Source organism: Paenibacillus sp. FSL R7-0048 (assembly GCF_038004505.1).
Classification (GTDB): Bacteria; Bacillota; Bacilli; order Paenibacillales; family Paenibacillaceae; genus Paenibacillus_AQ; species Paenibacillus_AQ odorifer.
Window position 1 is genome coordinate 57,672 of the sequence record NZ_JBBORF010000001.1, and the last position, 461,373, is coordinate 519,044.

382 protein-coding genes, 13 tRNA genes, 6 rRNA genes, 2 other RNA genes, 1 pseudogene and 4 riboswitches (2 of these 408 running past the window's edge) are annotated in these 461,373 nt (G+C 45.1%); of the genes and pseudogenes, 286 read left to right on the forward strand and 118 right to left on the reverse strand.

All coding sequences use genetic code 11. From position 1 onward, the window contains the following. The 45 genes from NSQ91_RS00265 to NSQ91_RS00485 form a co-directional block, all read left to right on the forward strand. A protein-coding gene (locus tag NSQ91_RS00265) for a peptidylprolyl isomerase (RefSeq protein WP_076130070.1) crosses the window boundary here: on the forward strand, positions 1-708 show its 3' portion. Its footprint begins 333 nt before the window's first position; the window shows 708 of its 1,041 coding nt (coding positions 334-1,041); its start codon lies beyond the left edge, outside the window; its stop codon occupies positions 706-708. A 255-nt stretch (positions 709-963) separates the two neighbouring features. Continuing rightward, positions 964-1,506 (forward strand): stage V sporulation protein T, encoded by a 543-nt coding sequence (gene spoVT, locus NSQ91_RS00270; protein ID WP_036678783.1) that lies wholly within the window; start codon positions 964-966, stop codon positions 1,504-1,506. A 148-nt stretch (positions 1,507-1,654) separates the two neighbouring features. Then, positions 1,655-3,337, forward strand: coding sequence for a putative polysaccharide biosynthesis protein (locus NSQ91_RS00275; RefSeq protein ID WP_076130071.1), 1,683 nt, complete (start codon positions 1,655-1,657; stop codon positions 3,335-3,337). Between the two features lie 27 nt (positions 3,338-3,364). Next, a complete protein-coding gene (gene mazG, locus NSQ91_RS00280) occupies positions 3,365-4,864 on the forward strand; it encodes a nucleoside triphosphate pyrophosphohydrolase (RefSeq protein WP_076280240.1) in 1,500 nt (499 codons plus the stop codon). 289 nt (positions 4,865-5,153) lie between these two features. Continuing rightward, positions 5,154-5,426 carry an HU family DNA-binding protein gene (locus NSQ91_RS00285; RefSeq protein WP_036678778.1) on the forward strand — a complete coding sequence of 91 codons (273 nt, stop codon included), beginning with the start codon at positions 5,154-5,156 and terminating at the stop codon, positions 5,424-5,426. After that, entirely contained in the window at positions 5,426-5,704 is a 279-nt protein-coding gene (locus tag NSQ91_RS00290; protein WP_076130073.1) for an RNA-binding S4 domain-containing protein, read from the forward strand. The genes NSQ91_RS00285 and NSQ91_RS00290 overlap by 1 nt, the downstream gene beginning before the upstream one ends. 159 nt (positions 5,705-5,863) lie before the next feature. Continuing rightward, complete coding sequence (gene yabP / locus NSQ91_RS00295; RefSeq protein WP_036678773.1) at positions 5,864-6,148, forward strand: sporulation protein YabP; 285 nt, start codon at positions 5,864-5,866, stop codon at positions 6,146-6,148. Beyond that, positions 6,145-6,708 carry a spore cortex biosynthesis protein YabQ gene (gene yabQ, locus NSQ91_RS00300; RefSeq protein ID WP_248549707.1) on the forward strand — a complete coding sequence of 188 codons (564 nt, stop codon included), beginning with the start codon at positions 6,145-6,147 and terminating at the stop codon, positions 6,706-6,708. Before yabP ends, yabQ begins: the two co-directional genes overlap by 4 nt. 24 nt (positions 6,709-6,732) lie before the next feature. Further along, a complete protein-coding gene (locus tag NSQ91_RS00305) occupies positions 6,733-7,068 on the forward strand; it encodes an FtsB family cell division protein (RefSeq protein WP_076130075.1) in 336 nt (111 codons plus the stop codon). Positions 7,069-7,192: 124 nt separating this feature from the next. Continuing rightward, positions 7,193-7,693, forward strand: coding sequence for a S1 domain-containing RNA-binding protein (locus NSQ91_RS00310; RefSeq protein WP_036678766.1), 501 nt, complete (start codon positions 7,193-7,195; stop codon positions 7,691-7,693). A gap of 343 nt (positions 7,694-8,036) precedes the next feature. Further along, complete coding sequence (gene spoIIE, locus NSQ91_RS00315) at positions 8,037-10,544, forward strand: stage II sporulation protein E (RefSeq protein ID WP_076130076.1); 2,508 nt, start codon at positions 8,037-8,039, stop codon at positions 10,542-10,544. 529 nt (positions 10,545-11,073) lie between these two features. Further along, complete coding sequence (locus NSQ91_RS00320; RefSeq protein ID WP_038568031.1) at positions 11,074-11,820, forward strand: VWA domain-containing protein; 747 nt, start codon at positions 11,074-11,076, stop codon at positions 11,818-11,820. Further along, a complete protein-coding gene (locus NSQ91_RS00325; RefSeq protein ID WP_076305378.1) occupies positions 11,810-12,748 on the forward strand; it encodes a serine/threonine protein kinase in 939 nt (312 codons plus the stop codon). Before NSQ91_RS00320 ends, NSQ91_RS00325 begins: the two co-directional genes overlap by 11 nt. 36 nt (positions 12,749-12,784) lie before the next feature. Further along, positions 12,785-14,227 carry a tRNA lysidine(34) synthetase TilS gene (gene tilS / locus NSQ91_RS00330; protein ID WP_076130077.1) on the forward strand — a complete coding sequence of 481 codons (1,443 nt, stop codon included), beginning with the start codon at positions 12,785-12,787 and terminating at the stop codon, positions 14,225-14,227. Positions 14,228-14,273: 46 nt separating this feature from the next. Further along, on the forward strand, positions 14,274-14,813 hold the full coding sequence (gene hpt / locus NSQ91_RS00335) for a hypoxanthine phosphoribosyltransferase (RefSeq protein WP_036678757.1): 540 nt from the start codon (positions 14,274-14,276) through the stop codon (positions 14,811-14,813). A 109-nt stretch (positions 14,814-14,922) separates the two neighbouring features. Continuing rightward, entirely contained in the window at positions 14,923-16,968 is a 2,046-nt protein-coding gene (gene ftsH, locus NSQ91_RS00340) for an ATP-dependent zinc metalloprotease FtsH (protein WP_340916075.1), read from the forward strand. A 269-nt stretch (positions 16,969-17,237) separates the two neighbouring features. Beyond that, positions 17,238-18,176 (forward strand): quinolinate synthase NadA, encoded by a 939-nt coding sequence (nadA, locus tag NSQ91_RS00345; protein WP_036678753.1) that lies wholly within the window; start codon positions 17,238-17,240, stop codon positions 18,174-18,176. Between the two features lie 39 nt (positions 18,177-18,215). Beyond that, the gene (nadB, locus tag NSQ91_RS00350; RefSeq protein WP_076130078.1) at positions 18,216-19,832 is read left to right on the forward strand and encodes an L-aspartate oxidase; all 1,617 of its coding nucleotides are present in this window, start codon (positions 18,216-18,218) and stop codon (positions 19,830-19,832) included. Next, positions 19,822-20,697, forward strand: coding sequence for a carboxylating nicotinate-nucleotide diphosphorylase (nadC, locus tag NSQ91_RS00355; protein ID WP_076220479.1), 876 nt, complete (start codon positions 19,822-19,824; stop codon positions 20,695-20,697). The genes nadB and nadC overlap by 11 nt, the downstream gene beginning before the upstream one ends. Further along, a complete protein-coding gene (locus NSQ91_RS00360; protein ID WP_036678745.1) occupies positions 20,694-21,461 on the forward strand; it encodes a type III pantothenate kinase in 768 nt (255 codons plus the stop codon). The genes nadC and NSQ91_RS00360 overlap by 4 nt, the downstream gene beginning before the upstream one ends. A 47-nt stretch (positions 21,462-21,508) precedes the next feature. Then, positions 21,509-22,393, forward strand: coding sequence for an Hsp33 family molecular chaperone HslO (gene hslO, locus NSQ91_RS00365; protein ID WP_036678742.1), 885 nt, complete (start codon positions 21,509-21,511; stop codon positions 22,391-22,393). A 9-nt stretch (positions 22,394-22,402) separates the two neighbouring features. After that, positions 22,403-23,347 carry a peptidylprolyl isomerase gene (locus tag NSQ91_RS00370; RefSeq protein ID WP_081383501.1) on the forward strand — a complete coding sequence of 315 codons (945 nt, stop codon included), beginning with the start codon at positions 22,403-22,405 and terminating at the stop codon, positions 23,345-23,347. A gap of 141 nt (positions 23,348-23,488) precedes the next feature. Next, positions 23,489-24,427, forward strand: coding sequence for a cysteine synthase A (cysK, locus tag NSQ91_RS00375; protein WP_036678737.1), 939 nt, complete (start codon positions 23,489-23,491; stop codon positions 24,425-24,427). A gap of 420 nt (positions 24,428-24,847) precedes the next feature. Beyond that, the gene (locus NSQ91_RS00380; protein WP_340916080.1) at positions 24,848-26,398 is read left to right on the forward strand and encodes an anthranilate synthase component I family protein; all 1,551 of its coding nucleotides are present in this window, start codon (positions 24,848-24,850) and stop codon (positions 26,396-26,398) included. Next, the gene (gene pabA / locus NSQ91_RS00385) at positions 26,395-26,976 is read left to right on the forward strand and encodes an aminodeoxychorismate/anthranilate synthase component II (protein WP_036678733.1); all 582 of its coding nucleotides are present in this window, start codon (positions 26,395-26,397) and stop codon (positions 26,974-26,976) included. Before NSQ91_RS00380 ends, pabA begins: the two co-directional genes overlap by 4 nt. After that, the gene (locus NSQ91_RS00390; RefSeq protein WP_340916082.1) at positions 26,973-27,854 is read left to right on the forward strand and encodes an aminotransferase class IV; all 882 of its coding nucleotides are present in this window, start codon (positions 26,973-26,975) and stop codon (positions 27,852-27,854) included. Before pabA ends, NSQ91_RS00390 begins: the two co-directional genes overlap by 4 nt. Beyond that, complete coding sequence (folP, locus tag NSQ91_RS00395; RefSeq protein WP_076186830.1) at positions 27,851-28,708, forward strand: dihydropteroate synthase; 858 nt, start codon at positions 27,851-27,853, stop codon at positions 28,706-28,708. The genes NSQ91_RS00390 and folP overlap by 4 nt, the downstream gene beginning before the upstream one ends. Before the next feature lie 30 nt (positions 28,709-28,738). Next, positions 28,739-29,101 (forward strand): dihydroneopterin aldolase, encoded by a 363-nt coding sequence (gene folB / locus NSQ91_RS00400; protein ID WP_076138480.1) that lies wholly within the window; start codon positions 28,739-28,741, stop codon positions 29,099-29,101. 11 nt (positions 29,102-29,112) lie between these two features. Continuing rightward, positions 29,113-29,664 (forward strand): 2-amino-4-hydroxy-6-hydroxymethyldihydropteridine diphosphokinase, encoded by a 552-nt coding sequence (gene folK / locus NSQ91_RS00405; RefSeq protein ID WP_036678725.1) that lies wholly within the window; start codon positions 29,113-29,115, stop codon positions 29,662-29,664. Further along, positions 29,616-29,825 carry a helix-turn-helix domain-containing protein gene (locus tag NSQ91_RS00410; RefSeq protein WP_076099929.1) on the forward strand — a complete coding sequence of 70 codons (210 nt, stop codon included), beginning with the start codon at positions 29,616-29,618 and terminating at the stop codon, positions 29,823-29,825. The genes folK and NSQ91_RS00410 overlap by 49 nt, the downstream gene beginning before the upstream one ends. 33 nt (positions 29,826-29,858) lie before the next feature. Beyond that, positions 29,859-30,875, forward strand: coding sequence for a tRNA dihydrouridine synthase DusB (dusB, locus tag NSQ91_RS00415; RefSeq protein WP_339281541.1), 1,017 nt, complete (start codon positions 29,859-29,861; stop codon positions 30,873-30,875). Between the two features lie 201 nt (positions 30,876-31,076). After that, positions 31,077-31,556, forward strand: coding sequence for a transcription elongation factor GreA (gene greA / locus NSQ91_RS00420; protein WP_036678719.1), 480 nt, complete (start codon positions 31,077-31,079; stop codon positions 31,554-31,556). A 248-nt stretch (positions 31,557-31,804) separates the two neighbouring features. After that, a complete protein-coding gene (gene lysS / locus NSQ91_RS00425) occupies positions 31,805-33,322 on the forward strand; it encodes a lysine--tRNA ligase (protein ID WP_038573979.1) in 1,518 nt (505 codons plus the stop codon). 407 nt (positions 33,323-33,729) lie between these two features. Beyond that, positions 33,730-35,287: ribosomal RNA gene (locus NSQ91_RS00430) — 16S ribosomal RNA — on the forward strand. A 232-nt stretch (positions 35,288-35,519) separates the two neighbouring features. Next, positions 35,520-38,446: ribosomal RNA gene (locus NSQ91_RS00435) — 23S ribosomal RNA — on the forward strand. Between the two features lie 128 nt (positions 38,447-38,574). Next, a 5S ribosomal RNA gene (gene rrf / locus NSQ91_RS00440) occupies positions 38,575-38,691 on the forward strand. The 16S, 23S and 5S rRNA genes sit together here, the layout of an rRNA operon. 432 nt (positions 38,692-39,123) lie before the next feature. Next, positions 39,124-40,581, forward strand: coding sequence for an IMP dehydrogenase (guaB, locus tag NSQ91_RS00445; RefSeq protein ID WP_036679982.1), 1,458 nt, complete (start codon positions 39,124-39,126; stop codon positions 40,579-40,581). A 125-nt stretch (positions 40,582-40,706) separates the two neighbouring features. Beyond that, entirely contained in the window at positions 40,707-42,101 is a 1,395-nt protein-coding gene (locus NSQ91_RS00450; RefSeq protein ID WP_076130392.1) for a D-alanyl-D-alanine carboxypeptidase family protein, read from the forward strand. A 112-nt stretch (positions 42,102-42,213) separates the two neighbouring features. Further along, complete coding sequence (gene pdxS, locus NSQ91_RS00455; protein WP_036679980.1) at positions 42,214-43,095, forward strand: pyridoxal 5'-phosphate synthase lyase subunit PdxS; 882 nt, start codon at positions 42,214-42,216, stop codon at positions 43,093-43,095. 18 nt (positions 43,096-43,113) lie between these two features. Then, positions 43,114-43,710 (forward strand): pyridoxal 5'-phosphate synthase glutaminase subunit PdxT, encoded by a 597-nt coding sequence (gene pdxT / locus NSQ91_RS00460; RefSeq protein ID WP_076130391.1) that lies wholly within the window; start codon positions 43,114-43,116, stop codon positions 43,708-43,710. A gap of 74 nt (positions 43,711-43,784) precedes the next feature. After that, positions 43,785-45,071: a serine--tRNA ligase gene (serS, locus tag NSQ91_RS00465; RefSeq protein ID WP_038568043.1), complete on the forward strand. Its 1,287-nt coding sequence runs from the start codon at positions 43,785-43,787 to the stop codon at positions 45,069-45,071. A 67-nt stretch (positions 45,072-45,138) separates the two neighbouring features. Beyond that, positions 45,139-45,227: transfer RNA gene (locus NSQ91_RS00470), tRNA-Ser, on the forward strand. A 145-nt stretch (positions 45,228-45,372) separates the two neighbouring features. Further along, on the forward strand, positions 45,373-45,714 hold the full coding sequence (locus NSQ91_RS00475; protein WP_036679977.1) for a hypothetical protein: 342 nt from the start codon (positions 45,373-45,375) through the stop codon (positions 45,712-45,714). Positions 45,715-45,725: 11 nt separating this feature from the next. Continuing rightward, positions 45,726-45,878: a small acid-soluble spore protein P gene (locus NSQ91_RS00480; RefSeq protein WP_076138623.1), complete on the forward strand. Its 153-nt coding sequence runs from the start codon at positions 45,726-45,728 to the stop codon at positions 45,876-45,878. Between the two features lie 105 nt (positions 45,879-45,983). After that, positions 45,984-47,075: a hypothetical protein gene (locus NSQ91_RS00485; protein WP_340916086.1), complete on the forward strand. Its 1,092-nt coding sequence runs from the start codon at positions 45,984-45,986 to the stop codon at positions 47,073-47,075. Positions 47,076-47,179: 104 nt separating this feature from the next. On the opposite strand, the gene NSQ91_RS00490 is transcribed toward NSQ91_RS00485, so the two are convergent. Further along, positions 47,180-47,749 (reverse strand): GNAT family N-acetyltransferase, encoded by a 570-nt coding sequence (locus NSQ91_RS00490; protein WP_076187218.1) that lies wholly within the window; start codon positions 47,747-47,749, stop codon positions 47,180-47,182. Further along, positions 47,750-48,271, reverse strand: coding sequence for a tRNA adenosine(34) deaminase TadA (tadA, locus tag NSQ91_RS00495; RefSeq protein ID WP_340395641.1), 522 nt, complete (start codon positions 48,269-48,271; stop codon positions 47,750-47,752). A gap of 304 nt (positions 48,272-48,575) precedes the next feature. On the opposite strand from tadA, the gene NSQ91_RS00500 reads away from it, so the two are divergent. After that, a complete protein-coding gene (locus NSQ91_RS00500; protein WP_076280415.1) occupies positions 48,576-50,903 on the forward strand; it encodes a sensor histidine kinase in 2,328 nt (775 codons plus the stop codon). Beyond that, positions 50,893-51,594 (forward strand): 23S rRNA pseudouridine(2604) synthase RluF, encoded by a 702-nt coding sequence (gene rluF / locus NSQ91_RS00505; RefSeq protein WP_036679985.1) that lies wholly within the window; start codon positions 50,893-50,895, stop codon positions 51,592-51,594. Before NSQ91_RS00500 ends, rluF begins: the two co-directional genes overlap by 11 nt. 112 nt (positions 51,595-51,706) lie before the next feature. Here rluF and motB read toward each other — a convergent pair whose 3' ends face one another. Further along, positions 51,707-52,522, reverse strand: a complete 816-nt coding sequence (motB, locus tag NSQ91_RS00510; protein WP_076130384.1) for a flagellar motor protein MotB — start codon at positions 52,520-52,522, stop codon at positions 51,707-51,709. After that, positions 52,506-53,306, reverse strand: a complete 801-nt coding sequence (motA, locus tag NSQ91_RS00515; RefSeq protein ID WP_036679967.1) for a flagellar motor stator protein MotA — start codon at positions 53,304-53,306, stop codon at positions 52,506-52,508. The genes motB and motA overlap by 17 nt, the downstream gene beginning before the upstream one ends. A 206-nt stretch (positions 53,307-53,512) precedes the next feature. On the opposite strand from motA, the gene NSQ91_RS00520 reads away from it, so the two are divergent. Further along, the gene (locus tag NSQ91_RS00520; protein ID WP_036679966.1) at positions 53,513-53,806 is read left to right on the forward strand and encodes a hypothetical protein; all 294 of its coding nucleotides are present in this window, start codon (positions 53,513-53,515) and stop codon (positions 53,804-53,806) included. Positions 53,807-54,034: 228 nt separating this feature from the next. Further along, positions 54,035-54,322, forward strand: coding sequence for a 4a-hydroxytetrahydrobiopterin dehydratase (locus tag NSQ91_RS00525; RefSeq protein ID WP_076187214.1), 288 nt, complete (start codon positions 54,035-54,037; stop codon positions 54,320-54,322). Positions 54,323-54,404: 82 nt separating this feature from the next. On the opposite strand, the gene NSQ91_RS00530 is transcribed toward NSQ91_RS00525, so the two are convergent. The 6 genes from NSQ91_RS00530 to NSQ91_RS00555 form a co-directional block, all read right to left on the reverse strand. Continuing rightward, positions 54,405-54,761 (reverse strand): c-type cytochrome, encoded by a 357-nt coding sequence (locus NSQ91_RS00530; RefSeq protein ID WP_036679962.1) that lies wholly within the window; start codon positions 54,759-54,761, stop codon positions 54,405-54,407. Positions 54,762-54,888: 127 nt separating this feature from the next. Further along, complete coding sequence (locus tag NSQ91_RS00535) at positions 54,889-55,374, reverse strand: GNAT family N-acetyltransferase (RefSeq protein ID WP_076278000.1); 486 nt, start codon at positions 55,372-55,374, stop codon at positions 54,889-54,891. 189 nt (positions 55,375-55,563) lie between these two features. Beyond that, positions 55,564-56,055 carry a C40 family peptidase gene (locus tag NSQ91_RS00540; RefSeq protein WP_036679958.1) on the reverse strand — a complete coding sequence of 164 codons (492 nt, stop codon included), beginning with the start codon at positions 56,053-56,055 and terminating at the stop codon, positions 55,564-55,566. A gap of 5 nt (positions 56,056-56,060) precedes the next feature. Continuing rightward, positions 56,061-56,203: riboswitch (cyclic di-AMP (ydaO/yuaA leader) on the reverse strand. A gap of 362 nt (positions 56,204-56,565) precedes the next feature. Beyond that, positions 56,566-56,994, reverse strand: coding sequence for a C40 family peptidase (locus NSQ91_RS00545; protein WP_076130394.1), 429 nt, complete (start codon positions 56,992-56,994; stop codon positions 56,566-56,568). Between the two features lie 57 nt (positions 56,995-57,051). Then, a riboswitch (cyclic di-AMP (ydaO/yuaA leader) is annotated at positions 57,052-57,190 on the reverse strand. Positions 57,191-57,408: 218 nt separating this feature from the next. After that, entirely contained in the window at positions 57,409-58,239 is an 831-nt protein-coding gene (locus NSQ91_RS00550; RefSeq protein WP_076187222.1) for a hypothetical protein, read from the reverse strand. An 11-nt stretch (positions 58,240-58,250) separates the two neighbouring features. Then, positions 58,251-60,257, reverse strand: a complete 2,007-nt coding sequence (locus tag NSQ91_RS00555) for a M1 family metallopeptidase (protein WP_340916094.1) — start codon at positions 60,255-60,257, stop codon at positions 58,251-58,253. A 103-nt stretch (positions 60,258-60,360) separates the two neighbouring features. Here NSQ91_RS00555 and NSQ91_RS00560 point away from each other — a divergent pair, with 103 nt between their 5' ends. After that, positions 60,361-60,867 carry a YwhD family protein gene (locus tag NSQ91_RS00560; protein ID WP_036679953.1) on the forward strand — a complete coding sequence of 169 codons (507 nt, stop codon included), beginning with the start codon at positions 60,361-60,363 and terminating at the stop codon, positions 60,865-60,867. Positions 60,868-60,946: 79 nt separating this feature from the next. On the opposite strand, the gene NSQ91_RS00565 is transcribed toward NSQ91_RS00560, so the two are convergent. Next, complete coding sequence (locus NSQ91_RS00565; RefSeq protein ID WP_038568063.1) at positions 60,947-61,420, reverse strand: AbrB/MazE/SpoVT family DNA-binding domain-containing protein; 474 nt, start codon at positions 61,418-61,420, stop codon at positions 60,947-60,949. A gap of 205 nt (positions 61,421-61,625) precedes the next feature. Further along, entirely contained in the window at positions 61,626-63,692 is a 2,067-nt protein-coding gene (locus NSQ91_RS00570) for a transglycosylase domain-containing protein (protein WP_339189084.1), read from the reverse strand. A 181-nt stretch (positions 63,693-63,873) separates the two neighbouring features. Between NSQ91_RS00570 and NSQ91_RS00575 the strand changes: the two genes are divergently transcribed. The 3 genes from NSQ91_RS00575 (at position 63,874) to argS (ending at position 67,804) form a co-directional block, all read left to right on the forward strand. Continuing rightward, entirely contained in the window at positions 63,874-65,058 is a 1,185-nt protein-coding gene (locus NSQ91_RS00575) for a hypothetical protein (protein ID WP_339189086.1), read from the forward strand. 620 nt (positions 65,059-65,678) lie between these two features. Continuing rightward, complete coding sequence (locus NSQ91_RS00580; RefSeq protein WP_036679946.1) at positions 65,679-66,122, forward strand: DUF1934 domain-containing protein; 444 nt, start codon at positions 65,679-65,681, stop codon at positions 66,120-66,122. Further along, a complete protein-coding gene (gene argS, locus NSQ91_RS00585; protein WP_036679944.1) occupies positions 66,119-67,804 on the forward strand; it encodes an arginine--tRNA ligase in 1,686 nt (561 codons plus the stop codon). Before NSQ91_RS00580 ends, argS begins: the two co-directional genes overlap by 4 nt. 128 nt (positions 67,805-67,932) lie before the next feature. Here the strand turns inward: argS and NSQ91_RS00590 are convergent, their stop codons facing one another. Then, a complete protein-coding gene (locus NSQ91_RS00590; protein WP_036679942.1) occupies positions 67,933-69,099 on the reverse strand; it encodes a S8 family peptidase in 1,167 nt (388 codons plus the stop codon). 460 nt (positions 69,100-69,559) lie between these two features. Here NSQ91_RS00590 and rpoE point away from each other — a divergent pair, with 460 nt between their 5' ends. From rpoE to NSQ91_RS00765, 35 genes are all read left to right on the forward strand, one after another. Then, positions 69,560-70,108: a DNA-directed RNA polymerase subunit delta gene (gene rpoE, locus NSQ91_RS00595; protein WP_036679939.1), complete on the forward strand. Its 549-nt coding sequence runs from the start codon at positions 69,560-69,562 to the stop codon at positions 70,106-70,108. 325 nt (positions 70,109-70,433) lie between these two features. After that, positions 70,434-72,041 carry a CTP synthase gene (locus NSQ91_RS00600; RefSeq protein ID WP_076130377.1) on the forward strand — a complete coding sequence of 536 codons (1,608 nt, stop codon included), beginning with the start codon at positions 70,434-70,436 and terminating at the stop codon, positions 72,039-72,041. 271 nt (positions 72,042-72,312) lie between these two features. Further along, entirely contained in the window at positions 72,313-72,699 is a 387-nt protein-coding gene (locus NSQ91_RS00605; RefSeq protein ID WP_036679935.1) for a response regulator, read from the forward strand. A gap of 207 nt (positions 72,700-72,906) precedes the next feature. Next, positions 72,907-73,761 (forward strand): class II fructose-1,6-bisphosphate aldolase, encoded by an 855-nt coding sequence (gene fba / locus NSQ91_RS00610; RefSeq protein WP_036679934.1) that lies wholly within the window; start codon positions 72,907-72,909, stop codon positions 73,759-73,761. 188 nt (positions 73,762-73,949) lie between these two features. Then, positions 73,950-75,203 carry a UDP-N-acetylglucosamine 1-carboxyvinyltransferase gene (locus NSQ91_RS00615; protein ID WP_036679932.1) on the forward strand — a complete coding sequence of 418 codons (1,254 nt, stop codon included), beginning with the start codon at positions 73,950-73,952 and terminating at the stop codon, positions 75,201-75,203. A gap of 164 nt (positions 75,204-75,367) precedes the next feature. Then, positions 75,368-76,720, forward strand: a complete 1,353-nt coding sequence (gene rho / locus NSQ91_RS00620; protein ID WP_036679930.1) for a transcription termination factor Rho — start codon at positions 75,368-75,370, stop codon at positions 76,718-76,720. A gap of 25 nt (positions 76,721-76,745) precedes the next feature. Beyond that, the gene (locus NSQ91_RS00625; RefSeq protein WP_038568079.1) at positions 76,746-78,023 is read left to right on the forward strand and encodes a radical SAM protein; all 1,278 of its coding nucleotides are present in this window, start codon (positions 76,746-76,748) and stop codon (positions 78,021-78,023) included. Between the two features lie 121 nt (positions 78,024-78,144). Then, entirely contained in the window at positions 78,145-78,342 is a 198-nt protein-coding gene (rpmE, locus tag NSQ91_RS00630) for a 50S ribosomal protein L31 (RefSeq protein ID WP_036679927.1), read from the forward strand. 117 nt (positions 78,343-78,459) lie between these two features. Beyond that, an RNA gene (gene ffs, locus NSQ91_RS00635) (signal recognition particle sRNA large type) lies at positions 78,460-78,728 on the forward strand. Between the two features lie 137 nt (positions 78,729-78,865). Then, positions 78,866-80,635: a DNA polymerase III subunit gamma/tau gene (gene dnaX / locus NSQ91_RS00640; RefSeq protein WP_076130376.1), complete on the forward strand. Its 1,770-nt coding sequence runs from the start codon at positions 78,866-78,868 to the stop codon at positions 80,633-80,635. Positions 80,636-80,682: 47 nt separating this feature from the next. After that, positions 80,683-80,994: a YbaB/EbfC family nucleoid-associated protein gene (locus tag NSQ91_RS00645; protein ID WP_036679924.1), complete on the forward strand. Its 312-nt coding sequence runs from the start codon at positions 80,683-80,685 to the stop codon at positions 80,992-80,994. Between the two features lie 38 nt (positions 80,995-81,032). Further along, positions 81,033-81,632, forward strand: a complete 600-nt coding sequence (gene recR / locus NSQ91_RS00650; RefSeq protein WP_036679922.1) for a recombination mediator RecR — start codon at positions 81,033-81,035, stop codon at positions 81,630-81,632. 137 nt (positions 81,633-81,769) lie between these two features. Continuing rightward, on the forward strand, positions 81,770-82,021 hold the full coding sequence (locus NSQ91_RS00655; protein WP_076130375.1) for a DUF2508 family protein: 252 nt from the start codon (positions 81,770-81,772) through the stop codon (positions 82,019-82,021). 42 nt (positions 82,022-82,063) lie between these two features. Next, positions 82,064-82,321: a pro-sigmaK processing inhibitor BofA family protein gene (locus tag NSQ91_RS00660; RefSeq protein ID WP_370510561.1), complete on the forward strand. Its 258-nt coding sequence runs from the start codon at positions 82,064-82,066 to the stop codon at positions 82,319-82,321. A gap of 301 nt (positions 82,322-82,622) precedes the next feature. After that, positions 82,623-84,180 (forward strand): 16S ribosomal RNA (locus tag NSQ91_RS00665). Between the two features lie 124 nt (positions 84,181-84,304). After that, positions 84,305-84,421, forward strand: a 5S ribosomal RNA gene (rrf, locus tag NSQ91_RS00670). Positions 84,422-84,467: 46 nt separating this feature from the next. Then, positions 84,468-84,544 (forward strand) — tRNA-Ile (locus NSQ91_RS00675). Between the two features lie 24 nt (positions 84,545-84,568). Continuing rightward, positions 84,569-84,644 (forward strand) — tRNA-Ala (locus tag NSQ91_RS00680). 138 nt (positions 84,645-84,782) lie between these two features. Beyond that, positions 84,783-87,709: ribosomal RNA gene (locus NSQ91_RS00685) — 23S ribosomal RNA — on the forward strand. Positions 87,710-87,791: 82 nt separating this feature from the next. Next, positions 87,792-87,883 (forward strand) — tRNA-Ser (locus NSQ91_RS00690). Positions 87,884-87,913: 30 nt separating this feature from the next. After that, a tRNA-Met gene (locus tag NSQ91_RS00695) sits at positions 87,914-87,990 on the forward strand. 8 nt (positions 87,991-87,998) lie between these two features. Next, positions 87,999-88,074 (forward strand) — tRNA-Val (locus tag NSQ91_RS00700). A 32-nt stretch (positions 88,075-88,106) separates the two neighbouring features. Further along, positions 88,107-88,182, forward strand: a tRNA-Thr gene (locus NSQ91_RS00705). A 14-nt stretch (positions 88,183-88,196) separates the two neighbouring features. Then, positions 88,197-88,274 (forward strand) — tRNA-Asp (locus tag NSQ91_RS00710). Between the two features lie 62 nt (positions 88,275-88,336). After that, positions 88,337-88,409, forward strand: a tRNA-Phe gene (locus NSQ91_RS00715). A gap of 8 nt (positions 88,410-88,417) precedes the next feature. Continuing rightward, positions 88,418-88,503 (forward strand) — tRNA-Tyr (locus NSQ91_RS00720). Between the two features lie 5 nt (positions 88,504-88,508). After that, positions 88,509-88,581, forward strand: a tRNA-Lys gene (locus NSQ91_RS00725). 149 nt (positions 88,582-88,730) lie between these two features. After that, positions 88,731-89,825, forward strand: a complete 1,095-nt coding sequence (locus NSQ91_RS00730) for a PucR family transcriptional regulator (RefSeq protein WP_076126824.1) — start codon at positions 88,731-88,733, stop codon at positions 89,823-89,825. 111 nt (positions 89,826-89,936) lie between these two features. Beyond that, positions 89,937-91,058 (forward strand): ABC transporter ATP-binding protein, encoded by a 1,122-nt coding sequence (locus tag NSQ91_RS00735; protein ID WP_076126826.1) that lies wholly within the window; start codon positions 89,937-89,939, stop codon positions 91,056-91,058. A gap of 210 nt (positions 91,059-91,268) precedes the next feature. Next, on the forward strand, positions 91,269-92,207 hold the full coding sequence (hprK, locus tag NSQ91_RS00740) for an HPr(Ser) kinase/phosphatase (protein ID WP_036687047.1): 939 nt from the start codon (positions 91,269-91,271) through the stop codon (positions 92,205-92,207). A 12-nt stretch (positions 92,208-92,219) separates the two neighbouring features. Further along, positions 92,220-93,251, forward strand: coding sequence for a prolipoprotein diacylglyceryl transferase (lgt, locus tag NSQ91_RS00745; protein ID WP_076126827.1), 1,032 nt, complete (start codon positions 92,220-92,222; stop codon positions 93,249-93,251). A 5-nt stretch (positions 93,252-93,256) separates the two neighbouring features. Continuing rightward, the gene (gene ppaX / locus NSQ91_RS00750) at positions 93,257-93,913 is read left to right on the forward strand and encodes a pyrophosphatase PpaX (RefSeq protein WP_340916102.1); all 657 of its coding nucleotides are present in this window, start codon (positions 93,257-93,259) and stop codon (positions 93,911-93,913) included. Continuing rightward, positions 93,910-94,419 carry an acyltransferase gene (locus tag NSQ91_RS00755; protein ID WP_179088253.1) on the forward strand — a complete coding sequence of 170 codons (510 nt, stop codon included), beginning with the start codon at positions 93,910-93,912 and terminating at the stop codon, positions 94,417-94,419. The genes ppaX and NSQ91_RS00755 overlap by 4 nt, the downstream gene beginning before the upstream one ends. A 299-nt stretch (positions 94,420-94,718) precedes the next feature. Continuing rightward, positions 94,719-95,927, forward strand: coding sequence for an acyltransferase (locus NSQ91_RS00760; RefSeq protein ID WP_340916107.1), 1,209 nt, complete (start codon positions 94,719-94,721; stop codon positions 95,925-95,927). A gap of 111 nt (positions 95,928-96,038) precedes the next feature. After that, complete coding sequence (locus tag NSQ91_RS00765) at positions 96,039-97,196, forward strand: acyltransferase (protein ID WP_076305434.1); 1,158 nt, start codon at positions 96,039-96,041, stop codon at positions 97,194-97,196. 70 nt (positions 97,197-97,266) lie between these two features. Here the strand turns inward: NSQ91_RS00765 and gntK are convergent, their stop codons facing one another. Further along, complete coding sequence (gene gntK, locus NSQ91_RS00770) at positions 97,267-98,796, reverse strand: gluconokinase (protein WP_076192674.1); 1,530 nt, start codon at positions 98,794-98,796, stop codon at positions 97,267-97,269. 280 nt (positions 98,797-99,076) lie between these two features. Between gntK and NSQ91_RS00775 the strand changes: the two genes are divergently transcribed. The 26 genes from NSQ91_RS00775 (at position 99,077) to NSQ91_RS00900 (ending at position 126,861) form a co-directional block, all read left to right on the forward strand. After that, positions 99,077-100,294 carry an ATP phosphoribosyltransferase regulatory subunit gene (locus NSQ91_RS00775; RefSeq protein WP_036687060.1) on the forward strand — a complete coding sequence of 406 codons (1,218 nt, stop codon included), beginning with the start codon at positions 99,077-99,079 and terminating at the stop codon, positions 100,292-100,294. A gap of 69 nt (positions 100,295-100,363) precedes the next feature. Next, positions 100,364-101,002 carry an ATP phosphoribosyltransferase gene (gene hisG / locus NSQ91_RS00780; protein ID WP_036687062.1) on the forward strand — a complete coding sequence of 213 codons (639 nt, stop codon included), beginning with the start codon at positions 100,364-100,366 and terminating at the stop codon, positions 101,000-101,002. Between the two features lie 38 nt (positions 101,003-101,040). Beyond that, positions 101,041-102,351: a histidinol dehydrogenase gene (gene hisD / locus NSQ91_RS00785; RefSeq protein WP_076126836.1), complete on the forward strand. Its 1,311-nt coding sequence runs from the start codon at positions 101,041-101,043 to the stop codon at positions 102,349-102,351. Beyond that, the gene (gene hisB / locus NSQ91_RS00790; protein ID WP_036687073.1) at positions 102,338-102,946 is read left to right on the forward strand and encodes an imidazoleglycerol-phosphate dehydratase HisB; all 609 of its coding nucleotides are present in this window, start codon (positions 102,338-102,340) and stop codon (positions 102,944-102,946) included. The genes hisD and hisB overlap by 14 nt, the downstream gene beginning before the upstream one ends. Position 102,947: 1 nt before the next feature. Further along, positions 102,948-103,571: an imidazole glycerol phosphate synthase subunit HisH gene (gene hisH / locus NSQ91_RS00795; RefSeq protein WP_076126837.1), complete on the forward strand. Its 624-nt coding sequence runs from the start codon at positions 102,948-102,950 to the stop codon at positions 103,569-103,571. Between the two features lie 42 nt (positions 103,572-103,613). Beyond that, positions 103,614-104,351, forward strand: a complete 738-nt coding sequence (hisA, locus tag NSQ91_RS00800; protein ID WP_076126839.1) for a 1-(5-phosphoribosyl)-5-[(5-phosphoribosylamino)methylideneamino]imidazole-4-carboxamide isomerase — start codon at positions 103,614-103,616, stop codon at positions 104,349-104,351. A gap of 1,093 nt (positions 104,352-105,444) precedes the next feature. After that, positions 105,445-106,203, forward strand: a complete 759-nt coding sequence (hisF, locus tag NSQ91_RS00805; protein ID WP_076101059.1) for an imidazole glycerol phosphate synthase subunit HisF — start codon at positions 105,445-105,447, stop codon at positions 106,201-106,203. Continuing rightward, the gene (hisIE, locus tag NSQ91_RS00810) at positions 106,200-106,913 is read left to right on the forward strand and encodes a bifunctional phosphoribosyl-AMP cyclohydrolase/phosphoribosyl-ATP diphosphatase HisIE (protein ID WP_076126841.1); all 714 of its coding nucleotides are present in this window, start codon (positions 106,200-106,202) and stop codon (positions 106,911-106,913) included. Before hisF ends, hisIE begins: the two co-directional genes overlap by 4 nt. Before the next feature lie 14 nt (positions 106,914-106,927). Further along, positions 106,928-107,755, forward strand: coding sequence for a histidinol-phosphatase HisJ (hisJ, locus tag NSQ91_RS00815; RefSeq protein WP_076282606.1), 828 nt, complete (start codon positions 106,928-106,930; stop codon positions 107,753-107,755). 26 nt (positions 107,756-107,781) lie between these two features. Beyond that, positions 107,782-108,732 carry a ribose-phosphate diphosphokinase gene (locus NSQ91_RS00820; RefSeq protein WP_036687083.1) on the forward strand — a complete coding sequence of 317 codons (951 nt, stop codon included), beginning with the start codon at positions 107,782-107,784 and terminating at the stop codon, positions 108,730-108,732. A gap of 232 nt (positions 108,733-108,964) precedes the next feature. Continuing rightward, positions 108,965-110,704 (forward strand): tetratricopeptide repeat protein, encoded by a 1,740-nt coding sequence (locus tag NSQ91_RS00825; protein ID WP_076305436.1) that lies wholly within the window; start codon positions 108,965-108,967, stop codon positions 110,702-110,704. A gap of 150 nt (positions 110,705-110,854) precedes the next feature. Next, positions 110,855-111,808, forward strand: a complete 954-nt coding sequence (gene trxB, locus NSQ91_RS00830) for a thioredoxin-disulfide reductase (RefSeq protein ID WP_036687084.1) — start codon at positions 110,855-110,857, stop codon at positions 111,806-111,808. A 350-nt stretch (positions 111,809-112,158) separates the two neighbouring features. Next, positions 112,159-113,586, forward strand: a complete 1,428-nt coding sequence (gene uxaC / locus NSQ91_RS00835) for a glucuronate isomerase (protein ID WP_076305437.1) — start codon at positions 112,159-112,161, stop codon at positions 113,584-113,586. 57 nt (positions 113,587-113,643) lie between these two features. Next, a complete protein-coding gene (locus NSQ91_RS00840; RefSeq protein WP_076126848.1) occupies positions 113,644-114,648 on the forward strand; it encodes a LacI family DNA-binding transcriptional regulator in 1,005 nt (334 codons plus the stop codon). 157 nt (positions 114,649-114,805) lie between these two features. Then, positions 114,806-116,275: a tagaturonate reductase gene (locus NSQ91_RS00845; protein WP_076126850.1), complete on the forward strand. Its 1,470-nt coding sequence runs from the start codon at positions 114,806-114,808 to the stop codon at positions 116,273-116,275. A gap of 33 nt (positions 116,276-116,308) precedes the next feature. Continuing rightward, entirely contained in the window at positions 116,309-117,799 is a 1,491-nt protein-coding gene (locus NSQ91_RS00850; RefSeq protein ID WP_340921370.1) for a UxaA family hydrolase, read from the forward strand. A gap of 207 nt (positions 117,800-118,006) precedes the next feature. Continuing rightward, on the forward strand, positions 118,007-118,231 hold the full coding sequence (locus NSQ91_RS00855) for a DUF1858 domain-containing protein (RefSeq protein WP_076126852.1): 225 nt from the start codon (positions 118,007-118,009) through the stop codon (positions 118,229-118,231). Positions 118,232-118,246: 15 nt separating this feature from the next. Then, entirely contained in the window at positions 118,247-119,506 is a 1,260-nt protein-coding gene (locus NSQ91_RS00860) for a DUF438 domain-containing protein (protein WP_076126854.1), read from the forward strand. Positions 119,507-119,715: 209 nt separating this feature from the next. Then, a complete protein-coding gene (locus NSQ91_RS00865; protein WP_036687097.1) occupies positions 119,716-120,666 on the forward strand; it encodes an ROK family glucokinase in 951 nt (316 codons plus the stop codon). A 46-nt stretch (positions 120,667-120,712) separates the two neighbouring features. Continuing rightward, on the forward strand, positions 120,713-121,612 hold the full coding sequence (rapZ, locus tag NSQ91_RS00870) for an RNase adapter RapZ (RefSeq protein ID WP_076126855.1): 900 nt from the start codon (positions 120,713-120,715) through the stop codon (positions 121,610-121,612). A gap of 54 nt (positions 121,613-121,666) precedes the next feature. Next, positions 121,667-122,614, forward strand: coding sequence for a gluconeogenesis factor YvcK family protein (locus tag NSQ91_RS00875; protein ID WP_169744815.1), 948 nt, complete (start codon positions 121,667-121,669; stop codon positions 122,612-122,614). Between the two features lie 45 nt (positions 122,615-122,659). Further along, on the forward strand, positions 122,660-123,589 hold the full coding sequence (gene whiA, locus NSQ91_RS00880; protein WP_036687104.1) for a DNA-binding protein WhiA: 930 nt from the start codon (positions 122,660-122,662) through the stop codon (positions 123,587-123,589). Positions 123,590-123,686: 97 nt separating this feature from the next. Next, the gene (locus tag NSQ91_RS00885) at positions 123,687-123,956 is read left to right on the forward strand and encodes an HPr family phosphocarrier protein (protein WP_036687106.1); all 270 of its coding nucleotides are present in this window, start codon (positions 123,687-123,689) and stop codon (positions 123,954-123,956) included. Between the two features lie 170 nt (positions 123,957-124,126). Then, on the forward strand, positions 124,127-124,882 hold the full coding sequence (locus tag NSQ91_RS00890) for an SIMPL domain-containing protein (RefSeq protein ID WP_076126857.1): 756 nt from the start codon (positions 124,127-124,129) through the stop codon (positions 124,880-124,882). 125 nt (positions 124,883-125,007) lie between these two features. Continuing rightward, positions 125,008-126,111: a PdaC/SigV domain-containing protein gene (locus NSQ91_RS00895; protein ID WP_340916116.1), complete on the forward strand. Its 1,104-nt coding sequence runs from the start codon at positions 125,008-125,010 to the stop codon at positions 126,109-126,111. A gap of 111 nt (positions 126,112-126,222) precedes the next feature. Next, positions 126,223-126,861: a GDSL-type esterase/lipase family protein gene (locus NSQ91_RS00900; RefSeq protein ID WP_076186860.1), complete on the forward strand. Its 639-nt coding sequence runs from the start codon at positions 126,223-126,225 to the stop codon at positions 126,859-126,861. An 89-nt stretch (positions 126,862-126,950) separates the two neighbouring features. Here the strand turns inward: NSQ91_RS00900 and clpP are convergent, their stop codons facing one another. Together clpP and NSQ91_RS00910 are read right to left on the reverse strand one after the other, a co-directional pair. Beyond that, a complete protein-coding gene (gene clpP, locus NSQ91_RS00905; RefSeq protein WP_036687113.1) occupies positions 126,951-127,547 on the reverse strand; it encodes an ATP-dependent Clp endopeptidase proteolytic subunit ClpP in 597 nt (198 codons plus the stop codon). Between the two features lie 193 nt (positions 127,548-127,740). Beyond that, a tRNA-Arg gene (locus tag NSQ91_RS00910) sits at positions 127,741-127,815 on the reverse strand. 268 nt (positions 127,816-128,083) lie between these two features. On the opposite strand from NSQ91_RS00910, the gene NSQ91_RS00915 reads away from it, so the two are divergent. The 10 genes from NSQ91_RS00915 (at position 128,084) to ssrA (ending at position 140,733) form a co-directional block, all read left to right on the forward strand. Beyond that, the gene (locus NSQ91_RS00915; protein ID WP_076126862.1) at positions 128,084-129,136 is read left to right on the forward strand and encodes a sugar-binding transcriptional regulator; all 1,053 of its coding nucleotides are present in this window, start codon (positions 128,084-128,086) and stop codon (positions 129,134-129,136) included. A 113-nt stretch (positions 129,137-129,249) separates the two neighbouring features. Further along, complete coding sequence (gene gap, locus NSQ91_RS00920; protein ID WP_036687120.1) at positions 129,250-130,260, forward strand: type I glyceraldehyde-3-phosphate dehydrogenase; 1,011 nt, start codon at positions 129,250-129,252, stop codon at positions 130,258-130,260. 116 nt (positions 130,261-130,376) lie between these two features. Next, positions 130,377-131,558 (forward strand): phosphoglycerate kinase, encoded by a 1,182-nt coding sequence (locus tag NSQ91_RS00925; RefSeq protein ID WP_036687122.1) that lies wholly within the window; start codon positions 130,377-130,379, stop codon positions 131,556-131,558. Between the two features lie 26 nt (positions 131,559-131,584). Beyond that, entirely contained in the window at positions 131,585-132,337 is a 753-nt protein-coding gene (gene tpiA, locus NSQ91_RS00930) for a triose-phosphate isomerase (protein ID WP_076126864.1), read from the forward strand. Position 132,338: 1 nt separating this feature from the next. After that, positions 132,339-133,883: a 2,3-bisphosphoglycerate-independent phosphoglycerate mutase gene (gene gpmI, locus NSQ91_RS00935; protein ID WP_076305439.1), complete on the forward strand. Its 1,545-nt coding sequence runs from the start codon at positions 132,339-132,341 to the stop codon at positions 133,881-133,883. A 73-nt stretch (positions 133,884-133,956) separates the two neighbouring features. Continuing rightward, complete coding sequence (eno, locus tag NSQ91_RS00940) at positions 133,957-135,243, forward strand: phosphopyruvate hydratase (protein WP_036687130.1); 1,287 nt, start codon at positions 133,957-133,959, stop codon at positions 135,241-135,243. Positions 135,244-135,474: 231 nt separating this feature from the next. Further along, positions 135,475-135,708, forward strand: coding sequence for a preprotein translocase subunit SecG (gene secG, locus NSQ91_RS00945; RefSeq protein ID WP_076126868.1), 234 nt, complete (start codon positions 135,475-135,477; stop codon positions 135,706-135,708). A gap of 354 nt (positions 135,709-136,062) precedes the next feature. Beyond that, positions 136,063-138,930 carry a ribonuclease R gene (rnr, locus tag NSQ91_RS00950; protein WP_340921373.1) on the forward strand — a complete coding sequence of 956 codons (2,868 nt, stop codon included), beginning with the start codon at positions 136,063-136,065 and terminating at the stop codon, positions 138,928-138,930. Positions 138,931-139,687: 757 nt separating this feature from the next. Then, positions 139,688-140,167: an SsrA-binding protein SmpB gene (gene smpB, locus NSQ91_RS00955; RefSeq protein WP_036687155.1), complete on the forward strand. Its 480-nt coding sequence runs from the start codon at positions 139,688-139,690 to the stop codon at positions 140,165-140,167. Between the two features lie 201 nt (positions 140,168-140,368). Continuing rightward, positions 140,369-140,733, forward strand: a transfer-messenger RNA (tmRNA) gene (gene ssrA / locus NSQ91_RS00960). Here the strand turns inward: ssrA and NSQ91_RS00965 are convergent. From NSQ91_RS00965 to NSQ91_RS00980, 4 genes are all read right to left on the reverse strand, one after another. Then, positions 140,694-142,199: a recombinase family protein gene (locus tag NSQ91_RS00965; RefSeq protein WP_340916122.1), complete on the reverse strand. Its 1,506-nt coding sequence runs from the start codon at positions 142,197-142,199 to the stop codon at positions 140,694-140,696. The genes ssrA and NSQ91_RS00965 overlap by 40 nt on opposite strands. A 131-nt stretch (positions 142,200-142,330) precedes the next feature. Then, the gene (locus NSQ91_RS00970; RefSeq protein ID WP_340916124.1) at positions 142,331-142,714 is read right to left on the reverse strand and encodes a recombinase family protein; all 384 of its coding nucleotides are present in this window, start codon (positions 142,712-142,714) and stop codon (positions 142,331-142,333) included. 84 nt (positions 142,715-142,798) lie between these two features. Further along, positions 142,799-143,140: a recombinase family protein gene (locus NSQ91_RS00975; RefSeq protein ID WP_340916126.1), complete on the reverse strand. Its 342-nt coding sequence runs from the start codon at positions 143,138-143,140 to the stop codon at positions 142,799-142,801. Between the two features lie 2 nt (positions 143,141-143,142). After that, positions 143,143-143,628: a helix-turn-helix domain-containing protein gene (locus tag NSQ91_RS00980; RefSeq protein ID WP_340916128.1), complete on the reverse strand. Its 486-nt coding sequence runs from the start codon at positions 143,626-143,628 to the stop codon at positions 143,143-143,145. Positions 143,629-144,292: 664 nt separating this feature from the next. Between NSQ91_RS00980 and NSQ91_RS00985 the strand changes: the two genes are divergently transcribed. Beyond that, positions 144,293-145,357, forward strand: a complete 1,065-nt coding sequence (locus tag NSQ91_RS00985) for a hypothetical protein (RefSeq protein WP_340916131.1) — start codon at positions 144,293-144,295, stop codon at positions 145,355-145,357. 298 nt (positions 145,358-145,655) lie between these two features. On the opposite strand, the gene radC is transcribed toward NSQ91_RS00985, so the two are convergent. After that, positions 145,656-146,264, reverse strand: a complete 609-nt coding sequence (gene radC / locus NSQ91_RS00990) for a RadC family protein (RefSeq protein WP_340916133.1) — start codon at positions 146,262-146,264, stop codon at positions 145,656-145,658. Between the two features lie 293 nt (positions 146,265-146,557). Further along, positions 146,558-146,776 carry a hypothetical protein gene (locus NSQ91_RS00995; RefSeq protein WP_340916135.1) on the reverse strand — a complete coding sequence of 73 codons (219 nt, stop codon included), beginning with the start codon at positions 146,774-146,776 and terminating at the stop codon, positions 146,558-146,560. Positions 146,777-147,835: 1,059 nt separating this feature from the next. On the opposite strand from NSQ91_RS00995, the gene NSQ91_RS01000 reads away from it, so the two are divergent. The 6 genes from NSQ91_RS01000 to NSQ91_RS01025 all read left to right on the forward strand — a co-directional run bounded on the left by NSQ91_RS01000 (position 147,836) and on the right by NSQ91_RS01025 (position 159,144). Further along, positions 147,836-151,090 (forward strand): helicase-related protein, encoded by a 3,255-nt coding sequence (locus tag NSQ91_RS01000; RefSeq protein WP_340916138.1) that lies wholly within the window; start codon positions 147,836-147,838, stop codon positions 151,088-151,090. After that, positions 151,087-151,743 carry a DUF4391 domain-containing protein gene (locus tag NSQ91_RS01005; protein WP_340916140.1) on the forward strand — a complete coding sequence of 219 codons (657 nt, stop codon included), beginning with the start codon at positions 151,087-151,089 and terminating at the stop codon, positions 151,741-151,743. The genes NSQ91_RS01000 and NSQ91_RS01005 overlap by 4 nt, the downstream gene beginning before the upstream one ends. A 23-nt stretch (positions 151,744-151,766) precedes the next feature. Then, the gene (locus NSQ91_RS01010; protein WP_340916142.1) at positions 151,767-153,752 is read left to right on the forward strand and encodes a site-specific DNA-methyltransferase; all 1,986 of its coding nucleotides are present in this window, start codon (positions 151,767-151,769) and stop codon (positions 153,750-153,752) included. Positions 153,753-153,767: 15 nt separating this feature from the next. Next, positions 153,768-156,821 (forward strand): type III restriction-modification system endonuclease, encoded by a 3,054-nt coding sequence (locus tag NSQ91_RS01015; protein WP_340916144.1) that lies wholly within the window; start codon positions 153,768-153,770, stop codon positions 156,819-156,821. A 128-nt stretch (positions 156,822-156,949) separates the two neighbouring features. Then, the gene (locus tag NSQ91_RS01020) at positions 156,950-158,779 is read left to right on the forward strand and encodes a DEAD/DEAH box helicase (protein ID WP_340916146.1); all 1,830 of its coding nucleotides are present in this window, start codon (positions 156,950-156,952) and stop codon (positions 158,777-158,779) included. 32 nt (positions 158,780-158,811) lie between these two features. After that, the gene (locus NSQ91_RS01025; RefSeq protein ID WP_340916148.1) at positions 158,812-159,144 is read left to right on the forward strand and encodes a hypothetical protein; all 333 of its coding nucleotides are present in this window, start codon (positions 158,812-158,814) and stop codon (positions 159,142-159,144) included. 57 nt (positions 159,145-159,201) lie between these two features. On the opposite strand, the gene NSQ91_RS01030 is transcribed toward NSQ91_RS01025, so the two are convergent. Continuing rightward, entirely contained in the window at positions 159,202-159,387 is a 186-nt protein-coding gene (locus NSQ91_RS01030) for a hypothetical protein (protein WP_340916149.1), read from the reverse strand. A gap of 667 nt (positions 159,388-160,054) precedes the next feature. Between NSQ91_RS01030 and NSQ91_RS01035 the strand changes: the two genes are divergently transcribed. The 5 genes from NSQ91_RS01035 to NSQ91_RS01055 all read left to right on the forward strand — a co-directional run bounded on the left by NSQ91_RS01035 (position 160,055) and on the right by NSQ91_RS01055 (position 170,060). Then, entirely contained in the window at positions 160,055-160,420 is a 366-nt protein-coding gene (locus tag NSQ91_RS01035) for a hypothetical protein (protein ID WP_076126891.1), read from the forward strand. Between the two features lie 792 nt (positions 160,421-161,212). Then, positions 161,213-166,564 carry an S-layer homology domain-containing protein gene (locus NSQ91_RS01040; protein ID WP_340916151.1) on the forward strand — a complete coding sequence of 1,784 codons (5,352 nt, stop codon included), beginning with the start codon at positions 161,213-161,215 and terminating at the stop codon, positions 166,562-166,564. Positions 166,565-166,937: 373 nt separating this feature from the next. Further along, positions 166,938-167,120 (forward strand): hypothetical protein, encoded by a 183-nt coding sequence (locus NSQ91_RS01045; protein ID WP_139329976.1) that lies wholly within the window; start codon positions 166,938-166,940, stop codon positions 167,118-167,120. A gap of 284 nt (positions 167,121-167,404) precedes the next feature. Then, positions 167,405-168,712: an aminoacetone oxidase family FAD-binding enzyme gene (locus NSQ91_RS01050; protein WP_081386376.1), complete on the forward strand. Its 1,308-nt coding sequence runs from the start codon at positions 167,405-167,407 to the stop codon at positions 168,710-168,712. 31 nt (positions 168,713-168,743) lie between these two features. Then, complete coding sequence (locus NSQ91_RS01055) at positions 168,744-170,060, forward strand: BaiN/RdsA family NAD(P)/FAD-dependent oxidoreductase (protein WP_076126895.1); 1,317 nt, start codon at positions 168,744-168,746, stop codon at positions 170,058-170,060. A gap of 204 nt (positions 170,061-170,264) precedes the next feature. Here NSQ91_RS01055 and NSQ91_RS01060 read toward each other — a convergent pair whose 3' ends face one another. Then, positions 170,265-170,711, reverse strand: coding sequence for a YdeI/OmpD-associated family protein (locus NSQ91_RS01060; protein WP_076192634.1), 447 nt, complete (start codon positions 170,709-170,711; stop codon positions 170,265-170,267). A 51-nt stretch (positions 170,712-170,762) separates the two neighbouring features. Then, a complete protein-coding gene (locus tag NSQ91_RS01065; RefSeq protein ID WP_179088232.1) occupies positions 170,763-171,233 on the reverse strand; it encodes a DinB family protein in 471 nt (156 codons plus the stop codon). A 261-nt stretch (positions 171,234-171,494) separates the two neighbouring features. Between NSQ91_RS01065 and NSQ91_RS01070 the strand changes: the two genes are divergently transcribed. The 3 genes from NSQ91_RS01070 to NSQ91_RS01080 all read left to right on the forward strand — a co-directional run bounded on the left by NSQ91_RS01070 (position 171,495) and on the right by NSQ91_RS01080 (position 174,782). Then, positions 171,495-172,178: a Crp/Fnr family transcriptional regulator gene (locus NSQ91_RS01070; protein ID WP_340916157.1), complete on the forward strand. Its 684-nt coding sequence runs from the start codon at positions 171,495-171,497 to the stop codon at positions 172,176-172,178. A gap of 147 nt (positions 172,179-172,325) precedes the next feature. Beyond that, positions 172,326-172,949, forward strand: a complete 624-nt coding sequence (locus tag NSQ91_RS01075; protein ID WP_076219839.1) for a hypothetical protein — start codon at positions 172,326-172,328, stop codon at positions 172,947-172,949. Between the two features lie 12 nt (positions 172,950-172,961). Further along, complete coding sequence (locus NSQ91_RS01080; RefSeq protein ID WP_081386375.1) at positions 172,962-174,782, forward strand: cyclic nucleotide-binding domain-containing protein; 1,821 nt, start codon at positions 172,962-172,964, stop codon at positions 174,780-174,782. A 100-nt stretch (positions 174,783-174,882) separates the two neighbouring features. On the opposite strand, the gene NSQ91_RS01085 is transcribed toward NSQ91_RS01080, so the two are convergent. Next, positions 174,883-175,059, reverse strand: coding sequence for a hypothetical protein (locus tag NSQ91_RS01085; protein ID WP_175618987.1), 177 nt, complete (start codon positions 175,057-175,059; stop codon positions 174,883-174,885). A 345-nt stretch (positions 175,060-175,404) separates the two neighbouring features. Between NSQ91_RS01085 and NSQ91_RS01090 the strand changes: the two genes are divergently transcribed. Beyond that, entirely contained in the window at positions 175,405-177,540 is a 2,136-nt protein-coding gene (locus NSQ91_RS01090) for a pectate lyase family protein (RefSeq protein WP_076305138.1), read from the forward strand. 143 nt (positions 177,541-177,683) lie between these two features. Here the strand turns inward: NSQ91_RS01090 and NSQ91_RS01095 are convergent, their stop codons facing one another. The 3 genes from NSQ91_RS01095 to NSQ91_RS01105 form a co-directional block, all read right to left on the reverse strand. Continuing rightward, positions 177,684-177,905 (reverse strand): helix-turn-helix domain-containing protein, encoded by a 222-nt coding sequence (locus NSQ91_RS01095; RefSeq protein WP_076126905.1) that lies wholly within the window; start codon positions 177,903-177,905, stop codon positions 177,684-177,686. Positions 177,906-178,045: 140 nt separating this feature from the next. Further along, positions 178,046-178,843 carry a WYL domain-containing protein gene (locus NSQ91_RS01100; RefSeq protein ID WP_076303214.1) on the reverse strand — a complete coding sequence of 266 codons (798 nt, stop codon included), beginning with the start codon at positions 178,841-178,843 and terminating at the stop codon, positions 178,046-178,048. Further along, positions 178,830-180,143: a helix-turn-helix transcriptional regulator gene (locus NSQ91_RS01105; RefSeq protein ID WP_076305137.1), complete on the reverse strand. Its 1,314-nt coding sequence runs from the start codon at positions 180,141-180,143 to the stop codon at positions 178,830-178,832. Before NSQ91_RS01105 ends, NSQ91_RS01100 begins: the two co-directional genes overlap by 14 nt. 229 nt (positions 180,144-180,372) lie before the next feature. Between NSQ91_RS01105 and NSQ91_RS01110 the strand changes: the two genes are divergently transcribed. From NSQ91_RS01110 to NSQ91_RS01120, 3 genes are read left to right on the forward strand one after another with little or no spacing between them, the layout of a single operon-like run. Further along, positions 180,373-181,164 carry a nucleotidyltransferase domain-containing protein gene (locus NSQ91_RS01110; RefSeq protein ID WP_340916163.1) on the forward strand — a complete coding sequence of 264 codons (792 nt, stop codon included), beginning with the start codon at positions 180,373-180,375 and terminating at the stop codon, positions 181,162-181,164. Positions 181,165-181,189: 25 nt separating this feature from the next. Next, entirely contained in the window at positions 181,190-182,455 is a 1,266-nt protein-coding gene (locus tag NSQ91_RS01115) for a class I SAM-dependent methyltransferase (RefSeq protein ID WP_076305135.1), read from the forward strand. Positions 182,456-182,458: 3 nt separating this feature from the next. Further along, positions 182,459-185,044: a metallophosphoesterase gene (locus NSQ91_RS01120; protein WP_076282635.1), complete on the forward strand. Its 2,586-nt coding sequence runs from the start codon at positions 182,459-182,461 to the stop codon at positions 185,042-185,044. A 214-nt stretch (positions 185,045-185,258) separates the two neighbouring features. On the opposite strand, the gene NSQ91_RS01125 is transcribed toward NSQ91_RS01120, so the two are convergent. From NSQ91_RS01125 to NSQ91_RS01135, 3 genes are all read right to left on the reverse strand, one after another. Next, complete coding sequence (locus tag NSQ91_RS01125; RefSeq protein WP_076305134.1) at positions 185,259-187,640, reverse strand: GH36-type glycosyl hydrolase domain-containing protein; 2,382 nt, start codon at positions 187,638-187,640, stop codon at positions 185,259-185,261. Between the two features lie 215 nt (positions 187,641-187,855). Next, positions 187,856-188,464 (reverse strand): zf-HC2 domain-containing protein, encoded by a 609-nt coding sequence (locus NSQ91_RS01130; RefSeq protein ID WP_076126916.1) that lies wholly within the window; start codon positions 188,462-188,464, stop codon positions 187,856-187,858. Continuing rightward, entirely contained in the window at positions 188,461-188,943 is a 483-nt protein-coding gene (locus NSQ91_RS01135; protein ID WP_036687188.1) for an RNA polymerase sigma factor, read from the reverse strand. Before NSQ91_RS01135 ends, NSQ91_RS01130 begins: the two co-directional genes overlap by 4 nt. A 204-nt stretch (positions 188,944-189,147) precedes the next feature. On the opposite strand from NSQ91_RS01135, the gene NSQ91_RS01140 reads away from it, so the two are divergent. After that, positions 189,148-189,489, forward strand: coding sequence for a nitrous oxide-stimulated promoter family protein (locus NSQ91_RS01140; RefSeq protein ID WP_076126918.1), 342 nt, complete (start codon positions 189,148-189,150; stop codon positions 189,487-189,489). Between the two features lie 48 nt (positions 189,490-189,537). Here NSQ91_RS01140 and NSQ91_RS01145 read toward each other — a convergent pair whose 3' ends face one another. From NSQ91_RS01145 to guaD, 5 genes are all read right to left on the reverse strand, one after another. Beyond that, positions 189,538-190,689 carry a glycosyltransferase gene (locus NSQ91_RS01145; RefSeq protein ID WP_076305141.1) on the reverse strand — a complete coding sequence of 384 codons (1,152 nt, stop codon included), beginning with the start codon at positions 190,687-190,689 and terminating at the stop codon, positions 189,538-189,540. Between the two features lie 269 nt (positions 190,690-190,958). Continuing rightward, positions 190,959-192,038, reverse strand: coding sequence for a saccharopine dehydrogenase (locus tag NSQ91_RS01150; protein ID WP_076282637.1), 1,080 nt, complete (start codon positions 192,036-192,038; stop codon positions 190,959-190,961). Positions 192,039-192,136: 98 nt separating this feature from the next. Next, the gene (locus NSQ91_RS01155; protein WP_076279933.1) at positions 192,137-192,457 is read right to left on the reverse strand and encodes an ArsR/SmtB family transcription factor; all 321 of its coding nucleotides are present in this window, start codon (positions 192,455-192,457) and stop codon (positions 192,137-192,139) included. Between the two features lie 328 nt (positions 192,458-192,785). Then, positions 192,786-194,138, reverse strand: coding sequence for a uracil-xanthine permease family protein (locus NSQ91_RS01160; RefSeq protein ID WP_076126923.1), 1,353 nt, complete (start codon positions 194,136-194,138; stop codon positions 192,786-192,788). 38 nt (positions 194,139-194,176) lie between these two features. Next, positions 194,177-195,541 (reverse strand): guanine deaminase, encoded by a 1,365-nt coding sequence (gene guaD, locus NSQ91_RS01165; protein WP_076279934.1) that lies wholly within the window; start codon positions 195,539-195,541, stop codon positions 194,177-194,179. A gap of 311 nt (positions 195,542-195,852) precedes the next feature. On the opposite strand from guaD, the gene NSQ91_RS01170 reads away from it, so the two are divergent. The 7 genes from NSQ91_RS01170 (at position 195,853) to NSQ91_RS01200 (ending at position 204,770) form a co-directional block, all read left to right on the forward strand. Continuing rightward, positions 195,853-196,041, forward strand: a complete 189-nt coding sequence (locus NSQ91_RS01170) for a hypothetical protein (protein WP_036687195.1) — start codon at positions 195,853-195,855, stop codon at positions 196,039-196,041. 87 nt (positions 196,042-196,128) lie between these two features. Further along, a complete protein-coding gene (locus NSQ91_RS01175; RefSeq protein ID WP_076126926.1) occupies positions 196,129-196,851 on the forward strand; it encodes a GntR family transcriptional regulator in 723 nt (240 codons plus the stop codon). Positions 196,852-197,144: 293 nt separating this feature from the next. Next, the gene (locus NSQ91_RS01180; RefSeq protein WP_175618986.1) at positions 197,145-199,526 is read left to right on the forward strand and encodes a phosphoketolase family protein; all 2,382 of its coding nucleotides are present in this window, start codon (positions 197,145-197,147) and stop codon (positions 199,524-199,526) included. Between the two features lie 160 nt (positions 199,527-199,686). Beyond that, complete coding sequence (locus NSQ91_RS01185; protein ID WP_076305133.1) at positions 199,687-201,882, forward strand: ABC transporter ATP-binding protein; 2,196 nt, start codon at positions 199,687-199,689, stop codon at positions 201,880-201,882. Continuing rightward, positions 201,875-202,408, forward strand: coding sequence for a DUF1854 domain-containing protein (locus tag NSQ91_RS01190; RefSeq protein WP_051491493.1), 534 nt, complete (start codon positions 201,875-201,877; stop codon positions 202,406-202,408). Before NSQ91_RS01185 ends, NSQ91_RS01190 begins: the two co-directional genes overlap by 8 nt. 153 nt (positions 202,409-202,561) lie before the next feature. Continuing rightward, positions 202,562-203,884 carry an MFS transporter gene (locus NSQ91_RS01195; RefSeq protein ID WP_076305132.1) on the forward strand — a complete coding sequence of 441 codons (1,323 nt, stop codon included), beginning with the start codon at positions 202,562-202,564 and terminating at the stop codon, positions 203,882-203,884. Continuing rightward, positions 203,856-204,770, forward strand: coding sequence for a polysaccharide deacetylase family protein (locus NSQ91_RS01200; RefSeq protein ID WP_076305131.1), 915 nt, complete (start codon positions 203,856-203,858; stop codon positions 204,768-204,770). The genes NSQ91_RS01195 and NSQ91_RS01200 overlap by 29 nt, the downstream gene beginning before the upstream one ends. 36 nt (positions 204,771-204,806) lie before the next feature. Here the strand turns inward: NSQ91_RS01200 and NSQ91_RS01205 are convergent, their stop codons facing one another. After that, entirely contained in the window at positions 204,807-205,244 is a 438-nt protein-coding gene (locus NSQ91_RS01205) for a hypothetical protein (protein ID WP_076305130.1), read from the reverse strand. Positions 205,245-206,060: 816 nt separating this feature from the next. Between NSQ91_RS01205 and NSQ91_RS01210 the strand changes: the two genes are divergently transcribed. The 6 genes from NSQ91_RS01210 (at position 206,061) to NSQ91_RS01235 (ending at position 218,654) form a co-directional block, all read left to right on the forward strand. Beyond that, positions 206,061-210,407, forward strand: coding sequence for a bifunctional 2',3'-cyclic-nucleotide 2'-phosphodiesterase/3'-nucleotidase (locus NSQ91_RS01210; protein ID WP_076305129.1), 4,347 nt, complete (start codon positions 206,061-206,063; stop codon positions 210,405-210,407). A 227-nt stretch (positions 210,408-210,634) separates the two neighbouring features. After that, a tRNA-Leu gene (locus NSQ91_RS01215) sits at positions 210,635-210,718 on the forward strand. 118 nt (positions 210,719-210,836) lie between these two features. Then, positions 210,837-212,231 carry an MATE family efflux transporter gene (locus tag NSQ91_RS01220; protein WP_076135377.1) on the forward strand — a complete coding sequence of 465 codons (1,395 nt, stop codon included), beginning with the start codon at positions 210,837-210,839 and terminating at the stop codon, positions 212,229-212,231. 163 nt (positions 212,232-212,394) lie between these two features. Beyond that, a complete protein-coding gene (locus NSQ91_RS01225; RefSeq protein WP_076101108.1) occupies positions 212,395-213,495 on the forward strand; it encodes a glycerol dehydrogenase in 1,101 nt (366 codons plus the stop codon). Between the two features lie 216 nt (positions 213,496-213,711). Then, positions 213,712-213,957 (forward strand): hypothetical protein, encoded by a 246-nt coding sequence (locus NSQ91_RS01230; RefSeq protein ID WP_076275910.1) that lies wholly within the window; start codon positions 213,712-213,714, stop codon positions 213,955-213,957. Positions 213,958-214,346: 389 nt separating this feature from the next. Next, a complete protein-coding gene (locus NSQ91_RS01235; protein ID WP_081391933.1) occupies positions 214,347-218,654 on the forward strand; it encodes a glycosyl hydrolase in 4,308 nt (1,435 codons plus the stop codon). A gap of 99 nt (positions 218,655-218,753) precedes the next feature. On the opposite strand, the gene NSQ91_RS01240 is transcribed toward NSQ91_RS01235, so the two are convergent. From NSQ91_RS01240 to NSQ91_RS01255, 4 genes are all read right to left on the reverse strand, one after another. Further along, positions 218,754-219,509 carry an SDR family NAD(P)-dependent oxidoreductase gene (locus tag NSQ91_RS01240; RefSeq protein ID WP_076206080.1) on the reverse strand — a complete coding sequence of 252 codons (756 nt, stop codon included), beginning with the start codon at positions 219,507-219,509 and terminating at the stop codon, positions 218,754-218,756. Between the two features lie 546 nt (positions 219,510-220,055). Further along, the gene (locus NSQ91_RS01245; protein WP_340916184.1) at positions 220,056-220,232 is read right to left on the reverse strand and encodes a hypothetical protein; all 177 of its coding nucleotides are present in this window, start codon (positions 220,230-220,232) and stop codon (positions 220,056-220,058) included. Positions 220,233-220,260: 28 nt separating this feature from the next. Continuing rightward, the gene (locus NSQ91_RS01250) at positions 220,261-221,613 is read right to left on the reverse strand and encodes a sensor histidine kinase (protein ID WP_340916186.1); all 1,353 of its coding nucleotides are present in this window, start codon (positions 221,611-221,613) and stop codon (positions 220,261-220,263) included. Beyond that, positions 221,591-222,328 carry a response regulator transcription factor gene (locus tag NSQ91_RS01255; RefSeq protein WP_076126944.1) on the reverse strand — a complete coding sequence of 246 codons (738 nt, stop codon included), beginning with the start codon at positions 222,326-222,328 and terminating at the stop codon, positions 221,591-221,593. Before NSQ91_RS01255 ends, NSQ91_RS01250 begins: the two co-directional genes overlap by 23 nt. A gap of 160 nt (positions 222,329-222,488) precedes the next feature. Here NSQ91_RS01255 and NSQ91_RS01260 point away from each other — a divergent pair, with 160 nt between their 5' ends. Then, positions 222,489-223,136, forward strand: a complete 648-nt coding sequence (locus NSQ91_RS01260; protein WP_076126946.1) for a hypothetical protein — start codon at positions 222,489-222,491, stop codon at positions 223,134-223,136. Between the two features lie 96 nt (positions 223,137-223,232). Here NSQ91_RS01260 and NSQ91_RS01265 read toward each other — a convergent pair whose 3' ends face one another. Beyond that, positions 223,233-224,156: a DMT family transporter gene (locus tag NSQ91_RS01265; protein ID WP_076206086.1), complete on the reverse strand. Its 924-nt coding sequence runs from the start codon at positions 224,154-224,156 to the stop codon at positions 223,233-223,235. A 142-nt stretch (positions 224,157-224,298) separates the two neighbouring features. Here NSQ91_RS01265 and NSQ91_RS01270 point away from each other — a divergent pair, with 142 nt between their 5' ends. Then, the gene (locus tag NSQ91_RS01270; protein WP_076305127.1) at positions 224,299-225,639 is read left to right on the forward strand and encodes an aminotransferase-like domain-containing protein; all 1,341 of its coding nucleotides are present in this window, start codon (positions 224,299-224,301) and stop codon (positions 225,637-225,639) included. Between the two features lie 549 nt (positions 225,640-226,188). On the opposite strand, the gene NSQ91_RS01275 is transcribed toward NSQ91_RS01270, so the two are convergent. From NSQ91_RS01275 to NSQ91_RS01300, 6 genes are all read right to left on the reverse strand, one after another. Beyond that, on the reverse strand, positions 226,189-227,499 hold the full coding sequence (locus NSQ91_RS01275; RefSeq protein WP_076303199.1) for a 6-phospho-beta-glucosidase: 1,311 nt from the start codon (positions 227,497-227,499) through the stop codon (positions 226,189-226,191). 6 nt (positions 227,500-227,505) lie between these two features. Continuing rightward, positions 227,506-228,501, reverse strand: a complete 996-nt coding sequence (locus tag NSQ91_RS01280) for an N-acetylglucosamine kinase (RefSeq protein ID WP_076303198.1) — start codon at positions 228,499-228,501, stop codon at positions 227,506-227,508. Positions 228,502-228,531: 30 nt separating this feature from the next. Beyond that, positions 228,532-229,521, reverse strand: a complete 990-nt coding sequence (locus NSQ91_RS01285; protein ID WP_076305126.1) for a LacI family DNA-binding transcriptional regulator — start codon at positions 229,519-229,521, stop codon at positions 228,532-228,534. Positions 229,522-229,656: 135 nt separating this feature from the next. Continuing rightward, positions 229,657-231,042: an ABC transporter substrate-binding protein gene (locus NSQ91_RS01290; protein WP_076305125.1), complete on the reverse strand. Its 1,386-nt coding sequence runs from the start codon at positions 231,040-231,042 to the stop codon at positions 229,657-229,659. 52 nt (positions 231,043-231,094) lie between these two features. Further along, on the reverse strand, positions 231,095-231,973 hold the full coding sequence (locus tag NSQ91_RS01295; RefSeq protein WP_076305124.1) for a carbohydrate ABC transporter permease: 879 nt from the start codon (positions 231,971-231,973) through the stop codon (positions 231,095-231,097). Further along, complete coding sequence (locus NSQ91_RS01300; RefSeq protein ID WP_036687229.1) at positions 231,970-232,863, reverse strand: carbohydrate ABC transporter permease; 894 nt, start codon at positions 232,861-232,863, stop codon at positions 231,970-231,972. Before NSQ91_RS01300 ends, NSQ91_RS01295 begins: the two co-directional genes overlap by 4 nt. Before the next feature lie 362 nt (positions 232,864-233,225). Between NSQ91_RS01300 and NSQ91_RS01305 the strand changes: the two genes are divergently transcribed. Further along, the gene (locus NSQ91_RS01305; protein ID WP_036687230.1) at positions 233,226-234,023 is read left to right on the forward strand and encodes an ATP-grasp domain-containing protein; all 798 of its coding nucleotides are present in this window, start codon (positions 233,226-233,228) and stop codon (positions 234,021-234,023) included. Here NSQ91_RS01305 and NSQ91_RS01310 read toward each other — a convergent pair. The 3 genes from NSQ91_RS01310 to NSQ91_RS01320 all read right to left on the reverse strand — a co-directional run bounded on the left by NSQ91_RS01310 (position 234,018) and on the right by NSQ91_RS01320 (position 237,146). After that, positions 234,018-235,367, reverse strand: coding sequence for a bifunctional folylpolyglutamate synthase/dihydrofolate synthase (locus tag NSQ91_RS01310; RefSeq protein WP_076305123.1), 1,350 nt, complete (start codon positions 235,365-235,367; stop codon positions 234,018-234,020). The genes NSQ91_RS01305 and NSQ91_RS01310 overlap by 6 nt on opposite strands. Positions 235,368-235,381: 14 nt before the next feature. Then, positions 235,382-236,428, reverse strand: a complete 1,047-nt coding sequence (locus NSQ91_RS01315; RefSeq protein ID WP_076305122.1) for a hypothetical protein — start codon at positions 236,426-236,428, stop codon at positions 235,382-235,384. Between the two features lie 67 nt (positions 236,429-236,495). Further along, positions 236,496-237,146 carry an N-formylglutamate amidohydrolase gene (locus NSQ91_RS01320; protein ID WP_076192573.1) on the reverse strand — a complete coding sequence of 217 codons (651 nt, stop codon included), beginning with the start codon at positions 237,144-237,146 and terminating at the stop codon, positions 236,496-236,498. A 345-nt stretch (positions 237,147-237,491) separates the two neighbouring features. On the opposite strand from NSQ91_RS01320, the gene NSQ91_RS01325 reads away from it, so the two are divergent. The 5 genes from NSQ91_RS01325 to NSQ91_RS31955 all read left to right on the forward strand — a co-directional run bounded on the left by NSQ91_RS01325 (position 237,492) and on the right by NSQ91_RS31955 (position 242,270). Next, positions 237,492-238,874 carry an ABC transporter substrate-binding protein gene (locus NSQ91_RS01325; protein WP_076126963.1) on the forward strand — a complete coding sequence of 461 codons (1,383 nt, stop codon included), beginning with the start codon at positions 237,492-237,494 and terminating at the stop codon, positions 238,872-238,874. Between the two features lie 160 nt (positions 238,875-239,034). Continuing rightward, positions 239,035-239,877, forward strand: coding sequence for a carbohydrate ABC transporter permease (locus NSQ91_RS01330; RefSeq protein WP_036687240.1), 843 nt, complete (start codon positions 239,035-239,037; stop codon positions 239,875-239,877). Beyond that, the gene (locus NSQ91_RS01335) at positions 239,877-240,710 is read left to right on the forward strand and encodes a carbohydrate ABC transporter permease (protein ID WP_036687243.1); all 834 of its coding nucleotides are present in this window, start codon (positions 239,877-239,879) and stop codon (positions 240,708-240,710) included. Before NSQ91_RS01330 ends, NSQ91_RS01335 begins: the two co-directional genes overlap by 1 nt. A gap of 164 nt (positions 240,711-240,874) precedes the next feature. Then, entirely contained in the window at positions 240,875-241,906 is a 1,032-nt protein-coding gene (locus NSQ91_RS01340; protein ID WP_076126967.1) for a LacI family DNA-binding transcriptional regulator, read from the forward strand. Positions 241,907-241,994: 88 nt separating this feature from the next. Further along, entirely contained in the window at positions 241,995-242,270 is a 276-nt protein-coding gene (locus NSQ91_RS31955; RefSeq protein WP_370511611.1) for an ArsR/SmtB family transcription factor, read from the forward strand. 30 nt (positions 242,271-242,300) lie between these two features. On the opposite strand, the gene NSQ91_RS01345 is transcribed toward NSQ91_RS31955, so the two are convergent. The 5 genes from NSQ91_RS01345 to udk all read right to left on the reverse strand — a co-directional run bounded on the left by NSQ91_RS01345 (position 242,301) and on the right by udk (position 247,484). Continuing rightward, positions 242,301-242,531, reverse strand: coding sequence for a hypothetical protein (locus NSQ91_RS01345; RefSeq protein ID WP_254847760.1), 231 nt, complete (start codon positions 242,529-242,531; stop codon positions 242,301-242,303). Between the two features lie 176 nt (positions 242,532-242,707). After that, complete coding sequence (locus tag NSQ91_RS01350; protein WP_076305121.1) at positions 242,708-243,907, reverse strand: Ger(x)C family spore germination protein; 1,200 nt, start codon at positions 243,905-243,907, stop codon at positions 242,708-242,710. Positions 243,908-243,957: 50 nt separating this feature from the next. Next, entirely contained in the window at positions 243,958-245,070 is a 1,113-nt protein-coding gene (locus NSQ91_RS01355; protein ID WP_076305120.1) for a GerAB/ArcD/ProY family transporter, read from the reverse strand. A gap of 48 nt (positions 245,071-245,118) precedes the next feature. Then, on the reverse strand, positions 245,119-246,711 hold the full coding sequence (locus tag NSQ91_RS01360) for a spore germination protein (RefSeq protein ID WP_076192561.1): 1,593 nt from the start codon (positions 246,709-246,711) through the stop codon (positions 245,119-245,121). Between the two features lie 146 nt (positions 246,712-246,857). Then, complete coding sequence (udk, locus tag NSQ91_RS01365) at positions 246,858-247,484, reverse strand: uridine kinase (protein ID WP_036687251.1); 627 nt, start codon at positions 247,482-247,484, stop codon at positions 246,858-246,860. 157 nt (positions 247,485-247,641) lie between these two features. Here udk and NSQ91_RS01370 point away from each other — a divergent pair, with 157 nt between their 5' ends. Then, positions 247,642-248,742, forward strand: coding sequence for a threonine aldolase family protein (locus NSQ91_RS01370; RefSeq protein ID WP_076305119.1), 1,101 nt, complete (start codon positions 247,642-247,644; stop codon positions 248,740-248,742). On the opposite strand, the gene NSQ91_RS01375 is transcribed toward NSQ91_RS01370, so the two are convergent. The 4 genes from NSQ91_RS01375 to NSQ91_RS01390 are packed head-to-tail and all read right to left on the reverse strand — an operon-like array spanning position 248,728 to position 253,768. Continuing rightward, positions 248,728-250,044 (reverse strand): glycosyltransferase family 2 protein, encoded by a 1,317-nt coding sequence (locus NSQ91_RS01375; protein ID WP_076126977.1) that lies wholly within the window; start codon positions 250,042-250,044, stop codon positions 248,728-248,730. The genes NSQ91_RS01370 and NSQ91_RS01375 overlap by 15 nt on opposite strands. Before the next feature lie 19 nt (positions 250,045-250,063). Further along, positions 250,064-251,611 (reverse strand): sugar isomerase, encoded by a 1,548-nt coding sequence (locus NSQ91_RS01380; protein ID WP_076126979.1) that lies wholly within the window; start codon positions 251,609-251,611, stop codon positions 250,064-250,066. Further along, complete coding sequence (locus NSQ91_RS01385; RefSeq protein WP_076305118.1) at positions 251,586-252,713, reverse strand: polysaccharide pyruvyl transferase family protein; 1,128 nt, start codon at positions 252,711-252,713, stop codon at positions 251,586-251,588. Before NSQ91_RS01385 ends, NSQ91_RS01380 begins: the two co-directional genes overlap by 26 nt. Beyond that, positions 252,710-253,768 carry a glycosyltransferase family 2 protein gene (locus tag NSQ91_RS01390; protein ID WP_076305117.1) on the reverse strand — a complete coding sequence of 353 codons (1,059 nt, stop codon included), beginning with the start codon at positions 253,766-253,768 and terminating at the stop codon, positions 252,710-252,712. Before NSQ91_RS01390 ends, NSQ91_RS01385 begins: the two co-directional genes overlap by 4 nt. Before the next feature lie 220 nt (positions 253,769-253,988). Here NSQ91_RS01390 and NSQ91_RS01395 point away from each other — a divergent pair, with 220 nt between their 5' ends. The 5 genes from NSQ91_RS01395 (at position 253,989) to NSQ91_RS01415 (ending at position 259,197) form a co-directional block, all read left to right on the forward strand. After that, the gene (locus NSQ91_RS01395; RefSeq protein ID WP_076305116.1) at positions 253,989-255,215 is read left to right on the forward strand and encodes a Zn-dependent hydrolase; all 1,227 of its coding nucleotides are present in this window, start codon (positions 253,989-253,991) and stop codon (positions 255,213-255,215) included. A gap of 281 nt (positions 255,216-255,496) precedes the next feature. Beyond that, positions 255,497-256,630 (forward strand): alanine dehydrogenase, encoded by a 1,134-nt coding sequence (gene ald / locus NSQ91_RS01400; protein ID WP_076305115.1) that lies wholly within the window; start codon positions 255,497-255,499, stop codon positions 256,628-256,630. 499 nt (positions 256,631-257,129) lie between these two features. Further along, positions 257,130-257,807 (forward strand): hypothetical protein, encoded by a 678-nt coding sequence (locus NSQ91_RS01405; RefSeq protein WP_340916199.1) that lies wholly within the window; start codon positions 257,130-257,132, stop codon positions 257,805-257,807. Then, positions 257,764-258,393 carry a helix-turn-helix domain-containing protein gene (locus NSQ91_RS01410; RefSeq protein ID WP_340916201.1) on the forward strand — a complete coding sequence of 210 codons (630 nt, stop codon included), beginning with the start codon at positions 257,764-257,766 and terminating at the stop codon, positions 258,391-258,393. The genes NSQ91_RS01405 and NSQ91_RS01410 overlap by 44 nt, the downstream gene beginning before the upstream one ends. Before the next feature lie 75 nt (positions 258,394-258,468). Then, the gene (locus NSQ91_RS01415; RefSeq protein ID WP_076305114.1) at positions 258,469-259,197 is read left to right on the forward strand and encodes a protein-glutamine gamma-glutamyltransferase; all 729 of its coding nucleotides are present in this window, start codon (positions 258,469-258,471) and stop codon (positions 259,195-259,197) included. Between the two features lie 156 nt (positions 259,198-259,353). On the opposite strand, the gene hflX is transcribed toward NSQ91_RS01415, so the two are convergent. Beyond that, a complete protein-coding gene (hflX, locus tag NSQ91_RS01420) occupies positions 259,354-260,619 on the reverse strand; it encodes a GTPase HflX (RefSeq protein ID WP_076305113.1) in 1,266 nt (421 codons plus the stop codon). 527 nt (positions 260,620-261,146) lie between these two features. On the opposite strand from hflX, the gene NSQ91_RS01425 reads away from it, so the two are divergent. Further along, positions 261,147-261,947, forward strand: a complete 801-nt coding sequence (locus NSQ91_RS01425; RefSeq protein WP_076126993.1) for a hypothetical protein — start codon at positions 261,147-261,149, stop codon at positions 261,945-261,947. Positions 261,948-261,997: 50 nt separating this feature from the next. Here NSQ91_RS01425 and NSQ91_RS01430 read toward each other — a convergent pair whose 3' ends face one another. Continuing rightward, the gene (locus tag NSQ91_RS01430; protein WP_076305112.1) at positions 261,998-265,018 is read right to left on the reverse strand and encodes a DEAD/DEAH box helicase; all 3,021 of its coding nucleotides are present in this window, start codon (positions 265,016-265,018) and stop codon (positions 261,998-262,000) included. After that, positions 265,015-266,661, reverse strand: a complete 1,647-nt coding sequence (locus NSQ91_RS01435; RefSeq protein WP_076305111.1) for an SWIM zinc finger family protein — start codon at positions 266,659-266,661, stop codon at positions 265,015-265,017. The genes NSQ91_RS01430 and NSQ91_RS01435 overlap by 4 nt, the downstream gene beginning before the upstream one ends. Positions 266,662-267,070: 409 nt before the next feature. Here NSQ91_RS01435 and NSQ91_RS01440 point away from each other — a divergent pair, with 409 nt between their 5' ends. Then, a complete protein-coding gene (locus tag NSQ91_RS01440) occupies positions 267,071-267,544 on the forward strand; it encodes an Hsp20/alpha crystallin family protein (RefSeq protein ID WP_076186194.1) in 474 nt (157 codons plus the stop codon). A gap of 175 nt (positions 267,545-267,719) precedes the next feature. Continuing rightward, positions 267,720-268,718: a DnaJ C-terminal domain-containing protein gene (locus tag NSQ91_RS01445; protein ID WP_179088229.1), complete on the forward strand. Its 999-nt coding sequence runs from the start codon at positions 267,720-267,722 to the stop codon at positions 268,716-268,718. Positions 268,719-268,829: 111 nt separating this feature from the next. Here the strand turns inward: NSQ91_RS01445 and NSQ91_RS01450 are convergent, their stop codons facing one another. Further along, entirely contained in the window at positions 268,830-269,315 is a 486-nt protein-coding gene (locus NSQ91_RS01450; protein ID WP_340916209.1) for a hypothetical protein, read from the reverse strand. Positions 269,316-269,956: 641 nt separating this feature from the next. Between NSQ91_RS01450 and clpB the strand changes: the two genes are divergently transcribed. Next, positions 269,957-272,593 carry an ATP-dependent chaperone ClpB gene (gene clpB, locus NSQ91_RS01455; protein WP_340916211.1) on the forward strand — a complete coding sequence of 879 codons (2,637 nt, stop codon included), beginning with the start codon at positions 269,957-269,959 and terminating at the stop codon, positions 272,591-272,593. Between the two features lie 73 nt (positions 272,594-272,666). On the opposite strand, the gene NSQ91_RS01460 is transcribed toward clpB, so the two are convergent. After that, positions 272,667-274,244: a glycosyltransferase family 2 protein gene (locus NSQ91_RS01460; RefSeq protein ID WP_076278960.1), complete on the reverse strand. Its 1,578-nt coding sequence runs from the start codon at positions 274,242-274,244 to the stop codon at positions 272,667-272,669. Between the two features lie 435 nt (positions 274,245-274,679). Between NSQ91_RS01460 and NSQ91_RS01465 the strand changes: the two are divergent. From NSQ91_RS01465 to NSQ91_RS01495, 7 genes and pseudogenes are all read left to right on the forward strand, one after another. Next, positions 274,680-274,793 (forward strand): annotated as a pseudogene (locus tag NSQ91_RS01465) (peptidylprolyl isomerase); the annotation flags it as partial. Between the two features lie 82 nt (positions 274,794-274,875). Continuing rightward, positions 274,876-276,492 (forward strand): ABC transporter substrate-binding protein, encoded by a 1,617-nt coding sequence (locus NSQ91_RS01470; protein WP_076304745.1) that lies wholly within the window; start codon positions 274,876-274,878, stop codon positions 276,490-276,492. A gap of 69 nt (positions 276,493-276,561) precedes the next feature. After that, positions 276,562-277,512, forward strand: coding sequence for an ABC transporter permease (locus tag NSQ91_RS01475; protein ID WP_076127007.1), 951 nt, complete (start codon positions 276,562-276,564; stop codon positions 277,510-277,512). 4 nt (positions 277,513-277,516) lie between these two features. Beyond that, a complete protein-coding gene (locus NSQ91_RS01480; RefSeq protein WP_036687295.1) occupies positions 277,517-278,362 on the forward strand; it encodes an ABC transporter permease in 846 nt (281 codons plus the stop codon). A 15-nt stretch (positions 278,363-278,377) separates the two neighbouring features. Continuing rightward, positions 278,378-279,397 (forward strand): ABC transporter ATP-binding protein, encoded by a 1,020-nt coding sequence (locus tag NSQ91_RS01485; protein WP_076127008.1) that lies wholly within the window; start codon positions 278,378-278,380, stop codon positions 279,395-279,397. After that, positions 279,390-280,307, forward strand: coding sequence for an ABC transporter ATP-binding protein (locus NSQ91_RS01490; RefSeq protein WP_280753353.1), 918 nt, complete (start codon positions 279,390-279,392; stop codon positions 280,305-280,307). The genes NSQ91_RS01485 and NSQ91_RS01490 overlap by 8 nt, the downstream gene beginning before the upstream one ends. Before the next feature lie 33 nt (positions 280,308-280,340). Next, positions 280,341-280,790 (forward strand): hypothetical protein, encoded by a 450-nt coding sequence (locus tag NSQ91_RS01495; RefSeq protein ID WP_076192528.1) that lies wholly within the window; start codon positions 280,341-280,343, stop codon positions 280,788-280,790. 93 nt (positions 280,791-280,883) lie between these two features. Here the strand turns inward: NSQ91_RS01495 and NSQ91_RS01500 are convergent, their stop codons facing one another. The 6 genes from NSQ91_RS01500 to NSQ91_RS01525 are packed head-to-tail and all read right to left on the reverse strand — an operon-like array spanning position 280,884 to position 286,081. After that, positions 280,884-281,753: a metallophosphoesterase family protein gene (locus NSQ91_RS01500; protein WP_076186180.1), complete on the reverse strand. Its 870-nt coding sequence runs from the start codon at positions 281,751-281,753 to the stop codon at positions 280,884-280,886. A 51-nt stretch (positions 281,754-281,804) separates the two neighbouring features. Further along, positions 281,805-282,146, reverse strand: a complete 342-nt coding sequence (locus NSQ91_RS01505) for a DMT family transporter (RefSeq protein WP_248549163.1) — start codon at positions 282,144-282,146, stop codon at positions 281,805-281,807. Continuing rightward, the gene (locus tag NSQ91_RS01510) at positions 282,143-282,931 is read right to left on the reverse strand and encodes an HAD family hydrolase (protein WP_076192524.1); all 789 of its coding nucleotides are present in this window, start codon (positions 282,929-282,931) and stop codon (positions 282,143-282,145) included. The genes NSQ91_RS01505 and NSQ91_RS01510 overlap by 4 nt, the downstream gene beginning before the upstream one ends. A gap of 15 nt (positions 282,932-282,946) precedes the next feature. Next, positions 282,947-284,293, reverse strand: coding sequence for an ABC transporter substrate-binding protein (locus NSQ91_RS01515; RefSeq protein WP_081387137.1), 1,347 nt, complete (start codon positions 284,291-284,293; stop codon positions 282,947-282,949). Between the two features lie 35 nt (positions 284,294-284,328). Continuing rightward, on the reverse strand, positions 284,329-285,174 hold the full coding sequence (locus NSQ91_RS01520) for a carbohydrate ABC transporter permease (protein WP_076127021.1): 846 nt from the start codon (positions 285,172-285,174) through the stop codon (positions 284,329-284,331). Positions 285,175-285,199: 25 nt separating this feature from the next. Continuing rightward, positions 285,200-286,081, reverse strand: a complete 882-nt coding sequence (locus NSQ91_RS01525) for a carbohydrate ABC transporter permease (protein WP_076127023.1) — start codon at positions 286,079-286,081, stop codon at positions 285,200-285,202. A 219-nt stretch (positions 286,082-286,300) separates the two neighbouring features. Here NSQ91_RS01525 and NSQ91_RS01530 point away from each other — a divergent pair, with 219 nt between their 5' ends. The 3 genes from NSQ91_RS01530 to NSQ91_RS01540 all read left to right on the forward strand — a co-directional run bounded on the left by NSQ91_RS01530 (position 286,301) and on the right by NSQ91_RS01540 (position 289,409). After that, complete coding sequence (locus NSQ91_RS01530) at positions 286,301-286,858, forward strand: GbsR/MarR family transcriptional regulator (protein ID WP_076101159.1); 558 nt, start codon at positions 286,301-286,303, stop codon at positions 286,856-286,858. A 209-nt stretch (positions 286,859-287,067) separates the two neighbouring features. Beyond that, complete coding sequence (locus tag NSQ91_RS01535) at positions 287,068-288,252, forward strand: polysaccharide deacetylase family protein (RefSeq protein WP_081387136.1); 1,185 nt, start codon at positions 287,068-287,070, stop codon at positions 288,250-288,252. Between the two features lie 140 nt (positions 288,253-288,392). Further along, positions 288,393-289,409: an AI-2E family transporter gene (locus NSQ91_RS01540; RefSeq protein ID WP_036687315.1), complete on the forward strand. Its 1,017-nt coding sequence runs from the start codon at positions 288,393-288,395 to the stop codon at positions 289,407-289,409. A 105-nt stretch (positions 289,410-289,514) separates the two neighbouring features. Here the strand turns inward: NSQ91_RS01540 and NSQ91_RS01545 are convergent, their stop codons facing one another. Continuing rightward, positions 289,515-289,901, reverse strand: coding sequence for a hypothetical protein (locus NSQ91_RS01545; RefSeq protein ID WP_038568262.1), 387 nt, complete (start codon positions 289,899-289,901; stop codon positions 289,515-289,517). Between the two features lie 256 nt (positions 289,902-290,157). Here NSQ91_RS01545 and NSQ91_RS01550 point away from each other — a divergent pair, with 256 nt between their 5' ends. From NSQ91_RS01550 to NSQ91_RS01575, 6 genes are all read left to right on the forward strand, one after another. After that, complete coding sequence (locus NSQ91_RS01550) at positions 290,158-296,037, forward strand: S-layer homology domain-containing protein (RefSeq protein WP_179088206.1); 5,880 nt, start codon at positions 290,158-290,160, stop codon at positions 296,035-296,037. A 579-nt stretch (positions 296,038-296,616) separates the two neighbouring features. Further along, positions 296,617-297,156, forward strand: coding sequence for a MarR family winged helix-turn-helix transcriptional regulator (locus NSQ91_RS01555; RefSeq protein WP_076127028.1), 540 nt, complete (start codon positions 296,617-296,619; stop codon positions 297,154-297,156). A 25-nt stretch (positions 297,157-297,181) separates the two neighbouring features. Continuing rightward, entirely contained in the window at positions 297,182-298,636 is a 1,455-nt protein-coding gene (locus tag NSQ91_RS01560) for an aryl-sulfate sulfotransferase (RefSeq protein WP_076186164.1), read from the forward strand. 13 nt (positions 298,637-298,649) lie between these two features. Continuing rightward, positions 298,650-299,699 (forward strand): ABC transporter substrate-binding protein, encoded by a 1,050-nt coding sequence (locus NSQ91_RS01565; RefSeq protein ID WP_081391897.1) that lies wholly within the window; start codon positions 298,650-298,652, stop codon positions 299,697-299,699. A gap of 11 nt (positions 299,700-299,710) precedes the next feature. Next, positions 299,711-300,487 (forward strand): ABC transporter ATP-binding protein, encoded by a 777-nt coding sequence (locus NSQ91_RS01570; protein ID WP_076304747.1) that lies wholly within the window; start codon positions 299,711-299,713, stop codon positions 300,485-300,487. 15 nt (positions 300,488-300,502) lie between these two features. Continuing rightward, positions 300,503-301,282, forward strand: a complete 780-nt coding sequence (locus NSQ91_RS01575; RefSeq protein ID WP_076127036.1) for an ABC transporter permease — start codon at positions 300,503-300,505, stop codon at positions 301,280-301,282. A 45-nt stretch (positions 301,283-301,327) separates the two neighbouring features. Here NSQ91_RS01575 and NSQ91_RS01580 read toward each other — a convergent pair whose 3' ends face one another. Then, complete coding sequence (locus NSQ91_RS01580; RefSeq protein ID WP_076304748.1) at positions 301,328-302,095, reverse strand: hypothetical protein; 768 nt, start codon at positions 302,093-302,095, stop codon at positions 301,328-301,330. Positions 302,096-302,374: 279 nt separating this feature from the next. Here NSQ91_RS01580 and NSQ91_RS01585 point away from each other — a divergent pair, with 279 nt between their 5' ends. From NSQ91_RS01585 to NSQ91_RS01615, 7 genes are all read left to right on the forward strand, one after another. Beyond that, a complete protein-coding gene (locus NSQ91_RS01585) occupies positions 302,375-303,487 on the forward strand; it encodes an ABC transporter substrate-binding protein (RefSeq protein WP_076278953.1) in 1,113 nt (370 codons plus the stop codon). A 91-nt stretch (positions 303,488-303,578) separates the two neighbouring features. Next, entirely contained in the window at positions 303,579-304,499 is a 921-nt protein-coding gene (locus tag NSQ91_RS01590) for an ABC transporter permease (RefSeq protein ID WP_076278952.1), read from the forward strand. Next, the gene (locus NSQ91_RS01595) at positions 304,496-305,299 is read left to right on the forward strand and encodes an ABC transporter permease (protein WP_076186152.1); all 804 of its coding nucleotides are present in this window, start codon (positions 304,496-304,498) and stop codon (positions 305,297-305,299) included. The genes NSQ91_RS01590 and NSQ91_RS01595 overlap by 4 nt, the downstream gene beginning before the upstream one ends. Then, on the forward strand, positions 305,296-306,339 hold the full coding sequence (locus tag NSQ91_RS01600) for an ABC transporter ATP-binding protein (RefSeq protein ID WP_340916223.1): 1,044 nt from the start codon (positions 305,296-305,298) through the stop codon (positions 306,337-306,339). Before NSQ91_RS01595 ends, NSQ91_RS01600 begins: the two co-directional genes overlap by 4 nt. 4 nt (positions 306,340-306,343) lie before the next feature. Then, entirely contained in the window at positions 306,344-307,219 is an 876-nt protein-coding gene (locus NSQ91_RS01605; RefSeq protein WP_081387133.1) for an alkaline phosphatase family protein, read from the forward strand. Positions 307,220-307,276: 57 nt separating this feature from the next. Continuing rightward, positions 307,277-307,594 (forward strand): hypothetical protein, encoded by a 318-nt coding sequence (locus NSQ91_RS01610; protein WP_036687337.1) that lies wholly within the window; start codon positions 307,277-307,279, stop codon positions 307,592-307,594. Positions 307,595-307,704: 110 nt separating this feature from the next. Further along, complete coding sequence (locus tag NSQ91_RS01615; RefSeq protein ID WP_036687339.1) at positions 307,705-307,941, forward strand: DUF6953 family protein; 237 nt, start codon at positions 307,705-307,707, stop codon at positions 307,939-307,941. A gap of 103 nt (positions 307,942-308,044) precedes the next feature. Here NSQ91_RS01615 and NSQ91_RS01620 read toward each other — a convergent pair whose 3' ends face one another. The 3 genes from NSQ91_RS01620 to NSQ91_RS01630 are packed head-to-tail and all read right to left on the reverse strand — an operon-like array spanning position 308,045 to position 311,404. Further along, positions 308,045-309,124: a mannose-1-phosphate guanylyltransferase gene (locus NSQ91_RS01620; RefSeq protein ID WP_076127047.1), complete on the reverse strand. Its 1,080-nt coding sequence runs from the start codon at positions 309,122-309,124 to the stop codon at positions 308,045-308,047. Beyond that, on the reverse strand, positions 309,117-310,223 hold the full coding sequence (locus NSQ91_RS01625; protein ID WP_076219709.1) for a glycosyltransferase: 1,107 nt from the start codon (positions 310,221-310,223) through the stop codon (positions 309,117-309,119). Before NSQ91_RS01625 ends, NSQ91_RS01620 begins: the two co-directional genes overlap by 8 nt. Then, positions 310,223-311,404 carry a glycosyltransferase family 4 protein gene (locus NSQ91_RS01630; RefSeq protein ID WP_076278951.1) on the reverse strand — a complete coding sequence of 394 codons (1,182 nt, stop codon included), beginning with the start codon at positions 311,402-311,404 and terminating at the stop codon, positions 310,223-310,225. Before NSQ91_RS01630 ends, NSQ91_RS01625 begins: the two co-directional genes overlap by 1 nt. Before the next feature lie 216 nt (positions 311,405-311,620). On the opposite strand from NSQ91_RS01630, the gene NSQ91_RS01635 reads away from it, so the two are divergent. From NSQ91_RS01635 to NSQ91_RS01645, 3 genes are all read left to right on the forward strand, one after another. Beyond that, positions 311,621-311,917 carry a helix-turn-helix domain-containing protein gene (locus NSQ91_RS01635; protein ID WP_076127054.1) on the forward strand — a complete coding sequence of 99 codons (297 nt, stop codon included), beginning with the start codon at positions 311,621-311,623 and terminating at the stop codon, positions 311,915-311,917. Further along, positions 311,880-312,827, forward strand: coding sequence for a DUF1861 family protein (locus NSQ91_RS01640; RefSeq protein WP_139330081.1), 948 nt, complete (start codon positions 311,880-311,882; stop codon positions 312,825-312,827). The genes NSQ91_RS01635 and NSQ91_RS01640 overlap by 38 nt, the downstream gene beginning before the upstream one ends. 87 nt (positions 312,828-312,914) lie before the next feature. Further along, the gene (locus NSQ91_RS01645; protein WP_076101172.1) at positions 312,915-313,499 is read left to right on the forward strand and encodes a 50S ribosomal protein L25; all 585 of its coding nucleotides are present in this window, start codon (positions 312,915-312,917) and stop codon (positions 313,497-313,499) included. 66 nt (positions 313,500-313,565) lie between these two features. On the opposite strand, the gene NSQ91_RS01650 is transcribed toward NSQ91_RS01645, so the two are convergent. Next, on the reverse strand, positions 313,566-315,863 hold the full coding sequence (locus tag NSQ91_RS01650; RefSeq protein WP_076278950.1) for a UvrD-helicase domain-containing protein: 2,298 nt from the start codon (positions 315,861-315,863) through the stop codon (positions 313,566-313,568). A 273-nt stretch (positions 315,864-316,136) separates the two neighbouring features. Between NSQ91_RS01650 and NSQ91_RS01655 the strand changes: the two genes are divergently transcribed. From NSQ91_RS01655 to NSQ91_RS01670, 4 genes are all read left to right on the forward strand, one after another. Beyond that, positions 316,137-316,319, forward strand: a complete 183-nt coding sequence (locus tag NSQ91_RS01655) for a hypothetical protein (RefSeq protein WP_139330080.1) — start codon at positions 316,137-316,139, stop codon at positions 316,317-316,319. A gap of 142 nt (positions 316,320-316,461) precedes the next feature. After that, the gene (locus NSQ91_RS01660; RefSeq protein ID WP_340916229.1) at positions 316,462-316,818 is read left to right on the forward strand and encodes a hypothetical protein; all 357 of its coding nucleotides are present in this window, start codon (positions 316,462-316,464) and stop codon (positions 316,816-316,818) included. A 248-nt stretch (positions 316,819-317,066) separates the two neighbouring features. Then, positions 317,067-317,903, forward strand: coding sequence for a DUF6492 family protein (locus tag NSQ91_RS01665; RefSeq protein ID WP_076278948.1), 837 nt, complete (start codon positions 317,067-317,069; stop codon positions 317,901-317,903). Between the two features lie 2 nt (positions 317,904-317,905). Beyond that, a complete protein-coding gene (locus NSQ91_RS01670; protein ID WP_076278947.1) occupies positions 317,906-319,285 on the forward strand; it encodes a sugar phosphate nucleotidyltransferase in 1,380 nt (459 codons plus the stop codon). Positions 319,286-319,801: 516 nt separating this feature from the next. On the opposite strand, the gene NSQ91_RS01675 is transcribed toward NSQ91_RS01670, so the two are convergent. Further along, positions 319,802-320,674 carry a Cof-type HAD-IIB family hydrolase gene (locus tag NSQ91_RS01675; protein WP_076124725.1) on the reverse strand — a complete coding sequence of 291 codons (873 nt, stop codon included), beginning with the start codon at positions 320,672-320,674 and terminating at the stop codon, positions 319,802-319,804. Positions 320,675-320,979: 305 nt separating this feature from the next. On the opposite strand from NSQ91_RS01675, the gene NSQ91_RS01680 reads away from it, so the two are divergent. Then, complete coding sequence (locus tag NSQ91_RS01680; protein ID WP_076124723.1) at positions 320,980-322,221, forward strand: DUF445 domain-containing protein; 1,242 nt, start codon at positions 320,980-320,982, stop codon at positions 322,219-322,221. A 440-nt stretch (positions 322,222-322,661) separates the two neighbouring features. Here the strand turns inward: NSQ91_RS01680 and NSQ91_RS01685 are convergent, their stop codons facing one another. Next, complete coding sequence (locus tag NSQ91_RS01685; protein ID WP_076192679.1) at positions 322,662-323,801, reverse strand: glycosyltransferase family 4 protein; 1,140 nt, start codon at positions 323,799-323,801, stop codon at positions 322,662-322,664. A 181-nt stretch (positions 323,802-323,982) separates the two neighbouring features. Between NSQ91_RS01685 and NSQ91_RS01690 the strand changes: the two genes are divergently transcribed. Then, a complete protein-coding gene (locus tag NSQ91_RS01690) occupies positions 323,983-324,759 on the forward strand; it encodes a YheC/YheD family protein (protein WP_232061115.1) in 777 nt (258 codons plus the stop codon). Here NSQ91_RS01690 and NSQ91_RS01695 read toward each other — a convergent pair. After that, positions 324,752-325,567: a hypothetical protein gene (locus tag NSQ91_RS01695; RefSeq protein WP_340916234.1), complete on the reverse strand. Its 816-nt coding sequence runs from the start codon at positions 325,565-325,567 to the stop codon at positions 324,752-324,754. The two genes, NSQ91_RS01690 and NSQ91_RS01695, sit on opposite strands and share 8 nt — an antisense overlap. Before the next feature lie 280 nt (positions 325,568-325,847). Between NSQ91_RS01695 and NSQ91_RS01700 the strand changes: the two genes are divergently transcribed. From NSQ91_RS01700 to yfcE, 5 genes are all read left to right on the forward strand, one after another. After that, entirely contained in the window at positions 325,848-328,349 is a 2,502-nt protein-coding gene (locus NSQ91_RS01700) for a PAS domain S-box protein (RefSeq protein ID WP_340916236.1), read from the forward strand. Continuing rightward, a complete protein-coding gene (locus NSQ91_RS01705) occupies positions 328,346-328,969 on the forward strand; it encodes a C39 family peptidase (protein ID WP_076278944.1) in 624 nt (207 codons plus the stop codon). Before NSQ91_RS01700 ends, NSQ91_RS01705 begins: the two co-directional genes overlap by 4 nt. Positions 328,970-329,076: 107 nt before the next feature. Continuing rightward, entirely contained in the window at positions 329,077-331,032 is a 1,956-nt protein-coding gene (gene pulA, locus NSQ91_RS01710; RefSeq protein WP_076304757.1) for a type I pullulanase, read from the forward strand. A gap of 251 nt (positions 331,033-331,283) precedes the next feature. Next, positions 331,284-332,768 (forward strand): glutamate synthase subunit beta, encoded by a 1,485-nt coding sequence (locus NSQ91_RS01715; RefSeq protein WP_076304758.1) that lies wholly within the window; start codon positions 331,284-331,286, stop codon positions 332,766-332,768. Positions 332,769-332,893: 125 nt separating this feature from the next. Further along, positions 332,894-333,442 carry a phosphodiesterase gene (gene yfcE, locus NSQ91_RS01720; RefSeq protein WP_076220270.1) on the forward strand — a complete coding sequence of 183 codons (549 nt, stop codon included), beginning with the start codon at positions 332,894-332,896 and terminating at the stop codon, positions 333,440-333,442. A 13-nt stretch (positions 333,443-333,455) separates the two neighbouring features. Here yfcE and NSQ91_RS01725 read toward each other — a convergent pair whose 3' ends face one another. Continuing rightward, positions 333,456-333,755, reverse strand: coding sequence for an AsnC family protein (locus NSQ91_RS01725; RefSeq protein ID WP_076275960.1), 300 nt, complete (start codon positions 333,753-333,755; stop codon positions 333,456-333,458). 300 nt (positions 333,756-334,055) lie between these two features. Here NSQ91_RS01725 and NSQ91_RS01730 point away from each other — a divergent pair, with 300 nt between their 5' ends. From NSQ91_RS01730 to NSQ91_RS01825, 20 genes are all read left to right on the forward strand, one after another. Next, on the forward strand, positions 334,056-335,084 hold the full coding sequence (locus NSQ91_RS01730; RefSeq protein WP_076220272.1) for an agmatine deiminase family protein: 1,029 nt from the start codon (positions 334,056-334,058) through the stop codon (positions 335,082-335,084). Positions 335,085-335,137: 53 nt separating this feature from the next. Next, positions 335,138-336,013 carry an N-carbamoylputrescine amidase gene (gene aguB, locus NSQ91_RS01735; RefSeq protein ID WP_076124702.1) on the forward strand — a complete coding sequence of 292 codons (876 nt, stop codon included), beginning with the start codon at positions 335,138-335,140 and terminating at the stop codon, positions 336,011-336,013. A 229-nt stretch (positions 336,014-336,242) separates the two neighbouring features. Beyond that, positions 336,243-337,058: a transporter substrate-binding domain-containing protein gene (locus NSQ91_RS01740; RefSeq protein ID WP_076275962.1), complete on the forward strand. Its 816-nt coding sequence runs from the start codon at positions 336,243-336,245 to the stop codon at positions 337,056-337,058. Positions 337,059-337,151: 93 nt separating this feature from the next. Beyond that, on the forward strand, positions 337,152-337,802 hold the full coding sequence (locus NSQ91_RS01745; RefSeq protein WP_076124698.1) for an amino acid ABC transporter permease: 651 nt from the start codon (positions 337,152-337,154) through the stop codon (positions 337,800-337,802). A 10-nt stretch (positions 337,803-337,812) separates the two neighbouring features. Next, positions 337,813-338,535, forward strand: a complete 723-nt coding sequence (locus NSQ91_RS01750) for an amino acid ABC transporter ATP-binding protein (RefSeq protein WP_076304766.1) — start codon at positions 337,813-337,815, stop codon at positions 338,533-338,535. 156 nt (positions 338,536-338,691) lie between these two features. Further along, the gene (locus NSQ91_RS01755) at positions 338,692-339,138 is read left to right on the forward strand and encodes a tellurite resistance TerB family protein (protein WP_076185595.1); all 447 of its coding nucleotides are present in this window, start codon (positions 338,692-338,694) and stop codon (positions 339,136-339,138) included. A 124-nt stretch (positions 339,139-339,262) separates the two neighbouring features. Continuing rightward, positions 339,263-339,859 carry a TerD family protein gene (locus tag NSQ91_RS01760; protein WP_076124695.1) on the forward strand — a complete coding sequence of 199 codons (597 nt, stop codon included), beginning with the start codon at positions 339,263-339,265 and terminating at the stop codon, positions 339,857-339,859. 29 nt (positions 339,860-339,888) lie between these two features. Continuing rightward, complete coding sequence (locus tag NSQ91_RS01765; RefSeq protein WP_036687420.1) at positions 339,889-340,464, forward strand: TerD family protein; 576 nt, start codon at positions 339,889-339,891, stop codon at positions 340,462-340,464. A gap of 57 nt (positions 340,465-340,521) precedes the next feature. Continuing rightward, positions 340,522-341,103 carry a TerD family protein gene (locus NSQ91_RS01770; protein WP_036687422.1) on the forward strand — a complete coding sequence of 194 codons (582 nt, stop codon included), beginning with the start codon at positions 340,522-340,524 and terminating at the stop codon, positions 341,101-341,103. Between the two features lie 133 nt (positions 341,104-341,236). Further along, the gene (locus NSQ91_RS01775; protein ID WP_076304759.1) at positions 341,237-342,517 is read left to right on the forward strand and encodes a TerD family protein; all 1,281 of its coding nucleotides are present in this window, start codon (positions 341,237-341,239) and stop codon (positions 342,515-342,517) included. 27 nt (positions 342,518-342,544) lie between these two features. Then, positions 342,545-343,285: a TerC family protein gene (locus NSQ91_RS01780; protein ID WP_036687425.1), complete on the forward strand. Its 741-nt coding sequence runs from the start codon at positions 342,545-342,547 to the stop codon at positions 343,283-343,285. A gap of 225 nt (positions 343,286-343,510) precedes the next feature. Beyond that, a complete protein-coding gene (locus tag NSQ91_RS01785) occupies positions 343,511-344,719 on the forward strand; it encodes an HpcH/HpaI aldolase/citrate lyase family protein (RefSeq protein ID WP_232061116.1) in 1,209 nt (402 codons plus the stop codon). Continuing rightward, positions 344,664-346,106 carry a phosphoribosyltransferase family protein gene (locus NSQ91_RS01790; RefSeq protein ID WP_081391898.1) on the forward strand — a complete coding sequence of 481 codons (1,443 nt, stop codon included), beginning with the start codon at positions 344,664-344,666 and terminating at the stop codon, positions 346,104-346,106. Before NSQ91_RS01785 ends, NSQ91_RS01790 begins: the two co-directional genes overlap by 56 nt. Next, the gene (locus NSQ91_RS01795; RefSeq protein WP_076304760.1) at positions 346,087-347,238 is read left to right on the forward strand and encodes a cysteine protease StiP family protein; all 1,152 of its coding nucleotides are present in this window, start codon (positions 346,087-346,089) and stop codon (positions 347,236-347,238) included. The genes NSQ91_RS01790 and NSQ91_RS01795 overlap by 20 nt, the downstream gene beginning before the upstream one ends. Continuing rightward, positions 347,235-348,068 (forward strand): hydrolase, encoded by an 834-nt coding sequence (locus NSQ91_RS01800; RefSeq protein WP_076304761.1) that lies wholly within the window; start codon positions 347,235-347,237, stop codon positions 348,066-348,068. The genes NSQ91_RS01795 and NSQ91_RS01800 overlap by 4 nt, the downstream gene beginning before the upstream one ends. Continuing rightward, the gene (locus NSQ91_RS01805) at positions 348,065-349,120 is read left to right on the forward strand and encodes an ATP-grasp domain-containing protein (protein ID WP_076185601.1); all 1,056 of its coding nucleotides are present in this window, start codon (positions 348,065-348,067) and stop codon (positions 349,118-349,120) included. The genes NSQ91_RS01800 and NSQ91_RS01805 overlap by 4 nt, the downstream gene beginning before the upstream one ends. A gap of 34 nt (positions 349,121-349,154) precedes the next feature. Beyond that, positions 349,155-349,862, forward strand: coding sequence for a hypothetical protein (locus tag NSQ91_RS01810; protein ID WP_076304768.1), 708 nt, complete (start codon positions 349,155-349,157; stop codon positions 349,860-349,862). 11 nt (positions 349,863-349,873) lie between these two features. Further along, complete coding sequence (locus NSQ91_RS01815) at positions 349,874-350,974, forward strand: toxic anion resistance protein (RefSeq protein WP_036687432.1); 1,101 nt, start codon at positions 349,874-349,876, stop codon at positions 350,972-350,974. Between the two features lie 416 nt (positions 350,975-351,390). Then, complete coding sequence (locus tag NSQ91_RS01820) at positions 351,391-352,179, forward strand: formate/nitrite transporter family protein (RefSeq protein WP_076124688.1); 789 nt, start codon at positions 351,391-351,393, stop codon at positions 352,177-352,179. 192 nt (positions 352,180-352,371) lie between these two features. Then, complete coding sequence (locus NSQ91_RS01825) at positions 352,372-353,988, forward strand: ATP-binding protein (RefSeq protein WP_076124686.1); 1,617 nt, start codon at positions 352,372-352,374, stop codon at positions 353,986-353,988. A 90-nt stretch (positions 353,989-354,078) separates the two neighbouring features. Here NSQ91_RS01825 and NSQ91_RS01830 read toward each other — a convergent pair whose 3' ends face one another. Both NSQ91_RS01830 and NSQ91_RS01835 read right to left on the reverse strand, forming a co-directional pair. After that, positions 354,079-356,361 carry a TPM domain-containing protein gene (locus NSQ91_RS01830; protein ID WP_076304762.1) on the reverse strand — a complete coding sequence of 761 codons (2,283 nt, stop codon included), beginning with the start codon at positions 356,359-356,361 and terminating at the stop codon, positions 354,079-354,081. Between the two features lie 175 nt (positions 356,362-356,536). Further along, a complete protein-coding gene (locus NSQ91_RS01835) occupies positions 356,537-356,680 on the reverse strand; it encodes a hypothetical protein (RefSeq protein WP_167348483.1) in 144 nt (47 codons plus the stop codon). Positions 356,681-356,985: 305 nt separating this feature from the next. Here NSQ91_RS01835 and NSQ91_RS01840 point away from each other — a divergent pair, with 305 nt between their 5' ends. Next, a complete protein-coding gene (locus NSQ91_RS01840) occupies positions 356,986-360,108 on the forward strand; it encodes an EAL domain-containing protein (protein WP_076275967.1) in 3,123 nt (1,040 codons plus the stop codon). Between the two features lie 117 nt (positions 360,109-360,225). Here the strand turns inward: NSQ91_RS01840 and NSQ91_RS01845 are convergent, their stop codons facing one another. Next, positions 360,226-361,320 carry a GGDEF domain-containing protein gene (locus tag NSQ91_RS01845; RefSeq protein ID WP_076185610.1) on the reverse strand — a complete coding sequence of 365 codons (1,095 nt, stop codon included), beginning with the start codon at positions 361,318-361,320 and terminating at the stop codon, positions 360,226-360,228. Positions 361,321-361,554: 234 nt separating this feature from the next. On the opposite strand from NSQ91_RS01845, the gene NSQ91_RS01850 reads away from it, so the two are divergent. After that, entirely contained in the window at positions 361,555-363,069 is a 1,515-nt protein-coding gene (locus NSQ91_RS01850; protein WP_076304763.1) for a methyl-accepting chemotaxis protein, read from the forward strand. Between the two features lie 74 nt (positions 363,070-363,143). Here the strand turns inward: NSQ91_RS01850 and NSQ91_RS01855 are convergent, their stop codons facing one another. Then, on the reverse strand, positions 363,144-363,659 hold the full coding sequence (locus NSQ91_RS01855; RefSeq protein WP_076304769.1) for a nucleotidyltransferase family protein: 516 nt from the start codon (positions 363,657-363,659) through the stop codon (positions 363,144-363,146). A gap of 261 nt (positions 363,660-363,920) precedes the next feature. Here NSQ91_RS01855 and NSQ91_RS01860 point away from each other — a divergent pair, with 261 nt between their 5' ends. The 3 genes from NSQ91_RS01860 (at position 363,921) to NSQ91_RS01870 (ending at position 367,633) form a co-directional block, all read left to right on the forward strand. Next, positions 363,921-365,525 (forward strand): sensor histidine kinase, encoded by a 1,605-nt coding sequence (locus NSQ91_RS01860; RefSeq protein WP_280513476.1) that lies wholly within the window; start codon positions 363,921-363,923, stop codon positions 365,523-365,525. Beyond that, complete coding sequence (locus NSQ91_RS01865) at positions 365,522-366,250, forward strand: LytR/AlgR family response regulator transcription factor (protein ID WP_076275969.1); 729 nt, start codon at positions 365,522-365,524, stop codon at positions 366,248-366,250. The genes NSQ91_RS01860 and NSQ91_RS01865 overlap by 4 nt, the downstream gene beginning before the upstream one ends. A 138-nt stretch (positions 366,251-366,388) precedes the next feature. Then, entirely contained in the window at positions 366,389-367,633 is a 1,245-nt protein-coding gene (locus tag NSQ91_RS01870; protein ID WP_076185694.1) for an L-lactate MFS transporter, read from the forward strand. A gap of 599 nt (positions 367,634-368,232) precedes the next feature. Here the strand turns inward: NSQ91_RS01870 and NSQ91_RS01875 are convergent. After that, on the reverse strand, positions 368,233-369,144 hold the full coding sequence (locus tag NSQ91_RS01875; RefSeq protein ID WP_076304300.1) for a helix-turn-helix transcriptional regulator: 912 nt from the start codon (positions 369,142-369,144) through the stop codon (positions 368,233-368,235). A 190-nt stretch (positions 369,145-369,334) separates the two neighbouring features. Between NSQ91_RS01875 and NSQ91_RS01880 the strand changes: the two genes are divergently transcribed. From NSQ91_RS01880 to NSQ91_RS01960, 17 genes are all read left to right on the forward strand, one after another. Then, a complete protein-coding gene (locus tag NSQ91_RS01880; RefSeq protein WP_076302303.1) occupies positions 369,335-370,450 on the forward strand; it encodes a glycoside hydrolase family 88/105 protein in 1,116 nt (371 codons plus the stop codon). A 127-nt stretch (positions 370,451-370,577) separates the two neighbouring features. Further along, positions 370,578-371,624 (forward strand): inositol 2-dehydrogenase, encoded by a 1,047-nt coding sequence (gene iolG, locus NSQ91_RS01885; RefSeq protein ID WP_340916251.1) that lies wholly within the window; start codon positions 370,578-370,580, stop codon positions 371,622-371,624. 38 nt (positions 371,625-371,662) lie between these two features. Then, positions 371,663-372,493: a 5-deoxy-glucuronate isomerase gene (gene iolB / locus NSQ91_RS01890; RefSeq protein WP_076219003.1), complete on the forward strand. Its 831-nt coding sequence runs from the start codon at positions 371,663-371,665 to the stop codon at positions 372,491-372,493. Positions 372,494-372,674: 181 nt separating this feature from the next. Beyond that, positions 372,675-373,685 carry a LacI family DNA-binding transcriptional regulator gene (locus NSQ91_RS01895; RefSeq protein ID WP_076304301.1) on the forward strand — a complete coding sequence of 337 codons (1,011 nt, stop codon included), beginning with the start codon at positions 372,675-372,677 and terminating at the stop codon, positions 373,683-373,685. A gap of 261 nt (positions 373,686-373,946) precedes the next feature. Next, positions 373,947-374,957 (forward strand): 5-dehydro-2-deoxygluconokinase, encoded by a 1,011-nt coding sequence (gene iolC / locus NSQ91_RS01900; RefSeq protein ID WP_076304302.1) that lies wholly within the window; start codon positions 373,947-373,949, stop codon positions 374,955-374,957. A gap of 115 nt (positions 374,958-375,072) precedes the next feature. Next, positions 375,073-376,533, forward strand: a complete 1,461-nt coding sequence (locus NSQ91_RS01905; protein ID WP_076304303.1) for a CoA-acylating methylmalonate-semialdehyde dehydrogenase — start codon at positions 375,073-375,075, stop codon at positions 376,531-376,533. Between the two features lie 26 nt (positions 376,534-376,559). Beyond that, entirely contained in the window at positions 376,560-378,524 is a 1,965-nt protein-coding gene (gene iolD / locus NSQ91_RS01910) for a 3D-(3,5/4)-trihydroxycyclohexane-1,2-dione acylhydrolase (decyclizing) (protein ID WP_076304304.1), read from the forward strand. Between the two features lie 39 nt (positions 378,525-378,563). Beyond that, positions 378,564-379,460 (forward strand): myo-inosose-2 dehydratase, encoded by an 897-nt coding sequence (iolE, locus tag NSQ91_RS01915; RefSeq protein ID WP_076185696.1) that lies wholly within the window; start codon positions 378,564-378,566, stop codon positions 379,458-379,460. Between the two features lie 281 nt (positions 379,461-379,741). After that, positions 379,742-381,991 (forward strand): helix-turn-helix domain-containing protein, encoded by a 2,250-nt coding sequence (locus tag NSQ91_RS01920; protein ID WP_076192696.1) that lies wholly within the window; start codon positions 379,742-379,744, stop codon positions 381,989-381,991. A gap of 377 nt (positions 381,992-382,368) precedes the next feature. Then, on the forward strand, positions 382,369-383,979 hold the full coding sequence (locus NSQ91_RS01925; protein WP_076124659.1) for an extracellular solute-binding protein: 1,611 nt from the start codon (positions 382,369-382,371) through the stop codon (positions 383,977-383,979). Positions 383,980-384,053: 74 nt separating this feature from the next. Beyond that, on the forward strand, positions 384,054-384,956 hold the full coding sequence (locus tag NSQ91_RS01930) for an ABC transporter permease (RefSeq protein ID WP_076304305.1): 903 nt from the start codon (positions 384,054-384,056) through the stop codon (positions 384,954-384,956). Between the two features lie 25 nt (positions 384,957-384,981). Continuing rightward, positions 384,982-385,854 (forward strand): carbohydrate ABC transporter permease, encoded by an 873-nt coding sequence (locus tag NSQ91_RS01935; RefSeq protein WP_038568356.1) that lies wholly within the window; start codon positions 384,982-384,984, stop codon positions 385,852-385,854. Between the two features lie 34 nt (positions 385,855-385,888). Next, positions 385,889-386,839, forward strand: coding sequence for a sugar phosphate isomerase/epimerase family protein (locus tag NSQ91_RS01940; protein ID WP_076304306.1), 951 nt, complete (start codon positions 385,889-385,891; stop codon positions 386,837-386,839). Next, positions 386,839-387,525 (forward strand): hypothetical protein, encoded by a 687-nt coding sequence (locus NSQ91_RS01945; RefSeq protein ID WP_076304307.1) that lies wholly within the window; start codon positions 386,839-386,841, stop codon positions 387,523-387,525. Before NSQ91_RS01940 ends, NSQ91_RS01945 begins: the two co-directional genes overlap by 1 nt. A 28-nt stretch (positions 387,526-387,553) precedes the next feature. Beyond that, the gene (locus tag NSQ91_RS01950; RefSeq protein ID WP_076304308.1) at positions 387,554-389,302 is read left to right on the forward strand and encodes a hypothetical protein; all 1,749 of its coding nucleotides are present in this window, start codon (positions 387,554-387,556) and stop codon (positions 389,300-389,302) included. Positions 389,303-389,635: 333 nt separating this feature from the next. Next, positions 389,636-390,244, forward strand: a complete 609-nt coding sequence (locus NSQ91_RS01955) for an RNA polymerase sigma factor (RefSeq protein WP_076124651.1) — start codon at positions 389,636-389,638, stop codon at positions 390,242-390,244. Further along, positions 390,205-391,167 carry a hypothetical protein gene (locus NSQ91_RS01960; protein WP_076304309.1) on the forward strand — a complete coding sequence of 321 codons (963 nt, stop codon included), beginning with the start codon at positions 390,205-390,207 and terminating at the stop codon, positions 391,165-391,167. The genes NSQ91_RS01955 and NSQ91_RS01960 overlap by 40 nt, the downstream gene beginning before the upstream one ends. A gap of 365 nt (positions 391,168-391,532) precedes the next feature. On the opposite strand, the gene odhB is transcribed toward NSQ91_RS01960, so the two are convergent. Both odhB and NSQ91_RS01970 read right to left on the reverse strand, forming a co-directional pair. Next, positions 391,533-392,819 (reverse strand): 2-oxoglutarate dehydrogenase complex dihydrolipoyllysine-residue succinyltransferase, encoded by a 1,287-nt coding sequence (odhB, locus tag NSQ91_RS01965; RefSeq protein WP_076219722.1) that lies wholly within the window; start codon positions 392,817-392,819, stop codon positions 391,533-391,535. A gap of 52 nt (positions 392,820-392,871) precedes the next feature. After that, the gene (locus NSQ91_RS01970; RefSeq protein ID WP_076185640.1) at positions 392,872-395,739 is read right to left on the reverse strand and encodes a 2-oxoglutarate dehydrogenase E1 component; all 2,868 of its coding nucleotides are present in this window, start codon (positions 395,737-395,739) and stop codon (positions 392,872-392,874) included. A gap of 470 nt (positions 395,740-396,209) precedes the next feature. Next, positions 396,210-396,294: riboswitch (cyclic di-GMP riboswitch) on the forward strand. Positions 396,295-396,321: 27 nt separating this feature from the next. Here NSQ91_RS01970 and NSQ91_RS01975 point away from each other — a divergent pair. Next, positions 396,322-396,477, forward strand: coding sequence for an anti-repressor SinI family protein (locus NSQ91_RS01975; protein ID WP_232061118.1), 156 nt, complete (start codon positions 396,322-396,324; stop codon positions 396,475-396,477). 107 nt (positions 396,478-396,584) lie between these two features. On the opposite strand, the gene NSQ91_RS01980 is transcribed toward NSQ91_RS01975, so the two are convergent. The 8 genes from NSQ91_RS01980 to NSQ91_RS02015 form a co-directional block, all read right to left on the reverse strand. After that, a complete protein-coding gene (locus NSQ91_RS01980) occupies positions 396,585-396,914 on the reverse strand; it encodes a helix-turn-helix domain-containing protein (protein ID WP_036682795.1) in 330 nt (109 codons plus the stop codon). 169 nt (positions 396,915-397,083) lie between these two features. Continuing rightward, on the reverse strand, positions 397,084-397,692 hold the full coding sequence (locus NSQ91_RS01985; protein WP_036682781.1) for a TasA family protein: 609 nt from the start codon (positions 397,690-397,692) through the stop codon (positions 397,084-397,086). 90 nt (positions 397,693-397,782) lie between these two features. Beyond that, positions 397,783-398,373, reverse strand: coding sequence for a signal peptidase I SipW (gene sipW / locus NSQ91_RS01990; protein WP_076124645.1), 591 nt, complete (start codon positions 398,371-398,373; stop codon positions 397,783-397,785). Between the two features lies 1 nt (position 398,374). Then, complete coding sequence (locus NSQ91_RS01995; RefSeq protein WP_076304310.1) at positions 398,375-399,550, reverse strand: hypothetical protein; 1,176 nt, start codon at positions 399,548-399,550, stop codon at positions 398,375-398,377. A gap of 379 nt (positions 399,551-399,929) precedes the next feature. Continuing rightward, entirely contained in the window at positions 399,930-400,907 is a 978-nt protein-coding gene (locus NSQ91_RS02000; RefSeq protein ID WP_076304311.1) for an aldo/keto reductase, read from the reverse strand. A 52-nt stretch (positions 400,908-400,959) separates the two neighbouring features. After that, a complete protein-coding gene (locus NSQ91_RS02005; RefSeq protein WP_076124640.1) occupies positions 400,960-401,175 on the reverse strand; it encodes a hypothetical protein in 216 nt (71 codons plus the stop codon). Between the two features lie 90 nt (positions 401,176-401,265). Then, the gene (locus NSQ91_RS02010; protein ID WP_076124638.1) at positions 401,266-401,832 is read right to left on the reverse strand and encodes a PadR family transcriptional regulator; all 567 of its coding nucleotides are present in this window, start codon (positions 401,830-401,832) and stop codon (positions 401,266-401,268) included. A 5-nt stretch (positions 401,833-401,837) separates the two neighbouring features. After that, positions 401,838-403,358, reverse strand: a complete 1,521-nt coding sequence (locus NSQ91_RS02015) for an MDR family MFS transporter (RefSeq protein WP_036682771.1) — start codon at positions 403,356-403,358, stop codon at positions 401,838-401,840. Positions 403,359-403,619: 261 nt separating this feature from the next. Between NSQ91_RS02015 and NSQ91_RS02020 the strand changes: the two genes are divergently transcribed. From NSQ91_RS02020 to NSQ91_RS02060, 9 genes are all read left to right on the forward strand, one after another. Further along, complete coding sequence (locus NSQ91_RS02020; protein ID WP_076124636.1) at positions 403,620-403,967, forward strand: metal-sensitive transcriptional regulator; 348 nt, start codon at positions 403,620-403,622, stop codon at positions 403,965-403,967. Between the two features lie 53 nt (positions 403,968-404,020). Next, the gene (locus NSQ91_RS02025) at positions 404,021-404,221 is read left to right on the forward strand and encodes a copper ion binding protein (RefSeq protein WP_076124634.1); all 201 of its coding nucleotides are present in this window, start codon (positions 404,021-404,023) and stop codon (positions 404,219-404,221) included. A gap of 113 nt (positions 404,222-404,334) precedes the next feature. Then, positions 404,335-406,797, forward strand: a complete 2,463-nt coding sequence (locus NSQ91_RS02030) for a heavy metal translocating P-type ATPase (protein ID WP_076124633.1) — start codon at positions 404,335-404,337, stop codon at positions 406,795-406,797. Positions 406,798-406,828: 31 nt separating this feature from the next. Beyond that, entirely contained in the window at positions 406,829-407,581 is a 753-nt protein-coding gene (nfsA, locus tag NSQ91_RS02035) for an oxygen-insensitive NADPH nitroreductase (RefSeq protein ID WP_076304312.1), read from the forward strand. A gap of 195 nt (positions 407,582-407,776) precedes the next feature. Continuing rightward, complete coding sequence (locus NSQ91_RS02040; RefSeq protein WP_076124631.1) at positions 407,777-408,685, forward strand: ABC transporter ATP-binding protein; 909 nt, start codon at positions 407,777-407,779, stop codon at positions 408,683-408,685. A gap of 2 nt (positions 408,686-408,687) precedes the next feature. After that, positions 408,688-409,422 carry an ABC transporter permease gene (locus NSQ91_RS02045; RefSeq protein ID WP_340916265.1) on the forward strand — a complete coding sequence of 245 codons (735 nt, stop codon included), beginning with the start codon at positions 408,688-408,690 and terminating at the stop codon, positions 409,420-409,422. A 4-nt stretch (positions 409,423-409,426) separates the two neighbouring features. Next, positions 409,427-410,581, forward strand: a complete 1,155-nt coding sequence (locus NSQ91_RS02050; protein WP_340916267.1) for a sensor histidine kinase — start codon at positions 409,427-409,429, stop codon at positions 410,579-410,581. After that, a complete protein-coding gene (locus NSQ91_RS02055) occupies positions 410,578-411,180 on the forward strand; it encodes a response regulator transcription factor (protein ID WP_036682756.1) in 603 nt (200 codons plus the stop codon). Before NSQ91_RS02050 ends, NSQ91_RS02055 begins: the two co-directional genes overlap by 4 nt. Before the next feature lie 18 nt (positions 411,181-411,198). Further along, positions 411,199-411,900, forward strand: coding sequence for a histidine phosphatase family protein (locus NSQ91_RS02060; RefSeq protein ID WP_076275989.1), 702 nt, complete (start codon positions 411,199-411,201; stop codon positions 411,898-411,900). Between the two features lie 521 nt (positions 411,901-412,421). On the opposite strand, the gene infC is transcribed toward NSQ91_RS02060, so the two are convergent. After that, the gene (gene infC / locus NSQ91_RS02065; RefSeq protein WP_076185653.1) at positions 412,422-412,940 is read right to left on the reverse strand and encodes a translation initiation factor IF-3; all 519 of its coding nucleotides are present in this window, start codon (positions 412,938-412,940) and stop codon (positions 412,422-412,424) included. 61 nt (positions 412,941-413,001) lie between these two features. Next, entirely contained in the window at positions 413,002-413,907 is a 906-nt protein-coding gene (locus NSQ91_RS02070) for a LysR family transcriptional regulator (protein WP_340916269.1), read from the reverse strand. 110 nt (positions 413,908-414,017) lie between these two features. Between NSQ91_RS02070 and NSQ91_RS02075 the strand changes: the two genes are divergently transcribed. From NSQ91_RS02075 to NSQ91_RS02095, 5 genes are all read left to right on the forward strand, one after another. Then, positions 414,018-414,422, forward strand: a complete 405-nt coding sequence (locus NSQ91_RS02075; protein ID WP_076185657.1) for a tautomerase family protein — start codon at positions 414,018-414,020, stop codon at positions 414,420-414,422. Position 414,423: 1 nt separating this feature from the next. After that, positions 414,424-414,753 (forward strand): carboxymuconolactone decarboxylase family protein, encoded by a 330-nt coding sequence (locus tag NSQ91_RS02080; RefSeq protein ID WP_076124622.1) that lies wholly within the window; start codon positions 414,424-414,426, stop codon positions 414,751-414,753. Positions 414,754-414,837: 84 nt separating this feature from the next. Further along, complete coding sequence (locus NSQ91_RS02085; protein ID WP_340916272.1) at positions 414,838-416,412, forward strand: sigma-70 family RNA polymerase sigma factor; 1,575 nt, start codon at positions 414,838-414,840, stop codon at positions 416,410-416,412. Between the two features lie 265 nt (positions 416,413-416,677). Continuing rightward, positions 416,678-419,068, forward strand: coding sequence for an ABC transporter permease (locus NSQ91_RS02090; protein ID WP_340916274.1), 2,391 nt, complete (start codon positions 416,678-416,680; stop codon positions 419,066-419,068). A 102-nt stretch (positions 419,069-419,170) separates the two neighbouring features. Next, entirely contained in the window at positions 419,171-420,148 is a 978-nt protein-coding gene (locus NSQ91_RS02095; protein ID WP_340916276.1) for a phosphotransferase, read from the forward strand. A gap of 47 nt (positions 420,149-420,195) precedes the next feature. On the opposite strand, the gene NSQ91_RS02100 is transcribed toward NSQ91_RS02095, so the two are convergent. Further along, positions 420,196-421,089 carry a helix-turn-helix transcriptional regulator gene (locus tag NSQ91_RS02100; protein WP_076307947.1) on the reverse strand — a complete coding sequence of 298 codons (894 nt, stop codon included), beginning with the start codon at positions 421,087-421,089 and terminating at the stop codon, positions 420,196-420,198. A 145-nt stretch (positions 421,090-421,234) separates the two neighbouring features. On the opposite strand from NSQ91_RS02100, the gene NSQ91_RS02105 reads away from it, so the two are divergent. From NSQ91_RS02105 to NSQ91_RS02115, 3 genes are all read left to right on the forward strand, one after another. Next, positions 421,235-423,487 carry a beta-L-arabinofuranosidase domain-containing protein gene (locus NSQ91_RS02105; protein WP_340916278.1) on the forward strand — a complete coding sequence of 751 codons (2,253 nt, stop codon included), beginning with the start codon at positions 421,235-421,237 and terminating at the stop codon, positions 423,485-423,487. A gap of 306 nt (positions 423,488-423,793) precedes the next feature. Then, a complete protein-coding gene (locus tag NSQ91_RS02110) occupies positions 423,794-425,509 on the forward strand; it encodes an ABC transporter ATP-binding protein (protein ID WP_076124614.1) in 1,716 nt (571 codons plus the stop codon). Positions 425,510-425,544: 35 nt separating this feature from the next. Next, positions 425,545-426,027 carry an NUDIX hydrolase gene (locus tag NSQ91_RS02115; protein ID WP_076101239.1) on the forward strand — a complete coding sequence of 161 codons (483 nt, stop codon included), beginning with the start codon at positions 425,545-425,547 and terminating at the stop codon, positions 426,025-426,027. A gap of 66 nt (positions 426,028-426,093) precedes the next feature. Here NSQ91_RS02115 and NSQ91_RS02120 read toward each other — a convergent pair whose 3' ends face one another. Next, a complete protein-coding gene (locus NSQ91_RS02120; RefSeq protein ID WP_340916281.1) occupies positions 426,094-426,990 on the reverse strand; it encodes a LysR family transcriptional regulator in 897 nt (298 codons plus the stop codon). 339 nt (positions 426,991-427,329) lie between these two features. On the opposite strand from NSQ91_RS02120, the gene NSQ91_RS02125 reads away from it, so the two are divergent. Further along, complete coding sequence (locus NSQ91_RS02125; RefSeq protein WP_340916283.1) at positions 427,330-428,001, forward strand: O-methyltransferase; 672 nt, start codon at positions 427,330-427,332, stop codon at positions 427,999-428,001. A 214-nt stretch (positions 428,002-428,215) separates the two neighbouring features. On the opposite strand, the gene NSQ91_RS02130 is transcribed toward NSQ91_RS02125, so the two are convergent. The 5 genes from NSQ91_RS02130 to NSQ91_RS02150 form a co-directional block, all read right to left on the reverse strand. Further along, a complete protein-coding gene (locus tag NSQ91_RS02130; RefSeq protein ID WP_076124609.1) occupies positions 428,216-430,162 on the reverse strand; it encodes an FtsX-like permease family protein in 1,947 nt (648 codons plus the stop codon). Next, the gene (locus tag NSQ91_RS02135; RefSeq protein WP_038568421.1) at positions 430,152-430,913 is read right to left on the reverse strand and encodes an ABC transporter ATP-binding protein; all 762 of its coding nucleotides are present in this window, start codon (positions 430,911-430,913) and stop codon (positions 430,152-430,154) included. The genes NSQ91_RS02130 and NSQ91_RS02135 overlap by 11 nt, the downstream gene beginning before the upstream one ends. Positions 430,914-431,019: 106 nt before the next feature. After that, a complete protein-coding gene (locus tag NSQ91_RS02140; RefSeq protein WP_076124608.1) occupies positions 431,020-432,024 on the reverse strand; it encodes a sensor histidine kinase in 1,005 nt (334 codons plus the stop codon). Next, positions 432,021-432,710 carry a response regulator transcription factor gene (locus NSQ91_RS02145; RefSeq protein ID WP_076124606.1) on the reverse strand — a complete coding sequence of 230 codons (690 nt, stop codon included), beginning with the start codon at positions 432,708-432,710 and terminating at the stop codon, positions 432,021-432,023. The genes NSQ91_RS02140 and NSQ91_RS02145 overlap by 4 nt, the downstream gene beginning before the upstream one ends. Positions 432,711-432,787: 77 nt before the next feature. After that, positions 432,788-433,678 (reverse strand): TetR/AcrR family transcriptional regulator, encoded by an 891-nt coding sequence (locus NSQ91_RS02150; protein WP_248549116.1) that lies wholly within the window; start codon positions 433,676-433,678, stop codon positions 432,788-432,790. 204 nt (positions 433,679-433,882) lie between these two features. Here NSQ91_RS02150 and NSQ91_RS02155 point away from each other — a divergent pair, with 204 nt between their 5' ends. Further along, positions 433,883-435,406 carry a DHA2 family efflux MFS transporter permease subunit gene (locus NSQ91_RS02155; protein ID WP_076124605.1) on the forward strand — a complete coding sequence of 508 codons (1,524 nt, stop codon included), beginning with the start codon at positions 433,883-433,885 and terminating at the stop codon, positions 435,404-435,406. 46 nt (positions 435,407-435,452) lie between these two features. Here the strand turns inward: NSQ91_RS02155 and NSQ91_RS02160 are convergent, their stop codons facing one another. Beyond that, positions 435,453-436,499 carry a YncE family protein gene (locus tag NSQ91_RS02160; RefSeq protein WP_076278911.1) on the reverse strand — a complete coding sequence of 349 codons (1,047 nt, stop codon included), beginning with the start codon at positions 436,497-436,499 and terminating at the stop codon, positions 435,453-435,455. 185 nt (positions 436,500-436,684) lie between these two features. Between NSQ91_RS02160 and NSQ91_RS02165 the strand changes: the two genes are divergently transcribed. Both NSQ91_RS02165 and NSQ91_RS02170 read left to right on the forward strand, forming a co-directional pair. After that, positions 436,685-437,566: a nucleotidyltransferase domain-containing protein gene (locus NSQ91_RS02165; RefSeq protein ID WP_076304323.1), complete on the forward strand. Its 882-nt coding sequence runs from the start codon at positions 436,685-436,687 to the stop codon at positions 437,564-437,566. A 202-nt stretch (positions 437,567-437,768) separates the two neighbouring features. Next, positions 437,769-438,518, forward strand: coding sequence for a WecB/TagA/CpsF family glycosyltransferase (locus NSQ91_RS02170; protein ID WP_076192743.1), 750 nt, complete (start codon positions 437,769-437,771; stop codon positions 438,516-438,518). 743 nt (positions 438,519-439,261) lie between these two features. On the opposite strand, the gene NSQ91_RS02175 is transcribed toward NSQ91_RS02170, so the two are convergent. The 7 genes from NSQ91_RS02175 to NSQ91_RS02205 all read right to left on the reverse strand — a co-directional run bounded on the left by NSQ91_RS02175 (position 439,262) and on the right by NSQ91_RS02205 (position 446,104). Next, complete coding sequence (locus NSQ91_RS02175; protein ID WP_076304324.1) at positions 439,262-439,651, reverse strand: hypothetical protein; 390 nt, start codon at positions 439,649-439,651, stop codon at positions 439,262-439,264. 230 nt (positions 439,652-439,881) lie between these two features. After that, on the reverse strand, positions 439,882-440,715 hold the full coding sequence (locus NSQ91_RS02180) for an ABC transporter ATP-binding protein (protein ID WP_076304360.1): 834 nt from the start codon (positions 440,713-440,715) through the stop codon (positions 439,882-439,884). Between the two features lie 34 nt (positions 440,716-440,749). Continuing rightward, a complete protein-coding gene (locus NSQ91_RS02185) occupies positions 440,750-441,511 on the reverse strand; it encodes an ABC transporter permease (RefSeq protein ID WP_076304325.1) in 762 nt (253 codons plus the stop codon). After that, positions 441,508-441,801, reverse strand: coding sequence for a thiamine-binding protein (locus tag NSQ91_RS02190; RefSeq protein WP_036682688.1), 294 nt, complete (start codon positions 441,799-441,801; stop codon positions 441,508-441,510). The genes NSQ91_RS02185 and NSQ91_RS02190 overlap by 4 nt, the downstream gene beginning before the upstream one ends. A gap of 78 nt (positions 441,802-441,879) precedes the next feature. Beyond that, positions 441,880-442,929, reverse strand: coding sequence for an ABC transporter substrate-binding protein (locus NSQ91_RS02195; RefSeq protein ID WP_076304326.1), 1,050 nt, complete (start codon positions 442,927-442,929; stop codon positions 441,880-441,882). Between the two features lie 161 nt (positions 442,930-443,090). Beyond that, a riboswitch (TPP riboswitch) is annotated at positions 443,091-443,201 on the reverse strand. A gap of 158 nt (positions 443,202-443,359) precedes the next feature. Further along, a complete protein-coding gene (locus tag NSQ91_RS02200) occupies positions 443,360-444,811 on the reverse strand; it encodes a hypothetical protein (RefSeq protein WP_052096734.1) in 1,452 nt (483 codons plus the stop codon). A 72-nt stretch (positions 444,812-444,883) separates the two neighbouring features. Then, positions 444,884-446,104, reverse strand: coding sequence for an MFS transporter (locus NSQ91_RS02205; RefSeq protein ID WP_076192749.1), 1,221 nt, complete (start codon positions 446,102-446,104; stop codon positions 444,884-444,886). Between the two features lie 160 nt (positions 446,105-446,264). Between NSQ91_RS02205 and NSQ91_RS02210 the strand changes: the two genes are divergently transcribed. The 7 genes from NSQ91_RS02210 (at position 446,265) to NSQ91_RS02240 (ending at position 451,799) form a co-directional block, all read left to right on the forward strand. After that, positions 446,265-446,684 (forward strand): pyridoxamine 5'-phosphate oxidase family protein, encoded by a 420-nt coding sequence (locus NSQ91_RS02210; protein ID WP_036682665.1) that lies wholly within the window; start codon positions 446,265-446,267, stop codon positions 446,682-446,684. A 119-nt stretch (positions 446,685-446,803) separates the two neighbouring features. After that, positions 446,804-447,478, forward strand: a complete 675-nt coding sequence (locus tag NSQ91_RS02215) for a response regulator transcription factor (RefSeq protein WP_038568445.1) — start codon at positions 446,804-446,806, stop codon at positions 447,476-447,478. After that, complete coding sequence (locus NSQ91_RS02220) at positions 447,475-448,902, forward strand: HAMP domain-containing sensor histidine kinase (protein WP_076304327.1); 1,428 nt, start codon at positions 447,475-447,477, stop codon at positions 448,900-448,902. Before NSQ91_RS02215 ends, NSQ91_RS02220 begins: the two co-directional genes overlap by 4 nt. 70 nt (positions 448,903-448,972) lie before the next feature. Beyond that, positions 448,973-449,884 (forward strand): ABC transporter ATP-binding protein, encoded by a 912-nt coding sequence (locus NSQ91_RS02225; RefSeq protein ID WP_038568451.1) that lies wholly within the window; start codon positions 448,973-448,975, stop codon positions 449,882-449,884. Then, on the forward strand, positions 449,881-450,597 hold the full coding sequence (locus NSQ91_RS02230) for an ABC transporter permease (protein ID WP_076124588.1): 717 nt from the start codon (positions 449,881-449,883) through the stop codon (positions 450,595-450,597). Before NSQ91_RS02225 ends, NSQ91_RS02230 begins: the two co-directional genes overlap by 4 nt. 1 nt (position 450,598) lies before the next feature. Next, entirely contained in the window at positions 450,599-451,333 is a 735-nt protein-coding gene (locus NSQ91_RS02235) for an ABC transporter permease (protein ID WP_076124586.1), read from the forward strand. Between the two features lie 100 nt (positions 451,334-451,433). Next, positions 451,434-451,799 carry an ArsR/SmtB family transcription factor gene (locus tag NSQ91_RS02240; protein ID WP_036682656.1) on the forward strand — a complete coding sequence of 122 codons (366 nt, stop codon included), beginning with the start codon at positions 451,434-451,436 and terminating at the stop codon, positions 451,797-451,799. 452 nt (positions 451,800-452,251) lie between these two features. On the opposite strand, the gene NSQ91_RS02245 is transcribed toward NSQ91_RS02240, so the two are convergent. After that, positions 452,252-453,013, reverse strand: a complete 762-nt coding sequence (locus NSQ91_RS02245; protein WP_076124584.1) for a CPBP family intramembrane glutamic endopeptidase — start codon at positions 453,011-453,013, stop codon at positions 452,252-452,254. 264 nt (positions 453,014-453,277) lie between these two features. Between NSQ91_RS02245 and NSQ91_RS02250 the strand changes: the two genes are divergently transcribed. After that, entirely contained in the window at positions 453,278-455,521 is a 2,244-nt protein-coding gene (locus NSQ91_RS02250) for a heavy metal translocating P-type ATPase (protein ID WP_076304328.1), read from the forward strand. Positions 455,522-455,702: 181 nt separating this feature from the next. Beyond that, positions 455,703-457,745, forward strand: coding sequence for a methyl-accepting chemotaxis protein (locus NSQ91_RS02255; RefSeq protein WP_256716032.1), 2,043 nt, complete (start codon positions 455,703-455,705; stop codon positions 457,743-457,745). 99 nt (positions 457,746-457,844) lie between these two features. On the opposite strand, the gene NSQ91_RS02260 is transcribed toward NSQ91_RS02255, so the two are convergent. The 3 genes from NSQ91_RS02260 to NSQ91_RS02270 all read right to left on the reverse strand — a co-directional run bounded on the left by NSQ91_RS02260 (position 457,845) and on the right by NSQ91_RS02270 (position 460,176). Next, a complete protein-coding gene (locus NSQ91_RS02260) occupies positions 457,845-458,807 on the reverse strand; it encodes an L-lactate dehydrogenase (RefSeq protein WP_076304329.1) in 963 nt (320 codons plus the stop codon). Positions 458,808-459,207: 400 nt separating this feature from the next. Then, positions 459,208-459,708 (reverse strand): CcdC family protein, encoded by a 501-nt coding sequence (locus NSQ91_RS02265; RefSeq protein WP_036682651.1) that lies wholly within the window; start codon positions 459,706-459,708, stop codon positions 459,208-459,210. 207 nt (positions 459,709-459,915) lie between these two features. Then, positions 459,916-460,176, reverse strand: a complete 261-nt coding sequence (locus tag NSQ91_RS02270; RefSeq protein ID WP_036682650.1) for a GlsB/YeaQ/YmgE family stress response membrane protein — start codon at positions 460,174-460,176, stop codon at positions 459,916-459,918. Between the two features lie 250 nt (positions 460,177-460,426). On the opposite strand from NSQ91_RS02270, the gene NSQ91_RS02275 reads away from it, so the two are divergent. After that, positions 460,427-461,373 carry the 5' portion of a lactonase family protein gene (locus NSQ91_RS02275; protein WP_076304330.1) on the forward strand. Its footprint extends 103 nt past the window's final position, so the window shows 947 of its 1,050 coding nt (coding positions 1-947); it begins with the start codon at positions 460,427-460,429; the stop codon falls past the right edge of the window.

Consider the following 461,373-nt stretch of genomic DNA (forward strand, 5'->3'; position numbering starts at 1 on the left):
AAGGAACAGTTGGGCGATACCTATAAGAAGACATTGAAAGATGCTGATGTTACAGAGAAAGATATTCGTACTTATATGGAGCGTGTGCTGACAGTTTATCAGGATATGCTGCTTAAAGTGACTGATGATGAAGTTGTCAAAGAATTCGAAGCGACTAAAGGCGACTTTACGGTTGCCACACTGCGTCATGTGCTAATTGGTCTGACAGATGCAGACAACAAAGAGCGTACCAGCGAAGAAGCGCTTAAAATAGCGAAAGAAGTTAAGGCGAAGCTGGATGGCGGTGCTGATTTCGCAGCCATCGCTAAGGAATATTCTGACGATACTGGCTCTAAAGAGGCAGGCGGAGAATATAAAGATAAAGCTGTAGGCACTTATGTGGAGGAGTTTAAGAAGGCTGCTCAGACCTTGCCTCTAAATACCATCAGTGATCCTGTAGAAACTTCTTACGGTTACCACATCATCAAGGTGGAGTCCCGTACAGACAAGACTTTTGACCAGTTAACGGATGAGCAAAAAGAAGGCATTAAGAGCTCAATTGTATCCAAGAACCTAGAAACGTTCATGGAAAAGGATCTGGAAGCCATTATTGAGAACATCAATCTGCCAAAAAGCTCTGCTGCCGCAGATGAAACCGGAACAAATAGTGGAACAGAAGCCACTACAGCTCCAAGCGCATCCCCAAGTGCTACAGATGCCGCTGAATAAACATCGGTAAATATGGACAAGCTTACCTTAGAAAAGCCATCTTCACTTAAAGTGAAGATGGCTTTTTATTTCGCAGAAACGGTTGTAGAACTACCTTTATCTTGATGCAGATATTAATACATGTCAGCTTATGTATAAGGATCTGGGAAGAGATGAATACTATGGTCAGATATTACGATAAATCACTGGGATTATCCTTTCCCATAATGGACAGTAGTAAGACCATACTTCTTAAGAAAGCGGGGCACATGTGAAATGAAAGCTACTGGAATTGTTCGCCGTATTGATGACCTCGGACGCGTGGTTATTCCCAAAGAAATTAGACGTACTCTTCGTATTAGAGAAGGAGACCCACTGGAAATATTCGTCGATCGGGACGGTGAAGTCATTCTCAAGAAATATTCTCCGATTGGTGAGTTGGGTGACTTTGCAAAAGAGTACGCGGAGTCATTGTTCGAAGGTACTGGACACATTACGATGATTGCTGATCGTGACACCTTCATTGCCCTTGCAGGCGGCTCCAAAAAAGATTATTTGGAGAAACAGGTAGGAGTGCTGCTGGAGAAAGTCATGGACAGCCGTAAGACTGTGTTAGAAACCAATGAAGGCAGTTATGAAATTGCTAAAGATCATCCGGATTTGGTGTCCTCATATGTAGCCTCACCGATCATTTCCGGTGGAGATCCTATTGGTTGTGTAGTGATGGTGAGCAAGGATGATTCGGCGAAGATGGCGCAAATGGAAATAAAAATGGCCGAAACGGCTGCCGCTTTCCTGGGCAAACAAATGGAGCAGTAATCTTAATTTAGACCCCGCTTTCCTTTTGGTAAGATATACAAAGGGCAAACGGGGTTTTGTCGTTTACACAAAACCGTTTCTACTTGTGGGCATACATACGTTATAATATAGAAATTCATCCCATCAAAGTTGTAGAAGCAGGTATTATATGAAATCTAATACACAAACATCACGATTGCTGCAAGGCGCATTTATCCTTAGTGCCGCGGCCATTATCTCAAAGCTTATTGGCACACTTCAAAAAATTCCGCTGCAAAATCTAGGCGGAGATGCTGTATTTGGTATATACAACACAGTGTATCCCTTGTATACAATGCTGTTAACGGTAGCTATGCTAGGTCTGCCTGCGGCGATCTCCAAATTTGTCGCCGAAGCTTCGGCTGGGAGACGCGATGAAGAAGGCCGCCGGATTCTACTATTATCCGCGCTAATTACAGGCATCAGCGGCTTGATTATCGGCGCCATCACCTATGCAGGTGCACCCATCATTGCCGAATGGGTAGGTAACTCACATGTAATGCCTGCCTTGCGGACAAGCGCCTGGGGTCTGGCTGTTGTCCCTGTCATGTCGGCCATACGCGGGTACTTTCAGGGGCTGCATAATATGGTTCCTACAGCCGTGTCACAGATTGTAGAGCAGTCTGTACGGGTTACAGTGATGATTATTCTTCTGTTATATCTCACTTCGCAGGGAGCAGGAGCCGAGAGTATCGCTGCTGGCGCGCTGCTTGGTTCTGCCGGAGGGGGAGCCGCAGGGCTTGTAATTATGCTGCTGTACTTGAGACGTCACCGCCGGAGGGTAAAACAGGAAGCTGCTGCTGAAGTAGCTGCTGCTGTCGAAAGTCAGCGTGTAAGAGCGCTGGATGCAGGACATGGGCTAGGTTCCAAGCAAGGGTTTATGGGCATTAAAGCAGGTACACTGCTGGCTTATGGAATTCCCGTAATGCTAGGTGCACTGGCTATGCCTCTTATCGGTCTTGTAGATGTATTCACTGTGCCTCGACTGCTGTCGTCTGACGGAAGTGAAGTAGCTGCGATGGCCCAGTTTGGTGTGTACAATCGGGGTTTGCCACTTGTGCAGATTATAACGATGATTGCCACCTCACTGTCTGTTGTGTTCATTCCAGCTTTGGCGGAAGCGAAGTACAAGGGAGATATGAAGCTGATTGAGACCCGCTGCAGCTTGTCGCTGCGTTGGTTCTGGCTGTTAGGTCTAGCGGCCTCAGCCGGCCTTGCAGTGCTGGCTGAGCCGATTAATATGGCTCTTTACGGCGATACCGCTGGCAGCAGCACAATGACTTGGCTGGCTTTTACCGCTGTTGGCGGTACAGTCAGCATCATCTCTGCTGCGCTCCTCCAGGGCCTCGGCTACGTGCGCGCCCCGGCCCTGCACCTTTTGGCCGCCGCGCTGCTCAAGGCGGCCCTGAACCTGCTGCTGGTTCCGCAGCAGGGCATTACCGGCGCGGCCATCGCTGGCGTGGCCGCGCATTCGTTCGCAGCAGCGCTTAATGTGCTGCTGCTGTACCGCCAGGGCCATCTGCGGCTTCGCCTCGCAGATGCCCTGGCACGGCCCGCGCTGCTCACAGCGGGCCTGGCTCTTGCCGCCGCAGCTGCCAGCTGGGGCACTGGCGCCGCAGCTACGGCCGCTGGCATCGGCGGCGGACGCACCGCCAGCTTGGCGCAGAGCCTGCTCGGGGTGCTCGCAGGCTGCGTTGTCTTTGCCGTAGGCGCGGTGGTGCTGCGGCTGCTCAGCGAAAGCGAGCTTCGCCAGCTTCCGGGCATCGGCCCGTCTCTGGCGGACAAGTTCAAAAAGCTGCGTTTATTTCCATAATTAACCCGCTTAAAAGGAGGAACAGATATGAGTGCAACATTAACAGTTGTTGGTCTCGGGTCAGGTAATCCCGATCGGCTGACACTAGGAATTATAAAAAAACTGAAGGCAGCATCCGTTGTCTACGTTCGTACCCAAGAGCATCCAGTCATGGCTGCTCTCACCGAGCTTGAAATCGCCACGCAATCCTTTGATGGACTGTATGAAACATTAGCTTCGTTTCCTGAGGTTTATGCTGCAATTACTTCAAAATTGATTGAAGAGGCTCGCTCCGCCGCAGAGGGTACAGATATTGTCTATGCGGTTCCGGGGCATCCCATGGTTGCAGAGTCAGCTGTTTCACAGCTGCGTCAGCGTTGCCCGGAAGAAGGAATAGAACTGCAAATATTAGGCGGGGAGAGTTTTCTGGACGAGGCGTTTGTGCGACTGGGGTTCGACCCTATTGAAGGCTTCCAGTTATTAGATGCTTCAGGCATTCGCAGCGCTCAGCTTCAACCTGAATTGCATACTCTGATTGGCCAGGTTTATGACAGCTTTACAGCTTCGGAGACAAAGTTATGTCTGATGGAGCTGTATCCGCCCGAATATGAAGTGGTGGTGGGTCATGCCCTTGGCGTGGAGAACGAAGAAAACATTGTGACTGTTCCTCTATACGAATTGGATCGGCTTGAGGGTTATGGTAATTTGTCTCTGGTCTATGTACCTGCGAATCGTGAGGAGAAGCTAAGAAATCGTACTTTCGCTCGCTTGCATGAGATTGTCGATATTTTGCGTAGTCCGGACGGTTGTCCGTGGGATCGGGAGCAGACTCATGAATCTTTGCGTAAAAATCTAATCGAAGAAACCTACGAAGTGCTGGAGACGATTGATGAGGATGACCCAGACCATATGAAAGAGGAGCTGGGCGACCTTTTGCTGCAGATCATGCTGCACTCCCAAATGGAAGAGGAGCTGGGCACGTTTAACGTATTTGACGTCATAGAAGGACTGAATGATAAGCTTATCTTCCGCCATCCCCATGTATTTGGTGACAAGAATGCGAATGACGCTGAAGAAGCTCTGATCAATTGGGAGGGCATGAAGGCAGAGGAGAAGCGGCGTAAAGGCGTGAAGCCAGAGGAATTATCCGCCCTCAGTGGGGTTCCGCGTGATTTGCCCGCTCTTATGAAGGCGTACAAGCTTCAGAAAAAAGCATCCAAGGTGGGCTTTGATTGGGACAACGCTACGGATTGCTTAGCTAAGGTTCGTGAAGAAATAGAAGAGCTGCAAGAAGCCATCGATACTGATGCAGCCGCCGAGGATCAAATTCTGGAGCTGGGCGACCTGTTATTTGCTGTTACCAATGTTGCCCGATTTATTGGCGCAGATCCGGAAGAAGCTTTAACCCGGACCAACCGCAAATTTGTGCGTCGGTTTCAGTATATCGAGCAAAGTCTGCGAGCCAAGGGTATGAGTGTAGAAGATAGTAGCTTGGAAGAGATGGAAGAGTTGTGGCAGGAGGCAAAGACTGAGGAACGAAAAGTATAGTAATTTTCTCAGACTATGTACGGTATACGGACCTTAAGATGAGGCAATGCTGTGAAAGTAGCATTCATCTCTGATTTAGATTATGGCGAGTAGTTTAATAGTGCTATAGAATAGATTCTGCGACGATTTCTGAGAAATAACTGTTTCTTTTTTTAAAAAACGACGATTCGTGGCAGGATTTTAAGATGACATCAAGAATATCATAAAGACGAAATGACGACTTGCCCCATAATATGGCGGTGAATCTCGTTTCATTTATTTTTTCGTATCCTAGGAGGAACTTTAAATTATGAACAAGACAGATTTGGTAAACAACATTTCCGAGAAAAACGGATTGGCAAAAAAAGATGTAGAAGCAGTATTGAACGGATTCTTGGGTGAGATCACAGAAGCTTTGGCAAAAGGCGATAAAGTTCAACTGATCGGTTTCGGTACATTCGAAACTCGTAAACGTGCAGGACGTACTGGTCGCAACCCGCAAACGGGCACAACGATTGAAATTCCAGAATCAACTGTACCGGCATTCAAAGCTGGTAACAAGCTTAAAGAAGCCGTTAACTAATGCGTCTTGACAAATTCCTGAAAGTGTCCCGATTAATCAAGCGCCGTACAGTGGCCAAGGATGTGTCCGAACAAGGCCGGGTGCTGATTAACGGGCGGGAATCTAAGCCAAGTAGTGCAGTTAAGATCGGTGACGAGATTACTGTGCAATTTGGACAAAAGCTTGTAACGGTCAAAGTCGAAAAGCTAGTCGAAACGACACGCAAGGACGAAGCCGCTGGTATGTATACTCTACTTCGGGAAGAGCCTGTTGCCAAAAGCACCGGCTTGGACTGGTAGGAGTAACATAGTTAATAGTAAATAAGAAGGCACAACTTTACATATTGTAGAGTTGTGCCTTCTTTTTTCTTTTTTTATCTCTCTTATTTTAGTGGATTGGAATGTTCTATAACTTCTTCTACTGCCATAGATTAGAGGTAAGAAGGAGGGGTACATGCTATGATCGAGCCAGGAAAGGTAAATAAACAGCATGATCTGCACATGCGCAGTCGTAAACAGCTAGAGTTGACGGGCGTGCAAAATGTGGAGAGCTTTGATAGCGAGGAATTTTTGCTTCGTACAGAACTCGGCCATCTCACCATTCGCGGGAATCATTTACATATCAAAAATTTAAGTCTGGAGAATGGACTGTTGTCCTTGGAGGGCAATGTACATTCCCTGATTTATCTAGATCCCGGATCGCAGGGCAAAAATAAAGGTCTACTCGGTAAGCTATTTAAATGAATCCTGCAGTTCAGTGGCTGACGCTGTTCTACATGATATTGGCCGGGGTGACAATGGGACTGGCCTATGACAGCTACCGGGTGCTGTCGCTCAAGTTCAATTTTCCCAAATGGCTGAATGCCATGCTTGACCTGCTGTATTGGCTTTGTGCTGCTTTGTTTGTTTTTAGAATGCTCTATGCCGGAAATCAGGGGCAATTGCGATTTTATGTCTTTTTAGGTTTATTTCTAGGAATATGGATCTATTTTTTGATCTTCAGTGTTACGGTGCGGCGTTTTGTGTTAATGTTAATTCAATCGGTTCAGTATATGTGCAGATTGCTATGGAGACTTGTGGAGATTCTAATAGGTAAACCTCTTCGCTGGCTTTGGCGCCTTATTATAGGGTTGCTAGTGCTGCTAGGTCGTATTCTATTATTCATCCTTAAGCTTCTGCTACGTCTAACGAAGCCAATTTGGGTATTACCAGTAAGATGGATTTCTCCATGGTTATCTCGGCTTAAGCATAGCGCCTGGATCGTGAAGATTTCTGGATGGATTACCAAATGGCGGAAACGCTGACCTTTGAATTAGGGGGTACGCTGCATGAACAGATTCACTGCGGAAGAGAAAAGTAATCCCAGCAAAAATTCGGCCGCAGGCGCGAAGAGAAGAAGAGTCATGTGGATTCTCTTTGTGGCAGTATTTTTTGGCTGGGCGGGTTATACTTACTTCAATCAAAGTGCGGCAATTACGGACAAGGGCGAGCAACTCGCCAAGAAACAAAAGACTAGTGAGAGCGTCACAGCATCTTTGAATCAACTGAAATATGAAGTGTCCAGACTTAATGATGATGAGTATATTGGCCAATTAGCGCGTAAATGGTACAATATCTATCCTCAAGGGGAAACTCCTATTCGAACAGAGCAATCAGAGCAATAATACCGGCTAAAAGAGGCTTTTACTCTGTTGCCTTGCTTTGCTCTTTACTGTATAATCAAATCACCGCAGACAGGATGACCTTAATATTCGTCTGTATATTTTTAAGGGAGGATCATTTTATTCTATGGCAATTGAAGTGGGCACCAAGTTAGAAGGCAAAGTGACAGGCATCACGCATTTCGGAGCATTTGTGGATCTGTCAGGAGGTGTCACAGGTCTCGTTCACATCTCGGAAATCGCCGATAATTACGTCAAGGATGTTAACGATCATCTGAAGATTAGTGATGTAGTAACCGTCAAGGTGATCAACGTCGATAAGGACGGCAAGATCGGACTTTCCATTAAGCAGGCTGTTGACAAGCCAGCATCGGAAGTACGTCCGCCTAGAGCTCCAAGACCAGAACGTCCTAGCGGCGGAGACCGTTTCGGCGGCGGTGGCGGCAGTGGTGGAGGCGGCGGTGGATTCAATCGTGAACGGGGTGGGCGTCCATTTAAGCCTGCAGCCGGTAAACCTTCATTCGAGGATAAAATGTCGCGATTCCTGAAAGACAGCGAAGAACGGATATCTTCGATTAAGAAGAACACAGAAGGAAAGCGCGGAGGCCGTGGAGCCAAACGCGTATAATCCAATACCTGTACATCATAAATAACCGCAAGGGCATTTCGCCCTTGCGGTTTTTTTGTCGTGTCATATAAACTTGCCGACAGCATCCATGTCATTCTCACATAACTCTAGGGCAATCGCTGGCGAATGACCGCCAGGCTTGCGCCTAAAACTGCACTGGAAACAAGCTTAAGGAGAAGCAACCTACTGCGCCGCAAGGGATCGATCTATTTTTTTAGGAATAATGAACAAAGGCTTTTTTGTCGGAAATTTCTTATGACTGTCCCTCCATTTCTGACAAACTTTCTCAAATGACCCGCTATATAATGAGAACCATAAATTCTTAAACGGGTGGTGTAGGGAAATGAGTAAAAGCAATGTGGTGAATTTGCCAGAGTGGACAAGAGTGGGAAGCGAAGATAAGAAGCAGAGACAAGCCTTAGGCACGCGTATTATAGCTTGGGGTCAGAAGCAGCGTTATATTCAGCTTATAACAGCGAAGAAGTGGATGCTTCTGTTAAGCTTTATGGGGTTTCTGCTAGGAAGAGCTATGATTCTGGACGAGCTGTCCCCTTTTGCTGTCGCATATTTTGCCGTCATTGTGTTTATGCGTCGAGACTCTATGTTACCTGTAGCAGGTGCTATTATAGCTGGAAGTCTCTTCACTCCGTTTCCGGGTGCTTTGGTTACTACGGCTGAACTAATTATATTTTTTCTTGTTTATAGAGGGCTTGAAAGTTTCGAACGAATAGATTTGTCTTATGCACCCCTTATGGTATTCGTATCCTCGTTTATGGTTGGCCTGTTCAAGATTGTTCTCGGACCGTCTCTTTCCTGGTACCCCTTTATGATGACAACTCTGGATGCTTTACTTGGGTTTGTTCTTACGCTTGTGTTCATTCAGGCACTTCCTCTACTAACTTACAAACAAAAGAGCAGATCGCTGAGGAACGAGGAGGTTTTATGCCTTATTATTCTGTTAGCCTCCGTAATGACAGGCCTTGTGGGCTGGACCCTTAATGGTTGGTCATTAGAGCATATATTGTCTCGTTATTTAATTCTGCTCTTTGCCATGGCGGGGGGCGCTCCCCTCGGTGCAGCTGTTGGGGTGGTGACGGGGTTGATCCTCAGCCTGGCCGATATCAGTGCTATCTATCAGATGAGTCTGCTTGCTTTTTCCGGAATGCTAGCGGGAATGATGCAGGGTGGGCGAAAGGGTGCGGTATCTATTGGCATGTTGCTAGGATCAACGATCCTTTCCGTCTATTTTACGGGTCCGGGTGATATGATGGCCTCAACATGGGAGACCTGCGCAGCAATAGTGCTGTTTCTAATAACGCCTAAGGCGATGATATCGGCGATTGCAAAATATGTACCGGGCACGTCAGATCATAGCCGATCTCAACATGAATATGCCCGCAGGGTCAGGGATCTGACTGCAGAACGGGTCACTCAATTCTCACAGGTATTCCAACAGCTCTCCAGTAGCTTTGGTCAGATTCCACGTGCCGGAGAAGTGGGCAAATCGGATCGTGAAATGGAAGATTTTATGAATACGGTCACAGAAGGCGCCTGCGCTGGATGCATTCGCCGTACCCACTGCTGGGATGCAAAATTCTATCAGACATATAGATACATGACAGATATGATGACAACTGTTGAGGAATGCCCTGATATTACGGCTGCTCAGCTGCCACCGGAATGGAGCCGTATTTGTGGCAAAACCGGAGAAGTGCTTGAGGTCATGAAGGGACAATATGATCTCTACCAACATGATATGCGGTGGAAAAGACAAATATACGATAGTCGCCAATTTGTTGCCGAGCAGTTGTCAGGCGTGTCACAGGTTATGGAAGACTTGGCCAAGGAAATTAAGCGTGAGGGACAGGCCATGTATCGGCAGGAAGCGCAAATCCGCGAGGCTCTTGAGAAATTGGGACTGTCTATTCATGGCATTGAAATTTTAAGTCTGGACCCAGGACGCGTAGAAATAGAAGTAGTGCACGCTTATAATCGCGGTTTTGATGAATGCCGTAAAATGATTGCCCCACTCCTCTCCGACATTCTGGATGAGAATATTGCTGTCATGAGTGAGACGGCGGTTCATCCCCGGGAAGGACTCTCGATGGTTACCTTTGGTTCAGCCAAAGCCTTTGAGGTAAACACGGGTGTGGCAGTTGTTTCTAAAGGTGGAGATATGCTATCTGGCGATAGTTTCAGCACCGTAGAGCTTGGAAATGGCACCTTTGCAGTATCCATTAGTGATGGTATGGGGAATGGTGAGCGGGCAAGGATGGAGAGCAGTGCCGCACTCGGCATGTTAGAAAAGCTGCTGCAATCCGGAATGGATGAGAAGCTGGCTGTAAAGTCGGTCAACTCAATTCTTTTATTACGCTCCCCTGATGAATTCTATGCTACTGTGGACATGGCTTTAATCGATCAATATTCTGCGCAGACAACGTTTATGAAGATTGCTTCAGCACCAAGCTTCATCCGGAGGGGGAGTGAGGTCATTCCAATAACCTCTAGCAATCTGCCGATAGGAATCATTAAAGATATTGATGTGGATTTAATCAGTATGCAGCTTCGCCCCGGCGATATTTTAATTATGATGACCGATGGTATTTATGATGCGCCTGGATATGCCGTTAATAAGGAGATATGGATGAAACGGATGATCCAAGAGCTTGAGGGTGATGATCCTCAGGATTTAGCGGACAGCCTGTTGGAGAAAGTGATCCGTTATCAGGGCAATGAGATCCTTGATGACATGACTATTGTCGTCAGCCGTCTTGATCATTTCCATCCGGAATGGTCCAGCCTGCATATGCCGGGCATCGGCCGTATGGAGCGTCCGCGTACGGTAAGTTAGTTATTTTAGGTTTAGTAGGTTTTAATGTTGGGTACGCGCGAAGCGTCGTATTGCTTGTATAGTTTAAGGCACGTGCAAGATATCGTGCTGCTTGGGGGCACGCGCGAAGCGTCGTGTTGCTTGTGAGTTTGTAGCACGCGTAAGGCGTCGTGCTAATGGAGGCAGTCGAGGTGAGTCCGTGATGTGTAACTCGCCGGCCTCTACTATTCTCGTTTCAATGGTCGGTTGACTTGGGGCGGAATCTGTAGATCTAAACTGTTTACTAGTGAAGGTATGGAACGGAGAGAAAGTTTGGAGCTTTAGAAGCGGAGCGTTCGCCTTTGTCCTCGGATTCCAACCGCGTGAGGCGGTTCTAATCAAGGAATCTGAGGACAACAGCGATCGAAAGCCCAAACATTTCTCGCAGTTCCACTATTCACTACCCCCCCCTATTTGATCGAAATTCCCCCACTTAATATCGACCGTTTGAAATCTCTCATTTCTGGATATGCTAGAAACAGAGGTTCAAACAAAGGGGGAGTTGAGGGTTATGAAGCAAATTATGCTCATTACTGACGGTTGTTCGAATGTAGGAGAAAGTCCGGTGTTGGCAGCGGCGCATGCCCTGCAGGAGGGAATCACCGTAAATGTGGTCGGTGTAGTTGATTATGGTACGATCGGTGAAATCGGCAGCCGGGAGATTGCTGACATTGCCAAGGCCGGGGGAGGCCTTAGCCGAATAGTCGGAACACCACAACTGGCGCAGACGATTCAGATGATGACACGCAAGACCGTGGTTCAGACGATCCAGCAGGCGGTTAATAAAGAGGTAAAAAAGATACTAGGCGACGGCTCACTGGATCAGCTGCCTCCTGTTCAACGTTCACAGGTTGTTACAGTTGTAGATGAACTGACAGAAACAACGCCGCTGCGCATTGCACTTCTTATCGATGCCAGTGCCAGTATGAAGCCTAAACTGGGTGCTGTGGAAGATGCAATCCGCGATTTGGCACTCAGTTTAGAAGCACGGGAAGGCAAGAGTGAGATCGCTGTGTTTCATTTTCCCGGAAATAACAGCAGTGAAGATGCCAAGCTTGATCTGGATTGGACGCATGACATGTCAGGTATTCGTACGCTATTCTCTAAATTACACATGAGAGGCGCAACACCGACTGGCCCAGCTATTTTCAAGGTGCTTGAACATTATCGTTATGATACACTGGATGAACATCGTGGACGCCGACTAAGCGATGACCACGACGAAAGAGAAGGGATGATTGGTGGGTATGTCGTCTAATCCGTCCTATCCTACTGGTACCTTAATTAACGGCAAATGGCGGGGTAACCGTTATATCGTTGAGCGGATGCTGGGAAGGGGCGCGAACGGAACCGTATATCTTGTGCAAAGAGAAGGCAGACGGGAAAGGTACGCGCTAAAAATCGGATACGATACACTTGAACTTCAATCGGAGATCAATGTACTGACCTCGCTGCAATCGCGACGAAAGCGGAATGAACATCGGGCTCGTCATGAGAATCCATTGTCTTCTTATTTTTTGGAAGCGGATGATTTTGCGAATGGGGATAATATCCCCTTCTATGTGATGAGGTATGTTGAAGGCAAACCGCTGCATCATTTTTTATCGAAAAACGGTCCCGATTGGTTAGGCCTGGTAGGTCTTGGTCTGCTTGAAAAGCTGCGCACACTGCATGAATGTGGATTTGTGTTCGGTGATTTGAAGCCCGAGAACGTCATGGTATCTAAATACGGTGAAGTGGAACTGATCGACTTTGGGGGCACAAGCCCTATTGGTCGTAGCGTGAAGCAGTTTACCGAATGGCATGATCGTGGTTTCTGGAATGCGGGCAGTCGAATCAGCGATGAGGGTTACGATCTTTTCGCATTTGCTGTGCTGTGTCTTCGTTTGCTCAATGAAGAAGGGCTCAAAAAGGCAGCCTTACAGCTGCCGCAGACGAGAAGTGTGGACGAATTATTTAAGCTGGCTAGAAATTTACCCAATAAGAAACTATCCTCCTGGATTTGTATGGCGTTAAAAGGGGGGTTCTCAGGCTCTGCGGATGCTACTGAGGTCTGGCGAAACCATATTTATAACTCGCGCAGAAAGCGCCCGGATAGTATGGACACCCCTCGGTGGTTAAAAAATGCATTCGCATTGTCTTTGTTTTTGCTCGCCTTTACGATTTATTGGGTATTCCGTTTTTGAACTCATACATATAGTTGGAGAGAGAGGGGGGCGCATATGGAGCAAATGAATGGACTGGTGGAGTCTGTATTGGAGTCAGCAGCCGAGCATGAGCTGTGGGCGCCCCATGACACCATTGTAGTCGCAGTTTCCGGCGGCCCGGATTCTGTGGCTCTTTTGCATGTTTTACATGAAATATCTTTAAAATTTATACCGCTTACCTTAATATGTGCTCATGTGAATCATGGATTTAGGCCGGAGTCAAAGGAAGAGGCAGAGCTCGTACGTGGTATGGCTGAAGAACTGGGACTGCCCTTTGAGTTTGCGGAATTCGATATTCCCTCCTTGGCTAAAGAGAGTGGACTTGGTCCTGAGGGTACTGCACGTGAGAAGCGGTACGAATTTCTGATTGATACGGCGCACCGATATGGGGCGCGTTCTGTTGCTCTGGCTCATCATGCTGATGATCAGGCAGAAACTGTAATTATGCGTCTATTACGCGGAAGTGGCTTATCTGGACTGTCGGGTATCAAGTGGAAAAGAACAGAAAAAAAGGTGGAACTCATTCGCCCATTCCTACGTATTAACAAAACAGCACTTTTAGGGTTATGCCAAAATGAAGGTTTCACTTATGCTGAGGATGCCACCAATCTGCTGACGAAATATAAGCGGAATGCCATTCGTTTGGAAGTTCTTCCTTTTCTGGAAAAGTATAATGGCAGAGTGAGGCAATCCCTCGTACAGCTTGCGGAAATTGCGGGAGCTGAAGATGAGTATATGGAAGCGTCTGCGGCAAAATGCTTTGAAGAGCTAGTTTCGGAAGGGGATGGGAAATACACCTTTAACAGAGCTTCATTTGCTGCCATACCCTCCGCTTTACAACGGCGTTTGATTAAACTAATATTAAATTATCTGTCGGCGGATTTATCTGCCCTTGATTTCCCCAAGATTGAAGCTGTACGTCGGGGAACGCTGCAGAGCTATCCCACCACCTGGAGCTTGGATTTGGGTGGAGGCCTGACTTGTGTGCGGCAATATGATAGTATCTTGTTCTCGTCCAAGCCCACGACGCCACAGGCAAGCTATACATATCGTCTGTTTTTACCGGACTCTGAGCTTAAATTGGAGGAAATAGGTAAGGTGATGTCGATGGCGGTACTGGAGAGAGAAAACTTTTTTGTACAGGGGGAGGATTATGGGAAGATGTCGGCTTGGTTTGACCGTGATGAACTGGTCTTTCCACTGACGATACGATCCCGATTGCCTGGAGATACCATAAGGATCATGGGATTAAACGGAAGCAAAAAGGTAAAAGATATTTATATTGATGATAAAATACCTGCTTCCGAACGGTCATTGATTCCCCTCGTTTGTGATGGTTTGGGCAATATCGTCTGGATTCCGGGCGTAAGACGCTCGATGCATGCCGCAGTAGGGCGGCACACGACCTCCGTACTTCTATTGTCTCTGGCAGAGCTGGATGACCACGAAGTCACGTAATGGTCGAAGTAAGTCTTTCATAGTATAACTTAGGAGGTTTCGCAAGTTGCAAAACGATATTCAAGAAGTATTGATCACCGAAGAGGAACTTCAGCAGAAAATTAAGGAACTCGGTCGAACACTGAGCGAAGAATACGCAGGTCGTACCCCTTTAGTAATTTGTGTACTAAAAGGTGCGTTTATATTTATGGCAGATTTGGTTAAAGCCATTACAGTACCTGTTGAGATGGATTTCATGGCAGTGTCCAGCTATGGAGCATCCACCAAGTCCTCTGGAGTAGTCAAAATTATTAAGGATTTGGATGTATCGGTAGAAGGCCGCGATATCTTGATCGTTGAAGATATTATTGACAGTGGTCTTACACTCAGCTATTTAATTGAGTTGCTCCGCAACCGGAATGCTGCTACTATCTCTGTGGTTACCTTGTTTGATAAACCATCAGGCCGCACTGTTAATCTTGAAGCCAGCTACACAGGCTTCGTGTTACCTGACGAATTTGTAGTAGGTTACGGATTGGATTATGCCGAGCGGTATCGGAACCTCCCATATGTTGGAGTACTGAAACCTGAGATTTATTCCAATTGAACTAAGGACTGCCTCGATCATACGGATCGGATACCCACAACTTCCTTTATTTGAGGTGTCCCAAGAGGCTATGGTACAATAACTTGAGTGTTGTGAGAGGAGGTAGGGGATGAATCGGTTCATCCGGAATTCTGGTTTTTATTTGATTTTATTTTTAGTCGTGGTGGGTATTGTCCAGTTTGTGAGCAATGGAAATGAAGCCGCCGATTTCCCTAGATACGACGAGTTACGGCAGGAGATCAAGAACAACAATGTGAAGGATTTGACGGTTCAGTTTGAGGGTAATGCCTTTCTGGTCACAGGCGAGTATAGAGAGCTGCCTGCCGATACTAAATCGAAAAGCTTCTCCACATATATTCCTCCTACAGATGCCGCTATCAATGAACTGATTCAAGCCAGTGATGTTAATGGGATTGAATTAACTCAGAAGAAAATGGAAGGTACCAGCATTTGGCTGACATTCCTTTCTTCAATTATCCCACTGGTAATTATGTTCATCTTGTTCTTCTTCCTGTTTAACCAGGCGCAAGGTGGCGGCGGTAAAGTCATGAATTTCGGCAAGAGCAAGGCTCGGTTATATAATGAGGAGAAGAAGAAAATCAGCTTTGAGGATGTTGCAGGGGCGGACGAAGAGAAGCAAGAGCTTGTCGAAGTCGTTGAGTTCCTAAAAGATCCACGCAAATTTGCAGCTGTCGGCGCACGTATTCCTAAGGGCGTATTGCTTGTAGGTCCTCCGGGAACAGGTAAAACATTGCTTGCCCGTGCGGTAGCAGGTGAAGCTGGCGTTCCTTTCTTTAGTATTTCCGGTTCTGACTTTGTGGAAATGTTCGTGGGTGTCGGTGCTTCTCGGGTACGTGATTTGTTCGAGAATGCTAAGAAGAATGCTCCATGTATTATCTTCATTGATGAAATTGATGCTGTGGGTCGTCAGCGTGGCGCCGGTCTTGGTGGCGGACATGACGAGCGTGAACAGACGCTTAACCAATTGCTGGTTGAGATGGATGGATTCGGTGGTAACGAAGGCATTATTATTGTAGCGGCGACTAACCGCGCTGATATACTTGATCCGGCATTGCTTCGTCCAGGACGTTTTGACCGTCAAATTACGGTTGACCGTCCTGATGTGAAAGGCCGTGAAGCTGTACTTAAGGTTCACGCTCGTAACAAACCGCTTACGAAAGATGTAAGACTGGATGTTGTTGCTAAACGCACAACCGGATTCACAGGTGCTGATCTGGAGAATCTGCTGAATGAGGCAGCTTTGCTAGCTGCACGTCGTAACCGTAAAGATATTTCCATGATTGAAGTGGATGAAGCTATTGACCGTGTTATCGTAGGTACTGAGAAACGCAGCCGTGTGATCAGTGACCGCGAGAAACGTATTGTAGCTTATCATGAAGCAGGCCATACTATTGCAGGTTACTTCCTTGAGCACGCCGATATGGTGCATAAAGTTACTATTATCCCACGCGGACGTGCAGGCGGATATGTTATTATGCTTCCGAAGGAAGATCGGATGATCGTTACCAAGCAGGAGCTTTTGGATAAGGTTACTGGATTACTTGGTGGACGTGTTGCTGAAGAATTGTTTATTGGTGAGATCGGTACGGGTGCATACAGTGACTTCCAACAGGCTACGCGCATCGTGCGTGCCATGATTATGGAGTACGGTATGAGCGATAAGCTTGGACCTATGCAGTTCGGATCTTCTCAAGGTCAAGTATTCTTGGGTCGTGATATTGGGCATGAACAGAATTACAGTGACTCCATTGCTTATGAGATTGATCAGGAAATGCAGAACTTTATTACTTCGAGTTACGAACGTTGTAAAGATCTGTTGATCAAACACTCCAAAGAAATGCACTTGATTGCCAATACATTACTTGAGAAAGAAACACTTGAGCTTGATCAGATCACACAACTGATTGAACAAGGATTCCTTTCCGAGGATGGTAAACCAGAGGGTGGCGAAGGTGTTGCCCATGAAGTTGGCGAGCCTGTCATCGACAATATCGGTGATGTGCGAGTTCGCATTCAAGGCAAGCCTGAGGATGAACAGTCCACACTTCCTGACCTGTCGAAGGATATCCCGAATAACCCTGATTCTGAGGGTAATGACGGTTCCGGTGATGACAACAAAGGTGGGGGGCACTAGCCTTACCTAATTGGGTCCACCATTCATATGATGTAAATTTATCCGGAGAACGTAACTGTTCTCCGGATTTTTTATTTTAATTTTTAAGGGATTCTATGCCTTAAAGCCTGTCCAGTTACATTGACAGAGGCTGGAACGTTGTGTACATTAGTGATTAATATTACTTACTATTTATATCAGCATGTTCATTTTTTCACCATGATGGCGCATGCTATTTGATAACATCATGTCGGCGAAAAGCCGCGAGGATTTAAGGGGGAGAACAATCGGTGGAAGCTCTGGCGCTTGAGCGCAAGCAGGAACAGAATCGAGAACTTCGTATACGTCTTGAACAGCTTAAAAAGGAACGAAACGCAATCATTTTAGCTCATTATTATCAACGTGATGAAATTCAGGAGGTTGCCGATTTCCGGGGCGACTCTTTTTTACTCGCTCAGAAGGCTGCAGAGACAGATGCAGAAGTTATTGTATTCTGCGGTGTTCATTTCATGGGGGAAAGTGCAAAAATTCTAGCCCCGAACAAAACCGTCCTTATTCCTGATGAACGTGCAGGCTGTCCAATGGCAGATATGGTCAATGTAGACGGTTTGCGTAAGCTAAAAGCTCAACATCCAAATGCTAAAGTAGTCACTTATATCAACTCGTCCGCCGAGATTAAAGCAGAAACCGATATTTGTTGTACCTCTGCTAATGCTGTGAAAGTAATCGAATCCCTTGACGCCGAAGAGATTATTTGGGTCCCAGATAAGAATCTTGGTCAATATGTACAAGATCAGACGGGCAAGAAGCTGATTATTTGGGAAGGCTATTGCAACACTCACGACATGTTGACCGTCAAAGATGTAGTAGAAATGAGAGCAAAATATCCAGATGCGGAATTTGTAGTTCATCCAGAGTGTCGTCCTGAAGTAGTCGCCATGGGTGACTATGTAGGCAGCACTACATCAATTCTGGAGTATTGCCGGAAATCGGATCGTAAGCAATTTATCGTTGGAACGGAAGATGGTACCGGATATCAGCTTCGTAAGGATAGTCCAGATAAAGAATTCCATTTTGCTACCAAATTTCTTGTTTGTCCTAATATGAAAGTTAATAATCTAAAAAAACTGGTGAAATGCCTGGAGACGATGAAGCCACAAATCTATGTACCGCCTGCTGTCGCCGACAAAGCCAGAACATCCCTAGAGCGCATGCTACAAGTCCGGTAGCATGCGCTACTCTTTCGTTGAAACAGGTGAAAAGCGGTCATGATTCCACAATATTTGGTTGATTTTGATCTTCGGGATATTCCTACGGTAAAGACAGATTGTATTGTTATTGGTTCAGGGATTGCCGGGTTATTCACAGCTATTAAAGCCAGTGAAGATCGGCGTGTCATAATGATCACAAAGAAATCAGTAATGGAAAGTAATACTCGCTATGCACAGGGGGGGATCGCAGCTGTTATAGCTGAGGATGATTCCCCTGCTTACCACCGGCAGGATACCTTAATGGCCGGAGCAGGTCTTTGCTCCTCAACAGCTGTCGATGCACTTGTTAATGAAGGGCCGGAAGGCGTTCATGAGTTAATTCGCTTAGGAACTCTGTTTGATAAGGAAGATGGGGTACTGGCTTTGACTCAGGAAGGTGCGCACAGCCACCGCCGTATTTTGCATGCTAATGGGGATGCTACAGGTTATGAGATTGTTCGTGCATTGGCGGAACAGGTAGCCGAACATGAGAATATTGAGGTCTGGGATGATCATTATGTTATCGATCTCATCACTGAAGGTGGAGAATGTGTAGGCGCATTATTGCAACGGCCCGGTGGTGGAAGGTTGTTCCTGCAAGGGGATGCGACCATTCTGTGCTCTGGTGGAGCAGGACAATTATATCGATACACTACCAACCCAGAAGTAGCTACAGGAGATGGAGTAGCAATCGCCTATCGCGCTGGGGCTCATATACGAGATATGGAATTTATTCAATTTCATCCTACAGCACTTAGTTACCCGGGAGCTCCTAGATTTTTAATCTCCGAAGCTGTGCGTGGGGAAGGAGCAGTCTTGCGCAATATTAATGGAGAACGGTTCATGGAACGTTATCATGACCTGCTTGAGCTGGCTCCGCGGGATATTGTAGCACGAGCTATTGTAAGTGAAATGGAACATACTAAATCAACGTTCGTTTATTTGGATATTACACATGAATCTCCAGAGATGGTGAAGCATCGGTTTCCCACAATATATGAGACATGTATGGGCTATGGACTGGATATTACAAGTGATTGGATTCCAGTGGCTCCCGCTGCGCATTATATGATGGGGGGGATTAAGACCGATCTGAATGGAGAGAGCACCATCCCACGTCTGTTTGCTTGCGGAGAGGTTTCCTCCACAGGCCTGCATGGCGCTAACCGTTTAGCTAGTAATTCATTATCTGAGGCCATTGTATTCGGACAGCGTATTATTGATCGGATTCATGAGCTTTCCCCGCTGGACCGTGATGTTTTATCGGTTAACAGTAACGAGGGACGTGTAGATTCGCCAACTCAAGCTATTGTGGAACGTCGTTTGAAGCTACAGAAGGTAATGGTTCGATATGCCGGACTACGTCGTAACGAAGAGATGTTACTTAAAGGACTAGATGAATTAAAACGACAGCTGCCAATCTTTGGATCAGCATTGTCCAAACGTGAGGAATATGAATTTGCTAATATGCTGACCTGCTGTTTGCTTGTGACAGAGTCTGCTCTGGCACGGGAAGAGAGCCGTGGGGCGCATTACCGTGAGGATTATCCGCAGCGGGATGATGATCAGTGGCGTAAGCACCTGCTTCAAATTCGCGAACTGGGAATAGTGGAGGAATTAAGCGATGATGTTTAATGGTTACAATGAAGAGCTAGTACAATCCATCAAGGCTTGGTTGCGGGAAGATGTTGGTTCCGGAGATGTAACCACGCAGATGACGATTCCAGTGGGCCATGAGTCCAAAGGGATTATTCATGCCAAGGAAGACGGTATAATTTGTGGCATTCCAATTGCAGAGCTGGTCTTTGAAATTGTGGATCCGGCACTTAGTTTTACAGCCCTTGTCGAAGAAGGCCAAGCTGTAACTAAAGGGACAGTAATTATTGAGGTTGAGGGCAGCACACATGCGATTCTAACAGGTGAGCGGCTTGCGCTTAACTTGATGCAGCGTCTTTCGGGTGTGGCATCACGAACAGCTTCTTTCGTGCAGGTGTTGGAGGGATTACCAACTCGTCTAGTGGACACACGTAAGACAACACCAGGTCACCGGATGCTGGAGAAATATGCTGTTCGTATTGGTGGAGGCTTTAATCACCGTTTTGGGTTATATGATGCAGTTATGATCAAGGATAATCATATCAAAGGCGCGGGTGGTATTCGGCAGGCTGTAGGTCGTGCCCGGAAGAACATCCCGCATACGATGAGCATCGAAGTGGAGACCGAGAATTTAGAGCAAGTCGAAGAGGCGCTGGCAGCAGGTGCTGATATTATAATGCTCGATAACATGTCTAACGATATGATGAAGCAAGCCGTGGCTAGGATTAAATCGAAAGCTCCGCATGTTAAGACAGAGGCTTCTGGCAATGTATCGTTAGAAACCTTACGCGGGATTGCTGAAACGGGTGTGGATGTGATTTCTGTCGGGCGCCTTACGTACTCCTTCTCCAGTCTGGATATCAGTCTAGACCTTAATGCCAAGAAGGAAGGGCCTTTGTCATGATGCTTGCTGTCGATATCGGTAATACCAATATTGTTCTCGGTGTATATAGAAAACGCGAATTGCTGCATCATTTTCGGCTAAGCACTGCGCGTCAATCGACCGTGGATGAATATGGAGTAATGATACACAATCTTTTTCACATGTCAGGTATATCTGTCAAAGACGTTGAAGGTGTAATTATATCTTCGGTTGTTCCGCCACTAGTTAAGACTATTGAGGATATGTGTATTAAATATATAGGCAAAGACCCATTGATTGTTGGACCAGGGATTAAGACGGGGCTTAACTTACGTTATGAGAATCCGCGTGAAATTGGCGCAGACCGGATTGTTAATGCAGTTGCTGCGATTGAACAATACAAATGTCCACTTGTCGTTGTTGATTTTGGTACGGCTACGACTTTTGATTGCATTGATGCAGGTGCTAATTATCTTGGTGGGGCGATTGTCCCTGGCCTAGGCATTTCAACAGAGGCATTATACCAGCGGGCATCTAAGCTGCCGCGAATTGAATTGGAGAAGCCTAAAAAGGTCATCGGACGTAATACGGTGCACGCGATGCAGGCCGGGATTATTTTTGGCTATGCGGGTCAGGTTGAGGGCATTGTTAAACGAATTAAAGTCGAGATGAACGCTCCCGAACTGAAGGTTATTTCGACCGGAGGCCTTGCCTCGCTAATTGCGGGTGAAACGGACTGTATCGATGAAGTAAATCCTATGTTAACGCTAGAAGGATTAAGAATTATTTACGATCGTAACCAATAAAGATAAAGAAGCCTAAAAGGCGAAGAGATAGGAGGGCTATGCACCCAATGGAAAAAAAGAAGGATCGACTAATCCGCGGCACGGCTCTTAATGGTAAAGTGAGAGCGTTTGCTGTCCGCACAACTGAATTGGTTGAAGAACTAAGACGCAGACACGATACGTATCCAACGGCTACAGCCGCAATGGGACGTACAGTTACCGCTGCAGCCATGATGGGCGCTATGCTCAAGGGTAGTGAGAAGCTGAGTATTATGGTTAAAGGGAATGGACCGATCGGACAAATCGTTGCAGAATCCAATGCATTGGGAGAAGTGCGTGGTTATGTGCATAATCCTCATATTCATTTACCGAGCAATAGCATGGGGAAGCTGGATGTAGCTGGAGCGGTGGGAACTGAAGGGTTCATTGATGTTATAAAAGATTTAGGTATGAAAGAGCCGTACAGAGGTAGTATTCCTATTATCTCCGGGGAGCTTGGCGATGATTTTACCTATTATTTTGCGGTTTCTGAGCAAACTCCAGCTGCGGTCGGCCTAGGTGTACTGGTAGATACCGATGAGTCAGTAATTGTGGCTGGAGGATTTATTGTTCAGCTTCTTCCTGGTCTGACTGATGCGGAGATCACAGAGATTGAAAAAGCTGTAGGGGCGATGCCTTCTGTAACAGCGCTTCTCGATCAGGGGCTGGAGCCAGAAGAAATGCTGCGCTACCTGTTGCCGGATGCAGTGGTTATGGATGAACTGGATATTAACTTTGCTTGTCAGTGTTCGCGTGAGCGGGTAGAGCAGACATTGGTTAGCTTAGGACGGGATGAACTGGAGAGATTAATTGCAGAAGATGAACAGGCTGAAGTCGTATGCCATTTTTGCAATGAGGCTTATGTTTTCAATAAGGACGATTTACAGGTCATTTTAGAACAAGCGAATTCGTAGGGTATTGGGATGATGACGAGACAGGAACGTGCACTTCGCAATACGGTTATTATTCTAGCTGTAGCAACTTTAATGCTCGGGGGTCTATTATTCTGGAGTTTGCGCGCCATGGCCCTTCTTAAAGGAGATACAACAGACAATGAATCACCGGATGTAGCGACTGCAGGCGGACAACCGATAACGGATCAGCAGTGGATGGATGAGCTCAAAAAAAAGCATGGAGAAGAAGTGTTAATCAGTATGCTTAACCATATTGTCGTGAACATGGAAGCTAAGGCATTAGGAATTACCGTGACAGACGATGAGGTTAAGCAGGAACTGGCACGCACTATAGTTGGGTACGAATCAGAAGCGCAATATTATGCTCAAATGCAATCTCAGCTCGGATTATCTCGTCAGGAAGTGTTCGCAGAGACAGCTTATCGTCTGTCCTTACAAGCGATAGCCACGGTGGGCATTACAATCAGTGATGCCGATATAGATGCTTATTTAGAGCAAAATGCCGAGCGCTTCATTCCAAAAAAGGAAATGCAGCTTTCTATGATCAAGGTCTCATCCTATGAGAAAGGCCAGCAGGTAATGGATCGCTTGGAACAGGGTGAGGATTTCGCTGATTTGGCTAGGGAAGTGTCTATTGATGATGAGAGTCGGCAGCACGGAGGCAGCTTAGGCAAAGTAGAGGAAGATGACCCTTTTTGGCCAGAGGGAATGTTAAAGACTGCCGCTGGATTGGATGTGGGTGATATAGCCGGTCCAATCGAGACAGGGGAAGACTTCGCCATTATCCGCTTGGAGAGTATTCACTCTCCAGAAATGCCGGATCAGAAAGAAATTCGGGCGCTTGTACGTCAAGAGCTGGCTTTGGAGCAAGCCCCTCCCTTGCAGCAGGTGGAAAGCGATTTACGCAATAAATATGAGGTATCAATAAATATTGACAACAGCCTGCAAGATTGATAATATGATATTAACGTAAACCCTACCGTTTTAGTCGGAAATAACTGACGGTGGTCAACAATTTAAACTCCATACACAGAAGCATAAAGTCATAATTTACGTTCTTATATCGCATTTATCATTCTAAGGAGGTTTTTGCTCATGGCTAAAGTCGTTAACAACGTAACAGAATTGATCGGAGGTACTCCGCTCGTTCGTTTGAATCGTCTGGCACAGGAAGGCTCCGCAGATATTTATTTGAAATTGGAATATCAGAACCCGGGATCAAGCGTAAAAGACCGGATTGCAATCAGCATCGTGGAAGAAGCTGAGCGTGAAGGTCTACTGAAACCGGGAGGTACGATTGTAGAAGCTACTAGTGGTAACACTGGTATCGGCCTGGCACTTGTAGCTGCTGCTAAAGGTTATAAAGCAGTTATCGTAATGCCGGAAACAATGAGCTTGGAGCGCCGTAATCTCCTTCGCGCATATGGAGCGGAATTGGTGCTGACCCCAGGATCGGAAGGTATGAATGGTGCGGTTAAGAAAGCAGACGAAATTCTGAAAGAAAACCCAAGCTATTTCCCATCCGAGCAATTCAAGAATAAAGCGAACGTGAAGATTCACCGTGAGACTACTGGACCTGAAATTATTGACGCTATTGAATCCATCGGCGGTCCTTTGGATGCTTTTATTGCAGGTATCGGAACAGGCGGAACGATCACTGGTGCGGGTGAAGTGCTGAAAAGCCAATATCCTGATATTAAGATCTATGCTGTAGAACCTGCTGCTTCCCCAATCTTGGCTGGAGGCAAACCAGGTCCTCACAAAATCCAGGGTATCGGAGCTAACTTCATCCCTGAGATTCTGAACCAAGATATCTATGATGAAATCATCCACGTTGAGAATGATGAAGCTTTCGAAACTGCACGTCGTGTAGCTAAAGAAGAAGGCGTCTTGTCTGGTATTTCTTCAGGTGCTGCTGTATTTGCCGCTCTTAAAGTAGCTAAAGATTTAGGCCCTGGCAAAAAAGTAGTAGTCATTATCCCAAGTAACGGCGAACGTTACCTGAGCACACCACTTTACAATTTCGAAGCGTAATTGTTTGCAATAACGTAAATCTATAAGAGTCTTCATACCACTTTTTTGGTGGTGATGGAGACTCTTTTCGTTGATTTAAAAGGCATTTGGTACTTTGCATATATGGCAGGCTAGACGTGGTAATTTTATTATTGTTGAAAAAAGCTCTGGTTTTTGCAGAAAACGAAAAAATCATAATAATTTCCTATCGCTGAGGGCTTTTCAATCATGCCTTAAGTACAGTATACTGACAGGCAATATACTACTGACGATTTAAAATAATTAAAGTCTGGACAAAACTTAAGCAAATGCTTACGAAGCGAGTTCTATTACGAAGTGATTTCTACGAAGTAATGGCTTCATAAAACTTTTAGGAGGATGGCTTTGGAAATCATAACAACCTGGAACGAGTGGGAACAATGGGCTGCTGAAGACTGGAGCATGTTTCCCTTGATTATAAAATCACCCCGGTGCACCAACGAATTACCCGCGTCCTGGGAGCAAGCCTGGGAGTTAGCTTCCCAGTATTCTGTAGTTTTAGAAAGTGGTAAGGGTGGCCGTTATACGTACTTGGGCTTAAATCCTGTTTCGATATTGAAAGGCAAGGAGGATAACGCGGAAGTATTTAGCTTCCCTACTGAATCTTTGGAATCAGCATCAGTGGACGAGGAGAGGACACCTGAGGCAACAACACTGCATGGACAACCGCTGGAGCTACTGCAGCAATGGATGTCGGATTTTACGTCGCCTAAGTTAAAGGATGAAGATGTTCCTCCTTTCTCTGGTGGATGTATTGGATTCCTTGGTTATGATGTGGTTCGTTCTTTGGAACGATTGCCGTCTCTTGCCCAAGATGATCCTGGTTTTCCTGATTATCTTTTTATGAGGTTTGACGAGATATGGATTTATGATCACGAAGAGCATGTGCTGTATTGTGCTGTCCACGTTCCAGTTCCAGCAGACTGTGGGCTGGAGGATCTGCAAAATCTCTATCTTGGCAGTATAGAACAGGCTGGACAAATGGTAGAGCAGTGGCAGCTGATATCTTCAGCTGCAGGATTGGATGATGAGGCCGTGGGCAGCATTGAGGCCCTTACAGTTTCATCAGGAGAGTGGCCGGGCATGGCCTCGGCTTTCTCGCCTGAAAAGTTTCAGCAGGCAGTGGTGGACGTTCAGGAATACATCCGCCAAGGCGATGTCTTCCAAGTGAACCTCTCGCTGCGCCAGGAGGCGCAGCTGAAGTCCTCGCCGGAGGATGTTTACGAGTGGCTGCGCAAGCTCAACCCGTCCCCGTACATGGGGCTCTTGCGGTCGCCCGGCTTCGCGCTGTCCAGCGCCTCACCAGAGCTGCTCGTCAAGCTGCATGGGGACAAAGTGAGCGCCCGGCCCATCGCCGGCACCCGGCGCCGGGGACTCACTCCCGCGGAGGATGCCGCCATGGAGGCGGAGCTTCGCGGGAGCGAAAAAGAGATCGCCGAGCATATCATGCTTGTCGATCTGGAACGCAACGACATCGGACGTGTCGCTGCATACGGTTCCGTCAGCGTGCCGGAGCTGATGACGGTGGAGCGCTACTCTCATGTGATGCATCTCGTTTCGCAGGTAGAGGGCCAGATTGCGCCGGATAAAGACGCTTATGCGGTTATCGCAGCTTTATTCCCGGGGGGAACCATCACAGGGGCTCCCAAGGTAAGGACAATGGAGATTATCGAAGAACTGGAGCCGGTTCGACGTGGACCCTATACAGGTTCGATGGGTTTTATTGACTATAACGGCAATATGGAATTAAATATTATTATAAGAACGCTGGCTGTAAAAGACGGGGTCGGATATATTCAGACAGGTGCCGGCATAGTGATCGATTCCGATCCCTACCGTGAATACCGTGAATGCCATAATAAAGCCAAAGCGGTAGTGAAGGCAGTACTCTGTAGTGAACTGCAGCAGGAATTGCCAGCTACCAGCGAAGCCGAAGGGGGAGTAGCACTGTGATCTTGGTCATCGATAATTATGATTCCTTTACGTATAACCTCGTACAGTATTTAGGTGAGCTTGGGGAAGAGGTTAAAGTGCACCGCAATGATGAAATTACCATCGAAGAGATTGAAAAGCTGGCACCTGACCATATTCTAATTTCACCAGGCCCATGTACACCAAATGAAGCGGGAATTAGTCTGGAATTGTTGCATCATTTCAAGGGGATCATTCCGATCTTCGGCGTATGCCTTGGACATCAAGCGATTGGACAAGCATTTGGTGGCAATGTCATCCGTGCTGAGCGTTTGATGCATGGGAAGACATCGCCTATTTACCATAACGGGACCTCAGTTTTTGAAGGTCTGGAGTCTCCTTTTACAGCTACCCGATATCATTCACTGATTGTAGAGCGGGAGAGTCTCCCAGATTGCTTGGAGATTACGGCTGAGACTGAAGAAGGGGAGATTATGGCATTGCGCCATAAAGAATACCCTATTGAAGGTGTACAGTTCCACCCGGAATCTATTATTACGGATCATGGTCATACGATGCTGCGTAACTTCTTGAAACGGAGAGCCGGAGAAACGGCATGAAATATATAGGATTTAACAATGGTGTCATTGACGCCAGAGAAGCCGTGGTTTCTGCCTTGGATCACGGCTTTTTGTACGGCATTGGCTTGTTCGAAACCTTTCGGACCTATGGGGGAGTTCCCTTTTTGCTGGAGCGTCATTTGAAGCGTATGGCAGAGGGGTGCAAGGAACTGGGCATTCCATTTGAGGCAGAAGCGGCACATCTACTTGACTGGATTAAGCGCGTTATGGACAAAAATGAATTAAAAGAAGCTTATATACGCTATACCGTAACAGCCGGTGAGGATATTCTCGGATTACCTGCTGGTGATTATCAAAAGCCCAATCATTTGTTGTACATCAAAGCGCTGCCGAAAGTATCAGATAATCTTTACAGTGAAGGCAAAGAGCTGCAGCTGTTGTCCTTGCGGCGTAATACTCCTGAGGGAACTGTGCGATTCAAGTCGCTGCATTATATGAATAACATTCTGGCTAAGCGTGAGCTTAGAGGGTATGCTTCTGCGGCAAATGGTGCTGAAGGACTAATGCTGACGGCAGAAGAATTTATTGCGGAGGGCATTGTCAGCAACATCTTTTTTATTAAAAACAACAGGCTCTATACCCCAGATCTCACCGCAGGCATTCTTCCGGGAATTACCCGGGAAATGGTGCTGGAGCTGGCTCTTAGTGTAGGCCTTAGTGTTGAAGAAGGAACATATCACTGGGAGCAGTTGAAAGCTGCTGATGAAGTGTTTCTTACCAATTCCGTACAAGAAATTGTTCCTGTTACCGGGGTGTGGCACGGAGATGCAAGATTTACTATAGGTACTGGCCAGTGTGGAACAATTACTGCTGGCTTGATTTCATTATATAGAGATAGGACGGCGATTGCGAAATGAGACCAGTCCTCTTTAAGCGGACATACCGTTGTGGAAATACAGACTTGGAGTTAGGAAATCGAACATTGATTATGGGCATCCTTAATGTTACCCCTGATTCTTTTTCAGATGGAGGACTTTGGGATCATCCGGACAAAGCCGTTGAGCATGCGCTGCGTATGGCTGCAGAGGGTGCTGATATTATTGATATCGGCGGTGAATCTACTCGTCCTGGTCATCAACCGGTGGGACTTGAAGAGGAGTTAGCCCGTGTATTGCCTGTGATCGAGAGTATTCATAAGGCGGCACCTCATCTTCCGTTATCCATCGATACCTATAAAGCTGAAGTAGCCCGCCAAGCTATGGCTGCGGGTGCCCATATCATTAATGATATATGGGGTTGTAAGGCTGATCCGGAAATGGCGGCAGTGGCCGCTGCTGCTGACTGTCCTATTATTTTGATGCATAACCGGCAGGACCGTAATTATACGAATCTGAGTGCGGATATGTCGGCTGACCTTAAGGAAAGTATTGATCTTGCGTTAGCCGCAGGTGTTAAGCCGGCCAATATCATATTGGATCCAGGTATCGGCTTTGCTAAAGATTATAATGAAAACCTGCAGGCAATGATGCTTTTAGACGGGTTGACTGAGTTAGGCTATCCGTTGTTACTGGCGACGTCCCGCAAAAAATTCATCCGCACGGTACTTGATTTGCCGTCTGATGATGTTGTGGAAGGCACCGCAGCTACAGTAGCTTTTGGTATTGCTCAGGGTTGCCAGATCGTCCGTGTACATGATGTATCTCTAATTAAACGAACGGTTAAGATGTGTGATGCGATGTTGTATGCTGCACCTCCAGTGGTGCGTGAATAGCTATATTTTACGAAAAAGGGCGGATTAATCATGGATAAAATGACAATGCATCGCATGGAATATTACGGATACCACGGTGTATTTGAGGAAGAGCGTAAGCTGGGACAACGTTTTTACATTGATTTAGAGCTTGAGCTTGATTTGCAGGGTGCGGGCTTGAATGATGATTTGAATCAAACTGTGAATTATGCTGAAGTTCATGAATTAGTCAAAAATATTGTCGAAATAAAGTCTTTTAAGTTGATTGAAGCTTTGGCAGAATATATTGCATCCTCCGTACTGGACACTTATACTGTTATCAATGCAGTAACGGTTAAGGTAACTAAACCTCATCCGCCTTTCGACATTCATTTTCAGGGAGTGACTGTAGAGCTGCGCAGAACTAGAAAGTGAGAACAAGGTCCATGAATATACATTCCACCTCTGAAGAATCAGAGGCTTATATTGCTTTAGGGGCTAATTTGGGTGACCGCGAGGGCACACTGTCAGAGGCTTTGAACAGACTGGACGCTCATGATGAAATATCGGTGGTCCGCTGCTCCAAAGTTTACGAGACAGAGCCAGTTGGTTATTTAGATCAGCCGCAGTTTCTCAATATGGCAGCAGCTTTGCGAACGACACTTGCGCCCGAGTCCTTGCTGGAAGTGATGTTGGGGATTGAAACGCAGTTGGGTCGTATCCGGGATATCCGCTATGGACCGAGAACGGTAGATTTGGATTTGTTGTGGGTTGAGGGTCAGGTGCTCGATACACCACATTTAACGTTACCGCATCCACGCATGTTAGAGCGTGCTTTTGTATTGTTTCCGCTCAGTGACATCGTTCCACAGAATGAACAATCTTCCGGACTTCGCAAGCTGATTACAGCAGCGCTTCAAGACATAGACGGGAAGGAAGGAATTCGGTTGTGGACAACAAGCGTTTGGGACGGAGGGTCAGGGCATTCCGTAAGCTAAAAGGGTATACTCAACAGGATCTTGCGGATCTTGCCGGAATTTCCTTGGCTGTGCTTGGTGCAGTCGAGAGGGGTAACAGACGATTAGAAGATCAAATTTTAGATAAAATTGCGAATGTTCTAGGGGTTACAACAGAAGAGCTTGTGGATCCCAACTCATAATTTCCAAGAATTAAAAGGCAGGAAGTGATACGAATGCTGAAGATTGGCGATATTGAGATGAAAAATCAGGTTGTTCTGGCACCTATGGCTGGCGTGTGCAATCCGGCTTTTCGTCTGATCGCTAAGGAATTTGGTACAGGTCTGGTCTGTGCGGAAATGGTAAGCGATAAGGCCATTATTCACGGAAATACACGTACTCGCGAAATGTTGTTTGTAGATGAACGGGAGAAACCGCTTAGTTTGCAGATTTTTGGCGGGGATAGAGCATCACTGGTACAAGCAGCTAAAGTCGTTGATAAAGAAACCAATGCTGATATTATCGATATCAATATGGGATGCCCAGTGCCAAAAGTGACTAAATGTGATGCGGGAGCCCGCTGGCTTTTGAATCCCGACAAAATCTATGAAATGGTCTCTGCGGTTGTCGATGTTGTCGATAAACCGGTAACCGTGAAAATGCGGATTGGCTGGGATAGCGAGCATATTTTTGTCGAAGATAATGCGCGTGCGGTTGAACGTGCCGGGGGTAAGGCTGTCAGCGTACACGGTCGTACCCGCGAGCAGCTTTACACAGGCCATGCGGACTGGAACTACATCAAGATGGCAAAAGAAGCAGTTTCCATTCCCGTTATTGGCAACGGGGATGTTAATACACCTGAAGATGCTCGGGCTATGTTGGATCAGACTGGCTGCGATGGTGTAATGATCGGGCGTGGAGCACTCGGTAATCCTTGGATGTTGTATCGTACCATTCAATATTTGAGCACCGGCGAGCTTATGCCTGAACCTGGTTTGGATGAGAAGATTAAGGTTGCTATTCTTCATATGGATCGTCTGGTAGCTCTTAAGGGAGAAGCTGTAGCTGTCCGTGAGATGCGTAAGCATATGGCTTGGTATTTAAAAGGCTTGAAGGCTGCCGCTAGAGTGAAGGATGTCCTTATGACAGAAACAAAACGCGATGGAATGGTGAGGATATTGAATGATTTTGTCGTTCAATTAAAGTATGAAGAAGAGAGCAAGGGCATTGAAATGTCTTCTTCTGCTGTATAATCGCCTTTTTTCTGCTGATATTTGAACACATCTGACTTTATATGTGGTGTCATTGACATTTTGTAGCGGTTCCAATATAATTTCACAGTATAAAATCGCCGTTACAGTAAGAGCAATGCAGCAGGGAGGGTTCTTATCCTTCTAGATTAGCATATAGTATGGTGTTTTCAATAATTGTATACGACAGGAGAATCGGTTGAGATGAGCGATAAAGAAGTCATCCTTACGCCGGACGGGCTAAAACGTCTGGAAGATGAGCTGGAGACCCTCAAATCCGTAAAACGCCGTGAGGTTGCTGAACGGATTAAGGTAGCGATTGGCTACGGAGATATCAGTGAGAACTCGGAGTATGAAGACGCGAAGAATGAGCAAGCTTTTATCGAAGGACGCGTTCTCACTTTGGAGAAGATGCTTCGCAACGCGCGTATCATCAATAGCGACGAGATCGTTACTGACGTAGTAAGTATTGGTGTTACTGTAAGTGTCGAGGATTTGGAATATGGGGACACTATGGAGTATACGATCGTAGGTACAGCAGAATCTGATCCACTGAATAACAAGATTTCCAACGAAAGTCCGGTAGGCAAAGCTATTATCGGAAAAAAAATAGGTACGGTAGTTGATGTTTCTACACCTGCAGGAGTTATTCAATATAAAATTCTCGATATCAGAATGAAGTAATATACAGACCTTAATGTCTGTAAATAGATGTGCTGCCATATGTATTAGTCACTTCACTGTACATAGGTAGATAAGGGAACATGTTTGGGAAAGCTTCCTTAGGGAAGCTTTTTTCAAATCATCCAGAAACGATAGGTAAAACAAACTGCTTATATTTTGAGCTGGAACGGGACTGTCCTCTAACTATGGAGACGGAGCCGTTTCTTCTTGTGTATATGATATTACTGAGTTATAAGGGGATGAATCGCATGACCGAGGAAATGAACAATGTGGACAATGCAGAGAACGAACTTAGTGAGCTTTTGCAGATCCGCCGTGCCAAACTGGACGAGCTAAGAGGACTTGGTATTGATCCTTTTGGCAAAAAATACGAGCGCACAGCTAACGCTGGCGATATCGTAGCTAAGTATGATGGACTTTCCAAAGAGGAATTGGACGAGCTTTCTGTTGAAGTGAGCATTGCTGGGCGTATTATGGCAAAACGCGTTATGGGTAAAGCCAGCTTTGCGCATATCCAGGACCTTAGCGGAAGAATTCAGCTTTATGTTCGTCAAGACAGCATTCCTGAAACTCAATACGCGGCGTTTAATGTTCTCGATCTGGGAGATATTATCGGCGTTCGTGGAACAGTATTCAAAACCAAAACAGGCGAGACCTCCATCAAAGTGCATAATCTCGAAGTCTTGTCCAAGTCCCTGCTGCCACTTCCTGAAAAATATCATGGTCTTAAAGATGTAGAACTGCGTTATCGCCAGCGCTATGTTGATTTGATTATTAATCCGGAAGTTCAACAGACCTTTATTGCCCGTTCAAGAATTATTCAATCGATGCGTCGTTATTTGGATTCACTTGGTTATCTTGAAGTTGAAACACCTACACTTCATACGATCGCCGGTGGAGCAGCTGCGCGTCCGTTTATTACTTACCACAACACACTTGAAATGCAGCTGTATATGCGGATTGCTATCGAGCTTCACTTGAAACGCCTTATCGTTGGCGGTTTGGAAAAAGTGTATGAAATCGGCCGTGTCTACCGTAACGAGGGAATGTCGACTCGTCATAATCCAGAGTTCACTATGATTGAGTTGTACGAAGCATATGCTGACTACAAGGACATCATGAATCTCACGGAGAATATGATTGCACATATTGCCCAAGAGGTATTAGGTACACAACTGCTGGATTACCAAGGCAAAGAGGTAAATCTGTCTCCAGGATGGCGTCGTGTAACTATGGTTGATGCTGTTAAAGAAGTAACCGGTGTTGATTTCAGCGTTCACATGACAGATGACGAAGCACAAGCTTTGGCAAAAGAACATCGTGTGCCTGTTGAGAAACATATGACGTTCGGCCATATCCTTAACGCTTTCTTCGAGCAATTTGTAGAGGAAACTCTAATTCAGCCAACCTTTGTAATGGGACACCCTGTTGAAATTTCACCACTTGCGAAGAAAAACGATGAGGATCCACGCTTTACCGATCGTTTTGAGCTGTTTATTGTGGGTCGTGAGCACGCTAATGCATTTAGTGAATTGAATGATCCGATTGACCAACGTCAACGCTTTGAGGCACAGATCCAGGAGAAAGAGCAAGGTAATGACGAAGCTCATGAGATGGATGATGATTTCATCCGCGCCCTGGAATATGGTATGCCGCCTACTGGCGGACTGGGAATCGGCGTAGACCGTTTGATCATGCTGCTTACCAATTCTGCATCGATTCGCGATGTATTGCTGTTTCCACATATGCGTAACCGTACTGAATAGTATCTATAGAACACAGGGCTTAAGGGAGCTGTCTAAGGGCAGTTCTCTCAGCTACTGTTGATTAGAAGCAGTGCTTTCACTTCATCGCTCCTATAGAATGTAGAGATTTAATATTAGTTTCAAAAAAACTCTTGCAATGCATCTCCATACATGATATATTCTAAGTCCGGCCAAGAAGTACACATGCCGAGCTCGAAAAAGAAGTTAAAAAAAAGAGCTTGACATTAAATAGCCGAACATGATATAGTATAAGAGTTGCTGCTGAGACATTAAACGGCGCCAACGAGAACTTGATCTTTGAAAACTGAACAACGAGTGAGTAGGAAATCACGTAAGTGAAATCCAAAATTAGAGAATTAATTTTCTCGTCAGATGTTTCAAAATGAGCATATCGCTCTTTTCAATACTAATTGGAGAGTTTGATCCTGGCTCAGGACGAACGCTGGCGGCGTGCCTAATACATGCAAGTCGAGCGGAGTTATTTTGAAAGCTTGCTTTCAAAATAACTTAGCGGCGGACGGGTGAGTAACACGTAGGCAACCTGCCCTTCAGACTGGGATAACTACCGGAAACGGTAGCTAATACCGGATAATTTCTTTTTTCTCCTGAGAGAAGAATGAAAGACGGAGCAATCTGTCACTGAGGGATGGGCCTGCGGCGCATTAGCTAGTTGGTGGGGTAACGGCCCACCAAGGCGACGATGCGTAGCCGACCTGAGAGGGTGAACGGCCACACTGGGACTGAGACACGGCCCAGACTCCTACGGGAGGCAGCAGTAGGGAATCTTCCGCAATGGGCGAAAGCCTGACGGAGCAACGCCGCGTGAGTGATGAAGGTTTTCGGATCGTAAAGCTCTGTTGCCAGGGAAGAACGTCCGGTAGAGTAACTGCTACCGGAGTGACGGTACCTGAGAAGAAAGCCCCGGCTAACTACGTGCCAGCAGCCGCGGTAATACGTAGGGGGCAAGCGTTGTCCGGAATTATTGGGCGTAAAGCGCGCGCAGGCGGCTATTTAAGTCTGGTGTTTAAACCTTGGGCTCAACCTGAGGTCGCACTGGAAACTGGGTGGCTTGAGTACAGAAGAGGAAAGTGGAATTCCACGTGTAGCGGTGAAATGCGTAGATATGTGGAGGAACACCAGTGGCGAAGGCGACTTTCTGGGCTGTAACTGACGCTGAGGCGCGAAAGCGTGGGGAGCAAACAGGATTAGATACCCTGGTAGTCCACGCCGTAAACGATGAGTGCTAGGTGTTAGGGGTTTCGATACCCTTGGTGCCGAAGTTAACACAGTAAGCACTCCGCCTGGGGAGTACGGTCGCAAGACTGAAACTCAAAGGAATTGACGGGGACCCGCACAAGCAGTGGAGTATGTGGTTTAATTCGAAGCAACGCGAAGAACCTTACCAGGTCTTGACATCCCTCTGAATCTGCTAGAGATAGCAGCGGCCTTCGGGACAGAGGAGACAGGTGGTGCATGGTTGTCGTCAGCTCGTGTCGTGAGATGTTGGGTTAAGTCCCGCAACGAGCGCAACCCTTAACTTTAGTTGCCAGCAGGTAATGCTGGGCACTCTAGAGTGACTGCCGGTGACAAACCGGAGGAAGGTGGGGATGACGTCAAATCATCATGCCCCTTATGACCTGGGCTACACACGTACTACAATGGCCGGTACAACGGGAAGCGAAGCCGCGAGGTGGAGCCAATCCCATCAAAGCCGGTCTCAGTTCGGATTGCAGGCTGCAACTCGCCTGCATGAAGTCGGAATTGCTAGTAATCGCGGATCAGCATGCCGCGGTGAATACGTTCCCGGGTCTTGTACACACCGCCCGTCACACCACGAGAGTTTACAACACCCGAAGTCGGTGGGGTAACCCGCAAGGGAGCCAGCCGCCGAAGGTGGGGTAGATGATTGGGGTGAAGTCGTAACAAGGTAGCCGTATCGGAAGGTGCGGCTGGATCACCTCCTTTCTATGGAGAATCGTTCTCTGCAATGAGGACATTCAAATCGGAAGCTCAGCTTCCAAAACTCAGGTTTAGGCCTGTTACTCACTCGTTGCTCAGTTTTGAGAGTTTAAGCTCTCAAGTAAGACTTGATCCTTGAAAACTGGATACCGAAACGAATTTGCGTTTTAGAACATCTTTTAGCAACTTGTGTAAACAAGTAAATGTTATTAGTGAGATTTTTCTTCGGAAAAATCAAGGTTAAGCTAATAAGAGCACACGGAGGATGCCTAGGCGCCAGGAGCCGACGAAGGACGTGGCGAACAACGAAACTGCCTCGGGGAGCTGTAAGCAAGCTTTGATCCGGGGGTGTCCGAATGGGGAAACCCAGCTGTGGTAATTCGCAGTTACTCATACCTGAATACATAGGGTGTGTAGAGGCAGACCAGGGGAACTGAAACATCTAAGTACCCTGAGGAAGAGAAAACAATAGTGATTCCGTCAGTAGCGGCGAGCGAACGCGGAACAGCCTAAACCTAAGAGCTTGCTCTTAGGGGTTGTGGGACGTCTCACATGGAGTTACAAAGGAATATGGTAGGTGAAGAGGTCTGGAAAGGCCCGCGATAGAGGTAAAAGCCCTGTAACCTAAACTGTGTTCTCTCCGAGACGGATCCCGAGTAGTGCGGGGCACGTGAAACCCCGTATGAATCCAGCAGGACCATCTGCTAAGGCTAAATACTACCTGGCGACCGATAGTGAAACAGTACCGTGAGGGAAAGGTGAAAAGCACCCCGGAAGGGGAGTGAAATAGAACCTGAAACCGTGTGCTTACAAAAAGTCAGAGCCCTATTAATGGGTGATGGCGTGCCTTTTGTAGAATGAACCGGCGAGTTACGTTTAACATGCAAGGTTAAGCCGAGAAGGTGGAGCCGCAGCGAAAGCGAGTCTGAATAGGGCGACTTAGTATGTGGACGTAGACCCGAAACCGTGTGATCTACCCCTGTCCAGGGTGAAGGTGCGGTAACACGCACTGGAGGCCCGAACCCACGTACGTTGAAAAGTGCGGGGATGAGGTGGGGGTAGCGGAGAAATTCCAATCGAACTCGGAGATAGCTGGTTCTCCCCGAAATAGCTTTAGGGCTAGCCTCGGTATAAGAGTAGTGGAGGTAGAGCACTGATTGGGTGCGGGGTCCGCAAGGATTACCAAGCTCAGTCAAACTCCGAATGCCATATACTTATTGCCGGGAGTCAGACAGTGAGTGCTAAGATCCATTGTCAAAAGGGAAACAGCCCAGACCATCAGCTAAGGTCCCCAAGTGTGTGTTAAGTGGGAAAGGATGTGGAGTTGCACAGACAACCAGGATGTTGGCTTAGAAGCAGCCACCATTGAAAGAGTGCGTAATAGCTCACTGGTCGAGTGACTCTGCGCCGAAAATGTAACGGGGCTAAACACACCACCGAAGCTATGGCTAGATACGTATGTATCTGGGGTAGGGGAGCGTTGTGTAGGGGTTGAAGGTGTACTGAAAAGAGCGCTGGACACTACACAAGTGAGAATGCCGGTATGAGTAACGAAAAGATCAGTGAGAATCTGATCCGCCGAAAGCCCAAGGTTTCCTGAGGAAGGCTCGTCCGCTCAGGGTAAGTCGGGACCTAAGGCGAGGCCGAAAGGCGTAGTCGAAGGACAACAGTTTGAAATTACTGTACCACCGTAATCCGCTATGAGCGATGGGGTGACGCAGGAGGGTAGTGACGCGGACTGATGGATGTCCGTCTAAGCAGTGAGGCTGATGTGTAGGCAAATCCGCACATCGTTAAGGCTGGGCTGTGATGGGGAGCGAAAATTATAGTAGCGAAGGTCATGATCTCACACTGCCAAGAAAAGCCTCTAGCCAGGAGAAGGTGCCCGTACCGCAAACCGACACAGGTAGGCGAGAAGAGAATTCTAAGGCGCGCGGAAGAACTCTCGTTAAGGAACTCGGCAAAATGACCCCGTAACTTCGGGAGAAGGGGTGCCCCGGTAGTGTGAATAGCACGAGGGGGCCGCAGTGAAAAGGCCCAAGCGACTGTTTAGCAAAAACACAGGTCTGTGCGAAGCCGCAAGGCGAAGTATACGGGCTGACGCCTGCCCGGTGCTGGAAGGTTAAGGGGAGTGGTTAGGGGTAACCCGAAGCTATGAACCGAAGCCCCAGTAAACGGCGGCCGTAACTATAACGGTCCTAAGGTAGCGAAATTCCTTGTCAGGTAAATTCTGACCCGCACGAATGGCGTAACGACTTGGGCGCTGTCTCAACGAGAGATCCGGTGAAATTTTAATACCTGTGAAGATGCAGGTTACCCGCGACAAGACGGAAAGACCCCATGGAGCTTTACTGCAGCTTGATATTGAATTTGGGTACGATCTGTACAGGATAGGTGGGAGCCGTAGAAATCGGAGCGCAAGCTTCGGTGGAGGCGCCGTTGGGATACCACCCTGATCGTATCTAGGTTCTAACCTAGTGCCCTTACCGGGTACGGGGACCGTGTCAGGCGGGCAGTTTGACTGGGGCGGTCGCCTCCTAAAGAGTAACGGAGGCGTTCCAAGGTTCCCTCAGAATGGTTGGAAATCATTCGCAGAGTGCAAAGGCATAAGGGAGCTTGACTGCGAGACCTACAAGTCGAGCAGGGACGAAAGTCGGACTTAGTGATCCGGTGGTACCGCATGGAAGGGCCATCGCTCAACGGATAAAAGCTACCCTGGGGATAACAGGCTTATCTCCCCCAAGAGTCCACATCGACGGGGAGGTTTGGCACCTCGATGTCGGCTCATCGCATCCTGGGGCTGAAGTAGGTCCCAAGGGTTGGGCTGTTCGCCCATTAAAGCGGTACGCGAGCTGGGTTCAGAACGTCGTGAGACAGTTCGGTCCCTATCTGTCGTGGGCGCAGGAAATTTGAGAGGAGCTGTCCTTAGTACGAGAGGACCGGGATGGACGTACCGCTGGTGCACCAGTTGTTCCGCCAGGAGCATGGCTGGGTAGCTACGTACGGACGGGATAAGCGCTGAAAGCATCTAAGCGTGAAGCCCCCCTCAAGATGAGATTTCCCAATTAGTAAGACCCCTTGAAGACGACGAGGTAGATAGGTTGGAGGTGGAAGTGCAGCAATGCATGGAGCTGACCAATACTAATCGGTCGAGGGCTTATCCTATACTTAGAATGCAAATTCGTTTCGGATTCAGTTTTCAGGCATCAAGCCTGTAACACGCTTAGAAATTCATTGTCACTTCAGGTGATGAACCGAATTTCACGCGGCAGCGTCTGTTTCACAGACGCATGTTTGGTGGCGATAGCGGAGGGGTTCCACGCGTACCCATCCCGAACACGACCGTTAAGCCCTCCAGCGCCGATGGTACTTGGACCGAAGGGTCCTGGGAGAGTAGGACGTTGCCAAGCACGCAAGACCACTGTTGAGTAATCGACAGTGGTCTTTTTGTTATGTAAATAAAGAATTCATTAGGCTATATTTTGAGATACTAAGATGGAGATAAGCGTGGCTTAAAAGGTGAACAGAGATGCATTGTGAATTTTTTACACACTAAATTGTCCGCCCAGCACGGACTAACGTCCAATAATTCGCTTACTCGGCGGCCGTTTTTTGAATACCTACTCTGATGATGTAATGTTCTTGACAGTCCAAATGCCCTTTGCTAAGATGGCAATAATATATTTTTGGATAAGCATCTCAAACCTTAATTGAAGATCTACACTTGTTCAGCCCCCAGATGTACAGAATTGTCTGTCGTGAATGGACTGGAGTCAAAGGTTCTTCTTTCATAAAGTTTGTAGGCGGGTATAATTTAAAACAACCGAGGAGGAATGACCCAGGTGTGGAAAGATAAGTTTGGTAAAGAAGGTCTAACTTTTGATGATGTGCTGCTGGTTCCGCGTAAATCTGAGGTACTGCCTAAAGAAGTGGATTTGACCACAGTTCTTAGTAAGAATGTGAAGTTGAATATTCCACTTATGAGTGCAGGTATGGACACAGTCACAGAAGCAGCCATGGCCATTGCAATTGCTCGTGAGGGTGGCATCGGGATTATACACAAGAATATGCCTGTAGAGCAGCAAGCGGAAGAAGTAGATCGTGTGAAGCGTTCCGAGAGCGGAGTTATTACGAATCCATTCTCACTTACGGCAGAACACATGGTATCTGATGCAGAGCTTTTAATGGGTAAATATCGCATTTCCGGAGTGCCGATTGTAGACAGTGACAATAAACTTGTCGGTATTCTGACTAATAGAGACTTACGCTTTATTCATGATTTCAATATTCAAATTAAAGAAGTTATGACACATGAGAATCTTGTAACAGCTGCTGTGGGTACAACCCTTCAGGAAGCAGAAGGTATCCTGCAACGTCATAAGATCGAGAAGCTCCCCCTTGTGGACGAGAATAATATTCTTAAGGGCCTCATCACCATTAAGGATATTGAAAAAGCTATTCAATTCCCTAACGGAGCCAAAGATGCACATGGCCGTCTACTTGTTGGAGCAGCTGTTGGTATCTCTAAAGACACCTTCGAACGTACTGCAGCATTAGTAAAAGCTGGTGTGGACTTGATCGTCGTCGATTCTGCACATGGTCACCACATTAATATAATTGAAGCGGTTCGCCAAATTCGTGAGCTGTATCCTGATCTTACGATTGTTGCTGGTAACGTAGCTACAGGCGAAGCAACCCGTGAACTTATTGAAGCTGGTGCATCTGTAGTTAAAGTAGGTATTGGACCAGGATCGATCTGTACAACACGCGTTATCGCTGGTATCGGCGTACCACAGGTTACAGCCATTTATGATTGTGCCACAGTTGCTCGTGAGTACGGAATTCCTATTATCGCTGATGGCGGTATTAAGTATTCTGGGGAGATCACTAAGGCTATCGCAGCGGGTGCTCATGCTGTAATGATGGGAAGTATGTTTGCGGGTACAGAAGAAAGCCCAGGGGAATCTGAGCTTTATCAAGGCCGTAAATTTAAAGTATATCGTGGTATGGGCAGCATGAGTGCCATGAAACAAGGCAGTAAAGACCGTTATTTCCAAGATGATGATAAAAAGCTCGTTCCTGAAGGAATTGAGGGACGTATTGCTTTTAAAGGGCCTCTTTCTGACACTGTTCATCAATTGATCGGCGGATTGCGCTCAGGTATGGGCTATTGCGGTACAAAGTCATTGGAAGAACTGCGTAACGATACTTCTTTCATTCGTATCACAAGTGCTGGACTTCGTGAGAGCCACCCGCATGATGTGCAAATTACAAAAGAAGCACCAAACTATTCCGTATAATGGACTAACCGTATTATTTTTTGGACAGACAGGACTATTTCGTCCTGTCTGTCTTTTTTTGCGGGTACCCCTGTGTTAGAATAGAACAAGCTATTGATATGAGATTTAAAGGAGAGTCGTAATCATTGAAGCACAAACGAAAATTTAATGGTAAGCAAATTGTAATTAAGACAGCGACTGTAGGTCTGCTTTTAAATATGTTAATGAACCCAGTAATTCCAGCATTGGCTGAAGCGGGCAAAACTCCGGCTACAACCGAAGGTGCCGCAACTACTACTGAAACTGCACCCAAGACCAACGCAGTTAAGATCCCTTCTGTGGAATCTCTTAACTTGGAATTGAGTTCTGCTATTCTAATAGAACCAACTACAGGCCAAGTACTTATGGCTCTAAATCCAGATACACCACTCCCACCTGCGAGTATGACCAAGATGATGACTGAATATCTTGTATCTGATGCCGTGAAAAAAGGAGACATCTCTTGGGATCAGAAAGTTATCATTCAAGAGAATGCTTCCAAACAGGTCGGATCACGAATTTTTCTGGCAGCTGGAGATGAACATACGGTTAAAGAGCTATACATAGCGATGGCCGTTGGATCGGCGAATGATGCCACAGTTGCTTTGGCAGAATTGGTATCGGGTTCAGAAGAACAATTTGTAGAACTAATGAATCAGACTGCACAGAAGATGGGCATGAAAAATACCTATTTTATTAACTCAACTGGACTTGATCGGGCAGACATGCCGAAGAAATTCCGTCCTGATCTTGATAAAGAGACTGTAATGTCAGCTAGAGATGCAGCTACTCTTGCTAAATTTATAGTTACTGACCACCCGGACTTCACTGAATTTACAACGATTCAGTCTTATAAATTCCGTGATCGGGATACAGCGCCGATCATTAACTACAACTGGATGCTGGAAGCTAACAAAAGTATTCCCAACTTTAAGGCATATGCTTATCCAGGTCTAGATGGACTGAAGACTGGCCATACCACAAATGCAGGTAACTGCTTTACCGGTACTGCTGTGCGTGATGGAATGCGTCTAATCAGTGTTGTTATGGGTGCTAATTCAGAGGCACATCGATTCACAGAAACAAAAAAAGTGCTCGACTACGGGTTTAACAACTTTGAAATCAAACAGGTTGTAGCTCCGAAGGCTGTTATTGCTGGCACGGAAACAGTTCCGGTACTGAAAGGCAAGAATAAAGATGTTTCTATAGTTACTGATGAAGGAGTTTCTTTCATTGTTCCTAAGGGAACGGTTTCTCCTGAAGTTACTACAACTGTTGTAACAAATGACCCTGCAACTTTGGTTGCTCCTATAGCTCAATCCTCTAAAGTAGGTAAAGTTACCTATTCCTACAAGGCTGAAGGCATGCAAGCAGCACAGGAGAAAACAGTTAATCTGATCACAGTAGAGGAAGCTGAGAAGGCTGGCTGGTTCAAGTTGTTCCTTAGAGCGATTGGCGATTTCTTCGGTGATTTATTTTCAGGGATCAAGAACTTGTTCTAATGCAGTTTGGTGTCGAAATCAGCAGTAAATCCGAGTAAATGGGTTGTAGATTTCCCTTCATTGGGGTAAAATTACAAGTTAGATTAAGATAGATCATTCGGGGGGTTAGGACATGGAAACAGGTACATCGCGAGTTAAAAGAGGCATGGCAGAAATGCAAAAAGGCGGCGTCATTATGGACGTCATGAATGCAGAGCAAGCAAAAATTGCTGAGGCTGCTGGTGCAGTTGCTGTTATGGCTCTGGAACGCGTACCTTCTGACATTCGTGCAGCTGGCGGTGTAGCACGGATGGCCGATCCTACAATTGTAGAAGAGGTTCTCAAGGTGGTAAGTATCCCTGTTATGGCTAAGGCTCGTATCGGCCATTATGTAGAAGCGAAAGTTCTAGAATCTTTGGGTGTTGATTACTTGGATGAGAGTGAAGTTCTTACTCCTGCTGATGAAGTATTCCATATTGATAAACATGAGTTTACCGTTCCTTTTGTATGTGGAGCGAAGGATCTGGGAGAAGCACTGAGACGTATTAACGAAGGTGCCTCCATGATTCGTACAAAAGGTGAACCAGGAACAGGCAACATTGTTGAGGCCGTGCGTCACATGCGCTTTATCAACAGTCAAATCCGTAAAGTAACGAATTTGTCCAAGGACGAGCTATATAATGAAGCAAAGAACCTGGGAGTTTCCTACGAGCTGTTGCTCGAAGTACATGAGCTTGGAAAACTGCCGGTTGTTAACTTTGCCGCTGGGGGTGTAGCTACTCCTGCAGATGCTGCTCTTATGATGCATTTGGGTGCTGATGGTGTATTCGTAGGCTCGGGTATTTTTAAATCGGACAATCCTGAGAAATTTGCGCGTGCGATTGTTGAAGCCACTACACACTATACTGATTACAAACTGATTGCTGAAGTATCCAAGAACCTTGGTGCACCAATGAAGGGGATTGATATTGCAACTCTCACCCCGGCTGAACGTATGTCGGAGCGTGGCCGTTAATAGAGAGAAGGTTGTAGGATGAAGATAGGAGTATTGGCGCTGCAAGGCGCTGTTACGGAGCATATTGTTAGTATAGAGAAGACCGGTGCAGAAGGCGTGCCTATCAAGCGTGTGGAGCAGCTAGAAGAGGTTGAAGGCCTGATTATCCCCGGCGGAGAAAGTACAACGATTGGAAAGCTAATGCGGAAATATGGCTTCATAGAAGCCATCCGTGATTTTTCTGATCAGGGTAAGCCTATTTTTGGCACATGTGCGGGTATGATCGTGCTGGCCAAAAAAATTGCCGGTGGTGAACCGGGGCATTTGGAGCTGATGGATATTACCGTAGCCCGGAATGCATTCGGCCGCCAACGGGAAAGCTTTGAATGTGATCTGGAGGTTAAAGGCATTGATGAGCCGGTTCGTGCTGTGTTTATACGTGCACCGCTTATCAACGAGGTAGGACCGGGAGTTGATGTGCTTACAGTCTATAATGATGAGATTGTAACCGCGCGCGAAGGCAACTTGCTGGTGTCTTCTTTTCATCCAGAACTGACCGATGATTTCAGACTGCACCAATATTTTGCCGATATGGTAGAGGCGAATAGGGAAGTCCAACAACAAAATCGCATATAAAGAACATCCTGACTCTTTCAAAGCTGTAATCAGCATTTTGAAAGAGTTTAGGCTGTTTTCAGGAGGGAAACTTTGTGTTAGATGTAAAAATACTACGTAGTGATTACGCAAGAGTGGAAGAGGCTTTAGAAAAACGGGGCAAATCACTGGACTTAATTGCTGATTTTCCACAACTTGATTTGCGTCGACGTGAATTACTGCAAGAAACCGAAGGTCTTAAGAACCGTCGTAATACAGTTTCAGGTGAAGTAGCGAAAAAGAAAAAGAACGGCGAGCCAGCAGATGATCTAATTACAGAAATGCGTACAGTATCTGACCGAATTAAAGAGCTTGATGATGAAGTACGTGAACTGGAAGCTCAGATTGCTGATCTTACTATGAATATCCCTAATATTCCTCATGATTCAGTTCCAGTAGGGAAATCCGAGGATGATAACGTTGAATTACGCCGCTGGTCGGAGCCCAAAGAGTTCGGATTCACTCCGAAATCACATTGGGAGCTTGCGCAGCAGCTTGATATTATTGATTTTGAAGCTGCAGCAAAGGTTACAGGATCCCGGTTTGTTTTCTATAAAGGACTTGGAGCACGTCTAGAACGGGCGCTGATTAACTTTATGATGGATCTTCACAGTGGTGAGCATAACTATGAGGAAATGCTGCCGCCTTACATTGTAAACAAAGACAGCTTGTATGGTACAGGACAACTGCCTAAATTCGAAGAGGATCTGTTCAAGCTGCGGGATACCGAATACTATTTGATTCCTACAGCTGAAGTACCGGTAACGAACTACTATCGCGAAGAGATTTTGACGGCAGCTGACCTGCCTAAATACCATGTAGCTTACAGCTCTTGTTTCCGTTCTGAGGCGGGCTCGGCGGGCCGTGATACTCGCGGTTTGATTCGCCAGCATCAATTCAACAAGGTAGAGTTGGTGAAGCTCACCACCCCTGAATCCTCTTATGAGGAATTAGAAAAAATGACAGCAGACGCTGAAAGTGTGCTGCAGCTGTTAGGACTGCCTTATCGTGTACTTGGGTTATGTACGGCTGATATGGGCTTTACATCGGCTAAGACGTACGATTTGGAAGTGTGGTTGCCTGAGAGTGGGATGTACCGTGAGATCTCCTCTTGCTCAAATACAGAAGACTTCCAAGCACGCCGGGCAAATATTCGTTTCCGTAAGGATCCAAAATCGAAGCCTGAATTTGTTCATACGCTGAACGGCTCTGCTTTGGCTGTTGGACGTACGGTTGCTGCAATTCTTGAGAATTATCAGCAAGAGGATGGCAGTGTTCTGATTCCAGAATGCCTACAACCTTATATGCGCAATGTAAAATCGATACAACCAAAAACTATTTAAAGATATAGTTGCTTTTTCTTTGCATTGTATGGTACAATCCTAATGCATGTGAAATTTAAATGCATTTGGAGAGGTACCGAAGCGGTCATAACGGGGCGGTCTTGAAAACCGTTAGGGTGCAAGCCCACATGGGTTCGAATCCCATCCTCTCCGCCATTCCTTTATGAACTTAAAGAATAATTAGATAGAAACCGTTCCCTCTGGGGGACGGTTTTTTGTTTTGTTTGGTAGACCCAGTTCTATTGAGAATAAAAAGCTTCATTTCTCCGCAATGTATTAGAGAAGGAGGATGATCATAATCATGGATAGATCATTAGAAGTTGATCAGCATAAGCTTGTCTCAGCCTGGCAGGAGCGCTTGCCGGCGTTGATGGATGATGGGGATAGTTTCAGTGTGCTGGCGGATAATGGGGATCCGAATAGCTTGCTGATTCATTTTAATGCGGCAGGTCATCAAGGCTATTCGCTGGATTTTCGCTGCAAGTATGTAGATAGCAGAGAAGTGGCAGTGGATCTGCTGGATGTGGAACAGAGCGGTCTCCATATTGATGAGCGTAGTGATGCCGTACAGCAGCTGGCACAGCAATACTCACGGCAAATTCATGAATGTGCTCAGGCTCTTCAGAACTTGACCAATCCTTAGGAGGAATGAAAATGTCGAAACCAAAAAGTATCCCTGTTCCTGGGGCAGAGCCAACAAGTGGTGAGCGGAGAAAAGACCATACTCCATCAGGCCCAGAACCGCTTTCAGGTTCTAAAAAGGTGAAACAAGCGAACCATGTTGACCACCATAATCCACAAGGTTAACAAATAAAAACGTTAAGAATTTTAAAGAAGTGTTTCTTGATTTTTACAAATGGTTTATCATAGGAGGGGGAGAGATTTCTTTTACAATGGGAGAGGAGAACAATAATGAACAAAAAGTGGGGTTTGTCAGCCGCTGCATTGCTGCTTACAGCAGCAGTAATTCTGCCGGGATGTGCAAGTAAACAGGAGGCGCCAAAAGAGGCCTTAAAATCAGCCGCTACTAAAGCGACTACAATGTCATCTTATGAGATGAAGAGTAAATTCACGATCAACGATCTTACGATCGAGACTTCTGACGCTGAATCTGCTGCAATGACTACACAGGTACTTAGTATGCTTAAGAATGCTGATATTACCATTGATGGGGTATATCAAGCAGAGCCAATGCAGACAGAACTAACTATGGTTCTGAATCTGAAAGGCGATATGAGCATGAGCTTTAATGTTCCTATGGTAATGACTGCCGAGAAGTTGTATGTTAAGATTCCATCTATTCCTTTCGTACCGATTCCTGAGACAATCCTCAATAAGTTTGTAGAGGTTGATCTGAAGGCGTTGGCAGAGCAGGAGGGTGCAGAATTTAACCCAAGTACGATGGATACTCAAAAAATGCAGAAGCTGTCTAATGAAGTGGTGGACACTGTCCTAGCTGAATATGACGAAGAAAAATATTTTAACGAGATTGATCCCAAAGATGCTAATTTACCAGAAGGTGTGGAAGCTCAACAAGTCGTTCAGTTCCAAGTGACTAACGATAATGTTAAAGAAGCAATCACTATCTTGGTGAATAATGCCCTGCCAAAAATCATTGATATCGTAAGCAAGGAAGAATACAAGGATATGCTGCAGATTAAAGATGCAGATCTAGCTAAGGCTAAAGAAGAACTGACATCAGGTGAAGCTAGAACTGAATTGGATAAGGGCTTAGCTGATCTTGATAAGTACCTTACCATCAACCAGTTCCACTATAATACTGCGATCAATAAGGACGGATACGCTGTGTATCAGGATTTATTGATGGATGTTAAAGTAAATGATCCGGAAGATGGCACAAAAGTGGCCTTCTCAGTAAATGGAACGGGCCAATACAGCAAGATCAACGAAAAGCCGGTATTCAAGATTGGTATCCCTCAAGGTGATGATGTAATTACAATGGATCAACTTGGAGAAGAATTCGGTGGTTTGGGAACTTATTAATCCCAGTTCGCAAGATAAAGACCCGCATGAGGCGTATATTATACGCCCATGCGGGTCTTTTTTTAGGAAAAAAAGTAGACTGATTCCTGCGACAATGCAGAATCCTATTTCTGTTCCTCTGTCAGCACATCTTCAGTTAAGATTGCGTAGGTTTGGTGATCCTGCCACTGTCCATTTATTTTAAGATACTGACGGGCAACCCCTTCAGGTTTAAACCCACTCTTCTCCAGGACTCTTCGGGAAGCTTCATTATGCAATAAAATAGCTGCCTGAACTCTATGTAGACCTAAGGCTCGGAAAGCATAGCCAAGGACTAATCCGACCGCTGCTGTCATATAACCTTGTCCTTGCATCCGATGATCCATTAAATATCCTAAATCAGCATATTGTGCTACACCTCGTGAGACGTTGGACAATGTGATCTGACCGATTAGCTGTCCATCCAGCAGATAAATGCCGAACATATAAGCTCTGTCCTGTAGGGCGTCCTCAATACGCTGATTGATGATCTGTTGCTGACTCTCCAGGGTAAAGAAGTGCTCATCACGTTTTGGCTCAAACGGTTCGTGGGTTACCCGGTTATTTAAACGAAGCTCCAGCAGGCTCTGTGCATCCTTAAGCTCAAGTGGAGAAATATAGATCCCTTGAGAGGTATGATATAGAGTAAGGGTCATTTAGGAGTCCTCCTTTTGTTTAATTGGCTTTTTACGTAAACGGCGAAAGAAGGAGGTGAGTAGATCTGCACATTCTTCTTGTAAAACATCCTGTATTACCTCAGTTCTATGATTAAATCGCGGCTCTTCAAGCAAGTTCATGAGGGTCCCGGCACATCCAGCTTTAGGGTCAGGAGTTCCATATACCGTGAGAGGCACTCTGGACTGCACTATTGCTCCTGCACACATCGGACAAGGTTCTAGGGTGACGTACAGCTGGCAATCCAGCAGACGCCAAGAATTCATGACATTGCTGGCCTCACGAATGGCTACCATCTCAGCATGGGCTGTCGAATCCATTGTCGTTTCTCGTAAATTGTATCCACGTCCTATAATTTCACCATGTCGAACAATGACAGCGCCAATAGGAACCTCACCTAATGCCTCAGCTTTACGTGCTTCTGCGATCGCCTGCCTCATCCAATATTCATGAACCGCTTGTATATCTTCTGGCGATTCACTGGCTTTAATATTCAAGATCATCTTCCCTTCTTCTATAACCATTGTACAACGAACAAATATTCGTTCTTAACAAAATGTGCATAACTCTGTGGATAACAGCCTACTTATACACATTTTTGTACACACCGGACTTTAATAATTTGTTTATATGTGCATAAGATGTGGATGGTTTCTTATATATTGTAGAGAAACACCTTTTGAATTTCAATATTTGGTGAATTAATAGGCTTGTTTTAAATGTCCTTTTCAAATGAGGGGGCAAAAGGTATGATGTTTATTATAGGCTCCGCAAGGATTTACCAGTGGATAAGAGGTGAATAACAGTTTGTCCATAAAGACAAAACTATCTGCTATTATTTTTGGAGCGGTACTGCTAATTTTAGCATTGAATCTGACATTTAACCTTTATGCCGCTCAGAATAATCTAAGAAATGAAAACGTAAATAATATGCAGATCACCGCTATGCAAATGGCTGTTTCTGTAGAACAAAGTAACTATAGCTCTAACTATGTAGAATATCAAATCGCGCATAACTTAAGAATGGCTGCCATCTTTGCCTCTAAGGAATTGGGTCCGGATTATAAGAATATAACCAACGCTCAACTTAAGGCCCTAACTTCCAAGTTGGGCGTGTCTAATATTTCAATTCTGGTAAAGACTGATAATGATATCGTGGTGACAAGGGCATCAAATCCGATTGATATTGGAATGTCCACTCAAGGTTGGGGGTACTGGTACCTTGCCCTTTTGGAGTTATTTGATAATCAGGAAGTCACTGTGGGGCAAGGTCAGTCATTGGATCATTTTTGGTCAGGCCCATTTGAATATTCAACCTACAATCCCGATTTCATTGAGAAGTGGGGTTATTATCATGATGAAGCAAGCAACTACATCATTAATCCTGTTATTCTCAATACTGCGGCAAGTGAATATATCGAAATCACCAACCCCGATCAAATTGTAGAGCGAACCAAAGAAGTTAATCCAGGGATTTTAGAGCTTACAGGATTTAATCCAACAACATTTGGTTTAGCAAGTATGGCGGGTGATGGAAGCGATGCATTTAAAAAGAAACTTGGCAACCGCCCAATTAAGTTCGGTACCTATACTTATGGTAATGTGGAGCAAGATAAAGCAGCTATTCTATTAGCTCAGCAGAAGCAGAAGCCAGTTACACTGGAGACGAAGGTACATGGGAAAAGAGTGCTCAAAAGCTTCATTCCTATTCAGAATCCTAAAATGGAGCCTTACGTAATCGGTGTAGTTTTGGATTATTCTGTGATTTCATCCGTAGTTCATGAACAATTAGCCAATTATTTGACTACGTCTCTGTTATTGCTGGCATTATTTTTGCTATGTAGTTACATACTTTCAGGTTTTATTACTCGTCCAATTCAGGCTATACTTGCCAAAGTCAATGACGTAGCGCGAGGTAAGTTCGAACCTCCATTAAAGGTAACCTCTCGTGATGAGTTAGGTCAATTAGCCTTGCGGATTAACGCTATGACTTCTCATCTTATGCAACGCACCAATCGTCTTAAGCAGACGCTGGAAGAGAACCGGGCGGTTAAGGAGCATTTGGAATCCGTAATTAACGGTACGTCGGATGCGATTCATACGTTGGATATGGAGGGACGAATCACTAGCACTAACAGAGCCTTTGAGGAGCTGTACGGATGGAGTGCAACAGAAGTGATAGGCAATATGCCATATCTTGTACCCGCGACAGCGCTTAAGCAAGAGGAAGAGCGGCTTGACGCGTTAAGAAATGGTGCAGTTCTGCCGCCGATCGAGACAGTGAGACTTAAACGGGACGGATCATTAGTTGAAGTTAGCGTTAGTACCTCGATAATTCGAGATGAAGAGGGTTATCCCCATTCCTTTATTCACGTTTCTCGTGATATGACGGAACGCAATCGAATGGAGGAGCTGCTTAGACGCTCTGAGAAACTAACTACAGTCGGCCAATTGGCCGCAGGAGTAGCTCATGAGATTCGTAACCCTCTTACCACGTTAAAAGGATTTCTACAGCTTCAACAGGAGAAGGAGCTCTTGGTTCCGCTTCATGTAGAGCTGATGTTATCCGAGCTGGAGCGGATTAATCTTATCGTCAGTGAATTTTTAATCCTGGCTAAGCCGCAAGCCGTTCATTTTCAGGAGAAAGATCTTCGCTACATATTAGGTGATGTAGTTTCTCTATTGGATAGTCAGGCTCATCTACATGATATTCAATTTAGTACGAAATTCTCTGAACAACCTGCTACTGTACATTGTGAAGAGAACCAGCTGAAGCAGGTATTTATTAATATTGTTAAAAATGCAATTGAGGCTATGCCTGAGGGTGGCGTCATTTCAATGGAACTGTGGAACTCTGTGGATTGCGTCTTTATTGTAATCAAAGATCAGGGTGAAGGGATTCCAGAGGACGTGCTGCCTAAGCTGGGTGAACCGTTCTTCACGAATAAGGAATCGGGGACTGGGCTTGGGTTAATGATTAGCCAGCGTATTATTCAGGCTCATAAGGGTCATTTGGAAATACAAAGTGAAGTTGGCCGGGGGACAACCGTTATGATTAAGCTGCCTGCAGCTGGAGGGGTTACACCTTGGCTTAACATTAAGGATGAACGGAGTGAAGAACAACGTGAGAATTAATAAATTCATCAGTGAGACAGGATACTGTTCACGCCGAGAAGCAGACAAGCTTGTGGATGCCGGCAGAGTTACGATCAACGGAGAGCCTGCTGTGCTGGGCAGTCAGGCTGTTCCGGGCGATGATGTGCGAATAGATGGTATAGCGCTTGAAACCTCAAGCCAGACGGTCTACATTGCTCTAAACAAGCCGGTTGGGATTACATCAACCACAGAACAGCATATCAAGGGGAATATTGTCGATTTTGTAGGTCATCATGAGCGTATATTCCCGATTGGTCGTCTCGATAAGGATTCGGAAGGATTAATCTTGCTTACTAATGATGGTGATATCGTTAATAAAATTTTGCGGGCGGAAGGCCGGCATGAAAAAGAATATGTGGTTACCGTGGACAGACCCATTACGCCTTCATTTATTACCGGCATGTCGAGCGGTGTGAAAATATTAGGTGAGAAGACGCTGCCCTGTGAGGTCACGCGTATTACGGAGCGTGTCTTCCGTATTATTTTGACAGAGGGCAAAAATCGCCAGATTCGTCGTATGTGCAGCGCTTTTGGCTATGAGGTTCGAAAGCTGCAACGCATTCGGATTATGAATATTCGCCTGGGGGCATTGCAAACGGGAGAATGGCGGGAGCTGTCTGCTGATGAGAAGAAAGAGCTTGGAGCTACGCTGAACTACGAGTTACTGTAGGAATGTTATTACAATGTTACAGGTCCATATAGAATGTAGTACTCGTAACAAAAAAGAGCTGTCCGGGGTCTAAGACCTTTGGACAGCTCTTTTTATTACCTTACGACATCACTTATTCAGCAGAGGGAACAATCCCTGTAAACTCTTTGGATTCTTGATATTTGCGAATAATGGAAACCTCTACCCGGCGATTCTTGCTTCGGCCGGTAGCTGTGTCATTATCCGAAATAGGATGATACTCGCCGTATCCAATCGCACTAAATTTGCGCGGATTTAGATTCGTGTTCTGCAGCAAAATCTTCATGAACTGAAGTGCCCGATCCGCACTCAGATCCCAGTTGGATGAATAGTTGCTATTGGAAATCGGAATATCGTCGGTGTGCCCTTGAACTACTACATCATAATCCGGGAATTGCTGCAGCATCGTTGAGATGGATTTAGCTAATTGCCGCGAATCATCCTTAACAATGGCTTGGCCAGAGGCGAACAATGCGTTATCACTGATCGTAATCATTAGCTGAGATTGATTAAGCTTCGTACTGAGCAGATCAGTTAGACCGTTGCTCTTAATATATTGATCGAATTGTTTCTTAAGCTTCTCTAAATCCTCTTGTTCCTTTTGTCGTAGCTTTGCCATTTCTGCTTCTTCAGCTTTCTTGGAAGTAGAGCTACCCATCTTATCATTTTTCCCTAGATCTTCTTGAGTTTTACTAGGCATTGCTGCCCGCTCTTCAAGAATACCTGTACCGCCATTAAGTGCGGAACTGAAGGCTTGACTCATCTCTTCAAATTTCTTGGCATCCGTTGCGCTCATAGAATACATAACGATGAACAGAGCCACCAGAAGAGTCATGAGGTCGGAATAAGGTAACAGCCACGATTCATCGGCATGTTCTTCATGCTCTTCGTGTCTAGTCTTTTTGCTCACCTGATCCACCGTCCTTCTCATTTAACTTAACGCGTTGCGAAGGTGTTAGGAATACAGCAAGCTTCTGATTGATGGCAATAGTAGATACACCGGACTGTATGGACAAAAGACCTTCGACCATCATCATTCGAACTTCGATTTCTTGTTTGGAGAGACGTTTCAGTTTATTAGCAATAGGATGCCATAATACGTAACCTGTAAAGATACCAAGCAAAGTGGCGATGAAGGCAGCCCCGATTGCCGCAGCCAATTTGTTCATATCACTCATATCAGCCAGAGCGGCGATGAGGCCGATAACCGCCCCGAGCACCCCAAGGGTAGGAGCATACATACCTGCCTGTGAGAAAATGAGCGCTCCTGCTTTATGTCTATCCTCTGTGGCGTGGATATCCTCCATGAGGACATCGCGGACAAAATCCTGATCATTTCCATCAATGATCATCCGCATGCCATTCCTGAGGAAGTTATCTTCTATTTCATCGACCTTTGATTCTAGAGCCAACAGACCTTCACGCCGTGTGATAGAAGCCCATTCCATAAACATAGTGATTAATTCGGGTTTACTGATTAATTTCTTTTTGATAAAGATCATTTTGAACAGACTTGGAATCTTTTTGACCTCGTTGAAAGGAAAGGCCATGAAAATAGACGCTGCCGTACCCACCAAGATAATAACGTAAGCAGCAGGTGTGGCCAAAGCATGAAGTGGAGCGTGCTTGAGGATCATGCCCCAGATTACAGCAACCAAACCAAAAATTAAACCAATTATTGTTGAAATTTCCATTTTGCACCTCGTCCGTGAGATTTAAGATGTGTTCCGACAATGCCGCGTATATCATCCTTGAAACAGCGGCAGGGCACTCTGTGCGAAACCGAATTAACGTATATTCTTATTTATCGACATCATTCGGTTTTTTGTGAAGTCATTTTTTCGGCTATAATGGATAAGGTAAGTAATTATTCATCTGTGAAGAAAACGGAGTGATATACGTGGGTGTAAAGCATGGTAGAGATTACGGTGAAATTCTAACAGATTTGACCGAAGCCGTCGGACGAATTTCCGATGGATATTTATTTTTTGAGATGGATCCGGACGAGTGGCAGGAACTACCCCAAGAATCAAAGCTGGAGGTATGGGAAGCATTGGCTGAGGATCTTTTCTTCGCGCTGGGTAATGAACCTATGATTGAGGTGGGGAGCGGCGTAATTATTTACGATAAGGACACGCACCGCATTAATATTTTAGTTGGCGAAGAGGATTTGGCTTCAGTGGTTTTAATTTAGGCGGAGGAGAAGTCTGGACGTAATTTGCCCGTAGTCAGTAGCCCGTGTTAAAATTGATAAAGCCGAGTTATAATCGCTGGGATTTGTGAATACATTAAATCGAAAATATCGCCTTTATCCTGGCACATCCCTTGGACCTCAGAAGCTAAGGGATGTTTTGTTTAAAGCCTAAGACAAGTAAAGGGAACTGCGCACTTTACTGCAATTTTTTGTAAGGGAGGAAACGAATTGTTATTTACGGAAGAGGAACTGCGTGAGGAGATCACCAAGCTAGAGGGCTGGAAGCTGGAAGATAACGTTATGGTACGAAAATATATGTTCAGCCAATATATGAAGGGCATTGCGTTTGTTGATGAAGTAGCCACGATTTCAGAAGCCTTCGATCATCATCCACATATTACGATTGATTATAAAACAGTTACACTGCGACTTGAATCTAATGAAGAAGATGGGATTACGGCTCTAGATCTTCGAGAGGCGCATCAATTTAATGAAGCCTTTGAAAAAAATCACTAGTTTAGCCAAAATCATAAAATAAACGCCCGTGCATAGATAGTCACCTATCTCATACACGGGCGTTTTTAGTTGCTTGGGTGGGTTACTTTTTCTCTGAGAGCCAGAGTGCGACGTTGGCGATCTCTTCAGGCGCTAGCTTCTCCTTAAAGGAAGGCATTTGACCACGTCCTTTAGTGACGATGCTGTAGATTTCCTCAGCGTCATGCTGGCCGCCTTCATTCTGAAGACTTGGTCCAACTCCACCTTGAAGCTGATCGCCGTGACAGGTGATACAGCTGGCTTTCACGGTTGCTTCTGCCTTTGCCGCGTCCAGTTGAACTACCGGCATCGTGGGCTTATTTTCTTCCGCTACCTCTTCTTTACCCGGAAGTGTAAACATGAGTACTACCGCAAAGGCACAGGCGGCAAAAAACAAACCGCTCATGATCCATTTCTGCATCCCAATTCGTCCCTTCTATGTAAGCTGCTCCCTACATTATAGCTTATGGTGAAGCGTTATCATAGGGTTTGTGACAAAAAAATGAACGAGAATACAATCATTCTTATGAAATATATGGTATTTAATATCATTTGTCATAGACCATGCAATAAAAAGGTTTGTCTCCTGTAGGTGTGCGGCGTTCATACGTATCTGTAATCGTAAATCCACATTTTTGATAAGTTCGAATGGCGCGTTGGTTCCAGGTCAGGACTTCCAGATCTATCTCACGATCAGGATAACGATTCAAGGCTGTCTGGACGATTGCATCTACGAATAGTTTGCCTAAACCATGGCCGCATAGATCGGGGCGCATCCCAACTCCTAAACGAACGACTCCTTCCATCGGGAACAACTGTGCGAATCCGCACAAAACCTCTTGTTCATTTAATATGGAGATATATTGTTCCTTCCGGAGCTGCGGATCACCAAACTCGATGCCAAGAGCCTGCATCTGCTCCCACGGCATCCAGCCATAAATATTATATGGAGGCGTATAGCTCCACTTACAAATAGCTTCTCCGTGAATTGCCTCCATAGGAACTACATGAAAAGTTACCGAGGGATTTATCATAAAGTCAACGATCTCCTTTCACGAGGACATTGCTATATTACTAATTATATACAAAATGGGGGAGGTTCGACTCAGAAACTTTATATGAGAGGAATGTTTTACAAATTATGAGAGGGGTAAATAAGTAATAAGACAAAAAAACAAGCTCTCCTCCAAGAGTTACCTTGGAAAAGAGCCTATGTACGTTACTTATTGAACATCATCATTGTCTTCCGATTCAGCAGCAACCGATTGGTAAGCGTCTGTGCTCATAATGCGCTTAGCACCAACGTAGCGTTTCACGTAGTAGCTATCACTCAGAGAGCTAATCGTAACACCGCGTGAGGTAGAAGCGTGTGCGAACTTACCTTCACCGACATAAATGCCGACATGGGAGACACCTTTGCCACTTGTATTGAAGAATACAAGATCTCCGGCTCTTATATCATCACGGGAGATTGCTGTGCCCATTTGATATTGGGAACCTGATTGGTGTGGAAGGTTAATGCCAATCTTATCAAACACATACATTGTAAATCCGGAGCAATCAAATCCGTTAGTGGATATACCGCCGGATACGTATTTAGTACCGATGGCCTTGTCAATCACTTTATCCATTTTGGAATCTGCGAAAGCGCTTCCTGCTCCGATGGTGAGGATGATGGAAAAGCTTAGTACTGCTGCTGCTAACTTCTTCTTCAAAAGTGTATACCCCTTCCAAATGCCTACGAGGTTAGCTTAAGGGTTCGGTTGAAGGTCCCCTATGACCCCTCTATATAATGGAGGTCAATTCACCCAAAGTTGGTTCCCCCGTTTTCCTAATAGTTAGGAAACTCGGCTCATACTGTTGATTAGGATTAGCTTGTAATCAATACATGACAAAACCTTTGTAAATAACAACTTAATGATTACAAAAATGTTACTAAAATCTCACTGCGCTAATTGTAACAAACAGAAAGCCGCTTGGCAATCGTTTTTAACATATTAATGCAGAAAAATTGGCATTTTTACGGTAGAAAGGCATATGTAAGCGTTAATAATGACCTAATTTTTAATATAATTGCAATTTTTATCAAATAAACGTGTTTCAATTGGGCTCTAATAGTGTAAAAATATATTATGGAAAAAAGAAAAACCCGAATTTGATTACGGGAATAATCAGATTCAGGTTCATATAGTTGTAATTATGAGGTTATAGTTGTGAGGAAGGTTTCAATCGAAGGCTACAGCTTGATAAGCTGAAGTACTCATTACTCTTTTAGCGCCAACATAACGATTGGCCCAGTAGGCCTGACTGAGTGAAGTGATGGTCACTCCACGCGAAGAGGACGATTGTGCGAATTTTCCGTTTCCAACATAAATGCCGACATGGGATACTCCATTGCCAAGTGTGTTAAAGAACACTAGGTCACCAGAACGCAGATTGCTTTTGGATACAGCAGTTCCAACGCTATATTGAGCTTTTGATGTACGAGGTAAAGTAAGACCCACATTCTTGAATACATATTTTGTAAATCCAGAGCAATCAAATCCGGCAGTGCTTGTACCTCCGGTTTTATAGGCAACTCCAATAGTCTTTGAGATTACAGTGTCCATCTTAGAGTCGGCAAAGGCGCTTCCTCCACCAATAGATAATGCCATTACAAGTCCTAGCGCCGCAGCGACGCATTTTTTTCTTAAATTATGTCTTTTCAAAAGATGTACTCCTTCCAAGGCCTGCGAGGTTAGCTTAAGGGTTCGGTAGAAGATTCCCTATGATCCCTGTAAAGCGAGATCAATTCACCCAAAATATGGTTCCCCCACTTCCCGGTGCAAAGGAATTAGGCGTGTTAAGCACCAAGAGAATGACGTTTCGACAGTTACACTTACGATAAATACATTTAGTTATGTAGGAATCGTTTCAATTGATTACAAAATTGTTACTAATAGCACAGGACTTATTGTAACAGAGCTTTTATGATTTTGCAAATACTCTTAAGTTATCCGTAATGAGAAAAAGTCCCAGCTCCTGAATACAGGAATTGGGACCTTTTTATTATGTCAAATAAGGTTAATTTATTGTGGAAATGCTTTGCTACACCATAGATGATATTGTGCAGAGATTCCCCACATTTTTAAGAGCGTAGAAGGTAGTGGTGAGATTTGCCGTATTATAAGTGCCGGCAGGCCGGGACAGAACAGACCCGTCAGTCCGCACACTAGCAGTAAGAGCAAGCCTCCCGCACCAAGTACAATGGAAACACCTATAGCAGGAATCAGTGACCGCAAGCAGATGAACAGTGAGGAGAACATTCCTGTACCGCCGGTGTAACCAAACTGCATATATAGAAGAAACAGGCGCACGATAAAAATATATATAAGCCATGCCAATACGTATGGTACTAAATGAAGTAACAAAGTGTAGTTAAACAAAGAGGATAAGAACAGCCCGTACATTTTTGGAGCAAGCCAGTAAAGCGGCAGCAGGGTCAGAACCCATTCGATTAGGCTAAAGACTAAGACAGGTAGTCCATAGATCTTCATGCCAGGGAAAAAGAACAGTCCGCGCTCGCCCCTTCGCTCCTGGTGGAGCTCATGCAGCAATCCTGCCCTTATGAAAGGAGAAAGCAGAAGTCGCAAGACAACAAGTCCTAGAAGCATCCATAACCAAGTGCGTATCGCAGGGTCAGTATTCAAGCTGAACTGTCCCTCGATATAATACAACAGTCTGCCCATACCGCTGCCGCCGGCGTCTTTATCTGGATAGCGCAGTAGAATTGGAATAATAGCAGATCGGATGAAACCATACATAAAGTAGCCCCAGAGCAGTCGGTAGATGAAGAGCAGAATTAAAATATAAAATTGCTCCTTCATGCTTTGCCAGCCGCGGGTTATCGATGTTCTCACAATCATTCACCTCACCAGACAAGAGTTCCGAGCACGGTTTCAAGTAGTTTAGTTACACTTAACGTCCAGCGAGAGAGCGTCTTGTGCTCTATTTCCGCCAGCCTAAAGTTGTTTAAATGTTTGCTCTCCAATAAGATGGAATGCTCAGGGTCAATCTCAGCAGAGAGAAGAGGCTTATCGCTTAACAATTGAAACGTAGTCTCTGCTCCTTCACCGTTCCAGACCCGCTGCACCGAAGAGCTGTCGGCGAATGTGAATTTCACGGGAACATCATCGTAATGGCTCCCTTTATTTGAAATCTTCACTAATGATTCGTAGCTTTGAGCATCGCCGCTGTTATTTTTTTTAAAAGTAATCGTATCTACTGAGAAGTCAGGCGCACCATCACCATAAATATAGTCATCGAAATAGGCCTGCCATGATTTTTTGGTTACCTTCTCAACGACTTTCTGAAAATCTGACGTAGCGGGATGCTGGAAACGGAACTTACGAGCGTAGGAGGACATGATGTTGTTCATTGCTTTGGTACCTACCTGGCGTTCGATATCTTTAAGTACAAGCTTGCCGCGGATATAAACATTTCGGCTATAGGAATCAGCCCCTGCATATTTCCACGTTTCCAGATTTAACGGCTCAGGTATAGTCACCAGGCTGGCCTGTAAAGGCAAATTAGACTTGATACCGTATTCTTGTTCCATAAGTCTGTCTTCGGCATAGGAAGTAAAGCTTTCATCCAGCCAGGCCTCCTCGAATTCATTGCTGGCTACCATACCGTAGAAGTATTGATGGCCGATCTCATGAATGACGGTTCTTTCAAGTGAGGTATCTGGAGAAGAATCCGCGGCCCCAAAGGCTGTAATAAGGGTAGGATATTCCATTCCTCCCGCGCCGTTTCCCTCCTTAGGTGGGACGATAATAGACAGCGTAGAGTAGGGATAAGGGCCATACCATTTGCTGAAGTAGGTCAGGGCAGCCTTGGCAGCTTGAAGGTAACGCTCTTGTAAGTCTTTGTGCAGTGGGTCGAGATACACCTTAATTCGTACTCCAGGCACTTCCGGCGTAGAGAAAGCTTCCTCTGCTACTGTAAAATCAGGGGATGCAGCCCAAGCGAAGTCGTGGACATCATCGGCGTAGAACTGATATATTTTTTGATCTTGTTTGAGCTTGGCATTTTTTACAGGAAATCCGGTCGCAGCCACCGTATAGTTGGAAGGAACGGCAATCGTTACATTAAAGATGCCAAAATCACTGTAAAACTCAGAGGTCCCGTGATACTGATGCAGGTCCCAGCCTTCTTCTTTAACTCCGCGTGTGCCCTTAGGCTCGTATACACTAAGCTTAGGGAACCATTGCCCAGCCATAACGAAGTTACCTGAAGCACCCATGCGAGCAAAGATTTTGGGCAGCTGGACTTCATACTGAAGCTTAAGTGTTACACTTTCCCCGCCATTAACAGGCTGAGGAAGATGTACCTTTAGAAGCGTCTTATCGTTGATATTGCCGTCATCAGGTTGGACATATTGCACTCTTTGCATTAGCGAAGTTCCCTCTGTCGTGCGCAGATCGGTCAGCGTCATATTTCCGAAGCCGTTCTCAGGCATGCTGTCGCCTCTGAGCGTCCCCCCGGATTCCTTCATAAAGGTGGTATCTGATGAGGCAAATGCATTTGGATACATGTGAAAATATAAATCACTTACTGGCTTTACTCCGGGGTGTGTCCAGGTTACTGTCTCAGAAGCTTTTAAGGTTTCTGTGTCAGGAACAAGCTGGACATCAATGTGATACTCGACTACCCGCTGGCTTAAAGCCTCCTCTGCCGGGACGGGGGCGCTCTCAGGCAATACCTGCTGTGGTACGGCTGCAGGCGCTGTGCCGCTGGAGGACTTGGCCTCTTTTGAAGCAAAGCTAGTAACAGAAGCTGTTGAGCTATCCCCTGAAAAGGCCCATATTCCTCCTCCCAGCAGCGCGAGGATGGCCAGGGTCGCAAAGATGATGTACTTTAATGACAGTGACTTCATAGTGTGATTCCTCCCGTGACAAGCATCTACGGGATGTATATGTTTGCAATCGCCGCATTATTAGCTAAAATTAAATTATTCGTAAGAGGAAGGGTGTGCACTCGTGGACAACATACAACCGGAGGGCAAGAAACAGATTGCCTTAAATATTGTGAACGCTAAAAGTAAACATAAAGGCTTTGGAGCAGGCTCTATAGATCTCAACAACGTTTCACCTGTCATTATTGATGGTGATGTGGCGGTTATTGATATCGGTGCCATGCATGCCAAGAGCAAGGTGGAAAAAGGAATTAAATTTTCCATGAATCGTGAAGATGTACCGAATGGAAGACAGGTTTGGGTGGTATGGGTAGCGGTAGACCGTACATTGGAAGCTCAATTTTATGGTGGAATCACAGCCTGTGAAATGTGGATTGATACAGAAGCGCGCCGCGGATGGAAAATTCTTGCCGAGCATGTCAATAAGCTGGATGCAGCTCTTAAACGCAAGATCGATGTGGCAGGGCTTGGAGCCATTGAGAAGTCGGCGCTCAAATCCCTTCTGATCTCTCATAATGAAGCATGGTGGAATGCATCCTCAGATGAGCTTAAAGCTGCACTGACTGAATAGTATAGGAGCCTCCAGAAGGGTTATCCGATATAGAAAAAGCTTCGACCTCCGGAAATAGGAGCGTCGAAGCTTTTTTAATTTATGATTTGCTTGTGCTGCTAAGCTTGCGTTTGAGCTGACTCACTCTGGCTTGGCTAATCCCGAGGATTTCTGCAAGTTCTTTTTGGTTGGCATAGGGATGATCTTCAATAGCTTGTTCCAGACGTTGGCACATTTCCTCTGTCTTCGACTTTCGGATGCTGGTGTTGTGCTCAGGTGCCTCAACAACAAAATCCTCACGTGACTCTGGCAATTGAGACATGCGTTCAGGATCGACAATTTCTTTTAGACAGCTGCTACAAATAAACTGCTCTTTATAGTAGGTGACATGGTCGTGGCTTCTGCAAAATGTACACTCTGTCGAGGTGTACTTCCTAAGGACGATGATTTTTTCGTCTAAAACAAAAAATTCGATAGGATCACCAATGTCGATATTACGCGTCATACGGATTTCTGCGGGAACCACAATTCTCCCAAGACTGTCTAAACTCCGGATCATGCCTGTATCCTTCATCCCATGTCCCTCATTTACATCATTATATTTTGGTTTCTAATAACTATTATAGCAGTAATTGAGAGTTAAGAGAATGGGGTAAGCATAATAAATAAAACGGTTACATCCCTTATGTGATAAGTGATATTTGAATTTGGAAATCCTGTTGTTACTACAATATATAACTTATAAAAAAAGAAAAACCCCTTCAATATAAATGAAGGAGCTAATTCAACCACCAGCGTTTAATGTTCTTCCATAGGGAACGATTCTCTTCAGCAGGATCTACCTTGCTTTGTGTGTCATCGACAGCAGGAGCGGCGCCAGTTCCATGCAATTCGCAGTATTCGGTGGGCTCAGTTCCACTAATAAAGGTTTCCAGTTCTTTGTCGGGACATGCTGCTGTAGCAAGTTTACCGGATTGCGGATTGACGTATACGCTGACCACTCCATCTGGAATGGGGAAAATTTTTGGAGGGACATTTTCCAGCGCTTTTTCAGTAAATTGGGCGAAAATGGGAGCTGCACGCCGTCCGTCGGTAGTTGCGATGTCGCGCCCCTTGTCGTATCCAACCCAGACTGCCGTTGATAGCTCCGGGGTGAATCCTACCATCCAGCCATCTGTATCCGTAGTGCCGGTCTTGCCGGCTACCGGACGTTTGAATATGGAAGCCACACGATTGCCCGTCCCCCCAGTCTCGAATACCCCCTCCATTAAACGAGTCAGGACATAGGCAGCTGAAGGTTCTACGACGGTTACTCCTTTGGGTTGAGGTGCTTCATACAGGACCATGCCATTTGAATCGGTTATTTTTAGAATGGCTGTGGTCGGCATTTTCTGACCGCTGTTTCCAATTACAGCAAAAGCCGCAGCCATTTCAAGCGGACTGATCGGTGAAGTGCCTAGTGCCAGCGAAGGTACGCTTTGAAGTGGACTGTCAATGCCCATCTTCGCAGCCATTTCGCTCACTTTATCCGCGCCGATCTTCATAATTGTATTAACAGCATAGATATTGTCCGATGCTGCGATAGCTTGCCGCATATTAATTTCACCCAGATACTTATCCCCAAAGTTTCGGGGCTGATACGTTTTGCGGTTGTTATCATAATGAAACATCGTTGGCTGACTATTGAAGACCGAAAGTCCTGTCATCTCTTTGGAAGAGAGTGCGGCCAAATACATAATCGGCTTAAAGGAGGAACCCGGCTGGCGTGTGGTGGCCAAAGCATGATTGTACTGGTTGGTACGATAATTTTTTCCGCCGACCATTGCTTTGATGTAACCGGTGCGAGGATCGATGGATACAAGCGCAGTCTCCAGATCACTAGTTTGATCCATCTCTTTGTCAACGGCATTTTCTGCGGCATGCTGCATGTCAGGGTCTAGGGTGGTATAGACATTTAGTCCGCCTTGCTCCAGCTCATCATTACTGATGTGGAGCGATTCTATAGCCAAATTGCGGATATAATCCCGGAAATAAGGCGCAGCTACAAGCGTATCCTTTTGCCCTTGCGGCTTGAAGTTTAAGTTCTCTTGGACGGCTTGTCCCGCTTCTTCCTGAGTGATATTACCTAAATTCGCCATGACGGTCAGGATGATTCTCTGGCGCTTTTTAGCATTGTCCATGTGGTTGTATGGTGAATAATAGGTAGGTCCCTTTGGAATTCCAGCCAGCATGGTACTCTCTGCCAGGTCTAAATCCGCTGCAGATTTACCAAAATACATCCGTGAGGCTGCTTCAATGCCGTAAGCACCGTGGCCATAATAGATATTATTTAAATACATGTTCAGGATTTCATCTTTGCTGTATTTCATCTCCAGCTGCATCGTATAGACAGCTTCTTTAGCCTTGCGCGTCCACGTTTTTTCATGGGATAGGTAGAGGTTACGTGCGAGCTGTTGAGTTAGCGTACTAGCACCCTGCGACCGGTTCCCCTCTTCCAGATTGACAAGAACAGCTCGTGCCATCCCTTTCAGATCAAATCCGGAATGCTCATAAAATTTACGATCCTCGACTGCTAGTGTAGCTTCAATGAGCAGGGGAGAAATTTGACTTAATTTGACGGGTTCACGGCTGCGGCCGTCTGAGGTAAAGGTGGCAAGAACATTGCCCCGGGAGTCAAACAGCTTGGAGCGCACATCATCGCTAATCGGTGGAAGATCTTTTTGATATAGATAACCGAGCAGAGCTCCGGTGGTTAATACAAATAATATGATCAAGGCTGCCAGCAGCCGAAATAAACGCCGGAAGCGGCTTTTTCGTTTCGGTGGATTCGTTGATTCGCGTGTCATGGCACCAGACTCCTTTCTTTCATATTATGGGGAAGGATCTGGAAGGATATTCATTAGGGATATGGAGGGTAACAAATTGTTTCTATTTTGTGATTGTTTAAGGTAGATAGGGTATCCTCTCTGGCGGTATAACAGAGTAGGGATTGTGAGTAAGGGTATATACATATTAGGAGGTGTCATCATGAAATGGACGAAAAGGATTCATAAGACGACAATAACCGCCCTCTCGGCGACGCTTATTATGGTTTCAGGCTGGAGTGCACCTGTAACTTCTGTACATGCTGCGGCTGCACCAGCACCAGCGACTTGCGGCACGGGAGATCACGGCTTGCTACAGGCCCTGCAAAACAAGCATTCAGGCGATGTATCCACACCGCTTAGCTTTTCTGATGTTCAGTTTTTGAATGGGAATATTGGACGGGCAGCAGGTAATGGATTTATGATTGGTACCTCTGACGGAGGTTGCCATTTTCAAGAGATCTATCAAGGACAATGGGGCTTCAAACAATTCGATTTTCCCGATAATGTACATGGCTTTGCTCTTGCTTCTGTAGAGGAGGGGCAGGCTCAATATTTAATTGGTACCTCTAACGGTGGCTCGGAGTGGAAGAGACTTTCGACCAAAGCCGTCAGCTTTGAAAGAATAAATTTTATCGATAGTAAGAAAGGTTTTGCTTATGAGAGAGCCGCAACGTATTACACCAAAGACGGGGGGCTGAGCTGGAGTAAGATTTCCACCCCACCCAATACACGAGGCGCTTATTTTAGTGACCGGAATACCGGCTGGGCGGTTGTAATCGTGCCGGGAAGCGGATATCGGGTAATGAAGACCACAGATGGAGGGGGAACTTGGAGCCTTTCACTGAAGGCGGCTTTTGCCGAGCCCGAGTTTGGACAAATCTCCGCTAAGGGAGATCAGGTCGCTGTAGTGCTCTATGGCGGTACGGGGATGAGTCAGACCTCCTACTCGCTATATGAAAGTGAGAACAGGGGGAAAAGTTGGAATCGTGTGATCGCTCAGGAAACTGCGGGCGGCGGACCTGCGCCAGGCAGTGGCAAGGCTGAATTCAATAAAGGGCCAGCCGCTGGCAAACCCGGGAACCTGCAGCTTGTGGGAAACAGCACATCTTTTTTAGTGGGATTTTCCCCAGCAGCAGAGAAAGTGGCAGTTGGACGCTCTTATAACGGCGGTAAGCAATGGACTAATCTTCCGGAGCTCGCTGGTTATGACGGGGTAATCTCCTTCACTAGTAATAAAGAGGGCTGGCTCGCCATCCGTGAGCTTGATTACTCTTCCTTGTATGTGACCAAAGACGGCGGAGCTTCATGGGAACGCAGGTTTTCTTTAAAAGTGATGACCCAATAATTCTCTTCAATAAAAAATATAAGGGTCCGAAGTATTGTAAACATCGCAAATAGACAGCAGAGCAGCGATTCTCCGGATACTTGGAGAATCGCTGCTCTTTCGTTGGTTTCTTGCTCGCTTCAATAGTACCCTTATCAGTGCCCTAATCAGATCCCTCATCCTCGGAGGGTTACGGACCCAGATGACGTTATTTGCAAATTTTCGGCCTTTGGGATAGGGTTTCGGACTCCAGTAACACTATTCCCTAGAAAGAGGTTCAAATGGGTTGTTTTTTATGCCAATAGCGACTAAGGGGTCCGTTATCACACCGAATATGGAATCATCCTGCGTTTAGGGTCATCTATGTCCGATAGGTGCTTGGTAGGTGCAAATATTATCGAAGTAAATGATATACATAGAGAATGGACGTTCAAAGTGTGCTTTTAATCATCAATATGGTAATATTTTATGTGCTTATGAAGATATGCTTGATTCTGTATTGAAATGCTTCTTTGAACTGGATTATAGTGTACAATGGGAAAGCGAAATAGGCCTTTGATTAATATAAAAATGTTTAAGCTTTGCCATTAGACGTTTTTCTTATGCAGAATGCAGAGGCTTGCAGAATGGAGGAACGTGTGATGCCTGAAATACAGTCTGACAAATATGATGTCTCTATTACGCTCGTGAGCCTTCAAGATGGTCAGCGAAATGTTATGGAAGCGAATGGAGAAGTAACATCCAAGGGACCGCATCTATATATTCAATATGAAGAATTAGAGCAGGGTCCTCGCGGAGAGGAAGTTTCTGTTCGTACAACGATAAAGATTGCAGGCAATCAACTGAAGCTAATTCGCCATGGCGGGATTCAGTCGGAGCAGAGCTTTGAAGCTGGACGGCGTCTGCCAGGATTCTACCGCTCGCCATATACGCAGTTCAATCTTTCTACGGAAACGAACAAGCTGGAAGTTGTGCGCGAAGGGCGTTCTTTAACGGTTGCCTGGGAATATGATTTGTACGTTTACGAGGAATTGACAGGAAAGTTCGCTATTAGTTTGCATATACAGGAGGAACCGAAATTATGACACATAGTAAGAATCCGTTAGAGCTTGTAAATGAACGGGTAAAAGAAGCCATCGCCGATGCGATTGTGAATGCTGGGCTGGTTGCACCGGAAGAGGTTCCGGATATTGTACTTGAAGTGCCAAGAGATAAGGCGCATGGTGATTTGGCTACGAACGCTGCTATGCAGCTTACCAAAATTGCTAAACGTAATCCACGCCAGATTGCTGAAGCTATTATTGAGCATTTGGATACGAGCCGAGCTTCTATTGAGAAAGCGGAGATTGCAGGACCAGGCTTTATTAACTTTACCCTGTCTAAGAACTACCTGTACCCAATCATCAGCCTTGTTGCTGAGCAGGGGGATGACTATGGCCGTATTAATCTGGGTCAAGGTCAGAAGGTTGAAATGGAGTTCGTCAGTGCCAATCCAACAGGTAGCCTACATTTAGGGCATGCCCGTGGTGCTGCTGTCGGTGATGCGCTGTGTAATGTGCTTGATTATGCAGGTTATGAAGTGACCCGGGAATATTATATTAATGATGCCGGTAACCAAGTGGCTAATCTGTGTAAATCCATTGAAACCAGATACCTTCAGGAGCTGGGACAAGAGGCAGAAATGCCGGAAGATGGTTACCATGGTGAGGATATTAAGGGTTTTGCGAAGGAGCTTGTGGCAGAAAAGGGCGATACCTTGCTCGAGATGAGCCCTAGTGAGCGCGCTGCTTTTTTCCGGACCTATGGACTTAATAAAGAGTTGGATAAAATTAAACGTGATCTAGGTCTTTTCCGTGTAAACTTCGATATCTGGTTCAGTGAAACTTCGCTGTATGAGAACGGAGAAGTACTGCGCTCGCTGGACGAGCTCCGTGATCGTGGAGAAGTGTACGAGCAAGATGGGGCAACCTGGCTGCAAACGACAAAATACGGGGATGATAAAGACCGTGTCTTGATCAAAAATGATGGCACATATACCTACCTTACCCCGGATATTGCTTATCACAGCGATAAGTATGGCCGCGGTTACGATAAAATGATTAACATTTGGGGCGCTGATCACCATGGTTATATTCCGCGGATGAAGGCGGCAATGTCAGCCCTTGGCAATGATCCTGAGAAGCTAGTGGTTCTGATTGCTCAGATGGTCAGCCTGTTCCAGAATGGTGAAAAGGTCAAAATGTCCAAACGTACCGGCAAAGCGGTTACGATGGAAGATTTGATGGAGGAAGTAGGAATCGATGCGATTCGTTATTTCTTCACCATGCGCAGCATGGATTCTCATCTTGATTTCGATATGGATTTGGCGATCTCTACTTCTAATGAAAATCCTGTATTCTATGTTCAATATGCGCATGCGCGTATTTGCAGTATTTTCCGTCAGGCAGAGGAGCAAGGGATTTCTATCCCTGATTACGCGGAAATTGACTTCTCCAAGCTGACAGCAGTGCATGAATATGACCTGCTGCGCAAAATTGGTGAGCTCCCGGCAGAAATCGCTGTTGCGGCTGAAGGTTATGCTCCACATCGCCTCATCCGTTATGTATATGAGCTGGCTGCGATGTTCCACAGTTATTACAAAGCTGAACGTGTAATTACTGAGGATGCTGCTCAAACCGTGGCGCGTCTTGCACTGCTGGGCGCAACGCGTACTACTATTGCCAATGTACTGCGTCTTGTCGGAGTTTCTGCACCGGATCGCATGTAAATCAACAGCAAACGACAAAAAATCCGCCTTCCGGTTTCCTGGGGGGCGGATTTTTCTTTGCTGCCGTTCTCCGCACCGGCATCAGCTGCGCTAACGTCAGAGTGACCCACCCGGTGCCCGGGCGGGGTCTACACGTTCGCGGAGACCGAACGCTTCGCCCTTACTCCTGCTCTCAGCAGGCGTAGGGCATCGGCAGAGCCGCCGCCTAGGGATGCGCGGCGCTGCCCCTTACGCAGCCGCACCGGGGACGCGGTGCGGCGCAAGAGCAGCTTCAGCTCCCTTGGCGTGAGGCCCGGTCGCAGTGCGAGCAGCAGTGCGGCGGCTCCCGTGACATGCGAGGTCGCCATGGAGGTGCCGCTCATTTCTTTGTAGCCCTCCTTCAGCCAGCAGGAGGGCACGCCTTCGCCGGGCGCGTATACATCGATATATGAACCGCGATTGCTGAAGCCGGCAACCCGGTGTCTTTTATCGATGGCGCCCACGGCTATCGTCTCGGGATAACGTGCGGGATAGTCCCCGCCACGTTTGCCGTCATTCCCAGAGGAGGCAATGACGGCGATTCCGGCCCGATACGCTTTTATAACCACATTGTGGAGCGCCTTGCTTCTAGTCTTCATTCCAAAGCTCATATTAATGACGTCGATTCGGTTCTGGACACACCAATCAATACCTAGCACAATATCGGATACATAGGCTGATCCACTATGATCAAAAGCCTTGACTGGATATAGCAGCGCTCGCGGCGCCACTCCCATCATTCCGCGATTCCCCCCTGCTGCCGCTAAGGTTCCGGCGATATGAGTTCCGTGCCCATTATCATCCAGCGGCAGCATTCCGCGGTGTAGTAGGTTGACTCCAGTGGCTAATGAATGCTTCAGATCGGGATGACGGTAATCCGCGCCGGTGTCAATGACGCCGATTTTGACGTGAACTCCGGTTGATTTAGACCATGCCTGAGGAGCATGAATCGCTTTCACCCCCCATGGGAGCGCTGCGATTCCGCTTTTTTCGTTAGCTATGGAATGGATTTGGATTTGCAGATCGTCCTCGACATTTAGAAGGTCTGCAAATCGGTTCATCAGCTTTCCGGCGGCAGCGGGCACGAAGAAGGCCCGAATCAGCGGAGATACCTGTACTTGCCGCAGCTCGGGCTGCTTTGCTTTTAGAGCCTTCCATTGTGAGAAAGCTCCGGCATACTGGCGGGGATCGTTGAAGGTAAGAATACGCCGCTCACCATTTTTGGGGGCAACCGATATTTCTTCAAGAAGCATGTTCCAAAATTTGTAATAGTCCATAGGTTTCGCTGTCCCTCCTCGGTGCCCTGCTGCCATATTGTATGAGCGGAGGGAGGGGTCCGAATGGGAACTTGCCCTTTTTTAAGGAAATGGGCTGCCCAGCGTGTCAAAAGACGGCGCTTTACATAAAATAAACAGAAGAGATTAAAACTCTCTTTGTAACATCCCGTAAGGAGCCGATCCTTGGCGTGGATACAGTCATGCGCGGAGGTCTTCCTCCGCCTTTTTAAATCCCATTTCTAAAAACTTTGGGTGCGGCGACCCTTGCTACAATTACATATCAACTCTTCTTGATGAAGACAGGTTTCCTGTATGGATAATAAGCAGGAGGCTTTTTCTGTTGGGCGGTTCTTGCATTTGACTTGCATTTTGTTGTTAAATAGGTTTTACTTAGTTTTGTTAATGGATATTATTGAAATAAACCGTAATGTGAACAATGCGTGAGAGGAAGTGTCCTTTAGTGAGTACGCCACTCAATTTAAAGCTAGACCCTGAGAAAGTTAAAGAAATGCCAATGGTGGATCTTGCCTTTCTGGTGCTTAAAGCAGCCAATACACCGTATTATTACCGTGATCTGATGGTCGAGGTAGCCAAGTTACGCGGCATGACCGATCAAGAAAGCCAAGATACTATTGCCCAGTTATATACCGAGATTAACATTGACGGGCGTTTTGCCTGTGTCGGAACCAACCTTTGGGGACTGAAACGCTGGTATCCTCTTGAGCGCTCCGATGATCCGGTTGGTAACACTAAACGGGTGCGCATCATCAACGATGAAGACGATGATTTGGAAGATGACGATTTTGCTGATGAAGAAGAAAACTACACAGCTGAAGAAGAGGATTTCGACGCTATCGATGAAGATCGCGACGACCTCTATTCTGACGACGACAGCGAAGAAGAAGTCGACGAAGATGTCGTGATCGATGAAGATGACATAGACGAAGACGATACGGACGAAGACGATGCAGAAGATGGCGACGATGAAGATTCCGAGGATGACAAGTAAGATCAATAATCAGAAGAGTCTTGTCTGTGGCATAATTCCTCCCTTGACAGTGGGGGATCGTCAGAGTAAACTATTGCATGGGCTTATCATGTAAGTTAATAAACGTGTTTTCTAAAATAAAAAGTGCCCCGGTTCTACGGGTGTCACTTTTTTGTTTTTTTAGATGCAAAGTAGCTGTAGATTAATGGAATTTGAGGGATGACCGTTTATGTTTTCCCCGGTGAATTAAACTTTTGATTTCCCCTGTTTTGATGATAGTAAAACGGGTTACGATAAACACCATGTGCCGCTTTTATGTTTGGACTTTATTTAGGAGGGTTTTACAGTGACAAAGTATATTTTTGTAACGGGTGGCGTTGTGTCTTCCCTGGGTAAAGGCATTACCGCCGCTTCGCTGGGCAGGCTGCTCAAGAACAGAGGTCTAAAGGTAACGATTCAGAAATTTGATCCGTATCTTAACGTAGACCCTGGAACAATGAGCCCTTACCAGCACGGAGAAGTCTTCGTAACGGATGACGGTGCAGAGACTGACCTTGACCTTGGGCACTATGAACGGTTTATTGATATCAATCTGTCGAAGAACAGCAATGTGACGACAGGTAAGATCTATTCATCCGTAATCAGCAAGGAACGTCGTGGAGAGTACTTGGGTGGAACTGTACAAGTTATCCCGCATATTACGAATGAGATCAAAGAACGCGTGTTCCGCGCGGGCCGCGAGACCAACTCTGATGTTGTTATCACAGAGATCGGCGGTACTGTAGGGGATATTGAAAGTCTTCCGTTCCTGGAAGCGATTCGTCAAATCAAGAGTGATATTGGCCGGGAAAATGTGATGTATATCCACGTAACCTTGATTCCTTATATCAAGGCTGCTGGAGAAGTGAAGACGAAGCCGACACAGCATAGCGTTAAAGAGCTGCGCAGTATCGGTATTCAACCGAATGTCATCGTGTGCCGTACGGAATATGAGCTTTCCGCAGATATGAAAGCCAAAATCGCACTCTTTTGCGATATTGATGCTAATGCTGTTGTGGAATGCCGCGATGCTTCGACGTTATATGAAGTTCCATTGAACCTTCGTGATGAAGGATTGGACGAGATTGTTGTTAATCATTTGAAGCTTACAACACCTGCGCCAGATATGCGCGAATGGGAAAGTATGCTTAGCCGGATTCAGAAATTAGAGAAGACAGTAGAAATCGCAATTGTAGGTAAGTACGTAGCACTGCATGACGCTTATTTGAGCGTTGTTGAATCACTTTCACACGCAGGTTTTGCTGCGAATGCAGAGGTTAAGATCCGCTGGGTGAATGCAGAGGAAATTACGGATGAGAACGTGGACGAAATGCTGCGTGGTATTGGCGGTATTCTTGTTCCTGGTGGTTTCGGTGATCGGGGAATCGAAGGTAAAATCTCCGCTATTCGTTATGCCCGTGAGCAATTGATACCTTTCTTTGGCATTTGCCTTGGAATGCAGGTTTCTGTAATTGAATATGGCCGTTCTGTTCTTGGACTACAAGGTGCAAACAGCTCCGAAATCGATCCAAATACACAATATCCATTGATTGATTTGCTTCCTGAGCAAAAAGATATTGAAGATATGGGCGGCACTATGCGTCTTGGGTTGTATCCTTGTAAGATTATTCCGGACTCTCTGGCAATGTCTTGCTATGATGATGAACTGGTATATGAGCGTCACCGTCACCGGTATGAGTTCAACAATGCTTACCGTGACGAAATTGAAAAAGCAGGACTGGTTATCTCTGGAACTTCTCCGGATGGCCGTCTAGTTGAGATCGTAGAGCTTCCAGAGCATCCGTGGTTCCTCTCGGTTCAATTCCACCCGGAATTCACTTCACGTCCGAACCGCCCGCAACCGCTATTCCGTGAATTTGTCAAAGCCTCTTTGACGCATTCCGAGCAGCAATAATTTATACACAGACAGAAAGAACCCTCGGTTCTTAAATAGTCGAAGAGAGCCTTCATCCGAAGGCTCTCTTTTTGTATTACCCTTTAAATAGAAATATTGTAACTTACATTTATTTCATTTTAGACTCTTTATTTACCCATTTTATCCAATTAGCAGGATTTGGACAGTAAAGCACGAATAATAGGTTTCGTATGGAGTAGTTTCTAAAGGGGCCGGTCGCTGTGGAGAGCGCGGTATAGTCAATCTGCCTTAATTTCTGGGAGGGTATCGTATGGAAAAGAAGAAAGTATTAATTGTCGATGATCAGAATGGGATCCGGATTCTTCTTATGGAAGTGTTCAATAGTGAGGGATATACAACATTTCAAGCGGCTAACGGAAAATTGGCATTAGACATTGTTCGCAGCGAGTCACCCGATTTGGTCTTACTCGATATGAAAATACCGGGAATGGATGGACTCGAGATTCTGAAGCATCTAAAGGAGATCAATCCGTCCATTAAGGTCATTATGATGACGGCATATGGTGAACTGGACATGATTAAGGAGGCGACCAAGCTAGGGGCGTTAATGCATTTTACAAAGCCGTTCGACATAGACGAAATGCGCGTAGCGGTAAACATGCATCTTCATAACAAGTCTGTGGATCAATGCAGTTAGAACGGTGATTTCTGTATCGGTCCTATTTCGCGTGGTGACTCCGAAGAGGATGAGTGTAATTGTTATATGGGCTGGATAAAAATCGTCCCACCGGGACATTTTTTTGTTTACCCTATTTAGTATTTGACACAGGATGTGCTATAATAAGCCTGTATGTGATGTCGGTTTAAAAACATAGCCAACCAACATTCTTAGGAGGATGAAACCATGCCATTAGTATCTATGACAGACATGTTGAACAAAGCACTTGAAGGAAAATATGCAGTAGGTCAGTACAACATTAACAACTTGGAGTGGACTCAAGCTATTCTTGGTGCCGCTGAACAAGAAAAATCACCAGTAATCCTTGGTGTATCTGAAGGCGCAGCACGCCACATGGGCGGCTTCACTACTGTTGTTAAAATGGTTGAAGGTCTAATTATTGACATGAATATCACTGTTCCTGTAGCTATCCACCTTGACCATGGATCTAGCTTTGATAAATGTAAAGCAGCAATTGATGCTGGATTTACATCCGTAATGATCGACGGTTCCCATCACCCAATCGATGAGAACATCGATATGACTAAAAAAGTCGTTGAATATGCTCACGCTAAAGGCGTTTCTGTAGAAGCTGAAGTAGGTACTGTTGGTGGACAAGAAGACGACGTTATCGGCGGCATCATGTATGCTAAGCTTGATGAGTGCGTACGTATTGTGAAAGAAACAGGTATCGACACCCTGGCTCCTGCACTTGGTTCCGTTCATGGACCTTACCATGGCGAGCCTAACCTCGGATTCAAAGAAATGGAAGAAATCCGTGACGCTACTAACATCCCAATGGTTCTTCATGGTGGTACAGGTATTCCTGAACATGACATCAAGAAAGCCATCTCCCTAGGTACTTCCAAAATCAACGTGAACACTGAGAACCAAATCGTGTTCGCAAAAGTGGTTCGCGAAGTTCTAGCTGCTAAACCTGATGCTTACGATCCACGTACATTCATCGCACCAGGTCGCGATGCAATCAAAGAAACCGTTATTGGTAAAATTCGCGAATTTGGATCCAACAACAAAGCCTAATCATTGTAGCTTCCGCCTCAGGTGGACAAGCAATTTGTTAAAGGATAGGGCTATTACTCTGTCCAGTTGAATAGTTTGATGAGGAAAGCACACCGCTTAGCCGGTGTCTTTCCATTTTCATCACTAAAAGTCCACAGCACGTATTGCCCACCCAGCTGCAATACACGTAGGGGGAAATTGATAAATCTATGGAAAAATTAATGATTGGCGGTGGACGTCCGCTAGAGGGCGTTGTAACCATCAGTGGAGCAAAGAATAGTGCCATCGCGCTTATTCCTGCGGCAATTTTGGCCGAATCTGAAGTTGTTCTGGATAATTTACCGTCCCTTAGTGATGTAGCCGTTTACTCCGAAATCTTGCAAGAGCTTGGCGCTAATGTATCCTGGTCAGGCAATCAGATGAGAATTGACCCTTCACGTATTGTATCTATTCCAATGCCCAATGGGCCGGTTAAGAAACTTAGAGCTTCGTATTATATGATGGGAGCTCTGCTTGGAAGATTCAAAGAAGCGACAATAGGTCTTCCTGGTGGCTGTAATTTTGAACCTCGTCCAATTGATCAACATATCAAGGGATTCGAGGCTTTGGGAGCAACAGTTACCAACGAACATGGTTCTATCCACTTATATGCAAAAGAGCTACGCGGTGCGAAGATTTATCTGGACGTATCAAGCGTAGGTGCCACTATAAACATCATGCTGGCGGCTTCACGAGCCAAAGGCTCTACAATTATTGAAAATGCGGCTAAAGAGCCTGAGATTATAGATGTAGCTACCCTATTGAACTCTATGGGCGCTGTTATTAAAGGCGCTGGTACAGAAACCATCCGGATCGAAGGGGTCTCGGAAATGCACGGTTGCCGTCATTCCATTATTCCCGATCGGATTCAAGCAGGAACTTATATGATTGCCGCTGCGGCTACGCGCGGTAATGTGTTGATAGATAATGTTATTCCTAAGCACTTGGAAGCCTTAACAGCCAAGCTTTTAGAGATGGGCGTGGATATTGAAGAACTTGATGAAAGTATCCGAGTTATAGGTAGAGCTAATTATGAACATGCAGATGTTAAAGCACTGACCTATCCTGGATTTCCTACAGATTTACAATCTCCTATGACAAGTATGCTGACACAGGCAGAAGGGGTTAGTGTGCTTAGCGATTTCGTCTACAGCAACCGCTTCAAGCATGTGCCAGAGTTGGTAAGAATGGGCGCAAAGATTCGTGTTGAAGGCCGATCTGCAATTATTGAGGGCAGTAAACTTAATGCTGCTAAAGTAAAGGCAGCTGATCTGCGTGCGGGTGCAGCCCTTGTCATTGCCGGGTTAACAGTAGAAGATGGTATTACTGAAGTGACCGGCGTAGAGTATATTGATCGTGGTTATGATAATTTAGTGAGCAACCTTCGGCAACTTGGTGCTCATGTTTGGCGTGAGAATGAATAATATTAGGATATCCCGCTTGGAAGGAGTATTAATTTGCGGCCAAACCGCATATTTCCTTCCATTTGGGGTAATACTAACCTAATGAGCATTTTAATAGAATCATATTTTTGCCTAGTAGATAGACTAGGAAGAACTCATTTAAAAATTGAATAGGTGGTTATTACATGGATCTTCAAATTTCCGATCTGGAAGAAATGAAGCTGACCGAGTTATATAAGCTGGCCAAGAAATACCAGATTCCTTATTACGGACAGCTGAAGAAACGGGAACTGATCTTTGCGATCCTTCGGGCACAGGCAGAGCAGAGCGGTCTCATGTTTATGGAAGGCGTACTAGAAATTTTGCCTGAGGGCTATGGATTTCTTAGGCCGATTAACTATTTGCCCAGTGCTGAAGATATTTACATCTCAGCTTCACAAATTCGTAAGTTTGATCTCAGAAGCGGAGATCTTGTGTCTGGTAAATGTCGGACACCAAAAGAAAATGAACGATATTTTGGCCTGCTTCAAGTCAATGCAGTTAATGGCGAGAACCCTGCTAGTGCAGCGGAGCGTCTTCATTTTCCAGCATTAACACCACTTTATCCGCAAGACAAGCTACCGCTTGAAACATCCCCTACTCATTTGTCTACCCGAATAATGGATTTGCTCGCTCCTGTAGGTTTGGGGCAGCGGGGTTTGATTGTAGCACCTCCAAAAGCAGGAAAAACGCTCCTCTTAAAAGAAATTGCCAATAGTATTTCCACTAATAATCCTGAGATTGAGCTCTTTGTATTGCTGATTGATGAACGTCCTGAAGAAGTAACCGATATGCAGCGTTCTGTAAAAGGCGAAGTGGTTGCATCGACGTTTGATGAGCTTCCAGAGAATCATATTAAAGTGGCTGAGCTTGTGTTGCAAAGGGCACTTCGTTTAGTTGAGCACAAGAAGGATGTAGTTATTCTTTTGGATAGCATTACGCGTCTGGCGCGTGCTTATAATCTGGTGGTTCCACCATCTGGACGTACGCTTAGCGGGGGGATTGACCCGGCGGCTTTTCACCGGCCGAAGCGGTTTTTTGGTTCTGCACGGAATGTGGAAGAAGGCGGCTCATTAACTATTTTGGCAACAGCATTAATAGATACTGGCTCACGTATGGATGATATTATATATGAAGAATTTAAGGGTACCGGTAATATGGAGCTTCATTTGGACCGCAAATTGGCGGAACGCCGGATATTCCCAGCTATCGATATTCGTCGTTCAGGTACACGTCGCGAAGAAGTGCTCTTGAGCAAAGAAGAACTGGATACGATTTGGGCGATTCGCAAAAATATGAACGAATCCTACGATTTTGTGGAGGGATTCATCAAAAAGCTGCGTGATACGAAGACTAATGCTGAGTTCTTGGCATCCTTTGACGTTGCTGGGGCAAAAACAACACCAAACGGGACTGCAAGTAACGGAGGCACCTCCAACAGCGGTACAGCTGCTCGTCGTACCACACGGGCGAAGACACCTTCAGTACCTACAACTTGAGAATTGATAATAAGAGGAGACTAACATGTATTTGGTATATGCCGACGGGCAAGGAAACGTATATGATCATCCTGAACTGTACGGGCTAGCCCGTAGTGGGGATATGATTGTTGAAATGCTGGAGGAAGAATTAATTCCATTACCAGAAGGTGCTACGCTCGTGGGCTTGCCTAGTACACGTGCTGTGGGTATGAATCCTGAGACGGGTGAAATGATGTCTTTGCCGGAAGGTTCGCAGGCTGTCGGAGCGCTGCTGCCGCAAGGCTACACTCGTCTATGTCTTCCTGGTTATGTGAAGACAGATAAGTCTTATAAGCTTCCTCTGTTTGGGTATTCGGCTGTAGTGTGGAAGGATGGCGGGTTCTATGTTGCGGCAGACCCTACCGATAATCCAGAGAAATGGAATCCACTTAATTGTGACAAAGAAGATCTTGAAGTCAGTGTTGGTGAGATGACAGCCAAATATCCTGATAACCGCCTCTATGAGCATCTTTCTAACTGTGCGCTTGGCTATGAATGCCTGACTTCCTCCAATACCTTTTTAGGGCGTTGGGAGGGCGGTGTGCCCGTCTCTTATTCATGTAATGCTGGATGTTTTGGCTGTATTTCTGAGCAACCTGATGATAGCGGCTTTGTATCTCCGCAGACTCGGATGAATTTCCGGCCTACGGTCAACGAAATTTCACAAGTTATGTTGGAGCATTTAAAGACGCCTGAATCGATTATCAGCTTTGGACAAGGCTGTGAAGGGGAACCTTCCACGCAGGCAAAACTTATTATAGAAGCTATTCGTGAAGTGCGCTCGATTACTGATATGGGCTATATCAATATCAACACCAATGCGGGATTAAGCGATCATATGCGAGGAATCGTTGATGCTGGACTCGATTTGATGCGTGTCAGCACAATCAGTGCCCTTGATGACCATTATAATGCTTATTACAAACCACGCGGTTATACATTGGCCAATGTTGAAAAATCTTTGAAATACGCTGCTTCGCAGGGCGTTTACACATCGATCAATTATCTGATCTTCCCTGGAGTGACTGATCGCGAAGAAGAGATTGAAGCGATGCTGGAGTTTGTAAGACGTACTGATCTGAAGCTTATTCAGATGCGCAATCTAAACATTGACCCGGAGAGTTATTTAGAGTTGATTCCTCCTGCCCAGGGTGAAATCCTTGGGATGAAGACGATGCTTGATATTTTCCGCGATGAACTGCCGGATGTAGTTATAGGCTCTTATACACATGTGCCACCAGCAGATATGGCGCGGGCTAAGCGGCGGGGAATCAATATTTAAGCAGCTAAAATGTAAAAATGAAACATATTGCCCAATTTGATATTTCGTGCTAAAATACCACAGTGTAATCATATAACTCTGGGTCCGCATGAGGCTTAGGGCATGAGAGGTGAAATTCAAAATGCAAGAAGCAATTCAACCAAAGTATAATGTAACTAAGGTAACCTGCGCATGTGGCAACACTTTCGAAGCTGGCTCTGTTAAACAAGAGCTTCGTGTCGAAATTTGCTCCAACTGCCATCCGTTCTTCACTGGCAAGCAGAAGTTCTTGGATGCCGGCGGTCGCGTTGATAAATTTAAGAAGAAATATGGTATCTAATTTGAACAGTCGCTTTGCGGCTTAACGGTTAGATTGAGCCCCCAGCTGTATAGCTGAGGGGCTCATTTTATGTCTTGGAGTTGATTTTTGTCCGAGCGTGAGCTATACTTATCTTCGCCGTGCTAGACGGGGAGGTAGCGGTGCCCTGTAACTCGCAATCCGCTGTAGCGAGGTTGAATTCCTGTTAGAGGTGCTATCGATGTGAGGCCTTGGTTCCTACGGGCTGTGTTGACAGTTGGGTCCTCCGCAATGAGTGCTTATGAACCTGGTCAGGTCCGGAAGGAAGCAGCCATAAGTAAGATTACTCTTGTGCCGGAGGGTGGCCTAACTCGAGCAGTCATGTAGGGTTGCCGCTTGGATCGTAGCCATCAATAACAGGTGCACGGTTTATAATTCTGTTTATCATAGCATCTTTGCCACAAGCAAAGATGCTTTTTGTTTTTGGTCAATAGCCGATGAATATAGTATAATAAATTTGCGACAAATGCCGGGAAAGCGGCAGCTTAAGAGAGGGTAATGCATAGTGGAACATATCGCGCTGTACCGTGCTTGGCGGCCGCAGTCGTTTCAAGACATGGTTGGACAACAGCACATTATCCAAACGCTGCAGAACGCAATTCGTGAACAGCGGGTTTCGCATGCCTATCTGTTCAGCGGTCCGCGGGGAACTGGTAAGACAAGTGCTGCTAAAGTCTTAGCTAAAGCGGTTAACTGTGAACGTGGGCCAGGTCCGGAACCTTGTAACGAATGTCCATCCTGCCTGCGAATCGCTGCGGGTAATGTAATGGATGTACAGGAAATAGATGCGGCATCAAACCGGGGCGTAGAGGAGATTCGTGATCTGCGTGAGAAGGTGAAGTATGCACCTACCGAGGTGCGCCGTAAAGTGTATATCATTGATGAAGTGCATATGCTGACGACAGAAGCTTTTAATGCTCTATTAAAGACTTTGGAGGAACCGCCGTCACATGCGATGTTTATTCTTGCGACAACGGAACCTCACAAATTGCCGGCGACAATAATTTCCCGTTGTCAGCGTTTTGACTTCCGTAGAGTGGCGTTAGAAGAACAGACCGCCCATCTGACTGCTATTTGTGAGAAGGAAGGGATTACAGCGGATAACAACGCATTGCAGTATATTGCCCGTCTATCTGATGGTGGTATGCGTGATGCATTGAGCTTGCTGGATCAGATTTCATCCTTTACAGATGGTAATGTTACGTACGAGCAAGTGTTAGGAATGACAGGGGGAATTCCCTCCGAGCAATTTGCACGTCTTGCCACTGCCATATTAGAAGGTGATATGGGTCTTCTTCTGGAGCTCGTTGAGCAGCTTATGCATGAAGGTAAAAGTGCAGATAAATGCCTAGAGAATCTCATGTATTATTTCCGTGATTTATTGATGATTAAGATGGTACCCGAGGCCGATCAATTAACAGAGCGGGTGCTGAATCCTGCTGAATTTAAAGATATGGCCACCGCATTTTCTCGGGAGCGTCTATTTCAGATTGTAGATACAATCAATAAATACCTAGGTGAAATGAAATACGCAACACATCCTCAGACACTGTTTGAAGTGGCGCTGATGAAGCTTTGCAGCTTGCAGCAAGAGGTAAGTCAGAGCGCCGCATTTGCTCCGTTAGGTGAAACAAATGCCGGAGTAAGCGCGAATCATTCGAGCGTTGACTCTGGTGAACTGGATCTTCTCAAAAGACAGATCGCAGCACTGGAGAAGAAGCTGGAACAGGCAATGCAATCCGGTGGTATTTCCGGAGGAGGGCGTGATGGTGCTCCTGCACCGAAATCGCACGCGGTTCCAACACCGCGGGTTTCTTCAGCCTCCAAAATGCCTCCTAACGTAGATAAGTTTATTGCTGGTAAGGATAGTCCCGATTTTGCAGCTATCTATAAACAGTGGAGCCTTGTTCTGCAGGGAGTAAAAGAGGAAAAGGTAACGGTTCATGCATGGTTTGTAGACGGTGAGCCAGTATCGATTATGGAGGATGCGGTGCTTGTTGCATTCAAGAACACGATTCACCGCGATACTACTGAGAAGCCGGCAAACAGACAGGTTATTGAGAGTGTGCTTGCAGCGCGTCTAGGCAAACCTTATAGACTTGTAACCATGATGCTTCGTGACTGGAATGAAGCTGCCCAGAAGTCTGTGGGACAGACTGGCAAAGAAGAACTGCAATTGGAGCATGAACACGATACTGCAGAAGCTAAACTTGAACCTTGGATTGATGAGGCTATCCAGCTTTTTGGAGAAGACCTTGTTGTCATAAAAGAGTAATATAAACATACTAGCGCTAATTGCGCATTCCAAAGGAGAGACGATGTATGAATAATATGAACCAAATGATGAAGCAAGTTAAGAAAATGCAGGAGCAAATGCTTAAAGCTCAAGAGGAACTCGGAGGCAAGGTTATTGAGGGTTCATCAGGTGGCGGCGTAGTTACTGTTCAAGTAAACGGCCACAAAAAATTGCTGTCTATTCAAATTAAACCGGAAGCCGTTGATCCGGAAGATGTTGAAATGCTGCAAGATCTTGTAATCACTGCTGTAAATGATGCATTGACTCAAGCTGAAGAGCTTGCTAACAATGACATGGGTAAATTCACTGGTGGAATGAAGATCCCAGGCTTGTTCTAATAGCCCACTCCACTTCAGTCTAAAGGAGAATTATTAATTTGTATTATCCCGAACCGCTAGCTAAGCTGATCGATGCTTTTACGCGTTTGCCCGGGATTGGACCGAAGACAGCCGCCCGGTTAGCTTTTCATGTGCTTAACATGAAAGAGGATGAAGTCATTGATTTTGCAAAAGCGCTAGTAAGCGTCAAACGCAATCTTCACTATTGCTCGGTCTGCTGTAATATTACGGATACGGACCCATGTAAGATATGTCAGGACAAAACTAGAGATCCTTCAGTGATATGTGTGATTCAAGACTCTAAGGATTTGGTGGCTATAGAACGAACCAAGGAGTTTAATGGATATTACCATGTTCTTCAGGGTGCTATTTCACCTATGGAGGGTATCGGCCCTGATGATATTCGCCTGAAAGAATTATTGACCCGTCTGAGTGATGAGAGAGTAAGTGAGCTTATAATGGCGACTAACCCCAACATTGAGGGAGAAGCAACGGCGATGTACATTTCTCGTCTTGTTCGGCCGTTTGAGATTAAAATCACCAGGATAGCTCATGGCTTGCCTGTAGGTGGCGATCTTGAATACGCTGATGAAGTTACTTTGTCCAAAGCGTTGGAAGGCCGTCGCGAGCTATTCTAGCAGCTCTATAGTGGTATTTTTCAAAAAGGAAGCCCTCGGGTTTCCTTTTTTTTGTTCTAAGTTTGTCCCTATCCCGATATGAATGAGAATAACGAGATGTGTATTTTGCATCAGAATTATTCTGAGGAGGAATTGAAATGGGATGGTGGAGAGAGCTGTGGTGGGGAGTGGATAAGGAACAAGGCGCAAAGGAAAGTGAGGGATGGGAAACCCTCTTAGAGGTCCGTAAGGCGCATTCAGAGTGGGAGAGGGCGTACCTGATGTTCGACGAGGCGTTGGGACAGGATCAGATAGATTACGCGATATATATTTTGGAGGCTGCAGAACGTAAATATCAGATACATCTCAAACATGCAAAAAGCTTGGGGTTGAACAGCAGTCAAATATAAGGGCTTATAAATAAATGTATAAGGGGGATCTACATGCTTAGAATGATAGCTATGGGCGTATTGATATTATCCGTTATCTTATTAGGTTTAGTTGTATTTAGAAAAAAGCTGGGTTTTGGGTGGCTAAGTTTATTTGGGGTTCATTTGGTATTGGCTGCACTCGGGATATATGTAGTGAACTTCTCAGGTTTGCTCACGCAGGTGTATATCCCTTTGAACCCTGCAACTATAGGCGCAGTAACGGTTCTTGGGCTTCCTGGCGTGGTTATGTTACTCGGATTAAGAATAATTTTATTTTAATGCTTGACGTGGCTTTGAAAAATATGATACATTAAGTCTCGCCCGTTTGGACAAGCTGTTGATTAACAACTTGCTGAAATGGTCAAGCAAAAAAAGAAATTAAAAAAATGCTTGACGAAAACAAAGGCGCTGTGATATATTATAAAGGTCGCTGCTGACAAGCGACGACGACGAAAGATGAGACATTGATCTTTGAAAACTGAACAACGAGTGAGTGGGAAATCACGTAAGTGAAATCCAAATTAGAGAATTAATTTTCTCGTCAGATGTTTCAAAATGAGCATATCGCTCTTTTCAATACTAATTGGAGAGTTTGATCCTGGCTCAGGACGAACGCTGGCGGCGTGCCTAATACATGCAAGTCGAGCGGAGTTATTTTGAAAGCTTGCTTTCAAAATAACTTAGCGGCGGACGGGTGAGTAACACGTAGGCAACCTGCCCTTCAGACTGGGATAACTACCGGAAACGGTAGCTAATACCGGATAATTTCTTTTTTCTCCTGAGAGAAGAATGAAAGACGGAGCAATCTGTCACTGAGGGATGGGCCTGCGGCGCATTAGCTAGTTGGTGGGGTAACGGCCCACCAAGGCGACGATGCGTAGCCGACCTGAGAGGGTGAACGGCCACACTGGGACTGAGACACGGCCCAGACTCCTACGGGAGGCAGCAGTAGGGAATCTTCCGCAATGGGCGAAAGCCTGACGGAGCAACGCCGCGTGAGTGATGAAGGTTTTCGGATCGTAAAGCTCTGTTGCCAGGGAAGAACGTCCGGTAGAGTAACTGCTACCGGAGTGACGGTACCTGAGAAGAAAGCCCCGGCTAACTACGTGCCAGCAGCCGCGGTAATACGTAGGGGGCAAGCGTTGTCCGGAATTATTGGGCGTAAAGCGCGCGCAGGCGGCTATTTAAGTCTGGTGTTTAAACCTTGGGCTCAACCTGAGGTCGCACTGGAAACTGGGTGGCTTGAGTACAGAAGAGGAAAGTGGAATTCCACGTGTAGCGGTGAAATGCGTAGATATGTGGAGGAACACCAGTGGCGAAGGCGACTTTCTGGGCTGTAACTGACGCTGAGGCGCGAAAGCGTGGGGAGCAAACAGGATTAGATACCCTGGTAGTCCACGCCGTAAACGATGAGTGCTAGGTGTTAGGGGTTTCGATACCCTTGGTGCCGAAGTTAACACAGTAAGCACTCCGCCTGGGGAGTACGGTCGCAAGACTGAAACTCAAAGGAATTGACGGGGACCCGCACAAGCAGTGGAGTATGTGGTTTAATTCGAAGCAACGCGAAGAACCTTACCAGGTCTTGACATCCCTCTGAATCTGCTAGAGATAGCAGCGGCCTTCGGGACAGAGGAGACAGGTGGTGCATGGTTGTCGTCAGCTCGTGTCGTGAGATGTTGGGTTAAGTCCCGCAACGAGCGCAACCCTTAACTTTAGTTGCCAGCAGGTAATGCTGGGCACTCTAGAGTGACTGCCGGTGACAAACCGGAGGAAGGTGGGGATGACGTCAAATCATCATGCCCCTTATGACCTGGGCTACACACGTACTACAATGGCCGGTACAACGGGAAGCGAAGCCGCGAGGTGGAGCCAATCCCATCAAAGCCGGTCTCAGTTCGGATTGCAGGCTGCAACTCGCCTGCATGAAGTCGGAATTGCTAGTAATCGCGGATCAGCATGCCGCGGTGAATACGTTCCCGGGTCTTGTACACACCGCCCGTCACACCACGAGAGTTTACAACACCCGAAGTCGGTGGGGTAACCCGCAAGGGAGCCAGCCGCCGAAGGTGGGGTAGATGATTGGGGTGAAGTCGTAACAAGGTAGCCGTATCGGAAGGTGCGGCTGGATCACCTCCTTTCTATGGAGAATCGTTCTCTGCAATGAGAACATTCAAATCGGAAGCTAAGCTTCCACGATAGAACCCTCGGGTTCGAACACTCACTCGTGTTCAGTTTTGAAAGAGCAAGTCTCTTTCGTATGCGTTTGGTGGCGATAGCGGAGGGGTTCCACACGTACCCATCCCGAACACGACCGTTAAGCCCTCCAGCGCCGATGGTACTTGGACCGAAGGGTCCTGGGAGAGTAGGACGTTGCCAAGCGGACAACCAATTCATTGGTTGATTCACAATGTTATATATGTTATATGGGCTTTTAGCTCAGTTGGTTAGAGCGCACCTCTGATAAGGGTGAGGTCGGTGGTTCGAGTCCACCAAGGCCCACCATATAACATTATAGAGTAATTTTATGGGGCCATAGCTCAGCTGGGAGAGCGCCTGCCTTGCAAGCAGGAGGTCAGCGGTTCGATCCCGCTTGGCTCCACCATAAATTTTAAATGAATAACTTTTTCAACTTGATCCTTGAAAACTGGATACCGAAACGAATTTGCGTTTTAGAACATCTTTTAGCAACTTGTGTAAACAAGTAAATGTTATTAGTGAGATTTTTCTTCGGAAGAATCAAGGTTAAGCTAATAAGAGCACACGGAGGATGCCTAGGCGCCAGGAGCCGACGAAGGACGTGGCGAACAACGAAACTGCCTCGGGGAGCTGTAAGCAAGCTTTGATCCGGGGGTGTCCGAATGGGGAAACCCAGCTGTGGTAATTCGCAGTTACTCATTTCTGAATACATAGGAAATGTAGAGGCAGACCAGGGGAACTGAAACATCTAAGTACCCTGAGGAAGAGAAAACAATAGTGATTCCGTCAGTAGCGGCGAGCGAACGCGGAACAGCCTAAACCTAAGAGCTTGCTCTTAGGGGTTGTGGGACGTCTCACATGGAGTTACAAAGGAATATGGTAGGTGAAGAGGTCTGGAAAGGCCCGCGATAGAGGTAAAAGCCCTGTAACCTAAACTGTATTCTCTCCGAGACGGATCCCGAGTAGTGCGGGGCACGTGAAACCCCGTATGAATCCAGCAGGACCATCTGCTAAGGCTAAATACTACCTGGCGACCGATAGTGAAACAGTACCGTGAGGGAAAGGTGAAAAGCACCCCGGAAGGGGAGTGAAATAGAACCTGAAACCGTGTGCTTACAAAAAGTCAGAGCCCGATCTATGGGTGATGGCGTGCCTTTTGTAGAATGAACCGGCGAGTTACGTTTAACATGCAAGGTTAAGCCGAGAAGGTGGAGCCGCAGCGAAAGCGAGTCTGAATAGGGCGACTTAGTATGTGGACGTAGACCCGAAACCGTGTGATCTACCCCTGTCCAGGGTGAAGGTGCGGTAACACGCACTGGAGGCCCGAACCCACGTACGTTGAAAAGTGCGGGGATGAGGTGGGGGTAGCGGAGAAATTCCAATCGAACTCGGAGATAGCTGGTTCTCCCCGAAATAGCTTTAGGGCTAGCCTCGGTATAAGAGTAGTGGAGGTAGAGCACTGATTGGGTGCGGGGTCCGCAAGGATTACCAAGCTCAGTCAAACTCCGAATGCCATATACTTATTGCCGGGAGTCAGACAGTGAGTGCTAAGATCCATTGTCAAAAGGGAAACAGCCCAGACCATCAGCTAAGGTCCCCAAGTGTGTGTTAAGTGGGAAAGGATGTGGAGTTGCACAGACAACCAGGATGTTGGCTTAGAAGCAGCCACCATTGAAAGAGTGCGTAATAGCTCACTGGTCGAGTGACTCTGCGCCGAAAATGTAACGGGGCTAAACACACCACCGAAGCTATGGCTAGATACGTATGTATCTGGGGTAGGGGAGCGTTGTGTAGGGGTTGAAGGTGTACTGAAAAGAGCGCTGGACACTACACAAGTGAGAATGCCGGTATGAGTAACGAAAAGATCAGTGAGAATCTGATCCGCCGAAAGCCCAAGGTTTCCTGAGGAAGGCTCGTCCGCTCAGGGTAAGTCGGGACCTAAGGCGAGGCCGAAAGGCGTAGTCGAAGGACAACAGTTTGAAATTACTGTACCACCGTAATCCGCTATGAGCGATGGGGTGACGCAGGAGGGTAGTGACGCGGACTGATGGATGTCCGTCTAAGCAGTGAGGCTGATGTGTAGGCAAATCCGCACATCATTAAGGCTGGGCTGTGATGGGGAGCGAAAATTATAGTAGCGAAGGTCATGATCTCACACTGCCAAGAAAAGCCTCTAGCCAGGAGAAGGTGCCCGTACCGCAAACCGACACAGGTAGGCGAGAAGAGAATTCTAAGGCGCGCGGAAGAACTCTCGTTAAGGAACTCGGCAAAATGACCCCGTAACTTCGGGAGAAGGGGTGCCCCGGTAGTGTGAATAGCACGAGGGGGCCGCAGTGAAAAGGCCCAAGCGACTGTTTAGCAAAAACACAGGTCTGTGCGAAGCCGCAAGGCGAAGTATACGGGCTGACGCCTGCCCGGTGCTGGAAGGTTAAGGGGAGTGGTTAGGGGTAACCCGAAGCTATGAACCGAAGCCCCAGTAAACGGCGGCCGTAACTATAACGGTCCTAAGGTAGCGAAATTCCTTGTCAGGTAAATTCTGACCCGCACGAATGGCGTAACGACTTGGGCGCTGTCTCAACGAGAGATCCGGTGAAATTTTAATACCTGTGAAGATGCAGGTTACCCGCGACAAGACGGAAAGACCCCATGGAGCTTTACTGCAGCTTGATATTGAATTTGGGTACGATCTGTACAGGATAGGTGGGAGCCGTAGAAATCGGAGCGCAAGCTTCGGTGGAGGCGCCGTTGGGATACCACCCTGATCGTATCTAGGTTCTAACCTAGTGCCCTTACCGGGTACGGGGACCGTGTCAGGCGGGCAGTTTGACTGGGGCGGTCGCCTCCTAAAGAGTAACGGAGGCGTTCCAAGGTTCCCTCAGAATGGTTGGAAATCATTCGCAGAGTGCAAAGGCATAAGGGAGCTTGACTGCGAGACCTACAAGTCGAGCAGGGACGAAAGTCGGACTTAGTGATCCGGTGGTACCGCATGGAAGGGCCATCGCTCAACGGATAAAAGCTACCCTGGGGATAACAGGCTTATCTCCCCCAAGAGTCCACATCGACGGGGAGGTTTGGCACCTCGATGTCGGCTCATCGCATCCTGGGGCTGAAGTAGGTCCCAAGGGTTGGGCTGTTCGCCCATTAAAGCGGTACGCGAGCTGGGTTCAGAACGTCGTGAGACAGTTCGGTCCCTATCTGTCGTGGGCGCAGGAAATTTGAGAGGAGCTGTCCTTAGTACGAGAGGACCGGGATGGACGTACCGCTGGTGCACCAGTTGTTCCGCCAGGAGCATGGCTGGGTAGCTACGTACGGACGGGATAAGCGCTGAAAGCATCTAAGCGTGAAGCCCCCCTCAAGATGAGATTTCCCAATTAGTAAGACCCCTTGAAGACGACGAGGTAGATAGGTTGGAGGTGGAAGTGCAGCAATGCATGGAGCTGACCAATACTAATCGGTCGAGGGCTTATCCTATACTTAAAATGCAGATTTGTTTCGGATTCAGTTTTCAGGGAGTCAAATTCCTGTTTGGATTGCTGTGGTACTGATATCGTTTGGAGAGATACCCAAGTGGCTATAAGGGGACCCTCTGCTAAGGGGTTAGACTGCGTAAGCGGTGCGTGGGTTCGAATCCCACTCTCTCCGCCATTTTCAATCCATAGCAATACTAATTATTGTGGCGGTGTAGCTCAGCTGGCTAGAGCGTACGGTTCATACCCGTGAGGTCGGGGGTTCGATCCCCTTCGCCGCTACCATAATACCTGGAGGCTTAGCTCAGCTGGGAGAGCATCTGCCTTACAAGCAGAGGGTCGGGGGTTCGATCCCCTCAGCCTCCACCATTTTCATCTTTTTAGAATTGCTTTTACACCGTGCCGGTGTAGCTCAACTGGTAGAGCAACTGACTTGTAATCAGTAGGTTGGGGGTTCAAGTCCTCTCGCCGGCACCATTTTTAATTAATGCGGAACCGTGGTGTAGTTGGCCTAACATGCCTGCCTGTCACGCAGGAGACCGCGGGTTCGAATCCCGTCGGTTCCGCCATTTTTTCCACAAAATGAGTGGGAAGTGTAAGACTTTTCCGCTTAATTGTCATGTAATCTTATGGCTCGGTAGCTCAGTCGGTAGAGCAGAGGACTGAAAATCCTCGTGTCGGCGGTTCGATTCCGTCCCGAGCCACCTTTTTTGGGGGATTAGCGAAGTGGCCAAACGCATCAGACTGTAAATCTGCTCACGTACGTGTTCGGTGGTTCGAATCCATCATCCCCCACCATTTATGAGCCATTAGCTCAGTTGGTAGAGCACCTGACTTTTAATCAGGGTGTCGAAGGTTCGAGTCCTTCATGGCTCATCCCAAACAGAAAGTCATCACCTTAGGGTGGTGGCTTTTTTTGTGTTTTTATGTCGTATTATAGTAGCGCGCTGCTGTAGTGATTAACATAATATTAGAGAATATGCTAAAATAGGCGAAAAGAGCAAAAGTGGTGGAGTATGGTGACTATGGATAGCGAAACATTGCGAAAAAAGTTAGAGCAGCTCACCGGAAAGAAAACCGGAATCAAGCAGTTAGGGAGGCAACATTCAGCTTCTCTTTTTAGCCTGGGATTGGAAGCACAAGAACAGCCGGTAATCCATGAAGGTCATCTTTGGGCACCATTATATGAGACTGATGGACGTGTAACCGCTGTCTGGGTGGAATTGGATGGACTTAACTCTTTGGAAATTCAATTAGTGAATTATGCAGTTCGAAACTTTGCAATTGCACTAAAAGCTACTGGGGTTAGAGAAGAAGGGGAAGCGGAGGCTCGGCAGCTGGGAACCTGGTTGAACACCGAACTGGAGCAAGAGAAAAATGACTCTGAGATACCCGATGAGATGGCTCTAAAGGGACGTTTATTCGGAGATATGGTTCCATTCCTACTTAGCAGTGAGAATGCACATAGCCCGCAGATCACTTATCGTTCCTTAATGAAGCTGTTGCGCAGCTATTTTGAGAATGAAATTCTGCTTATACCTCTTCAAGAAAAAGAATGGTTAATATTGGCCCGGAAGGAACTACTCACGGGCGGGGATGATAAGGATGAGGAAGAAGAGAGTGTAGATGAAATTCTGGCTCAGACCAGCATGGGCTTGCACGAACTGATAGCCAGCGAATGGGTAGGTGTATTCCATTTGGCTGTAGCTCCGGCTATCGTTCCTGTTAAGGGATTGACGGGATCCGTGGCCTTGCTGAGGGAGACTATTGTACTCGGACGAATTTTCCAAGTGGGTGAATATATTCATTTACCTTGGGAGCTGCATTTGGAACGTCTGGTTAACAGCATTCCTGATGCACGGCGTAAACAGTTACTTGGACAGATTGGCGACTATTCTACCGTACTATCGGATAAAGAGATGCTGATGACCCTGGAGACGTTTTTTGAGATGGATTGTAATGTAAGTGAAACAGCCAAGAAGCTATATATTCATCGCAACACGCTTTTATACCGTCTGGACAAGATAAAACAGGAGACGGGTGCCGATGTGCGTAGCTTTGGGGACGCTGCTATTGTGAAGCTTACTATGCTTTTGTATAAAGTGACGAAAAGGAAATAGGTTTTTTGTGAACGTTACAAATAGCCACCGTGTCCCGTCTAGGGTAATATAAATGTACAAGGAAAAAAGAATTTTTCAATTAATCAATAATTAACTCGAGGGGGAAATACAATGGCAGGCGTACGTTTAGAGCATATTTTCAAAAAATACCCGGGTTCAGATAAAGCAACAGTAATGGATATCAATCTTGATATTAAAGATAAGGAATTTCTAGTATTGGTTGGACCATCCGGTTGCGGTAAATCCACAACTTTGCGTATGATCGCTGGTCTGGAAGAAATCTCCGAAGGTAAAATGTACATTGGCGATCGTGTAGTCAACGACGTTGCACCTAAAGACCGCGATATCGCGATGGTATTCCAATCCTACGCCCTGTATCCGCATATGAGCGTATACCAAAACATGGCTTTCGGTTTGAAACTTCGTAAAGTGAAGAAAGATGAAATCGACAAGAAAGTACGTGAAGCTGCTAGAATTCTCGATATCGAGCATTTGCTAGATCGTAAACCAAAAGCACTTTCCGGTGGTCAACGCCAACGTGTCGCTTTGGGACGCGCTATCGTACGTGATCCACAAGTCTTCTTGATGGATGAGCCTCTTTCCAACTTGGATGCTAAACTTCGTGGTCAAATGCGCGCTGAAATCACTAAACTGGTTAAACGCCTTGAAACCACTTGTATCTACGTAACGCATGACCAAACAGAAGCTATGACAATGGGTGACCGTATCGTAGTTATGTATGATGGTATCATTCAACAAGCTGCTTCCCCTGAAGAGTTGTACAATGAACCAACTAACCTGTTCGTAGCTGGATTTATCGGATCCCCTACAATGAACTTTATCAATGGTACTTTGTCCGAAGCAAACGGTTCTATCCGTTTCCGCGCTGAGAACCTTGATGTTGAAGTACCAGGCGGAAAAGCTCAAATCATCCGCAGCAAAGGCTACATTGGCAAAGAAGTAATTATGGGCGTTCGTCCAGAAGATATCCATGAAGAGCCAGTATTCTTGGAAGCTTCCCCGAACACAATCTTTACTTCATTGGTTGATGTAACTGAAAACCTTGGTCACGAAATGCTCCTTTACTTGAGCGGCCTTGGTAAATCTACTGTAATCGCTCGTGTAGATGGACGTTCCACTACTCGCGAAGGCAGCAAGCCAAAATTGGCTATCGATATGAACAAAGTTCACTTCTTCGATAAAGAATCCGAAGTTAACATTCTGTTGGGATAAGATCGCAGGATCTTTTCTCTCTTGATAAAGCCACCCGAAAGGGTGGCTTTATTGTTTAATTAGGGTCGTAATGGATAGGCGTTAAGATTGCATTCACAAGCGTTATCAATTAAGATAGCAGGAGAATTACCTCCGGAATTGTAATGAGATCGCTGTCAACCGGACGCAGTAAGCGGACATATACCGCAGGTGACGAAAGGACGAATTTACATGGCTAAGAAAGTAAAAGTATCTGAATTGGTACAACATTTTCAATTAGAGGTTATTTCCGGCCAGGAAGGTCTAAAACGACCTATTACGGTCGATGACCTGAATCGCCCTGGACTAGAGATTGCTGGTTATTTCGAATATTATCCGGAAGAACGTGTTCAACTATTAGGTAAGACAGAACTCGCATTCTTCTCCATGCTGCCTGAAGCTGAACGTAAAAGTAGGCTTCGTGGAATCTGTAATGACAATACCCCTTGTATCGTAATTACCCGTAGTTTGGATGTGCCACAGGAGTTAATTGATATAAGTAATGAAAAGGGACTTCCTGTGCTTCGTAGCTCGATGGCTACGACTATTTTCTCCAGCCGTTTGACGAGCTTCTTAGAAGGGAGATTAGCCCCTACAGCAACGATTCATGGTGTACTCTGTGATGTATATGGTGTAGGTATGCTGATTACTGGTAGTAGTGGTATTGGTAAGAGTGAGACAGCCCTTGAACTTGTAAAACGTGGACATAGACTGATCGCTGATGATGCCGTGGAAATCCGCCAGACTTCAGATAACCAGCTGCATGGTACAGCCCCTGAGTTGATCCGTCACTTGTTGGAAATTCGCGGAGTAGGTATCATTAACGTAATGACACTTTTTGGTGCGGGTGCTATCCGTAATCATAAACGGATTACACTTGTCGTTAGATTAGAGGCTTGGCAGCAAGACAAGCAGTATGACCGGCTTGGACTTGATGAGGAAACAACGCGGATTATTGATACCGATGTTCCACTTGTAACCATTCCTGTACGTCCAGGACGTAACCTTGCCGTTATTATTGAGGTTGCTGCGATGAACTATCGCCTGAAGCAAATGGGCTTTAATGCAGCCCTGCAGTTTACGAATAAGTTAACTGCGACCATATCTGAGGATATGGACGATCTCGATTAGGAGTGTGAGACAATGTTCCCATTAGCAATAGATCCTATTGTATTCTCAATTGGATCACTACCTGTACACTGGTACGGGTTAATACTAGGGGTCGGTGCACTCGCGGGATTATTTCTTGCGATCCGCGAGGGCAAACGGTTCGGAATCCCGCAAGAATTCTTTATGGATATGCTGCTACTGGGTGTACCCTCGGCAATTATAGGGGCACGGATTTATTTTGTAGCTTTTAAATGGGACGATTATAAGCATAATCTGATAGACGTCTTTAAGATCTGGAATGGCGGCATCGCCATTTACGGCGCATTAATAGGAGCGATTATTTGCGGAATTATTTATTTCCGTTATAAGGGTTACCCTTTCTGGCGTATTGTTGATATTTGTGCACCTGGACTACTGGCGGGTCAAATGATTGGCCGCTGGGGAAACTTTGTCAACCAAGAGGCATACGGCAGCGTAGTTGAGGAATCTTTTTTACGGGATAAACTGCATTTACCTGACTTCATCGTTAATCAAATGTACATAGGAGATGCTTTTCATCATCCGACCTTCCTGTATGAATCTCTTTGGAGCTTACTAGGGATTGCGTTATTGATGGTTCTCCGTCGTCAGAAGTTTGTACGTGCTGGAGAAATCTTTATGTCTTACTTTATATGGTATTCCATCGGTCGGTTCTTCATCGAGGCTGTGCGTACTGACAGTTTAGCTTTTAACGGAAGTGCAGGACTGGCTTCGTTTATAAACGGCTTATGGAGTCCGATGGAATGGTTAGGTTTTGAACAAGGATATCTGGATCCTGCCTATGGTAATATTCGTATTTCTCAGCTGCTTTCTCTACTGATTATTGTGGCAGCTATATTGCTGATCGTTATTCGCAGAGTAACCGGAGAGCCTAAAGCACATTATTCTGACCCTATCGTATGTACTAAACCGATCCAAGCAGATACTGTAGTGCCAGAAAGCGCAGTAAATACACCGCAGAAAACTCGTCAAGGAACACAACCTGAGCAAGGACAGCCAGCGGATGGAGATAAGAAGGAGCAGTAAAACTTATGATAGAATGCGTTCTTTTTGATCTGGATGGAACGATTGTCGATACGAATGAGCTAATCATTAGTTCATTTATGTACGCGCTGAAGGACAATGGTCTGGCTCCACTGACCAGAGAAGAGATAATTCCGCATATGGGAACAACCCTTCAGCAACAGATGAGAGTATTCTCTGGACTAGAGGATGTAAATGGTACGTTAGAAAAGTCCTATCGTTTTTATAATAATGAGCATCATGATGAGTTAGTGCGTTCCTTTCCGCTTGTAAAGGAGACCATTGAGGAGCTCTCGCGTCGTGGGATCAAACTTGGGATTGTAACTACTAAGATCCGTCCAACAACGATCAAGACCCTGGAAAGGTTCGATTTGCTTAAGTACATGGATACGATTGTGACTGTGAACGATGTTACTGAACCAAAGCCACATCCGGAGCCCGTACTGACAGCGGTCCACAACCTTGGTGTTGATCCTCGCAAAACCTTAATGATAGGTGACAGTGCAGTTGATATTCAATCAGCCAAAGCTGCCGGTGTATACGCTGCTGGAGTATCTTGGTCTTTGAAGGGCGAGGATACGCTCCGCAAGTATGATCCGGACTTTATCATCCATAACATGAAGGATATTATAGAAATTATGGAGCGAGGAACGAATGAATCGTGAGAAACGTAACCCGTTATCCAGTAGAAGGTCATAACTCACTTTGGTATATTTACCGTACGGTCAGCCCTTGGAAGGGTGTCCGCAACTTTATTTTTATTCAGATTGCCCGCTATTGTCCGATTCTACCGTTAAAGAATTGGATCTATCGACGGATGCTGGGGATGAAGGTTGGTAAACACACGGCTTTTGGTCTTATGGCAATGGTGGATGTGTTTTTTCCGGAGAAAATAACGGTAGGTGAGAATTCTATTATTGGTTATAACACGACGATTCTGGCGCATGAGTATCTGATCAAGGAATATCGCCTGGGCGAAGTGGTGATCGGTGAAAATGTATTGATCGGCGCGAATACAACGATTCTTCCCGGTGTAACCATTGGAGATTGGGCAGTTATAGCTGCTGGCTCCGTGGTGCACAAAAATGTGGCGGCTGGCTCTTTTGTCGGAGGCAATCCATTGCGAGAGCTGCACCCCTCTTCAACGGAAGAACATGCGGAACAAGTGTAAACGATGCTTTTTTAACCCTGCAGTTACATATTGCGTTTTTTTAGCGCAGGTTCTGCAGGGTTTCTTGCGTCTTAGAGAAGATTATTAAGGAAACTTTAAGTTCTTCTTAAGTTTTTAGAACAGATACATTCGATATAATTAGCGTTAGTGATAAGGATAAGGCGAATCCCACGCTAGGCATTCAGCTTCAAATATCAGAATGTAAAATCAGCAGGTGCAGGCTTCCTGGTATTTTCAGTTTCCACATTCCGCTTAGCGTCTCTATGAACAACCATCATAGTAGAGAAGAGGAATATAATATGAACACTGCGAGACAGGAAAGGCTGCCCCAGCTGGATATTTTCAGAGCATTAGCGATCTTAGGCGTATTGCATGTGCATTCCTCATCTTTTGCCGCTGGAGAGCAGGCACTGCATTCCCCTTATTATTACTGGCTGAACTGGATCAACATTTTCTTTAAATTCGGTACGCCCTCATTTATTTTTCTGAGCAGCTTTGTATTGTTTTATATTTATTATGGGCGTCCTGTGACACGCAGCTTGATTATTAATTTCTACCGTCGTCGATTAAAGTATATTTTATTACCTTATCTGCTAGCCTCTATGGGCTATTACGCACTAACCTTATATGTGAACGGACGATTGACCCAGAACCTCGGTGGCAACCTGTACAGCTTTATTAGAGCGTTATTCTCAGGTTCCGCATATGCGCATTTGTATTTTGTATTTATCAGCATTCAGTTTTATTTGCTTTTTCCAGTACTGCTTAAGCTACTCCAGAGTTCCCGCTTTTTAATTAAATGGGCGGTTCCGCTCGGATTGGCACTTCAGTGGGGGTTTATTTTCTGGAATAAATACGAACTGCACATTGTTGAAAAAGGGAGCCTCGCGATCTCTTATCTGGCTTATTATATGATGGGTGCTTATATCGCAATTCACTTTGAGAAGGTGAAGACTTGGCTGATGAAGCCATGGAGAGAGCTAACTGCCAGGCAAAAAGGATGGACTGCCCTGTTAGTGAGCGGGTGGTTAATTGCAGCCTTTATCCATGTGCAGCTATGGTATGTGGCCCGCCATTTTGGGGTGTGGACGGATTCGCTGTGGTACGAGCTATTATGGAATGTCCATACGATGTTATCAGCATTGGTTCTGTTGTATGCTACATTCCTGATCTATCGTAAGGCCTCTCGCGGGATTGTTGCTTTTTTAACACGTTTGGGTGAACTCTCATTTGCGATATATTTGATTCATCCGCTATTGCTGGCGGTATATCGCAGGTTCCGATATCAGATTCCCCTAGAGTCGCTAACATATGTTTTGTTCATCTACGGAGGGCTTGTGGTCGCACTGGGAGGGAGCTGGCTTATTGTGCAGTTTGCTTTCCGGCGAGTTCCGGGTTCATGGATTATTTTTGGAAGCGTGCCTCGCTCTTTGGAATCCAGTCCGCAGGAAAAGTCAGGTTATATCCCTGAGGAACGGGCAAAGGGGTTCGTGCAGCAGGAGAAATAGCGTTAGAAGAAGGTCTGATACACGCACACGCTTAAACGTGGGGAAGTAGCCTTCATAATATTTGATTAAAAAGGCATCATTTCGATGCGGAGCTTAACAGGAGGAAAGATTATGAGACAAAAAGAAAGAATTCCGCAGCTGGATATTTTTCGGGCGATTGCTATTTTTGCAGTGCTGGCTATTCATGCTACTTCACGAACGTTGGCGGAGACACTAGGTACAAACATGTTTCATCCGTTCTTATTTATTAATAAATTCAGCCAGTTCGCCGTACCTTCATTCATATTTTTGAGTGGGTTCGTGCTCTTCTATAACTATATTGACCGTCCGCTGGGTGGTAAAACGCTAGGAAAGTTCTACACTAGAAGGCTGCTTTATATTATTGTGCCTTATGTAGTATTTTCACTGCTGTATTTTGCGTTAAAAATGAATGCCGGGAATACTTGGGGCTTACCTCCGGGGGAGATGGCTTCTAAGCTATGGAAGTATTTATGGACAGGAACGGCATATACGCATCTGTATTATATTATTATCATTATTCAGTTTTACGTGTTATTTCCGCTCATTTTGTGGTGTTTGCAAAAGGTTCGTCATCTGGCGGCTTGGGCGCCACTGATCGGGTTATTACTACAGTGGGGTTTTGTGCTGCTGAATAAATACATGACCAATCACGGGTATTGGCAGTTATCCAAGGGGAGTCTGGCGATCACTTACTTCTCGTATTTCCTGCTTGGTGCTGGGATTGCAGTGTATTACTCTTCTTTGAAAAAATGGTTAGTGCCTTCACGTGAAGGCTGGCGCGCCGGTAAAGGTCCGGTTTGGATTACTTTGTGGTTGTTATGGATTGTAGCAGGGGTTGTTCATGTTGAGCTATGGTTTAACAATTACACGAAAAAAACTGTCATCAACAGCTTATGGTATGAGGGTTTCTCTAATTTACATGCGCTGCTCTCTTGTGTGGTGCTGTTGCAAATCTCCTTCTTGCTCTATGGGGCGGGTCGTAGCTTGCTGACAAGACTTTTGGTATCCGTGGGAGCATGCTCCTTCGGAATTTATCTATTGCACCCTATGCTGCTGTATTTCTATAGAAAATTACCGTTTCACGGGGGTTCTCTTGCGTACATCGCAGCGATTGCAGGAGGATGGCTTGTTGCGCTGCTGGTTTCATGGCTGGCAGTGGCTCTCGTCTTCCGGTATGTGCCTGCGTCTTGGATTATTTTCGGATCAGGCGCACCAAAGAAAGCAAAAACAGGTTCCATAAGCGCATAGTCTACTGCTAGGTAATAAAAAAGCGCCGGTCTCCCGTATATGCGGGTTGACCGGCGCTTTTATTTTTTGTCTATTCTCCAGCTTGTTCCCGCTGAAACTCCGCAATAGCTTGATACTGGCTTTCCAGACTACGGTAGACGGAAATATAAATCGGCAGCAGCTGCTTGTACACTTTGGTATGTTCATCAATCGGATCATGCTGGTAAGTTGAACCGATCATGTCGAATACAACATCGAAGGAGTCCACGCGGCCCGTTGCGTAAAGACCAAGCACTACTGCTCCGAGGCAGGAGCTTTCAATACTCTCCGGAATGATGACCTCTTGATCAAAAATATCAGACATCATCTGCCGCCAGACTGAGGAACGGGCGAAGCCGCCTGTAGCCAGAATTTTGCTAGGACGCCCGATTTGCTCTTCCATAGCCAGCAGAACCATATACATATTGAAGATTACGCCTTCTAGTACCGAGCGAATCATATGCTCCTTATGGTGATTCATAGAAAGGCCGAAGAAGGAGCCACGAGCATCAGGATTCCACAGCGGTGCCCGTTCACCAGTTAAGTAAGGATGGAATAGAAGACCACCGCTACCTGCCGGAACTTGTTCCGCGATGCGCGTTAGAACCTCGTAAGGGTCAATGCCAAGACGTTTGGCGGTTTCGACTTCAGAAGCAGCGAACTCATCCCGTACCCAGCGGAACAGCATACCACCGTTATTAACGGGCCCTCCGATCACCCAATGTTTTGGGGTTAAGTTATAACAGAAGGTCCGTCCTTTAGGGTCGGTAAGCGGGTGATCCACTACGGTGCGAATCGCTCCGCTTGTTCCAATCGTTGCGGCCACTACACCGGGTTTAATCGCGCCTACGCCAAGGTTGGACAAGACGCCATCACTGGCTCCTACGACAAAAGGTGTCGTCGGGAGCAGTAATAGCTCCTCTGCTAGACCGGGAAGCAGGCCTTGCATGATCTCTGTGGTGGGAACAAGCCGTGAGAGTTGATCTGGTGAAATATGGGCTATCTCCAGGGCCTCTTGATCCCACTCCAAAAGTTCAAGGTTGAGCATGCCTGTAGAAGAGGCAATGGAATGATCGATGATGTATTCGCCGAACAGCCGAGCGAATATGTATTCTTTTATAGAAATGAATTTATAGGTTTGTTGAAACAACTGAGGCTGCTCTTCCCGAAGCCACATTAGCTTGGTAATCGGTGACATAGGATGAATAGGCGTTCCTGTCCGCAAATACAACTCATGTCCGTTGAACTCGTTCTTCAGGCGAAGTGCAGATCCGGCACTACGGTTGTCAGCCCAAGTGATGCAGGCAGTAAGTGGTTTACCCAGCTGATCAATTGCAATGACACTGTGCATGGCTGAACTGAAGGAGACGAATAGGATCTTATCTGGAGTTACGGCGCTTTGCCGCATGACATTAGAGAGGGTATGAAAGACTGCACGTAGGATTTGCTCTGGGTCCTGCTCCGCTATAGAAGGGGAGGGTTGATGCAAGGGATAACCCATATTCGCTTGTGCAACTATGGCTCCATTCTCCTCGAAGAGAACTGCCTTTGTACTTGTAGTACCAATATCAACGCCAATCATATAGGATTTAGTCAAGCGTTAGCCCTTCTTTCTAGTTGAAAGTATATTTTTAGAACACCAATTACAAAATTATGAAGTACAATCGTATTAGCTCATTATAGTATTCGATAAGCGGGGAGGCAAAAATAAAGAAAATGCCAAACGCTCGACTAAGGGTTTGATTGACGAAAAAGCAGTGAACATGATACGATATTGAAAATACTTTAATTTGCTACCACTTTACCATAGTAAAGTAAACATAAACAGTATCTAATGATAACTGACGAGGTGAACAATGAAGATGTCCAAACCAAAGGGATTTGAGAAGCCGTCTGGCGTTCGGGACTATCTGCCCCGGGCCGTAACGAAATTGCGCAAAATTGAGAACGATGTACTGCATTGCATGAGTCGCTGGGGATATCAGCAAATGATGACTCCAACGTTGGAATATTACGATACAGTTGGCGTGGCTAGCTCTACGTCGGACCAGAAGCTCTATAAATTACTTAACAATCGTGGTCAGGCTTTGGTGCTTCGATCAGAAATGACTGCCCCGGTTGCCCGTGTTGTTGCCTCTCTATTGAAGGATGAGCCACTGCCATTGCGTCTGTCATATCACGCGAATGTATTCCGTGCCATTGAGGAAGAAGCGGGGCGGGAAGCGGAGTTCTTCCAGACAGGTGTAGAGCTGGTAGGTGATGATTCACCTGAAGCCGATGCGGAGGTAGTTGCGCTTGCTATTTCTTCGCTGCAAGCCGCGGGTGTGAAGTCTTTTAAGATCGCTATGGGGCATGTAGGCTTTCTGAATGGGTTATTTCAAGAGGCACTTCCTGAACTGCCTGAGGCTCAAGAGGAGCTGAAAAGTCATTTGCTGGGCCGTGACTATGTTTCTTTCCGGGAGACTTTACGGCGGCTGGATCTTACAGAAGCGCAGAAGAACGAACTGGATGGGCTGCTGCGTCTGCGCGGAGGCAAGGAGATTTGTGGACAGGCGCTAGAGCTGAGCAATCATCCGCTCGCGCGTCATTCGATTGATCATTTGTGCAAGGTGTGGGAGGTGCTGGTCTCTTACGGCGTATCACAGCATGTACTGATTGATCTGACGATGATCGGGGACTTTTCCTATTATACAGGCATGACTTTTGAAGGTTATGCAGCGGAGTTAGGATTTCCGGTATGCAGTGGTGGTAGATACGACAATCTGCTGCAACAGTTTGGGCGTCCGATCCCATCCACAGGATTTTCCTTAAAAACGAATCGCATCCTGGATGGTGTAACTGGAGTGGTCGAAGAGGAAGAGCTGCCTATTTTGATCCAATATGATGCGATTCGCAGAAAAGAAGGCTTGGAAGAGGCAACACGCCTGCGGTCAGAGGGTCATGCAGTCGTTACTAGACTTGCTGCAGGTCCAGAAGAGCTTGAAACGGTGAAGCGTTTGGATACGGACACGGTTGAAGCAGAGGGTGTACGGTACGGTGAGATCTATACATTCGTATCTTTTGTAAGTGAGCATGGCTGAGGATATCGTTAGTACAAAAAGCGATTAACATAAATTTTGCATGGAGATGGAAAAGGAGGCAACTTAACAATGGCACAGATATTGAAGGTGGCTATGCCAAAAGGCCGGATTTACGAAAAGGCTGCTGAGCTGTTCCGCCAGGCAGGTCTTCCGATTCCACCGGACGGTGAGGCATCACGCAAGCTTGTTATTCCGCTGCCTGAGGCAGGGATGGAGTTTATATTGGCGAAACCAGTAGATGTACCTACATATGTAGAATATGGCGTGGCGGATATTGGTATCGTGGGCAAGGATGTTTTGCTGGAGGAAGATCGTGATGTATACGAGCTGCTTGATCTTGGCATTGCCCGCTGCCGGATGTCGATCATCGGATTGCCGAACTGGCAGCCGGGAATTCAGCAGCGTGTAGCGACGAAATATCCGAATGTAGCTTCAAGGTATTTTAGGGAGCAGGGGCAACAGGTCGAGGTAGTGAAGCTAAATGGATCCATCGAGCTTGCACCACTGATTGGTCTGGCCGATCGTATTGTGGATATGGTAGAGACCGGGCAAACGCTGCGGGACAACGGATTAATCGAAATGAAGAGTATATTCGAAATTACAAGCCGCCTGGTGGCAAATCGTGTGAGCTATCGGATGAAAAATGAAGAGATACAGCAACTGTGTGACCGACTACAGGCAGTTATAGGGCAACCTAATTTGCGGTAGGCGGCAACAGATGTTAGGGGTAAAGGGAGGAACCAGCGATGAAGGTTGTGTCGAGCAAGGACTTTAAGCTAGAGCGGGAAGTGGAGTATGGTACGCCAGAGCAAAATCAGGCGGTAAAGGAAATTGTGGCCGCCATTAAAAAAGAAGGAGACACAGCGCTTCTTCGCTATACGGAGCAATTTGACCGGGTTGCACTTACGCCGAATCAATTGCGGGTAACGCCGGAAGAGCTTCAGGCAGCATATGGCCGAGTAGAGCAATCTTTCGTATCTGCTATTCAAGCAGCTGCAGCCAATATCCGGGCGTTCCATGCCAGACAGAAACGGAATTCATGGATGGATTTGCAGCCGGATGGCACGATTCTGGGGCAGATTATTCGTCCGCTGAAGCGGGTAGGGGTATATGTACCTGGTGGCAAAGCAGCTTATCCCTCCTCGGTACTGATGAACGTGATCCCAGCACAGATCGCGGGTGTGCCGGAGATCGTCATGGTGACTCCGCCATCCACCGGCGGCAAGGAAGGGATTGACCCTTATATCCTTGTTGCTGCCGCAGAAGCAGGTGTGAATGAAATCTACCGTGTGGGCGGAGCACAGGCGGTAGCTGCTTTGGCTTTTGGTACGGAGAGCATAGCGCCGGTAGATAAAATATGTGGGCCCGGCAACATATACGTTGCGCTGGCTAAACGCGAGGTATATGGCGCCGTGGATATCGACAGTATCGCGGGTCCAAGCGAAATTGTCGTGCTGGCAGATGAGACCGCTGAGCCGGCTTATGTCGCAGCGGATCTACTTTCGCAGGCCGAGCATGACGAGATGGCCTCGGCGATTCTGGTCACGCCATCGCAGAGCCTGGCGGATAACGTGGCGGCCGAAGTGGAGCGTCAGCTGCAAGAGCTGCCGCGTCAGGCGATCGCCCGTTCTTCGGTAGAGAATTACGGCGCGATCATTGTTGTGGAATCTATGGAAGAAGGGATCTCCGTAGTGAATAGACTGGCACCAGAGCATCTGGAGATTGTTGTCGAAGATCCTATGGGCCTCGTAGGCAGCATTGAGAATGCTGGAGCCATCTTCCTGGGAGCGTATAGCTCCGAGCCCGTGGGTGATTATTTTGCCGGGCCAAATCATATTATCCCAACCAATGGGACCGCACGTTTCTCGTCACCAGTGGATGTGGATGATTTTATTAAAAAATCAAGTCTGATCTATTACAGTAAGGAAGCACTCTTGCGTGATGGGAAGACCATTATAGAGCTGGCACGTCGCGAAGGCTTAGAAGGCCACGCACGAGCCATTGAGATTCGACTCAAGAACGAAGGAAAAGGTGGAGACGGATATGGAGAACAATAACGAACAGGCCCTGCGCCAAGCTGGATTAAGCCGTAAAACAAACGAGACGGATATAAAGTTGTCTCTTAACGTAGATGGAAGTGGAGTTTCAGAGCTGGAGACGGATGTTCCTTTTCTGAATCATATGTTGGATCTGTTCACGAAGCACGGACAATTTGACCTGTCTGTACAGGCGCGTGGAGACATCGAGATTGATGACCACCACACGGTTGAAGACATTGGGATCTGCCTAGGGCAGGCACTGCACGAAGCACTGGGTGATAAAAAAGGAATCAAACGTTATGCGAGTGTTTTTGTACCGATGGATGAGGCGTTGGCGCAGGTTGTGATCGATATCAGCAATCGCCCGCACTTTGAATATCGTGCAACCTATCCTTCACAGCAGGTGGGCAGCTTTTCGACGGAGCTTGTTCAGGAGTTCCTGTGGAAGTTTGCGCTCGAAGCACGGATTACGTTACATGTTATCGTACACTACGGTTCTAACACTCATCACATGATTGAGGCTGTATTCAAAGCGCTTGGACGGGCGCTGGATGAGGCAACTTTGATTGATCCCCGTGTGAAGGGTGTGCCTTCTACGAAGGGAGTGCTGTAGGATGACTGTTGCAATCGTCGATTATGGCATGGGCAACCTGCACAGTGTGAGTAAGGCGGTAGAACGTCTCGGTTATGAGTGTGTAGTGACGGGTGATGCCGAGCAAATTCTCGCTGCTGATAGTGTCATTCTGCCAGGTGTCGGTGCATTTGGCGATGCGATGGGGCATCTGCGGGAGAATGGTTTGGATCTTGTCGTCAAACAGGTAGCCGCTGGAGAGCAGCCTCTGCTTGGGATCTGTCTTGGTATGCAGCTGTTGTTTAGCACCGGTGAAGAGCATGGCAGCCATGAGGGGTTAGATATTCTCTCGGGTTCAGTGGTGCGGTTCGCTCCTAGAGATGGCTATAAGGTGCCGCATATGGGGTGGAACAAGCTCAGCTTTAGACAGCCGGAGAATCCGCTTTTTGTTGGCCTTGAGGAGGGGCATGTGTATTTTGTCCACTCTTATCACGCGCTTGTAGCAAAAGAGAGTGATCTGCTGGCCGTCACAGATTATGGTTACCCAGTTACAGCTATTGTCGGGCAAGATAATGTGTTCGGTATGCAGTTCCATCCGGAAAAAAGCGGAGAGCTGGGAATCAAGCTGTTGGGTAATTTTTTGAAGATTAAGAGAGAGCGGGCGTAAGCCACGCTATAAATATAATGGAACGAAAGTGGGGAGCGCCAAATGTCTTCTTTTATTGTATATCCGGCGATTGATATCCGGGATGGAAAATGCGTCAGGCTGCAGCAGGGGGATTACAATCAGGAAACGATATACAATGATAGTCCACTAAAGGTGGCAAAATCATGGGAAGAGCAAGGTGGAAAGTTCATTCATTTGGTGGACTTAGATGGTGCGAAAGCGGGTCATCCTGTGAACGATGCGATTATCGGTGCTATTGCTGCTAATGCTAACGTTCCTGTGCAGGTGGGCGGCGGTCTTCGCAATCTTGCGGACGTAGAGAAATTGCTCGGACTTGGCGTTAGCCGCGTTATTATCGGTACTGCTGCGATTAATGATCATGCTTTTACCGAAGAGGTATTGGCAAAATACGGCGATAAAGTCGCGATCGGCATTGATGCACGTAACGGTTATGTTGCGACACACGGCTGGCTGAACACCTCTGAAGTACGTGCTGAAGCTCTTGCCAAGGAATTGGCGGCAAAAGGAGCCGAGACATTCATTTACACCGACATCTCCCGCGACGGGATGATGCAGGGACCGAACGTGGACGGTATCCTGTCCATGGCGCAGGCCAGCGGTAAAACTGTGATCGCGTCCGGCGGAGTCACCAGTCTTGATGATCTGTTGCGTCTGAACGTGCACAGCGGCAGCGGTGTAGGCGGAGCTATTGTTGGCAAGGCGTTATACACGGGCAATATTGATCTTTCTGGAGCTTTGCGAGCGCTTGGGCAGAAATAGCGTTGGGCGAGCGCGCTAATTGATGAGCGGATGAACAAAAAGACGACATGAGCTAGCCAAGGAATAGTGGATTAATGAAACAGACAGAACCAACAGTGGGTTAAAGAAATAGACTTAACAGTAACGTAGTGAACACAAATCACTAAATCACCAAACTAATTAATAAACGAGCGAATGAACAAAAAGACAACAGTTGAGCAAGCCATGAGCAGTGGATAAAAGAAATAGACGTAACAGTAAATGAGTAACTAATAATAATTAAATGAACGCACAGAGAAGCAAACTAGCAAAAGTTAAACGAACAAACCAGCAAACCAGCAAACCAGCAAACCAGCAAAAGGGCTTAATAACAAAGCAACAAAGCAATAAACCAACAAAAGAGCTAAAACAAACCAGCTGGCCAATAAAGCAACAAACCCAACTAGCTAATGTGTTTGCACTTTGTAAAAATCTCATTACGAATGGCGTAACGACTTGGGCGCTGTTTCAACGAGGGATACGATGAAATTTTAATACCTGTGAAGATGGAGGTTACCCGCTAGCTAAAACCCGCTTCACAATCTGCTACAATAGGCGTAATGAGGCGGCGGGAAGGGTATTTTTCCTCGGATGATGATTTAAGTGTACTTTATACAGCTATTTTTCACATTTAGAGCTGATTAGCTAATTTAGTTGTATTTCGTGCAGCTATAACTCAGAGATGAGTTGATTTATAAGCTCATCCCCAGATTTAGTTGTACGAAATGCAGTTAAAAGAGTAGCTTGCAAAAAGGCTGATAAAATAACTGCACGTTGTGCAATTAAATACTCGTGGGCTTGCAGGTGGCGTGAGCCCTTCCGACCACATAAGGGCCAAAACCGCGGAACATGAAAGTGTCATGGATCTAGGAAGCGGCCACGAAGGGGTTAGCGATCATAGCACATGTTCAGTAGTGTGGGCTATGGTTCAGCCGGATGGGCTATGATCCGCCATGCCAACAATCGAGGTTTCCAAAGGGCAGGGGCCCTTGGGCCCCCTGGGCTAAGAGGGCTTTAGGGGGACGGATACACTTTAGGTGCTTGAAACGCTTTTTAAAGAAAGGGGGATTTCATAATGTTAGCAAAACGTATCATCCCCTGTCTTGACGTTAAGGATGGACGGGTAGTCAAAGGTGTTAACTTTGTGAATCTGCGTGATGCTGGAGATCCGGTAGAGCTAGCGGCGCTGTATGACCGTGAGGGCGCAGACGAGCTTGTGTTTCTCGATATATCGGCTTCCGTAGAAGGTAGAGCAACGATGATCGAGGTTGTGCGGCAGACCGCTGGTGAGATTGCCATTCCTTTTACAGTGGGTGGAGGGATCTCTACAACTGATGATATGAAAAGAATTCTTCGTGCAGGCGCAGACAAAATCGGCATTAATACGGCAGCCATCACTAATCCTCAGCTCATTCTGGAGGGTGCTCGCCGATTTGGCTCCCAGTGTATTGTAGTAGCGATAGATGCTAAATATAATGAGGCTTTTGGTGAATGGGAAGTTTACACTCATGGCGGGCGTAAGCCCACCGGCATCCGTGCTCTGGCTTGGGCTAAAGAAGCTGAGAAGCTGGGCGCAGGCGAGATTTTGCTCACTAGCATGGATGCAGATGGCACAAAAGACGGCTTCGACCTGAAGCTAACCTCGGCAGTATGCGATTTGCTCAGTATTCCTGTGATTGCTTCTGGCGGCGCTGGGAAGAAGGAGCATTTTTACGATGTATTTACGGAAGGGAAAGCCGATGCGGGACTTGCGGCGACCATTTTTCACTATAAAGAGATTGCAATTAATGATTTAAAGGCAGATTTGAAGCAAAAAGGGGTAGAAATCCGATGAGCGAAACACAAAACAATACCACATTAAGCCAAAAAGAAGCTCTGGCAGGCATTCGCTGGAATGAAGCGGGTCTGGTGCCTGCCGTTGTTCAGGATGCTAGCAGTTTAGAGGTACTGATGGTTGCTTATATGAACTCCGAATCGTTACAGCTCTCACTGGAGAGTGGCCAGACTTGGTTTTGGAGCCGCTCGCGCAGCGAACTTTGGCATAAAGGCGGAACCTCAGGCAACACACAAGCTATTACCTCCATATCCTATGATTGTGATAGCGACACACTACTCGTGAAGGTTGTGCCTGAAGGACCAGCTTGCCATACTGGAGCTACGTCATGCTTTTTCCGTGAGATTCCTTTGAATAACCCAATAACAGATGCTTCGAAACCAGTGTCTAGTTTGACAGATGGTGAGCGTTTTGCTGTTCTTGGTGAGCTGGAGCGTGTGATTGCTGAGCGGGAAGTGGAACGCCCGGAAGGCGCGTATACCACTTATCTGTTTGATAAAGGCGTGGATAAGATCCTCAAAAAGGTAGGCGAGGAAGCTTCCGAGACCATAATTGCCGCCAAAAATAAAGATAACGCCGAGCTGCGTCTTGAGGTTAGTGATCTGATCTATCATCTGTTGGTATTGCTGCAAGAGCGCAAGCTTCCACTGGATGAGATTATGGAAGAGTTGAGTACCCGTCACGAACGCCCACGCCGGGATCAGTACTAAGGGAGGACTGAGTGATGCATATTGATTACCACACGCATCATGAACGCTGTGGCCATGCCGTGGGTAAGCTTGAGGAGTATGTACAGCGCGGGATAGAGCTTGGACTTCAGCAGCTGGGATTATCCGACCACTTGCCGCTCATCCACGTAGATCCCGCCAGCTATTATCCAGAAATGGCTATGCCAATGGCTGAGCTGCCTCGTTATGTGGAGGAATGTCTAACCTTAAAGGAGCGTTACCGTGGAGTCATAGATCTGCGGGTGGGGCTGGAAGCCGATTATATCGAAGGCTATGAAGAGCAAATTCGCGAGATTTTGTCGCCGTATCCATGGGATTATCTTATAGGTTCTGTACATTTTCTTGGGGAGTGGGATATTACGGATCACCGCCAGGTTCATGGTTGGGAAGGCAAAGATGCGCTAGAGGTATATCGTCTTTATTACGATGCGGTAAAGAAGTCGGCGTTATCGGGATTATATGATATTATAGGACATATGGATGTTATTAAACGGTTCGGTTATGGCCCACAAACACCGGAGGGCACGGCTGAGGTAAGGGCGCTGGAGCTAGAGACCTTAAAGGTTATAGCGGATAGCGGAATCGCCATGGAGCTGAATGCATCCGGACTTACGAAGCCTTGCGCTGAGATGTTCCCGGCCGAGCATCTGCTACAGGAGGCCCTAAAGCTCGGCATACCGCTGACATTAGGCTCCGATGCACATGATCCTGCCAAGCTGGGGGACGGGCTGCAAGAGGCGCGTAGTATGCTTTGGCACACTGGTTTTCGTGAGCTGGCTGTATTTGAGGGACGCCGCCGTACCACTGTTCAGTTCAAACTATAATAATTTATAATCCGCAGGAGGGTATTATGCATCATCAACAATTACGTATTTTTTCCGGTTCGTCGAATCCAAAGTTAGCGGCTGATATTGCGGAGCGACTTGGTGTTGAATTGGGGCAGATAAAGCTGACCCGCTTCATGAGCGGCGAGATTTACGTGCATTACGAAGAAAGCATCCGGAACTGCGACGTATTTTTGGTGCAATCCCTTTCGCATCCCATTAATGAGATGTTCGTGGAGCTGCTGGTGATGATAGATGCTGCCAAACGGGCTTCAGCTCGTACAGTGAACATTATTGTGCCGTATTATGGGTACGCTCGGCAGGAGCGGAAGTCCGCACCTCGTGAGCCGATCTCGGCTAAGATGGTGGCTGATGTGCTGACGACCGCTGGAGCAACCCGCGTAATCACCATCGATTTGCACGCAGCGGCGATTCAAGGCTTTTTCAACATTCCGGTCGATCATCTGACTGCACTCGATTTGATCAGCAGCCATTTGAAAGCCAAGGCAATGTCTGATCTGGTCATTGTTTCCCCGGATGCAGGGCGTGCGTCTATGGCTGAGAAGCTGGCGAATAAGCTGGATTCACCTTTTGCCATTATGATCAAGAAGCGCCCAGCCCATAATGAATCGGTAATCACTCATGTCATTGGTGATGTCGAGGGACGGACACCTATCATTATTGAGGATCTGATCGATACTGGGACGACCATTGTGAATGTGGTAGAAGGCCTGAAGGAGAGAGGTGCGAAGGACAGTATTGTCTGCGCGACACACGGATTATTCTCAGGGCCCGCGCTACAGCGGCTTGACCATCCTTCTATTCAGGAAGTGGTTACGACAGATTCTATTGCACTGCCTGATGACCATTCAAGTCGGTTTACGGTATTATCTGTTGCACCGATGCTTGCCCAGGCTACGCACATCATCCTTGAGGGTGGTTCAATCGATAAGCTATTTAGAGACGCGGGAATTTAATTCCCCGTCTTTTTTATTTTTTGTCAAAAAAGATGTTGTAAGCAGAGTGGTAGAGTCTTTCTCAACTTGAGATTCTCGCTGTCACATGTGGTATACTGTGTGGAGATACCCGCGCCCAATAAGGGAACGGAATAGCGATTAAGGATGGAGCTCCGGCATACCCCATAGGGCGCCGCCCTCCTATTTTTCGTTAGTATAAGGAAGCTTCTTATAAGGGAGGTGCCTTGCTTCCATGATTGAGAGAACTTCAGAGTATGAACTGGGGAATGATAATGTGATTCCTGTAACTCTGAATGCCAATTTTTTCTTTGAAAGAGCCGTTCGGTCCTTGGATCGCTTTCAATATGATAAGGCATTAAAGAATTTTCGCAAAGCTGTAGAGTACGAGCCGGAGAATCCGGTCAATCATTGCAACGTGGCTGGCGTATTATCAGAAATGGGTAATTATGAAGCGTCCAACGACATTTTAACCCATGTACTGGAGAATATTGATCCGGCAATGACGGAATGTTATTTCTATATGGCTAACAACTTCGCCAATATGGAAAGCTATGAGGAGGCAGAACGCTCACTCGTCACTTATCTCGAAGAAGATGTGAACGGTGAATTTCTGGCCGAATCGGAAGAATTGATGGAGCTGCTGCAATATGAGCTGGACCGTCCTGCTCCACTTATCCGGATTAGAAGCCGGGAAGGTGTAATAGAGCATGAGCGAGCCCGAGCACTGTTGGAGGAGGGCAAGTTTACACAAGCCGTCACTTTGCTTGAAGAGATTGTGAGCAATACGCCTGACTTCCTGGCGGCACATAACAACCTAGCCCTAGCGTATTTTTATATGGGTCGTTTTACCAAAGCTAAGGAATGTATTATGCGGGTGCTGGAGCTGGATTCCGGGAATTTGCATGCACTCTGTAACTTAGCGATCTTCCTTCAGTATGAAGGTGACCGCGGGCAACTGGATGGATTGTTACACCTTCTGGAGACCACCATTCCGTTTCATCAGGAGCATCTGTTCAAAATGGCCACCACCATGGGGATACTGGGACGCCATAAAACCGCCTATGGCCATTTTAGACGTCTGTTGAAGGATGAAGAGGTCGGTGGCGACGCCAGTCTCTATCATTATTGTGCGGCAGCTGCCAGCAATAGTGGCCTGTATACAGAAGCCCAGCGCTGCTGGCAGAAGGCGGCTAAGCTCGATCCGGAATCGGCTGTGCCGAGATTTTTTCTGGCTCAGCTGCAGCAGGCGCAGGGGGAAGGTAAAACGCTGTCGCTGGTCAGCTACAACTATCAGCTTCCTTTTCAGGAGCAGCTGAAGCTGTGGAAGGACAACAAGGGCAGCTTTACCGAAGAGGTACGGAACAATCCGCTGCTTCGCTCTTCCTTCTTCTGGGCGCTCCGCTACGGGGATGCCAATACGAAGCTTCAGGTTACAGAAGCTCTTCGGTGGATCGAAGATGAAGAGATGTCCGAAATTCTGCAAGGACTTCTAAAGCAGCAGCCCTTGCAGGAAGAAAAGCTGCAAGAAGCGGCACTTCTTAGTCTGCAGCGGCTGATTGGAAGTGTTCCTGAAGAGAATGTGCTTCAGGAAGTCAAAGAAACCTCTTCCCCGCGTCTGAAGGGACTGCCGGAATGGAGAGAGGATTGGCAGAAAGTTATCGACCAGACCCTTAGTATGATGGATCGAAGATATGATGCAATCCACAAAAAAGATGCTGAATTACTGTGGAAGCAATTTCTGAGCAGCCTTTATCCGGATGTTCCGTTTATCCGTCATGCGAATGGCTGGTGTGCTGCCTTAGAATATCTAATCGCTAAAACGCATAACCTGCCGGTCACCTACCGTGAAGTAGCCCAGCGTTACAATGTTTCCGTTTCTATGGTCAGTCGTTATGCTCGGCGCATAGATGAGGAATGTAGTTTCGAGGGAAGTGTGAGCGACAGCCTTCCGCCATTTACCGAGAATATCTAAATCGATCATGTAGTATTTCGTAGAAACGGAGCCCTTTTTATATGTCTTGCGTAACGCTAATGTTCCTTATAGGGGCACCGAAGGCGGCTATGCTTGCCAAAAAAGGGCCCGTTTCTTCTAAATAAACCCTATTGTGAGGAGGCCACTGTTATGTACAAAACGATTGTAATCGGAACAGGCCCAGCCGGGCTTACTGCTGCAATTTATTTGGCACGTGCCAACCTAAACCCACTTGTGATTGAAGGTATGCAACCAGGTGGACAACTGACAACGACAACAGAAGTCGAGAACTTCCCAGGCTTTCCTGAAGGGATTCTAGGCCCGGATTTAATGGACAACATGCGCAAGCAGGCTGAACGTTTTGGGGCTGAATTTAAGAATGGTTGGGTGGATTCAGTTGATTTTTCACAGCGTCCATTTAAAGTGACTGTAGATGGATTGGGAGTATTAGAGGCGGAGTCAGTGATCATCTCAACCGGCGCATCTGCCAGATATTTAGGAATCCCCGGGGAGCAGGAGAATGTGGGCCGTGGGGTCAGCACTTGTGCTACTTGTGACGGATTCTTTTTCCGTGGCAAAAAGATTATTGTCGTCGGTGGTGGAGATTCTGCGATGGAAGAAGCCAGCTTTTTAACCCGATTCGCTTCCAATGTAACATTGGTTCACCGTCGTGATGAGCTTAGAGCTTCGAAGATTATGCAGGCTCGCGCACGGGATAACAGTAAGGTATCGTGGGCTCTTAACCGTACACCGCTTGAGGTTACAACCGACGAGTCTGGCGTTAAGGGGCTGACGGTTCGCAACAATGAGACGGGAATTGATGAACTCATCGAAGCGGACGGAGTGTTTGTCGCGATCGGGCACACGCCGAACACCGGATTTTTAGGGGGGCAAATTACGACCGATACCAACGGCTACATTGTGGTCAACCCTGGAACGACAGAAACGAACATCCCGGGCGTATTCGCTTGTGGCGACGTGCAGGATACCCGTTATCGTCAGGCAATTTCCGCAGCGGGATCTGGCTGTATGGCAGCAATGGATGCTGAGAAGTACCTAGAGGGCACGATGGTGCATGACTGGAGCGAAACACTGGATAGTTAATTTTGCGAGAAATCGTAGTCGATGACATATAAGCAGGTTATCCTTTTTCTAAAGGGTTGCCTGCTTTTTTCAATATTGGCGGGGCCGTGTCCAGATATTAAATATGTTGTTTATTTATTACCACTCGGAAGTTAAAATAACTGTAACAATGTCTTTATAAAAAGACTTGCGCATTTTAAAAATACGTTTACAATGAAGATATAATGTTAACGTGAACAATTTACACAAACCCTATTATAAGCAATAATTTTAAGTTTAAAATATTTATTAAGAAATCGACCGATTGAATAAATGTTCACGTTAAACTTTGTGTAACTCCCATTCGAACTTAAAGGAGAGCAGCAAACCTCATGAGTAAAAAATTCATGGATGAGAACTTCCTATTGTCGAGCGAGACCGCAATTAAGCTGTTTCATAATCATGCGAAAGACATGCCCATTATCGATTATCATTGCCACCTCAGTCCAAAAGAAATTTATGAGAACAAAACGTTCAACAATATCACCGAAGCTTGGCTGTATGGCGACCATTATAAATGGAGAGTGATGCGCGCTAACGGTATAGAAGAGAAATTCATTACTGGCGATGCCAGTGATTATGATAAATTTTTAGCTTGGGCTAGAACGGTTCCGATGATTATCGGGAATCCGCTATACCATTGGACGCATCTGGAGCTGCAACGTTTCTTCGGTGTATATGAGTTGCTGAATGAAGCTAACGCACCAAAAATTTGGGATGAAGTGAATAGACAGTTACAGGGTGAAGGATACGGAGCAAGAGATTTGATCATTAAATCGAAGGTGACTACGGTTTGTACTACCGATGATCCTGTAGATAATCTGGAATATCATGAGAAAATCAGTAATCTGAGTGGGTTCAATGCTAGCGTTGTGCCGGGATTCAGACCAGACAAAGCGCTTGAAATCAACCGTCCTACCTTCCAGCCTTGGGTAGCTCAGCTAAGCGAAGTTTCGGGAATGGCTGTTAAGAATTACGGACAGTTTCTTGCAGCATTGGAGAGCAGAGTGAGATTCTTCCACGCCAGAGCCGGCCGTGTATCTGACCATGCTTTGGATGCGGTAATGTTTGAGCCTACTACCTTGGAGGAAGCTACAGCTATATTCGCTAAAGCACTTTATGAAGGCACTGTAAGTGAGAGTGAAGAAAAGAAATATAAAGGATTCACGCTAGTATTCCTCGGCAAATTGTATAACGAGCTGGATTGGGCGATGCAATTCCATATTCATGCGCTACGGAATAACAACAGCGTAATGTTCGGACGTCTCGGACCTGACACGGGTTATGATTCTATCAATGACGGCGTGATTGCTAAGCCTTTGGCGGGTCTGCTCGATGCGCTGGATCGTGAGAATGCGTTGCCTAAGACCATTTTGTACTCATTGAACCCTAATGATAATCATGTTATTGCCAGTCTAATGGGTAGCTTCCAGGGCGGCGGTATTCCAGGGAAGATTCAATTCGGAACCGCATGGTGGTACAACGATAATAAAGACGGCATGCTGGAACAGATGAAGACACTTGCTAATCTAGGCGTACTTAGCCAATTTGTTGGGATGTTAACAGACTCCAGAAGCTTTTTATCGTATACCAGACATGAGTACTTTAGAAGAATCTTGTGTGATCTAGTAGGCTCTTGGGTAGAAGCTGGAGAAGCCCCGGATGATATGGAGTTACTGGGCAGTATGATTGAGAACATCTGTTACAATAACGCTGATCATTATTTTAATTTCTCGAAACAGGCATTGGTGACTAGGTAATCGTTATGATATCCTTACATGGAAGAGCCAAACCCGTTTAATAAGGAAGGTTGACCCATGGCACCTACAATCAAGGATATCGCCAAATTGGCGAATGTATCGCATACAACTGTATCGAGAGCACTTAACAATAGTCCACTAATTAAAGAGGTCACACGTAAAAAAATTGCCGAGATCGCTGCGCAAGTGGGTTACGTCCCTAATTACAATGCCAAAAGCCTTGTGATGCAGCGATCCTATACCATTGGTCTGTTCTTCACGAGTATTGCCAACGGCACAACTTCTGGTTTCTTCTCTGATACGATTCGTGGTGTAAATAGGGTCATAGATGTAGAGTACAATCTGTTCATCCGTGGGATCGACGATTATGCGGATTACTCCTCTATTCATCGCAAACGTTTTGATGGAATTATTCTAATGAGCCAGAGTGAAGCAGATAATAAATTCATTTACCATGTTGTCCAGCAAGGCATTCCAATCGTTGTGCTGAACCGGCAAATTGATGACCGTTCCATTATCAACATCATCTCGAACGACCGGGAAGGTGCTTATAATGCAGGCAAATACCTGATCGAAAACGGGCATCAAGACATTGCAATTATTGAAGGTGTCGAGGGCTTTAAATCCACACAGGAACGCAGAGATGGCTTTATAAAAGCTTTGATTGACCATAATATCCCTGTTCGTAATGACTACATGATAAGCGGTAGTTATGATATGCAAAGTGGATATGAGGCGATGGGCAAGCTGCTGGATCTCGAGAAGCCACCGACTGCTGTATTTTGCTCCAATGATGATATGGCGATCGGGGCTATGAAAGGCGTGTTTGAGCGAGGGCTGCAGGTGCCAAATGATATCTCTGTTGTTGGTTTTGACGACATTGGGTTTTCACTTTTTGCCAATCCTTCACTCACCACGGTCAAACGTCCTATTGAGAAGATTAGTGAGCAAGGCGCTCGCCAGCTGTTAAGCTTGGTCAAGGAACCCTCAGAAAAAGACGGGCGGATCTCGATCGAGACAGAGCTTATTGCCAGAGAATCAGTCAGGAAGTTGCAGAAGTAGAGGCTGCGCATAGCAGCCTGATCCTTTACCTTCGTAAAGGATTGCTATCTAGAATTTTCACGTGTGCATATATTTAATGAATTAGTAATATAAATATGATTTTATATAGTTTATTCAATAAGTTTATCGTGTGCATTTACTATTAGGAGGCGTTAATATGAAAAGATTAAATAGTGATAATTGGACAGCTTACAAGCAGTATCCTGAGAAGGTTCTACAATTTGGCGAAGGCAATTTCATGCGCGCCTTTGTAGATTGGCAGATTCATACCATGAATCAAAAAACGGATTTCAATGGTGGAGTGGTTGTTGTACAGCCATTGGCTAACGGACTGGCAGAAATGCTGAATGATCAGGATGGGCTGTATACCCTTTATCTGCAAGGCATTAAAGACGGAGCGGCTGTAAAAGAACACGAGGTAATTAATTGTATTACGCGGACGCTTAATCCCTATTCACAGCATGAGGAGTATATGAAGCTGGCTGAGAACCCTGAGCTGCGCTTTATCGTGTCTAATACTACTGAAGCGGGAATTGCTTTTGAAGCTGGCGACAAGTTAACCGATACGCCGCAGAGTAGTTTCCCAGGCAAGCTGACGGCCTTATTGTACAAACGTTATCAAACTTTTAATGGGGATGCTTCTAAAGGTTTTATCATCATTCCATGCGAGCTGATTGACCGGAATGGTGATGAGCTCAAAAAGGTTATTTTGAAATATGCTGAGCTGTGGAATCTTGGAGAAGGTTTTGTGAACTGGTTGAATGAAGCTAATACCTTCTGCTGCAGTCTGGTGGACCGCATTGTTCCCGGTTATCCAAGAGACAGCATTGCCGAGATTACAGAAGAGCTGGGTTATGAGGATAAGCTGGTCGTTGTCGGCGAGCAATTCCATCTTTGGGTGATTGAAGGGCCACAGTGGATTAAAAAGGAGTTCCCGGCTGAACTAGCAGGTCTTAATGTGCTGGTGGTGGATGACATGGCCCCTTATCGCACTCGTAAAGTGAGAATTTTAAACGGAGCTCATACAGCTATGACACCAGTAGCGTATTTGTACGGTATTGATACGGTTGCTGAAGCCATTGAGCACGAAGAGGTTGGGGCGTACGTGAAGTCCTTAATCTATGATGAGATTATTCCAACGCTGGATCTGCCGGCAGAAGAATTGAATTCTTTTGCAGACGCGGTATTAGAAAGATTCCTGAACCCTTATGTGCAGCATTACTTGATGAGCATTTCCCTTAATTCTATATCGAAGTTTAAGACAAGAGATCTGCCTTCTTTACTGCAATATGTAGAGGCCAAAGGACAATTGCCTGAAAAGCTTGTCTTCTCATTGAGCGCATTAATTGCCTTCTATAGAGGACGCAGAGGGGAAGAAAACATTCAACTGGCTGATGATGCGGATATTTTGGAATGGTTCGCCTCCTTATGGGGAGGATGGGATGGCACAGACACCGGGCTGCGCGCACTGGCCGTCGAAGTACTTGCCGCAACCAATCGCTGGGGCTGTGATCTGAATGAAGTGGCTGGACTTACTGACAAGGTGACAGAAGGACTGGTTGCGATTGAGAAAAATGGCATGAAGCAAGCCTTAAAAGCGTTCGTGAAGAGACCGGCACACAACTAATACCCTGGAGGTGACAATGATATGATCAAGACGATGAAAGAAGTATTGCAGATTAATGAGGCTGATAATGTCGCTGTTGCACTAAAAGACTATAAAGCAGGCGACACCATTGTGATTGGTTCAAAAGAGATTAAAATTACTGAAGATATCGCTAGAGGCCATAAAATTGCACTGTCCAGCATTAACGAAGGTGAAAACGTATTGAAATATGGTTACCCCATTGGTCATGCTATAGCGTCTATCGCGCCGGGGCAGTGGGTGCATACCCATAACACTAAGACAAACCTAACAGGGGTAGAGGAATATACCTTTGAGCAGAAGCTGACGCCGAATCCTTTTGCAGCGGAGAATTTGACCTTTAAGGGGTATCGCCGCTTTGATGGATCTGTAGGTATCCGCAATGAGCTGTGGATCGTCCCTACTGTTGGTTGTGTGAATGGAGTGGCGGAGCAGATCATCAATATTTTCAAAGCAGAGGTTGGAGATATCGCACCTTTCGATAACGTGCTCGTGCTTAAGCATAACTACGGTTGCTCCCAGCTGGGCGATGATCATGACAATACACGTACGATACTGGCTAACGCGGTTAAACATCCGAATGCGGGCGGCGTGCTTGTGCTCGGATTGGGCTGTGAGAATAACAATTTGCATATTTTTAAAGACATGCTGGGCAGCTATGATGAGGATCGTGTGCGTTTCCTTGTCTCCCAGGAGGTTGGGAATGAGATTGAAGAAGGCGTGAAGCTGCTGAAGGAAATCTATAATAATGTCCAAGGCGATCAACGGGAAGAGGTATCACTCTCTGAGCTGAAGATCGGTCTAAAATGTGGAGGCTCCGACGGGTTATCCGGTATTACTGCGAATCCGCTCCTTGGACGTCTGTCTGATTATATGGCTGCTCAAGGCGGGACCACTGTACTGACAGAAGTGCCTGAAATGTTTGGTGCCGAAAAAATTCTAATGGAACGTGCTGCGGACGGAACTATTTTTAACAAAATTGTCGATCTCATTAATGACTTTAAGCAGTATTTTATGGACTATAAACAGCCGGTATATGAAAACCCTTCTCCAGGGAATAAAGCCGGAGGAATTACTACGCTTGAGGATAAATCATTGGGTTGTACTCAAAAATCGGGGAACGCTACAGTTATGGATGTCCTCAAGTACGGGGAGCTTATCACTAATAAAGGCTTAAATCTCCTTAACGCACCTGGCAATGATCTTGTGGCTTCCTCTGCACTGGCTGCTGCTGGCTGCCAATTGGTGATCTTTACGACCGGGCGGGGAACACCATTTGGTACATTCGTGCCAACGATGAAGGTATCTACCAATACCCCATTGTATGAAGGCAAACGTCATTGGATCGATTTTAATGCAGGTGTCTTGGTGGAAGATGGTTCTCCAGATGAGGTCCTGCGCAGCTTCATAAACTATATTATTGCGGTGGCCAGCGGTGAATGGGTTAATAATGAAAAGAATAATTTCCGTGAGATCTCCATATTCAAAACAGGAGTAACGCTATAATAAATCATTAATTAATGACAAATCAGGCTGTCTCTTATGCTTTTTAAGCGTAGGGGGCAGTTTTTTTAGGTTCACAGCATACATAATCCGTCTTAAAAAGAACGATAATTGCTTTCTTTTGAATTAGTGATTGCAATCACAATGGTCCTGTACGGCCTGTGCTAATCTTTTATTGAGAATAGTTCTCACATAAAGGAGAAGAGTCAGATGGAAAAAGTGCTGAGTTTGGATGAATCTATATTCGAGATGGTATCACGGCATCCGGAGGTCATCGAGATTATGGTAGAGCTGGGCTTTAAGGATATTGCCAAGCCTGGCATGCTGCAGACTGCTGGCCGTTTCATGACCTTATCCAAAGGAATTAAGCTGAAAAAAATGGATCTCGAGCACGTGAAGCAAACTTTTGAACGTCATGGTTTCGGGATTATTTAATAAAGGAGTGTTAATATGAGCGAACTGATTAACAACCGTGAAGTTGATGTGCCGGAACAGACTCGTCGCCAGGCTATGCTTAAGGAGATTATTAAAGAGCTGCATGCAGGGAAAAGTGTAGAAGAGGTTAAGGCGCGATTCGCCGAAGCTGTGGGTGATGTTACCGTAGCGGAGATTTCCGCGATGGAGCATTCATTAATGACCGAAGAAGGAATTCCGGTATCCGAGGTCCAACGTCTTTGTTCGGTGCATACAGCCATTTTTAAAGGCTCTATTGAGCAAATTCACCGCTCGTCCCAGCCCGAGGAGCAGCCAGGCCATCCAGTACACACCTTCAAATTGGAGAATCGTGAGATCGAAAAACTTGTTAACTTCCGCATGGATCTGCACGCAACAAAGTTTCAAAAGAATGATAGTGAGGAACTGATCTTCAAATTGTTGGAGGATCTTAGCTTGCTGCTGGATCTTGATAAACACTATAGCCGAAAAGAAAATCTGCTGTTCCCATACCTCGAAAAATACGGCATTTATGGCCCAACCAAGGTAATGTGGGGAGTGGATGATAATATCCGCCGTATGATTAAAGAGGCAAAAGCTGCGCTCAGCACTTATAGCGGAAACGCAGCAGAAATAGGCATTCAGCTTGAGGAGATCATCAAGGAAGTTAATGAAATGATCTTTAAGGAAGAAAATATTCTATTGCCCATGGCCCTGGACAAACTGACGGAAGATGAATGGGTCAAAATCGCCCGGGAGAGCGATGAGATCGGGTTCTGCCTAACCGCACCGGAGCAGGAGTGGATCCCTGAGCGGGCCGCTGAGCCGGACGGCGCAGTGCTGGAAGAAACAGAAGGAGCTACGCCGCAAGGCGGGTTCATCCGTTTTGAGACAGGGTTGTTGTCACTGCATCAGCTGGAGACCGTACTCAACCATCTTCCTGTAGATCTAACCTTCATTGATGAGAATGATGTTGTCCGATATTTTTCACACGGGAAGGAACGTATCTTTGCCCGAACTAAAGCGGTTATCGGCCGTACAGTACAGAACTGTCATCCCCCGCAAAGTGTTCATGTGGTAGAGAAGCTTTTGGAAGACTTTAAGGCAGGCCGTAAGGATGCTGAAGACTTCTGGATCAATATCAAGGATAAGTTTATCTACATCCGTTACTTCGCTGTACGAGACGAGTCAGGCCAATATATGGGCACGCTAGAGTTCACACAGAATATCGCTCCAATCCGAGCATTAGAGGGCCAAAAGCGCATTTTATCAGAATAAATCGGTGCGTTGGGTTATTTTCCAGATAATAATATAGGTACAAGACTCTCTTACTTAGGCGTAAGGGGGTCTTTTTAGAATATAATAGAGTATACTCTTAAAATAAGGAATTCCCGGGTGTGTTGTCTTTCCTTGACCACAGAGAGGGCTTCTATTATAGTTGGTACTTAGGATTAACTATTTTAGTATAAAAAAAGGTGGCTTGTTACATGTCTGAGAATATCTACGTTGGCGTGGATTTGGGTGGAACTGCAATTAAGGTTGGAATCTGTAATGCTGAAGGTACCCTTCTTCATACTTATGAGGGACCTACAGGAACTGCAGAGGGTGTCGATACTGTTATCGATAATATCGAGAAGTATGTACGCCAAATTGTGGAGGATTCCCCGTACTCTTGGGATCAGCTTGCAGGTGTAGGAGCGGGTGTAGCCGGGTTCACAAATATTCGTGAAGGAATCATCATCCTTGCGCCTAACATAGGATTTAGAGATGTGCCGATCCGTTCCATTTTGGAAGATCGTTGGAACAAGCCTGTCAAAATAGACAATGATGCGAATGTGGCTGCACTGGGCGAAGCTTGGAGTGGTGCGGGACGTGGCGTTGATAACTGTGTCTGCTATACGCTTGGAACAGGTGTCGGTGGCGGAATTATTATTAATGGAAAGATTTATCAAGGCTTTGCGGGATTAGCTGGTGAGCTTGGTCATATCACAGTAGTGCCGGATCTGGAAGCTATTCAATGCGGCTGTGGCAACATGGGCTGTCTGGAAACCGTTTCCTCCGCTACAGGTATTATCCGCATGGCTAATGATGCAGTAGCTCGTGGCGATCGTACTTCCCTCTCTATGGTAGAGAAGATTGCTGCGAAAGAAGTCTTTGATGCGGCTAAGGCTGGCGATGAAGTAGCTATCCGTATAGTAAATCGTGCAGCGTACTATCTGGGTAAATCCATGGCTTCTGTTGCGGCTGTGCTTAACCCTGAAGTATTTATCGTTGGCGGCGGTGTGTCTAAGGCTGGAGATATTCTATTTGATGAGGTTCGTCGTGTGTTTGCGAAATTGACACCGGCTCCACTTCAAACTGGTGTTTCGATTATTCCAGCTGAGCTTGGCAATGACGCAGGTATTGTTGGGGCTGCCGGCCTTTTGCTGCGTTCTTAAAAGACGGGAAGTATTCATATACTAAATCTAGGGAGGGGACGCTTTTATGACCGAATTGGACAATACCCCAACGGCTGGAGCCACCCTGATTATTATTACGGGAATGTCAGGTGCGGGGAAGACAATTGCTGTACAGAGTCTGGAAGACCTAGGGTTCTTCTGTGTCGATAATTTACCACCGGTGCTGATTCCCAAGTTCGCAGAGCTAATTGAACAGTCAAAGGGTAAGATTGCCAAGGTAGCCCTTGTAATTGACCTGCGTGGTCGAGAATTCTTCACTGCTTTGTCTGAGTCTCTTGCCTATATCAAGGATGAGTCAACCATTGGCTGTGAGATCTTGTTTTTGGATGCTACAGATTCAGTACTTGTTCAGCGTTACAAGGAAAGTCGACGTCATCATCCATTAGCACCTAAGGGGCTGCCGCTTGATGGTATCAAGCTAGAACGTAAAATGCTTGAAGAATTGAAAAATTCAGCTACGTTATGTTTAGATACCAGCAGTATGAAGCCCGTGCAGCTTAAGGAGAAGATCGTTTCACGGTTTTCGCATCTAGGAAAAAGTACGCTTTCCGTCAATATTACATCCTTCGGATTTAAGTACGGTATCCCTATTGATGCAGATCTTGTCTTTGATGTCCGCTTCTTGCCTAACCCACATTATGTGGACCATCTGCGGCCTAAAACCGGCCAGGACAGTGAAGTCTACGATTATGTAATGAAGTGGCCTGAAACACAGGTGTTCCTGACCAAACTGCTCGATATGCTTCATTTTCTAATTCCGCAATATCGCAAAGAAGGTAAGTCCCAGATTATCATTGGCATTGGCTGTACGGGAGGTAAACACCGTTCCGTAGCCATATCTGAGTATTTGGGTAAAATGCTGGGCGTTAGCGAGACGGAATCCGTAACCGTTAGTCATCGGGATTCCGAGCGTGATCGGCACTAGAGAGAAGGGGTCATAGTGGCTGAAGAACAAAGACAGCGTCCACGTATCGTCGTTATGGGCGGTGGCACGGGGTTATCTGTTATGCTTCGTGGTTTAAAAGAGAAGCCATTAGATATTACTGCTATTGTTACCGTTGCCGATGATGGGGGAAGCTCAGGTATTTTGCGCAGTGAACTGCAAATGCCTCCTCCTGGGGACATCCGCAACGTATTGACAGCTATGGCTGATGTTGAGCCGCTCATGGCAGAGATTATGAGATACCGTTTCAACACGGGTGAGGGACTAGCTGGTCATAGTCTCGGCAACTTGATTCTTGCTGCGCTCACGGATATATCCGGCGATTTCGTTACAGCTGTACGGGAGCTCAGTCGATTATTCGCTGTTCGCGGCCGGGTATTGCCTGCGGCCGGTGAAGCTGTAATCCTGCATGCAGAAATGTCGGACGGCACGATTATCACGGGGGAGTCCAAAATCCCTGAAGCTGGCGGGATCATCAGACGAGTGTCCTTGGAGCCGCCAGATGTAGAACCGTTGCCCGAAGCGCTTGAGGCGATTCGGAATGCAGACGCGATCCTGCTGGGTCCTGGCAGTCTGTATACGAGTATTCTTCCTAACCTGCTTGTTCCGAAACTGGCAGAAGCGGTTGTATCTTCGAATGCTATCAAAATTTTCGTCTGCAACGTAATGACTCAGCCGGGTGAAACGGATAACTATACCGTCAGCGATCATCTTCAAGCTGTATATGATCATATCGGGATCGATTTATTCGATTATGTTATTGTTAATGACGGTGAGATTCCGGAACAGGTCCAGACGAAGTACGCCGAGAAGGGCGCGCGCCCGGTGCAGCTTGATAAAGAAGCGCTGGATGGCAATGGATACAAGGTTATAGCCGATAAACTGGTTTTATTCCGAACTTATTTGAGACATGATACCGATAAGCTTAGTCATCACATTTATCAGCTTGTGCAGGATTGGATAAACAGAAACCCTAGGGTATAACTTATAGATGAGAACGAAGTACTTATCAAGAAAGAGGTGAGACCCTTGTCTTTTGCGGCCCTTACCAAAAAAGAGCTGACGATGGTGGAGAGTGAACCCTGCTGCGAGAAGGCGGAAATGTCAGCGCTTATCCGTATGAATGGATCTGTGCAGCTTTCAAGCAAAAAGGTTATTCTCGACATTTCGACGGAGAACGCCGCGATTGCAAGGCGGGTATATTCTTTACTTAAGAAATATTACCAGGTCCATATTGAGCTACTCGTGCGTAAAAAAATGCGTTTGAAGAAAAATAACGTCTATATCGTCAGAATCCCAAACCGTGTACAAGAGATCCTAAAGGATCTTAGAATTGTGTCGGAAGGATTTATTTTTACCGATGGTATTGATGATGAGATTGTTGGGAATAACTGCTGCAAGCGTGCTTATTTGCGCGGTGCCTTTCTGGCTGGCGGATCGGTTAATAATCCGGAAGGCTCCTCCTACCATTTGGAGATTTCCTCGATGTATGAGGAACATTGTAAAGCATTAGTGGATCTGGCTGGGGAATTCCACCTAAACGCACGCTGTATTGAACGTAAAAAAGGGTTCATTCTTTACATTAAAGAAGGCGAGAAGATTATTGAATTCTTAAGTTTGATTGGAGCGCATCAGGCGCTGTTCAAATTTGAGGATGTAAGAATTATGCGCGATATGCGTAATTCCGTGAATCGGATCGTGAACTGCGAGACCGCAAATCTCAACAAAACAATAAGTGCTGCGGTGCGGCAGATTGAAAATATCAAGCTGTTGCAGCGAGAAATGGGACTGGAGAATTTGCCGGATAAACTGCGTGAAGTAGCAGAAATTCGAATGGCGCATCCAGATATCAACCTCAAGGAGGTTGGTGAAATGCTCAAAGGTACAGTCAGTAAGTCGGGAGTAAATCATCGGCTTCGTAAGATTGATGAGCTGGCGGACAAGGTTCGAGGCGGCTAATTACTTTTTTTCTAGTGTGGTTTACGTTATAATGATATAATAATATAAAATTAATGTGAAACTTTTGGGGAGAACTCAATTAGGGGGTAAGCGTTTCATGACAAAGCACCCGGTAGTTGTTCGGTTGAAGACAGGGCTTCATGCCCGACCGGCAGCATTGTTTGTGCAAGAAGCTAACAAGTTTTCGTCGGAGATTTTCGTGGAAAAAGATGATAAAAAAGTAAATGCTAAAAGTATTATGGGGATTATGAGCCTCGCTATCAGTTCCGGCACGGAGATTTACATTAGCGCGGACGGTGCGGATGCCGATCAAGCTGTAAACGCTTTGACAAGTCTGGTCAGCAAAGAAGAGCTTGAGAACCAATAATAGGAAGACAACATCGTTTCTGCTAGGAAGACTTTATTTATCGCATGACCAAAAGCCCTTCGGGGCTTTTTTTTAATACCAAAAAATAGATGGAGAACGTGCAACATTTACCAAAATGACTCGTCTAGAGGATAATAACAAAACACAAGAAATGAAAGGGGCTGGCAAATATGAAAGGTTTATTGAAGAAAATTGGTTCAGTGATGATCGTAGGGAGTTTGTTAATTGGAGGGATCAGCATGAGTGGTGTTTTCCAAGGTCCTGCAAAGGCTTATGCAGATGAAGTGCAGAAAAATGTCGTTAGTGTAGTAGGTAAAGGCGAATTGTCCCTCAAGCCGGATATTGTATACTTGTCCATCGGTGTGGATACTACGGCCACAACTGCGCAAGAAGCGCAGAAGACCAATGCCGCTAAAATTCAGAAGATTATGACTTTACTGAAGAATACTTGGAAAATTGCAGATAAAGATATTCAAAGCACGCAGTTTTATGTGCAACCCAATTATAGTTACAGCGAAAAAGAAGGACAGCAAGTGAAGGGGTACAACGCTAATCATACGCTGTTAGTGTCTTATAGAGATCTGACCAAGGTTGGTGAATTGCTGGACGCTGCATCTGCGGCAGGGGCGAATAATATCGGAAATGCACGTTTTTCTGTGGAAGATACTTCTGCATTTGAAGCTCAGGTGATTGAAAAAGCGATGGCGAATGCAGATGTTAAAGCAGGGGCTATTGCTAAGGCAGCTAAACGCAGCTTGGGTCAAGTGATCACGGTCAGCCAAAATGATGGCGATATCACTCCGGTTTATTTTGAACAGAATCTAAAAATGAATATGGCTGCAGCAGATGCTGGTGCAAGTACATCCGTGCAACCCGGAGTAGTTAAAGTTACAACTCAGCTGAGCGTAATGTATGAATTGAAATAGTATCAGAACAAGGTGAATGCAGAGAGGAGAGGTGATCTTCCACTAGTAATAGTGGGGGGCGCCTCTTTTTTGTGTAAGTTCTCTACGATTCTGTTTAATAAATTGGAAAGGAGAGGAAAAATAAGATGATGAATATTATTTCAAAAGAATCAGCACGCAAATGGGGCATAGGTCTGATGTCAGCAGGTTTATTGTTTGGTGGAGGTCTGCTGCCCAGCGAAACGGGTTATGCAGCAGCTAGTAAAACGGAGAATAAAACTATTGAATCGCGTATCGTTTTAAAGGCAAACGGGATAAATTCGTTGCAGGAAGGTATTTTGAAGGAAGGACAGGCCTGGATTCCCCTAGCTTTTATGCGAGATGTGTTGGGATTACCGCTTGTGTATGATAAGAAGGAAAATGCGTACATGATTGGAAAAGGATCGACCAAGGCTAAGTTGATGTTATCCAGTTACGGTACTTCTGTGTGGGTGAATAACTATTTCATTCGAGAGTATGAAGGGAAGTTAATTAATAATCGCCTCTATGTTCCATCAGGATTGTTAAATGATTATATGGGTTATAAGGTAGATTGGAGTCGGGCCGCCAGTAGGCTGAATGTGGTGAACAGACCGCAGAACGCGCTGACGGTAACCACGGAAACTTATGCTAAAGATCGGGCAGAAGCTTTTATTCAGCTTGATTATCCGAAGATCAGTGGATTGGGCAACTCCAGTGCGCAACAAGCTATTAATAATACTTTGAAGGAAAGTGTTATGAAATTCGCGGCGGGTGCAGAACAGGATATCTCCGATCGAGATGGAGCAGAGCCCAAATACACCTATGATTCAGGTTATGTAGTGACCTACAATCAGAATGGTGTGATCAGCATAGTGATGCATCAGTATAGTGATACGGGCGGCGCCCATGGAATGACTAACCGTGAAGCCTTCACCTTCTCGCTTAAGGATGGTAAACGTCTACTGTTGGGCGACCTGTTTGGAGCTAATCCAAACTACAAAAAACAGCTGAATGCAAAGCTGAGCAAGCTGCTGAAGGCAGAGGATAGTTATTTGGGAGGATTCAACGGATTGAATACGGAGAAATATTTCTATCTGAAGGACGACAAGGTTGTTCTGTTCTTCCAATTATATGAGTACACAGCGTATGCTGCAGGCTTCCCTGAGTATACTTTTAGTTTCAAAGAGCTTTTGCCGGATGGCAGTAGCCCGTTTGCCGGCATAAAATAAATGGAAATGCTTCGTCTCCGCTAATGTCGGCACAAGACATCTCCCCCTTACCAGAGTTGTCTCTTGTTCATATGCTAAAGGGAGTAACTAGTTTATGAACGGGGGAGAGCTATGGGTTACCAATATACTGCAATTGGCGATTCCTTGACGACTGGATTTGGTGCTCTGCCAGGTAACGGTTTTGTACCGGTGTACCGTAGAATGGCAGAAGGGAGACTGCGGACAACTGTAGCCTCTACGAATTTAGGCGTGAACGGAATGACTACTTCAGAGCTGGAGCAGCGGCTGCGCGGAAATTCCATGATGCGTGAGGCCGTTCGAGTAGCCGATATCATCACTGTGTCTATCGGTGGTAATGATTTGATTCACGCGGCCAAATCAGCAGCAAGACAGCAAGGCAACTTATCCGCAGAACTGCGCAGATCGCTTCAGGAATGCAAACAAAATTTCTCTGCAATTATGAATATCCTTATACAATTGAAGGCGAGGACGCGTAGACCTTTTATCATTAGAATTGTGGGATTATATAACCCCTATCCTCAGGTGGTTGGTGCGACAGAGTGGGTCAGGCAGTTTAATCAATACGCAGCACAGTACAGCAGCCGAGTATGTGGATTTGCTTCGATTTACAGTGAGTTCGCAGGAAATGAGAGAGGGCTGTTATCCATTGATCATTTGCATCCGAATGGCCGGGGTTATCGCGTAATTGCCGAGAAGCTGGATGCGCTAGGTTATGGCGGGCTGGCTTAATTGGATTTAGGTCTTCTATAAAATATAAAGAGGCTGTGCTCTAACCATAACGGATAGAGCACAGCCTCTTTATATTTTTACTTTATAGCTTACACACCGCTAGGCAATGTCTTCTCGATTACTTTATCTACGATACCGTATTCAGCCGCGTCTGCAGCAGTCATGAAGTAGTCGCGATCTGTATCCTTCTCAATACGTTCTAGAGGTTGACCCGTACGTTCTGCTAGAATACGGTTCAGCTTATCGCGCAATTTGAGGATGCGGCGGGCACGGATTTCAATGTCCGTTGCTTGACCTTGAGCACCACCCAGAGGCTGGTGGATCATGATCTCGCTGTTAGGCAGTGCGAAGCGTTTGCCTTTGGCGCCAGCGTTTAGCAGGAAAGCTCCCATGGAAGCTGCCATACCCACACAGATGGTGGAAACGTCTGGTTTAATGTACTGCATTGTATCAAAAATAGCCATACCTGCAGTAATGGAACCGCCTGGGCTATTCACGTAAAGGTGAATGTCCTTGTCAGGATCTTCGGCAGCCAAGAACAGCATTTGTGCGATGATAGAATTGGCTACCACGTCATTAACCTCCGTTCCAAGGAAAATGATGCGGTCCTTCAGCAGGCGGGAATAGATGTCATAAGCGCGCTCGCCGCGGTTGCTCTGTTCTACTACCATAGGAATATAACTCACGTGGAAAACCTCCTTGATATTGGTTCTTCAAATGTATTCATTTTTACTCTTGCCGTATTACCCACATGATAAACAAATTCAAACAAAAAGTCAAAGAAAGTCAAACTTATATTCAAAAAAAAGAGCCGACAAGCGGCTCTTTGGTTAAGTAGTAGTATAGGCACTACTAAATTATGTGCAAAAATGAAATTAATGGCGCGCCCGCCAAGAATCGAACTTGGATCTCAGGCTTCGGAGGCCTACGTCATATCCATTGGACCACGGGCGCAACAAAAATGATTATAATACAATTTTTACACAATTGCAATGTAATATTAATACTGGACAAGCGCTCTAGGGACAGGCATCGGGCGCTATATCTTTTTCTGACCTTATTAATGTATAAGAAGACAAGCGCTTGAGAATTCTACTCTCGGAAGACTTGCGCTTCGAGCAATATTTGGTTAGAATATGGGTGGGACTTAAAAAGTTTACCCGGGACGTTTTGAGACCATGAACAAGGGAATAGAGGAAGACGAAGTTGCAGGAGTGAAAGTATGCGTAATTTATTAGATATCCAAAAGCAGCTTCTGCCTGATCTCATGGAAACCCTTAAGAGACGGTACACGATTCTTCATCAGATCATGCTGTCCGATATTATTGGGCGCAGAACGCTAGCCGCTTCGCTAGATATGACTGAGCGGGTACTGCGTGCCGAGACGGATCTTCTGAAATCGCAAGGGCTTATTGAGATCGAGAGTGTTGGCATGCGCATTAGCGCTGCTGGACGTAGACTGCTTGATTTGCTAGAGCCGGTTGTTAAGAGCCTATTTGGTCTGGATGAGCTGGAAGAGAAAATTCGAGCAACGTATGGTCTGGATAAAGTTATTGTAGTACCGGGTGATTGTGAGTCATCGCCGTTCACCAAACGAGAGCTTGGCCGAGCGGGTGCGAAAGCGCTGCTGAGTATACTTCGCGCAGATGATACAGTTGCCGTCACAGGTGGATCGACGCTTGCCGATATGGCTGATCAACTGGCACCGCCGTTGTCCCTTTCCTATAAGAACGCTTGGTTTGTTCCGGCGCGTGGAGGATTAGGAGAGAGTATGGAGATTCAAGCCAACACGATTGCCTCAACCATGGCAAAGCGGGTTGGAGCCAACTACCGGTTGTTGCATGTCCCTGATTTGCTTAGCGGGGATGCATACCAATCGCTGGCACTTGACTCTAATATTGGAGAGATTGTACAAACCATCCGTAGTTCGCGTATTATTGTACATGGGATTGGGGATGCCATTGAAATGACCCGCCGCCGCAAACTGGACGAGGCTACAGTCTCGGAAATCCAGGGTGAAGGGGCAGTGGCCGAATCTTTTGGCTATTATTTCAATGAAGAGGGTCAGGTTGTCCATACCATGCTTACGATGGGTCTACGTCTAGAAGATATTATCCGGACAGAGAAAGTCATCGGTATTGCAGGAGGCAAACCCAAGGCCAAAGCCATTCATGCCATGCTGCGTTTCGGGCAGGAGAATATTCTCGTCACGGACGAGGCTGCTGCAGTAGAAATAGGCAAGGAAATTGACAATCAACTACAGCTATCTTCGTAGTTTTTAGATTGCAGGCAATAACATACTTCTTGCATCATACTTAACATTGTTGTCATGACAGACCTCACCGTCTGTTTTGAATAAATAAAACGAATTCTAGGAGGAACTATTCAATGAGTGTAAAAGTTGGAATTAACGGTTTTGGACGTATTGGACGCCTTGCTTTCCGCCGTATTCAAAATGTAGAAGGTATCGAAGTGGTAGCAATCAACGACTTGACTGACGCTAAGATGCTTGCTCATTTGCTTAAATATGATACAACTCAAGGTAAATTCCAAGGTGATGTTGAAGTGCATGATGGCTTCTTCAAAGTCAATGGTAAAGAAGTTAAGGTTCTTGCTAACCGCAACCCTGAAGAATTGCCATGGGGCGACCTAGGCGTTGATATCGTACTTGAGTGCACAGGTTTCTTCACAACTAAAGAAGCAGCTGAAAAACACTTGAAAGGTGGAGCTAAGAAAGTAGTTATCTCCGCTCCAGCTACTGGCGACATGAAAACTGTCGTTTACAACGTTAACGATGACATTCTTGATGGTACTGAGACTGTTATTTCCGGCGCATCTTGCACAACTAACTGCCTAGCTCCAATGGCAAAAGTACTGAACGACAAGTTCGGTATCGTTGAAGGCTTGATGACTACAATTCATGCTTACACTGGCGACCAAAACACTTTGGATGCTCCACATGCTAAAGGTGACTTCAGACGCGCTCGTGCAGCAGCTGAGAACATCATTCCTAACACTACTGGTGCTGCTAAAGCAATCGGTCTGGTTATTCCAGAACTTAAAGGTAAATTGGATGGTGCAGCTCAACGTGTTCCAGTTGCAACTGGTTCCCTGACTGAACTTGTAACTGTTCTTGATAAGAGCGTTACTGTTGAAGAAATCAACGCAGCAATGAAAGCAGCTTCCGATCCAGACACTTATGGTTACACTGAAGATGAAATCGTATCTTCCGACATCAAAGGTATGACTTTCGGATCCCTGTTCGATGCTACACAAACTAAAGTATTGACTGTTGGCGACAAACAACTGGTTAAAACTGTTGCTTGGTATGACAATGAAATGTCCTACACTGCACAATTGGTTCGTACTTTGGAGAAATTCGCTAAAATCGCTAAGTAATTGACTTGATATAAGCAACATCTATAGAGCGGAAACAGAAATTCCTTGTTTCCGCTCTTTCTAAATGTATTTCTTGTTTCCTGCTAGAAACAATTTTGGGTGTGGAGGAATTAATCATGAACAAAAAAAGCGTCCGTGATGTAGAAGTAAAGGGTAAGCGCGTATTTGTACGCGTGGATTTCAACGTACCTGTAGAAGACGGTAAAATTACTGATGATACTCGTATTCGCGAAACACTTCCAACCATTAAATATTTGATCGAGAACGGTGCAAAGATCATTCTTGCGAGTCATATGGGTCGTCCTAAAGGCGAATTCGTAGATTCCATGCGTTTGACTACTGCTGCTGAACGTCTGTCCGAGCTCCTTGGTAAACCCGTAGCTAAAGCTGACGAAGCAATTGGCGAAGCTGTAAAAGCAAAAATCGCTGAGCTAGGCGAAGGCGACGTACTTGTACTTGAGAATGTTCGCTTCTACCCAGGTGAAGAGAAAAACGATCCTGAACTGGCTAAACAATTCGCTGAATTGGCTGATTTGTTTGTTAATGATGCGTTTGGTGCGGCTCACCGTGCACATGCATCGACAGAAGGTATCGCTCATTTCTTACCAGCTGTATCCGGTCTTTTGATGGAGAAAGAATTGTCCGTTCTTGGTAAAGCTCTTTCTAACCCAGAACGTCCTTTCACTGCGATCATCGGTGGTTCGAAAGTTAAAGACAAGATTGATGTTATTGATAACTTGTTGTCTTTGGCTGATAACGTCCTGATCGGCGGTGGATTGTCTTATACATTCACTAAAGCACAAGGCTTTGAAATCGGTAAATCACTAGTAGACAACGACAAACTTGACGTTGCTCTTGGATTCATCGAAAAAGCAAAAGCACTTGGTAAAAACTTCATGCTTCCTGTTGATGTTGTTGTTGCTGATAAATTTGGTGCTGACGCTAACACTAAGATCGTTGATTACAATGAAATCCCAGAAGGTTGGGAAGGACTTGATATCGGACCTAAGACTCGTGAACTTTATGCCGATATTATCAAGAACTCCAAGCTGGTTGTCTGGAATGGACCTATGGGCGTATTCGAAATCGATAAATTCGCTGAAGGTACACTTGCAGTAGCAAAAGCTTGTGCAACTACTGAAGGTTACACTGTTATTGGTGGCGGAGATTCCGCAGCAGCAGCAGAGAAATTCCACCTGGCTGATCAAATGGATCATATCTCCACTGGTGGCGGTGCATCCCTTGAGTTCATGGAAGGCAAGGCGCTTCCTGGCGTAGAAGCACTGAACGATAAGTAAGACCTAAGAAGGAGGCAACATAAGTCATGAGAACACCTATTATTGCAGGTAACTGGAAAATGTTCAAAACAGTTCCTGAAGCAGAAAGCTTTATTGCTGAAATTAAAGGCAAAGCAGAAGTAGAAGGCGTTGAGACTGTAATCTGCGCTCCATTTACTAACCTGCCTGCACTTGTAGCAGCTGCAAAAGGTACTGACATCAAGATTGGTGCACAAAACCTACACTTTGAAGATAACGGTGCTTACACAGGCGAGATCAGTGGTGTAATGCTAAGTGATCTTGGTGTGGACTATGTTATCATTGGCCACTCTGAGCGTCGTGCTTATTTTGGCGAAACGGATGAAATCGTGAATAAGAAAATGCATGCTGCATTCCGTCACGGAATTACTCCTATCGTATGTGTTGGCGAAAAGCTCGAAGAGCGTGAAGCTGATCAAACTAAAGCAGTATGTAAAGTACAAACTGAAGCTGCATTCCAAGGTCTTAGTGCCGAGCAAGCAGCAAAAGTTGTTATTGCATACGAACCTATCTGGGCTATTGGCACAGGTAAATCTTCCACTTCCCAAGATGCTAATGAAGTTATTGCTTACATCCGCAGTCTTGTAAAAGATCTGTATGATGCAGCAACAGCTGAAGCTGTTCGTATTCAATACGGCGGCAGCGTGAAGCCTGAGAATGTAACTGAGTACATGGGCCAAAGCGACATCGATGGTGCGCTTGTTGGCGGTGCCAGCTTACAACCGGATTCCTTCGTTCAATTGGTTGAGGGGGCGAAGTAAGATGTCAGCTCCAAAACCCGTAGCTTTGATCATCATGGATGGTTTTGGTTTGCGTGGAACGACAGAAGGTAATGCCGTTGCTCAAGCCAACAAACCTAACTATGACCGTTACCTGAAACAATATCCTAACACTACACTCACTGCTTGCGGTGAAGCTGTAGGCCTTCCGGAAGGGCAAATGGGCAACTCCGAAGTAGGGCATTTGAATATTGGTGCAGGCCGGATCGTTTATCAGGATTTGACTCGTATCGATAAATCGATTCGCGAGGGTGAGTTCTTCGATAACGAAACCCTGGTTAGCGCAGTTAGAAATGCTAAGAACACTGGCAAAAAGCTTCACCTTTATGCGCTTGTATCCGACGGAGGGGTACATAGCCATATTAACCACCTGTTTGCTATGCTTGACCTGGCTAAAAAAGAAGATATGCATGAAGTGTATATCCATGCTTTTATGGACGGTCGTGACGTAGCTCCTGATAGTGGGAAGAAGTTTGTCCAAGATCTAGTAGCTAAAATCGAAGAGGTTGGCGTGGGTACAATTGCAACGGTGTCCGGACGTTATTACGCAATGGATCGTGATAAACGTTGGGAACGTGTAGAGAAAGCCTACCGTGCTATGGTTTATGGTGAAGGCCCTAAATACACGGATGCTGTGCAAGCCATCACTTCATCTTATGAAAACTCGGTATTTGATGAATTCGTTGAACCTAGTGTAATTGTAAACAGTGAAGGCAAACCTGTAACGGCAGTAGAGAGCGGCGATTCCGTCGTATTCCTCAACTTCCGTCCTGACCGTGCTATTCAATTGTCACAAGTGTTCACGAATCAAGATTTCCGCGGTTTCGATCGTGGTCCTTTGTTCCCGCAAAACCTGCACTTCGTATGCCTAACTACTTTCAGCGAAACGGTACAAGGTTATGTAGCCTATTCACCGAAGAACCTGGATAACACATTGGGTGAAGTGCTTGTTCAACAAAACAAGAAGCAACTGCGCATCGCGGAAACTGAGAAATATCCGCATGTAACCTTCTTCTTCAGCGGTGGACGTGACGAGGAGCTTCCTGGTGAAACTCGGATCTTAATCAACTCTCCTAAAGTGGCAACCTATGATCTTCAACCTGAGATGAGCGCATACGAAGTGGCTGCAGCCTGCGTAGCGGAAATCGAAGCGGAAAGACAGGATGCTATCATTCTTAACTTTGCCAATCCTGATATGGTTGGACACTCCGGCATGCTGGAACCAACAATCAAGGCTGTAGAAGTGACGGATGAGTGTGTAGGTAAAGTAGTGGATGCGGTTGTTGCCAAAGGTGGCGTTGCCATTATTATCGCTGACCATGGTAATGCAGATATGGTATTTGACGAGAACGGTCGCCCGTTCACAGCTCATACAACCAATCCTGTTCCGTTCATCGTGACTACTGAGAATGTTGTATTGCGTGAATCCGGTATTCTTGCAGACGTAGCACCAACAATCCTAGATTTGATGGGACTTCCGCAACCTGCGGAAATGACCGGACAATCCATGATTGCTAGCCGTAAGTAAGGTAAGGTATAACGCCTTTGATTTTAAGCTATACAAGTAAGACCAAAACAATGTTAAAAGGAGATTAACTTACATGACTATTATTTCTGATGTATATGCTCGCGAAGTCCTTGACTCCCGTGGTAACCCTACTGTAGAGGTTGACGTTTATCTGGAATCCGGTGCTAAAGGCCGCGCTATCGTTCCTTCCGGCGCTTCCACTGGTGCTCACGAAGCTGTAGAACTTCGTGATGGCGACAAATCCCGTTACATGGGTAAAGGCGTTCTGAAAGCTGTTGAGAACGTAAATGAAATCATCGCTCCAGAAGTTATCGGTATGGACGCTCTTGACCAAGTGGGCATCGACAAATTGATGATTACTTTGGACGGAACTCCTAACAAAGGTAAATTGGGCGCTAACGCAATCCTAGCTGTATCCATGGCAGTAGCTCGTGCAGCTGCAGCAGCTTTGGATATTCCTTTGTACGTATACCTGGGCGGATTCAACGCTAAAACTCTTCCAGTACCAATGATGAACATCATCAATGGTGGTGAGCATGCGGACAACAACATCGACGTTCAAGAGTTCATGGTTCTTCCTGTAGGAGCTCCAAGCTTCAAAGAAGCTCTTCGCACAGGTGCTGAAATCTTCCACAACTTGAAATCCGTACTTCAATCCAAAGGCCTGAACACAGCTGTAGGTGACGAAGGTGGTTTCGCACCGAACCTTGGTTCGAATGAAGAAGCAATCACTACAATCATCGAAGCTATTGAAAAAGCTGGTTACAAACCAGGTGTTGACGTATTCTTGGGTATGGACGTTGCTTCCACTGAGTTCTACAAAGACGGTAAATACACCCTTGCTGGCGAAGGTAAATCTTACACTTCCGCTGAGTATGTTGACCTTCTTGCTTCATGGGTTGAAAAATATCCTATCATCACAATCGAAGACGGTATGTCCGAAGACGACTGGGATGGCTGGAAATTGCTTACTGAAAAATTGGGCGATAAAGTCCAATTGGTTGGTGACGACTTGTTCGTTACTAACACTGAGCGTCTTGCAACAGGTATCGAAAAAGGTATCGGTAACTCCATCTTGGTTAAGGTTAACCAAATTGGTACATTGACTGAAACTTTTGATGCTATCGAAATGGCTAAACGTGCTGGTTACACAGCAGTTATCTCCCACCGTTCCGGTGAATCCGAAGATAGCACAATCGCTGACATCGCTGTTGCGACTAATGCTGGTCAAATCAAAACAGGTGCTCCTTCCCGTACAGACCGTGTTGCTAAATACAACCAATTGCTTCGCATCGAAGATGAGTTGGGTGAATTGGCTCAATACAACGGCCTGAAATCCTTCTACAACCTTAAAAGATAATCTGCTTTTATAGCAGACTTCGAAGACCCGCCGTTATGGCGGGTCTTTTTTATGATTTGAAGAAGATAGACTTTAATAGGTTTATCCTTATCTTGCAAGAAAAGCTACGACTTAACAGTCTAAGCTGTTGTATTACCGACAGCGCTATGATAAAATAAGAATACTGTTTATGTATCGTGATAACCTAAACTACCATAGATAGTGATGCTTAGGCGTAGGAGGTGGAAGTGAATGGATATCTTTTTGAAAGTTGTGCTCCTGATTTTTTCCGTCGGTCTTATTGCGGTCGTTCTTCTGCAAAAGGGGAAAAGCGCGGGTCTTTCCGGTGCCATCTCTGGCGGTGCTGAGCATCTCTTTGGTAAAACAAAAGCTCGTGGTATGGAGCTTGTACTACAACGTGTAACTGTTGGACTTGCTGCTGGTTTCTTCATCATGGCGATTCTAGCTGCTATTCTAATCGACTAAAAGATCTACCTTAAGCCCTCGCTCTGTTCTAAATGGAATAGAGCGGAGGCTTTTTTGTTATATTAAAAGGAGTTAAAAAGCACCTAAGGGTGCTTTTCTTTTCATATTCGCAAAGAAAAAGGCTGGATCGATAGGAAGTAAATCTGAGGTTGGCATGGATGTATTTCAGCAGTTAAAGGAAATTTTGTACTGTGTTAACCTTTGGATGACAGTAACAGGGATGCGCAGGATTGATTTCGTGTATACTAGGGTATGAAGTAGTAAAGGTAAAATTTACTTGGCATTACTGCAGGGCAGGACAAGATATACATATTTGCCAGCGGCTTGAAGCCGCGGAGGGCTGGGGTGACGAACATGATAACACAAGAAATATTACTCGATTTCATGCGGGAAACTGCATATAAACCAATGACTTATGAAGAGCTGGTGAGTCATTTTGCTCTAGAGGATAGTGAAGGGTTTAAAAAGTTCGAGGAGCTGCTGATTGAATTAGAGCAGGATGGAAGAATTGTATTGACCCGTACTGCACGTTATGGCGTGCCAGAACGAATGGATTTACTGCGTGGACGTTTACAAGCACATGCGAAGGGTTTTGCTTTTTTAATCCCGGATGATCGTGATCATCCTGACGTATATATCCATGCAAATGATCTTAAGGGAGCTATGAATGGCGATATCGTTCTGATTCGTATTACCTCTAAAAGTCCGTCCGGCGGACGTATGGAAGGCGAAGTTGTACGTATTGTAAAACGTGGCGTGTTGCAGACGGTAGGTGTTTTTCAAAACCTGGAGACCTATGGTTTTGTGCTGCCTGATGATAAGCGGATTAATCGTGATATTTTTATTCCGAAGCAATCCTTTAAAGGGGCTGTAGATGGTCAAAAGGTCGTTGTGCGTATTGTGAGTTATCCGGAAGGCCGAGCAGCGGCAGAGGGTGAAATTATTGAAATTCTCGGACATAAGGATGATCCGGGTGTTGATATTCTTTCCATTATCCGCAAACATCAATTGCCTGAAGCATTTCCAGCTGAAGTGATGGATGAGGCCGATAGTGCTCCTGATTCAATTACAGAAGAGGAGATTGCGGAGCAAGGAAGACGCGACCTGCGCGGACTGAACATTGTTACGATTGATGGCGAAGATGCTAAGGATTTGGATGATGCGGTAAACGTACAGCGCTTGGAGAATGGACATTACAAGCTGGGCGTCCATATAGCAGACGTAGGTTATTATGTGCGTGAAGGCTCTGAGCTGGATAAAGAAGCCTATGACCGCGGTTGTAGTGTGTATTTGGTAGACCGGGTTATTCCGATGTTGCCGCACCGTCTATCGAACGGGATTTGCAGCTTGAATCCACAGGTAGACCGGTTAACAATGTCCTGTGAAATGGAATTTAACGAGCAAATGAAGGTTGTGAAGCACGATGTCTTTACGAGCGTGATTCGCACCAAAGAGAGAATGACTTACTCCAATGTTCGTAAAATTCTCGAAGATGAAGATCCAGAGCTGCTGGAACGTTATAGTCCACTAATTGACGATTTCCGCCTCATGAAAGAATTGGCGATGAAGCTGCTCGATGCGCGGATGCGCCGGGGTGCGGTTGATTTTGATTTTGAAGAGAGCAAAATCATCGTGGATGAGAACGGCAAGGCTGTAGATATCGTGAAGCGTGAACGTTCTGTAGCGGAGCAGATTATCGAGGAGTTCATGCTGGCGGCAAATGAAACAGTAGCTGAACATTTCCACTGGTTGAAGGTTCCGTTCCTTTACCGGATTCACGAAGATCCAGACCCAGAGAAGCTGCAGAATTTCATGGCTTTTGCGGCCAATTTCGGATATCACGTCAAGGGTCGTGGCAATTCGGTTCATCCACGTGCTTTGCAGGATCTGTTGGAGCAAATCCAAGGCACAAAGGAACAGACGGTCATCAGTACGATGATGCTGCGTTCCATGAAGCAGGCAAAGTATGATGCGGAGAGCACGGGCCATTTCGGACTGGCTGCGGAATACTATTCTCACTTTACTTCTCCAATTCGCCGGTACCCCGATCTGGTCATTCACCGCGTAATGCGTGAAGTGATTGAGAATGGAGGGGCACTGACCCAGAAACGGCATGATTATTTGTCTAGCCGGATGCCTGACATTGCTCAGCAGTCTTCGGAACGCGAGCGTGTGGCGGTAGAAGCTGAACGCGATACGGAGCAACTGAAGAAAGCAGAATACATGCAGGATAAAGTAGGCGAGGAATTCGAGGCTATGGTCAGCAGTGTGACCAGCTTCGGAATGTTCATCGAGCTGGATAATACCGTCGAAGGTCTTATTCGTCTGAGTGCAATGAGCGACGATTATTATCACTTCGACGAAGGTCATATGGCGCTTATTGGCGAGCGCACATCGCGTGTGTTCCGCATTGGTGACGAGGTGAAGATCCGAGTCGCCAAAGTAAATATGGATGACCACACGATCGATTTCGAGTTGGTCGACATGAAGCCACGCGCGCCAGGCGAGCACCGCGGCGGTGGTTTTGCAGGCGGCCGCGGAGGCAAGGGCGGCCGTTCGGGCGGCGGCTTCATTAAGCCGGCCGGGGGCAAAGGCGCCGCGGGCAAGGGACGCGGCGGTAAAGGCAAGCCCGGCGGCGCTGCTGCAGGCGCGGGCAAGGGCAAGCCGGGCGCAGCTGTGCGCGCCGGTGAAGGGCCGCGCGAAGCGGCCGGTGTTGGCGCAGCGGGCGGACGCGGTAAGCGGAAGCGCGGGCGCGAGGCCGGCGAGGATGCGAGCCGGGTAGTTGCTGCGCCGGGCGCAGAGCGCGGAGGCGAAGCCGGCGGCAACGCAGGCGCGCCGCGTGAGCGCAGCGGCGGGCGAGGCCGCGGCGGAGACACCGGCGGTGCCGGTGGTGGACGCGGCATCAGCTTCGGCTTTGGCTCAGGCAAAGGCGGATACGGCGCTCCTGCGTCCGACGCCTCCGGCGGCGAAGCGCGGGGCGTGGACGGCAGCACGAAGTTCCGCAGCCGCGAGGATCGCGGGGGTAACTTTGGCGGTGGAGAAGGCCGTAACGGCGCTCCTACAGGCAAAGGCCGCCGCAAAAAGAAAACCAAAGGCGGCGTGTTCATCGGCCAGTCCGTGACACCAGGCAACGTAGAGACGTCTGAGCAAGTTACTTCTAAACGAAGTGACAATAATGGCGGCGCTCCAGAAGGAGCACCACGTAAGCGTAAAAAGAAATAAATGACGGTTATGCGTTGCATAACTCTATAACGATACTAAGCACCGTCCCTCTTGGGGGCGGTGCTTTTTAACTCATAACAGGCTTGGTTAATTGCATTATGTGCAGTTAAATTTGGGTTATGTAGTAAAAGTGGCAGTTAGTTGCATTTTGTACATCTAAATCTGATGAGTTACCTCTAATTGGTTTGATTTCGCTTTTTTAGCTGCAGAAAGTGCAACTAATTAGTTTTTTGGCGGTGATAAGGCTTAAATAGTTGCACGAAATACATTTATATAGAAAAACTTAGGTGATAGCAAAGTGGAGAGGTAGAGGATAGGTGCAGTATAGGATAGGCACAGTATAGGTAAAAGCGGCACTATTTGAATAGGCGTCGAATAGATGTATATCCAAGTAGGGGGAAGCGGATAATTGAGAACAATAGGTAATAAGTAAATAGGGTAGATGGATATAGATATGTAAGAGATTAGTGGATAACTATCTGTTAATTAAGGCGCACAAGCAAAAGGCTAACCTCGCTATTTTCTAAAAACTCCAGATCAACTCAGCTTAATGTTTTTTTGTAACAAATGCTAGATATTGGGTAATGTTACTGACAACTATATGACAAATTAGGTGAGGTATATTTGGTTGAAGGTTCCTTGCGCTCACTTGATTCCATTTGTTACAATATAGATCAGACGTTCGATGGCTGTGTCGTTTAAGATTAGACAGACATGGTTACTTTAACTTATGAATATGATTCAAGGAGTGATTCTCATGGGTAAAAAAGCAGACGGGAAAGTACTCGCCCAGAACAAGAAAGCTTCCCATGATTATTTTATCGAGGATACTTATGAAGCTGGCTTGGTGCTGACGGGTACAGAGATCAAGTCGCTGCGTAATGGCCGCGCTAATATTGGAGATGCTTTTGCTACGATTCGCAATGGTGAGATTCAGATTCACAACATGCATATCAGCCCTTTTGAACAAGGTAACCGTGCCAATCCTACTGATCCCACACGCACACGTAAATTGTTAATGCATAAGGAGCAAATTCATAAACTGCTGGGCTTGTCCAAGCGAGATGGATTTACGATTGTGCCACTTAAGATTTATGTGCGGAATGGCTATGCGAAGCTGCTGATTGGTCTTGGTAAAGGTAAAAAAGAGTATGACAAACGTGACTCGGCTGCCAAGCGAGATGCTCAACGTGATATCCAGCGTGTACTGCGTGATAAGCAAAAGATCGCCAGATAATCTGGGAGAACTAGACGATTCAAAGGAGTTCCAGTTTCAACCTTCAATTCCTTTAACCCACGTGTTAAAGTGTTGATAAATGTGCTATACTGAGTAAGTAAGTTAGTTATTGCTTCGTTACAGTTTTCTTGAATAAGAAGCTGTAGATTGGATCTCTCTTGCTTGGAAGATCCGCTTGATCCGAAGCGCCCTTTTTAATGAGGGGCCGTTCTTGGATTCGACGGGGATAGTTCGAGCATGAGTAGCGAGTAGTGGGGACGCGTCCGCTTCATCAACGCTAAAGCCTATTAAACGGCAAACAACAAAACAACTACGCTTTCGCAGCCTAAGAAACTGTGTGCGTGCTTCTACTCTGCATCGCCCATGTGACAGGGATAGGGGCTAACAAATAGTGGGATACGCTGTCTCATCTCCGCCTGCGGTGAGCTGAAGAAGACAATCAGGCTGACCCAACGTATAGCCGGTTACGGGGCGATACTCGGGTGACATCAAAACTGTGACTACACTCGTAGAAGCTTATGTGCCGTTATCTTCGGACAGGGGTTCGACTCCCCTCGGCTCCATCTATCGTATGTACAATCAGGAATACTTCGACGGTTTCCTGAGAGACAACGACCTTTTTAACATAAATCTGGATGATCTTTTTAAGGTCTTCCGGATTTTTGTTTTTTAGTGCGACAATATCTTTTTCCAAGTATTGAACGACCAGGTCACGGTTTATGCTAAGCTTCACGGACTTACGTGTGGCCTCGCGAATTATTGTTTCTATCTCCGATTTCTCTTGCTCCAGTTTAGATAATCTATCTGTTAGGGCCGTGCTGGCCGTACCATTGGCGATATGATCAATGATGTTATCAATCTTCTTCTGAATATCATTGGATCTACCCCGAAAGGCTTTAACATCAATAGTATCCGTCTTCTTCATATTCTCATAAAATTCAATGACTTGATCGGCCAGACTTTGGATTGATGAAGGATTCAACAAGTTTTTCTGCAAATCTTCAATCACTAGATTCTCTATGAAATCTTTATTGATGGCTTTCAGATCACAATCTCCGGCTCTCCGTCTTGTTCCACAATGATATCTTGAGTACTCATGCTTGTTCCGGCCATCTTTTGCGGTATGACCCGATAGCAAGGCTCCACACTGTGAACAGTACATCTTACCGCTGAGCAAATAATTCACCTTGGCTTTATTTGATGCGTTCATTTGACTCCTACTTAACTTCTCTTGGACTGTTTTGAATAAATCTGTATCGATGATCTGGGGCATTCCTCCAGGGATTCGAACAATATCCTTCTCGGTTTTTATTTCACTCCACTTTTTTCTGCCCTTGGATCTATTGAAAATGTACATGCCAGTATATTTTTCATTTGTGAGGATAGTTCGTAATGTAGATTGACTAAAGGGTTTACCAGTTTTGGCTCTTAAGCCGCGTTCATTAAGCATACCTATCAACCGCTTATAACCATAGCCTTCAGCAAATCTTTGAAAGATAAATCGAACGGTATCGGCCTCAGAATCATTGAGAATGTACTTTTTATCGGGACCTACATCATAACCGAGAGAGGGCTTACCACCCGTATGCTGGCATTTCAGTGCCGTTTCATTTAAGCCTTTCTTTACTTCACGGCTCAAATTTTGTGAGTAGTATTCTGCCATGCCTTCAAGGACACTTTCCAGAATTATCGATTCAGGACTTCCATCGAGGTTTTCCAGTACTGATTTTAATATAACTCCGTACTTTTTCAACTGATGTCTATAAACGGCACTATCATATCTATCACGTGAAAAACGATCTAGTTTGTGCACAATTATAGCCTGAAAGTCCATGCTGGCTGCATCTTTAACCATTTGCAAAAACTGTGGGCGATTGTCGGTAGTCGCACTCCGGGCTTCGTCTCGATATTCTCTGATGATTTGGTAACCGTTCCGACTTGCATAGTCATTGATAGCCCTTACCTGGGCATCTATGGATTCTTCGCGTTGGTTGTCCGAACTATAGCGAGCGTAAATTACAGCGTTTATCATTTGAATGGCCTCCAATAATTTTTTATAGAAAAAGGCATACCGCTAGGCATGCCGTAGTGAATCGGTGCTTGAAAGATACAAGCCTAATATGCAAAAAACAGTTGCATAATTTTTATTTCTAATTTACCGTGTTAGTGTTCCGCGATGCCTTCAAGTAGGCTTTCAATTATGATGAGATCAGGGCTTTTATCAAGATTTTCTATTACGGATATTAATTCTGCTCCATACTTCTTCAATTCATGTTTGTAATAAGCAGCATCATAGCTATCACGGGCAAATCGATCCAACTTGTATACAATCACCTTCTGGAACCCCTGTACAGCTGCATCTTCGATCATTTGCAGAAACTGTGAGCGATTGTCAGTATTTGCACTTCGGGTTTCATCACGATACTCTCTGATAATTTGATAGCCATATTTGGCTGCATACTCATTAATAGCCACTAATTGGGTTTCAGCAGATTGCTGATGTTGATGTTCGGAGTTATAACGGATGTAAATTGCAGCGTTGATCATTTTTTTACCTCCAATGTTGGTTGTGTAAAGATACAGACAGGCATTTAAAATCAACTTTCATTGTTTTTGATGAAGGCATGGTACTTAGTTAGACCTCACCGGAACGCTGCTACTTATGGAAATAAGATCAACATCGTTGTTAAGAAGTTCTATTTCCATGTAAAGCATTTCAAAAGAATCTCTGAGTACACAAGTACTATCATAGACCAGTACTGTATCGAATTTTTGAGTATCGGCATCATCCATCATTGCGAGTAATCCCGGTTTTTGATCATGTATACGATCACGGAACAAATCCGTATAAACTTGTAGTATCTCAATTGAGTTTGCTAGTGCATATTGCTCAATGGCTGACAGTTGTTCTATAGTGGACGGTTGGTTAACAGTGTTGTACATAAAATTACTTGTATAAGCTACAGCTTTCATAATTAATCTTCCTCTCCAGATATAAGATTATCTTGGTCTTTTTTGTTACGTTCGGCCAAGTGCTTCACTAGGTCCTCAACGTTTCTACTAATAAAAATGAAATCTTCTCGTGATAAATATTGCGAATATTGTAAGAGTGTTCGTGTGATTGGGCCAAGACATAGTTTTTGAAGAAATTCTCCAGTATCTTCATCGAATTTAATAGGATTTGCCTTCTTCATATCAGTGAGTACTCGTTCAAGTTGATCATCAACGTCAAGAGAACTCTCGCTGTTTGTTGCTAGCACGGCCATGATCTTCGTTAAGTCTTCCTCGGTATATTCAAGTGCCCTTATAAGCTTACTGAGTACAGTGGCAGACGGGTTTTCTTTTTTTCCCCTTTCCAAATTACTTATGTAGCTGCCTGGCACTCCGGAAATTCGTGCAAGTTCGTTCACACCGATTTCCCGTCTTTTTCTCAAAGCTTGTAGGATTACTCCAAAACTCATTATACTCACTCCTCAATTTGTTATCTGTGGGATTACAATAACTATAAAAATGGCATAAATCAATCGTTAAAGTTGACAGTATATATTAGATATAGCAAGGATTAACGAGGAAAACATATACTTTTGTTTTGAAAAAGAAGAAAAACTGATTTTTGTTATCTGGATAATGGTGATACACTGCCAGGTGGAAATTAAATGGCATGGGAGGACTCCATTTGAGTAGGAAAAAAATCATTTCAACCACCTACCAAAGGGAAAGTGGAACTCAGACCCATCAAGAAATAGGCGAGATGCTATTATCGGACGATTGCAATGAGTCAATGGTGATTGAAAGTTTGTTGCAAGGCTTTCTGAATAGCACGTCTGGCGATATTTCTGGTGACTGAACACTTTTCATGCACAAATGAGGATTAACCATGAGCTTGATTCACATACAAAAGAGGAAGAAACATGAGCAATAGAAGATAGAAAGAGGTGAATGCACACATAACCGACACATTTTTGTTGTGATACGAACAGATCAGTGGCTATTAAAGAAAAGAAAATATCTTCAGGACAACGACTGTTTCTTTCTCCTAAAAGTAGGCAAACTGCTTACTGTAGAAGGGATAACAGTCGTTGTTGCATTTACCAAAGCACATTATTTTAGAAAGGATGTACGTCTATGCTACACACTATTGAATTGACAACCAGAGTAGAGGTTAGCATTTTTTATGCTTTAAGAAGAGAGTTTGGTATGCAAGTTTTCTCTGCCAGCCAGAAGACGGATGAATTCAGGAACTATGGATTTCGTGAGGTCCAGTTGAACAGCAATGATATCAACGGCATGATTATCAGGCTCATGGTGATCAGATTGAATACAAAGGTACTGTTAGATAATCAGGAAACGCTCCTGTCCACTCAGGCCTCGGAGACGTATAGGATTGCTACGGCTTTTAATGAACGTAAGTCTACCATCTTTGGTGACTTTACAAGTGAATTGCCTGATTTTGATCAGTGGACATGTAGAAGGATAGATTACTGTGTAGATGTCATAACGGAACATGTCAGTGCGTATGTGGTCCTGTTTCAACGCTGTAAGCTTCCAAGCCGTCATTACAACATCACTATTAAGAAGAAAGGGAGTTCTTATATGAAATCCAACTCTGTGACGCTAAACTTCTACGATAAATTTGATCAGCTTGAAAAACATCTCTTAGCATTGGATAAGACAATGTCAAATAAAGAGCAGAACGAGGCAACCAATATGCTGCGATTTGAGATACAATGTCAACGAGGTAAAACAGACTATATCAAGCGAAGAGAGGGATTTGATACTAAAAGCATTGAACACTTTCTTGATTCATCTCTCTCTAACAAGTTGATACTGGATTACTACGATAAAAGCATAGGTACTGGTGACTTTTACAGTCTTCATGGGGCAAGAGCAATCGTAGACCGAGCGAATCTTCAGTTCCGAACGAAGCAGACACTCTTGAATACTTTGAAATTGATAGCACAAACAAGAAGCATAGAGAAGGCCAGAGTACAGTTTATAGCCGGAGTAGACATTGGTGGGGGGACTGTTGTTAAAGGCAGCAGAAAAACTTTCAACGATAATATAAAGAAAATTCGGTTGTTGGGAGTTAATCCAGTGACGATTCCTCGAAACTGGGAGATTGCCTTTTTGCCAAATCCACGTGGACTCATACTTTCAAGGATACAATCTGAACTTGAAGAAACTCACTGAACGCATCGTGAGAGGCTTATTGTTCGGTAATGTTTAATTTATCAGTTATAGGGGCAAAAGCTTCTTATGGTTCAAACTGGTGATTCAAAGAGCAAGTTTTAGTCAAAGAAAAAGTAGCCACTGGCATCACTTATGGATGCTGTAGAGTAGGGACTGAACATAACAGCCCTTTATACGAAGTGGCCGCCATGATAGGCTGATGCCTTGGCGATGCTGGTTTATGGCATCGCCTTATCGCCGTTTATCATGGCGGCAGAGGCTCCGTGTCAAGGGCGGCTCGAACGTAACAGTGAAAGAGCTACATCAGGCCACGCTCTTTTAGTGAGCAATAGTTTTCATTAGCCATAATTAGATGATCCAAAAGCTGCACTCCCATAATCTCTCCTGCATTCACCAGACGTTCGGTGAGAGCTATATCCTCCCGTGAAGGAGTTGGGTCACCTGAAGGATGGTTGTGAACGGCTATGATCGCAGCAGAGCTCCTTTTAACAGCAGCTTTGTAGACCTGCATTGGGGATACTATGCAACTATCGAGTGATCCAATAGCAATAGTCTCTTTGCCTATGACTCTGTTCTTTGTATTCAGAAACAGCACTACAAAGTGCTCACGTTGCAAGTAGGCGAGCTCCGGCATCATGAGGTCTGCTGCATCCTTAGGAGAGCGTATGGTGTATACCTGTTGAGTTGGTGCATTCAGAGCACGGGCCAATTGTAGAGCAGATAGGATTTGACGGGATTTAGCCTTTCCTATTCCTCTTATAGTTAGCAGTTCATGCTCAGTAACATCAAAGAGCTCAGATAACGTCGAGTAACGATTGAATAGTTCTCCCATTACATAACCCTCCGAGTTTTCACAGAGCGTATTAGCCAGTAGGACTTTCAGAGTGTTCATTTGATATGATTGCATGTCGATTGACCTCCATAAAATTGAAATGCAAACAGAAGAGACCGTAGTGGCCTCTCCTGCTTGTGGGCGATCTATATTTTTGGTAAGCTGATGATAAGTTGAATTACTTGGTGTGCTCCTTATGCGAGCCACCTTTTTTTGTTTGGTTGTTTTTTATTTATGCAGGACAGATTTATCGAGCAATTGCATGTACTTACGGCCTTCAGGAGAATCAAGAAAATGTGTACTCTGTGTACAGATTTTATCTGATGATGATTGAAGCATGGACGTTCTCCTTTCACATTTATGAAAGATCACACTTTGTTAAGCTTTTGAAGATGTCTCTGCAACTGCGGAGCGAAGTGCTTTTCAAAGTAACGCCGCATGTAGTAAGCTGCATGTTCATCATCCAGTTTCCAACATCGAATAAAGTACGTGTATAGCACAGTGCCAGCCATGCGTATGTGGCCATTCATGACTAGCTGCTGCATTAACACGGTTACGTCTTCTGGAAGACCTTGTTTTTTGATCATCGCTATCACCTCCTCTCATGGACGGACCCTCGCCGTTTTTGGCGAATGTGATTTGACCATGACTAACTGCTGTAGTGGTATAGCAAACTGTATAGTTTGATAAACCATCTTCAACCCGTAGTTCACCTCCTTTCATGTAGGTTAGCTTCTTCATGCTACTCTTAGACTCGTAACCTTTCTCCCAAAAATGGGAGAAAGCTATCAAGCAGAACACCAGAAGAGGTTTTTACCATTTTTGGTATAAAGCCTAGACACTCTCCTCTTCGGTTGCCCCGAACTCTAAAGTCACATAATTCACCTTTCTCTTATCCACTGCAAACAGAACAACACAAATGGCCTGCATCAATCAGTGAATGAACACAGATTTCAAATGACACCCCCCGGGCAGTAATTCTTCATAGACCCTTCTTTATAATTAACCTGGAGGGGTCAGCAAATATTTAGTATTTTTGATTTCGTAATAGGTATTTTTATTTAGGAATATTTAGAAAAAACAGCTCAAAAAAAGCCGTTTCTCCAAAACGGAAAAACGATAGTTTGTGAGTATCAAATAATATATTTTTTTCAAAAAGAAAGATATTACAGGGGTTAAAGAATAGACATGCTGTTACTGATATGTAAATGCTAGGCGAATGTATGCATTTAAACTGAAGTAGTAGGTAATATAAGTGTTTTGATTAAATAAATAAAATATGGAGTTTTATTGATGTGGTGAAATGATAGAGTAGGTGTTTAAGCTGATTGAAATCTGAACGCAGGGTGAGTATAGAGTCTAATGATGCCCCGAAGGGGAATTACCTTTATATGATGAGGTAACAAGAAATTGGAGATTGTGAATTTGAATATTTCTCGAATGCTCCCTTCCTAATCTACACTCAACTGAGTTATTGGTTTTAAGCATTATTTAGAAACCCTGAGTTGGAAGATGACAGAATATAAGCGCAGTGAGATTACTTATGAATGATAAATTAGGCTCATAGTCCTAGATATACAGGAATCACAGATGACAATGTCGAACTAAGAATGAATGTAGCCGTTGCAAAGACAAGAGGTGAGAACATGGAAGTCATCAACAATACTGACAAGCTCCTTGGAGACGATCTCAAATACTCCATTAAAAAGGGATCAAAGCTGTCTATTGCAGCATCATGCTTTTCAATATATGCCTATGAGGCATTATTGAAAGAGTTGAACCAAGTAGACGAAGTTCGGTTTATTTTCACATCGCCTGCGTTTGTTGCTGATAGCTTTAAAAAGGAAAAACGTGAGTTCTACATACCCAAACGAAGTCGGGAAAAAAGTTTATATGGCACAGAGTTTGAAATACGGCTAAGGAATGAAATGACATTGAAATCCATTGCCAAAGAGTGTGGTGATTGGATTCGGAAGAAAGTTACATTCAAATCAAACCGTACTTCGGGTACCATGCAGGGGATGGTAAATCTACAGGCTGCAGATGAATCAATGACCTATATGCCGTTATATGGCTTTACCACGGTTGACCTGGGTTATGAGAAAGGTAACGCTCTTTCAAAGATGGTCAATAAGGTAAATGAGGCTCCATTTACAAAAATGTACTTTGAATTGTTCGATCAGCTTTGGAACGACAAGAGCAAGCTTGAAGACGTTACAGATCAGGTAGCAGAGCATATTTCATCTGTGTATAGAGAGAACTCTCCTGAGTTTATTTATTATGTCATTCTATATAATATCTTTAATGAATTTTTGTCAGACATTACAGAAGATATACTGCCAAATGAAGCAACCGGATTCAAGGAAACAGAAATTTGGAAACGTCTATACCACTTCCAGAAAGATGCTGTGCTTGGTGCGATCAATAAACTAGAAAAATACAATGGATGCATTCTTGCAGACAGCGTAGGTTTAGGTAAAACATTCTCTGCTCTTGGGATCATCAAATACTATGAACTTCGTAACAAATCGGTCTTATTACTGTGTCCGAAGAAGCTTGCCGATAACTGGCTCACATATAAACAGAACGTGACCAATAATATTTTGTACGCTGACCGATTAAGATACGATGTACTTTATCATACGGACATTTCCCGCGAGAGAGGCAAATCTAATGACATTCCACTAGAAAGGCTGAACTGGGGCAACTATGATCTGCTCGTGATCGACGAATCACACAATTTCCGCAATAACGAAGCGAAGAAAGACAAGGAGACAAGGTATCAGAAGCTGATGCGGAAAGTACTGAAGAGTGGCGTCAAGACTAAAGTATTGATGTTGTCGGCAACTCCGGTGAACAATAAATTCATGGATCTCCGTAATCAGCTCGCTTTGGCATACGAGGGAAATCCTGAAGAAATCAATAATAAACTGGGCACTGAGAGAGGCATCAATGACATCTTTAAGCGGGCCCAATCGGCCTTTAACCAATGGTCGAAGCTGGATGCAACCGAACGGACGACAGAGACGCTGCTTGGTATGTTGGATTTCGACTTCTTCGAGCTGTTGGACAGTCTGACCATCGCTCGTTCTCGCAAGCACATTCAGAAGTATTACAAATCGGAAGAAATCGGTGAATTCCCTAAGCGGTTAACACCTATATCCAAGTTCTGTGATCTGACAGACAGAACGGATGTTATTGGGTATAATGATATCTTTATGGAATTGTCCAAAATTAATCTCAGCATCTATGCTCCGTTCAAGTATATTCAACCAAGTCGCATGCGAAAGTATGAAGTACTGTACGATACAAGTGTTAAAGGTGGAAGTGGGAGCTTCAAGCAGTTGGATCGGGAAGGTAGCTTGCAGATTCTGATGAGGATCAACTTACTTAAACGGCTAGAGAGCTCGGTAGAATCGTTTCGGTTGACGCTGTCCAAGATTATTTCCAAGCTGGGTCAGACACTGGAGAGAATTGAGGCTTATGAGCAAAGTGGAAAATCAGATCCAGTTGGATACACTGAAATAGAAGATGCTAGTCTGGATGATGACGACTGGCTTGATGATGACTATTCCATCGGAGATACGATTAAGATTAATCTTTCCGATATGGACGTGCTTCGATGGAAAGAAGACTTGTCGAACGACTACAATATTCTGTCTAACCTTCACGAAGAAATGCAGAAAATAACGCCTGAACATGACGAAAAATTAAATGTTTTGAAACAAGTCATCGATAAAAAAATCAGTGAGCCAATCAATTCAGGTAATCGGAAGGTTATCATATTTAGTGCATTCACCGATACAGTGGCATACTTGTACACCCATTTATCCGAATACATGAAAATAAAATACAACATCGATACCGCTAAAATTGTTGGTAGCGATGAGAATAAGAATACCACTGGTTTGCGAAATGACATCAGTACATTGCTTACTTGCTTTTCGCCGCGATCTAAGGAAAAGAAACTGACAATGCCAGATGTAAAAGGCGAAATCGATTTGCTTATTGCGTCCGATTGTATTTCAGAGGGGCAGAATTTACAGGATTGCGACTTTCTCGTCAATTATGATATCCACTGGAATCCGGTACGGATTATCCAACGGTTTGGACGAATTGATCGGATAGGCTCCCAAAATAAATCCATTCAGTTGGTGAACTTTTGGCCTAACATGACACTAGATGAATACATTCAACTAAAAGAACGGGTCGAGAATCGCATGGTGATTATGGATATGACAGCAACCGGCGATGATAATGTTCTGTTCAATCAGTCCAGCGATCTAGAATACCGAAAGGAGCAGCTTAATCGTTTGCAGAACGAAGTTGTTGATCTCGATGACATGAATACGGGAGTATCCATAACGGACTTAGGGCTTAATGATTTCCGTATGGATTTGGTAAACTACGTCAAAGAGAATGGTGAACTTGATACCGTGCCAAGCGGACTGCATACTGTTGTTTCTGTTGATGAAGAAAAAGGTGTTAAACCTGGCGTCATATTCGTTCTTCGCAATGTGAATGAAGAGTTGAACCCGGACAAGCAGAACCGTTTGCATCCCTTCTATCTGGTCTACATGAGTGATGATGATGAAGTCATAATTAATCATATGGATGTCAAGAAGACACTCGATGTCCTGCGTGCTCTATGTAGAGGACAAGCAGATCCCGTTCTAGATGCTTGCCGCAGCTTCAATCAAGCGACCAAAGACGGTAGGAGGATGGATGCCTACTCCATGCTGCTGGAGGAAGCGATTCGCTCCATTGTTCAGGTGAAGGAAGAAGGCGATCTGGATAGCTTGTTCAGCTCAGGAGGCACAACAGCATTAATCGATTCGGTCAAAGGGCTTGAGGATTTTGAACTCATTACTTTTGTTGTCATACGGCAGGTGAATGCATGATGTTACGACTGCCATCAAGCACACTTGTGAATCGCAAAATACCGAAGAACAAATTTTATGAGAAACTCCATGCGAATCAGCATCTGAAGGAACTGTTTACCGATCAAGTCGAATCGATCATCTGGAAGCACAAACTATCCAAAGAAACGATCCGTTTGGAACCGAAAGATGACATTGAGGAAGTGCAGGTGTTCGAGGTTCATTTGAAGGAGCGAACCTACTCACTTGATCTATTGCGGAGCATCGACAAGGCGATCCCTTACCCCATTTTGCATGTCCTTATTTACGAAGATCAGGTAAAGCTCGCTATCGCCTACAAGGAACGGAATCAGACCGACGATAATCGATCCGTTGTACGTTCCTATCACGAGTCGGAATGGCAAACTGTAGAAGATTTGAAGCTGAACATCGTTCAAGGACTTGATCTAAAGGCGGTCTACGAGAACATCATCCGTCAACTGCTGGCGATCAACTCGAAGCCGGAAATGGAGCTTCAAGCCGTTCTAGAGCGACAAGCCAGCATAGATAAGCTGACGTTTGAATGTCAGCGGCTGGAATCCAAGATTCGCGGCGAAAAGCAGTTTAATCGTAAGGTTGAATTGAATATGGAACTGCAACATAAACGTAAAGAACTGAATCAACTTCTCGACTAAGTAACTGGAGGTCTACTGGTAAAATGAACAAACTGACAATGAAATCTGCTGATATGACTCAGGTCAATATAGATAAGATTGCCGAACTGTTTCCTAACGTAATCACCGAGGCAAGGGATGAACAAGGAAAAGTGAAACGGACGGTTGATTTTGATCTGTTGAGGCAGGAACTGTCCGACTATCTTGTTGAAGGGGAAAAAGAGCGGTATCAATTGACGTGGCCTGGCAAAAAAGAAGCCATACTTCAAGCTAATAGTTCTATTGACAAAACATTAAGGCCAGCAAAAGAGGATAGTGATGATTGGGAAAATACACGAAACTTGTATATCGAGGGTGATAACCTCGAGGTGTTGAAGTTGTTGCAAGAATCGTATTTAAACAAAATAAAAATCATTTATATTGATCCTCCATACAATACTGGTAAAGATTTTATATATAAAGATAATTTTAATGAAACTTGTGATGAATATTTAGAAGAATCAGGTCAAATTGATGAAGATGGAAATCGGCTTTTCCAAAATACTGACTCAAATGGTCGCTTTCACAGTGACTGGTTAACAATGATGTATTCCCGAATTAAAATTGCAAGAAATCTGTTAAGGGAAGACGGAGTGTTATTTGTCAGTATTGGTAATGAGGAAGTGGATAACTTAAGAAAAATATGCGATGAAATAATGGGGTCTGATAATTTTGTTGAGTCCATTGTTTGGAATAAGCGAATACCGAAGAATGACAAAGGTATTGGGAGCATTCATGAGTATATTCTCATCTATGTAAAATCGAATAGTTATAATTATAAATTTACGATGACCAAGGATGGGTTGGACGAGATAAATGAATTGCTAAAATCCCTCAAAAAAAATAATACCCCCATCAAAGAAGCTGAAAAAGAACTTAGAAAATTATATGAAAAAAAGGGTTATGACCGGGGAATAACTTTATATAATTCACTTGATAAAAACTATAAACTTTGGGGAAAGATTAATCTTAGTTGGCCCAATGGCAATACCTTTGGTCCAAGATACGATGTCTTACACCCTGTTACTGGAAAGCCAACAAAAGTACCAGATAGAGGTTGGAGATGGAAAAAGAGCACCTTCGACGATTACCTTAACTATGATAACTTAATTAAGTTAGAAAATGGAAGTTATATGTGTGGTCAAATATGGTTTGCTGAAGATGAAAACACTCAACCTAGTCTAATTAAATATCTAGAAGATGTAGATACGTTGTTGTTACGTTCGGTCCTTAGTTATAAAAGCGATGGCGGTATGGAAGTAGAAGGGATTTTTGAGGGTAAAAGCTTTTTCGCATATCCCAAACCGACTTCGATTATAAATCTTATCATTAAATCAGTTGAGACTAAACCAGGGGATATAGTACTAGATTTTTTCTCTGGTTCATCAACTACAGCTCATGCAGTTATGAATTCAAACGCTGAAGATAAAAAAGAGCGTAAGTATATTATGGTGCAACTCCCTGAAGAGACAACTGTTGATTCAGAAGCTTACAAAGCAGGATACAAAAATATTTGTGAAATCGGCAAAGAACGTATCCGCCGTGCTGCTAAGAAAATAAAAGAAGAAACAGGAGAAGACATCGATTATGGCTTCCGTGTATACCGGGTAGACTCCAGCAACATGAAGGATGTTTACTACACGCCGGACAAGCTGGGTCAATTAAATCTGGATGATGTGGCATCGAATATCAAAGAAGACCGCACTGGAGAAGACTTGCTCACCCAAGTGATGTTGGAATGCGGACTGGAGCTTTCATTGCCTATGGAGTCCATAGATATCGAAGGCAAAACAGTCCATTATGTCGCAGGAAACTCCTTGATTGCTTGCTTCGATGACGAGTTATCAGAGTCGGTTATTAAGAAGATTGCAGAGGATCAACCTCTTCGCGTTGTATTCCGCGATAGTTCTTTCCAAGATGATTGTGCTCGTATCAATGTCGAAGAACTGTTCAAGCTACTCTCCCCAAGCACTGAAATACAAGTGTTGTAAGGAGGATGAACAGCGATGAAAATTAAATTTAAACATCAGCAGTTCCAATTGGATGCTGTGAAGAGCATTGTTGACGTATTTCAAGGACAACCCAACGAATCTTCTCGTTTTACGCTTGATAAAGGTCGGCGACAGAAGAGTGTGGAGATAGGCGATCTTTTTCAACAAACAACAGGCAATGAGTCCGAATATGGATTCAAAAACAATCCTATTAAGTTGATTGATCAGGAAGTCTTGCATAACATCCAATCGACACAACGTAATAACGGGTTAAAATTATCCGAACGACTTGAAGGCAAATTCAATTTGACGGTCGAAATGGAAACTGGTACGGGTAAGACATACACCTATATCCGTACCATGTTCGAGTTGTATAAGAAGTACGGTTGGAGCAAATTCATTATCGTGGTGCCTTCTATCGCTATTCGCGAAGGGGTACTTAAGACATTCCAGATTACCGAAGATCACTTCATGGCGGAGTATGGGTCAAAGGCTCGGTATTTCGTTTACAACTCGAAGCAGTTGCATCACATCGAGAAGTTTGCTAGTGATGCTGGTATTAACGTCATGATTATTAATTCTCAGGCGTTTAATGCGAGGGGGAAGGATGCAAGAAGAATATCAATGGAACTGGATGACTTTAACTCCCGGCGTCCAATTGATGTTATTGCGAGCACCAATCCGATTCTGATCATCGACGAGCCTCAATCTGTAGAAGGCCAGAAAACAAAAGAGGCTTTGAAGGATTTCAAACCGTTGTTCACGCTGCGATATTCGGCAACTCATCGGGAAGATTATAACAAAGTATATCGTCTTGATGCTTTGGATGCGTACAACATGAAGGTGGTCAAGAAGATTAGCGTTAAAGGCATTTCGGTCAAAGGTACAAGCGGGAAGAACAGTTACGTATACCTCGAAGGCATTGATGTTAGTAACAAGCATGCTCCTGTAGCACGACTTGAATATGAAAAACGTACCAAGACCGGATTAACCAAAGTATCAAGGAAGATTAAAACGGGCGATAGACTGTACGATTTATCCGACAATTTAGAGCAGTATAAGGGCTACCAAGTATCCGAAATTAACGGACAGAATAACAGCATCAGCTTCACCAATGGTGTTTCCTTGTACGCTGGAGACGTGCAGGGCGATGTCAGTGAACTTCATTTCCGTCGAATCCAGATTCGGGAGACGCTGAAATCTCACTTCGAGAAGGAGCGGGTATTGTTCCATCAGGGGATTAAAGTGTTATCGCTCTTTTTCATCGACGAAGTTGCCAAGTATCGGAAGTATGATAAAGACGGCAATGAACAGAACGGTGATTATGCAGATATTTTTGAAGAAGAATATTTGGAACTCCTGAATGAACAATTGTCACTGATTGCGGATGATCCTTATATTCAATATTTGAATGCAATCCAAGTGAAGGATACGCATAAGGGATACTTCTCGATTGATAAAAAGAGTAGTCGGTTTATAGACTCTAAAGTATCAGCCAGAGAAACCGATTCTGATGATGTAGATGCGTACGACCTGATCATGCGGGACAAGGAACGTCTTCTCAGTTTCAAGGAACCGACACGGTTTATTTTCTCTCACTCGGCGTTGAAAGAAGGCTGGGACAACCCGAACGTATTCCAGATTTGTACGCTCAAGCATAGCGACTCTACGATCAAGAAACGTCAAGAGGTTGGTCGTGGACTGCGACTATGCGTGAATCAGTATGGTGAACGGATCGACTCCAGTATTCCGGGTATTGACGTTCATGAGATCAATGCACTGACTGTTGTAGCCAGTGAATCCTATGAGCAGTTTGCCAAGCAGCTTCAAAGTGAAATTGCTGCTACGTTGTCGGATCGACCACGAAAGGCGGATAATGGCTTCTTCTTGGAAAAAGTTCTTGTGAATGATCGCGGTGAACAATTGAAGATTGACGATAGACTCGCGACCAAGTTGCAAAATGCATTCATTCGTAACGGCTATACCGATGATGATTACAACTTGACGGACACCTATTTTAATGCCGTAGAAGAACAGTCCGTCAAACTGCCCGATGAACTGAATGGGTATCAGGAGCAGCTTATCGAACTTGTTAAATCGATCTACGTTGAAGGCAAAGCGGATATGACGAACGACGATCGGAAAAATACGATTCCATCCAATACAGTGAACAGCAATTTTCACAAGAAAGAGTTCAAGGAATTATGGAACCGGATCAATAAGAAATCGGTATATACGGTTCAGTTTGGCTCAGAAGAGTTGGTACGGAAGTGTGTCATGGCGATTGATATGAGCTTGGACGTTCCCTCCATACGTTATTCCATCAAGCACGGGGAAATGAACGAGATCGAATCCCGTGATCAACTGAAGCAAGGTGGAGCGTTCATACAGCGGGAGACGCAGACAGAATATGTTCACGGATCTGCGACATCAAAGATTAAATACGACTTGATCGGTAAGATGATGGATGAAACGAAGCTAACAAGAAAAACAATCGTTGCTATCTTGAAAGGCATCACACAGGCTAAATTTATGCTGTTTCAGAAGAATCCTGAAGAATTTATACTCCGTGCATCCAGATTGATTAATGAGCAGAAAGCGACGACTATCATAGAATCCATCACTTATGATGTGATCAATGATAGATTCGATACTGAAGTGTTCACGAAGAACACGCTGAAGGGACAGCTTGGTCAAAATGCGATAGCAGTAGAGAAGCACATCTACGACTATGTGGTGACCGATTCCAAGATCGAGCGAGCTTTTGCGAAAGAGCTGGATACGAGCAAGGAAGTAAGCGTATATGCGAAGCTGCCAAGGGGTTTCTACATCCCGACTCCAGTCGGCGACTACAACCCGGACTGGGCGATTGTATTCAAAGAAGGTGACGTGAAGCACATCTACTTTATTGCCGAGACGAAAGGTTCTTTGGACTCAATGGAGTTGCGTGAAGTCGAGAAGGCGAAGATTGAATGTGCGCGGAGGCATTTTGCTAAGTTAAATTCGGATCAATTGAAGTATGATGTTGTTAACAGCTATGAGAAGTTAATGGAGATTGTAAAAGGGTAATAACTAGTACAAAGCCGGGGGTCATTCATTAGATCTTCGGCTTTTAATTGTACATAGTACTCTTGGTTGGCAGGAATTTTAGGAATAATGTGGAAATATATAATAATACAAACTACCGGGGGGTTTATATGTACTTCGAATCTACATTTGCTCACATTGAGGGAAATCCCAATCTAAGAGAGCCACAAGTGCAAGGATATTTGAGAGTGAAAGAATATTTTGAATCTCCTGTTGATCATAAACCAGCATTAGTCACTTTACCGACAGGGGTTGGTAAAACGGGTTTAATGGCTATTCTACCTTATGGCATAGCCAAGCAGAGGGTGCTAATTGTTACTCCGAATCGGACAATTCGCAATACGGTTACCGATAGTCTTGATCCAAGATATGAGCATAACTTTTGGTGGAATCGTAAAGTCATTAATATTCCAACGAATTTACCTGAAGTCATTGAATATGAAGGTGATCCTAGAACGCTGGAACAAGCTAAAATAGTGATTACCAATATTCATCGACTCCAGTCCCACAATGCAAGTTCATTATTGCAGAAGGTACCGCGGGATTTTTTCGACATGATTATTATCGACGAAGCTCATCATTCTCCAGCAGCATCATGGGTAGAGATGGAAGAATACTTCAACTCGGCAAAAATTGTAAAAATAACAGGCACCCCTTTTAGATCGGATAAGAAGGAAATCTATGCTGAGGATATTTATTCATATCCGCTAAGTCGAGCAATGATAAAAGGCTATGTGAAGCAACTTGTTAAAAAGGAATACATTCCAGATCAGTTGACTTTCAAGGTACAAGGATTTGATGAAGATGTAACCTTGGAAGAAGTATTGAAATTAAAAGACAGTGACTGGGTGGAAAGAACGGTAGCATACTCATCACAGTGCAGTGAAGCTGTAGTACAAAGAAGTCTTCAAATCATGACTGAGAAAAGGGAGGCAACAGGAGTTCCTCATAAAATCATTGCTGTTGCTTGTTCCATTGTACATGCTAGGGAGATTAAGCAGTTATATGAAGCAGCTGGATGTCCTGCATCAATTATACACAGCGACATGGAACCCTCTGAGCAGGATCGCGAAAGAGTAGACTTTCACAATGATCGAACTCATGTAATTGTAAACGTTGGTATGCTTGGTGAAGGATACGACCATCCTTACATCTCTATTGCATCTATATTCCGACCGTTTAAGAGCTTATCGGCATACGCACAATTTGCAGGGAGAGCATTACGCTCAATTCCAGATGCAAAAGACCCTGCAATAGATAACGTTGCTCATCTTGTATATCACAATGCACTCGGCCTAGAGGAATTGTGGGAATACTACAGTAAAGAACAACAAAAGGCTGAGATCATCGACAGGTTAGAAAGATTATTTGAAGAGAATGAAGGCGGAGGATCTTCTGACGGTAATGGCGGCTCAGAGTTTGATATTGGGGAAGCTAGACAATCGGAAACCTTCAGAGAAGAATTGAAGACATTTGTTAGTGATGGAACCATATTGGAGGCGTATGAAGAGGCAATTAGACAGAGTAGAAATAAGACTGAAGAAGCATTAGATGCATTAAGGTCTAAGGGGATTCCTATTACTGACGAGATGATTAAACTGATCGAGGGGTCTACGTTTGAAGATATTACGAAATCGAAAAGACCTGACCTTGAATTGAAAGAGCGTCGGCAAGAATTAAAAACATACATTGAAAATGGAATCGCGGAAATATTAACTACAAAGGGTTTAAATCCTAAAGAGAGGGCAGAAGAAATAGCTACAAAGTTGGGGTACTATCGTGATACACAATCGGCATTAGACGGCCTATGCGTCAAAATAATTAACGAACAGTTGTTAAGAGCGATTGGGTATTCAAGAAAACAATGGTCTATTGCTGACTTCAAGCAAGCAAGACCACTGGCTGAAAAATATGTGGCATATTTAGCAGAAAGACTTTAGAATGAGTTTATTAAACGAAAGGAGGGTAACAATTGCTTAGTGTACAGGAATTAAAAGCGAAGTTAGCACATGTTCTTGCCAATAAGGGAGTTCCTCCTTTTGTGTTGGCAAACAATATCAGTGAAGCGAATTACGATGAGATTTCCTTTTACAAGCGAGATCAAATGATTATTGTTGATATGTACTGCAAAGATGACGAAACTGGCGAACCGCTACAATTCAGATATATATATAATAAGGATGAGGTATTGCTAAAATCAGAGATGATTATAGCAGGACGCCCAAGTGAAATGTGGGATAGAGAAGCAGAGATAGCTAATTTGACCAAGCAAATTAAGCAAGCTGAAGCTGTGGTTAAGTTATAAGCAAAGGGGCCAAGGAGATGATTCTGGCCCCTTTTTTAATGTAATGGTTAGGCTTTACTACTTATTCAGATAGTTTTCAACAGCTGCATATGTTTGAGAATCAACCTCATAAGGTCTATCCTCAACCTCGATAATATACCTTGAAACTTCACCAGTAACGACATCGGTATCAGTGCTTAGAATTGTTTCTCTAGCAACAATATCAACTACGTTACCAGATCTGTCTGTGAATGTTGTAGCCATAGATTTTCACCCCCTAATTACATAATTATACCAACTAGCACTTTCATTAATCAAACAAGTATTAGTTTATCATACTTATCGTTACGTTGAACCGTATAATAAATAACGGTTTGGCTAACGGAGAACTATGGTGAAGTCACCGCTTTTATGAGGCGATTATTATGTGCCCGAAAATGAACAATGAAAAGACAAAAGAGCCATTCTATAATTGGTTGCTCATCAGGATCATCATACAATGTTGATGGTTCTACAATGATACCTTCAACTTCATTAATTGAGGAGGTATATTAACGTATAACCATAGAATAAATGAAATAGTATGGAGATTGTATATTAGGATAAAATGGTTCGATGTCGATAGTCTGCTATTGAGTTTGTACATACCAACATGAACGGCTCGGCTCCATAAGAGGAACCCGCTGAGATAGCGGTTTTTTTGCTGTTTAGTGATTGAATTGTAGACCGAATGCAGACAAGGAATTATGGGGAACTAAAAGTATTTATTCTTGTAGACATGTTGTCTACATCTAAAATTAGATCATTCACTTTGAAGTTAATATTTAGTGGCACATTTTCCGAAACTACATCTATAAGAGCTCGAACTGATATAAGATTAGATTATGGCATTAAGCACTCAAAAGCAAAAATATTCGGGGGAATTACTATTATGAGTTTCACTATTGATTATGTTAAAAATAAAAACAGAATTATTGTAACATCGGACGGTATGGAAGTTGAGGATGCCTTTGCGTACGCAGAACAATTTCCGAAGATACTGAAGAAAACTAAGCGAGGGTTTACAGGTATGACTGTAATCACTGGTGGTCTGGTATTTAAGCAAGAGGTGATGGCAATTCTTGCTCCAACTGGTGAAGATGCTGTGAAAGCTGGAATGTCCACAAAACACAAATGGGTGTATGTTGCGCCTACGGCGTTCTACAAAACGCAAATGAATCGTATGTTTAAAGATATTGCAAACTTGTACGAATCGATAGAAGAAGCTGAAGCGTATCTTGATTCCGCAGGGAATTAGCAACTTCTAAAAATTAAAAGGATCCAGCCATCATCTGTAGCGCCAAAGGTACTTTCTGCGTATTGAAGAAGCACTGTGAAAAACCGATATATTCAGGATTAACTTATATAAATGGATCACTATACTAAGGAGTTATTCCTATGACCAGTCTCCTTAATCAGAATGACTTATCAAATATTGGTTAGAATGCTTCTAGGATGACATCAAAACTGTAAGTAGACTCGTAGAAGCTTATGTGTCATTATCTTCGAACAGGGGTTCGACTCCCCTCGGCTCCATTTGAAAGACCCGCTGATTGATATTATCCCCTTCAAGTAGACACTCAAAAAAACCTTCATGTTATCATGTAGGCTTGAGTGCCACTTGGAGGGGATATTTTTTATGGCTAAAAAAGGTCAAACATTTCAGAAGTATACAGAGGAATTCAAATTAAAGGCGGTCAGAGCGTATTAAGAGGGTTCATCGAGCTATAAGGAGGTAGCTGAACGAGAAGGGATACGTAACTGTTCTCAACTGATTGAACACACATGAGGCCAGTTTTTTCGTTCTCTAAAGTATACCTAAATAGGATGAATAATAACTGGTTAAATTTACAAATTTGTCATGTGACAATAGTGATGACAGCAGTAACTATTCTCTCAAATGCTGGAATTATATAATGGATAGATTACATAGACAAGATAGGCTTCGTAAGGCTATTGTCTATAAATTTTTATTTTGTATTATTTATTTATAATGTAATTATATTACATAAAGTATTATATTGATATTTATATGAAATGGGGAGAAACATTGAGAGAAAGAATTCTAACTCTATTCATGACGATTGCTATTCTATTCACGACAATCACACCCGGGTTGGTACCGAGTGCTGAAGCAGCAGGAGGCACAGTTACAAAGACCTATACAGCAACTGCTGATACGATGCAATTAAATGGTCAAGCGGAATATAACGGAATCTATGATAATGACGGAGATGGTTATCTATATGTCGGCTTGAGCAATAATGACGGCTTCGTCAATGTGCGCAATAGAATGGCCGCATCTTTCAATTTAGGTGCTCCAGAAGGGACCATTGTATCAGCAGAGCTGGTTGTGACGGTTGCTACTGTATTAAGAGTCCCGAATCACACGCTGTACATGGAGGCAAGGGGCTCTGCTGCGAATAGTTTGGACCATAATTTTAATGGTACCTTCCCCTTCGTAGATGTGAATAGCCCTTTTTCAGATAAATTTACGGCGAAAAGCACTGCGGAAGTGCCGATGGGCACTTATCTTCAGGATCAATCGATTACTTTCAATGTTAAGAGTGCTGTCGATGCCTTTACGGGTGGTTCTGATCGCACAGTAACTTTTACACTTAACGGCAATGAAGCAGATGCAGACAGCGGGAGATTTTTATTGTATTCCTTAGAAGCTTCGAATGCTGCATTTCGCCCGAAGCTAGTCGTTACTTATGAGACCGGACCGACGAATACCCCGCCTACGGGCTCTTTTAAAATTGCGGAGGGAACAGCGACAAGCGCCAGCACAGTCAATCTATCCGTAACAGGTTCAGATCCTGATGCAGGTGATAGTGTTACCCATATGAGATTTGCGAATAGCGTTGCTAATTTATCGGCGGCATCTTGGTTGCCTTTCAGCAATACAGCAACATTCAGTCTAAGTGGAGGGGATGGGGCGAAGAACATCTATATGCAGGTGAGAGATTCCAACAATGCGATATCTGCCAGTTCTTCTCAGATCATTCTATTGGATCAGACAGCACCAACAGGTGCACTGATTATTAATGATGGTGCTGCATGGACGAAATCAGAGATGGTCACTTTAAAAGGAACCTATACGGATGGAAGCGGCTCAGGAGTTGAGCAGGTGCGTCTCTCCAATGTTAATGGGACTTGGCAGACCAGCTGGTTCAGTATCGCTGATCTGAACGGGAGGTCATGGGTCCTTCCGGCTGGACAGGGAGTCAAAAACGTATATGTACAATATAAAGATAGAGTTGGTAATTCGAGCAACTCAACTATTAGTAGTACAATTACAGTAGATACAATAGCTCCTGTTATTACAAATGTAGTGAATAACATAGTATATAATAGCAAAGTTAATCCTCTATTTTATGAAGGCAGCGGATTGCTTAATGGGAGTCCCTATACCAGTGGTACAGACATCACCCAGGATGGAACGTATACACTGATCGTCACCGATCAAGCAGGCAATAGTGCGACGGTGGTTTTCAAGGTTGATACGATAGCACCTACCGTAACGGGAATAGCGAATGGTGTAATATACAACACAATCAAAACGATTACCTTTAACAAAGGAACCGCGACTTTAAACGGAGCTGCTTTTGTTAGTGGTGCACAGGTTTCACAAGATGGTGTGTATACCCTGATTGTAACGGATACAGCAGGCAATGTAACAACGATTAACTTTGAGATAGACACAACAGCACCTAAAATTAAAGGGGTAAGCGAGGGCGGGGTTTATAAGTCGGTAACTCCCAGTTTTAATGAAGGAACAGCGCAGCTGAATGGAACTGCTTATATGAGCGGTACAAGGATTGATCAGGATGGTGTGTATACGCTGGTTGTAACCGATACAGTAGGTAATGTAACAACGGTTAACTTTGAGATCGAAAATGTGGCGCCAATTGTTACGGGAGTAATGGAGGGCGGAATTTATATATCGGTAGTTCCTAGTTTTAATGAAGGGACAGCGCAATTGAATGGAACTGCTTATACAAGCGGTACAAAGATTGATCAGGATGGTGTGTATACGCTGGTTGTAACCGATGCAGCAGGCAACGTCACGATGGTGAAATTCATCATTGACAGAACCGCTCCAACCGTCACCGGCGTTGTTTACGGGGTGAGCTACAACACCGACAGAACGATCACTTTTAACGAAGGTACGGCAACGTTGAACGGAGATCCATTCGCAAGTGGCGAGACCGTTTCCGCTGAAGGCGACTATACACTCATTGTGACCGATGCGGTGGGCAACGTTACGACAGTCAGCTTTACGATCCACAAAACCGGCCCAACCGTTACTGGGGTTGTTTACGGATCGAGTTATAATACCGACAGAATGATCACGTTTAACACGGGAATCGCAACGTTGAACGGCGATTCCTTTGCTAGCGGATCTGAAGTCAGTGCCGAGGGCGACTACACACTCATCGTAACGGACGCGATGGGCAACGTCACAACCATTGCATTCACGATCGATAAAACAGTCCCGATCATTAGCGGTGTGACCGACGGCTCTATCTATAACACGAATCAATCGATTACGTTCAATGAAGGTACGGCGACCTTGAACGGAGATCCATTTGCAAGTGGCGCAACCATTTTCGCCGAAGGTGACTATACGCTTGTGGTGACGGATGAGGCGGGTAACGTTACGACGGCCAACTTCATCATTGACAGAACCGCTCCAACCGTCACCGGCGTTGTTTACGGGGTGAGCTACAACACCGACAGAACGATCACTTTTAACGAAGGTACGGCAACGTTGAACGGAGATCCATTCGCAAGTGGCGAGACCGTTTCCGCTGAAGGCAACTATACACTCATTGTGACCGATGCGGTGGGCAACGTTACGACAGTCAGCTTTACGATCCACAAAACCGGCCCAACCGTTACTGGGGTTGTTTACGGATCGAGTTATAATACCGACAGAATGATCACGTTTAACACGGGAATCGCAACATTGAACGGAGATCCCTTTGCTAGCGGATCTGAAGTCAGTGCCGAGGGCGACTACACACTCATCGTAACGGACGCGATGGGCAACGTTACAACCATTGCATTCACGATCGATAAAACGGTCCCGATCATTAGCGGTGTGACCGACGGCTCTATCTATAACACGAATCAATCGATTACGTTCAATGAAGGTACGGCGACCTTGAACGGAGATCCATTTGCAAGTGGCGCAACCATTTTCGCCGAAGGTGACTATACGCTTGTGGTGACGGATGAGGCGGGTAACGTTACGACGGCCAACTTCACCATTGACAGAACCGCTCCAACCGTCACCGGCGTTGTTTACGGGGTGAGCTACAACACCGACAGAACGATCACTTTTAACGAAGGTACGGCAACGTTGAACGGAGATCCATTCGCAAGTGGCGAGACCGTTTCCGCCGAAGGCGACTATACACTCATTGTGACCGATGCGGTGGGCAACGTTACGACAGTCAGCTTTACGATCCACAAAACCGGCCCAACCGTTACTGGGGTTGTTTACGGATCGAGTTATAATACCGACAGAATGATCACGTTTAACACGGGAATCGCAACATTGAACGGCGATCCCTTTGCTAGCGGATCTGAAGTCAGTGCCGAGGGCGACTACACACTCATCGTAACGGACGCGATGGGCAACGTTACAACCATTGCATTCACGATCGATAAAACGGTCCCGATCATTAGCGGTGTGACCGACGGCTCTATCTATAACACGAATCAATCGATTACGTTCAATGAAGGTACGGCGACCTTGAACGGAGATCCATTCGCAAGTGGCGCAACGGTTTTTGCCGAAGGTGACTATACGCTCGTGGTGACGGATGAGGCGGGTAACGTCACAATGATTTCTTTCACAATTGATCGAACAAACCCGATTATAACCGGTCTAACTGTAGGAATAAGCAACTACACCAGTCCGTTGACGATTGGATTTAATGAAGGTACCGCTACATTAAACGGTCAGCCCTTCACAACCGGAACGAGAGTTATATCTTCTGGCAACTACACGCTAGTCGTCATCGATGAAGCAGGAAATCAGACGATTGCCACGTTTACGCTGAACATCTCGACTCCTGAATCCGGTTCAGGTTCAAGCTCAGACCCAAGTACAAGCTCAAGTACAAGCCCAATTCCAAGCTTAGGGCTAGAGATCGAGATCAATGGAGTTAAACAGAAGGATTTAGCCAAAGAAACAACTGCTGTTATGAACGGAAAGAAAGTGACAACGGTAACCATCGACGAGAAGAAATTATCGCGTTACCTCGATTCCTTACCCGATAAGCCAGTCATTAACATACCGGTCCATAATGATTCAGATCGTGTTCTTCTGCTCTTAAACGGTCAGCTTATCACAACACTGAATGACCGAAACGCAGTTATTCTAATTCAAACGGAGCTTGGTTCCTATCTTCTAGCTGCCAACCGGATCGATTGGAGTCTTGTCACGAAGCGTTTCGGTTCGGAGGATGCACTGCGAAACATGGTGATTCAAGTCGAGATTACCAATGTACCAGAAAGCGATATCGTGCAACTTGCTAATAGTATAGGGAAGGCAAGACTCTTGTCGCCGCCGATTGATTTCAACATCACAGCAGCACATGGCGGTAAGACGATTGAGCTCAACAAGTTTCTTAGCTATGTCGAGCGGACGATTGTCATTCCCAATTCAGCAGATGATCACAATAAAAATATAACGGGGATTACGATGACGAAGGATGGAAACATCGTGCCGGTACCTACCCGAATGATGAGGGAGAACGGCAAGACCTTTGCTGTCATTTATAGCCTGACAAATAGCGTCTATGCCGTTATAGAGAATGACAAAACCTTTGCGGATATTCAGAATCATTGGGCGAAGTATGATATCGAACAAGTAGCGTCCAAGCTGATCGTCCAAGGTGTCACTGAATCGAGCTTTCAACCGAACAAGCAAATTACCCGAGCTGAGTTCACGGCGATGTTGGTCCGGGCTCTCGGATTACACACGGTTGATCAGCCTACTAGCTTTACTGACGTCAACAGCGGGCAATGGTATTACGAAACGGTCTCCATTGCGGAAGGCTACGGGTTAGTTACGGCAAGTAACAATAGCCAGTACACTCCCAACGAGAAGCTAAGCCGAGAAGAAGCAATGGTGTTGCTGGGGAAAGCCATGAAGCTTGCTGGGATGGATACAGCGATTTCCGATAGCGAAGCCGCTCAACAGCTTAGCACATTCAAAGACCATCATTTGCTCGACTTGTCTGCAAGAGCGGCAGCTGCACTTAACGTTAAATACGGAATTATCATAGGCAATCAAGGACAGCTTACGCCGAACAATGTCATTACACGTGCCGAAGCTACCGTCATTTTACAACGCTTGCTCGAAGCGGCCAAACTGAGTTCGTAACAGCAAGAACCTTCAACCACAAGCTAAGTGGTTGAAGGTTCTTTTTTGTGTATATTTAGAGGAACTCGTCATGCATTACCTCGTGATCACCCATTACAAACTCCTGCTCAGCCGTTATTTGCCCCTTCTAGATTTGATCGTACTTGCGAAGTTTGTAATTAACCGCTTCGAACGCTTCGTCTAGGTCTTGTTGTCGTTGCAACTCTTTTTTATGCTACTCAAGGATCGCCTTTCTTTATAGGAGAGTTTGTTTTCCTTGAATGGCTAAATCAGTGTAATAAAGATGCTTCCAAAGGCAAAGTTACGGATATGTCTACCGCAAGCTCTTATGCAGTGAATCTAATTAAAGATGAAGCAGAAGCTAGTATTATCAATGGGAAGAAGAATGGCGTATTTGATCCGCTGGGCAATGCCACACGCGCATCGATACGCTGACCAAGGAATGATCTTAAACTATGCTACCTCGCCGAACATCCGAATCATCACACGGCGGCGAATTGTGGATTTGTACAGCCATGGCTCGGCTCCATATGGAGTACTATTGAAGACACCATGAAAGGTGTCTTTTTTCATATTTTCAGAATATGATCTGGACTATGCGTGGCGGTTCAAAAAAATGAGTATCTTGCTAGATCCAGTATCTTTCGTATGTGGAATTAAAGATTGCAGTGAAGAAGGTGTGAAGAAAAATTTAAGGTTCTATATAGGGATAAAAAAGGCAAACCTAGGATAGGAAGAGTTAATAGGGAGATATAAATGAAAACCAGTATACTTATGCTATAATTTAATAAAGTGACTCTGTGTTTTAGAAAAATTGGATAAAGGATGCATTGACCAACCATGTATGAGAATCAGACTTCTATGCACCACAAGCTGTTTATTATCGGCGCAGGTGCTGCTGGATTAATGGCCGCTGTTACTGCGCGGGATATGGGTATCGATACTGCCATTCTGGAGGGTAACGACCGGATTGGAAAGAAGATATTAATGACAGGTGATGGCCGCTGTAACATTACGAATGAATCCACTGCGACGGGTACGGATGAAGCAATTGCTTTATCGCACAAGTATCACAGTAATCAGGCCGGATTTCCACTTGCGGTATTGCAGCAATTTGGCATCCGTCAGACTATAGATTTTTTCTCCTTTCTCGGGCTTCCACTTACAAGATTGAAGGAGGGCTTGATGTATCCAATGTCGCTGCAGGCAGCAGCGGTGCTGGATATTTTCCAGCTTGCGCTGGAGGATCGGAATGTTCCGGTATACCTCAATAACAAAGTGTTGGATGTTACTGTTTCGAAGAATCATCCGCGCTTCAAGATAAAATGCCAAACGGAGACAGAGGAGGAGGTTGTTTATACTAGCGACTATCTACTTCTATCTGCGGGTGGCCTTGCCGGTCCGAATGCGGGAAAAGAACCTCCTGGGTATACACTTGCCGAACGTCTGGGGCACACCCTGATTGAGCCTTTGCCGGCCATTGTGCAATTGAAGCTGCAATATCCGAATATGAGGGCACTGTCCACTATCAAATCTCAGGGACAAGCCCATATCATTGTGAACGGTAAAGTCATCTGCAGTGAACAGGGTGAAATTGCCTTCACGGATTATGGTATTACCGGCCCGCCCATTCTTCAGCTAAGCAGAAAGGCTGCGTATCATCTTGCAAGAGGAGAACAGGTAACATTGTCGGTTGATCTGATGCCGGGCCGCACGGAGGAAGAGTTAGTTGAGTTTTTAGAAAGGCTCTGGGAGACCTTTGGACACCGGACGGTTGCGGATTCTCTCGTTGGCATCTTTAACAAGAAGCTTGTTACGGTCCTACTCAAGGAGACCGGCTTAGATCAGCAACCACAGCTGCTTTGCCAGGATCTATCGATGAAAACCAAGGGGAAATTTTATCGAATCTTGAAGCGTTGGGAATTTAAAGTGACGGATACCAATGGCTTTACGAATGCGCAAGTGACAGCCGGCGGCATTGATACGTCGGAACTCATCGAAGGAACGCTGGAATCCAAGCTGGTGCCTGGGCTGTATTTGGCTGGCGAAGTGATGGATGTCGACGGAGATTTCGGCGGCTATAACCTGCAATGGGCCTGGAGTTCCGGATATGTGGCCGCCATGGCGCTAGCTAAGTCAATTCAATAAATTTATTAGGAAAAGGGATGCATCAATTAACATGTATAAGGATCAGACTTCTAAGCACCACGAGCTGTTCATTATCGGTGGGGGTGCTGCAGGTCTAATGGCTGCAGTTACAGCGAGGGATCAAGGTATTGATACAGCAATTATTGAAAGCAATGACCGGCTTGGGAAGAAAATAATAACGACGGGTAACGGGCGTTGCAACATTACGAACCAATCCACCGCCACCGGTACGGATGAAGCGGCCGCTTTATCACGCAAGTATCACAGTAATCAGGAAGGATTCCCAATACATGTATTGCGGCAATTCGGTGTCCGCCAAACGATCGAATTTTTCTCCTCACTCGGGCTTCCTTTTGTAAGCTTGGAGAATGGTCGGATGTATCCGATGTCGCTGCAGGCGGCTTCGGTGCCGGGTGTATTTAAGCTGGCGCTGGAGGATCGGAATGTTCCCGTATATTATAAACATAAAGTGTTGGATGTTACCGTTTCGGCGGGACATCCGCGGTTCGCGATAACCTGCCAGACGGAGACAGAGGAACAGGTTGTGTATACCAGCGACTATCTTTTTCTATGTGCAGGCGGCCTTACCGCTCCCAAAACGGGAACGGACGGCTCCGGTTATACGCTTGTCCAACGCCTGGGGCACACCCTGATCAACCCGGTGCCAGGCATTGTACAATTGAAGCTGGATTATCCGTATTTGAAGGAACTATCGGGCATCAAATTTGAGGGAGAGGCCCATGTTATCGTAAACAATGAAGTCATCCGCACTGAGTCTGGTGAGATTCTTTTTACGGACTATGGTATCTCGGGCCCACCCATACTTCAGCTCAGCAGAAAGGCTGCGTATAATCTCGGAATAGGAGAATCGGTGACATTGTCGGTTGATTTAATGCCGGAGCGCACGGAGGAAGAGTTAATTGATTTTCTGGAGATCCACTGGGGGATCTTCGGACACCGGACGGTTGCCGATTCTTTTGTGGGCATCGTCAGCAAGAAACTGATTCCAGTTCTGCTGAAGGAGGCTGGAATTGATCAACAGCCGCACTTGCTTTGTATGGATTTATCATGGAAAACCAAGAAAATATTTTATCGAATCTTGAAGCATTGGGAATTTAAAGTGACCGATACCAATAGCTTCACGAATGCACAAACAACAGCCGGTGGCATCGATACGACGGAGCTAATCGAAGGAACGTTAGAATCTAAGTTAGTCCCTGGACTGTATTTGGCAGGTGAAGTGATGGATGTGGATGGAGATTGCGGCGGCTATAACCTGCAATGGGCTTGGAGCTCCGGCTACGCCGCTGCTATGGCGCTTGCTAATCGACGTGCCAGCACCACGTAAGGGGGCAGAGGGTTGCTGACTCTTAAACGATCATCTATTACTATGGCAGAGGTTTGCTGTAACAAGTCTGGTTTTAGTAATGTGAAAGCGATGAGGATTGTTTCTCATCGCTTTTTTTGTGATTTTTTAAAGTTTGGTGCTCATTTTATTCGTTGCTTAACTCTGATGTCTTTATTTTACCTCAACTTTATTGTCGTCCCTTTATTAATCCTTAAGTTTATCAATTAGAGCTAGTATTCGTCTATTTTTTGTATCTTCCTTTTTAGCAAGCTCAATATAATTAATCTGCTCTCGTTTAATGTAATCAGGCTGGTTTAGAAATGTATTCAGCATGTGGTACTCTTCAAGGTTTGTAGTAATGTAATCAGGCACAATCAGTTTACGATTTTCCTCGCATTTCTTAAGTATTATATGTAATGTATCACCGAGCTCTTTTTGTACTGCTCTTCTAATAAATTCGTTATAAACAAAATAATGCCCATTCTTTGACGGCAATAAAGTATGGTCAAATTCGTACCCGTCAACAGAGATTTGAATAGGTACTTTACCATTAGTATTGAATATCTCCCTTACTGAATAGGGGAAATAGACTACTTTCCATTTCATTTTACCTTCCAGCAGCTTTATCTCACTATCAAATTCATAAACCATATTAAATAACACTCCTCGTGGTAAAGAAGCTGATTTCGGTCACTCATTTTATCATAGCCACTTTGCTGTTTCTAGGTGATTCGAATTCAATATGCTGTTGCAATAACCTATATGATGTTGAACATGCCTTATCTGCATGAGGATAACATCAGTTTTAGTTATTTCTTCGTATAGTACACATGGTTCCAATAATCTGCCGTCAGTAAGTTCAGCAAAAAAATTACGAGCCACACTCAATATCTCCTCTACGTACTCCGTCATTTCCTCCTTAGTAGGGTAGTCAGAACACTCCTTATCTAAGTCTTCTGTTATATCTTTACCGAAGTCAGGTATCGTGAATTCTTCATCCTTCTGCTGCTTAAACCAAAATTTCATGCTGGTTGTAGCATGGAATATATGCCTCCAGTATTTATGCTTGGCATCCTTCCAAAAATGATCAGGACATATTTCGATAAGATTCTTCAACATTTCTACGGTTGGATCAAACTGTCTTCTAAAAACAGTCACCATCTTATCACTCATGTTCATCAACTCACTTCTCGAAATTTAGAATCTTAACTTTATTCTTGTCCTAAACAACCAAAACCTTCCATTTTACGATGATGAATTTGGAAAATTTGTGAAATATACTCAACCGCAAACCCATAAAATGTAAAAATGTCACATCATAATTTAATGACTGCTGTCACTATTTATCTTAAATTAAAAGCATTACAATATAGGATAGGTTTCGCGATTCAATCCTAAAAAATTTATTACTTATACTGGAGGAACCTCTAGAAGATGAACCCACAGCTGTTACGGGATTTTCCGTTCTTTGAACATCTTGATGATGAATATTTAGCTGAAATTGCTAAGGTATGTAACGAGCGTACTTATATAAAAGGAGAGTCCATTTTTTTTGAGGGTGAAGAGGGAGAGGAGCTTTATCTGGTTCTCTCTGGAGTTGTTCAAATCTATCAAGATAACCACTCTAGGGATGTAATTCTTTCTATTTTTAGAGAAGGTGATTTCTTTGGAGAGATGGCTTTGTTGCAAAACGAAAGAGCGCGCTCTGCTTCTGCAAGGACCATTGAGAAGTCTACCTTATGTATTTTGAAAAAACGTGATTTCATTCCTTTACTAAAAAGTAATCCGGAAATACTAATCGGCATTTTGGAAACAGCATTAGATCGTCTGCGGGATGCCAATAAATTAATAACAGACTTAACCGTTATCGACGTACGTACGCGTATTGCTCGCGTGTTGTTGCGTCTAACAGAACAGCACGGAGTGCCCTCTAATGAAGGTGTTCTAATCGATTTGAAATTAACGCATCAACACCTGGCGGATATGACAGGAGCGGCGCGTGAGACCGTGACAAAATCATTGCTTGGATTACAGGATGAGCAGTTGATACGTATTGATCAGAGGAAAATACTTGTGTGTAACATAGATAGACTTAGAAATATACTTGACGTAATCTGAGTGAGTTCAAATGTTTGAATTTGTAATTGGGGTTACAGACCATAAATCACCCTAAATGATATAACAATATTAACAAAGAACGCGTACATTTTGCTTTATTAATCGTGATGACACAATGATCATCCATAAATGAAAAGGGGAAATGAAATGAGTGTAAAAAAATTGGTTTTATCTATGTCAGGTACTTTTTTACTGGGGATCATTGTAGGAGGGGCCTTGTTATATAACAATTCGGTTTATAACTCTGTTAAGGATGCCCTGAATGGAAATGCCACGCAAAACTCGGTAGGTAGCGTTAATTTGGAGGGGATGACACAGGTTAACATTCAGGGCATGGATCTTGAAACCGCAATGATGGCTGTGCAGGAGAATCGTACTAATATGTTAGAGAGCCAGTTAAAAGATCAAATCACAGCTGTACAAGCCCAGAATGAAACAATCGCAAAACTGAATCAATTGTTGGGAGTTATTAATGAAGAGCTAGGGAAGCTTCCTTCTGGTGCTGAGGCCGGCTCTGCTGTGGAGCTGGTAGATGACAAGGGTGCTATGTTTACTGCTATGGGCATGGCTATACCGCAAACCAAAGGGGAACTTGAGAAGCTGTTGGGGCAAATCAAGTCACAGATTGATAGTGCAAGTAATAGCCAGCAAATGGACATGCTGCGCCTGCAAAGTTTAACGAATAAACGTAACGAAGCCTTCGATGTAATGACGAATTTTATTAAAAAAATGCAAGACTCCAGAAGTAGTATTATAGGGAATATGCGGTGATGAGTTAAAACTATGATATCCAAAGCTGCAGTTGATTTTCTACGAGATCATCCGTTTTTACGAGGTATTCCTGATGATGAGCTACAAAATGTAATTAACGCTATAACACTTGTGTCTTTAGAGGATGGACAACGACTTCTTATGGAAGCGTCCACCTCTAAGGACTGTTTCATTTTATGGCAAGGGAAGGTGCAAGTAACCTCAGTTAACTTAGTTGGGAAAACACTGCTCTTAGCTGAACTTGGACCGGGAGAGTTAGTGGGAGAGATGGGTCTTATTCGGAACGAACAAAGATCAGCTAGTGTTACGGCAATCGGGCCAGTAAAGGCGTTGCGTCTAGACCGTCCATCCTTCCAATATTTGGCGAACCTAAGTCCATTATTTTACGAGAGTGTGCTTGTGAACATACGGATCCGAATGATCCATAGTATGCTTCGTAAAGCTACAATCTGGTCGGTCATACCTGATGCTGAGCTTCGGGGTCTTGCAGAGATTACAACGATCAAGAAAGTCACGAAGGGTGAAGAGATTATCGTGGAAGGTGCGGTAATTGATCATTTTTTCATGATTAACAGCGGGAGTATCGAGCTTCGTGGCCAAAAGCGGCGTAAGACTGTTCTTCGAGAAGGAGATTTTTATGGAGAGACAGAGTTACTAACAGACACGGCTGCCTCACACGCGTTGATCGCGGTAGAAGATAGTGAATTACTTATCATGGGCAAGTTAGAGTTCTTAACTATACTCGACTATTACGCTCCGGTTCGTCAACAACTCATTAAGGTTCTAAACATACGAACACCCCATCTGCTGGAGAAAGTTACAATTGCCATCGGCGAGGAGTCTATTGCCGAGGATAAGGAATCGCTACCTAAAACCAAAGACAAGTGGATTGACCAGCTGTTGTGGCTGGTAGGTGGATTTCTTGTAGTCTCCTTCTTGGCACTATTCCTTCATAGCCAATGGTGGAAGATCGCCACCTTGATTGTTGGAGGAGTGGTGGGTCCCGCAGCCTTCGTAGCTTTTGTGAGAAGTCAGCAGTTAATAGGCTTCCGTCAGCGGAGACTTGTTTTAGTTTTTGTGTCTACCGCGGTTGTGGCTATTCCTCTGGCTTGGTATTTAGAGCGGATATGGCTTTTTGAAGTAAAAGCAAATTCTTTTGATTTTTCACAGCTTTACGTACCTTTGTCTGTAGCCCTAATAGAAGAAACTGCGAAATTATTAATTTGTGTGATGCTCGTTCGAACGCGGAAAATCCAATTTCTAATGGATGCAGTGGTGTTTGGTGCGGCAGCAGGCATGGGATTCGCGGCAGTGGAAAGTATTATTTATGGATGGGTTCATCTAGACGAGGCATCGTCAATAGGGATGCTTACCGTCCTATGGATGAGAGCATTATTATCGCCCTTCGGTCATGGAACATGGACTGCGATTGCCACTGTGGGGATATGGTATGCAAGTAGCATGCATAAGAATTCGAGCTTGGGGGACGTCAAGCCATGGACAAGATGGCGACGCGCAATTGAAATGTTTTTAGTAGTAGTTGTGATGCATGCATTATGGAATTATCACTTTGAATCGGGGCTGATGAAGGCCGGTGTTATGGCCGTAGTCGGGATTATGGGTCTCTTTTTATTGTTCTTACTCATTCGTAGGGGAAGAAGAGAGGAGTTCCATGCCTTGAATATGTTAAATCCAACAATGAATGAGGCGATCCGACATGACGAACAAGTGAAGCCTATGATGCAGGAGCTTTATTGTGAAGGCTGCGGGTCAATGTCTCCGCCGGGTACACGTTATTGCACACGTTGTAGCCAGGCACTAAGGATTAAATGATTTGATACGGCTCCATAGGTAGTAAAAGAAAAGACACCTTGAAGGGTGTCTTTTTACGTTATTGCAGCTTGAAAAAAAGATGCCAACATTATCCCCGACTTTAATGAAAGTTCCCGGTTTCATTTTCCGTGAATTTGCCGTCGCTGTCATGCTGGGATTGCTTGCGGCGATCATTACGGGCTTGTTGCTGCTGTTGGGCTTCCAGGCTGTTTACGGGCGTGGCTTCCAAATCTTTTACAGTGTTGAGCAGATTCTTGTCTGGTTTATTTGCGCTCAATTGAAAATTCCTCCTTGTTTACCTAATGGTTGTGAATTTTATTATGTGCTGGCTACTGTGTGGCTATTCGTGTTGTATGATCACAATCCATTCGCTGTCCTATAATCATTAGCTCAGAACACGGTTAGATAGGGGAGATATGAGTAAATGATTGTTTCGGAACCTTTTTTAGTTTTGATATGTTGAACGTGTTCTGGTTTCAGAATTTGTATTATTTTCGAAGGGATACAGGGGCTAGATGTAGGATCTCTTTCTAAATATTTAGGAGGTGAAAAGAGAAACTTCATTTTTTTGCAAGCGGTTACAAGGATATCTGCAACAAATTTAAAATCGGGAGGAAATAAAATGAAAAAAAGAGTTGCAAAGGTAACCAGTATTGTTGTGTTGTTTTCTCTTGCTCTTTCTTTAATAGTAGGTGGATGGACAAATACGGTGGTGCATGCTGCTGGTCTTGCGGTAACAGGCAGTGGAGGCTGGAATGAAACGGCATATGTGGAATGGTCACCTGTAAGCAATGCGACAGGGTATAACGTTTATGTTAAATTGGCAAGTGCAGCGGATTCTGGGTATCAACAAATTAATAATGAGTTAATCCGCAAATATCCTTCCTACTGGAGAGCGGATGCTGTAGGGCTTGCAGCCGGAAATTATGTGATGAAAGTTGAAGCTACGTTGTCAGGGGGTGGGACGGTAAGTGCGGTTTCAAATCCGCTATCCGTAACGTCATATGACCGTTCTGGGTTTGCTTTTTCGACTAGTTCGCAATATGGTACAGGATCAGGGGCTTATAATGAGAATGGAACCCTCAAGAATGGTGCTCAAGTGCTGTATATAACATCTCAGAATGCGCAAACCGTAACGCTTGGTGTAAAAATCAACAGCTCCGGCGCTGTACAAACAGGGGTTGGCCTGGGCGGTATTTTGGCACTGAGACAAAAAGGCTATGATACCACTCCACTTGCGATCCGAATTATCGGAAAAGTTACAGCTGCTGATCTGAGTGGACAGCTTAACAGCAGTGGGTATCTTGAAGTCAAAGGTAAAAACAATTATTCGGAAATGAATATTACTATTGAAGGTATCGGAAATGATGCTTACGCATACGGTTGGGGAATGCTTCTAAGATATGTAGGTAATGTGGAAGTAAGAAACCTGGGTGTAATGTTATTCCCCGACGATGGCATTTCAATGGATTCTGGCAATATGAATGTCTGGGTGCATAATAATGATATTTTTTATGGAGCTGCTGGAGGCGATGCAGACCAAGCCAAGGGCGACGGTTCCACAGACCTTAAAAATGGATCCAACTATATTACAATCTCTTACAACCATTACTGGGATTCCGGAAAATCTTCGCTAGTTGGTTTGAGTGAGCCGGCTGAATTTTTTGTTACCTTCCACCACAACTGGTTTGACCATTCGGACTCCCGTCATCCGCGGATTAGAGTGGCATCCGTCCATATCTATAACAACTTTTTCGATGGTATCTCCAAATACGGTGTGGGTGTTACTACAGGTGCTTCAGCTTTTGTAGAATCTAATTATTTTAGACATGCTAAGTTTCCAATGATGATCTCCTTACAAGGTACAGATGCTTTAGGGGAGGGCACATTCTCAGGCGAAAATGGAGGTGTGATTAAAGCCTATAACAATCTTATTGTAGAGGCTTCAAGTCTCATCTATGCGAATTCAAACACAGGGACAGCTCCTGCTAATGTTACCTCATTTGATGCTTACTTAGCTTCGTCAAGAAATGAAACCGTCCCAAGCTCATACAAAGCATTAAAAGGCGGAACAGCCTATAACAACTTCGACACGAGCGTAAATACAGGAGTGAACGTATCTAATATTGATAACGTAAGCAATGTTGAACAGATTGTTATGGCAAAAGCCGGACGTCTGAATGGCGGAGACTTCACATGGGAATTTAATGATTCAGTGGATGACGTTTCGTATGCGTTGAATACAGCGCTGATGTCTGCAATCAGAAGCTACACAACGGGACTTGTCTCTGTAGGGGGGAATTCAAACCCAACGAACCCGACTCCGACTCCATCAGTAACACCTACGCCAACAGTAACTCCTGTGCCAACAGCGACCCCAGCTCCGACAGCGACTCCAGCACCGACAACAACGCCAGTGCCGACAGCGGGAGCAACCGTTCACAACTTTACTACGGATGGAACAACAAGCAGCTTCTTCAATATCCAAGGCAATCTCTCAACAAGTAAGGGAACTGTGGCCTATCAGGGTTTAACCCTAACCCAATGTCTGAAAATCGAGAGTGCAACCAGCATTCAATTCACTGCTGCTAAAGCTTCAACGCTAACCCTAGTGTTCAACACAGAGGGAACGAAAATCAAAGTGGATGGAACAAGTTATCCTATAATCAATGGCATTGCCACTGTCTCTCTAGCCGCAGGTGCACATACCATTACAAAAGATAGTACGGCGAATCTATACTATATGAAGCTGGAATAGGGGAATGGCTGCCTCTACTTTAATATGGAGTATCAGAAAAGCAGAAAAGCGACCTGTAGGGGGCGCTTTTCTTTGCTTTTTCTTATGATCTTATTACTTGAGTTATTGTCGATTCAAAAACTATTAATTTTGTGTTGATTTGATTAATCTTTATCATCAACCAAATCAATAATCTCACGAATATCCTCAATATTTAAAGCTTCTGCAATTTTGCCTATATGACTAAAGTTAATATTCTCCCTTTTTCCATTAGCTAACTCACTTAATGCGGCATGTCGGACATCGGATATTCTGGATAATTCTCGTAGGGAAATCTTATGTTTTTTGGTCAATTCTGAAATTTTCACTATAACTCTCTTTCCCACTTCTAATCCCCTCACTAACTCTGAGTTTTTAAGAAAGCTGCTGTAAGTAAGTAAAAGACACCTTAACCGTGTCCTTTACTTTACTATATAAGCACGTTTCAGCACTTCAGGATAGTTGACCAGCTTATACTAATTCTCGGTTATTCCCCATACCGGTCAATCGCCATAGCTGCGGATTTCAGCATGCGCCGCTTAAGATGCTCACCCTCGACGATTTTTACGCGGAGGCCAAGAAAACGGATTTTGGACAATAGGAATTCGCTATCGTCTCTCATGTAGATGACTTTGATTCGATAGATACCCGAATTTTCATCAAAGGACACGGATTTATCAAAACAGGAAAAGGCGTACAGAATTCGTGATAGCTCAGCATTAAAGGTGGGGATGACTTGAATACATGCACATTCCTTCTGATCCTCTAATAATCGTATTATCCTTGCTTTTAAATCATTAATCCGTTTGGCAGGGAAGGGAGCTACTTCAACAGAAATAATGTTTTTTAGTTTAGTGGACATAAGAGAACGTTGCCGGGTGCTGTACCATTGCAGATACCACTCCCGCTTATACATGTTGTATTCCAGCTTATGAGGGAACCCGGTTTGGTCAGTTCGTTGGCCTCCATGCTTAATATGGAAAGTAATAAGGATCGCTTGATTCTGCATGATTATACGGCGGAGTGTACGAAGCATTGGATGATAGACCTGCCGCTCTTTGCTTTTAGCTTTCTCCATAATAATTCCCTGCACTTCTGTGGACGCTTCTGCCTCCAATATGGCGTTCAATTTACTTAAGGTATCCAGTGTAAAAGCTGCTTCTGAGGCCGGGTGCATTAACATGGTTTTCAGCCAGGAACGTTCCTGGGAGGTCAGCGCTAATGAACCCACTTCGTCGAGGCGTGAAATGATTTGGAAGTTAAATATTTTCTCAAATGGATTCATAATAGCTGTGAATCTCCTTCCACTCCGCGATAAACTGCTTACGCAGCCAAGGGGGTTCTAATACCTCGCAGCTCGAACCAAAGCTTCGTAACCACGGCTTAATTTCATAAATACCATTCACTGTGATCTCATAAAGGAATGTAGAATCGGACTCTTCCGTAATTTCTCCCCACTGTCCCTGCGCTTCAACCCGCTCCCGAATAAAATTAACACCCGAGCGATTGGGGTTATAAAATCTTGCTACCACTTTAATCGCACGGGTGGTATCTATAACCCAGCTGTTTGTCATCTGTTCTTCCAGATTGCTGAGTTTCAGAGCAAACTCTGCTTCTTCCACAGTGTCGCCCTCCTCAATTTGAGTAAGGCCCTCCATTCGGAATTTCATGATGCCCATACGTGAATTATGTCCGATTAAATACCAGCGCCCATATTGATGGTCATAGATGACGCGGAGCGGAAGAACAGTTTCTGTGACGCCCCTTGTTTCCCGCTCAAAGAGAGGATTGGTATTCTGAGAGGCGTAGTTTTTGCCCTTTTTAGGGGATAGATATAGAAACTTGATTTTTTTTCGCTGCTGAATGGCTGCAAATATCGTATATAGGTGTGCCTCATCAAGAATACGTGAATGATAATTATATTTGTATCTATGGGTTTCCGTAGCTTCGAGGGTATAACCCCGCTTCCGCAGGACCTTTTTTAAGGTGTCGCGCAGCAGATAACCTTGCACAGACGGAGTCTGCGTGTTGGCGATGACATCAACATAGTCGTAAAGATCCAAGAGCTGATCGCCGGATAATTGATCAATCAGATCGTTAGCAGCCTTGTATCGATAAGGGCGACCTTCGTTTACACGAAGAATAACGCCAACTTCCTCAAGGTATTTCAGATCTCCACGGATGGTTTTCTCATCGGGCATTGGATAATCGGTTGGCATTTGCTCACTGCACACATCCTGTAGATCTTTAGCCGTTAGCTCCTGAGTCTGGAGCGCAGTTAATAGTAGTGTAAGCCGGATGCTCTCCGTTTCCTTAAGCGACTTCGCCCGGAACAAGAACAGGAGCAGCGGGTCGGCAGATTCATAGTAGTTATAGCGGAGCCACTCAGAGAGTTCTGTTCCTTGTTCTGTAGGCAGATCCTGTTGTAAGACGGTTACCATGCCCTTCAGGTTGCGCAGCGTTTTGTCATAGGTATGTACAGAAATGCCGAGACGATCGGCGAATTGTTGTCTGCTGTAAGCTCCCCCCGCTAAAGAGAGCATGCGAAGAAATTGAATCTCCTTGTCAAAACTTTCCCGGGCCATTTGTATCCCTCCACCCTGTAGCGAATCCATAAGAAATAGTAGTACTCATTATATTAAGCACCAGAGTTGAATAAAATGGAAGTGTTTTTGGCCGCCGCCATACTTCCGCCCTGTTCGTTACAGGGAAGATGAGCGAAGATAGATCCATGAAGCCAAAGCAATTCTGATGAGGCGTTCGAATAGTAACAAGGGTAGAGAATAGGGAAGTAACCGATCTGGAGGGATGAAGATGGATCCTATAAACAAGCTTATCCGTGAGCAGCTGGAACAGATTGAACAGGAGGAGCAAGTTACAATATTGTATGCCTGCGAATCAGGTAGCCGGGCGTGGGGATTCCCATCGCAGGACAGCGATTATGATGTGAGATTTATTTATCTGCATAAACCGGAATGGTATCTATCTATTTTTGATAAGCGGGATGTGATCGAGCGTCCTATTAACAATATGCTTGATATCAATGGCTGGGATTTGCGGAAAGCACTGAATTTATTTCGGAAGTCTAATCCACCGCTGCTGGAGTGGCTGCAATCACCCATTCAATATGCAGAAAAGTACAGTACAGCAGAGAAGCTTAGAAGCATTTCCCCGTACACATTTTCGCCGAAGTCTTGTATGTACCATTACTTAAACATGGCAAGAGGGAACTACCGTGATTATTTGCAAGGCGAACAGGTCAAGATCAAAAAGTACTTTTATGTACTTCGTCCCGTTCTAGCCTGTGAATGGACTCAACGATATGGAGAGATGCCGCCGATGGAGTTCGATGTACTGGTAGATCGGCTTATTCCGCAGGATGAAGAGCTGTGGCAGGTGATTCAGCAATTGCTGGCACGAAAAAAATCCGGTGAGGAACTAGACTACGAGCCGCAGCTAACCGCGATTAACGATTATTTTGAAGAACAGTTCCAAGTGTTGGATAAGGTGGCGGCGTCCTTGAATGCTAAGGAGAACAACAGAGATCATCAGCTGGATGCTCTATTTCGAGAAGCTTTACAGGAAGTATGGGGACGGGCCCTATAGAAAGATTGATAGGAGGAAGATGGTAGTGGCTATTGTACAACTGAAATCTACGAATCCAAAATTCACTTTTTTAATTAAAAAAAATCCAGTGACAGGTATGCAGCTTCGTCCGGTTCGTCAGGGATTGGCTTATGGATGGTATTCTGATGAGGCAACTTATAACGTTTATTTTAAGGACGCAGATAACGATATATCCTACAAGCAGAATGGAAGCGAGAGCTTTGAGTATTTAAATGTATCCCGGTTTAATACACCTCTATTTCCGCTTAATGCGGTCAATGAGTTTTTCTCTACACCCTTCAAAGCCCAGGATGAACGGGATGCGGAAGGATATGAGCATTCTTTTTTCATCAATATGGTTCAGGTTGAGCGGATACACTATGTTGAATTTTTCCAAAAGCATTTAAAGGGATATACCTTCTCCTTGCAGCATCAGGCACATAAGAGCTATTCCCTGACGATTACCACACATAAAAGCTTGTATCACCTCTTACATGTTGTTGGTGTGCTGTCCTTGTTCTTATCCATATTTGGGGATGAGTACATAGATATTTCGGATGCTATTTTGGATAAATATATCCGCAGCCTTAACGTCATTGATGCACCTTTTTATATAAGAAGTCTATTTGCAAGGAATTTCCTTACCTCTAAGGAACGGTTCAAGCGATATAAAGCCTCCATCGAACAAACAGACCAGTATTCTATTGGGCTGGAGTATGGCGGTACTGCGATGCAGCGGCGTACTTTTATTTCGAGTGTGCTTCCATTCAATAAGCCGATTCTGGACATCGGCTGCGGAGAAGGTTTCTATGCAATTCCGTTTGCCGGAAAAATAGAGAGCACCTATTATGCGGTAGATATAGCCGAGGCGTTGCTGGAGGTTGTGAATCGGAAAGCGAAAGCTAAGGACATTGATAACATTGCAACCTTTGGCTCACTGGACCATTTTCTGGAGTCGTACAATGGGGAGCAGGTTGATGTGATTCTAACAGAAGTTGTAGAGCACATGAGTGAGGGTGAAGCGGCAGAGCTTATTCAGCAAATAATCGGTAATGTGAATTTTCAACAGCTTATTGTGACGACACCGAATGCTGATTTCAATCGTTACTATGAGCTGGAAGGATTCCGGCATGAAGATCACAAGTGGGAAATGGGACAGGAAGCGTTCGGGCAATGGGTTTTGGATACGGTTCAAGGTTTAGCAGTCGAGGTTGAATATTTGATGGTTGGTGACCGGGTTGGCGAGATCCGTACGACGCAATGCGCTATTGTGCGAAGAAAGGAGGAATAGGCAATGGAAATTCAAACACGTGTACACACCATATTTCTGCTTGTAGGAGCAACGGAATGCGGGAAGTCAACTTTTGCTAAAGAAGTTCTGATCCCGCAGTTAAAACTAGAGGATGCTTCTAAAGGGTTACGTACGAATGTGCAGTACTTATCCTCGGATAGTATCCGCCAGGAGATATTGGGCTACGACTATGATAAGTATGATCAGGTTATGCTGGAGGCCAGTTCGCATACCTTTCAATTATTGTTTGAGAGATTGAAGCTAGTCACTTCTTTTCCAATTAATGCGGAGTTTGTGGTGATGGATACCATTGGGCTATCCGAAGATTACCGTAGTAAAGTCCGTGAGATCGCCGGGCAAAATAATTACAATCTGGAGGTTATTCTGTTTGATTACCGTAAACGGGAGGATTACTACGTCTCGGAGCGCTCGAAGAAGCTGATCTCCAATCATTTAAACCGGCTGAGAAAAGAAGTCCTGCCTGTTCTGTCACGGGAAGGTTACAACAAGATTCATAAAGTGCGTGCTAAAGATTTTATTCTCGAGGGTGAAGGGATACCTAACCCGGACTACCGGGTGATTATACAGGATTGGGATACTTACGCATCTACGGTACTTCTACAAGCACAAGAGTATATTGTGGTTGGGGATGTTCATGAGTGCGTCGAAGAGCTTCAGGGACTATTACGTAATTACGGCTACAGGGTGCACGAAGGTAAGTTAAGTGCAACAGATAAGCTCAGTAACACACGAGTCATTCTTGCTGGTGACTGGATTGATAAGGGCAAAAAGACACGGGAGACGATTGAGTTCTTATTTGATAACCGCGAGCATTTCCTATTTGTTATGGGCAATCACGAGAACTTTGTATACAAGTACGTAAAGGGTGAGATTCAAGGAACCGATCCGGAACTGCTAAGAACGTACTTTGATTCCACCCAAGTGCTTAAGGAGGATACCGCGCTTTTTAGTAAATTTTCGGCTTTAGTGGAGCAATCTCAGCCCTTTTACCGCTATATAGGTATGCAAGGTCCTTCTTTTTATGTTACTCATGCTCCTTGCCGTAATAAGTACATTGGTAAGCTGGATACGAATTCACTACGCCATCAGCGTAACTTTCGGCTGGATCGTGAGGTTTCCTTTGAGGAACAGCTTGATTTCCTAAAGCAAGAGGCTGTGAGTAATCACCCCTTTCATCTCTTCGGACATATTGCAGCCAAGCAGACTTTTCGGATCAAAAACAAACTCCACCTCGACACAGGGAGTGCGCAGGGTAATGAACTAACTTCTGTTCGCATGTCGTTTAAACCTTTCTATAAAAGTCAAAAATCGCATGTGACTACGGTGCACGAAGAGCTACCTATCCTGTTCCGGGAACAGCAAACCGTATCCTTGTTAGAGCTTGATTACGAGTCTGTGCGCAGACTGCAGTATTCCTCGCAGAACCGGGTCAACTTCATCTCCGGGACGATGTCACCTGCGGATAAGGATATGGCTGCCGGTGAGCTTGAGTCTCTGCGAAAAGGGTTGGATTATTTTGCCGAGCGTCGTATATCTGAAGTCGTCCTGCAGCCTAAATATATGGGATCACGCTGTAGTGTGTACCTTTACCGGGATATAGAGCAGTGTTACGCAATTAGCCGGAACGGCTACAAGGTTAAGGCGGTCGATCTGACGCCTATCTACGAACAACTGCTGCATAGATTCGGAACCTATATGGCTGAGCAGGGGATCCGTGTGCTTTTACTGGATGGCGAGCTGCTGCCTTGGAAAGCGCTGGGGGATGGGTTAATTGAGCGTCAGTTCCGGCCGATTAGCAAGGCGCTGGAGACAGAGCTGGATTTCTTAAGACAATATGGATTTGAGGAGTCACTGGGTAAACTGATACAGGATTTTGAAGCAAGCGGGTTTGAACAAGACCAGCACCATATGTCGAAAGAGGCGCTTAACAACAACTATGGGTCTCATGTTTATCAGACTTTTAAGTATGTCCGTGACATAAGAGAATCGTATGTGGATCTTGACCAGCGTGAGGAAGCTTACAGAGTATACAAGCAGCAACTGGAGTTGTATGCGGGTGATGCAGAATTAGCGTACAAACCTTTTGCAATCCTGAAGGAAGTACTGGAGAATGGTGCTGAACGGGTACCTGACGGTAAAACCTCCGAATTATACAGGTTCTTAAATGATGATGAATCTCTGGTTTTGGACTTGAAAGAGCCTGATGCCTACATCAGAGCAGAGGAGTATTTCGCAAAGATAACGGTAGAGAAACATATGGAGGGAATTGTAATCAAACCGGAGCAAGAACAGCAGGGGGTAGTCCCATACATGAAGGTCCGCAATCCGGGCTACCTGTCGATCATCTACGGGTACGACTACAAGTTTCCACATAAGTATGCCAAGCTGATGAAACAGAAGAATATCGCTCCTAAGCTTCGGACGTCCTTAATCGAACACCGGCTGGGCAGACAAATGCTAGAAGTGAAGCTGGATGAGATCTCGTCTGACAACGAGGACTACAAGCAAATTGCAGCAAACCTGTTATTCGAGGTAACGAAAGAGAAAGAGATCGACCCGAGGTTGTAGAGGATTGTTACAGGCGAAGAAACTTGGTTTGCCAATTATGAGAATGAGTTCAGGCTGTCGGGAAGGTCCCGGCAGTCTTTTTTTCGTCATTTGAATCCAGCTCAAACGCGGTCATAGATCCGGAAGGCAAGTGTACAAACCTCGTTCTAATTGTAAAAACAGGAGGACGCACCTTATCGGGTCCGTCCTCCTATCTATTCCTCATAAATACGCCTTAACCCATAATAACGAGCACGTTGTTTTCTGGCGCCATTTTGGCCACCGGGATCAGGTTGCCTTGAATTTCTTCACCGTTAATAACGATATGGGTAACCCCTTTTTGTACACCCTTCTTGTTCTCCACCTGGATGTGCAGCTTCTTCCCACGGAATTCCCGGACCATGGAAAAGTCTGTCCAGTCGGAAGGAACACACGGGTTGAGGCGAAGGCCATCAAATTGCGGTTGAACCCCCATAATGCCTTCCACTAAGGAGACCATCACGGTTGAAGCGGTGCCGGTCAGCCAGTGGACATGCGCCCGGCCTTGATATGGGCTGTCCTTGGACTCGACAAACTGGCCATGTACATAAGGCTCGAGTTTACGGATTTCAGCCTTATCGTTCATGCTGGCCGGACTGCAATTCAGGAAGTATTCGAACGCGCGCCCACCGTTGCCGATCATGGTTTCCGCCAGAATGAGCCATCCCTGCGGCTGGCTGAAGATGCCGCCGTTTTCCTTAGTTGAGGCGTTGAAAAGAGCCATCAACGCTACTGGCAAACCGTATTCACGGAACGGAGGGTAGAATAACATAGTGCCGTAATCGGTCCGCAGATTCTCATACACTTTGTCCATGGCGAGCTTCGCCTGATCCGGGCGGGCTGCACCGCTTAATACGGCCCAGCTTTGCGGATTGAGCCAGATCTTGGCTTCATCATTCTCCCAGGAGCCGATGGTATAGTTGTCTTCGGTAAATCCGCGGACGAATTGATCGTTCTCCCAGGCGTGTTTTTGAATGTTATCGTCCAGCTCATCAAGCAGGCCCTGGGCCCATTGAATATCTTCAGGCTTGTTCTTATTTTGTGCAATTTCCATGAACACCTTGAATGCCATATACAGCTGGAATGCGACGAACAACGACTCACCCTTGGCTCCAAGCCGTAGGCAATCGTTCCAGTCGGCATGAAGCCCAACCGGCATGCCGTGTGCGCCCATACGATCCAGACTGAACTGAAGTGCCTGGCGCAAATGCTCGTACACTGTGCCCTCGCCTTTATCCGAATAAGGGATTATTTCATCTGTGAAATCCCAGTTGCCACTTTCATTTAAGTATTTAATGACGGTGGGGAACAGCCATAAAGCGTCATCAGCCCGATAATGGGGGTGACCGGTTTCCCGCACGTATTCTGGATCATCCGGTGTGCCCTCATGTCCAGGGTTGTGGTCAAATTTCACCAATGGAAGTCCACCGCCGTTGGAAACCTGGGCGGATATCATCAGTCTTAGACGTTCAAGGGCCATCTCATGATCCAGATGAATGATGCCTTGAATATCCTGCACGGTATCCCGATATCCGAGTCCATTACGAAGACCGGAGTATTGGAAGGAGGCTGCACGTGACCAGATGAAAGTGATAAAGCATTGATATGCATTCCAAGTGTTGATCATGTTGTTCAGGTTATCGCTTGGTGTCTGGACTTGGAAGCGGTTAAGTTTGCTGTGCCAGAATGCTTTTAACTCTTCGAGTTCTTTATCTACCACGGACAAGTCCTTATAATGGCTGAGAATTTCGGAAGCGCCTTTCTCATCATACTGTCCCAGTAGAAATACGATTTCTTTCTCTTCTCCCGGCTGTAAATCTACGTTAATCTGCAGGGCCCCGCAGGAGTTAGTATTGTAGTTTAATGAATTGGAGCATTGGCCGTTCTCAACAGAGGCCGGATTGCCATAACTGCGGTAATCGCCTAGGAACGTATCCCGGTCACCGTCATAAGCGGTAACTTCTGCACCTGCAGCGCCGAAGAATCTCCAGGTTTGTTCTTCGGGGGTGTTTTCATTGATGACTTGAAGGATCATATTATTTTTATAGTAGGTCCGTGAAATAAACAGAGTGTACTGAAGGTTGACGGTATCCTGCTCATAGTTGTTATTGTTGGTTAATTCAACAAATCCGAAGAGAGCCAGCTTGCGTGCTTTGGAGCCATCATTGCGCACCTTCATGCGCCACACCTCATAGGTTTTGTTCAGTGGTACATAATATAATGATTCTGTATGGATGTTATCGTAGTCCGAGACAATGTTCGTGTATCCGGTTCCATGATGGCATACCGACTTATATTGCTCCAGATCTTTACCCACTGGCTGCCAAGAGCCGGACCAATAATCCCCGTTCTCCAAATCTCTCACGTAAATATAGCGTCCGGGCTCGTCCTTAGAGTTGAAGTGGTAGCGGATATGCCGCCCATTTGCGCCAGACTTTACAAAGCTATAGCCGCCTGCGTTACCTGAGATGATTGCACCGTATTCCGGCGAGCCGAGGTAATTCGCCCAAGGGGCAGGCGTATTCGGCTTGGTAATGAGGTATTCCTTGTTTTTTCCATCAAAATAACCATATTGCATGACCATTCCTCCTATTAAGTGGTTAATGGGCCAATCTATAAACGCGCGTTCACAAAGAGGTGAAATATCCATGTGTAATTTTATTATAAGATACTTTTAGTAAATCGATAACCCTATATTTTAGCGAAAAAACGAACAAAAATGCTAACTTTTTTAGTAGGGTGTAAAGCGAAAGACACCTTAAAAGGTGTCTTTTTTTATTTTAGCTGCAATGTCTACTCCACTAAAACACCATTAACAAACGTCATAGTTTTATCTTTGAATTCAAGAATAAACTTGTTTGGAAAATCTAGATCGGTATGAATCTCCGTCCCCAACATAACTTTTTTGCCTACATCATCAAAGGGATTATGAAGTAAACCTCTAGGCGTATACCTAGTTTCAGAACCGATTACATTATTATTCTCATCGCGGATAAATTTGGTTTTTCCTGAGAACACGAGGTCCTTGCCATTTTCCAAAGTTAGATGAACTTCCAAACGATCCTTTGTTTTCTGATAATCTATGACTACATCTTTAGAGGATACAGGGAAACCGATAACAAAAAGTCCAATAAGGGCTGTAGCCAGTATGAGTACCGATAAGACGGAAAAAATGAGAGTTTTTATATTCTTTTTTTTCACTTTTTTAAAATAATTGAGTTTGTTAACTTCCTCTTTATCAATAATAGGCACACTTAGATTTGCTGTGGCGGTCATTTCATTATAGGATTGAAGGCAGCTTTCACAGGATTGCAGGTGTTTTTCGATTTCTTCGTTACTATGTACAGAGGTTAGCTTTTCAATATAGGAAGGTAATAAATCCTGAATGATCTCGCATTTCATGAAGATCTTCCTTTCATTAATTTTTGTTTTCCACGGTAAAAGGTAACTCTTGCCCAGGTCTCATCTCTGCCAAGAATTTCGCCAATTTCCCGAAAACTGAATTCTCCGGTCAAACGCAGATATAATACTTCTTTGGTGTTTGGATCAAGTAAATGAAGTTGTTTAAATAAATCCATTTTGTCCTGAGCAAAAATGAACTGGGATTCTGTTGAATTTGCGTTAGCCAAAGGAGCGTCTTCTAATTCCTCAGACTTCCGCTTGCGCTGCTTGTCCAGCTCCTGATACCACACATGTTTAGCAATTTGACAAAGCCAAACGTATACTTTGCAGGTCCCATCGTATTTATCTATTGATTTTATAGCTCTATAAAAAGTTTCTTGGGTGATTTCTTCTGCCAGCAAGTGATTATGACAAAAGCTAAATACGAATTTATATACTTGGGTTGAATATTCCCTGTATAATTGCTCGTTGTCCTGCATCCATTCACCTCCTCAAGTTATATATCCGTAAAAAGCTATAAACGTTACAAGTTTTTTTAAATAAATTTGATTTATAAAATAATCGCTTTCAACCCCGGTATGTGAGGGAATTAAGGAGGTTTAGCGTTAAGGCTGGTTTCACAGTTGGTTTACCCTTTATAATTACATGAGATCTTATTGTACAAGTTACAAGGGGGTTCATATATGATAACAAAGGTAAACCGGCAGTTAAATGAGGGTCCTAAAATTCTAAAAGAACAAGAGCTTGTTACCAAAATGATTCGTATATATTGTAAGAAAAAACATCATCATAAAGGCTTTTGTGAGGAATGTCAGGAATTAAACGAGTATGCGCTGAAGAGGTTAGCCTATTGTAAGTTTGGTGAAGAGAAAACAGCTTGTGCCAAATGTCCTGTTCATTGTTACAAACCGGATTATCGCCAAAGAATTAAAGGGGTTATGCGTTTTTCTGGTCCGTGGATGCTGCTCTATCACCCCATTGAGTCGATTAGGCATATTCCGCTACCTAATAAATTGAGAAAATAAGTAAAAACCGGACATCATTTGATGCCCGGTTTAATGTATTTTTAGGTATTATTCTCCCAGCTTTTCAGCCTTCACCAAAATCTCTCGCAAAACACGGGCAACCCGGCTTTTTCTCCTCTTTACTTTTACACTTATCCGTCTTAACGACTCTTGGTATACGGCGGTATCATTGGGTTCATAGAGCTGTTTGGCGGCAATCCGTAACGTCCTTCTCATTAATATTGCTGATGAACGTGTTGACTTCGTTCGGTATCCTCTGCGCAAGACCCGTATAGTATGTTTGTATTTCTCCAGGTCTTCGTTTGGAGGAACAAGGGCGAACAGATTTAGGGAAGAGTCATTGAACCCGTAGCTTTTGAACATGATTTTTAGATTCTCAATATTTATGAGATTTCCTCTGAAGTGGGTTGGATGTTCTTGGTGAACGCCGACAACTTCTTTGATGCTGTGAAAAGGGATTTTTAATCGATGCAGTCGATACCCAAGATCCCAATCTTCGAGTCCATAGAGGATAAACTGTTCATTAAAACCTCCAGCCCGTGTTAATTGGCTGCGTCTTATGGACACACAACGTGTGACGAGTAACATCCAAGGGGCTACATCTGTGCTGGCAAATTGCTTTTTAGTATTTGGAGGAACTCTTGAGGCAAAGGTGACTTTTGATAACGTCTCCGTCTGCTGAAGGATATCATTGGGTGTGATTATTGGGATAATTTCAGTCACTGATTCGAAGTCAGGATTCCATAAGTTAGAAGGCAAAAGTGTATTGCGGCAATGTTCTTTTTCTTCAGGAGAAAAGTCTGGGTAGTAGTGGGTATAAGCGTCATCCCATGAGTGTGGAATACCTGAAATTATCGACTTAGGATATTTACGGTGATACTGGTTTACGATCCTAATGAATTCAGGGAATACCAGAAAATCAGCATCGCAGAAGATGACGTATTTCCCTTTTGCCTGACTCAGCCCCAGATTTCTTACGGCAGAACGGCCGCGTTGTTCCTGCTGAGCGACATAAATAAGCGGATAAGAAGTTTGAAAGCTTTCGACCATTTCCTTAGTACCATCTGTAGAACCGTCATCTGCGACGATCACCTCGAACCGATCCTTCGGATAGGTCTGTGTCTCGAATGAAGTGAGTGTAAGTAGCAGCTGCTGAAGTCGGTTATAGGTTGGAATTATGATGCTGTAACGGATAGCCAGAATGATCACCCCCACCATTTAATAAAAGTCCTTGAATAGGATAAATAATAACAATATATTCAGGGACTTTAGCCTGGTCTAGTCAAACGCCTTTAAGGGTGGAAATAGGCAGGGGACAGGGTTTAGCACGAATCAAAGATTTTATCTTTTTGTGAACTTACCTAGCTCCGTCTCATCTCTATTGTAAAGAACCCGCTATATTAGCGGGTTCTTTACTGTCTGTGCACTTAATTGTAGTAGACAGAATGCTCGGTATATGTGAAGTGCTATTAGTGAGATATAAGAACCCCATATTGTTTAAAAAAGTTGGTGATTTCAGAGATGTCCATCCGTTCATCAGGTAGATCTTCTGGATAATAAATGCCTGGGACCCATGGTTCTTCCTTTGATATCCGCAATAGCTTTTCTGCTTGGACAGCAGCTCCCAAAGCGGTAAGATGAGTCTGACCAAGCGGGTCAGAAATCGCTATTGTCCGTTCAACCCAGTGCCCATTATGATCCAGGCCCTTTAGATGAATAAGGATATGATGTGCGCTGCCAGTACCAGGATTGTAGAGCAGTCTTCGTCTAAGTGAACGGAATCGGTCCCCGCTGATCATCTTCCATATTCCGCTGTTAACTAGTCCGACAAGGATGGAGGTGGAGGCTTTGCTGTCGAAGGAGATGCGGAAGCTGGCGGAGTCGATATGCTCAGCTGTTGGCAAGGTGACATGATCTGGGGTGTCAAGCCGATAGCATTTTGCTGTATATCCATCTGGAAATTGGACTTTGATGGGGTCAGTCATTGGAAATACAAGACGTTTTCCCCCCCGTTCTGTAATATGGAATGGAATGGTCATACGATCCATGTACGCCGCGGAGTCGGGTCCTGCTTTGTCACGTAGAGAGTACAACGCGTGAATATCAACGGCGACGTTTTGAAGCGTGGCCGAGTGCAGCATGGCGAACAGCGAAGCAGTTCCCGCCATCCATCCCGAAGAAAGCACGATAGGAGCATAGAGGTCTGCTTTTTCTAACTTTGTGATTGATTGTTGGAATATCTCTGTCCAGCGAGTAAGATCGATCAGTGGGATTTTTCTTCTAACTGCAGACATAAGTAGCCGATCCTGCAGATCGTTGACGGAATTGATGATTAGCGATACATTATCGCCTGCATAAAGCAGTGGATCATCCGCATTATTATCAACTACGACTGTTTGTACCCGTGTGGACTCAAAAGGTGCTGCTTTTTGCGGTGACCTTCCTCCCAATATAATCTCGAGATCGGGATGTCGATCGTGTAATATTTGAGCAATTTGTCTGCCGACGGCACCGTATCCTCCTACAATAAGTACCTTTTTCCTATGCATATCTGCAACCTCCGTTTAAATGTTTATATGTTTAAGTTATTTAACGTATTGCTTAAAAAAATAGGAATGACAAGTGCTAGTCAGGTTAATGGCATTAATTAGCACTGGCATTCCTCTTCAACGAAATGGACAAGTTGTTTCATAAGCGCTATCGCTTCGTCAAACTCAAGTCTGTAGAACATTTCCGTGCCCTTCTTCTGAACCTTAAGCAGCCCTGCTTGCCGTAATATTTTCAGATGATGAGAGACTGTAGGCCGGGACATGGGGATATGCTCTGCAATTTGGCTCACATTCATACTCTCTTTGTCGATCAGCAATGCAATGATTTGCTGACGAATAGGATCCCCCAAGCCTTGGAAATAGGGGCTTAAATTCTCGAAAATATGAATCGCCTTCTGATTACTACTAGATTCGTTCATAACTCCCTCCGTTATAATGTTTAATTGTTTAAACGTATCATAATATATTTCAGGGAATAATTCAATGCGTTGATAGTCTCCGTTATTTTGGAGGAATCCTAGTTTATTAAATATAATCAAGGGACATATGGATATTTGTATTAAAATTGTGAGGTCATATGGTAAGGCGGTTTTATGGATGAACTCAAGTAAAAAATAATCATGTCCTTAAACAAAAGACACCTCGATGGGTGTCTTTTGTTTAAGGAATTCCAGAAGGTAGCATACAAAGCTCGGCTTATTCGCGGGGATAAAAAAGGATCAATAAGAGGCTGCTCCTTTTTATGTTCTATTTTCCACTAGGTAATAATTTATTCAATAAGATTGCTGCCAATGAAGCAGCTAGGATAGGTGAGCCTAATAAATACTGTACGAATGTAGGCAAAGAGTTCAAGTAGTCACCAGGAATGAGTACCAAAGCCAAGGTGATGATCATTGGTAAGGCAATAATGTACATTTCTTTTTCGCCGATGGTTACATTTTTCATTACTTGCACACCATTAATTGCGATGATGCCGCAGATGATGGCGAAGACGCCGCCGATTACAGCGGATGGAATGGAAGAGATCAAAGCGGCGAGTTTACCGGAACAACCAAAGAGGACAAACCATCCTCCTACAGCGAGAAAAACCCGGCGGCTGGCAACACCTGTAATGGAGATGATCCCTGCATTAGTTGAATAACCTGTAACAGGAGTCGAACCGAGCACAGAAGCAATAAGACAGCCAATTCCTTCTCCAATTACGCCGCGGTTAATATTTTTGTCTGTCAAAGGTTTATTGATTACATTGCTGACCGCAAACCAGGTGCCTGTTGTTTCAGCCAGCAGCACGATATAAATAATAACCATGGTGATAATAGCTGAAAAATTGAAGGAAAAGCCGAAATCAACAAAAGCGATTCGCGGCATGCTAAACCACTTGGCACTACTTATCGCTGAGAAATCTAAAACGCCCATAATATTAGCCGAAATACATCCAACTACTAACGCCATCATTACGGAAAGAATTCGGAAGACAGATCCTTTATTACGGAACAAAGTACCGAGAACCACAAAAATAAGCAGTGTAGCACCTGAAATAAGGGCTAATAATACATTTTGATTAATTGAAGCCCCGGAGGCTCCGTAGATATTATCTCTGATCGCAACAGGCAATAAAGATAGACCTACAATGAAAATGATTGTGCCACCTACGATAGGCGGGATAAAGTTTTTAACGATTTTATTAAAAATCCCCGCATAACCCAAAATAATAACCAGGATGGCCCCGATTAAGCTGGCACCTAACACGGAGCTCCAACCGAGCTCCCCGCCACCACTAGCTGCATAAATACTGACGATCGCACCCAGTGGAACATAAGAAGGACCTTGAGCGATAGGCAGCTTCATACAGAAATAGGTTTGCACAATCGTTGCAAGTCCTGCGGCAATAAAGGTGGATTGGATTAACGCGCTGGACTGATTGGGCTGTAAGCCGATTAACATCGCAATAAGGAATGGCACTACATAGACATCCATAGCCAATACATGTTGAAAGCCGAGAATGACGGATTTACTAAATGAAACTTTTTCATCGGGTAGGACAGTTAGTAGCTGTGATTCCAAATGTGCTTGCTCTTGTACGTTTACTTGTGTTTTCACTCCGATGCCCACCTTAAGTTTTCTAGTTTAATTAATCTTTAACGCGAATGAACTTTTTCACCCTGTACCCAGACTTCACGGATATTTTCAGGTCTAGCCAGATACATTATCTTTTGAAAAATATCTTGCAAATCTTCATTCTCATCAAAGACGGGCAATTTCGCCGAGGGTACTTTCGTATCGATTATTTGAACATCCCATGCATAACCTTCTAGTAACCGGCCGATAGGTAAGCTTAAGCTTTCTCCGCCGCCAGCGGTAGCAAGATAAAAGGATTCATGGATCGTAATTCGTGATCCCGGTACTCCGCGGTTTTGTGCAGAAAGTGAGGGATTCACACCATCCTCCAGCATTCTTGAAGACATTACGGCTTGTCTAATGTTATCGAAGAGACTAGGTGAAAAACCTCCGGAAATATCAGAGCCTAAACCAATCTCAACGCCTTTGGCATGGAAGTCAGCGATCGGAATGACACTATTGGCAAAATACGCATTGGATATCGGACAATGCGCAATAGCTGTTCCTGTCTCTGCAAACAAATTCACATCATTTTCATCTAAAAAATTACAATGAGCCATGACAGATTTATCACTGAGCAGACCAAAATCATGCAAGGCAAAAGCATCGTTCTTTTGGAATCGTTCTTGCACATAACCGTGCGCCCAATCACTTTCACTACAGTGCGATTGCACATACGTATCATATTTAGCGGCAAGTTCTCCCAAGCCTTGTAAAGCCTCATTAGTGCAGCTTGGAATGAACCTTGGTGTCACTACTGGATAAACGCCTTGTTTAGTAGATTTAGCGAGTTCTTGTACAGCTAGTATAAATTCTTCCGTATCCACTAGTGCGGTGTGGGTGTCGGAGTCGCGGTAATTCTCAGGATTTCCCTGCGGATCGTCCATAACCACTTTTCCAACGAGTCCACGTTGTCCTTTTTCCGCACATATTTTAGCCAATAATAGACTGGCCTCTTTATGCACCGTTGCAAAATAAAGTGCTGTAGTGGTTCCGTTTGCGAGCAAAGTACCAACCACGTCATCGTAGACTTTTTTTGCAAAAGCCAGGTCCGAAAATTTAGACTCCAGTGGGAAGGTATAAGTATTTAGCCAATCATAGAGCGGGATATCTAATGCAGTTCCAGATTGAGCCCATTGTGGCGCGTGGACATGCAGATCGATAAAGCCGGGCAAAAAATACTGGCCCTCGGCTAATACATGAAAATTGTCCTGACCTTGATAAGCATCAAGCAAGGGTTGATAGTCGGCGTGCTCCGGTGCAACGATCATTTCTATCATCCCATCCGAATTGATACAGAAGAGATGATCCTTTAAAATTTGAATTTCTTTTGGAGATAGGCTAGAAAATGAAGTGCCTAGGAATATTTGCATATAATTTCTCATGAATTCCGCCTTAATGTTCGTCTTTTGGTGTGCATTCGTTATTATAATCCGTGAAAAAGGATAAGTCCAGACCAAAAGTCGAATAAAGGCGTAATTGACGGATAGGAGAAGCTGAGGAATTGAAAGCGAATATGACGCATAGACGTCACGTTCGCTAGGCTAGAATACAGAAAAAGATAGAGGGAAGTAAAAAATGCTGATCGGCTTCGATTTCTTTACGGTTATAGGAAATGAATGCGGTTACTATCTTGTGATATAATAGATGAAATCGATCAATAGTTTGAGAAAATTGGATTAGGAGTGTTGCCTGGATGAGAAGATACAACATTTGGCGCCCGTTGATGTTAATTATTGTTGCTGTACTTACAAAAAGCTTGGTCACTAACCTGTGCATTTTGTTTGGTATGCAGGCTGAATCAGCAAGTAGTATGGGGACGCTGGGCATGGTCATTGCCGGTTTAGTGATGTACAATCGCATGACAAATCGCCGACGTAAATAAGCTGGCCGGATAGATTATAAACGTCTGGTTATTATGTTATAGTAAAGATTGAAATAAAACTTGTATCGACCTGAAAAGGAGTACTTCATGACACAGTTTGTCTACAAACAAATTATTGATGACTTAAAAATGAAAATTTTTGCTGGGCAGTTTCCCGATATGAAATTACCGGATGAACGAACGCTTAGTGAAACTTATCAAGTGAGTCGTAGTTCTATTAAAAGTGCTCTGACTAAAATGGCAAATGCCGGCATTATTTTTAAAAAGCGTGGCTCAGGGACATTTATAAATCCTTTATACATAAAAAATGAATCTATTTTTAACTACGAAGGCTCTAATTTAGGTGTCACCGACAATTTTCAAATGAATGGGAAGAAGCCAAAGATTAAAGTTTTGAAATTTGAGGTCATTCCACCAACGGAAGAACTACAACGGGATCTGTTTTTAGGCCCTCATGATTTTGTTTACAAAATCATTCGCTTACGTCTTTTTGATGATGAACCCTTTATGATTGAAACGGGTTATATCCCAATCAAAATCGTGCAGAATTTAAATCAGACCATTATTGAAGGATCTATCTTTAATTATTTGGAGGATTCACGAAATCTGGCGGTAACCAAATCCTTTTTATCGATATCCGCAGAACCCTCTGAGGCTACGGATCAAGAGCTGCTGCATTTGCAGGCAAATGAGCCAGTAAGCATTATGGAAGGGATTTTCTTTTTAGATAATGGCACGCCATTTGAATTCTCCCATATGCGCTTCCACTATAAATACTTAAAATTTAATACCTTTGTGTCCGTTCATTAAAAGTAAGACTGGGGAATTTTTCTCGGTCTTATTTTTTTTGTTTTGCGCAAAATAGATGAAGGATAAGGAGCAAATACCCCCGCAAACTTCAGTCCATATTTTTACATATATATTAATATTGACGTATTTTTACAGACAATTGACACTGTATTTCATACTATGTTCATATTTTCACAAAATTGGACCGTATCATTTGTTGAAAAGGTTGAATTAATTTTTCGCGGCGGTATGATGTACTTGTGGAAGAAATTACGGCAATGTAGACACAGAAAAAATTTTGGGGAGTGGAAGAAATGGTATTATCCATGGATGTTGATTACTCATCAAAAACTTATTTAGAGAAGCTTGATGCATACTGGCGCGCAACTAACTACATCTCTGTAGGTCAACTGTATTTGAAAGATAATCCGTTGTTAAGAGAACCGCTGAAAGAAGCAGACGTAAAGATTAAGCCCATTGGACACTGGGGAACTATTCCAGGCCAGAACTTTATTTATGCCCATTTGAATCGGGTCATTACTAAATATGATTTGAATATGTTCTACATCGAGGGCCCTGGTCATGGCGGTCAGGTTATGGTTTCGAACTCCTATCTCGATGGTAGCTATACTGAAATTTATCCGGAAATCACACAAGATATCCCAGGCCTGAAGAAATTGTTCAAACAATTCTCTTTCCCAGGTGGAGTTGCTTCCCATGCTGCCCCTGAAACACCTGGATCGATCCACGAAGGTGGCGAATTAGGTTATTCTCTATCCCATGGTGTAGGTGCAATTCTGGATAATCCAGATTTGATCTCCGCGGTTGTTATTGGTGATGGAGAGGCTGAAACTGGCCCATTAGCGGCTTCATGGTTCTCCAACCGGTTCATCAATCCAGTTACTGATGGTGCAGTTCTGCCGATCTTGCACTTAAATGGTTTCAAAATCAGTAACCCAACGATTCTGTCTCGTCAATCCAAAGAAGAAATTACTGCATACTTTAAAGGTATGGGTTGGGAACCGTTCTTCGTTGAAGGCGAAAATCCTGATCTAATGCATCCGGAAATGGCTAAGGTGCTTGATACCATCGTTGAAAGAATTGAAGCGATTCAAAAGAATGCACGTGACAACAATGACCTGACGCGTCCGGTTTGGCCAATGTTGGTCTTCCGTTCTCCTAAGGGCTGGACGGGTCCAAAGCAATGGGATGGTGTTCCGAATGAGAACTCTTTCCGTGCCCATCAGGTGCCGATTCCAGTGGATCAAAAAAATATGAAGCATGCTCCAGCGTTATTGGAGTGGATGAACAGCTATAGACCAGAAGAATTATTTGATGACAATGGTCGTCTGAACGCTGAACTTGCTGAGATTCTGCCAACTGGCGACAGACGTATGGGAATGAACCCAGTTACTAATGCTGGCAACCAAATTAAAGATCTAAACTTACCGAATTTCCGTAAGTTCGCACTTGATAATTCCAAACCAGGTGAAGTAATAGCACAAGATATGGCCGTTCTGGGTAAATACATGAAAGATGTTATCTCTCTGAACGAAGAGAACCGCAATTTCAGAATTTTCGGACCGGATGAAACAATGTCCAATCGTCTGGGACCTGTCTTTGAAGTGACGAAACGTCAATGGTTGGATCAAGTGATTGAGCCGAATGACGAATTCCTAGCTTCTTATGGCCGTGTTATCGATTCCCAATTGTCTGAACATCAGGCAGAAGGTTTGCTTGAAGGTTACGTATTGACAGGTCGCCATGGTTTCTTTGCAAGCTATGAAGCTTTCTTGCGTGTCGTGGATTCGATGATTACTCAGCATTTCAAATGGCTGCGTAAAGCAACAGATCAAAGCTGGCGTGCGGATATTCCATCATTGAATGTGGTAGCAACTTCAACTGTATTCCAGCAAGACCACAATGGTTACACTCACCAAGATCCAGGTTTGCTAGGTCACTTGGCTGATAAAAAACCAGAATTTATCCGTGAGTATTTGCCGGCTGATGCCAACTCCTTGCTGGCTGTCTTTGACACCGTCTTAAATGACCGTCAAAAAATTAACTTGATTGTTTCTTCCAAACATCCTCGTCCACAATGGTTCAGTGCGGATGAAGCACAAGAGCTGGTGGATAAAGGACTGAAGATTATTGACTGGGCAAGCACCGATCAAGGTGGAGAGCCTGATGTTGTCTTTGCTTCTGCAGGTACAGAACCAACTATCGAAAGCTTGGCTGCCATCTCTATCCTGCATGAAAAACTGCCGAACCTTAAAATTAGATATATCAACGTGGTAGACTTGTTGAAACTGAGAAGTCAAAAATTAGATCCGCGTGGCTTATCTGACGAAGAGTTTGATCAATTTTTCACAAAAGATAAACCAGTTATCTTCGCTTTCCATGGATATGAAGGTCTGATTAAAGACTTGTTCTTTGATCGCCATAACCATAACCTGCACGTACACGGATACCGCGAGAATGGCGATATCACAACACCATTCGATATGCGCGTATTGAATCAAATGGACCGCTTTGACTTGGCGAAGGAAGCTGTTCTGAGCTTGCCTAATGCTAACGACTATAAAGCGATCGCAGATGAAATGGATGCTATCGTTAAGAAACATCACCAATTCATTCGTGAAGAGGGTATTGATTTGCCAGAAGTAGAGAACTGGGTATGGAAAGCTTTGAAATAAGCGTATAGCCAGTACCATAGGAAGTAATACAAAAAGACACCTTTAGAGGTGTCTTTTTATTTGTTTAAATAACCATACAAAACAATTATAATCATTTTTTCATCTTTACCACTGTAAATATATGTGAGTAAATAGTTGGGTAAAGAAAGGGGAGAAATGTATGACATCTATTGATAAACTTCCCAAGTCTATAGAAATACAGCTTACAGAACAACCTTTATTTCACTCTGTATCCGATTTAATGAAAGATGGGCAATTCGGTGAGCAGTGGCTTGTATTGACTGAGAAGGAGATTTCCGTTTGGGGAACGGACGGGAAACTGGTCTCAAAGCTTCTAGTCTCGAATATTACTGATGCCCGGGTAGTAGGCGGGGTAGGCGGCGGATCGTTGCTTGTGGATACCCAAGAGGGGTCTATTATACTTATACGTTATACAGCATCACTTACCTCTATATTTGGTTTTGCTTCTAAATTAATTGGCGCTGTAGCTAAAGGCGAGGAACGGCCAACCGCTTCTGAAAAAGAGTTTCCAAGAAATTGTCCAAAATGCTGCAATCCACTGCCGGAAGATTCGCAAGCTTGTCCGGTGTGCAAGAGTAACGGCAAGGTTCTATTTCGGATGCTGAGCTATGCCAAGCCTTATAAGATCCAAATGATCGCTGCGGCGATTATGTTGATTTTTACTACATTGGTAGAGCTTGTTCCACCATTTTTGACGAAGATGATCGTTGATAATGTGTTGACAGAAAAGGATATGGGCTCAACGCTTCTATGGATTGTGATCGGGCTAGCAGCCACGTCCTTAGTAATTACTTTAATGCAGACTGTACGTGGACTTATAGGGGTATGGATTGGTTCCAAAATCATGGGTGATCTTCGTCATGATGTGTATCATTCCTTGATGAAATTATCTTTATCTTTTTTCGACCGAAGACAATCTTCGCAATTTATTGGACGGGTGAATAATGATTCAGAGGCGATGCGGCAATTTATGACTGACGGTGTAATCTGGGTCTCGGGTGAATCGCTGCGGGTAATCGCTATTTTCACTATTATGTTCAGTATGGATTGGAAGCTAACGCTGCTTGCTATGCTGCCTATGCCGCTTATGGTGGTGCTGTCGACCGTGTTATGGCCGATGATTGGCAGACGTTGGTACCAGCAGTGGAGATCTATTTTTAGATTAAACGCTTTGGTTGGCGATTCTTTGCAGGGGATTCGTGTAGTCAAAGCATTCGGTCAGGAAACAACAGAGATGTCACGTTATACAGTCGCCAATAAGGAGCTGGTTCGGCATAATATTCGGATCGAAGGCTTATGGCAGGGGATGTTTCCTGCTTTTGCGTTGGTTGCTGGTGTGGGTACGTTATTAATTTGGTTTTATGGCGGGAAAACGGTGCTACAGGGCCAATTATCCATCGGTACGCTAATCGCTTTGGTGACCTACCTTGGGATGCTTCTCGGACCTTTGCAGTGGGTGAGCCAAATGATCAACTGGGCCAGCCATGCGATTTCAGCAGCAGATCGGGTCTTTGAAATTATGGATACACCGTCAGATGTGCCTGATACTGTGAATCCAGCAGCCATCGGCCGCGTAAACGGTGAGGTTGAGTTTAAGCGGGTTACTTATGGATACGAAAAACATCATCCTGTGCTCAAGAACGTGGATTTAAAAGTGGGTGCGGGCGAGATGATTGGTCTGGTCGGACATTCAGGTGCCGGTAAGTCGACGTTCATTAATATGATCTGTCGCTTCTATGACACAGATGAGGGAACCATTACCATCGATGGTGTGGACATCCGAAATATCAGCCAGTCAGATCTGCGTAGTCAGATCGGTGTAGTGCTGCAGGAGACATTTCTATTCGACGGAACGATTGCTGAGAATATTGCCTATTCTAAACCGGACGCTACGGAATTAGAAATCATGCGGGCTGCAAAAATTGCCAACGCCCATGATTTTATCGTTCAATTGCCGGATGGCTATGATACAAGAGTTGGGGAACGTGGCCATAAATTGTCCGGTGGAGAGAAGCAGCGAGTGTCTATTGCCCGAGCAATAATTCACGATCCGCGAATTATAATCCTAGATGAAGCAACAGCTTCTGTAGATACAGTGACCGAGCGGCAAATTCAAGAAGCGATCTCGCGACTGGTAAAAGGCAGAACGACATTCGCGATTGCCCATCGATTGTCCACGCTAAGAAATGCGAACCGTCTTGTAGTGCTTGAACGCGGGAAGATCATTGAAGTGGGTACACATGAGGAATTGCTTGCTGCAGAAGGTGCTTACTTCAAGCTAGTTGAGGCACAGAAGGAAATGTCGCAGATTAAGGGGGTTGAGATGCATGAGTGATCCGAATCTTGTTAACGGGGAATTGAATCCTAAAGATCCCTATGAGATTAACATTCTTGAACCGGGTGCAATCTCTTTTAGCCGCAGTCAAGGTGGCGTGTTTCAAGGAGTGGTGGAGGGTCAGGTATATGAGGAATTAATTCTTTTTCGAATATTTCCTTTTCAATACACCACGGAGTATATTTCCGTCCGTAACTCCAAGAGTGAGGAAATCGGGGTCATTCGTGACATTGATCAGCTCGATGAAGAAAGTCGGGTGGAAGTGGATACAGAGCTCCGGCTGCGGTATTTTCTCCCGGTTGTAACCCGCATTGATTCTATTAAGCAAAAAGCGGATATGTGGATTTGGGAGCTGCAAACGAATCTGGGCCAGACCCGGATCGTTATGCGGAACCTGCACGAGCATATGCAGTATCCAAGTCATAAACGAATCATTCTTACGGATATCAATGGAAAAAGATGCGAAATCCGTGATTATTTAGCCCTGGATGTTCAGAGCCGGAGCAAGCTGAAGGATGTTTTATAGTCTAGTTATGAAAAAGCTCCGCAGCCATTTGTTGATGGTCTGCGGGGCTTCTTTTTTTATCCGTAGTTTCTGCTAAGGAAAAATTTGATGGCGTTCTCTCTTCGGTATGGTAATATATTACAACCGGATCTTTACCATAGGGGAGGTATGTGAGTGAAGCATAAATGGATCAATTCGCCGTACACCTTTGCTTTAGGGATGTTTGCGATGATGGTTCCCAGTCAGGCATTTAGTTCATTTTACAGTTACTTTTATGTTGAAAAATTAGGATTGGGCATTGGACTTGCTACATTAGCCAGAACCATCTTTCTGATCTGGGATGCGGTAAACAATCCGTTATTCGGCTATTGGTCAGATCGCACAGATACTCGTTTGGGTCGACGCAGACCATGGGTGTTTGGCTCAATTCCGTTATTCATGCTGGCATTTGTACTGGTTTTCTCCCCTCCCGGCGGATTATCTGAAAATGGATTGTTCACTTGGTTTCTAGTCACACTTATTTTCTATGAGGCTGTCGCCACTGTGTTATGGGTGAATTATGGAGCGTTACTCCCGGAGCTCTTCCGTGGAGACCGTATTCGGGCAAAAGCCTCTGCGATTCAGCAAGGCTATCAAGTTGTAGCTTTGTTAATCGGTACTGCCTTAACTCCAATTATTTTTGCAGCTATTGGTTTCTCTAATATGGCTATAGTGTATGCCTGTCTCTTTGGAGTGTTTATGTTTTTATGTATGATGAATGTCCAAGAAAAGAAGGAGCTCACAGAGCAGGAACCCTTGAAGTTGATTCCGGCTTTTCGGGAGACCATTCGGAATAAAAAGTTTTGGGTGTTTAATATTTCGAACTCTTTTGCCCAAACGGTGAATGGACTTGTAAGCTCGATGATCCCTTTTTATGCAAAATATGTACTTCATATCTCCGAGGCTCAGGTATCGATTTTACTCGCAGCTGTTTTTGTTTCGGTCATTCCATTAGTATTCGTGTGGTACTGGATGATTCGTAAGATGGACGGGGTCAAGGCGTGGCGGTTATCACTGATCTTATATGCGTTATCGGTAATTCCGTTATGGTTTGGTTATGACCTCTTAAGTGGCGTGGCTGCTGGCGTAGTTGTCGGTTTCGGATTAGCCGGATTTCTAGTAACCCCAGCAATAGTAGGTGGCAAGATTATTGATGAGGATGCGGAAAAAACAGGTCTGAGAAGAGAAGGAATCTACACGGCTGTAAGCGGATTCATCACTCGTTCAAGCGGGTTAATCTCTGCGTTAGCTTTTTTCATTGTAGGTATGATCTTTAGCTATCAAGGCGGCGATGATCCAGGGTCCAATCCTGAAGCGACATTTAGGTATTTAATAAGTGTGGTGCCATTATGTCTGTTGGCCATAGCTGTTGTCATATCCTTCACAATGAAATTTACATTTATGGACTCTTTGAGAGGTGAGGCTGACTATGAACAAAAAATTAATCATCAATTGTGATGATTTTGGGCAAAGTCCCCCCATGAATCAGGCGATTAAACATCTGCTGGAAGAGGAAAAGGTATCCTCAGCAACGATTATGGCGGTGGCCCCTGGGTTTGAGGAGGCAGCTGCATGGTGTAGTCGCAGGCAACAACGGAATGTGGGACTTCACTTGACGATGACTAGTGAATTTGAGGCTTTGCGCTGGGCGAGCCTGACGGGAGAGGCTTCTCTTCATGACGAGAGCGGACATCAATATAGGACGGTAAAAGAGTTCGAACAGGGGGCGCAGACAAAAGCCGTACTAAAGGAGATAGATGCGCAGTACGAGCGAGTGAAACAGTCGGGAATAGTGATTAGCCATGTAGACAACCACATGGGTAGTTTATACGGAATGGAAACAGGACGCAGCTTGCTACCGCAGACGTTGTGGAAAATTTCGCGCTGGGGATTGCCCTCACGATTCTTCAGATACATCCATGCTGAGGATCCGCTTTTGGCATCGCTGAAAAATATTGAACGACCAGTTGCCCTTGGAGCAGGGCTGGCGGATACGTTTGGGGTGCCGATTCCCGACTATTTGCTATCGCATCCTTTTGGTGTAGAGGAAGGCGAGACGTATGAAAGTTTTAAAAGATCTATTATTGCTAAGCTGTATTCGTTGCCGGATGGCGTTAGTGAGACCTATATTCATCCCGGGATAGACGATCCATGGATGCAAGCAAATATTCCGCACTGGAGTAAGCGAGTTTGGGAGTATAAGTTGCCCTTTGATGATGATTTTACCTATGCCCTCAGTGATGCTAAGGTTGAATTGACCAATTATCGTTATGTACAGGAGCATCTAAAACATCCACGGTTAAGATCTGCAGCCAGATTGTTAAAGAACCTGATAAGATTATGAGCAAAAATAAAAGACACCTTGAGGGGTGTCTTTTGATTATCCCATTAATCCTTTTAGCCCGTTAAGGAAGGGGGAAATAGATTTAATCATATTGTAGCCCATCTTCATAACCGGCATAGTTTTTTGTACCATTCCAATAAAGTTGCCGATTCCCCCGAACCCGCCAAATCCGCCAATACCACCGCCTCCAGAACTGGCAGCCCCTGCTCCTGCGGAGCCTAGAGCGCCTCCACCCAATCCGAAAAGTGAGCCGAATAAGGGCATTAATCCTGATACGTTTGCTTTCCGGGAGCGGGAAGAAGAGTGTTTTTTTGATTTTCTGTGTTTGTTTTTACGTGGTTTGGAAAGGGTCAGTCCATTCTTATCGAGGCCGGTTATCCATCCTATATACGTACGTCCATCATGTAACGTAATGCACACGGGTCTACCTTTCAGCTGTTCAGCACGTTTGCGAATCTTCGTTGTATTTGCCATTTGTGGATCACCTCATTGGTCTATTTACTTCTATATTACTCAGATATTTTTGTGTTGCTTGTGCTAGTTCATCATAAAAAAATATTTGGGTGAAAGAGCTACCACTTGTGTTGATGCCCATAATAATTCATTACACTCATATAATTTAATGTGCGATAAATAAATTATGGAGGGGTGAAAACTTGATATCAGCATGGATTGGGAGTATTACTTTTTTGGGAGCAGTGATTCTTTATATACTGCTGTCTCTGGGATTGCCTTATGGGGAATTTGCAATGGGAGGAAGACATAGAATTATGCCTTCATAAATGAGAGTCGCGTGTGGAGTTTCAGTAGTGATACAGCTAGTTGCCATCCTGTACTTATTGCAGGCAGGGAATGTGATCTCTATTGGATTACCTTTTGATAGAAGGGTATGTTATTTTTTTGCCGTCTATTTAATGCTTAATACTATAATGAACTTATTGTCGAGGAGCATGAAAGAAAAACTTGTAATGACACCCTTATCTCTAATAACTGCAATTTGTTTTGGGATTACTGCTATGAATGGGTAAAAAGTAGTGCCAGATATAGATTCGACTTTTCTAGACTTTATATAGGATTGTTTTTAGGACACATCTGGTGAAGATGTGTTCTTTTTGCATCTATTGACTCTTGACCTATAAAAACGGATTCATGAGTCTAGGTCTTTCTTCTTATGTTATTATATTTAACATTGTTTTATATTATTTTTACAATTATATGATAATTGGTTATGTTTGTGTGATATAATATCACAGAAATTATGTGAAAATGATAGGGAGGACTAATATTATTATGGGATGGAAGACACGATGGAATAAGCCGATTGCTTCTGTATTAGCAACTGCAGTGCTTTCTTTGCAGGTGTTTGGAGGTATTGGTTTGGGTGCAGCTTGGGGTACAGATAAAGCTGAAGCAGCATCCGCAGCCACAGCCAAACTCCGGCTGATGAGCACGACGGACGTGCACACCAATGTCTACGGCTGGGACTATTTTAAGAATGCGGCTTCAGTAACTGTCGGTCTTGACCGCACAGCAAGCTTGGTGAAACAAGCCAAAAGTGAAGAACCCAACACCCTCCTGCTCGACAATGGGGACTTGATTCAAGGAACTCCGCTAGGTACTTATGTGGCGAAGGAATCGGATCTGAAGGATCCTACTAATGTCACTGATATCCATCCGATGATTGCAGCCATGAACGCTATGGGATATGATGCTGCGACTTTTGGTAATCATGAATTCAATTATGGATTACAATTTTTAGATCGTACGATAAACGGTAGCGCTGGTAATGAGATGACTACTGGAGCCAATTTTGATTATGTGAATGCCAATATATATAAAATGGATGGCGTTACAAATGCTTATCAACCTTATGTTATTATTCCTAAGAAAGTAACGGATAGTAACGGCGATGAGCAGACGATTCAAGTTGGTCTAATCGGCCTAGTTACTCCTCAAATCATGGAGTGGGACAAGGTTAATCTGGAAGGCAAAGTTGTCGTTGAAGATATTGCTAAAACGGCAGAAAAATTTGTTCCTGAAATGAAAGCAAAGGGAGCAGATATTATTGTTGCTATGGCCCATACGGGGTTTGATGTTAACGCCGTTGTTGGAGACGGTTCTGAGAATGATATTAACGCTTTGAGTAAGGTTCCTAATATTGATGCGATTACGTTCTCTCATACGCATAAGGTATTCCCAACAGGGAATAACGATACGTTGGACGCGTCGTTCAAAGATCCTGTTACTAAACAACCGTATGCAAACGAAAAGGCTGTGATCGATAATGTGAATGGCCACATTAACGGTACGCCTGCTGTACAAGCTGGTTACGGCGGAGCTTATTTGGGTCTAATCGATCTGAACATTGTATACGATGGTAGTGACTGGACGGTAGACAAGCAAAGTTCAAAAGCTTCTGCTCGTTCTATTTATAAGACAGAGAATAAAGTGAATATACCACTGGTTGAGCCTGATGCGGCTGTAGATGCAGCTGTTGCAGCAGCACATGAGGCTACTATTGCTTATACTGGACAAAAGCTTGGTGTTACAACAGCTCCGATGAACAGCTATTTCGCAATGGTTCAGGATGATCCTACGGTTCAACTTGTTACGTATGCACAAAAGTGGTACGTTCAGAATTATATTGATATCAATGTTCCTCAATATAAGGACCTTGCCATTCTTAGTGTTGGTGCTCCTTTTAAAGCAGGACGCAACGGACCTGATGAGTACACCAGTATTGATAAGGGTGACTTGACTATTCGTAGCGCAAGTGACCTGTATTTATACGATAATACCCTTAAAGCAATCAAAGTTAAGGGTACTGTTGTAAAAGAATGGCTGGAAATGAGTGCGGGCGCATTTAACCGCATCAAACCAGGGATCTCGACTCCGCAGTCTCTGTTGAATACGAAATTTTCAGTTTTTAACTTCGATGTAATCGATGGGGTTCAATATAAAATTGATGTGACGAAAAACGCGAAGTACAATCCGGATGGTACGATTAATGATGCTTCTTCGAGTCGTGTAACGGATGTCACTTACAATGATCAACCTTTAGATCTAGATCAGGATTTCATTGTTGTTACTAATAATTACCGCGCAAGTGGTGGCGGGAACTTCCCGGGTGTTAAAGGTGCAGAGCTGGTTGTAGACTCTCAAGATGAGAATCGTCAGGTTCTGATGGACTACATCAGTGAAGCTGGTACGATTGATCCAACTGCTGATGGTAACTGGTCCTTGGCACCCATCAAAGGCAATGTGAATGTTACATTTACAACAACACCTAAAGCGGCAAATGTACTCCCAGCGAACATTTCCGATACTGGACAGCAAGATAATAAGGGCTTTGGAATTTTCAAGCTAGATCTAAGTGTGAAGACACCTGCACCGACGGAAGATGTGGAGGTTCACCTTCTTGGAATTAATGACTTCCACGGTCAACTCGACACTGTTTCTACAGTGAACAATAAGTCTGTAGGCACAGCAGCCTATCTCGCGACTTATTTGAAAGCAACTCGTGCAAAATATGAGAACTCATTACTCTTCCATAATGGTGACTCCGTTGGAGCATCCGCTCCAGTATCATCCCTTGAGCGCGATGAGCCGACTCATGCTTGGATGAACATGATGAAATTTGATGTGGGTTCTCTTGGTAATCACGAATTTGACCAAGGTGTTGATGCACTGATGACACAGCTTTATGGTGGTGTCGACCCTAAGGATAATAAAGTTAACCATGCTGGATCTGATTTTGATTATGTTAATGCGAATGCAGTGGATGCCAAAACTGGCGAGCCAATTATTAATCCTTATGTAATCAAAGAAGTAGGCGGTGTGAAGATCGGCTTTATTGGTCTTGTAACGAAATCCACACCAAGTAAGGTGGCACCTTCCGGTACGGCTGGCGTGCATTTCCTCACGCCTGAAGAGGAAGTGGCGGCTGTTGAGAAATACGCTAAGGAGCTTCAATCTAAAGGTGTTGAGACGATTATCGTGCTTGCACATGATCCTGCAACAACCAAAGATGGTGTGACTACAGGTGAAGCGGCTGATCTAGCCAATGCGCTTCCTGCGGAATCCCCTGTTGATGTTATCGTTGCTGGTGATAACCATGCACTTGCAAATGGAACAGTAAACGGCAAGCTGATTGTACAAGCTTATTCTTACGGTACAGCATTTGAGGATATCAAGTTGATCATTGATCCTAAAACAGGTGATGTGAAGGACAAGTCTGCTGTGGTAACTTCCACCTTCCATGATGGGGTAACACCAGATCCGGAAAGTGTGGCACTGGTTAATGCTTACCTTGAGAAGCATCCTGAGCTCACTCAACCAGTGGGTACAACGGACGGAACTATCACTCGTACCGATGCTTACAATAATGAGGCTGCACTTGGTAATCTGATTGCTGACTCTATGCGTAATGCTGACTTCGGCGATGGTGCAAAAGCTGCCGATTTCGCCTTTATGAATCCAGGCGGTATCCGTGCGGACCTTCCGAAAGGTCCTGTAACCTTCGGCGATCTGGCTAAAATTCAGCCATTCGGCAACACGCTTGTGAAGCTGACACTAACCGGAGCGCAAATCAAAACATTGCTGCAACAGCAATGGAATGTAAAAGCTGATGGAACACCAGATATCAAAACGCTGCAAATTTCCGGACTGAAATATACAGCGAATATGTATCTGCCAGTAGCCGATCGTATTGCGAGCCTCACACTAACTGATGGAACACCAATTAATCCTACGCAGAAATATACAGCAGTAGTAAATAACTTTATGGCTGCGGGTGGAGATAACTACAAGGTTCTGACTCAAGCTAGTGATTCATTGGCTGGACCTATTGATTTGGACGTGTTCTACGACTACATTGTAAAGACGTTTAATGGCAAAGAGATTAAAGCAGCCATTGAAGGTCGTATTATTAATAAATTAAAGGCTGATTCGGGATCAGGCAGTGGCAGTGGCAGTGGAGGCGGTTCTACCGGTGTAACTCCAACGCCTACTCCAACCGCGAAACCAACAGCAACACCAGCACCATCAACAGCACCAACGGCAACACCTGCACCAACTACTGCGCCAGCAGCAAACTTCAAGGATCTGGGCAAGGTAGCTTGGGCGAAAGAAGCTATTGAAGCATTGGCTGCTAAGGGCATTCTGAAAGGTCTGGATGCAAATACTTTTGCGCCAACCAAAACAGTGACTAGAGCAGAGTTCGTTACGATGCTGGTACGCGCACTGAATCTTACGGGTTCAGCGACAACCAGTTCGTTCAACGATGTTAAACAAGGAGTTTGGTACACGGATTCTATCGCCCTTGCGGTGAAGGCTGGACTTGTACAAGGCTCTGGAAATGGCAAATTTGAACCGGGTCGTGAAGTGACTCGTGAAGAGATGGCCATTATGGTTGCTAACGCACTGAAAGACAAACTACAGCCGATTGATAAAAATGCAGCATTGGGTAAGTTTGCAGACAAGTCCAGTATTGCTCCTTATGCACAAGAGGCTATCGCACAGCTAACTCAATTGGGAATCGTCAACGGTGTTGATGGTGGGAAATTTGCACCTAAGGGTATAGCTAATCGCGCTCAAGCAGCGGTTATCATCTATCGCATGCTTGGACAAGCATCATAATTCTATTGTTCTAACTAAAAGTGTATCGATGATCCTCTTGAGGGCACCGATACACTTTTTTTAAATATAAGAAAGTATAAGTGACACCAATACTCTTATAGTCTTCCCTTAAACGCTTACTGCCCTTACAAGGGCACCGAAGACGCTTTTACTTGTTAAATTTGTTGTTGCTCTTTCTGTGAAATCATGTTAACTTATATTCTGCACTGTATTTTTTTATATCTTGTGCGGTCGTGGCGGAATTGGCAGACGCGCACGGTTCAGGTCCGTGTGGGCTAACCCCCGTGGAGGTTCGAGTCCTCTCGACCGCATACCTAAGTGCATATAAACAGGCAATACTTTTGAATCGCTCTTCAACCTGAAGAGCCTTTTTCTATTTATACGCATAATTCAATTTGACAAACTCTATGTAAAAGAAGTGAAGCAAAGATGGAGCCTAATGTAGGTGTAAATACGAAGCAAAGTGTGCGGTTTCTAGAAAAGTATTTCTCTGGTGAATCGATAGATTATCGTCAGATGATTGCTTTATTCATCCCTATCCTAGTGGATCAGGCCTTTGTGGTGGGTCTTAATCTAGTGAATACAGCTATGATAAGCTCGTCTGGTGTGGCAGCTATCAGTGCGGTCAATATGATAGATTCTCTTAATATTTTTCTCATTAGTGTGTTTATTGCCGTCTCAACAGGTGGGACGGTTGTTGTTGCGCAGTATAAAGGGAGCGGCAATGACCTCATGGTGTCAAAAGCTACGGCAGGTGCTACGTCATCTGTTTCGCTGATGGCATTTGCTATTGGGATGTTCGGAATTCTTTTTCACAATCCGCTGTTGAATTTACTATTTGGAGCGGCCTCACCGGAGGTTATGGAGAACGCCCGAATATATTTAATCGGGAGCTGTATCTCTTATCTTGGTATAGCTGTTGTGGAAGCGGTATGTGGTGCTCTTCGTGGAATTGGTAGAACGAGGGCCTCGCTTGTACTTTCGCTAATTATGAATTTAACTTATGTCTTATTGAATCTCGTCTTTATTAACCTGTTGCATATGGGTGTTCTGGGGATGACCATTTCTATAAATATAGCTAGATACCTGGGGGCGTTCTGCGCACTTTATTATCTATTCCGATTGGACAACGATCTGCATATCCGTATTCGCGATCTTGTAGCGGTTAAGCTGTCTATGCTGAAAAAAATAATGTTCATCGGGATGCCGTTTGCGGCAGAGCAGATGTTCTTTAATGGTGGTAAAATTCTGACTCAGATCTTCATCGTTAGTTTGGGTACGTATGCACTTGCGACTAATGCGATTGCCTCCTCCTTTGCAGGGATTATGCAAATCCCGGGGAATGCGTTGTCCTTGACGATTATTACAGTGGTGGGACAATGTATGGGAAGCAATAATGTTAAGGATGCTCGAAAATTTATTAAATCATTCCTTGTCACCTCTTCTCTTTCCCTGGTGGTGATGGGGTTGCTGATTATGCCTTTTTTCAATCCATTAGTGTCAATGTTCCATCCTCCTGCTGAGATTGTGGGCGATATCTTCCTGATTGTGCTCATCAATACGATTGCGCAAATTCCGTTATGGTCTATAAGCTTTATTACGCCTTCGGCGCTTAGAGCGGCAGGGGATTCCAAATTCACCTCCATGGTTTCGATGCTTACGATGTGGCTGTTCCGTGTAGTGCTCGGATACATCTTAGGTATTGTTCTGAACTTTGGTATACTCGGCGTTTGGCTGGCGATGAATTGTGAGTGGGGGATCAGAGGTTTGATTTTCCTGCGGCGATTTATGGGCAAGAAATGGGTTCAGCATCGTGTTATATAATAGATATAAAAAATCAAAGGACACCCTGATGGGTGTCTTTTTTGCATGCTCTGATGAGTGCCTCTGGAGAATGCAGCTTGAGTATTTCTTGGGTAGCGGGGTAATAATATGTAGGAATTGCGTCTTTATGCTTACTAAAACACACAACAAGGAGTCTTGCACAATGTCACATTTCGTTAGATCCGTTACTTCACCAAAGAAATTTATCTCCGGCCATAACTTACTGTCAGATCTGAATGAGTATATTAAGGCGTTTGGCGATCATGCCTATGTGATCTGTGATGAGTTCATTTTGGAACGTGCTAAGAAAGAGGCGGGGAGTTCCATCGAAGGTGCGGGGAATAAGGCTACTTTTGAAAAATTCAATTATGAATGTACTCAGGAAGAGATTAATCGTAATCGGGAACTTGCCCGTAAAGCTGGGGCGAATATCATCGTCGGTATCGGTGGAGGTAAAACACTGGACACTGCCAAAGCTACTGCGTATTATGAGAAGCTGCCTGTAGTTATTTTTCCGACGATTGCATCTACTGATGCACCATGTACAGCGCTGGCTGTCATTTATAATAAAGATGGTTCATTTGATCAATACTTATTCCTCCCAAGTAATCCGGATGTGGTCTTGGCGGATACAGCGATTTTAGCTTCAGCGCCTTCCCGTTTTTTCGCAGCTGGAATTGGCGACGCACTGGCTACTTATTTTGAAGCCCGTGCTTGTTATGCCTCTAATGGCGACAATCTCGTACTCATGAAACCTTCTACAACGGGTCTAGGTATATCAAGACTTTGTTATGAAGCTCTACTTAAGAATGCGGTAAAAGCAAAACGTGCGGTTGATCAGAAGCTCTATACACGCGCGGTGGAGGAGACCATTGAAGCGACAATTTATCTAAGTGGTGTGGGTGCTGAATCTGGTGGTCTGGCTGCCGCGCATGCTATTCATAATGGGATGACAGCCGTTCCTTCACTACACAAAGCTCAGCATGGTGAAAAGGTTACGTTTGGTCTTTTAGCCCAGTTAGTACTGGAAAATGCCTCAAATGAGGAGCTGGAAACTGTCATTAAGCTTATCAAGGATGTAGATCTTCCGCTAACCCTCGCCGATCTGGGGTGCACGGAATTTATCGAATCCGAATGGCGCCAAGTTGCTGAAGCTGCTTGTGCAGAAGGAGACACAATGGGCAATATGCCGTTCCCGGTTACTCCGGAAGATGTGTACAATGCGATAGTGGTGGCGAACTCGCTGGCAGAGTCTTATAAATAACTAGCACAACTAATATGTAGTGATAATGAAGGCGCCCTTGGGGGTGCCTTTTGTTTTTATATAGGTTAAGCTGTTGAAGTAGAGTAGGGGTAAAATTATGCTTATAGGTATCGGCTTCGGCATACTTAATCACGGGATAGGGTGCCTACGGAAACGAGATTATTGCTAATCGCCCCGTTGCTGTGCCAATATCACTCTATGTAATAAGGAGGAAAGATGAGAAAAAAACATTTAGGTTATCTAGTCCTTATTATCATAATTATTGGAGCGGTAATAATAGCAGTAATTCACGGAAATTCGGAGCGTCAGAACAAGCAGGCAGCAGGAAGCCTTGGAATGGATTATGTGCGCAAAGAGTACACGGAAAGTGCGTCGCTGAGAGTTGCAACGATTTGCAAACCCTTATTTGGAGGGTCGGGTTATCAGGTAGTGCTCGAGGATTCAAGTGGGCAATCGTATTGATAAATGAATCGGATCTCATCTATATGATTATTGGGAGGCACTCCTGCGGGGTGTCTGTTTTTGTTATATTAAATTGAATTTTGTTATTTATTTTCGGAATAACTAACATTAATACTAACATAAACAATAAAATAATTATAACAAAAGGGAATATTTAGATTGTTTTATGCCAATGTAACCGCTATAATCTTGCATATACCGAAATATCTAACGAAATTAAAATATTTTGTTAGTGTTTGTTATTAATAACGAAGCTGAGTATGTGGAGGTGAATAGTTAGCGAGTAGGTCTGTAATTGTCTTCTATAAGGACAGATAGTTATTGGGTTCATAACAGCTGGTTGGCTATTCTTATTATCAAATCCATTCATTTTCGAAGGAGAATTAGGAATGAAAAAAGCGAAAAAGTGGCTGGGGAGTATACTTGCCTGTGCAATGATAATGTCTCCTTTCCCCTCTGTAATTTCTGCAGCAGCAGCGCCATCGACTGTGGGATTCGGTGATACACAGGGTCACTGGGCACAACAAAATATTGCGAAGTGGGTAGAAAATGGCGTATTAAACGGGTATCAGGATGGTTCTTTTCATCCCAATGAAGGAATTACAAGAGCTGAGTTTGCTACGATCTTGAATAAGGTATTTGGTTTCTATATGAAGTCAGATCAATCTTTTTCCGATGTAAAAGCGACCGATTGGTATGCAGATCAGCTTTCGTTGGCACGATATGCTGGGTATTATGAAGGATACTCAGAGAATAAAGCACAAGCTACTGATTATATAACGCGTCAGGATGCGGTGACGATGTTGGCTCGGATATTTACTCTTCAAGGCACTGAAAGCGCTTCATCGATGAGCGGATTTAGTGATTCCGCTCAGATTCAGGCTTATGCTAAGGATGCAGTTCATGCGCTCTCAGGTTTGATTACAGGGTATGAGGATGGAACCTTTAAGCCGCTTGGAAGGATCACCCGTGCCGAAGTTATAACGTTAATTAATAAAATAGTGAAGAGTTATTACTCGCAATCTGGAAGCTTTGAAGGAGGAATAGTTTCTGGGAATGTAGTCGTTAATCAGGATGGTGTTGTGTTAAAAAATGCAACGATAAACGGAAACCTGTATCTAACTGCTGGGATCGGTAACGGCGAAGTGACCCTTGAGGGTATTAAGGTTACGGGCACCACATTTATTGCAGGTGGCGGGATAAACTCCATTCTTATTAAGAATAGCTCATTAGGCAAAGTAAATATAAATCGTAAAGAGGGTGAGGTTCGTGTCCTCACGAGTGGTACAACCCAAATTTCTCAGCTAACGGTAGATAGTCTAGCAAGACTGGAGTTTGGAACTGGGACGATGATCACCACGGGAATTCTAAATAGCACTGTGGGGCTGATCCTAGGTGAAGGCGCATCGATTGCTAATCTAAACGTAGCTGTCAAAGCGACTGGAACCACCCTTTCCGGTCAGGGCGACATTGCAAAAGCGGACGTTAAAGCAACAGGAGTAACGTTGAACGGTAAGCCCATTGCTCCTGGCACAATTGTCATTATCAAAGGCAATCAAGGTCCTGTAGCAACAACTACCCCAGCGCCTACCTCGGCATCAGGCTCATCAACAACGCCGGTAGGTCCGACTAATCCAACCGCGGCACCTACAGCGACACCAATACCAACGGAAACACCGACACCAACAGCGACACCGACAGCAACAGCAACACCGACACCGACAGACCCGACGGGTCCTGTGGGACGTATCGAGAATTTAGCGGATGTTGATGCAAGTAGTGAGACTAGATCGCTATTCGCCTATTTACAGGATATCCGCGGCAGTGAGATCTTGTTTGGACATCAGCATGCTACTACAGAAGGACTTTCTATTACTGAAAAGGACGGAACGCAGTCTGAGGTCGAGAATGCAGTAGGCGACCTTCCGGGGCTGTTCGGCTGGGATACGCTTAGTCTTGAAGGTTTTGAGAAACCAGGCGATCTAGGCGCAACCCAGCTGGAGAATCGTGATAAATTAATCGGCGTGATGAAATCTGCTTATGAAAAAGGCGGCGTGCTTACATTAAGCTCGCATATGCCGAACTTCGTCACAGGAAAGGACTTTTATGACACCAAAGGGAATGTGCTTACGCATATATTACCCGGCGGTGACAAACATGCGGAATTTAATGCATTCCTGGATATGATTGCGGACTTTGCGAATAACTTAAAAGATGATGATGGTAAAGCTATTCCAGTCATTTTCCGTCCATTCCACGAGCAAAATGGTGGCTGGTTCTGGTGGGGTGCGCCTTACCGTACGAAGGAGCAGTATGCTGAAATTTATCGTTATACCGTTGAATACTTAAGGGACAAAAAAGATGTGCATAACTTCTTATATGCGTTCTCACCGGGAAGTCCATTTAACGGCACAGATGCGACATTCCTTGAGACGTATCCGGGAGATGACTATGTCGATATCCTTGGCTTCGATAATTATTATGACGGAACCACTGAGGGTTGGTTTGATTCAGTCGTGAAGGATGCTAAGCTGATCTCGAAGCTGGCGGATGATAAGGGGAAAATCGCAGCATTTACTGAGTTCGGTTATTCGGGTGTGAAGCCAACTGGAACGAAGGACCTGAAATTCTTTACCAAGCTAATCGCTGCACTGCAGTCTGATCCGGATGCTAAACGGATGGCGTACATGCAGACTTGGGCGAATTTCAATACAGATTCTATCTTTGTCCCTTATAGAAATGCTCCAAACGGGCTAGGGGATCATGAACTGCTCCCTGATTTTGTAGACTATTATAATGATCCGTATACAAGCTTCAGCCATGAAGTGGCTATTGCGGATGCGTATTCGAAACAGGTAACTACAGAAACCGAGCAACCTTTTTTACACATTGCCTCACCAACGGCAAACCAAACAGTGCCCACGACAAAAGCATCGACCCTTCGTGTTCGTGTGTTGAATCAGGACGTGGATAAAGTAACCTACCTGATTGGGGATGACACAACAGAGTACAGCATGGCAGCTGACGCAGAAGGTTTCTATTACTTGGCAGATTGGACACCAGGTGTAGCCTTCGACGAAACTGGCGTGATGCTTACTGTTAAGTCCTATGAAAAGGATGGTTCTGTACTTTCACAAACGATCCAAATCTTTGTAAGTGACGTAGAGGGCAATGGGGACCCATTGATTGTAGATACTTTTGAGAATTACAAAGGGAATGATGAATTACTTCGTGCGGCATTAAGTCCTGCGGGTGATCTAAATACGATCTCACTTGATGCGGACCATAAAAATGATGGCAAGTATGGCCTGAGATTCGATTATAATGTGGATGGCCAAGGTTATACAGGTCGTACCAAAAACATGAATAATGCCGACTGGTCGGACGCCAACAAATTGAAGCTCTGGATTGCACCTGATGGCAGCGACCACAAGCTTGTTATTCAGGTCAATGCAAGCGGCATTTCTTTTGAAGCTTATCCTTCACTGGCAGGTACGACACCTGGCTTGGTGGAAATTCCATTCAGCCAGTTCGCTCCAGCGCCATGGGATACAGGAAATGCCGGTAAAGTAATCACTAAAGAGAACCTTAAGGACATTCGGGCAGTGTCTATCTACGTAAATAAAAAGGACATAGTAGCAAGTACGTCTGGTACGCTGTACTTCGACGATATTGCAGCGTTTAATGATGGAACAGGTGGTGTTCCTAACGGGGGCGAAGGCCCTGGCAGCACGCCAGAACAGGCGAAGCTGTTGTATGGTTTCGAAAAAGATACTCAGGACTGGACAGTAGAGCAAAATAATGCGAGTGCAAGCGCGGCAGTGATCTCGACTGATGAGGCTGCTGAGGGAACTCATTCGTTAAGCACCTTGTTCTCACTCGATTCAGATGGAGCTTTTGAGCTCACCAAAAATGGCAGTCTGGATCTGAGCGCGGTTGATAAATTAAGCGCACAAATTAAACTGTCGAACGGAACAGCGGATGCACGTTTGTATATTAAGACGGGATCAACCTGGTCTTGGGCTGACAGTGGAGCTGTGAAAGTAGATTCGAGCGGATTTACTACGGTTTCGCTCAACTTGGCAGGTATTGCAGATCTTAATAGTGTAAAAGCCATAGGTATCAAGCTCGAGGGATTCAGTGGTACGGGAACTTCTACGCTGTATCTGGATGATGTTCGGACCCTGAAGAATGGTACCGCACCTGAAGCTGTCGTCTATGGCTTCGAGGACAATACACTGCAAGGCTTCAGCATCAATGTGGATGAAAATAATAAATATAATACAGCGCTGGCTCAGAATCTATCGGTGAGCAATGCTGTGTATGCTGAGGGAACTCATTCGATGCAAGCGGACTTAACATTGAATGGAGGGCAATTCCAACTGCGTCGTATGGTGGTTACCAACTTAGCGAATGCATCAACAATTACGCTTAAAATCAAGGTTGTACCTATTGATGCAAGCGATGTTAGCGGTGTAATGGCTCAGCTGTTTACCCAAAGTGGCTCAAGCTGGGGAACATGGACTGCTTCTACGGCTACACCAGTAGATGCCAATGGATTTACTACAATAACACTGGATATCAGCAAGGTAGCGGATCGTAATTTGACCCAAGCGATTGGCGTTCAAGTCATGACCACAGCAACTGATCCAGTAGGTAGTGCTACCGTATATGTGGACGAAATCACGATTAAATAGAAAGTAGTAAAGCCGGAAGCGAACATTTTACGATGTTCACTTCCGGCTTATTTATTTAGCATCAAATTTATTCATTTTAAGTCGAGTATCTGCTTGAAATTAACGAAGCTTAATAGACCCGCCATCTACCATGATAGTCTGGCCCGTAATATAATCGGAATCTTCACTCGCTAGGAATACCGCAACACGCCCGATATCACTTTCCAGTTCACCCAATCTTCTCAAAGGGATTTTCGAAATCATATTTTGGTAATACTCAGGGTTTGCTTCTGCCCATTCAATCATGCCAGGGGAATTAGCAATTGGAGCAATGATGTTTACGTTGATTCCAAATGGACCAAATTCATTAGCGGCTACCCGGGTAATTCCACGGATGGCTTCTTTTGCAGCAGCATATGTTCCTTGATTGGTATCCCCGTTGAGGCCAGCGCCCGATGCAAAATTAATAATTTTACCTTGTGCTTCTTTTAAATACGGTAGTGCTGCTTGCATGAAATAGAAGGTTGGATAGAAGCCTGTATCAAAAGATAAATCGAAATCAGCCTGTGTAGTTTCTTCAATAGATTTCATTCTGGATGCGTGGGCATTGTTTACTAAAATATCTATTTTTCCAAATTTATCAGCTACTTGTTTAACAAGGTGAGCTATTTTATCGTGTTCCTTGAGGTTCGCTTGAATAAAGATAGATTCAGGTTGATATTCTTGTAATTCTTTAATTGTTTCTTTGCCGGTTTCTTCATTGAGGTCAATAATAGCTACCTTAGCGCCTTCTTTAACAAAAGCCAGGGCCATCCCTTTACCAATACCGCCTGCTCCACCAGTAATAATAGCTACTTTTCCTGCAAGTCTGCTCATGTTGGTATCTCCTTTTTGTGAAAAAAATGTAGTATCTAACTCTTATCAGAGGTAAGGTGTAATTGTTACTTCGACTATATATTACCCAAAATAGTAGCTATATTTACCATGAAGTAGAAACGGCATCATTTACCAAGATGAATATAGAGGGTGATGATGAATAATACAGCATCTGATGAGGTCTGTTCCAGCTCTTATGTACATGTTGAGCGATTGAATTAAGCGGCGCACCAAGTGATGAGCAATTGATGATTCATGTGTCGCACCAAGTGATGCTGCAAGTGATGCAATAAGTGAAGTATTTATAGAGTAATTAGGGAATTTCTCCCTGAAATTCAGAGATTTCTGTTCATCAGACTTATAATTAGGGAAAACTTACCTGATTTTCGGCCGATTTAGTAACTAATTAAGAAATCCCCTATTTATTAGGGAGGAAATCCCTGATTTCGTGCATTTAGAGCGAATATCGGCTATTTTCAGGGAGTTTTTCCCTAATTAGTTTAAACCCTACCGCAAGCCGTATGAAAAACTCACCTAATATATCGTTCACCGCTCACCGCCCAACTGCCCACCATCCAACCTTCCAACCACCCACCGTCCACCGCCCAACCCAATATCAGAGAACACTACGCGTGGTATATAGTCATATGGCACAGTAAAATCCATTACTTTTCTTTTCAATTCCATTCCATAAAAAAGAAGCTGCCCCCAAGTAGAATTCACTACTTTTGAGACAGCCTCTTATGGATATTTATAAAGGAAACCCCATCGAGATTACCGCACCGCCATTTCTTCGGTTGCCTGCGCTGATCTGACCTCCACAACGCTCGATGATTGCGCGGGAAATAGCCAGTCCAAGTCCGGATTCTCCGTCTTTTCCTTTTACAAACCGATGGAAGAGATAGGGAAGCAGATCGTCCGAAATTCCAGGACCATCGTCACTTACGGATAACAGGGCCCGGCCCTCCTTGACCGAAACATGGATATAGATATGTTGGTTAGCATAACGTGTTGCATTGGATACTACATTAAGAAGCGCCTGTAGCAGCTTATCCCTATCCGCACGGATCGTAAGAGAATCTTGATGATCGTGGGAGATATGGAGGGTTAATTCTTTTTTCATTAATAGAGGGTTCATTCGTTCGATGGTTTCTGTCAGTAGATCTTTTAAACAAATAACCGTAGGCTTGAATATATCTTCCTCGCTGTCTAGCTTCGCAAGTAAAGTCATTTCGGACACGAGCTTCTTCAAGCGGCTGCTTTCGCTCATGATAATGTCTAGCCCTTTTACTACATTCTCACCTTCAAAAACACCATCCTTAATCCCTTCAGCGTAGCCGGAAATGGACATTAAGGGAGTTTTTAATTCATGAGACGCATTCTGGAAAAATTGTTTCTGCACATGGTTGAAACGATTTAATTCATCTGCCATGTCATATACCGATTGAGCGACAGATCCAAGCTCTCCACCAGCTTTAATTAATTTAACATCTGAGAAGCGCCGTTCTTTGACTTTGCGGAGTTCTTGTTGCAGCCTCATTAGAGGTTGAATCAGCTTCTTGGTGATAAATAGGCCAAATAGGAACATAAATGCTCCCGCTGCGCTGAAAACGATCAGCAGTCTTTTGAGCAAAGCTTGTTCAATAGCAGTGACTGCGCTCATAGGGGTTAGTAGAGTTAGCGTGCCTATAGGTGTAGCCTTCACTTCAGTAATATACCGTGTATCTGTTCCATTCCAAATGTTCTGGAGCTCAGTGGCTTGGCCTGTGACACTCTTGGCATCATAGTTTATTGCAATTGAACTCATCTCTGATGATGTGGACAAGACTTTTCCTGTCTCATCGCTAAGAATGGCTTCGACGCCTGCAGTGCTTAGAGAAGGTAAGGTCACCGGCAGAGCTTCCAGCTGAGTGCCAATCTCCCCGATGTATTTACTTTCTTCAGTCAATGTAACTGACATCGCCGCACCAATGGTTCTTAAATCCTCTTTTTGTGTTCCGACAAAATGGTTGAGTAGTACAAAATGGATCACGACTGCAGTAATAGATAGTAGCAATACCAATGCAATACTAAAGGCTAAATTAATCTGATGTGCTAGTTTCATTCGTATGCTCACCCCCATCTGTTCTCATGCGGTATCCGTGTCCCCATACAGCCTCAATGGGCAAATGCTCCAGTTTTTTGCGCATCCGTTTAATGAGATGATCCACGGCGCGATCACTTCCAAAATAGTCGTCTCCCCACACATAGCTCAGCAGCTCATCTCTTGTAAATGCCCGGTTAGGGGCATCAGCGAATACTTTTAGCATGGTGAATTCCTTGCTGGTCAAGTCTACCTCTTCACCACACCAGAATACACGTCTTTCTTCCGGCAATAGTAGAAGCTGGTCGATTTCAAGACGGGTGGAAGTGGTCTGACTATTCAATTTTTCGGCCTGATTACTCATTTTGTACCAGCGTTGAAGCTGCCGTTTGATCCGGGCGACTAATTCACGAGGGCTGAACGGCTTGACTAGATAATCGTCACTGCCAAGCTCCAATCCTAATATTTTATCCACTTCATTATCTCTTGCGGAGATCATAATGATCGGTACTTCGGCTTCGTTACGAATCCTTTTACAGAACTCATAACCATCCATGCCGGGGAGCATAACGTCGAGTACCCACATATCCGGGGGGCTAGTCTGCCACAAGGTCCATGCTTCCTCAGCGCTGCCAAGGCCGATGGTGTGGTAATTTTCTTTTTGTAAATAAGCTTCAACAAGATTGCGTATATGTTCATCATCGTCGACTACGGCAATGAGATATGGATTATTCATTTCGGGTTACCTCCAGATTATTCTCCTACAAGTATATCAATCCAGAGGTGGGTAGGGGCGGCTGCCATCGTTTTTCCACAAATTAACCAATGTTCTGCCACACCCATTATGTAAGCTTGGTCTTGTAAGATCATTCGAATCGACGAGGAGTGTTGTATTTATGAATCAACAGATGTTATTTAAAAAGTTAGCGCTGTCCGCCCTGCTAGTGTCCGCCGTTGCTGCACCGTCTGCAACGAACGCAGCAAGTGGAGCGCAAGACGGAAACACGAAAACAACGGCTGCAGCCGTTGTTACTGCTGCCTCTAAAGGAACAATTGCCACTAAAGTAACCACTATTGATTGGGTAGATCCCCTAGAGTTGGCTAAGACCTACGCACCTAATACCCAAGAAGATTGGAAGAACACCTTGGATCAGTATTATAAGGTTGCTGGATTTAGTGTAACCGCACTTGCCGAGCTTGTGCCTGCGGAACTGGTGGAGGGAGTTCAATTATCTAAAGAAATACTATCCACCGAAGCTCTACCTGCAGGATATATTGAAGCTGGTCGTAACCTTGAAGTAATACCTGTAGTCGATGATATGCAGGTAGATAGCAATATCACTACTTCAATTAAAGCTGTAGACGCGACTTCAATTGCTATTTCCATTCCAGATCTTAGCGACGCGGATAAAGCTTTTTTCAAAGCCCAAGATGATCTGAATAGTGCCGCTAAATCCAAAGATGCGACTGTGATCAAGGAAGCTTTAGCTAATCTGCTGGATCAATATAAAGAGAAGATCAAGGAGCTTGAAACAGCCAAATAACGGCGATTAGTGAGGCTTGCTACAGAATAGAGATACTGAAAAGGGTAAAGATAAAAGACACCTCGCGGGGTGTCTTTTTTGTATGCATATCAATCTTCACGCTTTGCCTTTGGCCCTTACTTGCTTCCGCCAGTTCACACCGATCACCCCGGCGATGATCATCACTGTACCGGTCCAATGGTACCATTCCAGTTGCTCATTCAGCAGAAGTACACCACCGAGAATAGAGACAACTGTTGAAAGACTGCCGAAAATGCTCACGCGTGAAGCTTCCATCCGTGATAAAGCATAGTTGGAGAGGAAGGAGGTCACGAGGGAGGAGAGTACGCCGAGATAGAGCATGGAGAATATAAATTTGGGCTCTTGAAAAGGTGTGAAATACTGATCCAAGGTTCCTGCCGAACCATGCTTAATGATCGACAGTCCATTAAAAAATATAAATCCGAACAAAGTAATCATATAGGTAAGTTCTTTGGGACTCCAGGTACGTGTCAGCTTTCGAGCCGCAACATTATAACCGGCAAGGGATAAAGCTGAGATTAGGATAAGTAAGACGCCCCAAAGACTAGAAGAAGAGATACTCAAACCTGGAATGGCAAAGATAAGAATAATGCCTGCAACTGAGATTAATGTAGAGATCTTTTGGAAGCTGCTCGTGGTTTCCTTCAAGAACATCGCCGCCAAAAGGATGGTGAAGATGGGCATTGTCGCCTGAATAATACCCGCTACAGCGGAAGTTGTATACAAAAGTCCATACGCCTGAAGGGTGAAATATAACGCTGGATACATTAAAGCCAGTGGGATTATCACTGCGGCCTTGGATATTCCAAACTTCACCCGCCCCCACCCTGGAAAAGTAAATAAAGAAGCGGCAAGGAAAGATAACGTGAAGCGATGAGCTAGCGTATCAAAAGGATCCGAGACGGTTAGGGCCATTTTTACAAATATAAAGGAAAACCCGACGATAATAGCATTCATGACAGCTGCTGCTATCGCTTTTTGAGTAGAAGATGTATTCATTAGTAAAGACCTCCAAAGTGTTGCGCGCATTTAGGTACCGGTCCTGTTCTGCTCTTTATTCTAAGGCTAGAGTAGCTGTGCTACAATGTAATTATTATTCATCTGTACCGGTACAGAATAAGCTTGGAGGAAGGTGAAAGGGATGTATAAGTATTCGGAGTTAATCAACGAGCTGGAAGCGCAAATTGCCGAGGATGCGTATCGTGAGGGAGATAAATTACCGTCTATCCGGGAGTTGTCCTTACGTTATGGATGTAGTAAAAGTACGGTTATTCGCGCGTTACAGGATCTTCAGGACAAACATTTAATCTATGCCGCCTCAAAAAGTGGTTATTATGTCATGAAACGAAGCGGACAGCGAAAAGACGAAGGTGCACATTGGATCGATTTTACGGTGTCTGCACCCGACCCGGATATTTTTCCGTATCTGGATTTCCAACATTGTATTAATAAAGCGATTGATATGTACCGCAATGACTTGTTCATCTATGGAACGCCGCAGGGGCTTCCTTCTCTTATTCGTGAAATGCAGCGGCATCTGGCTTCTTATCAGGTATTTGCCAATCCGGATCAGATTTTTATTACCTCAGGTGTGCAGCAGGCGCTTGGCGTATTGACCCGAATTCCTTTTCCGAATGGCAGGCAGCGAGTGCTGATTGAGCAGCCGGGTTATCCGCTTTTTATGGAATATCTGAAGACGTATGGCATTGAGACAGAGGGGATAAAGCGTTCGGATGCTGGGGTGGACTTGAATGAATTAGAGCGGTTATTTAAGACAGGCCAGTTCAAGTTCTTTTATACCGTCCCGCGATTTCATAATCCGCTCGGCGTCTCCTATACCCGTACCCAGAAGAAGGCGATTGCTCAGCTAGCAGCTAAATACGATGTGTATATCGTTGAAGATGACTACATGGTGGACTTGGAGCAGGATGCAAAAGAGGATCCGATCTACGCTTATGACGATGCTTCCCATGTGATCTATTTGAAAAGCTTTTCCAAAATTATATTTCCGGGTCTGCGTGTCGGTGTCGCTGTACTGCCAGAGGTCCTGTGTGACTCTTTTAACCGATTCAAAAGACTGATGGATATAGATAGCTCTATGCTGTCTCAGGCTGCCCTGGAGTTGTATCTGAAAAGCGGAATGTTCGAGCGCCACCGAAAAAAGATGCGTTCCTGCTACGAAAAAAGATCCACGCTGCTCCATGAATCGATTATGAGAGAGTTAGATACAGCGACAGCACAGCATTATTCCTACCATCCAACCGGCCAGCTTGGTGTGCATACGTATCTGAAGCTTAGTGACAGCATAAAGACAGAACAGATGATCAAACGTCTGCAAAAAAAGTTCATTCGCATCGAAATGGCGGACAGCGGGTATCTGCCCTCTTTTAATAAAGAGAAGATTCTAAAGCTCAATGTATCCAGTGTAAAAGAGCCGGATATTCGCTTTGGCATTGAACAGGTAATGCAAGAAATACGCTGAGAGCGCAGCAATAAATGAGTGGATGATAATGGTGGAAATGCTGGGAGCCCATTGGAGTAGAAACAAAAAAGCGTTCCTCCAGTAACAGGGATCGTTTTTTTGCGTTGTGGGTCGTTGGCAAATCTGGCAGCAGTGAACTGATGGACAGCAGATCTCATTATCGGTACAACTCGCAGTAATCTCTGGTTCTTCTATAAATATCCGAACACATTTTCTGTGCAATCTTCGGCCGAGTCATGCGGACCCAGATAACGTTATTTGCTAGTTTTTAGCCTTTGAAGCAGGTTTTCGGACACCAGCGCCGCTATTCAATTAGAAAGGGGTTATATTGGGTGGTTTTCATGCTAATAACGGCTATGGGGTCCGCTAGCACTCTAAAAATGTGAAAAAGCCGCTTTTAAGGTCAGCTGTGTCCGATAGCGAATTCGCTAAGTGCAAATTACCAAGATGCTTTATTCATTTTTGCTTCGGTAGCGAGTATCAGCAACAAGCGCAAAAAAAGAGACCGGGTTCGGTCTCTTTTAGTTATTTCTCGATAGGAGGTATGAATTAATTCGCAAAAAAGTTCGGCAGGAATTCTTTATTAGCTTCCAGCATTTCGTCCAGCATCCGAATCGCTACGTCCACGGACGGAACAAGCGGGTGATGTGCGAGCGCCTGAAGGGCAAGGGCGCGGTCTCCGGTTACAGCGGCGTCAATCGCCAGCTGTTCATAGGTTTTGACAGCATGAATGAGTCCTTTAGCCATGGTTGGAATTTTGGTCAGTGGCAGTGGTAGCGGGCCGTTTTTAGTGACCACGCAGTTCACTTCAATGCTGGCGTCATCTGGCAGGAAGTCCAATATGCCATGGTTTGCGACATTTAGGGTCTGAATGTCGTTTGATCCGTTATGGAGCGATCTCATGAGATTAACAGCTGCTTCTGAGTAAAAAGCACCGCCGCGCTGTTCCAGCTGCTTCGGCTTCTCGCTTAGCTCTAGATTGCCATAAAGCTCGAAGAGCTCTTCTTCTACACGTTTAACGACTTCAGCACGGTTAATGCCTTGTTTATGGGATTCTATCTGCTCTTCGAGCATGGCATCGGTCATATAGAAATATTTTAAATAGTATGAGGGCAGTGCATGAAGGGATTGCAGGAATTCCGGGTTCCATTCTCTTGCTGGTACGTTCTTAGCGCTGTAGCTGGTTGTATCTGCAAGCATATCGTCCAGCTTGTCTTCACCTTCAACATCGATACGAGTAATCCAGTGCAAGTGGTTGAGGCCCACAAATTCGGCATATACACGGTCTGCTGCTACATTATATTTGGCAGAGACTTGCTTGATCAGGCCGATAGGTGCGTTGCACAGGCCAATACTTTTTACCTTAGAATATTTCAGAACGGCTTCGGTGACCATCCCAGCAGGGTTAGTGAAATTGAGCAGCCATGCGTTAGGAGCCAGTTCCTCGATATCACGGCATACATCCAGAATAACAGGGATGGTGCGCAGTGCTTTCATCATTCCCCCAGGACCTGTTGTTTCTTGGCCAATAACGCCATATTTGAGCGGAATCGACTCATCACGAGCACGGGCATCAAGCATGCCGACACGCATCTGGGTGCTGACGAAATCGGCGCCTTCGATCGCTTTACGGCGGTCTGTTGTCAGATGAACCTCAATCGGAAGGCCTGATTTCTCCACCATACGTTTTGCCAAGTTACCTACAATATTCAGCTTGCGAAGACCAGGCTCAATATCTACAAGCCATAATTCGCGCACGGGAAGTTCTTTATAGTGAAGAATGAATCCCTCTACTAATTCTGGGGTATACGAAGAACCTCCACCGATAACTGCAATCTTTAATCCTTGGTTAGCTGCCAAGATTAATCACTCCTGTCTTGTAGTTTGTTTGATCGATTCATAATCCTGAAATTTCCGCATTTTCTCATATACTTCACTACTAATGGTCAACCCATCTTGATCCATAGCTGACCATACTGCACCGACTACAGGCTCTGTGGCAAGGGTAACCACGGTTGCCTGAGGGGCTGCAGCGTGTACAGCTTTCTCGATAGGCTGGCGAATCCAACCGCGATCCCCTCGGGTTAGCAGACTTCCTGCCAGCACCACATCGAAGGCCTCCTGCTCCATGCCTAGCTTGTGAATGATAGCTGCCGCAGACTTACCCAGTTCAACCCCTTGCCGATGTAAAATCTCCAGCGCTACGGCATCTCCTTCAGCTGCTGCTTCAAAGAGCAGGCGGGCAACATTTACGGGGACTTTTTTCCAATGATCAAGGAAATCGTGAAACATATGCCCAACTTCCTCATAACCTAGCATTTTTAGCAGTAAGCCTGTTAATAAGGTGGGCTGTTCCCGGCCGTCCCAAGCTCGGATAACGGAACGAAACACCTCAATATTGAGTGCGCCACCCCCGCCAAAATCACCATACATATAGTCAAAGCCGCCGCATTGATAATGCTCTCCCTGCAGGTTTCTGCCTGCTGAATTGGTGCCGGTGCCGCAGATGAGCGCGACACCATATGGGCGATTCGTTCCGGCGCGTAGACCGATCATAGTGTCACAGTTAATGGTGTATTTGGTGAATCCTATCTGGCGTATCATCGGATGGAGAATAGCATAGTCGGCCTCGCGATCAGCACCGGCAAGTCCGAGATAGGTATGCTGGATGTCTTCCAACCGGAGTCCGGCTTCAGCCAGCGCCCCGAATGTGGCCTCTTGAATACTGTTGGCGGCCTCAAGGGCGCCTGTCTGGTGGTTGCCGTTACCACTCTTGCCTTTGCCAAGAACATTGCCATGTTCATCGCTTAGCAGAGCATAGGTTTTCGTGCCTCCCCCATCGATCCCCAAGTAGTAAGTCAATGGTCGTCACTCCTAGTGTATAAATTTAATCTACTCAGCTCCGGTAGATTCACGTACGATAAGTTCAGGATCAATCCGCATCCCGGCTCCACGTTTCATCTTTCCGGAGATGCGTTTGAGCAGCATATCCGCGGCTGCCAGCCCGATTTTGTCTGCAGGCTGACGTATTGTTGTCAGATGTGGATGAAGCTGTGAAGCAATATAATGATCGTCATAGCCGACCACTGCCACCTCTTCGGGTACCTGAATGCCCGCTTCCATCAGGGCATTGATGACTCCAAGCGCGATATTGTCATCCCCGGCGAAGACGGCGGTGGGCAGCTTTCCTTCCTTCAGCCAACGTTTACAGGTCTCGTATCCCATCCCAATATCGAAATCACCAGGCACGATCTCAAAGGGGGCAAGCCCTTGTTCCTGAAGCGCCTGTAGAAATCCACTGCGCCGCTCCCGCGTACTCCGGAACATTTCCTGACCGCAGAGATGAGCGATTGAAGTATGTCCCAGCTCCAGCAGATGACGCGTAGCTGCGTATCCCCCCTTGAAGTTGTCGATCGTGATGGAGTAGGTATCATTTTCGGGCTTCTGATTATCTATCAGCACATAAGGAATACCCCGCCGTTTTAACTCCACAATATAATTGTCCTCTTCCATCGGAGAGAGCAGAATTAAACCGTCTACACGATCCTCCTGAATTAAATAATGGCTATCATCCGATTCGATGCCTGTTGAGATGGATATGGCTAAAAAATAACCATGCATCGCTAATATTTCATTCAGCTCTTTGACCACTGCGTCAAAAAAGGAATCTTGCAGGGTAGTGACAATAATGCCGATAATTCCCGTCTTACCGCTTGCCAGACTGCGTGCCGCAGCATTAGGGCGGTAATCCAGCTCTTTAATTGCCTCCAGCACCTTTTGGCGATTATTCTCGCGTACCGATTCGGCCCCATTTAACACCCGGGATACGGTTACAACGGATAATCCGGATTTTTTGGCTACATCAAAAATACTAACTTTCATCTTTAATTCTCCTCACGGCAGATTTTCCGATCCTGTTTTCTACTTTCAGTATACAGGGTTGGCAGACTGTCCGCTAAACGTATGATTTCACGCAGGTATACCGTCCCTAAAGGGGGCGGTATACCTGCCAAACAGTTATCGCTGAATGATCTCTGTAACCTTCTTCTGAATCGTCGCCATCACCTCTTCAACCGTCTTATGTCCAGTTTCTACTGGCTGCAATTCATTAATGAACATGTCATTAATTTGCGAGTAGTTGGTGATTAAGTGGTTATAGGATTCGAAGCCGTAGTTAACAGCACCCTCGTAGACATTTTTGATATCCTGTGGATCGATACCTTCAAAATGTTTATAGTAAGCTTCTGCAGCTTCGGTGTTGACTGGTGGGTTACCGCCACTAAGCTCAATGGATTTCTCTTGCACTTCGCTTGTGATCAGGTATTTGATCCATTCAAAAGCTTCCTTCGGATGTTTGGAGTCCTTCAAGATCAGCAGCGGATCGACATAAAGGGTGCTACGTACCTTATCGTTGCCTCCCCATGGTACAGCGGCTACGCCAATTTTGAAGGGGAAGTCATTTGCACCTGCAAGGTTCCATGAGCCTCCGATAGACATGCCGATTTTACCAGCAACAAAGGGATCACCGTTCTGTCCAGCTACACTTTTGCTCCATTCGGAAGAAGGAGAGACTTTATCCTTAAAGACAAGATCAAAAAGCTTGTTGTAGGCAGCGATCACTTCAGGGGAGTCAAAATAAGTCTCGGAAGGCACGCCGCCATTAGTCCATGTATCTTCTGAGTAAGGCTCCGCTCCAAAATATAACGGCCGCATATCGCGTTCGGACCAAGTGAAGTCTACGCCATATTGAGTTTTGGCGATATCATCGGATACAAGCGTCATTTGTTTAGCTTCATCGACCATTTTTTCAAACGTCCAGCTCTTATCTTCATAATCGCTTGTTGGATAAGTCAGTTTGGCAGCATCAAACATGTCTTTGTTATAGAGCATTAAGGTGACATACATATTGACCGGGATGCCGTAAGTGTGATCTTTAACCTTGTAGATACCCATTAGATTCTCTGGGATACTATAATCCTCTGCCTTGAAACCATCCTCTTTCATAAGGTCGGTCATATCGAACAACATACCCTTATTGTAGTATTCTGCGAAACCTCCATACCCCCAGTGACTTGTCACGTCGGGCGATTTGCCGCCGGCAATTAGCGTTTGCAGCTTGCTGTCGAACTGCTCATAAGGCGCTTTTTCCACTTTCACTTTAATATTCGGATGCAGCTTCTCGAAATCAGGGATTAATTTTTCGACAAATGTGCGGTCTTCTGAATCTATTGTGTAATGGGTAATCGTTACCGTTTCTGCTTTACCTCCAGAATTAGTAGAGTCACCGTTTCCTCCAGATAGGGCGTTACCCGCCGATTTGCCGCCGCTACAGCCTGATAAGGCTAGAACAACGAGCATGGTAGCTGCAAGTAAAAGCGCAATACTTTTCCTGTTCTTGTTCATTAGCTAAACCCTCCATGATTTCAAGTATATTTGGCCGCCGGATGGCGGATTATTACTTAATCCCTGTAAGTACAATCCCTTCGACGAACTGTTTCTGGGCTACAGCAAACAGCGTAACGATTGGGACCATAGCTAGAACCGAAGCAACCATTAGCAGATGCCAAGGTGGAATGCGGAACCTCGATGAGGTAAGAGAAGCCATCCCGACGGGTAGCGTGAACTTATCTGATGAGCTTAAGTAAAGCACTGGCGTAAGCAGATCATTCCAGTTGTAGATAAAAGCAAAGATAGCTACGGTCGCAAGTGCAGGTTTGGAGAGTGGGATTGCTATGGTAGCCCACATCCGTATTTCACCACAGCCATCAATGCGTCCGGCATCAAACAGCTCTTCAGGCAATGTGGAGAAGAATTGGCGCAGCAGAAAAATATTATAGGCTGAGCCGAAGAAAGCAGGCACGATCAGGGGTAAAAAGGTATCTATCCAGTTCATTTGCGAAAAGAGTACAAATTGCGGAATCATAATGGCCGGATAGGGTAACATCATGGTGCTCAGCAGCAGGATGAACCACACCTGATTACCTGTACCTCTGAATCTGGCGAATCCATAGGCAACCAGCGCCGAAGAAATCAAGGTTCCCACAACACTAAAGCCGGCGATAATCAGACTGTTTTTATAAAGAGTACCGAACTGCAGGGTATCAAATATTTCTGTGTAATTGCTCCACTGCCAGCTCTCCGGAAGAAAGGTGGGTGGGAACTTCAGCATCTCGCGTTTGGACTTAAGTGAAGTGGAGACCATGAAGAACAAAGGAAGCAGCATCAGAAATGTTGTAACTACTAGAGTAATAAAGCTGAAAATCTTAACAGGCTCCGCTTTCCGGCGGCGGTTTGTTCCTTTAGTCCGGGGGCTTAGCGCTCTGACTGTACTCATTTGCGTCCGCCTCCTTCATAGTGAACATAACGGTTAGACAATTTCATAATAAGTGCGGTGCACAGCATAACTACGATAAGGAGCACCCATGCCAAGGCTGAGGAATAACCGGCACGATATTCTTTGAAAGCGCTGGTGTAGAGATTATAGACATAGAACCAGGTAGAGTAATTCGGCCCCCCTTGAGTCATGACAAAAGCTTGGGTAAAGACTTGGAAGGAATCAATCAGTCCCATAATCAGTTGGAAGAGCAGCACGGGAGAGATCATCGGTAAGGTAATGTTCAGGAAGATTCTGAAGCGCCCGGCACCGTCAAGGTTAGCGGCTTCGATCAAGCTAGCCGGTACGCCTTGCAGACCTGCAAGGAATAAAATCATTCCTGAGCCTGCTGTCCAGAAAGTCATGATGATCAAGGCATATAGTGCAGTGTCTGGGTTCATCAGCCAAGCCGGTCCATGAATGCCGAACCAGGAAAGGATGTAATTGAAGAGCCCGATCTGCGGGTTGAAGATCCAGTACCACAGCAGGGACATGGCCACGCCGGATACCATGCTTGGGAAATACATTGCTGTTCTGAAAAAGCCGCGCAAAGGAATGGTCTGGTGAAGCAATAGTGCAAAGCCAAGACCGAGCGCAAGCTGGATAGGTACACCGATGAAGGTATATCTCAGCGTGACAACCACCGATTTCCAGAACAGGTCATTGTGAAACATCTCTGTGTAGTTAGCGAGCCCGATAAATTTAGGTGGGTGTATGATGTCATAATCAGTAAAGCTGAAGTAAAGCGATGATAAGATAGGATAAAGGGCGAATACTAGGAAGCCGATAATCCAAGGAGAAATGAACAGATACATGTAGAACGTCTGCCGCCTGTTCTCGCGATTGATCATGACACACCAACCTCTCGTTTTAAAAGTATAAGCGCTTTAACTTTTGATCATGCTAACACTATTAATTAGCAATAATACTAGGTACCTAGAGATTAAAGTTTAACCGCTTTAACTTTTTGTTTCGCTTTAATAAGCTTATCATAGAGGATGATCTCTAAATAATCAACACTTATTTTAACTATAAAAGCGCTGTCAGTCATTAAACGTAACATACAGTCTGTCATTTTTGTGAAAAAGGGACCTGAAATAAGATTCGGGAGATTATTGTGTTAACTATTATAACGCAATTTTATTATTTTTTATTAATATTCCTCATGCTATGATTAGGTTTGGTCATATTTTGTTAGAAATGAGGAAACTGAATGACGACTAGACCTTACTTAAAAATGATCCAGCATTCTGTTACAGCCTCAGGGATTAGCTTTGAGGAAATTACACCGAATTTCGTATATAGAGCGACGGATGGAGTGAAATCATTTGTGATGGTAGACGCTGAGATCGGACTAAACAACAGTGCTTCTACGATCATTGCCATGAGTAAATCTCTAACTTATGATGTTTTGCATAAGGCGAATATCCCAGCCGTAGAACATATTTATTTGCCGCATCCAGACTCCAAATTTAGCAATTTGAATCCTTATCCATTGGCTGAGCGTTATTTCCAAGCGTGCAATGGGGAGGTAGTTATGAAGCAGGATAACGGGGCGCAGGGCAATCATGTGTACAAAATCAATGAGATAGCTGATCTGCATGAAAAGCTGGATTTATTATTTTCTTTACAGCTTAATGGGGCAATAGGTCCTTATTATGAAGCGGAGATTGAGTATAGAATTGTAACTTTTAATCATCAGGCGCGTGTATTCCTTGGCAAAAAAAGAGTTCGTTCGTGGAAGCATAATTTGATTAACGGAGCTGTTACGATTGAGGTGAAAGATCAGGCCAAACAAGAGGCGCTGGCGGAGCTTGCCTCCCGGACCTCTAAAGCGCTGGGCCTTGATTTCTGCTCAGTAGATATCTTAGAGACAAATCAAGGCTTGATGGTGATTGAGGTCAACCATAAGGTGATGTTAGATGAATATTGTAAGCAAAATCCAAGTGAAGTACCTGGCCTCTCAGACCTTTACAGGGAAGTTATTCTTCAGCGTATGAATCAGTTATAAGCCGATATTCAGCAGCGATTGCCCGAATAATCTTTTGGCATTTCCGATTAGAGTTTGCGTACCCACGATTACAATAATCTCCGAAGGTGATTGTTCTTTAACATACGTAAGAGCATCCTCTAAATAAGGGAATTCGGAACTTTTTTCGAGAAAACTTTTAGCGATAAGCAGGGCATCCGTTGGGAAAATTAGATGGCTTATATCGGGTTTGGTTACGATTAGTTGATCCGAGACTGTACTCATGACTTCGATGACCCCTGTGTAATCTTTATCCTTAGGGACACCGATGATGGATGTGACGGTACGGCTGCGCTCAGGATTCACTAATTGAATAAGTTCAGCCAGATAGCTTGCAGAATCTCTATGAATAGCTCCGTCAATAATCGTCAGTGGGTCATGACAGATAACTTCACAACGTCCCGGCCATTGTAATTGTTCAAAACAGTGATGTACGATCTCCTGATCAAGGGGTCCCCCTGTAATCTCTTCACAAAGTGCGACTGCGCTGGCAGCATTGACCGCTTGAAACTGTCCCAATAGCGGAAGGGTCAAGGCTGGATAAACGGCTGGCTTCGTCCGGACATCAAAAGTAGTTCCGACAGAAGTGGTGGTGATAGATTCAGCTAAAAACTGTTCTTCATAATATTGCACAGGGTTGGAGGAGAGGTTGTCCTTCATGATCGCAAGAACGTCGGATTTCTGTTTGCTAACATAGACGTTTGTTGTGTTGTTTTTGACAATCCCCAGCTTGTGCAGTGTAATGCTGTTCAGATCAGGTCCCAAATGGGCTACATGCTCTTCCATAATCGGGGTAATGACAGCCCAGTCATTGCTCAGGACATTGGTGTCATCAAACCTTCCTCCTCTACCGCATTCAATCACATTGATATCTGTACCCTTCTCCTTAAAGTACAAAGCCGCAATAGCCAAAGCAACCCCAACCGGACCTTGATATTCATCAGCAGCAAGCTGCTCTTCGATCTGGTGGAAGCCCCCGCGAATTACATTACCTAATCGTACAAAATCTTCTGTGGCTATTGCCTGCCCATTGATCCGGATTCTTTCGTTGAAATCTACCAGGTGAGGGGAGGTGAATAACCCCACTTTATATCCCAAGTGACTTAACAGAGAGGAAATAAATCTAGAGGTGGAGCCCTTACCTTTACTGCCTGTGACCAGTATGTATTTTTGATTGCGATCCGGACTTCCGACTGCATCCAGTAATGCTCTGGTTAACTCCGGTTTTCTAACTTCTTCATCCAAAGTCTCTGTAATGTTGTTAATGGCCCTTAGGTAAGAGCTGTAGATCATATCTTCTACTTGGGATTGTGAAGTGAATTCCACGGAAATCCCTCCATTTAATTAATTTTGGCGCGTTCCTCAGATAGTGTTGTGTAGATGATAATCGGAAGTAACACAAGAGAAATGATGACGGTCAGAGCGATGCTCCAGTTCAAATCCTTATATAGCTGTACTATGGTGAACAACAAAGCGATAACAGGTAAGACCAGTTTGTTTAAGTGCTTTAGGAATAAGGAGTACATACTTCTTTTTACGGTAACTGATGTGCCGATGCTTGGGATTTCTAACTCGTTACGCGATAAGGCGGTGATCCCGATAAATAAGTGGCCGTCGATAAATTTAAGCTGCTCATTATCCGCATGAAGCTTGACTGACTGGGCAATATGCTCCGTATCGATGTCTAAGATGGGGATGGTGATTTGTTTGGAATTATAGGAGATCACGATCTGATCTGTTTCTTCCATGCCTAGCAGTTTTCTAACATTCGGATGAATTCTGCATAAATTCTGGTGCTCATCAAAAGGGTAAGGATGACCCACTCTGAGGGTGAGCTCTCTTTTGCCAATAAAAAAGTTCCCTAATGCACTTAAGGGCCGTTGGATCAGTTGATTTATAAGTTTATGTATGCCTGGCTTGGGTTGAGAACGCGTCCTAGCGCGAGTAATGATTAATGGGTCATGCCCCTCGGAATGGGTTTCAAGCAATAACATAATGTATCTGTTGAAGTAAAGGGTATTCGGTTTGGCTGTGCTATCTTTCCGTAAAGTTAGGTTTACCCGGAAGCCATTTTTGGGATTGATAAGTTCTACTTGATTCGTATATTTACGGACGAGTGCTGGACAGGCTTTTACATAGGGTTTGGCAATCTCGTCCACTTTAGGAATTCCCCGAAGAACTGTGTCGTATTCTGGCTTCGTTATTGTTAATCCTGTAGTCAGGCAGTCCCCGAGCTTGTCCTTTGCCCGCTTGGATAATTGGATTGTACCTCTTGGCACCTCATCTGCCGATAAAATTAAACAGCTGACTTTGACACCATTCTCTGCTGTAAGATCAACGAAGATATGCTGGACTAAACCTAATTCCTTTAACTCTTCGGAGTTCATTGTGATTTCTTCACGAGGTTGAAGGCTTTGTTTGTCTAGAATAGTAAAGGTTTGCTCGATAATAATGTCAGACACCGCCCAATAGTTTAATGATTTGTTCAAGGGAATGAATGGTTTTTTGGAATAAATCAAACGCATTCGGGTTACGATAATTTCGATTAATTTCAATTTGAATACTTTGAACTAACAATTCCTTAGCGCAATATGAAGTAATTGTTCCAGGATGGGATGCAGAAAATGTATGATTTTGTCGAACATTGGTAATACCATTATTGTTAAAGATGCCTATGACGTCATTTAAATTATTCTCTCGTATAGAGGTTCCGTACAGTGTCCCTAGGTCAATATCAAACTCTCGAAGTTTGGAAGCTCCGTGCAGATCGATCACAAACTGAATGCGATGTTCTTTGACAAGCGCTCGTAGCGCAGCCTTATATTCTCCACCTAAGATGTAATTTGGGTCTTCTTTGGAAAAGCTATTCGAATAAATACAGTAGCAATTGGTGAGCTTTTGTAACAAGAGGGCAAGGGAGCCTGTATACATGTCAGCTGGTTTTACAGCATGTTCTCGAAAATGATTAATGGCATGTGGAGCTGAGACTAGTACAGGAAGGGAGCCTTCTACAATGGAGTAAGAGGGATCTACCCCGATATCGCCAAAATAATTATTATTGGAGAATTGTAGCTCATACTGTTCGATCAGAGATAAAATATGCAATCACCTATTCATAGTTATTTAATGGGTCGTTAACCATTAGTATGTCCTAAGCATTCACCATTCATGAATAAGGATGAATCTATTATAACGCTTGCAAGGTTTGCCGTGGGCAGTTTTTCCATAAAATGATTCTAAAAGATTGGCTATTGAAAAGTTCAAAATGGTGTGCTAATATTTCAATTGAAAACGTTACCGATAAGGATACCGATAAGGATACCGAGAAGGATACCAAAAAGTAGGCTGGGGATTACTTAAGCAAATGAAAACGCTGACATAATTTTCACTAACAGCATCGGAACGTCTTCATGCGAAGTAATCTAATAAAAAGTACGAGGGGGAAGAAGAATGAAGAATATCAAAAAATATTTAGGGCTCATGTTAGTAATGTCTATGGTTGTTGTCTTAGCGGCAGGATGTGGAAATAAAGAAAATAATTCTGCATCCAATGATGGAAACGCTACATCTGGTAAAAAAGGGTCAGTTTATTTCTTGAACTTCAAACCTGAGATTGCAGAAATATATGAAAAGATCGCTAAGGATTACGAAGCAGAGACAGGAGTTAAGGTAAAAGTCGTAACGGCTGCTGCGGGTACTTACGAAACTAAATTGAAATCCGAAATCTCCAAGTCTGAAGCGCCAACTATTTTCCAAATTAACGGACCTGTTGGTTTTCAATCCTGGAAAGATTACACCTTGGATTTGAAAGATACTAAGCTTTACAGCTATCTGTCCGACAAAAGCTTGGCTGTAACTGAAGGTGAAGGCGTGTATGGTATCCCTTACGTAGTTGAAGGATACGGCATCATCTACAACGACGCAATTATGAAGAAATACTTCGCTTTGGCTGATAAAGCGGTATCGATCTCCTCCACAACTGAGATCAATAACTTCGACACTTTGAAAGCAGTAGTAGAAGATATGACGGCTAAAAAAGACCAACTGGGCATTAAAGGTGTATTCGCCTCCACTTCCCTCGCTGCTGGTGAGCAATGGAGATGGCAGACTCACCTTGCAAACTTGCCGCTGTACTATGAATTCAAAGACAATACTGAGTTTGACAACACCGTTCTTGCGGGTCTAGCTTCTAAAGAAGTTGAATTCAAATACAACGATAAATTTAAAAACATCTTCGATCTGTACATCAAGAACTCTGTAACTAAAGAATCCTTGCTGGGTAGTAAATCCGTAGCTGACTCCATGGCTGAATTTGCACTTGGTAACGCAGCTATGGTTCAAAATGGTAACTGGGCTTGGTCACAAATCAACGATGTTGACGGTAACGTAGTTAAAGCTGAAGAAATCAAATTCTTGCCTATCTACACAGGTATGGAAGGCGAAGAAAAACAAGGTTTGGCTGTAGGTACAGAAAACTATTTCGCAATCAACAGCAAAGTATCTGCTGAGAACCAACAAGCTTCTATCGCTTTCCTGGAATGGTTGTTCTCCAGTGAAAAAGGTAAAGCTTATGTAACTAACGATCTAGGTTTCATCGCACCATTCAATACCTTTGAAGACAGCGAAAAACCAGCAGATCCACTTGCTAAAGAAGTATCTGCTTGGATGGAAAAAGATCTTACTTCTGTAGCTTGGACATTCGCAGCATTCCCAAGTGAAGAATTCAAAAACGTCTTTGGTGATGCGCTCTTGCAATACGCTCAAGGAAACAAAACTTGGGATGAAGTTGTAACCATCTTCAAGGACACTTGGAAGGCTGAAAAAGCAAAATAATAAATGCATGGAAAGATGCTTGAATAACTCTCAGTTGTCATACAGATAAAAGCTTAGTGCCACTGGGCTCCCTCGGGATTCAGTGGCACTAAGCAACAATTGGAGTGGATCTTGCTACATCTGTTTCATCATTTTCCATACTGAGATAGGAGAAGACTCCATGGAAAAATCGATAAAAAAATATTTTGCTCTTTTTGCATTACCGACCATAATAGCCTTTGGAATTGCCTTTGTGATCCCTTTTCTTTTGGGTATATATTTGTCTTTTACAGAGTTTACTACAGTCAATGATGCAACATGGATAGGGTTTGGCAATTACGCTAAAGCTTTTTCGAATCAAGAGTTTCTAAATGCATTAGGTTTCACCGTTAAATTCACAGTTTTATCTGTTCTTACTATTAATGTGTTCGCCTTCATCTTGGCGATGTTATTAACTAGAAAGCTAAAAGGAACCAACGTATTTAGAACGATCTTCTTTATGCCTAACTTGATAGGCGGTATCGTATTAGGATACATCTGGCAGTTGATTTTTAATGGGATTTTGTACAAATTTGGTGTCACTTTGACCTCTGATGCAACGTATGGATTTTGGGGACTAATCGTTCTTATGAATTGGCAATTGATAGGGTACATGATGATTATCTATGTTGCAGGTATTCAGAATGTTCCTAAAGATATAGTAGAAGCCGCAAGAATTGATGGAGCTTCACGTTCTAAGATTTTGCGTAATGTGACTATTCCACTCGTAATGCCGTCCATTACTATTTGTTTATTCTTAACCTTATCCAATTCATTTAAATTGTTTGACCAGAACTTAGCGTTGACCGCTGGTGCTCCTTCTAAGCAGACCTCCATGTTAGCACTGGACATCTACAATACATTCTACGGAAAATCAGGATGGGAAGGTGTCGGTCAAGCGAAAGCCGTCGTATTCTTTGCTTTAGTAGCCTTAATCGCCTTAATACAACTTGTCATTACTAGAAGAAAGGAGGTTGAGAACTAATGCAAAAGACTAGAGCAAAAGATTACTCTATATTCACCATTTTGTTGGTCTTGGCCATTGCGTTCTTATCTCCTATTTTTATTGTTCTGATGAACTCCTTCAAGGGTAAGTTCTACATTAGTGATACGCCGTTCTTATTCCCTAATGAGACTACGTTTGTTGGTTTAAAGAACTATACTAGTGGTGTAGCAAAGATTGATTTCTTCAGTGCCTTCGGAATGTCCTTGTTTATTACGGTATGCTCGGTGGCTGTGATCGTGTTATTTACTTCCATGACTGCATGGTACATTACCCGGGTGAAGTCCAAATTCACAGGCATGATGTATTATGCGTTTGTATTCTCGATGATCGTGCCTTTCCAAATGGTTATGTTCACAATGACTAAGACTGCAAACGTGCTGCATCTCGACAATCCGATTGGGATTATCTTAATCTATTTAGGGTTTGGATCAGGGCTATCTGTGTTTATGTTTAGCGGATTTGTGAAGTCTATCCCGCTTGAGGTTGAAGAAGCGGTAATGATTGATGGCTGTAATCCACCTCAGGCCTTCTTTAAAGTGGTATTGCCCATCCTGAAACCTATTGCTGTAACTGTAGCTATCCTTAATGTAATGTGGGTATGGAACGACTTCCTATTGCCAGACCTGCTGATTGGTACAGAGTATAAAACGATTCCTATTGCGATCCAGTACCTAAAAGGTGGATACGGATCGATTGACATGGGAGCTATGATGGCGATGCTGGTCTTAGCTATTGTGCCAATCATCATTTTCTACCTGACTTGTCAAAAGTACATCATCGAAGGTGTCGTTGCAGGTGCGGTTAAGGGTTAAGCTTGATCTACCTCGTTAAATAAATTAATATTCATGTAAGAAGCGAGTAGGGTGTTTTTCTTGGTGGGTGACCATCAGGAATCCCCTGCTTTCTTATTTTGACTATGAAGTTGAATAAGGATTAAGGAGTTTGATAGATACTAACAAGTAAAGGATAGATAGAAATGGAGAGACTGACTATTATAGACATCGCCAAATTATGCGGTGTTGGCGTGACTACTGTATCAAGGGCTATTAACAATCATCCGGATATTAATGAAGAAACAAAAGCGATGGTTATGAGGGTTATCAAAGAAAATCATTATGTCCCGAACAACAGTGCAAGAAATTTAAAACGTTCTGATTCGAAAACGATTGCAGTATTGATTAAAGGGATATCCAATCCATTTTTTAGCCCGATGATCAAAGTGTTCGAAAAAGAGATTCAACGCAAGAAATACTCCTTCATCCTACAGCGAGTTGATGAGAATCAAGATGAGATCGAAGTGGCGATTGAGCTGGAGAAAGAAAAAAGGCTAAAGGGAATTGTCTTTTTAGGAGGGCTATTCTCACACTCTCAAGAGAAATTACAGCAATTAACGGTTCCATTTGTCCTTAGTACGATCGGAATGACGGAAGAGTTTGATTTGAGCGACTATTCTTCTGTATCTGTCGATGACTTTAATGAGAGCTATAAGATTGTGGACTATTTATGTAATCTGGGGCATGAGAAAATCGCAGTCATTACTGCACCAGAAGAAGATGTAAGTATCGGTAAGTTAAGATATGAAGGTTATAAAAGGGCTTTAGCTGATCATGGAATCGCTTATAATGAGCGGCTAGTGCGGCGGATGAAAGAGGATATCGACAGTTACAGTATGGAAAATGGGTATGCGGTTACAAAAGAATTGCTAGAGTTAGGTGAAGAGTTCACCGCTATTTTTACCTTATCAGATAGTATGGCTATCGGCGCCTGTAAGGCAATATTTGAAGCGGGCAAGCAAGTCCCGGAAGATTACTCTGTGGCTGGTTATGACGGATTGGATATTTCCTTCTATTATAATCCTTCTATTACTACCATCAAACAGCCGGTAGTGGAGATTGCGGAAGCGACGATTAAGATTCTTTTTGATCTCATCAATAAGAAGGTTAAGCATGCGCATCAGATTTTCCCGGCAGAATTAATAGTTAGAGAATCTACAAGGTCTTTATTGTAGTTTCAACAAGTGAGTATGTTTAAGTTTATTTACGAATCGGGGTGGGGAGATAGAACCGCAAGAGATTAAACCTAACGATATCAACAGCATCACACGGTTTCTCACCGCATTTGGTGATCCTACTCGGATTCGGATTGTTACGTTATTAGGGAATAAAGGTCGGCTAAATGTTGGGGAAATTGCAGGTGAATTCGAAATAAGCAGGCCAGCGATTTCACATCATCTCAAAATCCTACGGGATGCCCGCATTGTTGACCATAAAAAGAGAGGCCAGGAAGTCTATTACTGGCTGGCGCGTGAACGGCTAGCAACAAACTTTAGGGCGCTTGCTGATTTGGCAATGTCGTTTAATCATGGGGACTAAGCCATCTCAAGGGAATGGTTCAGTCCCATTTTAGGATAACCAGGCATTTACCATATCGGAGACGGGTTTATAGATAAATATCATCCATCCCAATGGGTTAGAGACCGAAATATGTAACGCATTAATAAGACTGAAGAAAGTTCCCAGCAACAGAAGAAATGAGAAAACCCACATCTCCTTGATTAATTTTTTCCTCCACATCAGGGGAACTTCAATGGCTGCTATAACGGCTACAACTATGAGAATCACTACTATACCCAATATTCACAACCTCCCAAACCATCTAGTTTCGAGATATTAAGTCTTTGCTCAGTGCTCTTCTGAACATTACTGCAATTTCGCTGTAATAAGTGTAATTTGGTTAACACTCGATACTCTTTCAATTTTAATAGTTGGGCACCTTGCGATGTTATACATGGTTTTGTGACTCCAATTCATCACTTCGTCTCTTCTAGGAAAGAGTTAGTCACTTTCCCTAACAGGCGAATCTTAATATCCATCTTTACGCTTATTGGAAGGTTAACAAAGGTCTCATCCCAATTGTTTCGCAGTTTCTTCCACGCCTGCGGGTTAGAACGATGGATGATTTCACCGAATCCAAAAATATCGCTTTTGTATTCATTCTGTACCTTTTTAATAGTAGTTTTGAATAAATTCCGGACTTTTTTATTGGCGATTTGTTCTAATTCGGTGATAGTTTTTGTGTCTGTCAGTTCAAGATTTCTACACTGAACCTCTCCTATATCTGATTCTATATGTTGCTCAATACTGATTTCTGGTTTGTCATTATGGATGCTGCCTTTCATTTTGGAACGGGCTTCAAATACATCAAGCGAAACCTTTTTACCTTCGGGACATTGGATATAGAAAACAGTACTCTCTACTTTATTGGTTAAATAGTTATACACTTTTGATTCCTCAGGATTTAGCCAACCAATCAATTTGTCTTCCTTGAATATGGCCAATCCGGAGTATTTCAATTCTGTTGGAGAGTCTACCGTTTCAACATTATTCGGAGTTTCTCCTACATCTACACTCCCCTCGATGACAACACCTGTTAAGACTGGATTCTTACCCTTACTGACAAGTTCTGTAATTAGGGTTCCTAATGTCACAGTAGATGTAGGTGCCCAATTTTTCTCCGAGCTTTCCAGACTGGAAAACAATCGCACGGCAGGAATCTTTTCAAGACTGGTTAATATTTTCAACGCATCTTCTGCCTTTGCATCCTTTGCTACCACTATAAAATAATCATTTCGCGTATCAGTGTCTCTTGACATGAAATCAAGAACATCGTTGATTCCCTCTTTAGCCAAATCCTCGCCAAGGACTAGGATCCGTAAATGAGAGATATAAATTTTACGTGGGCTAACGGTTGTGATTTTTCTAAGGGCTTCATATACAGTATTTCCTGTCGCTTTATAAAGGTTGACGGGTGCTTGAGGAGAGCCTCCCTTGGAGCCAGCGATTTGACTGGGTAAGACCACTTGTGCAGAAACTTGATATTGATCTCCAATTTTATCGATCCCTATTCCTACAGCAATCGCAAGATCATTTAATTCTCGGCGGCTCCAGCAACCTGTTACAAATATTTGCATGAGAATAAGAACACAAATCAGAAGCGATCTTCGTTTCATGGTTTAATCCTCCGTTAGATCTTTCGGTATTCATGTCTCCCAGCCCATCTTTAGCTTCGAGATTTTAAGCCTTTGTCCAGTGCCCTTCGAAACATTCCCACACCTAACAACACCAAAGGTAGAAATAACCCGAAGGTTATAACATAGTACACCCAATAATTATCGAATACTTTGTTGTAATAGGTGTAATTTGGCCCAATAAGAGGTGCTAGTGTAACCAAAATTAATCCTGTGGGTAGAGTTAGCACCCGGTACTCTTTTAGTTTGAATAATTGAGACAACCCCAGAACGAAAGCATAGAAGTATAAGGTAACTTCTATAAACAAGGTTAACATCCAAAGTAGTGCTATCATGGCTTCCACCCGCTCGAAGAAACCACCAACGGATATGCGCCTTGCAATGTTATAACTGGGATAGATATCCCTGGTTGTCAGATCTGGACCTAGCACTAATATGGAAATAGTAACCGTCAGGAAGATAATAATACCGCCTAAGAAACAGCCTTGTAGTAAGCCTTTGGTTATCTTTTGTTGTTGGTTTACATAAGGGAGAAACATTAGAAAAACAACCGGTTCTATAAAGGTGTAAGCCGTAATGGAAATAGACCCTCTCAACACTGGTTTTATGCCATCCTCCAATATGGGCAGTAATCTGACAATCTCCATCTGAGGAATAATTGCGACCGTCAGAATCAGAAATAGGATAATAATCATAGGTGTAAAGATCTCTCCAGCTCGTCCTATGACTTCAATACCTAGTCGTGTAGCCATAATCACGATCACCATGAATAAGATTAAAACAGCCGGAATAGGGGTTCTCGGTAATATTTCGGATGTAACGAACTCACTGAGTTCTCGCATACTTCCAACGGTGACGATAAGAAAATACATTAAGGTCAAGAGTGATAGAATAGTCCCAATCCATTTTCCAAAAGCCTTTTGAATCGCCTCAATAAGCGTTAGTTTGGGGTACAACTTTACGAACTTGCTGTACATATAGATGGCTAATAAACCTACGATCATACCAATTAATGCGGAAATCCAGGCATTTTGTCTGGCGTAGTGTGAAGTGGAGGGAGGGATTACGAGAATGGAATCCCCGATCGTAAGGAACATAACCAGTATGGTAAGCTGGCGAGTACTTATTTTACCTTTTTCGAGCATGGCTTTCTTCACTCCAATTTATCACTTCATAGGTCAAGGTTTCAGGGGCTATTCCTCCGTGAGATCTCCCGGTTTCTCCGGTGGTGTACTCTTTTCCCGAACGATATTTTTTTTATTGATAAGTCTAGGGCGGGTAAACATAGCCCAATGCGGCATTCGGAAAAAGGTGTCCTTTTGATCGGCGAGATTATAGGGAGCAAACGGACTCAAATAAGGAATTCCAAAGGAACGTAAGCTGCACATGTGAAGAACTATCGCAATAACGCCGATAATGATCCCAAACAATCCAAAGGATGCAGCAAGGAACATCATTGGGAAACGGAGCATTCTGATGGTCAGGGCAAGATCGAAGGATGGCAGCACAAAGCTGGAGATAGCAGTAATAGCGACGACAATAAGCATGGCAGCAGAAACAATGCCGGCATCAACTGCCGCAGTCCCAATCACTAGGGTGCCTACAATGGATACAGATTGGGCTATGGTTTGAGGCATTCGTACACTCGCTTCTCGTATAATCTCAAAGGCAAGCTCCATTAAGAGTGCTTCAATAAATGCTGGAAGCGGCACGCCCTCCCGTTGTGCGGCTAGACTGATCAGCAGGGTTGTGGGCAGCATCTCCTGATGAAAGGTAGTAATAGCTACATACAAAGATGGGGCAAGTAGTGAAATGAAAATACTGAAGTATCGAAGCATTCGTACTAAGGTGCTAACATCGGCACGTTGATAATAATCTTCCGCCGTCTGCATGAAGGAAACAAATAAGGTAGGCACCGTCATTACTATAGGTGTCCCATCTACTAATATGGCTACTTTTCCTTCCATAAGAGCAGCTGCTATAACGTCAGGGCGTTCCGTATGATGGATCGTTGGAAATGGGGTATAGGTTTCATCCTCGATTAATTCTTCGATATAGCCACTTTCCAGGATCCCGTCAATGTCGATCCGATCTAAACGTGAGTGTACTTCTTGCAGAATCTCATCACTAACAATGCCATTGATATACATGAGGGCTACGTCTGTCTGTGTTACACGTCCAATTTGCTGTGTTTCTAACCAAAGATTGGGGTCTTTTATTTTCCGCCGGATTAATGCGGTATTCGTGCGTAAGCTTTCTGTGAAGGCTTCCTTAGGTCCACGAATCACCGTTTCAGTGGCACTTTCCGTTACGCCACGGTCTTTCCAGTCACGCATGCCTATGGTGAACCCTTTGGTATATCCATTAAGTAAGAGGATCACATCTCCGGATAATAGAGAGGTGAATAAAGAATTGAACTCCGTCGCATCTTTAATATCCCCTACAGTGAGCATGTGATCTTTTAATAATTGATAGTTGGCTGTTTGTGTATCAAGACTTGGATCTGGAAGTTCTAAGATTAGTGATTCCAGAATGAAATCCTGAATAGCTTTACTATCCGCCAATCCATCTGTATAGAAAATAGCTGCTTTGATCTGGTGTTTGGAACCAATAAAGAATTCTCTAATCACGAGATCTGTACTATTGCCGAGTGTTGTTTTTATATATTGAATATTATCTTGAAGTTTTTCTTTAATGGGTTCCTTGGGTAATTCTTTAGTGGGGTTAGGGTGCCCTAATGAAGGGTTCTTAAAAACTTTTGTTATTGTTCTGTTCAGAAATCCCATAGTTGTTATCCCTCTTCCGCTGGTGCTGTAAATATAGCTATTACCATAATGAGGTGGGATTATTCTGAACCATGGATGGGTCAACGCATATCAAAAAAGCCGCAGAGAGATTCTCTGCAGCTAGCTAGAAGCGCTTAATTAAGACTTTAAGACGTCCAATCGTTATATAGATGCTTCTCCGTTAGGATGGACAACAACTGAATACCAACCTCATTATGGCCACCTTCAGGGATGATCAGGTCAGCGTATTTTTTGGATGGTTCGATAAAAGCTTCATGCATGGGTTTAACTGTACTCAAATATTGATGATGGATCGACTGGATGCTCCGTCCACGTTCTTCAATATCTCTAAGGACCCGGCGGAGAATGCGTACATCAGGATCGGCATCCACGAATACCTTGATGTCGAGCATTTCACGGAGATTCTCGTCAGAAAGGACGTGGAGTCCCTCGATGATTACAATATTGTTTGGCTTCAGTTCTACCGTCTCTGTAGTGGAGCGGGCATGGACTGTAAAGTCATACACGGGAGCGAATGCGGTCTGTTCTTCGCGCAGAGATTTAAGATGCTCAATGAGCAGCTCGTTATCGAAAGCGAAAGGATGATCGTAATTAATGGATTCACGTTCAGCAAAGCTGAGATGTGAGTGATCCTTATAGTAGTTATCTTGAGATATGAAAGTTACCTTTCCCGTTCCAAGACGGTCAATGACGGAGCGGGCTACGGTTGTTTTTCCCGAGCCGGTGCCGCCGGCGATACCAATAATGAGCATGTGATTCAATAACCCTCCCTAAGATTGCCGTTGCAATTCCAATATTGTAGCACAGCGCTCATGTTTTTTCACCTTAGATCGGGTAAAATTAAGATGGGATTTTTGGAAATTCGTCTATATTAGGGACAAGGCAAATCCGGAAGGGGTTATCCAACGAATGAACGGAAAAAAAACCGTACAAGAGGCTTTTAATGAAACGGCCTATCGAATCGCAGGGAATGGGAATAGAGATGTGCAAGTGTTGAAGGAAGCCTTGGCAGCCGTAGAGAACAGTAAGGCATCTGATATTTATGGAACGGGCGAAGTGATTGAAGATTTCCAGACGAAAATGGCGAATATCCTGGGCAAAGAAACCGCGGTTTTCTTTCCGAGCGGAACGATGGCGCAGCAAATCGCTTTAAGAATTTGGTGCGATGAAAAAGAGGTGAAAAAAGTAGCCTATCATCCCTTATGTCACTTGGAGATCCATGAGCAGGATGGCCTGAAGGAATTACATCATATTGAGCCTATCTTGCTTGCGGACAAGAACCGATTAATCACTTTGGAGGATGTGGCGAACCTAAAGGAGGATATCGCCTGTCTGTTGCTGGAATTACCCCAGCGCGAGATTGGTGGTCAGCTGCCAGAATACACGGAGCTTGAAGCTATTTCTGCTCATTGCCGTGCATGCGGCATTAAATTGCATTTGGATGGGGCGAGATTATTTGAGATCCTTCCGTATTACGGGAAGTCAGCAGCTGAAATCTCTGCACTCTTTGATAGTGTGTATATATCCTTTTATAAAGGAATTGGAGGAATCGCTGGGGCAATTCTTGCAGGCAGTGAAGATTTTACGAAGCAATCAAAGATATGGAAACGGCGGCATGGTGGAGACTTAATCAGCTTATATCCGTACATCATTTCTTCTGATTATTATTACCAGCAAAGAGAAGGCAACATGCAGCAGTATTATGAAGGTGCAAAGGAGCTTGCTGCTTGGGTTAATCAATGTCACGACGTAACCACTCTGCCCGCTCAACCTGTCTCCAATATGTTTCACATGCATTTTCAAATGTCTAAGGAACAAATTGAACCGATTCTGTCAGCGGTGTATGAGGCGACAGGAATCGGTTTAAGCGCGGGTATAAGAGCTACCGGGGAACATACTTCTTATTGTGAGATCAGCATTGGAGACAAGTATGCCGACATCCCAAAAGAAAAGCTTAAAGAGTTTTTTCTGCTGCTCGATAAGCTAATGAGCGAATCATCTGCCGAGTAGCGTGCGGAGTAAGGAGATTCGTAATAGTTGTTTTTTAATAAGCTTCATGCGAAACTCATTTTTTAATTGATTGTAGATCAGCGGGCAATGGTTAAGCGCCCAATGGTACATGAATTTAAAGTCTGTAGCGTCTTTTGCAGAATTTAATAAATAGTATGAGATCGTATCGTAAGCATTGTGGTTGAACCATTCCGTCATTTCCTGTGCGTTATATCCATATTTCTGCACGGCCATATTCTTAATGAGTTTCTTTTCTTCCAGATTCTCAATTAAAAATCCTTGGCTCAGATTAAAGGTGATATTGTTCCCGTGTATTCTGTACACGCCAGCAATCACATCAATGAAGCCCGCATCACCTACCAGCAGGGAACGCAAATAGATGGAAGCATCGTTGACCATATTCATATCTAGGATATCCATAGCCATTAAGGCCTCTCGTTTAAAGACAGTAGTTAAAGTAGAGGCGGGTTTTGGATATCCTTTTTTCTCGAAATTCATGAAATAATCGCGTTTCTTAATAATGCTGCTAAGCTGCAGATTGGAGATTTTTAGTTGTTTGGCTTTGGAATACTCCAGAAACACATTCGCAGCTACAAATGATATTTCGGGATGAAGGAGATGGAAGCGGACAGCTTTACTGAAATAATTCATGTCGATCAGATAATCATCATCATCGAGAAAAAGAACATATTCCCCATCACCATGTGCAGCAAAAGCTTTTCGACGATTATTTCCAGGTCCGCTATTGGTAGCATTGCGCATGTAAATGACCCGTGGCTCCGCCCCAAAGTGTTGCTGCATTAACTCTTTCGTGCCATCTGTAGAACAATCATCAATCACTGTAATCTCTTTATTGGGATAGTCCTGCATTAAGATACTTTGGATCGCTTGATATAGGAATTCTTTTCTATTATAGGTGGTGATAATGACACTGATCTTGGGAGAATCGGATAAGGATTGGACTGCTGGGTAGGAAATTTCCGTATCCGAAATGCGGCTTTCCATTTTAACCAACCCCTGAATTAAACCTGCGATATCACTGGCAACAATGTTGAATTGTTCAGACAGATAGAATTTCAAAGTATCCTCTGAAGCCCTCCCAGTCAGAAAGGCATGAATAACCTCAGATAAGGTTTCCAGATAAGGTTTGATTTGTACATTTTGTTCTTGATCTATGATCTGGCGGCATCTTTGCAATAGTTCTGTATCCTCTATTTGGATGGTGGGTGAATGGTTTATTTCATCATTTAGGTCGTTTAGAAAGACGTAACAGGCTTGCTGCAAAACCTCGCTATGATCCATTTCCAGTCCTCCTGTTGTGTTATTTGGATAAACCACTTACCTCAGGCTGAGCGTTAATTTTATTTTTGAGTTTGTATCGATACTTTTTGAGATGTTCCCATGTATAGAGGAAGACTTCACGTTCCATTAAAGAGCCGATTACAAAATATACAGGCAAGATCACTAGTCCTAGAAGTACACCCCAGATCATAAGCCCCAGATAGGAATGGATCGGGATGTCGATGGCAGTTGTGATGAGAATAATGCCTACAAAAACTACTGCATTCGTAAGCCATCTTCTAAAAGTGACCCATGGACTGCGGTCCAGCAAATGTTTGCTGGCATAGATCACAATATCTATGGAGCGGTATAGGAGGGCAACTATCGTTCCCATCAGTACACCGTAAATTCCCATGAAGATTACGAAGACAACAGAAGCCACCAGATTAATGGCGGATTCCAGAATGGAACGGTTTTGTGTTTTTTTGAAATGTCCAGCGATGGTAATCACATTATTGGAAGACGTTCTGGCATTGGTTAATAATTTGATGACTACGAACAAGACCGGCAGCCACATATCAATGTAATTCACGTCGTTTACCCCAGCGGTATACAATTTCATAAAGGGTAAAATCAAAATGTAAGCCACCGTTAGAATCGAGAAGATAAGCCCCATAAAATACACTTCGTAAGCATCATAAAATTTAATAAATGCTTCTTTACTCTCATGGTAGCTTTGCCCGAGGGCAGCCTTCACACTTCCGTTTATGGTCTGGACGATATTATCCACGATCGTAAAAATCATATTGTACATAACATAGATACTGACGATTTTTAGATTCGTAAAGATGGTTAATATAAGTACGTCAGTATTTCTAAACACCAAATAGGAGATTTCATGGACTAATACGGAATTCTTTTGACCAATGGCTTCATAGTCTGGTTTGAGATTCAGGTTGATCCACTTGTAATTCTTATTCATATAAATATAGAAAGCGATGATTTGAAGTAAAGTTAAGATAAAATAGGAAGCTTGAACCGCAATAATGTCCACACCTTGCAGTAATAACAGAATCCGGATCAGGCTGTTCATAATATTAGCCACAGTGACAATGGAAGTCTCTACATAGCTTTTTCCCTCCGCAGCGAGCAGGACCTTGAATTTCCCCTGAAAATAATAATTGATTGCTCCGCCCATCCCCGTAAGCAAAATAATGACCATAATCGATAATTTATCGATCTCAGACGAGATCACTAGCGGGTACACGATGGCGAGTAGCAGTACGGCGAAGAAATAGTAAATACCTGTTTTTTTATAATAGCTGGAGGTGGCAGCCAGAATAGAGTTGATATTGTTTTTATTATCCGAAGCTACCGGCTTGTAAAGTGCTTGGATCGAGGCCGCCCCAACACCTGCTTCCAGCAGCGCCAAATAACTAATAATCTGCACAATCGAAGCGATCAACCCATTGGCCTCAGAGCCATAGTTGACCATTATCAGTCTGGGTATAAAAAAACCGAGGATAATCGTGATGAGTTGACTTCCCAGTCCAAAGGATAAGTTAAGAATGCTCCGCTTGGCTTTCATAACGAATCCCCCTTTCGTAAAGCGGTAAATACGTATCTAGATGCTCGAAATGTCTTTCGGCTTGTTTTGCTTGCAGTGTGACATCCATAGAGCAGGTGATCATACTTTCAAAAATCTGTGCAGGCTGGACCTGTTCCAGCGTGTTGAAATCGGCATACAGACCTGTGAATCCAACATCTTTCATTACATTGACCATTTTTTTGCTGTAGGCTACAGGGAATACCGGTTTATTAAATACCCAGCCCAGAATCATTGCATGGAATCTTGAAGCCACAATAGAACTGGCATTAGCTAACACGGACAACACTTCTTCCATGTTCGTTTTATATAAATGCACTTGAATAGCATCCTTGTAGGAGGGACCGATAAGGCGCTGAATCTCTTCAATCGCCAGTTGATCGCCTTCGTGTTCGCAAAATGACATGAAATGAACCGCGTAACCTTTTTCAATGAAATAAATTGCGAGTTCTTTCATTTTTTCATAATAGAGGTTGTCAAAACCGTTCAGACCTTTCGCAGAAGGTTTAATAACGGATAAGACGATGTAATCCTCCGGTTCGTTTGGAATATCTGGCGGGTCTAGCTGAAAAATAATATCTGGGGCTAAGCGGACATTATCCAGATCCTTAAATAAATCATAAGAGTACTGTTCTCTGAAACATATATCTGTATAATCCTTGAAAATCCGCTTGTGCTCATCATAGTATTCTTGATTTGTAAAAGGGCCAAAATTAGATCCTAACAGATAGTAAGGCTTATTTTGATTACGAATGACTTCTGCATTCTTGAAATGCTCTGCCCAGTGGTCTGCTTCCATGAAAATTGAGCCGCCGATATGAACGACGCCATCTGAGTGATCTGCCAGATATTTGTGAGCCACATTATGTATCTTTAGCTTCCTGCAAATATAGCCAATGCCTCTTAGAAGAAGGGAATCGGAAGGATACACTTTGAGGTTAGGGAGCTCTTTGAAACATTGTTTATAGAGGCGTGGTGCGCAAATTCTGAATTTGGTATCCGGATATCTTTCGCACAGCACCTTAATGAATAGATCATCGCCCAGATTAAATTCGGTATAGGCGTATATCAGCATTTTTTTCATATTCTAGATTCCTTTCGGGTTCCGTTCCCTTTAAGTAGGTTGCGCTTGAACCGGGATAAGCCTCTCTCCACAGAGATGAATCTGTGATATAGAAGCGGGGAGATTAAAAATGTTCTGATATAAAGGGTTAATCTGCGATTATCTCCTCTATAACGTCTTATGAGTTCATCCATTTCTTGATTGAGCTTGGGATAGGTATGGTTGATGTCACGAAGTAATTCCTGAATGCTTACCCCTTCCGTACCATTTAGACAGGTTTTGAGGTTGAAAAAGTAGTTCTCGATCAGCTCCCGGTTCATTAACAAAGGTGAGATCGTATCTAGTTCAGCAAAGGGATAGGTTTTGAAATATTCATCCACCCTTTTGAAAGCATCCACTACATCGAATTTATTCACGTTATAGCTGTTGGAGATGGAGGAGTTTCTCTGTAAATAAAATGATAGTATATCCGGGATTGAGATGACTCTGGCCGCTCTGGACAAGGCTTTGTAGATGAACTCTTGATCCTCTCCATTCACACAGCGTTCTGTATAACCTAACCCGTGGAGAAGTAAGAATTCTCGCTTATAAGCGATACTCCCTGTCCATATTCGCAAGCTTTTGTACACGAAAATCCGCGCCAGTGCTTCGCTTCCCGTCACGTCGCTGAAATCAGAGGTACAGCTTAATAGAGTTTCTCTGCCTTCTGAGACATGATTATAACCCCAGCAAATAATCTCGGGTTGTTCATCTTGAGTATAAGAATGAATGGTTGAGACCAAGTCTGCGGAGACATAATCATCTCCATCGACAAAAAGAACATAATTACCTGTGGCTTCAGCTAATCCCCTATTTCTAGCCGCGCTTACTCCATGATTCTCCGTTCGAATGACTTTACAGAAAAGGGCGGGATTACGCGAAAGAATCTTTTCTATAACGTTGTAAGTGTTATCCGTAGAACCATCATCTACGATGATGACTTCGAAATGCGGATCGCTTTGGTCAAGCAGTGAATTAAACATAGGGGTTATATAATGCTCTATATTGTATACCGGGATCACAAGGCTTAGATTCATGGGCTCGCTCCTTTCCTGTGGAAAACTGGATGATAAGCTATCTTAAGCTTACCCCTCGTATGAAAAGATTGTATATACTACTTTAGTTTACTTATTGCTGGCTCTACTCGTTGTAGCATCATGTGAATAATAGTTATTACAATATGTAAAATGAAAATATTATGGTTTGGTTTAACATAGATAGAAAGCCAACAAAATGCTCGAAGCGGAGGGATCTGGGATGCAGCTGCAAAAAATATTCGTGAACGGTGAGAGACTGAAGAATACAATCGAGGCATTTGCCGATTATGGGCGTACAGATAAAAATGGCGTGACCCGATTATCGCTGACGGAAGAGGATCTTAAAGTTCGGGATTATTTTCGTGCCTGTTGTGAAGAGCTCGGAATGTCTGTGAAGATGGATGATATGGGGACGATGTATGCCACACTGGCAGGCGAAACTTCCGGGCCTCCGATTGTGATTGGCTCGCATATGGATACTGTGAAAAAAGGGGGCAGATTCGATGGCGTCCTGGGGGTTATCGCGGGTCTAGAGGTGGTGCGGACGCTTGTAGATTACGGGATTAAGCCGAAGGTTCCGGTGACGATTATGAATTTTACGAATGAAGAGGGGGCACGTTTTGAGCCATCTATGATGGCCTCTGGTGTGTTGTCCGGAAAGTTTGATAAAAGTGTTATGTTGAACAAAAAAGATCCAGCAGACATCACCTTTGGTGAAGCGCTGGAGAAGAGTGGATATAAGGGAGAAATGAGCAATCGTATCACCGAAGCCACCGCTTATTTGGAGCTTCATATCGAGCAAGGGCCTGTTCTTGAAAAAGAGGAGCTGACGATTGGGCTGGTTGACTGTGTAGTTGGTATGGCCTGTTACGAGATTGAGGTGACGGGAGAATCCGATCATGCGGGCACAACCCCTATGGCGATGCGCAAAGATGCTTTGTTTGCTGCTACAGATCTGATTATTGAGCTGCGGAGCAAGCTGGGGGCGCTCGATTCCGAGCTTGTGTATACCATGGGCAGAATGAATGTGCTTCCTAATATCCATACCGTCATTCCCAATAAAGTGATTTTCACCATTGAAGCCAGACATAAAGAGATGGAGATTGTGCGTGAAGTGGAAGCCATTATCAACCGTTTGCCAGAGCAACTGCTGGATTGTGAAGTAAGCAAGACTAAGCTTTGGGGCCGAGATACGGTGTGGTTTGATCAGAATGTGTGTGATTTGGTGGAGCAAGCGGCTCAAACCTTGGGTTATTCCAGTCGAAAGATCGCAAGTGGTGCAGGGCATGACGCACAATTCGTAGCCAGCTTTCTGCCATCCGCAATGGTGTTCGTGCCTAGCGTGAAGGGTAAAAGCCATTGTGAAGAGGAACTAACCTCTTATGAAGACTGCGAAAAAGGGGTAAATGTAGTGTTAGAAACAGTGATGTTGTTATTATCAAGATAGGTAATGTCACTTAATATAACATAATGCAATAAGGTAGTCGCTTTAATTTCATACAAAATCGTCAAAAAGGCACTCTATAGGGTGTCTTTTTTTATGAGATAATAAAGATGGTTGTGTTGAGTACCAAAATTGTTAAAGATTAATGGGCAGTTAAGTCTGATCCTTTGTGTAAAAACACAATCATGGTAGATAATATTTTAATTTTTTAACAAAATGGGAATGCTAATCATATGTTATCATTCTTTACATAAGGGATCTACATTAGATGGGAGAGATGAATGATGATTATCGGAGTACCTAAAGAAATTAAAAACAATGAAAATCGTGTTGCCATAACCCCTGCGGGTGTAGTTAGTTTAATTACTGAAGGTCATCAAGTGCTCGTAGAAGCTGGAGCCGGTGTGGGCAGCGGATTTCCTAACGAAGAGTATGTCTCTGCCGGAGCACAATTGATTGAGGATGCAGCAAAGGTCTGGAGCTCTGCTGAAATGGTGATGAAGGTAAAAGAACCATTAGCAACTGAGTACCCCTATTTCCGTCCAGGCCTTATTCTATTTACGTATCTTCATCTTGCTCCAGAGCCTGCCTTGGCTGCTGCGCTAAAAGACAAAGGCGTCTTTGCGATCGGATATGAGACGGTTGTTCATGGACGCACCTTGCCGCTGTTAACACCGATGAGCGAAGTAGCTGGCCGGATGTCCGTCCAATTGGGCGCGCAGTTCCTGCAAAAGAACTACGGCGGACAAGGTATTCTTCTTTCCGGAGTTCCTGGCGTTAGCCGAGGTAAAGTGAGTATCATTGGCGGCGGTGTAGTAGGTACTAATGCAGCTAAGATGGCTATTGGCTTAGGCGCAGATGTTACGATAGTTGACCTCAGTGCGGAGAGACTACGTCAATTAGATGATATTTTTGGAGCACAGATTAATACGTTGATCTCTAACCCTTATAATATTGCCAAAGCAGTGGCTGAAGCGGATCTGCTGGTAGGTGCCGTGTTAATTCCGGGTGCTAAAGCACCGAAGCTGGTTTCCGAAGAAATGGTCAAGACCATGAAGCCAGGATCAGTGATTGTTGACGTGGCCATTGACCAAGGTGGCATTGTAGCAACCATCGACAGAGTGACGACACATGATAATCCCGTGTTTGTGAAACACGGCGTGCTGCATTATTCCGTGGCTAATATGCCGGGTGCTGTCCCTAAGACCTCAACTATTGCCTTAACAAATGTTACAGTTCCATATGCCCTGCAAATTGCCAATAAAGGTGTGATCAAGGCGATTCAGGATAATGACGGCCTAAGAAGCGGCGTGAATGTAGCCAATGGCAGAATCACCTGCCAAGCTGTTGCCGAAGCGTTGGGTGAGACACCTTATACGGTTGAGCAAGCCATGGAGCAGACATTCACATTGATCTAAAATAGACACGTTCCATAATGGAATGAGCCAAACAGCAAGCTCTCTGCGGGGAGCTTGCTGTTTGGCGTTTCTTGCGGTGGAGACCGGGTGGAAGTTGGTCAGTACGGCGTTAAAGTAAATAGATTGCGTTTCAGTGTAATTAGATGCAGTAGATGTTTGCTCGTGCGGTGCTATGGTGGATAGATTACGTAGTGAAGTTGGATGGATAGGGTGAAAGCTTTGATGAGAGATTTCCGGGGGTTATTCCCTAAAAACCACTTATAACATTTGGTAATCACCAACAACTATTAAACCTTACCAAATACCCCGACAAAACTCCCCACACCCCCCAACAAAACCCCCACCAATCATCCCCGTCCCAAACACCTTCCTCAACAAGCCGATCTCGCCCCTCACCTAAACCAGCTATTTATCTTATAGTCAGCTAGGGGGATGCATACTATAATGAAATCACTCTAGAGTACAGGATTTGGTTATTCTTCAGGTGGGAGTGAAGCTAGTGACAGATAAGGATCCATTATTTGATCGTTTCTTCGACAGTATGGAATCATTGGCGGATACGATAAGTGAATCGCTACAGTCTCAAGTTACCATCGAGGACAGCAATCATCATGTGATTGGCTACAGCTCGCATGAATTTGAGAGTGACTCCGCGCGGATTTCAACGATTATCGGGAAGCGTGTACCTAACGCTGTGATTATTGGCTTGCGCAAAAAAGGGATTATGCAGCAGCTGGAGAGCGCGGCACATCCCATTCGAATTCCTGCAGTGCTGGAGGTGGGACTTGGTCCCCGGCTGGCCATTTGTATTAAACATCAAAAGGAAATTCTCGGGTACATATGGGTAGTAGATACAGGCAACCTGGTAGAAGGGCATGCCGAAAATATCGTTGAGAAGGCGGCAGGTATCGTAGGCCGTTATTTACTTAAGCAGCGAGGTTGGAAAACGAAGCAGGACAAAACGCATGAGGACTTTTTCTGGAAGCTGATTACCTCCCACTACGACAACGAAGCAAATATTAAAAAGGATGCGGAATTTTGGTCCATTCTTTTGCCGGAAAAATATTATATTAGCGTGTTTGAAAGTGACAAGGTAATCGATGATCATTTAATACTCCGGTTTTCGGCAGGTTATGGCATCTTATTCCGGACTGCAATTACTATTTCTGACGGCTGAGCATAATCGGCTGATTATTTTGTTTTCCTTCAGCTTTGTGATCGAGGGGGCGGGTGGATTATCTTCATTCCTGCATAAAACAATGGAGGATATGTATAAGAGTGAAGGCTGCACACTGGCTGCTGGCTGTAGTCTCGATTACACTGAATATATGTCCGCGGCTATTGCCTATTGGGAAGCGGTGTCCATTGTGGAGATCAAAAAGCTGCTGCCTTTTCATGGGCGGGAGCTGCTATTGTACGAGGAGATTGGATTTTGGGCATATATACCGGCTATTATGGAGCAAAAGCGCAGTCGAATTCGTAAAAGCCCGTTGCTATATCCGCTAAAAGAACATGATCGCGAGCATAAAAGTGATTTTCTCAAAACCATCGCTGTCTATTTATCATTAAGCGGCAATTTAAAGGAATCCGCGGCTTTTTTACATATACACACTAATACATTGCTTTATAGATTAAACCGAATTGCAGAGATTACGGGCAAAAGCTTGAAGGATACGGGTTATCGCACTTCTATTTTCCTGGATATTTTGACGGAAGAGACACGGCAGCTTAACCAGTGGTTCGTGGATGCCAGGGAATCATGAGAATTAAGCACCAACCCGGTAACGAACACGTACAATAACCTATATTTAGAACCTATTACATTGGAGGGACTAAGCATGGTGAAGGAAGTTCGTTCACCCGATGCCCTTGACTTTGAGCGCAAAATGAGAGATAGCATCGTGGAATCGGCTGAAGCTTTAAATGAAAGTGGAGTGGATTTTGCAACATTTGATGATTCCCGCTGCAATCCGCAGTTTTGGACACGTACAGAGATTGGTGGGCTTCAACTGAACGCTGGCGTGGAACCCACAGTGGGGATTAAAGATATTTTTCGGAATGGTCATTTATATGCCTTTGAATGCGCGACAGCCATGGTCATTGTTATGTATCGGGCGACGATTGAAGCTATAGGTGAGGAAGCGTTTAATCAGTATTTCAAGGATTTGTTCTTATGGGACTGGAATTACGATGAGAATCTACGCTTAATTACAAACTACAACAAGGAACTAACGCAGCGGGGAGACGTTGTATATTTCAAGAATCCCGATCATGCTCCGAGCAAGCCAGAATGGCAGGGCGAGAATGCAATTAAACTCGAAAATGATCTGTTCTACGGCCATGGCATAGGGATTACTACTGGAGAGATCATCATAGACTCTCTGAATCAGGAAAGAGTATATGGGAGTGATATCTCGGCCTATTTAACGGATGAATCGGTGCATCCAGACTTTAATTACTTACAGCGGTTATCTGCAGGAACGGTTTTACCGGCAGCCAACAATAGAAGCTTCCGATACACTGTATGTTCAAGAATAGGGTCTAGAAACTATATTTATAAGATCTAGCGTCTGCCTATTTTATACTTACTGAGCAATGCAAAGAGAGGGCTCTTTTGTATTGTTCATTTTTTTATTCACAAAAGAAAGGGATAGAGCTTCAGATAACTCTGAAAACTCTATCCCTCTTTTTTAATTAAGGATTACCACGTCGTTTCTAATTTGTTATAGCTCAATAAAATCGTTGCGGAATTTATCAAAATCAGATTTTCTGCATTCCAGCTCAAGGCGTGTGCCTGTTTCTTCATAGCTAGTAGATTGAACATGGGCGTGTTCATTGAAATAAGAGACTACATTACCCCGATCAAATGGAACCAGAATCTCACACTGGACATAGTCCGTAAAAACATGGCTGCGGATCAGAGCGGTAAGTTCAGCCATTCCACTATTTTTCTTGGCGGAAAGGTAGACATTGTCACCTTCAATTTGCGGGTAAGGCAAATCAGTCAGATCAGCTTTATTATAGGCATAGATCGTTGGAATCTGGTCAGCGCCGAGTGCTTTGAGCGTCTCATCTGTAACCGCCATATGCTGTTGATGCTGCGGATCGGAAATATCGACTACGTGAATCAATAAGTCCGCTTCGGTAACCTCTTCAAGAGTGGAGCGGAACGCTTTGACCAGATGATGGGGAAGCTGGCTGACGAATCCGACAGTATCTGTTAATAAAAAGGTTTTGTGATCAGGCAGCTCAATGCTGCGAACCGATGTCTCTAGTGTAGCGAACAGCATATCCTTGGCGAATACTTGTTTATGGGAACCCGGATGGTAAGTCTCTACCATGACATTCATTAAGCTGGATTTTCCGGTGTTCGTATAGCCTACCAGGCAGACGACGGGAACTTCATTTTTATGCCGTTGTTTCCGCTGGATTTGACGTCTTGCTACTTGTTGTTGCAGTTCAACCTGTAAAGCAGTAATCCGCTCTTCAATTCTTCTGCGGTCCAGCTCTAGCTTGGTTTCACCAGCACCTCTGTTTTTAAGTCCAGCTCCGCCACCTTGTCTGCCCAGCGACTCACGAAGACCTGTGAGGCGCGGCAGCATATATTGCAGCTTGGCTACTTCAACTTGCAGCTGGGCTTCCTTGGTCTTCGCTCTTTCCGCAAAAATATTCAAGATCAGAATGGTCCGGTCAATGACCTGACGATCCAGTGCGGACTCCAAATTGCGGATCTGTGAAGGTGACAGTTCGTCGTTAAAAATAACAATAGGAGCATCGTGTGCCTCTAAAAGTGCCGATAATTCCTCGATTTTACCTGTCCCGATATAATGGGAGGGGTTAATTCGACTTGCCTTTTGACTAAGCTCTCCTACGACTTCAAGGTCACAGGCAACTGCCAGATTGCTCAGCTCTTCCATCGAATAGGCGAAATTCGTTTCGTTCTGAAGCTGGACACCGACTATAATTGCTTTTTCTCGTATTTGTTCCATATATTTATTCATCCTCCAATAGTAAATAATAAACGCAAAAAAACACAGGCAATCTGCCTGTGCTTACGGTTCGTTAGAGGACGTCAGAGTTAGGGCCTTCCATAGGTAGAATGAATTAAACAACAGTCCAGTCGCAGGGAAGAGGCACTTTGATCCCTTGCGAGCAGCAGTTGGCTAATCGGCTTCTATGGATGTTCAATTCTTAAAGGAATGGAGGTGAAGAGAATCCTCCCTACACGCTGTTGTTAAATTATCGGGTTACCTTTAAAAATGGGTAGACCAATCCTGAGTCCTCTGCACATGGGCAGAGCTTTAGCGCTATTCAATTAGCCGCGCAAAGTTCTAACTCGGATAAAGTCTATCACACGTAACCCTCCGTTCATAAAAAGTTAAGTCGAGTTTACCACATTCGTTATTTAGTGGCAAATCTCTATTTATGCTCTGGAACATCTCTTGTATTTTAATTACACCCAATAATTCTAAACAATGTTTACATATCATATATGAATTGATATATAGGAGGTGTGATGACATTGCCTGTTCTGTCCACAAACACCATTATTAATTTACCAGTCGACGGTACTCGGCCAATAGATCAAGTAGTGATCAAAGTTGTCAACAATGGATCGGCTGGCGCGTTTTGTTATATTACGGGCTTATCCAATAGTGTCAGTCCCCAGGCCATTTTTGTTGAAGAGTTATTTGAGCTGCAATATCAGGAGACCTTAAGCAAGACCTATGTCATGGTAGAGGATTTATTCCAATTTAATTTTGTATATTCACAGGAGCAGATGAAGATTCAGGTTTTCCTTGTTGATGCGGACGGTGTATGGACGGCCGTTGATCTTGAAGTGTTTCAAGTGAGCCGAATAACTTCGGAAATACGTGATAACGTGACCGTTACATCGACTGACTTTGCAGCAATCAGCTTTATGAGGCGTCCTGGCTTTGCTATTCCACAAGGTCTTGCGGCTGAGATTCGACCGGCAGCTTTAGATGTTATGTCCAAAAGACCTGTGCGATATATGGTCGTTGCAGGCGGGACCCTTGATGGGGCCTTCGAGAATTATCCTACACCGACTACAAATATTCCTGTCACGGACACGGCGCTGCTAGTGAACTATACCTGCACTACGGTCACGGGTGGAAAAGTTATTATGCAAGGTACAGGATCAGGGATTTCTGGGGCGTATGCGAATCTGGCGGTCAATTTACTTAATGAGCGACTCTCATACGAGTTCCATGATGAACCTGTCACATTGGTGGTAAACTCCCTCTCGGGCGGGGACGATCTCGCAGTTACCTTTAAAATGTCCGAGCAATGGTAATTATTCTTGTGAAAAAGGAACATTCGCATTTACGCGAATGTTCCTTTTTGCTAGTCATTTAAGTCACGACGCAAGGTGAAGAGATCTTTCAGAGCCTCTGTGGACAGCTCGGTAATCCAGCCTTCCGAGCTGGAGATCACATTATCGCTGAGCTGCTGTTTATTCTCCAGCATCTCATCAATCCGTTCTTCGAGTGTGCCCAGGGCGATGAATTTATGCACCTGCACATCACGAGTCTGGCCCATGCGGTAAGCGCGGTCAGTTGCTTGATTCTCCACCGCTGGATTCCACCAGCGGTCGAAGTGGAATACGTGATTGGCTGCAGTTAAGTTCAGGCCAACTCCCCCAGCCTTGAGTGAAAGGATGAATACATTCGGCTGATCAGACGGCGATGTGTCTGGGCGTGTAGACCCATCTTCCGCCGAAGGGGCTGGTGTCTGAAACCGCTCGATCATGCGGTCGCGCGCCTGTTTGGAGGTACTTCCGTTCAAATAAAGGACGGGTTCGCCCAGCTCCTGCTGGAGAACCGCCTGAAGCATTTTTCCCATACCCACATATTGAGTAAAAATCAGGCAGCGCTCGTCTTCCGCGCGCAGCTCCTTAACCATGTCCAGCAGTCTTTCGAGTTTGGAGGAGCGGTTAATAAGAAAGCTGGTATCCAGTTTATTGTCCGTATCAAGCTCAGGGATAGCTTCTTTTGTCACAAGCATCGGGTGATCGCATAGCTGCTTAAGCCCGGTCAGAGCTCCGAGAATTGCCCCTTTGCGCTCAATGCCTTCCAGCTTCTTCATCCGTTCCAACAGTCCGTTTACGGTTTGATCGTAAAGCGCCGCTTGTTCGGCTGTCAGATGAACATAGGTTTTCATTTCATTTTTATCAGGTAGATCGAGCTGTATATTAGGGTCTTTTTTCTTGCGGCGCAGCATGAAGGGTTTTACTAGATTTTGTAGGTCCGCTGTACGTTTCGTGTCGCGTTCCTTCTCAATAGCATTCGTGAATCGGTCATTAAAAGATTTGGCGCTGCCCAGATAACCTGGGGTTATAAAATCATAAATGGACCACAGCTCGGATAATCTGTTCTCTATCGGCGTCCCTGTTAAGGCGACCCGGTGTAGAGCTGGAAAACTACGTACAGCTGCGGATTGTTTGGTTTGGGCATTTTTGATATTTTGAGCTTCATCCAGGCAGATCGTCGCCCAAGTGAATTCCTTTAGCAGCTCTTGGTCAAGCGCAGCAGTCGCATAAGAGGTCAGTACCACATCGGCTTGCGAAGCTGCGCCATAGAAGAATCCCGCGTCCAGACGGCGGCTTCCGTAATGAAGCATAACATTCAACGAAGGCGCGAAGCGTTGCAGCTCCTTCTGCCAATTGCCTAACACAGAGGTCGGGCAGATGATCAATGAAGGCCAGCCTGGTGGGTCGGTCTGCCGCCGGGCTGAGCTTGCATCCGTGTTTTCTTGGATGTGTAGCAGATAGGCGATGAGCTGTACTGTTTTGCCTAGTCCCATATCATCGGCTAGACAGGCCCCCAGCCCAAAGCGGCGCAGAAAGGTCAGCCAAGCGAATCCTTCATGCTGATAGGTGCGCAGCTCCGCTTTAAGGCCTGCGGGTACGGGCGGCTTAGGCCATTCTGAGCGCTGGCCCAGCTGACCGATAAGGCTGATCAAATGCTCGTTCAGCTCTACCTCCAGACGCAGACGCGCGGCATCTTCTTGCAGCTGCTCTTCCGTAGCTTCAGCGTCTGCCTCTTCACCAGCTCCTAGCAAGTGGAGCTGAAGCACGTCTTGGAAGGACAAGCCTTGCGACTTGTCCATTCCCGCCATGGCTCTTTGGATTTGCGCCAGCAGAGCCGGATCGAGTGAGACCCATTTGCCCTTGAAGCGGACGAGCCGTTCCCCTCTTGCGACCAGCTCGGCAAATTCGGCTTCAGTGAGATCCGCGTCGCCGATGGAGATTCGCCAATCGAAATCGATGATCGAATCGAGACCGAACAGCGACTCGCCGCCGCTGCGTTTGTCTTCGCCGGAGCTGATCTTTGCGCGCAGGCGCGGCTTTTTCCGGCTGGCGGCTTCCCACCACGCCGGCAGCAGCACTTGCCAGCCAGCTTCCAGCAGCCGCTGGCTCTCGGCCGTCAAGAACCGCCAGGCGATGGCATCGCTCAGCGGTTCGGCCAGCACATCGCCGCCCGCCGCGAAGCGCTCGGGCGGCAGACTGCCGCGGAGGCGCTCCAGCCATCCCGCGGCCCGTTCATGCACGTGAGCCGACCACGCGGTCGGCCACAAGCCGTACGGCTCGCCGTTATCGGCGAGCCTGATGGGAACAAGCGCGGATTCATCGCGCTTGTCCTGAAGGATCAGCTGCAGCCGCCAATAGGATTCATCCTCATCGGGCTCCAGCAGCTGTAGAGCGGGCCGGAAAGGCGCGGTGTCCGCCTTCCAGCCAATGGCGATAAGCCACGCGGCGGTATCCATGCCCGCTGCAAGTGCTCCGCTTCTATCGAAGAGAAGCGGGAATTCGCTGCGGAGGTCGCCGGCCTCGGCCTCCGTGCTGTAATAGCGCTGCGATACGGCGGCAGAGAACGCCGCACGTAATCCACGGCTAAATTCGCTGCTGCCATTTAGCGCCTCAAGGGCTCCCTTAGCAGTGTCACTGTCCACTGCCACCTGCGCAAGAGCCCCCTCGTCCCAAGTCCATTGCAGCCTCCCGGCGCGGTAGGCGGAGATGTCGGGAATATACTGTTTGTGCTCCAGACATATAGCCAGAAGTGGCGCCAGTTCTGTGAGGTGGGCGGCATCGCCCTCCCAGCTCCATTCGATATGCGCCAAAAGCTTCTGCTCGGCAAAGAAGGGGATGACCTGCTCAGCAGGAAGAATCACTAGCTCCACGCCTTCGCCAGCTGGCTGCACGGTTAACTCCGTACCATAAAAAGACGCCTCATGCCAGGCGAAAAGCCGCTGCTTAAGCTGCAAGCCCGGCACGAGATCTTCGCGCTCATTCATTCCAAATATTAAAGCATCGCCATACTGGCTTAATGCAAGCCGGATGGTCAGCGTGCGTAAATGCATGTTCATGGTATTAGCTTTCCTTTCCGAAGCTCCTCTTGCAGCGCACGGAGCCTGCTATGCCTAATGGCGAAGGCAGTGAGGAAATCTTCCCAGCGTTCTTCTTGTTTCAGCTTTTTATACAGCTTGGATAATCGTTTCAATAATTTCACAGCCGCTTTGTAGCTATGTCTGTTCTTATCCAGCACGAATCTTTCGGCGGCCTGATGGTAAAAGGGCAGCAGAACCTCAGGTGCATTCTTTTCCACCGGTTGGAGGTCTTTGACACGAAATTCGGAGGGCTGTTTACCGATGGACAGCTGATAATCCATCCAGGTCTGCCATTTCTCATAGGTGATTAGCTTCTCTTCATAGACTTCGCCAGAGATAGGTAACATGGTGGCTAGTGTATCCCACATTTGTGGCTCAGCTTCAGGCAGGTGGCGAACAGCTTCTTCCCAACTGGTTGAATAGCTATTGAGATTATAGAGTCTGCTGCTCAGCAGTGGACCGATCTGAACAAGCCAACCCACCAACCGGGACCAGTCCCCTGCATCCAGCAGCGGAGAGGTGAAGCTCATGAGCTCATCGGGATGGAGACCCGGGCGCTCGGCAGCCTTATTCAGTAAGTCCCAAGCCTTCTGGTCATCCATCAGATAGTAATACATGCGGCTCTGAGCTAACAGCCACGCATGTTGTGACAGGGAAGCGCCTAATTCACCTTCTGCTTGCTGCAGCTGTTCGATTTCATTCAGGTAAAGCTTAGTTCCACCTGTATTCGGATAAATCCAATTTCTCCACAGCAGATCATAGCTAAGAGAAAAAGAGGGTTGATCCCGTGAGCGATCCCGCGACTCCGTCAACATCTCGCGCCGCAGATAAGATAAAGTATCGATGACGTATGGCCATAGATCCTGCTCTTGCTCGGGGGACAGCGGAAGTGTCTTTTTTAAAAGACCTGTGATTACTTCCTGTAGCTCTGAGACTGCTACCTGTGTGTAATAACCAAGAGAAGGGGCGTAAGCGGCCTGACCGACGGATTGCGTGGAAGGCTTAGCGAGCTTTTCCAACAGATAAAGATGAGCATGCAGAGTGAACAGCTTCTCCGTTTCCGGAAGCATTTTTGGTTTGAATTTATTAATTGCAGACAAGGCCCGACTCACATATTCAGGATTTCGGGTAGTATGGGCTAGAGGGGAGATACAGAATTCAAAATACTCCCGCCACTCCATTATTTTTCCGCTAGCGATGCGGTTGGCCATCTCTTTCATTTGCTGCTGACGAGTTGCATCGGCTCCAATAGAAGTACTTGTTGCTGTACTTGATATTTTAGGCAAAAAGGATGCAGCTTTAGCGTTAGCCAAAACCTGTACAGATCTATTTTGTTGTTCGGCATAATTCAACAGCACGGCAGCCATATGCTTGCAATGACCTGATACTGGACAATTACAATGACAATTGGTGAAGCCGTCGAGATCAATGGTGACGCGGTAATCCTCTCTACCTTCAACTAGAGCGTTAATCTTACGAGGCTCCGTCATGGTAAACGGCTGCACTCGATTTTGTTTATAATATTGGAACCCCCGCTTGAGGGTAAGATCATCGAAATAATAGGCGACATTTTGGATGAGCTTACTCCACTGCGTATCATCCATAGGATAGGTTGGTTGCATACAATTGGTCTCCTGTAACGAAAATGGTCTTTAGTTGTCTTTCATTATATCACTTCTGCTGGCTTCATCTTTAAATCGTTAAATTTTGATAGATCGTAAGAAAACTCTGTTTAAAAGCTGGCGTGAAGATGATTAGAAGCTAATGGCTTGTATTGAACGGAAGGTCTGAACATATAATAATCGTACTGCAAGTTGGATCATGATTATATAGGTGTCATTTACGAAAGATCAAACAAAGGTCAAAATTGGTCAAATAAATAAAAAGAACTAATTTTGTTGTGGAAAATCAGCTAATTCGCCTGAATTTGAGCGATAATCGGCTTAAATCGGTTTTGTTATTCCTCGGGTAGGGGACTATAATAAGGTCATAGGTCAAATAAAGTCAAAGTCAATGAGAGGAGAATGGATAATGTTTGATATGGTTCCTTTTGGTAAACGTAGAGATGATGCTTTTGGTGTGCTGGCTAAGTCTTTGAATGATGTTTTTAATGATGATTTTTTTGCACCGATTAAGAGCTCCACGATGTCCTTCAGAACAGATATTCGTGAGAGTGAGCAGGCTTACCTGATTGAAGCTGAACTTCCTGGTTTGAAAAAAGAAGAAATCGACATTGATTATGCCAGTCCTTATTTGACGATTAAAGCGGTACGTAAGGAAGAAAATGCCGAGGAGAACAAGGAACATCAGATTGTACGCAGAGAACGCCGATATGGTGAATATGTGCGCAGATTCTATGTTCAAGATATTGCCGAGGAAGAAATTCGCGCGTCTTTGAAAGATGGAGTGCTGAAGCTGGAAGTTCCCAAACGGCAAAAAATGCAAGGTAAACGCATCGAGATTCAAGACGGAGATTCTAATTCTACGGGTTCGCAGTCTGAATAAGCATAAATTAAGCGGAATGAACTTCCGCTCAGTCTTTTAGAGATGGCAGCGGGCTTTTAATATAGTGTTATGAATAGAAGGCGCATTGTAGTGGAGGATTCCGGCTATGGTGCGTCTTTTCTCGGAGTGCAATGGTGGTCAATATGAGAATAGGGATGGAAAGGAGGAAGCGCGAGTGGCTAGTAAAAGCTATTATGATGCTTTGGGTGTGAGCAAAAAAGCTACTAAACAGGAAATTAAAAAGGCTTATCAGAAGCTTGCCAAGAAGTGGCATCCCGATGTTAACAAAGCCCCTGAGGCAGAGGCGAAATTCAAAGAAGCAGCTGAAGCCTATGAAGTGCTTGGTAATGAGGATAAACGGAAACTCTATGATGAAGAGCTGCTTTATGGAGCTCAACGTGGCAGAGCTAGTGGAGGGGCGGCGAGTGGAGCCTCCTCTTGGGATTCAAACTTTGGTGGAAGTGGAAGCTGGAACGGTGGAACTTATTCAACAGGAGGTTCTGGTATTTCGGAGGAAGATTTATTCGGGATGTTTTTTGGGAATCGGGGCTCGGCGGATCGGGCTGGCTTTGATTTTTTCTCGGGAAGTGGAACGGGGCGTGCGAATGGCAATCCGTGGGGCGAGGCCCGTAGTACCATGCAGGCGCAGCTGGATATTACCTTGGAGCAGGCTTATAAAGGTGCCACTGTAAGAGTACAGGTCAGTGACAAAACGGTGGATGTGAACATTCCGCCTAGAACCTATGAGGGTACAATTATTAAAATCGCGGGAAACACTCCGGGTGGCGACGTGTTGCTGGCACTTCATATTCTTCCTCATGATATTTATGAGATTCGCGATGGCGACTTATATGGCATGGTTGAAATCGCTCCTTGGCAAGCGGTATTGGGTGGAGAAGTGAAGGTTCCATTACCGGGGGGCGGAGCCGTGAAATTGAAGATTCCAGCAGGAATTCAGAGCGGCAAAACGCTACGTATCCCCGGCAAGGGCTTAAAACGTGAGAATGGTGCGAACGGCGATATTTTATTTGGAATTGAGATTGTTATCCCTGAACCTATCAGCGAAGCGGAGAAAAATCTCTACCGAAAGCTGGCAGACTCCAGCCCTTTCGAAGCCAGAGCTAAACGTCAAAGCACTGGCACCCAGCGGCAGAAGGCGAAAGTGGGTAATTAATAGATAGGTAGAAGAGGTAGAGGTGAGGTGATTTCACTCGTTTGTGATCAACTCTGGTTGGTGAATAAGGTGATTTGAATGCTAGTTGCAGAACAGTAACTTATTTAGCCACTAACTATAAATGAACGTTTCGCTCAAACGGTGAAAGTCGGCACTATGGTGGGAAAAGAGAGTCAAAAGTGCTTTCGAAAGTGCCTTCGAGAGTGCCAAACTGGGATCGATGGTCGAAAAGAAAGGCAAAAATGCCTTAGAAAGCGCTGAATTAAGCTCGATGGTCGAAAAGAAAGGCAAAAATGCCTTCGAAAGTGCCGAATTAGGCTCGATGTGCGAAAAAAGAAGCAAAAATGCCTTAGAAAGTGCCGGATGGAGATCGTTGGTCGAAAAGAGAAGCAAAAGTGCCTTAGAATGCGCTGAATGAGGCTCGATGTGCGAAAAGAGAAGCAAAAGTGCCTTAGAAAGCGCCGAAATAGGCTCGATGTGCGAAAAGAGAAGCAAAAGTGCCTTAGAAAGCGCCGAAATTGGCTCGATGTGCGAAAAAAGAAGCAAAAATGCCTTAGAAAGTGCCGGATGGAGATCGTTGGTCGAAAAGAGAAGCAAAAGTGTCTTCGAAAGTGCCGAATGGGGCTCGTAGGTCGAAAAGAACGGTAAAAATCCCGTAGAATGAGCGCAAACCAGCTAGTTACTCGAAAAGAGCGGCAAAAATCCCGTAGAATGAGCGCAAACCAACTAGTTACTCGAAAAGAACAGTATAAATCCCGCAGAATGAGTGCAAACCAACTAGTTACTCGAAAAGAACGGTAAAAATCCCGTAGAATGAGTGCAAGCCAACTAGTTACTCGAAAAGAACGGTAAAAATCCCGCAGAATGAGTGCAAACCAGCTAGTTACTCGAAAAGAGCGGCAAAAATCCCGTAGAATGAGCGCAAACCAACTAGTTACTCGAAAAGAACGGTATAAATCCCGTAGAATGAGTGCAAACCGACTAGTTACTCGAAAAGAACGGTAAAAATCCCGTAGAATGAGTGCAAACCAACTAGTTACTCGAAAAGAACGGTAAAAATCCCGCAGAATGAGCGCAAACCAGCCAGTTACTCGAAAAGTACGGTATAAATCCCGTAGAATGAGCGCAAACCAGCCAGTTACTCGAAATAAGCGGGATAAATCCCACTAAATTAACCTATCCCCGGCCCAAAAGGCCGATTTAATATAATCACTCTTAAATAGAAAGGTGAGAGAGCTATGGATTTCAATAAATTAACTCAAAAGCTGCAGGAAGCAGTAGCTGCGGCGCAGTCGCTGGCATCAGACAGCGGTCATCAGGAGATCGATAATCTCCATCTGTTAAAAGCGTTGCTTCAGCAGCAAGAAGGATTGCTGCCAAGATTGCTGCAAAAGATGAATATCCCTGTGGCTGAGCTGATGCGCAGCACAGATGAACTGCTTCAACGCAAGCCGAGCATCAGCGGGTCAGGAGCAAGCACGGTAAGGCGTTACGCCTCGCAATCGCTGATTCATCTGCTGGAGCAGGCGGAGAAGGAAGCGGCGAAGATGCAGGATGAGTTTGTTTCTGTGGAGCATGCGGTGCTGGCCATGGTGTCGGATTCGAGCGGGGAGAATCGTGAGCTAAGGGATCTTTTTGTCCGCCGTGGGCTGACCCGTGAGAAGCTGATGTCGGTGCTTGCTGAGATTCGTGGACATCAGCGGGTAACCAGCCGGGAGCCAGAAGCTACTTATGAGGTGCTGGAGAAATACGGCCGTGATCTTGTAGCAGAGGTTCGCACGGGCAAGATTGATCCAGTCATTGGTCGTGATGGCGAGATCCGCCGGGTAATCCGGATTTTGTCCCGTAAAACGAAAAATAACCCTGTGCTGATCGGTGAACCAGGTGTAGGGAAAACAGCCATTGTGGAAGGCTTGGCCCACCGGATCGTACGCAAAGACGTACCAGAGGGGCTGAAAGATAAGACGATTTTTTCACTGGATATGAGTTCACTTGTGGCAGGTGCGAAGTTCCGTGGTGAATTCGAAGAACGTCTGCAGGCGGTATTGAGGGAGGTTCGCGAAAGTAACGGCCGCATTATTCTTTTTATTGATGAGCTGCATACGATTGTGGGCGCAGGTAAAACCGAAGGCTCGATGGATGCGGGCAATATGCTGAAGCCGATGTTAGCCCGGGGTGAGCTGCACTGTATCGGTGCCACAACGCTCGATGAATATCGCAAATATATAGAGAAGGACCCTGCGCTGGAGCGCCGTTTCCAACAGGTGCTCGTGAGCGAACCCGATGTAGAGGATACGATCTCCATTTTGCGTGGTCTGAAGGAGCGGTTTGAAGTTCACCACGGGGTCAAAATCCATGACAGCGCACTGGTAGCCGCAGGGGTATTGTCCAATCGATATATTACGGATCGATTTTTACCGGATAAGGCGATTGACCTAGTGGACGAGGCTTGCGCCATGATCCGCACAGAGATAGACTCTATGCCGGGTGAGATGGATGAAGTGACCCGCCGCCTGATGCAGATGGAGATTGAAGAAGCAGCGCTAAAAAAAGAAACCGATGACGCCAGCAAACGCCGTCTCGAAATATTGCAGCGCGAGCTCGCTGACCTGAAGGAGAAACAGCTAGGAATGACGGCGCGCTGGGAGAAAGAGAAGTCGGCCATCCAAGGGATTCGCGACCTCAAAAAACGGCTGGAGCAAGCGCGCAAGGATCTGGTCGATGCACAGGAGGAATATGATCTTAATAAGTCAGCCGAACTGAGCTACGGCATTATTCCTGATCTGGAGCGTCAGCTGAAAACAGCGGAAGAAGCGGCACAGCAGGACCAGGATACAAGATTGCTACGTGAGGCTGTTACTGAAGAGGAAATCGCAGATATTGTCTCCCGCTGGACCGGCGTTCCGGTTAGCCGACTGGTAGAAGGCGAGCGGGATAAGCTCCTGCGTCTGGAGGATACGCTGCATGAACGGGTAGTGGGCCAAGACGAAGCTGTCAGCTTGGTGGCCGATGCAGTGCTTCGGGCAAGAGCAGGAATCAAAGATCCGAATCGCCCGATTGGCTCATTCCTGTTCCTTGGCCCGACGGGTGTAGGGAAGACTGAGCTCGCTAAGTCGCTTGCGGTATCTCTTTTTGACCGCGAAGATGGCATGATCCGTATAGATATGTCGGAGTATATGGAAAAGCATAGTGTCTCCCGCCTAGTCGGTGCACCTCCAGGATATGTTGGATATGAGGAAGGCGGGCAGCTTACGGAAGCTGTGCGGCGTCAGCCTTATACTGTAGTGCTGCTCGATGAAGTGGAGAAGGCGCATCCCGATGTGTTTAACATTCTGTTGCAGCTGCTTGATGATGGACGGCTGACTGATTCACAGGGCCGAATGGTTGACTTCAAGAATACAATCATCATTATGACTTCCAATATCGGTTCACCCCATCTGATTCAAGGCACCGATGAAAACGGTCAGCTCACGGAAGCTGCCAAGGATAGAGTGATGAAGGAACTGAGTGGTCATTTCCGTCCAGAGTTCCTGAACCGGGTGGATGACATTGTAATGTTCAAGCCGCTGACACTGGGTGAGATCGAGAAAATTGTGGACAAACTGGTGGATGGATTGCGTCTACGTCTGGCAGAACGGGAGATCGGGCTGGCATTAACTGAATCGGCGGTGCGTTTTATCGCTAAGGAAGGTTTTGATCCTGTGTATGGGGCAAGACCGTTGAAAAGATTTATCCAGCGCAGCTTGGAGACACGTGTGGCGCGTGCGATTATTGCTGGTGAAGCCGCAGAGGGATCAGTTATTCAGGTGGATGAATCCGGCAACGAGCTGACAGTAACCATTCTGAAGCCAGAAGTCGATGGACCAGAGTTCTGAATTGAGTTCTGAATAAAAAAAGGGCGTTCACAAAACCCTAATGGTTTTGTGAACGCCCTTTTTATTGTAAGCCTCATTCCACCCAAGGGATTAGATGAGGCTGTTCATCCAAGATGGACATGTACTGCTCTTTCCAGCCGTATTTGCCGTCGGGGTCGAGGAGCATATAACGCAGATATTTTTCCAGCCGGAACTCGGCTTTGGACCAACCGAGATGCTTGAGCCGCAGATTGCTTAGCTGATGAGACAGCTCAAAGATATTTTCCGGGAATCGCCCACAGTGCTGTGGGGATTCATTCCATACATAGTTGAAGTCTTCTTTATAGCGAAGCAAAAAAGGGCGGTAGTTCAGATGAGAGCGCCAGTAGGTATCCTCCCTGTAATGGTTCGCGTTCCATAAATCGTAAAGGCGGAAGCAGAACAGATCGACCCCATCTGCATACAGCAAGGAATCTATATTTTCTGCAAAGCTGGCTTCAAAGATCTCATCCGCGTCCAGACTCAGAATCCACTCGGGATTTGTCTTTAGGACTTCCTCCCACTGCTGTTTTCGCAGCTCAATTTCATTGCTGAACTTGGATTCGGTATTATGCACGAGACGAACGGGAATGCCTTCAAGTGCTTCCAGACAGACAGCTGCTGTATTGTCGGTGCTGCCGTCATCAATAATGACAGCCTCATCGATATATTTGCGGTGTTCCTCCAGAACCTGTCGCAGGAAGCGCCCGCTTTCATTTTTTACAACCATGGTAAGGGTTAGCTTGGGACGCTTTTTGGTTATAGGAGCAGCTGCAACCTCATTTGAATTTTCCTCGATGGGTGTGGGTGCCGATTCAGCTTTTACCCCTGTTGTTTCTCTGATAAAATCTTCAACCTTGTTCAAATCACTATCTCTGTACAAATGAAGGGCAGGATAATGGGTGTCAACAAATAGCGGAATGCCAAGGGCCGCGGCACGAATACAGAAATGGCGATCCTCGCCCCAGTATGATATGTTCCGGATCTGATTGTAGCTCACCCCGGCTTTTATCGCATGCTGGCTAATCAATGTACAAGCGCCGAGACCCCCCACTTCATAGATTCCAGGATTGCGGAGTTTGGCTATGAATTCATGAAATCTGCGGTTGATCTCCTCGGGTTGCAGTTTTTCGCCGGGAAGTATCTCCCACTGATTATATTCGTCATGCATCCAGACCTGCGGCTGAAACATGGTATCTGGCTGCCACTGTGTCCAAAATACCTCTGAAATAATATCTTTGTTCGTCCCTATTAGATGACTTAGCGTATCGGGGTGGAGGATGAGGTCTGAGTCGATCAGGAACAGGTAGTCGTAGTTCAGGGTTTGCGCTCGGTTTATCATGAGGTTTTTGAAGTTGGCGACTTTCCAGACTAAATCAGAATTCCAATAGTGAGTCGTATCATTGCGAATGTACGCATCGTTAAAGCCGGAGCTTTGAATAAAAATATGCTCGCCCTTGCTTTTAAATTCCTGGAGCAGCCGGCTGGATTCCTCATCATCATTGTCATCAATCAGATGGAAATCCAGTTCGATTTGCTCGATATTCAAGCGCAGCAGGGAATTCAGAAATTCCCGTAATACATTGGGCTTTTGATGGATCGGGCTGCCGATTAATACGCGTGTCTTATTCATTGCGGCCTCCTTGGGGGACTCTCCCTTTCTTCCGAGAGGTATAGGTATGTTCTCAATATATTTACAGTGAGAGAGTAATAATCCTTATTTCGCAAAGTTCTTATAGTAAATGAGAAATGAGAGTTGGATAAATTGAACTTTTTAGATATATTAATTTTGATGAATCTGCTGTACAATTACCGGATAATTAGATAAGAATGCAGCCAGATGAGCACAGGAATGAGACTATGGATAAATCACCACTAAAAGTTCAGTAGTTAATCAATCTGTTACTGGCCATGAATCCTCGTGCGGATGTGTTCTGGGATGATGGAAAGGGTGAATACCGACCTCTGCTGAATGAGGATGCTGAGGAAATTGATTGCACCGGAAGAGAAAGCGAAGACTGAAGCTCATATTGGTGGCTGAACAGAGTTTGATTATTGCGACCCTTGGCATACTGTATTCGGAAGAGTCATTTCAGGTATGGACCCTGTGGATACTTTAAGGCGTGGGGATGTCATGAAAAAGGTCGAAACTATCAGTTCCCTCAATATTACATTAATGTGAAATGCTATCCATTGTAATTCCTAGTATCCCGATATACAATATAAAAACAAACAAAGACAATATAGACACGGGGGAGAAACTTATGCGTAGAGGATTATCTGGAGTTATTACTTTGGTTTTGTTAACATTTTTGATTAGCGCGTGCTCCGGGGGAAATAACGCCGCTTCCACAAATACAAATCAGACGCCTACGGCTACTGAAGGATCGACAGCAAGCACTGAACCAAAAGATGGCGGCAACTTAATTATTGGGGTCGCTGCAGATCCTGTCATTCTAAATCCGAACTATGCAGGTGATCGTGTCAGTCTGACGATTGACCAAGCGCTCTACGCGCCATTGTTCCAAGTGAATAACGGAGAGAAGACCTTCTACTTGGCAGACAGCCTGACACTTTCCGAAGATAACCTGACTTATACATTGAAACTGAAAAGTGGACTAACTTGGCATGACGGAGAAAAGCTTACAGCTGACGATGTCGTGTTCACGATTGATAGCATCCTCGATGAGAAGCAAAACAGCATGCTGAGAGCGAACTTATTCATCGGTGATAAACCCGTTAAGGCAGTTAAGGTGGATGATCTGACTGTAGAGTTCAAGCTTCCGCAGGTCAGCCCAGCTTTTGAAGCTACACTAGTGCAAGTATTTCCGATTCCAAAGCATATTTTTGAGAATGAGACGGATCTAGAGAAAAGCACCAAGAATGCTGCTCCGGTTGGATCTGGCCCATTTAAATTTAAAGAATACAAAGCAGGCGAATATGTTACACTCGAGAGATTTGATAACTACTTTGGCGGCAAACCACATCTTGATTCTATAACGTACCGGATTGCTAAAGATACGAATGCTGCGAATCTCGCACTTCAGAATGGTGAGATCAACATTAAGTATCTAGATCCACAGGATGTTGGAACGATTGAGGCTTCGAACAATTTCGAAATCCTGCCTTATAGTGAAGGCCGATTGTCCTACCTGTTGTTCAATGCAAACAGTGATAGAGGTGCTCTTGCTAAAAAAGAAGTTCGTCAAGCCTTGTCTTTAGCCCTAAATCGTGATGAAATCATTCAGGCTGCTTATACTTCTAACGAGTATGCAGACCCGGCGAAGTCCTTTTTGACTCCGGATGCATTGTTCTATACTAATGACGTACCTTCTTTTGATAATGATGTAGAAAAAGCCAAAGAGCTTCTGCAATCGGCAGGGGTTAGCGATCTGAAATTGAGATTGATTGTATCGAGCGGTAATAAAGCTCAGGAAGCCATTTCACTATACGTGCAGCAAAAGCTAAAGGCCATTGGCGCTGAAGTTGAACTGCAAAATATGGATGCCTCGGCATATGGCCAGAAATTCAGTGATATGAATTCAACAGATTTTGAACTTGCGATTGCAGGTTATATTATGGGTTACGATCCTGATGCTTACAGAATTTTGTATACTTCTACTGCAGACTCTAACTACTCGCATTATAATAATGCTGAAGTCGATAAGTTGTTCAATGATGGTGCAGGAGAAGCAGATGTAACTAAACGTGGTGAGATCTATAAGAAGATCCAAGAGATCATTGCTGACGATGCACCGATTTATCCAATTGCTAATACTAAGACTATTGTAGCTGTCTCCAAGAACTACGGCGGTCTAGAAGAAGTAGTCTTGAAGCCTGTCGTTATTTTTGAAGATTTATCGAAAATCTACCTTAAATAAGAACGGGAAAAAATAAGCTGGTCAATCCAGCTTATTTTTTTACCGATATAGAACTGGGAGAATATACGTATGAGACAACTTATCGTCCGAAGATTACTGCAAACCCTGCCGATGCTGTTTTTTGTCTCGGTTGTGTGCTTTGCGATGATTAAGCTGGCTCCGGGGGATCCGGTACTATCCTTCGTTACGCCGAATATGCACGCGGATGATATTGAGCGCATCCGGCATAACCTTGGGCTGGATAAGCCAGCCTACATTCAATATTTTATATGGATCAAAGAAGTACTGCAGGGCAATTTCGGTTATTCCCTTGTGAATCATCAGCCTGTATTGGAGCAAATTCTAGAACGTTTACCTGCAACAGCAGGTTTGATGGGCAGTGCAATCGGCTTAGCCGTTCTGTTGGCGATCCCGATGGGTCTGCTTGCTGGAGCTAACCGGAACCGCTGGGTGGATAAAGTAATTAATTTTTTATCCTATATCGGAATTTCAGTGCCTTTATTTTGGCTGGCCATCTTACTTATGTACTTATTCGCAATTAAGCTGCACCTGCTGCCTATTATGGGGATGCGAACCATTGGTGTGGAATCAGCGGTTGATGTATTGAAGCATGGTATTTTGCCTTGCGCCGTATTGGCGTTTGGATTTCTGGCCGGTTACGTACGATACATCCGCTCTAGTACGATTGGACAGCTAAAAGAAGAATATGTGCAGATTCAATATGCTTTTGGATCCAGCAAGACAACGATTCTGTTCCGTCACGTGCTTAAGCATGTACTGTTGCCAGTAATTACATTGCTCGGAATGTCGATGGGTGATCTGGTGGCGGGTGCAATTGTAACGGAGACGGTATTTTCATGGCCGGGTATTGGCTCTTTAGGGATGACTGCGGTTAAAGGGATGGATTATCCCGTAATTATGGGAATAACTTTGTTCTCTTCTTTAATGCTGATCATCGGCAATCTGGTCGCGGATATTCTATATAGCTTCGTGGACCCACGAATTAAATTAACGAGGTGACCTCATGAATCGCAGTAAATGGAAAAGTGTTGGAGATGAGCTATTTACGAATAAATTGGGTGTCGCAGCCCTCATTACTTTAATCGTCTTCACACTAGGCTCTATATTTGCTTTTTTATCCGGACATGATCCGAATGCAATGGATGTTTTGGCACGTTTGAAAGCACCCGGGGCGGATCATTGGTTTGGTACGGATGATTACGGCCGGGATTATTTTGCCCGAGCTTTGTATGGTGGCCGGGTATCTTTGCTAGTTGGTTTTGCTTCAATGATCATTGCCACGGGTATAGGTGTGACGGTGGGCGTAATCAGTGGATATTTTGGCGGATGGATTGATAATCTATTGATGCGGATGCTTGATGTAGTGATGTCCATTCCATCTTTCCTTGTGCTGCTGCTGCTCAGCGTATTTTTGAAGCCGAGTGTAGGAAACATCATTTTAATCATTGCTCTATTAATGTGGATGAACATTGCCCGTGTGATTCGTGCGGAGACGATGACGATTAAAGAACGGGAATATGTACTGTATGCAAAAGCTTCCGGCCAGAGCAACTTCGGAATTATTTGGCGTCATATTCTTCCGGGGCTAGTACCTGTTGTGATTGTAGGTGCGACGAATAATATCGCTTCCGCGATTATGATGGAGTCGTCCCTAAGCTTCCTTGGGTTCGGGGTACAACCTCCGAATGCCACTTGGGGCAGTATGCTTAACAATGCGCAGGGATATATCGCTCAGGCACCTTATTTGGCATTGTTCCCGGGGTTATTGATACTATTAACGGTTCTGAGCTTTAATGTTCTGGGCGATATTTTGCGGGTTGGCTTTGAACCGAAGCTGATCCGAAGATAGGAGTGTGAAGACATCATGACGGAACGGCTATTGTCTGTTGAGAATTTGAAGGTTTCCTTCCAAACTCGGGATGGAGAGAATCAGGCAGTTCGTGGCGTTAGCTTTCATATAGATGCTGGAGAAACGGTAGGGATTGTTGGTGAATCCGGAAGCGGGAAAAGTGTAACTGCGAAGGCGATTATGTCGTTGATTACACCTCCGGGTAAAATTATCGCTGGAAATATTAATTTTCGTGGTGACAATTTATCTAACCTTTCGGAAAAAGAGTGGAGAAAACTGCGCGGTAACCGCATAGCGATGGTGTTTCAGGACCCCATGACTTCTCTTAATCCTGTGAAAAAAATCGGCCAGCAGCTTACGGAGGTCATCCGGCGGCATCGCGGCTTAAATAAGGAAGCAGCGTTTAAAGAGGCAGCAAGTATCCTGCGGCAGGTGGGCATTAATAATCCTGAGCAGCGGCTGCAGCAGTATCCGCATGAATTCAGCGGCGGGATGCGGCAGCGGGTCATGATCGCTATGGCTCTTTCCTGCCAGCCAGAGCTATTGATTGCGGATGAGCCGACAACTGCGCTTGATGTAACAATACAGGCCCAAATTCTTGATCTTTTTAAAGAGCTAAAAAATAATACCAGTACAGCTATAGCGCTGATCACTCACGATTTGGGTGTGGTGGCTCAGGTATGTACACGGGTTATCGTAATGTATGGTGGACTAGTGATGGAGGAAGGTACGGTGGAGGATATTTTTTATCGCCCACAGCATCCTTACACGAAAGGTCTGCTTCGCTCCATTCCGAAACGTGACGGCAAATCGCGTGAACGTCTAATTCCAATCGAAGGCACACCTCCGGATTTGTTGAATCCTCCTTCTGGCTGTCCCTTTATGGAACGTTGCCCTAATGCTTTTGCCCGTTGCAGCGAACGTCCTCCGGTAATCGAATTATCGCCCGGTCACCGTTCGATGTGCTGGTTAGCAGATGGTGTGCAGGAGACTCCAGCCGTAGCTGGCGTTGAAGGGAGCGGTTCGGTTGAGTGACAATAAGATTCTAGTGGACGTAAATAATCTCAAAAAACATTTCTCCAAAGGCAAGGATATGTGGGGACGCGATACATCGGTGCTTAAGGCAGTAGATGGCGTAAGCTTTCAGATTCGTCAGGGAGAGACCTTTGGGCTGGTTGGAGAGTCGGGAAGCGGCAAGTCCACGGTTGGACGCTGCTTGCTGCGCTTATATGACTACACAGACGGTGAAGTGTCTTTTGACGGGCAGCCGCTGAGCAAGCTTGGAGAGAAGCAGCTAAAACCTTTTCGCAGACGCATTCAGTCGATCTTCCAAGATCCCTATTCATCACTTAATCCAAGCTTAAGTGTGCTTGATCTGATCAGTGAGCCGATGAAAATCCACGGCATCCACGAAGGTGAAGAACGCAAAGAAGCTGTTGCGGCATTGCTGGAAAAGGTAGGTTTAAAAAGAGAACATCTCTACCGCTTCCCGCATGAATTCAGCGGTGGCCAACGCCAGCGGATTTCGATTGCCAGAGCATTGTCTGTAAGACCTGAGTTTGTCGTGTGTGATGAACCGATCTCAGCGCTGGACGTGTCTGTCCAGGCTCAGGTAGTGAACATGCTGGAGGATTTGCAGTCCGAATTCGGCTTGACCTATCTCTTTGTCGCACATGATCTGTCGATGGTACGGCATATTTCTGACCGGATCGGCGTGATGTATGGCGGTCGTCTAGTGGAGGTAGCCGAAAGTGATGAGCTGTACGAGAATCCTATTCATCCTTATACAAAGGCGCTGCTGTCTTCCATCTTGGAGACGGATCCCCGGCGGGCCAATCAGAGAATTATTTTAGACGGATATTCGCAAGAGTATGGCAGAGCTGAGACTTCCACACTACAGGAAGTAAGTCCGGGCCATTATGTTGCTTATGATTTTACGGTATGATTAGACTCTATATATAGATTGGGAGGGATCAGAATGTCAGAGAACTTAAACCGGGTAAAGTTATCCCAGTGGGATGCGTTATTGGTGGAATCACTCCGCTCCTTGGGGTGGTCTGATGAGGATATTCTTCGTAAAGTGGCAGAGGGCGATTTGCCCGTTGACAAGAGCGAATACCAATTTGATTATAAGCAGCTGACTACGTTGCAGTCAGAGCAGCCGGAGTTGTTCGGGCAAGCGGTGAAGACAGGCTATCAGATTAAATACAACACGATTCGTGGGATTCGCAGCTGGATATGGGTAGCTCTGGGCAAAGAAGCGGCTCTGGAGCTTGAGGAAGGTAAGGAAGCCGCTGAGGTGGCTTTAACCTTGGCCGAGAAGGAACGTTTGGCTTCTGTGTTATCCTTCGGTTGGCAGATCGAGAGCGATACGAAGGCAGCGGTTGGAGATACAGCTGTCTACCGGATTGCACCGATTGGACGTTAAGCTGAATAGCTACAGTAAAAAACGATTGTTGTGGGGAAGGACTCCCTGTGCACAATCGTTTTTTTGTTATATTTCTCGCTTAAATGCTTATCTTTAATATACGCTTACCGCTGGGTAAAATACCTCATAGTGTGCAGCCTCAATCCAGCTTCCTGTCTTAAAATCTCTGCCCCGGACAAGCACTTTATCGCTATACACTTCTACATAGAAGCCTTGGCTGCCCTCTTTATGTTTATCTTCATTAGTCCAAAGATAGGCGACAGAAGCAGCATTAAACATCGTTGCGATCTCTCCATCGCCAGGGAACATAGTGTTGTCTACCTCCAGCTCCCAATGGGTATGTCCAGTGAATAACAAGGTCTGAGGGTATCTCGACAGGATTTCTTTTAATTCCTTATCTTGTGTGACACCATACCAATCTTGCGATTCCAGCGATCCGGCTACGGTGTCTTTAAGCGGTTGATGCAGGAAGAGAAAGATAGGCTGATCTGGTGAAGCTTGTTCTCCAAGCTTATGCTCCAGCCAATCAAGCTGTTCAGAAGAAAGATCACAGAATTTGGGCAATCCTTGTTCTGTCCCTAGCATAATAAAATGATAGCCATTGACCCAGTGATCATGATAGGGTCCGGACATTCCGGTCTGTGACGTATACATTCCTAAACGTGATTCCCAATTTCCGAGGCCCACATCATGATTGCCTAAGGTAAAGGTAATCCCGGGCAGTTCGGTTTTGTATTGTTTGAGGATACGAAGCATTTCTTCGTATTCAGCAGGGAAGCCGTGGTCTGTGACATCACCGATATGCATAATCCCGCTGCTGCCTTCCCCATGCGCTGCTATATCACGGAGAGCCAGCTCGAAGTTAAGATTGTACTCATGATTGCGGTCAGCAGTGACATGGGTATCCGTAATGATCTGAAAGGTGATAACTGGTTTATCTTCAGGTGATGTGTTCGTACTCATGTTTGGGCATCCTCCTTCATCTATGAACCTATCCAATACTGTTGCTGTTCGCTAATGCGTCTTGCCGCTAATATTCAGTCCTATGATCCCGACAATGATGACGGCTATCCAAAGTAGTGAGGATAGGGTTAGCTTTTCTTCAAAGAACAGGGTTCCTATGAAGGAAATCAGGATGATTCCCGCTCCTGACCATATCGCATAAGCTACGCCTACCTTAATAGAGGTGAGAGCATAATTCAGGGAGGTGAAGCTGGCTCCATAGAACAGGAACATAAGCACGGAAGGCCAGAGCTGGGTGAACCCTTGAGATATTTTCATTGAGAGGGTCCCTGAGAGTTCGAACACAATAGCCAGCGCCAGAAACATCCATGCCCATATTCCTTCTATTCTCACAGGGGAGTAACCTCAATTCTGAGCTCAGCATAAGATTGTACAATGAGATCTGCATCCGGGAGAATATGTGTTGAAGCACTAGTACCGTCGCTTTCTGCTAGGCCGATAGCTACCTGTACACCCGCTGCTTTAGCCATTCGCATATCCCCGTTAGTATCGCCGATAACCGCTGTGTACGCGGGTTCCACGGCTAACCTTTTGCAGGCAAGCTGCACCATGTCGGGGAAAGGTTTACCCTGATCCACAAGATCTGTTCCAATTACCTCGGAGAAATAATGCCGTATGCCCAGCCATTGGAGATGTTTGTCTGCGGCCTCTGTTTCATCTGCGGTCACCACGGCGAGAGGAATGCCTGCACTCACACACTCATCAAGAAAACGATGAAGTCCCGGAAGGGAGTGAACGGGGCGTTTCTCTTCTAACCTAACATCCGCTTCGAGACGGCATTGATGGACAAGCTCCATGGACTCCGCCCAAGATAAACCTTGCAGATAACCCTGCCATGACAGAATGGCATAAAGATCACTCATAGTCCCCATAGCCAGCGGTCCGTTGCGATCATAATCGGTAATGCTCCCCTGGGCATTGTGTACAGTTCCCATTAATGCAGGGAGCTGCTCTTCTGCAATCTGTAGTCCTTTTTCCTTCATATACTTCGTGAATCTCTCTAAAAAACATTCGCCCCAGCTGCCCCAGAGGGATACGAACTGGAGCAGCGTACCATCCTTATCGAATAGAATAGCTGCTACAGCATATCTGCCTTGTGGAGTGATGAGCTCAGACATGAAGTCCACCGCCCTTTATTTTAATTTATCAAGCGCTGCTTGTGCCGTTTCTTGTGCTTCCTTAAGTGCTTGTGCTGCTGGGATATTCTCAATCTGCACCTTATCTGCGGCGATTGTCAACGCATCGTTAATTTTGCCGCCAGTTGGGTCTTGGAAAGGTGCAGAACCATGAGAAGCTTGCATCAATGGAACCTTAATCTGTGGATTGCTTTCGCTGAATGACACAAACGCCGGGTCTTGCAATGCGGATTGGCGCACCGAAATATATCCCGTATTAATGGACCAGGACGCAGTATTCTCAGCATTCGTGAAGTAGGTTAGCCATTTCATAGCTGCTTCCTTTTCACTGTCGCTGGCTTTGGATAGAATGCCGGCCATAAGGGCTTGGGCTACGGGTTTGCCCTCACCGATCCCTGCCCAGCCTGGCTGCTCCATAGCCGAAACAATGCTGAAGTCCAAGTCGCCCTGATCGCCGCTGGAGCCAGTGTAGCCTGCGGCTTGACCCTTCATTACATCGTCAATCGTCTTGTACCAATACTCCCAGCCTTGACCGCCGGAATGAATCCGCATGATCTTATCCTCGTGAATCCACTTGCGGAACAAATCCCAGGTTTCAATCCACTCTTTAGAGTCGACCATAACTTGTTTTCCATCCTCACTAAGGATAGTGCCTCCTTTGCTGAGTACGGCATCAATCATGTTCCCTGAACCCCACATAGGCTCCCAACCATAAAGTGTGGTTTTGCCGCCGTCCTTCACTGTCATTTTCGCAGCTGCGGCAGCCAGATCTTCCCAAGTCTTTAATGTGCTCGCATCAATTCCATTCTTCTCAAAAACATCTTTGCGGTAGTACATGACCTGCGTTGTTCCATACATCGGCAGGAAGTATTGCTTACCATCAACCTGGCCCTGATTTAGAAAGGTTTGGACAAAATCCTCTTTATTAAAATCTGGCTGCAGTGCCATAAGCTCGTCTATCGGAGCGAAATATCCTTTACGGGCCCAATCTACATTGGAGGAGAGAGCAGCCGCAGGTACTTTTCCTGTAGCGATAGCTGCTTGCAGCTTCTGTTCGGTTTCCGTGTAGTCTGCCTGCGCGATACCTTTGACGATGACCTCTTGCTGAGAGGTATTAAATTTCTGAATCAGGGCCTCCATATTCTCACCAAGCTTGCCGCCGAGACCATACCAGAATTCAATTGTTACCGGTGCATTTTGTGTGGGCGCAGCCTCTGTGGAGGGGGAGGAAGAAGCTCCATTCGCCGCTGTAACATTGCCTGTATTCGCATTTCCTCCGCAAGCTGTTAACATTGTAAATCCGGCAACCAAAGACAGGGTGGACAGTCTCTTCAATACGTTCATCATCATTCTCCTCTTATTAAAATAGAATTGTTAGCTTATCCTTTGCTGGAACCAGCGGTCATATTGACACTTTGCATGATCGTTTTCTGAGCTAGTAGAAATACTAGCAGCAACGGGGCGATGGTGAATGCGCTAGCGGCCATGATCAGCGGCCATTTTAATCCGTAGGCACCTCCTTGAGTAAAGAAACTACGCAGACCCGCCGAGACTAGCTGGAGATTAGGGTCTTTGGTTATCAGCATCGGCCAGAAATAGTTATTGTACTGATCAATGAAGGTGATCAGGGCTAGCACAGCAAAGGAAGAACGTGTAATGGGGACAAGAATGGTCCACAGAATCCGCATATGTGAGGAACCGTCCACTTCTCCAGCCTCCACCAGCTCATGGGGAACCTGAAGGAAGGCTTGGCGAATTAGAAAGATGGAGAAGACACTTACACAGTTGGATAGAATTAATCCGGCATATGAATCCAGTAGATGGAGCTGGGACAATACCAAATATCCGGGAAGATAAACAGCGGTGGCGGGAACCATATAGCCGAAAAGAATAACGCCTGAGAACAGCCCTCTGAAGCGGAATTTCATATGCGTAAGCGCATAGGCCATCATCCCGGAATTTATGACCTGCAGAATAACAATCGACACAGCGACAAATATGCTATTGCCCATATATCTGAAGAAAGGGGCTTCGTGCCAGGCGGCTGAAAAATTACTCCACAGCGCATCCTTAGGCCAGATTGTGGGCGGAGACTGCCAGATTTCATCATTGGTTTTTAAGGCGCTGGTGACCATCCAATAGAAGGGGAAGGCCATGATCAGTGCAATAGCTGTAAAAAATAGATGGCGGGTCAGCTTGCCCACGCGTACGATCGTTGCATTCATCAGTCGTTCTCCTTTACAGCAGTTGTTATTGATAATGGGTTGTCCGTTTACTAACCTCTAGCGAGACTACGGATAGCAGCATACATATAAATACCAGAACCATTGCGACACTAGAGGCTTCTCCAATCTGAAAGGCTTCAAAGGCAGACTGATAATACATATAGAGCAAGGTGCGTGTTGATCCCGACGGTCCACCTTGTGTAAGTACGTTAATCTGGTCGTAAGCCTGTAAAGCCCCGATGATCTGTACGATGAACAGAAACAGTGTCGTTGGCGAGATTAGCGGTAAAGTAATACGGCTGAATTTTTGAACAGCATTTGCTCCATCCAGTTGAGCTGCTTCCAGCAGATCCGTAGGGACATTGCGTAGTGCCACCAAGTAAAAAATCATCGCCCAGCCTACCGATTTCCATATTGTCACGAGCAGAACGCCGAGCAGCGCCCATTTAGGGTCTTGAAGCCAACCGATTTTTTCTAGACCTAAGAGGTCAAGTACAGTATTGGCAAGGCCGATTTCGGGTTCATAGATCCAGGACCAGACAATGGATACAGCCACGGTCGGCGTGACCCAAGGGGAGAACAGCAATACCTGGTAGAGGGTGGAGCCTTTCAGCTTCCCGTTCATCAGGAGTGCTAGTCCAAGTCCGATCAGAATAACGGGCAGCACACTTCCGGCACAGAATAACAGAGTCACTCTAAGTGCTTTATAGAAGGCAGGATTGCTGAACAGATCCAGATAGTTGGTTAGTCCGACAAAGGTTTTCTCAGGGCTCATGAAGTCCCATTCGGTAAAGCTGAGATAAAATACATAAAGTAATGGCGCTAGCCAAAATACAACGAATGGAATCATTGCCGGCAAGGTGAAGAGCACCGGTTTCAACTCCCCTATAAATCTCGAACGTTTCATTATTCTGTCGATACCCCATTCCATCTTCTGTTTTTTGCGGTATAATTCTGAGGAAAGCTCTTCCGTTCAAAAAAAATTGTACACTCATCGAGCGGCTGCGTGGTCAAGTGGACGTAAAGATCGATGCGAGATTATGTAAAAAATTAAGAGATTAGCGCAGGTAGTTGCTATTTTGTGTAAAATAGAAGGGTAGATTCTAAGTGGAATGAAGGTGCAGCTATGAAACAGGTAGCCTTTGGTGAAGAGAATAAAGACTTATCTCCACGCGAGCAGCTGCTGCGTCCGATGATCGATGCGATTGCTCAGACGATGGACCTATATGGTGCGAATTATTCATTCGGGCAGCTGTATGGAATTATGTTCTTTGAAGACCGTCCGATGACGCTTGAAGAGATGAAGAATGTGATGAATATGAGCAAGAGTAATATGAGCTATGGAGTCCGTTCTTTGATGGCCTCCAAGATGGTCACTAAGCTGGAGGAGAAGCGGGACCGAAAGGATCTGTATGCAGTGGAAACAGATTTCTTTCAGACCTTTAAGAACTTTTTTGGGATGAAGCTACAGCGGGAGATTGATGTCATGAAGCACGCTTTAGACGTTGTCATTCCTGAGCTGGAGGGATTGGTTCAAGCCGTAGATACATCTGAGGAGGAGCGGCAATTCTGCCTGAAGGATCTGGAGAAGCTGGAGCATGCCGTCCAATATTATCATTGGCTGCAGCAGTTCGTGGACGAGCTTGGGGAAGAGAATTACTTCGCAGATAAGAGAAGGTCCTAGACCGTCTACAATCACATATAGATGTACATAATTGTAAATAGATCTCCATTTTGCGGGGTGTTCCTTAAGCCGGTTCAGGCTTGAGGTTCGCCCTCTTTTTTATGATAAAGAAACAAAAATAAGAAGAAAATGTAACCAATAGCAGGTGGAACTTCCATAAAATATATAGTTACATAGGGACAAGAAATGTTGTTAAGGAGATTCTGAGATTGAAAACAAAAAAATATATGCTGCTTGTTGTCATAGTTCTACTGCTGAGCCTTGCTGCTATTTTGAATACACAACATGAACCTTCAACAATTACTATTAACGTAAATGGTCAAATGATAAAGACGATAGCTGCCAACCCAGCCTCGCCTGATGATCTTATGATCCCGAAGGCGGTAGCTGAACAGGCACTAAATACACAAATCGGCTGGCAGAAATCTGGACCTCTTCCAAAAGGTATTTACTACAGAGATCAGGTGGCTGTGCTGATGTATCATCATCTTTCTGAGAAGCCCATGCCACAGTTTCCTTGGGTGTTATCGGTTGATCGGTTTGATGATCAAATGAATCTGCTGAAGCAGGAAGGTTTTCATGTGATCAACTTGGCGGAATACCGTGAATTTATGCTGAATAACGGCGCAGTTCCGGACAATGCAGTGCTGCTGACCTTTGATGATGGATATGAGAGTTTCTATAAATTGGCGTTCCCCGTTTTGCAAAAATACGGATATACAGCCGTTAATTTTGTTATCGTATCTACAATAGATCACCCAGATCCGAATAGCGTACCGAAGCTCACTTGGGAGCAAATGCGGGAAATGAAGCATGCTGGGATGGGATTTTATAGTCATACCTATGATTTGCACCATTATGGGATTGTCGATGCCGAGGGCGGGCAGCGGCCAGCTGCAAGTGCCTTGTTATATGTTGATGATGAGAACAGGAATGAGATGAATGTCGAATACTACAGCAGAGTTACACGTGATCTGGCTAAGGCGGAGCAAAGGCTGAAGGAAGAATTGGGCAATACGGATTCGGCGATTGCTTTTCCTTATGGGTCCTACAATGACAGATTGCTGGCTGTTTGTGATTCGCTGGGGATTTCACTGACCTTCAAAATTGAGGATGGGATTAACACCAGAGCGGATCGGAATGCCGCACGAATTAACGGGGGAAGTGAGACACTTACCGCTGCGTTGACGCTTGATCAGATGAAGCATATCGATTTGCCTATGGAATTGACCTTGAACAACCAAAAGGTGAATATGGTAAGAAATTCTCCTGAAATGAGGAAGGGAACCTTGATGGTTCCATTTCATCAATTATGCAAAGATCTGCATATAGATATGAAATATGATCCGAAACGCCGAATCGTTGAATTGACTCATATGGATGCAGGAGCATGAAAAGTGTCACTTTTATTGATGATGAGATTACAAAAAGTGAGTAAATTCGTCATTTTAGGCGAATCACTAGTTGCTATAAGTGAATTCCTTACTGTAGACTATAAACAGAGTACTAATTGGTAAGCGAATGGAGAGAACTGATGGAATTGTTTAAGCGTTATTACGCAAATTTAACGGTCCGGCGTTTTTTGATTTTAGGATTGGTTGCTCTACTGCTATTCAGTATTAGAGATATGCTTAATTTGGTACTGTTGACGTTTTTGATTGCGTATGTAATGAATAGCTTTCAAGTGCTGCTCACGAAGCGCATTAACAAATATGTAGCAGTTAACAGCAAAGTGATTATTGTTATTCTATACCTTGCCTTAATCGCTGTAATTGTCATAACCCTCGTTAATTATCTGCCTAAGGTTTTCATTCAGATTAAACAGTTAACGAATTTTTTGACCAATTTGACCCCTGAGAACATCCCGCAGAATGATATTGTGCAGTATATATTCGCCCAGCTTAAGGATTTGAACTATCAGTCGTATATGAAAGACGGTATTGAATATGTCTTGAAAATAAGCAATTGGGGCACCAGCTTTGTTTTATCAACCATTTTGAGCTTTGTATTTATACTTGAGAAGAACAGGATCGTTAGTTTCACTTCCCGCCTTAAAGAGAGCAAAATCTCTTGGTTCTATGTAGAGCTTGAGTATTTTGGCAGAAAATTTATCTCCTCTTTCGGAAAAGTGATCGAAGCACAAATTCTGATCGCGTTGTTTAATACATGCTTTACGGTGATCGGACTCTGGATTTTAGGTTTTCCTTACCTTTTCGCATTATCCATTATGATCTTCTTGCTTAGTTTAATTCCGGTTGTAGGTTTTGTTATCTCGCTAATCCCACTTTGTATTATTGGTTACAATATTGGTGGCCTAGTCATGACTATCTATGTACTGGCAATGATTGCCGTGCTTCATTTTGTAGAAGGCTACTTCCTAAATCCTAAACTGATGTCATCCAAAATGAATTTGCCTATGTTCTATACGTTTATCGTGTTGTTATTCTCTGAGCATTATCTCGGGGTTTGGGGTCTGATTCTGGGGATTCCGATCTTTGTATTCTTCCTTGATATTCTGGAGATTAACAGAGAGAACAAGATAGGGACTTAGGGATTCTGTTATAAAATAAGTATTAAATATACAAAACCCGGCTAAATGGAAGATCCATTTAGCCGGGTTTTTTGTGTATGTTACAGCGTCGCTGTATGTATTCCCTTAACCGAAGGAAGTATGGACACTATCTGAAACGATGTCCCTCAGCTCCGCTTTATATGCCGCATACTGCTCGGTTGTTATGCTTCCAGCGGCTAACCGTGAATCCAATTGATCCGTTAGCTGGGCAACCTGTAGATCGATTACAGCTTCAATATCTTGGCCTTGTTCTGATGCAATATCTTGAAGTGACTTACCGTCATATATGGCCTCGTATAGATCCTCGTCCGTTGGCTGGTTAAGTACCTCCAATAATTCGTCTTGATCCGCGACCTCTGCGGTGGACCATTTTACAGGCGAACTTGCATTAGCGGTAAGACTAGTCCAAGCATTTCCGAAAGACATCACTACAACTACCGTTCCGACTATGATCACTCTTTTTATATCCATTAGAGTCCTCTTTTCTTGTTCTGCAATAACTTATCTTGCTTAAGCATCCGTCTAAAGTATCGTTTAAAATGGGTTCTAACTAGTTATATTGTAACCCGCGAAGCTGAACTGAAGCTTAAGCAATATTAAAAATAACCTAAAGATTTAACACGGCTATGATATAGCGATAATACACCGCAGGTATACTTTCCAGATGAGCTTCATTGCATATTTATGCATTGAATCACAATCAAACAAATGGGGAGTGTTCGGAGTTTTGAGAATAACAGCAAAAGCTAAACGTTTATTTTCCAGCATAATTGCCAGCAGTTTGATGTTGGGAATCATGGCTCCAGCAGGATATGCCGAAGAGCAGCAGCTGGAGACGGAGCAGACATCTTCCGAATTAGAGGCGCATTTTGATGAACAGGTTGAGCTCGACACGCTTTTAAGTCAACCGACTGTAATGGCAGAGGTGTACGCGGTACCTCATAATCCAGGAGCGCTACTGATTACAGAAGTTGTTCCGGATACTAAAAATGTAAAAGGGACAGATGGAACCTCTGTAGATGGTTACGAGTTTGTTGAAGTCTACAATAATACGGACAAGCCGGTTAATTTTAAGGATTATTATTTCTTTTATAATGACAAAGATACATGGGCGCCTAATGGTGATGCTGTAATACCGGCGCATGGAAATATTGTTTTCTGGATTATGAACGGCAATAATCTGAATGTTCCTACGGAGGATTTCATCAAAAACTTTAATCCTTCTGCAGCTTTGCAGGAAGGAGTGAATCTGTTCCGGATCAACGGTGGCGGGGGGATGGCTAACACTTCTGCGCGTAATTTACAAATTAAAAGCAAAGCAGGAGATACGCTAATTGTTTCTGCTTCCTATGGAAAAGAACAGGTGAAGGAGAATAACGGGATCTTCTATCAATATTTGCAAGCGGATAGCTCCGTTATGAACCTCATGGCGAATTCGGGAACGGTTGTGGCTACGCCTGGAACCGTAGAGGCAGAACAAGTGCCTGAGCTAGTTCCTGGGAACAAGCAGCCAGTGATTGAACATATTGCACAGAGTAGTGTCGATCCAGCCGATCTCCCTATCAGTGCGAAGATTACTAATCTGGAAAGCGGGGCAGATGGATCACTACCTGTAGTGAAGCTACAGTATGGCTCTCCTTCTCAGGCGAAAGATACGGTAATCACCATGACTTCAAAAGGTGGGGATGAATATGCGGCAATGATTCCTGCAGCTGCGCTGGAAGAGCCGGAGCTGCATTACAGCATCCGCGTTAATAATGTGACAGAGAGTTATTCTGTTCATGTGAACCTGCCGGCGTTCGATTCGAATAATGTGCCGCCGTTGTTAATCACAGAGCTGCTGCCGAATTCGACGAATGTAAAAGGAACGAGCAGCGACGCTTTTGAATTCATTGAGATCTATAACAATACTGATGCACCAGTTAATTTCAAGGACTACAAGGTCTATTATCGTTATCCTGATAAAGGTAACGCTTCCGATGTGAAGTGGCCTTCGACGCCAGAGAACTTTCTGATTCCTGCACAGCAGTCCGTGGTGTTCTGGGTTATTAATAGTGCCAATAGTACTTACACTGCTAATGATTTCAATACAGAATTCAACACAAACTTAATTGAAGGCACCAATCTCTTTTTGATCAAAAGCGATGGTATGGCGAACTCTGGCCGCCGGGCAGTCGTAATCAAGAGCAATACGGAGAAGGAGATTTCCTCTGCGTATTATGATGCTGACCTCACCTACGATGGTGGAGCTAAAGGTGATGACACCAAAGAGAATAAAACCCTTCTATATAAGTATCCTGTGAATGGGCTGAGCAAAATGCTCAAGATCAGTACGGGGTCAGCCGTTCCGTCACCAGGCCAGACGGATGTAACACAACTTCCAAACACACCGATCCATGTGGAGCCGGATACAGAGAAACCAACAGTAGAAGATCTGACCGGCGTAACGGAGATTGATCAGTCGCTGGGTCTCGATTTGAAGGCTTTTGCTGATGACAATAAAGCTGTTACTTCTGTGGAAGTTAGAGTGTCTTCGGACAAGCAGCCGGAGGCTGTTAGCCACAATCTATCCCAAGACTTCAACGACAGCTTGTATCACTTTAAATTGACCTCTGCGGATTTGATTGGCAGAAATGAAATCCAGTATTACTTTGTTGTTTCTGATGGAACGAATGAAACACAATCTCCAGTAATAAAAGTAAAAGTTACAGGAGGACAGGATCAATCACCCCTTCGTTTGAATGTGAAGGAAGGGCAGTTGATCAATGGCTCCGTGACCGTAAAGGGAACCTCTGCCACCGCTAAGGCTGATGTCTTAGGCTTGAGCATTGACAGTAAGTTACTGGGCAATAACGAGGCATATAATGCACTGGAGAATGATGCCTACTTTGTATTTGAAGCTAAAAATGTGGACTATTATTTTAAAAATGCGATCACGATGGGACCGGAAGAACTAGGAGATGCCAGTATTCTGTATACCTTTATGGACCCGATTACTACGTATACTACATTGACTTTTCCTATTTCTTCTGCCGCTTTAAAAAAGGGTACGGATAATGTGATTTACATTCGGGCGGGCTCTAAATCATCTCCATTTGATCCTCGTCCTGAGGAGAATAAGGATGATTTTGAAGTGAAAAATGTTCGTCTCCTGCTGGCAGATGGTACCGAAATTTGGGATCCGGCTTATGCAGAACGTGATAAGGAAATCAAGATGGGGGACAGCGCAGGTAAGCATGAATCCCTCGGCTTCCAGTTTGATCTAAAAGCGGATTTGTTCCGTTCAAAGGCGTACAACTGGAATACTAAGGAAGCAACTGACGGAGAACATAAAGTAACGCTTACCGAAGGTGGAACGAAAGTATCATCAAACGTAATTGTCGACAACACGCCACCATCCATCAAAGCATCCATAGAAGAAGGACAAACTTACCGTGGCAATTTTGAAATTGCTGCTGAAGTTAAGGATACTTATGCGGGTGTAGATAAGGTCAGCGTGAAGCTGGATGGTAATGTTATTGAACTGCCCTATGCTACTTCATCCGGGAAGTTGTCGGCTGGGGATCATACGCTTTCTATCACAGCCTTAGATAGGATTGGCAATCAGGCAGAAAAGGTCATTACATTCCATGTACCGAATGAGAATCCATTTGCGCCACTGCTTATTTCTCCTACAAACTGGGAGACCGCTGTAGGTACTAATCCGACTTTAAAGGTTAAGGTTGAAGATCCTAATCAGGATAAGATAAACGTTACCTTCTTTAGAGGATTTAAGTACGATGCTAACCATCCGGAGCAAGGCTTTGCTGGATTTATAAACGCATCCGATACAGAGCCGCCGAAACAATCCGTACCTGCGGGCGAACAAGCGCTTAGCAGTGACGACTACAGTAAAATAAGTGCGGTGGACGGACAATATTTAATTAATGATGCTGTCGATCAATTCCCTTATCAGCGTTATGAAATTAAGCTGGATGAGTCGGTTAAGGCGTCAGATCGTGTAGATATTGAATGGAAAGGGAATTCGTTGCCGGGACGTAAAGTAAGTCTCTACGCATGGAGTCCAACTCAACAAAAATGGGTACAGCTGGATCATTTAATCGCTGGAACAGAGGATTTTGAGCTGAAATCCACGGTTACAGCTGGAGAATATGCTAATGGAAATAGCATTGCCGTAATGGTTCAGGATGAAATTGCTTCTGTGGCTAAGACAGCACCTACAGTAACACAAGATACGTATGACTTCTCTTTTGTATGGATGTCTGATACACAATATTATTCACAGAGCTACCCTTACATTTACCGTAAAAATGTAGAATGGATAGCTGACAACAAAGAGAGCTTGAACCTGAAATACGTTATTCATACAGGAGATATCGTGGATAAATCCTATCAGGAGTATGAGTGGAAGGAAGCTGACCGGGACATGAAGGTTCTGGAGGAAGCTAACATTCCTTATGGTGTTCTTGCAGGTAATCATGACGTAGGTCATCAAACCGGGGATTACACGAAATTCTGGGAGTATTTTGGAGAGTGGAGATTCAAGAATATGCCGACCTTTGGTGGCTCTTATGACAACAACAGGGGCCATTACGATTTAGTGTCTGCGAACGGAAATGATTTTGTTATTGTATACATGGGCTGGGGATTGGCTGAGGAAGAAATCGAATGGATGAATGAGATCGTTGCCCGTTATCCAGAGCGTAAAGCGATTCTTTGTCTCCATGAATACTTGCTGGTTTCTAATAACCGTGCACCTATTGCAGATAAGATTTTTGAGATGGTTGTGAAACCTAACAAAAACGTAATCGCAGCACTGTCCGGCCATTATCATGATGCTGAGCTTAAGGTAGACGAGCTGGATGATAACGGTGACGGTATTCCAGACCGCAGTGTCTATCAAATGCTGGCAGATTACCAAGGCGCTGAAGAAGGGGGACTTGGCTATATCCGTCTGCTTCAGTTCGATGTTGCTAATAACAAACTTCGCGTGAAGACTTATTCGCCTTATTTGGATGATTATAACTACTATGATGAAGACGAATATCCAGGCAAAGATGAGTTCGTTCTGGATCTGGATTTACAGCCTGTGACTAAACGTGTGGCTACCGACTATATCGGAGTCAAGGTTTACAGCGACCAGGAAATTGCGGCCAATCCACAAGTAGAGAGTGGCGCGGAGACTCAGGTCACTTGGAGTAAGCTGAATCCGGATAGCTACTACCAATGGTATACAAAGGTTGAGGATGATCACTCCGGTAGTGTGCTTTCAGATATCTGGGGCTTTTACACTGGAAAAGAGGATGTGATGCCGACACCAGAGGTGACACCAACACCAACACCGACACCAGAGGTATCGCCATCGCCAGAAGTGACGCCGACACCAGCACCTGAGGTGACAACGGCACCTCCAGTAGTTTCACCAGTACCAACAGTGACTCCAACGCCTACAGCCACACCTGGAGCGGGAAAAGGAAACATTGAACTGGCATTAGGAAGTAATGGAACGTATACAGCTGATCCGTCAGCTTTGAAGAAACTGATAGAGGAAGCTGCTACAGGGGGAAGCCTAAAGATTAGCGCAGGCGGAGCAACCTCGGCTCAAGATCAGATTAGAATTGCTCTTGATGCAGCCGCTGTTCAACAGGCTGTCGATAAGAAGTTGAATTTGAATATTGTTTCATCTAACGTTACCTTGAGCGTACCAACAAGCTCCTTACCAGCCATTCCGGCAGGCAGTGATATGCTGCTACTAAGCATTGATACGAGTATGATATCTGTACAGGCCAATGACGCTGGAATGAGTCCATTCAGAGCTAACGTTACGCTGAACCTCAGTACATCTGCAGGAGGCAAAGAAACGGCTATCCACCAGCTTAAAGGTGCTGTTACGATTACCTTGACGCTGACTAAGGAACAGCTTGCTAAGCTTGATACAGATTTTGCGGGTGTCTATTATGTAAATGGCAGCACGTTGGAATATTTGGGTGGAGTGTTTAAGGATAATACCGTTACCTTCACAACAAATCACTTTTCCTCCTTTGCGGTACTGGAATACCATAAGCAATTTAGGGATACTGCTGGTCACTGGGCAGAGTCGTATATTTCCAAGCTGACGGCTAAGCATGTGATTAAAGGGATCGACGATACGCATTATGGACCACAGGCGAATGTAACCCGTGCAGACTTTGTTACACTGGCCGTTCGTTCTCTCGGATTGGATGAAGCAAGTGGGGCAATCGTACAGAGTGCTTTTGCAGATGTATCTAAAGATGCTTATTATGCACAATCGATAGACAAAGCTGTCCAGCTTGGATTGATCCAAGGCAGTGATGGCAAGTTCCGACCTAAAGATGCGATTACTCGTGAGGAGGCGGCAGTTGTCCTGCAGAAACTGATGCAGTATAAAGCTGGATTGCAAGCTTCCGTTGCTGCTGCTGCAAGCTTCAAGGATATGAATAGCGTATCTGAGTGGGCGAAGCAAGCAGTCATTGATTTACAGGCTAAGGGAATCCTTGACGGCAAGGGCAACAATAACTTTGACCCTCGTGGTAAAATAACCCGCGCTGAAATCGCAAAACTGTTATATGGAATAATCAAATTATAAGATAGGTTGGCAAAGGCAGGCAGAGGTGACTCTGGCCTGCTTTTTGTCTTTTTTGCGTGTAGTCTCCTTTTTCTTCTATGTAAAAAGGGAATTTCCACTATTCATATGATTTTTCATATATAATATTTTTGAATTAATTTTTAATTTTCAGAATCTTTCAAAATAAAAGGTAGATTGCAAGGAGTGCAAGTGAAATTAAATATCTCCAATCTGCCACTTCAGGAGTCGGGTAAAATATATTTACCAGTTAGAGCGTTATTTACCGGCCGTATCATCTTTTATGCAGGTTTATGATGAAGACAGCCATGCGCTTGTACTGGAAAGTGGTCTATAAGCTTCCAAGTTGGAGGGCACCTTTGAGGGTGTTCTTTTTTTGAATATATAAAATACTTACTTGACAGGTAGGAATAAAGGGGTATATGATATCACCAATACTTAAACAGTAATTAAATGAACAGTGAAATAATTCAACTGAGCTGATTGGACCACCAAAGGCTCCCGTACTTTTCCCTTGTCAGGGGTAGGTGCTGGGAGTCTTTTTTTATGGGCTGATTGGGAGAAAGCAGAGGTTGGTAAGCCATGAATGAACAATATTGGAGACAGCTGGAGGAGACAGATTGGGCATTTCGCAAGGCGGTTCGCAGATTCGTGAAAGAGCGGGATAAAGTCGCCGTAGCAGGTATCTCCTTACCAGGCATGCTGATTCTGCACAAAATCATTCGCGATGGTGAACAAAGGCTAGGAGACTTAGCGGATGAACTAGACTTCACCTCAGGTGCGATTACCGCATTGAGCGATAAGCTTGAGGCGGGTGGATATACCGTACGCAGACGTAAAGAAGGCGATCGTAGAACGGTAATGCTGGATATTACGGATAAAGGCCGCAAGCTGGCGGAGCAGAACAGCAACATCGGAGAACGATGTATTTCGCTTTTGTTTGAGGGGTTTACGGAGGAGGAATTGGCGCAGCAAAATGACTTTTATCAGCGGATCATTAGCAATTTGGAAGGATTCTCGGATATCCTGCTGAAGCTCGCCAAGGAGAATGCAGAGACCTCTCCAACCCTTGAACAGAAGCCACGAACAACCACCAAAAAAAGTAATTATCTTAGCTACTAAAAATTGAACGTAGGAGAGATGAACGATGGGACATTCAACCATTTATCCAACTGGAGCAACCGTATATAACCCTAACAAAGCCTGGAGTGGCTATACCGTATTTCAAGCTGGTGAAGAAGGTGTTGTACTGATTGATATGAACGGTAAAGAGGTGCATTTGTGGAAGGGGCTGCTTGGATTTCCGGCTAAAATCTTCCCGGGTGGTTATGTGCTGGGCAGCACAGGAAGAAGAGATCCTAAATTCGGAATACAGGATAATGTAGATCTGGTACAGGTGGACTGGGATGGGAACATCGTGTGGAAATATAACAGCTATGAACATATAGAAGATCCGGGTTATGAACCCCTCTGGTATGCCCGCCAGCATCATGACTATCAGCGCGAAGGCAATCCGGTCGGATATTTTGCACCGGGGCTTGAACCCAAGGTAGACAGTGGAAAAACGCTAATTCTTGCTCATAAAAACATCTACAATCCTCAAATCTCCGACAAACAATTGCTTGATGACACGATCCTTGAGGTGGACTGGGAGGGGAATATCGTCTGGGAGTGGGCTCCAAATGAACATTTTGATGAGCTAGGCTTTGATGAAGCGGCCAAAAATGTACTATTTCGTGATCCTAACTCACGCTCTTTCGGAAATCTAGGTGGTGGTGTTGGAGACTGGCTGCATATCAATTCGGCTTCTTATGTAGGACCCAATAAGTTTTACGATGCAGGGGATGAGCGTTTCCATCCGGATAACGTGATCTGGGATGCGCGTGAAGCAAATATTATTGCGATCACGGATAAGCGTACCGGAGCCATCGTTTGGAGAATCGGTCCGGATTACTCGCTGCCAGAAGTGAAGCATATCGACTGGATCATTGGCCAGCATCATGCGCACATCATTCCGAAAGGTTTGCCGGGAGAAGGCAACTTACTTGTATTCGATAACGGGGGCTGGGGCGGTTATGGTCTTCCAAATCCATCTTCTCCTTTTGGGCAAAAAAATGCACTCCGCGACCACTCGCGAATTCTGGAGATTAATCCCGTAACCCTTGAGATTGAGTGGCAATATACAGCGGCAGAAGCAGGTTTCTCTGTCCCAACCGATTCTTATAAATTCTACAGTCCATATATCAGCTCAGCTCAACGGCTTCCGAATGGCAACACCTTAATTACAGAAGGTTCTAACGGCAGACTCTTTGAGGTTACGCCAGAACATGAACTGGTATGGGAATATATTTCGCCATTTACGGACTCCAGAAATACCAACATGGTCTATCGTTCCTACCGTGTGCCATATGCATGGGTACCACAGCTGGAAACGCCAGTTGAACAAGCGATTGAGCCAATAGACGTAACGCAGTTCAGAGTCCCGGGGTCTGCACCTAAAGGATCGGATTCTGTGGTAAGTGTGGCGACAACCCTGCCATTTGTTGAAGGAGCTGCTTGTGTAGCGACGACGGATGAAGGCAGCAGCCGCAAGGTAAATTAACAAATTTGAGGAGATGGGTCGGTTGAAAAAATCATGGATCAGCTCAAGCTTTCTGCTCTTATCTTTATCAGTGGTTATCCTTTTATCGGGCTGCAGCTCCAAGGGCGACGCGGCTGCCTCTAATGCCGCTAAAGAGGGAGCGGCGAATAGCAAAGCAGAGACATTAAAGATAAAAATTGCTGACATCAATACGAATCCCACTTTTCGGGTGGCACTAGATAAAGGCATCTTTGCCAAACACGGGATTGACGCTGAACTGATCAACTTTGGCTCCCCTGCGGAAGGTGTAAATGCCCTTTTTATTAAACAGGTGGATGTGGCTTTCGGGGCAGACTTCCCCTTGCTGAACGCAGTGGCGAAGGGCGATTATGCTATTATCGCCTCGGCGGGATTAGCGACTGATGAAGCGTCCACTGAATGGAAATTGTTCGTACAGGATGATATTCAGAAGGCTGAAGATTTGAAAGGGAAAAAGCTGAGTTTCATACGCGGCACCTTCATTCCGTACCTTTGGGATGAATATTTGAAAGAGCATAATGCTGCTCTCGGTGATGTGGAGTTAATAGGACAGGGTGCCTTTGATGAAGCTTATATCGCTTTGAAGCAAGGTGCTGTGGATGGAGCATGGTTTTATGGTTCGGTTCTGAATGATAAGCTCTATGCACTTAAAGGTGTTCATGAACTGACGGATATGTCTAAAACCACGGTTCGATTGGGGATGGGGATTGTAACGGGAAATGATTTTGCGGCTAAGAATCCGCAAGGTATAGCGAATTTCCTAGCAGCGGTGGATGAAGCCGGAGCCTATGCTCAGGCTCACCCAGATGAGGTTGCTGATCTGATGTATAAGGAAGTGAAGCAGCCTAAGGAATCAACGATAAAAGATCTGCCGAATAATCCGTGGGCACTAGGATTTACTCAAGCAGCGTATGACAGTTTGACCAAGCAGAAGACATATATGGTCGACAACGGAATCATTGAGAAGGATTTCGATCTGGATAGTAAACTGAATCTCGAGCCGCTGGCGAAGGCATTGCCAGAAGAGGTTACGTACAAGAAATAGGGGGGTTCAGCATGTCATTACCTGCTAAGCAGCATACCATTCATATTGAGCAGCTCCGTAAAAGCTACAGCGAACCGACTGCTGGGCACGTTCACTACATTATAAAAGATGTAGATCTCGTAATTAAAGGTGGGCAATTCTTCGTTCTACTCGGGCCGAGTGGTTGCGGGAAATCAACACTGCTGAATATGATCGCCGGGTTTGTCTCCAAATCCGGTGGGCATCTACGGGTGGATAATGTAGAGGTGAATAAGCCTGGCAGAGATCGGGCGGTTGTGTTCCAGCAGGCGGATTCCTCCTTATTCCCTTGGTTAACCGTCCGTCAGAATGTGGAGTTCGGATTGCGGATGAAGAAAATCGCAAAGGGGGAACGGCACACAATATCGGATAGGTTCATCGGGCTTGTTGGGCTAAACGGGCATGAGGAGAAGTTCCCGAAGGAGCTGTCTGGGGGGATGAAGCAGCGTGTTCAGCTGGCTCGGGTGCTGGCGAATGATCCAGCGATTCTGCTGATGGATGAGCCATTTGGTGCGCTGGATGCGATGACGCGCCGAACGATGCAGAAGGAATTGGTCAACATTTGGCGCCAGACACATAAGACGGTGATTTTTGTAACTCATGATATTCAGGAGGCGTTATTGCTGGGGGAACGAATTGGCATTATGTCCGTAGGACCGTCTTCTAATATTACGGATATTTATGATAATACACTGCCGTATCCGCGGGACGTAACCTCACCGGAATTCTACTCGTTATACAATCAAATTCAAGGTCATTTCGAAGAATAGGATAGGGTGAGACAGATGAGAAAATGGGTGGAGAAGAAGTGGGTTTCCGTAACCCTTCTATGGATTACCACGTTCTGCGTCTGGCAGCTTGGAGCTGTAATCTATGGCCCCGATGTGATCCCCGGACCATGGAGTACACTTAAGGGCGGACGGGAGCTGCTGGAAGACGGAACCTTGCTGCAATATATCGGGATTAGCTTTTACCGGGTGCTCATTGGTTGGGTACTCGGTAGTTTACTGGCGATTCCCGTAGGGCTAATCATTGGGAAGGTGAACTTGATCCGTATTTTTGCGGAGCCTTTCCTGAACTTTATCCGTTTTATCCCGCCGATTGCATTCATTACATTGTTCTTAGTATGGTTTGGTATTGGGGAGCAGTCGAAGATTGCGTTAATTATGTACGCCACCTTTTTTATCGTGGTGCTGAATACTTTAACCGGTGTGATGTCCGTGGAAGAGGACAAAATCCGCTCAGCCCGCAGTATGGGCGCCAGTGAGTGGCAAATTCTGATTCATGTGGTTGTTCCGGCGACGATCCCTTATATTTTTACGGGTATCCGGTTAGCGATGGGCACCTCATATATGGCGATTATCGGCGCGGAAATGATTGCTTCGAACGAAGGTGTAGGTTATCTGATCTGGAATTCCCGGTTGTTTTTCCGTACGGATTGGATCTTTGTCGGGTTGTTCTGCCTTGGCTTTATGGGCTTCTTTACGGATCGTCTTTTTGGCTGGTTCGGTAAGAAGGTGCTTTACAGATACGGTGTTGTCAGTGTGGCAGCGCGTAGACGGTAGTTATATTCATACATGTAAAACTGCCTGGAAATGTCGGGCAGTTTTTTACTTGGACTGAAGTTTATACGAATATTTTTTGTCATTGTAATTAAATTGGATGGAATCCAGTGATGAGGGATTAAGAGAATAATCATTTATTTTTTCTTTGTTGCCAGTCAGAAGATTATAAATATAAACTTCGTAACTATAGCTACCATCTGCATTTCCAGGAAGTATGGAAACCGATAGATAAAGTTTTTCTTTTTCATCAACTGCATAACTATAAAATTTACCTCCAGATGAATGGAATTGAGCAATTTCTTTATTAGATGTTGGATCGTCTACCTTCATCACCCAAGCTTGTTCTCGTATCGGCTGAGCTCCATCAGTGAAAATGGAAAAGGTATGATAGAGGATATAATCATCTAATCCAAAAACGCCGCTAACCACCAGAACAGCATCGCCATCATTTAAAGGTAACGTCAATAGCTTCTTGGACTTTTCTACAGCTAGTGTTTTTTCATTAGGAGAACTTAAATAGAAAGTGAATGGCTCTGTTGGAAAATAAAATGGATTTGCTTCTGTTCCAGGGGCAATGTTCATTTTTGGGGCTGGCAACCATACGATACCGGCAGAGGTATTGACAGCGTAGTTGTATTGTTCTGTATTCTGATCACGTAATGGGAGGGTGTAAAGATCACTGTTTATTTGAATGATTTTATTACTTGTATCTGGCGTGTTATTTTTAGGAGGAGTAGCTGCATTGTTGCAAGCTGAGATAAGCAAAGTACATAGAAATAAACCTGTTACCATCTGAATTTTTGTAAACGGCATTTTTCAAGCTCCTCTGAGGGTCATTTCTTATTATGAATAAATACTACTATACATCAGTAAAGTTCTATTTTAGTGTAATTAATGTAATTATTTTCATAAAAACATTTCTAAGGGAAACGGCGGTCATCTAAAAAAGACGACAGGTCGTTTCTTTTTATTTACAAATATTCCTATTCTCCTTAATGCCGCGAAAATAGTACACGCCTATACTGCAATTGGGTGCCTAACAGTTGGACATAAAGAAGCCCGCAAATAAGAAATAGGAGTGAAGGGGAAATCATGAAAAAAGGGATCAAAAATCAATTATCGATGGGTCTAATGTTATCCTTGCTCGTCCTGTTGCTTGCTGCTTGTGGAAATTCAGCCAAGGCTGAAGAAACAACGAATGGAAAGGCTGGCACCAAAGAATTAAGTCTGACTGAGATCGAGAGTAAAGCTAAAGAAGAGGGCAGTATCGTCAGTGTAGGAATGCCGGATTCCTGGGCGAACTGGAAAGATACATGGAGTGATATGAACAGTAAGTATGGTCTTACACATTCGGATACCGATATGTCGAGCGCGGAGGAAATTGCCAAGTTTGATGCGGAAAAAGACAAACCAACGGCCGATATCGGAGATGTGGGGATTGCGTTTGGCTCGGTTGCCGTGGATAAAGGGGTAACCCAGCCTTATAAAACATCCTACTGGGATGAAATCCCCGATTGGGCTAAGGATAAGGACGGGAATTGGATCGTCGGCTATCAAGGCACCATTTCTTTTCTGACTAACACTAAGCTCGTGGCGAATCCACCGAAGAGCTGGGAAGATCTGAAGAACGGTAACTACAAAATCATCGTTGGTGATGTAACCAAGGCTGCTCAAGCACAGATGGCTGTATTGGCCGCAGCGATTGCCTTTGGTGGCGATGAGTCGAACATTGAACCGGGGATTGCTTTTTTCGAGGATTTAGCTAAAAACGGACGTCTCTCCAATGCAGAAGCTTCCCTTGCCAACATTGAAAAAGGGGAAGTAGAAGTTACCCTGCTCTGGGATTTCAACGCTTTGAACTATAGAGACCAGATCAACAAAGATGGCTTCGCAGTAGCCATTCCCCAGGAAGGCAGTGTCGTGAGCGGGTATGCCACGATCATCAACAAATATGCGCCGCATCCTAACGCGGCGAAGCTTACACGTCAATACATCCTTAGCGATGAAGGACAGATTAATCTTGCCAAAGGTTACGCTCGTCCGATCCGTGACAGTGTAACGTTGCCGGATGATGTTGCAGCTAAGCTGCTGCCAAAAGAAGAATACGTCAACGCTAAGCCTGTTGGTGATTACAAGGTATGGGAAGAGACGGCAAAAACCATTCCTCAATTGTGGCAGGAACGTGTGCTTGTGCATTTGAATTAGTATTCATTTCTCCCTAAAAAAGAAGCAGGGCGCCTTCGTCATGATGCCGTAAGGCGCCTTTGTTCTATTCCTGCGACAAGGAGCGAGTAAGATGAAACAAAGAAGCCGCGGTGTGATCCTGGCACTTATTCCATTTGCACTAATGGTGTTAGCCTTTCAACTGGTACCTATACTATCCATGTTGACGGGAAGCTTACGCACAGCGGACGGAACGGGATTTACGTTAGGCAATTATCTGCATGCGTTGCAAAGTGCCTATTACATGCAGGCGATTAAGAACAGTCTGCTAATCTCCATAACCTCAAGTCTGATAGGGATCATTGTCGGACTTTTTTGTGCTTATTGCATTACCCGGTTTACCCCGAGAGTACGCGATAGACTTCTGATGCTGTCGAATATGACCTCTAACTTCGCAGGTGTTCCGCTGGCTTTTGCTTATATCATTTTGCTCGGAAATAATGGGGTGTTTACACTCTTATTTAAACAGTGGGGCTGGAGTGTTTTTGCCGATTTTGATCTATATAGCTGGTCAGGTCTAATACTGGTGTATGTATACTTTCAGGTTCCGTTAGCCTTACTGCTCTTGTACCCGTCCTTTTACGGAATTCGTGAGCAGTGGAGAGAGGCAGCTTCCTTACTGGGGGCTGGGCCTTGGCAGTTCTGGAAGACGATAGGCCTGCCTATTCTAACTCCGGCGATCTTCGGCACACTTGGAATTCTTTTTGCTAATGCAATGGGGGCTTATGCCACGGCTTACGCATTGGTTGGCGGAAATTACAATCTGTTGGCGGTACGTATCGGTTCACTGGTTGCCGGAGATGTGGTTACACAGCCACAAATGGGGAGTACGCTTGCTGTTCTGCTTGGTCTGACTACGATTTTGGCGGTTTATCTGAACCATTTAATGGTGCGGCGTGCGGAGAGGTTCGGAACGAAAGCACTCAGTAAACCGGATGTGAAAATCAAAGCTTCCCGGCGTTTATGGACAGCTCGTGAGGAGGCAGGGCAATGAATATACGTAAAGCAGGCTTTGCTCCACGCACCTTCATGCTGCTGCTCATGGTGTATTTGCTGCTTCCTCTTTTGGCAACGGGCATTTATGCTTTTGCACAAGATTGGCAGAATACCTTGCTGCCCCGAGCTTGGACGCTGAATTGGTTTGGGGAAATGTTTGAGGATATTCGCTTTCTGGAGGCGCTTTGGACCTCGCTTTATTTATGCCTGATCAGCGTGGTGCTGAGTCTGGCCGTGATGCTGCCAGCTGTTTTTGTCATCACCCTCTATTTTCCGCGTTGGGAGAGCTTTATGAAAGGTATTGTTGTTTTGCCTTATGCGGTGCCTGGTGTTGTGGCTGCGGTAGGTCTTATTCGTACCTATTCCTCTGGTCCCTTTGATATCGCTGGAACAGCGTATTTATTAGTGGGGGCATATTTTGTGGTCATCCTTCCCTATATGTATCAGGGCATTCGCAATAGTCTGTTAACGGTTAATGCCGTTGAACTGCTGCATGCTGCGGAGCTGCTTGGTGCCCGCCGAAGAACGGCCTTCGTGAATGTGATTTTGCCTAATATATGGCCTGGGGTTATCGTCTCTACACTGTTATCATTTTCAGTTCTATTCGGCGAATTTGTCCTTACGAACATGTTAGTTGGCGGACATATTCAGACGATTCAGGTATATCTATATCAAAGGGTTGGTGAAAGTGGACATTTAGCCAGCGCGATTGCGATCTCTTATTTTCTGTTTATTCTAATTCTTTCGATGGTACTCATGAAGCTCGGTAAAAAGATGGGAGGGGGCGTTAAGGGATGAATGATTATCTAAAGCTGCAGGGTGTACGCAAAATGTTTGGGAATACCTGTGTGTTAGACAATGTTGATTTGGAGATCCGTGAAGGTGAACTTGTGACACTGCTAGGCCCCTCCGGTTGTGGAAAAAGCACATTGCTACGCTGCATAGCCGGTCTTTCAGAGCTGGATGGCGGCAGAATTCTTTTGGAAAATAAAGATCTGGGAAGTTTGCCGCCCCGTAAGCGCGAGGTAGGAATGGTGTTTCAGTCTTATGCCTTGTTCCCCAATCTGACGGTGAGCCAAAATATCGAGTATGGAATGAAAATGCGGGGATTATCGAAATCAGCCCGCCATCATCGCTGCGCGGAATTGCTGGCATTGGTCGATCTGGAGGATAAACGGGATGTATATCCGCAGTCCCTCTCCGGTGGACAGCAGCAGCGGGTAGCGCTGGCTCGTTCTCTAGCGGTGCAGCCCAAAGTATTGCTGCTGGATGAACCCTTAAGCGCACTAGATGCTAAGATACGCAAGAATTTACGTGCAGAAATTCGTGATATCCAAAAAAGGTTTAACATGACGACACTATTCGTGACACATGATCAGGAGGAAGCGCTGATTCTTTCTGACCGCATCTGTATTATGAACGGTGGCCGGATTGTGCAGGATGGCACACCTGAGGGGTTGTACTCCGCACCACGAACAGAGTTCGTTGCCCGGTTTATGGGCAGTTACAATGTATTGACCCGATCAGAAGTGATGACGTTGTTCCGGGGGATAGATAGCACGCAGGACCGCTTTGCTATTCGGCCTGAGGCGGTTACGCTGCTGCATGAGGGCGCGGGACTTCACGAGGTTGCTGCCGGAGTGCAACTGGTGGATGGCATCATTAAATCTGTCTCCGTGTTGGGCAATATTATTAGGTGTACGGTAGAGGTGGAAGACATTTGCTTAACGGTTGATCTTTTAAATGACGGACGCTGGCTGAGTCTGGTGGAAGGGGCTAACGTCACCTTGGCTCTGAACCCTTCTGAGCTGCTGCATCTGGAACGAGAGGGAGCGTAATAAGATGACTGAAATGAACAATAAACTTATTGTGGTAGTGTTGGACGGACTTAGATATGAGGCCGCACGTGAATATATGGGGTATATGGAGCATTTGGTGGAGCAGGGGAAAATATCATGTCACCGAGTGAAGTCGGAATTGCCTAGTCTGTCACGCCCGCTTTATGAAGTGCTTTTGACGGGGACACCTGTGACCAAAAATGGAATTACGGCTAACCATATTGTGAGACCAAGCCATGAAGAGAGTGTATTCCATCTGGCAGTGGCCGCTAATTTGCGCACAGCTGCTGTCGCCTATCATTGGGTCAGTGAGCTTTATAATTCGGCCCCTTTTGATCCGCTGGCTGATCGCCATCAGCACAATGTGATGAAGCCCATTCAGCATGGCAGCTTTTATTTCGAGGATCACTATCCCGACAGTCATGTGTTTGCCGACGCTGTGTATTTACGGAGTGCCTATGATCCGCATTTCCTATACATTCACTCCATGAATATAGATGACGCCGGGCATCGTTATGGCGGCGAGAGTAAAGAATATGAGCTTTCAGTGCGTAATGCCGACGGTCTGCTGGCCACTGTTTTGCCTATTTGGATGGAACAGGGCTATAAGATTATGATTACGGCAGATCACGGAATGAACGCAAATGGGTACCACGGCGGGATAACCCCTTCCGAGCGAAATGTGCCATTATATACGTTTGGGGTAGATGTATTATCTTCAGAAAAAGAGGAAGAAATGCTGCCACAGCTGCGAATGGCTCCTTTAATGTGCCACTGTTTGGGGCTGGCCCCTTCAGCAGCAATGAGTAAGGAGGGCTTGCCTCCACTTGTGCAGAAGCAATCTCATGACAAAGTGGAAGAACCTTTGCCGTTGGTATGAAATAAAATAATTAGCACGAGAAAAATCATATATTTTACCCAATTAGGAGGTTGTCTATTGAGCGCTTCTAAAGCTATGAAATGGATTACGGGTTCCTGTGAAATTATTTTGGCAATTCCAATTCTGGGTGCTGCTATTGTTATTGGCACGGGGTATTCCGTTCTGGGGTTGATGTTTATCCTACATGTGATTACATTGATTTTATCTTCAAGAGACCGTGAGTCTATCTACGGTTCAGTGCTAGGAATTATAACTTCTTTATTGGCATGGATTCCTTTTGTGGGCTGGTTCTTGCACTTAATTACTGGGATTCTGTTGATGGTGAGTGGAGGACAGAAGTCCCGTTATCCGTCGAACCATATCTATCCACAATGATGTAAAATGACTTCAATACAGCCCAATTCGGACGTTTGTCCGGTTGGGCTGTATTCATGTTATAATGAGGGCACATTTTAGCAGTAAGCACAGAGAGGAGGCGCATCCATATGGAAATAACCGCACAAGAAGTAGCAGAATGGATGGTGAAGGAGATTCGTTTTACGGGTACCTTGCATCAGACGGCGGCGATTGAATATGTGAAAGAGAATTTTGGAGAACAATTTGTATTTGTGAATGAGAACGGCAATGCCTCACTCTCCAAAGAAGTGAAGAAAGCTTTCCGGAAACTCCATGGCGGGAGAATTGCTTGGGATCGAGACGGGTTCTTGTGGGCTTGGACCTAGGTTTGGCGCTTAAAAAAATTTATAAACTGTTCAACTTATATAATGAGATAAAAAACGGACCATGCATGTATTGCAATGGCCCGTCTTTTTGCATTCCTTTTTGTTAGATATATTCTGTCATTCCCTGTTCCTTTAGAAGCTCCACGATATCTTTGACTGACTGCGCTTTATCCTTGGGACAGATTAATAGTGCATCCCCAGTATCCGCAATGATGAACCCGTCTACACCAATGGTCGTGATCAGTCTGCCATTTCCATAGATGATTGAATTATGGGTATCTATCCCCACATGATTTGCTTTTATAATGTTGCCTGCATCATCCGGAGGGAAGATTGAACCCAGTGCATCCCAGCTGCCGATATCATTCCAGCCAAACTGCCCGGAAAGCACGACAACTTCATCAGAGCGTTCTAAAATGCCGTAATCAATCGAAATATTCTGAAGCGTTGGATAGATGGCGTTAATAACTTCCTCTTCCTGATCTGTACCCAAATAATCACTGATGGGCAGCATGGTTTTGTAGAGTCGAGGTAGATAACGTTTGAAATTATCAATAATGACAGAGGTCTGCCAAATAAAAATCCCACTATTCCATAGATAATTACCGGATGCCAGATAACTCTGTGCATTCTGAAAGTTTGGTTTCTCTACAAATTCATCTACATCATATACAGCCACTGGGCTTGTCGCAATCGGCGTCTTATCAAAGGCAATATAGCCGTAGCCAGTAGATGGGAAAGTAGGCTTGATTCCGATGGTTACTATTTTGTCTGACTCCATGGCAACAGTACAGGCTTCGTCTAGTGTAAGACGGAATTGTTCCTCATCCGTTATATAGTGATCGGAAGGCAGGACGACCATCAAAGAATTGCCATGAGATTTCTCTATAGATAATGCTGCAAAAAGAATGCTAGCGGCTGTATTTCGCGCCACAGGTTCAATTAGAATATTAGCTTTGAGAACGCTGCTGTGCATAATACTCTCCAACAATACTGCTTGGGTACGATTAGTAACGATAACTGTATTCTCCTGAGGAATAATCCCTTTGAAGCGTTCAATCGTATCGTTTAGCATAATGTCGTTGCCACTAATATTCAGCAGCTGCTTTGGGATTTCTTGTCTGGACAGGGGCCAAAACCGTGTTCCGCCCCCGCCGGCTAGGATCGTAGCATATTTATTCATGATGCATCACCAACCGGGCAATTGTGAAGGATATAATGCTCTCCGAGCCTTGGTTCAGGTTGAGCCCCGCGGCATGGATGCCGTCATAACAAGCACCAGTCTGCGGATCGATCAGAGGGATTCCCAAGGAATTATGCCCTAGATACCAGTTGTAGCATAATTCTGCTTGCGTAAGATAGGCGGGGTCCTCAAGAACAACAGCTGCTTCCCGGCAGGCCAGCAGCATCTCGCAGGCTTCAATGGGCTGTTCATCATAGGGTGCAGCCAGCCCATCACGCAGCAGCCAGCCATGGCTGCCGATCGGTTTATAGTAACCTTTGCTGGAGAAGGTGGTGGAAGCTAGGAAATCCAGGCTTTCCTTGGCGGTCTCCCGCAGGTCTTTATTCCCGGAGATCAGGAAGGCCCGAAGCAGAGCCCAGGGCAGCATGGAATTGCCATAAGTGATGCTGTCCTCGAACCAATTCCAGCCGTGCCCCTTATAGCGGGTATATTGATTATGCAGCCGAACCGCAATATTTTCGATCAGACTCTCAATGGTTGCCCTTGGCAGAAAGGCGGCTTCTTCGGTCGTGTTTTCAGTATGCGGGTATGGAAAAGCATAACCTAATGAGCCCGGTGCTTCGGTAAGATAACTTAGGCCGATGATGGCATAGGCTCCAGCCCGAGGTGAGCCCAAGGCTTCCAGATGCGGCAGTGCCTGATTGATCAAATACCGGCAGGTATTCATCAGGTTATCGGGCAGGGAAGCAGCATGCGACAAGGCGAACCCGAGTGCCCACAAGGTACGTCCCTGGCAATCTTCAGAACCTTTATCCTCTATAAAGGAGCGGTTATAATCCATGAAATTGCGAAAATTGCCGTCCGCTGTCTGGGAATGATAGATAAAAGAGATATACGTATGAATGAGATCGAGTGCCACGGCATCCCGGGAATTCTCGTACATTAAGACCGCAGCAATCAGGGCGCGGGCGTTATCATCGGTAGTGTAGCCCTTGGAACGGTCCGGAACCCCAAACTTGGTATGCTGAAAGATTCCTGTATCGTCCGTGATTCTGCGCAGATAGCCTGGTTTAGCCTGTACTGTGGTGGAGGTTTCCATTAAATCACGCTCCGATCAGCTGACGCCGAGCTCTGGATATGGCTGTGGAACAAGGCGGCATAGATTTTGGCGATTTCGTTCCAGCGCATAGTGAGCCCGAGCTTCAACGTACGGTCTTCCATCGTTTGCACCAGGGCGGGGCTATTCAGCAAGCGCAAAATGCAGGCTTCCAAGGAAGCAGAATCATGAAAATCAGCCAGTAGACCGCGGCCTTCTGCCAACATTTCCTGGGCGTAGCGGTAAGGGGTCGACACGATGACCCGGCCATAACCGACTCCGTAGGCCAGGGTGCCGCTGACGGCCTGATCCTTACCCAGATAAGGAGTCACATAAATATCTGACATGACCAAGGACTCTATTACTTCTTCTTGGGTCAACAACTTATCGACGAATTGGACATTGTTCTGCAGGTCAAACATTTCTACGAGGTCCGTCAGTTTCTGGCGGTAAACTTCGCCGGATTCCAGCTTGACGACCGGATGGGTCTTGCCCCAGACAATGTAAAGTGCTTCGGGATGTCGCTTGACCACGCCGCGCATGGCTTCGATGCTGTATTCAATCCCTTTGCCGGGACTGAGGAAGCCGAAGGTGGAGAGGATTTTGCGGTCTGGATAACCGTATTGTGCTTTGAGGCTGGAGCGTGAAGCTGTGCTCACTTGAGGGACACCGTGATGGATGAATGTGATTTTGGAAACTGGGATCTCATAAATAGTAGATAAATCAGTAAGGGTTGATTCCGCCATCGTCACGACCTGCACGCTACGCTCGGCCAGACATCGGATGATCTGATGCTGCTTAGGGGAGGGCTTGGTCAACACTGTGTGAAAAACAACAACATACGGAATGTTCAAACGTTCGACAAAGGGCAGCAGGTATTCACCGCTTTCTCCGCCGTAGATGCCAAATTCATGTTGGATGACCAACAAATCGGTATCAGAATTGTTGAGGAAATCGGCCGTATCTATATAATCTGCGTAATTATGCTGGTCGATCTGCCGTATTACCTGCTGATCGTAAGCGTAGGTTTCATTGTTGTTTATGGCAATAATCCGGGGCGGGTTGAAGCCGGGAAGGTGGATAAGTTCATCTAGCAGATCCTGTGTGAACGTGGCGATACCGCACTCTCGCGGCAGACTGGTTCCCAGGAACACGATGTTGTGATTACGGACTGTATTTTTCATTCAAAGAGCCTCCCTAATGGTCTTGCGATTGGTCTGGATACAAAAAAAGAAAATAAAGAAGACTTTATTTTCTGAATAGGGAAAGGTATTTGTTTTTTCTGAAATTAGAAATGTTGCAAATTATTTCCTAATCCCACTGTAACATGACCATTTAATCTTGTCAATTTAATTGACTCCTTGGGTGAGTGCGGATATATTATGGGAGGAGGTGGATGAATGCCAGTCATACGCAGTAAACTGAGCGAGGTCATGCTGAGGCATGATCCGAAATTATCGATCCGTAAGCTTGCCAAAGAGATCAATTACCACTTTGATTCAGTACGCCGAATGTACAAGAATGAGATGGTGCAGTATCCAAGGGATCTGCTGCTAAAATTATGTGTATACTTTAATGTCCAGCCCGGCGAGCTGATCGCCATGGATGCGGAAGACAACGATTGGGTAATCGATCGTTCAAATGATTATGAGGAGGACGATGATGACAAGGAACCCGGCACGGACAGCCACCTGTAAGCAGCTTCTGGATACATATCATGCCGGACGCGGTACAACCATAGTAAACAAACTGACGTTCACCGGTGTCGGGCACCGGGATGTCTATAATATAACCGCCCCGTTTATGTATAACGGGGAGGAAGTACTAATGGGAAGAGTTGAGGAACGGGACAGTGAGTTCTCTCAAGTCTTCTTTTTTACATGCCATGATGGAGTCTGGAGGCCTCGTGCGCATACGCATACGTACAATTTACAGGACCCGTGCTGGACCCGGATCAGGGGGGAACTTATTGTGGGCGGGGTGGAAGTGATTACGGCAGCGGATGATCCGCACCGGATTACCTCCTGGGTGACCCAATTCTACAGGGGGTATCACATCGATTCTTTAACCCACTTTTCTTCAGGTCCCGGCACGATGAAGGATATCCGGCTTATCGAGCTTGATAATGGCAGTGTAGGCGTATTTACCCGGCCACAGGGCGAACGGGGTGGGCGAGGACAGATTGGGTTCACAGTGATTCCTTCGCTGGACGAACTGAATGAGCAGACCTTTATTGATGCCGAGGTGCTTCAGGATCAATTCGTGCCCGAAGAGTGGGGGGGAGCCAATGAAGCTCATCTGCTGCGGGGTGGAATGGTGGGCGTATTGGGCCACATTGCCTGCTTCGATAGCGCCGGAAACAAACACTATTATGCCATGGCTTTTTCGCTGAATCCTGAGACTTATAAAGCAACTCCGGTCAAAATAATTGCAGTCCGCAGTGATTTTCCGGCGGGCCCGGGCAAGCGCAAAGAACTGGAGGATGTCATCTTTAGCGGTGGCTTGAAACGTCTTGGAGGAGGCCGGGCGGTATTATCTGTAGGGGTGAGTGATGCTGAAGCATATGAGATTGAGATCGCGGACCCTTTTGACGAATACGAATCCTAGCATTCTTCCAGTTGGTTTGACTAGATTATATGGTCATGTTACACTTAGTGTGACAAGAATTTATGGTCAAAGAGAGCGGGAAACCCAATGAATAAGTTTATTCAATTCAACACACGTAAGACTGACACCAAGTCCAACATCAATCAGGCGCGTAAGCAAGGACGTATTCCGGCTGTATTATATGGTATTGGTAAAGAGACTCTGACGTTGGAAGTGAATGAAAAAGAACTTCTGGACATTCTCAAAAAGAATCCGCGCGCAATTCTGCAAGGTAAGGTATCGGAAGAGCTAGAGGTTCCGGTCGTGGTTCAGAACATTCAGAAGGATACCCTGTCCGGCAAAATTCTGCATATTGATTTTCAACATGTAAATATGAAAAAGAGCATGGACAGCAAGGTGACTATTCATTTTGCAGGTGAAGCCGTAGGGATTAAAGCAGGCGGCACACTTCAGGTAGAAATCTATGAAGTGGAAGTTCGTTGTATGCCTGAGGATCTGCCTACCTCCATGGAAGTCGATATCAGCGGACTGGATATTGGCGACCAGTTGCTCGTCTCTGATCTGATCTTCAAGGACGGTATTGAAGTGTTGACCGAACCGTCAACCGTAATGATCCAGATCAAGACCGTGCATGAAGAAGAGGAAGAAGAAGCGGTAGTAACTCCAGCTTAAACATATATTTTTTATAAAAAAGGCAAGTTTCCAGGGAAGAGGAAACTTGCTTTTTTTTGCGTTGAATCATACAGGAACTTCTCGTTGGTCCTTTGCCATAGGGGAACTACATAACGGGCAGGGTTTTGAGGTTAAATGATCCTCAGCTCCGCCCGCTTTCATGCGTGTCCAGCCAGGACAGGTACTGCTGGTACAATTCCATACCGCAACGACATGGGTTCTTGTCGCAGTTGTCCGGCTGGTAGGTAAGGATCTTGTTGTCACTGTTCTGCTCACCGTAGTCGTTGCTGTGGAAGAAACGGCAGAGCGGAAGGCTGATAACATGAAGCGGGAGACCTCTGCTTTTTTGCCCCGATGCCTCGCAGGTGAACTGATAAACAGCTCTTCCCGGGCTCTAGTAACAGCTACGTAAGCCAGTCTTCGCTCCTCTTCCAGGGCAGCCAAGCTTGAACTCCCACTATTTGCAGCGGCCAGCTTGCGGTCCTTGAGCCGGTCCCCCTCCAGGGCGGAGCTATGCGGGAGAATTCCTTCAGAGGCTCCAATCAAAAAGACCACAGGAAACTCTAATCCTTTGGATTTGTGAATGGTCATAAGCGCGATCCGATTCCCTTGTTCTTTGGTGCTTGGCTGACGATTATGTTCATTACGTTCCGTAACATTATCTATGAAATCCAGAAAGGCAGGAATACTATCAAATCGCTCTGCAGACGATTCTAGTTCATCTAGCATTTCTTTTAACGTTTCGCGATGCAAGGTTGCTTGATGCCGCTCATTCGCTTCGATGAAATAATCATAGAATTGCGTGCGGACCTGGCGAATCGCTTGGACTGGGGTTAACTCGCGCATATTGCGAATTAGATCCAGCCGCTCTCTAAGCTTAGTGCCCTTGAAATCCTCCATGCCGGGCATGGACAACAGATGGATTAGTGGGCCTTGCTTTGGTTGTCTAGCTTCCATCTGCCGGATGTGATTCATACCTTTTTCACGGTTCATATAAAGAGTAGGCAGGATGTTCTCCATAGCCGCAAAATTCCGCCGATTCACGGAGAGACGCATATGATCCACGACCGGGGAAATTAGCCAGTGTTCGTACAGTAATTGCCCTTCTCCATAATCAATATAGGGAATATCGCGTAAAAGAAGTAATTCCAGAACGGCCCGGTTGCTGCTGGACGCTCTATATAACATGGCGAAGTCGCTATATTCTCTTTTGCCGCTCGAAACCTCGTTTAAAATATGCTCAACCATCTGCTCAGCTTCCTCGTCTGCTGTCTGGGGACGCATATACCGGGGCTGACTCCCGCTCCCTTTGGCAGCTTGCAGGGTTTTGGAACGCCGGCGCGTATTGTGCCGGATAATACCGTTGCCGAGTCCGACTATAGCTGGACCAGAACGGTAATTAATATCAAGTGTAATAACCCTTGCTCCCGGGTACAGCTTCTCGAATTCCAGAATGAATTCACTGCGTGCCCCGTTGAAGGAATAAATCGTCTGGTCATCGTCGCCAACGACCATCAGATTATGCTGTGGGTGAGCAATCATTTTGACTAATTCGTATTGCAGGGCATTGGTATCCTGAAACTCATCCACCATCACGTATAGATATCTCATCTGCAATTCCTGTAAAAGCGTAGGACGCTCCTTTAGCATCCGATAGGCGATTAAGAGGACATCATCGAAGTCGATTTTAAAATTGTCTAGTTTCCATTGTTCGTAGATTTCCAGAATGGATTTCATTTCTTTTTCAGCGGTGGTTCCTTCAGGCAAGCCTTCTACGGTACCCATGTTCATCTTGCAGGAAGAGAGCAGGGAGAGTAGCGTTTCCGGTGGATAGGCATCTTTAGGTAGCCCTAGCTCACGCATGATTTGTTTCAACAGGATGTGCTGGCGCCGCGTCTCACTGAAAATCTCTTGCTGCAATCCTTGTCTGCGCAAGAAAAATAAGAAAAAGGAATGAAACGTGCGGGCCTGCAGCCGCGCGACGTCCGCTGGGCCTACTCCCGGTAATAGGGCGATCCGTTCGCGCATTTCCGCCGCAGCTTTACTCGAAAAAGTCAGCAATAGCAGCTGACTTGGCGAGACACCGCGCACGGACAACAAATAACCGGTTCGGCAGATCAGAACCGAGGTTTTGCCGGAGCCTGCGCCGGCCAGTGTTAGAAGCGGCCCTTTATGATGCCGTACCGCAGAAATCTGCGGACGGTTGAGTAAGATGCCGCCTTCTTCCAGCCTGCGAAAAAAAGCGGAGTCCTCATCCTCCCGCTTCACCAGCTCTTGGCTTGTCTGCGCTGAGGCCACAGCCGCTTGCGGGATCCGCTCACCAGTAGCTCCCAGTGGGATATTATGAAATAAAAGCTTATTCAATAGATTCACCTTCATTATTTCTGTATAGAGTGGTCTCAACAAATCTAGTTCTATGATGTTTGAGTTCATCTTAAAATGTGCCGAAAATTTAGCCAATCTACAATATACCATCCCAGGCTTTTTACTGCACAGGAAAAGTGTTGGATATTGAGCCAGTAAAAATATGGGGATTGGTGTGGGAGTGGGACACAACGGTGGTATAAATCCCGTAGATAGGCTGGAATGTGACTGCGTGGGCGGAATGTACGGTATAAATCCCACAGATAGGCTGGAATGTGGCTGCGTGGACGGAATGTACGGTATAAATCCCGTAGATTGGATGGAAAGTGGCTGCGTGGACGGAATGTACGGTATAAATCCCGTAGATTAGCTGGAATGTGGCTGCGTGGGCGGAATGTACGGTATAAATCCCGTAGATTGGGTGGATTGTGGCTGCGTGGGCGGAATGTACGGTAAAAATCCCGTAGATAGGCTGGAATGTGGCTGCGTGGACGGAATGTACGGTAAAAATCCCGTAGATTAGCTGGAAAGTGGCTGCGTGGACGGAATGTACGGTATAAATCCCGTAGATTGGATGGAAAGTGGCTGCGTGGGCGGAATGAGAGGTAAAAATGCCCTAGAAATGAGCAGAAGAGGAGCAGCGACGTGGAAGACAGGCAAAAATGCCCTAAATAAGGGCAAATCCGCCTCCGTAAGCGAAAAGAGAGGCATATATGCCCTAGAAATGAGCAGAAGAGGAGCTGCGACGTGGAAGAGAGGCAAAAATGCCCTAAATAAGGGCAAATCCGCCTCCGTAAGCGAAAAGAGAGGCATATATGCCCTAGAAATGAGCAGAAGAGGAGCTGCGACGTGGAAGAGAGGCAAAAATGCCCTAAATAAGGGCAAATCCGCCTCTGTAAGCGAAAAGAGAGGCATATATGCCCTAGAAATGAGCAGAAGAGGAGCTGCGACGTAGAAGAGGGGCAAAAATGCCCTAGAAAAGGGCAAATCCGCCTCCATAAGCGAAAAGAGAGGCATATTTGCCCCAGTAAAGGGCGCCGGGTGCAGGTCTGTTTCTATTTTTATAATATAAAAATTTCTGCCCGCGCATCGCAGGCTTGTCCAGCGCACATTTGCCACTCTCCTGAACAATTCTGTGATGCCCATTCCCTTTTCCTATCATGCTCATATCCTAAAGCAAAAACATGATATGGAGATGACCCTATGCCCTCGCCCAGTAAGGCCCGCATCAGACATGCCGTTACTATAGATGTACTGATTCCCGCGATTGAAAAAGATTTACAGACCCTTCCCCATGTGATTGACGCTGTTAGAAAGCAGGTTAAGCATCCCATCGGCCGGATATTAATTGTTGCTCCCAAAAAGAAACGGATGATTGAGTTCTGCCACACAAAAGGCTGTACCTTTATTGATGAGAATACGGTGCTGCCGATTACGAAAAAAGACATTCATTACCGCTCACGCACCTGGGAACGTTCCGGCTGGCTATTCCAACAGCTGCTGAAGCTGAATGGTGACAAGCTCTGCACAGCGGATTATTTTTTGGTCATTGATGCCGATACCGTTCTGATCACCCCCCACCATTTTCGGGCGAATGGCAAGACACTCTTTTACAGCCGGAACTGGAGCCAACCACAGTATTTTGTAACCTATAAGAAACTCATGGGCCGCAAGGTGACCGCAAAATCATCATTTGTGACCCATTATATGCTGTTTGAACGCAGTCAATTGGCCCAAATGAAAAGAGAGATAGAAGCAAAACACCAAATGCCCTGGTATCGAGCTATTTTACACAGTATGAACCGCTCCAAGCAATTTGCCTTTTCCGAATTCGAAACCTATGCTAATTACCTGTATTCGAAGAATCGCGAGGGAATGAAAATTCAAAAAGCGCGTAATAAAGGTCTCCATATGAATGCAGGACAGCTATCCAAGCAGAAAGTGAATCAGCTGGCTGAGAAGTATAGATCATTGTCTTTTCATAAACGAAAGGGGTATGTGAGAACACCGGGGGCTAAATCTAGCGCAGGGGGGCGATAGGGTTGCAGATCGTACTCCTTTCAGGGGGATCGGGGAAGCGGTTGTGGCCGCTATCAAATGAGATCAGGTCAAAAGCTTTTTTAAGGCTGCTTCCAACAGAAGCTGGCGGTATGGAGTCGATGATCGAGCGGGTATGCAGAGGGCTGGAAGAAGTAGGTTTGTTGGATTCAAGCTGCATTGTGACTCATCGCAGTCAGGTGGAGATTACTCGCAAATCCGTTAGTGCTCAAGTCCCTTTATTAGCAGAGCCGCAGAAACGGGGGACTTTTACTGCAGTAGCTCTGGCGGCGAGTTATCTGCATTCTGTGAAGGGTATGGACTCAAAAGAGATCGTAGTGGTCATTCCGGTGGATTCGTATGTGGAGACTTCTTTTTTTAAACAGCTTCATCAATTTCCAAGTGTGCTTGCCGAATCACAAGCGGACATTGCTTTGATTGGTGTTTTACCTGAATTTCCTTCTACACAGTTCGGTTATATTCTGCCGGGTGAAGGGTCTGGGGTAGGGGGGACGTCTTTTTTAAATGTTAAGCAGTTTGCGGAGAAACCGAACGAATCGACAGCCGCCGAGTTCATTTCTCAGGGAGGACTGTGGAATTGCGGCGTGTTTTCCTGCTCATTAGGGTACTTGCTCTCAAGTATGATCGAACGGGATCTTCCAGTAGATTACATGGAGTTTATGGAGCATTATGATCAATTGCCAGAACGAAGCTTTGACTATGAGGTGCTAGAACACACGCGGCGAGCGGTAGTCATCCCCTATATTGGGGTGTGGGCGGATATTGGCAGCTGGGATGCACTTGTTCCTCATTTGCAAGGAAGAGTAATTGGCAGTGGGAGTATTTCTGAGGATTCAAAAGGTACCCATTTGATCAACGAACTCTCTTGTCCTGTGCATATCATCGGCGCTCCTGGTTTAATCGTGGCGTCGGGGCCAGATGGTATTTTGGTTGCTGGGATAGAGCAGGCAAAACGAATTAAGCAAAAACTGGAGGGCCATGCGGCGAAGCCTATGATTGAAGAAAAACGCTGGGGCACCTCACGCATTTTGGACTTCTCTCGTACGGCGGCAGGTATTGAGGTTACGACCTCTAAAATAACCATTTTGGCAGGCGAGCACACCAGCTACCATTTTCATCGGCATACTAAAGAAGTTTGGTCTTTTCTTTCTGGAAATGGAGAATACCGGATGAATGGCCATCTTCATGCGGTTGCCGCCGGGGACACGGTCACGGTACCTGCTGGTACGAAGCATGGACTGCGGGCCATTACAGCGCTCGAATTGATTATTATTGAACTGTTGGAATTTCCTGAGGTGGATGACTACGTACGAGTGTCTGCCGAATGGGAGGGGGAGGACAGCTTCCTTGATGATTTGGGATGAATGGAAAGGTAGTTCGCTTTAACCCGGAGGCAGTTGTAGACATGGGGAGATTGACCGGCTGAAGTGAAATAGATGTATTCAGTGCAACTATTTCGTGGAGTAGTGAATGCCTTGCGATTTAGATGTAGTTTGTACAGTTAAAAATCGCGAATTTTTGCGTTTTGAATAGATTTGCTGAATATAAGTGTACAGAGTGCAATTAAATCCGAATTAGCGCCTAAAAGAGGGCATTTAACTGTACGAAGTACAACTAATTCTTGAGAGGGACGGGGGATGCAATAGGCAAGCCACAGTAAGCTACAGGAAAGCGATAAGTAAGCTATAGGTAAGCCACAGTAAGCTACAGGAAAGCGATAAGTAAGCTATAGGCAAGCCACAAGTAAGCTACAGGCACGCCACAACCTAAACCTAAAGTGTAAATGAGAGACCCCTACCTAGCAAAAATAAACCCACAAATAGCACCGTGAGCAGAACTGCCCACGGTGCTATTTGTGCATCCGCTGCTTTATGCAGAAATTATTCTTTAGAATTTCTTTTCAAAAGATGCTCAATTCCTGCCGCGACTCCGTCTTCCTCATTACTGGTGGTGATGAATTCCGCCATTTCCTTAAGAATTGGCGCTGCGTTAGCCATAGCAATCCGGTAGCCGGCCTTCTCGAACATCGGCTGATCGTTATAACTGTCGCCCATGACAGCTACATCCGCTAGCGGGATACCATAATGGTCAGCAAGCATGGTTACACCGGAGCCTTTGTTGGCCTCTTCATGGTTAATCTCGATATTATTTACATGGGAGGCGGTAATAATTAAGCCCGGAATAGCTGCGAAGCGGGTGGAAGCTTCCTTGAGCAGCTCTCGGTTTAGAGAAAAAGCCAATGTTTTATAAATAACATTTTCCTCCTTGCTCCACACCTCTTCCATACTCTCCACATAGGTAACCGCTGCTTGTTGAAACTGTTGATCGATCATTGCTTTCAGCAGCCAGCTGACTTCTTCAGGAACTTCTTCATCGCTTAGTGCAGATAATTTCTCTAACCGTACACGTTTGTTCAGCTCTACATAAACGTTATCCTCAGTGTATACCTCGTAATACAAGTCCGGAATTTCGTTCATCCAGCGCAGAGCGGGAATGATGTCTGCTTTATTCAGCGGCGTGCTTGCCGCGAGGGTGCGATCAGATAATGTGACGACTGCGCCATTTAGACTGACTACAGGACATTCCAGATCCGCTAGCCGAAGCTGACGTTCTGCATCCATAAAAGAGCGGCCTGTGGCAATGATAACAATGTGACCTAGTTTCTGAGCTTTTATAATAGCTTCGCGGTTTTTTGGACTGATGTTTCCTTCTTCGTTCAGTAATGTTCCATCCATATCTAAAGCAATCAGCATATTGTATGAGCTCCTTTTCCAGGTAAAGTGGTACTTTTTAAGGGGTATTGAAACGTTACTTGTATCTTATCATTAATATTCTGAAAACCAAAAACCATTTTCATGCAACTGTACAATAATGAACGTCCAACAAGAGATAAGAGGTTTTTACAGTATATTTTTAGATAATAGTTCAGTCGTGGTACAATAGTTATCAAACTAACCGACTAGCCGAATCTATCGTCAGCTTATGTTCGTGGAACGTGACCGACGGTATTTTTCCTGTGTAAGGACATCGGCAGCTGCTTATGTAAAGGGGACTATTTATGAGATCCAAAAACTTAGCCACCATGTCACTCGCCTTTATGGCATGTGGGTTTCTGCTTACACTGTTTCTACCTGAAAACCTAGCCGTGATTCTACTGAGAGGTGGTTTCGAAGCCGGTTTGGTAGGGGGGATTGCCGACTGGTTCGCGGTAACGGCGCTGTTCCGCCATCCGATGGGGCTACGTATTCCACACACCTCACTACTGCTCAAGAATCGCGATAAGATCATCCAATCACTAATCACCGCGATGGAGACTGAGCTTCTTAACAAGGAAAGCATTGAGAACAAGCTGCGTAAGTTTGGCTTTATATCAATGGGCTCCAAGCTACTGACAAAGTTCTTTAGTAAAAAGAAGGCAAGAGTACAAATATTGGAGCAGCTTGGCGAATTCGTGTCTCGTCTTCCGGTAGAGAAGGCAGTACCGTTTCTGCAAAAGGCAGCCTCCGAATATGTTCGTGAAGCTGAGCTTGGCGTTGCGGCTGATAAAATAGTTACTAAGTTAATGAATGACGGTAAAGATGTAGCTGCTCTAGACTATGCGCTGGAAGGGGTGTCTACTTGGAGCGGACGTCCTGAAACGAAGGCTATGCTGGGCAAGATTGCCAGCGAGAAATTGGCTGAAGTGAAGCTTGGCGGACTTAAAGGTATGGCTTTTCAGGCTTTTGTCGGGTTTATGGATGCAGATATGCTTGGTGAAATGCTGCAAGGTATGTTGCAGTCCGGTATCCGCGATTTTCGGGAAGAGGATAGCCCATACCGTGAAGAGATTATCCGCGAGATTCGAGTGGCCCTGTTCCAGATTGTTAATGACGAGGCTAGACTGGCTTCATTAAAAGAATGGGCACTGAATGAGCTTGAAGGCGAAGCAGCAACCGAATTCCTGCATGCGCAATTGGAGAACATTCGCAGCAAAGCAATTTCCCTGTTGGAGGAAGATCGGGCGGCTGGCGGACGCAAGCTGTTCACGTTATATACCCTGCTTGTACGTCGTATTGGCAAGGAACTAGAATGGATCAGTAGCTGGGAAGAGCGGATTCGCGCTTCGCTAATTGCCTTTGTAGAGGCTAACCACTACAGAATAGGTCTTTTGGTAAAAGAGAATCTGGACAGCATGGATGACGCTAGTCTAGTGAATATGCTGGAAGATAAAGTGGGTAAAGATCTGCAATGGATTCGTGTGAACGGAGCTTTATGCGGGTTTGTCGTAGGGCTTGTGCTTACAGTTATTCAATTGATTTGAATGAAACTTACCTATTTATTGTAAAATCCGGAAACAAAGCAGAGCAGCGATTCTCCCGTGAGGGAGGATCGCTGCTTTTTGTTGTTGCTCATGGCCTGTCTGCATCGTGGAGTAATAATCCTCCTCTGAGGCTTAAGGACCCATATGACGTTGTTTGTTAGTTTTTGACCCTTGGAACATGTTTGCGGACTCCACTGGCGTTATTCCTATGGATGACGTTCATATGGGACATTTTTCATGCCAATAGTGGTTATAGGGTTCTTTAGCATTGCAAATGAGGGATAAAGCTGCGTTTGGGGTCAGCTGTGTCCGATAGCTACCTTGTATGCGCATATGTTACCTAATTCATTCGGAGATTGGTGCTTAGCTCAAGCAAGCTCCAAAAAGAAAGGGACCCAGCAGCCAGTTAATAGCTTAGGAGGCCCCTACTTTTGGTGAGTCTACAATTGCATTCCATCTGCAAGAGTTCTGTACCCTTGCTGTGGTGTTGCAGAAGCTTGATACAGCTGTTCTAAATGGTTTGCTGTACGCTGCCAATTGAAGGCCTCAAGCGCGTCGGCTCTCCCTTGTGATCCGATGGTAACTGCCAATTGTGGATGGCGGGCTATCCGCAGCAAATACCGGGCAAAGGGTAAAGCCTCGCGATATCGTTCTACCAGATAACCGTTATGGCCAGAGGCGACTATCTCTCGGATGCCCCCATTATTCGAAGCGATAACAGGTAGACCGGAGGCCATAGCTTCTACATTAACAAGACCGAAGGATTCATGGTTCTGGGAAGGGCATACAAAGCAGTCTGCCGCCTGATAAAGGGTGTGAATATTCTCATGAGCCACATTTCCTAGAAAAGTAACAGACACTCTCAGCCGCCGTGCAAGGAGCTTCAACTGCCGTATGTACGACGGTTTGCCTTTGCCGGCGATGACCAGATGAGCGGGGAGGTGTTTGTTTAAATGCGACATAGCACGGATTAATATAGGCACTCCTTTGCGGGGTATAACCCGACCCACGAACAAAACTGTGAAGGTCTGCGGGAGTTTGTAGAAACTACGAAGCTGTTGTTTTTCAGATAACTGCACAGGGGTAAACCGGTCAAGATCAGCTCCCAATAAGACAATATGAATCCCTGTGGTCAGTTGCGGGAAGCGGCGATCCAATCTTCGCTGTAAGGAGTGGCTGTTGGCAATGATCAGATCCGCTTTTGCCAAGGCATTGGCCACTTTATCTGTACCCGGTGTGAAGGTAAGCGAGTGCAGGAACAGAAATACCGGGATATGAGGAAGCTGCTTCTTTACAGCAGACATAAGATGGGGGCGATTATCAACCTGAATGATGTCAAAGGATTCTTTCTGAATGTATTCTAATACCGAAGTAAGATAATGGGCTGGGGTGCTTGCAGGCAATCGGATAATTCTGACCTGCTCCAATATAATGGCAGCAGGTAGTCCAGGTACCTTCCGACTAACAATGGTTACCTTATGTCTCTCCGCCAGTCTTCTGGCAATGGCCCAAATGCAGATTTCTACAGAACCGTCTCCCGGAACTGGGAACTGCTCCGGTGCAATGATACAAATGTGCATGGTTCACGCCTCCTTTTATCCGCTAATGGATATCCTCTTCCACCATATGCAACACAGTAAACAGTAGATACATCCGAAAGCGGAGAGGGCGTTTCACTCATGCCATTTGTACAGTTGCAGCATAAAATACTAAGGCTTACTAAGGCCGTGATTATTTTTTGAGGGACAGGGGAGAGGACAGTTGGGAAAGAAGTTAAAGTCTGCATTGACCAGCAAATGGATTAAAACCAAGGTGCTCATGCGAAGCGCTGAAATTTCACCGTTGATTCCCGAAACGATAAAATTCAGTAAAGTCAATCTGAAAGCTATGCTGCTGAAATATGGAATGGTTTATGTTAAACCGGAATACGGTACCTATGGCAATGGTGTGATGAAGGTTGAGCAGAGTAGAGAGGCTCATGGAACAGAATATAAGTACCAAAGTGGAACAAGACTCAAAACCTTTAGAACCTTCGACGCCTTCCATTTATCTTTAAAGAAAGCAACGCGTGGACGTAGTTACCTGATCCAGAGAGGAATAGTTTTGCTAAAGCACGGGAAACACCGCTTTGATATCCGTGTGATGGTCCAGCTCAGCCCGCAGGGCAAATGGGAAACTACCGGTCTGATCGGCCGGGTAGCTGAGAAAGGTAAGATTGTTACCAACTATCATAGCGGCGGCAAACTAACTGCTATGGAAAAGCTGCTGTCTCCTTATCTGAACGAAGCTCAGCAAGCGCAAATGCTTAAGATCCTGAGAAAGCTAGGAGAAGATACCGGACGTTTCTACCATAAGAAATATCCTGGGTTTAGACAGATTGGTGTCGATGTAGGATTGGATAGATCCATGACGCCTTGGATTATTGAAGTGAATACTAGTCCGGACCCGTATATTTTTAAACATCTTTCTGATAAAAGCATGTACCGCAAAGTAATGGCTTACCGCAGAGCGAATGAGAAGAAAAAGTCCGTTAAATGATCTGTTTCCTCGTATTTGCAATGACAGCAGAAATCTTTTGTTCTAATTCTATGATTTTTTGCTTGTGTGTTGCGATTTGGCGGTAACCGGAGACGAGTGAGGACAGAGACTGAGTGGTTAATGTAAGGTTTTGCTTGCGAATCGCTGCTTTGAAGTCACTCCAATCTGCGGAAATCCGTTTATTCAATGAGGTGACTACGCTTTTGTTTGATTTAATTGAGACCTGTGGACTATCAATGCCAGACAAGGTTTTGCGGGCATAGGTTATCTTTCGGGTACGTGTCTGTTTCGCTGCATTCAACTGATTCTGTCTGTCGCTAATTTCTTTGCGTGCCAACTGAACCAGGATCTTCATAGCATCACCTTGGGCTTGTAATACGGTATTCAAAGTCTTGTTTTTAAGACCCTTGGCGATCTTGATACGCTTATTAAGCGCATTGTACTGGTCGAATAAGGGCTGATAGTGCTGTTTGCAGCTCTTAACGGTAGCCTCCAGTTGAGCTACGGTTTCTAAATCAATCTCTTTAATTTGCTTACGTACTGCAATCAGTGTTTGCTCATTATTATAGTGAAGGGTTCGGATCTGCTCCTCACGATTATTGTATTGCATCTTTAAAGTAGATAAATCATTGTACAGATTAGTCATCTTTATCCTTGTAGGACCGTCGGCAGTCGCAGCTGTTAGATCAAAAGCCGCTTGAATAGAGGGTGTTAATTCAGTCGTTGCTGCAGCAAAAGCTTCCGTTGATGAGCTTAACGATAGCAGGATCACCAGTAGTAGTAAGGGGAATGACTTTAGTGCGTTCATTAATTCGCTCCTCCTTTTGTCCGTATCCCTGAAGACAACAAAAAAGCACCCGTAGCAAAGGCAAAAGCCTTTATTACGGGTGCTTCCATCGTAATAGGTCACGAACGATATATTTATTCTTAAATATAAGTTGTTTATTTGCTAGCGTCAATAATTTAAATTTAAATATTTCCAATTTAAAATAATGCGCTAGACATTTCTTTCCCCAGTTCTCTTATCGTATACTGACATAAGAAGGTATGAGAGCTTTAGCACTAGCAACAAAGGAGGTCTGGCTTAAATGGGCAGCTCGGTAGAATTTAACGCAATTCTGGATCATGCATTTATGAGGTCTCCAGAAGGAATGGCCGTACTGTTTTCGAATAACGGCGATTTCAACTGGATAAAAGTCAATCCGGCTTTTTGCAATCTACTTGGCTTTACGGAGGCCGAGTTTCTTGCCGGGGCTCTTTTTACAGAATCGGAAAATAGAGAGGCACATTCAAAAGAGCTCTCCTATAGATTAGTAATGGACGAGCTTCAGAAATCGCCAGCGGGCAGCTGGAAGAAGGAACATTGTTTTTTAAACAAAGAAGGTCAACCCGTTTGCCTGTCTCTCATGTTCTCTGGATTAGGAGCAGAAGAAGGACAAGTCCCTTCGTATATTATAGTATACGCCGAGGATATTACGGAACTAAAGATCGCAGCTCAGGAAACGGTGGATCATCGGGATCAGCAGCAGCAAATGGAAGAACAAATTCGTCAAAGTGAACGCAATTATAGATTGATGTCCGAGAATTCGCTGGATTTAATCTCGCGTCATGCGGTCAAAGACAGTGTTTTCTTATATTGTTCTTCGGCTAGCCGTACCCTGCTTGGTTATGAACCTGAAGAGATGGTTGGGACAAGCGCCTATAATTATCTTCACCCCGATGATCTAGTTATGATGCAAGGTTTAATGGAGCAGAGCCGCAGCTCTGGCGTTATTCCGGCTGTAGCTTACCGCTACCGCCATAAGAATGGCACCTATGTCTGGTTCGAGTCGAGCAGTCGTTATACCTATGATGATGAGGGAAATGTCTTGGAGATTATAGCGATTGGGCGGGAAATTACGGAGCGCAAGCAGTTCGAGTTCAAGCTTAAGGAGAGCGAGCAACGGTATAAATCATTGTTTGAATACAATCCATCTGCTGTGTACTCTATGAATTTGCATGGAGACTATTTGACTGCCAATGCGAATTTGGAGAAGTTGACCGGGTATTCGCTGGAGGAACTGATCGGAATGTACTTTGGCCCCATTGTGCATGAGAAGGACATAGAGAAGACGTTGTATCATTTTAACTTAGCCGCCCAGGGTTATCCTCAAAGCTATGATCTAACGCTTATTCATAAAGACGGACACTTTGTAGAAATTAATACTACCAATATTCCGATCATTGTAGATGACCAAGTAGTGGGTGTGTATGGGATTTCCCGTGATATTACAGAGCGCATCCGTTATACAGAACAAATTGAGAAGCTTAGCAATGAGTATACCCTTATTTTAAATGCGGTTTCAGAAGGCATCTTTGGACTCGATATGGAGGAGAAGGTGACGTTCATTAACCCTGCAGGTTTGCAAATGCTGGACTATGAACATGATGAAATTATGGGCCATCCTTATTTGGATCATATTCAGCAAATAGCGCTTGATGGGAGCCATTATCGACCGCAGGAATCTCCACTGATGAAGGCTATTAAGTCAGGTGTATCTTATCAGAGTAAAGATGCGGTCTTGTGGCGTAAGGACGGTTCTAGCTTTCTGGCGGAATACCAGGTAACCCCTCTGTTTGATAAAGGGGAGCCGAAGGGTGTTGTTGTAGTATTCCGGGACATCACGGATGAGAAGGAAATCATTCGGGCGAAGGAATCCGCAGAAAAAGCAGACCAGGCTAAGTCTGAGTTCTTAGCTATTATGAGCCATGAAATCCGTACGCCGATGAACGGAATTGTAGGGATGACGGATCTCCTGGCGGAGACGGAGCTTGATGAAGAACAGCTTGGATATACTGACATTATTAAGGAGAGCAGCAGCTCGCTCCTATCTATTTTGAATGAAATACTGGATTACAGCAAAATTGAAGCCGGAAAAATGATGATTGTAAATGAGCCCGTGCAGCTTCAAGCCGTATTGGACAGCGTAATCGATCTATTTACAGCTAAGGCTTTGGAGAAAAATATTCAGTTATCATGCAGCATGGCACCTGGAGTCCCGCCACTGATTATGGGCGATGCCGGGCGGTTGCGTCAGATATTGGTCAATCTGGTCAGCAATGCAATCAAGTTTACAGATCGGGGCAGTATCAGTATTTACGTAGAGCAGAAGCTGTCCGCAGATCAAAAGAAATTAACTTTGAAATTTAATGTTAGGGATACGGGGATTGGCATTCCTCTAGAGAAGCAGCATCGGCTGTTTCAGTCCTTTTATCAGCTGCATTCCTCGTTTAATCGCAAATATGGCGGGACAGGATTGGGGCTGGCGATTTGTAAAAAGCTCGTTGAGCTGATGGGCGGAGCTATCGCTGTAGAGAGCAGTGAAGGAGAGGGCTCTAATTTCTATTTCACGCTGCAGATTAATCCTGATAGTAAAGCTGAGATAAATGTGGAAGATACAGTGCAGACAGAAGAACGGGAGACAACAATGGAAGGGGCAGCAGCTGCAGAAGGAGAATTGGATGCCGGTGCAAATGTAATTCTACTTCCGGAGGCAACTCCACATTGTACTCCTAAGTCTAGCCCTTTAAGAGGGGATCTATCCGAATGAAGCATGGACAGCCTCGGATTAGCAAGAAACTGCCTGCGGAGCCATATACACAGTGGGAGGTTGGGGTCGAATCCCCGTCCTCTGCATGTGGCCCAGCTACGATGGCAGCGTTAACGGAGTATTGGAACACCCATTTAGGAGCGGACTTTATTCGGGGCAAAGGTCATTTTCCTTCCAAAGCCGCTCATATTAATTACATATACAGCCATCACGGTGGAAGACCTTGGGGGATGAGTGTGCGCCGTTTTACCAAAGGACTGAAGAACTATATCCATTCAGTGATTTTACCTAAGGATCAGCAAAAGTTACTTATTACTACGTTTAATGATTTTGAAGTATATAAAACAGAAATTGATGCCGGCCGGCCTGTGGCTGTTAAATTAGATAAGTGGTTTCGTCTGCGGTGGAGAGGTGAGTTTACTTACGATTACCATTGGGTACTAGGTATAGGATATGAGGGATTTGAGGACGGAGAGCGTGCTACCCTGATTGTCCACGATAATGGTGTGCGGTACAAGGACGGTAGAGTCACTCTAGGGAAAGAACGGCGTATTCCGTATTTTGCGAATAAAGACATTATTACGATGGTCGGGCTAGATATTGCGGATGCATCGAGGTAGAGGGATTGTCCTGACAAAATAGCTTGAAAAATTTGAGTCCAAACGTTTGCACTACTTAGACGATCATACTATAATCCAGTTAATAACTGGAAAAGGGGATAGGTGCTTTGTCCGTACAAAGGGAAATGAAGGAACCCATTTATTATGGGGATCCTGCGGCTACTAGAGGGATTTCCGTGTTTGCTCAGGAGTTTGATCAGTTATTCAGCTATGATGGGGACGATCTTGGCCTAACGTACTCACCGGGGAGTTCAGCTTTTTGTTTATGGGCGCCCACCGCTCAAGAAGCGGAGCTGGTACTCTATAATTCATGGCAGGGAGCAGCAGAGTGTAAGTATTCTATGATCCGTGATGTCCGGGGAACGTGGAGAATTACAGTTGACGGTGATTTAGATGGCAAGTTCTATACCTACCGAGTACGTCTTGGAGAACAGTGGAATGAGGCGGTTGATCCTTATGCACGTGCTGTAGGAGTGAACGGTGATAGGGGAGCTATTTTAGATTTACGTAAAACAGATCCGGAACGGTGGACGGAAGATAAGCCACCCTTGGATGATCCTGTGGATGCCATCATTTATGAGCTTCATTTGCGTGACTTATCCATTCATCCAGCAAGCGGTATGACCCATAAAGGACAATATCTTGCTTTGGCGGAAGAAGGAACCCGCGGACCGGAGGGTATTCTCACTGGACTCGATCATATCGCGAACCTCGGTGTAACCCATGTGCAGCTATTGCCTGTCTATGATTATTCTACAGAGAGTGTAGATGAGACGAGGCTGGATGAACCGCATTATAACTGGGGTTATGATCCGAAGAATTATAATGTGCCAGAAGGCTCCTATGCTACAGATCCATATGTGCCTGGACTGCGTATCCGGGAACTAAAAACAATGATTCAAGCACTTCATGATCGGGGTCTCCGCGTCATTATGGATGTGGTTTACAACCATGTGTACGATGGCTATCGTGTGAATTTCACCAAGCTGGTTCCCGGCTATTATTTGCGTTACAAGCAAGACGGAAGCCTGTCGGATGGCTCTGGCTGCGGGAATGACGTGGCTTCAGAACGCTTGATGATGTCCAGCTTCATCGTGGAATCCGTAGTTTATTGGGCCAAAGAATACCATATCGATGGTTTTCGTTTTGACCTGATGGGCTTGATTGACCTCGACACGATGGAGGAAATCCGGCGTCGTCTGGATGGGATTGACCCGTCCATCATGACGATTGGTGAAGGTTGGATGATGGGGACGGAGTTGCCGATGGAGCGGCTCGCTCATCAGAAGAATGCTGCGCTTCTGCCGGGAATCGGACATTTTAATGATGATTTCCGGGATGCCATTAAAGGGAATATTTTTCTGCATGATCAACCGGGTTTCATCAGCGGAATGATGGGACTGGAGCTTGCGATAAAGGCAGGGGTCGCGGGAGGCATTGCTTATGCCCCAGGCATTGGACAATTTGCCGTGGAGCCTCAGCAAACCGTCAATTATGTGGAATGTCATGATAATCATACGTTATGGGATAAAATATTACTGTCCACACAAGGGCAGACGGACAAACAGCGCCAATCTATGCATAGGTTAGCTTCTGCGATAGTGTTCATGAGTCAGGGAATCCCCTTTGTCCATGCGGGTCAGGAATTTATGCGCACGAAAAACGGGGTAGAGAACAGCTATAAATCCTCGGTGAAGATCAACCAATTGGATTGGGAACTGTGCGCTGCTCATCAAGATGATGTGGTATATCTGAAGCAGCTAATTGCCTTGCGTAAAGCACATCCGGCTTTCCGTATGCGAACGGCAGATGACATTCGGAATCATCTAGTATTTGAAAAAGCACCGGTAAGTTCGGTAGCGTATACATTGCGTGGCCATGCTGGAGGCGATGCGGCGAAGCATATCTATGTGCTTTTTAATGCTAATGTAGAACAGACGGCTTTGGTTCTGCCACAGCTTGGTGCATGGAAAACAATTTTTGGAGCCGATCTTGCGCAGAATCTGACGGGTAATAAGCTAACTGTAAGCGGGATTGGAATGGTAGTGCTGACGGTGGACTAGATGTTTTTTTACAGATAATTCTTCAAAAGCATGCGGAGTATTGTGCTCAATGAGTACAGTGCGCTGTGTGCTTTTTTTGCGTGGAACTTTCTTTTGAATGGATGCTCTTATTTTACATAAAAAGGTGACATTACTCATTTTCGTTAAAGATATGGGGTGCTAATATTAAGGCATTTACTTTGGCGCTTTAGAGTGGCATAACAGCAGAAAGTGACAGAGAGTACTTTTCTTTGGTAGAGAGGATGAAAGAGATGGGGAAAGCAACCGGATTTTTAGAGTTTGAACGACAGACACCCTCCGAGTGTGAGGCATTGGAGCGAATTAAGAATTGGAATGAATTCTCGATACCTATGGATGAAGAAAAGCTGCGCGAGCAAGGGGCGCGTTGTATGGATTGCGGTACGCCATTTTGTCATGTAGGACGCCTGTTGTCTGGTATGGCTTCCGGCTGCCCTTTGCACAACTTGATTCCTGAATGGAACGATATGGTCTATCGTGGAAATTGGGAGATAGCGCTGAAACGTCTGCATAAGACTAACAACTTTCCTGAATTTACAGGCCGTGTCTGTCCCGCTCCTTGCGAAGGCTCTTGTACGGTAGGGATGAACGGCAAACCTGTCACCATTAAATCTATTGAGAAGTCGATTGTAGATAGAGGTTTTGCAGAAGGCTGGATTGTGCCTGAGCCGCCGCTTCATCGCACGGGTAAAAAGGTAGCTGTAGTGGGTTCAGGTCCGGCAGGGCTTGCCTGTGCGGCACAGCTTAATAAGGCTGGACATACGGTGACTGTGTATGAACGGGCGGACCGGATTGGCGGTCTGCTTACCTATGGTATTCCCAACATGAAGCTGGATAAAAAGACTGTGCAGCGCCGGGTGGATCTGCTTGCAGCTGAGGGCATTACCTTCGTAACTCGAACAGAGATCGGCCGAGATCTCCCTGCATCACAGCTCAAGGCAGAGCATGACGCTGTAGTACTGTGTGGTGGATCTACACAGGCACGTGATCTGCCGATAGAAGGACGCGATCTGCGTGGGATTCATCAAGCTATGGAGTTTTTAACGCTGAATACAAAGAGTCTACTGGATTCAGGGCTTGCCGATGGGGAATATTTATCAGCAGCAGGTAAGGATGTAGTTGTAATCGGCGGTGGGGATACTGGAACAGACTGTGTAGCCACTTCGATCCGTCACGGCTGCCGCAGTGTGACTCAGCTTGAGATTATGCCACAGGCGCCGCTGACACGTCAGTCTAACAATCCTTGGCCGGAATGGCCAAAGGTGCTTAAAGTGGACTATGGTCAGCAGGAGGCCGCTTCACTGTATCAAGAAGATCCGCGCCGTTATCTGGTTTCGACGAAACGGTTTGTCGGCGATGAGGGCGGGCAAGTGCAGGAGCTGCGTACAGTGCGTATTGAATGGACTCGTAATGAACAGGGACGAATGGTACCGGTCGAAGTGCCGGGCAGTGAGGAGACCCTGCAAGCGCAGCTGGTATTACTGGCTTTGGGATTCACAGGACCCGAAGAAACTATACTGGGCGAGCTTGGGGTGGAACGCGATGAGCGGGGGAACGCCAAAGCAGAGTTCGGAGCACAAGTAACCAATGTAGAAGGTGTGTTCACAGCAGGCGATATGCGGCGCGGGCAAAGCCTTGTAGTCTGGGCTATTGACGAAGGGCGTCAGACTGCGCGCGAAGTAGACCGCTTTTTGATGGGATCCTCGAATTTGCCGTGAGTGTTAAGATATAGCGGGCAGGGCGTTCCTTTGGGAACGTCCGCTTTGCGTTGTGGTATGTTCAAGGTTAAGATTATTGTCTAAGCGCATATTTAATTAAGTTAAGTTGAAAAGGAGAATACATGATGAAGTTAATGTTTATTTCCGACATTCACGGATCTTTATTTTGGCTGGAACGGGCTTTGGAAAAGGTGGAAGAAGAGCAGCCGGACAGTCTTATTATTCTAGGAGACTTTTTATATCATGGTCCAAGAAATCCGCTGCCAAAGGACTATAACCCACAAGAGGTTGCTAATAAGCTTAATGCATATAACAAAAACAAGCCGATAACCGCAGTACGTGGAAACTGTGACGCCGAGGTAGACCAAATGCTGCTGGAATTCCCGATGATGGGCGATTATGTAATGCTTTTGCACGAAGGCAGACGGATTTACGCTACACATGGTCATGGCTTTAGCATTGAGCATTTGCCGGCGCTTTCCGAGAAGGATATTTTTATTCAGGGACATACCCATATACCAGTTGCCGATGTAAAAGAGGGAGTGTATGTACTGAATCCCGGCTCCATATCGCTGCCTAAAGAGAATAATCCGAATTCCTATGCTATTCTAGAGGGCGGGCAATTTATCGTTAAGGATTTTGAAGGCAATGTGGTAAAAAAGATTACCGTATAGTGAGAGATATCGTTTAAAGGAACTCCTGAAGATTGAGAGATTGAATAAGGGAGACAACGCCGAAAGACAACATTACCAATCCGGACAGTTTGTTGAACATGAGCTGTTTCGAACGCCCTGACATTATGTTGATTCTGAACAAAGCGGTGCTCCCTGTCAAACCCATCCACCATAATGCGGAACCCAGAAAGACGCCGCTAACTAGAAACGGCATATTGGAGCTGCTATGAGACAGAAGGACGCCAGATGCCGAACTGGTCATGCGGCCGTTGCTTTTCAGTAATTCCAAGATTTGAAGATCGATGTCATCCATTGCAACCCACTCCTTTAAGCTAATTATATAAAATCCATTAGAAATGAAAATGGAATCACTAAAATAAGTAAAATTATTAAATGATATCCTGATTTATATTAAAATAATTAAATTTAGCTTCGTTGTTACGGATGAAAACTTAAATTTTTTAACTGTAAAATGGGGGCTGCGAACAAAAAAATTCCTTCCAACATTATTAATGTCCCAGGGAATTGAGCACTAGAACATATTATTGTATGATGAGGAAGGAGTTTTAAGGGTAGGACTGGCTCCAAATATATTAGTAAAGGTAGTTAACACATGAATCCTAAAGATTTGAACTATACAATGCCACCGGAATGGGGCAAGCATGAACGTACTTTTATCTCCTGGCCGGTGCAGGAATCTATGTGTTTCCCGGATAACCACGAGTCAGTGTGCCAAGGTTATGCTGACATTATCACAGCCATCGCCGAGTTTGAACCAATCACGGTCATTGTGAACCCGGAGGATGTGGAGCGGGTAGAGCATTTGGTCGGCGGACCGAATGTAACGCTGCTGCCTATTGCGCATAGCGATGCTTGGCTGCGTGATAACGGACCTACCTTTATTGTTAATAAAGAAGGACAAATGGCAGGTGTGAACTGGAAGTTTAATGCTTGGGGCGGTAAATATTCACCTTGGGATCTGGATGACGAAGTGGCTCCGAAGATTCTGGAGCATGCGCAGATCACCCGTTTTGATGCACCGCTTGTGATGGAGGGTGGCTCGATTCATACGGATGGAGAAGGCACTTTGCTTACTACAGAAGAGTGTCTGCTTAACCTAAACCGCAACCCGGAGCTGAAGCGCGAAGAGATCGAAGAGTACGTGCGGAACTATACAGGTACAGAAGCTATTATCTGGCTGAGACGTGGCCTTAGTGGCGATGAAACCGATGGTCATGTCGATAATATTGCTTGTTTTGCTGCACCAGGCAAAGTTATTATCCAGGTCTGTGAGGACCCGCAGGATGAGAACTATGAGATTACGCAAGAGAATCTGCGTATTCTGGAGAACGCTACAGATGCCAAAGGGCGTAAGCTGGAGATTATCAAGATTCAGCAGCCACCACGGGTCGATCATGACGGCAGTCGTCTGACGCTCAGTTATTTGAACTTTTATTTCGTGAACGGCGGAATTATCTTGCCTGTGTTTGGGGGCACCGCGACAGAAACGGATACACTTGCTGAGAAAGTACTGGCTGGTTTGTTCCCGGATCGCAAGATTCGTACAGTTAACGGAATGGCCGTTATCACCGAAGGCGGAAATGTCCACTGCACTACGCAGCAAATGCCTGCACAGCTATAATTGAAGGAAACTAGACGTCCAAAGGGACATTTATATACAAGGAGGACAGATACTTGAGAAATGTAAAAGTAGCTGCGACACAAATGAGTTGTTCCAGCAATATTGAGGAGAATATCAGCAAAGCCGAGACATTGGTCAGAGAAGCGGCAGCACAGGGTGCGCAAATTATTTTGCTCCAGGAGCTGTTTGAGACCCCGTATTTCTGTCAAAAAGAGAAAGCTGATTATTACGCATACGCAACAGAGCTTGAGCATAACAAGGCGATTAATCATTTCAAAGCAGTAGCCAAGGAGCTGCAAGTGGTACTGCCGATTAGTTTTTATGAGAAAAAGAATTACGCGCGTTACAACTCACTTGCTGTAATTGATGCTGATGGAACGGTGCTGGGCAAATACCGCAAGAGTCATATTCCAGATGGCCCAGGTTATGAAGAGAAGTTCTACTTTAATCCGGGAGATACTGGCTTTAAGGTATGGAACACTCGTTATGCCAAGATTGGTGTAGGCATCTGCTGGGATCAATGGTATCCAGAGGCGGCTAGAGTAATGAGCCTGATGGGAGCAGAAATTCTGTTCTATCCAACGGCTATTGGGTCTGAACCGCAGGATGGATCGATCGATTCCAAGGATCATTGGCAGACCTGTATGCTTGGACATGCAGCTGCGAATCTTATTCCAGTCGTGGCTTCCAACCGTATTGGTGAGGAAATTGATGAGGATTCGAGCATTAATTTCTACGGTTCATCGTTCATTGCAGGTCCTCAGGGCAATAAAATCGTTGAGGCTGGACGTGAGGAGCAAACCGTGCTGGTAAGCGAATTCGATCTGGATGCTTTGGAAGTTGGCCGGATCGAGTGGGGAATCTTCCGTGACCGCCGGCCGGATCTGTATAAATTGATCGGTTCTTATGATGGAGATATCACACTTTAATAGGTTTAAAGTTAAATATGCTAAAGGCATTGCTAGAGAGAATAGAATCTCTGGCAGTGCCTTTTTCTGTTTGATGGTATTTTTTTTGAGAGTGATGTACGCATAAAACGTATAAAATAATAATATTGCGTTATATAACCTTACATTGTTTAGAAAAGTTAATTGTCATGAATCCTTTAATCTGTTAAAATCTCTTTAAGTTATTTCCAAAAATAGGGGGAGTGGGGATATGAAAATAAAAAGTCGTGTTTTAATGTCAGTTTTTATATCATTTGTGGTGGTTGCATTGGTAGGTTGTGGAGCAAATAACAGTAAAGCTGGTAACGAATCCTCAGCGGAGAAAATTAAGTTTGCCAGTGATGCCAGCTACGCTCCTATGGAGTATATGGACACGGATAAAATCAAAGGATTCGACATCGATTTCATTAAGGCAGTTATGGAAGAAGCGGGAATAGACTATGACGTAACGAACACAGGCTGGGAAACGATGCTGCAAAGTGTGAAGCAGGGAACGGAGTATCAAGCAGGGCTATCTTCAGTATCGATTACGGATGAACGTAAAGAAACCTATGACTATTCCATCCCTTATTTCGAATCTACCAATATGATTATGGTTAAAGAAGGCAGCGACATCAAAAACGCACTTGATCTTAAAGATAAAGTAGTTGCAATACAAGGGGCCACAACTGCAGATGACCTGATGAGCGGAATAATGGGTGTCGACAACCCTAACTTGAAACGTTTTGACAGCAATGCGGTGGCATTGATGGAACTGAATGGCGGCGGAGCCGATGCGGTTGTAGCGGATATTGCCATTGTACGTGAGTACATGAAAAACAATCCTAAGCAGAAGCTGGTGGGGATTGTAGACACGGAGAATTTCGGAGCGGAATATTACGGCATTCTTTACCCTAAGGGCAGTGAGTTAAAAGCGAAACTGGATCCGGCTATTAAGAAGGTATTGGAAAACGGAAAGTACGCGGAAATCTACAAAACTTGGTTCGGCGAAGAACCTAACCTGGATAGCTTATTGAACGCAAAATAAGGAAAAAACCTAATAAGCATGCGTAATGATAGCTATTGCGCATGCTTATTTTTTTAAAGAGAGATGACATAAAGAAGAGAAGGGGAGAGTCCTATGGATTTTAGAATGGACATTATCATTCATTATTTGCCCGTCCTTTTAAAAGGGACACTGCTGACTATCGGTATTTCTGTAGTTTCTATTTTATTTGGCTCTATTTTGGGACTGGGGATCGGATTTGGCAAAATGGCCCCAAAATGGTATTTGCGCTGGCCTTTTCATTCATATATCAATTTTTTTCGAGGAACACCACTGTATGTGCAGATTCTGATTGTTCACTTTGGAGTGATTCCCCCGCTTTACGGCAAAACCAATGCTCTAATTACTGCGTTTGTTGCTCTGTCGCTTAATTCGGCTGCTTATTCGGCTGAGATTTTTCGGGCAGGCATTCAGTCGGTTGATCGTGGGCAACGGGAAGCGGCTATTTCACTGGGGATGACTAGTCGGCAAGCGATGAGATTTATTATTTTACCGCAAGCGATCAAACGGATGGTTCCGGCTTTTGGTAACGAGTTTATTGTGCTTGTGAAAGACTCCTCTCTTCTGGCTTTGGTGGCTGCACCGGAAATAATGTATTGGACCAACACGATGAAAGGGCAATATTTGCGGATATGGGAGCCTTATTTGACAGCGGCACTTATTTATTTCATTCTTACCTATTCTCTTAGCAAGCTGCTGAATTACGTTGAACGGAGGCTGAAATAGGATGGAGCCTATGATTACAGTACGGAACTTACATAAATCATTTGGAACAAATACGGTGCTGGCTGACATAAGTATCGATATTTTCAGTCAGGAGGTAGTGGTGGTTATTGGACCGTCCGGATCGGGTAAATCCACCTTTTTGCGTTGCCTTAATTTACTGGAGCAGCCGCAGGCCGGCGAGATTGTAATTGAAGGCACTTCTTTGATGGCGGCGAGTACGAAGATTAACGATATCCGTACAGAGCTTGGGATGGTGTTTCAGCAGTTTAATCTATTTCCTCATATGAGGGTTATAGAAAACATTATGCTGGCGCCGGTTCAGGTGCGTAAATGGTCTCCGGATAAAGCGCGGCAAAAAGCGCTGGAGCTGCTGCGAAAAGTAGGTCTAAGTGAAAAAGCAGAGATGTATCCAGCCTCGTTGTCTGGGGGTCAGGCTCAGCGGGTAGCGATTGCAAGGGCGCTGGCTATGGAGCCCCAAATTATGCTCTTTGACGAACCAACCTCAGCGCTTGACCCGGAGATGGTGGGGGAAGTGCTGGCGGTGATGAAGGAACTGGCCCGTGAGGGGATGACGATGGTCGTGGTGACACATGAAATGGGCTTTGCGCGTGAGGTGGGGGATCGGGTGCTGTTCATGGAACAAGGTGAGATTGTGGAAGAAGGAAGTCCGGAGCAGCTGTTCGGAAATCCTATGCAAGAACGGACACGATCCTTTCTATCAAAGGTGCTGTAATTTAGTGGAAAGTAGAATCTTGTTATTTTATCAGGTATATTAGAAGAGTAACGGTTAATTCAGGGATTTATATGCAAAATCTGTCGGAACGTGGAGAGGAGGCTCTGGGGATATCTTTTGTTATCATAATCTTGCAGTGATAGAGGGAGAAATACGATGAGCACATTTAAAAACTGGTTAAACACAACCAAAAACGGACTAACAGATCAAGTGAAAAAATTCAAAAATAAAGACTTCATGAACGCGATAGTTGCAGGCTGCGCTTTGGTTGCTGCGGCTGACGGTAAAATAGAAGATGCAGAGAAGAATAAAATGGTCGGCTATATAAATCTAAGTAATGAATTGAAGGTATTTGACATGAGAGATGTCATTGCTCAATTCAACCATTATGTTAGTAACTTCGAGTTCTCTCCGGAAATAGGGAAACAAGAAGCTTTGAAAGCGATCGCTAAGTTTAGCGGCAAACCAGAAGCGGGCCGTCTGATCGTGGGCGTATGCTCGGCAATTGGATCAGCTGATGGTGATTTTGATGATTATGAAAAAGCAGTTGTGCGGAATATTTGTGGTGTCTTAGGATTAAACCCTAGCGAATTCAGTTTATAAATTAGGTGAAGTCATAGATAAAAGTTCGTTGAAACGTAATTTATTCTTTATCGTATCACTGATATAACACCTAAAAGCTAGACTAACAGATAATGATTTTTATCGGAAACGGAGGTACGTTGATTTGGCTGGAATTAATCTGGTAAAAGGTCAAAAGATTGATTTGACTAAAGGTAATGCGGGCTTGTCCAATGTAATTGTGGGCTTAGGCTGGGATCCAATTGAAGCCTCGCGGGGATTCTTTGGAGTCAAGAAACAGGCGAATGTCGACTGTGATGCCTCAGCACTGCTATTAAATGAGGATGGTAAGCTAACTAAGAAGGGTAACCTGATCTGCTTCCACAACAAGCAAAGTCCTTGCAACTCGGTCATTCATTCCGGAGATAATCTGACGGGTGAAGGCGACGGAGATGACGAGCAAATCATGGTTAATTTGAAAGCCATTCCTGCCGATGTTCACAAGGTTCTGGTTGTCGTTAACATTTACGATGCGGTGAATCGCAAACAGGATTTTGGAATGATCAAATCAGCGTATATTCGGGTAATAAATGCTGCCGGGAATAGTGAGTTGATTAAATTCAACTTGTCAGACAACTACACAGGTTTTACGGCACTTATTTGTGGAGAGCTTTACCGCCAAGGTGGAGAATGGAAGTTCGCTGCAATTGGTGAAGGCAGCCACGCCGCTCATATCAATCAACTTGCAGAACGCTACGTATAATCCAAATATAAGAAAAGAGGTATGTAATCATGGCAATTAATCTATCCAAAGGTCAAAAAATCGATTTAACGAAAACAAACCCAGGTCTATCCAAAATCACAGTAGGTCTTGGTTGGGACACTAATAAATATGACGGCGGAAAAGATTTCGATTTGGACGTATCCGTCTTTTTGACCAATGCTAGTGGTAAAGTTGATAAAGAAACCAACTTCATTTTCTTCAATAACAAGCAAAATGAGAATGCTTCTGTTGTTCATACCGGAGATAACCGTACAGGTGAAGGCGATGGTGATGATGAGCAGGTTCAAGTGGATCTTCAGAACATCCCTGCTGATGTAGACAAAGTAGCTTTTACTATTACAATTTATGATGCTGAAGCAAGAAGCCAAAACTTTGGACAAGTCTCCCGTTCCTACGTGCGTATCGTAAACGATCTGAACAATGAAGAATTGATTCGTTTCGACCTAGGTGAGGATTTCTCTATTGAAACTGGTGTTGTTGTAGGCGAATTGTATCGTAACGGTGCAGAATGGAAGTTCAATGCTATCGGCAGTGGCTACAAAGACGGCTTGAGCGGTTTGACTCGCGACTACGGCCTGCAATAAATTTCATTCTGCATGCTAAAGATGAATTGAATTCATAAATGAAAGAAGGTTTTGTCAGTGACGATCAGTCTCTCTAAAGGACAACGGATTGATCTTACCAAGACTAATCCGGGTTTGACGAAGGTAGTAGTAGGATTGGGCTGGGATACTAATAAGTATAGCGGCGGCCAAGATTTTGACCTTGATGCCTCAGCCTTTTTACTGCATGAAGATGGTAAGGCCAAGGGCTCCGATGATTTTGTATTCTACAACAATCCTTCGGGTGGCGCAGGTTCCTTGACTCATACGGGGGATAACCGTACAGGTGAGGGTGACGGAGATGACGAGCAGATTGTTGTTGATTTCAGCAAAATCCCTGCTCATATTCAGCGCATCGGAATAACGGTAACGATCTATGATTATGAAACTCGGGCACAAAACTTTGGACAGGTTTCCAATGCTTTTGTACGTGTAGTAGATGCTTCTAATGATCGTGAAGTGCTTCGCTTCGACTTAGGTGAAGACTTTTCAACTGAAACAGCTGTTGTATTCTGTGAGTTCTACCGCAATGGTGCGGATTGGAAGTTCCAGGCGATTGGAAGTGGCTTTGCCGGCGGTCTAAGCGCTTTATGCAGAAACTATGGACTGGACGCGCAATAACATCCAAGTGGGCGGGGTCATTACCGATCCTGCCCTTTTTATAAATATTTAGAGCAGTACAGACTCCACTTTGTGGGGTTCTTTTTTACAAAATTATTAGTTGGTTTACTCCATTTATAAAGGTGGCGTAAGAATGAGTGTTAACGTAGTCAAAGGGCAAAAAGCTGATCTGACCAAAGGCAATGCTGGACTTCATTCTATAATAGTAGAGATCGGCTGGCGTGCTCCGGCTGCTCTGGAGATTGATAGCTCTGCTTTCCTGCTTGGATCAGAGGGTAAAGTAAGTAAAGACGAGGATTTAATATTTTATAATAATCCAGCCACATCTTATATTAGGTATAAGGATGTGCCAGGATTCAATGACCGCAAGCAATTCGAAGTTCAATTGGATAAGATTCCTTCCGATGTGATGAAGATTGCCTTTACACTTACCATTTATGATGGGGAGAAAAGGGGTCAAAGTTTTGGGCAAGTTAGTCAGGCCTATTTTCGGATTCTCAATCAAGTGACAGGTGCGGAACTGCTCCGATGTGATCTCGACAATCTTTTCTCCGTGGAAACGGCCATTGTGGTAGGGGAATTATATAGATATAACAGTGAATGGAAGTTCAGTGCCATTGCAGCGGGGTTTGCCGGAGGTTTGAAAGAGATATGCAGCAACTTCGGTATTGAAGCGAATGAGGAGCCTGCTCCTGCTGCTCCACAGCCGGAGGTTAAGCCGCAGATTCCACCACAAATCTTCGCAACGCCGCCTGCGCAGCCAGTGAAACGTGAAGAGAGCTCTCCAGCCACACCCCCGCCTTCGCCAATGAATCTCAACTTGAAGAAAATCGAGCTGAAGAAAAAAGGCGATTCCATCAATTTGAAAAAATCAGCCAGTGGTGATTTAGGGGAAGTGTTGATTAATCTCAACTGGAACCAGAAGCAGGGCGGACTCTTTAGTCGTAAAAATGGCGTAGATCTAGATCTTGCTTGTCTGTATGAACTGAAGAATGGCAGTAAAGGAGTGGTACAAGCGTTGGGCAATGCCTTTGGCTCATTGAATCAACCTCCTTATGTCATGCTTGATGGGGATGATCGGACAGGCTCCGTAACTACTGGTGAGAATTTGCGTATAAATGGTATCAAAATTTCCGAGATTGAACGCATTCTAGTGTTTTCCTTTATTTATAAAGGGGTAACCAACTGGTCGGAGGCCGATGGGGTTGTCACCATCAAACAAGGCGGAGGACCTGATATCATTGTAAATTTGGACGAGCATAACAACCGAAAAGGGATGTGTGCCATTGCGTTATTCCGGAATGTAAGCAATGAAACATTTAGTGTTGAACGGCTGGTGCAATATTACAGTGGTCATCGTGAGATGGATGAAGCCTATGGCTGGGGGCTGCGCTGGGTTGCGGGCAGCAAATAATCGATTTTACCGGAGGCGCAAAGTGTAATGGATTGGTTCGCAGATTTTTTTAGAAATATTAGTGAGAATTACGGGCATTTTTTCTCATGGAGTGATGTAGTAGGCACGCTCTCTGATCCTGTGAGCTGGGGGATTATCGGGAGCTTAATTCTACTAGAAGGTTTGCTCTCTGCAGATAATGCGCTTGTGCTTGCCGTTATGGTTAAGCATCTACCTAAGGAGCAGCAGAAAAAGGCGCTTTTCTACGGTATCTTAGGGGCTTATTTGTTCAGATTCCTGGCCATTGGACTAGGGACATTTCTTATTAAGTTTACTTTGGTTAAGGTTCTTGGTGCACTGTATCTCTTTTATATCGCATATAAAGGTTTATTTAAGGGCAGTGGCGAAGAGCATACGGAGAATAAAGGCACTTCTTTTTGGAAGACGGTTCTCCTTGTTGAATTAATGGATATTGCTTTCAGTATTGACAGTGTTATTGCAGCATTTGGACTTAGCGACCAGGTTTGGGTTCTCTTTATGGGTGGTATCTTAGGGGTTCTGATGATGCGCGGAGTGGCGCAGGTATTCTTGAAGCTTATTGATAAATTCCCTGAATTGGAACAGGCAGCGTTCCTGCTTATCGCCATTATTGCGGGTAAGATGCTAGCGGGTGCTTTTGGTTTTGAATTGCCGCATGTCGTATTCTTTACAATCCTTATAGCGGTATTCGTGGGTACGATCCTCTATAGTGCTAGACGTAAGAAAAAAGATGCCCATAAAAGTGCATGATTAAAAAAGTAATTGCACCATAGAGAAGTCGGAGCCGATCATGCAAGAATAGAAACGCCTGCTTCTTTCAGGTAATCGTATATGTTATAGCGTAGGCCTTCACTTATATTTGAGAGAGCCAAGATGCCATCCCCAAGGGAGAGTATTGCCGGTTCTGACACTCTCTATGAGGAGAGGTCTACGCTTGTTTTGCTTGGCTTCGCAAAACTATAAGGGGGAACCGATTTGAGATACTTCGATTACCTGACGAAAGAACAAGAAATCTCTTTGTTTTACACTCCGCCTATCTCATTTGATCATACCACGAACAAGGAACTGCTAGCCTACGCTGTCGGCGCTGCCCTCTATATGCCGGCTACCCGTGCAAGTGTTGCAGAAGACATCATTAAGCTCAAGAATGCAGGTCTAGTGACGGTTATTATAGATCTGGAGGACGCAATCGGAGATGACCAGGTTGACAATGCAGAGGAGTCTATTATCCAGCATCTTATTTACCTAGCTGCTTACGCAGAAAATGAGCTGGATTCATCGAACAGCCTCCCGCTTCTTTTTATACGAGTACGTAACCCGGACCAACTCCGGCAAATGATTTTCCGCTTGGGATCCTTGGTAACGATGTTAACAGGGTTTGTATTTCCTAAGTTCTCTGTGGACAATGGAATTCAATATTTTGAAACGTTAGCTGAGTACAACAATACGCGTGGTTATAATGATCCTGTGCTTTACGGGATGCCAATCTTGGAAACTGCACCTATTATTTATCGGGAAAGTCGAGTGGACAGTCTGCTATCTATCCGTGATTTACTCCGTAATTACCGTGAACTTGTCCTAAACGTCAGAATTGGGGCAACGGATTTCTCCAGCCTGTTCGGACTGCGTCGCAGTCCTGATGTTAGTATTTATGATCTTACTCCTATCCGTGACTGTATCTCGGACATTATCAATGTGTTTGGGCGGGTTGAAGAGGGATATGTGATCTCAGGACCTGTCTGGGAGTATTTTGCGAATAAAGGTCATCGAGTTCTCCGGCCGCAGCTGCGGCAGACGCCATTTGAGGATACTTACGGCAAAAACGGCCGTGATATGCGGAATAGCTATATCTCGAGCAGTGTGGACGGGCTAATTCGTGAGGTTATTTTGGATAAAGAGAATGGAATTGTGGGTAAGACGATTATCCATCCTTCTCATCTCAGACCTGTTCAGGCGATGTATACAGTGATGCATGAGGAATACGTCGACGCTTTAAGCATTGTAGAAAGTAATGATGGCAGTCTGGGCGTGTTTAAGAGTCAATATTTTAATAAAATGAACGAAATTAAGCCCCATCTGAATTGGGCAAGACGAATTTTACTACGATCTCAAATATACGGGGTGTTACATGAACAACAGCATTTTGTCGGATTATTACCCGAAAACGAATTTACGCACGTATAACATAGTCGAGAACCTGCAAGTGAATGTAACCGAAACCTTTAACCCCTTTCATATGCCTCTGGATTCTTTATTTTCTATGGCGGCGCGAATTAATAAAAAACGAACTTTTCTGTTTGTCAGTAAGGTGCTTGGCAAGCATATCCCCGTCGATCCGTATACTTCACTTCTAAGCGGAGCAGCGTTGGCGCTGCTGTTATATCAGGAGATGAACGGCGATTCCGTGGATAGTGATCGTATGACAAAGTTATTGGATATGGCGGTTCATGGGCTGATTCATCCTGAATTTGCTAAGGAAGCCTATCAACATTTACTAGCGGCCCGGCTGGTTTTGCCCAAGCCTGTGGTTTTTATTGGATTCGCAGAAACGGCAACTGCACTGGGTCACAGTGTGTACAACATCTTTGCTGAGCAGGCATCCTATATTCATACTACGCGTGAGCATATTCCTGATTTGGAGTCTGTTGTAAGTTTTGTAGAAGAGCATTCCCATGCAGTTGATCATCTATGTTATGCCTTGGATACCGAACTCTTATCTGGGACAGAGCCCATTATATTGGTAGATGACGAGATTACGACCGGGAAAACCGCGATCAATACAATTCGAGATATTCAGTCAAAATTCCCGCGGGAGGAATATGTGGTAGTCTCTCTTCTGGATTGGAGAAGCGGCAGCAATCTTCAACACTATAGTGAGCTTGAGCAGGAGCTGGGGATTCGCATTAAGTCGTTATGTCTGCTGCAAGGGAATATTGAAGTGATAGGTTCACCGGTGTTTAATAAGGATACTGAGCAGCTGGATAGAGAGGCCATTTTTGAGTGTGAGGTTGTAACTACTTATGCTCAAGATGGAATGGAACGACTGGAGGTATCCTCTATCGATTCCTATGGTGAGATCAACACAGCGCCGTATATGAAATATAGTGGACGGTTCGGAATGGAGTCACAGGATAATCTGGAGCTTGATCAGGGTGTGAAACGAATAGCTGAGCAGCTGCGGCAATTGCGTAGAGGACCGAAAGCCTTGGTAATGGGTGTAGGAGAATTTATGTATCTTCCGATGAGAGTGGCGGCGGAAATGGGGGAAGGGATTGCTTACCAGTCTTCCACTAGAAGTCCAATCCACCCTGAGCGTCGGTCGGATTATGGGGTACATAGTGCTGCTGCGTATCCTTCAGCTGGTGATCCGGAAATCACAAACTTTATTTATAATATAGCTCCTGGTCAATACGATGATATATTTGTGCTGATTGAGCGTGATGTACCGCATGAGCGTATGAAACCTATGCTTGATATACTGAAGAAACTGGCCCGCCATAAAGTGCATCTTATTGTACTGACCTCGGAAAGAAGAAGTGGAGGCCCTACCTATGAAGGGAACAGTAACTGAAAAAATTCTAAACAGAAGTATAGCCGAACCGGTCCCGCTAGGCAGCTATTCTCCGTCAGATGTTATATTTTTGCTTAAGGATCTGAGCGATGTTTCACTGGAGCGGGCGACTGACGAAAGAGAGGCCGCCATTCAATCAGGTGTACACTACTCTGAGATGCTGCCCGTGGAATATCAGCCTACTGAGCAGTATATTGAGTTATTTCACGAGACGCTGGAGCAATCTGCGGAGAAGGTCGCTCTAGCAGTAGCGGTAGTCTCTGAGATGATTGTCGCTCAAAGGGGACTTGATACGGTGTTAGTCTCTTTGGCAAGAGCGGGAACGCCAATTGGTGTACTGATTAAGCGTTATATCCAAGAGCGATATGGTGCTGATCTGCCGCATTATAGTATCTCTATCATTCGGGGCAAGGGGATTGATGAGAACGCAATCCTTTATATTCTGCAAAAGCACGGGCTTGACGCTGATTTGCAGTTTGTCGACGGATGGACGGGGAAAGGGGCTATTCGCCAGGTATTGATTGAAGCGTGCAACAGCCTGTATGAGAAATATGGCATTCGGCTAAATGATGACCTGGCCGTATTGGCTGATCCCGGGAACTGTTCAGGCACGTTCGGGACTAGAGAGGATTATCTTATTCCTAGTGCATGCCTCAATTCTACGGTGTCAGGACTGATGAGCCGGACAGTGCTGCGCGATGATTTAATCGGTCCGGAAGAATTCCATGGGGCTAAATTCTACAAGGAATGGCTCGATACGGATGTATCCAATGTATTCATTGCGGCGATCTGCCCGTATTTCTCCTCCGTTGCGGAAAAAGCACAAGCGATTGCTGAACAGATGCAGCAATCGCCGCCAGAAATTACATGGCAGGGCCTGCGTGATATTCAGAGTATTCAAGAAGTGTTCGGCATAGATAACATCAATTTGGTCAAGCCCGGAGTCGGAGAAACTACCCGAGTGCTGCTGCGCAGAGTACCGTGGAAGATTCTTGTCGATACTATGGATAATCCAAATCTTCGTCATATTATTCTCTTAGCAGAGGATAGAGGGGTTCCAGTAGAAGTATTCCCTGGACTCACCTACTCCTGTTGCGGGATTATTAAGCCGCTGAGAGGTGAGACGGAATGATCTATGCCAGTGATTTGGACCGAACGTTAATCTATTCCTTAAATGCAATCGGTGTCCCGGAGAATACTCCGGGCCTGGTTCCTGCGGAGGTTGTGGATGGTAAGACGGTTTCATACATTTCGCAAAAAGCATTGGCTGATCTGATGGAGCTTACTTCCCGTATTATCTTTATGCCCGTTACAACACGTACCATAGCGCAGTATAAGCGTATTAATCTGTTTCAAGACACGATTATTCCAGACTACGCGATTACTAGTAATGGCGGGAATATTCTGATTGGTGGCGAAGTAGATAAAAGCTGGAGAGCTTCTGTGGGCAGGCTTGTTCAAAATGAATCGGCTGCGGCAGAAGAAGTTAGAATGCACGTTTGGTCTGTAGTGCACGAGGAATGGATCATTAGTGAGCGGTATTGTGATGATTTATTTTATACTTTTGTAGTAGTTCGTGATTTATTACCTATGGATGAGATCACGAATCTGGCAGAGCGATTATATGATTTGGGCTGGCGGGTATCCTTACAAGGGCGCAAGCTATATGTCGTTCCTGCCGCTGTGAATAAAAGTGATGCGATTGTTCATGTGCGCCGGACGGTTCGTTCAGAACCGATGGTAGCATCGGGAGATTCCTTGTTGGATAAGAGTTTACTAGAAAGTGCGGACTATGCGATTGCTCCTTGTCATGGAGAAATATTTGCAGAGCAGCAGAGTGGTCTTGTAAAATCAAGGTATCCCTTTACGAAGCAAGCGGGTGTTTTTGCTGGTGATGAAATTCTACAGTATGTAAACATGATCTATAATAACTTAACCGTATTGGGAGTTGGGCCACTATGAAAAAGGTAAACATTTATTTCAATCGCTGGTTTTCCGTCGCTTACCATTATATGAATCTCATCCGCAATAATGAGGATGGCGTTCCTGTACAAATCTTCGCCACGCATCCTGATATTCACCATATGTCCCTTCAAGGTGCTGATGTTGCTGGGACTGAACCAGCACTGACTGGAATAGAATATGTTCAATTCTGCGTGGATTTCTGTCGCCGCAATGAGATCGATATCTTCATTCCACGGTTACATATGCTGGATATAGCTTTGCATGCTGCTATGTTTGATGCGATTGGCACCAAGGTTCTAGTCTGTAGAGATTTGGACTTATTGGAGACCATCATGGATAAGGGGAAGTTCTACGAAAGTGTTAAGGAAACAGGGATTATGACAATTCCTGATTATCATGTGGTGAGTACAGCAGAGCAGTTCAAAGAGGCTTATCATGATCTTGTAGCCAAAGGACACCACGTATGCTTTAAACCCACGGAGACAGAGGGAGGCCTTGGCTTCCGTATCATTGATAACACACGTAGTCCTTTACAGGAGCTGTTTGGTCATGTAACTCCGCTGATATCCTTCGATGAGGCCTATCGTATTCTGGGAAGTGAACCTACATTCCCTGAACTTATGGTGATGGAATTGCTGGAAGGTTATGAATACAGTATAGATTGCTTGTCAGATGAGAATGGCAGGCTGTTAGCGGCTGTACCCCGTCGTAAAGCTGGCGGTCGTCTGCGGCTGATGGAGCATATTCCGGAGCTGGAGGAGATCGCTTCCCGGGTAGCAGAGGTATATAAAATACCTTTCAATTTCAATATTCAAATGAAGTATAGTGGTGGAATTCCTAAACTGCTGGAGATTAACCCCCGGATGTCTGGAGGTCTTCATATTTCTTGTCTGTCTGGAATTAACTTTCCATACCTGGCTGTCAAAAGTGCACTCGGCGGAGAGGTCCAGCCTGCGGAGTTCGGCGATAATGTGCTTGCCAGCCATGTAGAGCAGCCGCTAATTATGAAAATAAACGGCGAATCCGTAATTCCGGATCCCGTGAATTGAGCGTTCGCAATCTCGCTCACAAGAGGTGAGAAAAATTAAATTTAAATCGAAAATATTGCTGTATGCCGGTATTGGCTATGTTGTCGCTGTATTAACGAGTTCTTTTTTGCCTGAGTTACTCTCCTTGCTGTTGCCTGTAGCGGGTGCAGCGGTAGGGGTTCTTGCAACGAGAAGTCCAAGAACCAACCTTCCGGCTGAGGTGCTGCCAGCAGGTCCAGAGACGTTGCCTGTTGCTCCAGCTCCCTCTGCAAATGCTCCGCAATTACCTAGTGTGGCAAATAATGCTGCACCAGGTAATCCGGGCAATAGTGGTAGAACTGAGGCCGAACCAACGAAGATTGGACCGGAATTTGCTCCAGTAGTTGAGTACCTTAGCATTTTGGAAGATATGATTATCTCCGAGGGGCAGAAGGATACACTGGACAATGAAATTGTCGAGAAATCACTGGCGCTTTTTGCGAGACTTCAACGTGTAATTCCGCTGCTGCAGGAGCTCAATAATGGCGATATTAATCATACGGTCCGCAGATTGATTCTGAAGGATTTAAATGGTGTGATTAACCCATTTTTGCGCCTAAGTGGTGAAGCGAAGACGAAGAATCGGAGAACGCTGCTGAACGGTCTAAGAGATGTTGATTCCAAAATATCGGATATTGCTTCGACGATCGAACATAAAGACCTGATGGAACTTCAGACGAAGGCGGAACTGATTCATCAGCGGTATAGCAGTTCCGAATTATAGGAGGGAAACCCATGTCCACGCAGTTGATCCAATTAAAAAAAGAAGATGAACAAAAGGTAGTCGAAGAAGCCGCACAATTGATCGAGAAGGTATCCCAGACAGATACAGTCACGTTGGATTCTTTAATGGATGATATCGGGAAGCTTGGGGTGAAGACGCAGGAAAAAGCAGGCCAAACGCTCAAGCTGCTGGATCGTCCGGTAAATGACCTGATGTCCGGTAAGCGTGTTGAAGTGCCTAACATGATTATGAAGCTGCGGAATGAGTGTGAAAATCTGCAACAGAGTAAGAATGTTAGCTTTTTCGGCAAAATGCTGCGGAAGAGTCCGATGAAGAACTATGTGTACAAATATCAGTCTGTCCGCACAAATATTGATGCGATTGTTACTGGTCTACGCGACGGCAGAGATACCCTCGAAGAGAGTATTGTAAATATGCGCCAGCTGAAACGTACCTCTATGGAGGAGATCTATAACCTTCAAACCAAAATTGCCTTCGGCAATAAGCTAAAAGAGCTGTTCGAGGTGGAGATTGCGAAGCCTGAGAATGAGTTCCGTAAAGCTTATCTGGAGCGTGGTCTGCGTAAAGTGATGGTTCGTATTCAGTCCATGACAGAGATGATTCTGCTCTACAATCAAGCGATTGCTGCTACAGATATCATCAATGACAATAATGATAAACTGATCGATTCCGTAAATAATGCGATTGATAAAACTTCTAATCTGATTACAGTGTCGGCAATGATTGCGATGTCGCTGGCCGATCAGGAGAATGTTATCAACGCTGTAGAAGCAACAAATAAGACGATTGAAGATCAGTTTAAAGAAAATGCACGCTTGCTGCGTACGACTACAGAAAAAACGACTGAGCTTCTATCCAAACCTTCCATGTCTATGGAAGCCGTGAATCAAGCGATCGGCGATCTGCTTAGCGCATTGGATACTTCAGAACAGTCAAACCGTCGTATTATCGAGAGCTGCCAGGATTATACATCCAAAATGACGACGATCAATACTCAACTGGGCAATCGTCTAGGACTCAATGAAGCGGACAAGCCTGAGGCGCTGAAACAAGGTGAAGCAGAGAGCCAACTGAGTAGCTTCTTGAACTAATTATTTTAAAAAAAGTCTGTAAAAATATAGCAGAGCAGTGAGCCTTCATTTCTGGGGGTTCGCTGCTCTGCTTTTTTTGGTCTAATCAAATGAAGTTTGCTGTAGCCAAACATAAAGCCCTATCCACATACATAAGTTGTCACAAGACTACATGTGGAGGAAGTGGGAATAGGCTATGGTTTTAGGCTGTTTGATACTCGTGCTTATCATCGTCGCCAGCAGTGAAAAAGCAGAAGCCATTGCTAAAATGAATGAAGATAATTAGCAAGAGGTAGCTTCGCTTCCCCGTAAGTATTCAGGGATTTTTTGTCGCGAGTTGGTTCAAGTAATTTCCAGCGGGTTATTGGGTATAATAACGCAAGGCTGTCGATTAGCCCATAATCAGCTGGAAATACCAAAATCCCTAAGGAGGTCACATGGAGAACGAGGCACTGCTTCAGGTTGAACAATTAGCACTTAAGAAACAGAAGATATTCCGGCAAAGCGTAATGCGCTATATTGCCAGAGCCATGCTGGCCAGTATGTTTATCGGATTCGGTGTAATTGTAGCATTTAAGACAGGCAACTATTTCTTTATGGAGCAATCCCCCTTTGCATATCCAATGGCTGCGATTACTTTCGGAGCGGCTATTATTCTAATTTCTTTTGGTGGCGGGGATTTATTCACCGGAGATACTTTTTATTACACATACACGGCACTAAGACGGAAAATGAAATGGTCCGAGGTTGTGCGCATGTGGATCATGAGTTATATCGGTAATATTCTTGGGGCTGCCGTTTTTGCCTTGCTGATTTTTTTGACAGGACTGTTCTATAGCTCAGATGTAAACGGTTTTTTGCTATATGTAGTGGAGCATAAGATGGAAGCCCCGGCAGGTCAGCTTTTCTTTCGGGCTATTCTTTGTAACTGGCTCGTTTGTATGGCTTTTTTTATACCGATGAATATGAAAGGCGATGGGGCCAAAATGTTCGCCATGGTCTTATTCGTATTCTGTTTTTTCATCTCCGGCTATGAACATAGTATTGCCAATATGTGTACCTTTGCGATTGCGCTTGTACTTGATCATCCCGGAACGGTATCGTGGTATGGCGTGGTGCATAACCTTGTCCCCGTTACGATCGGCAATTTAATTGGCGGTGGCGTACTGATGGGGGTAATGTATTATTATGTAAATAAACCTTTTTTGGATGACACTAAGCATTAACAGAAAAATAGAAAATAATAATCCTCCAAAACTTCGCTCTTTTATAGGGTTGGAGTTTTTTTGTGCAGAAAGTTATTTTTTAACATTGGGATTATTTGATTTTTAAGGATTGAAAAGGATTAGAGGAAGAGAGGTAGAATACATAATTATGCAATGCAAAATTGAAGATTCATACAGAATGGGGTAAGGGCTTTGGATGAGACAACAGGGATACTGACGGATGAGACCATTATTAAGGCTTCCAATCAGCATTGTATTGACCAAGGAATTGATCCTGAGCAACCGCCTGTCTTTGCAAAGGGATATTCTACTGATGAATTGGGGGCACAGCTTAGCGCATATAGTGAAGTGATTGAGGTTATCGAATTTTTTGTCAAAAAATTTCTTTCCTCAGTCAAAGGGAACCCGATCCTAGTTACGATTTCGGATGATGCAGGTTATCTATTGGCGTTCCAAGGAGATGCGACGATTATTGATCTCGTAGGACAGGTAGGCATCAAAGAAGGCGTGCAGATGAACAAAGAAGTGGGTACCAATTCAATCGCTTTAGCCCTTGAATATCAGAGGCCATTCCAGCTGACAGGACGAGACCATTTCCATCATATTTTGCATCATTTAGTATGCTGTACAGCTCCATTTTATAAAGAAAATGGACAAGAGATTTTAGGTACAATTTCATTTATGGCAGATATAGATGTAGCCCATCCCCATTTGCTGCCTCTGCTCTGTACGATGGCTGACTCGATTGAACGTGAGATTTTGTTGCGGAGAGGGAATTCTCAGCTGCAATTATTAAATCGGATTTTGCTAGAGACCAATTACTTAGGGGTAATCATAACAGATCAATTCGGAACAGTCGTGAATATAAATGAGAACGGTTTAGCCATGCTTCATTTGGGTGGTGAGCATCAAGAGTCTGTTGTTGGAACTAGTGTCTTTGAAATTAGGAATGTGGGCGCATACTTTCAACATGTCATCATACATCATGTCGCATGTGCTGGGTTAGAAGTGATTCAGGAGAAAAACGGGTTGTTCGAGCATTATATGTTAGATGTACTACCCGTTTACGATGCGAATGGTTACTTAGCGCGTGTGATTGGAAGTTTGCGCAACATCACGGAGATGAAAAGAACGGAAGAAGTGCTGCGCAATACAGAAAAGCTAGTGGTCGCAGGACAACTGGCCATGAGCATTGCACATGAGATCCGCAATCCCCTGACTACGGTGAAAGGGATGCTTCAACTGGCTAATAAAGATTCACGTCTGCTGCATTATGATCTCATTATGTCAGAAGTGGAAAGAATGAATCTCATTGTGAGCGAGTTTCTTATTCTGGGTAAACCGCAGGCTGCGCATTATATGACTGAACAATGTAGCACGATCCTGCTGGAAGTATTGAATATCTTCGCGATTCAGGTGGAAATGAATAATATAGCGTTAAATACAAAGATCCATTATGATGCTGAGATCGAATGTGACCGCAATCAGATTAAGCAGATTTTCCTCAATATCCTAAGAAATTCAATGGAAGCTTTGCCTTTTGGCGGGAGCATTACAGTGACTCTTGATGTGAAGGATGAATTCCAGGTGATTACCTTCACCGATAATGGAGAGGGTATGAATAAGGAAGTTCTGGAGAAATTAGGAGAGCCTTTTCACACGACCAGAGGCGATGGAAATGGACTTGGCTTCATGATTGTCAAAAAAATCGTGACTGCCCACAGAGGATATGTGGCAATAGCTAGTGAAGAGGGAGTAGGCACGGCCGTTACAATTTATCTTCCGATGGCACATTCATACCACAAATGAAACAGCAATAATTCATAATTAAAAAGACTCTTCCGCCCATATAAGCGAAAGAGTCTTTTTGTATATCCATTTGCATCTAATGGTGAGGAATTACCACTTAGAGCCACCCGATGAATTTCCACCGGATTTGCCGCCGCCACCGCCCCAAGAAGAGCCGCCGGAGGATTTGCCGCCACTGCCGCCACCACCCCAGGAAGAGCCGCCGGAGGAACGTCCCCCACCGAATCCGCCTGAAGAAGGAGGACCAGAGGACATCCGTTTACGGGCTTGCGCACGCCGCTGTTGCTCTCTCATCATGGCTAGCTGGGCAAGCCGTTCTTCCTCTTCTTTTTGGCGAACGATTCGGTTCGCTTCATTCACAAAGGAAGTGATCTGAGCGTCATAAGCGCGGCCAATCGATTCCAGTTCCTCCAGGTTGTAAGGCCGGGATGACAACCGTTGCTCCAACTGGCTATATTCCGGCAGTAAGGATAACTCAAAGCGGATTCTGGAAGATAAGCCTCTGCTGTGCAGCATTCGCTGGGTCGTCTCTACCCGGCTTTGTCCTTCGGAGAAGAGACGTTGTACTTTATCCAGTCTTTCATTTAATGCATTTAGACTTTCAGAGACGCCGTCATATTGCCGGCCAGCTTCATCCTGCAAGGACAGCAAGCGCTCCAGCGCATCGTGGGCCTTGTCATATTCGCCCCGTTCATCACTGGTCCAGTTCTCAATTTGCGCCACTTCACCTGCACCTTCCCGAAGATGTGTGCTCCACTCCGTCAGAATGTTCTCTACGCTAACTATATGCTGTTCTTCGAAATGTACACGTGCTTCTGTAATTCGGGCCTGCAGCTCGTCTCGCCGCTGCTTCAAGTGGCTCCATGTGGTGCGGAATGTCTCTAGATCTCTGCGGTTATTCTGCCGCAGCAGTGCTTGCTGCTCTGTCATAGCAACAGCTTCATCCAGAAGCAGATCTAGACTGGCGCCGATTCTGCGCACCTCATCCATATCTCCTATACGCAGCGGTGCTTCAAGAGTCAACGATTCTACGCGGGCCTGCTCCAGGTGGTCATATGGCTTAACCTTCATATTGTGCAGTGAATTCTGTTCAATGATCCCGGTGATTTTGGCACGTGCCGCAGCTAATACCGTAGGAAATTTGTTTAGCTTATCATCATAGAGATCAACATCCTTCAGATCCTGTTCGATTTTTTCCTGACGTTCCTGTGCATCCTCGGTAACCTCTTGTGCAGCAATGGGATCAAAAAGCTCCAATTGGTCTGCCTTAGCAGTTTCCTCCGCAAGCTCCTTAAGTTCCTCTACAATTTCTTGAAGCTCATATCCGGTTTCTTTAACTGCACCTTGCAGCTGTTCTTCAAGCTCTGGCGTATCCTCTTTCAGCTCTGTAATACGCTGTTTGACATTGCGGTCAGCTTCGCTAATGACAGCAATGTGTTTCTCTTCCTCTTCAAGCGCTGTGCGGAAGGCAGCTTCGGTCTGCTGCAATTGTTTCACGGCTGTCTTGAGGGCAGCCAAACGATAAAATGCTGGCTGAACGCCTTGACCTTCGCTTTGTAGTGCGGAGATTTCAACGAGCTTGGCGGACAGCCGCTTGGAAATACCTTCGACTAGCTCTCCCGTCTTCCCTTGAACGATCCCTTGAAAAGGGTTTAGCGATTCCAGTGCCCGATTTGCCTGGACCATTAAATTAGATAACTGTTTCTGTTGCTCGCTAAGCTGCTTGCGTCGACGCAGACCTGTAACCATTACAAAGAGTAGAAGGAGGATTAGAAGGGCTCCGATAAGAATCGCTGCAATTATAAACATGGAGCTGCTGGAGCGGTTTACATCATTCCCGACCCCGGCTGCGCTCCCGCTTCCTGCGGTTCCTCCAGTATTGCCGGCACGATCTCCGATGGAATGGATGGCATTAATCAAAGCCTTTGTCCCGCCAGCGAAGTCCCCTTTTTTGGCATAAGGAATGAAATAGGTGTCGAGCAGTTTTTGGATGGCTGAACTTCCCGAGGACCCTCCCTGATTCTTAGACCAAGTATTTAACGAGCTTTGAAAGCCTGGATTTAAGAAATTTAGCTCAATGGACTGGTCACCAGCGGAGATCAGCAGTAGAAGATCCCGCGTGGACAGTTTCCACGAGTCGTAAACCTTGTCTGCATACTTATCAGCTGGAGTACCGTCTGTGGAATCTACAGTGAGTACATGGATGGTCATGAGTTCTCCAGTAGCGGTAGCAGAAATAGACACGGCTTCTGCGGAACTGAACATTTCAGCGTTATCGGTAACAAATCCCTGCTGTGCAGGAATTCCAGCGGCGTATGCACCAGGTACCCATAACAGGCTGAGCATTAAGAATAAAGCTATATACTTTTTCAAGCTGACACGCTCCGATCTGAAGGACTTTTTATTCAATATATTATGCTGATAATTATACTATATCATTAACCATCAGGTGACCTGGAGATACTCCAATTATTATATAGTTATGTCTGCATACCAACAAAAAAAGCCATGCCCCCAAATAAGGGAACACGGCGTATACTCGGAAGCATTATCTTGTCGGCAGACAGAGAATGTATTGCAATCTGGATTTAATTTCTTTTTGCCATTTCAAATCTCCAACTTTAACGGCAAGATTGAGCAGATCCAGATAATCGTCAACCTGTAATGTTGTTCGGGTAGAGGTAACGTTCATGGGTGATCAGTCTCCTTTTAACTTAAATATAGTAAATTGAAATTATTAACGCTTATAATAATGATAATCATTATCAACGTTTATCGTTATTGCTATTATCCACATTTTCTATGTAAAAAGCAATATAAAAATCAAGACTTCGTAACTTTTATCATTTACAAATAAAAGAGTCCATCGAAAGATGGGGATTTGCGTATAATGTGTGGTTTTAGGAAAGAATTAGCAGGAATCTTACCATATTTTGTCGAATACTTTTTAGAATAATGCTTTAAATTCTAAATTTTAGCAAAAAGGGGAATTGGGCAATGAAGCGGTGCACAATGTTGCTTCTGATTATTTTTCTGCTTTTGCTCGTACCTCCTACAGCCGCTCACGCCGAAAGAGAGGATATAAGGTACCAAGTAGAACTGGAATATCCACCTTATAAATATGTAGAAAATGGGTATTTGACCGGGTTTGATATTAATTTGAGCACGATGATTTTTGAGAAGCAGGATTACCTTATTCACTACAGTACTGGGCAATGGGATGAAGTATACAGTCGGCTGATTCAAGGAGATATTGAGATAGCAGGTCTTATGGCAATTACGGAGTCGCGTAACCAAGAGGTGTTATTTTCAGATCCAGTTATTAAGAATTATATTTCCATCTATGCAAGGCGAGAGCTTGAGGATGAGATCGATTTAAAGACGTTGGGAAGTTATAAGATTGGGTTAGGGAATGGGCAGTATTCTGCAACCGTGCTGAACAGCAAGGTGGGGATTACAAATTACATAGAATATGCAACGACTCCTGAAGCTTTGAAGGCTTTAGAAAATGGGGAAATCGACCTTCTATTTGAGAATCAGGAAGTGATTGATTATCTGATTGCAGAGCAGAAATTGAAGGGGAGTATTATCAAAAAAATGAGCAATCTCTACCCTAGGGATGTCGCTTTTGCAATAAGTAAATCCTCTCCGGAGCTAGTGACTTATGTTAACGAGAGATTGGATCGCCTGCATCGTTCAGGTGCTTTTGAAGAGCTGTATCAGCACTATTTCTTCGTTCATTCGGATTATTATAAAGTTATGATGCGCAATAGATTTATTGTGGGAGCCATTATTCTGCTCGGCCTTCTGATCATTAGTGCGGTTTTGCTAAAAATGTATATTAATCACTTACGGCGGGCGGTTTATTCGGAACAGCAATTTTTTGAGGATGTAATAGAGCATAGCGGTATGGTAGTTTGGGCTGTGCAGGCGGATAAAAAGGTAGTTCGGTTTAACAATTACGCTGAGCGAATGACGGGCCTATGCGAGAATGAAGTAGTGGGCAAAAACATTGAGGATATAGAGGGGCTGACAGGCAGTACGGCGGCTATTCGGAATCTGCTGGAAAGGGCCGTACAGCTTGACTATGTTGATAATATCGAGCATAAACTTCCGGACAATTCGCCAGCAGCGCGGTATTTTTCATTTCGGACCACCTTGTTGAAAGGATTGGATAAGCAGGCAGCTGATATTTTTGTGCTTGTAGGAGTGGATATCGATGAGCGCAAACAAAATGAGCTAAGGCTTCAGCAAAGTTATGAGGAACTGGAAGCTACTTACGAAGAGCTGTCAGCGACAGAGGTCGAGCTACAGGAGCAATTTGCTAAGCTGCAAGTAGGTGAACGACGGTTCAGTCTCGCGACAGAGGGTTCTGGTGCATACATGTGGGAGCTTGATTGGGAGACAGGACTGTATAATCTATCGGATCGCTGGTACAAGCTCATGGGCTATACGGAGGATGAAATCAATTCTTTCGAAAATGGGGTGCTTAGTATTATTCATCCCGATGACCAGCCATCATCCCAAAAGGCAAGACATGATCATCTGGCAGGTTTAACACCTATCTACGAGACGGAATACCGCATGCGGACAAAAGATAATCAGTTCGTCTGGTTTGAGGTAAGTGGTAAAGCTATCGTTGATCCAAAGAATGAAGTTGTGTTATTTATCGGTTCGCTGATTGATATTAGTAAGCGGAAGCAGGTAGAGCTAAAGCTGAGCAACAGTTATCAGGAGCTTGAGGCAACCTATGAACAGCTTACAGCCACACAGCAGGAGCTTGTAGAGCAATACGATATGCTGGTGGAGAATCAAAAACACATGCATCGTCTAGCTTATGTGGATGAGCTTAGTAATCTACCCAACCGTGTATGTCTACTGGAATCTATGGAGAAATATCTGCAATGTTCAGGAGGCAAGGCGGCGCTGTTGTTCGTAGATACCGATAATTTTAAATACATCAATGATACCTTAGGGCATAAATCCGGTGATGTTCTTATTCAGAAGGCTAGCAAAAGGCTGCAGTCGGTGGTGCGGGAAGGAGATATGCTCTCTCGGCTCGGCGGGGATGAATTCGTGATTTTTATTAAGGATATAGAAAACCACGAGGATGTGCTAGACCTGGCGGAGCGTATCATGAGAGCGTTCAGGCAGTCCTTTTTAATCGGAGAGAGTTATTTGTACGTTTCCGTAAGCATTGGAATTTCCTTTTATCCGGAAGATGGGGAGACCACCGAGCAAATCTTGAAAAATGCGGATGTCGCTATGTACCGGGCAAAAGAGGATGGCAAGGGGACTTATGTGGTATATGACAAATCCATGCATACTGCGTTTAATGAACGGATGAATATAGAGAAACATTTGCGCAGTGCCATGAATAATAATGAGTTTGAGTTATATTATCAACCGCAGGTGGATATCCAGTCTGGATTAATCTCTGGTTTTGAGGCTTTAATTCGCTGGAATAGTCCAACGCTGGGCTTTGTATCTCCACTTTCCTTTATCAAAATCGCCGAGGATTCCAGGCTGATTATTTATATTGGAGAATGGGTGCTTAGGGAATCGTGCATCTTTATGAAGGGCATTCAAGATCGTATGGGCATTCCTTACAAGATATCAGTTAACATTTCCATTATTCAACTATTGCAGGATGATTTCGTCGAGATGGTGCAGGAAAGTCTGGCTGAAAGTGGGCTAAAGCCTAGTTGTCTTGAACTGGAAATCACCGAGTCTATTTTTATGGAATCGTTTGAGAGTATCGTGAATAAGCTTCAATTCCTCAAATCCCAAGGCATTCGTATTGCGCTGGATGATTTCGGAACGGGATACTCATCTCTTAGTTATTTGCAGCAATTGCCGATTTCTACGCTTAAAATGGATAAAACCTTTATCGATTCGCTTTCGGAAAAAGCTTACAGCCAGTCTTTTGTGCAGACCATTATACAGCTGGGCCACAATATGGGGCTGGAGGTCGTTGCGGAGGGAGTGGAAGAGATCAGCCAGCTGGATTTCCTCAGAAAATCGGGCTGCGATAAGGTACAGGGATATCTGGTTAGCAGACCTGTTCCGAAGCAGGAAGTGGTGGAGCTTTTGGAACCGCAGAAGCGTTACGGAATATAGCAGTGGATACACAGCCCTCATCTCAAGGTGGGGGTTTTTGGTATGAAATGCTTCTGAAATTAAGGCTTTGCAAAAAAACAAGCTCCGACAGATAAACAGCATCTGTGGAGCTTGCCATTAGCTGATGACAATTTTGTTCTTCCCGGTGTTTTTAGCTTCGTAAAGTGCATCATCAGCCTGCTGAAAAGTAGAATTTTTGGAGTCTGCACCTGTGTAATCATGCATCCCGATACTGACGGTTATGCTTTTCCCTTCCATTTCGGCAAAAGGGGTATCGGCGACTTTGGCTAGAATTTGTTGCATGATTTCATAGGATTGCTCAAAGGTTTTGGTTGTCAGAATGACAATGAATTCCTCGCCCCCGTACCGCGCGGCGAAATCATCAGGACCGATATACTCGAGCAGGATCGCTGCGACTTTTTGTAATACGATATCTCCAACGGAGTGGCCATAGCAATCATTTACTTTTTTGAAATTATCGATATCCATAACGGCAAGCTGCATGGAGAATGGATTACTCTGCTGATGCTCGATTAGCCAACCCAAATATTCGTGAAAAGTCTTGTGATTATACAGATCAGTCAGGGGATCTATCTTAGATAGACGATCCATGATTATATTCTGAATGCGTAATTCCTGTTCTGACTTGACGGAGTTCTGCAGGGATTGCATCAAATCACGTCCACGAACGATTACTGCAAAACCTGCCAAAGCAGTGCCTGCAAAAATAAGAGCGATAATGATTGTTTGGGTGATCGGGAAGTACTCGTGAATGGATGTCTTGGTGAATAAAATGATCGTGTACAGTAGAGAAATAGCAGAAGTGGCTATCATATAACTGCTCTTCAGATAGATCATCGAGACTAGTAGCGGGAACAGCATAATTAATGATTTAACATGCAACTCATCGCTGAGATTGACGATAATCAAAACCGCAAATAGATGGCTTGCAACCGTAATGGCGAGTTGGGCCCACAGAGGCCTCCATCTATAGATTACTTCTAGAATAATGATCAAACTCACTATGATGGAATCAGAAATCAACGAGTGCTCAATATAACCGTTCCTGGTTGGGGTTTCCGGACGCTGGCTCCATAAGGATAGAGAAACAATGAACTGAATACTTAAATACACAATCAGGATGATCCAGAATGAATTGAGAAGTACACGATTCCAATAGGTCTGACGAGGAGTTTGAGGTGTGGCGCGCATAATGTGATCCTCTTTTCCAGTGGCAATATGCTTATATATTCGACAATAAGCTCAGGTTTCCTCTTGATGGCTTTCTTGGAAGCGGGAGATCAACAAGCATCTTTATAAGGGGAGATTGCCTGGCCCGGGGAATGATTGATCGAAAAGGAATACTATAGAAAGTATTTCCTTTAATTAACTCTGCTGATATAATGTTAGAATACATAACATCAATCGAGTGGAGTGGAAGTAAAGATGCAGATCCGTCGAAACCAGATTTTCGTAGTCGTCCTGTTGCTTCTTGTCAGTGTGTACAGCTTATTGATTGATATGCTCTGGATGCATAAGCTGGTGATTATTCTGCTTATGGGTTCTCTAGGATGGTTCTCGCTGAATACATCCCGCTACGGTTATCGCAAAGAAGCGCTGCTGAAGGAGTCACAGAACAAAGTGGAGCTTCTTGGCAATGAGATTGTAGTTACCTCGGATCGGCTGCATGGTGCGCTTGAAGAAATCAGCCGCCATACAGAGCAGCTGCAGCAGACAGCAGATTATTCACACGCGTATGAAACGGATTTAAGGATTCGCAGCAACGAAGCTAAAGCCAATATTGAAGGGGCCTATCAGACGATGGGCGGTGTAGCCTCAGTTACAGCACATATCGAAGAATTGACGGAAAAACTAGGCTCGAATATGCAATATGCTCGGCAAGGAATGACAGCAATGGTAGATTCCCTGAGCATTGCAGATGTGGTGATGAAGGATCTGCAAACACAGAGTGGGGACATGTTAGCTAAGTTTACTACCCTGAGTAATCATATTGCGATGGTAGAGGAGATCAATACATTGATTAACTCCATTGTGAATGAAACCTCGTTGCTCGCGCTGAATGCTTCTATTGAAGCGGCCCGGGCCGGTGAACAGGGCCGCGGATTTGCAGTAGTGGCCAGCCGGATTCGGCAGCTGGCTGATCAAAGCAAGAGCTCGGTAGACCGCTCCTCAGGCATCTTGCTTGACATTAATAATGGAGTACAGCAGGTGCTGGAATCCGTTACGAAAGAGCAAGTCTCAGTGGAGCGTGGGGTGAACGAGGTCGGCACGGTGAAGCTTCGACTCGATGATATCGCGTCGAGAGTAGATGAAGTAGGCAGCGCCGTGACGGAAACAATCGATGCTGCCGCGAAGCAGGGCAAGCTGATTGTAGAAGTGACAACGGAGCTGAGCGGTGCGGTGGCTATCGTGAATGAGACGATTGCCAATGTAGACCTTACGCTGGAGCAGGTGACACGGCAGCGGGATCAAATTGGGCAGCTGAACGAAGTCAGCGCCAATCTGTTAGCGGAGTCGCAATCCTTGCAGCAATCGGTTACTAGCATTGCGGGCAGAGCGGAAATTGAGATGAGCCAATATGCAGCCCGGCTTCAGGAAATGCAGAGTCTCTTGGAGACGATTTCCGCCAAGGAAGAACTTTACGCTCCAGATACTGAAGTTCATCAAGGTGTTTTGAACGCTTACATTAAGAAAATTCCAGATGTACAAGCCATTTGGTCCAATCGGACGGATGGAACCTTTATCTACTCCGAGCCAGCGGCTGGCCTGTTGAATGCTAAGCGGCGTGATTGGTGGAATGGGGCCATGAATGAAGGTGAATATGTCTCTAAACCTTATGTATCCGCGATTACGAAACGTTCTTGTATTACATTATCTAGAGCAATCCGGAATCGTCAGGGAGATGTAGTAGGCGTGGTTGGTATTGATTTAGCGGTGTGATAAAGCAACAGCAGCAAGCCCTTCTGTAGCAGAGGCTTGCTGTTTTTTTATTCCGATGCTAACACAACTTAGCTTTAGGTAGCGCTGACCTGCAATTGCTTCCACGTTGCCTGCCAGTTTTTTTGTGCAATTCGTTTTTCATAAATAGGTAGTAAGTTCGGATTATTGTTGAAATGAGGGGTAGCCCGTAACACTACATTAATAACATCTGCAATCCCATGCGGAGCGGTTAGGATAACCTTACCGTATTCATCTAAGGAAAGCCCAAGCGCTGTAGCTGTTTCCGGAAACTTGGAGATGGCATCTACAGATGACGTATAGGGCGCAAGGTTGTTAATGGTATGCATTCTTGCTTCATTCTTAACGGACCATGGCACATGGGGATCTAAATTTCTTAGTTTTGCCTCCAATTGCTTTTCCACTTCCTCATGTAGATTGCTGCCGTCATAATAAATAACATCAATATCTGGCAAAGGGGTCCGCTCTTCAAATCCATGTAAGGTATCCCAGATTTTTGAACGTACAAACCCAGCACAAACCCACCAGTCAGGTAACTGTAGCGATCTGGCATTTTCTAAAATATCCATCATCCAGGGGTCATTATGTACAAGCTGAATGATATCTGCCTCGTGTTCTATCTTGTGCAAACTGCCACCTCCGAATATTCATGCTTCCAATCGGTTAATATCATACAACAAGAGTTTCAATAGAGGTATAAAGGGACAGGCTGAATGGACAGAGGCATGAACTATCTTTATAATGAATCGACATCGAGACCTTTGGAGGCGGTGACCGTGCAATATACGTTTACTATATTACTGCAATTGTTGGAAAGAGCTGCGTTATTGCTGATGTGTCTGTTTGTATTGACTCGTCTGCCGCGGTTTAAAGAGGTTTTTCAAAAAGGGAGTTACGCTCCGCAAGAGCTTGCTATTGCGACGATGATCTTCAGCTTATTTGCCATTTTCGGCACTTATAGCGGGATTAATGTGGAAGGTTCGCTTGTGAATGTGCGAATTATCGCCATCGTATCTGGCGGGATTTTGTTCGGACCATGGGTTGGACTTATAACAGGCATCATCTCAGGGGTTCACCGTTTTCTGATTGATATCGGAGGGGTAACCTCTCTTCCTTGTCTGATTACGAGTATCACCGCAGGCATAGTGTCTGGGATAATCTATCGCCGCACCTCTGGTGAACGTCGCTGGATAGCAGGGATTTTGGCGGGAATGGCCTGTGAGGCACTGACGATGCTGCTCATTCTAGCGATGGCTCAGCCGATGTCGCTGGGTGTGGATATCGTGTCCAAGATCGCTTTTCCGATGATTATGAGCCAGATTAGTGTCGGCCTGATTGTTGTGCTAGTGCAGAGCGTGGAAGGTGAGAAGGAACGGATCGCGGCTAAGCAGTCCAAGCTGGCGCTTGATATTGCCAATAAGACCTTGCCGTATTTTCGCAATATTAATCAGGAGTCGCTGCACACCATCTGCCAGATCATCAAAGAGGATATCGGTGCAGACGCTGTAGCGATTACGGATACTCGGTTTATTCGTGCCTATGTTGGCGTGGGTGAGGAGGATTATGAGACAACTAACGATATTATCAGTGAAGAAACTAAAGTAACGTTGTCCAGTGGTGAAATTACCATCCGTAACGATGATAGTGATTACGTGAATCCGCAGATCAAGTCGCTGATCATTATTCCTTTGAAGGAAAAGGGTGAGGTGACGGGAGCGCTCAAAATCTATTACACCAAAGCCCACAAGATTACCTATTCGCTTCAAGCTATGGCTGTGGGTCTGTCACAAATGATCTCTACCTTGATGGAAGTGTCGCGGGTGGAAGGCATTAAGGAAATGGCGAACAAAGCGGAGCTGAAGGCACTGCAGACCAGCATTAACCCGCATTTTTTGTTCAATGCACTGAATGCGATTGCGTCCTCGATTCGAATTAACCCGGATAAGGCACGCGAGCTGATTGTGAATCTGTCCGGTTATATGAGATACAATCTGGAGCTTACCGATGAATTCATTGATATCAAACGAGAACTACAGCAGGTCCAGCAATACGTAGAGATCGAAAAGGCGCGTTTTGGAAGCCGGCTTAACGTGCTTTATGATATTGATGAGGTTCAGGTTCGAATTCCCAGTCTGATCATTCAGCCGCTTGTAGAAAATGCGATTATACACGGCATACTGAAGGTAAGAGGGACAGGAACAGTAACGATTTCTGTAAAAGACCACGGGGATACCGTACGGGTGGGCATTCGCGATACCGGAGCTGGCATCAGCGAGGAAACGATAGAGAAGGTCTATACTGGCGATATGCCGGAGAATAAAATCGGGCTGTTTAATGTACACCAACGGGTAAAGCTGATCTATGGGACTGGACTTACCATTCAGAGATTGGATAAAGGGACGAACATCTTTTTTGATGTTAAAAAGGAGGACCAATGAGAGCGATCATCGTAGAAGATGAAGAGCTGGCAAGACAGGAGCTGGCTTATTTAATAGAGACGCACAGCGGGATCGATATAACGGCACAGTTTGAAGATGGGCTGGACGCGCTTAAATTTTTGCAGAGTGATACGGTAGATGTGATTTTTCTGGATATTAATATTCCCTCCATCGATGGGGTGCTTTTGGCACAAAATATCAGTAGATTCTCGGTAAAACCCTACATAGTGTTCATCACTGCGTATAAGGAGCATGCTGCTGAGGCGTTTGAGATTGAAGCTTTTGACTATATTCTTAAGCCTTATAGCGAGGTACGCATCAAAGCCATGCTGCACAAGCTGGAAAATGCATTTGCCAGCCGTGGACGACAGGGGGAAGAAGAGCGTAATCCGGTCAGTGACAAGGTTAATCTGTGGAAAAATGAAAAGATTATTGTAGTGAATGCCGACGATATTTATTACGCCTCCGCGCAGGAAAAAAGTACAAGTGTGATGACTAAAGGTGAGGAATACAGCATGGCACTTAGTATTAGCGATTTCTTTCAGCGGCTGCCGCAGGATCGTTTTTTTCGCTGCCATCGTTCCTATATTGTTAACCTGTCCAAGATCAAGGAAATCATCCCGTGGTTCAACAATACGTATTTGCTGCGCCTGCATGATTTAGGTTTTGAAGTGCCGGTAAGTCGTAGTAAGGTAAAGGAATTCAGGCAGATTATGCGCTTATAAATGCAATTCATTCTTCATTTCCGTCATCTCATGCCGGATTTCTCTCAACATCGGCTGGTTTAGCTACAATAAAGAGGCGATAGAAGCTCTTGTAGCAGACAACGAGAGAGAAAGAAGGAAAAGACCATGACTACGACAATGGACAGCAAAAGCACCAAACGGTGGCTAATCGTATTAGGTACAGTAATTATGCAAATGGGCCTAGGTACCATCTATACATGGAGTTTATTTAATGCGCATCTGGTAACAAAATTTGGTTGGGAGCTTAACTCTGTTTCGATTACTTTTTCTATAACGAGCTTTGCACTCGCTTTCGCGACCTTGTTCGCAGGGAAGCTGCAGGATCGTTTCGGGCTTCGCCGTTTGACTGCTACTGCTGGGATTGTGCTCGGACTAGGATTGATTCTTAGCTCCCAAGCCAATTCACTCTTCATGTTCTATTTATTGGTTGGGGTGATCGTTGGTTTTGCGGATGGGACAGCTTATATCACTTCATTATCTAATTTAATTAAATGGTTTCCGAATAATAAAGGTTTAATCTCCGGCGTGTCCGTTGGTGCTTATGGAACGGGGAGTTTGATCTTTAAATATATTAACGGCGGGTTGATTGACTCAGTGGGTGTGTCTAATACATTTATGTATTGGGGTTTGATTGTTATGGGCATGATTGTAATCGGTTCCTTGCTCGTAAGAGAAGCTCCGGTTCAAGCGGCCCCAGCACCAGCGGGTTCAACGACAGCTACAGTAATGAGTTCACCGAAAGACTATACGGTCAAAGAAATGCTGCGGACAAAAGAAGCTTATCTGCTATTTATCATCTTTTTCACCGCTTGTATGTGTGGTCTGTATTTGATCGGTATTGTAAAAGATATCGGCGTGCAGCTGGCTGGACTTGATGTACAGACAGCAGCTAGTGCAGTGGCTATGATTGCGATCTTTAATACAGCGGGACGTTTAATTCTGGGTGCTTTATCTGACAAAATGAGTCGCTTGAAGCTGGTAGGCGCATCGCTTGCTGTAACTGCGGCAGCTATGCTGACCCTCAGCTACGCGACCCTGAATTTTGGACTTTTCTTCACTTGTGTAGCAGCCATTGCGTTCTGCTTTGGCGGGAATATCACGGTGTTCCCCGCCATTGTCAGCGACTTCTTCGGACTGAAAAATCACAGTAAGAACTACGGAATCGTTTACCAAGGTTTTGGTATTGGTGCCCTTTCCGGTTCGTTTATCGCCGTCTTCCTAGGCGGATTTAAACCAACCTTTGTTATCTTTGGCCTCTTGTGCCTGCTGGCCTGCATCATCGCGGTTTCCCTGAAACCGCCAGTGGCGAAGTCGAAAGAGAAGAAAGCGCTGCGTCTCAAAGCAACGGAACGTACGGCTTAAGATGTAATTGAAGCTAGAACCAGGCAGCGATTCTCCCGTTAGTGGAGAATCGCTGCCTGTTTTTTTGATTTGTGGTGGCTTGCTGAGCTGTGACTTGTTTGGGCGGATTATCTTCAATTGGGAGAAGGAGTTTTGCTGGGATCTGAGAAGTAACTGCATTCTGTGCAACTATTCCGTATGAAATAGTGAATCTTCGGATTTTAGTTGTATTCTGTACAACTAAAAACTCGAGATGTAGCTTATAGGCGAAAAAACCAAGGAAATAGTTGCACCAAATACAGCTATATCTAATGGTGGCGTGATGCGTGAAAAAATAGTTGTATGAAATACAGTTAAATGTGATTACCCTTGCCCCAGCCCCAGCCCCAGCCCCAGCCCCAGCCCCAGCCCCAGCCCCAGCCCCAGCACCAGCACCAGCACCTACACCAGTACCTGCATCTATACCAACATGTGTGTGCCTGCACCATCGCTTTTGCTATCCCTTCGTCTCTCTTTTGCGTCTAAACATTGCCTCTGTTACTGCTCAATATAGTTACTTAGAGGGTAGATAGATTTGTCGGACGCACAGCGGATTTTTTGTAACTAGGTAAGCAAGTACATCAATAGGAAAATGTGGTTGAAGCAGTGTTGGATATGACCTGGTTCTTGCGGAACTCGGATGGGGACATCCCGCTAAGTTTATTGAATATGCGGTTGAACTGGGAGAAGCTGTTGAATCCGCATTGCCCGGCGATCTCGGAAATCTTCAGGCGGGTGTAGATCAGCAATTGCTGGGCATTACGGACCCGGGTCATCTGAATATATTCTGTCAGCGTGGAGCCGGTAATTAACTTAAATTGGTGTGATAAGTAATAGGAGCTGATAAAGAACTCTTTAGCGAGGAAATCAAGGGACAACTCGCTGTTGTAATGGCTATGGATGTATGCGGTGATCGAGTAGATTTTTTGCATAATGGCATTTCCAATCTCCTCTGGGACATAGCTGTTCTGGTCTCTACGCTGGTATAAAGCACAGAGGAACTGTTGGAAAAGGCTGTGAATCAGTACTGGATTTAACGGTGAAGTGCTGTGTGATAAGGTGAAGATAGCGTTAAGAGGATCAAATACGGCTTTGCGCAACTCTTTTGGCAAACGGTAGATCGGTATTTCTTCCCAAAATGAGAGAAACATACTTTTGTAAGCGTTCTCTAAACCGGGTATATCCTTGGGCATGGCGAAGTTTATGATCAGCCGCTTAAACGGCGGCCCTTCCGGATATTGTGTCTTATGCATCCGATAAGGACGCAGGAGCACGATGTCATACTGCTGGAGGGCGCAGACATTCCCATCGATAATATGAGTGGCTCGGGAATCCATTAAGATATGAATCTCGTAAAAATCATGAAAATGCTGAAACTCCATATTGATATCGTGAGAACGCTGGTCATAATCAAAATAATAAAAAAGGGGATCAACGGGCGTGTTGATACGTACGCTATACCCTTGTTCGTACAGTAAGTTGTTTTCAAGCAAATGCTCTCACCGCCTTATTCTGTAATATGCACTTATTATAGGTTCAGAAAAGCAAGATTTGCAATATATGAGGGTTATTACAACAAATATAAAGTAGTTTTTGTATAGAATGGTTTGATATATTACGGGTGAATGGAACTACCCAACATGAGGGAAGACCCAAAATGGCAGGCGAAGGGGCGGAAAACAGATGAACAACAGCCGGATTAGTAAAGTTGAGATCATTGAAAAGCTGAACCGCGTGACGGATAAGCTGCTGAAGCTGGAGCGGCCGGAAAACGAAGCCGAACTGCAAAATTTAGGGGAGGATGCGGGACGACGGGGGTATTTTGCCCGTGATTTTGGCATGGAGGAATGGGATTGGCCGCAGGGAGTGGGGCTTTACGGACTTCAAAAGCTTGAGCAGCATTTCAAGGATGAGCGTTATCAAGAATATGCCAAGCCTTGGATGAGCAAGCAACTGGGCAAGGGACTGCCGAGCCGGAATATCAATACAACAGCACCGTTGCTGTCATTAATGGAACTGAAGGAAGCGGAGGAATTAAGCCTGGAATGGGTGCAGTGGTTGATGCATGACCTGCCGCGGACGGAGGAGTCTGGTTATCAGCATGTCACAACAGGAGCGAGCAAGGATGAAGTTACGCTCAATGATAATGAAATCTGGATTGATACGTTATTTATGGCTATTTTGTTCACGGCAAAAATGGGTGTGAAATACGATAATTCCGCATGGCGGCAAGCGTCGCTTTACCAACTGTTGCTGCATATCAAATACCTGTATGATAAAAAGACGGGGCTGTTTTTTCATGGCTGGCATTTTGGCGGCCGGCATAATTTCAGTGGAGCCTTCTGGTGCCGGGGCAATAGCTGGTTTACACTCGGTCTGCCAGAATACCTGGAGTTGATGGGGCCGTATCTGGACAGTGGAGTGTTTGAATATCTTCAACAGATCCTGAACGCACAGGCAACAGCTTTATTAGCCTGCCAGAGCGGAGACGGATTATGGCATACGCTGCTAGACGACTCTAGCAGTTATACTGAAACGTCAGGCTCAGCAGCTATCGCAGCGGGTATTTTGCATAGCGTACGCAGGGGGTTGTTGCCGGAATCGTATGCAAATCATGCCCTGAAAGCGATCCGGGCGGTGCTGGACAGAATTGACGATGAAGGCACGGTGCTTGGTGTATCCGGCGGCACTCCGATTGGTGCTGCAAAAGAAGATTATAAGGAAATCATTATTGCCCCTATGGCCTACGGACAGGCCATGGTTTTAGTCGCACTAGGTGAAGCGTTACATTACTGTTGAGGAGGAGTAGATAGCTAAGGAGAGAGTTAAAAAAGCTGGAGAAATATTTGCTTGTAACTTCACTTGTGCTTGGAGTATACTATTTTCGGGATGGTTAAGCGCTTACCTCAAAGGAGGATAAGCAAACATGGTAAATCCGATCGTAGTTGGCATTATTGGGGCAGGCAGAATTGGCCGGCTCCATGCAGATAATCTGCGTGTGATGCCGTCGTTTAAGTTGAAATCCATTGCGGAGGCTGTGGTAAGTGAGGAATTGCTGGTCTGGGCAGAGAGCCGGAATCTTGGCTCTGCATTTGTGAATGGGCAAGACATTCTGAATGACCCTGAAATCGAGGCTGTGTTTATCTGCACACCTACGGATACCCACGCCTCTTGGATTGAGCTAGCAGCCCGGGCTGGAAAACATATTTTCTGTGAAAAGCCGATCAGCCTGTCGTCAGAGTTTACCCACCAGGCACTGAAGATAGTGGAGGATGAGGGTGTATTGCTACAGGTCGGCTTCAACCGGCGAATGGACCCTAGCTTCCGCAAACTTAAGCAACTGGTTCAATCAGGAGAGCTAGGCAGTCCGCATATTGTGAAGATCACATCACGTGATCCGCAGCCTCCGGGTGAGGCTTATGTGCGGTCTTCCGGCGGGATGTTTATGGATATGACGATTCACGATTTTGATATGGCCCGTTATCTGATGGGTGAGGAAGTAACAGAAGTTTATACCCGAGGTGCCAATCTCGTTGATCCGATGTTTGGGCGCTGCGATGATGTGGATACAGCTGTCATCACGCTGACCTTTGCCAGTGGCGCAATCTGCGTCATTGATAACAGCCGTAAGGCTGTATATGGTTATGATCAACGCGTGGAGGTGTTCGGTTCCTGCGGCTCAGCCACCGCCGACAACTGCCGTCCAACAACTGTAGAGGTTTCAACCGCTGCTTCGGTCACACGCGATCAGCCGCTTCATTTCTTTCTCGAGCGATATAACCAGGCTTTCGTAGAAGAGGTTGCCGCGTTTGCCCGGGCAATCCACCTGCAGGAGCCTATCATTTGCAGCGGGCCTGACGGGCAACAGGCGGAACGGATTGCCGAAGCCGCTAAGGAATCCTATCTTACCGGGCTTCCGGTCAAGTTGTCTTCTTGTGCCGGAGAGAGAATATCGGCGACACAAGCTTTGTAAGCGGATGCAGATGCTGAAGATGGGGGAGGTCTGTGAAGATGTCCAATCTAATCATAAAAGCCGGAGCACCCGGCAAAGATGGACTTGTAGCGGCAGTTAGCAAGGAGAGCGCTGGATGGGAGTATGTAGGTTTTGAAGTGTACCAGCTGCAGGTTGGGGATACGCTGAGCCGCAGCGCGGAAGGGAATGAAATCTGTCTGGTGCTGCTGGCGGGCAAGGCGGATGTGAGAGCAGGCGCCCAGTTGTTCGCCGGGATCGGTGAACGTATGTCTGTATTTGAGGATTTGCCGCCGTATGCGGTGTATATTCCGGCGGGAGGGCATTATGAAGTTACGGCCTTGACGGAGCTGGAACTTGCGGTTTGCCTTGCACCAGGAACGGGCAAATATGCGCCGCGTTTGATCGCTCCGTGCGATACTGTGGCCGAAGCCCGCGGTTCTGGCAGTATGTCACGGCGAGTGGTCAACATTTTGCCTGAGCAGAGTGAAGCCGAGAGCCTGCTGGTCGTGGAAGTACGTACGGGTGGCGGCAATTGGTCCAGCTATCCTCCGCACAAGCATGACTGTGACAATCTACCTGCTGAGTCTTACCTGGAAGAGACATACTACCACCGGGTTAACCCGGCTCATGGTTTTGTAGTGCAGCGGGTGTATAATGACGATCGCAGCCTTGATGAGACGATGGCCGTGTCTGACCGCAGTATTGTATTGGTTCCGGAGGGCTATCATCCTGTATCGGCTCCGCCGGGTTATGATTCTTATTATCTCAATGTGATGGCAGGTCCGGTCCGCACATGGGTTTTTCATAATGATCCGGAACATGAATGGCTGTTCGAGATGCAGCAACACCAGAAGGATAAGAAGAAATAGTGTAGCAGCACGCACGAAAAGGGGGCTTCCGCAAGGCGGAGGCTCCTTCTTTGTGTCGATGTATTGACCAAATGATCGCCACAGTAACAGAGTCTCTTGCACCGCTGAATAGACACTGTCAGAAGAGTTCCTTATAATCTAGGTATAGGATTGTACGAACGTAAAGGCGGGCTCACTAACGATGAAACCTACGATATATGATGTGGCACGGGAAGCGGGAGTCTCCATCGCTACGGTGTCCAAGGTGTTGAACAAGAACGGGAGAATTAGCGATAAGACACGGGAGAAGGTTCATCGGATCATGGAGGAGCTGAATTACCAGCCGAGTCTGGTGGCCTCTGCGCTGACGAGTCGCCGAACGGGAACGATCGGGCTGATGATTCCCGATATTTCCAACCCTTTTTTTGCTGAGGCGGCCCGAGGTATTGAGGATTATGCCCAGGAGCAGGGAAGCGACTTGATTGTATGCAGTACAGACCGGGATGATGAGAAGGCGGCCCGGTATATCTCACTGCTCCTGCGCAAACGGGTGGACGGTATAATCATTGCTTCTCATACAGGGAATCCGGATATGGTCCGCCGCCTGCTGGCTGATCACGTACCGCTTGTGTTATTTTCGGCTGATATCCGGATGATGGAGAGCAACAGCGTCACGGTGGATGACTATAAGGGAGGCTATCAGGCGACAGAATATCTGTTGTCCCTGGGCCATCGCAGGCTCGGCATTATCTCTGACAATTTACCGGGGAGTAAGCTGCGCGTGGAAGGCTTTATGGATGCGCTCAAGGCAGCAGGTGTTGGCTTTGACAATCCGGCTAATCTCACGCATACTTCAGCCACGCTGGAGAACGGCCGCAAAGCGGCTGCCGCGATGCTGGCTCAGGCGCAGGAAGACCGGCCGACCGCCATATTCGCCTGCAACGATCTGCTCGCGATTGGGATATTGAAGGAGGCGCGCAGCGCAGGCTTGTCAATACCCCGTGATCTGTCCGTAGTGGGTTTTGACAATACAATGCTGGCTGAAATTTGCCATCCCACCTTGACCAGCATTGCTCAGCCTCTGCGTGAGATGACGGAACAGGCGATGATTCTGCTGAACCAATCTATCGACAATCCCGATAGTCCTAAGCGCAAGATCATGCTGATGCCGGAACTGATAGTCCGCCATTCCACCGGACCGGCACCGCATTAGGAAGACACAAACTCTACAAACGGAGTAGGAACGCCGACTCCTATCTGAAGACCTGTACCTCGCTTAGCGGCGAGGGACAGGTCTTTTCTTTGTTTTTTTCTGATACATGGATTCAGATCCAAATTCGTTTAAGTTCAGGATTGCCAAACTCCAATTTCTAAACTATACTAATGGAAATTAGGTTAAGCGCTTAACCCATCCCCCATGATTGTTGTATCTCATTAATCCATTTTACTGAAGTTTTCTCAAGGAGGCGTCATAATGAACGGTTTACAGTTCGATCCTGCACGACCGCTGGATTTAATTGCTGTCGGTCGGCTCTGTATTGACTTAAACGCTAATGAAACCGGAAGACCAATGGAAGAGACACTGACGTTTACCAAATATGTCGGCGGCTCTCCCGCCAATATCGTAATTGGAGCAGCACGGCTAGGGATGCGCACTGGCTTTATCGGTAAGATATCCGATGATCAGATGGGCCGTTTTATCCGAACTTATCTGCAAAGGAATGGCATTGACGATAGCCAGGTGAGTGTTGACCAGACTGGTGCAGTGACTGGGCTTGCTTTTACTGAAATAAAGAATCCTCAGGAGTGCAGCATTCTGATGTACCGGGATCATGTGGCTGATTTGCTGCTGAGTACGGAGGAGATCTCGGAAGAGTATATTCGGAAGTCCAAGGCACTGCTGATCTCAGGTACTGCACTGGCACAAAGTCCGTCCCGTGAGGCTGTGTTTGTCGCTTTGGAGTTCGCCCGCAAGCACAATGTCACTGTATTTTTTGATCTGGATTATCGCCCCTATACTTGGAAGTCAGCCGCAGAAACAGCGGTCTATTATAATCTGGCAGCTGAGAAATGCGATTGTATCATCGGTACCCGTGAGGAATTTAATATGATGGAGAGCCTGTACAATGTGACAGATGCAGATGACGAAGCAACAGTTAACCGCTGGTTCTCGCACCAAGCAAAGCTGGTCGTTATCAAGCATGGCGGGAGTGGTTCAATCTCCTACACGGCGGATGGGCAGAAGCATCGGAGCGGTATTTTTCCCGCTAAAGTATTGAAGACATTTGGAGCCGGAGATTCTTACGCCTCAGCCTTCATTCACAGTCTAATGCGGGGAGAAAGCGTCGGTGAGGCCATGCGCCGCGGCAGCGCGTCGGCATCCATTGTCATCTCCCGCCACAGCTGTTCGGATGCCATGCCAACCTTGGACGAATTGGAAGCGTTTTTATTGTCTAACGAGGAAATCACTTCAGGTGCAGAGTAAGTAGGCAGAGGTTGGAGAGGACACAACTCAAACAACCCCAGATCGAATAGCTATGCAAGATTAGATTAGATTAGATTCGCGGGATCGCATTAATAGAGATGAAGGAGTGAGTAGAATGGCACAGCAAACCGTGCAAGTGCTGAACAACTATATTGACGGGCAGTGGGTAGAGGCGGCTACGGAGCACTCAGAAACGGTATACAATCCAGCGTCTGGAGAGGAGATGGCAAGGGTTCCGCTGTCCAGCAGAGTCGATGTTGATCGGGCGGTGGCTGCGGCAAAGGCGGCTTTTGCAGGCTGGTCCAAGACACCGGTACCGCGCAGAGCGCGGATCTTGTTCAAATATCAGCAGCTGCTGGTGGACCATTGGGATGAACTGGCGAAGACGATCACGCTGGAGAATGGAAAAAGCTTCAAAGAGGCCTACGGAGAGGTGCAGCGCGGCATTGAGTGTGTGGAATTTGCGGCAGGTGCGCCGACGCTGATGATGGGCCGGCAGTTGCCCGACATCGCGACAGGCATCGAGTCTGGGATGTATCGCTATCCCATCGGTGTAGTCGGCGGGATCACACCGTTTAATTTTCCAATGATGGTGCCTTGCTGGATGTTCCCGTTGGCCATCGCCTGTGGGAATACCTTTGTGCTGAAGCCCTCCGAACGCACACCGCTGCTGGCAGCACGTTTGGTCGAATTGTTAGAGGAAGCCGGGCTTCCGAAAGGTGTGCTCAATCTGGTTAACGGTGCGCATGAGGTGGTAAACGGCCTGCTGGAGCATCCTGATGTGAAGGCGATTTCCTTCGTTGGCTCACAGCCAGTGGCCGAATATGTCTACAAGAAGGGAACGGCGTGTTTGAAGCGGGTTCAGGCGTTGGCAGGGGCGAAAAATCATTCTATTGTGTTGGCAGACGCGAACCTTGAGGCTTCAGCAACACAGATTGTCAACGCAGCCTTCGGCTCGGCGGGAGAGCGCTGTATGGCTTGCTCCGTGGTAACGGTGCAGGAAGAGGTTGCTGATGAGCTGATCTCCATCCTCCTGCGTGAATGTGAGCAGATGACCATCGGCAATGGTTTGGACGACGACACGTTTCTTGGGCCGGTTATCCGCCAAAGTCATAAAGACAAAACGGTCGCTTATATTGAACAAGGCATGGCCGAGGGCGCTAAGTTGCTAAGAGACGGCCGGGCGGATGCTGCGGTGCAGGGACAGGGTTATTTTATCGGCCCAACGTTGTTTGATGGAGTGACCCGGGAAATGAAAATCTGGCAGGAGGAAATTTTCGCGCCTGTCCTGGCAGTGATCCGTGTCAAGGATGTAGAAGAGGCGATTGAAATTGCCAATACCTCTCGTTTTGCCAACGGGGCTTGTATTTTTACGAATGACGGCGGGAAAGTGCGCTATTTCCGGGAAAATATCGAGTCAGGCATGTTGGGTGTCAATGTCGGAGTGCCAGCCCCGATGGCCTTTTTCCCTTTCTCCGGCTGGAAGGATTCCTTCTATGGCGATCTGCATGCGAATGGAAGCGACGGGGTTGAATTTTATACACGCAAAAAAGTCGTCACTGCCCGCTGGCAGTAACAAAAACGGCGAAAGGGAGGTTTCACGTGGATACGATTAGATTAACGACGGCGCAGGCGCTGGTGAAATTTCTGAACCAGCAATATGTGGACTTTGGCAATGGACCGGAGCGTTTTGTACACGGTATATTCACCGTTTTCGGCCATGGCAATGTACTTGGACTGGGGCAGGCACTTCAGGAAGCGCCGGGTGAGATGACGGTCTATCAGGGGAGGAATGAGCAAGGAATGGTGCATGCGGCGACTGCCTTTGCCAAGCAGAGCCGCAGACGGCGAATCATGGCCTGCACCGCTTCGGTAGGACCGGGTTCAGCTAATATGCTGACAGCCGCTGCCACTGCGACGGCGAATCAGATTCCCGTGCTGCTGCTCCCCGGCGATACCTTTGCCACCCGTCAACCGGATCCGGTACTTCAGCAAATGGAGCACACCTACAATCTGTCGATAACGGTCAACGATGCCTTCAAAGCGGTGAGCAAATATTGGGACCGGATTTATCGGCCAGAGCAGCTGATGACAGCATTGCTGAACGCGATGCGTGTGCTGACTGATCAGGCAGATACCGGGGCAGTTACGATTGCGCTGCCGCAGGATGTGCAAGGGGAGGCCTGGGACTATCCACTTGAGTTCTTCCGCAAGCGCATCCATCGGATCGTTTCCCGTACTCCGCATCCGGATGAGCTTGCTGCAGCAGCTGATCTTATTGCCAGCAAACAGCGACCTCTGCTGGTCTGTGGGGGTGGAGTCCGGTATGCGGATGCAGGAATGGAATTACGTGCGTTTGCGGAGAAGTTCGCCATCCCATTCGGTGAGACACAAGCCGGAAAAAGTGCCGTGGCAAGCGACTGTGCCTACAATCTCGGTGGCATAGGAGTTACCGGGAATGGCTGTGCTAATACGTTGGCCGCAGAAGCGGATCTGGTGATCGGTGTGGGTACCCGGTTTACGGACTTCACGACAGGTTCGAAGAGTTTGTTCGCCCATCCCGAGGTGGAGTTCCTGACAATTAACGCTTCCCTTTACCATGCCTCCAAGCTGGATGCACTGGCTGTGGTCTGTGATGCTGCCGAAGGTCTTAGAGCGCTGTCTACTACGTTGGAGGAGCGCGGTTACCGCACCGCTTATACAGATGAAATTGTAGTGGCAAAAAAGGCATGGGAAGTGGAAAGAAAGCGTCTATCTGACGTGGAGTATACGGTGAATCAGGAGGCAGATCGTCCAGATCTTTCTTCAGTTTCCTTCATGCCGGAAGTTGCCGGACATCTTGACGAGAAGCTATCTGAATATGCGACGAAGTTGAACACTTCGCTGGCGCAAACACAGGTACTCGGGATCCTCAATGAATATCTTCCGAAAGACGCCATTGTGATAGGAGCCGCAGGCAGCTTACCGGGCGACATGCAGCGGATGTGGAATTCCACTGTGCCGGATACTTACCATATGGAATATGGCTTTTCGTGTATGGGGTATGAAATCTCCGGTGCACTCGGTGTGAAATTGGCGGAGCCGGACCGGGAGGTATATGCATTGGTGGGCGATGGCAGCTATCAAATGCTGCATTCGGAACTAGTGACGAGCCTTCAGGAGAACAAGAAGATCAACGTCATTCTGCTGGATAACATGGGGTTCGGCTGCATCAACAACCTGCAGATGGAGCAAGGACTGGATAGCATGGCGACTGAATTCCGCTACCGGGGCCCGGAAGGTCAGCTGAGCGGCGAACTGATAGGCATAGATTATGCAGCAAGTGCCGCGGGATATGGAGTGAAGACCTTTCGTGCGTCAACGGTTGAGCAGCTGCGTGACGCTTTGAGGGAGGCTCAGCTGCAGGATCGTTCCACCCTAATTGACATTAAGGTGCTGCCCAAGACAATGACACATGGTTACGGAGCATGGTGGAATGTTGGTGTTCCAGAAGTATCCGGCAGTGAAGCCGTTCGGGCTGCCCACGAGCAGAAGCTTGAACAGCTTGGAAAGGCCCGCAGTTATTAGTATTAGTAATACTGTGAAACGGAAGGGGTAGAATCGTTGATGTTCAAAGAACATGCGGTCAAGCTGGCGATTGCTCCTATCGCTTGGACTAATGATGATATGCCTGAACTGGGAAAAGACAATACCTTTGAACAGTGCATTAGCGAAATGGCGCTTGCCGGGTTTCAGGGAAGCGAGGTGGGCAACAAGTATCCACGCTCTCCGGAACGGCTGCACCGGGCACTGGAGCTTCGTGGACTTGAGATTGCCAGCGCTTGGTTCAGCGCATATCTGACTGTGCGGCCATATGAGGAGACAGTGGAGGCTTTTTGCGCGCATCGTGATTTTTTATATGAGATGGGTGCGAAGGTGATTGTCGTCTCAGAGCAAGGGCGGAGTATTCAGGGACAAATGGATACGCCGCTGTTTGCTAATAAACCTGTATTCACAGAAGCGGAGTGGGCCGCACTTGCCGATGGACTGGGTGGGCTTGGCCGGCTGGCAGCTGAAAAAGGTATGGCGCTTGTATACCATCATCATATGGGGACAGGGGTGCAGACTGGGGCCGAAATTGCTAAGCTAATGGAGCTCACGGAACCGGAAGAGGTGTCTCTGCTGTTCGATACCGGTCATCTAGCTTTTGCCGGTGAGAATCCCTTAGAGGTGTTGCGCATCCACTTACCTCGGATTAAACATGTCCATTTAAAGGATATACGTCCGGAGGTTGTTCAGCGTGTGCTGCGGGATCAGCTCAGTTTTCTCCAGGCTGTAAAAGCGGGCGCATTCACCGTACCTGGCGATGGATGTATATCCTTTGCGGAGATTTTCAGCGAATTGGCAAGTTACTCTTATACGGGATGGTTTGTAGTGGAAGCGGAGCAGGATCCGGCACTTGCCGATCCGCTGGAATATGCGATCAAGGCGCGCCGTTATATCAGAGATCTGAGTGGTTTATAGGCCGAGGAGGGCTACCACTTGGTGCTTGGCGGCTGCTCGGACAGATTTATATGCGGGGGTTCACGGCTATGGCTGTGCGCACCTCGCCTTTTTAATGAGCAGGTGTAAAATACGAATGGCTTCGTTGGTCGGGTTCATGTTGTATGTGTTATAATGGCAGCAAATTAGGCGGAAGAGTTTCCATTTCCATGATGGTGCAGCCAAATATCTATGAACTACTCGTGCATTAACGGCTGAACCGTGGCCGGGTATCCTAACGGTTGTACAGAGGGGGTTATCTATTGTTCCGTTCCTGGTATCGCCGATTGCTGCTGTCCTACTTTCCTATTTTTTTGCTTACTGTGACGATACTGATTTTTGCCTCTTTTGTATTTATTAATGATATTTCACGAATGGAAACTAAAAAAGCGGACCGTATCACCGCCAGTTATCTTATGGATAATGTGGACCGAACGATCAAGGAAGCTGAACTGTCAGTGCTGGAGGCTGCTGAACGCAGCGATGCTTATAAACGTTATTTTAACAATCAAGGCCAGATTGATATGGCGACCGTCTACGCTGTTGCCCAGAATCTACGCAACCTGACGCGTGAATCGCCCTATATTCAGTCCATCTATCTTTATGACAAGAGAAATGAAAGCGTTTTAACAGAAACTGGATTAAAGGACCTTTCAGGATTTGTAGACGAGGATTGGATTGGCCGCATCACCTCCGGCTCTTTATCGGAAGGCTGGCAGCCTGTTAGGGAATACAAAGATGAATTTCAGCGCACGTCTATACGTGTGCTTACCATAAATAAAGGTATGCCGCTGCCCTTCGGTTCGGAGGGAGTGCTCGTAATTAATCTCAAAATGAGCGGAATGGAACAGATCGTTGACGGTATGGTCAATGAACAGTTGTCCTTTCTGACCATATTTGGCGCAGATGGACAGGTGGTCTATCAGGCGCATTCGGACAGTGAAGGTGCCAAGAATGGGAAGCAGTTGAACACTTTATATATGGAAAGGCTTGGCTGGACGTTTACCAGCGGGATCAAAACGGGCAGTCTATTCAGCTGGGTGTCAGTGATTTCTTACCTTTGGGTAGCTATTGCCTTAGGTACGGTTGTGTGCGCGATTTTTTACCTGATCTATGTTACGCGGCGGAACTATAAGCCGATTCAGGTGATTATGAACCGGATTGAAGGTCATCAAATTCGCAAGCTGGACCAATCCAACGACAGACCGGACGAAATGATGCTTATTGACGGGGTGCTGGAAGATCTAATCAACCATATGACGGATTATGATAAGAAAAGCAGAGAGAATTTGCTGTTACAGCGCAGCAAGCTTTTCAACGATCTCTTGCAAAGCGAGCGGTTGGACAATGTCGTCCAGCGGATGGAAGAGCTGTCGCCGCTCTCCGGAGCTCATTCCACATCCCGCTTTATGGTTGTGCTAAGCGAAATCAACCGCTACGACAAGGTTTTTCAAGATCGGTATACAAGGGGCGATCAGAACACGCTTAAATTTGCCCTGATGAATGTCTTTCAAGAATTGGCGCGGAGTGCGGAATTGCAAGCTTGGGCGGAGTGGATAGGGACTGACCGGGCGGCAATTCTCTTCCTGACCACAGGAAGTGATGAAGAGATGGCAGAGAAAATCCGTGTATTCGCTGAGGACTGCCGCACCTGGGTGGAGCAGAATTTGCGCCTCTCCTTAAGCTTCGCTATCGGGCCAGTGGCGGCTGGGCCAGGGGAGATCCGGGATTCCTATGCGGCAGCGGAGAATGTGATGCAGCACAAGCTTTTAATGCACGAAGACATCGCTTTAACGGAATTTGGAGAAACGCGCCAGCCGCTTCTTGAGACATTCAAGTATCTACAAATGATTGCCGAGTTTGTTAAGCAGTTCCGGATGTCGAGCGGCCAATGGCGGGAACTGCTGGAAGGTGTTTTTGATGGTTTTAAACAGGATTATTTACAAGATGATGATATTCGCTCTCTAATTCAGGCCATGTTACAGATGTTGAGCCGGGAAGTGGCTGTCATGTCTGAGCAGCTGCAGGATGAGCTGTCAGCAGAAAATGCGGAGAAGCAGCTGAAGCGGCTGGAAGAGGCAGAATCCATAGATGAAATGAAGGGGATTTTGTTTGAGTATTTGACTGATTTATTCCGCACTTATGTTTCTGTCAGTGAAACTAAAAGCTACCGGGCGATGGTAACCGAGATGAAGAATTATATTGAAGAGAATTTTACAAATCCCGATCTTTCCCTAAAGCATTTGAGCGACCGGTTTCAGGTATCCGGCAAATATGCCAGCTATCTATTTAAAACAGAATTTAAAATGAAATTTGTTGATTTTCTTACAGAGCTACGCATGAAGGAAGCCGAAAAGCTTTTAGTGGAAACGGAATGTTCGCTGCAGGATATCGCACTCCAGGTGGGATATGCGAATGCAATTACATTCGGCAGGGTATTCAAACGAGTATTAGGAATCACGCCGGGTGACTACCGTTCTTTAAAGCGCGGGCGCGGGACCTCCAGACTATAGGCTGCCGACTTTATTAATCCAATAGCACGTGAACAATAGTTTTTATAACCGCATCTGTGCACGCCAACCTCTATGATGAGGGGGCGAACACCGATGCGGTCTTTATTTTCACACTTTTGAAAGCGGTTTATTCTACGAAAATGGTTGTATGGATAAACCGGAAGTCCGATTTTGCTGGGATATGAGCATCCGAAAGAGGTTTATTGTCAGACTGCCGAAATTCATGAAATACTGTGGGCATCCAGAACAACAAGCGACCCAGTAGCACGGCAGTAAAAAGCATCACGTGATATGGATTCCGCTGGGGATGGATAGAGTTAAGGCTAGGGGATCATAAATACACCATTAAAGCCTGCAAGGGCGAAGGGGATGGAAAAATGACAGTGAACGTACATCAAGGAGTTCTGAAGAAAGCAATCGGGATCGGATTAACCGCAATAATGGGCGTTTCTCTGCTAGCAGGCTGTTCCAATGATTCTAAAAACAACACAGCATCCGAGGGTGCCCCAGCCGGCGAAAGTGCCAAGCGCGTTACATTAAAGGTGGAAGTGTTTGACCGCGGCAACAGCCCAGCCCCTCATACCATTACCAATAACTACTTAACTAAACTAGTGCAGGAAAAGTTCGGAGATCCGAATAACATTGATGTAGAATTTGTACCTATCCAGCGTTCTGAGGAAGTTACCAAGCTGAATGTTTTGATGGCGAGCAATACGGATGTGCCCGATATCGTATTTACGTATGATTCCAGTGTGTTTTATCGGTATGCCCAGCAAGGCGGCTTGACTGATGTCGGAGAAATTCTCGATGAATATGGCCCGAATCTGAAAAAGTTTATTGGCGAGGATACGCTGGCGTTCGGCCAGCTTGAAGGTCAGCAGTATGCGATCCCTGGTAAACGGGCGATCACAGGCCGTTATAGCTCCTACATCCGTCAGGATTGGTTAGATAAATTAGGACTGCCTGTGCCAACGACGACCGATGAGCTGTACACTACTTTGAAAGCGTTTAAAGAAAAGGATCCGGGCAATCTCGGCAGCAAAAACATCCCGATGGGCATGGCACTGGCACCAGCCCAATTCGAGACGTTGATTTTCTCTTTCATGAAGCCGATCAGCGGCGATCTGACCTACAGCCAACGTTATGAGCTGCCGCTGCATGAGGGCTTTAAGGATGCCCTGCAATTTCTCAATAAGCTCTACAATGAAGGGATGATCAGTAAGGACTTCAGTCTGGACGAGGATAAAACACAGTTGGCCAAGGATATCCAGAACGGCAATGTAGGCTACTGGTCGGAGGATGTGGATGTTTTGTTCTATGCCGATGGTACCCTAGATAATCTCTACAAAAATGTAGAGGGAAGCAAGGTGCTGCCGGTAGACGTCTTAACCAACGCCAACGTTGATAACAAGCACATTAAATCCCGGTATGCCTCCAACGGCATGTACATCATGATTCCGAAGAGTAGTAAACGCGCCGTGGAAGCCGTTAAGTATCTCGATTGGATGGCTTCGGATAATAATCTGATTGATATCCAAAATGGCGTAGAAGGTGAAAACTACGACCTGGTAGACGGTATTCCAGTGGCCAAAACAGATGTTTCCCAGGAGTTCGCCGATCGTCTATTTAATGCTGGCGACATGGCCATTATCTCCAACGGCAAAAACATCGGTGATCAGGCCACTAATGAAAAAGCATGGGCGCTGGGCTTCCCGGAACGTAACCGGGAGATGCTGACTCAATCTATCGCTATCGCCAACGCTGACACGGTGGGTCCGCTCGTCTTCGGCAAGCCGATAGAAGCGGAATCGCAATATGGCACAACGCTCAAAGATAAGCTCAACGTAATTATTGTAAAGACGGCAATGGCCAAACCAGAGCAATTTGAAGCGGTTTACGAGCAAGAAATGAAAGATTACATGACTTTGGGCGGAACCAAGCTGAAAGAGGAACTGGAGAAGTCGTTTAAGGAACTTTCGGCTCAATAAACAAATATATAGTGAAAACCGGGGGGAGATGGTGCTGCGCTCCACCCGGTTTTTCTCCTTAGGAGGAAAACGACTTGAGCAAAGCGACATACTTTAGACGGTATTGGCAATTGTACGCGCTGCTTTCGCTGCCTATTATTTATTTCCTGATCTTCCGCTATGGTCCGATGTATGGTGTGCAGATTGCTTTTAAGGATTTCAATTTGTTTCAGGGGATTGGAGGCAGCGAGTGGATTGGCTTTGATGCGTTCCGCGAGGTTTTTGGAATGAGAGAGTTCTACACCACCTTGCGCAATACCTTTATGCTGAATTTTCTGGATTTACTTGTCTCTTTTCCGGCTCCGATTATCCTGGCGATTATGCTGTTCGAAATTCGTTCGGTGTGGTTCAAGAAAATATCGCAGACGATTTTGTATATCCCCCACTTTATTTCCTGGGTGATCATCGGGGGGGTCGTATATCAATTGTTCGGCAACCAGTCCGGTATGGTGAACGGTGTGCTGGAGAGCTTAGGCCTTACTCCCATCCCGTTTCTGACTGAAAAAAATCCGTGGCTGATCACTTATTTATTCACAGGCGTCTGGCAAAGTGCCGGTTGGGGGACTATCCTTTATCTGGCGGCGTTAACTGGTGTCAACCGAGAGCTGTTTGAAGCTGCTGAAGTGGATGGAGCGACAAGGCTGAAGAAAATCCGCTACATTACGCTTCCTAGCATAAAACCAACCATCGTGACGCTGCTTATCCTCAATCTGGGAAAGATGGTCAGCATCGGTTTTGACCGCCCTTACATTATCGGTAACACTGCTGTGCGTGAGTATTCTGATGTGCTCAGTACCTTTGTGTACCGGGTGGGTCTAGAATCCGGACAATATACGTTGGCTACTGTAGTCGGATTGTTCCAGGCCGTGGTGGGACTGGTGTTTATTTTTGGCTCCAACTATATTTCGAAAAAAGTGACCGGAGACGGTATTTTATGATAAAGAAAGAAGGAGGCGGAGTGCTATGAGTGAACGTACCTCAAACCGGATATTCGATATCGTCAATATAACGTTTGTTGCCTTGTTCGTTTTGTTCTGCTTGGCTCCGTTTTTGCATGTGATTGCCGTGTCGCTTAGTTCCAACCGGGCAATTACTTCTGGAGAAGTAACGATTTTCCCCATTGAATTGAACTGGAATGCATACATTAATGTTTTTTCCAATAATGCGATGATCCGCTCTCTTGTCTTTACGGTTATTCTGACGTTTGCCACAACGGTGCTGTGTATGCTTTTCACTGTCGCAGCAGCTTATCCGCTGACCAAAAGAAAATTGAAGGGCCGTAAATTTTTTATGTATCTGATCGTTATCACTATGTTTTTCAGCGGCGGTATTATTCCTGAATATTTGTTGATCCGTGATTTGCATTTGATTAATTCGGTCTGGTCGCTTATCCTGCCAGGTCTGGTCAGCCCCTTTAACCTGATTATCCTGATCTCCTTTTTCAATAACATCCCTGCCAGCCTGGAGGAATCGGCCGAAATCGATGGCAGTTCCCATCTTCGTACCCTGATGAGTATTATATTGCCGCTATCCATGCCGGTTATGGCCACATTGGCGCTTTTCTACGCAGTGGGAAGGTGGAACGGCTTTCAGGATTCTTTGATGTATATCAATAATCCGGATTTGTATCCGCTCCAGCTCAAGCTGTTCCAGATGGTGCAGAACAATATGGTATCCGAACTGACACAAATGGAAGGTGCCAACCGGACCCCACTGACACCAGAGAGCCTAAAAGCGGCCACCGTTATCTTTGCAACAGTACCGATCCTTGCCGTATATCCATGGCTGCAGAAATATTTTGTCAGCGGTGTAATGCTTGGTGCCGTAAAAGGTTGAACCGTAAGCTGTAACAAGGGAGGAGAACATAATTATGGAGGACAAAGGCATATTTTCGTTCTCAACTTGCTGGAACATTAAGCGTCATTCCATCGGCAGTGAAATGCTGCGGGAAATCCGCGATCTGGGCTTTCAGCGAGTGGAGCTGAACTATAATGTGACTAAGGAAATGCTGGAAACGATCGAGCCGATGCTTGAGCGGGGGGAGATGGGGATCTCAAGTGTCCACAACACCTTCCCGCATGTGCAGGACTCCGATTATGGCACAGATTCCGTGCTGCTAGGTTTTGAGGATGAGGAGAAGCGGCAGCGGGCGATTGAGCTGCTGATTGGCTCGGCTAAGTACGCTCAGCGTTACGGAGGAGAAGCTGTTGTTGTGCATCCCGGTGAGGTACCCTTTCCAAATGATATCAGCAAAGAGCTGGAGCAGATTTATAACGGAGAGGGTAGAGATTCTAACGCTTATCGCAGCAAATGGGCGGAACTGATGGAGCGGCGGGAAGCCTATAGCGCCGGCTATGTGCAGAAAATTATTGAAAGCCTAGATGAAGTATGTAACCGGGCAGTTTCTGAGGGGCTAAACGTACGCTTTGGTATCGAAACACGTTCCAAACCGCAGCAGATTCCGACGCTTGCGGAAGCCAAAACGATTATTAAGGCGCTAAAAGGAGCACCTGTGGGCATATGGTATGACACCGGGCATGCCATTATGATGGACCGTTTGGGTTTGTACGACAGTGTGGCGGAAATGGAAGGTCTGATGGATGATATTGTAGGTGTTCACATTCATGAGACCATCGGTCTGTCTGATCACTGGTGCCCTTATGTAAACAGCGGGAATATGGAATTCTATGATGCTTATCTGCCGATGATTGAACGGGCGCGGGTCAAGGTGTATGAGCTGAAGGCAGCTTGCCAGCCGGAAGAAATTGCTGAAAGTCATCGGCTGCTTATGGCCAAGTTAGCGCGTAGAGGGCAGGTCTGATGTTGAACGATGAAGACCGTAGGTTAGCTATGAAGTATGCTCCGCGCTTATTATTCGATCAGAACGAGCCATTTTTTCCGGTACGTCTCGGTATAACGGTGATGCGGCAGGAGGAGGAGTCTCCTTCCTTCCGGCGCCGTCTAGCTGTGAACCATCCGGATGTGCTGGCCGTTGTGGAATACGCGATTTATTACGATTATGATATTCAGCATTTATATGATCTGGAGCATGTGTGGGTTTATATCGGTAGAGACGGGGAAGTGGTGGATGCCGAAGCGAGCTTTCACGGGAAATTCCTTAAAGCACTGCTGCGCGGGGGCAGCAATCTAAGCGGGACACGGGTAGATCTATATGTCCAACCCGGCAAGCATGCTCTCGCCCCGTTCCCTGGAGTCTTTGAGCTGTTACCGGGATTCCCATCCTGTACACAGGATGGGGCAGGTGCGGAGGGTCTGATTTATGGCGACTTTTTTCACGGCATTCTGGCGTCCGATGGAGAAACTGACCGTCTTGTCCACCGTTATCTGCAAACCTGCCGGTTCACGCCTTCCCTGTCCTATTCGTGCTGGGAATATGCGGACCGGGAGGAATTGTTCGTTTCTTGGAATCAACTGTTCACGGAAATTCCTGACCGTATCCGACAAGAGCTGGCACGGCTTCAGCTCCTGTTACCACCCAGACATTGAGCAGATTGTTAACATGGAGGGAAGTATAATGTACAAGCAACTGGTAGCCAGTAATGATAGAGCGGCAGTGGAGGGATTATCCCGGCAGGTGCTTGATCCGACGAGCCGCTATTATGGAGGGACAATAGATCCGGGTACTGGCGTTGCCTGGGTTAATCATACGACCGGCACACCAACCGATATGTGTTATTGGGGAGCGGCTCTGGTTAACCCGGATTCCGCATTCTACCGTGATGAGCTGCTGCTGGCCCGCCTGCTGCTGGCGACGGAGTTCGTGCTGCGTGCACAACATGAGGATGGCTCGATCTCTCCGGGCTGGACGAACTATCATTCTCCCCCGGATACAGCCTTTGTCATCGTCGGCTATGCTCAGCTATACCAACTGTTGGCGTCGCAGGATTGGGCGCCACTGCAACAGGTGCTTGATAATATGCTCTTGTTTCTTAAGCGAACTATTCCCGTCATGCTTACAGGGGGCTGTCACACGCCGAATCACCGTTGGGTATTGTGTGCAGCACTGGGATTTCTGCATGAACTGTTCGGACTGGAGGAGGCTGTCCAACGGGCGGAACAGTGGTTGGCGGAAGGGATGGATATTACACCTGATGGAGAATGGACGGAGCGCAGCAACGGTATTTATAGTGCGGTCAGCGACATCATGCTGATTCATGCCGCTCGTCTGCTGGATCGGCCGCAGTTGCTGGAGCCAGTTCGTCTGAATTTACACATGATGGTCTATTTGGTGCATCCTAAGGGCGAAGTTGTGACCGATTATTCTGGGCGCCAGGATCTGGGGAGCTTTCACGACCTGTCTCCATATTATTTACCGTACGCTATTCTGGCCCGTTCCGATAAGGAGCCATTGTTTGCGGGGATGGCCGAATGGGCAGGCAGAGCACTGGAAAATCCGGGGGTCTGCTCTGTCAACGTACTTGTACGTATGCTGCTGGAGCCGGAGCTTCAGCAACCTTTTGAAGATTCGGCAGCTCTGCCTGTAAAATATGAGAAAATACTGAACGGCGATTTTCCGCGACACGGCTATCTGCAGGATATGGAGAAGTCCGGCCATCAAGGGCGAATTTACCACAGCCGGCTGCATACTGATTTCGGAGCACCGGTTGCGCGCTACAGGGACGGGAACACTAGCGTGACCTTAATCACGGAGACGCCGTCTTTTTTTGCACTCCGTCACGGTGCCGTCAGGCTGCTTGCAGTGCAACTGGCTTCTTACTTTAATCCGGGCTATGTCCCGATGCAGAAAATGATCAAACTACCTGACGGATACCACCTGTCAGGAGAACAAAAGAAGGGTTATTACGGTCCTGTAGAAGGTGAACTGCTTCCGCAAACATCTGGGGAGCCAGTAAGCCCTTGGTATCTGTTACCGCATCAGAGCCGCGCACTTACGCATGAACAGACATTCCGCGTGGAGACGGAGGTTCAACGCACGGACAGAGGGTGGACCCTGCGATTGCATGCTGAGGAACCTACAGAGGTTATGACACAGCTGTCTTTTATTTTTGGACGGGAAGGATGTTTCACATCGGGTGAATTGCAGGCTGTCGGAGAGGACCATTATCTCTGGAACGGCGGTAACCTCCGCTATAGTTATGAAGAGGACTGGATTGAACTGACAGGGGGCGAGCTTGGCCATCTGGCGGCTACGGTGCGTGAGGCGAAGCTGCAGGATAACTGCAAGGCGGTGTTGGTCAATTTTATGACTCCGTTCGATAAGACGATTACGATCACTCTATCTCCTTCCATGATAAGAGAGTAACCTTTGCAACAATTTACAATTTACAATTTAGCAGAGGTTGACGTTACACCTCAGTCTTAGAATAATAAGCCTTATTAAAAAACCTTCCATTAGAAGCAAACCTGGAGTTATCAGGTCTAATGGGAGGTTTTGTTATGCATCTGCTAAGCATAGACTCACCAGATTTTAACCGTGCATAATGGTATAAGTAAGAAATCCGGGGACACCAGCAGTCAGTGATTCAAACATTCTCCGAAGCCGTGATTGTCAGCTTTTATAAAATTTCCTTTAGTTTGGTTTACATAGGCACTTTTTTCGGTGGTCAAGTGTTATAGAGATATAAAGGTTAAGGAGGTGCTTACATCGCCACAGGATTCGCTAGACTCGACAGAGTTGGAAGAGCTAATCGTTAGGATTCAAAAGGGAGATTCCGAGCAGTATGCTTTAATTGTCAGGTCATTCCAAAAGCCGATCTATCGATATTGCTATCGTTTGTTAGAAAACAAGCAGGATGCGGAGGACGCGGTTCAGGATATTTTGGTAAAGGGTTATCAATCTATCCGGCAATACAAAACGCAAATGCATTTCTCGGCATGGCTCTATCGTATCGCATATCATCATTGCTTAAATCTGCTGCGCAGGCGTCGTCTGCATAAGCAAGTCATGCGTATTTTTCGTCCGGAAGTACTGTCTGCAAGCCCTGAACAGGAGCTGGATGCTCGGTTGTACAGTCCTTCATTGTCTGCGGCTTTAGCGGGATTGTCGCTTGAGGAGAGAAACATGCTTATTCTGCGGGTGTTTGAGGAACAAACTTATGCAGAGATAAGTGAGATTCTAGGGGTCAGTCCCAATGCGCTAACTAAAAGAATGAATCGGATCAAGCTAAAGGTTCAGGAAGCTATGAAGTCGGAGGAGGAGATCACATGGAAAGAAACAAAATCAGCAATGAATACCAAGATATAATTTATGCCTCGGCGGGCAATGAACTTTTGGATGAGGTAGATGTAGAAGATAAGGTCATGGGGCGTATTACTGGCATAACAGGTCGAAAGCGATCGTTCTCGCTGAGGGTGATGAATAAAACAACGGCAGTGGCCAGTATGTTAACGCTGTTTCTGCTGATTTCTGTGACTGCGTATGCTGCGTCTGAATATATCCAAATCCGCAATAGTGAAGGAGTAGTGAAGGTCCAACATGTTGCGCCGACTGAATCTGCAGAAAATGCTTCTTATGATAAATATGCGCAGCAAGCAGAAAAGTTCGCTAAACCGGGTGAATTGATCGCTTATCTTGTGAAAAATAAAGCAGGTGCAGCAGGCTTGGCGACAGAATTGCAGTTTAAGTATAAAGAGCAGCGGATAGATGCGTATTCTGATTTTTTAAAAGAAATCAAAAGAACAGGGGCGCCAATGCTTCCCGAAACGGCAGCGGGGTACGCTTTTAAATATAGTGTAATCCATCCTAATTCTCCGACTACGGATACAGCTAAGGGAAGTTCTCTGTATAAGGAAACATTAAATGATCTTACCGCTCAGGCAAATAAGGATAAGGGGACCCGCAATTTGTTTATGAAGGCTATACCGTGGTCCGAGCCAGGGGGGCTAAGTGTAACTTATTCGAAGAACAATGCTTTTATAGGGATCTCAGCAACGCTCATGCATGGGGGCAAGGTTTTCGTGGAACAAACGCCTGAGAATCAAGCTAATAAGCTCACAGTCGCAGGCACAGAAGTTATCTATAACAAGGTAGTAAGGGAAGAAGTCAGCTATGATTATCTAAATTGGTATAACGAGAAGCAGGATGCGTATTATACACTCACCAGCTATGGAGATACGATTTTGACCCAGGAGCAATTTTTACAGCTGGCTGAGGAGCTATTGAAGTAGAGTTTTGAAGTTTGAAGTTTGAAGTTTGAAGTTTGAAGTTAGTAGTTAGTAGGTGCATGCGCTAAGTTAGTTGTATTATGTGCAATTAAAGTTCACCAATAGCTGTATATAGGCCCTTTAGTTGTACTTGATGCAGCTATTACTGGTTAGATTAGTGGAAATAGACGTTTTTACGGATTTTAGTTGTAGAGAATGCAATTAGAGAAGAGGCTATGAGCGGATCAGAAATAAATAAGTGTATAAAATACAGTTAAATCGTATGCAGGGAAGGCAGCAATTGGATCCAGATATAAAAGAAGGTATCCCCAAAGCGAGAGCTGTAGGGATACCTTCTTTATATTCTTAAGTCGAAAAGTTGACCAGCGTTAGCCTTCTAGCAGTAGTGCTTCCGGATCTTCCAGCAATTCCTTCACTTTGACCAGGAAGCTTACCGCTTCAGAGCCGTCAACGATCCGGTGATCATAGGAAAGGGCGATGTACATCATTGGACGGTTTACGGTTCTTTCTTCGTCCAGCGCGATCGGACGCAATTGGATCTTATGCATCCCTAGAATACCCACCTGTGGTGTATTCAGAATCGGTGTCGATAACAAGGAGCCGAATACGCCACCGTTGGTGATGGTGAATGTTCCGCCTTGCAGCTCGGAGAGGCTGAGCGTATTGGCACGTGCTTTGGAAGCGAGCTCGCCAATCTGGCGCTCGATTTCCGGGAAGCTGAGCCGATCCGCATCACGGACTACGGGAACTACAAGTCCTTCTTTCGCTGCAACAGCAATACCGATGTCGTAGAATTTCTTAACGACCAGATCTTCACCGTCGATTTCGGCGTTTAGCAGTGGATAGGTTTTAAGCGCACCGATCACGGCTTTGGTGAAGAAGGACATGAAGCCTAGTCCAACTTCATGTTTTTCTTTAAATGCATCCTTGCGGCGCTTGCGGATGTCGAGGATCGCTGTCATGTCCACCTCGTTGAAGGTGGTAAGCATGGCCGCGGTCTGCTGCGCTTCGACCAAGCGGCTGGCAATCGTGAGCCGTCTGCGCGACATGCGCTTGCGCTCCACGTTTTTGCCCTCGTCCGGCGTGGCTTTGCCCGCTGCCGGCTTCGCTGGCTCCGGCTTGCCTTGCGGCGCCGGAGCTACCGGTGCAGCGGCCTGCGGCGCTGCTGCACCATGACCGGACACATCGGCCTGACCAATCCGGCCGATAGGATCACGGGCGCTAACCTCGCCGAGGTCGATGCCGCGCTCCCGTGCCAGCTTGCGTGCGCCCGGCGATGCCAAGGCAGCGTGGCTGTCGCCACCTGCTGCAGGCACTTCGGGCGCAGCTACAGGCGCGGCGGCTGCTACTGCGTTGCCGCCTGCCGGAGCCGCTTTAGGCGCTTCGGCTTCGCTTTCAGCGGCCCGCGGCGTACTGCCGCTTGCGGCTCCAATGATGCCGATGGCTTCGCCAACGGCTACGTTCTCGCCCGCTTGACGCAGGATGGTGGAGATGACACCCTCCACCTCTGCACTAATTTCCAGATTGACTTTATCCGTTTCCAGCTCAGCAAGCACATCGCCTTGACCTACCGTGTCGCCTTCTTTAACCAGCCATTTGTAGATGGTTCCTTCGGATATGGATTCTCCCAGATCGGGTACTAAGATTTCTGACACAGGCCGTTTCCTCCCCAAACATAATGGTTTACGCTATTGTGATACCGTCCTCTTAAGAGGACGGTACAGCCGCTTGTACGTTCGAATTTGATTTTAGGGCTTCTGTTACAATTCTACGTTGTTCGAAGCTATGCACATCTGCATAACCACTGGCCGGGCTGGAACGTTCCGGACGGCCGATATATCTTACGCCGGCATTTTTCGGTGCGATGGCGCGTAACCGAGGCTCACTATAGCTCCAGCCGCCCATATTTTTCGGCTCTTCTTGCACCCAGACAATTTCCTGAAGGGAGCTGAAGGAGTTTAAATGTTCGCTTAGCTCCTGTTCCGGGAACGGATAAAGCTGCTCTAGGCGAAGAACATGCAGCCATGACCAATCCTTATCCGGTGCTGCTTCCAGTTCTGTTTGGATGTCGATAGCGACTTTACCGCTGCAGACTACGAGCCGTTTAACTTCACTTGGTTTCTGGCCAAGCAAAGATTCAGCTAATACAGGCTTGAATTGTCCTGAAGCCAGCTCGGTTCCGGCAGAAGTGCTGCGCGTATTCCGAATGAGACTTTTCGGCGTCATAATGACTAGCGGTCTAGCATCTTCCTGCCCGCATAACGCTGCTTGGCGCCGCAGCAGATGGAAATATTGCGAAGCGGTAGTCAGGTTAGCGACCGTCCAGTTCTCCTCAGCGGATAGCTGCAAGAACCGTTCCAGCCTACCGCTGGAGTGCTCAGGTCCCTGTCCTTCGTAGCCATGCGGCAGCATGATGACGAGATTGCTGCGCTGTGTCCATTTGGCGCGTCCAGCGGCAATGAACTGGTCAAAAATAACCTGACCCGCATTGGCGAAATCACCATACTGTGCTTCCCAGATTACGAAGGTTTCCGGTGCAAACACATTATAACCATATTCAAAGCCTAATACTGATGCCTCTGACAATGGACTGTTGTATACGCCAAAGGAGGCACGGGAATCGCTTAGCTGATGCAGCGGAGAGAATAAATCTCCTGTTTTACTGTCGTGCAGCACCAGATGGCGATGTGCGAAGGTTCCGCGCTGGGCATCTTGACCGCTCAGTCGGATGGGCGTTCCATTTTTCAGAATGGTAGCGAAGGCTAATGTTTCAGCTAGTGCCCAGTCGACCTTTTCACCCTCATTCAGTGCATCTTTACGACGTTGTAAAATGCGCTCCAGCTTCGGATAAACCTGGAATCCAGCAGGAACCGTCAACAGTTCACGATTGATCTCCTGCAGGCTGGAGATGGATACCGCTGTAGTGTTTGCCGCTGCGCGGTCCGTTTGTAGAGGAATGAAGGCTTTGGGTTCTTTTTTCTTATGATTGCCTTCCTTCATAGTATCGTACGCACGCTGCAATACGCTTTCTGCTTCAGCATTCATCTTTTGTACGTCTTCGGCGGTAAGAACCTTTTCGTTTTTCAGTCTCTCTGCATAAACCTTGTAGACGGTTGGATGATTGCGAACCTTGCCGTAGACAATAGGTTGTGTGGTTTCAGGATCATCCATTTCGTTGTGACCATGACGGCGGTAGCCGATGAGATCAATTACGAAATCTTTTTTGAATTGATGGCGGTATGCGCTAGCTAAACGTACAGCTGCTACGCAGGCCTCTGGGTCATCAGCGTTGACATGGACTATTGGGATTTCATACCCTTTGGCGATGTCACTCGCATAATGCGTAGAACGGGAATCTTCACTTTCAGTCGTAAAACCAATTCGGTTATTAACAATGATATGGATCGTCCCACCATTTTGATAACCTTGAAGTTTGCCGATATTAAGCGTTTCTGCAACAATTCCTTCACCTGGAAAAGCAGCATCGCCATGCATCAGCACCGCCATAGCTTTACTGGTATCAATCTTCGGCAGTCCTGCAGTGCTCCGATCTTCTTGTGCGGCACGAGTGAAACCTTCCACGACAGGATTGACGAATTCCAAGTGACTTGGGTTATTCGCTAGTGTTATTCTTGTGCGTACGGTTTCTCCTTCACGGACAGCACGGTCTGCACCGAGATGGTATTTCACATCACCTGTCCAACCATAGTTAATGCCTGTGGAGCCTTCGGAAGGGAAAAGCTCCTTGTTCGGAGAATGATGAAACTCTGAAAATATGATATCATAAGGTTTGCCCAAAATATGTGCAAGAACGTTGAGGCGGCCGCGATGCGCCATGCCCATCAAAATATGCTCCGCACCGTCATGTGCAGCAGCACGTACGATTTCATCTAACATCGGCACAAGAGCATCATTGCCTTCAAGACTGAAACGCTTCTGACCTACAAAAGTCTTGTGGAGGAAGGTTTCAAATTGCTCTACCTGAATCAGGCGGTTCAGGAGCTCTTTGCGTTCTGTATTATTTAGGGGTGCTGGTGAGCTGGTGGATTCTGCCTGTCTATTTAGCCATTGCAGTTCTTTTTCTTCATGCACATGCCCGAATTCATAGGCGATAGTCTTGGTGTATGCCTGACGCATACGTTGCACGGCATCCCATCCGGTATGCACATCATTCGGCGCATTTTCCCATATAAGCGTGGCAGGCAGTGCGATCAGGTCTTCGCGGGTCAGCCCATAGGTTTCAAGCTCAAGATATTTTGCCATGGGATTCTGATCGCGTACCAGCGGATCAATTTCAGCGGCCATATGGCCATATATACGAATATTGGCGATTAGCTTGGAAGCTCTTACTGCTTTTCTAAGCCATTCGGTGTCTCCCGAGATGCGCGGCTGAGGAGCCGGTTCGCTATCCGGAGTTAGGGGAGGAGGTCCCGAATTTGTAAAAAGCTCGCGATAATTATTTTCTACGGTGGAGGGATCTTTCACAAACTGTTCATATCTTTCTTGAATGTAGCCTAAATTGGGTCCGTAATACTTACTCCAAATGGATTCGTTATAGGGCTCTTTGGCTGCCATGAATACATCCTCCTTAACGGATGAACTCCATACGTGACATTTTGTGTCAACGCTTACTGGAGCTGTGATGATTGCGGTTTCATTTCTCATCTTATTGTGCTACTTTCGGCCACTGTAATCAATTCATTCTTTCGTCCAATACGTTCGCAAAATGGTATGGGTTAGCTTGTTCTAATGAAAAGAAGGGTGTTTCTTCTCATTACCCATTCTAAAGGCCTATTAAAATGATTCTATTATCCTTATTTTTAACTATTAGGTCAGTAAATATTTATTTTGCTAGTACAATTTATTTTATGTAACGGACGAGTATCGTGATAATCGGACAAGATCTTTGAAAAAAAATCTTTTATTTTTCGTTTTTAAAATAGAAAGTAACCAGGAATCGACACACTTTTCCGCTTTCTTTTTGTATAATGTTATTGCAGATAGTAATTTTATAGTTTTTTAAGCAGATCCTTTCGTGAAAAGGGTCCAGTAAAAGGTAAACTTGCCGAAAGGCAGGGGCACAAAGTCGCGGGTCTAAGGTAGAGATACTATGACAGCCGGATTGCCTGGGGACGTAAAATCTTAGGGGGAGATTTTTTGGAAAAGTCCAACCAGGGTAGCAACAGAGAACAGCAGTTTATTGATCTGGATCAAGAGTGGGTACATTTATTATTAGCAGCTAAGAAGGCTGGCATTAAGGCAGATGAAATCCGCCAGTTCTTTCATGAGAAAACTGTGCAGATCGTGCAGTAATACATTAGAGGGGTTACATATCGAAAAAGGGCACAGCGGTTCTTCGCTGTGTCCTTTTTCGATATGATTTAGTAGAAGAGAGGATCGTACCAGATTAGTAGGAAGTATTAATCCTTTTGATCGAGCTTCCATTTCTGATAGTCCAGAAATTCTTTGAATTCGCGTTTGCTAATGCCTGAGTCCATAGCTTCCTGCACCAATCGGAACCATTCCGAATCTAAATGTGATTCCTCTGCATCATTGGGTTCTCCATAGAGTAGGGCATGAATGGATACCTGAAGCGCGTCAGCGATTTTTTCGATAAACTGGATGGATGGATTGGATTGGATGTTTCTCTCCACGTTGCTAAGATACGACTTAGCCACATCTGCTCTGTCCGCAAGCTCAGATAGGGAGAAACCCTTGTCTAGGCGGAGCTGCTGGATACGTTGGCCCATATTCTGTGGCACTATGCTGACGCCCCTCCGTAATTTTTGTTATTAGTATAGCAAATATCAATAAATCGGACAAAGTTTATTGTAAAGAGAAGAGCAGCAATCTGCTTATCCGTGGCCGGATTCAGGATCTGCTGCTCTTCGAGTATTTTATTAAATTACTTTATTGATCTTAGTAGTCTTTTTTCGCACCTTGTTTAGCTACGAAATCCCAAGTCAGTGTTAAGCTATCGCCTTGGAAAATATTTTGATCTTGGTTATTTTCCACAAATTCGAATTGGACGGAGAAGCTGTCGTTGGTACCGGCTTTAATACCGGATGCTTCGGTAAAGAGTTGATCCCAACCTGTATTTTTTACGAGATCCGGATGCTGACTTTTTAAAGCAGCAAGTGTAGTCTCATAAACTACATTTTCAGGAGAGACGATAGGTACTCCTTTATCATTATTTCTAAGGAATTTAACTTTAATGAACTCGGCTAAATCCAGGTAGTTATCTCCTTTAGCATCCGTGATTTGAGTCGATGTATTCAGAATAATAGATCCGATATCGAGCGAACCATCGTTTTTCAATTTGAAGGATTTAGTTACCGTATCACCTGGTTTCAGGTTAGGAATATTAACGATGACAGAAGGGTCGGAGTTCAGATCGAGCGTGCCCGCTGCGAATGTAGCTGTGCTTTGCGCAGTGTCGCTAAAGTATGCGAAGGTTCCTCCGCCGATTAATGATAAACCCAGTGCTGCAGATGCTACGCCAAGACCCAATGTTTTCTTGATACCCATAATAAAATTCCTCCTCAAATTTGTGTTTGAATTTTTTATAAAATTTATATATTGTATCTTCCGGTTCGTAAGCGGAAGTGGACAATCAACTTAGGGCTGTGTTTCTGTTGGGGGCGGTGAGGCTGGCAGTAGGGCAGCATTTTTCTTTTCTAATGCAGCTACAGCCTTCCAAGAGGTATACAGAGCATAGAGCAGAAGCATCAAGCCAGGCACGATCATGAGGACTACACTTCCAGCTTTGGAAACCGCGAAATTCATAGCGTAACCGACATAGGGTACAGTGACCCCGGTATACTGAGCTACAACATTCACAGAACTGGTAGGGTTCATGTCGGGCGCGTCGTTGTTATCGCCTTTAGTGCGATAAACAGCTTCACCAGTAGCGTTATTGACGGTCGCTTCTACAATCCGGTGAGTAATGAGCAGATTATCTTCATTCCTAAAGGTGATGACATCGCCTGGTTTGAAACGATTCATATCCCCTCCGGGTTTTAATGCGACAATTGAGCCTGTCTGAATTCCTGGTTCCATCGATCCTGAGAGTACGGTTTTGATCTCATATCCGAAGAAAGCAGGTTCACCGCCGGAGGCCTTGGATAACACTACGGCTGCCACCAGCAGAATAAAGATCACAAGCATTAAGCTCGATAGGGTATTATTGATAATTTTTTTAATTCGCATCTTATTCTCCACCTTTCTCAGGTTGAGGGTCCGAAGGAGCTTGGGTTGCTACCGGCGGGGTAGTCGTACTGTCTTCCGCCTTTGGCGTCTCTTGTGGAGCCTCTTGCTGAGGGACATCTTTTGGAATTGTGAGCTCTTCGCCAATTTCCGGCTTAACCGGGTCAGTGGCTGGGGCTTCAGGTTGTTCTTTATTTGGGGCTTCCGGAGCAGCTTCACCTGATGTTGGAGGGGTTGCCTCAGCTTTCGCTTTATCCTCGGCTTCTTGTTGCTTTTTCTCCTCAGCCAAACGTTCTTCTTCTTTTTTCGCTTCTTCTTCTTTCTTTGCTTGCTCTTCTTCTAGCCGAGCTTTTTCAAGCTCTTCTAGTTTTTGCTCGCGAGTCTGACTGATCAATTGGAGTTTATCTTGAAGGGTAGTGATACCTGAGGTTGCCGATTCTTTAAGGTTAGTCAATTCGGTATTTAGAGCTTCATAAGATGAGGTGAGGTCGCTAGAGATCACGCCGTCTGGTTGAGTGAAGGTAATCAGGAATGGCAGTGGCTGTGGGAACTCTCCTTCGCGTAATTCAAGTTGTCCATAAACATCGCTGGTAACTACCGAAGCGAATGGAAGACCGACATCGTGTATGGAGGTTAGGTAACTAATAACTCCATTTAAGGAAGCATTCAAGGATTCCGAGATCACACCGCTTTGATTCAGGCTGCTTTGTAAATCTCTGAAAAATTGCTCGTCCTTGATTTCTAGACAGTTGGAATCTAGAGAAGTCATATATCCTCCTATCTGGAAGAGTAAGGCTGCTGCTGCACTTAGCTCATTGTGGATTTGATTCCAAATTTGGCTGTTAGCCGCCAGTTGCTCGTTAACGCTATCTATTTGGGATTGAAGCGCCGCTATTTGCGAAGAAATCTCTTCTGCAGCGACATCAAGCTCTTCCAGCGACATCCCTTCTATTCCCGAAACGTCCGAGTAGTTAGCTGATGAGGAAAAGGGCTGTAGTGATTCTTTTAAAGTGAGCGCTCGATTAACATGCTCTTTGAACTCTGTAAGCAGTGCCTTGATCGAATTCGGAAATACTTCGCAAAAGCTAATCGTGCTAGTGGTTTGCGTAGCAGCTCCAAAGCCTCCATAGGTACCACCAACTTGCTGCGAGGTATATAGAAATAAGACGGAGACAGCCATTCCTGATTGCAGTATACGTAATCCGATTTTCCTGTTTCTTCTAGGTCTTCTCCTTGCTGATCTGGGTCTCAGAGGAATACCTCCCCTCAATGTCTGTTTCTTTGGTTCGTTATTATCGTTCTTTATTAAGAACAACTTCTGTAATGAATCATACATGGAATAAATCAAAAAGAAAACTGCCAATAACGCGCATTTGTACTCTATAAAGAACGAAAATGATAATTTATCTCTAAATAACTCCATATATCGCTCGATTACTAAATATATTCGCAATAAAGAACGATAAGTTAGAGTGATTCGCAAAAAAATACCCGGCTCGCAGTAGTAACGCGAGCCGGGCATAAGCGGAGTAATGAAGTTGAGAATATAAATGTATATGTTACGGAAGTTTTGAACCGCGTGAACTAACATACAGGTCATACCATTCTTTACGGCTAAGCTCCAGCTTGTCCGCATTGGCACAGGCAGTAATACGCTTCGGATTCACAGTTCCAATAACAGGCTGAATGGCAGCTGGATGTGTCATTAGCCAAGCCAGTACAATGGCTTCAGGTGTTGTTCCTTTTTCATCTGCGAGCTGTTGGACCATAGCTGCTGTTTGGACGATATTCTCCGGTTGATCCTCTAATGAACGCCCGCTAAATAGACCTTGGGCGAGTGGCCCCCAAGCTTGAAGCTGAATGTTCTCCATTCGACAATGTTCAAGGGTTCCCTCAGGGAAGATAATATCCTTCCAGGGTTCACGATTTACACTGATTCCAGCATCCACCCAGCTGATCTTAGCCAAGCTCATATGCAGCTGGTTTACGATAAAAGGTTCATCGCAATAAGTCTGCAGCAGCTTGATCTGAGCGGCGCTCATATTGGAAACCCCGAAATGACGAACCTTACCAGCGGCCTTCAGTTGATGTAATGCGGAGGCTACTTCCTCGGGATCCATTAAGGGATCAGGTCTATGCAGTAGAAGAATATCAATGTATTCGGTCCCAAGTCGTGACAATATTCCATCTACACTGTTCAGAATATGTTGGCCAGAGAAATCAAACGTATTAGTGCTGTCTCCAGGTTCCATTAGCTTAATTCCACATTTAGATTGAATTATGATTTCTTCACGTAGTCTTGGACGATCCTTAAAAATCTGACCGAATACCTTCTCCGCCTTCCCACGAGTATAGATATCTGCATGATCAAACATGTTGATGCCGATGGAAAGGGCGGCATCAACCGCTTCATGTCCCTGTTTAACATTCTCCGCAGTAATCGGCTCATGGTCCCAGTCACCGCCTAGCCCCATGCAGCCTAAAGCAATGCGGCTTGCGGGAATCCCGCGCTTGTTTAAAGGTAACGCTTTCAACAATGTGATTCCTCCTTGGAAATTATGATTGCGTACTTGTAGATATTGTACACTCTCAGAAGCCCGTATGGTATTTTTTGTCGCTGGAAGAGCGGTGTTTGGTCTCCTCTTTGTTCTTTTCCTCTTGCTTTTCCAGCGTTAAATCTTCCATCGGAATCGGGTCTACATTCTGCTCACTTTCATGAAGATCAAATAGACTTTCTTTCTCTGTTGGATATTGTTCCGGGTGATCCCGTTTGCCACTATTCAGCTGATGTTTTTCTCGGGTCATTTTTACCGCCTCGCCTTCCTTTGAGATTTAATGGATATTGTGCTCGTTAATAAACGTATTTTGACTCCCTTAAACAGAAAAAAGAGGCCATTAGGCCTCTAAATTCAACGGTGTCCCTACGTCTTTTAGCTTGCGTGCTACAACATCATCGTATAGGCGCTGCAGCCATTTCAGCTCAGTCAGGGTGTGCTCATATGTACCGTACATTAGATGCAGGGCAGAACGAGGCACGATGGAGATATGCTCCTCGTATACCTGATAAGCCAGATTAACCTGATGTTCTGTTTCCCGGAGGCGTTCCTCGAGCAGCTTCTCAACCTTGCTCTGATCGATATGACGGGACATAGCCAGGGCCATATACATCGGATGATAGAAGGGTTCGTTTTTCTTAATTTGTTGCAGGATAAGCTGTTCGAATAAAGCTTTACCTTGCTCCGTTATGGCATAGATTGTTTTGTCCGGCCGATCACTGCTGCGGATGATCTCTAAAGCTTCTATATAACCATCTTGTGCAAGCTTATCCACAGCATAATAGAGTGATCCCATTTGCAGCTTGGTGATCCGGTCCATGGAACGTTCCTTCATCACTAATGTGATTTCATAGGGATGCATGTTCCGCTCCAGCAGTAAACCTAAAATGGCTAATTTCATGGACATAATGGTTACCTTTTGCCCTCAGACGCCTGAACAGCTTTAGCAGGAATGGTAAGACGGTCTTTTGGCATGAGCAGTACAAAGACTAGACCGAGCACTGCAGGAATCAAGGCCCACATAAAGGTTTGTGCAATAGAGGTGGATAACGCACTTGATATTTTTTCTAATATTTCAGCAGGGATCTTCGCTCTTGCTTCAGGTGTTAACGCAGCGCGTGGATCTCCGAAAGCTGCTGACTGTTCACTACCGCCAAAAGCATCGCTTAGACTGTTAGTAAAGCTATTCCGCTGAATAATCCCGAAGATCGTAATTCCCAGCGTCATTCCAAGGGAGCGCATGAAGGTACTGGTCGATGTTGCCGATCCCCGTTGGCGCATATCGAAATTATGGATAGCTGCCATACTCAGCACGGAGAAGGAAAAGCCTACGCCGAACCCAGTCAGAGCCATAAATACATTAAGCATGAGGCGGGAGGTATCTGGTGATAAAGTGCTTAGGCTGTAGACCCCTGCGACAAAGCAGACTGCGGATAGGATCATAATGTTGCGGAAGCTGGTTTTTGTTGTAAGCAGCCCCCCGGTCTGACTGCCAACGACCGTACCGATCATCATCGGCATAAGGATCAGCCCTGAGTTCGTAGCTGAGCCGCCAAATACACCCTGCACAAAGATAGGAATGTAAATAGTAGCTACGATAAAAGCAGAGCCATAAAATAGGCTGGTCACGCTGCTTGTTGCAAACAACCGTTTGCGGAACATAGCGAACGAGATCACAGGTTCAGCAGCTACTCTCTCAATAAGGATAAACGCCAGCAAGAGAACAGCAAAACCTACGAATAAGCCAAGGATGGCACTGGAATCCCAAGCATATTGATTACCACCAAGTTCCAGAGCGAACATTAGGCAGATAATCGCGCCAACCAGAGTGAAGGCTCCGCCCCAGTCAATGCGCTGTTTAGCGTGGGAGATCGACTCCTTATAAGAAGTTGCAATCAGGAACAGTGCAATAATTCCTAGCGGCAGGTTAATGTAGAATACCCACTGCCAACCAACATAGTCGGTAATATAGGCACCGAGTAAAGGTCCAAGTACACTGGAGATTCCGAAGACGGCTCCAAAGAGACCGGTCAATTTCCCTCTTTTTTCAGGCGGGTAAATGTCGAAAACGATGGTGAAGGCGATTGGCATTAGTGCACCGCCGCCGATCCCTTGAATGGCACGGTAAATACTGAGCTGTGTGATACTGGTGGCAGTACCGCACAGAGCCGAGCCAATCAGGAATACAATCAATCCGAAAATGAAGAAACGCTTACGTCCATACATATCAGAGAGCTTGCCGAAGATAGGGGTTCCGGCCATTACCATTACCATGTAAGCCGAGGTGACCCATACGATTTTATCCAGACCGCCAAGATCTGAGACTATCGTTCCCATAGCTGAAGCTACAATGGTATTGTCCATTGCGGACATAAGAATCCCAAGCAGCAGGCCAACCACTACGAGTTTAAGATTACTTTCTTTAGTATGCATGCTTCGCAGCTCCTTTTTCTTAATAGTGATAGTGATAGTTCTGTTCGAAAAATGTTCATAATTAGAAGCAAAATTTATTATATTCAAATTTGAATAGGGAGGCAATAGTTTTTTTAAAAAAATAGAGATGTATAGCCAACCGTAGAAGAATACGGCGGTAATATAGGGACAAACTACCCGTGGAGATCATCTGTGGATGAATTAGGAATGCCTCTTGACATACCCTACGGGGGTATATTATAACCAAGGAGGCTGATTCTTATGTCTACTGCCAAGAAAGAGCAAGCTGCAGAATCCTGCGACATAAATTGTCATTCTTCATCATCAGGAGAACGAAAAAGTCATCATTCGGCAGAATTCAAGAATAACTTGAATACGCGCCTCAACCGGATTGAAGGCCAGATCCGCGGGGTAAAGGGTATGATTGAACGGGATACCTATTGTGATGATGTACTCAACCAGCTCGCAGCGGTACAGGCGGCGTTAAATGGTGTCGGTAAGATGCTGTTAGAAGGACATATGAAAAGTTGCATTGTTGAGCGAATCGAAGCTGGCGAACATGAGGTTATCGACGAGCTCCTAATTACGGTTAACAAATTAATGAAATAATAAGCTAATGCTTCTAGAGCATAGCTTCACAACATTTATTGGAGGTTATATTAATGTCAAACGCTACATTAAACGTTGAAGGAATGTCTTGTGGTCACTGTGTTAACTCCGTAGAGAAAGCCGTAGGCAATCTTGGAGCCACAGCTAAAGTTGATCTTGCTGCTAAGAAAGTTTCCGTCGAGTATGATGAGAACAAAGTAAGCCTTGGTGCGATTAAAGAAGCAATTGTAGATCAAGGGTATGACGTAGTTTAATTTGAAGCACAGTAATAAGGCTTGGAGTGATATGGGGAAGCTACCCAAAGCTCCAATGCCTTTTCTTTTAGAAATTATCATACCCTATAGGGGTATGTGGAGGCGTGGAAATCATGGATAAAACCAAAACAACAGCTTCACCAAACGAACAGCAGGCAACTGTACAGATTACAGGCATGACCTGTTCCGCTTGTGCGACCCGAATTGAGAAGGGTTTGTCCCGAATGGACGGCGTATCTCGTGCGAATGTGAATCTAGCCTTGGAACAGGCTACAGTTGGATTTGATCCGACAGTATCAGGGTTGCCACAAATTGAGGATAAAATCCGTTCTCTTGGTTATGACACTATTAAAGAATCTGCGGATTTTGATATATCGGGGATGACCTGTGCTGCGTGTTCCTCACGGATTGAAAAAGTGTTGAGCCGTACACCGGGTATAGCAGCAGTTAATGTGAATTTAGCGCTGGAAACAGCACATGTAGAATATACACCCGGTAATATCAGTCCAAGGGAGATCATGGAGAAGGTAAGCAGTATCGGCTATAAAGCTTCTCTTAAAGAAGACCGCAAGGATCATGTGGATCGTCGTGGAAAAGAAATTCAGCATAAAAAGTGGAAATGGATCATTTCTGCAATTCTTTCGTTCCCATTGTTATGGGCGATGGCTGGTCATTTCTCCTTCACCGGCTGGATTCCAACACCGGATATATTTATGAATCCTTGGTTCCAGCTTGTACTGGCTACCCCTGTGCAATTTATCATCGGTTGGCAGTTCTACGTCGGTGCTTATAAAGCCCTTCGTAACCGGAGTGCCAATATGGATGTGTTGGTCGTATTAGGGACGTCGGCAGCTTATTTCTACAGTCTTTATCTGACCATTGATTCCTTAAGCATGAAGGGAATGAATCATACTGTAGAAATGTATTATGAGACGAGTGCTGTACTCATTACACTTATCCTTGTCGGTAAATGGTTTGAGGCGCTGGCGAAAGGCCGTTCCTCTGACGCAATCAAAAGCTTAATGGGTCTTCAGGCAAAAACCGCCCTCGTAATTCGGGATGGGCAAGAAATGAATATCCCGACAGATGAAGTTATTCCTGGTGATATTGTATTGGTGAAGCCCGGAACAAAGGTACCTGTGGATGGCGAAGTTGTCGAGGGGTCTTCTTCTGTGGATGAGTCGATGTTGACCGGAGAAAGTATTCCTGTGGAGAAAAAAGCAGGGGATACCGTGATCGGTGCCACTATGAATAAGAACGGTATCTTGAGAATCAAAGCCAATAAAGTGGGTCGCGACACTGCGCTGGCTCAAATTATCCGAGTAGTGGAGGAAGCTCAAGGCTCCAAAGCTCCGATTCAGCGGATTGCCGATGTAATCTCAGGGATTTTTGTGCCGATTGTTGTGGGTATTGCCGTAATAACTTTTCTGATCTGGTATTTCTGGGCAGCCCCTGGCCAGTTCGCTGATGCCCTCGAAAAAGCCATTGCAGTGCTCGTAATCGCTTGTCCATGTGCGCTAGGTCTGGCAACGCCAACCTCCATTATGGCAGGATCGGGCCGGGCAGCAGAGCTTGGAATTCTCTTCAAAGGTGGGGAGCATTTAGAGGGAGCGCAAGGGATTCAGACCGTTGTACTAGATAAAACAGGTACAGTGACGAATGGTAAACCCGTGCTTACCGATGTTGTGACTACTACTGGAATTGCAGCTTATGGAAAAGAAAACGCGGAAAACCGATTGTTAGCTTTAACTGCAGCTGCTGAAAAGCTATCTGAGCATCCACTTGCGGAAGCTATTGTTGCTGGCGCTGCTGATAGAGGTTTGGCTTTGCCTACTGCTGAGCAGTTTGATAATGTGCCCGGACGTGGAATTATGGCCGTTGTCTCCGATCAGCAGGTTATGGTAGGCACGCGGCGGATGATGGAAGATCATCAGCTTGATATCACAGAATGGACTCCAATTATGAAGAAGCTGGAGGAGTCGGGGAAGACAGCTATGCTAGTAGCGGTAGAGAGTGAAATCGCTGGGATTGTGGCCGTTGCTGATACGATTAAACCGACCTCAAAAGCGGCTGTAGCCGCGCTCCATGATATGGGTATTGAAGTCGTAATGATCACTGGTGACAATAAAATTACAGCTGAGGCTATTGCGAAGCAGGCAGGGATCGAAAAAGTGTTAGCAGAGGTTCTGCCAGAGGGCAAAGCCGAAGAGGTTCGCAAGCTACAGCAAAATGGGACTAAGGTTGCCATGGTTGGGGATGGGATCAACGATGCTCCGGCACTGGCTACTGCCGATACGGGTATGGCGATTGGGACAGGAACGGATATAGCTATGGAAGCAGCAGATATTACGCTGATGCGCGGGGATTTGAAGAGTATTCCTGATGCGATTATGATGAGCCGCAAAACGATGAGAAATATTAAACAAAATTTGTTCTGGGCGCTTGCTTACAATACAATAGGAATACCGATTGCTGCACTTGGGTTTCTAGCCCCATGGCTGGCAGGAGCTGCGATGGCATTTAGCTCCGTGTCTGTTGTTTTGAATGCACTTCGGCTACAGCGGGTAAAGCTGTAATATCACTATCACTATTTAGGGAGTGGCCACAGTGCAAGTAAATAACGATACAATTTCTCTGTTAATGAAACATGCATCTGTCCGCAAGTTTCAGGATAAGCCAGTAAGTGAAGATCAGCTTAGCGCTATTATTGGAGCAGCTCAGATGGCTTCAACCTCAAGTAATGTTCAGGCTTATAGTGTTATTGCAGTTACTGACCCGGCACTAAAGACGGAGCTTGCGGGACTAGCGGGCAATCAGGCTTATATAGAACAATGCCCAGTATTTTTGGTCTGGTGCGCTGATCTGTATCGGCTGCGCGAGGTGACGAAACCTCATTTGCAGGGAGAGACTTCTTATGAAGATTCTGCTGAGAACCTGATTGTAGCTACCGTTGATGTTGCGCTTGCTGCACAGAATGCTGCAGTGGCTGCGGAATCACTAGGACTTGGAATTGTATATATCGGTGGAATCCGTAACCGGATCGCGGAGGTATCGGAATTGCTGGGACTGCCTGAATTGGTCTATCCGATATTCGGGATGTGTGTAGGTTATCCTGACGGAGCTTCGGGCCTGCGTCCGCGGCTTCCACTAGAGGCTGTTCTGCATCGTAATCGCTACAATGCGGAAACCACTGTGGAGCAGGTCAAAACTTACGATAAAGTCTCCTCAGACTATATGCGTGAGCGGACCCACGGCGCCAAAGACACCCCTTGGTCGGCCATTATGGCGGAGCGATTGTCACAGCCAGCACGGCTGCATATGAAGGAGTTTCTGCTGGAAAAAGGATTCCTTCGGAGGTAACTAAACTTGCTTCACCTAAAGAGGCTGCCTTATTAGTAGTTTATTCTACTGATAGGGCAGCCTCTTTTTTTTATTCGAAGCCAGGAAGGTGACAGTTGTCATCTTAAAGAAATGACAGTCCATACTAATGTCATGTCTTCTTTTTCCATATGATTGAAATAGATCAAACGCATTCGGAAGCGGAGGGATTACGTTATGGATAATATTATAGAAATGCACGGGGTCAGCAAAATATATAAGGATAAAAAGGCCGTAGATAATATCAGCTTTAACATTGCTAAAGGTTCGATTACAGCTATTCTGGGACCGAACGGAGCGGGTAAAACAACGGCATTAGGCATGCTGCTGGGGCTAATAGAGCCTACCGAGGGTACAGTGGAGTTGTTCGGTCATCATCCGAAGGATAAAGCAGTACGTGAAAAGACTGGAGCGATGCTGCAGGAGGTAAGTGTAATGGATCGGCTAAAGGTGCGGGAGATCATTGATCTGATCCGCAGCTATTATCCAAAGCCTATGGATATGGAGTTTCTAATTAAGGCTACTGGACTTGCGCCAGCCGATTTGAATAGATACGCCGAGAAGCTCTCGGGCGGTCAAAAGCGTAGTTTGGGCTTTGCGCTCGCCCTCGCGGGTAATCCGGAGCTGATCTTTTTCGATGAACCTACAGTCGGACTTGATATTACTTCCCGGCGGCGGTTCTGGGAAACGGTTCGTGGACTTGCGGAGCAAGGAAAAACGATTGTGTTCACGACCCATTATTTGCAGGAAGCAGAAGATATTGCGGATCGTATTCTATTATTCAGTAAAGGCCACTTAGTTGCGGACGGAAGTCCAGATGAGATTAAATCGCGGATTGTGAAGCGTTCCGTGTCCTTCCTGCCTGTGGGTGATCGCTCGCAATTGCGCAGAAACCTGCTAGACCTAGCTGCTATAGAGGATTGTTATGAAAAAGATGGCCGCATTCACGTGACCACAGAGGATACAGATGAGGCGCTTAAAGCGATTTTTGTGGCTGGACTTCCTGTGAAAGATGTTCGAATTGATCAGGGACGTTTGGATGAGGCTTTTGAACAATTGACCATGAACCAAGAGGAGGCTGTCTAACCATGAGACTAATAACTGTACAGTGTAAAGCGGAAATGCTGCGGATCATCCGTAATCCCTATTATGTGTTCTGGTCTTTGCTCATGCCCATCATGTTCTATTTCATCTTCACCCGGGTGGTCAATACAGGTAGCGATGACCTAACATGGCGTGCTCATTATTTAATGTCTATGGCGACCTTCAGTGTAATGGGCTCAGCCATTATGACGCTTGGCATCCGGTTGGTGCAAGAACGAACACAAGGCTGGACCACCTTTATTCGGATTACACCGCTGCCGGGATCGATCTATTTTTTCGGAAAAATGTTCGGACAGACGATGATGCATCTGTTTTCGGTCATTTGTATTTTTATCGCAGGCTATTTAATCAATGGCGTCTCTTTATCCGCAGGTCAATGGGTGCTTAGCGGGCTGTGGATCCTGATCGGTTCTCTACCATTTTTAGCGATTGGTACGCTTGTAGGTGCTATGAAACGGGTGGATACAGCCAGTGGAGTCAGCAACGTGATTTATATGGCTCTTGCTGTAGCAGGAGGCATGTGGATGCCGATTGAGATACTGCCACGATTAATGCAGCGGATTGGTCATTGGTTTCCTTCCTATAACTATGGGAATGGAGCCTGGGAGATCGTTCGTGGATCAGCTCCGACGTGGAGTAATGTCTTGATTTTACTCGGATATTTGGTAGTTTTTATGTTACTATCGGTCTATATTCGAAAAAAACAGGAAGCGGTGTGAATGAATGGCTGAGCGTGCGAAGTTCCGGTTATTTCCACAAAAACAGGGTTTTTTCCCTTTTGTATGGGCTGTTTATCTGGTTTTGCCCATCCTGAATTTGCGCGGGGAGACTGGAATGAAGCTCATCCTGGGCGGGATTATGATAGCGGTGTTTGCCCTCAGCTATCGCCAGCTGTATTGGGTGCGGGGTGGAGTGTTTAATGTTTGGTTATTTATTCAAATGTTAATCATCGTGGTGCTTAGTTTGTTCTATACCCCCTATAATCTGTACATGGGCTTTTTCACCGCAAATTTTATCGCATATTATACGGAGAATAAAGGGTTCAAAATTGCATTTGCTTCTTTTGTGATCATGATCCTTTCGGTGCTGGTCTTAGTGGGTCGTGAGATGGAGTGGGGAAGCGTGATGTTTTTAGCTCCGTTTATTATTATTATGTTGATTAGTCCGTTCGGAGTGAGGTCCATGAATCGGAATCAGAAGCTGGAGAAAGAGCTGGATCAAGCCAATGAGGTGATTAAAGAGCTGGTGAAGCGTGAGGAACGAATGCGAATCGCCCGTGACCTGCATGATACCCTTGGCCATACCTTGTCCCTGATTACGTTAAAGAGCCAACTCGTAGAGAAGCTGGTGACGAAAAATACGGAGCGAGCTCAAGAGGAAGCACGAGAAATTCAGCGCACTTCACGGGCTGCGCTCCGTCAAGTGCGTGAGCTAGTGTCGGAAATGCGAGCGATCTCAGTAGCAGAGGAACTGGCTGAAGCTGGAGAGATGCTGCGAACGGCAGAGATCGCCTTAGAAGTGGAAGGGGATATCTCTCTGGAGGGGGTATCCGACCTGACGCAAAATATCCTTAGCCTCTGTATCAAAGAAGCAGTGACTAATATCGTAAAGCATAGTAGAGCGGACAAATGCTTCATAGGAGTGGCAAAGCTGGCTGGAGAAGTGCGAATTACCGTTAAGGATAACGGCATTGGTCTACAGCATGGGGAGAGAGGGAATGGTGGGCTTAGCGATGGAAATGGCATGAAGGGAATGGCAGAGCGTCTATCCCTGATTGATGGCTCCCTGTCGCTAAGCTCAGCTGAGGGTCAGGGAGCTACGCTGATCGTTACCATCCCGCTAATCGTAAAAGATGCACAAGGGGGTGAGACTGCATGATAAGCATTGTTATAGCGGAGGATCAACGCCTGCTTCGGGGAGCGATGGCTTCTTTGCTGGATCTTGAAGACGATATCGAAGTAGTCGGAGAAGCTTGTGATGGGGCGGAGGCGTTAGCTTTAATCGACAAGCTTCAGCCGGATGTCTGTCTCATGGACATTGAAATGCCGTTCAAGAGCGGGCTGGAGGTTGCAGAAATATTGCGGAGTAAGGGTTGTCCGACCCGAATTATTATTTTGACTACCTTTGCCCGTCCAGGGTATTTTGAGCGTGGAGTAAAGGCTGGTATTCAAGGGTATTTGTTGAAGGACGAGCCTGTAGATAAGCTAGCTGAATCTATTCGTCGTGTCATGGCTGGACATCGGGAGGTATCTCCTGAGTTAGTCTTCGGCAGTCTGCGGGAGGAGAATCCATTAACAGCACGGGAGCGCGAGATTTTAAAACTGGCTGGAGAAGGGCAAACCGCGAGCGAGATAGCCTTTTCGCTGCATCTGTCTTATGGCACTGTCCGCAATTACATCTCTGAAATACTCAATAAGCTGGAAGTGAAAAGCCGGATTGAGGCGGTACGGCTGGCGGAAGAAAAAGGCTGGATTTGAGGGGAGGAGGGCATTGTTATGCAAATATTTCTGATTCGTCATGGTGATCCGGACTATTCCATAGATGATCTAACGGAATTCGGGCATCAGGAAGCAGCGGCATTGGGAAAACGCATGGCATCTATCGGACTGGATGAATTATATGCTTCACCATTGGGTAGAGCACAGACAACAGCAAGTTATGTGGCCAAAGAGACGGGACTTGTAATTCAGACAGAACCTTGGACTTGTGAATTGGATTGGACAGGGATTATGTTGGATGGACAAATGGCGCCTATATGGGATAGTCCGGGAGAACATATTAGTGAACTATCGAGTGGAAAAAGAGAATGGTCTGATCAAACAGATCATTGGTTAAAACAAGAGGAATACAGATTGCGGTTTAGCGAACTACAAGCGGCTTCAGATCAATTCTTGCTTAGCCACCACTATAAAAGAGAAGATGGCCTATATCGTATCCTCGAGCCTTCTACCAAGAAGATTGGAGTTGTGTGTCACGGTGGCTTTGGCCTTGCATGGCTAGCCCATTTATTGCAGATTCCTTTAGCCTTGGCTTGGTCCGTATTTTGGCTTGCTCCAAGCTCGGTAACGACGATCTTGTTTGAAGAGCGCAGCGAGCACTATGCAGTTCCCAGATGTATTGGATTGGGAGATGTCTCCCACCTCTATGCTGGGGGTATGAACTATCGCCCAAGGGGATTAATGGGTAATCATGTTTAAGGTGACTGATTAAGAGCGAGCAAGAACATTGTCTATGAAGTGAAAGGCCATCCCGCAGAGGATGGCCTTTTTTAATAATACAAGAAAGTATAAGTTTGGCACGAGACATTATCCTTCTATTTCTCGCATAAACGCTTACCGTCCTTTAGGGGCACCGAAGGCGCTTTTGCTTGCATATAAGAATCATGCCCCTTGCCCAGTTCCTGATTTCCACTTGCTATTGTGCTAACGGACTTAGATGCAGCTATTTGTACATTTTAAGCCTTTTGGAGGAAGTTGCGGACTCGAGAGATCTTATTTTCCATAAATGGAGCGAATATCGTGCTATTTTAGTGATATAAAGTCTCTGAAGTCCGTTAGCATCCCAGAACAGCGAAATAGTTACGAATAAGGGCTGTGGTGTCCGAACGCAATTCTGAATTCTGCTCGCAATAAAGCTACATTTGCAGATAGCAGCAGCTTTTTCATGAAATGGTCCACTAATTTTGGTTTTGAGCCTAAATTATCTGAAATTCCACTCTTCACCGTGGATTTAATTTCACCTGTGAACCTTTGCCGCCTGTCTGGATGCCGGTATCTTTGACTCCGACTTCCTTGAGGTCAGCTACGAGGCGTTCTAGTACCGTCTTTGCGGCAGCAGCTTCCTTCGCACCGGAAGCTTTGACAACTAATTGCACCGGCTTGCCGGAGCGTAGATGCTTCTCGGCCTGACGGAGCTTCGTATCGTAGTCATGCTCTTCAATATGAGCAGTGAAGCGGAGCTCTTTGACCTTCTCCTTGCTGCCGCCCTTTGCAGCTGAGCCACCACTGGCCTTGCGTGCTGAGGCTGCTTCTTTCTGCGCGGCCGCTTTTGCTTTGCCCTTTGCAGTTAGGCTGCAGGGCGGTGGGCTGCTCATTAGCGAGGTGCATACCAGATCAGCTCCCGCTGATCTGGCCATGGCCAGCGCCTCTTCCCGTGAGACGATACCCAGCTTCTCACCCCTAAGTCCTGTAAGAACTACTTCGGATGCTCTGATTTGTTCATTGATTAATACTGCCACTGCTATGAATCCTCCCCTGATAACGATGATAAAGCTATCATATATGGAACTAGCTTGAGGTTCAAATGTGGAGCGTAGGATTAGCGTTACTAATCCTCTCAATTTCTTCTTTTATGATTTGTAGGATTAGTTTTTTAGATGATGTTGCTAGATATTCTCGGTTGCGCCGCTGCAATATACCCACTTGAATGAACGGCTCGCTTAGTTCAACATCTATTTTTACGATATCTGTCATTAAAGCTGTCGAATCAAGCACTACCCCTACCCCAGGGTTCTTTCTTACAAAATGAGGAATAGCAGAAATTTGGCTTATGGTGGATAAAGTGGGCTTTGATTCGAATCTCGAAAATTGCTTAGCTAACCGAAGGTGATATAAGCAAGTGCGTCCTCCAGCTATAATTGGATATTCAAGAATTTCTCGAAATGAAATCTCGTCTCGTCCGCTTAAAGGATGATTTTCATCTACTATAAAAGCGATCTTTTCGTGATAGAGCGGTTCGAAATAAAAGAAAAACAGGTCGGACGGCTCACCGCAGATGGCAAAATCCAGTTCACTTTGTAGAACAAGTTGTGAGAGGGAATCAGTGTTACCCTGAATGAAGTTACATGCCATCTTTGGTTTTTGCTCCTGAAACTTTCGCAAGGCGTTCGGTAGGACGGATTCCATCATGGATTCAATGCCTCCGATATGAAGTGTGCCAATTTCGTCATGCTGTAAAGCTTTGGTGAGTTCTGATACATAGTTCCAATGTTGAATAAGGTTATCGATTTCCGCTGCAAAAACTTGTCCAGCACTTGTCAGTTCTACTTCCCAGCCTCTGTGAAAGAGTTGTATGCCCAGTTCTTTTTCAAGTCGTTGAATTTGGTTGGTAATAGTAGACTGTGCATAATTCAACTTCTCTGCAGCGCGTGAGAAAGTGCCTTCTTGAAGAATGGTCTTAAAAGCCATCAGTTCTTTTAGATCCATCGATTGTCACCTCTATCGGTATAATTGATTAAGATTATTATCTTATTCAATTATATAAATCAAAATACTGAGAGTACAATAAAAGAATTCCAAAGAAGGAGTGAATTAAAATGCCATTCATTAGAGTCAGTTATCTGGAGCAACAATACGACATTCATCAGCTAGAAGGAATATGCAGAGCGATTATGAGCGCGTTAATTCAGCATTTCCATGTACCGGAGGATGATATGTTTCAGGTTTTTCATGCGCATAAAGCGGGGGAATTTTTTTATAGTAAAGATTATTTAAATATTGAACGAAGCGACGGACTGATATATATCCAAGTTACGCTAAAATCCGGAAGATCAACGGAACAGAAGAAAAGCTTTTACGCGAGGCTAGCCGAGGAATTATCGATGACGCTAAACATCAGAAAAGAAGATATATTCATTGTGCTCGTCGATACGGAATTCGAAGATTGGTCGTTTGGTAACGGTGTTGCTCAAATGCTACAACCTCCGGTTAGGGAGGTGTAATATGGCGCATCAGAAAATCGTCACAAATGTACGGGAATCGTTAGGGGAGTTCGCTCCGGCATTCGTCGACTACTCGGAAAATGTGTTATTTGGGGACTTATGGAGACGTGAGCAATTATCACTTCGGGATCGTAGCATGATTACGATTTCTGCCTTGGTGATGGGGGGCATGACGGAACAACTCCCCTATCATCTGCACTTGGCTTTAGAGAACGGCTTACAACTTGAAGAAATCGTGGAGGCCATCACCCACCTTTCTTTTTATGTAGGTTGGCCGCGAGCCTCTTCAGCTCTAGAGGTTGCAAAGGATGTAATAGGAAAAAATAAATAACGTCTGACTTTTCAATCCCATCCGTAACCTTTAGGAACTTCATTGGCACTTGTATATAATACGGAAGAAGGGAGCGGAGGACAGATGCTTCAGTATATCGAAGAGGCTAAACAAGGAGACCGACAAGCTTTTGAACAGATTGTTAAGCACTTTACACCGATGGCCAATGCAGTTGCGTTCGAAAAGCTGCGTGACTATCAATTAGCGGAAGATGCTGTGCAGGAAGCTTTCACAGAAGCCTTTTTGCATTTGAATAAATTACGAGCAGTAGAGGCATTCCCGGGCTGGTTTAAAGCTATTGTGGTGCGGCAATGTTATCGCATCTTGCGAAGAAAGCAGCATCCTGCATTACCCTACGATGAAGCTGCGCAAGCGACAGAATCTTCATTTTCTATAGCAGATATTATTGAGAAAAAGGAAACCCAACGGCTGGTTCACGAGTCTATAGCTGCATTAACGTCCAATATGCGGATTGCCGTTCAATTATATTATTTTCAAGGCTACTCACTACAAGAGATTGCTGACTTTCTGGGGACTTCGGTTTCGGTATTGAAGAAGCGACTTTTTGATGCCCGCCGCAAGCTGAAAGGTGCATTGCCTGTGGCAGATGTTCTTTCCGTATTCAACCATTTGTACGAAGGGGGAAAAGCTGTGCTTCACATTGTAAATGGAGATGTAGTGGGAGAGAAGCTGCGGCAAGGAATCGTGAAAGGTGATGTACTAGTGTGGAGAGAGGTATATTCGCATGGGCCGGTATTTTTGGATCCTGCCGATGGAGATAACCGCGCTGTTCGAGCGCAATATTTGGAACAAACGATGGGGATTCCGCAGAGGGAATTTATCGCCAATAGTGAGAGGCAAGAGAAGATTTTAGCTGATTTCCATAAATATGAAGAAGTGGTGTTATGGTTCGAGCATGACCTTTTCGATCAGACGATGCTCAGTTATTTACTCCATTGGTTCTCGAAGCAGAAAATGTTAACCACCAAGCTAAGCTTACTATGCATTGGAGAGTATCCGGGAATAAAGTTATTTCGAGGACTTGGACAACTTTCTATAGAGCAGATGGAAACATTATCAGGCACATGGAAGCTAATCGGAGCCAAAGAATTAGAAGCAGGTCAAGCACTCTGGGAAGCCTATGTATCACCGAATCCAGAATTGCTGCAACAACGATTAACTACAGATACATCGGCGTTACCCTTTGCACATGACGCCTTCCGGGCGCATTTATCGCGCTTTCCTTCTACTACAAACGGACTTGGCATCGTAGAACAAATCACGCTGGAGATGATCCATGAGGGAATAAAATCACCCTATGAGCTGTTCAAAAATGTGGGTGATAAGCTTCATATCTTGGGAATGGGCGACTTGCAATATTGGCATATCCTAAGAAAGATGGTACAAGGCACGTACCCTTTGCTACAAACTCATGGATGCAATGAGTTCCCTGTTTATAACGATTCAGTAATGCAATTTAAAGACTGTGGGCTTGTATTAACAGAGCTAGGTAAGAGTGTAATAGCTGGAAACGAAGACTGGGTGCAGAAGAATGGCAGCGATGAGTGGTTTGGAGGTGTACATCTGCAAGGATTGACTCCACGCTGGCGGTGGAATCCGTTGGTCGGTGCGCTTCAGGAGAGAAGTGCCGAGGCGTAATTTATTAATCTAAATGTTTGCTACACAAGGCATATTGAGCATAAAAAGACTTCCGCTAATTTGGAGATACTCAAACGCTCCAGAGGGGGAAGTCTTTTTTGTTGTATCCATATATTATATGAATAGTAAATATAGTATATATCATCTATTTAAAGGGTGATTGATCTTTGTTGGAGAATATTATCTATAGAATAAATAGTGAAAGTATTCACTTGATGATGCAAAGGGAGGAATATTCGTTATACGATAGGAGGATGATGTATCAATGTCCATACAGAATAAAACAGCAATGATAAGAATTGCAAAAGCAAATTTAAAAGCGGAAAAAACCAAAAATTACTTTGTAGGCAGTGTGATAGCTTTAGCTGCGTTTTTATTAACTGTTGTAATGACCTTTGGTTATAATTCTTTTACTAACCTACAACATGAGTCGAATTTCCAGGCTTTATTCTATAACCTCAATAACAATGAAATCTCAAGATTGAAAGATATAGAGGAAATTAATAAAATCGGGCTTTATAAGGAAATAGGCAGAGAGAAAAAAGAAGAACGCTTATTGTCCATTCTCTACACGGATCCAGCCATGATGGATTTATCAAATGCCAATATCGTTCTGGGGAAGTTCCCTACAAAAGAAAATGAAATTGCAATAGAAAAAGACTTTCAGTTATCCGATGATCGAAGCCTGGGGCTTGGCGATTCTATTTCTTTGCAATTTAGAAACAATGCCAGCAAAGAATTTCAAACCAGCCAATTTGTGATTTCTGGAATTCTGCAAACAACCGCATCAGGTAACGAGAATCGAATCGGCTACAATGCTCTGGTATCAAGCGCGTTCGTTGAGGAAGATCCATTTCTTTCCAAAGAGGATTTCTCCGCGGCAATTAGCATCAACAACAGCAGCAGTTATTCCAACGAGGAACTGAAGTCAAAAATCAAAGAAATAGGGCAGCGAATGGGTATCTCTGAGAGAAATATTCAGATCAATAATGTGAATGTGGACAGTAATAATCTGTCAGGAAGCACTGTGATATCCATCTTGTCTATCATGCTGATCATCGCACTGGCTTGTTGGCTAGTTATCTACAATATCTTTTATATTTCAATTACTAAGCGAATTAAACAATACGGACAACTTAGAGCAATCGGTGCAACAAAAAAGCAGATAAAACAGCTAGTTCTATATGAAGGGAAAAATCTTTCAAGAAAATATATCCCTATTGGAGTTATCTTAGGATGTTTAATGAGCTGGATTTTAAGTGGCTTTCACTGGAATGCAGTTCCAAGTTTTTCACTTGCCTTTTTAGCCGGTTTGCTCACCAAAGTAACAGTTAGAGCTTCATTAAACGCACCATCTAAATTCGCATCAAGAATCTCTCCTATAACGGCGATTAGACATGTAGATGCCGATGTTAATACAAAAAAGGAGAAAAGAAACTCGAAAAGACTCACACCATTTTCTTTAGCTGCATTGAACTTATCAAGAAGCAGGAAAAAGACGGTGTTAACTTTGCTGTCTCTTTTTTTAAGCGGAACGCTATTTGTTTCCTTGGGGACATTGTTAAACTCGGTCGATCCAATCTCAAAAGCAGAGAAATATTTTCCGAATCATGGTCGGTTTGATATTCAAATTAATAATGAGTTGTATTCTGAAACAACCTCATTAAGTGATCTTCAGACGGAAGGGCAACTATCTACTTCTTTAAAAAATAAAATCCTAGCTATAAATGAAGTTGAGGACGTAATCGAACATCAGTATATTGAAGCTGCTATCGAAGGAATAAAAACGGATGACGGGGCCGCGATAGTCAGTATTGAGAATATCCCTACGTTAAACAACGAAAGATGGAGTAGTCATTTGGCTGAGGGGAAGATCCCAGATGTTGATTCGTCGGATGCATCCTACATTCTCCTTAACAGCGCCAGTAGTGACTTAGATTATTACGGGGCTCATTACGCTGTCGGTGATCATATTTCATTCATAATTGCTAATGATCAGGAGAAGGTTAAACATGATTTTGAGATCATTGGAGATATTACGGATAAGAATTCAGGAACTTCATTTTATCTTCCACCCAAAGTAATGCAAACTGTAGCCCCTTTTAATAGCAATAAGAGCTACGAAGTTATTACTATGGATAAATCGAATGAAGAGTTAATAAAGAGTGAGTTAGAGGGTGTGATTCTCAATGAGGATACACTCAAATTATTGTCTTTTTCCGAAGTTGTGGAATCCAATAGAATTGCTTTTAGAACTATCACTATTTCAGTGTGTAGTTTTATGGTTTTTATAGCAGTATTCAGTATGATCAATCTCTTGAACACCATAATCACCACTATTTCTGCAAGAAAAGGGGAGCTAGGCCTTATGCAAGCCATAGGAATGAGCCGAAAACAATTAATGGCTATGTTAACCTATGAAACAGGATTTTTAGTGGTTGGAAGCTTTACGATGGCTCTTTTTACGGGCAATCTAATGGGATACATGATAAGTAAGAGTGCAGGGAATATGGGGGGGCTTTCCTACATTCAATACCAATTCCCTTGGAGTGCTATTTTCCTGTATTTCTTGGTTATTTTACTTGTCCAGACTGGTATGGTTCAGTTTGTTAGACGATCAATATCGAAGCAGAGCATTATAGAGCAATTAAATTAACGATGCGGAAAGTTTAGCTATATTTAATAAATCCCTCGCCTTTATACGGGCCAAACGTGAAAATAAATAGTGAGTAGCAATTAACGTTGAAGGGTGATTTATATGCTGAAACTGCCGGTGTATCATTCCGTAATTTCTTCCCATGCCATAGTACCCGTAATTAATGATCTTTATGAAATCGGGGATGTTCTGGAGTGTAGTTTTTATGAGAACGGACTTAATGATACCTATTTACTAAAGACCTCTATTGATAAATACATTCTTAGGATCTATAAAGCTCATTGGCGAAATAAACATGAGATTGATTTTGAAGTGGAGTTATTGAATCACTTAAATAAGAAGAATATCCCTGTATCGGCTCCGGTAATCAGCAGGGAGGGTGGTTACCTAATTGAGCTGGAGGCTCCTGAAGGAACACGTTACGCAGTTCTGTTTACTTTTGCAAAAGGCAATTATTCCGATGAAAAAGCTAGCTGTGAATTATACGGTGAACAAGTGGCTAAGATGCATCTGGCTATGGATGATTTCGAATGTGGGCAGCAAAGATTTACGCTTAATCTGGATCATCTGCTTCAAGAACCGCTTCAATCGATTCGCAAGCCTTTATCCCACAGGCAAGAGGATATCGATTATCTAGAATCTTTGTCGGAAGTATTGGCAAATAGCATAGCTGAAATCTCATCAGAGCTGGATTGGGGGGCATGTCATGGTGATCTTCATGGAGCGAACGTACATTTCTACGAGGATACCCTGACTCATTTCGACTTTGATTGCGGAGGTTTTGGCTGGAGGGCCTATGATGTTTCCGTGTTTTTGTGGTCAAGGGTTAGAGGGAAAGAACGAGAGCATTTTGACAATGAACAATGGACTGTTTTCCTGGATTCATACCAAAAGCATAAAGTATTATCTGAGAACGATTTAAAGGCAATCCCTATATTTGTTGCTATCCGGGAGATATGGTTGATGGGTCTGCACACAGGGAACGCACAGGTTTGGAGTTGTGGGTGGCAAAACGATCATTACTTCAATACTAATCTGCAATTCCTACGTAATTGGTGTGAAGTTCATTCTATCCAATAGACAATACCCAAACAAGAAGCCACTCCATATTTAGGGGTGGCTTTACTTCAGTCATTATTCATAAACGTCTTATGATAAGCGTTACGATATTGGGTGGGTGTCATGTTTTCGTATTTTCGGAAGAGGCGCATGAAATATTTATCGTCGGTGAATCCCGTCTCTGTCGCGATGTCCCTCACGCTTAATGCGGTTCTGGTTAGTAGCTCCTTCGCTTTAGTCACACGTACTGAATGGATATATTCTAATGGCCCCATGGAGGTATGCTGTTTAAATAGCCGAGCTAGATAGTCCTTGTTGTAATTGAATTTATCCGCGATGATGGCCACGGTAAGTGGTTCGCTTGCATGTATCCTTGTCCACTCAGCTATTTTGACGAAGGTGACATCTTGCTGTGCGCGGATCAGCTTACTGGCGAACGGCTGAAGTGCATGCTCAGACAGCTCAATTAAAAGCGAGGTCAGCAAATAATTAACGCTGGAATAGGTTAAATACCCCGAGTTGGCCACATGAAGGATTTGATTCGCCAGAATATGAATCCGGTCACTATGTTCGATTTTTATGATTTGGGGCAGATATAGATCATGTACGGACCATAAGCGCTGTGTGCGCGAAAAGATTTCTTCTGCCTCAGGCTTCATTTCCTCCTCACTCAGTAATAACCCCTCGGTTGTCAGTTCGAAATGAAACCAATAAAACTTAACCCCGGGTCGTGACTCTCTATAGCCGACATGTGTGCGATTAGGCATGAGCAGAAGAGCTTCGTCAGGGCCTACTTCAAATTGTTTGTTCTCCTCACTCAAATATACCGTTTCGTTCACCCCAATGATTAGTTCGTAGTTCCCCATAACACGCTCCACATGCTTCCATGGTGTTTCTGAGATAAATTCACCTGCCGCTGTAAAATGAACAGGTACATCTGCATTTATTTTTAAGTAGGTCATGCGGTCCTCCTAGCAATCAATAAGTCGGGTTTGTCCACTATTTGTACGACTGATCTACCGACAAATCAACGTTCCGGTGTTATCTTATGGATACAAATATACACTTGTTATCTAACCCTGACAAGATTGCGAGGGAGCGATTTCATTGAAGACGCAAGCTTTTGATCTACAGAACGTACGAATTGATTCAGGTCCACTTCTCCATGCGATGGAGTTAAATACTGATTATTTACTCAAGCTTGAGGCAGATCGGCTTCTGTCGCGTTTTCGCGAATATGCTGGCTTAGAGCCTAAGGCTGCTCACTACGAGGGCTGGGAATCTCAGGGCATTAGCGGCCATACGTTAGGCCATTATATTTCTGGATGTGCGTTAATGTATGCCTCTACGGGAAATGAAGAGCTGCTACAACGCGTGAATTATGTAGTAGATGAATTAGAGCTATGTCAGGATGCGCATGGCAATGGCTTTATTTCCGGCATTCCTCGTGGCAAGGAGTTATTTGAGGAAGTGAAGGCAGGCGACATTCGCTCACAGGGCTTTGACCTCAACGGAGGTTGGGTGCCGCTTTACACGATGCATAAGCTGTTTGCAGGTCTTCGCGATGCTTATCGATTGGCCGGCAATCAGAAGGCGCTCGTTATTGAAACGAAGCTGGGGCTGTGGCTTGAGGATATTTTTGCAGGGCTGAGTAAAGATCAGATCCAAGAGGTGCTGCGTTGTGAGTTTGGCGGCATGAATGAAGCGCTGACGGATTTGGCAGAGGATTCCGGAGAAGATCGTTTCCTCGCGTTAGCGGAAAGCTTTTATCATGGGGAAGTGCTTAATGATCTGGCCGTAGAAAAAGATACCCTAGCTGGAAGACATGCTAATACACAGATTCCAAAAATCATCGGAGCTGCTAGACAATATGAGGTAACTGGGCAGGAGCATTATGCAGGTATTTCCCGCTTCTTCTGGGATCGGGTCGTGAATCATCATTCTTATGTGATCGGCGGCAACAGCTATAATGAGCATTTTGGTGAACCGGATAAGTTAAATGATCGATTGGGTGAAGGTTCATGTGAGACATGCAACACGTACAACATGCTGAAGCTGACTAAGCATATGTTCCAATGGGATGCGTATGCAGCGTATGCGGATTACTACGAACGTGCGATGTATAACCACATCTTAGCCTCTCAGGAGCCGGTAGATGGCCGGGTATGTTACTTCGTATCTCTCGAGATGGGTGGACATAAATCGTTTAATTCGCAGTTCGAAAGCTTTACGTGTTGTGTAGGTTCGGGAATGGAAAGCCATTCTATGTATGGCTCGGCGATATACTTCCATAGTGCAGATGAGCTTTATGTCAATCAGTACGTACCTTCTACAGTGGCTTGGAAAGAGCAAGGCATTAGCTTGCAGCAAGAGACCAAGTTCCCGGCAGAGGGACAAGGTGTACTGCGGATCAGTGCAGCACAGCCAACGAAATTCACATTAAAGCTAAGATATCCTTACTGGGCTGAGCAAGGGATGAGTGTTAGCGTAAATGGTGAAGATGTTCAAGTAAATGTAGGCAAATCTAACTACTTTACTTTGGATAGAGAGTGGCAGGATGGAGACGTTGTCGAATACGATATTCCGATGTCGGTGAGAATCGAGACGATGCCGGATAATCCGAACCGAGTTGCATTCCTTTACGGGCCACTTGTGCTCGCAGGTGATTTTGGGCCTATAAATGCAGAGACCAATAGCGATCGCGCCCTTGCTTCCGTATTAATCGGAGATCGGGACACACTGACGGACAACCTCATCCAATCTAATGTGAGCAAAAATGTGTTCCGGATGAAAGGTTTAGGGTATATAGGGGATCATGAGCTTCGTCCGTTCTACCCTATGCATGATCATCGTTATTCCGTGTATTGGGATTTATTTACACCGGAAGAGTGGAAGCTGGCAGAGGCTGAATATCGCGAAGCCGTGGAGAATAACTTGCTGCTTGAGCAGTTAACTGTCGATTCGGTACAACCTGCTGAAATGCAGCCTGAACGCGATCATAATTTCACAGGTGAATTTGTAGGCTTAGGTAAAATCCACAATCGCAAGTATCGGGACAGCTGGATCAATGGCTGGTTCTCCTTCACGATGGAAGTTTTGCCGGATGAGCAAGTGGATCTGGTGGTCACGTATCTGAAGTCGAACGATACTTCGCTGGCATTTGATATTTTGGCGGATGGGGAGCAACTTGGTGTAGGCACTCTTGAGTCTGAGGAGATGAATAAGCTGGAGACGATTCGCTATGAACTCCCGCAGCCGATCACGAGCGGCAAATCAGCAGTTACGATCAAGTTTGCTTCTCATGAAGGACATAAGGTTGGCCAAGTGGCCGGACTACGTATCGTTAAACGGAACTCTTGAATAAAAAGGCTTACAGAATTATAATAGGAACAATTCTTTTAATTGAGGTGAAATGGATGTCTTTCCGTACCGTTACAAGGAACTAGTTATCGGGCTGGGTGAAACGCGTACCAGCTATCAAGGGGGGAATCTACCCTTTTGGTTACAACTAACTAGAGCTTTGAACGGTGCCATAGGCAGCTATTTTTGTAGAGCCAGGCACTTAACCTATTTAACTTAGAGAACCGTTTATTTGTGGATGGTTTTTTACAGTGGGATAGGGGCGCCTGGCTTTTTTGCATTCAATTAAAAGAGGGGATAAATGATATGTTAAAAAAGAGTCTAGCTCATCTAAAGTGGTGGGTATGTGGTTATATTTTATTGGGTTTTGCCATTCAGCTGTTAAGTAGTTTAGGGGTTGTTGTCTTTCAAAAAATATTAGATAAGGCCACGGTAATCAACAGTTTTGGTGAAATATCCACATTAATTATGGTGTATGGGTTTCTGCTAGCTGGGGTGGCGATCCTGAATTATATAGACGAATACCCGAGTGTGTTTTTATCGAACAGCATCACGGAGCGGTTAAAGATTCTTGCACTGTCCAAAATATCAAAAATGGATTATCAAGCGTATCAGGATATGGGAACAGGGCAGATGATTAAGGTGATCGAGAACGGGGCAGCGGCTGGAAACAGCATTATTTTTTCTTTTTTTCTCAAAACATTACATGAGTTGTTACCTACTCTTCTATTCAGTCTAGTCTTTATCAGCTTCTATGATCTAAGGATCATGTTAGTGATTGCAGCTGGCTACGTGGTTGTCTTTCTGATAACAAATCTGTTGTTGAAATTTCTGTATGCCATGAAGGCTGCCATTCTCCAAGAGCAAGAAAAGATGTCCAGATTCTCTATCCGCGGGTTTATGGAATTGGTCGTCTTTAGAACCAACAAGAGATATGAGAAAGAGATCGATAAATTAAGCCAGACTGCACGCACTATCATTCATAAAAATGCTCAGCTAAAAATGATCCATGAAGCTTTTTTTGCTATATTCGAGTTATTTGTCACGATCATTAAAGTTGTTGTCCTGATTTATGGTGTGAAAAGCATTGTCGCAGGCGAGACCTCACTAGGTATTGTGGTCGCATTGTTTATGTTCATCGATAAAATTTATACCCCAATTGCCATCTTTAATGTTTTATTTGTAGATTACAGACTGAATAAAGTGACCTACAGAAGATTCGAGGAATTTATTGCTGCCCCAGAAGATAAGAACTTGGAATCCGGAGAAGCCATCACTGAGCTCCAAGGCAATATTGAGTTTAGGAAGGTGTCCTTTACTTATGGGAATGTGCAGATACTGAATAACCTGTCTTTTTCGCTTACGCGAGGAGCTTCCGTTGCTATTGTCGGATTAAGTGGAGGCGGGAAATCTACGCTGATTAAATTGATTGTGGGGTTATTAAAAAAGGGCGAAGGTGAACTCTTACTGGACGGTAAGGATATCGATGAGATTCGTTTGAATAGCTACTATGATCATATTTCCTATCTATCCCAAGATACGCCGATTTTTGATGCTACGATAAGGGATAATATTGTATTTGATGAGGATACTCTGTCGGATGAAGAGCTATATGAGATTCTAGATAAAGTTCATTTGCAGGAAAAAGTAAGCCATTTACCGGATCGCTTAGATACTTTGGTAGGCGAAAAAGGTCTCAAATTATCAGGAGGCGAAAGACAGCGATTAGCGTTTGCCAGAGTCATTGCCCAAAAAAGAAATATTCTAATTCTGGATGAGCCCGTGTCAGCGCTTGATAATATCACTGAGCAAAGTCTTATGGAGACGATTTTGAATGAATTTAAGGATAAAACTATCATCATTGTGGCCCACAGGCTTAATTTTATAAAAGACGTTGATAAGATATTGGTAGTGGATCAAGGATCAATTGTTGGGGAAGGGAAGTTTGATGATTTAATAGAACAGTGCGAAGCTTTTAAAGCGTTATGGAATAGAAAAATATCGTTTACAGATTATCGATAAATTGCTAGACTCTTCTAAAAAAAGAGGTGCTATCTATGGCTTGGCCAACACATATTGTAGCGGTGGGTGGAATTGCAATAAATGAAGAGGGAGATATTCTTTTAGTAAAAACACATCATGGTGGCTGGGTATTTCCTGGAGGACAAGTGGAAGTTGGAGAAAACCTAATGGATGCACTAATTCGCGAGATTAAAGAGGAAAGTGGAATAGATGTCGTTGTTTCTCAATTGATTGGCGTGTATTCGAATACAGGTATGCATAAATGGTATGACGGTGAGACGGATGTTCCTACCAAGGTCATGTTAGACTTTATCTGCAAGCCCGTGGGTGGAGAATTAAGTACTTCGGAGGAAACATCTGAAGTGATGTGGGTAGCCAAGGAGAAGGTGCTGGATCTGATTTCTGCAGCGGCTATTCGTACCCGCTATCAAGCTTATTTGGATTTCGACGGAAATACTAGGTACATGGATTATGTAACTGGAGGTGCGTTTGAAGTTAAATTGGATCGGACGGTGTAAAAAAAGAAGCTTTGAGGCTTTCCCGAAAGGGAAGGCCTCTTTTGTTGGGAATGAGCAATCATTCCGCTATATCGTATAAGGATTGTGTCGAATCATCTCAATTAAATTCACTGCGGCTGCTGATAAGGGCTCATTTTTACGTGTACAGATCGCAATGGTATTTTTCAGATGGACGCCTTCTACATATACTCGGCACAATTCTCCACGCTCTACGTATTTGCGTACGACTAATGAAGAAACGAAGTTTGCACCATATCCGGCGATAACGGCTTTGATGGCTTCATGTAGTCCATTAAATTGCAAAGAGATGATAGGAGCGGGTGTGTTGTATGTGCGGCATAAAGATAATAATCGCTCCCGCGTTGAACTCCCTTCTTCACGCATAACGAAGGGTTCCTTCATCATTTCGGATATTGAAACTTGCTGATTGGCATAACGATGATCGGGTGCGACTACAAACCATAACTCGTCCTGAAATAACTCCTCTGTCTGGATTGTATCTGGATAAGCCTCGGCGATTCCTCCATAAATAGCTATATCCACATCTACATTTAACAGCTGCTTGAGGGCATCACTTGAGTTGGTAGTGGTGATCATCATCTCCACTTGTTCATATTGCTGCTTAAACTTTGCAATCCAGGTAGGAATGAGAAAGTGAGCAGGCAAATACGTTGCGGCTAGACGGATACTTCCGTTACTGCCGTTAACATAATCTTGAGCGAATTGCTCAATTTGTTGTTCTACGGCGAATAGTCGCTTGGCGAGTAGAGTAAGCTCTTCCCCTGCATCCGTTAAAGCAATTCCTCTGCCTTGAGGTTTAAATAGGGCAAAGGACAGTTCCTTTTCGAACTTCTTAATCTGCGCAGTGATGGCAGGCTGACTTATATTTAAAATTTCTGAAGCGCGTGTCACACTGCCTGCCGATGCGATTACATGGAATAAGCGTAAGGCATGTAGGTTCATGGTTAAACTCCCATTCTTCGATTCATATATTAAATATATAAATTAAATATAAAGATATATTATATTTATGATTATAACTGATTTACAATACAGATATAAAGATGAACTTGGAAAGATGAGATTAGGGAAAGGAATAATGGAGAGGAGGTTTGGAACTGTAGGAGCGTAGCGATCGCCTTTGTCTCCGGATTTCAACCATGAACAGTGTTTAAATTGAAGAAATCTGGAGACAACAGCGACCGGAAGTCCAAACACTCCTCGTAGTTACGAACGATCCCTAAATGTGGAATTTATAAGTTCATCTAAACCAAAATCAATACTAAAGGAGAAGTGATAAATATGAATCAAACGACTACTTGGGATAAAGTCGATCAGTATATTACAGAGCGCCTGATTCCACAGGACGTTGTGTTGGAAGAAGTGTTGGTCACCAATCAACAGGCAGGGTTGCCGCCCTTTGATGTTTCGCCTAGTCAGGGGAAATTCCTCAATCTACTGGTGCAAATGAAAGGTGCACGCCGGATTTTGGAGATTGGCACCTTGGGCGGGTACAGTACGATTTGGATGGCAAGAGCCCTGCCGTCTGACGGACAGATAGTTACCTTGGAGCTGGATCCCATTCATGCGCAGGTAGCTAAAGCTAATCTTTCGCTTGCCGAGGTGGATCATCTGGTAGAGCTTCGTGTAGGGGATGCATTAGTGCAACTGTCTCAGATGAAACAAGAGGGCGTTGAACCCTTCGACTTTATTTTTATAGATGCCGATAAACCGAATAATCCTAACTATTTAAAGTGGGCGCTGCAATTCTCCCAGCCCGGAACGGTGATCCTTGGAGATAATGTGATTCGTGAAGGTGAGGTCATTAATGAGAATAGCGAAGACGCTCGTGTAGTAGGCGTACGGGAATTCTATGATCTGTTGGCTGAAGAGCCTAGAATTTCGGCTACTGCCATTCAGACGGTGGGAAGCAAAGGTTATGATGGATTTGTATTGGGGATTGTGAATAGCTGAGGGATTCGACAGATCCTCTGAGCGTTACGGACCCCGTTGGCGTTATTTGCGAATTTTTAGCCTATAGAGCAGGGTTTCGGACTCCAGTGACGCTATTACTTAGAAAGAGGTTCATCTGTGTCCGATAGATGCCGGTGCCTCCTACCTGTAAATGATATCAAATCAAACAAAGGTGTCCCTAAGCCATGATGGCTTTTGGAACACCTTTGTTATTTTAAAGCGCCTCTTTAATTACCTTTTTGTAATAGAAGACGGACAATATTGCAAAGATCGAATACAAAGCAGTGTATAACAGCATCACCAGAATCATCGGTGTCCAAAGCTCTGTGCCGAATAAGAACCAGCCGGATTTAACGGCGAAGTAGCTGTGAAGCAGACCTATGACTAATGGAATACCGAAGTTGAACAATTGCTTCATCTGTATACCTCTGAGCAAATCACCTTGCGTGAACCCAAGCTTTCTCAGAATGGTGTAGTTAGGTTTTTCATTTTCACTTTCATCCATTTGTTTAAAGTATAGAATACATCCGGAGGTAATCAAGAAGGTTAACCCCAGAAAAGCAACGATAAACATAATGAGTCCCATATTTTGTTTTTGACCTTTTATCGACTCTAATTGAGAGTCTTGTTTGTTTTTCTCATCAAATTTCAAGGTCTTGAAAAGTTCGTTTGCCTGTTCAACGCTTGCCCGGACTTTCATATCAATCCCGATATTAAGGGAGGATCCCCTTTGAAGGGCAGGATCTAAATCCTTCTTTAAGCGCTTAAAGATCGATTCGTCTACAACCGCAACCGGTAAGCCACCACCTGTGTAATACCCTGAAATGGGACTTTCGATATCTAATCTTTTATAATCCTGTGGAAAAACCTCATGTAACCCTTTGAGTTCAATCGCACCTTTATCTTTCATAGTAACAAAATTATCCAGTGCACTGCTTGATTTCGTAAAATAAGCTTTATCTGGAGTTAGATCAACGTCTTCAAGTGCATTTTCACTTATGATCGCCAGGGTCATAATATTTGAAAACATATTGTCTCCGTCCGGTTTTTTAACAAGAATCTCTTCAACATCTACATCGACCTGAAGGACTTGGGTCCTTCTTTCTGTAAATACTAAATCATTTGCCGTTAGGATCTTTGTAAATTGTTCAGCCTCTTGGGCATTCGTGAATACAAAATCCGTTGGGACATATTGCTTGGAAGTTTTCTCAGCAGAGTAAAAGGAAATGTAGCTAAGGGATAATAAACCCAGGGCTAGTGCCGATACCGTTGTGATGATGGTCAATAATACGGCATTGGATTTCATGCGAAACATAATGGAGGAAAGAGATAGAACCTCTCTAATGTTCAGATAGCCGTTTTTCCGCTTACGAATGATATGAAAAATAAAACTTACCGAGCCTTTATAAAATAGATAGGTCCCAATAATGACGGATCCCAAAATAGTAATCATGGATATAGCCAATTGATTCATTGAGGTTACGTCGTCGGTAAGTAATTTAGAGGAGAGCACATAGCCCAGTAGGATTAGGCCAATTCCGACAATCCCTATGATCATTTCAAAGAAGGATAACTTTTTTACTGTACCTTCTGTTGTTGAGGTCACCCGGAACAAGGATAAGATACTTTGTCTTTTAATAAATCCATAATTCATCAGCATGATCAAAAGATAAATCACACAGAATACGATCAATGTCTGAATCAAAGCTTCGATAGAGAAATGAAGGGAGGCTATAGCATCGACCCCCATTATTTTAAATAAGATCATGAGGATCAATTTTGAGATAGAAAAGCCTACTAATATCCCTAGGATCAAGGAACCGAAATATAGGATAAAGTTCTCTGCCGAAAGAATGCGGAAAATTTTATTTTTGGTCATTCCAATTAACTGAAATAAGCCAATTTCTTTGCCGCGTCGTTTGATAAAGATCGTATTAGCATACAACAGGAAAATAGAGACAATTACGACTAGTAAAACCGAGGCAGCCGTGATGGCTGCGCCCCCTTTGATAGAGCTTTCCAGCTCATCCATCGAGGGATCATATTGCAAGGTGACAAAGGCGAAATATAAGGCCACACTAAAAACTAGCGCAAACACGTATAGGTAGTAATTTCGGATGTTTTTTCGCAGATTTCGAATCATTAATACATTAATGCTCATTCTGCACACCGCCTAATACACCCTGTGTTTTTATAATGTCGTTGAAGAAAACTTGTCTTGATTGTTCTCCTTTATTTAGTTGCGTATAGATTTTTCCATCTTTTATAAAAATAACTCTACTGCAATAACTGGCAGCCACTGGATCATGTGTAACCATAACGATAGTTGCTTTTCGTTTTTGATTGAGTTCACTTAGCTTATTTAATAAATCAGAAGCGGATTTAGAATCCAGCGCCCCGGTAGGCTCATCTGCAAAAATAATACTTGGATCATGAATGAAGGCACGAGCTGCTGAGGTACGTTGTTTTTGACCGCCAGAGATTTCATTGGGGTACTTATTTTTTAATTCCAAAATCCCCAATTCCTTTGCGAGACTTTCGAATTTCTGATTGGCGGCTTTCTTGGGTGTATTGGTAATGGATAGTGGCAGCAGGATGTTCTCCTTTACCGTCAGCGTGTCCAAGAGATTATATTCTTGAAATATAAAACCTAAATGATTCTTGCGAAATTCAGCAAGCTGCTTCTCTTTCATATTGGAGATTTCATTGCCCTCGATGGTAATAGATCCGTTACTGATTTTGTCGATCGACGAGAGTACGTTGAGTAGGGTGGTTTTACCTGAACCGGAAGGCCCCATGATGCCAACGAATTCGCCTTCTTCTATACGAATATCGAGTCCGCTTAACACGGATTGTTTGTTTAATTTATTGCCATAGCTTTTATGAATTTTAGTAGCTTCTAGAATTGCCATAATGATTCACTCCTTCGTTTCTTCTTGTATAGCTTTATTATAAAAAAGTTTATTGTTCTTATCCTGCGATTGCCCGAACAAAATATAAAAGCATGTGACATTGTTGTCACATGCTTGAGATTTTAACGAATTCATTTTTGAGTGGGAAGGTTAGCGTAAATGTTGATCCCGCTCCGAGCTTGGATTGAACCCCGATGATGATGAGTAAGGATTGAGCTGCTTTCTGAGCTAAATATAAGCCCATGCCTGTGGCGGCATTGTCGCGATGTACAGTAGTGGAAGTAAACCCTCTGTCGAAGATGCGCGGCAGGTCCTTCGGATCTATCCCGCGCCCGCAATCCTTCACCTCAAGAACGATATGTTCAGCTTGCTGGTAGCTATTCACTGTAATATCAGAAGCTTCACTATATTTTACGGCGTTGGTTAGAAGTTGTCTGAGGATAAAAGCCAGCCATTTAGCATCACTAAGCACTTCAGCAGCTTCTAAGTTCAACTCAAAGCCGATTCCCTTCTGAATACACCAAGACTGTAACGTCTTAATCTCACTAAAAATAACCGTTTCTATATCAATTTGCTCCATATACAGATCGTTTTCAATATATGGTATCCGTCTTTGATGGAGCTGCTGATCCAGCAGCAGGTGAATACGCAGCCACTCATAGGTCAAGTGCCCCTTCATAACATCATCTTCTATACGCTCAATCATTAGATGCATTGCGGTCAGTGGAGTCTTTACTTCATGAATCCAGGATAACAACTCATCCTTCTCTTGCTCCAAATTCATTAAATTGTCTGAAGCATTCCGCTTTAACAATTTCACTTGGTTGGTGATGCTCTCTTCGATGATTTTCTCAAAAGGACTTTCGGCAAGAGCGATGCTTGTCAGATCGAGATCATCGTCCCGCTCATTTAAGCTTTTATAAAATCTGGTTTCCTTAGGATAGCGAATGACTAGAAAAATTACGAAAAAAATCATCGATAAAGAGACCAGATAGAGCACTGAAGACAGGGGGATGGTCGGGTCCATAAAGGTGATAAAGAGCATAAATAGATGTACAAAGAGAAAAAGCAAAATCCAACCGAGTCTTTCGAGCAGGTACTTTTTAATCATAGAGAATCCTCTTCAATGGCTACGTACCCTTGTCCAACCTTCGTCTCAATAAACGCCCCTAATTCAAGCTCGTCGAGCTTTTTGCGCAGCCGATTTACGTTGACGGTAAGGGTGTTATCGCTAATAAAGCGCTTATCGTCCCATAAGCTATTAATTAATTCCTCGCGGGTGACAATTTTATTCTTTTTCTCAATGAGCAATTTCAATATGAAAATCTCATTTTTGGTAAGCTCAATCGTTCCCGTGTCGTTGGTCACTGAATTCCGCTCATAATCGACGGTAGCTCCGCACCACGTTTTGAGTTCAATGTTATCCGTATTGTAATTGTACACCCGCCGGAGAATGGCTTGCACCTTGGCAATGAGTACATCGAAATGGAAGGGCTTTTGGATATAATCATCGGCTCCCAGCTGCATGGACATCACCATATCTGTCGGATGATCCCGAGAGGATAAGAAGATAATCGGCAGATTAGAGTGAGAGCGAATCATTCTGCACCAATGAAATCCATCGAATTTGGGTAATTGGATATCAATTATCACTAAATCAGGTTTGATTTCCGTGAATTCCTGCGTAACATTGTTGAAATCTTGAATGCCATATACATCATAAGACCACTGCGTAAGCCGTTCTTTGATCTCATTAAACAGCGTTGTATCATCTTCGATTAATAAAAGCTTGAACAAATCGGTCACCACACTTTTAGTTTCGTGCCTTGCGTTTAGAATACGCTTAAATGATTGAAGCCATACTTTGATTGTGCTTAGAGCATTGCAGATAACACTGTCTGATAATGTGCAAATTCCTTCGTTTCATTAAACTGAGGGCACATTTTCAAGGAGAGCAGGGCGCTTTCGATTAAGAACTCTCTTGGTTCCTTATTGTTCATGATCTCTTCTTGGATAAAATATAACAGCTTCAGTGCATTGGACAGGCTGGGATCATCGGCGGCGAATGATTTATCTATGATTTTTTTTAAGCTTACGGTCGCAAACGATAAATCATTATTAAAAAAATCAGTGTATTCAGCAACAGGCAATAGTTTCCCTACATGATCGGGGGAGATAAGCTGCATTCCTTTTTCACTTAAGTCCTCAACAATCGTCTGGATAAGAGTAGTGCAATAATTAATGATTTGTTGAGAGGTAATGACTTCATTCATGGCACTGTTAATTTGCAGCATATGTTGCAAGATGCCTGTGAAAATGATGGCTCCATCCAGTAGATAGGGCTTTTTATCTTCAGAAAATATATGCAGGAAACGTTCATGCACCCAGGTTAATAAGGTGAATTTAGTTTTTTTGATGAACGTAATTAAGTCCGGATCATTGGAGACCAGGGCATCTTCAACCAGCTGCAACAATTTATTTTTTTTATTGATTTTCATAACCAGTTGAACTTGTTTAGCGAATATATCAATGTCAGAGGGGTCCTGGCCAATGAGCAGGCCATTTCTGCCTTCTTCCAGCTGGTCATGAATAGAGGTGAATACAGCTTTAAAGAGATCCCCCTTGGAAGGGAAATAATTATAAAAAGATCCTTTGGAGATCCGGCTGTGATTCAGAATGTCCTGTATGGATGTGGCGTGGTAGCCTTTTTCAATAAATAATTCATGTGCTTTTTGAATCACTTGCTCTTTCCGTTTATTTATCATCTTAGGTGCCCCTTTAAGCTGGACTCTTTTGTGCAAAAAAACACTTCACGTAAAATAGACTAGCTTATATTTCCACTTAATACAATTTAGTTTTTAAATGAATTCTGACTTGCCAAGCAGTAAATATAAGAGTAATATATTCTACATTGTAACATAAGTTCAAATATGAACCGACGGTATGATTATAGAATGGAGGATTCCAAAATGAAAACGAAAGAAAGTAAAGCGTCCTATGGGATTTTGGCAATCCTTATGATTGGTGCATTTGTTGCCTTACTGAGTAATACCTTACTCAATATAGCTTTACCATCGATTATGAAGGATTTTGATGTCAGTGCCTCAACGGTACAGTGGTTATCGACGGGTTATATGCTAGTGAACGGGATCATGATTCCTTCAACGGCCTTTTTAATTCAAAAGTATACAGCCAGACGATTATTCCTAATCGCCATTGGATTATTTGCAATAGGGACCTTTATTGGAGGCTTTGCTCCAAGTTTCCCTGTATTATTGATTGCGAGAATGGTCCAAGCCTCAGGGGCCGCGATTATGATGCCATTATTAATGAATGTATTGTTCACCACATTTCCACCTGAAAAACGTGGCTCGGCCATGGGGATGTTTGGTTTGGTTATGATTTTTGCACCAGCCATTGGTCCTACACTCTCAGGATGGATTATTCAGCATTATGAATGGCCTGTGCTGTTCTTTATGATTGCACCGATCGCCGTATTGGTGTTCATTCTTGCCTTCTTCAAACTGCATGATCCTAAAAAAGATGTGGCTATTAAAATTGATATTCTATCTGTAGTTCTATCAGCGATTGGGTTCGGGGGTCTTCTATACGGCTTCAGTTCCGCTGGGAATAAAGGATGGGATGATCCAATGGTCTACTCCACCCTTATTATCGGGGTTATTGGTTTAGTGATATTCATTATGCGCCAGATGAAGATGAAGGAGCCTATGCTTAACTTCAGAGTGTACAAATATCCGATGTTCGCTTTATCCTCAGCGATTTCGATTACACTGAATATGGCGATGTTCTCAGCCATGATGTTAATGCCGATTTATCTGCAAAATATTAGAGGTATTTCACCTCTGGATTCGGGACTCCTAATGTTGCCTGGTGCTTTGATTATGGGGGTTATGTCTCCAATCACAGGTAAATTGTTCGATAAATTCGGCGGCAAAGTCTTAGCGTTAATCGGTCTGGCTATCGTAGTGATCAGTACGTATTTCTTTAGTGATCTAACTGAGACAACGAAATATTCGACACTTATGATTTTGTATTCTGTGAGAATGTTCGGGATTTCAATGGTTATGATGCCTGTGATGACCAATGGTCTGAACTCCATCCCGGCTAAATATACACCACATGGTACAGCCATGAACAGTACGATTCAGCAAGTCTCCGGGGCGATTGGCGGGGCGCTGCTTGTAACGATTATGTCTAACAGTACCACATCACATGTCAAAGATATGGTAGCTGAAGCTGTGAGTAAATTAACGGCTAAGCCTTCTGCAGAGCAATTGCTTGGCATTCAAAACCAAGTCATCGCAAAAGCAACGATCGAAGGAATTAATGATGCGTTCTTAGTGTCAGTAGGCGTTGCCATTATTGCCTTTATCCTAGCTTTCTTCATAAAAAGAGGGATACAGCCTAAGGATACAGAAACAGTCGAGGAAAAAGTGGCTGTTAAACAAGTTTCATCCGCTAGATCGATGTAATTTGATATGTAGAAAGACGCTCACCTATGGTGGGCGTCTTTTTGTCTTAATTAAAAATAGAACTCTGAGTGAGTCTTGGTCCATCTTGAATGACCGTTATGGAGTCGTTTCCACCTACATAAATTCTATTTGTGAGCGGGTTTAGCACAGTGCTGCCTGATACGGAGGAGAATCTTGCGAGCCGTTTAAACGTGGTGGCGTTATAAACGGACATATGATTCTTATCAAAATTACCAACAAATAAATGATTTGTATTCGGGTTGATAATCGTGTTGGAGGAGGTAGGCAACACCTTTGTGGTTATAATTTTGTTGTTGCGCCCATCTATGACAAACAGCCTGCCCTTACCCTCCACTTGTGCACTTGAGACATAAATACGATTCGTCAGCGGATTTATAACGACCTCACTTTGCAAACGTCCCAGCTGTACATTACGCAACAATTTATTGGTTCGGCCATTGATCACAGAAAGAAACCGGCTCAAGTTATTAGCGACATAAATACGATTGGTAATTTTATTAAGTGCTGGCGCTATCACGGGGTTACTTCCGACTTTTATTGTCGCAATGATCGCCTGTGTAGTTCCGTTAATGACGGTGACGCTATCATTTACTGTATTGGTCACATAGACACGGTTGGTAAGCTCATTGATAACAATTCTGGAGGGGCGTCCACCGATTTCAATCTTTTTACGGACCTGATTTGTTTTCCCGTCTATGACGAATAGGGTTCCGAATGCGCTAGTTACATAAATCAGATTGGTGCGAACATTTACTCCGATATTGTCTGGGAATCGGCCTACTTTGACAGTTTTGATTACCTGGTTTGTCCGCCCGTTTATGACAGATACGTTTTCGTCACGGAAGTTAGGTACATAAATCCGGTTGGTTTGGGGGTTGATTCCGAGCTGAGACGGCAGTCTTCCTACAGGGATCCGAGCGATAATGCGATTAGTTCTGCCCTCCAATACCCCGATAGTTCCAGCCTCGGTGTCTGGGTTTACAAAGTATACTCGATTCGTGACGACATTTACTTTTATATCTCCGATCGGTCCGGCAGAGCGGACTGTAGCAATCACTTTTGGCTGCGCCATGCTTTTACCCCTTTCCAAGTAAATAGATACTTCATTATATTTAGGCTTAGGCAAAAGGGTACTTCATTTATCCTTGCAAGATATATATTAGGAGTGTAGAATGGTACTCCATTATCCAAATATTAGGTTAGGTGTAAGCGTTTTATTTTTTGAGAAATTGAGATTGATTGGAGGTTGGGGTTGAGATGGTGAAATCAGTGTTGTCGGATATTTTATTAACACCTGATAAGACGCAGGTTCATAGCGAATTATTAGAGGAAATTGGGCAGTATATCACACAAGAAATTCTAAATCATCCGTTAATGAAAGAGGAGAGTCAGCGGGTAAGTATTCTCCTTGATGGATCGACCGCACTTGGTGTGGTGGATGAGCAGTCGGATGTGGATGTAATCATTATTTGTCAGGACGAGTATTATAGCAGCATTAATCATCGGTTCGAGCAAGCGGAGCTGATCCCGGAGCAAAGTAGTTTTTTTATGGATTTACGACTTCCCAGCGGCAAGTCCGGACATTACACACTGCATAAAATATCAGAAATCAAAGCGGCGTTAATGAGCGGAAATATGGAATGGCTGTGGAATGCTTCTATTTCTTATATCTACTATGACCGATTGGATGTAAAGTCGCTTTTTGATGCCTATGTGCCCCTCCAACCTGAAGTCCTAATGAGATTTCGTAAGAATTCATACATACAGTTACGAAGTTATGCCAAAAGCTTAGATAATCCGGTAGTGCGTGGCGACGCCTTTCCTATTTTATTTTTAGCGGTTTCTCTTTATAAAGAAGCATTACGCTGTGCCATTACTATTGAAGGTCACCCCTACCCCTATGACAAATGGCTGGTACCTGTAGCCAAACAAACGACTGTCGGCCGAAAGATTATGGAGTGTGCGGGCGATTTTTGGAGTTTTATTAGAGATGATGAATCCTTTGCCCCTATGTACCAGGAGGATAATAACTTTGTCAAAATGGAAAAACGATTCCGGAAGATACTTGTAGAGGAATTCCGCATGCGGGGGATCGATGAACCTTGGTTAGTAGAGTGGTGGAAGTTTATGGAGGAGTGAGTGGAGCTATAGGGTGTTTGGGTGAGTAGAGTAGCTGTGGTGGCGGGGTTGCTGGGGATGGCTAAATGGTTGAAGCGGTGGAATGGCTGAAGTGTTTGGGTAGCGTAGTAGCTGTGGTGATTAAGTAACTTAAATGACTCCCCTTCCTCCTCTTGATTATGGTAAGGTATATTGAAGTGGAATTTTAGTGAGAGGTGATTATATGGACGGGACAGTTTCAATATTAGGAGTTCCCTTTTCAAAACTAACACTACATGAGACAACACTTCATCTAACAAAACATATTCAATCTGGGGAATCGAAACTTTTCCATTTGATCACGGCTAACCCGGAAATTACGATAACAAGTCAATCGGACGAGCTGCTACGAACCATACTTCAAGAAGCGGATCTAATCACTCCTGACGGGATTGGCATTGTGATGGCATCAAAAAGAAAAGGCGATCCTATTGCTGAGAGGGTAACTGGATATGAGCTGCTTCTTGAGCTTTTGGAGCAAGGAAATAGCTTGGGATGGAGTTTTTATTTCTTGGGAACAGATGAGCTTACCAGCTGTAAAGCGGTCGAAAAGATCACGGAGTTATATCCGAATGTGAAGATTGCAGGAAGACATAATGGTTTTCTTACCAAGGAAGAGGAGCCTGCCATTGTAGCAGAAATACAGCGCGCACAGCCAGATTTCCTGATCGTTGCGATGGGTGCGCCATACTCTGACAAATGGGTATATAAGCACAAACAGGAGCTTACGCAGGTAAAAGTTGTTTTTGGCGTGGGGGGCAGCTTAGATGTAATAGCGGGAAAAGTTACTCCTGCACCAGCGCTATGGAAAAAACTCAATCTGGAGTGGTTGCATCGACTTTTGTTCGCTCCCGTTGCGAAGGGACAAAAGTCGCGATGGCGCAGACAGGCAGTGCTGCCCAAATTCGTGTTCCGAGCTATGATTAGGAAATGAAGAAAAGGCCTCGTTTATGGGGGCCTTTTTTAGGTTCGATTGGTGGGAGAGGAGGAGGGGGCAGAGTAAGAGAGATTAGTGGGAGTAAGGTGAGGAGTATGAGCAAGAGTGAGTAGTGAGATCGAGGTAAGGACTAGGACTAGGAGTAGGAGTAGGAGTAGGAGTAGGAGTAGAGTAAGAGTAAGTAGTGGGATTGAGGTAAGGAATGGGAGCAAAAGTGAGTAGTGGGAGTATGTGTAAGAGTGGTGAGTAGGATGTAAGTGCGACTATAGCTGTGACCTTTAAACAAATTAATAATAATAAACAACACCGATTCTGGTTGATGCCATAGTCTCGTATTTAATTCAAACTAAAAGCTAAAGAGGAACAATAAGGGCAAAAATGCCCCTGAGTCACTGGAATTCCGCCCGAAGAGGCAAAAGAAAGGCAAAAATGCCCTAGATCGGGTGCAATACAGCCCGAAGTGGCAAAAGAAAGGCAAAAATGCCCTAGATCGGGTGCAATTCAGCCCGAAGTAGCAAAAGAAAGACAAAAATGCCCTAGAATCGGTGCGATTCAGCCTAAAGAGGTAAAAGAAAGGCAAAAATGCTCTAGAATCGGTGTGATTCAGCCCGAAGTGGCAAAACAAGGGCAAAAATGCCCTAAAATCGGTGTGATTCAGCCCGAAGTGACAAAACAAGGGCAAAAATGCCCTAGATCGGGTGCAATTCCGCCCGAAGAGGAAAAAGAAAGGCAGAAATGCCCTAGAATCGTTGCATTTCAGCCCGACGAAGTGAATCAACGGTATAAATCCCGCAGAATGAGCCAAATCCGGCCCGACGAAGCAAATCAACGGTATAAATCCCGCAGAATGAGCCAAATCCGGCCCGACGAAGTGAATCAACGGTATAAATCCCGTAGACTGAGCCGAGTCCGGCCCGACGAAACAAATCAACGGTATAATTCCCGTAGAATGAGCCGAAACCGGCCCGACGAAGTGAATCAACGGTATAAATCCCGCAGAATGAGCCAAATCCGGCCTGAAGCAGCAAATCAACGGTATAAATCCCGTAGACTGAGCCGAGTCCGGCCTGAAGCAGCAAATCAACGGTATAAATCCCGTAGACTGAGCCGAATCCGGCCTGAAGCAGCAAATCAACGGTATAAATCCCGTAAATGTCCCCAGCCCGCCCGGTTACTATCCATTACCAACAGGGAGTCGGTTTTCGCCACACATTTAATGTGATCCCTACTATGATGAGTGAAATTTATTTAATTGAGCAGATACATCCGCGTTAATTGAAAATAGGGTAGGAGTTTATCGCTGCAAAATAAAAAAACTGACACCGCTATACCAGCGATATCAGTTTACAGAGCTTAGCGATTAAGCTAGCGGCTGCCTATTTTTAGCTTGTTCCTCTCGCATCCACTGTGACAACTGGCGTTTGAGCTTAAGGAACTCGGGAGAGTCCGTAATCTCATCACGGCGTGGCCGCGGAAACGGCACATCGACTGTATGCAGAATGGAGCCGGGGCGGCCGGAAAATACATAGATACGATTAGAGAGCAGCAACGCTTCTTCGATGTTGTGAGTAATGAACAGCACAGAGCGGCGATTCTCTTCCCACAGCTCAAGCAGCCAGCGCTGCATTTCACTGCGAGTTAGTGCATCCAGTGCGCTGAAAGGTTCATCCAGCAACATTAGCTCCTGAGGAGCGAGCAATGCTCTGAGAAAAGCTGCACGCTGCTGCATCCCGCCAGACAGCATATGCGGATAAGCATGTTCGAACCCGCTTAACCCAACCTTGGCTAGCCACTGGCGCGCTTCCTCGCGGGCTCCATCCCGCAGTGCGCCCTTGATCTCCCCAGCAAGCAGCACATTATCCTCAATCGTACGCCAAGGAAAAAGCGCAGGCTGCTGCGGCATATAACTAATTTCACCGCGTTGACCTGTAACGGCCTTACCGTTCATGAGGATCGTGCCTGCATCGGGTTTCACAAGGCCGCCAATCATATGGAATAAGGTGCTTTTTCCGCAGCCGGAAGGACCAACGATCGAAACGAACTCTTGTTGCTCTACCTTGAGAGAGACATTATTCAGAACGTTCGTCTCACGGCGACGATGGGAAAAAGATTTGGAGATGCCGCTCACTTCAAGGGCGGGTGCCACGGTATGAGCTTCAGGAGAGCTTATGACTTCTGTTGTTCTGTGTTGCATTTGCGTCGCTTGAGACATACAGGCATCTTCCTTTCTATGAGTTACGGCGCGGCTTCCAGCGAACCAGCCATTTTTCCAGCAATGCAATAATAGCAAAGAGTACAAGACTTAAAAGTACAATAATAACAATAGCAACAAACATCCGATCCGTACGATATGCGGATTTCTGCAGAAGCATATAATAGCCAACACCTTTATCCGCGCCAATCCATTCAGCGACCACGGCGCCCATAACCGCATAAGTAGCAGATATTTTTACGCCGGAAAATAGTGCCGGGATAGAAGAGGGCAGCTCCAGCTTGGTGAAAATTTGCCACTTGCTTGCGCCAGCCATTTTCATATAATTCATCATGACCTGATCACTTTGGGCCAGACCGCCCATCGCAGCGACAGCTACCGGGAAGAAACATACTAGTGTAATCAGCACGATTTTGGGCAAAAGACCAAAGCCGAACCAGATAATGAGCAGGGGTCCGAGCGCGATGGAGGGAACATTTTGACTCAGAATAATAAGTGGATAAAAAGCCCGTCTAGCCCAAGGCAAAAGATGCAAAAGCAAAGCAACGATCAGGCCTACCCCCGTACCAATGGGAAAACCAATTAAAGTGAGCCGCAGCGTAGCCATCGTATGAGCCCAAAGACCAGAAGCGTTACTGGTGGATTCACGAGCAATATCAGCAGGACTCGGCAGAATCCAGGATTCAATATGAAATACAGATACAGATAGCTGCCATACGGTTAAAAAGAAGACGACCGCCACAAGGGGCGGCCATATTAGCTTCCAGGTCGATCTCACGGCCGATATTTCTCCGTCAATTTATCCATGCTGATTCCGTTAGGATTATGAGCGATTTTGATCTGCGAAATTACGCTTGGACTGCCTGCTTCGATCAACGCCTCCTGCATCTGACGCACAACCTCCAGCAGCTCGCTAAGCTCACCTTCCATTGTGGTTTCCAGCGGATTCACTTGATGTTTAACACCGGATTTCTGAATGACCTCAATCGCTTTATCTACGTATGGGATGGAATCCTCGTTGTTCGGAGTTTTTGGAATTACTTGAATGCTTAGTAGGGTGTTAGCCACAATAATCAATCCTCTCATTTTATAAGGTAAGTTCAAAAAGCCAACTTTGATAACGAAGTAATTCATTACAATTGTTGTTTACTCCGCCGGTAAAAAATCATTACTGAATGCACTAGCAGCATCCAGCGGTTTATCCAGCAACTTCAGATCATACATCCAGTCGCCGTAATTTTGCCAGACCTCGGTTTTTTGCTCGCCCCAGCGGGCAGCATCGTCCTTGTATTTTGGGCTAAGCCATTTTTGGCTAGCTAGGACAAGGTCGGCGTCCAGGTCAGGAACGGCCTTCGATAACATACCGGCAGCCTCTTCCGGATGATCTATGGCATATTGATAACCTTTTGATGTGGCTTTCATGAAGGCCTTCACCAGATCAGGATGATCTGCAATTTGCTTCTCACTCGTCGTCAGCACAGGCGTGTAATAATCGAGCTGCGGCGCATAATCCTTTAAGTACAGCATATCCAATGGCTCGCCACGTAACTCAGCCTCAACACCAGTCCAAGCGTAGAAAATCCAGGCGAAATCAATGTCACGTTTGATGGCGGTAAAATAATCAGCTTCACCGATACTGATCAGCTTCACCTTTTTCACATCGCCACCTTCAGGATCCATGATAGCTTTCATGGCTGCTTCTTCGGCCGGTGAGCCCCAGCCTCCGTAGGTTTTACCTTCGAAATCCTTTGGTGATTTAATATTGCGATCTACTGGAGCAGCGAATCCCGACGTATTATGCTGAATAATAGCTGCTATCGAGACAAGGGGCACGCCTTGTAGACGGGCTAGCGTTAATCCTTCTTGGGCGCTGATGCCAAAAGCGGCTTCGCCAGAGGTAACCATAGTATCAGAACCCGCTGCGCCTGGCTGAACGATTTCGACGTCCAGACCTTCTTCAGCGTAGTAACCAAGATCCTTAGCTACGTATAGACCGGTATGATTCGTGTTCGGTGTCCAGTCGAGTGCGACTTTAACTTTGGTGAGCTCTTTTGGAGCATCCGTCCCAGCCGAAGCAGTTGGATCAGTAGCATTTGCTTTGTTTCCGGCTGTATTCCCATTGTTGCTGCCGCATCCGGCAATGGCAAGAATGAGTACACAGGTGAGGCACAACGTAAGTGCTTTTTTAAGGTGCATGTCTTCTTCTCTCCTTTAAGGTTACAAGAATCCCGTCTTCACAACATGAACCGTAAAGTGTAGTATGTACGTTTTTCTACATCTTTTAGTGATCTTACAAAAAAAGCGCCCCGAGTGATCGGGACGCTGGCTTGGCGCAAGGTTAGTTAAGGTCACAGGGACCAGAACCAATTGGCGATTCCTACGCTGGCATTATCCAGATCAGGTATAAGGGTCAGTATCTTGTGGGATACAATCTCAGCCGGCCAATTCCAGCACCCCTGGTTCTATGAAGTTAACGGGTATTTCTATGTGCAATATAAGTAAGTATAAGTTTTGTACCCATACTTTATATCTTATATTTCTCGCATACGGTGTATTATAGACGGCTGTACTCGGAATGTCTAGTAGTGCACTCCTGAATTTTTCCAATCCAGTAGTTTCTTTTTTGCTAGTCTAGATCTTTATATTTTTTGCGGTGACGCCGTTTAAGCTCACTAACCAGCGCCCCTAGCGTGAGGACAACGCTGATCAGAATCCCGCTCATGATCACGAAGAGGGCAAGAAATTCAAAGGGAGAATAACCAATCATTTTACTCCATTGAATCTTTCCATCCAGATCGTCAATGACCTGATTCATGCCGTAAATCCCGCTTACTACCGTAAATACAGTAAGAATCATCAGCAGATTATCCCGTCGCTTGGATTGAAACTTATCCTGATACTGAAACAGGTCATTTAAAGTTTCTTTCACTTCCTCGAACAAAGCGTCGTTTCCGTATACTTTACGCAGCTGAAGAAATATCTCCCGGCCCTGCGACTGGGAAATCAACTCCAAGAAGTAGAACTTTGCCGAGAACTTATTAATGGAGTAGATTAGATTGTCTATTTCCTCATAATCATGATTAATCCGAAGTCGGGAGTGCATATTGGCTAGCTTTAGCAGAACGATTTTGTGGAAAATATTGAGTAAAAATCCGTAATAATATTGCCCGTACATCTGGTTGGCTAGACTAACAGCAATCTCCTGTTCAGCGCGGGTCATGCAGCAAAAGGTCTGCTCATTCATCATATAATACGTGTCTGGACCCCAGCGATTATAGGAGTGTTCATGACAATAGTTCGCAATATATGCTGGATCGCTGGCACTGGCATAGGGCTTTCCGTTCAGATCAATTCCATCAAGCTGTGAGGCACGATAGCGCAGATTTACACTAATCTCATCAGAGCTTTCTTCATTCTGAAAGCCATAAAAAGCTTGCACCTGCATTCTTTCATCTACGAAAAAAGGAAGGGTCTCGAAATAAGCCCCATTGATATCCGATTGATCCAGATATGGCTCCAGTCCATCCACCAAATTTCGGAAGACAAAATCCTCTACCATCTCATAGGTCTGTTCCCCGCAATGAATATAAGTGTAATCATCCTGTATGAAGGTATTCTCTAGCGCACGGAAACGATCTGCGAATTCTAGGGCAATACTAAAGGGAATTGAATCCCCCTCCAGCTGGACACGTATCGTCACGAATCCAAGCTGAAAAGGGCATATGAATATATCCGTCGAGAGAATTTTGAAAAATATAGATTGCTGCGGAATCTCCAGAATGCAGTCGAGATTATTTACTCTGGAAAAACGGCGAAACGAGTCGGCATCCTTCCTGCGTGGAAAAAGGACATGTGCAGCAAACGGTAAATAGGTGCGCTCCATTCGTTCATGGGAAACACAGTAGCCATCTCCGTAGTAGGCAGCTTCAAGCTCTTTATTATCCAGAAAAAAACGTGTGAAGCCGTCGTCCTGTAATTGCTGGATAAGCTGCTTAGAATCGCCCTTTTTTATAGAAAAGGGAAATATAAACTGCATGAGCGCAGTATGTAACAAAGGCTCAGTTGAAGACTCATTCATTCATCGTCCATCCTTGTGCTCAGAATATGCTTATAGATCACATTACCCTAAAAGGATAACGTTGATACTGTTCTAAATACGGGAACTCTTTCCTTTCACCGCTTGCATGGATTGGAACCTCCATGCGGCAATGCTTAGCAGAAACAAGAAGGCGGCAAAAGCGGCAAGTAATCCGGCTGTTTGTGCCACTTCTAAATGGTCCATAGACCAGCCCATAAACAGAGGTAGCAAAGCACCGCCAACACCTCCGGAAGCAATCATAATGCTGGGTGTTGACTCTTCGGTGCCAGGCAGCATTTTGCTGGAGAAGACTAAAGCAATGGAGAAAATACCGGACATAAACAGCCCCAGCAGCAGAATTACAATGAAAGCAGCCATTCGATTGTCAGTGAACGGAAAGAGTGTCAGCAGTAACAAGGTAAGTAAACAGCTGCTGAGAATGTACACGCGGTAAGATATTTTTTCGGCAATTACACCCGCAAACAATCTTCCTGTAGACATCGCCAGCCAAAAGAAAGTGACTGTCAGTGCTGCGGCAGACTCCGTCATCCCTAGCTTGGCAATAAAGATAGCCGGCATAAAGTTGACTAAACTCATCTCTGTGCCTACATAAAGAAAAAAGAAAACGATGAAGATCCCTAACAGAATCCATTGCTTACCTTTATACGGAAATTTTTTGTTAGAACGTGAGCTTGAGGATTGCGAATTGTCTGCTCCTTGGACAGAGGCACGTTCATCCAGCATTCGTTGTAGATTACCGAAGTGCCCTCTTGTCCAGAGGATAAGAGAAATTAAGGAGAAGGCAGCGACGATTAGAAAGGCCAATCTCCACGCTCCGGCAGCAATGAGTGGACTGGCGATAAGCGGCATCACGAGTGCGCCTATCCCGAATAGCACTTCAAGCCGGCTCATTGCAATAGCAGTTCCTTCGGTTACAGCACCAATAATAATGGTGCCGATAACCGCTTCGATCATCCCGAAACCAAAACCTGCGGCAACAGCGATAACATACATCCAGCCCCAAGGCGGTAGAAAGGCGTAGGCAATTTCTGCAACTAGTAGAAGACTGGTGGCAATGAGGATGCCTCCACGTTTACCGAAGCGGCGATTAAGCAGGGGAGAGACCAACACGCCTGCTAAAAAACCAGCGAATTGACTAAAGATTAATTCACCGCCAGCACTATAATTTTGATCATAATGTTGCAGTAGAACGGGCAGAATAGATCCCAGCACAACATGTGCCAGACCGATAACGAAGTAGGAAAGACAGCCGATCCAAATCAGTTTTTTCACGAAGTAAGCTCCTTATCTTGAAGTAGTTTATGAAGTAAGGTCGGATTCAATGTGAACCTGAAGGGTACATTATAATAAGCACCATTGTTATGATAAATCCAAACGGTGAGCTTGGATATATAAACTTTTGTTTACATGCTTGAAGGGAGAGATTTACGTAATGGATAACAAACAACTGGAGCAACTCATTATTAAAGCATTGGATGACAACAAGTTCGGTTCCTTTGGTACGATCGAAGAAGGAAATAAGCCGAAAGTACGTTATATGGCCATTTTCCATGAGGGTTTGAAGATTTATTTGGCTACAAATCGCAAAACTCATAAAGTGGAGGAGTTATCCGATAATCCGAATGCTTTTGTACTGCTTGGCTATGAGGCAGGCGGAAGCAAAGATGTGCTGGAGATTGAAGCAACTGCTACCGTCTCTAAGGATGAAGGCTTGCGCTCCAAGGTATGGAATAAAGAGCTGGAGCCATGGTTTACAGGACCTGATGATCCTAATTATGTAATTCTGGAGCTTACTCCAACACGTATTGAGTATGTAGGCAGCAATAAAGAGCATGGAGTATGGCAGCCGTAAGCTTTAGCGTTGAATTGATCAAACAGCCCTCCTATCCCATATGGGGTAGGAGGGCTGTTTGATGTGTTATAATGACTTCAACTTTTTAGGTATTCATATCGGGGAGGAGCTAAAGCTACATGAGCGTTACTCTGTTATATATTGAAGATGATCGTGAAATTGGCAGTGTAGTGTCTGCTGATTTAAGCGAAAGAGGATATAGTGTCCGCTGGTTACGGAGCGGCGAAGGAGCGATGGAAGAAGCCGGCGCCTGCCAACTGGCTATTCTCGATGTTATGCTACCAGGTCTGGACGGGTTTACGATCGGGCAACGTTTGAAACGTTCTTACCCTAAGCTGCCCATTTTGATGCTCTCCGCCCGGACCTCGATTGATGATAAGCTGCAAGGTTTGGAGTTCGCAGATGATTATTTGACCAAGCCCTTTCATCCGGATGAATTGGCCGCTCGAATCGAAGTGCTGCTCCGAAGGAATGGGGCATCGGTTCAGGATTCACTCACACTTAAACATCTAGTCGTATATGAAGGGGATAACCGCGTGATGAATGCTCAGACTCAGGAAGAAATCATGCTTACAGGTAAGCAATTTCAGATTTTTTCCTATTTGCTGCGTCATCTTAACCAAATTATGACGAAGGAGCAGATCTACGAGGCCGTGTGGGGTGAGGCTTATATCGAAGGAGATAAAACTCTAATGGTACATATTCGTTATTTGCGTGAAAAGCTGGAGCTTGATCCGGGTAATCCGGAAATTATCGAAACTGTCCGTGGGATCGGCTACCGGGTAAGAGCATGAGAGGATTAGAGCGCATTCGCAAGAAACGTAATTCCTCTTTGTTATCAGGGTATTTGCTAATTATCGTATCTGCACTGCTATTTATCCCTGTGGTCCTTCCGTTGTCTTTTGTTGGCTACAATATCCTTAACGAAGTGACCAAAGGTGCCTCGCCTGTAGATACATCCCTGTATTCGAATATTGCACCGCTGGAGACTATGTGGCATAAAGAGGCACTTCACTTAGAAAGTGCCTCTTCGGAAGCCATAAATCAGCGGCTGCATGAATTGAGTCGAAAATACACTGAGGCTACTATGTTTTGGGTAGACGGGCAGGGAAAAACCCAGTTGATTCTCACGCCTGAAGAAGGGGATAAGGATAAGATTTACCCTGAAGTTCCTGATCAGTGGACTGCGGCTGAGGCTATTTCATTTATGAAAGAAAGTACGAATCGTGATCCTTTAGCCATCGTTGCTTTCGTGGGGGACAAAGTGGAGGCAGACAAGGGATTTATGGTGATGCAAATTCCAAGCAAGCTGCTGAACAAAGGGGCTTATGGGGGATTAGGGGCTTGGGCTTGGTATAACTTTGTGTTATTTACCCTTTTTGGAGGGTTCGCTCTGGTTTCATGGATGTTCTTTAGAAAAATTCGCAAACGGCTGCTGCAACTGCAAACCGCGATGACGATCACAGGCCCGGATAGAATGCCTAAGTCTATAGTGACAGGAAAACTGGACGAGATCGGTCGATTGGAGGAAGCTTTTAATACGATGGTAACTAAACTGGATGAAAGCCGACGCAGGGAAATAGAAGAGGAAGAGTTGCGTAAGCGTCTAGTCTCGAATTTATCTCACGATTTACGCACACCCCTAACCGTCATTCGCAGCCATATCCATGTTATGACCAAAGAGGATCTGACCTCAAAAGGTAAGCAGTCCTTACAGCTTATGGATGAGCGTATTGCGGATCTTAGCGTCCTGATCGAGAATCTTTTATCTTACAATCTGCTCAATAGTGGACGGGTAACCTTGAAGCTGGAACGTAAAGATGTTTTACGCTTGTTACGGGAAAGTGCGGCTGCTTGGTACCCCGTATGGGAAAAAGAGGGCTTCGATATTGATATTAACCTGGAAGCCGAACCGCTATTCTGGAGGGTGGATGAGGTCTGGTTCCGCCGTATTCTCGATAATTTGTATCAAAACATTGTACGACATGCCAGCAGCGGGCATTATGTCGGGATCTCAACGGAGCAACGTAATGAACAACGTGCCATAATTATTGCGGATCATGGTCGAGGCATTCAGAGTCCATCCGATTACAAGGGGGCAGGTTTGGGATTGTCTATCGTCGATCTTTTGATGAAGCATATGGAGCTGGAATGGGTTGTGGAGAGCACAGGCAAAGGCACTTCTATTGTAATCTTTGATCCGCGTCGTGAAATTTAAACAAAACTTAAACTTGGCACTTCCTTGTTCTTAACCTTGGGACGTTATGCTGTATACCGAGGTGAAGAACATGGAAGAAACAGTGATTAAAACTAAGGATTTATTGAAAAAATATCGTGGCCGGGCTGCGGTAGAAAATTTGAATTTAAATATCCGTAAGGGAGAGATTTATGGTTTTCTGGGTCCTAACGGAGCTGGGAAAACTACAACAATCCGTATGCTGCTTGGCCTAATTACACCGACATCTGGAAAAATTGAAGTGTTCGGCCAGGATCTTCGGAAGAATAAGCTGCAAATTTTACGGAAGGTAGGGTCGCTTGTCGAATCCCCCTCGTATTATGGGCATCTGAGTGCTGTGGACAATCTCGAAGCGATCCGCCGCATTCTGGATGTTCCGAAGTCACGAATCGCTGAAGTGCTAGATATTGTTTCTCTAACCGGGGAAGAGAGACGTCCGGTCAAAGGGTTCTCCCTCGGGATGAAGCAGAGACTCGGTATCGCAGCTGCCTTGCTAGGGAATCCAGAGCTGCTTATTCTGGACGAGCCAACGAACGGACTCGACCCGTCAGGGATTCAGGAAATTCGTGGGCTTATCAAACGTTTGCCACAGGAACAAGGAATTACGGTTGTAGTATCCAGTCACCTGCTTAGTGAAATTGAACAAATGGCAGATACCGTGGGTATTATTCGCCAAGGGCAAATGGTATACCAAGATACAATAGCTAATCTGCAACAACAGGCTGCTGGCGAGATACGCCTTGCGGTTTCGGAACCAGAGTCTGCGTTACGTCTCGCTGGAGGCCGGGGGTATGAAGGGACACTACAAGAGCAAAAACTGATTTTTTCAAGAATGAACGATGCAAGAGTAGCGCTGCTAGTCAAGGCTTTGGTAGAGAATGGGCACGCTGTCTATCGTGTAGAGGAGCGGAGACAATCGCTTGAGGACTTCTTCCTACAGGTTGTGGGAGGCGGGGAATCATGATGTGGCGGGCGTTGTCAGCGGATTGGCTTAAAATCCGCGGCAAAGGAATTTGGTTTCTAGTGTTTCTAGGACCGATTGGTCTAGTAGCCATGCAGGGCCTTAACTTTGGCCTTCGTTATGATTATCTGCGTCAGCAGTATAGCGCGGATTTATGGGGAGGACTTCTGGATAATGTGTCCGGGTTTGTGCCCACAGCTCTTTTTCTGGGAGGCACTTTAGTATGCTCGTTGATTGCAAATGTCGAACATCAGATGAGTTCATGGAAGCAGCTCTTGGCACTGCCTATCTCTCGTACCTCAGTGTTTATGGCTAAGTTAATGCTCTGTCTGCTGCTAGTGGCAGTTTCCTGCTTGTTGCTCTCAGTGGGGATAGTTGTTTTAGGGCTTATTTTGGGCTTCAAAGCGGATCTTATTCCTTATGTGGATGTAGTGCGGATTGGCTTTATGTCCTATATTGCGGCTCTGCCGGTCATCGCGCTACAGCTGTGGCTTTCCCTGGCTAATCGTAATCAGACACTGCCAGTTGCCCTGGGGATCACATTATCTTTGACGTCATTTTTCTCCATGTTCCTTTCGGAGTGGGTGCCTTTAACATGGCCATATTTGGCGTGGGACTCCTCTAATCGCCTTTTGTTCAGCGGTGCGGGTCTGCTGCTGGGAATGCTGGTGTTTTTGCCGGGTGCAGTGCATTTCGCTCGAAAGGATGTGGATTAAGATGATGTCATTTTGGAGAGTATTGTCCTCAGAGCGATTAAAAATGTCTAAATCATATGTTTGGCTTTTAGTCATAGGAAGTCCGGTTTTATCACTGGTTCCCGGATTGTTATCGGATAATCAAGGTGAGAAGATGTCTTGGGAGCTGCTGTTAAGTGTGATGTCAATGATGCATGCTTTGCTGTTTCTGCCTGTGCTTTCAGGCATTTTTGCGGCCCTGATCTGTCGTTATGAGCATCATGACGGTGGTTGGAAGCTATTGTTGTCTCTGCCTGTAACCCGGTTGTCGGTGTATCTCTCAAAATATGTGATGATCATCGGATTGCTGGCAGCTGTGCAAATAACGTTCCTCGTTATGGTGCTGGGAATGGGCTTGTTCCAAGGGGCTCCAGATCCAATCCCTTGGGCGCAACTGCTAAAATCAGTATTTGGCGGCTTTGTAGCCTGTCTACCTCTCGCCGCATTGCAGCTGGCGATCTCGCAAAGCTGGAGCAGTTTTGGCGCACCGCTGGCGCTGAATGTGAGTCTGACCATTCCCAATATACTGATCGCTAATTCTTCAACCTACGGCCCCTATTATCCTTGGGTACAGCCGTTGTTGGCCATGAGTCATTATGGTGATGACGGATTTGGTGCCTTTAATCTGCCTTTAGAGACACTGATGATGATAGTGGGAGGAAGCTTGATTGTCTTTTTTGCCGCAGGACTAATCTCCTTTTATCGTAAAGCAGTCTAATTCACAATCAGAGGCTATAAACTCCTCCTCAATGGACATCCCGTGCTGTTTTTCTTATAATTAAAGAATATAATTAGCTAAGATGGAGGAGGGCGAGAGCATGGAGCCAACGGCATTAGAGGACTGCGACAATACATGCAAGGGTTCAGAGCTTGAACCGGAATCCATTGCATTGATCCTGCCAGACCGTGGGATTACTGATAAAATGGCAGAAATGTTCAAAGCGTTGGGTGATCCAACACGAGTGCGGCTCATTTACGCTTTGTCACAGCAAGAATTATGTGTACATGATTTGTCCGTGATCCTTGATATGGGCCAATCTGCGATATCCCATCAGCTCCGTTATTTACGGAATCTACGGATCGTGAAGCGGCGTAAAGAGGGGAAAACGGTATTCTATTCGCTGAACGATGCGCATGTGGAGCAGATCTTTTTGCAGACCCACGAGCATGTCCGACACGAATAGCTAGTTGCAAAAAAAGAGGGACTCCAGCAGCCATTGAATGGCTTTTGGGAGTCCCTCTTTTTATTATGCCGACGAGTCCCAACCATCCACTACGGCTTACGGACCCAGCTGACGTTATTTGCACAATAATCGCTTTTTGAGCAGAGTTGCGGACCTCAGTGCAGTTATTCTTTAGAAAGAGGTCTTATTTTGCTCTTTTTCATGCCAATAGCGCCTATGGGGTCCGATAATATGCTAAACCGGGGATAATACTGCTTTTAGTGTCAATTGGGTCCGTTAGCTGTGTGGTTTGCGACAAATATTGCTCTAATGAAGCTAAGTGGCATCTCAGCTTAACTAAGTAACATCTCAACTAAACTAAGTAGCATCCCAATTAAACCAGGCTGCGTCGGGGTTAACCAATGCGTTTAAATCCACTGAAGCCTTGTATTTCGAAGTAAGGATTAAGCTTATTAGCTGGCTTGATTTAGGTTCTTCGTTAGGTTTGGTTTTCTAAAGGACAACACTAGCCAGACACATTGCACAGCAAGCACTAGCAGGATAAATAGATCGATTCCCATGTATTCACTCGTATTATCGTTGCCCACAAACTGAATTAAATTATGTATAAAGTGAAAGGATATCAGCGGAAGAATATTATTATTTTTTAGCATCAACAAGGCTAGCGCAAAACCGATCAGAAGCGCATATACGAGTTGTAGAAGAATTTGTGTGATATCTGTGCTGGATAATGCATTAAGTAAGTGGGTAATAGAGAAAAGAATACTTGAAGTGATCACTGCTGTTTTAGCCCCTTTAGGAAGCAAGGTCTTAAAAATCAAACCGCGATAGATACTTTCCTCCACAAAAGCGACCAGCAGGGTGAAGAAGATAAAGAACAGTACCTCAGATGCACTGATCTCACGAAATCCCTTAAAGGATATGGTAATCAGGACCACTACTAGCGGGGCATAATAGATCCAGTTGCCCGAGGATATGGTGTTTAGAGGTCGGAAGCCAAGCGTGCTCCATTTGCGCTTAACTGTAAAGTAGATGATGAGTACAAGCGCGATTGGGATGAAGGAGATAAGCACAGGGGCGGTGTACGCAAGTTCCTTAATTGTTGCGTAAGCCCCGGCGGCAGTTACGGCTACAAGTAATAACACCTCGATAATAACTACGCTCCAAATAGGGTGTTTCTGTGAAAAAGAAGACGTTTTGGCTAGCTTTGACATGTTCTAAAATCATCCCTTCTGTGTAAATCATTTGCCCATCGAGCTTCATTGATAATGGGGTCATTCGTATGTAAGAAACTTACTTTGGGTCATACATGATTTTACATATTTTCACGTAAAGGTCAATTGATTTAATTTTTAAGATAATGTAGAAAAATGGTGTATATCGCGTATTGACCTTGAAATATAAAGGGAATATAATAGGGCTAAGATAACATATGAACAAGTGCTCATATATGGTTTTTATTTGAGGAGATGTGCCGTATGGATACAATGCAAGGAAAATTAAAACGTCAGTGGGAATTAGAAGGCTTGGATTGCGCCAATTGCGCGATGAAAATTGAAGATAAGGTGAAGAAGATTGAAGGTGTATCGTCTTGTTCCGTTAATTTTGTAACAAAAACAATGACGTTGGAAACTGCCGCAGGGTATGAGGAGTCAGCGATTGTAGAAGCGAAGAAGACGGTGAAGGCACTTGAGCCCCACGTAAATGTGAAAGAGAAGGTTGGGGGCAATCACAAGGCGCGCAATAGTGGCGCTCATGAACATACGCATGATCACGAGCATGGTCATGAGCACGGCCATCAAGCTGCTGGACATCATCATGGTCATGAGGATGCTGAAGGTCATGGTCATACTCACGAGCACGGGGAAGGTGATACACGCAAAATATTGCTGCGGTTAGGCGCTGGTGGAATTCTTGCTCTAGCTGGGATATTCCTGCCCGTGAATGGAGTAGTTGAATTGCTGATCTTTTTGGCAGCCTATCTTATCGTGGGTGGTGAAGTTGTCTGGCAGGCGGTTAAGAACATCATCCGTGGCCAGGTGTTTGATGAGAATTTCCTGATGGCTCTGGCAACTATCGGTGCATTTGCGATTGGTGAGTATCCAGAGGGCGTGGCAGTAATGCTGTTTTACCAGATTGGAGAACTGTTCCAAGGTCTGGCTGTGAATCGTTCACGCCGATCTATTACGGCACTTATGGATATTCGCCCCGAGTTTGCCTATCTCAAGCTTGGAAATGATCTGAAGAAGGTCTCACCTGAGGAAGTAGCCATCGGAGATTTGATTGTTGTTAAACCCGGTGAGAAGGTACCCCTTGACGGAACAATACTTGAAGGTAACGCCATGATGGACACATCTGCACTTACTGGTGAGTCGGTACCACGATCAGCTGGTCCAGGAAGTGCGGTGTTAAGTGGTTTTATTAACCGGAACGGCGTAATTACTGTGCAAGTTACTCAGACCTTTGGAGAATCGGCCGTATCCAAAATACTGGAGCTAGTGCAGAATGCATCAAGCAACAAAGCTAAAACGGAGAACTTTATTACTAAATTTGCACGTGCCTACACGCCTGTAGTAGTGATCACAGCAGTCCTGCTGGCCGTCGTTCCTCCACTGCTGATCAGTGGTGCAACTTTTTCGGATTGGATTTACCGTGCACTTGTATTCCTCGTAATCTCTTGTCCTTGTGCGCTTGTGGTCTCGATTCCACTGGGATTCTTCGGAGGGATTGGTGCAGCTTCACGCAGCGGTATTCTGATTAAGGGAAGTAACTACCTGGAAGCCCTAAATGATGTGAAGGTAGTTGTCTTTGATAAAACGGGAACGTTGACCAAGGGACAGTTTAAGGTTACGGGGATTTATCCGTCGGGTGGCAAATCTAAGGATGAATTACTGCGGACAGCCGCTTATGCGGAGAGCCATTCCAATCACCCGATTGCCGAGTCGATTCGGACGGCTTATGGTGAACAGATTTCTAAGGAAGCTATCTCCAATTACAATGAAATCTCTGGTCATGGTATCGAAGTAACTATCGAAGGCAAGACCGTATTTGCAGGTAACGCACGTCTGATGGAGCGTGAGGGAATTGCTTATGAGGTCCCAGAGCAGAGCGGTACAGTTGTTCACATTGCAGTAGATCATCAATATGAAGGTTATCTGGTGATCGCTGATGAAGTGAAGGAGGACTCACTGCAGGCCATTCAGCGCCTCAAAAAGCTGGGTATACGCAAGACGGTGATGCTGACAGGTGATGCTTCCGCCGTAGCTGAAGATGTAGGGAAGCAGTTAGGGATAGATGAGGTACACGCAGAGCTTTTACCACAGCATAAGGTAGAGGCCATCGAGAAGCTGGATAGTGATAAGTCTCCACGCGAGAAGATTATTTTTGTCGGAGACGGAATTAATGATACTCCTGTACTGGCTAGAGCCGATGTCGGGATCGCTATGGGAGGACTTGGTTCCGACGCTGCCATTGAAGCAGCAGATATTGTAATTATGACCGATGAGCCTTCGAAGATTGCTGTAGCTATCGGAATTGCCAAGCGTACTCGAGCCATCGTATGGCAAAATATTATTTTTGCTTTAGGTGTAAAAGCTATATTCCTTCTGCTCGGTGCATTTGGGATTGCCACGATGTGGGAGGCTGTATTCTCAGATGTAGGGGTAACCGTACTTGCCGTACTGAACAGTATCCGAGCTTTAAAAGTGCAAGACGAGGGTTAAGAATCTTTGGTGTATTAAATAAATGATTTCAACAAAAGTAAGCTTCAGGATTCCGGTTTTAAGGGTCTTAGGGCTTATTTTTTTTATTCTCCAGCAAAGAATTTGTCTATTTTTGCCGATATAGAAGATATATCCACATCAGGAGATATTATAACAAATGGAGTGAGGAGGCTATTTCATCGTGAATGAAAATGAAATGAAAGGAAACAAGATGAAAAAAATGAGAAAAAATGTAACGAAGAGAAAAGCGACGTCAATTCAACTTAAGTGGTCATCTGTTATATTAGCTATTGCAATCGTGCCGCTCATGGTAGCGACCATATTTTTACTTGATTATTTCGGCAATGTCACACGCACAGACAGTGAGCAAATGGCGCAGGACACCATTAATACGAACACATTCCGGATGGATGAGTGGCTATCCAACAAAACCTCGTCCGTAAAGGATCTGGTGTCCCAGCATCCTGAGTTCGATTTTACAAATCCGGCAAGTATCTTCCCTGTGATAGAAGTGCTGGAGGAAAGTGACAGTGAGACAGAAGGTTACAGTGTCATCAGTAAAGACGGCCAGTTAACCAATATGATGAACATGACCGCAAATGTAGCAGATGCGAGCTATTTCTTGAAAGCGAAAGAAACACATGCGCCTGTGTTGGGGGAAATGTCCTATCTGGAGCAGCTTGATAAATATATCATTCCAATCGTAGTTCCTGTCATGGATAAGGATAAGCAATTTATGGGAGGTATTGTCTTCTCGATTACTCCTGAAGTTCTTGCCCAAATGAGTAATGAAATTACTATGGCGGATACCGGATTTGGATACGTAATCTCAAATGATGGCATGTATTATACTTATCCAGACGTCAGTCGTATGGGCAAAAAAATTACCGATTACGCTAAAGAGCCGGCTCTTCAGAAGGTCGTTGACAAGATTTTGAGCAACAAAGAGGGGTCCGAAACTTATAAGGGCGAAGATGGTAAGAAAGTCATTACATACTTTAAGACAATTCCAGATACTGATCTGAAGCTTCTTGTAACAGTGCCGGAGAAAGAGGTTTTTGCCAAAGTGACCTCTGCACAAAGAACAGCAATGTTCATCTTACTGGCAGTTATACTTGTCATAATTTTTGTTTCACTGTACCTTACTCGTCTTATCGTTAGACCCATTAAAGCTATTTCCTCGACTATGAAAAAGGTGGCAGAGGGTCATCTGAATGAGAGGGTTAAAGTGCAGTCCGGAGATGAGATCGGCGAGATGAGTCAAAATATCAATGATATGATTGAGACACTCTCCGGTATTGTCAACAAGATTGATACAACAGTAGTGGAGGTTGCTTATTCCTCAGAAGGAATGCTGAAATCGGCTCAACGTTCGTCCTATACTTCAGCAGAGGTTGCCACAGTTATCCAAGAAGTAGCTCAAGGAATGGAAGAGCAATTTAGAGGCTCCGAGCAATCCGCAAGAGCAACGGAAGAGATGGCCGTAGGTTTGCAACGTATTGCTGAGTCCTCTGCAGCGGTATCAGATCAGGCTGAGACGGTCAACTCAGAAGTAGAGAGTGGCTATTTGGAAATCCAATCTACACTGCAACAGATGGCTGTTATCAGTTCCACAGCTAATCAGACTGCCGAGATGATTGGGAAATTAAGTGAGCAATCGGAACAAATCGGACAAATTGTGGATGTAATTTCTGAGATATCCAATCAGACAAGCTTATTATCTTTGAATGCTTCTATTGAGGCTGCCAGAGCTGGAGAACATGGTCGTGGCTTCGGTGTAGTTGCGAATGAGGTGAAGAAGTTAGCAGAGCGGACGAACAGTTCCATCATTAGTATAGTGGAGCTAATCGGCGGCATTCAGTCTTCAACAACAAGTGCAGCGGATTCCATGAAGAAGAGTATTGAGGAAATTGGCGATGGAATGGGGAAAATGCAAAACGTCGGTGTTTCCTTTGATCATATCCGTTCTTCGATCCGTGAAGTATCGTCGCAAATACAGGATGTGTCAGCAATTAATGAAGAGATGTCAGCCGGCACGGAAGAAATAACGGCTTCTATATCCGATATGCTCGGAATAGCTAAAGAATCTGCTGAGAATGCTCAGGCGGTCTCCTTAGCTTCAGCGGAGCAGACAGAGATTATGAAGGATGTCGTGTCCTCCGCGGAATCACTTAATGAAGTGATGTCTGTGCTGAAAGAAGAAATCGAAAAGTTTAAAAAGTAGGAGATAAACTGAGATTCATCTCCTAATAATACAAAAAATCGCTCTCTGGGAGCTGGTAGGTGATCTCACCCATTCCCAAAGTAGCGATTTTTTTATGAATTAAACGCTGTCTTCCAGCTGTAGGCTCTCGATGCCTGCACGTACAATGTTGCAGGAGTGGTTCAATTTCTGGGTTTCCTCTGTATTTAAATTAAGCTCCAGCAGCTCTTGAATCCCAGTGTTGCCTATGATGGCGGGCACGCCCGTGCATACACCACTATGTCCGTACTCTCCATCCAGAATGGCGGATACGGCGATAATTTTGTGCTCATCATTCAGGATCGAACGGGTAATGTAGGCAAGTGCGCTGCCAATCCCGAAATGTGTGGAGCCTTTACGGGTGAAAATTTCCCAGCCGGCATCTTTTGTCTTGCGGGAGATATCCTCCAGATCCAAATGCGGGAACCGCTCGCGATGCTGATCTAAAATTTGCAGAATAGGCTTGCCGCCAATTGTTACATGGGACCAAGCTACAAATTGGGATTCGCCATGTTCACCTAAGGCGTAGCCATTAACACTGCGCGGGTCAATGGAGAACACATCGGAGAGCAGGGTTTTTAGGCGCGACGAGTCAATGGAGGTCCCGGTACCAATAATTCTGTGGCGAGGCAGACCTGATATTTTCCAGACCATATAAGTGACAATATCGACCGGATTAGCGGCGACTACGAAAATTCCATCAAATCCCCCAGCCATGATGTTGGTAATGATTTCTCGAGTAATAACCGCAGAGGCTTCCAATACGTCAAGTCGGGTCTGCCCGGCTGTTGGATTAGCGCCAGCGGTTAAGATAACGACATCCATTTTTGCACAATCGCTATAGGCTCCGGCATACACCTTTGTGCGTGTGCTTGTGAAATCCATACAGTGCGAGAGATCAAGTGCTTGTGCCATAGCCCGATCATAGGTGCGGTCGATCATCATAATTTCGTCGCAAATGGCCTGATTAACCATGGAGTAAGCACAGCTTGAACCCACCATTCCGGCCCCGACGATGGCTACTTTTCTCGATTTACTTTTCAATTGCCTTGTCCTCACTCTCTAAAAGTTATACGCAGTATAGGCTTCCAAATGATATTTATTTCAGCATTAAGGTCTTTTGGAAGCTTATCGTTAGGTATGCTTATAGTTTAACGTATCCCTTCGCAAGTTACCTGACATCGGACTTACAAAGATTATATTTCTTCTGTTTAATGCTGAATAGGTGACATGATGAGTTAGTTATTTCAGGAGATCTATCCCTATAGTGTATGTAAAGTGCTTAAAGAGGATGTAATAAGAGGATGGCTAATTGATGTCAGAAAAGGGTGAAAAGTAGAAAAAAGCAGAGGAGAACATAAGCTTGAGTTACAAGAGGTAAGAAGTCATCTCAAGGATATCGGGTAAGAACCCTGAGATGGCTTCTTAGGATTATTATTGATAATCATGGCTGCGGCAGCAGACTTCCCGAGGAGGTCATAGCCTTATAACGCTTGAACATAAAAAATCTCCAATGAACAATCATGCCGAAGGCTAAAATAAAGAACAAACCACCGGACTGTGGAATAGACACATAACGGTTAATAAATTCATGGAGTAAAGTGCGGACTAGAAGAAGTCCGAGCAGGATAAACGCAAAGCTCTTGGAGCGTTGAGCGTAAATTTGTCCATCACGTTGTTCAAAGTGGGTGCTGCGTATAAGAGGATACGCGAAGATGAACCAGCCAATCAAAAAGGCGACTGCCGCCCACCATAATGGGAATCTGACCGCAGGTGCCACAAACATGGCAAAACCCGTCGACATACCGAGAGGTGGAATCCATATTTTTCGAATAGTAACCGGACGTGCGCTTGCTTTTAGACGAATGAAAATAACCATCAGCGCCATGAACAAAGCCCCTAATGTGGAGCCAATATGTAGAAGCGAGGGGTTTATGTTACCCATGATACACGACCTCTCTATGATTTCAGTCACTTGTATCTTCATTATAACAGAAAAACGATGGCAAAACATTGAAGTGTATTGGCTCCATCCCCGCAACAATTCCAGCAGAGGAATTTTTTCTTAAAGGAACGATACATACAAAAATCCCCGCCAGAGCATACTCTGACGAGGATTTATTGATGTGAATATTATTATCTCAGCCCAGACTTACGAACGGCTGCGTCCACTTGTCGAGCGAAGAATAAGGCTCACGATAAAGATCAGCACAACGGCACCGATCAAAGAAGGGAAGAAGTAGAAATCACTTACTTTAGGTCCCCAGCTTCCCAGAAGCACGCCACCCAGCCATGAACCGATAATACCAGCGATGATATTACCGATAACACCACCAGGAATATCTCTGCCCATAATCAGACCAGCCAACCAACCAATAACCCCACCAACGATTAACATCCATAGAAAACTCATGTTACTTCAACTCCTTCGTTTTGTTGTTTGCGATGTCTACTATTAACCTTTGTGACCATCTTTAAACCACATGGAAAAACTTACTTCTTCCGGAATGGTTAGGAAGTAGGCTCTAAATGCAGTTTCGATAATGTATTACAACTATAAACATGCTATAGTGAAAAAATATTATAAAATTATGAGTAAACCCCTATTAGTAAAGGGTAAGTAAGAAGTAATACAATACATAAAAGATAAAGGAGCCACTATTATGGAACGGGCTAATGAGGCATTGTTTTATGTAGGAACGTATAACTCTGAGAACGAGAAGGCGATTCAGTTATGTGCGCTTAGTCTTTTGTCGGGGGAAATGAGAATTCTTGAGGGTACCGAGGGAATTGAGAATCCATCGTTTTTAGCTGTGAATAAAGCAGGCAGCGTGTTGTATGCAGTTAGTGAGAAGGATCAAGGTGAGGTTTACGCATATGCAATTGATCCTGCAACTAAAGCGTTGAAATCACTTGGAAGTCGTCCTACGGAAGGTGGCGCTCCTTGTTATGTCTCCATTAGTCCTAAGGAAGATTACATATTCGTCTCCAATTACTCGGGAGGCAATGTTAATGCTTTTCCTGTAAATGAAGATGGTTCGCTTCAAGAGATGTCCGACCAAGTAAAACATGTGGGTTCAGGCATTCGTGAAGACCGTCAGGAGGCTCCGCATCCGCACTCTGTCATTCCGGACGCAAGTGGTAGACATGTGCTGGTGTGCGATTTGGGACTGGATCAAATTGTGATCTATCGCCCTGAAGAGGGCAAACTGGTAAAACATCGTGAGCTTAATCTGCCACCTGGTTCAGGTCCACGTCATCTGGCGGTGCATCCCTCTGGACAATGGATCTACCTGGCGAATGAACTGAATTGTACAGTAACGGCATTTGCTAATGATGAACAGGATGCAAATCTAAATGTTTTACAGCATCTTAGCACGCTTCCTGATAATTATACTGCCGGTAGTGACGATACAGCTTCCGATATTCATGTCTCCCCTTGTGGCAGATTCCTGTATGTCTCCAATCGGGGACAAGACAGTATCGCCCTGTTCCATATCGATGAATTAACGGGTCTGCTTGAAGCAGTGGATTGGCAGGGTACCGGCGGGCGTACTCCGCGTAACTTTGCAATTATTGGGGATAAGCTGCTTGCTGCTAATCAGAATAG

Excerpts from the sequence above, each read along its gene's own strand:
- spoVT (WP_036678783.1), top strand. The coding sequence starts at position 964 with ATGAAAGCTACTGGAATTGTTCGCCGTATTGATGACCTCGGACGCGTG.
- NSQ91_RS00275 (WP_076130071.1), top strand. The coding sequence starts at position 1,655 with ATGAAATCTAATACACAAACATCACGATTGCTGCAAGGCGCATTTATC.
- mazG (WP_076280240.1), top strand. The coding sequence starts at position 3,365 with ATGAGTGCAACATTAACAGTTGTTGGTCTCGGGTCAGGTAATCCCGAT.
- NSQ91_RS00285 (WP_036678778.1), top strand. The coding sequence starts at position 5,154 with ATGAACAAGACAGATTTGGTAAACAACATTTCCGAGAAAAACGGATTG.
- NSQ91_RS00290 (WP_076130073.1), top strand. The coding sequence starts at position 5,426 with ATGCGTCTTGACAAATTCCTGAAAGTGTCCCGATTAATCAAGCGCCGT.
- yabP (WP_036678773.1), top strand. The coding sequence starts at position 5,864 with ATGATCGAGCCAGGAAAGGTAAATAAACAGCATGATCTGCACATGCGC.
- yabQ (WP_248549707.1), top strand. The coding sequence starts at position 6,145 with ATGAATCCTGCAGTTCAGTGGCTGACGCTGTTCTACATGATATTGGCC.
- NSQ91_RS00305 (WP_076130075.1), top strand. The coding sequence starts at position 6,733 with ATGAACAGATTCACTGCGGAAGAGAAAAGTAATCCCAGCAAAAATTCG.
- NSQ91_RS00310 (WP_036678766.1), top strand. The coding sequence starts at position 7,193 with ATGGCAATTGAAGTGGGCACCAAGTTAGAAGGCAAAGTGACAGGCATC.
- spoIIE (WP_076130076.1), top strand. The coding sequence starts at position 8,037 with ATGAGTAAAAGCAATGTGGTGAATTTGCCAGAGTGGACAAGAGTGGGA.
- NSQ91_RS00320 (WP_038568031.1), top strand. The coding sequence starts at position 11,074 with ATGAAGCAAATTATGCTCATTACTGACGGTTGTTCGAATGTAGGAGAA.
- NSQ91_RS00325 (WP_076305378.1), top strand. The coding sequence starts at position 11,810 with ATGTCGTCTAATCCGTCCTATCCTACTGGTACCTTAATTAACGGCAAA.
- tilS (WP_076130077.1), top strand. The coding sequence starts at position 12,785 with ATGGAGCAAATGAATGGACTGGTGGAGTCTGTATTGGAGTCAGCAGCC.
- ftsH (WP_340916075.1), top strand. The coding sequence starts at position 14,923 with ATGAATCGGTTCATCCGGAATTCTGGTTTTTATTTGATTTTATTTTTA.
- nadB (WP_076130078.1), top strand. The coding sequence starts at position 18,216 with ATGATTCCACAATATTTGGTTGATTTTGATCTTCGGGATATTCCTACG.
- nadC (WP_076220479.1), top strand. The coding sequence starts at position 19,822 with ATGATGTTTAATGGTTACAATGAAGAGCTAGTACAATCCATCAAGGCT.
- NSQ91_RS00360 (WP_036678745.1), top strand. The coding sequence starts at position 20,694 with ATGATGCTTGCTGTCGATATCGGTAATACCAATATTGTTCTCGGTGTA.
- hslO (WP_036678742.1), top strand. The coding sequence starts at position 21,509 with ATGGAAAAAAAGAAGGATCGACTAATCCGCGGCACGGCTCTTAATGGT.
- NSQ91_RS00370 (WP_081383501.1), top strand. The coding sequence starts at position 22,403 with ATGATGACGAGACAGGAACGTGCACTTCGCAATACGGTTATTATTCTA.
- cysK (WP_036678737.1), top strand. The coding sequence starts at position 23,489 with ATGGCTAAAGTCGTTAACAACGTAACAGAATTGATCGGAGGTACTCCG.
- NSQ91_RS00380 (WP_340916080.1), top strand. The coding sequence starts at position 24,848 with ATGTTTCCCTTGATTATAAAATCACCCCGGTGCACCAACGAATTACCC.
- NSQ91_RS00390 (WP_340916082.1), top strand. The coding sequence starts at position 26,973 with ATGAAATATATAGGATTTAACAATGGTGTCATTGACGCCAGAGAAGCC.
- folP (WP_076186830.1), top strand. The coding sequence starts at position 27,851 with ATGAGACCAGTCCTCTTTAAGCGGACATACCGTTGTGGAAATACAGAC.
- folB (WP_076138480.1), top strand. The coding sequence starts at position 28,739 with ATGGATAAAATGACAATGCATCGCATGGAATATTACGGATACCACGGT.
- folK (WP_036678725.1), top strand. The coding sequence starts at position 29,113 with ATGAATATACATTCCACCTCTGAAGAATCAGAGGCTTATATTGCTTTA.
- dusB (WP_339281541.1), top strand. The coding sequence starts at position 29,859 with ATGCTGAAGATTGGCGATATTGAGATGAAAAATCAGGTTGTTCTGGCA.
- greA (WP_036678719.1), top strand. The coding sequence starts at position 31,077 with ATGAGCGATAAAGAAGTCATCCTTACGCCGGACGGGCTAAAACGTCTG.
- lysS (WP_038573979.1), top strand. The coding sequence starts at position 31,805 with ATGACCGAGGAAATGAACAATGTGGACAATGCAGAGAACGAACTTAGT.
- pdxS (WP_036679980.1), top strand. The coding sequence starts at position 42,214 with ATGGAAACAGGTACATCGCGAGTTAAAAGAGGCATGGCAGAAATGCAA.
- pdxT (WP_076130391.1), top strand. The coding sequence starts at position 43,114 with ATGAAGATAGGAGTATTGGCGCTGCAAGGCGCTGTTACGGAGCATATT.
- NSQ91_RS00475 (WP_036679977.1), top strand. The coding sequence starts at position 45,373 with ATGGATAGATCATTAGAAGTTGATCAGCATAAGCTTGTCTCAGCCTGG.
- NSQ91_RS00480 (WP_076138623.1), top strand. The coding sequence starts at position 45,726 with ATGTCGAAACCAAAAAGTATCCCTGTTCCTGGGGCAGAGCCAACAAGT.
- NSQ91_RS00485 (WP_340916086.1), top strand. The coding sequence starts at position 45,984 with ATGAACAAAAAGTGGGGTTTGTCAGCCGCTGCATTGCTGCTTACAGCA.
- NSQ91_RS00490 (WP_076187218.1), bottom strand. The coding sequence starts at position 47,749 with ATGACCCTTACTCTATATCATACCTCTCAAGGGATCTATATTTCTCCA.
- tadA (WP_340395641.1), bottom strand. The coding sequence starts at position 48,271 with ATGATCTTGAATATTAAAGCCAGTGAATCGCCAGAAGATATACAAGCG.
- motA (WP_036679967.1), bottom strand. The coding sequence starts at position 53,306 with ATGGAAATTTCAACAATAATTGGTTTAATTTTTGGTTTGGTTGCTGTA.
- NSQ91_RS00530 (WP_036679962.1), bottom strand. The coding sequence starts at position 54,761 with ATGCAGAAATGGATCATGAGCGGTTTGTTTTTTGCCGCCTGTGCCTTT.
- NSQ91_RS00535 (WP_076278000.1), bottom strand. The coding sequence starts at position 55,374 with ATGATAAATCCCTCGGTAACTTTTCATGTAGTTCCTATGGAGGCAATT.
- NSQ91_RS00545 (WP_076130394.1), bottom strand. The coding sequence starts at position 56,994 with ATGGCATTATCTATTGGTGGAGGAAGCGCCTTTGCCGACTCTAAGATG.
- NSQ91_RS00555 (WP_340916094.1), bottom strand. The coding sequence starts at position 60,257 with ATGAAGTCACTGTCATTAAAGTACATCATCTTTGCGACCCTGGCCATC.
- NSQ91_RS00565 (WP_038568063.1), bottom strand. The coding sequence starts at position 61,420 with ATGAAGGATACAGGCATGATCCGGAGTTTAGACAGTCTTGGGAGAATT.
- NSQ91_RS00570 (WP_339189084.1), bottom strand. The coding sequence starts at position 63,692 with ATGACACGCGAATCAACGAATCCACCGAAACGAAAAAGCCGCTTCCGG.
- NSQ91_RS00575 (WP_339189086.1), top strand. The coding sequence starts at position 63,874 with ATGAAATGGACGAAAAGGATTCATAAGACGACAATAACCGCCCTCTCG.
- NSQ91_RS00580 (WP_036679946.1), top strand. The coding sequence starts at position 65,679 with ATGCCTGAAATACAGTCTGACAAATATGATGTCTCTATTACGCTCGTG.
- argS (WP_036679944.1), top strand. The coding sequence starts at position 66,119 with ATGACACATAGTAAGAATCCGTTAGAGCTTGTAAATGAACGGGTAAAA.
- NSQ91_RS00590 (WP_036679942.1), bottom strand. The coding sequence starts at position 69,099 with ATGGACTATTACAAATTTTGGAACATGCTTCTTGAAGAAATATCGGTT.
- NSQ91_RS00605 (WP_036679935.1), top strand. The coding sequence starts at position 72,313 with ATGGAAAAGAAGAAAGTATTAATTGTCGATGATCAGAATGGGATCCGG.
- fba (WP_036679934.1), top strand. The coding sequence starts at position 72,907 with ATGCCATTAGTATCTATGACAGACATGTTGAACAAAGCACTTGAAGGA.
- NSQ91_RS00615 (WP_036679932.1), top strand. The coding sequence starts at position 73,950 with ATGGAAAAATTAATGATTGGCGGTGGACGTCCGCTAGAGGGCGTTGTA.
- rho (WP_036679930.1), top strand. The coding sequence starts at position 75,368 with ATGGATCTTCAAATTTCCGATCTGGAAGAAATGAAGCTGACCGAGTTA.
- NSQ91_RS00625 (WP_038568079.1), top strand. The coding sequence starts at position 76,746 with ATGTATTTGGTATATGCCGACGGGCAAGGAAACGTATATGATCATCCT.
- rpmE (WP_036679927.1), top strand. The coding sequence starts at position 78,145 with ATGCAAGAAGCAATTCAACCAAAGTATAATGTAACTAAGGTAACCTGC.
- NSQ91_RS00645 (WP_036679924.1), top strand. The coding sequence starts at position 80,683 with ATGAATAATATGAACCAAATGATGAAGCAAGTTAAGAAAATGCAGGAG.
- NSQ91_RS00655 (WP_076130375.1), top strand. The coding sequence starts at position 81,770 with ATGGGATGGTGGAGAGAGCTGTGGTGGGGAGTGGATAAGGAACAAGGC.
- NSQ91_RS00660 (WP_370510561.1), top strand. The coding sequence starts at position 82,064 with ATGATAGCTATGGGCGTATTGATATTATCCGTTATCTTATTAGGTTTA.
- NSQ91_RS00730 (WP_076126824.1), top strand. The coding sequence starts at position 88,731 with ATGGATAGCGAAACATTGCGAAAAAAGTTAGAGCAGCTCACCGGAAAG.
- NSQ91_RS00735 (WP_076126826.1), top strand. The coding sequence starts at position 89,937 with ATGGCAGGCGTACGTTTAGAGCATATTTTCAAAAAATACCCGGGTTCA.
- hprK (WP_036687047.1), top strand. The coding sequence starts at position 91,269 with ATGGCTAAGAAAGTAAAAGTATCTGAATTGGTACAACATTTTCAATTA.
- lgt (WP_076126827.1), top strand. The coding sequence starts at position 92,220 with ATGTTCCCATTAGCAATAGATCCTATTGTATTCTCAATTGGATCACTA.
- ppaX (WP_340916102.1), top strand. The coding sequence starts at position 93,257 with ATGATAGAATGCGTTCTTTTTGATCTGGATGGAACGATTGTCGATACG.
- NSQ91_RS00760 (WP_340916107.1), top strand. The coding sequence starts at position 94,719 with ATGAACACTGCGAGACAGGAAAGGCTGCCCCAGCTGGATATTTTCAGA.
- NSQ91_RS00765 (WP_076305434.1), top strand. The coding sequence starts at position 96,039 with ATGAGACAAAAAGAAAGAATTCCGCAGCTGGATATTTTTCGGGCGATT.
- gntK (WP_076192674.1), bottom strand. The coding sequence starts at position 98,796 with ATGATTGGCGTTGATATTGGTACTACAAGTACAAAGGCAGTTCTCTTC.
- NSQ91_RS00775 (WP_036687060.1), top strand. The coding sequence starts at position 99,077 with ATGTCCAAACCAAAGGGATTTGAGAAGCCGTCTGGCGTTCGGGACTAT.
- hisG (WP_036687062.1), top strand. The coding sequence starts at position 100,364 with ATGGCACAGATATTGAAGGTGGCTATGCCAAAAGGCCGGATTTACGAA.
- hisD (WP_076126836.1), top strand. The coding sequence starts at position 101,041 with ATGAAGGTTGTGTCGAGCAAGGACTTTAAGCTAGAGCGGGAAGTGGAG.
- hisB (WP_036687073.1), top strand. The coding sequence starts at position 102,338 with ATGGAGAACAATAACGAACAGGCCCTGCGCCAAGCTGGATTAAGCCGT.
- hisH (WP_076126837.1), top strand. The coding sequence starts at position 102,948 with ATGACTGTTGCAATCGTCGATTATGGCATGGGCAACCTGCACAGTGTG.
- hisA (WP_076126839.1), top strand. The coding sequence starts at position 103,614 with ATGTCTTCTTTTATTGTATATCCGGCGATTGATATCCGGGATGGAAAA.
- hisF (WP_076101059.1), top strand. The coding sequence starts at position 105,445 with ATGTTAGCAAAACGTATCATCCCCTGTCTTGACGTTAAGGATGGACGG.
- hisIE (WP_076126841.1), top strand. The coding sequence starts at position 106,200 with ATGAGCGAAACACAAAACAATACCACATTAAGCCAAAAAGAAGCTCTG.
- hisJ (WP_076282606.1), top strand. The coding sequence starts at position 106,928 with ATGCATATTGATTACCACACGCATCATGAACGCTGTGGCCATGCCGTG.
- NSQ91_RS00820 (WP_036687083.1), top strand. The coding sequence starts at position 107,782 with ATGCATCATCAACAATTACGTATTTTTTCCGGTTCGTCGAATCCAAAG.
- NSQ91_RS00825 (WP_076305436.1), top strand. The coding sequence starts at position 108,965 with ATGATTGAGAGAACTTCAGAGTATGAACTGGGGAATGATAATGTGATT.
- trxB (WP_036687084.1), top strand. The coding sequence starts at position 110,855 with ATGTACAAAACGATTGTAATCGGAACAGGCCCAGCCGGGCTTACTGCT.
- uxaC (WP_076305437.1), top strand. The coding sequence starts at position 112,159 with ATGAGTAAAAAATTCATGGATGAGAACTTCCTATTGTCGAGCGAGACC.
- NSQ91_RS00840 (WP_076126848.1), top strand. The coding sequence starts at position 113,644 with ATGGCACCTACAATCAAGGATATCGCCAAATTGGCGAATGTATCGCAT.
- NSQ91_RS00845 (WP_076126850.1), top strand. The coding sequence starts at position 114,806 with ATGAAAAGATTAAATAGTGATAATTGGACAGCTTACAAGCAGTATCCT.
- NSQ91_RS00850 (WP_340921370.1), top strand. The coding sequence starts at position 116,309 with ATGAAAGAAGTATTGCAGATTAATGAGGCTGATAATGTCGCTGTTGCA.
- NSQ91_RS00855 (WP_076126852.1), top strand. The coding sequence starts at position 118,007 with ATGGAAAAAGTGCTGAGTTTGGATGAATCTATATTCGAGATGGTATCA.
- NSQ91_RS00860 (WP_076126854.1), top strand. The coding sequence starts at position 118,247 with ATGAGCGAACTGATTAACAACCGTGAAGTTGATGTGCCGGAACAGACT.
- NSQ91_RS00865 (WP_036687097.1), top strand. The coding sequence starts at position 119,716 with ATGTCTGAGAATATCTACGTTGGCGTGGATTTGGGTGGAACTGCAATT.
- rapZ (WP_076126855.1), top strand. The coding sequence starts at position 120,713 with ATGACCGAATTGGACAATACCCCAACGGCTGGAGCCACCCTGATTATT.
- NSQ91_RS00875 (WP_169744815.1), top strand. The coding sequence starts at position 121,667 with ATGGGCGGTGGCACGGGGTTATCTGTTATGCTTCGTGGTTTAAAAGAG.
- NSQ91_RS00885 (WP_036687106.1), top strand. The coding sequence starts at position 123,687 with ATGACAAAGCACCCGGTAGTTGTTCGGTTGAAGACAGGGCTTCATGCC.
- NSQ91_RS00890 (WP_076126857.1), top strand. The coding sequence starts at position 124,127 with ATGAAAGGTTTATTGAAGAAAATTGGTTCAGTGATGATCGTAGGGAGT.
- NSQ91_RS00895 (WP_340916116.1), top strand. The coding sequence starts at position 125,008 with ATGATGAATATTATTTCAAAAGAATCAGCACGCAAATGGGGCATAGGT.
- NSQ91_RS00900 (WP_076186860.1), top strand. The coding sequence starts at position 126,223 with ATGGGTTACCAATATACTGCAATTGGCGATTCCTTGACGACTGGATTT.
- NSQ91_RS00915 (WP_076126862.1), top strand. The coding sequence starts at position 128,084 with ATGCGTAATTTATTAGATATCCAAAAGCAGCTTCTGCCTGATCTCATG.
- gap (WP_036687120.1), top strand. The coding sequence starts at position 129,250 with ATGAGTGTAAAAGTTGGAATTAACGGTTTTGGACGTATTGGACGCCTT.
- NSQ91_RS00925 (WP_036687122.1), top strand. The coding sequence starts at position 130,377 with ATGAACAAAAAAAGCGTCCGTGATGTAGAAGTAAAGGGTAAGCGCGTA.
- tpiA (WP_076126864.1), top strand. The coding sequence starts at position 131,585 with ATGAGAACACCTATTATTGCAGGTAACTGGAAAATGTTCAAAACAGTT.
- gpmI (WP_076305439.1), top strand. The coding sequence starts at position 132,339 with ATGTCAGCTCCAAAACCCGTAGCTTTGATCATCATGGATGGTTTTGGT.
- eno (WP_036687130.1), top strand. The coding sequence starts at position 133,957 with ATGACTATTATTTCTGATGTATATGCTCGCGAAGTCCTTGACTCCCGT.
- secG (WP_076126868.1), top strand. The coding sequence starts at position 135,475 with ATGGATATCTTTTTGAAAGTTGTGCTCCTGATTTTTTCCGTCGGTCTT.
- rnr (WP_340921373.1), top strand. The coding sequence starts at position 136,063 with ATGATAACACAAGAAATATTACTCGATTTCATGCGGGAAACTGCATAT.
- smpB (WP_036687155.1), top strand. The coding sequence starts at position 139,688 with ATGGGTAAAAAAGCAGACGGGAAAGTACTCGCCCAGAACAAGAAAGCT.
- NSQ91_RS00965 (WP_340916122.1), bottom strand. The coding sequence starts at position 142,199 with ATGATAAACGCTGTAATTTACGCTCGCTATAGTTCGGACAACCAACGC.
- NSQ91_RS00970 (WP_340916124.1), bottom strand. The coding sequence starts at position 142,714 with ATGATCAACGCTGCAATTTACATCCGTTATAACTCCGAACATCAACAT.
- NSQ91_RS00975 (WP_340916126.1), bottom strand. The coding sequence starts at position 143,140 with ATGAAAGCTGTAGCTTATACAAGTAATTTTATGTACAACACTGTTAAC.
- NSQ91_RS00980 (WP_340916128.1), bottom strand. The coding sequence starts at position 143,628 with ATGAGTTTTGGAGTAATCCTACAAGCTTTGAGAAAAAGACGGGAAATC.
- NSQ91_RS00985 (WP_340916131.1), top strand. The coding sequence starts at position 144,293 with ATGCTACACACTATTGAATTGACAACCAGAGTAGAGGTTAGCATTTTT.
- radC (WP_340916133.1), bottom strand. The coding sequence starts at position 146,264 with ATGCAATCATATCAAATGAACACTCTGAAAGTCCTACTGGCTAATACG.
- NSQ91_RS00995 (WP_340916135.1), bottom strand. The coding sequence starts at position 146,776 with ATGATCAAAAAACAAGGTCTTCCAGAAGACGTAACCGTGTTAATGCAG.
- NSQ91_RS01000 (WP_340916138.1), top strand. The coding sequence starts at position 147,836 with ATGGAAGTCATCAACAATACTGACAAGCTCCTTGGAGACGATCTCAAA.
- NSQ91_RS01005 (WP_340916140.1), top strand. The coding sequence starts at position 151,087 with ATGATGTTACGACTGCCATCAAGCACACTTGTGAATCGCAAAATACCG.
- NSQ91_RS01010 (WP_340916142.1), top strand. The coding sequence starts at position 151,767 with ATGAACAAACTGACAATGAAATCTGCTGATATGACTCAGGTCAATATA.
- NSQ91_RS01015 (WP_340916144.1), top strand. The coding sequence starts at position 153,768 with ATGAAAATTAAATTTAAACATCAGCAGTTCCAATTGGATGCTGTGAAG.
- NSQ91_RS01020 (WP_340916146.1), top strand. The coding sequence starts at position 156,950 with ATGTACTTCGAATCTACATTTGCTCACATTGAGGGAAATCCCAATCTA.
- NSQ91_RS01030 (WP_340916149.1), bottom strand. The coding sequence starts at position 159,387 with ATGGCTACAACATTCACAGACAGATCTGGTAACGTAGTTGATATTGTT.
- NSQ91_RS01035 (WP_076126891.1), top strand. The coding sequence starts at position 160,055 with ATGAGTTTCACTATTGATTATGTTAAAAATAAAAACAGAATTATTGTA.
- NSQ91_RS01045 (WP_139329976.1), top strand. The coding sequence starts at position 166,938 with ATGGGAAGAAGAATGGCGTATTTGATCCGCTGGGCAATGCCACACGCG.
- NSQ91_RS01050 (WP_081386376.1), top strand. The coding sequence starts at position 167,405 with ATGTATGAGAATCAGACTTCTATGCACCACAAGCTGTTTATTATCGGC.
- NSQ91_RS01055 (WP_076126895.1), top strand. The coding sequence starts at position 168,744 with ATGTATAAGGATCAGACTTCTAAGCACCACGAGCTGTTCATTATCGGT.
- NSQ91_RS01060 (WP_076192634.1), bottom strand. The coding sequence starts at position 170,711 with ATGGTTTATGAATTTGATAGTGAGATAAAGCTGCTGGAAGGTAAAATG.
- NSQ91_RS01065 (WP_179088232.1), bottom strand. The coding sequence starts at position 171,233 with ATGAGTGATAAGATGGTGACTGTTTTTAGAAGACAGTTTGATCCAACC.
- NSQ91_RS01070 (WP_340916157.1), top strand. The coding sequence starts at position 171,495 with ATGAACCCACAGCTGTTACGGGATTTTCCGTTCTTTGAACATCTTGAT.
- NSQ91_RS01075 (WP_076219839.1), top strand. The coding sequence starts at position 172,326 with ATGAGTGTAAAAAAATTGGTTTTATCTATGTCAGGTACTTTTTTACTG.
- NSQ91_RS01080 (WP_081386375.1), top strand. The coding sequence starts at position 172,962 with ATGATATCCAAAGCTGCAGTTGATTTTCTACGAGATCATCCGTTTTTA.
- NSQ91_RS01090 (WP_076305138.1), top strand. The coding sequence starts at position 175,405 with ATGAAAAAAAGAGTTGCAAAGGTAACCAGTATTGTTGTGTTGTTTTCT.
- NSQ91_RS01100 (WP_076303214.1), bottom strand. The coding sequence starts at position 178,843 with ATGAATCCATTTGAGAAAATATTTAACTTCCAAATCATTTCACGCCTC.
- NSQ91_RS01105 (WP_076305137.1), bottom strand. The coding sequence starts at position 180,143 with ATGGCCCGGGAAAGTTTTGACAAGGAGATTCAATTTCTTCGCATGCTC.
- NSQ91_RS01110 (WP_340916163.1), top strand. The coding sequence starts at position 180,373 with ATGGATCCTATAAACAAGCTTATCCGTGAGCAGCTGGAACAGATTGAA.
- NSQ91_RS01120 (WP_076282635.1), top strand. The coding sequence starts at position 182,459 with ATGGAAATTCAAACACGTGTACACACCATATTTCTGCTTGTAGGAGCA.
- NSQ91_RS01125 (WP_076305134.1), bottom strand. The coding sequence starts at position 187,640 with ATGCAATATGGTTATTTTGATGGAAAAAACAAGGAATACCTCATTACC.
- NSQ91_RS01130 (WP_076126916.1), bottom strand. The coding sequence starts at position 188,464 with ATGAAATGCGAGATCATTCAGGATTTATTACCTTCCTATATTGAAAAG.
- NSQ91_RS01135 (WP_036687188.1), bottom strand. The coding sequence starts at position 188,943 with ATGCAGGACAACGAGCAATTATACAGGGAATATTCAACCCAAGTATAT.
- NSQ91_RS01140 (WP_076126918.1), top strand. The coding sequence starts at position 189,148 with ATGATAACAAAGGTAAACCGGCAGTTAAATGAGGGTCCTAAAATTCTA.
- NSQ91_RS01150 (WP_076282637.1), bottom strand. The coding sequence starts at position 192,038 with ATGCATAGGAAAAAGGTACTTATTGTAGGAGGATACGGTGCCGTCGGC.
- NSQ91_RS01155 (WP_076279933.1), bottom strand. The coding sequence starts at position 192,457 with ATGAACGAATCTAGTAGTAATCAGAAGGCGATTCATATTTTCGAGAAT.
- guaD (WP_076279934.1), bottom strand. The coding sequence starts at position 195,541 with ATGAGAAATTATATGCAAATATTCCTAGGCACTTCATTTTCTAGCCTA.
- NSQ91_RS01170 (WP_036687195.1), top strand. The coding sequence starts at position 195,853 with ATGAGAAGATACAACATTTGGCGCCCGTTGATGTTAATTATTGTTGCT.
- NSQ91_RS01175 (WP_076126926.1), top strand. The coding sequence starts at position 196,129 with ATGACACAGTTTGTCTACAAACAAATTATTGATGACTTAAAAATGAAA.
- NSQ91_RS01180 (WP_175618986.1), top strand. The coding sequence starts at position 197,145 with ATGGTATTATCCATGGATGTTGATTACTCATCAAAAACTTATTTAGAG.
- NSQ91_RS01185 (WP_076305133.1), top strand. The coding sequence starts at position 199,687 with ATGACATCTATTGATAAACTTCCCAAGTCTATAGAAATACAGCTTACA.
- NSQ91_RS01190 (WP_051491493.1), top strand. The coding sequence starts at position 201,875 with ATGAGTGATCCGAATCTTGTTAACGGGGAATTGAATCCTAAAGATCCC.
- NSQ91_RS01200 (WP_076305131.1), top strand. The coding sequence starts at position 203,856 with ATGAACAAAAAATTAATCATCAATTGTGATGATTTTGGGCAAAGTCCC.
- NSQ91_RS01205 (WP_076305130.1), bottom strand. The coding sequence starts at position 205,244 with ATGGCAAATACAACGAAGATTCGCAAACGTGCTGAACAGCTGAAAGGT.
- NSQ91_RS01210 (WP_076305129.1), top strand. The coding sequence starts at position 206,061 with ATGGGATGGAAGACACGATGGAATAAGCCGATTGCTTCTGTATTAGCA.
- NSQ91_RS01220 (WP_076135377.1), top strand. The coding sequence starts at position 210,837 with ATGGAGCCTAATGTAGGTGTAAATACGAAGCAAAGTGTGCGGTTTCTA.
- NSQ91_RS01225 (WP_076101108.1), top strand. The coding sequence starts at position 212,395 with ATGTCACATTTCGTTAGATCCGTTACTTCACCAAAGAAATTTATCTCC.
- NSQ91_RS01230 (WP_076275910.1), top strand. The coding sequence starts at position 213,712 with ATGAGAAAAAAACATTTAGGTTATCTAGTCCTTATTATCATAATTATT.
- NSQ91_RS01235 (WP_081391933.1), top strand. The coding sequence starts at position 214,347 with ATGAAAAAAGCGAAAAAGTGGCTGGGGAGTATACTTGCCTGTGCAATG.
- NSQ91_RS01240 (WP_076206080.1), bottom strand. The coding sequence starts at position 219,509 with ATGAGCAGACTTGCAGGAAAAGTAGCTATTATTACTGGTGGAGCAGGC.
- NSQ91_RS01250 (WP_340916186.1), bottom strand. The coding sequence starts at position 221,613 with ATGAAACTAGCACATCAGATTAATTTAGCCTTTAGTATTGCATTGGTA.
- NSQ91_RS01255 (WP_076126944.1), bottom strand. The coding sequence starts at position 222,328 with ATGAATAATCCATATCTCATTGCCGTAGTCGACGATGATGAACATATA.
- NSQ91_RS01260 (WP_076126946.1), top strand. The coding sequence starts at position 222,489 with ATGAATCAACAGATGTTATTTAAAAAGTTAGCGCTGTCCGCCCTGCTA.
- NSQ91_RS01265 (WP_076206086.1), bottom strand. The coding sequence starts at position 224,156 with ATGAATACATCTTCTACTCAAAAAGCGATAGCAGCAGCTGTCATGAAT.
- NSQ91_RS01270 (WP_076305127.1), top strand. The coding sequence starts at position 224,299 with ATGTATAAGTATTCGGAGTTAATCAACGAGCTGGAAGCGCAAATTGCC.
- NSQ91_RS01285 (WP_076305126.1), bottom strand. The coding sequence starts at position 229,521 with ATGAAAGTTAGTATTTTTGATGTAGCCAAAAAATCCGGATTATCCGTT.
- NSQ91_RS01290 (WP_076305125.1), bottom strand. The coding sequence starts at position 231,042 with ATGAACAAGAACAGGAAAAGTATTGCGCTTTTACTTGCAGCTACCATG.
- NSQ91_RS01295 (WP_076305124.1), bottom strand. The coding sequence starts at position 231,973 with ATGAGTACAGTCAGAGCGCTAAGCCCCCGGACTAAAGGAACAAACCGC.
- NSQ91_RS01300 (WP_036687229.1), bottom strand. The coding sequence starts at position 232,863 with ATGATCAATCGCGAGAACAGGCGGCAGACGTTCTACATGTATCTGTTC.
- NSQ91_RS01305 (WP_036687230.1), top strand. The coding sequence starts at position 233,226 with ATGACGACTAGACCTTACTTAAAAATGATCCAGCATTCTGTTACAGCC.
- NSQ91_RS01315 (WP_076305122.1), bottom strand. The coding sequence starts at position 236,428 with ATGAACTCCGAAGAGTTAAAGGAATTAGGTTTAGTCCAGCATATCTTC.
- NSQ91_RS01325 (WP_076126963.1), top strand. The coding sequence starts at position 237,492 with ATGAAGAATATCAAAAAATATTTAGGGCTCATGTTAGTAATGTCTATG.
- NSQ91_RS01330 (WP_036687240.1), top strand. The coding sequence starts at position 239,035 with ATGGAAAAATCGATAAAAAAATATTTTGCTCTTTTTGCATTACCGACC.
- NSQ91_RS01335 (WP_036687243.1), top strand. The coding sequence starts at position 239,877 with ATGCAAAAGACTAGAGCAAAAGATTACTCTATATTCACCATTTTGTTG.
- NSQ91_RS01340 (WP_076126967.1), top strand. The coding sequence starts at position 240,875 with ATGGAGAGACTGACTATTATAGACATCGCCAAATTATGCGGTGTTGGC.
- NSQ91_RS01350 (WP_076305121.1), bottom strand. The coding sequence starts at position 243,907 with ATGAAACGAAGATCGCTTCTGATTTGTGTTCTTATTCTCATGCAAATA.
- NSQ91_RS01355 (WP_076305120.1), bottom strand. The coding sequence starts at position 245,070 with ATGCTCGAAAAAGGTAAAATAAGTACTCGCCAGCTTACCATACTGGTT.
- NSQ91_RS01360 (WP_076192561.1), bottom strand. The coding sequence starts at position 246,711 with ATGGGATTTCTGAACAGAACAATAACAAAAGTTTTTAAGAACCCTTCA.
- udk (WP_036687251.1), bottom strand. The coding sequence starts at position 247,484 with ATGCTCATTATTGGTATCGCCGGCGGCACCGGCTCGGGAAAAACAACC.
- NSQ91_RS01370 (WP_076305119.1), top strand. The coding sequence starts at position 247,642 with ATGAACGGAAAAAAAACCGTACAAGAGGCTTTTAATGAAACGGCCTAT.
- NSQ91_RS01375 (WP_076126977.1), bottom strand. The coding sequence starts at position 250,044 with ATGGATCATAGCGAGGTTTTGCAGCAAGCCTGTTACGTCTTTCTAAAC.
- NSQ91_RS01380 (WP_076126979.1), bottom strand. The coding sequence starts at position 251,611 with ATGAAAGCCAAGCGGAGCATTCTTAACTTATCCTTTGGACTGGGAAGT.
- NSQ91_RS01385 (WP_076305118.1), bottom strand. The coding sequence starts at position 252,713 with ATGAAAAAAATGCTGATATACGCCTATACCGAATTTAATCTGGGCGAT.
- NSQ91_RS01390 (WP_076305117.1), bottom strand. The coding sequence starts at position 253,768 with ATGAATCTAAGCCTTGTGATCCCGGTATACAATATAGAGCATTATATA.
- NSQ91_RS01395 (WP_076305116.1), top strand. The coding sequence starts at position 253,989 with ATGCAGCTGCAAAAAATATTCGTGAACGGTGAGAGACTGAAGAATACA.
- ald (WP_076305115.1), top strand. The coding sequence starts at position 255,497 with ATGATTATCGGAGTACCTAAAGAAATTAAAAACAATGAAAATCGTGTT.
- NSQ91_RS01410 (WP_340916201.1), top strand. The coding sequence starts at position 257,764 with ATGGCATCTTATTCCGGACTGCAATTACTATTTCTGACGGCTGAGCAT.
- NSQ91_RS01415 (WP_076305114.1), top strand. The coding sequence starts at position 258,469 with ATGGTGAAGGAAGTTCGTTCACCCGATGCCCTTGACTTTGAGCGCAAA.
- hflX (WP_076305113.1), bottom strand. The coding sequence starts at position 260,619 with ATGGAACAAATACGAGAAAAAGCAATTATAGTCGGTGTCCAGCTTCAG.
- NSQ91_RS01425 (WP_076126993.1), top strand. The coding sequence starts at position 261,147 with ATGACATTGCCTGTTCTGTCCACAAACACCATTATTAATTTACCAGTC.
- NSQ91_RS01430 (WP_076305112.1), bottom strand. The coding sequence starts at position 265,018 with ATGAACATGCATTTACGCACGCTGACCATCCGGCTTGCATTAAGCCAG.
- NSQ91_RS01435 (WP_076305111.1), bottom strand. The coding sequence starts at position 266,661 with ATGCAACCAACCTATCCTATGGATGATACGCAGTGGAGTAAGCTCATC.
- NSQ91_RS01440 (WP_076186194.1), top strand. The coding sequence starts at position 267,071 with ATGTTTGATATGGTTCCTTTTGGTAAACGTAGAGATGATGCTTTTGGT.
- clpB (WP_340916211.1), top strand. The coding sequence starts at position 269,957 with ATGGATTTCAATAAATTAACTCAAAAGCTGCAGGAAGCAGTAGCTGCG.
- NSQ91_RS01460 (WP_076278960.1), bottom strand. The coding sequence starts at position 274,244 with ATGAATAAGACACGCGTATTAATCGGCAGCCCGATCCATCAAAAGCCC.
- NSQ91_RS01470 (WP_076304745.1), top strand. The coding sequence starts at position 274,876 with ATGCGTAGAGGATTATCTGGAGTTATTACTTTGGTTTTGTTAACATTT.
- NSQ91_RS01475 (WP_076127007.1), top strand. The coding sequence starts at position 276,562 with ATGAGACAACTTATCGTCCGAAGATTACTGCAAACCCTGCCGATGCTG.
- NSQ91_RS01480 (WP_036687295.1), top strand. The coding sequence starts at position 277,517 with ATGAATCGCAGTAAATGGAAAAGTGTTGGAGATGAGCTATTTACGAAT.
- NSQ91_RS01485 (WP_076127008.1), top strand. The coding sequence starts at position 278,378 with ATGACGGAACGGCTATTGTCTGTTGAGAATTTGAAGGTTTCCTTCCAA.
- NSQ91_RS01495 (WP_076192528.1), top strand. The coding sequence starts at position 280,341 with ATGTCAGAGAACTTAAACCGGGTAAAGTTATCCCAGTGGGATGCGTTA.
- NSQ91_RS01500 (WP_076186180.1), bottom strand. The coding sequence starts at position 281,753 with ATGAGTACGAACACATCACCTGAAGATAAACCAGTTATCACCTTTCAG.
- NSQ91_RS01510 (WP_076192524.1), bottom strand. The coding sequence starts at position 282,931 with ATGTCTGAGCTCATCACTCCACAAGGCAGATATGCTGTAGCAGCTATT.
- NSQ91_RS01515 (WP_081387137.1), bottom strand. The coding sequence starts at position 284,293 with ATGAACGTATTGAAGAGACTGTCCACCCTGTCTTTGGTTGCCGGATTT.
- NSQ91_RS01520 (WP_076127021.1), bottom strand. The coding sequence starts at position 285,174 with ATGAATGCAACGATCGTACGCGTGGGCAAGCTGACCCGCCATCTATTT.
- NSQ91_RS01525 (WP_076127023.1), bottom strand. The coding sequence starts at position 286,081 with ATGAAACGTTCGAGATTTATAGGGGAGTTGAAACCGGTGCTCTTCACC.
- NSQ91_RS01530 (WP_076101159.1), top strand. The coding sequence starts at position 286,301 with ATGAAACAGGTAGCCTTTGGTGAAGAGAATAAAGACTTATCTCCACGC.
- NSQ91_RS01540 (WP_036687315.1), top strand. The coding sequence starts at position 288,393 with ATGGAATTGTTTAAGCGTTATTACGCAAATTTAACGGTCCGGCGTTTT.
- NSQ91_RS01545 (WP_038568262.1), bottom strand. The coding sequence starts at position 289,901 with ATGGATATAAAAAGAGTGATCATAGTCGGAACGGTAGTTGTAGTGATG.
- NSQ91_RS01555 (WP_076127028.1), top strand. The coding sequence starts at position 296,617 with ATGAATGAACAATATTGGAGACAGCTGGAGGAGACAGATTGGGCATTT.
- NSQ91_RS01560 (WP_076186164.1), top strand. The coding sequence starts at position 297,182 with ATGGGACATTCAACCATTTATCCAACTGGAGCAACCGTATATAACCCT.
- NSQ91_RS01565 (WP_081391897.1), top strand. The coding sequence starts at position 298,650 with ATGGGTCGGTTGAAAAAATCATGGATCAGCTCAAGCTTTCTGCTCTTA.
- NSQ91_RS01570 (WP_076304747.1), top strand. The coding sequence starts at position 299,711 with ATGTCATTACCTGCTAAGCAGCATACCATTCATATTGAGCAGCTCCGT.
- NSQ91_RS01575 (WP_076127036.1), top strand. The coding sequence starts at position 300,503 with ATGAGAAAATGGGTGGAGAAGAAGTGGGTTTCCGTAACCCTTCTATGG.
- NSQ91_RS01580 (WP_076304748.1), bottom strand. The coding sequence starts at position 302,095 with ATGCCGTTTACAAAAATTCAGATGGTAACAGGTTTATTTCTATGTACT.
- NSQ91_RS01585 (WP_076278953.1), top strand. The coding sequence starts at position 302,375 with ATGAAAAAAGGGATCAAAAATCAATTATCGATGGGTCTAATGTTATCC.
- NSQ91_RS01590 (WP_076278952.1), top strand. The coding sequence starts at position 303,579 with ATGAAACAAAGAAGCCGCGGTGTGATCCTGGCACTTATTCCATTTGCA.
- NSQ91_RS01595 (WP_076186152.1), top strand. The coding sequence starts at position 304,496 with ATGAATATACGTAAAGCAGGCTTTGCTCCACGCACCTTCATGCTGCTG.
- NSQ91_RS01600 (WP_340916223.1), top strand. The coding sequence starts at position 305,296 with ATGAATGATTATCTAAAGCTGCAGGGTGTACGCAAAATGTTTGGGAAT.
- NSQ91_RS01605 (WP_081387133.1), top strand. The coding sequence starts at position 306,344 with ATGACTGAAATGAACAATAAACTTATTGTGGTAGTGTTGGACGGACTT.
- NSQ91_RS01615 (WP_036687339.1), top strand. The coding sequence starts at position 307,705 with ATGGAAATAACCGCACAAGAAGTAGCAGAATGGATGGTGAAGGAGATT.
- NSQ91_RS01620 (WP_076127047.1), bottom strand. The coding sequence starts at position 309,124 with ATGAATAAATATGCTACGATCCTAGCCGGCGGGGGCGGAACACGGTTT.
- NSQ91_RS01625 (WP_076219709.1), bottom strand. The coding sequence starts at position 310,223 with ATGGAAACCTCCACCACAGTACAGGCTAAACCAGGCTATCTGCGCAGA.
- NSQ91_RS01630 (WP_076278951.1), bottom strand. The coding sequence starts at position 311,404 with ATGAAAAATACAGTCCGTAATCACAACATCGTGTTCCTGGGAACCAGT.
- NSQ91_RS01635 (WP_076127054.1), top strand. The coding sequence starts at position 311,621 with ATGCCAGTCATACGCAGTAAACTGAGCGAGGTCATGCTGAGGCATGAT.
- NSQ91_RS01640 (WP_139330081.1), top strand. The coding sequence starts at position 311,880 with ATGATGACAAGGAACCCGGCACGGACAGCCACCTGTAAGCAGCTTCTG.
- NSQ91_RS01645 (WP_076101172.1), top strand. The coding sequence starts at position 312,915 with ATGAATAAGTTTATTCAATTCAACACACGTAAGACTGACACCAAGTCC.
- NSQ91_RS01655 (WP_139330080.1), top strand. The coding sequence starts at position 316,137 with ATGTGGCTGCGTGGACGGAATGTACGGTATAAATCCCGTAGATTGGAT.
- NSQ91_RS01660 (WP_340916229.1), top strand. The coding sequence starts at position 316,462 with ATGAGAGGTAAAAATGCCCTAGAAATGAGCAGAAGAGGAGCAGCGACG.
- NSQ91_RS01665 (WP_076278948.1), top strand. The coding sequence starts at position 317,067 with ATGCCCTCGCCCAGTAAGGCCCGCATCAGACATGCCGTTACTATAGAT.
- NSQ91_RS01675 (WP_076124725.1), bottom strand. The coding sequence starts at position 320,674 with ATGCTGATTGCTTTAGATATGGATGGAACATTACTGAACGAAGAAGGA.
- NSQ91_RS01680 (WP_076124723.1), top strand. The coding sequence starts at position 320,980 with ATGAGATCCAAAAACTTAGCCACCATGTCACTCGCCTTTATGGCATGT.
- NSQ91_RS01685 (WP_076192679.1), bottom strand. The coding sequence starts at position 323,801 with ATGCACATTTGTATCATTGCACCGGAGCAGTTCCCAGTTCCGGGAGAC.
- NSQ91_RS01695 (WP_340916234.1), bottom strand. The coding sequence starts at position 325,567 with ATGAACGCACTAAAGTCATTCCCCTTACTACTACTGGTGATCCTGCTA.
- NSQ91_RS01700 (WP_340916236.1), top strand. The coding sequence starts at position 325,848 with ATGGGCAGCTCGGTAGAATTTAACGCAATTCTGGATCATGCATTTATG.
- NSQ91_RS01705 (WP_076278944.1), top strand. The coding sequence starts at position 328,346 with ATGAAGCATGGACAGCCTCGGATTAGCAAGAAACTGCCTGCGGAGCCA.
- NSQ91_RS01715 (WP_076304758.1), top strand. The coding sequence starts at position 331,284 with ATGGGGAAAGCAACCGGATTTTTAGAGTTTGAACGACAGACACCCTCC.
- yfcE (WP_076220270.1), top strand. The coding sequence starts at position 332,894 with ATGAAGTTAATGTTTATTTCCGACATTCACGGATCTTTATTTTGGCTG.
- NSQ91_RS01725 (WP_076275960.1), bottom strand. The coding sequence starts at position 333,755 with ATGGATGACATCGATCTTCAAATCTTGGAATTACTGAAAAGCAACGGC.
- NSQ91_RS01730 (WP_076220272.1), top strand. The coding sequence starts at position 334,056 with ATGAATCCTAAAGATTTGAACTATACAATGCCACCGGAATGGGGCAAG.
- NSQ91_RS01740 (WP_076275962.1), top strand. The coding sequence starts at position 336,243 with ATGAAAATAAAAAGTCGTGTTTTAATGTCAGTTTTTATATCATTTGTG.
- NSQ91_RS01745 (WP_076124698.1), top strand. The coding sequence starts at position 337,152 with ATGGATTTTAGAATGGACATTATCATTCATTATTTGCCCGTCCTTTTA.
- NSQ91_RS01750 (WP_076304766.1), top strand. The coding sequence starts at position 337,813 with ATGATTACAGTACGGAACTTACATAAATCATTTGGAACAAATACGGTG.
- NSQ91_RS01755 (WP_076185595.1), top strand. The coding sequence starts at position 338,692 with ATGAGCACATTTAAAAACTGGTTAAACACAACCAAAAACGGACTAACA.
- NSQ91_RS01765 (WP_036687420.1), top strand. The coding sequence starts at position 339,889 with ATGGCAATTAATCTATCCAAAGGTCAAAAAATCGATTTAACGAAAACA.
- NSQ91_RS01775 (WP_076304759.1), top strand. The coding sequence starts at position 341,237 with ATGAGTGTTAACGTAGTCAAAGGGCAAAAAGCTGATCTGACCAAAGGC.
- NSQ91_RS01780 (WP_036687425.1), top strand. The coding sequence starts at position 342,545 with ATGGATTGGTTCGCAGATTTTTTTAGAAATATTAGTGAGAATTACGGG.
- NSQ91_RS01790 (WP_081391898.1), top strand. The coding sequence starts at position 344,664 with ATGAACAACAGCATTTTGTCGGATTATTACCCGAAAACGAATTTACGC.
- NSQ91_RS01795 (WP_076304760.1), top strand. The coding sequence starts at position 346,087 with ATGAAGGGAACAGTAACTGAAAAAATTCTAAACAGAAGTATAGCCGAA.
- NSQ91_RS01800 (WP_076304761.1), top strand. The coding sequence starts at position 347,235 with ATGATCTATGCCAGTGATTTGGACCGAACGTTAATCTATTCCTTAAAT.
- NSQ91_RS01805 (WP_076185601.1), top strand. The coding sequence starts at position 348,065 with ATGAAAAAGGTAAACATTTATTTCAATCGCTGGTTTTCCGTCGCTTAC.
- NSQ91_RS01815 (WP_036687432.1), top strand. The coding sequence starts at position 349,874 with ATGTCCACGCAGTTGATCCAATTAAAAAAAGAAGATGAACAAAAGGTA.
- NSQ91_RS01820 (WP_076124688.1), top strand. The coding sequence starts at position 351,391 with ATGGAGAACGAGGCACTGCTTCAGGTTGAACAATTAGCACTTAAGAAA.
- NSQ91_RS01835 (WP_167348483.1), bottom strand. The coding sequence starts at position 356,680 with ATGAACGTTACCTCTACCCGAACAACATTACAGGTTGACGATTATCTG.
- NSQ91_RS01840 (WP_076275967.1), top strand. The coding sequence starts at position 356,986 with ATGAAGCGGTGCACAATGTTGCTTCTGATTATTTTTCTGCTTTTGCTC.
- NSQ91_RS01845 (WP_076185610.1), bottom strand. The coding sequence starts at position 361,320 with ATGCGCGCCACACCTCAAACTCCTCGTCAGACCTATTGGAATCGTGTA.
- NSQ91_RS01850 (WP_076304763.1), top strand. The coding sequence starts at position 361,555 with ATGCAGATCCGTCGAAACCAGATTTTCGTAGTCGTCCTGTTGCTTCTT.
- NSQ91_RS01855 (WP_076304769.1), bottom strand. The coding sequence starts at position 363,659 with ATGATGGATATTTTAGAAAATGCCAGATCGCTACAGTTACCTGACTGG.
- NSQ91_RS01860 (WP_280513476.1), top strand. The coding sequence starts at position 363,921 with ATGTGTCTGTTTGTATTGACTCGTCTGCCGCGGTTTAAAGAGGTTTTT.
- NSQ91_RS01865 (WP_076275969.1), top strand. The coding sequence starts at position 365,522 with ATGAGAGCGATCATCGTAGAAGATGAAGAGCTGGCAAGACAGGAGCTG.
- NSQ91_RS01870 (WP_076185694.1), top strand. The coding sequence starts at position 366,389 with ATGGACAGCAAAAGCACCAAACGGTGGCTAATCGTATTAGGTACAGTA.
- NSQ91_RS01880 (WP_076302303.1), top strand. The coding sequence starts at position 369,335 with ATGAACAACAGCCGGATTAGTAAAGTTGAGATCATTGAAAAGCTGAAC.
- iolG (WP_340916251.1), top strand. The coding sequence starts at position 370,578 with ATGGTAAATCCGATCGTAGTTGGCATTATTGGGGCAGGCAGAATTGGC.
- iolB (WP_076219003.1), top strand. The coding sequence starts at position 371,663 with ATGTCCAATCTAATCATAAAAGCCGGAGCACCCGGCAAAGATGGACTT.
- NSQ91_RS01895 (WP_076304301.1), top strand. The coding sequence starts at position 372,675 with ATGAAACCTACGATATATGATGTGGCACGGGAAGCGGGAGTCTCCATC.
- iolC (WP_076304302.1), top strand. The coding sequence starts at position 373,947 with ATGAACGGTTTACAGTTCGATCCTGCACGACCGCTGGATTTAATTGCT.
- NSQ91_RS01905 (WP_076304303.1), top strand. The coding sequence starts at position 375,073 with ATGGCACAGCAAACCGTGCAAGTGCTGAACAACTATATTGACGGGCAG.
- iolE (WP_076185696.1), top strand. The coding sequence starts at position 378,564 with ATGTTCAAAGAACATGCGGTCAAGCTGGCGATTGCTCCTATCGCTTGG.
- NSQ91_RS01925 (WP_076124659.1), top strand. The coding sequence starts at position 382,369 with ATGACAGTGAACGTACATCAAGGAGTTCTGAAGAAAGCAATCGGGATC.
- NSQ91_RS01935 (WP_038568356.1), top strand. The coding sequence starts at position 384,982 with ATGAGTGAACGTACCTCAAACCGGATATTCGATATCGTCAATATAACG.
- NSQ91_RS01940 (WP_076304306.1), top strand. The coding sequence starts at position 385,889 with ATGGAGGACAAAGGCATATTTTCGTTCTCAACTTGCTGGAACATTAAG.
- NSQ91_RS01945 (WP_076304307.1), top strand. The coding sequence starts at position 386,839 with ATGTTGAACGATGAAGACCGTAGGTTAGCTATGAAGTATGCTCCGCGC.
- NSQ91_RS01950 (WP_076304308.1), top strand. The coding sequence starts at position 387,554 with ATGTACAAGCAACTGGTAGCCAGTAATGATAGAGCGGCAGTGGAGGGA.
- NSQ91_RS01960 (WP_076304309.1), top strand. The coding sequence starts at position 390,205 with ATGGAAAGAAACAAAATCAGCAATGAATACCAAGATATAATTTATGCC.
- NSQ91_RS01970 (WP_076185640.1), bottom strand. The coding sequence starts at position 395,739 with ATGGCAGCCAAAGAGCCCTATAACGAATCCATTTGGAGTAAGTATTAC.
- NSQ91_RS01980 (WP_036682795.1), bottom strand. The coding sequence starts at position 396,914 with ATGGGCCAACGTATCCAGCAGCTCCGCCTAGACAAGGGTTTCTCCCTA.
- NSQ91_RS01985 (WP_036682781.1), bottom strand. The coding sequence starts at position 397,692 with ATGGGTATCAAGAAAACATTGGGTCTTGGCGTAGCATCTGCAGCACTG.
- sipW (WP_076124645.1), bottom strand. The coding sequence starts at position 398,373 with ATGCGAATTAAAAAAATTATCAATAATACCCTATCGAGCTTAATGCTT.
- NSQ91_RS01995 (WP_076304310.1), bottom strand. The coding sequence starts at position 399,550 with ATGGCTGTCTCCGTCTTATTTCTATATACCTCGCAGCAAGTTGGTGGT.
- NSQ91_RS02005 (WP_076124640.1), bottom strand. The coding sequence starts at position 401,175 with ATGACCCGAGAAAAACATCAGCTGAATAGTGGCAAACGGGATCACCCG.
- NSQ91_RS02010 (WP_076124638.1), bottom strand. The coding sequence starts at position 401,832 with ATGTCCATGAAATTAGCCATTTTAGGTTTACTGCTGGAGCGGAACATG.
- NSQ91_RS02015 (WP_036682771.1), bottom strand. The coding sequence starts at position 403,358 with ATGCATACTAAAGAAAGTAATCTTAAACTCGTAGTGGTTGGCCTGCTG.
- NSQ91_RS02020 (WP_076124636.1), top strand. The coding sequence starts at position 403,620 with ATGTCTACTGCCAAGAAAGAGCAAGCTGCAGAATCCTGCGACATAAAT.
- NSQ91_RS02025 (WP_076124634.1), top strand. The coding sequence starts at position 404,021 with ATGTCAAACGCTACATTAAACGTTGAAGGAATGTCTTGTGGTCACTGT.
- NSQ91_RS02030 (WP_076124633.1), top strand. The coding sequence starts at position 404,335 with ATGGATAAAACCAAAACAACAGCTTCACCAAACGAACAGCAGGCAACT.
- NSQ91_RS02040 (WP_076124631.1), top strand. The coding sequence starts at position 407,777 with ATGGATAATATTATAGAAATGCACGGGGTCAGCAAAATATATAAGGAT.
- NSQ91_RS02045 (WP_340916265.1), top strand. The coding sequence starts at position 408,688 with ATGAGACTAATAACTGTACAGTGTAAAGCGGAAATGCTGCGGATCATC.
- NSQ91_RS02050 (WP_340916267.1), top strand. The coding sequence starts at position 409,427 with ATGGCTGAGCGTGCGAAGTTCCGGTTATTTCCACAAAAACAGGGTTTT.
- NSQ91_RS02055 (WP_036682756.1), top strand. The coding sequence starts at position 410,578 with ATGATAAGCATTGTTATAGCGGAGGATCAACGCCTGCTTCGGGGAGCG.
- NSQ91_RS02060 (WP_076275989.1), top strand. The coding sequence starts at position 411,199 with ATGCAAATATTTCTGATTCGTCATGGTGATCCGGACTATTCCATAGAT.
- NSQ91_RS02070 (WP_340916269.1), bottom strand. The coding sequence starts at position 413,907 with ATGGATCTAAAAGAACTGATGGCTTTTAAGACCATTCTTCAAGAAGGC.
- NSQ91_RS02075 (WP_076185657.1), top strand. The coding sequence starts at position 414,018 with ATGCCATTCATTAGAGTCAGTTATCTGGAGCAACAATACGACATTCAT.
- NSQ91_RS02080 (WP_076124622.1), top strand. The coding sequence starts at position 414,424 with ATGGCGCATCAGAAAATCGTCACAAATGTACGGGAATCGTTAGGGGAG.
- NSQ91_RS02085 (WP_340916272.1), top strand. The coding sequence starts at position 414,838 with ATGCTTCAGTATATCGAAGAGGCTAAACAAGGAGACCGACAAGCTTTT.
- NSQ91_RS02090 (WP_340916274.1), top strand. The coding sequence starts at position 416,678 with ATGTCCATACAGAATAAAACAGCAATGATAAGAATTGCAAAAGCAAAT.
- NSQ91_RS02095 (WP_340916276.1), top strand. The coding sequence starts at position 419,171 with ATGCTGAAACTGCCGGTGTATCATTCCGTAATTTCTTCCCATGCCATA.
- NSQ91_RS02100 (WP_076307947.1), bottom strand. The coding sequence starts at position 421,089 with ATGACCTACTTAAAAATAAATGCAGATGTACCTGTTCATTTTACAGCG.
- NSQ91_RS02110 (WP_076124614.1), top strand. The coding sequence starts at position 423,794 with ATGTTAAAAAAGAGTCTAGCTCATCTAAAGTGGTGGGTATGTGGTTAT.
- NSQ91_RS02115 (WP_076101239.1), top strand. The coding sequence starts at position 425,545 with ATGGCTTGGCCAACACATATTGTAGCGGTGGGTGGAATTGCAATAAAT.
- NSQ91_RS02120 (WP_340916281.1), bottom strand. The coding sequence starts at position 426,990 with ATGAACCTACATGCCTTACGCTTATTCCATGTAATCGCATCGGCAGGC.
- NSQ91_RS02125 (WP_340916283.1), top strand. The coding sequence starts at position 427,330 with ATGAATCAAACGACTACTTGGGATAAAGTCGATCAGTATATTACAGAG.
- NSQ91_RS02130 (WP_076124609.1), bottom strand. The coding sequence starts at position 430,162 with ATGAGCATTAATGTATTAATGATTCGAAATCTGCGAAAAAACATCCGA.
- NSQ91_RS02135 (WP_038568421.1), bottom strand. The coding sequence starts at position 430,913 with ATGGCAATTCTAGAAGCTACTAAAATTCATAAAAGCTATGGCAATAAA.
- NSQ91_RS02140 (WP_076124608.1), bottom strand. The coding sequence starts at position 432,024 with ATGATTAAAAAGTACCTGCTCGAAAGACTCGGTTGGATTTTGCTTTTT.
- NSQ91_RS02150 (WP_248549116.1), bottom strand. The coding sequence starts at position 433,678 with ATGATAAATAAACGGAAAGAGCAAGTGATTCAAAAAGCACATGAATTA.
- NSQ91_RS02155 (WP_076124605.1), top strand. The coding sequence starts at position 433,883 with ATGAAAACGAAAGAAAGTAAAGCGTCCTATGGGATTTTGGCAATCCTT.
- NSQ91_RS02160 (WP_076278911.1), bottom strand. The coding sequence starts at position 436,499 with ATGGCGCAGCCAAAAGTGATTGCTACAGTCCGCTCTGCCGGACCGATC.
- NSQ91_RS02165 (WP_076304323.1), top strand. The coding sequence starts at position 436,685 with ATGGTGAAATCAGTGTTGTCGGATATTTTATTAACACCTGATAAGACG.
- NSQ91_RS02170 (WP_076192743.1), top strand. The coding sequence starts at position 437,769 with ATGGACGGGACAGTTTCAATATTAGGAGTTCCCTTTTCAAAACTAACA.
- NSQ91_RS02180 (WP_076304360.1), bottom strand. The coding sequence starts at position 440,715 with ATGCAACACAGAACAACAGAAGTCATAAGCTCTCCTGAAGCTCATACC.
- NSQ91_RS02195 (WP_076304326.1), bottom strand. The coding sequence starts at position 442,929 with ATGCACCTTAAAAAAGCACTTACGTTGTGCCTCACCTGTGTACTCATT.
- NSQ91_RS02200 (WP_052096734.1), bottom strand. The coding sequence starts at position 444,811 with ATGAATGAGTCTTCAACTGAGCCTTTGTTACATACTGCGCTCATGCAG.
- NSQ91_RS02210 (WP_036682665.1), top strand. The coding sequence starts at position 446,265 with ATGGATAACAAACAACTGGAGCAACTCATTATTAAAGCATTGGATGAC.
- NSQ91_RS02215 (WP_038568445.1), top strand. The coding sequence starts at position 446,804 with ATGAGCGTTACTCTGTTATATATTGAAGATGATCGTGAAATTGGCAGT.
- NSQ91_RS02220 (WP_076304327.1), top strand. The coding sequence starts at position 447,475 with ATGAGAGGATTAGAGCGCATTCGCAAGAAACGTAATTCCTCTTTGTTA.
- NSQ91_RS02225 (WP_038568451.1), top strand. The coding sequence starts at position 448,973 with ATGGAAGAAACAGTGATTAAAACTAAGGATTTATTGAAAAAATATCGT.
- NSQ91_RS02230 (WP_076124588.1), top strand. The coding sequence starts at position 449,881 with ATGATGTGGCGGGCGTTGTCAGCGGATTGGCTTAAAATCCGCGGCAAA.
- NSQ91_RS02235 (WP_076124586.1), top strand. The coding sequence starts at position 450,599 with ATGATGTCATTTTGGAGAGTATTGTCCTCAGAGCGATTAAAAATGTCT.
- NSQ91_RS02240 (WP_036682656.1), top strand. The coding sequence starts at position 451,434 with ATGGAGCCAACGGCATTAGAGGACTGCGACAATACATGCAAGGGTTCA.
- NSQ91_RS02245 (WP_076124584.1), bottom strand. The coding sequence starts at position 453,013 with ATGTCAAAGCTAGCCAAAACGTCTTCTTTTTCACAGAAACACCCTATT.
- NSQ91_RS02250 (WP_076304328.1), top strand. The coding sequence starts at position 453,278 with ATGGATACAATGCAAGGAAAATTAAAACGTCAGTGGGAATTAGAAGGC.
- NSQ91_RS02265 (WP_036682651.1), bottom strand. The coding sequence starts at position 459,708 with ATGGGTAACATAAACCCCTCGCTTCTACATATTGGCTCCACATTAGGG.
- NSQ91_RS02270 (WP_036682650.1), bottom strand. The coding sequence starts at position 460,176 with ATGAGTTTTCTATGGATGTTAATCGTTGGTGGGGTTATTGGTTGGTTG.